General features: G+C 72.5%; 357 protein-coding genes, 1 tRNA gene, 5 pseudogenes and 1 riboswitch (2 of these 364 running past the window's edge). Of the genes and pseudogenes, 211 read left to right on the top strand and 152 right to left on the bottom strand.

The features are described 5' to 3' along the window. Window positions 1-4,861 carry the 3' portion of a pullulanase-type alpha-1,6-glucosidase gene (pulA, locus tag O7602_RS08420; RefSeq protein WP_281587649.1) on the top strand. Its footprint begins 635 nt before the window's first position, so the window shows 4,861 of its 5,496 coding nt (coding positions 636-5,496); the start codon falls outside the window, past its left edge; the stop codon is at window positions 4,859-4,861. Window positions 4,862-4,929: 68 nt separating this feature from the next. On the opposite strand, the gene O7602_RS08425 is transcribed toward pulA, so the two are convergent. The 3 genes from O7602_RS08425 to O7602_RS08435 all read right to left on the bottom strand — a co-directional run bounded on the left by O7602_RS08425 (window position 4,930) and on the right by O7602_RS08435 (window position 10,986). Further along, complete coding sequence (locus tag O7602_RS08425; RefSeq protein WP_281587650.1) at window positions 4,930-6,966, bottom strand: hypothetical protein; 2,037 nt, start codon at window positions 6,964-6,966, stop codon at window positions 4,930-4,932. Window positions 6,967-7,236: 270 nt separating this feature from the next. Then, window positions 7,237-8,988, bottom strand: a complete 1,752-nt coding sequence (locus O7602_RS08430; RefSeq protein ID WP_281587652.1) for a hypothetical protein — start codon at window positions 8,986-8,988, stop codon at window positions 7,237-7,239. A gap of 522 nt (window positions 8,989-9,510) precedes the next feature. Next, a complete protein-coding gene (locus tag O7602_RS08435; RefSeq protein WP_281587654.1) occupies window positions 9,511-10,986 on the bottom strand; it encodes an aminopeptidase P family protein in 1,476 nt (491 codons plus the stop codon). Window positions 10,987-11,100: 114 nt separating this feature from the next. Here O7602_RS08435 and asnB point away from each other — a divergent pair, with 114 nt between their 5' ends. Further along, on the top strand, window positions 11,101-13,062 hold the full coding sequence (asnB, locus tag O7602_RS08440; protein WP_281587656.1) for an asparagine synthase (glutamine-hydrolyzing): 1,962 nt from the start codon (window positions 11,101-11,103) through the stop codon (window positions 13,060-13,062). Between the two features lie 57 nt (window positions 13,063-13,119). Here asnB and O7602_RS08445 read toward each other — a convergent pair whose 3' ends face one another. Then, the gene (locus tag O7602_RS08445) at window positions 13,120-14,259 is read right to left on the bottom strand and encodes a lytic polysaccharide monooxygenase (protein ID WP_281590208.1); all 1,140 of its coding nucleotides are present in this window, start codon (window positions 14,257-14,259) and stop codon (window positions 13,120-13,122) included. Window positions 14,260-14,578: 319 nt separating this feature from the next. Between O7602_RS08445 and O7602_RS08450 the strand changes: the two genes are divergently transcribed. After that, window positions 14,579-15,508, top strand: coding sequence for a PfkB family carbohydrate kinase (locus tag O7602_RS08450; RefSeq protein ID WP_281587657.1), 930 nt, complete (start codon window positions 14,579-14,581; stop codon window positions 15,506-15,508). Between the two features lie 98 nt (window positions 15,509-15,606). Here the strand turns inward: O7602_RS08450 and O7602_RS08455 are convergent, their stop codons facing one another. Beyond that, window positions 15,607-16,830, bottom strand: a complete 1,224-nt coding sequence (locus O7602_RS08455) for a multidrug effflux MFS transporter (protein WP_281587658.1) — start codon at window positions 16,828-16,830, stop codon at window positions 15,607-15,609. 62 nt (window positions 16,831-16,892) lie between these two features. On the opposite strand from O7602_RS08455, the gene O7602_RS08460 reads away from it, so the two are divergent. Then, window positions 16,893-17,399 carry a MarR family winged helix-turn-helix transcriptional regulator gene (locus O7602_RS08460; RefSeq protein WP_281587659.1) on the top strand — a complete coding sequence of 169 codons (507 nt, stop codon included), beginning with the start codon at window positions 16,893-16,895 and terminating at the stop codon, window positions 17,397-17,399. 39 nt (window positions 17,400-17,438) lie between these two features. Here O7602_RS08460 and O7602_RS08465 read toward each other — a convergent pair whose 3' ends face one another. Both O7602_RS08465 and O7602_RS08470 read right to left on the bottom strand, forming a co-directional pair. Further along, window positions 17,439-18,269 carry an MBL fold metallo-hydrolase gene (locus O7602_RS08465; RefSeq protein WP_281587661.1) on the bottom strand — a complete coding sequence of 277 codons (831 nt, stop codon included), beginning with the start codon at window positions 18,267-18,269 and terminating at the stop codon, window positions 17,439-17,441. After that, the gene (locus tag O7602_RS08470; protein WP_281587663.1) at window positions 18,266-18,670 is read right to left on the bottom strand and encodes a hotdog domain-containing protein; all 405 of its coding nucleotides are present in this window, start codon (window positions 18,668-18,670) and stop codon (window positions 18,266-18,268) included. Before O7602_RS08470 ends, O7602_RS08465 begins: the two co-directional genes overlap by 4 nt. Before the next feature lie 114 nt (window positions 18,671-18,784). On the opposite strand from O7602_RS08470, the gene O7602_RS08475 reads away from it, so the two are divergent. Further along, complete coding sequence (locus O7602_RS08475) at window positions 18,785-19,843, top strand: phosphatase PAP2 family protein (protein ID WP_281587664.1); 1,059 nt, start codon at window positions 18,785-18,787, stop codon at window positions 19,841-19,843. A 92-nt stretch (window positions 19,844-19,935) separates the two neighbouring features. Here O7602_RS08475 and O7602_RS08480 read toward each other — a convergent pair whose 3' ends face one another. From O7602_RS08480 to O7602_RS08490, 3 genes are all read right to left on the bottom strand, one after another. Continuing rightward, window positions 19,936-21,432: a PH domain-containing protein gene (locus O7602_RS08480; protein ID WP_281590210.1), complete on the bottom strand. Its 1,497-nt coding sequence runs from the start codon at window positions 21,430-21,432 to the stop codon at window positions 19,936-19,938. 241 nt (window positions 21,433-21,673) lie between these two features. Further along, window positions 21,674-22,201, bottom strand: a complete 528-nt coding sequence (locus O7602_RS08485) for a PH domain-containing protein (protein ID WP_281587665.1) — start codon at window positions 22,199-22,201, stop codon at window positions 21,674-21,676. A gap of 49 nt (window positions 22,202-22,250) precedes the next feature. Beyond that, complete coding sequence (locus O7602_RS08490; RefSeq protein ID WP_281587666.1) at window positions 22,251-22,481, bottom strand: hypothetical protein; 231 nt, start codon at window positions 22,479-22,481, stop codon at window positions 22,251-22,253. 240 nt (window positions 22,482-22,721) lie between these two features. Between O7602_RS08490 and O7602_RS08495 the strand changes: the two genes are divergently transcribed. The 7 genes from O7602_RS08495 (at window position 22,722) to O7602_RS08525 (ending at window position 29,761) form a co-directional block, all read left to right on the top strand. Then, a complete protein-coding gene (locus O7602_RS08495) occupies window positions 22,722-23,828 on the top strand; it encodes a MoxR family ATPase (protein ID WP_281587667.1) in 1,107 nt (368 codons plus the stop codon). After that, window positions 23,807-24,766: a DUF58 domain-containing protein gene (locus tag O7602_RS08500; protein WP_281587668.1), complete on the top strand. Its 960-nt coding sequence runs from the start codon at window positions 23,807-23,809 to the stop codon at window positions 24,764-24,766. The genes O7602_RS08495 and O7602_RS08500 overlap by 22 nt, the downstream gene beginning before the upstream one ends. Beyond that, window positions 24,763-25,713, top strand: coding sequence for a VWA domain-containing protein (locus O7602_RS08505; protein WP_281587669.1), 951 nt, complete (start codon window positions 24,763-24,765; stop codon window positions 25,711-25,713). Before O7602_RS08500 ends, O7602_RS08505 begins: the two co-directional genes overlap by 4 nt. A gap of 568 nt (window positions 25,714-26,281) precedes the next feature. Further along, window positions 26,282-26,986 (top strand): beta-ketoacyl-ACP reductase, encoded by a 705-nt coding sequence (locus tag O7602_RS08510; protein WP_281587670.1) that lies wholly within the window; start codon window positions 26,282-26,284, stop codon window positions 26,984-26,986. A 24-nt stretch (window positions 26,987-27,010) separates the two neighbouring features. Then, a complete protein-coding gene (fabI, locus tag O7602_RS08515) occupies window positions 27,011-27,778 on the top strand; it encodes an enoyl-ACP reductase FabI (protein ID WP_281587671.1) in 768 nt (255 codons plus the stop codon). A gap of 135 nt (window positions 27,779-27,913) precedes the next feature. Further along, entirely contained in the window at window positions 27,914-28,945 is a 1,032-nt protein-coding gene (locus tag O7602_RS08520; protein ID WP_281587672.1) for a ferrochelatase, read from the top strand. Between the two features lie 36 nt (window positions 28,946-28,981). Further along, the gene (locus O7602_RS08525) at window positions 28,982-29,761 is read left to right on the top strand and encodes an HAD-IIA family hydrolase (RefSeq protein WP_281587674.1); all 780 of its coding nucleotides are present in this window, start codon (window positions 28,982-28,984) and stop codon (window positions 29,759-29,761) included. Window positions 29,762-29,799: 38 nt separating this feature from the next. Here the strand turns inward: O7602_RS08525 and O7602_RS08530 are convergent, their stop codons facing one another. Beyond that, window positions 29,800-30,594: a hypothetical protein gene (locus O7602_RS08530; RefSeq protein WP_281587676.1), complete on the bottom strand. Its 795-nt coding sequence runs from the start codon at window positions 30,592-30,594 to the stop codon at window positions 29,800-29,802. 162 nt (window positions 30,595-30,756) lie between these two features. On the opposite strand from O7602_RS08530, the gene O7602_RS08535 reads away from it, so the two are divergent. Beyond that, window positions 30,757-31,566 (top strand): DUF3097 domain-containing protein, encoded by an 810-nt coding sequence (locus O7602_RS08535; protein ID WP_281587677.1) that lies wholly within the window; start codon window positions 30,757-30,759, stop codon window positions 31,564-31,566. Between the two features lie 327 nt (window positions 31,567-31,893). Here O7602_RS08535 and O7602_RS08540 read toward each other — a convergent pair whose 3' ends face one another. Beyond that, a complete protein-coding gene (locus tag O7602_RS08540; protein ID WP_281587678.1) occupies window positions 31,894-33,207 on the bottom strand; it encodes a serine hydrolase domain-containing protein in 1,314 nt (437 codons plus the stop codon). Between the two features lie 89 nt (window positions 33,208-33,296). On the opposite strand from O7602_RS08540, the gene O7602_RS08545 reads away from it, so the two are divergent. From O7602_RS08545 to O7602_RS08555, 3 genes are all read left to right on the top strand, one after another. Then, the gene (locus O7602_RS08545; RefSeq protein WP_281587679.1) at window positions 33,297-33,770 is read left to right on the top strand and encodes an NfeD family protein; all 474 of its coding nucleotides are present in this window, start codon (window positions 33,297-33,299) and stop codon (window positions 33,768-33,770) included. A gap of 5 nt (window positions 33,771-33,775) precedes the next feature. Continuing rightward, window positions 33,776-34,882, top strand: a complete 1,107-nt coding sequence (locus O7602_RS08550) for an SPFH domain-containing protein (RefSeq protein WP_281587680.1) — start codon at window positions 33,776-33,778, stop codon at window positions 34,880-34,882. A 128-nt stretch (window positions 34,883-35,010) separates the two neighbouring features. Further along, entirely contained in the window at window positions 35,011-35,829 is an 819-nt protein-coding gene (locus O7602_RS08555; RefSeq protein WP_281587682.1) for a hypothetical protein, read from the top strand. A gap of 10 nt (window positions 35,830-35,839) precedes the next feature. Here O7602_RS08555 and O7602_RS08560 read toward each other — a convergent pair whose 3' ends face one another. Further along, complete coding sequence (locus O7602_RS08560; protein ID WP_281587683.1) at window positions 35,840-37,528, bottom strand: ricin-type beta-trefoil lectin domain protein; 1,689 nt, start codon at window positions 37,526-37,528, stop codon at window positions 35,840-35,842. Between the two features lie 219 nt (window positions 37,529-37,747). Here O7602_RS08560 and O7602_RS08565 point away from each other — a divergent pair, with 219 nt between their 5' ends. The 5 genes from O7602_RS08565 to O7602_RS08585 all read left to right on the top strand — a co-directional run bounded on the left by O7602_RS08565 (window position 37,748) and on the right by O7602_RS08585 (window position 44,950). Continuing rightward, entirely contained in the window at window positions 37,748-39,949 is a 2,202-nt protein-coding gene (locus O7602_RS08565; protein WP_281587684.1) for a transglycosylase domain-containing protein, read from the top strand. Window positions 39,950-40,107: 158 nt separating this feature from the next. After that, window positions 40,108-40,668 (top strand): dihydrofolate reductase family protein, encoded by a 561-nt coding sequence (locus O7602_RS08570; RefSeq protein WP_281587686.1) that lies wholly within the window; start codon window positions 40,108-40,110, stop codon window positions 40,666-40,668. Window positions 40,669-40,723: 55 nt separating this feature from the next. Then, a complete protein-coding gene (locus O7602_RS08575; protein WP_281587688.1) occupies window positions 40,724-41,536 on the top strand; it encodes an RNA methyltransferase in 813 nt (270 codons plus the stop codon). A 28-nt stretch (window positions 41,537-41,564) separates the two neighbouring features. Next, on the top strand, window positions 41,565-43,016 hold the full coding sequence (gene argG / locus O7602_RS08580; RefSeq protein ID WP_281587690.1) for an argininosuccinate synthase: 1,452 nt from the start codon (window positions 41,565-41,567) through the stop codon (window positions 43,014-43,016). Next, window positions 43,013-44,950, top strand: coding sequence for a PucR family transcriptional regulator (locus tag O7602_RS08585; protein WP_348651328.1), 1,938 nt, complete (start codon window positions 43,013-43,015; stop codon window positions 44,948-44,950). The genes argG and O7602_RS08585 overlap by 4 nt, the downstream gene beginning before the upstream one ends. A 122-nt stretch (window positions 44,951-45,072) precedes the next feature. Here the strand turns inward: O7602_RS08585 and O7602_RS08590 are convergent, their stop codons facing one another. Then, window positions 45,073-46,422: a hypothetical protein gene (locus tag O7602_RS08590; protein ID WP_281587694.1), complete on the bottom strand. Its 1,350-nt coding sequence runs from the start codon at window positions 46,420-46,422 to the stop codon at window positions 45,073-45,075. 20 nt (window positions 46,423-46,442) lie between these two features. Continuing rightward, complete coding sequence (locus O7602_RS08595) at window positions 46,443-47,915, bottom strand: transposase (protein ID WP_348651315.1); 1,473 nt, start codon at window positions 47,913-47,915, stop codon at window positions 46,443-46,445. Window positions 47,916-48,118: 203 nt separating this feature from the next. Here O7602_RS08595 and murD point away from each other — a divergent pair, with 203 nt between their 5' ends. Next, entirely contained in the window at window positions 48,119-49,465 is a 1,347-nt protein-coding gene (murD, locus tag O7602_RS08600) for a UDP-N-acetylmuramoyl-L-alanine--D-glutamate ligase (protein ID WP_281587696.1), read from the top strand. Window position 49,466: 1 nt separating this feature from the next. On the opposite strand, the gene O7602_RS08605 is transcribed toward murD, so the two are convergent. The 3 genes from O7602_RS08605 to O7602_RS08615 form a co-directional block, all read right to left on the bottom strand. Beyond that, a complete protein-coding gene (locus O7602_RS08605) occupies window positions 49,467-49,895 on the bottom strand; it encodes a DUF6114 domain-containing protein (protein ID WP_281587698.1) in 429 nt (142 codons plus the stop codon). A 1-nt stretch (window position 49,896) separates the two neighbouring features. Then, a complete protein-coding gene (locus O7602_RS08610) occupies window positions 49,897-50,526 on the bottom strand; it encodes a DUF6230 family protein (protein WP_281587700.1) in 630 nt (209 codons plus the stop codon). 152 nt (window positions 50,527-50,678) lie between these two features. Beyond that, window positions 50,679-51,425 carry a TetR/AcrR family transcriptional regulator gene (locus O7602_RS08615; protein WP_281587702.1) on the bottom strand — a complete coding sequence of 249 codons (747 nt, stop codon included), beginning with the start codon at window positions 51,423-51,425 and terminating at the stop codon, window positions 50,679-50,681. 187 nt (window positions 51,426-51,612) lie between these two features. On the opposite strand from O7602_RS08615, the gene O7602_RS08620 reads away from it, so the two are divergent. Further along, a complete protein-coding gene (locus tag O7602_RS08620) occupies window positions 51,613-52,299 on the top strand; it encodes a Tat pathway signal sequence domain protein (protein WP_281587704.1) in 687 nt (228 codons plus the stop codon). Between the two features lie 83 nt (window positions 52,300-52,382). Here the strand turns inward: O7602_RS08620 and O7602_RS08625 are convergent. After that, window positions 52,383-53,738, bottom strand: a pseudogene (locus tag O7602_RS08625) (acyltransferase); the annotation flags it as partial. 87 nt (window positions 53,739-53,825) lie between these two features. Between O7602_RS08625 and O7602_RS08630 the strand changes: the two are divergent. From O7602_RS08630 to O7602_RS08640, 3 genes are read left to right on the top strand one after another with little or no spacing between them, the layout of a single operon-like run. After that, window positions 53,826-54,200 (top strand): glyoxalase superfamily protein, encoded by a 375-nt coding sequence (locus O7602_RS08630; protein ID WP_281587706.1) that lies wholly within the window; start codon window positions 53,826-53,828, stop codon window positions 54,198-54,200. After that, window positions 54,193-54,513 carry a metalloregulator ArsR/SmtB family transcription factor gene (locus tag O7602_RS08635; protein WP_281587709.1) on the top strand — a complete coding sequence of 107 codons (321 nt, stop codon included), beginning with the start codon at window positions 54,193-54,195 and terminating at the stop codon, window positions 54,511-54,513. The genes O7602_RS08630 and O7602_RS08635 overlap by 8 nt, the downstream gene beginning before the upstream one ends. Beyond that, the gene (locus O7602_RS08640) at window positions 54,506-54,937 is read left to right on the top strand and encodes an SRPBCC domain-containing protein (RefSeq protein WP_281587710.1); all 432 of its coding nucleotides are present in this window, start codon (window positions 54,506-54,508) and stop codon (window positions 54,935-54,937) included. Before O7602_RS08635 ends, O7602_RS08640 begins: the two co-directional genes overlap by 8 nt. A 663-nt stretch (window positions 54,938-55,600) precedes the next feature. Here O7602_RS08640 and O7602_RS08645 read toward each other — a convergent pair. Continuing rightward, window positions 55,601-56,590, bottom strand: coding sequence for a BadF/BadG/BcrA/BcrD ATPase family protein (locus tag O7602_RS08645; RefSeq protein WP_281587711.1), 990 nt, complete (start codon window positions 56,588-56,590; stop codon window positions 55,601-55,603). Window positions 56,591-56,748: 158 nt separating this feature from the next. On the opposite strand from O7602_RS08645, the gene O7602_RS08650 reads away from it, so the two are divergent. From O7602_RS08650 to O7602_RS08685, 8 genes are all read left to right on the top strand, one after another. After that, window positions 56,749-57,696, top strand: coding sequence for a MurR/RpiR family transcriptional regulator (locus O7602_RS08650; RefSeq protein WP_281587712.1), 948 nt, complete (start codon window positions 56,749-56,751; stop codon window positions 57,694-57,696). After that, window positions 57,693-58,442 (top strand): SIS domain-containing protein, encoded by a 750-nt coding sequence (locus tag O7602_RS08655; RefSeq protein ID WP_281587713.1) that lies wholly within the window; start codon window positions 57,693-57,695, stop codon window positions 58,440-58,442. The genes O7602_RS08650 and O7602_RS08655 overlap by 4 nt, the downstream gene beginning before the upstream one ends. A 24-nt stretch (window positions 58,443-58,466) precedes the next feature. Continuing rightward, on the top strand, window positions 58,467-59,879 hold the full coding sequence (ngcE, locus tag O7602_RS08660; protein WP_281587714.1) for an N-acetylglucosamine/diacetylchitobiose ABC transporter substrate-binding protein: 1,413 nt from the start codon (window positions 58,467-58,469) through the stop codon (window positions 59,877-59,879). Window positions 59,880-59,901: 22 nt separating this feature from the next. Then, window positions 59,902-60,843, top strand: a complete 942-nt coding sequence (locus O7602_RS08665; RefSeq protein ID WP_281587715.1) for a sugar ABC transporter permease — start codon at window positions 59,902-59,904, stop codon at window positions 60,841-60,843. A gap of 166 nt (window positions 60,844-61,009) precedes the next feature. Further along, window positions 61,010-61,813, top strand: coding sequence for a carbohydrate ABC transporter permease (locus O7602_RS08670; RefSeq protein ID WP_348651329.1), 804 nt, complete (start codon window positions 61,010-61,012; stop codon window positions 61,811-61,813). Window positions 61,814-61,954: 141 nt separating this feature from the next. Then, window positions 61,955-63,670, top strand: a complete 1,716-nt coding sequence (locus O7602_RS08675; RefSeq protein ID WP_281590214.1) for a bifunctional 3'-5' exonuclease/DNA polymerase — start codon at window positions 61,955-61,957, stop codon at window positions 63,668-63,670. 143 nt (window positions 63,671-63,813) lie between these two features. Then, window positions 63,814-64,407, top strand: a complete 594-nt coding sequence (locus tag O7602_RS08680) for an NTP transferase domain-containing protein (RefSeq protein ID WP_281587717.1) — start codon at window positions 63,814-63,816, stop codon at window positions 64,405-64,407. Window positions 64,408-64,904: 497 nt separating this feature from the next. Continuing rightward, the gene (locus O7602_RS08685) at window positions 64,905-65,306 is read left to right on the top strand and encodes an HIT family protein (RefSeq protein ID WP_281587719.1); all 402 of its coding nucleotides are present in this window, start codon (window positions 64,905-64,907) and stop codon (window positions 65,304-65,306) included. Between the two features lie 14 nt (window positions 65,307-65,320). Here O7602_RS08685 and O7602_RS08690 read toward each other — a convergent pair whose 3' ends face one another. Next, the gene (locus tag O7602_RS08690; protein WP_281587720.1) at window positions 65,321-66,085 is read right to left on the bottom strand and encodes a hypothetical protein; all 765 of its coding nucleotides are present in this window, start codon (window positions 66,083-66,085) and stop codon (window positions 65,321-65,323) included. A 114-nt stretch (window positions 66,086-66,199) separates the two neighbouring features. On the opposite strand from O7602_RS08690, the gene O7602_RS08695 reads away from it, so the two are divergent. The 5 genes and pseudogenes from O7602_RS08695 to O7602_RS08715 all read left to right on the top strand — a co-directional run. Next, complete coding sequence (locus tag O7602_RS08695; protein WP_281587723.1) at window positions 66,200-66,898, top strand: hypothetical protein; 699 nt, start codon at window positions 66,200-66,202, stop codon at window positions 66,896-66,898. A 65-nt stretch (window positions 66,899-66,963) separates the two neighbouring features. Further along, entirely contained in the window at window positions 66,964-67,611 is a 648-nt protein-coding gene (locus tag O7602_RS08700) for a (d)CMP kinase (RefSeq protein ID WP_281587725.1), read from the top strand. After that, window positions 67,608-68,729, top strand: a complete 1,122-nt coding sequence (gene thiL, locus O7602_RS08705; RefSeq protein WP_281587727.1) for a thiamine-phosphate kinase — start codon at window positions 67,608-67,610, stop codon at window positions 68,727-68,729. The genes O7602_RS08700 and thiL overlap by 4 nt, the downstream gene beginning before the upstream one ends. Further along, on the top strand, window positions 68,726-69,370 hold the full coding sequence (locus O7602_RS08710; RefSeq protein ID WP_281587729.1) for a class I SAM-dependent methyltransferase: 645 nt from the start codon (window positions 68,726-68,728) through the stop codon (window positions 69,368-69,370). The genes thiL and O7602_RS08710 overlap by 4 nt, the downstream gene beginning before the upstream one ends. Window positions 69,371-69,388: 18 nt before the next feature. Further along, window positions 69,389-69,496 (top strand): annotated as a pseudogene (locus O7602_RS08715) (nucleotidyltransferase family protein); the annotation flags it as partial. A gap of 42 nt (window positions 69,497-69,538) precedes the next feature. Here O7602_RS08715 and O7602_RS08720 read toward each other — a convergent pair. Beyond that, window positions 69,539-69,871 carry a hypothetical protein gene (locus O7602_RS08720; protein WP_281587731.1) on the bottom strand — a complete coding sequence of 111 codons (333 nt, stop codon included), beginning with the start codon at window positions 69,869-69,871 and terminating at the stop codon, window positions 69,539-69,541. Window positions 69,872-70,007: 136 nt separating this feature from the next. On the opposite strand from O7602_RS08720, the gene O7602_RS08725 reads away from it, so the two are divergent. From O7602_RS08725 to O7602_RS08750, 6 genes are all read left to right on the top strand, one after another. Continuing rightward, window positions 70,008-70,904 (top strand): helix-turn-helix transcriptional regulator, encoded by an 897-nt coding sequence (locus O7602_RS08725; protein WP_281587733.1) that lies wholly within the window; start codon window positions 70,008-70,010, stop codon window positions 70,902-70,904. Beyond that, a complete protein-coding gene (locus O7602_RS08730) occupies window positions 70,904-71,104 on the top strand; it encodes a DUF397 domain-containing protein (RefSeq protein ID WP_281590215.1) in 201 nt (66 codons plus the stop codon). The genes O7602_RS08725 and O7602_RS08730 overlap by 1 nt, the downstream gene beginning before the upstream one ends. A gap of 325 nt (window positions 71,105-71,429) precedes the next feature. Then, window positions 71,430-71,882, top strand: coding sequence for a hypothetical protein (locus O7602_RS08735; protein ID WP_281587735.1), 453 nt, complete (start codon window positions 71,430-71,432; stop codon window positions 71,880-71,882). Between the two features lie 38 nt (window positions 71,883-71,920). After that, window positions 71,921-75,304 (top strand): tetratricopeptide repeat protein, encoded by a 3,384-nt coding sequence (locus O7602_RS08740; protein WP_281587737.1) that lies wholly within the window; start codon window positions 71,921-71,923, stop codon window positions 75,302-75,304. A 188-nt stretch (window positions 75,305-75,492) separates the two neighbouring features. After that, on the top strand, window positions 75,493-75,825 hold the full coding sequence (locus O7602_RS08745; protein WP_281587739.1) for a TfoX/Sxy family protein: 333 nt from the start codon (window positions 75,493-75,495) through the stop codon (window positions 75,823-75,825). Window positions 75,826-75,920: 95 nt separating this feature from the next. Continuing rightward, window positions 75,921-76,643, top strand: a complete 723-nt coding sequence (locus O7602_RS08750) for a VOC family protein (RefSeq protein ID WP_281590217.1) — start codon at window positions 75,921-75,923, stop codon at window positions 76,641-76,643. A 363-nt stretch (window positions 76,644-77,006) separates the two neighbouring features. Here the strand turns inward: O7602_RS08750 and O7602_RS08755 are convergent, their stop codons facing one another. From O7602_RS08755 to O7602_RS08770, 4 genes and pseudogenes are all read right to left on the bottom strand, one after another. After that, window positions 77,007-77,816, bottom strand: coding sequence for a metal-dependent hydrolase (locus O7602_RS08755; protein WP_281587741.1), 810 nt, complete (start codon window positions 77,814-77,816; stop codon window positions 77,007-77,009). 2,135 nt (window positions 77,817-79,951) lie between these two features. Next, a pseudogene (locus O7602_RS08760) lies at window positions 79,952-80,659 on the bottom strand (serine/threonine-protein kinase); the annotation flags it as partial. A gap of 136 nt (window positions 80,660-80,795) precedes the next feature. Continuing rightward, complete coding sequence (locus tag O7602_RS08765) at window positions 80,796-82,121, bottom strand: glycosyltransferase family 4 protein (protein WP_281587743.1); 1,326 nt, start codon at window positions 82,119-82,121, stop codon at window positions 80,796-80,798. 115 nt (window positions 82,122-82,236) lie between these two features. Beyond that, on the bottom strand, window positions 82,237-84,180 hold the full coding sequence (locus O7602_RS08770; protein ID WP_281587745.1) for an amylo-alpha-1,6-glucosidase: 1,944 nt from the start codon (window positions 84,178-84,180) through the stop codon (window positions 82,237-82,239). Window positions 84,181-84,222: 42 nt separating this feature from the next. On the opposite strand from O7602_RS08770, the gene O7602_RS08775 reads away from it, so the two are divergent. Then, window positions 84,223-86,925, top strand: a complete 2,703-nt coding sequence (locus O7602_RS08775; RefSeq protein WP_281587747.1) for a glucosidase — start codon at window positions 84,223-84,225, stop codon at window positions 86,923-86,925. Between the two features lie 133 nt (window positions 86,926-87,058). Here O7602_RS08775 and O7602_RS08780 read toward each other — a convergent pair whose 3' ends face one another. After that, window positions 87,059-88,390, bottom strand: a complete 1,332-nt coding sequence (locus O7602_RS08780) for a hypothetical protein (RefSeq protein ID WP_281587749.1) — start codon at window positions 88,388-88,390, stop codon at window positions 87,059-87,061. Window positions 88,391-88,630: 240 nt separating this feature from the next. Between O7602_RS08780 and O7602_RS08785 the strand changes: the two genes are divergently transcribed. The 3 genes from O7602_RS08785 (at window position 88,631) to O7602_RS08795 (ending at window position 91,178) form a co-directional block, all read left to right on the top strand. Then, entirely contained in the window at window positions 88,631-89,314 is a 684-nt protein-coding gene (locus tag O7602_RS08785) for an HAD family hydrolase (RefSeq protein ID WP_281587750.1), read from the top strand. 22 nt (window positions 89,315-89,336) lie between these two features. Continuing rightward, window positions 89,337-90,122 (top strand): DUF4184 family protein, encoded by a 786-nt coding sequence (locus tag O7602_RS08790; RefSeq protein ID WP_281587752.1) that lies wholly within the window; start codon window positions 89,337-89,339, stop codon window positions 90,120-90,122. Between the two features lie 369 nt (window positions 90,123-90,491). Continuing rightward, window positions 90,492-91,178, top strand: coding sequence for a hypothetical protein (locus O7602_RS08795; protein ID WP_281587754.1), 687 nt, complete (start codon window positions 90,492-90,494; stop codon window positions 91,176-91,178). A gap of 22 nt (window positions 91,179-91,200) precedes the next feature. Here O7602_RS08795 and O7602_RS08800 read toward each other — a convergent pair whose 3' ends face one another. The 5 genes from O7602_RS08800 to O7602_RS08820 all read right to left on the bottom strand — a co-directional run bounded on the left by O7602_RS08800 (window position 91,201) and on the right by O7602_RS08820 (window position 93,329). Continuing rightward, the gene (locus O7602_RS08800) at window positions 91,201-91,476 is read right to left on the bottom strand and encodes a hypothetical protein (protein WP_281587756.1); all 276 of its coding nucleotides are present in this window, start codon (window positions 91,474-91,476) and stop codon (window positions 91,201-91,203) included. 47 nt (window positions 91,477-91,523) lie between these two features. Beyond that, window positions 91,524-91,955 carry a hypothetical protein gene (locus O7602_RS08805; protein ID WP_281587758.1) on the bottom strand — a complete coding sequence of 144 codons (432 nt, stop codon included), beginning with the start codon at window positions 91,953-91,955 and terminating at the stop codon, window positions 91,524-91,526. 207 nt (window positions 91,956-92,162) lie between these two features. After that, window positions 92,163-92,405, bottom strand: a complete 243-nt coding sequence (locus O7602_RS08810; RefSeq protein WP_281587760.1) for a ribbon-helix-helix protein, CopG family — start codon at window positions 92,403-92,405, stop codon at window positions 92,163-92,165. A 41-nt stretch (window positions 92,406-92,446) separates the two neighbouring features. Beyond that, complete coding sequence (locus O7602_RS08815) at window positions 92,447-92,737, bottom strand: hypothetical protein (RefSeq protein WP_281587762.1); 291 nt, start codon at window positions 92,735-92,737, stop codon at window positions 92,447-92,449. A gap of 13 nt (window positions 92,738-92,750) precedes the next feature. Continuing rightward, on the bottom strand, window positions 92,751-93,329 hold the full coding sequence (locus O7602_RS08820; RefSeq protein ID WP_281587764.1) for a DsbA family protein: 579 nt from the start codon (window positions 93,327-93,329) through the stop codon (window positions 92,751-92,753). A gap of 205 nt (window positions 93,330-93,534) precedes the next feature. On the opposite strand from O7602_RS08820, the gene O7602_RS08825 reads away from it, so the two are divergent. The 4 genes from O7602_RS08825 to ugpC are packed head-to-tail and all read left to right on the top strand — an operon-like array spanning window position 93,535 to window position 97,866. Next, entirely contained in the window at window positions 93,535-94,818 is a 1,284-nt protein-coding gene (locus O7602_RS08825; protein WP_281587765.1) for an ABC transporter substrate-binding protein, read from the top strand. After that, complete coding sequence (locus tag O7602_RS08830) at window positions 94,815-95,810, top strand: sugar ABC transporter permease (protein ID WP_281587767.1); 996 nt, start codon at window positions 94,815-94,817, stop codon at window positions 95,808-95,810. The genes O7602_RS08825 and O7602_RS08830 overlap by 4 nt, the downstream gene beginning before the upstream one ends. A 1-nt stretch (window position 95,811) precedes the next feature. Continuing rightward, on the top strand, window positions 95,812-96,648 hold the full coding sequence (locus tag O7602_RS08835; protein WP_281587769.1) for a carbohydrate ABC transporter permease: 837 nt from the start codon (window positions 95,812-95,814) through the stop codon (window positions 96,646-96,648). Between the two features lie 9 nt (window positions 96,649-96,657). Continuing rightward, window positions 96,658-97,866 carry a sn-glycerol-3-phosphate ABC transporter ATP-binding protein UgpC gene (ugpC, locus tag O7602_RS08840; RefSeq protein ID WP_281587771.1) on the top strand — a complete coding sequence of 403 codons (1,209 nt, stop codon included), beginning with the start codon at window positions 96,658-96,660 and terminating at the stop codon, window positions 97,864-97,866. A gap of 189 nt (window positions 97,867-98,055) precedes the next feature. On the opposite strand, the gene O7602_RS08845 is transcribed toward ugpC, so the two are convergent. Next, complete coding sequence (locus tag O7602_RS08845) at window positions 98,056-99,159, bottom strand: winged helix DNA-binding domain-containing protein (protein WP_281587773.1); 1,104 nt, start codon at window positions 99,157-99,159, stop codon at window positions 98,056-98,058. A gap of 297 nt (window positions 99,160-99,456) precedes the next feature. Between O7602_RS08845 and wrbA the strand changes: the two genes are divergently transcribed. The 4 genes from wrbA to O7602_RS08865 all read left to right on the top strand — a co-directional run bounded on the left by wrbA (window position 99,457) and on the right by O7602_RS08865 (window position 104,642). Further along, a complete protein-coding gene (gene wrbA, locus O7602_RS08850) occupies window positions 99,457-100,074 on the top strand; it encodes an NAD(P)H:quinone oxidoreductase (RefSeq protein WP_281587774.1) in 618 nt (205 codons plus the stop codon). Window positions 100,075-100,135: 61 nt separating this feature from the next. Further along, on the top strand, window positions 100,136-101,518 hold the full coding sequence (locus O7602_RS08855; protein WP_281587776.1) for an FGGY family carbohydrate kinase: 1,383 nt from the start codon (window positions 100,136-100,138) through the stop codon (window positions 101,516-101,518). Window positions 101,519-101,580: 62 nt separating this feature from the next. Beyond that, window positions 101,581-104,223, top strand: coding sequence for a nitrate- and nitrite sensing domain-containing protein (locus O7602_RS08860; protein WP_281587777.1), 2,643 nt, complete (start codon window positions 101,581-101,583; stop codon window positions 104,221-104,223). 5 nt (window positions 104,224-104,228) lie between these two features. Next, the gene (locus O7602_RS08865) at window positions 104,229-104,642 is read left to right on the top strand and encodes a roadblock/LC7 domain-containing protein (protein WP_348651316.1); all 414 of its coding nucleotides are present in this window, start codon (window positions 104,229-104,231) and stop codon (window positions 104,640-104,642) included. Window positions 104,643-104,708: 66 nt separating this feature from the next. On the opposite strand, the gene O7602_RS08870 is transcribed toward O7602_RS08865, so the two are convergent. After that, complete coding sequence (locus tag O7602_RS08870) at window positions 104,709-106,202, bottom strand: GH1 family beta-glucosidase (RefSeq protein ID WP_281587780.1); 1,494 nt, start codon at window positions 106,200-106,202, stop codon at window positions 104,709-104,711. An 846-nt stretch (window positions 106,203-107,048) separates the two neighbouring features. On the opposite strand from O7602_RS08870, the gene O7602_RS08875 reads away from it, so the two are divergent. From O7602_RS08875 to O7602_RS08885, 3 genes are all read left to right on the top strand, one after another. Next, complete coding sequence (locus O7602_RS08875; protein ID WP_281590218.1) at window positions 107,049-109,946, top strand: glycoside hydrolase family 48 protein; 2,898 nt, start codon at window positions 107,049-107,051, stop codon at window positions 109,944-109,946. 364 nt (window positions 109,947-110,310) lie between these two features. Continuing rightward, window positions 110,311-111,192 carry a phosphatase PAP2 family protein gene (locus O7602_RS08880; RefSeq protein WP_281587781.1) on the top strand — a complete coding sequence of 294 codons (882 nt, stop codon included), beginning with the start codon at window positions 110,311-110,313 and terminating at the stop codon, window positions 111,190-111,192. A 10-nt stretch (window positions 111,193-111,202) separates the two neighbouring features. Further along, window positions 111,203-111,874: a maleylpyruvate isomerase N-terminal domain-containing protein gene (locus tag O7602_RS08885; protein WP_281587783.1), complete on the top strand. Its 672-nt coding sequence runs from the start codon at window positions 111,203-111,205 to the stop codon at window positions 111,872-111,874. Between the two features lie 7 nt (window positions 111,875-111,881). Here O7602_RS08885 and O7602_RS08890 read toward each other — a convergent pair whose 3' ends face one another. The 8 genes and pseudogenes from O7602_RS08890 to O7602_RS08925 all read right to left on the bottom strand — a co-directional run. Further along, a complete protein-coding gene (locus O7602_RS08890) occupies window positions 111,882-112,721 on the bottom strand; it encodes a DUF1028 domain-containing protein (RefSeq protein ID WP_281587785.1) in 840 nt (279 codons plus the stop codon). A gap of 39 nt (window positions 112,722-112,760) precedes the next feature. Continuing rightward, entirely contained in the window at window positions 112,761-113,975 is a 1,215-nt protein-coding gene (locus O7602_RS08895) for a low temperature requirement protein A (protein WP_281587787.1), read from the bottom strand. A 121-nt stretch (window positions 113,976-114,096) separates the two neighbouring features. Beyond that, window positions 114,097-116,388 (bottom strand): DUF3488 and transglutaminase-like domain-containing protein, encoded by a 2,292-nt coding sequence (locus O7602_RS08900; protein ID WP_281590219.1) that lies wholly within the window; start codon window positions 116,386-116,388, stop codon window positions 114,097-114,099. Window positions 116,389-116,456: 68 nt separating this feature from the next. Beyond that, window positions 116,457-117,611, bottom strand: a complete 1,155-nt coding sequence (locus O7602_RS08905; RefSeq protein WP_281587789.1) for a DUF58 domain-containing protein — start codon at window positions 117,609-117,611, stop codon at window positions 116,457-116,459. A gap of 2 nt (window positions 117,612-117,613) precedes the next feature. Beyond that, the gene (locus O7602_RS08910; protein WP_181569257.1) at window positions 117,614-118,609 is read right to left on the bottom strand and encodes a MoxR family ATPase; all 996 of its coding nucleotides are present in this window, start codon (window positions 118,607-118,609) and stop codon (window positions 117,614-117,616) included. 26 nt (window positions 118,610-118,635) lie between these two features. Next, window positions 118,636-121,263, bottom strand: a complete 2,628-nt coding sequence (locus tag O7602_RS08915) for a fibronectin type III domain-containing protein (protein WP_281587792.1) — start codon at window positions 121,261-121,263, stop codon at window positions 118,636-118,638. A gap of 145 nt (window positions 121,264-121,408) precedes the next feature. Next, window positions 121,409-122,518 (bottom strand): hypothetical protein, encoded by a 1,110-nt coding sequence (locus O7602_RS08920; protein ID WP_281590654.1) that lies wholly within the window; start codon window positions 122,516-122,518, stop codon window positions 121,409-121,411. 1,935 nt (window positions 122,519-124,453) lie between these two features. Then, a pseudogene (locus O7602_RS08925) lies at window positions 124,454-124,894 on the bottom strand (tetratricopeptide repeat protein); the annotation flags it as partial. Between the two features lie 199 nt (window positions 124,895-125,093). Between O7602_RS08925 and O7602_RS08930 the strand changes: the two are divergent. The 3 genes from O7602_RS08930 (at window position 125,094) to O7602_RS08940 (ending at window position 126,856) form a co-directional block, all read left to right on the top strand. After that, window positions 125,094-125,180 (top strand) — tRNA-Leu (locus tag O7602_RS08930). A 268-nt stretch (window positions 125,181-125,448) separates the two neighbouring features. Further along, window positions 125,449-125,790: an AbrB/MazE/SpoVT family DNA-binding domain-containing protein gene (locus O7602_RS08935; RefSeq protein ID WP_281587794.1), complete on the top strand. Its 342-nt coding sequence runs from the start codon at window positions 125,449-125,451 to the stop codon at window positions 125,788-125,790. Continuing rightward, window positions 125,783-126,856, top strand: a complete 1,074-nt coding sequence (locus tag O7602_RS08940; RefSeq protein ID WP_281587795.1) for a site-specific integrase — start codon at window positions 125,783-125,785, stop codon at window positions 126,854-126,856. Before O7602_RS08935 ends, O7602_RS08940 begins: the two co-directional genes overlap by 8 nt. Here the strand turns inward: O7602_RS08940 and O7602_RS08945 are convergent. Continuing rightward, on the bottom strand, window positions 126,764-127,876 hold the full coding sequence (locus tag O7602_RS08945) for an ISAs1 family transposase (protein WP_281587796.1): 1,113 nt from the start codon (window positions 127,874-127,876) through the stop codon (window positions 126,764-126,766). The two genes, O7602_RS08940 and O7602_RS08945, sit on opposite strands and share 93 nt — an antisense overlap. Before the next feature lie 458 nt (window positions 127,877-128,334). Between O7602_RS08945 and O7602_RS08950 the strand changes: the two genes are divergently transcribed. Both O7602_RS08950 and O7602_RS08955 read left to right on the top strand, forming a co-directional pair. Beyond that, window positions 128,335-128,787, top strand: a complete 453-nt coding sequence (locus tag O7602_RS08950) for a hypothetical protein (protein ID WP_281587798.1) — start codon at window positions 128,335-128,337, stop codon at window positions 128,785-128,787. Window positions 128,788-128,822: 35 nt separating this feature from the next. Further along, a complete protein-coding gene (locus tag O7602_RS08955; protein WP_281587800.1) occupies window positions 128,823-129,923 on the top strand; it encodes a site-specific integrase in 1,101 nt (366 codons plus the stop codon). Between the two features lie 81 nt (window positions 129,924-130,004). On the opposite strand, the gene O7602_RS08960 is transcribed toward O7602_RS08955, so the two are convergent. Beyond that, window positions 130,005-130,484 (bottom strand): hypothetical protein, encoded by a 480-nt coding sequence (locus O7602_RS08960; protein WP_281587802.1) that lies wholly within the window; start codon window positions 130,482-130,484, stop codon window positions 130,005-130,007. A gap of 312 nt (window positions 130,485-130,796) precedes the next feature. Here O7602_RS08960 and O7602_RS08965 point away from each other — a divergent pair, with 312 nt between their 5' ends. Together O7602_RS08965 and O7602_RS08970 are read left to right on the top strand one after the other, a co-directional pair. Further along, a complete protein-coding gene (locus O7602_RS08965) occupies window positions 130,797-134,366 on the top strand; it encodes a LamG domain-containing protein (protein WP_281587804.1) in 3,570 nt (1,189 codons plus the stop codon). A gap of 83 nt (window positions 134,367-134,449) precedes the next feature. Next, window positions 134,450-141,325, top strand: a complete 6,876-nt coding sequence (locus O7602_RS08970) for an RHS repeat-associated core domain-containing protein (RefSeq protein WP_281587806.1) — start codon at window positions 134,450-134,452, stop codon at window positions 141,323-141,325. Between the two features lie 635 nt (window positions 141,326-141,960). Here the strand turns inward: O7602_RS08970 and O7602_RS08975 are convergent. Then, window positions 141,961-142,760 (bottom strand): IS5 family transposase gene (locus O7602_RS08975; protein ID WP_281590221.1). Its coding sequence is split into 2 segments (ribosomal slippage): window positions 141,961-142,424 and window positions 142,424-142,760, totalling 801 coding nucleotides; the frame shifts between segments, so codons are not numbered across the junction. A 1,036-nt stretch (window positions 142,761-143,796) separates the two neighbouring features. Continuing rightward, window positions 143,797-144,010: riboswitch (cobalamin riboswitch) on the top strand. A 125-nt stretch (window positions 144,011-144,135) separates the two neighbouring features. On the opposite strand from O7602_RS08975, the gene O7602_RS08980 reads away from it, so the two are divergent. The 6 genes from O7602_RS08980 to O7602_RS09005 all read left to right on the top strand — a co-directional run bounded on the left by O7602_RS08980 (window position 144,136) and on the right by O7602_RS09005 (window position 148,600). Continuing rightward, window positions 144,136-144,648 carry an acyl-CoA thioesterase gene (locus O7602_RS08980; protein WP_281587807.1) on the top strand — a complete coding sequence of 171 codons (513 nt, stop codon included), beginning with the start codon at window positions 144,136-144,138 and terminating at the stop codon, window positions 144,646-144,648. 3 nt (window positions 144,649-144,651) lie between these two features. Beyond that, window positions 144,652-145,275 carry a LysE family translocator gene (locus tag O7602_RS08985; protein ID WP_281587808.1) on the top strand — a complete coding sequence of 208 codons (624 nt, stop codon included), beginning with the start codon at window positions 144,652-144,654 and terminating at the stop codon, window positions 145,273-145,275. 748 nt (window positions 145,276-146,023) lie between these two features. Next, window positions 146,024-146,638, top strand: a complete 615-nt coding sequence (locus O7602_RS08990) for a superoxide dismutase (protein ID WP_281587810.1) — start codon at window positions 146,024-146,026, stop codon at window positions 146,636-146,638. 4 nt (window positions 146,639-146,642) lie between these two features. Further along, window positions 146,643-146,912: a superoxide dismutase gene (locus tag O7602_RS08995; RefSeq protein ID WP_281587812.1), complete on the top strand. Its 270-nt coding sequence runs from the start codon at window positions 146,643-146,645 to the stop codon at window positions 146,910-146,912. 493 nt (window positions 146,913-147,405) lie between these two features. Beyond that, the gene (locus O7602_RS09000; RefSeq protein WP_281587814.1) at window positions 147,406-148,308 is read left to right on the top strand and encodes a hypothetical protein; all 903 of its coding nucleotides are present in this window, start codon (window positions 147,406-147,408) and stop codon (window positions 148,306-148,308) included. Window positions 148,309-148,408: 100 nt separating this feature from the next. Continuing rightward, window positions 148,409-148,600 (top strand): hypothetical protein, encoded by a 192-nt coding sequence (locus tag O7602_RS09005; RefSeq protein WP_281587816.1) that lies wholly within the window; start codon window positions 148,409-148,411, stop codon window positions 148,598-148,600. A 60-nt stretch (window positions 148,601-148,660) separates the two neighbouring features. On the opposite strand, the gene O7602_RS09010 is transcribed toward O7602_RS09005, so the two are convergent. Genes O7602_RS09010 through O7602_RS09020 form a run of 3 tightly spaced genes read right to left on the bottom strand, consistent with a single transcriptional unit; the run spans window position 148,661 to window position 150,965 of the window. Beyond that, a complete protein-coding gene (locus tag O7602_RS09010) occupies window positions 148,661-149,650 on the bottom strand; it encodes a transporter (protein WP_281587818.1) in 990 nt (329 codons plus the stop codon). Then, the gene (locus O7602_RS09015) at window positions 149,647-150,537 is read right to left on the bottom strand and encodes an ABC transporter ATP-binding protein (protein WP_281587820.1); all 891 of its coding nucleotides are present in this window, start codon (window positions 150,535-150,537) and stop codon (window positions 149,647-149,649) included. Before O7602_RS09015 ends, O7602_RS09010 begins: the two co-directional genes overlap by 4 nt. A gap of 20 nt (window positions 150,538-150,557) precedes the next feature. After that, the gene (locus O7602_RS09020; RefSeq protein ID WP_281587822.1) at window positions 150,558-150,965 is read right to left on the bottom strand and encodes a GntR family transcriptional regulator; all 408 of its coding nucleotides are present in this window, start codon (window positions 150,963-150,965) and stop codon (window positions 150,558-150,560) included. Window positions 150,966-151,193: 228 nt separating this feature from the next. Here O7602_RS09020 and O7602_RS09025 point away from each other — a divergent pair. Beyond that, a pseudogene (locus O7602_RS09025) lies at window positions 151,194-151,714 on the top strand (Nramp family divalent metal transporter); the annotation flags it as partial. Between the two features lie 139 nt (window positions 151,715-151,853). Here the strand turns inward: O7602_RS09025 and O7602_RS09030 are convergent. Both O7602_RS09030 and O7602_RS09035 read right to left on the bottom strand, forming a co-directional pair. Beyond that, a complete protein-coding gene (locus O7602_RS09030; RefSeq protein WP_281587824.1) occupies window positions 151,854-153,329 on the bottom strand; it encodes an arabinofuranosidase catalytic domain-containing protein in 1,476 nt (491 codons plus the stop codon). Between the two features lie 473 nt (window positions 153,330-153,802). Continuing rightward, window positions 153,803-154,564, bottom strand: a complete 762-nt coding sequence (locus O7602_RS09035; protein WP_281587825.1) for an IclR family transcriptional regulator — start codon at window positions 154,562-154,564, stop codon at window positions 153,803-153,805. A 236-nt stretch (window positions 154,565-154,800) separates the two neighbouring features. Between O7602_RS09035 and O7602_RS09040 the strand changes: the two genes are divergently transcribed. The 10 genes from O7602_RS09040 to O7602_RS09085 are packed head-to-tail and all read left to right on the top strand — an operon-like array spanning window position 154,801 to window position 166,063. Beyond that, window positions 154,801-155,529 (top strand): RraA family protein, encoded by a 729-nt coding sequence (locus O7602_RS09040; RefSeq protein WP_281587826.1) that lies wholly within the window; start codon window positions 154,801-154,803, stop codon window positions 155,527-155,529. Further along, window positions 155,526-156,425 (top strand): acetaldehyde dehydrogenase (acetylating), encoded by a 900-nt coding sequence (locus tag O7602_RS09045; protein ID WP_281587828.1) that lies wholly within the window; start codon window positions 155,526-155,528, stop codon window positions 156,423-156,425. The genes O7602_RS09040 and O7602_RS09045 overlap by 4 nt, the downstream gene beginning before the upstream one ends. 53 nt (window positions 156,426-156,478) lie before the next feature. Further along, the gene (dmpG, locus tag O7602_RS09050) at window positions 156,479-157,495 is read left to right on the top strand and encodes a 4-hydroxy-2-oxovalerate aldolase (RefSeq protein ID WP_281590223.1); all 1,017 of its coding nucleotides are present in this window, start codon (window positions 156,479-156,481) and stop codon (window positions 157,493-157,495) included. Continuing rightward, on the top strand, window positions 157,476-158,501 hold the full coding sequence (locus tag O7602_RS09055; RefSeq protein ID WP_281587830.1) for an extracellular solute-binding protein: 1,026 nt from the start codon (window positions 157,476-157,478) through the stop codon (window positions 158,499-158,501). The genes dmpG and O7602_RS09055 overlap by 20 nt, the downstream gene beginning before the upstream one ends. A 13-nt stretch (window positions 158,502-158,514) precedes the next feature. Continuing rightward, window positions 158,515-160,296, top strand: coding sequence for an iron ABC transporter permease (locus tag O7602_RS09060; protein WP_281587832.1), 1,782 nt, complete (start codon window positions 158,515-158,517; stop codon window positions 160,294-160,296). Window positions 160,297-160,325: 29 nt separating this feature from the next. Further along, window positions 160,326-161,501 (top strand): ABC transporter ATP-binding protein, encoded by a 1,176-nt coding sequence (locus O7602_RS09065; protein WP_281587834.1) that lies wholly within the window; start codon window positions 160,326-160,328, stop codon window positions 161,499-161,501. 26 nt (window positions 161,502-161,527) lie between these two features. Next, window positions 161,528-163,018: an FAD-dependent tricarballylate dehydrogenase TcuA gene (tcuA, locus tag O7602_RS09070; RefSeq protein ID WP_281587836.1), complete on the top strand. Its 1,491-nt coding sequence runs from the start codon at window positions 161,528-161,530 to the stop codon at window positions 163,016-163,018. Next, complete coding sequence (locus O7602_RS09075) at window positions 163,015-164,031, top strand: aldo/keto reductase (RefSeq protein ID WP_281587838.1); 1,017 nt, start codon at window positions 163,015-163,017, stop codon at window positions 164,029-164,031. The genes tcuA and O7602_RS09075 overlap by 4 nt, the downstream gene beginning before the upstream one ends. Before the next feature lie 17 nt (window positions 164,032-164,048). After that, window positions 164,049-164,879, top strand: coding sequence for a phosphosulfolactate synthase (locus O7602_RS09080; RefSeq protein WP_281587839.1), 831 nt, complete (start codon window positions 164,049-164,051; stop codon window positions 164,877-164,879). Beyond that, complete coding sequence (locus O7602_RS09085; protein ID WP_281587840.1) at window positions 164,876-166,063, top strand: MFS transporter; 1,188 nt, start codon at window positions 164,876-164,878, stop codon at window positions 166,061-166,063. The genes O7602_RS09080 and O7602_RS09085 overlap by 4 nt, the downstream gene beginning before the upstream one ends. Before the next feature lie 129 nt (window positions 166,064-166,192). On the opposite strand, the gene O7602_RS09090 is transcribed toward O7602_RS09085, so the two are convergent. Both O7602_RS09090 and O7602_RS09095 read right to left on the bottom strand, forming a co-directional pair. Then, window positions 166,193-166,990, bottom strand: coding sequence for a hypothetical protein (locus tag O7602_RS09090; protein WP_281587841.1), 798 nt, complete (start codon window positions 166,988-166,990; stop codon window positions 166,193-166,195). 88 nt (window positions 166,991-167,078) lie between these two features. Further along, window positions 167,079-168,536: an SDR family oxidoreductase gene (locus O7602_RS09095; protein ID WP_281587843.1), complete on the bottom strand. Its 1,458-nt coding sequence runs from the start codon at window positions 168,534-168,536 to the stop codon at window positions 167,079-167,081. A 194-nt stretch (window positions 168,537-168,730) separates the two neighbouring features. Here O7602_RS09095 and O7602_RS09100 point away from each other — a divergent pair, with 194 nt between their 5' ends. From O7602_RS09100 to O7602_RS09130, 7 genes are all read left to right on the top strand, one after another. After that, the gene (locus tag O7602_RS09100) at window positions 168,731-169,075 is read left to right on the top strand and encodes a hypothetical protein (protein ID WP_281587845.1); all 345 of its coding nucleotides are present in this window, start codon (window positions 168,731-168,733) and stop codon (window positions 169,073-169,075) included. A gap of 178 nt (window positions 169,076-169,253) precedes the next feature. Then, window positions 169,254-169,556: a hypothetical protein gene (locus tag O7602_RS09105; RefSeq protein WP_281587846.1), complete on the top strand. Its 303-nt coding sequence runs from the start codon at window positions 169,254-169,256 to the stop codon at window positions 169,554-169,556. A 544-nt stretch (window positions 169,557-170,100) separates the two neighbouring features. Then, window positions 170,101-171,270 carry a hypothetical protein gene (locus tag O7602_RS09110; protein WP_281587847.1) on the top strand — a complete coding sequence of 390 codons (1,170 nt, stop codon included), beginning with the start codon at window positions 170,101-170,103 and terminating at the stop codon, window positions 171,268-171,270. Then, on the top strand, window positions 171,215-172,051 hold the full coding sequence (locus O7602_RS09115; protein ID WP_281587849.1) for an acyltransferase domain-containing protein: 837 nt from the start codon (window positions 171,215-171,217) through the stop codon (window positions 172,049-172,051). The genes O7602_RS09110 and O7602_RS09115 overlap by 56 nt, the downstream gene beginning before the upstream one ends. A gap of 14 nt (window positions 172,052-172,065) precedes the next feature. Further along, window positions 172,066-175,662, top strand: a complete 3,597-nt coding sequence (locus tag O7602_RS09120; protein ID WP_281587850.1) for a type I polyketide synthase — start codon at window positions 172,066-172,068, stop codon at window positions 175,660-175,662. 24 nt (window positions 175,663-175,686) lie between these two features. Continuing rightward, window positions 175,687-177,054, top strand: a complete 1,368-nt coding sequence (locus tag O7602_RS09125) for an MATE family efflux transporter (protein ID WP_281587851.1) — start codon at window positions 175,687-175,689, stop codon at window positions 177,052-177,054. Further along, on the top strand, window positions 177,051-178,463 hold the full coding sequence (locus O7602_RS09130; RefSeq protein WP_281587852.1) for a condensation domain-containing protein: 1,413 nt from the start codon (window positions 177,051-177,053) through the stop codon (window positions 178,461-178,463). Before O7602_RS09125 ends, O7602_RS09130 begins: the two co-directional genes overlap by 4 nt. Before the next feature lie 60 nt (window positions 178,464-178,523). Here the strand turns inward: O7602_RS09130 and O7602_RS09135 are convergent, their stop codons facing one another. Continuing rightward, window positions 178,524-179,582: an alpha/beta fold hydrolase gene (locus tag O7602_RS09135; RefSeq protein ID WP_281587853.1), complete on the bottom strand. Its 1,059-nt coding sequence runs from the start codon at window positions 179,580-179,582 to the stop codon at window positions 178,524-178,526. A gap of 79 nt (window positions 179,583-179,661) precedes the next feature. Further along, window positions 179,662-180,879 carry an MFS transporter gene (locus O7602_RS09140; RefSeq protein ID WP_281587854.1) on the bottom strand — a complete coding sequence of 406 codons (1,218 nt, stop codon included), beginning with the start codon at window positions 180,877-180,879 and terminating at the stop codon, window positions 179,662-179,664. Between the two features lie 246 nt (window positions 180,880-181,125). Here O7602_RS09140 and O7602_RS09145 point away from each other — a divergent pair, with 246 nt between their 5' ends. Genes O7602_RS09145 through O7602_RS09160 form a run of 4 tightly spaced genes read left to right on the top strand, consistent with a single transcriptional unit; the run spans window position 181,126 to window position 189,889 of the window. Beyond that, entirely contained in the window at window positions 181,126-184,641 is a 3,516-nt protein-coding gene (locus O7602_RS09145; protein WP_281587855.1) for an amino acid adenylation domain-containing protein, read from the top strand. Next, window positions 184,638-187,601, top strand: a complete 2,964-nt coding sequence (locus tag O7602_RS09150) for a beta-ketoacyl synthase N-terminal-like domain-containing protein (RefSeq protein ID WP_281587857.1) — start codon at window positions 184,638-184,640, stop codon at window positions 187,599-187,601. The genes O7602_RS09145 and O7602_RS09150 overlap by 4 nt, the downstream gene beginning before the upstream one ends. Window positions 187,602-187,619: 18 nt before the next feature. Then, on the top strand, window positions 187,620-188,381 hold the full coding sequence (locus O7602_RS09155) for a hypothetical protein (RefSeq protein WP_281587858.1): 762 nt from the start codon (window positions 187,620-187,622) through the stop codon (window positions 188,379-188,381). Continuing rightward, window positions 188,378-189,889, top strand: a complete 1,512-nt coding sequence (locus tag O7602_RS09160; RefSeq protein ID WP_281587859.1) for an amino acid adenylation domain-containing protein — start codon at window positions 188,378-188,380, stop codon at window positions 189,887-189,889. The genes O7602_RS09155 and O7602_RS09160 overlap by 4 nt, the downstream gene beginning before the upstream one ends. On the opposite strand, the gene O7602_RS09165 is transcribed toward O7602_RS09160, so the two are convergent. The 7 genes from O7602_RS09165 to O7602_RS09195 are packed head-to-tail and all read right to left on the bottom strand — an operon-like array spanning window position 189,890 to window position 199,017. Next, a complete protein-coding gene (locus tag O7602_RS09165; protein WP_281587860.1) occupies window positions 189,890-191,176 on the bottom strand; it encodes a hypothetical protein in 1,287 nt (428 codons plus the stop codon). Next, on the bottom strand, window positions 191,173-192,972 hold the full coding sequence (locus tag O7602_RS09170) for an anthranilate synthase family protein (RefSeq protein WP_281587861.1): 1,800 nt from the start codon (window positions 192,970-192,972) through the stop codon (window positions 191,173-191,175). Before O7602_RS09170 ends, O7602_RS09165 begins: the two co-directional genes overlap by 4 nt. Continuing rightward, entirely contained in the window at window positions 192,962-194,758 is a 1,797-nt protein-coding gene (locus tag O7602_RS09175) for a carbamoyltransferase C-terminal domain-containing protein (RefSeq protein ID WP_281587862.1), read from the bottom strand. Before O7602_RS09175 ends, O7602_RS09170 begins: the two co-directional genes overlap by 11 nt. Before the next feature lie 13 nt (window positions 194,759-194,771). Continuing rightward, the gene (locus O7602_RS09180; protein WP_281587863.1) at window positions 194,772-196,094 is read right to left on the bottom strand and encodes a chorismate-binding protein; all 1,323 of its coding nucleotides are present in this window, start codon (window positions 196,092-196,094) and stop codon (window positions 194,772-194,774) included. Window positions 196,095-196,101: 7 nt separating this feature from the next. Continuing rightward, window positions 196,102-197,508, bottom strand: coding sequence for a coproporphyrinogen-III oxidase family protein (locus O7602_RS09185; protein WP_281587864.1), 1,407 nt, complete (start codon window positions 197,506-197,508; stop codon window positions 196,102-196,104). After that, window positions 197,501-198,109: an aminodeoxychorismate/anthranilate synthase component II gene (locus O7602_RS09190; RefSeq protein ID WP_281587865.1), complete on the bottom strand. Its 609-nt coding sequence runs from the start codon at window positions 198,107-198,109 to the stop codon at window positions 197,501-197,503. Before O7602_RS09190 ends, O7602_RS09185 begins: the two co-directional genes overlap by 8 nt. After that, window positions 198,106-199,017: a hypothetical protein gene (locus O7602_RS09195; protein ID WP_281587866.1), complete on the bottom strand. Its 912-nt coding sequence runs from the start codon at window positions 199,015-199,017 to the stop codon at window positions 198,106-198,108. The genes O7602_RS09190 and O7602_RS09195 overlap by 4 nt, the downstream gene beginning before the upstream one ends. Window positions 199,018-199,606: 589 nt before the next feature. On the opposite strand from O7602_RS09195, the gene O7602_RS09200 reads away from it, so the two are divergent. Together O7602_RS09200 and O7602_RS09205 are read left to right on the top strand one after the other, a co-directional pair. Further along, window positions 199,607-200,584, top strand: coding sequence for a GNAT family N-acetyltransferase (locus O7602_RS09200; RefSeq protein WP_281587867.1), 978 nt, complete (start codon window positions 199,607-199,609; stop codon window positions 200,582-200,584). After that, window positions 200,581-201,789: an MFS transporter gene (locus O7602_RS09205; RefSeq protein WP_281587868.1), complete on the top strand. Its 1,209-nt coding sequence runs from the start codon at window positions 200,581-200,583 to the stop codon at window positions 201,787-201,789. The genes O7602_RS09200 and O7602_RS09205 overlap by 4 nt, the downstream gene beginning before the upstream one ends. 2 nt (window positions 201,790-201,791) lie before the next feature. On the opposite strand, the gene O7602_RS09210 is transcribed toward O7602_RS09205, so the two are convergent. Further along, entirely contained in the window at window positions 201,792-202,283 is a 492-nt protein-coding gene (locus O7602_RS09210; RefSeq protein WP_281587869.1) for a YbaK/EbsC family protein, read from the bottom strand. A 419-nt stretch (window positions 202,284-202,702) separates the two neighbouring features. On the opposite strand from O7602_RS09210, the gene O7602_RS09215 reads away from it, so the two are divergent. The 10 genes from O7602_RS09215 to O7602_RS09260 are packed head-to-tail and all read left to right on the top strand — an operon-like array spanning window position 202,703 to window position 214,155. Then, a complete protein-coding gene (locus O7602_RS09215; protein WP_281587870.1) occupies window positions 202,703-204,211 on the top strand; it encodes a coproporphyrinogen-III oxidase family protein in 1,509 nt (502 codons plus the stop codon). Window positions 204,212-204,214: 3 nt separating this feature from the next. Beyond that, complete coding sequence (locus O7602_RS09220; RefSeq protein WP_281587871.1) at window positions 204,215-205,618, top strand: amino acid permease; 1,404 nt, start codon at window positions 204,215-204,217, stop codon at window positions 205,616-205,618. 3 nt (window positions 205,619-205,621) lie between these two features. Beyond that, window positions 205,622-206,632: a pyridoxal-phosphate dependent enzyme gene (locus O7602_RS09225; protein WP_281587872.1), complete on the top strand. Its 1,011-nt coding sequence runs from the start codon at window positions 205,622-205,624 to the stop codon at window positions 206,630-206,632. Next, window positions 206,629-207,549 carry a diiron oxygenase gene (locus tag O7602_RS09230; protein WP_281587873.1) on the top strand — a complete coding sequence of 307 codons (921 nt, stop codon included), beginning with the start codon at window positions 206,629-206,631 and terminating at the stop codon, window positions 207,547-207,549. Before O7602_RS09225 ends, O7602_RS09230 begins: the two co-directional genes overlap by 4 nt. Continuing rightward, window positions 207,546-208,604, top strand: a complete 1,059-nt coding sequence (locus O7602_RS09235; protein WP_281587874.1) for a hypothetical protein — start codon at window positions 207,546-207,548, stop codon at window positions 208,602-208,604. The genes O7602_RS09230 and O7602_RS09235 overlap by 4 nt, the downstream gene beginning before the upstream one ends. Next, a complete protein-coding gene (locus O7602_RS09240; RefSeq protein WP_281587875.1) occupies window positions 208,601-209,536 on the top strand; it encodes an ornithine carbamoyltransferase in 936 nt (311 codons plus the stop codon). The genes O7602_RS09235 and O7602_RS09240 overlap by 4 nt, the downstream gene beginning before the upstream one ends. 8 nt (window positions 209,537-209,544) lie before the next feature. Next, on the top strand, window positions 209,545-209,769 hold the full coding sequence (locus tag O7602_RS09245) for a hypothetical protein (protein WP_281587876.1): 225 nt from the start codon (window positions 209,545-209,547) through the stop codon (window positions 209,767-209,769). Window positions 209,770-209,772: 3 nt separating this feature from the next. Continuing rightward, on the top strand, window positions 209,773-211,131 hold the full coding sequence (locus tag O7602_RS09250) for a hypothetical protein (RefSeq protein ID WP_281587878.1): 1,359 nt from the start codon (window positions 209,773-209,775) through the stop codon (window positions 211,129-211,131). A 37-nt stretch (window positions 211,132-211,168) separates the two neighbouring features. Beyond that, a complete protein-coding gene (locus O7602_RS09255; RefSeq protein ID WP_281587879.1) occupies window positions 211,169-212,932 on the top strand; it encodes a carbamoyltransferase C-terminal domain-containing protein in 1,764 nt (587 codons plus the stop codon). Then, on the top strand, window positions 212,929-214,155 hold the full coding sequence (locus O7602_RS09260) for an MFS transporter (RefSeq protein ID WP_281587880.1): 1,227 nt from the start codon (window positions 212,929-212,931) through the stop codon (window positions 214,153-214,155). Before O7602_RS09255 ends, O7602_RS09260 begins: the two co-directional genes overlap by 4 nt. Window positions 214,156-214,292: 137 nt before the next feature. On the opposite strand, the gene O7602_RS09265 is transcribed toward O7602_RS09260, so the two are convergent. Next, window positions 214,293-216,989 (bottom strand): sugar-binding protein, encoded by a 2,697-nt coding sequence (locus O7602_RS09265; protein ID WP_281587881.1) that lies wholly within the window; start codon window positions 216,987-216,989, stop codon window positions 214,293-214,295. A gap of 427 nt (window positions 216,990-217,416) precedes the next feature. On the opposite strand from O7602_RS09265, the gene O7602_RS09270 reads away from it, so the two are divergent. The 7 genes from O7602_RS09270 to O7602_RS09300 all read left to right on the top strand — a co-directional run bounded on the left by O7602_RS09270 (window position 217,417) and on the right by O7602_RS09300 (window position 222,223). Continuing rightward, window positions 217,417-217,554: a hypothetical protein gene (locus O7602_RS09270; RefSeq protein ID WP_281587882.1), complete on the top strand. Its 138-nt coding sequence runs from the start codon at window positions 217,417-217,419 to the stop codon at window positions 217,552-217,554. Between the two features lie 91 nt (window positions 217,555-217,645). Then, a complete protein-coding gene (locus O7602_RS09275) occupies window positions 217,646-217,948 on the top strand; it encodes an urease subunit gamma (protein ID WP_281587883.1) in 303 nt (100 codons plus the stop codon). Further along, window positions 217,945-218,325 (top strand): urease subunit beta, encoded by a 381-nt coding sequence (locus O7602_RS09280; protein ID WP_281587885.1) that lies wholly within the window; start codon window positions 217,945-217,947, stop codon window positions 218,323-218,325. Before O7602_RS09275 ends, O7602_RS09280 begins: the two co-directional genes overlap by 4 nt. Further along, on the top strand, window positions 218,322-220,025 hold the full coding sequence (locus O7602_RS09285; RefSeq protein WP_281587887.1) for an urease subunit alpha: 1,704 nt from the start codon (window positions 218,322-218,324) through the stop codon (window positions 220,023-220,025). Before O7602_RS09280 ends, O7602_RS09285 begins: the two co-directional genes overlap by 4 nt. After that, on the top strand, window positions 220,025-220,717 hold the full coding sequence (locus O7602_RS09290) for an urease accessory UreF family protein (protein WP_281587889.1): 693 nt from the start codon (window positions 220,025-220,027) through the stop codon (window positions 220,715-220,717). Before O7602_RS09285 ends, O7602_RS09290 begins: the two co-directional genes overlap by 1 nt. Beyond that, window positions 220,707-221,477 (top strand): urease accessory protein UreG, encoded by a 771-nt coding sequence (gene ureG / locus O7602_RS09295; protein ID WP_348651317.1) that lies wholly within the window; start codon window positions 220,707-220,709, stop codon window positions 221,475-221,477. The genes O7602_RS09290 and ureG overlap by 11 nt, the downstream gene beginning before the upstream one ends. Continuing rightward, window positions 221,477-222,223, top strand: a complete 747-nt coding sequence (locus O7602_RS09300) for an urease accessory protein UreD (RefSeq protein ID WP_281587890.1) — start codon at window positions 221,477-221,479, stop codon at window positions 222,221-222,223. The genes ureG and O7602_RS09300 overlap by 1 nt, the downstream gene beginning before the upstream one ends. An 8-nt stretch (window positions 222,224-222,231) precedes the next feature. Here the strand turns inward: O7602_RS09300 and O7602_RS09305 are convergent, their stop codons facing one another. Then, complete coding sequence (locus tag O7602_RS09305; protein ID WP_281587891.1) at window positions 222,232-222,696, bottom strand: MarR family transcriptional regulator; 465 nt, start codon at window positions 222,694-222,696, stop codon at window positions 222,232-222,234. A 96-nt stretch (window positions 222,697-222,792) separates the two neighbouring features. On the opposite strand from O7602_RS09305, the gene O7602_RS09310 reads away from it, so the two are divergent. The 9 genes from O7602_RS09310 to O7602_RS09350 all read left to right on the top strand — a co-directional run bounded on the left by O7602_RS09310 (window position 222,793) and on the right by O7602_RS09350 (window position 230,883). Next, a complete protein-coding gene (locus tag O7602_RS09310; RefSeq protein WP_281587892.1) occupies window positions 222,793-223,875 on the top strand; it encodes a substrate-binding domain-containing protein in 1,083 nt (360 codons plus the stop codon). Between the two features lie 54 nt (window positions 223,876-223,929). Then, entirely contained in the window at window positions 223,930-224,058 is a 129-nt protein-coding gene (locus tag O7602_RS09315) for a hypothetical protein (protein ID WP_281587894.1), read from the top strand. Between the two features lie 222 nt (window positions 224,059-224,280). Next, window positions 224,281-225,525 (top strand): urea ABC transporter substrate-binding protein, encoded by a 1,245-nt coding sequence (gene urtA / locus O7602_RS09320; RefSeq protein ID WP_281587896.1) that lies wholly within the window; start codon window positions 224,281-224,283, stop codon window positions 225,523-225,525. A 75-nt stretch (window positions 225,526-225,600) separates the two neighbouring features. Then, on the top strand, window positions 225,601-226,488 hold the full coding sequence (gene urtB / locus O7602_RS09325) for an urea ABC transporter permease subunit UrtB (protein WP_281587897.1): 888 nt from the start codon (window positions 225,601-225,603) through the stop codon (window positions 226,486-226,488). Continuing rightward, entirely contained in the window at window positions 226,485-227,615 is a 1,131-nt protein-coding gene (gene urtC / locus O7602_RS09330; protein ID WP_281587899.1) for an urea ABC transporter permease subunit UrtC, read from the top strand. The genes urtB and urtC overlap by 4 nt, the downstream gene beginning before the upstream one ends. Beyond that, window positions 227,612-228,388 (top strand): urea ABC transporter ATP-binding protein UrtD, encoded by a 777-nt coding sequence (urtD, locus tag O7602_RS09335; protein ID WP_281587900.1) that lies wholly within the window; start codon window positions 227,612-227,614, stop codon window positions 228,386-228,388. Before urtC ends, urtD begins: the two co-directional genes overlap by 4 nt. Further along, window positions 228,385-229,080 carry an urea ABC transporter ATP-binding subunit UrtE gene (gene urtE / locus O7602_RS09340; protein ID WP_281587901.1) on the top strand — a complete coding sequence of 232 codons (696 nt, stop codon included), beginning with the start codon at window positions 228,385-228,387 and terminating at the stop codon, window positions 229,078-229,080. The genes urtD and urtE overlap by 4 nt, the downstream gene beginning before the upstream one ends. 53 nt (window positions 229,081-229,133) lie before the next feature. Then, window positions 229,134-229,664 carry a hypothetical protein gene (locus O7602_RS09345; protein ID WP_281587903.1) on the top strand — a complete coding sequence of 177 codons (531 nt, stop codon included), beginning with the start codon at window positions 229,134-229,136 and terminating at the stop codon, window positions 229,662-229,664. Between the two features lie 190 nt (window positions 229,665-229,854). After that, window positions 229,855-230,883, top strand: a complete 1,029-nt coding sequence (locus O7602_RS09350) for a hypothetical protein (protein WP_281587905.1) — start codon at window positions 229,855-229,857, stop codon at window positions 230,881-230,883. Between the two features lie 110 nt (window positions 230,884-230,993). Here O7602_RS09350 and O7602_RS09355 read toward each other — a convergent pair whose 3' ends face one another. Genes O7602_RS09355 through O7602_RS09365 form a run of 3 tightly spaced genes read right to left on the bottom strand, consistent with a single transcriptional unit; the run spans window position 230,994 to window position 233,432 of the window. Next, on the bottom strand, window positions 230,994-231,455 hold the full coding sequence (locus O7602_RS09355; protein ID WP_281587907.1) for a hypothetical protein: 462 nt from the start codon (window positions 231,453-231,455) through the stop codon (window positions 230,994-230,996). Then, window positions 231,430-232,110, bottom strand: coding sequence for a sigma-70 family RNA polymerase sigma factor (locus O7602_RS09360; protein WP_281587909.1), 681 nt, complete (start codon window positions 232,108-232,110; stop codon window positions 231,430-231,432). The genes O7602_RS09355 and O7602_RS09360 overlap by 26 nt, the downstream gene beginning before the upstream one ends. A gap of 11 nt (window positions 232,111-232,121) precedes the next feature. Next, a complete protein-coding gene (locus O7602_RS09365) occupies window positions 232,122-233,432 on the bottom strand; it encodes a S8/S53 family peptidase (protein ID WP_281587911.1) in 1,311 nt (436 codons plus the stop codon). Between the two features lie 178 nt (window positions 233,433-233,610). On the opposite strand from O7602_RS09365, the gene O7602_RS09370 reads away from it, so the two are divergent. The 4 genes from O7602_RS09370 (at window position 233,611) to O7602_RS09385 (ending at window position 239,124) form a co-directional block, all read left to right on the top strand. Then, window positions 233,611-236,220, top strand: a complete 2,610-nt coding sequence (locus tag O7602_RS09370) for a CHAT domain-containing protein (protein ID WP_281587913.1) — start codon at window positions 233,611-233,613, stop codon at window positions 236,218-236,220. A gap of 103 nt (window positions 236,221-236,323) precedes the next feature. Further along, the gene (locus O7602_RS09375) at window positions 236,324-238,015 is read left to right on the top strand and encodes an Ig-like domain-containing protein (RefSeq protein ID WP_281587914.1); all 1,692 of its coding nucleotides are present in this window, start codon (window positions 236,324-236,326) and stop codon (window positions 238,013-238,015) included. 293 nt (window positions 238,016-238,308) lie between these two features. Further along, entirely contained in the window at window positions 238,309-238,515 is a 207-nt protein-coding gene (locus O7602_RS09380; RefSeq protein WP_281587916.1) for a hypothetical protein, read from the top strand. Between the two features lie 189 nt (window positions 238,516-238,704). Beyond that, the gene (locus O7602_RS09385) at window positions 238,705-239,124 is read left to right on the top strand and encodes a hypothetical protein (RefSeq protein WP_281587918.1); all 420 of its coding nucleotides are present in this window, start codon (window positions 238,705-238,707) and stop codon (window positions 239,122-239,124) included. Here the strand turns inward: O7602_RS09385 and yicI are convergent. The 15 genes from yicI to O7602_RS09460 form a co-directional block, all read right to left on the bottom strand. After that, window positions 239,121-241,376: an alpha-xylosidase gene (gene yicI, locus O7602_RS09390; RefSeq protein WP_281587920.1), complete on the bottom strand. Its 2,256-nt coding sequence runs from the start codon at window positions 241,374-241,376 to the stop codon at window positions 239,121-239,123. The two genes, O7602_RS09385 and yicI, sit on opposite strands and share 4 nt — an antisense overlap. Further along, complete coding sequence (locus tag O7602_RS09395; protein WP_281587923.1) at window positions 241,373-242,248, bottom strand: carbohydrate ABC transporter permease; 876 nt, start codon at window positions 242,246-242,248, stop codon at window positions 241,373-241,375. The genes yicI and O7602_RS09395 overlap by 4 nt, the downstream gene beginning before the upstream one ends. Before the next feature lies 1 nt (window position 242,249). Beyond that, window positions 242,250-243,221 (bottom strand): sugar ABC transporter permease, encoded by a 972-nt coding sequence (locus O7602_RS09400; RefSeq protein WP_281587925.1) that lies wholly within the window; start codon window positions 243,219-243,221, stop codon window positions 242,250-242,252. A gap of 64 nt (window positions 243,222-243,285) precedes the next feature. Beyond that, the gene (locus O7602_RS09405) at window positions 243,286-244,590 is read right to left on the bottom strand and encodes an extracellular solute-binding protein (RefSeq protein WP_281587928.1); all 1,305 of its coding nucleotides are present in this window, start codon (window positions 244,588-244,590) and stop codon (window positions 243,286-243,288) included. Window positions 244,591-244,668: 78 nt separating this feature from the next. Further along, complete coding sequence (locus O7602_RS09410; protein ID WP_281590227.1) at window positions 244,669-245,703, bottom strand: LacI family DNA-binding transcriptional regulator; 1,035 nt, start codon at window positions 245,701-245,703, stop codon at window positions 244,669-244,671. A gap of 212 nt (window positions 245,704-245,915) precedes the next feature. Beyond that, a complete protein-coding gene (locus O7602_RS09415) occupies window positions 245,916-246,236 on the bottom strand; it encodes a phosphopantetheine-binding protein (protein ID WP_281587930.1) in 321 nt (106 codons plus the stop codon). A 49-nt stretch (window positions 246,237-246,285) separates the two neighbouring features. Next, window positions 246,286-247,530, bottom strand: coding sequence for an acyl-CoA dehydrogenase family protein (locus O7602_RS09420; RefSeq protein WP_281587931.1), 1,245 nt, complete (start codon window positions 247,528-247,530; stop codon window positions 246,286-246,288). After that, window positions 247,511-249,268 (bottom strand): AMP-binding protein, encoded by a 1,758-nt coding sequence (locus tag O7602_RS09425; RefSeq protein WP_281587933.1) that lies wholly within the window; start codon window positions 249,266-249,268, stop codon window positions 247,511-247,513. Before O7602_RS09425 ends, O7602_RS09420 begins: the two co-directional genes overlap by 20 nt. A gap of 40 nt (window positions 249,269-249,308) precedes the next feature. Beyond that, complete coding sequence (locus tag O7602_RS09430) at window positions 249,309-250,661, bottom strand: cytochrome P450 (RefSeq protein WP_281587935.1); 1,353 nt, start codon at window positions 250,659-250,661, stop codon at window positions 249,309-249,311. Further along, entirely contained in the window at window positions 250,658-251,158 is a 501-nt protein-coding gene (locus tag O7602_RS09435) for a GNAT family N-acetyltransferase (protein WP_281587937.1), read from the bottom strand. The genes O7602_RS09430 and O7602_RS09435 overlap by 4 nt, the downstream gene beginning before the upstream one ends. A gap of 14 nt (window positions 251,159-251,172) precedes the next feature. Beyond that, window positions 251,173-252,171, bottom strand: coding sequence for a TauD/TfdA family dioxygenase (locus tag O7602_RS09440; RefSeq protein WP_281587939.1), 999 nt, complete (start codon window positions 252,169-252,171; stop codon window positions 251,173-251,175). Next, a complete protein-coding gene (locus tag O7602_RS09445) occupies window positions 252,168-253,817 on the bottom strand; it encodes an AMP-binding protein (RefSeq protein ID WP_281587941.1) in 1,650 nt (549 codons plus the stop codon). Before O7602_RS09445 ends, O7602_RS09440 begins: the two co-directional genes overlap by 4 nt. Next, window positions 253,804-254,364 carry a TetR/AcrR family transcriptional regulator gene (locus O7602_RS09450; protein ID WP_281587943.1) on the bottom strand — a complete coding sequence of 187 codons (561 nt, stop codon included), beginning with the start codon at window positions 254,362-254,364 and terminating at the stop codon, window positions 253,804-253,806. Before O7602_RS09450 ends, O7602_RS09445 begins: the two co-directional genes overlap by 14 nt. Before the next feature lie 121 nt (window positions 254,365-254,485). Continuing rightward, window positions 254,486-254,884: an ImmA/IrrE family metallo-endopeptidase gene (locus O7602_RS09455; protein WP_281587945.1), complete on the bottom strand. Its 399-nt coding sequence runs from the start codon at window positions 254,882-254,884 to the stop codon at window positions 254,486-254,488. Between the two features lie 167 nt (window positions 254,885-255,051). Beyond that, a complete protein-coding gene (locus O7602_RS09460; protein WP_281587946.1) occupies window positions 255,052-255,579 on the bottom strand; it encodes a hypothetical protein in 528 nt (175 codons plus the stop codon). Between the two features lie 400 nt (window positions 255,580-255,979). On the opposite strand from O7602_RS09460, the gene rfbB reads away from it, so the two are divergent. Continuing rightward, entirely contained in the window at window positions 255,980-256,969 is a 990-nt protein-coding gene (rfbB, locus tag O7602_RS09465) for a dTDP-glucose 4,6-dehydratase (protein WP_281590229.1), read from the top strand. Window positions 256,970-257,078: 109 nt separating this feature from the next. Beyond that, the gene (locus O7602_RS09470; RefSeq protein ID WP_281587948.1) at window positions 257,079-258,977 is read left to right on the top strand and encodes a BTAD domain-containing putative transcriptional regulator; all 1,899 of its coding nucleotides are present in this window, start codon (window positions 257,079-257,081) and stop codon (window positions 258,975-258,977) included. A gap of 40 nt (window positions 258,978-259,017) precedes the next feature. On the opposite strand, the gene O7602_RS09475 is transcribed toward O7602_RS09470, so the two are convergent. Genes O7602_RS09475 through O7602_RS09510 form a run of 8 tightly spaced genes read right to left on the bottom strand, consistent with a single transcriptional unit; the run spans window position 259,018 to window position 282,606 of the window. Beyond that, the gene (locus tag O7602_RS09475) at window positions 259,018-259,776 is read right to left on the bottom strand and encodes a 4'-phosphopantetheinyl transferase superfamily protein (protein WP_281587950.1); all 759 of its coding nucleotides are present in this window, start codon (window positions 259,774-259,776) and stop codon (window positions 259,018-259,020) included. Further along, complete coding sequence (locus tag O7602_RS09480) at window positions 259,769-260,686, bottom strand: ornithine carbamoyltransferase (protein ID WP_281590231.1); 918 nt, start codon at window positions 260,684-260,686, stop codon at window positions 259,769-259,771. The genes O7602_RS09475 and O7602_RS09480 overlap by 8 nt, the downstream gene beginning before the upstream one ends. A 5-nt stretch (window positions 260,687-260,691) precedes the next feature. Next, the gene (locus tag O7602_RS09485; RefSeq protein WP_281587952.1) at window positions 260,692-267,918 is read right to left on the bottom strand and encodes a non-ribosomal peptide synthetase; all 7,227 of its coding nucleotides are present in this window, start codon (window positions 267,916-267,918) and stop codon (window positions 260,692-260,694) included. After that, a complete protein-coding gene (locus O7602_RS09490) occupies window positions 267,915-279,908 on the bottom strand; it encodes a non-ribosomal peptide synthetase (RefSeq protein WP_281587953.1) in 11,994 nt (3,997 codons plus the stop codon). The genes O7602_RS09485 and O7602_RS09490 overlap by 4 nt, the downstream gene beginning before the upstream one ends. A 27-nt stretch (window positions 279,909-279,935) precedes the next feature. Then, entirely contained in the window at window positions 279,936-280,154 is a 219-nt protein-coding gene (locus O7602_RS09495; protein WP_281587955.1) for an MbtH family NRPS accessory protein, read from the bottom strand. Between the two features lie 10 nt (window positions 280,155-280,164). Further along, on the bottom strand, window positions 280,165-281,202 hold the full coding sequence (gene sbnB / locus O7602_RS09500) for a 2,3-diaminopropionate biosynthesis protein SbnB (RefSeq protein ID WP_281587958.1): 1,038 nt from the start codon (window positions 281,200-281,202) through the stop codon (window positions 280,165-280,167). Continuing rightward, window positions 281,196-282,185, bottom strand: coding sequence for a 2,3-diaminopropionate biosynthesis protein SbnA (gene sbnA, locus O7602_RS09505; RefSeq protein WP_281587959.1), 990 nt, complete (start codon window positions 282,183-282,185; stop codon window positions 281,196-281,198). Before sbnA ends, sbnB begins: the two co-directional genes overlap by 7 nt. 25 nt (window positions 282,186-282,210) lie before the next feature. Then, window positions 282,211-282,606: a hypothetical protein gene (locus O7602_RS09510; RefSeq protein WP_281587960.1), complete on the bottom strand. Its 396-nt coding sequence runs from the start codon at window positions 282,604-282,606 to the stop codon at window positions 282,211-282,213. Between the two features lie 480 nt (window positions 282,607-283,086). Between O7602_RS09510 and O7602_RS09515 the strand changes: the two genes are divergently transcribed. The 6 genes from O7602_RS09515 (at window position 283,087) to O7602_RS09540 (ending at window position 289,122) form a co-directional block, all read left to right on the top strand. After that, window positions 283,087-283,623, top strand: coding sequence for a hypothetical protein (locus tag O7602_RS09515; RefSeq protein WP_281587961.1), 537 nt, complete (start codon window positions 283,087-283,089; stop codon window positions 283,621-283,623). A 63-nt stretch (window positions 283,624-283,686) separates the two neighbouring features. Further along, the gene (locus tag O7602_RS09520; protein ID WP_281587962.1) at window positions 283,687-284,796 is read left to right on the top strand and encodes a DegT/DnrJ/EryC1/StrS family aminotransferase; all 1,110 of its coding nucleotides are present in this window, start codon (window positions 283,687-283,689) and stop codon (window positions 284,794-284,796) included. Window positions 284,797-284,830: 34 nt separating this feature from the next. Further along, window positions 284,831-286,261: an NDP-hexose 2,3-dehydratase family protein gene (locus O7602_RS09525; protein ID WP_281587964.1), complete on the top strand. Its 1,431-nt coding sequence runs from the start codon at window positions 284,831-284,833 to the stop codon at window positions 286,259-286,261. 26 nt (window positions 286,262-286,287) lie between these two features. Further along, window positions 286,288-287,442, top strand: coding sequence for a nucleotide disphospho-sugar-binding domain-containing protein (locus O7602_RS09530; RefSeq protein ID WP_281587966.1), 1,155 nt, complete (start codon window positions 286,288-286,290; stop codon window positions 287,440-287,442). 14 nt (window positions 287,443-287,456) lie between these two features. Beyond that, window positions 287,457-288,071: a dTDP-4-dehydrorhamnose 3,5-epimerase family protein gene (locus O7602_RS09535; RefSeq protein ID WP_281587968.1), complete on the top strand. Its 615-nt coding sequence runs from the start codon at window positions 287,457-287,459 to the stop codon at window positions 288,069-288,071. 55 nt (window positions 288,072-288,126) lie between these two features. Beyond that, window positions 288,127-289,122 carry a Gfo/Idh/MocA family oxidoreductase gene (locus O7602_RS09540; RefSeq protein ID WP_348651318.1) on the top strand — a complete coding sequence of 332 codons (996 nt, stop codon included), beginning with the start codon at window positions 288,127-288,129 and terminating at the stop codon, window positions 289,120-289,122. A 48-nt stretch (window positions 289,123-289,170) separates the two neighbouring features. Here O7602_RS09540 and O7602_RS09545 read toward each other — a convergent pair whose 3' ends face one another. The 3 genes from O7602_RS09545 to O7602_RS09555 are packed head-to-tail and all read right to left on the bottom strand — an operon-like array spanning window position 289,171 to window position 292,987. Next, window positions 289,171-290,328, bottom strand: a complete 1,158-nt coding sequence (locus O7602_RS09545) for a cytochrome P450 (protein ID WP_281587970.1) — start codon at window positions 290,326-290,328, stop codon at window positions 289,171-289,173. Further along, window positions 290,325-291,290: a hypothetical protein gene (locus O7602_RS09550; RefSeq protein ID WP_281587971.1), complete on the bottom strand. Its 966-nt coding sequence runs from the start codon at window positions 291,288-291,290 to the stop codon at window positions 290,325-290,327. Before O7602_RS09550 ends, O7602_RS09545 begins: the two co-directional genes overlap by 4 nt. Window positions 291,291-291,307: 17 nt before the next feature. Further along, complete coding sequence (locus O7602_RS09555) at window positions 291,308-292,987, bottom strand: carbamoyltransferase N-terminal domain-containing protein (protein ID WP_281587972.1); 1,680 nt, start codon at window positions 292,985-292,987, stop codon at window positions 291,308-291,310. Between the two features lie 418 nt (window positions 292,988-293,405). Here O7602_RS09555 and O7602_RS09560 point away from each other — a divergent pair, with 418 nt between their 5' ends. The 8 genes from O7602_RS09560 (at window position 293,406) to O7602_RS09595 (ending at window position 302,648) form a co-directional block, all read left to right on the top strand. Next, window positions 293,406-294,635, top strand: a complete 1,230-nt coding sequence (locus O7602_RS09560) for a class I SAM-dependent methyltransferase (protein WP_281587974.1) — start codon at window positions 293,406-293,408, stop codon at window positions 294,633-294,635. A 70-nt stretch (window positions 294,636-294,705) separates the two neighbouring features. Continuing rightward, a complete protein-coding gene (locus O7602_RS09565) occupies window positions 294,706-296,244 on the top strand; it encodes a tryptophan halogenase family protein (RefSeq protein WP_281587976.1) in 1,539 nt (512 codons plus the stop codon). A 26-nt stretch (window positions 296,245-296,270) separates the two neighbouring features. Next, window positions 296,271-296,795, top strand: a complete 525-nt coding sequence (locus tag O7602_RS09570) for a flavin reductase family protein (RefSeq protein ID WP_281587978.1) — start codon at window positions 296,271-296,273, stop codon at window positions 296,793-296,795. Further along, a complete protein-coding gene (locus tag O7602_RS09575) occupies window positions 296,792-298,177 on the top strand; it encodes a cation:proton antiporter (RefSeq protein ID WP_281587980.1) in 1,386 nt (461 codons plus the stop codon). The genes O7602_RS09570 and O7602_RS09575 overlap by 4 nt, the downstream gene beginning before the upstream one ends. Further along, window positions 298,174-299,046: a glucose-1-phosphate thymidylyltransferase RfbA gene (gene rfbA, locus O7602_RS09580; RefSeq protein WP_281587982.1), complete on the top strand. Its 873-nt coding sequence runs from the start codon at window positions 298,174-298,176 to the stop codon at window positions 299,044-299,046. Before O7602_RS09575 ends, rfbA begins: the two co-directional genes overlap by 4 nt. 58 nt (window positions 299,047-299,104) lie before the next feature. Continuing rightward, window positions 299,105-300,229: a class I adenylate-forming enzyme family protein gene (locus O7602_RS09585; protein WP_281587983.1), complete on the top strand. Its 1,125-nt coding sequence runs from the start codon at window positions 299,105-299,107 to the stop codon at window positions 300,227-300,229. A gap of 2 nt (window positions 300,230-300,231) precedes the next feature. Then, on the top strand, window positions 300,232-301,791 hold the full coding sequence (locus tag O7602_RS09590) for an aromatic amino acid ammonia-lyase (RefSeq protein ID WP_281590233.1): 1,560 nt from the start codon (window positions 300,232-300,234) through the stop codon (window positions 301,789-301,791). Then, window positions 301,788-302,648, top strand: a complete 861-nt coding sequence (locus O7602_RS09595; protein WP_281587985.1) for a methyltransferase domain-containing protein — start codon at window positions 301,788-301,790, stop codon at window positions 302,646-302,648. The genes O7602_RS09590 and O7602_RS09595 overlap by 4 nt, the downstream gene beginning before the upstream one ends. A gap of 67 nt (window positions 302,649-302,715) precedes the next feature. Here the strand turns inward: O7602_RS09595 and O7602_RS09600 are convergent, their stop codons facing one another. From O7602_RS09600 to O7602_RS09650, 11 genes are all read right to left on the bottom strand, one after another. After that, window positions 302,716-303,981 (bottom strand): activator-dependent family glycosyltransferase, encoded by a 1,266-nt coding sequence (locus O7602_RS09600; protein ID WP_281587987.1) that lies wholly within the window; start codon window positions 303,979-303,981, stop codon window positions 302,716-302,718. An 18-nt stretch (window positions 303,982-303,999) separates the two neighbouring features. Next, window positions 304,000-305,271, bottom strand: coding sequence for an activator-dependent family glycosyltransferase (locus O7602_RS09605; RefSeq protein ID WP_281587989.1), 1,272 nt, complete (start codon window positions 305,269-305,271; stop codon window positions 304,000-304,002). Window positions 305,272-305,289: 18 nt separating this feature from the next. Beyond that, on the bottom strand, window positions 305,290-306,561 hold the full coding sequence (locus tag O7602_RS09610; RefSeq protein ID WP_281587991.1) for an activator-dependent family glycosyltransferase: 1,272 nt from the start codon (window positions 306,559-306,561) through the stop codon (window positions 305,290-305,292). Window positions 306,562-306,573: 12 nt separating this feature from the next. Continuing rightward, window positions 306,574-307,854: an activator-dependent family glycosyltransferase gene (locus O7602_RS09615; protein WP_281587993.1), complete on the bottom strand. Its 1,281-nt coding sequence runs from the start codon at window positions 307,852-307,854 to the stop codon at window positions 306,574-306,576. Between the two features lie 14 nt (window positions 307,855-307,868). Continuing rightward, window positions 307,869-308,876, bottom strand: a complete 1,008-nt coding sequence (locus O7602_RS09620; RefSeq protein WP_281587994.1) for an NAD-dependent epimerase/dehydratase — start codon at window positions 308,874-308,876, stop codon at window positions 307,869-307,871. A 60-nt stretch (window positions 308,877-308,936) separates the two neighbouring features. Beyond that, window positions 308,937-309,494, bottom strand: coding sequence for a GNAT family protein (locus O7602_RS09625; protein ID WP_281587996.1), 558 nt, complete (start codon window positions 309,492-309,494; stop codon window positions 308,937-308,939). Between the two features lie 30 nt (window positions 309,495-309,524). Continuing rightward, window positions 309,525-310,457, bottom strand: a complete 933-nt coding sequence (locus O7602_RS09630) for an aldo/keto reductase (RefSeq protein ID WP_281587997.1) — start codon at window positions 310,455-310,457, stop codon at window positions 309,525-309,527. A gap of 44 nt (window positions 310,458-310,501) precedes the next feature. Then, window positions 310,502-312,229, bottom strand: coding sequence for a PH domain-containing protein (locus O7602_RS09635; protein ID WP_281587999.1), 1,728 nt, complete (start codon window positions 312,227-312,229; stop codon window positions 310,502-310,504). Beyond that, window positions 312,226-312,774, bottom strand: coding sequence for a PH domain-containing protein (locus tag O7602_RS09640; RefSeq protein WP_281590234.1), 549 nt, complete (start codon window positions 312,772-312,774; stop codon window positions 312,226-312,228). The genes O7602_RS09635 and O7602_RS09640 overlap by 4 nt, the downstream gene beginning before the upstream one ends. Before the next feature lie 194 nt (window positions 312,775-312,968). Then, window positions 312,969-315,500: an FtsX-like permease family protein gene (locus O7602_RS09645; RefSeq protein WP_281588001.1), complete on the bottom strand. Its 2,532-nt coding sequence runs from the start codon at window positions 315,498-315,500 to the stop codon at window positions 312,969-312,971. Continuing rightward, window positions 315,497-316,303, bottom strand: coding sequence for an ABC transporter ATP-binding protein (locus O7602_RS09650; RefSeq protein ID WP_281588003.1), 807 nt, complete (start codon window positions 316,301-316,303; stop codon window positions 315,497-315,499). The genes O7602_RS09645 and O7602_RS09650 overlap by 4 nt, the downstream gene beginning before the upstream one ends. A gap of 440 nt (window positions 316,304-316,743) precedes the next feature. On the opposite strand from O7602_RS09650, the gene O7602_RS09655 reads away from it, so the two are divergent. The 4 genes from O7602_RS09655 (at window position 316,744) to O7602_RS09670 (ending at window position 320,049) form a co-directional block, all read left to right on the top strand. Next, entirely contained in the window at window positions 316,744-317,475 is a 732-nt protein-coding gene (locus O7602_RS09655; protein WP_281588005.1) for a hypothetical protein, read from the top strand. Beyond that, window positions 317,472-318,629 carry a histidine kinase gene (locus O7602_RS09660; protein WP_281588006.1) on the top strand — a complete coding sequence of 386 codons (1,158 nt, stop codon included), beginning with the start codon at window positions 317,472-317,474 and terminating at the stop codon, window positions 318,627-318,629. Before O7602_RS09655 ends, O7602_RS09660 begins: the two co-directional genes overlap by 4 nt. Beyond that, window positions 318,617-319,285 (top strand): response regulator transcription factor, encoded by a 669-nt coding sequence (locus O7602_RS09665; protein ID WP_028193158.1) that lies wholly within the window; start codon window positions 318,617-318,619, stop codon window positions 319,283-319,285. The genes O7602_RS09660 and O7602_RS09665 overlap by 13 nt, the downstream gene beginning before the upstream one ends. A gap of 209 nt (window positions 319,286-319,494) precedes the next feature. Further along, a complete protein-coding gene (locus O7602_RS09670) occupies window positions 319,495-320,049 on the top strand; it encodes an LmbU family transcriptional regulator (protein ID WP_281588011.1) in 555 nt (184 codons plus the stop codon). An 81-nt stretch (window positions 320,050-320,130) separates the two neighbouring features. Here O7602_RS09670 and O7602_RS09675 read toward each other — a convergent pair whose 3' ends face one another. Beyond that, a complete protein-coding gene (locus O7602_RS09675) occupies window positions 320,131-320,928 on the bottom strand; it encodes a hypothetical protein (RefSeq protein WP_281588013.1) in 798 nt (265 codons plus the stop codon). A 189-nt stretch (window positions 320,929-321,117) separates the two neighbouring features. On the opposite strand from O7602_RS09675, the gene O7602_RS09680 reads away from it, so the two are divergent. Next, on the top strand, window positions 321,118-323,526 hold the full coding sequence (locus tag O7602_RS09680) for a tetratricopeptide repeat protein (RefSeq protein WP_281588014.1): 2,409 nt from the start codon (window positions 321,118-321,120) through the stop codon (window positions 323,524-323,526). Window positions 323,527-323,553: 27 nt separating this feature from the next. Here the strand turns inward: O7602_RS09680 and O7602_RS09685 are convergent, their stop codons facing one another. From O7602_RS09685 to O7602_RS09750, 14 genes are all read right to left on the bottom strand, one after another. Continuing rightward, window positions 323,554-324,801: an activator-dependent family glycosyltransferase gene (locus O7602_RS09685; protein WP_281588017.1), complete on the bottom strand. Its 1,248-nt coding sequence runs from the start codon at window positions 324,799-324,801 to the stop codon at window positions 323,554-323,556. Then, entirely contained in the window at window positions 324,789-326,099 is a 1,311-nt protein-coding gene (locus O7602_RS09690) for an activator-dependent family glycosyltransferase (protein WP_281588019.1), read from the bottom strand. The genes O7602_RS09685 and O7602_RS09690 overlap by 13 nt, the downstream gene beginning before the upstream one ends. A gap of 203 nt (window positions 326,100-326,302) precedes the next feature. Beyond that, entirely contained in the window at window positions 326,303-327,229 is a 927-nt protein-coding gene (locus O7602_RS09695) for an oxygenase MpaB family protein (RefSeq protein ID WP_281588021.1), read from the bottom strand. Then, on the bottom strand, window positions 327,226-328,449 hold the full coding sequence (locus O7602_RS09700; RefSeq protein WP_281588023.1) for an MAB_1171c family putative transporter: 1,224 nt from the start codon (window positions 328,447-328,449) through the stop codon (window positions 327,226-327,228). The genes O7602_RS09695 and O7602_RS09700 overlap by 4 nt, the downstream gene beginning before the upstream one ends. 5 nt (window positions 328,450-328,454) lie before the next feature. After that, the gene (locus tag O7602_RS09705; protein ID WP_281588025.1) at window positions 328,455-329,024 is read right to left on the bottom strand and encodes an ImmA/IrrE family metallo-endopeptidase; all 570 of its coding nucleotides are present in this window, start codon (window positions 329,022-329,024) and stop codon (window positions 328,455-328,457) included. Next, a complete protein-coding gene (locus O7602_RS09710; RefSeq protein WP_281587946.1) occupies window positions 329,021-329,548 on the bottom strand; it encodes a hypothetical protein in 528 nt (175 codons plus the stop codon). Before O7602_RS09710 ends, O7602_RS09705 begins: the two co-directional genes overlap by 4 nt. Before the next feature lie 181 nt (window positions 329,549-329,729). Further along, window positions 329,730-330,797, bottom strand: a complete 1,068-nt coding sequence (locus O7602_RS09715; protein WP_281588027.1) for a phosphotransferase family protein — start codon at window positions 330,795-330,797, stop codon at window positions 329,730-329,732. A gap of 1 nt (window position 330,798) precedes the next feature. Then, a complete protein-coding gene (locus tag O7602_RS09720) occupies window positions 330,799-331,566 on the bottom strand; it encodes an SDR family oxidoreductase (RefSeq protein ID WP_281588029.1) in 768 nt (255 codons plus the stop codon). A 32-nt stretch (window positions 331,567-331,598) separates the two neighbouring features. Continuing rightward, window positions 331,599-332,051, bottom strand: coding sequence for a MaoC family dehydratase (locus tag O7602_RS09725; RefSeq protein WP_281588031.1), 453 nt, complete (start codon window positions 332,049-332,051; stop codon window positions 331,599-331,601). After that, entirely contained in the window at window positions 332,048-332,803 is a 756-nt protein-coding gene (locus O7602_RS09730; protein WP_281588032.1) for an SDR family oxidoreductase, read from the bottom strand. The genes O7602_RS09725 and O7602_RS09730 overlap by 4 nt, the downstream gene beginning before the upstream one ends. Next, window positions 332,796-333,587 (bottom strand): SDR family oxidoreductase, encoded by a 792-nt coding sequence (locus tag O7602_RS09735; protein WP_281588034.1) that lies wholly within the window; start codon window positions 333,585-333,587, stop codon window positions 332,796-332,798. Before O7602_RS09735 ends, O7602_RS09730 begins: the two co-directional genes overlap by 8 nt. Before the next feature lie 10 nt (window positions 333,588-333,597). After that, entirely contained in the window at window positions 333,598-334,572 is a 975-nt protein-coding gene (locus O7602_RS09740) for an NADPH:quinone oxidoreductase family protein (RefSeq protein ID WP_281588035.1), read from the bottom strand. Between the two features lie 28 nt (window positions 334,573-334,600). Further along, the gene (locus tag O7602_RS09745; RefSeq protein ID WP_281588036.1) at window positions 334,601-337,852 is read right to left on the bottom strand and encodes a carboxyl transferase domain-containing protein; all 3,252 of its coding nucleotides are present in this window, start codon (window positions 337,850-337,852) and stop codon (window positions 334,601-334,603) included. Between the two features lie 43 nt (window positions 337,853-337,895). Then, window positions 337,896-339,107, bottom strand: coding sequence for an acyl-CoA dehydrogenase family protein (locus O7602_RS09750; RefSeq protein ID WP_281590236.1), 1,212 nt, complete (start codon window positions 339,105-339,107; stop codon window positions 337,896-337,898). 175 nt (window positions 339,108-339,282) lie between these two features. Between O7602_RS09750 and O7602_RS09755 the strand changes: the two genes are divergently transcribed. Both O7602_RS09755 and O7602_RS09760 read left to right on the top strand, forming a co-directional pair. Beyond that, a complete protein-coding gene (locus O7602_RS09755) occupies window positions 339,283-340,446 on the top strand; it encodes an acetyl-CoA C-acyltransferase (protein ID WP_281588037.1) in 1,164 nt (387 codons plus the stop codon). Window positions 340,447-340,451: 5 nt separating this feature from the next. Then, window positions 340,452-343,217 (top strand): AMP-binding protein, encoded by a 2,766-nt coding sequence (locus O7602_RS09760; RefSeq protein WP_281588038.1) that lies wholly within the window; start codon window positions 340,452-340,454, stop codon window positions 343,215-343,217. Between the two features lie 3 nt (window positions 343,218-343,220). Here the strand turns inward: O7602_RS09760 and O7602_RS09765 are convergent, their stop codons facing one another. Next, on the bottom strand, window positions 343,221-343,868 hold the full coding sequence (locus O7602_RS09765) for a TetR/AcrR family transcriptional regulator (protein WP_281588039.1): 648 nt from the start codon (window positions 343,866-343,868) through the stop codon (window positions 343,221-343,223). Window positions 343,869-344,066: 198 nt separating this feature from the next. Here O7602_RS09765 and O7602_RS09770 point away from each other — a divergent pair, with 198 nt between their 5' ends. The 9 genes from O7602_RS09770 to O7602_RS09810 are packed head-to-tail and all read left to right on the top strand — an operon-like array spanning window position 344,067 to window position 352,906. Further along, on the top strand, window positions 344,067-345,008 hold the full coding sequence (locus O7602_RS09770) for an ABC transporter permease (protein ID WP_281588041.1): 942 nt from the start codon (window positions 344,067-344,069) through the stop codon (window positions 345,006-345,008). Next, a complete protein-coding gene (locus tag O7602_RS09775) occupies window positions 345,005-346,285 on the top strand; it encodes a CoA transferase (protein ID WP_281588043.1) in 1,281 nt (426 codons plus the stop codon). The genes O7602_RS09770 and O7602_RS09775 overlap by 4 nt, the downstream gene beginning before the upstream one ends. After that, window positions 346,282-347,169 (top strand): ABC transporter permease, encoded by an 888-nt coding sequence (locus O7602_RS09780; protein ID WP_281588045.1) that lies wholly within the window; start codon window positions 346,282-346,284, stop codon window positions 347,167-347,169. Before O7602_RS09775 ends, O7602_RS09780 begins: the two co-directional genes overlap by 4 nt. 56 nt (window positions 347,170-347,225) lie before the next feature. After that, complete coding sequence (locus O7602_RS09785; protein ID WP_281588046.1) at window positions 347,226-348,758, top strand: ABC transporter substrate-binding protein; 1,533 nt, start codon at window positions 347,226-347,228, stop codon at window positions 348,756-348,758. Further along, entirely contained in the window at window positions 348,755-349,759 is a 1,005-nt protein-coding gene (locus O7602_RS09790) for an ABC transporter ATP-binding protein (protein ID WP_281588047.1), read from the top strand. Before O7602_RS09785 ends, O7602_RS09790 begins: the two co-directional genes overlap by 4 nt. Beyond that, entirely contained in the window at window positions 349,756-350,514 is a 759-nt protein-coding gene (locus tag O7602_RS09795; protein ID WP_281588049.1) for an ABC transporter ATP-binding protein, read from the top strand. Before O7602_RS09790 ends, O7602_RS09795 begins: the two co-directional genes overlap by 4 nt. Window positions 350,515-350,517: 3 nt before the next feature. Next, window positions 350,518-351,117 (top strand): nitroreductase family protein, encoded by a 600-nt coding sequence (locus O7602_RS09800; RefSeq protein WP_281588051.1) that lies wholly within the window; start codon window positions 350,518-350,520, stop codon window positions 351,115-351,117. Further along, window positions 351,114-352,190, top strand: a complete 1,077-nt coding sequence (locus tag O7602_RS09805) for an acyl-CoA dehydrogenase family protein (protein WP_281588053.1) — start codon at window positions 351,114-351,116, stop codon at window positions 352,188-352,190. The genes O7602_RS09800 and O7602_RS09805 overlap by 4 nt, the downstream gene beginning before the upstream one ends. Next, window positions 352,187-352,906: a tyrosine-protein phosphatase gene (locus O7602_RS09810; protein ID WP_281588055.1), complete on the top strand. Its 720-nt coding sequence runs from the start codon at window positions 352,187-352,189 to the stop codon at window positions 352,904-352,906. Before O7602_RS09805 ends, O7602_RS09810 begins: the two co-directional genes overlap by 4 nt. 26 nt (window positions 352,907-352,932) lie before the next feature. Here the strand turns inward: O7602_RS09810 and O7602_RS09815 are convergent, their stop codons facing one another. Beyond that, on the bottom strand, window positions 352,933-353,871 hold the full coding sequence (locus tag O7602_RS09815; protein WP_281588058.1) for a YhfZ family protein: 939 nt from the start codon (window positions 353,869-353,871) through the stop codon (window positions 352,933-352,935). Continuing rightward, on the bottom strand, window positions 353,868-355,274 hold the full coding sequence (locus O7602_RS09820) for an FAD-binding oxidoreductase (RefSeq protein ID WP_281588060.1): 1,407 nt from the start codon (window positions 355,272-355,274) through the stop codon (window positions 353,868-353,870). Before O7602_RS09820 ends, O7602_RS09815 begins: the two co-directional genes overlap by 4 nt. Window positions 355,275-355,467: 193 nt before the next feature. On the opposite strand from O7602_RS09820, the gene O7602_RS09825 reads away from it, so the two are divergent. The 6 genes from O7602_RS09825 to O7602_RS09850 are packed head-to-tail and all read left to right on the top strand — an operon-like array spanning window position 355,468 to window position 360,922. Further along, window positions 355,468-356,235 carry an ATP-binding cassette domain-containing protein gene (locus O7602_RS09825; protein WP_281588061.1) on the top strand — a complete coding sequence of 256 codons (768 nt, stop codon included), beginning with the start codon at window positions 355,468-355,470 and terminating at the stop codon, window positions 356,233-356,235. After that, window positions 356,232-357,242: an ABC transporter permease gene (locus O7602_RS09830; RefSeq protein ID WP_281588063.1), complete on the top strand. Its 1,011-nt coding sequence runs from the start codon at window positions 356,232-356,234 to the stop codon at window positions 357,240-357,242. Before O7602_RS09825 ends, O7602_RS09830 begins: the two co-directional genes overlap by 4 nt. 14 nt (window positions 357,243-357,256) lie before the next feature. After that, window positions 357,257-358,249 carry an ABC transporter substrate-binding protein gene (locus O7602_RS09835; RefSeq protein WP_281588065.1) on the top strand — a complete coding sequence of 331 codons (993 nt, stop codon included), beginning with the start codon at window positions 357,257-357,259 and terminating at the stop codon, window positions 358,247-358,249. Between the two features lie 29 nt (window positions 358,250-358,278). Then, complete coding sequence (locus O7602_RS09840) at window positions 358,279-359,130, top strand: hypothetical protein (RefSeq protein WP_281588066.1); 852 nt, start codon at window positions 358,279-358,281, stop codon at window positions 359,128-359,130. An 11-nt stretch (window positions 359,131-359,141) separates the two neighbouring features. After that, window positions 359,142-360,008 (top strand): PfkB family carbohydrate kinase, encoded by an 867-nt coding sequence (locus O7602_RS09845; RefSeq protein ID WP_281588067.1) that lies wholly within the window; start codon window positions 359,142-359,144, stop codon window positions 360,006-360,008. Next, window positions 360,005-360,922, top strand: a complete 918-nt coding sequence (locus O7602_RS09850) for a PfkB family carbohydrate kinase (protein WP_281588068.1) — start codon at window positions 360,005-360,007, stop codon at window positions 360,920-360,922. The genes O7602_RS09845 and O7602_RS09850 overlap by 4 nt, the downstream gene beginning before the upstream one ends. A 50-nt stretch (window positions 360,923-360,972) precedes the next feature. On the opposite strand, the gene O7602_RS09855 is transcribed toward O7602_RS09850, so the two are convergent. Beyond that, complete coding sequence (locus O7602_RS09855) at window positions 360,973-362,085, bottom strand: ATP-binding protein (protein WP_281588070.1); 1,113 nt, start codon at window positions 362,083-362,085, stop codon at window positions 360,973-360,975. After that, window positions 362,082-362,741 (bottom strand): response regulator transcription factor, encoded by a 660-nt coding sequence (locus O7602_RS09860; RefSeq protein ID WP_281588072.1) that lies wholly within the window; start codon window positions 362,739-362,741, stop codon window positions 362,082-362,084. The genes O7602_RS09855 and O7602_RS09860 overlap by 4 nt, the downstream gene beginning before the upstream one ends. 179 nt (window positions 362,742-362,920) lie before the next feature. Between O7602_RS09860 and O7602_RS09865 the strand changes: the two genes are divergently transcribed. Continuing rightward, entirely contained in the window at window positions 362,921-363,808 is an 888-nt protein-coding gene (locus O7602_RS09865; protein WP_281588073.1) for a trypsin-like serine protease, read from the top strand. A 4-nt stretch (window positions 363,809-363,812) separates the two neighbouring features. Here O7602_RS09865 and O7602_RS09870 read toward each other — a convergent pair whose 3' ends face one another. Together O7602_RS09870 and O7602_RS09875 are read right to left on the bottom strand one after the other, a co-directional pair. Further along, complete coding sequence (locus tag O7602_RS09870) at window positions 363,813-365,603, bottom strand: extracellular solute-binding protein (RefSeq protein WP_281588075.1); 1,791 nt, start codon at window positions 365,601-365,603, stop codon at window positions 363,813-363,815. A gap of 85 nt (window positions 365,604-365,688) precedes the next feature. Continuing rightward, on the bottom strand, window positions 365,689-366,981 hold the full coding sequence (locus tag O7602_RS09875; protein WP_281588077.1) for a protein kinase: 1,293 nt from the start codon (window positions 366,979-366,981) through the stop codon (window positions 365,689-365,691). A gap of 159 nt (window positions 366,982-367,140) precedes the next feature. Between O7602_RS09875 and O7602_RS09880 the strand changes: the two genes are divergently transcribed. Both O7602_RS09880 and O7602_RS09885 read left to right on the top strand, forming a co-directional pair. Next, window positions 367,141-368,412, top strand: coding sequence for a glycosyl hydrolase family 18 protein (locus tag O7602_RS09880; RefSeq protein ID WP_281588079.1), 1,272 nt, complete (start codon window positions 367,141-367,143; stop codon window positions 368,410-368,412). Window positions 368,413-368,431: 19 nt separating this feature from the next. Then, on the top strand, window positions 368,432-369,610 hold the full coding sequence (locus O7602_RS09885; RefSeq protein WP_281588080.1) for a glycosyl hydrolase family 18 protein: 1,179 nt from the start codon (window positions 368,432-368,434) through the stop codon (window positions 369,608-369,610). A gap of 76 nt (window positions 369,611-369,686) precedes the next feature. Here the strand turns inward: O7602_RS09885 and O7602_RS09890 are convergent, their stop codons facing one another. Continuing rightward, the gene (locus tag O7602_RS09890) at window positions 369,687-371,462 is read right to left on the bottom strand and encodes an ABC transporter substrate-binding protein (RefSeq protein WP_281588082.1); all 1,776 of its coding nucleotides are present in this window, start codon (window positions 371,460-371,462) and stop codon (window positions 369,687-369,689) included. Window positions 371,463-371,663: 201 nt separating this feature from the next. On the opposite strand from O7602_RS09890, the gene O7602_RS09895 reads away from it, so the two are divergent. Further along, the gene (locus tag O7602_RS09895) at window positions 371,664-373,064 is read left to right on the top strand and encodes an aminotransferase class V-fold PLP-dependent enzyme (RefSeq protein WP_281588084.1); all 1,401 of its coding nucleotides are present in this window, start codon (window positions 371,664-371,666) and stop codon (window positions 373,062-373,064) included. A gap of 46 nt (window positions 373,065-373,110) precedes the next feature. Here O7602_RS09895 and O7602_RS09900 read toward each other — a convergent pair whose 3' ends face one another. From O7602_RS09900 to O7602_RS09910, 3 genes are read right to left on the bottom strand one after another with little or no spacing between them, the layout of a single operon-like run. Continuing rightward, on the bottom strand, window positions 373,111-373,797 hold the full coding sequence (locus tag O7602_RS09900; RefSeq protein WP_281588086.1) for a class I SAM-dependent methyltransferase: 687 nt from the start codon (window positions 373,795-373,797) through the stop codon (window positions 373,111-373,113). A 53-nt stretch (window positions 373,798-373,850) separates the two neighbouring features. Beyond that, a complete protein-coding gene (locus O7602_RS09905) occupies window positions 373,851-374,702 on the bottom strand; it encodes an ABC transporter permease (RefSeq protein ID WP_281588088.1) in 852 nt (283 codons plus the stop codon). Further along, window positions 374,699-375,679: an ATP-binding cassette domain-containing protein gene (locus tag O7602_RS09910; RefSeq protein ID WP_281588090.1), complete on the bottom strand. Its 981-nt coding sequence runs from the start codon at window positions 375,677-375,679 to the stop codon at window positions 374,699-374,701. Before O7602_RS09910 ends, O7602_RS09905 begins: the two co-directional genes overlap by 4 nt. A 229-nt stretch (window positions 375,680-375,908) precedes the next feature. On the opposite strand from O7602_RS09910, the gene O7602_RS09915 reads away from it, so the two are divergent. Continuing rightward, window positions 375,909-377,624 carry an ABC transporter substrate-binding protein gene (locus tag O7602_RS09915; RefSeq protein WP_281588092.1) on the top strand — a complete coding sequence of 572 codons (1,716 nt, stop codon included), beginning with the start codon at window positions 375,909-375,911 and terminating at the stop codon, window positions 377,622-377,624. A 115-nt stretch (window positions 377,625-377,739) separates the two neighbouring features. Here O7602_RS09915 and O7602_RS09920 read toward each other — a convergent pair whose 3' ends face one another. Genes O7602_RS09920 through O7602_RS09945 form a run of 6 tightly spaced genes read right to left on the bottom strand, consistent with a single transcriptional unit; the run spans window position 377,740 to window position 385,172 of the window. Further along, window positions 377,740-379,668 carry a KedN5 family methylcobalamin-dependent radical SAM C-methyltransferase gene (locus O7602_RS09920; RefSeq protein ID WP_281588094.1) on the bottom strand — a complete coding sequence of 643 codons (1,929 nt, stop codon included), beginning with the start codon at window positions 379,666-379,668 and terminating at the stop codon, window positions 377,740-377,742. Next, window positions 379,662-380,789, bottom strand: coding sequence for a Nif3-like dinuclear metal center hexameric protein (locus O7602_RS09925; RefSeq protein WP_281588095.1), 1,128 nt, complete (start codon window positions 380,787-380,789; stop codon window positions 379,662-379,664). The genes O7602_RS09920 and O7602_RS09925 overlap by 7 nt, the downstream gene beginning before the upstream one ends. Further along, entirely contained in the window at window positions 380,786-381,964 is a 1,179-nt protein-coding gene (locus O7602_RS09930; RefSeq protein ID WP_281588097.1) for a hypothetical protein, read from the bottom strand. Before O7602_RS09930 ends, O7602_RS09925 begins: the two co-directional genes overlap by 4 nt. Before the next feature lie 7 nt (window positions 381,965-381,971). Continuing rightward, window positions 381,972-383,084, bottom strand: coding sequence for a nucleotide disphospho-sugar-binding domain-containing protein (locus O7602_RS09935; RefSeq protein WP_281588099.1), 1,113 nt, complete (start codon window positions 383,082-383,084; stop codon window positions 381,972-381,974). Window positions 383,085-383,094: 10 nt separating this feature from the next. Further along, window positions 383,095-384,333: a cytochrome P450 gene (locus O7602_RS09940; RefSeq protein ID WP_281588101.1), complete on the bottom strand. Its 1,239-nt coding sequence runs from the start codon at window positions 384,331-384,333 to the stop codon at window positions 383,095-383,097. A 59-nt stretch (window positions 384,334-384,392) separates the two neighbouring features. Then, window positions 384,393-385,172: a sugar phosphate nucleotidyltransferase gene (locus O7602_RS09945; RefSeq protein ID WP_281588103.1), complete on the bottom strand. Its 780-nt coding sequence runs from the start codon at window positions 385,170-385,172 to the stop codon at window positions 384,393-384,395. A gap of 202 nt (window positions 385,173-385,374) precedes the next feature. On the opposite strand from O7602_RS09945, the gene O7602_RS09950 reads away from it, so the two are divergent. The 4 genes from O7602_RS09950 to O7602_RS09965 all read left to right on the top strand — a co-directional run bounded on the left by O7602_RS09950 (window position 385,375) and on the right by O7602_RS09965 (window position 390,215). Next, entirely contained in the window at window positions 385,375-386,259 is an 885-nt protein-coding gene (locus O7602_RS09950; protein ID WP_281588105.1) for a class I SAM-dependent methyltransferase, read from the top strand. A gap of 83 nt (window positions 386,260-386,342) precedes the next feature. Further along, the gene (locus O7602_RS09955; RefSeq protein WP_281588107.1) at window positions 386,343-387,200 is read left to right on the top strand and encodes a methyltransferase domain-containing protein; all 858 of its coding nucleotides are present in this window, start codon (window positions 386,343-386,345) and stop codon (window positions 387,198-387,200) included. Window positions 387,201-387,370: 170 nt separating this feature from the next. After that, entirely contained in the window at window positions 387,371-389,146 is a 1,776-nt protein-coding gene (locus tag O7602_RS09960) for a selenium-binding protein SBP56-related protein (RefSeq protein ID WP_281588109.1), read from the top strand. Continuing rightward, on the top strand, window positions 389,130-390,215 hold the full coding sequence (locus O7602_RS09965) for a hypothetical protein (protein WP_281588110.1): 1,086 nt from the start codon (window positions 389,130-389,132) through the stop codon (window positions 390,213-390,215). The genes O7602_RS09960 and O7602_RS09965 overlap by 17 nt, the downstream gene beginning before the upstream one ends. A 328-nt stretch (window positions 390,216-390,543) precedes the next feature. Here O7602_RS09965 and O7602_RS09970 read toward each other — a convergent pair whose 3' ends face one another. Continuing rightward, window positions 390,544-392,370, bottom strand: a complete 1,827-nt coding sequence (locus tag O7602_RS09970; protein WP_281588111.1) for a hypothetical protein — start codon at window positions 392,368-392,370, stop codon at window positions 390,544-390,546. 203 nt (window positions 392,371-392,573) lie between these two features. On the opposite strand from O7602_RS09970, the gene O7602_RS09975 reads away from it, so the two are divergent. Further along, window positions 392,574-393,848, top strand: a complete 1,275-nt coding sequence (locus O7602_RS09975; protein WP_281588112.1) for a DUF885 domain-containing protein — start codon at window positions 392,574-392,576, stop codon at window positions 393,846-393,848. Here O7602_RS09975 and O7602_RS09980 read toward each other — a convergent pair. Beyond that, window positions 393,821-394,624: an SAM-dependent methyltransferase gene (locus tag O7602_RS09980; RefSeq protein ID WP_281588113.1), complete on the bottom strand. Its 804-nt coding sequence runs from the start codon at window positions 394,622-394,624 to the stop codon at window positions 393,821-393,823. The two genes, O7602_RS09975 and O7602_RS09980, sit on opposite strands and share 28 nt — an antisense overlap. 82 nt (window positions 394,625-394,706) lie before the next feature. Between O7602_RS09980 and O7602_RS09985 the strand changes: the two genes are divergently transcribed. The 3 genes from O7602_RS09985 (at window position 394,707) to O7602_RS09995 (ending at window position 396,451) form a co-directional block, all read left to right on the top strand. Beyond that, entirely contained in the window at window positions 394,707-395,153 is a 447-nt protein-coding gene (locus O7602_RS09985) for an SRPBCC domain-containing protein (protein WP_281588115.1), read from the top strand. A gap of 114 nt (window positions 395,154-395,267) precedes the next feature. Beyond that, entirely contained in the window at window positions 395,268-395,672 is a 405-nt protein-coding gene (locus tag O7602_RS09990) for a nuclear transport factor 2 family protein (RefSeq protein ID WP_281588117.1), read from the top strand. Between the two features lie 146 nt (window positions 395,673-395,818). Then, complete coding sequence (locus O7602_RS09995; RefSeq protein WP_281588119.1) at window positions 395,819-396,451, top strand: PQQ-binding-like beta-propeller repeat protein; 633 nt, start codon at window positions 395,819-395,821, stop codon at window positions 396,449-396,451. A gap of 16 nt (window positions 396,452-396,467) precedes the next feature. Here O7602_RS09995 and O7602_RS10000 read toward each other — a convergent pair whose 3' ends face one another. Genes O7602_RS10000 through O7602_RS10035 form a run of 8 tightly spaced genes read right to left on the bottom strand, consistent with a single transcriptional unit; the run spans window position 396,468 to window position 408,400 of the window. Then, window positions 396,468-397,082 (bottom strand): copper resistance CopC family protein, encoded by a 615-nt coding sequence (locus tag O7602_RS10000; RefSeq protein ID WP_281588121.1) that lies wholly within the window; start codon window positions 397,080-397,082, stop codon window positions 396,468-396,470. Next, window positions 397,063-397,617 (bottom strand): hypothetical protein, encoded by a 555-nt coding sequence (locus O7602_RS10005; protein ID WP_281588123.1) that lies wholly within the window; start codon window positions 397,615-397,617, stop codon window positions 397,063-397,065. Before O7602_RS10005 ends, O7602_RS10000 begins: the two co-directional genes overlap by 20 nt. A gap of 31 nt (window positions 397,618-397,648) precedes the next feature. Beyond that, window positions 397,649-398,248 carry a flavin reductase family protein gene (locus O7602_RS10010; protein ID WP_281588125.1) on the bottom strand — a complete coding sequence of 200 codons (600 nt, stop codon included), beginning with the start codon at window positions 398,246-398,248 and terminating at the stop codon, window positions 397,649-397,651. Then, window positions 398,241-398,684, bottom strand: a complete 444-nt coding sequence (locus tag O7602_RS10015) for an acyl-CoA thioesterase (protein WP_281588127.1) — start codon at window positions 398,682-398,684, stop codon at window positions 398,241-398,243. Before O7602_RS10015 ends, O7602_RS10010 begins: the two co-directional genes overlap by 8 nt. Beyond that, window positions 398,681-404,440: a type I polyketide synthase gene (locus tag O7602_RS10020; protein ID WP_281588129.1), complete on the bottom strand. Its 5,760-nt coding sequence runs from the start codon at window positions 404,438-404,440 to the stop codon at window positions 398,681-398,683. The genes O7602_RS10015 and O7602_RS10020 overlap by 4 nt, the downstream gene beginning before the upstream one ends. A gap of 40 nt (window positions 404,441-404,480) precedes the next feature. Continuing rightward, on the bottom strand, window positions 404,481-405,464 hold the full coding sequence (locus tag O7602_RS10025) for an enediyne biosynthesis protein (protein WP_281588130.1): 984 nt from the start codon (window positions 405,462-405,464) through the stop codon (window positions 404,481-404,483). Further along, on the bottom strand, window positions 405,461-407,422 hold the full coding sequence (locus tag O7602_RS10030; protein ID WP_281588131.1) for a VCBS repeat-containing protein: 1,962 nt from the start codon (window positions 407,420-407,422) through the stop codon (window positions 405,461-405,463). The genes O7602_RS10025 and O7602_RS10030 overlap by 4 nt, the downstream gene beginning before the upstream one ends. Before the next feature lie 3 nt (window positions 407,423-407,425). After that, the gene (locus tag O7602_RS10035) at window positions 407,426-408,400 is read right to left on the bottom strand and encodes a DUF1702 family protein (RefSeq protein ID WP_281588132.1); all 975 of its coding nucleotides are present in this window, start codon (window positions 408,398-408,400) and stop codon (window positions 407,426-407,428) included. Between the two features lie 419 nt (window positions 408,401-408,819). Here O7602_RS10035 and O7602_RS10040 point away from each other — a divergent pair, with 419 nt between their 5' ends. Both O7602_RS10040 and add read left to right on the top strand, forming a co-directional pair. Further along, window positions 408,820-409,581: a helix-turn-helix transcriptional regulator gene (locus O7602_RS10040; RefSeq protein ID WP_281588133.1), complete on the top strand. Its 762-nt coding sequence runs from the start codon at window positions 408,820-408,822 to the stop codon at window positions 409,579-409,581. A gap of 58 nt (window positions 409,582-409,639) precedes the next feature. Next, on the top strand, window positions 409,640-410,623 hold the full coding sequence (gene add, locus O7602_RS10045) for an adenosine deaminase (RefSeq protein WP_281588135.1): 984 nt from the start codon (window positions 409,640-409,642) through the stop codon (window positions 410,621-410,623). A gap of 22 nt (window positions 410,624-410,645) precedes the next feature. Here the strand turns inward: add and O7602_RS10050 are convergent, their stop codons facing one another. Further along, window positions 410,646-413,183: an ATP-dependent Clp protease ATP-binding subunit gene (locus tag O7602_RS10050; RefSeq protein ID WP_281586306.1), complete on the bottom strand. Its 2,538-nt coding sequence runs from the start codon at window positions 413,181-413,183 to the stop codon at window positions 410,646-410,648. Window positions 413,184-413,360: 177 nt separating this feature from the next. Here O7602_RS10050 and O7602_RS10055 point away from each other — a divergent pair, with 177 nt between their 5' ends. The 14 genes from O7602_RS10055 (at window position 413,361) to O7602_RS10120 (ending at window position 430,326) form a co-directional block, all read left to right on the top strand. Continuing rightward, the gene (locus tag O7602_RS10055; RefSeq protein WP_281588137.1) at window positions 413,361-415,169 is read left to right on the top strand and encodes a BTAD domain-containing putative transcriptional regulator; all 1,809 of its coding nucleotides are present in this window, start codon (window positions 413,361-413,363) and stop codon (window positions 415,167-415,169) included. Between the two features lie 253 nt (window positions 415,170-415,422). Continuing rightward, a complete protein-coding gene (locus O7602_RS10060) occupies window positions 415,423-416,625 on the top strand; it encodes a DUF6004 family protein (protein WP_281588139.1) in 1,203 nt (400 codons plus the stop codon). 128 nt (window positions 416,626-416,753) lie between these two features. Further along, window positions 416,754-417,653, top strand: a complete 900-nt coding sequence (locus O7602_RS10065) for a class I SAM-dependent methyltransferase (protein ID WP_281588141.1) — start codon at window positions 416,754-416,756, stop codon at window positions 417,651-417,653. Continuing rightward, on the top strand, window positions 417,653-418,291 hold the full coding sequence (locus O7602_RS10070; RefSeq protein ID WP_281588143.1) for a hypothetical protein: 639 nt from the start codon (window positions 417,653-417,655) through the stop codon (window positions 418,289-418,291). Before O7602_RS10065 ends, O7602_RS10070 begins: the two co-directional genes overlap by 1 nt. Continuing rightward, on the top strand, window positions 418,288-419,583 hold the full coding sequence (locus O7602_RS10075) for an AarF/UbiB family protein (protein WP_281588145.1): 1,296 nt from the start codon (window positions 418,288-418,290) through the stop codon (window positions 419,581-419,583). The genes O7602_RS10070 and O7602_RS10075 overlap by 4 nt, the downstream gene beginning before the upstream one ends. 68 nt (window positions 419,584-419,651) lie before the next feature. Beyond that, complete coding sequence (locus O7602_RS10080) at window positions 419,652-420,374, top strand: winged helix-turn-helix transcriptional regulator (RefSeq protein ID WP_281588146.1); 723 nt, start codon at window positions 419,652-419,654, stop codon at window positions 420,372-420,374. Window positions 420,375-420,638: 264 nt separating this feature from the next. Further along, on the top strand, window positions 420,639-421,427 hold the full coding sequence (locus O7602_RS10085; RefSeq protein ID WP_281588148.1) for a crotonobetainyl-CoA--carnitine CoA-transferase: 789 nt from the start codon (window positions 420,639-420,641) through the stop codon (window positions 421,425-421,427). Then, the gene (locus O7602_RS10090; protein WP_281588150.1) at window positions 421,424-422,710 is read left to right on the top strand and encodes a cysteine desulfurase; all 1,287 of its coding nucleotides are present in this window, start codon (window positions 421,424-421,426) and stop codon (window positions 422,708-422,710) included. The genes O7602_RS10085 and O7602_RS10090 overlap by 4 nt, the downstream gene beginning before the upstream one ends. Window positions 422,711-422,715: 5 nt before the next feature. Then, entirely contained in the window at window positions 422,716-423,858 is a 1,143-nt protein-coding gene (locus O7602_RS10095; protein ID WP_281588151.1) for an aminotransferase class I/II-fold pyridoxal phosphate-dependent enzyme, read from the top strand. A gap of 25 nt (window positions 423,859-423,883) precedes the next feature. Then, complete coding sequence (locus O7602_RS10100) at window positions 423,884-424,753, top strand: homocysteine S-methyltransferase family protein (protein WP_281588152.1); 870 nt, start codon at window positions 423,884-423,886, stop codon at window positions 424,751-424,753. Next, window positions 424,750-426,267: a TldD/PmbA family protein gene (locus O7602_RS10105; RefSeq protein ID WP_281588153.1), complete on the top strand. Its 1,518-nt coding sequence runs from the start codon at window positions 424,750-424,752 to the stop codon at window positions 426,265-426,267. Before O7602_RS10100 ends, O7602_RS10105 begins: the two co-directional genes overlap by 4 nt. After that, on the top strand, window positions 426,264-427,652 hold the full coding sequence (locus tag O7602_RS10110; protein WP_281588155.1) for a metallopeptidase TldD-related protein: 1,389 nt from the start codon (window positions 426,264-426,266) through the stop codon (window positions 427,650-427,652). Before O7602_RS10105 ends, O7602_RS10110 begins: the two co-directional genes overlap by 4 nt. A 118-nt stretch (window positions 427,653-427,770) precedes the next feature. Next, the gene (locus O7602_RS10115) at window positions 427,771-429,324 is read left to right on the top strand and encodes a cellulose binding domain-containing protein (protein WP_281588156.1); all 1,554 of its coding nucleotides are present in this window, start codon (window positions 427,771-427,773) and stop codon (window positions 429,322-429,324) included. 135 nt (window positions 429,325-429,459) lie between these two features. Next, window positions 429,460-430,326: a chitosanase gene (locus tag O7602_RS10120; RefSeq protein WP_281588158.1), complete on the top strand. Its 867-nt coding sequence runs from the start codon at window positions 429,460-429,462 to the stop codon at window positions 430,324-430,326. Window positions 430,327-430,427: 101 nt separating this feature from the next. On the opposite strand, the gene O7602_RS10125 is transcribed toward O7602_RS10120, so the two are convergent. Continuing rightward, the gene (locus O7602_RS10125; protein WP_281588159.1) at window positions 430,428-431,963 is read right to left on the bottom strand and encodes a ricin-type beta-trefoil lectin domain protein; all 1,536 of its coding nucleotides are present in this window, start codon (window positions 431,961-431,963) and stop codon (window positions 430,428-430,430) included. 182 nt (window positions 431,964-432,145) lie between these two features. Next, entirely contained in the window at window positions 432,146-434,500 is a 2,355-nt protein-coding gene (locus tag O7602_RS10130; RefSeq protein WP_281588161.1) for an AbfB domain-containing protein, read from the bottom strand. A 184-nt stretch (window positions 434,501-434,684) separates the two neighbouring features. On the opposite strand from O7602_RS10130, the gene O7602_RS10135 reads away from it, so the two are divergent. Together O7602_RS10135 and O7602_RS10140 are read left to right on the top strand one after the other, a co-directional pair. Then, window positions 434,685-435,689 carry a LacI family DNA-binding transcriptional regulator gene (locus O7602_RS10135; protein ID WP_281588163.1) on the top strand — a complete coding sequence of 335 codons (1,005 nt, stop codon included), beginning with the start codon at window positions 434,685-434,687 and terminating at the stop codon, window positions 435,687-435,689. Between the two features lie 175 nt (window positions 435,690-435,864). Further along, complete coding sequence (locus O7602_RS10140; RefSeq protein WP_281588165.1) at window positions 435,865-437,859, top strand: VWD domain-containing protein; 1,995 nt, start codon at window positions 435,865-435,867, stop codon at window positions 437,857-437,859. Between the two features lie 71 nt (window positions 437,860-437,930). Here the strand turns inward: O7602_RS10140 and O7602_RS10145 are convergent, their stop codons facing one another. Beyond that, window positions 437,931-440,534, bottom strand: coding sequence for a tetratricopeptide repeat protein (locus O7602_RS10145; protein ID WP_281588167.1), 2,604 nt, complete (start codon window positions 440,532-440,534; stop codon window positions 437,931-437,933). A 262-nt stretch (window positions 440,535-440,796) separates the two neighbouring features. On the opposite strand from O7602_RS10145, the gene O7602_RS10150 reads away from it, so the two are divergent. Together O7602_RS10150 and zwf are read left to right on the top strand one after the other, a co-directional pair. After that, window positions 440,797-441,636: an SAM-dependent methyltransferase gene (locus O7602_RS10150; RefSeq protein WP_281588169.1), complete on the top strand. Its 840-nt coding sequence runs from the start codon at window positions 440,797-440,799 to the stop codon at window positions 441,634-441,636. A gap of 240 nt (window positions 441,637-441,876) precedes the next feature. After that, window positions 441,877-443,370, top strand: a complete 1,494-nt coding sequence (zwf, locus tag O7602_RS10155; RefSeq protein WP_281588170.1) for a glucose-6-phosphate dehydrogenase — start codon at window positions 441,877-441,879, stop codon at window positions 443,368-443,370. 79 nt (window positions 443,371-443,449) lie between these two features. On the opposite strand, the gene O7602_RS10160 is transcribed toward zwf, so the two are convergent. Next, window positions 443,450-444,682, bottom strand: coding sequence for a cellulose binding domain-containing protein (locus O7602_RS10160; RefSeq protein WP_281588171.1), 1,233 nt, complete (start codon window positions 444,680-444,682; stop codon window positions 443,450-443,452). A gap of 386 nt (window positions 444,683-445,068) precedes the next feature. Between O7602_RS10160 and O7602_RS10165 the strand changes: the two genes are divergently transcribed. The 13 genes from O7602_RS10165 to O7602_RS10225 are packed head-to-tail and all read left to right on the top strand — an operon-like array spanning window position 445,069 to window position 461,151. Then, the gene (locus O7602_RS10165) at window positions 445,069-446,724 is read left to right on the top strand and encodes an ABC transporter substrate-binding protein (RefSeq protein ID WP_281588173.1); all 1,656 of its coding nucleotides are present in this window, start codon (window positions 445,069-445,071) and stop codon (window positions 446,722-446,724) included. Window positions 446,725-446,739: 15 nt separating this feature from the next. Further along, entirely contained in the window at window positions 446,740-447,750 is a 1,011-nt protein-coding gene (locus tag O7602_RS10170) for an ABC transporter permease (RefSeq protein WP_281588174.1), read from the top strand. Further along, entirely contained in the window at window positions 447,750-448,634 is an 885-nt protein-coding gene (locus O7602_RS10175) for an ABC transporter permease (RefSeq protein ID WP_281588175.1), read from the top strand. The genes O7602_RS10170 and O7602_RS10175 overlap by 1 nt, the downstream gene beginning before the upstream one ends. 2 nt (window positions 448,635-448,636) lie before the next feature. Further along, window positions 448,637-450,667, top strand: a complete 2,031-nt coding sequence (locus O7602_RS10180; protein ID WP_281590237.1) for an ABC transporter ATP-binding protein — start codon at window positions 448,637-448,639, stop codon at window positions 450,665-450,667. Further along, a complete protein-coding gene (locus O7602_RS10185; RefSeq protein WP_281588176.1) occupies window positions 450,664-452,715 on the top strand; it encodes a hydantoinase/oxoprolinase family protein in 2,052 nt (683 codons plus the stop codon). The genes O7602_RS10180 and O7602_RS10185 overlap by 4 nt, the downstream gene beginning before the upstream one ends. Then, window positions 452,712-454,400, top strand: a complete 1,689-nt coding sequence (locus tag O7602_RS10190; RefSeq protein ID WP_281588177.1) for a hydantoinase B/oxoprolinase family protein — start codon at window positions 452,712-452,714, stop codon at window positions 454,398-454,400. The genes O7602_RS10185 and O7602_RS10190 overlap by 4 nt, the downstream gene beginning before the upstream one ends. After that, window positions 454,393-456,063 (top strand): hydantoinase B/oxoprolinase family protein, encoded by a 1,671-nt coding sequence (locus O7602_RS10195; protein WP_281588178.1) that lies wholly within the window; start codon window positions 454,393-454,395, stop codon window positions 456,061-456,063. The genes O7602_RS10190 and O7602_RS10195 overlap by 8 nt, the downstream gene beginning before the upstream one ends. Continuing rightward, a complete protein-coding gene (locus O7602_RS10200) occupies window positions 456,060-457,325 on the top strand; it encodes an amidohydrolase family protein (RefSeq protein WP_281588179.1) in 1,266 nt (421 codons plus the stop codon). The genes O7602_RS10195 and O7602_RS10200 overlap by 4 nt, the downstream gene beginning before the upstream one ends. After that, window positions 457,322-457,735: a nuclear transport factor 2 family protein gene (locus O7602_RS10205; RefSeq protein ID WP_281588180.1), complete on the top strand. Its 414-nt coding sequence runs from the start codon at window positions 457,322-457,324 to the stop codon at window positions 457,733-457,735. The genes O7602_RS10200 and O7602_RS10205 overlap by 4 nt, the downstream gene beginning before the upstream one ends. Then, the gene (locus O7602_RS10210; RefSeq protein ID WP_281588181.1) at window positions 457,732-458,736 is read left to right on the top strand and encodes a zinc-binding dehydrogenase; all 1,005 of its coding nucleotides are present in this window, start codon (window positions 457,732-457,734) and stop codon (window positions 458,734-458,736) included. Before O7602_RS10205 ends, O7602_RS10210 begins: the two co-directional genes overlap by 4 nt. Beyond that, entirely contained in the window at window positions 458,733-459,062 is a 330-nt protein-coding gene (locus tag O7602_RS10215; protein WP_281588182.1) for a TIGR04076 family protein, read from the top strand. Before O7602_RS10210 ends, O7602_RS10215 begins: the two co-directional genes overlap by 4 nt. Further along, window positions 459,059-460,057, top strand: coding sequence for an LLM class flavin-dependent oxidoreductase (locus O7602_RS10220; RefSeq protein WP_281588183.1), 999 nt, complete (start codon window positions 459,059-459,061; stop codon window positions 460,055-460,057). Before O7602_RS10215 ends, O7602_RS10220 begins: the two co-directional genes overlap by 4 nt. A 5-nt stretch (window positions 460,058-460,062) precedes the next feature. Continuing rightward, window positions 460,063-461,151, top strand: coding sequence for an alpha/beta hydrolase (locus tag O7602_RS10225; RefSeq protein ID WP_281588184.1), 1,089 nt, complete (start codon window positions 460,063-460,065; stop codon window positions 461,149-461,151). Window positions 461,152-461,230: 79 nt separating this feature from the next. Here the strand turns inward: O7602_RS10225 and O7602_RS10230 are convergent, their stop codons facing one another. After that, window positions 461,231-461,373, bottom strand: the end of a protein-coding gene (locus O7602_RS10230) for an XRE family transcriptional regulator (protein WP_281590239.1). Its footprint extends 487 nt past the window's final position; the window shows 143 of its 630 coding nt (coding positions 488-630); the start codon falls outside the window, past its right edge; it ends in the stop codon at window positions 461,231-461,233.

Raw genomic sequence — 461,373 nt, forward strand, 5'->3', positions numbered from 1 at the left:
GTACGGCTACGTCGACAAGAAGACCGCACCCTACAAGGACACGCGGGGGCGGGCCTTCGAGGACCGCAACTACGCCGACGGCACCCGGAAGTTCCCCGCCGTGAACGCGCAGTCGTTCCCGTACACCCCGACGTTCGCCAGCCCGGCCGACGCGAAGGTCAAGGTCCCGGCGTGGCTGAACGACCCGACCATGTACCACAACCGCGGCGACTCCACCTTCGCCGGGGAGAACAGCGAGTACGGCGACTTCTTCGGCCTCGACGACCTGTGGACCGAACGTCCCGAGGTGGTCCGGGGGATGACCGACATCTACGGCCAGTGGATCGGCAAGGCCGGCGTCGACGGTTTCCGCCTCGACACCGTCAAGCACGCCAACCTCGACTTCTGGCCGCAGTTCACCCGGGGCATCGACGCCTACGCGGCGAAGGCCGGCAAGAAGGACTTCTTCATGTTCGGCGAGGTCTACAGCGCCGACCAGGCGATCGAGTCGACGTACGTGCGGCAGGGCGGCCTGCCCGCCACGCTCGACTTCTCGTTCCAGGAGGCGGCGCGCGGCTACACCGCCGCCGACGGCTCGGCCCGGGCGCTCGCCGATGTGTACGCCAAGGACGACCTGTACGCGGCCCGGGACACGAACGCGAACCGACTCACCACGTTCCTCGGCAACCACGACATGGGCCGGATCGGCTCGTTCATCGCCGCGAACGGCGGTGACGACGCCGCCCAGCTACGCCGTGACCAGCTCGCCCACCAGCTGATGTTCCTCACCCGCGGCCAGCCGGTGGTCTACTCCGGCGACGAGCAGGGCTTCACCGGCCCCGGCGGGGACAAGGACGCCCGCCAGGACATGTTCGCCTCGCGGACCGCGGACTACCTCGACGACGACCTGATCGGCACCACCCGCACCCACGCCGTCGACCAGTACGACACCCGGCACCCGCTCTACCGGACCATCGCCGAGCTGGGCCGGCTCCGCGCGGCCCACCCGGCGCTGCGCGACGGCGTCCAGGTCACCCGGTACGCCGCCGAGGGCCCGGGCGTGTTCGCGTTCTCCCGCGTCCTGCCCACCGAACGGGTGGAACACGTCGCCGCCGTGAACAACGCGCCGACCCCGCAGACTGTCACCGTGGACACCTGGTCGGCCGGCACCCGCTTCACCGGCATCTACGGCGACGCCGCGACCGCGACGGCCGGCGCCGACGGCAGGCTGAGCGTCACCGTGCCGGCCATGTCGGCGGTGGTGCTCAAGGCCGAGCGGGCGATCCCGCGGCCCGGCACCGCCCCGACCGTCACGCTCACCGGGCCGGGCGCCGACCCGGTCGCCACCACCGCCGCGATCACCGCCCAGGTCACCGGCGACCCGCTCGCCACCGTCACGTTCGCCGCGCGCGTCCCCGGCGGGAAGTGGACGCTGCTGGGCAGCGCGCACCGGGCCCCGTACACCGTCCACCACGACCTGACCGGCCTGGCCGGCGGCGCCGAGGTCGAATACAAGGCGGTGGTCCGCGACGGCCGGGGCCGCACCGCCACCGCCCGCACCACCGGCACGGTCGGCACCCCGGCGCAGGGCGCGTCGCGGGACTGGGCGATCGTGCACTACCAGCGCCCGGCCGGCGGGTACGCCGACTGGGGGCTCTACGCCTGGGGCGACATCGACCCGGCGTACGCCACCGAATGGCCCAAGGGGCAGCCGTTCGCCGGTGAGGACGCGTACGGCCGGTTCGCCTGGGTGAAGCTCAAGCCCGGCGCGACGTCCGTCGGCTTCCTGGTGGTCGACAAGGACGGCACCAAGGACGTGGCGAACGACCGCACCATCGACGTGACGCAGACCGGCGAGGTCTGGGTCAAGCAGGGCGACCCGGCGCTCTACCCGACGCGCGAGGCGGCCACCGGCGAGCCCGACCCACCCGTCGACGAGGGCACCGCGGTCATCCACTGGCGCAAGGCCGACGGCGACTACGACGGCTGGGGCCTGCACCTGTGGGACGGCGCGGCCACCCCGACCGACTGGGCCGCCCCACTCAAGCCGGAGAAGATCGACGCGTACGGCGCGGTGTTCCGGGTGCCGCTCGCGGCCGGCGCGACCGGGCTGAGCTACATCATTCACTCCGGCGACGAGAAGGACCAGCCGGACGACCAGCGGCTCGACCTCGCCGCCGGGCACGAGGTGTGGCTGCTCGCCGGCGTCCCGGGCCGGCTGCTGCCGGCCACCAGCTCCGGCGCCGCCACGGACGTCGACCTCACCAAGCAGAAGGCGCAGTGGATCGACAGGGCCACCGTCGCCTGGGCCACCGGAGAGACCGACGGCAGGAAGTACGCGCTCCTCGCCGCCCCGGCCGGCGGGATCGGCCTCACCGACGGGGAGCTGACCGGCACGTACACCACGCTGCCGCTGCGGGCGCGGCGCAACGGGCTGACCGAGGCGCAACGGCAGGCGTACCCCCAGCTCTGGTCCTATCACGCCTTCTCGCTGGACCGCGCCGACCTGGCCAAGGTGCCGGCGGCGCTGCGCGGGCAGCTCGTGGTGACCGAACGGGACGCGGGTGGCGCGCTGCTGCGCGCCACCGGGGTGCAGATCCCGGGCGTGCTCGACGACGTCTACCCGGCGGCCACCTCGGCGAAGCTCGGCCCGACGTTCGCCGGCCGGGTGCCCACGCTCGCCGTGTGGGCGCCGACCGCGCGGACGGTGTCGCTGCAACTGTTCGACTCGCCCACCGCCCAGCCCCGCACGGTGGCGATGCGGCGCGACGACCGCACCGGTGTCTGGTCGGTGCGCGGCAGCCGGGCGTGGACCGGCCGCTACTACCGCTACCAGGTGCAGGCGTGGCAGCCGGCGGCGCAGAAGGTGGTCACCGCGTCGGTGACCGACCCCTACTCGGTGGCGCTCGCGCCGAACTCGACGCACAGCCAGATCGTCGACCTGACCGACCCGGCGCTCGCGCCGGCCGGCTGGGCGAAGCTCCGCAAACCGGCCGCGGCGCCGGCGGCGAGGGCACAGATCTCCGAGCTTTCGGTACGCGACTTCTCCATCGCCGACCGCACGGTGCCGGCCGAGCGGCGGGGCACCTACCTCGCGTTCACCGACCCGGACACCGCTGGGATGAGGCACCTGCGGGCGCTCGGCGACGCCGGGGTCAACTATCTGCACCTGCTGCCGGCGTTCGACTTCGCCACCATCCCGGAGCGGCGGGCCGACCAGGCCCAACCGGCCTGCGACCTGGCGAAGCTGCCGCCGGACTCCGACCAGCAGCAGAAGTGCGTCGCGGCGGTCGCCGACACCGACGGCTACAACTGGGGGTACGACCCGCTGCACTACACCGTGCCGGAGGGCGGCTACGCGGTCGACCCGAACGGCGCGAAGCGCACCACCGAGTTCCGGCAGATGGTCGCCGGCATCAACCAGGCCGGCCTGCGGGTGGTCATGGACGTCGTCTACAACCACACCTCGGCCGCCGGCACCGACCCGAAGTCCGTGCTCGACCAGGTGGTGCCCGGCTACTACCACCGGCTGCTCGACGACGGCAGCGTCGCCAACTCGACCTGCTGCGCCAACACCGCCCCGGAACACGCCATGATGGGCAAGCTCGTGGTGGACTCGCTCGTCACCTGGGCCACCGCGTACAAGGTGGACGGCTTCCGGTTCGACCTGATGGGTCACCACCCGAAGGCGAACATCCTGGCCGTACGGGCCGCGCTCGACAAACTCACGCTCGCCCGCGACGGCGTGGACGGCAAAAAGATCATGCTGTACGGCGAGGGCTGGAACTTCGGCGAGGTCGCCGACGACGCCCGGTTCACCCAGGCCACCCAGGCCAACATGGCCGGCACCGGGATCGGCACGTTCAACGACCGGCTCCGCGACGCGGTGCGCGGCGGTGGACCGTTCGACGCCAACCCGCGGGTGCAGGGCTTCGCCTCCGGCCTCTTCACCGACCCGAACGGCGACGAGGTCAACGGCTCGGCGGCCGAGCAGAAGGCCCGGCTGCTGCACGCCCACGACCTGATCAAGGTGGGGCTCACCGGCAACCTGCGCGACTACCTGTTCACCGACACCTCCGGCAGGCGGGTCACCGGCGGCCAGGTCGACTACAACGGCGCACCGGCCGGCTACACCGCCGCGCCGGGCGAGGCGATCACGTACGTCGACGCGCACGACAACGAGATCCTGTACGACGCGCTGGCGTACAAGCTGCCGCCGGGCACCTCGGCGCAGGATCGGGCCCGGATGCAGGTGCTCGCGCTGGCGACCACCGCGCTCGGGCAGGGCGCCGGCTTCGTGACCGCCGGCTCGGAGCGGCTGCGCTCGAAGTCGCTCGATCGCAACTCGTTCAACTCCGGTGACTGGTTCAACCAGATCCGCTGGGACTGCGCCCAGGGCAACGGGTTCGGCGCCGGCCTGCCACCGGAGCCGGACAACAAGGACAAGTGGCCGTACGCGAAGCCGCTGCTCGCCGACCCGAAGCTGGTGCCGGACTGCGCGGCGATCGATCTGGCCGACGCCCGGTACGCGGAACTGCTGCGGATCCGCCGGTCCTCGCCGGTGTTCGGGCTGCCCACCGCGCGGGAGGTGCAGAAGCGGGTCGCGTTCCCGCTGTCCGGGGAGAAGGAGACCCCGGGCGTACTCACCATGAGCCTGGACGCCCGCGGGCTGGACGGGACGTGGAAGTCGGTGACCGTCGTCTTCAACGCCACCCCGGAGACGGCGACGCAGACGGTCACCGGCCTGCGCGGGGCGAACGTGGCGCTGCACCCGGTGCTGCGCGACTCGGCCGACCCGGCGCTGCGGACGGCCTCGTTCGACCGGGCCGGCGGCACGTTCACGGTGCCGGCGCGCAGCGTGGCGGTCTTCGTCCAGAGCTGACCCCGCGACGACACCGGCCCCCTGCCACTTCCGTGGCAGAGGGCCGGTGCGTACCCCGGGTCGTCGGTTCAGTTGAAGCAGTCCTCGACGGTGTTGGCGCAGTTGGTGGGGTCGTTGTTGCTGATGAGGGATTCGTCGTCGAGCTTGACGTGTCCTTCGTGGTTGAGGACGCCGCCGGCGACGCGGTGGAGCTTGGCGGTGTCGGTGGCGGTGTTTTCGGTGACGTGGGTCTTGGTGAGGGTGATCTTTGCTTTGTTGTTGAAGATGCCGCCGCCGTTGAGGGCGGTGTTGCCCTTGATGACGGTGTTGCGCAGGGTGAGGGCGGCGTTGTCGTCCTCGTCCTGCGGTGTGGTGAGGAAGCCGTCTTCGATCTTGATGAGCCACTGGCCGTTGTAGATGCCGCCGCCGAAGCGGTTGGCGGTGTTGTCCACGATGACGCTGTCCGCGATGGTGGCGCTGCCCTCGTCCTTGGTGCTCGGGTAGCCCCAGTGCTTGCCGCCGGTGGTGACCACGCCACCGCCGTCGCCGTCGGCGTGGTTCTTGGCGATGACGGCGTGGTCGACGTCGAGGTCGGTGTTCTCCGCGTAGATGCCGCCGCCGTTCTCGCAGGCGGTGTTGCCGGTGATCGCGGTGAAGGAGACGGTGACGTACCCGCCGCTGCTGAACAGTCCGCCACCGTTCTTGCCGGCGTGGTTGTTCGACAGCGAGGACTTCTCGCCGTCCTTGCCGCCGTCCTTGCCGTGGTCGGAACCGATGATCTCGACCGTGCCGGCCTCGTCGTGCTTGCCCGACGGGACGTAGCTCTTCAGCTCCGAGGCGTCGGCGCCGTGCTTGCCGGAGAGGCCGCTGCCGTTGGCGATGCCGCCGCCGTTGCCGCCCGCGGTGTTGTCGTCGACCTTGGTCTCCTCGACCTTGAGGATGCCGCGGTTGAAGACGCCGCCGCCGTCGCCCTGGGCGTGGTTGTTGACGACCTTGCTGTCCTCCAGCCAGACGCGGCCGAAGTTCGCCACCGCGCCGCCGTTGTGCTCGGCGTTGTTGTCGGCGAGCTTGACGTTCGACAGGTGGGCGCTGCCGCCGCGCTCGACCAGCAGCGCGCCGCCGTCACCGTCGCCCTCCCGGTCCTCGCCGGCCGCCGTCGTGGCGGTCGTCGTGGCCGCGGTCGTCGTGGCCGCCTTCGCCGTGGTGGCCTGGGCCGCCGTGGCCTGGGCGGTGGCCTGGGCCGTGGTGGCCTGGGCCGCCGTGGCCTGGGCGGTGGTGGCGGTCGCCGTTACCGGAGCGGCCTTCACTGCTGCCGGAGCGGCGGGTGCGACAAGCGCGGGCGCGGTGGCGGACTGGGCCGCGGTGGTGGCCGCCGCCCCCGCGACCGCCGGCTGGGCCGGGGCGGCGGCGGGGGCCGGCAGGGCAGCCGTGCCGTTCGCCGCGGCGGGCGCCACCATCTCGGCCTCAACCGGGTACTTGAATTCGGAGGCGTTGCCGCCGGAGATGGTGAGGTCCTTGAGGGTGAGGGCGCCGCCGTCGACGACGCGGAAGATCCGGAAGGAGTCTTCGGCGTCGCGGGTGATGGTGGAGCCGTTGCCCTTGATGGTGACGTCCTGCTTGATCTCGGGCAGGGCGCCGCCGATCTTGCGGTCCTTGACGTCGAGTTCGTAGGTGCACTTCTCGGCCAGCTTCAGCGTGCCGCCGTGGTCGCGGTTGGCCAGTTCGATCGCGTCGACCAGGGCGTCGTCGTCGCAGGGCACCTCGCGGGCCTTGCCGTGGTCGCCCTCGGGGCCCCACTCGCCGTGGCCCTGGCCCCACTCGCCCTGGTCCCGGCCCTCCTTGCCGTCCTTGCCGTGCTCGTCCTCGCCGTACTCGCCCTTGCCGTGCTCGTCCCCGGCCGCCTCGTCGCCGTGCTCGCCGTCGTTGAGCTGCTGCGCGGTCGACCACTTCACGTCGGCGAGCCGGTGCGGACCGGTCGCCCCGGTGGTCGCGTACGCCACGCCGGCGAGGCTGACCGCTCCGGTCAGTCCCACAACGCCCGTGGCGAGCCAGAGCCGGCGGCGCCGGAAGGGGGAGATGGTCTCGCGGGTGGTGGCGTCATCGTTGTTGCGAAGGTAGTTGGACATCGGAGCTCTCTGCCCTCTCCTTGTACCTGACAAGGTCGCTTCGCCACAGCGAGGCGGCCTTCGCTACAAATCGGTTGTAGCTGCTGAGAACGAACTTATGAGAACGTTCTTCGCCTCGTGGTCGTATACGAAAAAAACCCGCATAAGGGTGCGGGTGGGTCGGGCTGGCGCAGCGGGGGCGGGATGCCCCGGCCGGGGACACCGCGCCCCGAAGTGGGAGCCCTCCTCCCGCCCGGGGTCGGCGGGAGGAGGCTCGCCGGGGTCGTCGGTTCAGTTGAAGCAGTCCTCGACGGTGTTGGCGCAGTTGGTGGGGTCGTTGTTGCTGATGAGGGATTCGTCGTCGAGCTTGACGTGTCCTTCGTGGTTGAGGACGCCGCCGGCGACGCGGTGGAGCTTGGCGGTGTCGGTGGCGGTGTTTTCGGTGACGTGGGTCTTGGTGAGGGTGATCTTTGCTTTGTTGTTGAAGATGCCGCCGCCGTTGAGGGCGGTGTTGCCCTTGATGACGGTGTTGCGCAGGGTGAGGGCGGCGTTGTCGTCCTCGTCCTGCGGTGTGGTGAGGAAGCCGTCTTCGATCTTGATGAGCCACTGGCCGTTGTAGATGCCGCCGCCGAAGCGGTTGGCGGTGTTGTCCACGATGACGCTGTCGGCGACGATGGCGAAGCCCTCGCCGGTGTCCACGCCGCCGCCGTCACGGCCGGCATGATTGCCGGCGACGATGACCTTTCCGACGTCGAGGTCGGTGTTCTCCGCGTAGATGCCGCCGCCGTTCTCGCAGGCGGTGTTGCCGGTGATCGCGGTGAAGGAGACGGTGACGTACCCGCCGCCGCTGAACAGTCCGCCACCGTTCCTGCCGGCGTGGTTGCGGCTGAGGGTGCTCGGCGAGGTGTCCTTGCCGTCCCACGCCCCGGTGATCTCCACGGTGCCGGCGACGTGGCCGACCCCGGTGCGGCGTCCACCGCCGCCGTTGGCGATGCCGCCGCCGTTGCCGCCCGCGGTGTTGTCGTCGACCTTGGTCTCCTCGACCTTGAGGACGCCGCGGTTGAAGACGCCGCCGCCGTCGCCCCGGGCGTGGTTGTTGACGACCTTGCTGTCCTCCAGCCAGACGCGGCCGAAGTTCGCCACCGCGCCGCCGTCGCCCCCGGCGTTGTTGCCGGTGAGCGTCACCTGCGCGAGGCGGGCCTTGCCACCGCGCTCGACCAGCAGCGCGCCGCCGTCACCCTCGCCCCGTTTCTCGCCACCGCCAGCCGGGGCCGACCGCACCGCCGCGGGCGGACGTGCGACGGGCCCGGCCTGGCGGCGGAGGCCGACGGATCCCTCCGGGTACGCGAATTCGGAGGCGTTGCCGCCGGAGATGGTGAGGTCCTTGAGGGTGAGGGCGCCGCCGTCGACGACGCGGAAGATCCGGAAGGAGTCTTCGGCGTCGCGTGTGATGGTGGAGCCGTTGCCCTTGATGGTGACGTCCTGCTTGATCTCGGGCAGGGCGCCGCCGATCTTGCGGTCCTTGACGTCGAGTTCGTAGGTGCACTTCTCGGCCAGCTTCAGCGTGCCGCCGTGGTCGCGGTTGGCCAGTTCGATCGCGTCGACCAGGGCGTCGTCGTCGCAGGGCACCTCGCGGGTCCCGTCGTGCTCCTCCGCGCCGCCCCGCGCCCCCCACTCCGGGCCTTCCCGACCGTCGGCGTCCTTACCGTCCGGTCCTCCCTGGCCGTGCACGCCCTCCCAGCCCGGGCCGGCGTCGAAGAGGTCCTCGGCCTTCGGGTCGTGGTCGGCGTGGTCCCCGGCCTTCGGGTCGTGGCCGGTGCCACTCTCGGCCTTCGGGTCGTGGCCGACGCTGTCCTCGGGGGAGGCGTCGTCGGCGTTCTGGGGCGCGGTCGCGCGGTTGTCCGCCACCCGCTCCGGGTCGCCGGCCCTGTCGTTGCGGGCGGCGAGCCCGCCCAGCGCCGCCAGGCCGACGACGCCGGTCAGCCCGGCCACGCCGGTGGCGACCCAGAGCCCTCGCCGCCTGCTCGCCCGCGGCGGTGCCATCGGTGTTCCGTGGTCGGGTGTCGTCTCGTCGTCGGACATGCGCGCGTTCCGCCCTTCGATCCGTCTCAAACGGTCATACGGCCACGGGCCGCACGAGAAGCCGCAAAGCTACGCAGCCTCCGAGGTGCACCGTAAGAGAGCGAGTTTCGCAAGGGAGGTTTATCCGAAGAAACCCCACATAAGGTCCGCCAAGGGCAATGCCAGACGACCGTACCGCAAACCCACCCCGGCCCCCATAACCGCACCGGACGACACGCCGGACGCCAGTTCGGTGATGTGGCGGTATCCGACCACCGGCGATGCCCCCACTTCACCGAACTGGTGTTGATCATGGCCAAACGATCACCGCCCGCGCTTCCTCGCACGAGACCCGGCCGGAGAGCAGGCCACCGTGCGGCCGGTTGCCCGTTTTCACGCCTGCGCGGCGTCCCGACGAGACCAGGTGACTTGGAAGCAAACGGCCCTCATAGGGGCCCTTTGCTTCCAAGATCTCTGTGCGGGCTGTGGGGGGGGCGGGGTGGGTCAGCCGGGGAGGCGGGGGCCGGCCTCGCGCTGCTCGGCCAGCCAGGTCTCCACCTCGTCCGAGCGGCGCGGCAGCCCGGCCGAGAGGTTCACCGGGCCGTCGGCGGTGACCAGGATGTCGTCCTCGATCCGGACACCGATGCCCCGCAACTCCTCGGGGACCAGCTCGTCCTCCGGCTGGAAGTAGAGCCCGGGCTCGACGGTCAGCACGTAACCCTCACCCAGCGAGCCCTCGCGGTACATCTCCTTGCGCGCGTTCGCGCAGTCGTGCACGTCGATGCCGAGCATGTGGCTGGTGCCGTGCAGCGTCCAGCGGCGGTAGACCGTGGAGGCCGGATCCATCGCCTCGTCCACGCTCACCGGCAGCAGCCCGAGGTCCTTGAGCGCCTCGGCGAGCACCCGCATCGAGGCCAGGTGGACGTCGCGGAACCCCACCCCGGGCTTGCACATGTCGATGCCGGCCTGCTGGGCGGCGTGGACCGCGTCGTAGACCTGACGCTGGAGCGGGGTGAACCGGCCGTCTACCGGCAGCACCCGGGTGACGTCGGCGGTGTAGAGGTTGCGGTTCTCCACACCCATGTCCATGAGCAGCAGGTCACCCGGACGGGTGGTGCCGTGGTTGTGCACCCAGTGCAGGACCGTCGCGTGCTCGCCGGCCCCGACGATCGAGCCGTAGCCGACGTCGTTGCCGTCGTGCCGGGCCCGCAGCGCGAACAGCCCCTCCAACAGCCGCTCCGAGATCGCCCGGTCGGCCGGCAGCGCCCGCGCCACGTCCTCGAAGCCGCGCACCGTGGCGTCGCAGGCCTCCTGGAGCTGCGCGATCTCCCACTCGTCCTTGACCAGCTTCAGCTCGGAGATCGCGATGGCCAGCTCCCGGTCACGGGTCGGCTGGTCCTCCGCCCGCGGCCCGTCGTAGCGGCGCACCGCGGCGTCCACCCGGGCGTCGAAGCCGCGCAGCACCCGGGTCCGTGCCGGGGCCAGCCCCGCCAGCGCCGCGTCCAGCTCGCTCAGGTCGGCCGTCGGCAGGCCCAGCTCGGTCGACTTCTCGCGCAGCGTCGGCCGGCGGCCCACCCACAGCTCGCCGTGGCGGCTGCGGAAGAACTCGTCGGTGGCGCGGGACGACCGGGGCCGCATGAAGAGCGTGGCCTCGCCGCCCGGCCGCAGCACGAGGACGCTGTCGGGCTCCAAGTCGCCGGTCAGGTACGCGAAGTCGCTGCCCGGCCGGAACCGGTGCTCGGTGTCGTTGGCGCGTACCTTCTCGTTGCCGGTGGGGATGACGAGCGTCTCGTCCGGGAACGCCTCGGCCAGCGCGGCCCGCCGCTTGGCGTGGTTGGGCACCTCGGGGCGGAGGGCGGTCGACAGCTCGGTGTCCCGCCAGCCCTGCCGCATGAACGCCAGGAACGCCTCCGGGAAGTCGGGGTCGTGCGACTCCGTGCCGTCCGCCGGCTTGCCCTGCCGCGCCTGATCCTCGGCCATGATCCCGCCCCTCCCTGAGCCTCGTCGCTGGTCCCGACGGTACCGCGCGCACGACAGCGGGGAGTGCCTGCGGTGCCGCGACGGTGGCTTCCGGCGCGTGGAAAGATGGCCCCCATGTGCGGACTCCTGGCCTTCTTCAGCGCGCGCGGCGACGCCGCCGCCCACCGCGACCACATCGCCGGCGCACTGGAGTGCCTGCACCACCGTGGCCCGGACGAGACCGGGGTCGAGGTGGTCGGCGACGCCTCCGGCCGGTACGCGGACGGCGTGTTCGCGCACAAGCGGTTGGCGATCATCGACGTGGCGCTCAGCCACGAGCCCCTGCCGTACGCGGGCGGGCGCTACCTGCTCACCTTCAACGGCGAGATCTACAACTACATCGAGCTGCGCGACGAGCTGATCCGCGACTTCGGCGCCCAGTTCGCCACGAACGGCGACGGCGAGGTGATCGTCGCCGGCTACCACTACTGGGGTGAGCAGGTGCTCACCAAGTTGCGCGGCATGTTCGCGTTCGTGATCTGGGACCGGCAGGAGCGACGGGCGTTCGGCGCCCGGGACTACTTCGGCATCAAGCCGCTGCACTACCTCCAGACCCAGGACGGTCTCTACCTCGCCTCGGAGAAGAAGGCGCTGTTGCCGTTCGCGCACTCCGCCTACCAGGGTGACGCGGGGATCGACACCGCGAACCTGAGCCACTACCTGACCCTCCAGTACGTTCCGGAGCCGGGCACGCTGCACAAGGGGATCAGCCGGATCGGGTCGGGGGAGTACCTGACCTGGAGCCCGGACGGCCGGATCGACGTACGCCGCTGGTATCGGCCGGTGTTCCGCCCGGCGCCGGTCTCCGACGAGCAGAAGCTCTACCACGAGATCCGGGAGACGCTGCGGGAGAGCGTCCGGATGCACATGCGTTCGGACGTGCCGGTCGGCTCGTTCCTGTCCAGCGGCATCGACTCCACCGCCGTGGTGGCCCTCGCGCGCGAGTTCAACCCGAACATCCTCACCTTCACCGTCGGCTACGACGTGCCCGGCTACTCCGAGATCGACGTGGCCCAGGAATCGGCCCGGCACCTCGACGTGACCACCATCCCGACGAAGATCGGGCCGCAGGACATGATCGAGGCGCTGCCGAAGATCGTCTGGCACCTGGACGACCCGGTCGCCGACCCGGCCCTGGTGCCGCTCTACTTCGTGGCGAAGAAGGCCGCCGAGCACGTCACCGTGGTCCTCTCCGGTGAGGGCGCGGACGAGTTCTTCGGCGGTTACACGATCTACCGGGAGCCGCTGTCCCTGAGCTCGGTCAACGGCCTGCCGGACGGCGTGCAGAAGGGCCTGCGGGCGGTCTCCAAGGCGATCCCGCAGGGGGTCAAGGGCAAGAGCTTCCTGGAGCGCGGCACCACCCCGATCGAGCACCGCTACTACGGCAACGCCCGGATGTTCACCGAGGAGGAGAAGCAGCACCTGCTGCGCCGCTACGACCCCTCGGTGCGCTACACCGACGTGACCGCGCCGATCTACGCCGAGTGCACCGAGCTGGACGACGTCACCAAGATGCAGTACGTCGACCTCTACACCTGGTTGCGCGGCGACATCCTGGTCAAGGCGGACCGGATCTCGATGGCGCACTCGCTGGAGGTCCGGGTGCCTTTCCTGGACCGGGAGGTGTTCAACGTCGCCGCCGGCATCCCGGTCGACCTGAAGCTGCCGCCCCGCTCCGAGGCCACCAAGTACGCCATGCGCCAGGCGTTGCAGGGTGTGGTGCCGCCGGCCATCGTCAACCGCAAGAAGTTGGGCTTCCCGACACCGACCCGGGTCTGGCTGCGCGGCGAGATGTACGAGTGGGCCCGGCACGTGCTGTCCACCTCGGGCGCCGGTGACCTGGTCGACCTGTCGTACGCGATGCGGCTGCTCGACGAGCACAAGCGCGAGGAGGCCGACCACTCCCGCAAGGTGTGGACCGTGCTGATCTTCTGCATCTGGCACGCGATCTTCGTGGCGAAGACGCTCGACCCGGGCATCCAGCGCAACCAGTCGGCGCTGCTCACCAAGCCGGTCGTCGGCAGCATGGTGCGCTGACCCACGGCGTGACGAAGGGCCCCCGGCGTGCTGCCGGGGGCCCTTCTCAGTGCGGTGTCACCTGCCGGTGCAGGTGACCGTGGGTAGGGTGTTCTGACCGGAGATGTTCGCGGTGAAGCCGAACGTGGTGGTGCCCTCCGGTGCGACGCTGCCGTTGTAGGCGGCGTTGGTGACCGTCACCGACGAGCCGCTGCCGCTCAGCGTGCCGTTCCACACCTGGTTGATGGTCTGGCCGCTCGGCCAGGTCCAGCTCGCGGTCCATCCGGAGTACGTCCGGCTGCTGTGGTTCATGATCATGACCTCGCCCTGGAAACCACTGCCCCAGGAGCTGACCACCTTGTAGACCGCCATGCAGTTGCCGGCCGGCATGGTCGGCGTCGGCGTCGCGCCGGTCGGCGTGGGGGTCGGGTTGGTGGGCGTCGGCGTCGGGTTGGTGGGCGTGGGGGTCGGGCTGGTCGGCGTGGGGGTCGGGCTGCCGTTGCCCGAACCGATCCCGGTCACCTCGCCGTTGCCACCGTCGAACGTCACGTCGGAGCAGCCGAAGAAGTTCTCCTGGCTGTCCGAGCGGACCCACCGCGAGTAGATGATGTGCCGGCCGCTCTTGTTCGACGGCAGGGTGCCGTTGAAGTAGTAGTGGCCCTCGTTGGTGCCGACCGCGCCGCTCTGCGGCGGGTTGGTCACCTGGAGGAACGGCTGCTCCTCCAGGTCGCTCCAGGCCAGCGCCCGGGTCGGGCTCCAACTGTCCTTGGTCACGTAGAAGTAGAACGTGCCCGGGTGGTGGGCCCAGTTGCTGTAGCGGAACTCCATCGTCCGTCCGGCCGTCAGGTGCGTGATCGGCCAGTCGTTGCGGGCCGCGTCGTAGCCGCTGAAGTTCGGGTTGCCGCCGCTGCACAGCTTGCCGTCCGGGATGAACCCGGTGGTCCGGCCACCCGCGTCGGAGCGCAGCACGCTGAACCAGTTGTAGAGCGAGTTGGGCCCGTTCTCCGCCACGGCCGACGCGCAGGCCGGGTTGTTCGGCCGGATCTCACCGCTGCCGGTGAGGCCGTCCTTCCAACACAGGTAGGTGCGGGCGCCCGGCGTCATCGCCGCGCCGTGCGCGGCGGCCGGGTCGGGACTGGAGGCCAGGGCGAACGCGCCCAGGGCCAGGGTGAGGGCCGCGGTGACCAGCGCGGCCGTACGGGATCGGTGCACGGGGATCTCCTGACTCGCGGAGCGTGACCCAACCTTCGGCCCGCCCCGCTGCGATGAGCGGATGCGACGATCGCGGTGCCCGCGCCCGGCGGTCGGCCGGGGCCTTCGGGGACGTGCACCGCCTGCGGTCCGTGTCACGGACCGTGGATGCCCTCGCGTCGGCTCGACCCGGCGACGCGGCAGCCCCCCGCGCCCTTCCCGGTAGGACAATCCCACCACGTCCGGCCGCCGCACGCAATAGCCGCGAGTCGATGTGCCGGGTCGCGTCACACCGGTCCGCCCGGATGCGTCAGGATCGACGGCGGGACAACCGAGGGGAGCAGGCATGGGGTACGCGGTAGTGCTCGGCGAGGCGTTGGTCGACCTACTCGACGCCGAGCACGACGGGGAACCCGTCTACCGGCAGGCGATCGGCGGCGGGCCACTCAACGTGTCGGTGGCGATCGCCCGCCTCGGCGGTGACGTGCAGTTCGTCGGATCGCTCGGCGACGACGCGCTCGCCGCCCGGATCCGCGCCTTCCTCACCGCCGCCGGCGTGGGCGTGGCCGGGGCGGTGACCGTGCCCGCCCCGACCGCGCTGGCCGTGGCCACCTTCGCCGGCCCGGAGCCGGAGTTCCGCTTCTACGGCGAGCCGCGCTCGTACGCCCTGCTCGGCCCGGACGACCTCGACGTGGCGTTGGTCGAGGGCGCGGACGTGCTCTACTGCGGCTCGATCGTGCTGCTCGACCCGCCGGTGCTGGCCACCGCCCGCCGGGCCTGGTCGATCGCCGGCGGACTGCGGGTGTTCGACCCGAACGTGCGCCCGAGCCTGCTCACCGCGCCGGGCGCGCTGGACGGGCTGCGGGCCGTGGTCGCCGAGTTCGCCGCCGCCGCCCACCTGGTCAAACTGAGCGCCGCGGACGCCAAGGTGCTCTACCCGGACGAGCCGGTCGCGGGCGTCGCCGCGTACCTGCGGGAGCTGGGCGCGGCCACCGTGGTGGTCACGCTCGGCGCGGACGGCGCCCTGGTCGCGGCCGGCGACGACGTGGTACGCGTGCCCGCGCCGACTGTCGACGCGGTGGACGCCACCGGCGCCGGCGACTCGGTGATGGGCGCGCTCGTGGCCGAGCTGCTTGCCGCCGGCGAGCCGGCCGACGCCGCCGGCTGGCGGGACCGGGTCGCGTTCGCACTGCGGGTCGCCGCCCTCGTGTGCGAGTCACCCGGCGGCGCCACCGCCATGCCCACCCGCCCCGCCGTAACCACCCGCTTCGCGTGAAAGGCGGGGGCCCCTATTAACGCATTCGGTATAGGCGGGGGCCCCTATTAACGCCGCGCGCCGAAGCGCCGCGCACTGCGCGCTGAAGCGCCGCGCGGTCAGCGGCGGCGGGCGAGGGTGAGGACGGCGGTCAGGGAGAGGGCGGCGGCGCCGGCCAGGACGACGGCCATCGGCACGGCACTGCCCTCGCCGCCCAGGCCGACCAGGGGCGCGGCGAGCGCGCCGACCACCGACTGGATGCCGCCCATCAACGCGGCGGCCGTGCCCGCGTGCCGGGCGTGCGCGTCGAGCGCCAGCGCGGTGCTGTTCGGCATCACCATGCCCAGTGAGCCGACGAAGGCGAACAACGCGACCGCCGTCACGGCGAGGCTGCCGGCGAGCGCGCCGGTCAGCACGCCGACGGCGGTCACCAGGCCGACCACGAGCGTGGGGACCAGCAGCCGGCGCGGGCTGAACCGGTCGAGCAGCCGGGCGTTGAGCTGGCCGGTGGCCACCAGCGCGAGCGCGTTCACCCCGAAGACCACGCTGAACACGGCCGCCGAGACGCCGAAGACGTCCTGGAAGACGAAGGACGACCCCGAGATGTACGCGAACAGCCCGGCGAACGCGAAGCCCTGGGTCAGCGCGTACCCGAGATAGACCCGGTCGGTGGTCAGGGACCGCATGGTCCGGGCGGTGGTGGCCAGGCCGCCGGTGCTGCGGCGCTCGGCCGGCAGCGTCTCCGGCAGGCGCAGCGCAACCGCGACGGCCAGCAGTACGCCGATGACGGCGAGGGTGACGAAGACCGCCCGCCAGGAGCCGAACCGGAGCACCAGGCTGCCGACGCTCGGCGCGGCCACCGGCGCCACGCCGAAGACCAGGGTGAGCCGGGAGAAGTACTTCGCCGCGTCCCGGCCGGCGTAGAGGTCGCGTACCACCGCGCGGGCGACCACCACGCCCATGCCGCCGGCCAGCCCCTGCGCGAAGCGCGCGGCGGCCAGCAGCGGGGCGTTCGGCGCGGCGGCGCACGCGAGCGCGAGCACCGCGTACGCGACGACGCCGACCAGGACCGGACGGCGTCGCCCCCAGCGGTCGCTGAGCGGGCCGGTGACCAGTTGGCCCAGCGCCAGGCCGACCAGGCAGGTGGTGAGCGAGAGCTGGATGCCGGCCTGGTCGGCGTGGAGCTCGTGGGCCATCGCCGGGAACGCCGGCAGGTACATGTCGAGCGAGAGTGGACCGATCGCGGTGAGCGTCCCGAGCAGCACCAGCAGGGTCACGCCGCCGCCGGGCGGGGCGTGGCGGTCGGCGGACGGGCGCGCGGCGGTCCGCACGGTGTGGCTCACGAGGGGGCTCCCGGGATCGGTGTTCCGGGTTACCTTATCTCTGTAGTCAGAACTATTGCGATGTGAAGCAGGTGACCCGGGTGCCGACCGACGAGGAGATCGCCCGGCTCGGGGCGGGGCTGGGGGAGCTGCACCGGCTGCTGCGCCGCCGGACCCACGCCCGCGCCGACCGGGAGCCGCTGCCCGAGGCCCAGGTGGAGGTGCTCCTGCTGGTGCGCGCCGTGCCCGGGATCAGCGGCAAGGAGGTGGCCGCCCGTCTCGGCACCGCGCCCAACACGGTCAGCACGCTGGTGCGCGACCTCACCGACGCCGGGCTGCTGGGCCGCGACCGCGACCCCGCCGACCGCCGGGTGGTCCGGCTACGCCTCACCGACGCCGCCCACCGGCGGATGGCCGACTACGAGGTCCACCGCGCCGCGCTGCTCACCGAGGCGCTGGCCCGTCTCGATCCGCCCGCCCGGGCCGCCGTGCTCGCCGTCGCCCCGCACCTGGACGCGCTGCTCACCGCGCTGCGCGCGCCCCTGACCGGCGCGGAAATCGGTGGCCCCCGGCCGACCCCGACCCGGTGACCACCACGTGACGTTGCACCGACTGAGCCGGCCGGCCGCTCACGCCGTACCGTCGAGCTCCGCGTAGCCGCGGCGGGCCGCGATCAGGCCGGGCCGGGCCCCGAACGGCGACTCGGCGGCCACCCGCTCCGGCGGGGCGCTGCCGGTGTGGCCGGCGCGGATCAGCCACGCCTGCCGCGCGAGCTGCGCGTGCTGCTCGCGGACGAACGCCGCGTCGACCGGCTCGCCGTGCCCCGGCACCACCACCGTGGTCGACGTGGTCAGCCGCAGCAGGTCGGCCACCGCGTCCGGCCATTGCAACGGGTACGACTCCTCGAACGCCGGCGGCCCGCTCTGCTCCACCAGATCACCCGCGATCAGCACATCCGCGTCCGGCACGTGCACCACCAGGTCGGCGTCGGTGTGCCCGTGCCCGGGATGGCGCAGCACCACCCGCCGACCACCCACGTCGAGCACCGTCTCCTCGTACACCTCGTGGGTCGGCACCCCCAGCTCGGTGCGCGCCAACTCGTCGGCCAGCGCCGGCTGCTCGGCGCGCATCTCCTCGTACGCCGCCCGGCGCAGCTCGTCGGGATGATCCCGCAGCACGGCCGCGGCCTGGGCCTGCGCGTAGATCCGGGTGCCCGGCTCGGCGGCCAGCGTGGCGTTGCCGAAGCAGTGGTCGAAGTGGTGGTGGGTGTTGACGATCGTCCACGGGTGCGGCGTCACCGCCCGCGCGGCGGCCGACAGCTCCCGCGCCTGGCCGGCGGTGGAGAGCGTGTCCACGAGCAGCGCGGCGCCGTCGCCGACCACAAGCGCCACGTTGACGTGCAGCAGCGGCTCGCGCAGCAGGTGTACGCCGGCGGCGATCTCGGCGAAGCCGGCGGTCATGACGGGCGCACGGCCCGGTCGACGAAGCGCTGCCGGTCGACGAGCGCCCGCTCGACGCGCCCCTGCGCGGCCACCGCGTGCCCGTCCGTGACCGTCACCTCGAAGACCAGCCGGCGGCCGTCGACCTTGACCAGCTCGGCGTGGGCGGCCACGGTCCGCCCGACCGGGGTGGCCGTCCGGTGTTCCAGCTCGACCCGGACGCCGACGGTGGTGGAGCCGGACGGCAACCGGGTCGCGACGGCCGCCACCGTCGCCGCCTCGGCCAGCGCCACCACCCGGGGAGTGCCGAGCACCGGCACGTCCCCGGAGCCCAGCGCCAAGGCGGTGTCCGCGTCGGTCACGGTCAGCTCGACCCGAGCGGTCAGCCCCGGTGCGAAGGGCGACTCCGGCTGCTCCTGCATGCGCACGAGCCTAGTGCAGCGGGCCGGCGGTCGTTCGACCTCCGGCGCGGCGCGCGCCGACGCTCCGACGGTCGGCGTCGGCCCGCCCGTCGCCCGCCGTTAACCTAGTCCGCGATGGCCGTGTTGACAGATCCTCCGCCCCCCGCCCCCGCCGGACCGACCGCGTCCCCCGACGGCGGGCGTCGCCGCGTGATCGCGATGACCGTCTGGGGCATCGCGTTCGTGGCCGCCTGGTTCGCCATCGGGCTACCCACCGACCCGGCGTACGCGTTCCTGTGGATCTGGGCCGGCACGGTCGCCTGGAACTCGGCCCGGCCGTGGCGCAGCCACCTGCGCTTCGCCCGGGACTGGATTCCGGTCGTGCTGCTGCTCGCCGCGTACAACCTGTCCCGCGGGTTCGCCGACAACGGCGCGACCCCGCACGCCATGGAGCTGATCGTCGCCGACCGGTTCCTGACCGGGTGGGCCACCGGCGGTGAGGTGCCGACCGTCTGGCTCCAGCAGCACCTCTACGACCCCGCCCAGGTGCGCTGGTGGGACGTGCTGGTGAGCTGGATCTACTTCTCGCACTTCGTGGCCACGCTCGCCGCCGCCGCGGTGCTGTGGATGCGCAACCGGGCACGCTGGGTCGGCTACATGGCCCGGTGGGGCTTCCTCTGCGCGGCCGGTCTGGTCACCTACTTCGTCTACCCGGCCGCCCCGCCGTGGTGGGCGGCACAGAACGGGCTGCTCACCGAGGTGGCCCGGATCTCCACCCGGGGCTGGAAGGAGATCGGCATGCACGGCGCGGGCAACCTGCTCAACGCCGGGCAGATCGCCTCCAACCCGGTGGCCGCCATGCCGTCGCTGCACACCGCGTTCGCGCTGTTCGTGGTGCTGTTCTTCCTGCGCTCGGTGCGCCGGCGGTGGTGGCCGCTGCTGCTGGCGTACCCGCTGGCCATGACGTTCACGCTGATCTACAGCGGCGAGCACTACCTGATCGACGTGCTTGTCGGCTGGGCGTATGTGGGGATGACGTTCCTGGTGGTCGGCCTGGCCGAGCGCTGGTGGCAGGCCCGGCGGGCCCGCCACGACGACACGCCGGCCGCCGTGACCGGCGTCACCGCCCCCGCCGCCGGCCCGGACACGGCCCTCACCGCCGATCAGGACGCCATCCCCGCCGACCGCCGCTGACCGCCCCCACCCCGCCCCGCACCCGCGGGGGCGGGGCTGGTGGTTAAGAAGGGGCCCCGCCTATACCGGAGGCGTTAAGCAGGGGCCCCGCCTTACCCCGAGCGGCGCGCGGACTGGGATCGCGCGGTCAGCTCCGCGGCCAGCTCCCAGGCGTCGGCCAGGTCCCGGTCGACCGCCGCCGCCCCGGACCCGCCTGCGGTGTCGGCGTGCACGGTGGCCAGCCGCAGCCGCCGCTGCGCCGGGCCCTGGGTGACCCGCACGCTCTGGATCCGGGCGTACGGCACCAGCGTCAACCGGCGGGTCAGCAGCCCGGAACGGGCCACGAAGACCCGCTCATCCAGGCCCGCGCCGACCGCCGCCCGGCTCAGTGGGCGCAGCCAGCGGGCCCGCGGCGGCGGCGGCGTGCCGGGCAGCGCGTCCAGCCGTACGCCGGGCAGCACCTCCGCCACCACCAGCTTCCCGGTGCCGGCGTCGCCGACCGGCAGCAGCCGGTCCGGGCGGTTCCGGTCGTCCGGCTCACCCGCCGAGTAGCCGGCCACCTCCAGGCGCAGCCGCAGCCAGCCCTTGACCCGCCAGAACAGCGGCCAGGTCACCCCGACGGTCTGCACCCGGTGCAGCGGTACCGTCTGCACCCGCGTCTCCAGCAGCCCGTTGTGCACCCGCAGGGTGTCGCCGTCCCGGTCGAGCCGGAAGCTCCAGTCGTCGAGCACCCGGCGGATCGGTTGCAGCACCACGCCGGCCATCGCGGTGAGCGTGCTGGCCACCGCGATGAACGACCACGAACCCTCGGACAGGAACTGGGCCACCACGAAGGCCACGCCGACCGGCAGCAGGAACGCCTGCGGCGTGAGCAACTGACTGACAAGCAGATCCTGGTTGCGTACGACGTGCAGCTCGCGACCGGCCGGGGCGGGCGCGGCCGGCACGCCGCCGTCGGTGGGCGCGGTCGCGGGCGCCGGGGCCCGCCCGGCCACGGCGAGCAGTCGCTGGCGCAGCGCGGTGGCCTCGGCCACGCCGAGGTACGCCAGGGGCGCCTCGGTCTTGCCGCCGCCGACCACTTCCAGCCGCAGTTCCGCCAGCCCGGTGAGCTGGGCCAGCAGCGGCCGGACCACCTCCACCGCCTGCAAGCGCTCCAACGGGATGGCCCGGGTACGCCGCCACAGCAGCCCCTCGTACACCCGCAACTCCCGCCCGACCACGTGGTAGCCGGTGTTCCACCAGCTGATCACCGACAGCACGGTGGCGCCGAGGACGAAGACCGCGACGAGCGCGGCGAACCAGCCGAACCCGACCCGGGACAGGGTCGACCAGGAGAGCCCGGCGATCACCACGACCAGCGACTTCGCGCCGTGCAGCGCGGGACTCAGCGGGTGCAGCCGTTGCCGAGGCTCCTCCCCGCCCGCCGGCCCCCCAAGCTGGGCCTGCTGGCCCGGCGGCGGCCCCCAGGCGCCGGGCGGCACCGGCCCGGGCCACGGCTGAGCCGGCTGACCGGGCGGCGGCCCGTAGCCGGGCGGGGCGGAACCGGGCGGCGGTACGTGGCCGGGTGGGCCGTACCCCGGCGCCGGCGGCCACGGTTGCCCGTTCGTCACCGGTCCCGGGCCGGCCGGCGGGGGCGGCCGTTCCTCCGGCGGCGGTGGCGCGCCCGGAGCGTTCACCGGAGAACCCTCGTTCGCGACTGCGGGGCTCGCAGGACCGGCTCACTCCTCGCGCTCACCGGGCTGGCGTTCGTTCGCGACTGCGGGGCTCGCAGGACCGGCTCACTCCTCGCGCTCACCGGGCTGGCGTTCGTTCGCGACTGCGGGGCTCGCAGGACCGGCTCACTCCTCGCGCTCACAGGCCCTCCGCCCGGTCTTCGCCCAAGGCGGTGAGCCGGTCGCGCAGTCGCGACGCCTCGGCCGGGCGCAGGCCGGGGACCCGGGCGTCGCTTGCCGCCGCGGCGGTGTGCAGCTGCACGGTGGCCAGGTCGAAGGCGCGTTCCAGCGGACCGGCGCTCACGTCGACGAACTGCATCCGCGAGTACGGCACGATGGAGAGCCGCCGCACCAGCAGGCCGTGGCGCACCAGGAGATCGTCCGCGCGTTCGGCGTACCCCCAGGCGCGGACCGCGCGCACGATGGTGATCGTGCGCCAGGCGGACAGCAGCAGCGCCACGCCGACGGCGGCGCCGAGCAGCCAGTGCCCGGAGAACGCCCAGGCGGCGCCGAGCACCACGAGCGCCACGGCGAGTCCGATGCCGAGCCGGATCAGCTCCACCCAGATCAGGTCGCGGGAGATCGGCTGCCAGGAGACCGTCTCCGGCCAGGGCTCCAGCGGGCCGGGCGGGGTGGTGGGCCGGCCGGCGAGGTCGTCACCGTTCACCGAGGGGGACCGTCGTGTTCGCCGGCGCGGGGCCTGATCGTCTGCTCGCTCACGATTCGAGCGTAGGCGATCCGGGCAGCGGCACCACCTCGCGCAGGAAGCCGCGCGCGTCGAGGAAGTCGCCCAGGGACGTGCGGTGCGTCGGGCAGGCCAGCCAAATCTTGCGCCGGTCGGGGGTGTGCAGCCGGGGGTTCTGCCAGCGCAACTGGAACTCCGCAGGGGCGCGACACCCACGCGCCGAGCAGACAAGCGCGTCGTCGTCAGGGTGGGGAGTGGTCACCGGGGCGAGTCTAGGCCGCACGCCGGGAGTTTTAGCGCCGGGCGGCCACGGGGGGAGCCGCCCGGCGACGGGGTGAATCGTACACGCGCCGGACCCCTTGTTGTCCACCCGTGTTCAGCGTTTTGCGCGCGACTGCCGAGGCGGGGCGGAAAACGTGCCTCTCCCACCCTCCGCTCTCAGCGAGGCATGACAGTCTTGACACGCACCACGACGCGACGACGACCCAGCTGTGGAGGACCGGTGGCCCAGCCGACCACGCCCGACGTGCCGAACCCGACCGAGGCGGCGCCGGACGCCGCACCCCCGGTGGGCACCACCCCGGCGCAGGACGCCACGCTGCTGGAGCGGGCGCTGTTCGAGATCAAACGGGTGATCGTCGGCCAGGACCGGATGGTCGAGCGGATGTTCGTCGCGTTGCTGGCCCGGGGGCACTGCCTGCTGGAGGGGGTGCCCGGGGTGGCCAAGACCCTCGCCGTGGAGACGCTCGCCCAGGTCGTCGGCGGTTCCTTCGCCCGGGTCCAGTTCACCCCGGACCTGGTGCCCGCCGACATCATGGGCACCCGGATCTACCGGCAGTCGAGCGAGAAGTTCGACGTCGAGCTGGGCCCGGTCTTCGTCAACTTCCTGCTCGCCGACGAGATCAACCGGGCCCCGGCCAAGGTGCAGTCGGCGCTGCTGGAGGTGATGAGCGAGCGGCAGGTCTCCATCGGCGGCGAGACCCACCGGGTGCCCGACCCGTTCCTAGTGATGGCCACTCAGAACCCGATCGAGCAGGAGGGCGTCTACCCGCTGCCGGAGGCGCAGCGGGACCGGTTCCTGATGAAGATCGTGGTGGGCTACCCGACCGACGCCGAGGAGCGGGAGATCGTCTACCGGATGGGCGTGGCCCCGCCCGCGCCCGTCCGGGTGTTCGACACCCCCGAGCTGATCGCGCTCCAGCGCAAGGCCGACCAGGTCTTCGTGCACAACGCGCTCGTCGACTACGCGGTCCGGCTGGTGCTCGCCACCCGCGCCCCGGCCGAGCACGGCATGCCCGACGTGGCCCAGCTCATCCAGTACGGCGCGAGCCCGCGCGCCTCGCTCGGCCTGGTCCGGGCCACCCGCGCGCTGGCGCTGCTGCGCGGCCGGGACTACGCGCTGCCGCAGGACGTGCAGGACATCGCGCCGGACATCCTGCGCCACCGGCTGGTGCTCAGCTATGACGCGCTCGCCGACGACGTGCCGGCCGACCACGTCGTGCACCGGGTGATGTCCACCATCCCGCTGCCCGCGGTCGCGCCCCGCCAGCAGGCCACCCCGCCACCACCCGCGGTGCCGCACAACGGATGGCCCGGGCAGCGGCCGTGACCCCGCCCACCCGGCTGCCGGCCACCGGTGACCGCTCGGGCGCCGCGCTGGCCCGGCTCCAGCTCATGGTCACCCGCAAGCTGGACGGGCTGCTCCAGGGCGACTATGCCGGCCTGCTGCCCGGCCCGGGCAGCGAGGCGGGGGAGTCCCGGGAATACCGCCCCGGCGACGACGTGCGCCGGATGGACTGGCCGGTGACCGCCCGCACCACGATGCCGCACGTGCGGCGTACGGTGGCCGACCGGGAGTTGGAGACGTGGCTGGCGGTCGACCTGTCGGCCAGCCTCGACTTCGGCACCGGACGGTGGCTCAAGCGGGACGTGGCGGTCGCCGCCGTGGCCGCGCTTGCCCACCTCACCGTGCGCGGCGGCAACCGGATCGGCGCGGTGGTCGGCACCGGCGCGACCGCCGGCGGGCCGGGGCGGCTGCTGCGGCTGCCCGCCCGCGCCGGCCGCAAGGAGGCACAGGGGCTGCTGCGGGCCGTCGCCGGCGCCGAGATCCGGCCCGGTCGCGGTGACCTCGGCGCGCTCGTGGACATGCTCAACCGGCCACCACGGCGGCGCGGCGTGGCGGTGGTGATCTCCGATTTCCTCTCGCCCCCGGCGCAGTGGGGCCGTCCGCTGCGTAAGCTGCGGGTCCGCCACGACGTGCTGGCCGTCGAGGTGGTCGACCCGCGAGAGTTGGAACTGCCCGACGTGGGGGTGTTGCCGGTGGTCGATCCGGAGAGCGGCGAGCTGCACGAGGTGCAGACCGCCGATCCGGGGCTGCGCCGCCGGTACGCCGAGGCGGCGACCGCCCAGCGTGGGGCGATCTCCGCCGAGCTGCGCGCCGCGGGCGCGGCCCACCTGCGCCTGCGTACCGACCGAGACTGGCTGCTGGACATGGTGCGTTTCGTCGCCGCGCAGCGGCACGCCCGCACCCGAGGGACGACCCGATGATTCGTTTTCTGCAACCGTGGTGGCTGCTGGCCGTGCTGCCGGTGCTCGCCCTCGCCGCCGCGTACGTCTGGCGGCAGCTGCACCGCCGGCAGTACGCCCTGCGCTTCACCAACGTCGACCTGCTGCGCACCGTCGCGCCCAAGGGGCTCGGCTGGCGCCGGCACGCGGCGGCGACCGCGTTCCTGCTCTGTTTGCTGGTGCTGGCCACCGGGCTGGCCCGGCCGGCGATCGACACCCGGGAGCCACTGGAACGGGCCACCGTGATGCTCGCCATCGACGTGTCACTGTCCATGCAGGCCGACGACGTGGCGCCGAACCGGCTGGAGGCGGCGCAGGAGGCGGCGAAGCAGTTCGTCGGCGAGTTGCCGGAGAGCTACAACCTGGGGCTGGTGTCGTTCGCCAAGTCGGCGAACGTGCTGGTGCCGCCGACCAAGGACCGGGGCGCGGTGACCACCGCCATCGACGGGTTGGTGCTGGCCGAGGCCACCGCCACCGGCGAGGCGGTGTTCACCTGCCTGGAAGCGATCCGGTCGGTGCCGACCGACGGCGCCGCGGGCATCCCGCCGGCCCGGATCGTGCTGCTCTCCGACGGCTACCGCACCTCCGGCCGCTCGGTGGAGGAGGCGGCGGCGTCGGCGCAGGCGGCGAACGTGCCGGTCTCCACCATCGCGTTCGGCACCGACTCGGGTCAGGTGGACATCGGCGGCCAGCTCCAGCGGGTGCCGGTGGACCGCACCGCGTTGTCCCAGTTGGCGGAGACCACCCAGGGCTTCTTCTACGAGGCCGCCTCGGTGAACGAGCTGAAGCAGGTCTATCAGGACATGGGCAGCTCGATCGGCTACCGCACGGAACCGCGCGAGATCATCCAGTGGTACGCCGGGATCGCGTTGCTGCTGGCGCTCTGCGCGGGTGGGCTGAGTCTGCTCTGGACGTCGCGCCTGATCTGAGCCGGGCCGGGCCGGTGGCGGTCAGTGACCGCCACCGGCCAGCACGAACAGGACCGCCACCCAGACGGCGGCGAGGGTGAATCCCAGCGGTGCGGCGTAACGGCTCATGGTTGTGCTCCGTGGCGACGGTCGGCCCGGTGAGGCGGGCCGCGAGGGGGGACGCGGGAAAGACGCACACGAAGTCGTGACCGGGTGCTCCGCCGCGCGGCAGGGCCACCCCCGGCGGTGGTCGCCGGGGAGCGGATGCGGTGCGGAGGGCGGGAAGCGGGTCAGCCGCGTCGACCGAGCCGTGGCTCAGCGGGGCTGACGGTGGGCCCGGCCACGACTGGGAGGATCGCTATCTCGCACAGCGATCACCTCCTGCGGTCGGCGGGGCCCGGAACGCGGGCGCAGACCGGCCCGCAGACGCGATCATCGTACACCGGGGACGGACGTGCGGCGCGCGCGGCCGACCGGTCGACGGTGGCCCTGGTCGACGGGGGCGGCGGGCCCGGGCGGGTTAGCGCTTACCTGTCGGTAACCCCTAGGCTCCGACCGACTGGGAGATCGGCTGAGCAGAGGGGGACCCGTGGCCCGTACCGTGCTGGTGACCGGCGGAAACCGGGGGATCGGCCTGTCCATCGCGCTGGCCTTCGCCAAGCAGGGCGACCGGGTGGCGGTGACCCATCGCGGCGGGGACGCGCCGGAGGGGCTGTTCGGGGTGCGGTGCGACGTGACCGACGCGGAGTCGGTGGACGCCGCGTTCGCCACCGTGGAGGCCGAGCTGGGCCCGGTCGAGGTGCTCGTCGCCAACGCCGGCATCACCGACGACACGCTGCTCATGCGGATGTCCGACGAGCAGTTCACCCGGGTGCTCGACACCAACCTGACCGGCTCGTTCCGGGTCGCCAAGCGGGCGTCGACGAAGATGCTGCGGGCGAAGTGGGGCCGGATGATCTTCATCTCGTCGGTGATCGGCCTCTACGGCGGCGCCGGCCAGGTCAACTACGCCGCGAGCAAGGCCGGACTTGTCGGCGTGGCCCGCTCGATCACCCGTGAGCTGGGCGGGCGCAACATCACCGCGAACGTGGTCGCGCCCGGCTTCATCGACACCGACATGACCGCGGCGCTGCCCGAGGAACGCCGCACCGCATACCGCAAGGCCATCCCGGCCGGCCGGTTCGCCGAGCCGGAGGAGGTGGCCGCGGTCGTCACCTGGCTCGCCTCGGACGCCGCCGGCTACATCACCGGCGCCGTCATCCCGGTCGACGGCGGCCTCGGCATGGGCCACTGATCACGAGCACGGAGGAACTGCGCAATGTCCGGACTTCTCGCCGGTAAGCGGCTGCTGGTCACCGGCGTCATCACCGACGCCTCGATCGCGTTCTCCGTGGCGAAGCTCGCCCAGGAGAACGGCGCCCAGGTCGTGCTGACCGGCTACGGCCGCCTCTCCCTGGTGGAGCGGATCGCCAAGCGGCTGCCCGAGCCGGCGCCCGTGATCGAGCTGGACGTCAGCAACGACGAGCACCTGGCCGGCCTGGCCGACCGGGTCCGCGAGCACGTCGACGGGCTGGACGGGGTGGTGCACTCGATCGGGTTCGCCCCGCAGAGCTGCCTCGGCGGCGGCTTCCTCGACGCACCGTGGGCGGACGTGGCGACCGCGTTGCAGGTGTCCACGTACTCCTACAAGTCCCTGGCCATGGCGGCGCTGCCGCTGATGTCGGCGGGCGGCGCCGTGGTCGGCCTCACGTTCGACGCCACCAAGGCGTGGCCGGTCTACGACTGGATGGGCGTGGCGAAGGCCGGGCTGGAGTCCGCCTCCCGCTATCTCGCGTTGCACCTGGGCAAGCAGGGGATCCGCAGCAACCTGGTGGCCGCCGGCCCGCTGCGCACCATCGCGGCCAAGTCCATCCCCGGCTTCGACCAGTTCGAGGACGCCTGGACCGAACGCGCCCCACTGGGCTGGAACCTCACCGACTCCGAGCCGGCGGCCCGGGCCTGCCTGGCGCTGCTGTCCGACTGGTTCCCGGCCACCACCGGCGAGATCGTCCACGTCGACGGCGGCTACCACGCCATCGGCGCCTGAGGTGTAAGGCGGGGCCCCTTCTTAACGTTTCCGGTATAGGAAGGGGCCCCGCTTAACACCCGGCAGCGGAGGCGTTACCGCGCTGAGCAGGGGGCGTCGCACGGGCGTCACGGCGGGCGGGGAAGAATAGAGGCCATGGCGTACGACGCGTTGGTGCTGGTCTCGTTCGGTGGCCCGGAGCGGCCCGAGGACGTGCTCCCCTTCCTCCAGAACGTGACCCGGGGCCGGGGTGTGCCGCCGGAGCGGCTGGCCGAGGTCGCGGAGCACTACCTGCACTTCGGCGGCGTGTCCCCGATCAACCAGCAGTGCCGCGACCTGCTCGCGGCGATCCGCGACGACTTCGCCGCCAACGGCGTCGACCTGCCGGTCTACTGGGGCAACCGCAACTGGGACCCGATGCTCGCCGACACGGTGGCGCGGATGCGCGACGACGGGATCACCCGGGCGCTGGCGTTCGTCACCAGCGCGTACGGCGGCTACTCCTCGTGCCGGCAATACCAGGAGGACATCGCCACCGCCCGGGCCGCGGTCGGTCCGGACGCTCCGTCGATCGAGAAGCTGCGTCAGTTCTGGGACCACCCCGGCTTCGTCGAGCCGCACGTCGACGCGGTCCGTAGCGCGCTGGCCCAGCTCGACGCGGCCCGGCGGGACACCACCCGGCTGGTCTTCACCGCGCACTCGATCCCGGCCTCGGCCGCCGCCACCGCCGGCCCGCACGGCGGCCGGTACACCGCCCAGCTCGAGGAGACCGCCCGGCTGGTCCACGCCGCCGCCGCTCCCGACCTGCCGTACGACCTGGTCTGGCAGAGCCGGTCCGGCCCACCGCAGGTGCCGTGGCTGGAGCCGGACATCAACGACCACCTGACCGACCTGGCCGCGCAGGGCGTGACCGGCGTGGTGGTGAGCCCGATCGGCTTCGTCTCCGACCACCTGGAGGTGGTGTGGGACCTGGACACCGAGGCCCTGGAGACGGCGAAGCAGCTCGGCCTGGACTTCGTCCGCGCCGGCACCCCGGGCACCGACCCGCGGTTCGTGGCGATGGTCCGCGAGCTGGTGCGGGAGCGCACCGCGCCGGACGGGGAGCGACTGCGCCGCCGGCTCGGCGAGCTGCCGGCCTGGGACACCTGCCCGGCGCTGTGCTGCGTACCCCCGGCTCGCCGGCCCTGAGCCCGACCGACCACCGACATCCCAGGGACGGACACGATGCATGACCGCAAGCCGGTGCAGAGCTGGCTCACCGACATGGACGGCGTGCTGGTGCACGAGGGGCAGCCGGTGCCCGGCGCGCCGGAGTTCGTCAAGAGGCTGCGCGCCTCGGGCAAGCCGTTCCTGGTGCTGACGAACAACTCCATCTACACCCCGCGTGACCTTCAGGCCCGGCTGGCCCGGATGGGGCTGGACGTGCCGGAGGAGGCGATCTGGTCGTCCGCGCTGGCCACCGCCCAGTTCCTGGCCGACCAGCGGCCGGGCGGGACCGCGTACGTGATCGGTGAGGCCGGCCTGACCACGGCGTTGCACGCGGTGGGATACGTGCTGAGCGACTTCGCCCCGGACTACGTGGTGCTGGGGGAGACCCGCACCTACAGCTTCGAGGCGATCACCAAGGCGATCCGGCTGATCGACGACGGCGCTCGGTTCATCTGCACCAACCCGGACGCCACCGGCCCCTCGGTGGAGGGCGCCCTGCCGGCGGCCGGCTCGGTGGCGGCGATGATCTCCAAGGCGACAGGCGTGGAACCCTACTTCGTCGGCAAGCCCAACCCGATGATGATGCGTTCCGCGTTGAACACCATCGACGCGCACTCGGAGTCGACCGCGATGATCGGCGACCGGATGGACACCGACATCCTCTGCGGGCTGGAGGCCGGGCTGGAGACTATCCTGGTGCTCACCGGGATCAGCAGCCGGGCCGAGGCCGAACGGTATCCGTACCGGCCGTCCCGGATCGTCGGCTCGGTGGCCGACCTGATCGACGAGGTCTGAGCCGGTCCGCCACGGCCACGGCGGTGAGGCGGTGTCCGCTACGGCCGCAGCGGCGCGTTGCAGGCGGCCACCAGGGCCTGCCGGCAGGCGGTGGTGAGCGGACGCAGCGCGGCGTCCCGCTGCTGCGCCTCGTAGGTGTTCACCGCGCCGCCCGGCGCGCTCTCGCCGGCCAGGGCGAGCACCCGGTCCAGCACGGCGGCGCGGGCGAACAGGCGACGCGCCCGCGGGTCGAAGCCGGGGGGCAGGTCGGTGCCGCCGTCGGGGCGGCGCAGCGCGGCGAGCGCGCCGGCCAGCTCGGGTCGCCACTGAGCGACGTCCAGCCGGGTCAGCGCCGCGGTCGTCTCGGCCAGCGCGACGGCCAGCTCGGCCTCGGCCTCCGCCGCGCCCGGCGTGGTGAGGGACGCCTTCGGCGCGTCGGCCGGCAGCGGGTGGACCCGCCAGAGCACGGTTTCCCAGGTCATGCCCGAGCCCGAGGTGTGCGTGCGGACCTCGGGCACCAGCCCGAGCCCGCTGGCCACCACGGCCTCGCCGGCCACGAGCGCCGCCCCGGCGAACTCGCCGGGCCCGGGCAGCCCGCGCGGGTCGCCCGGTGCTGGCAGCACCAGGCGGATCTCGTCCGGCGAGTGCTTGGCCAGGCTGGGCAACGCCTCCCGCAGGGACACGTCGGTCCAGGTGCCGGGGGCGTCCGCGACGAGGTGCTCCTCGTCGCCGGCGATGGCGTCGGCGACCTCGTCGAACGGCACCAGGCCGGCGCGCCAGGCACGCACCCAGGCGACGAACCGGCTCGACCGGCGGGCAGCCAGCGTGGCCGCGCCCGTTGCGGGGGAGGACATGCGGAAAGGGTACGTGGTGGCCGCCGCCGCTGTCTCGGCTGCCGCTCCAGTGGCGTGGCCTGCCCCCAACTACCCCCTTCGCACCGTTTCGTGGCGACGGATGTGGGCTCGCCTGGCGCGTCGGCGAGCGACACGCCGGGTGCGGTGGCTAGCGTGGCCGCCATGGTTGGGCGATACGACGGGGACGTGCTGGCGGGCGACTGGCGACGGCGGAAGGCGACCCCCGAGGTCGACGCCGAGCCCGACCTGGTGGTCGAGGACGCCGACTCCGGGTTCTGCGGCGCGGTGGTCGGGTTCGACTCCGGCGCCGTGGTGCTTGAGGACCGGCACGGGCGGCGGCGCAACTTCCCGCTGCTGCCCGCCGCGTTCCTGCTCGACGGCCGGCCGGTCACGCTGCGCCGCCCGGTCCGCGCCCCGGCCCCCGCCGCCCGCCGCCGCACCGCGTCGGGCTCGATCGCCGTGCACGACGTATCCGCGCGGGTCGCCAAGGCCAGCCGGATCTGGGTGGAGGGCGTGCACGACGCCGCGCTCGTCGAGCGGATCTGGGGCGACGACCTGCGGATCGAGGGCGTCGTGGTGGAGCCGCTGGACGGCATCGACGCGCTCGCCGCCGAGGTGCGCGCGTTCGCCCCCGCCCCGGGCCGGCGGCTCGGCGTGCTCGTCGACCACCTGGTCCCCGGCTCGAAGGAGAGCCGGATCGTGGCCCAGGTGACCTCGCCGCACGTGCTGGTCACGGGTCATCCCTACGTGGACGTGTGGCAGGCGGTGCGGCCGTCGGCGCTTGGCATCGCGGCGTGGCCGGTGGTGCCGCCCGGACGCCCGTGGAAGGAGGGCGTCTGCGCCGCGCTCGGGGTGGCCGAGCCGGCGGACATGTGGCGGCACATCCTGTCCCGGGTGGACAGTTTCGCCGACGTGGAGACGCCGTTGATCAACGCCATGGAGCGGTTGATCGATTTCGTCACCTCGCCTTAGTGGTTTGGTTGCTGTCGGGGGTGGTTGCGGTCAGGGCCGGGGGCGACCGTGCCCGGCTCCGGGCGGTCAGGCTTGATCCCTGCGCCGGGCACGGTCGCCCCCGGCCCGTCGGGTGCCGGGTTCGTGGCTCGGTTCCGGCCGCGGTGCGGTGGAGCTGTCGGGGCGCTACGGGTTCGGTGGCGTGGATCGGTCAGAGGTGTGAGTCATCGGTGTCATCAAGTTTGTAGGCCCGGAGACGCGGTCCTTCGTCCCGGCGGGTCGGCGCGGCACGTCGGCGCGCCAGCCCGTGGCTCGGCCGGTGGGGCGGGGGGTGGACGGCGCGAGGGGTCAGGGGGCCTGGTCGGGGGTGCGGGTGAGGAGGAAGGTGGCGATGTCCAGTGCGACGGCCGCGCCGGCGGAGTCGCGGACGACGGTGAGGATCTCGCCGTCCTGCGGACCGGACCGGCCCCGCCAGCGGTCCGGCCCGTCCGGGGCGAAGCGGTGCGCCGGCCGGCCCACCTGCCCGCCGACGAGGTGGCCGGCGGGGTCGGCGCGGAACTCGTACTCCCCGCCCATGAACCACCAGCGACCGGTCAGTTCGGCCAGGTCGGCGGCGGGTGGGTCGGCCGGTCGCCACGGCGCGGGGGCGGCCGGCTCGGCGTCCAGCACCCGGGTGAGCACGTCGCGGGCCAGCCCGGAGATGTGGTGGCCGCCGCGCAGCCCGTACGAATTGGCGAAGTCCACCACCGCGGTCCGGGTGGGGCGGTGCACGACCAGGCCGGCGACGTAGCCGGGCATCGAGCCGCCGTGGCCGACGTACACCCGGTCGCCGACCCGGTAGAGCTCGATGCCGAGGCCGTGCCCGCCGGTCCACGAGTCCAGGTCGTTGATCACCACCGGCGCGCACATCGCGGTGAGCGTCGCCGGGTCGAGCAGCGCCGGGTCCGGGTCGGCGAGGAACGCCGCCCAGCGGGCCAGGTCCTCGACGGTCGACCAGAGCTGCCCGGCGGGCGCCATCGCCCCGGTCTCGGTCAGCGGCTCCGACCGCAACGTCTCGTGCCAGGGATGGACGACGAAGCCCCGGGCGAACGGCTCGCCCGGGCCGAAGGTGGTGCGGCGCATGCCGAGCGGCGTCAGCAGCCGGTCGGTCAGCAGCTCGATCCAGGGCGTGCCGGTGATCCGCTCCAGCGCGGCGCCGAGCAGCCCGTACGCCAGGTTGGAGTAGTGGTAGACGTGGTGCGGCGGGTAGGCGATCTTGTCCGGGGTCAGCCCGGCGAGCAGGGCGTCCAGGTCCATGCCCGCCGCGCGTTCCCACCACCCGCCGTCCGGCTCGCGTTGCAGGCCGCTGGCGTGCCCGAGCAGTTGGTGGACGGTGAGCGCGCCGACCGGGGTGCCGGGCAGGTGCCGGTCGAGCGGGTCGTCGAGGGCCAGTCGCCCGGCGTCGCGTTGCTGCATCACCAGCACCGCGGTCATGGTCTTGGTGATCGAGCCGATCCGGTACTGGAGGTCGCCGTCGGGCCGGGGCTGCTCGCCGGCGACCGCCAGGTGCGCCAGGGCGCCGTCGCGGACCACGCCGAGGGCCAGCGAGGGTCCGCGTCCCTCCGCCTGGGCGCGGGCGACCAGCAGGTCCACCTGGCGTGCGGTCTCCGGCAGTAGCGCCATCTCGTCCTCCTCGTCGCCGTACGGTGAAATCGAGCCTAGCGATCATGACAGTTCGATGACACGTGACAGGACGTGTCACGATTGGTCACGTGGACGCCGTGTTCTGGATCGTTCTGGGTGTGGTATTGGCCGTCGCCGAGATCTTCACGACGACGCTGTTCCTGATCATGTTCGGGGTCGGGGCGTTCGCCGCCGCGGGCGCCGCGGCGCTCGGCGCGCCGGTGGCGCTCCAAGCGGTGATCTTCGCGGTGGTGTCGGCGCTCTCCCTGGCGCTGGCCCGGCCGGTGATCCGCCGGAACACCCGGTCGGCGCTGGAGAGCGGGGAGCAGCCGTTCGGCGTCGAGGCGATCGAGGGGGCCACCGCGGTGGTCCTGGAGCCGGTGGACGCCGAGCACGGCATGGTCAAGATCGATGGTGAGCTGTGGACGGCCCGGTCGTTCGACGCGACCCAGCGCTATGCGGCGGGCGAGCGGGTGCAGGTGATAAAGGTCCGGGGCGCGACCGCTCTGGTCTGGCAGGACGACATTTCCGCCCCGGGCGAGCTGCCCGAAGCGAGAGGGTGAACCATATGGAGTTTGCAGCGATCCTCCTGATCGCCGTGGCGGTGATCGTCGTGGTGACACTGGCCAAGGCGGTGCGGATCGTGCCGCAGCAGCGCCAGGACGTGGTGGAGCGGCTGGGTAAGTACAAGCGCACCTTGAACCCCGGGCTCAACCTGCTGGTGCCGTTCGTCGACGCGGTGCGCACCAAGGTCGACCTGCGGGAGCAGGTGGTCAGCTTCCCGCCCCAGCCGGTGATCACCTCGGACAACCTGGTCGTCTCGATCGACACGGTGCTCTACTTCAAGGTGGTCGACTCGGTCCGGGCCACCTACGAGATCTCCAACTTCCTCCAGGCGATCGAGCAGCTCACCGTCACGACGCTGCGTAACGTGATCGGCTCGCTGGATCTGGAACGCGCGTTGACCAGCCGCGAGGAGATCAACAGGCACCTGTCCGGCGTGCTGGACGAGACGACCGGACGGTGGGGCATCAAGGTGACCCGGGTCGAGATCAAGGCGATCGAGCCGCCGCCGAGCATCCGCGACTCGATGGAGAAGCAGATGCGCGCCGAGCGGGACCGCCGTGCCGCGATCCTCAACGCCGAGGGGCACAAGCAGTCGCAGATCCTCACCGCCGAAGGTGAGAAGCAGGCCGCGGTGCTGCGCGCCGACGGTGACCGGCAGGCCCGGATCCTCCAGGCGGAGGGGCAGGCCAAGGCGGTCCGGACGGTCTTCGACGCGATCCACCAGGCCAACCCGAGCCAGAAGGTGCTTGCTTACCAATACCTCCAGGCGCTGCCGCAGATCGCCAACGGCACGGCCAACAAGGTCTGGATCGTGCCGGCCGAGCTGACCAAGGCCCTGGAGGGCATGGGCGGCGCGCTGGGCGGGCTGGCCGGCATGGTCGGCGACGCCCCGACGTCGGAGGCGAGCAAGACCGCCACCGAGGTCGAGCGGGAGGCCGCCGAGGCGGCCCAGGCCGCGGCCGTCGCGGCGCAGGAGATCCACGACGAGGTACGGGTGGCCGAGGCGCAGGCCACCGGCGGCAACACGCCGCAGGGCCTGCCGGCGCCGGAGCCGGTGTCCCCGGAGACGCTGCTCAGCGACCCGGCGGACCAGCGCGAGCGGGGCTGACCAGCAAATCCGAGAATTGCTCATCCGGCGCCCCGGCGCCTGCCACCATCGGTCTGAAGGACGGTGGTGAGCAGGGCCGGGGCGCCGTCGCGTGGCCCGGGCCGCCCCTGAGGCGAGCGAGGTGACGCATGAAGGAACCGGCGAACCGGCTCTTCTCCGGGACCCCGGTCCCCGGCGCGCACGACCCGGGCGGACCGCTCGGCTCCCGGCGTACCGGCGGGGGTTTCGTGGTCCTGCCGTTCGTCTCCGAGCCGGGGCCGGGCGCGCCGGCCACGGACGCGACCTGGGCTTGGTCGGTCCGCCGGTTCGCCCGCGCGGCGGTGTGGCTGCTGCCGGCGTACGCGGTCCTCTACGGCGTGGTGGCGATGGCCAGCGACGGCGGGGTGGGCAACGACCCGTACCCGGCCGACGGCCAGCCGCTCTACCTGGTCGGCTGGGTGGCGTCGATCTGGCTCGGCCTGCTCGCGTTGCTCGCGCTCACCGGCCTGCTCGCGGCCACCCGCTGCCGGCGGGTGGCGCTGGCCGGGCTGCTCGCCAGCATCGGCGGGATGGTGCTGATGCTGCCGTTCGCCGGGCTGGCCGAGCAGACGCCGGTGTTCGGGCTGACCGCGCGCGGCATCGTGCTGTTCGGGGCGACCTGCTACAGCGTGGGCTGGTTCCTCACCGGGTGGTCGGTGGGCCGGTCGGGCATGTTCTCCTACGGCGACGGGATCATGCTGATGATCGCCGCGCCGCTGCTCGGCCTGGGCGGGGCGTTGATCGGGTCGTTGCAGACGTTCGGCGCGATCTTCGTGCTGGTCGCCGGCATCGGCATCGGCTACCGCAGCGGTCGCCTCGTGCCCGAGACCATCGCCCGGGACGCGGCGAGCGCCAGCGTCGCCACGCCCGCCGGGCCGTCCGGCGGTGCGACTCCCGGTGCCGGCGGCGGTCCGCTCGCCGCCGGCTGACCGGAGGTCCCTACCGCCAGTTCCATCTCTGGTTGTCGGCCGTTCCGCACGTCCAGAGCAGGATCTTCGTGCCGTTCGCGGTGGCCGCCCCGGACGCGTCGACGCACAGGCCGGACTGCGCGCCCCGGATCGTCCCGTCGGAGTTGACGTTCCACTGCTGGTTGGCCTGACCGTTGCAGTCCCAGATGACCACTCTGGTGCCGTTCGTGGTGCCGGCGTTGTACGCGTCGAGGCACTTGTTGCCGTAGATCATGAGCTGCCGGCCGGCGGTGTACGTCCAGGTCTGGTTGCTCGCGCCGGTGCAGTCCCACAGTTGGGCCTGGGTGCCGTTGGTGGTGGCGAAGTTGTTGATGTCCAGGCACCGGCCGGACTGCCGGCCGACGAGCGAACCCGTGCGGGCGCCGCCGCCGGGGTTCTCGGTGCCGGTGACGACGAGCAGGACGGCCTCGCGGGCGGGGACGCTCGCGGTGTAGCTGGTCGTGCGGGCGCCCAGGTCGGTGGCGCTCCACACGTTGCGCACGGTCGCGCTGGCGCCCAGCCCGAGGTCGGCGAAGCGGGTCGTGATGTTCGCCGTCGAGCCGGTGCGGTTGAGCAGCATCACCGCCCGCCGGCCGCCGGTGGCGAGCACCTTGCTGTAGACCTGGAGCCCGGCGGCGTCCTCGGCGACCTTGACGCCCTGGCGGCCCAGCGGGTCCTGGTCGATGGCGACGACCTCCGGGTTGCCGAGGATGGCCCGGGTCTCCGCGGACATGGTGGTGAGGTTGTTGCCGGCGAGCAGTGGGGCGCCGGAGATCGCCCACAGGCTCAGATGGGTGCGGTTCTGGGCCGCGCTGAACCCGGGCATGCCGGCGACGAGCATGTCCGGGTCGTTGTAGTGGCCGACGCTCTGCGCGGCGGGGTGCTGCGCGGAGTCGAAGTTCGCCAGCACGCGGTCCATGGACGGCTGTTGGCCGTAGTAGATGATGTCGCCGCTGGTGCGCCACATGGTGGACATGCCGGGTGCCCAGTCCCACGGGCTCTGCACGCCCCAGTTGCAGACCGACAGCACCATCGGCCGGCCGGTCTGCGCGGTGGCGCGGGCGATCGAGTCGCTGATGGCCTGGTAGGCGGTGCGGGGGTTGAGCCCCTCGGCGGAGCCGCCGCACCAGTCGACCTTGACGAAGTCGAAGCCCCACCGGGAGAACGCCAGGAAGTCCTGGTCGTAGTGGCCCTCGCTGCCCGAGCCGGGCGCCGCCGGCCGGCCGGTCGGGTAGTAGTAGCCGCAGCCGTCGCGGCCGGCGTCGGTGTAGATGCCCGCCTTCAGGCCCTTGCTGTGGATGTAGTCCGCGATGGCGCTCATCCCGCCGGGCCACTCGGCGGTGTCCACGGTGATGTTGCCGGCGGCGTCCCGGGTGCCCTGCCACCAGCCCTCGTCGATGTTGACGTACTCGTAGCCGGCGGCGGCCAGGCCGCTGGACACGAGGCTGTCGACCTGCGCCTTGATCACGTTGTAGTTGATCTTCGCGGCGAACGTGTTCCACGACGCCCACCCCATCGGTGGCCGGCTCACCACCGGCTCGGGTGTCACGGCTGCCGCCTCGGTCGCCGCCTCGGTCGCGGTCGCCTCCGCCGTGGCCGCCCCGGCCGGCGTCGGCGCCACCGCCGTCGCGGCCAGGGCGAGGGCCACGGCCGCCACGACCCGCTCGATCGGACCTCTCATCGGACGTTCCTTCCGGTTCGGGGTGGGTTGGGGGAGCGTGGTTATTGTTAGCGTTAACATAGTTGTGTGTCAATCATGTTGCGTCCGTCACGCGCGCGAACGGACAGGCGGGACACGCGGGGTGATCGGGCGCCAGGCAGCCGCGGTTACCGGTGAATTTGCTGACAACCCGACGCCGAGGGTGGTCGGAACGCCGCTTTCGCGGCAATCCTGGAGTCCATGCCGTCTTCCCGGTCGCCGCTCGCGCGGCTCCTCACCGTGCTGCTCGCGGGCCTGCTCGCCGGGCTCGTCCTCGCGCTCGCCGCGCTCCCGACCGGCCTGCTCGGCGGATTCGTCGTCAAGGCGGGCCTCGGCGCGTACGCGGAGCTGCCCGACGCGCTGCGGACCCCGGTGCAGCCGCAGCGCTCCTACCTCTACGCCAACGACGGCAAGACGCTGCTCACCACGTTCTACGACGTCAATCGCACCGACGTGCCGCTGGCCGAGATCGCCCCGGTGATGCGCCACGCGATCGTCTCGGCCGAGGACCGGCGGTTCTACTCCCACGGCGGCGCCGACCTGCGCGGCATCGCCCGCGCCCTGGTGGCCAACGTGAAGGGCGGCGGCACCGAGCAGGGCGGCTCCACGCTGACCATGCAGTACGTCCGCAACGTGCTCAAGACCGACCCGAACCGGACCGCCGAGGAACGGCAGGCCGCCACCGAGCAGACCGTCGGTCGCAAGCTCCAGGAGATCCGGTACGCGAACGCGCTGGAGCAGTCGCTGTCCAAGGACGAGATCCTCAACCGCTACCTCAATATCGCGTACTTCGGGTCCGGCGCGTACGGGGTCGCCGCCGCCAGCCAGCGCTACTTCGGCACGGCCCCTGCCGACCTGACCCTGGGCGAGGCGGCGCTGCTCGCCGGCCTGGTCCAGTCGCCCGACGAGTACAGCCCGATCGACGGCGACAAGAACAAGGCGCTCGCCCGCCGGGCGTACGTGCTCGACTCGATGGCCGAGACCGGCGCGATCACCGCGCGGCAGGCCGCGGCGGCCAAGGCCGAACCGCTCACGTTGCACCCGACCGCCCAGCCCAACGGCTGCACCGCGACCGCGCAGGGCCACGACGACTGGGGCTTCTTCTGCGACTACCTGCGCCAGTGGTGGCTCACCCAGCCGGCCTTCGGCGACACCCCGCAGGAACGCGAGCAGGCGCTGCGCCGCGGCGGCTACCGGGTGGTCACCACGCTCGACCCGAAGATCCAGCAGACCGCGCAGGCGCAGGCCACCAAGGTCTACGGGTACGACGACAAGCGCGCGCTGCCGATCGCGGCGGTCGAGCCCGGCACCGGCCGGGTGCTCGCCATGGCGGTCAACCGGCACTACAGCCTGGCCGACAACCCCGGCGGGCAGGGCAACCACCCGAACACGGTCAACCCGTTGATCTCCGGCGGCGCCAGCGTCGACGGCTACCAGGCCGGCTCCACGTTCAAGCTGTTCACCATGCTGGCCGCGCTGGAGGCGGGCAAGCCCCTCGCCACCGGCTTCGACGCGCCGGCCAAGCTGCCCACCCGCTACGCCTCCGACGACGAGGGCAACTGCGACGGCACGTGGTGCCCGGGCAACGCCAACCCCGAGTGGATGGACGGCTACCGGATGATGTGGGACGGCTTCGGCCGCTCCGTCAACACGTACTTCGTGTGGCTGGCCGAGCAGGTCGGCGAGGACAAGGTGGTGGAGATGGCGCAGCGCCTCGGCATCACGTTCCGGGCCGACTCGGACGCCGCGTTCGCCCGCGACAACGCCGCCAACTGGGGGGCGTTCACCCTCGGCGTGGCCGCCACCACCCCGCTCGACCTGGCGAACGCGTACGCGACGGTGGCCGCCGAGGGCACATACTGCTCGCCGTTGCCGGTGGTCTCGGTCACCGCGTCCGACGGCACGAAGGTCGACGTCGGGCAGCCGGACTGCAAGCGGGTGCTGGAGCCGGACGTGGCCCGGGCGGCCACCGACGCGGCCCGCTGCCCGGTGGGCCAGCAGTCGGCGTACGGGCAGTGCAACGGCGGCACCGCCACCGGCGTCGACGGGATCGTCGGTCGGCCGGTGGCCGGCAAGACGGGTAGCTCGGAGCGGAACGCCACCGAGACGTTCGTCGGGTTCACCCCGCAGGTCGCCGTCGCCGGCATCGCGGCCAACCCGGACGACGCGACCGACCTGGTCGGCTCCGCGGTGCAGACCAAGGTGATCGACGCGGTGGCCCGGGTGATCAAGACGGCGGTGGCCGGCAAGCCGGTGCGGGACTTCACCGCGCCGAGCCGGGAGTTGGCCGGCAACCCGCAGCGCCCGCAGCCGCGCCCGCAACCCCAGCAGCCCACCCCACCCCGCGACGACAACCGCAACCTCCCGTCCGACCTCCTCCGCTGGCTCCAGGGCCGGGGTTGAGGAGGGGCCCCCGCTTAACGCTTTCGGTATAGGCGGGGGCCCCTCCTAACACTTCTCCCGGATACTCGCGGCAGGGTGTCGGATTCGGGGAGGGTGGCTCCGACCCGCAGGGGAGGGCGCCCGAACCGCGGGCGCACCGGTGAGCGGAGGAGCGCAGCATGGGCAAGACCATCTACTGGGTGCACCAGTCGGTCGACGGCTTCATCGAGGGGCCGAACGGTGAGTTCGACTGGCCGGCGATGGGGGACGAGCTGTCCGCGTACTCCATCGGGTTGTCCGAGCGGGCCGACGCCTTCGTCTACGGGCGGCGGGTGTGGGAGATGATGTCGTCCTACTGGCCGCAGGTCGAGTCGATCTCCGACCACCCGCACGACCTGGCGTTCGCGCCGATCTGGCGGCGTACCCCGAAGGTGGTCGTCTCCCGCACGCTCGCCGAGGCCGACCACGGCGCCCGGGTGGTCGGCGGCGGCGACCTCGCGGCGGAGTGGGCCGAGGTGCGTGCGCGGTTCGGCGGGGATCTGCTGGTCACCGGCGGGACCGGCGCGGCGACGGCGCTGGCCGCGCTCGGGCTTGTCGACGAATACCAGGTGATCGTGCACCCGGTGCTGCTCGGCGGCGGGCGGCAGGTGCTGCCCGACCTGGCCCGCCAGGAGCTCAGGCTGGTCGAGACGCGCCCGTTCGACGGCCGCGCGGTGCTGCTGCGCTACCAGCGGGCCTGACCGGCCGGCGGCGGGTGCGGCAGGTCAGCGGCCGGGGGTACGGCAGAATCGTGCGGTGCCCGTCCACGAGATCACCGACCCCGACGACGACCGGATCGCCGACTACCGCGCGTTGACCGACGTGGAGCTGCGGACCCGCTGGGAGCCCCCGCACGGGCTGTTCATCGCCGAGGGGGAGTTGGTGCTGCGGCGGGCGCTGCGGGCCGGCTACCCGGCCCGGTCGTACCTGGTCGACGCGAAGCGCGCGGACCAGCTCGCCGACCTCGACACCGCAGACGCCCCGGTGTACGCGGCCACGCCGGACGTGCTCCAGCGAGCCACCGGCTTCCACGTGCACCGGGGCGTACTCGCGTCGTTCCACCGCAAGCCGGTGCCGTCGGCGGCGGAGGTGCTGGCCGCCGCCGGGCGGGTGGTGATCCTGGAGGACGTGAACAACCACACCAACCTGGGCGCGATCTTCCGGGCCGTGGCGGCGCTCGGGGTGGACGCCGTGCTGCTGTCGCCGACCTGCGCCGACCCGCTCTACCGGCGCAGCGTCCGGGTCAGCATGGGCGAGGTGTTCGCGGTGCCGTACGCGAAGCTGGAGAGCTGGCCGGCGGGCCTGGAGCAGGTGCGGGCGGCGGGGTTCACCGTGCTCGCGATGACGCCGGCGCCGGACGCCGTACCGATCCAGCGGCTCACCGGCGACCAGCGGGCCCGGGCGGCGTTGCTGTTGGGCGCGGAGGGCGCCGGGTTGACCGGGGCGGCGATGGCGGCCAGCGACGTGCGGGTGGTGATCCCGATGCGCCGGGGTGTGGACTCGTTGAACGTGGCGGCGGCCACGGCGGTGGCCTGCTGGGAACTGGGTCGAGACGATCCGCTTGCATGACCATGCGCGTTGACGCATAATCTTCCTTGTGTCCAAGGTTCTCACCTCCCTGCCCATCGGCGAACGCGTCGGCATCGCCTTCTCCGGCGGCCTCGACACCTCTGTCGCGGTCGCCTGGATGCGCGACAAGGGCGCCGTGCCCTGCGCCTACACCGCCGACATCGGCCAGTACGACGAGCCCGACATCGCCTCCGTGCCGGGCCGCGCGCTCAGCTACGGCGCCGAGGTCGCCCGGCTCGTCGACTGCCGCGCCGCCCTGGTCGAGGAGGGCCTCGCCGCGCTGACCTGCGGGGCCTTCCACATCCGCTCCGGCGGGCGGGCCTACTTCAACACCACGCCGCTGGGCCGCGCGGTCACCGGCACCCTGCTGGTTCGCGCGATGATCTCCGACGACGTCCAGATCTGGGGCGACGGCTCGACCTTCAAGGGCAACGACATCGAGCGGTTCTACCGGTACGGCCTGCTGGCCAACCCGCAACTGCGGATCTACAAGCCGTGGCTGGACACCGCCTTCGTCACCGAGCTGGGCGGGCGCAAGGAGATGTCGGAGTGGCTGCTCGACCGGGACCTGCCCTACCGGGACAGCACCGAGAAGGCATACTCCACCGACGCCAACATCTGGGGCGCCACCCACGAGGCGAAGACGCTCGAACACCTCGACACCGGCATCGAGACGGTCAGCCCGATCATGGGGGTCCGGTTCTGGGACCCGGCCGTGGAGATCCCCACCGAGGACGTCACCATCGGCTTCGACCAGGGCCGCCCGGTGACGATCAACGGCAAGGAGTTCGGCAGCCCGGTCGACCTGGTGCTGGAGGCCAACGCCATCGGCGGCCGGCACGGCCTGGGCATGTCCGACCAGATCGAGAACCGGATCATCGAGGCCAAGAGCCGGGGCATCTACGAGGCGCCCGGCATGGCGCTGCTGCACGCCGCCTACGAGCGGCTGGTCAACGCCATCCACAACGAGGACACCCTGGCCAACTACCACACCGAGGGCCGCCGCCTGGGCCGGCTGATGTACGAGGGACGCTGGCTGGATCCGCAGGCGCTGATGCTGCGCGAGTCGTTGCAGCGCTGGGTCGGCACGGCGGTCACCGGCGAGGTGACGCTGCGGCTGCGCCGGGGCGAGGACTACTCGATCCTGGACACCACCGGCCCGGCGTTCAGCTACCACCCGGACAAGCTGTCCATGGAACGCACCGAGGACTCCGCGTTCGGCCCGTCCGACCGAATCGGCCAGCTCACCATGCGCAACCTGGACATCGCCGACTCGCGGGCGAAGCTGGAGCAGTACGCCTCGCTCGGCATGGTCGGCGGCGCCGGCACCCAGCGGATGGTCGGCGCCGCGCAGGCGGCCTCGACCGGGCTGATCGGCGCGATGCCGGAGGGCGGCGCGGAGGCCATCGCCTCCCGGGGCGTCCCCTCCGCGGCGGACGAGTGGCTCGACCGCGCCGCGATGGAGTTCGGCGTCGACTGAACCGGGGCAGCCCGTCCGGCGCCGTTGTGACGCAGGGTAGCGTGTCGCCCGTGTTCCCTACCGTGCGTGAGGTGCTCGCCCTGGAGCCGGTACGGCACGGCGCGCCGCGCCTCGTCGCCGGCGACGCCGGGCTGGACCGCCCGGTGCGCTGGGTGCACGTGGCCGAGGTGCCAGACATCGCCACCCTGCTCGGCGGCGGGGAACTGGTGCTGACCACCGGGATCGGGCTGCCCGCCGACGACGCCGGCCTGCGCGCGTTCATCGGCGACCTGGCCGGCGTCGGCGTCTCCGGGCTGGTCGTCGAGCTGGGCCGCCGCTACGTCAGCGGGGTGCCCCGGGTGATGGCCGCCGCCGCCGAACGGCGCGGACTGCCCCTGATCGAGCTGCGTCACGGCACGCCGTTCGTCCGGATCACCGAGGCGGTGCACGCGCTGATCGTGGACGCCCAGCTCACCGAACTGCGCGCCACCGAGGAGATCCACCAGCGGTTCACCGAGCTGTCCGTGGAGGGTGCCGAACCGGCCGAGGTGCTGCGCCAGGCAGCCGAACTGGCCGGCTGCCCGGTGGTGCTGGAGAACCTGTCCCGGCAGGTGCTCGCGTACGACCCGGCGGGGGAGAACGCGGAACTGCTGCTGGACGGCTGGGAACAGCACTCCCGGCGGATCCGCCCCGCCGGGCGCACCGCGTACGACCCGGACAGCGGCTGGCTGGTCACCACCGTCGGCGCGCGCGGGCAGGACTGGGGGCGGCTGCTGCTGCGCTGGCCGGCGGCCGAGGCCGCCCCGCCCACCCGGCTCACCATCCTGATCGAACGGGCCGCCTCCACGCTCGCCCTGGGCCGGCTGATCCGCCGCGACGCCGAGGGCCTGGAACGGCAGATCCACCGCACGCTGCTGACCGCGCTCATCGACCACTCCCGCCCGGTGGACGAGGTGGCGCTGCGCGCCAAGGCGCTCGGCGTCACCCTGGACCGCCGGCACCTGGTCGGCGTGGTGGTCCGGCACCGCAGCGACGACCCGGCCGGCGACGCCGCCGCGCCGGGCGCCGACACCGGCCCGGAGGCCGGCCCGGCCCGGCTGCGCGACCTCGCCGAGGCCGTCGGCCAGGCCGTGCGGGAGGCCAAGCTCACGGCGCTGACCAGCGCCGTCGACGACCAGGCCGTGGGCGCGCTGCTGGCGCTGCCCGACCCGGCCGCCGAGGAGAAGTCGCTCGCCGCGTTCACCACGGCGTTGCGTCGGGTACGCCTCGACGCCGCCCCGGTCCGCCCGCCCGCTCCCCACCCGGCGCGTCCGGTCGACGGGGTTGTTCGCGGTGCGGCTGGTTCGGGGCGTCCGGTCGACGGGGCTGTTCGTGGTGCGGGGCGTCCGGTCGACGGGGCTGTTCGTGGTGCGGGGCGTCTGGTCGACGCTCCTGTTCGTGGTGCGGGGCGTCCGGTCGACGCTCCTGTTCGTGGTGCGGCGCGTCCGGTCGACGTTCCGGCCCGACCGGCGATCGTCGTCGCGGCCGGCTCCGGGGTGGGCAGCCTGCGGGAGGCGCGCCGGTCACTTGTCGAGGCGCGGCAGATCGCCGAGGCGGCCCGGCGGGACCCGCGGGACCTGCCCTGCTTCCGGCTGCCGCACGTCGGGCTGGCCGGACTGCTGCACCTGCTGCGCGACGAGCCCCGGCTGCAGACGTTCGTCGAGCGGGAACTCGGTCCGCTGCTCGCCTACGACGCCCAGCACCCCCGCGAGCAGCTCCTCGACGCCCTACGGGCATACCTGGAGCAGGGGCGGAACAAGTCGGCGGCGGCATCGGCGGCGCACCTGTCCCGCCCCGCCTTCTACGAGCGGCTGGCGCGCATCGGCCGCATCCTCGACGCCGATCTCGACTCGGTCGACCAGTGCCTCTCCCTGCACGTGGCCCTGCTGGCCCTGGACGCCGTCCGCCCCATCTGACCCCCCGCCTCCACTGCGGCGATCATGAAGTTGACGGCGGTGTTGATCTCCATTCATGCCGTCAACCTCATGATCACCCTTGGGCTGTCCCTCGTCCGGCCGCCGGCGCTGGTCGGGGTAGGTCAGGTGAGGGACTGGAGGGCCTTGGCGTAGGGGGCGGGGACGAAGCTCGGGCCGGCCGGGGTGAAGACGTCGGAGGTGGACGCCGCCTGCCAGGCGGTGTCGGGCAGCTCCGCGACCAGGGCGCGGACCACCGGGGCGTCCCGCCACTGCTCCTGCTCGGCGAGCAGGCTCAGCGCGACCACCGACTCCTCCACCTCGCCGACGCACTCGAACGGCTTGTGCCCGTCGATGCCGAGCAACTCCCGGTAGCCGGGGAGCTGGGACTCGTCGGCCAGCAGGTCACCGCCGAAGATGCCGGTGAGCCGCTCGCGGGGCATGAACGGGGCCATGGCCAGGAAGACGAACCGGCACTTCGGGCAGTCGCGGCACCAGCGTTCGCTCGCGTCGCGCAGCTTGAACGCGGCGTTGCAGCTGGTCACCACCGCGTCGTACCTGTCGATCTCGGCGAACAGTCGGGCGATGTGCAGCTCGGACAGGGAGCGCAGGAGCGAGAAGTACGGCTCGGTGAGCCCGGCGTGCTCGGCCAGCGCGGCACGCAGCAGCCCTTCCGCCTCGACGCCCTTGGACCACTGGTGGTTGATCTCGTGGCCCTGCCAGAGGAGGTTCGGGTCGGACGCGGACCGCTCGTTCGACATCACCACCGGCCCGAGCCCGTGCAGCACGGCGGTGGCGACCGCGATCAGCGAGTTGATCGCGGTGACCGGGATGTGCCCGTTGCGCGCGCCGGCCGCGTTCAGCTCGAACAGCGCCGGGTCGAGCCGGCGCCGGGCGGCGAGCGGCACCAGGTCGGACGCCTCGTTGACGGAGACGATCACGTGGTTCGGGTTGACCGAGAAGGGCACCGGGTCGAACCCGGCCCGGCGCAGCGCCTCCAGCGTGACGATGGAGTCCTTGCCGCCGCCGACGGCGGACAGCGGACGGCGGTCCGAGTTGTCGAGCGGGGCAGCCGCCTCGACCGAGCCGGCCGGCACCTCGGGCCGCAACGTCAGCACGTACGGCAGGTCGTTGCGGTAGGCGTACTCGGCGAGGCCCTTGGTGTAGACGGCGGTGACCAGCTCGACGGCGGCGGTGCCCAGCGGCGCGGGCAGCACCAGCCGGGGCGGCGCGGCGGCCTTGTAGTAGCTGACGCCGGCGACCACGTGCAGCAGCTCCAGCACCCGGCCGAGCGTGGCGGCGGTGGCGTCGGAGACCGGCTCGGCCGGCAGCGGGAGCGTGATCACCTCGGTGAACCGCTGCTCGCCGTCGGGACCGGTCAGGGCGTAGTCGAACAGGACCTCGCCGGTGGCGAAGTCGATCGAGTAGGACGGGAAGGTGAAGGCGTCCATCCGCCGGAGCTGCTCGTTGGGCACACGCCATACTACAGCGTGTCTCAAAAGTCCGTTGGTTCATGAGACACCGCCCTTCTCGGGCGTCCCTGCGTCACGGGTGTCCGTGGCGGTGGGGTTACTCCGTCGTCAGGACTGGTTGCACCGGCGCTTGGGCGCTGGCCAGAGCCGGTCCCTCGGGAGGCGTTGGTGACCGGGCCTCGTGCTTCGGGGTCCCGGGTCTGGGCGTGGCGTTGCTCGGCCCAGACGGCGAGGTTGACCGCTGCGTTGACGTCCCGGTCCGCCGTATGCCCGCATTCGTCGCAGCGGAAGACGCGTACGGACAGGGGTAGGGCGGGGCCGATGATGCGGCAGGCACTGCACATTCTTGTGGACGGGTACCCGCGGGGTGCCCGGATGACCTGCCCGCCCCGCCAACGTTGTTTGTAGCCGATGATGCGGGCCAGTTCAGCCCAACCCGCATCGGAGATGGCGGCGGCCAGACGCCGGTTGCGCAGCAGACCGGCGGTATACAGATCTTCCAGAGCCAGCCGGTCGTGGGTCTTGACCAGCTGGTTGGCGACCTTGTGCAGAAAGTGACGACGTACATGCGCGACACGATGGTGGGCACGAGCGAGCCGGGTGACAGCCTCGGCCCGATTGCGGGAGCCTCGCCGTTTGCTGGTGACCTGGCGGGACAGTCGGCGTAGCCGAGGCAGGGCGGTCCGCAGCGGGCGCGGTGGATCAGTGACGCGCAGCCGCTGTCGGCCGGTGGTGTCGGCGGCCACCACGAGGGCAGTGAGGCCGCGGTCGATGCCTACCCAACCACTACCGTCAGCGTCGGGGCGTGGCGGGTGCTGCCGGGCGGGATGCAGGTCGGCCGCCTCCACTGTCACGGTGACGGTCCATCGGCCGGACCGGCAGGAGACGGTGGCATACCGGGTGTGGGCTCGGCCCATGCGAATCATCCGCCGTAGTCGGCGCGTGTCCTCCCGTACCCTCAGGGCTCCGATCCTCGGCAGACAGATACTCCGAGTGCCCGCCGTCGGATCCCCCACTCGGATGCTCACCCGACCCGCCTTGGTCTTGCAGCGGATCCGGAACGACGGCTGGGTGCGGCTCTTGCGTTTGAATGTCGGGAACCCCACCCGGCGACCTGGCCGCTTTCCCCATCGCGAGTCGGCCCAGGCGGCAAGGGCGCGGCCCAGGTCGACAGCGGCTTCCTCACACACCTGCTGACACACCTGGGCACGCCACGACAATCCCGTCGCCGTGATCTCGGCCGAACCGGCCGAGTCGACTACTAAGCGGCGGCCCGCCTGTGCCGAGACCTTCCACGAGTTGAACGCGTTGATCAGGTCGAAACCCGACCACGGCACCACCACCGACCCGCCCCGGTGTTTGGCATCCAGGGCGTCCTTCACCAGAGCCAGGCACTGGTTGAACGCGAACCGAGCCGCCCCCGTGTGACGGACCAACACCGCCACCTGCGACGGTGACGGGTCAGCTGTGAACCGGAACGCGGTAAACCTCCCCACAGCCCCACAGCATGCCTGCCACCTCCGACACAACAGTCAGCGTTGCGGCAGGATGGGGCGGAAATCCCTGCCTCTGACGAACGGCCGGTGCCGGGAGTGGCAACAGCGGCCGCCGGCCGTTCGAACGCCCGTGAACCTCAGCCTGTATAGGCTGCAATCGCCCTCATCCTTCATGAGGGGGAGGACGTCAACGAGGAGAGCCCGTGCGCCTGTCTGATCTGCGCGGACGTCATGTCGCCGTCTGGGGCGCCGGCCGTGAGGGCCGGGCCGCGGTGGTCGCGATCGCCGCGCACGCCCCGGCGGGTCTGGTCGCCGTCGACGACAGCGCGAACTTCCTCACCCTGCCCTGGGAGGGTCCGCTCGCCGCGGCGGCGCCGCTGGTGACCGGCGAGGAGGGCTTCGAGCGGCTGGCCGCCGCCGACGTGGTGGTCCGCTCGCCGGGGGTGCCGAACACCCACCCGTGGATGGGCGAGCTGCGCCGCCGGTCCGTCCCCGTGACCCAGGGCAGCGCGCTCTGGATGGCCGACCACGCCGACCGGACCGTCGGGGTGACCGGCAGCAAGGGCAAGAGCACCACGTCCAGCCTGATCAGTCACCTGCTCACCGCGATGGACCGGCCGAACGTGTTCGGCGGCAACATCGGGGTGCCGCTGCTCGACCTGCCCGAGGCCGAGCTGTACGTGCTGGAGCTGTCCAGCTACCAGTGCGCCGACCTGACCGACTCGCCCCGGGTGGCGGTGGTGACCGCGCTCTTCCCCGAGCACCTGGACGCGCACGGCGGCGAACGGGAGTACTACCGGGACAAGCTCAACCTGGTCGCGCACGGCCCGCGCACCGTGGTGGTCAACGGCGCCGACCCGCGGCTGGCCGTGGAGCTGGGCGACCGGGCCGCGGTCCGGGCCGGCGCACCGGACACCACCCACGTGGCCACCGGCCCGGACGGCACGCCGTGGTTCCACATGCGCGACGCCCCGCTCTTCCCGCGCGCGGTGCTGCCGCTCGTCGGCCGGCACAACGAGGGCAACCTGTGCGTCGCGCTTGCCGTGCTGGACGCGCTGGGCGTGGACGTGGTCGCGCGGCGGGACAGCCTGGCCGTGGCGGTCGCCGAGTTCCAGGGGCTGGCCCACCGGCTCACCGAGATCCCCGACCCGTCCGGGCTCACCTTCGTCGACGACACGCTCGCGACCAGCCCGTACGCGGCCATGCACGCGATCGACGCGTACGAGGGGCGGCCGTTGACCGTGATCGTCGGCGGCACCGACCGGGGGCTCGACTACGCGCCGTTGCGGGAGCACCTCGCCGAGCGGGAGATCACCGTGATCGGCATCCCGGACAGCGGCCCCCGCATCGTGGCGGCGCTGGCCGGGTTGCCGGCGGTGCGCACCGAGGTGGCCGAGGACCTGGTCGCCGCCGTCGGGCTGGCGCGCAAGCTCACCCCGGCCGGCGGGGTGGTGCTGCTGTCCCCGGCCGCGCCGAGCTACGGCCGGTTCCGCAACTTCGAGCACCGCTCGGAGGTGTTCGCCCAGGCGGTGGCCGACACCGCCCGCTGAGTCACCCGGCGGGCAGCGCGTCGTCGGCGGGTTCCGGTGCCGCGGGCGCGGGCGCCGGTCGTTTGTCCGGGGTCCAGGCGAACGCGAGCGCGCCGCCGACAAGCGCCAGCAGCATGCCGATCAGGAAGCCGCCCAGGTTCGAGGTGAGCCAGGAGGCCAACCCGAGTAGCAGGGACAGCAGCGCGTAGAAGACCCGTTGCTGCGGGGTGGCGACGAGCAGCACCCCGCAGAGTACGAGGACGGCCGGCACCAGGTACGCGGCCAGTCCCTGCGGTCCGGCGTGCAGCAGCACCCCGAGCGGCGCGCGCAGGGTCACGAGCATCTCGACGCCGCCGAGCGCGACGAGCACCCCGGCGGTGAACGGCCGGGCCCGCCGCCAGTGGCGCCACCGTGCCCGGGCGGCCGGCGCCGCGTGTGCTCCGGCGGTCATCTCAGCACCCGTCGGAGCTGAAGCCCATGTGCAGGTTGGGCAGCGTGAACACGGCGGCGGTGGTGGCGTAGTTGTTCTGCCGCAGGTTGGTGATGGTCACCGTGTCGGCCTGTTGGGCGAAGACTCCGGGATTGCCCTTGACGCCGGGGACCTGGTCGACCGTGCTGGCGTCCTGCCCGACGTTGATGTTCTTGAACGAGGCGTTGCCGGCCACCTCGTCGCCGTCGACGACGAGCGTGCGGGCGGTGACCGGCTTGCCGGAGCCGCCGGCGGTGATCCGTAGGTTGATCCCGCCGAGGCTGATGCTCTGGCAGAGATTGGTCAGCTCGGCCTTGTCGATGGCCGACACGATCACCACCACCTGACCGCCGGTGTCGCCCTGGTTGGGGCTGTCCGGGATCATCTGGTCGAGCGTGGCGAACTGCTCGAACCCGGTGCCTTCGAGTTTGTCGGCGGTGACGGTGAACGGCATGCCGGAGATGGCGAACTGCGCGCCGAGCACGCCCTGGGCGGTGAGCACGACCATGCCGGCCGCGCCGGCCGCGACGGTGCCGAGGGTGACGGCGAACCGGCGCCAGCGTACGCCGCTGCTCGGTTGGCCGGACTCGATCGGTGCGGTCTGCTCCGACATGGCGGCTCCCTTTCGAGATCAATTCATCCTCGACGATGTGAATTGCTCGCGCAGGCCGAAGTTACCGCTGAGTAAAGGGAGGGTCAACAGATCGTTGCCCGGCATCTGTCAATTGGGGCCAAAGTGAAAAACCGCTGCGGTTTTTGATCCGATCAGGGTGCGCAGGGAGCCACGGTGGTCGGTCCGTCGTCCGGATGGTCCGGCCGGGTGGCCCGGCGCGCGTCCTCGGGGCCGAGGAAGGGCGCGACGGCCGCGTACGTGAGGACCGGCAGCAGCAGCGGCAACTCCTCGGCCCGCCCCTGCGCCACCCGGGCGCGGACCGTCGCGTAGATGCCGCCGACCACCGTGGATGCCAGCACGTCGCGGTCCACCCCGGGCACCGCCGGCCCCGGGTCGGCGCCGGCGAAGAACCAACCGAAGCTGTGCGCCAGCGCGTCCCGCTCCCGGCGCGCGTCCGGACCGGCCGCGTCCACCTCGACAAGCGCCATCCGGGCGAAGGCGGGCACGCTCGCCAGCACGTCGAGCAGGGTACGCAGCGCCGCGCGGGCGGCCTCCGGCCAGGCCGGTCCGGCCTCGGCGTAGGCGGACTCCATCAACTGCGAGACCACGGCGATGCCGTGCCGGTACGCGGCGAGGAACGCGTCCTGCTTGCCGCTGAACAGGGCGTAGAAGGCCGGCCTGGTAACCCCGGCGGCGTGGCAGATGTCGCTGACCCGGGCGTTGTCGTACCCCCGGGCGGCGACTTCCCGCACCAACCCGTCGAAGAGGCGGTCGCGCTGGGTCGCCGCCACCTCCTCGGCCGGCACGCGTCGCGGCCCGCGCTTGATCGCCCGGTCGGGATCGCGGCCGTGCCGCGCGCCGGGCAGGGGGGCCGGCGGGGGCGGGCTCTGGATGGTCAAAAGATCGGCCCTCCTTGATGCGTTGACTTTACGACCCTCTGAGGTTTATAACTTTCGACACGCTCAGTTCGCCCACCGTCACCATTGGTGATCTCCATCGAGGGCCCGAACGGCTGTCATTATCGCCGCCCGTCCCCGCCCTCCCGGCTCCATCCACCACTCCGTCCCACCGCCGGAAGGAACAACCATGCCCAGGTACGGACGAATCGGCGCGGGCCTCGCCGCGCTGGCGCTGCTGACCGGACTGGTCGGCGCCGCCCCCGCCACCGCCGCCCCCGCCACCGCACTCGCCAGCGCCGTGCTGACCTATCCCGCCCCCGGCGGCACCGCCGTCTCGGTGGGCGACGTCATCCAGGCCAGCCTGAAGAGCGGCACCAACGCCACCTTCTACTCCTCGGCCAGCGGCAGCACGGGCGTCAAGTGCGCCGCGTCCAGCTTCACCGCGAAGGTGCTGACCAACCCGACCGCGTCCGGCACCGCCACCGAGAGCCTCACCGCGCAGACGTTCACCAGTTGCACCACGAACGTCTTCGGCACCACCGGTGTGCAGAGCGTGACCGTCAACAACCTGCCGTACACCACCTCGGTCACCAGCGCCGGCGTGGTCACCATCTCGGGCACGGCGGCTGCGCCGATCCAGAGCACCGTCGTGCTGAACTCGCTGCTCGGTGCGATCACCTGCGTCTACCGGACCAGCGCGAACAAGCTCACCGGTGTGGCGGCCAACGCCACCAACTCGATCGCCTTCACCAACCAGACCCTGACCAAGTTCTCCGGCCCGTCGCTCTGCTTCGGCACCGCCTACTTCACCGCCACCTACTCGCCGGTGAAGGACACCAGCAAGACCGGCAGCCCGGGCGTCTACGTCAACTGACCACCGGGCCCACGGCCGGTGCCCGGCGGTTCGCCGGGCACCGGCCCCGCCCTGCGCCCCGCACGCGTGCCGCGGCCGGGTCGACCACGGCCGCCCCAGCCGGATCTGAGCAGTCGCAGCAGCCCCGCGCCGACCAGGTACGCCACGAGCGCCGGGACGGGCAGGCCGAGCGGGTCCGGCGCGCTGTTCGGCGCGAGGCTGTTCAGCAGCAGTCCGGCGACCAGCCCGGCGTACCCGGCGACGGTCAGCGCGGTCCACGCCGGACCGTGCTCGCCGTCGGGCCGCCCCGCCCGGCCGCCGGCCGGGCGGCGGGTGCGGGCCTCGACCGGGCCGAAGACGGCGACCAGGGCCGAGAGCACCACGGTCAGGGCGAGCAGCCACGGGATCCGCCAGGCCCACCACGCCGGCGACCCGACCGGGGGCGTGGGCAGCACACCGAGCACGTCCAGCAGGCCGATCAGCAGGATCGCGGCCGTCAGGTGCCACAGGAATACGGTGAGCACCACCGCGTTCACCGCGATCACCGCCTGCCACGGGCCGGGCCGGCGCAGCCAACGGCCGGCCGGGCGGCGCAGCAGCAGGATCAGCCCGAGCTGGGTGGCGGCGGCGGCGAGCAGCGCCAGGCTCGGCGGCGCGGCGTTGTCCAGCCGCTCGCCCGGCACGTGCAGCATCGCCACCGGGTACGGCCCGACAACGGTCAGCAGGATCAACGCGGCCACGCCGCCGGTGAGCAGGACTGCGCCGGCCCGGCGGGACAGCGGCAGCCGACGATGGCGGGGAAGCTGGGGTACGCGGGCGTCGTACCAGGCGAAGCCGAGCTGGTGCAGGGCCAGCCAGGCGAACAGGTAGTTGCCGTCGGCCAGTCCGCCCGGACCGAGCAGCCGGCCCAGGTCACCGAGCGCGACGAGACCGACGAGCACCGCCGGCACGGCCAGCCCGAACCGGCGGTGCAGCGCGTACATCGGCGGGGTCAGCGCCACCGCCACGAGATAGGCGACCAGGAACCAGAGTGGGATGGTGGCGAACCAGACCACCGTACGGACCTGGGCCGGCTCGGCGTCGCGTACGGTGGCGACCGCGGCGCCGGCGGTCAGCACCAGCAGCAGCATGGTGGTCGGTCGGACCAGCCGGGCGCTGCGGTCCACCAGCCAGCCGGTCGCGGTCCCGCCCCGGCCCCGGCGGGCGGTGAGAGAGGCGGCGTTGGCGTAGCCGCCGACCAGGAAGAACACCGGCATCACCTGGGCCAGCCAGGTCAGCGGCCAGGCCCAGGGCAGGTCGGCCAGCGCCGAGTGACCGGCCGGACGGCCGTGGTCGTACCCGATCGCGGTCACGCCCCAGTGGCCGAGCACGACCAGGGTGATCGCCAGCGCCCGGAGCAGGTCGACGTAGCGCTCCCGCTCCGGCGGCGTGCGCTCGGCGAGCTGCCGCAGGCGGCGCATGGCCCCAGGCTATGCCAGCTCTCGACGACCGATATGGATAACAGAGTCGCTTGACTGGTAGGAGATCTCCTACCTATGCTGGCGGTCATGTCCGTCACCCGTGTGCAGATCGTTTCCGTGCCCGTCCGCGACCAGGACCGGGCCCGCGACTTCTACGTCGACGTCCTCGGCCTCGACCTGGTCCGGGACAACCCGATGGGGCCCGGTGGCCGCTGGGTCCAGGTGGCCCCGAAGGGTGCCGCGACCACGCTGACGCTCGTCACCTGGTTCGACAGCATGCCGCCCGGTTCCCTGCGCGGCCTGGTGCTGGAGACCGACGACCTCGACGCCGACGTCACCCGGCTGGGCGAGCGGGGCCTGACGTTCGCCGAGGACGGCGTCCAGGTCGCGCCCTGGGGCCGCTACGTCACGTTCGCCGACCCGGAGGGCAACGGCATCGTGCTCCAGGAGACCCGTGTCTGAGTCGGACGTGTTCGCGGCCCTCGCCAACCCCACCCGGCGGGAACTGCTGCGGCTGCTCCGCGAGGAGGGGGAGCAGCCGGTGCAGCGCCTCGCCGACCGCTTCGACATGCGCCGCCCCAGCCTGTCCGAGCACCTGCGGGTGCTCAAGGAGGCCGGGCTGGTCACCGAGCAGCCGGTCGGCCGGCAGCGCTTCTACGCGCTGCGCCCCGAGCCGCTGCGCGAGGTGGCCGACTGGCTCACCCCGTACGAGCGGTTCTGGCGGTCCCGCCTGGCGGGCCTGCGCGAGGTGTTGGACGGGATGCCGGATGGCTGAGCCGACCCGCATCGCGGTGGACCAGTTCCTGCCCCATCCGCCGGCCAAGGTCTGGCGCGCGCTGACCGATTCTGATCTGATCGCCCGCTGGCTCATGCCGAACGACTTCCGGCCGGCCCGGGGGCACCGGTTCACCCTGCGGACCGTCCCGCGCCCCGGGCAGGGTTTCGACGGCACGGTCCACTGCGAGGTGCTGGAACTCGACGAGCCACACCGGATGCGGTGGGCCTGGCGCGGCGGCCCGCTCGACACGGTGGTCACCTGGACCCTGGCACCGGAGGGCCGGGGCACCCGCCTGTTCCTGGAACACGCCGGCTTCGACCCGGACGACCCGCTCCAGCGGCGGACGTTCACGCTGCTGGACGGCGGCTGGCGCACCACGGTCTGGACCCGTCTCGCCGACACGCTGGCCGCCCTGCCCTGAGCCGTCCCGGCCCGGCCGGTGGCCGGTGGCCGCGGTCGTCCGTGGTCGTGGTCCGTGGTCGTGGTCCGTGGCCGTGGTTCTTGGTCGTGGTTCTTGGTCGTGGTTCTTGGTCGTGGTTGGTGGTCGTGGTCCGCCGCCGCCTGGCGCGCCGAACGGGTCGGCGGGCCAGGTTCTGCCGTCCCGGCGCCACGGTGCCGACCGCAGCGACCCCGCGCCTGGTGCCGGCTGAAGGACGGCGGTGCCCGCCCCGGCGTGGCCGTCGGCGGAGGAGGTGGCCGTCGGCGGAGAATGTCGCCGTCGGCGGAGGAGGTGGCCGATCGGCGGCTAGAAACTTGATGACGCGGACGATTCAAGGCAACCGGCCGTCGGTGAGCCATCTATGTCATCAAGTTTCTAGGCACCCGAGGGCGGTCCCGCCCTGGCGCTCGGCGAGGCGGCCGGGAGTCACTCACGGGTGCCTCGCCGCGCTGGGAGCAGGAACGACTCGCTCCACCGGCCATCGCTTTCGATGGTGGTGAGCAGTGGTTGCTTCGGCTCCAGGAGGGCGTGGCAGGCACCATCCGTCCGCGCCACCCGCAGAGGGCGTGCGGGGTGCCCGGGGGGCGTGCGGGGACGGGCAGGGTGCCGGGGGGAGGGGCGTGCGGGGGGCGGGCGGGGTGCGGGTCACGCCGGCGGCGGGACGAGCCGGGCGTGCAGCACGGCCGGGTCGGACACCTCGGGTAGGTCGCGGGCGGCGAGCCAGGCCGCGGCGGCGGCGCCGTCCCCAGCGCCGTGCAGCGGTGCTCCCGGCCAGCGGCGGGACAGTTCGGCGCGGACCGCGGCGGCGAGCGGGGTATCGCCGGTGAGCAGGCCACCGCCGAGCACCACGGGGTCGGACGCACCGGCGGGGCGGATCCGGGAGACGCTCTCCGCCAGCAGCTCGGCGGCCTCCGCGATCAGGGCGCTGCCGGTCGGCTCACCCTCGCGGGCCGCCGAGACGACAAGCGGCGCGAGTCGGGCCAGCTCCACCGGTGGGCGTCGGGTCACCGCCTGCACCACGGCGTCGACTGTGGCCCTGGGTCGGGCGGCCACCTCGCTGCTGCCGGTCAGCTCCGTCAGGACGCGGCGGGCGAGTTCGCCCGGCGGGTCGGCGCGGTCCAGGTCGGTCAGCAGCCGGCGGACCGCCTCCCGACCGAGCCAGAACCCGGAGCCCGCGTCGCCGAGCAGCCAGCCGTGACCGTCCGCGGTGCGGTCCAGGCGCAGCCCGCGCACCTGGGCGGCGATCGCGCCGGTGCCGGCGATGAGCACCGTGCCGTCCGGGGCGGCGGTGCCGGAGGCGTAGGCGACCAGGGCGTCGCCGTGCACCGTGTACGGGCACCGCAGCCCCGCGTCGGTCCACGCCCGGTCGAAGGCGGCGCGGCCGGTCGGGTCGGCGAGGAGGCGGCCGGCGCCGGCGAGGCCGATCACGCCGGCGCGTACCCGGGTCGGGTCGATGTCGGTGAGCGCCGCGCGCAGGGCGGAGAGCAGCTCGGCGGCGGCCGGCTCGGCGCCGTGACTGGTCGGGTTGCCGCCGCCCGCGCGGCCGGTGCCCAGGCGTACGCCGTCGAGGCTCAGGGCGGTGGCGCGGGTGGACGTACCCCCGACGTCGAGGCCGACCACGACGGTGTCCGACATGGTCTCCATGCTGGTGGGGCCGGTCCGCCCGGCGCAAGATCGCGGCCGGGCGGCAGGTAACAGTTTGAAAACTTCGCCCACAGCCTTGACACGGAGGGGCCTTCAGTAAGAACTTTTACCACTAACAGTTAACACTCCTTTCCGAAAGGCTTCCGCCGATGGCCGAGCACGAGGTCGAGACTTCCGCGGGAACCGCGGTGGTCGACGCCGCTCCGGCCGACCGGCGGGGCGTCGACGGGGTGCTGGCCAGGGTCCGGGCCGGCGCGGCGGAGCTGACGGGAGCCCTGCGCCGGGTCGCTGAGCACGTGCTCAGCGACCCGGAGGCAGCGGCGCGCGCGACGATCGTCGAGCTGGCCGAGCGCAGCGGCACCTCGCCGGCGACCATCACCCGGTTCTGCCGGGCGATGGGCTTCGAGGGGTACGCCGACCTGCGCCTCGGCATCGCCGCCGAAACCGGCCGGGCCCGCTCCGCCGGCTGGACCGTCGACATCGGCCGCGAGATCCAACCGGGCGACCCGCTCTCCCGGGTGCTCGACCAGATCATGGCCGCGGACACCCGGGCCATGCACGACACCGCCGCGCTGCTCGACCTGGCCGAGGTGGAACGCGCCGCGGTCGCCATCGCCGGGGCGAACCGGGTGAACATCTTCGGCGCCAGCGGCAGCGCCCTGGTCGGCGAGGAGATGCAGTTCAGCCTGCACCGCATCGGGGTGGCCGCCTGGGCGTGGAGCGACGTGCACGAGGGCCTGGCCAGCGCCGCGCTGCTGAGCGCCGGCGACGTCGCGCTCGGCATCTCACACACCGGTCAGACCCGGGAGACCATCGAGCTGCTCGCCGAGGCGGGCAGCCGCGGGGCCACCACCGTCGCGTTGACCGGCTTCCCCCGTTCGCCGCTCGCCGAGCTGGCCGACATCGTCCTGGTCACCGCCAGCCAGGCCACCACCTTCCGGCCGGATGCGCTCTCCGCCCGGCATCCCCAGCTCGTCGTACTCGACCTGCTCTACATCGCGGTGGCGCAGCGCACCCACGACCGCGCCCACGCGGCCTTCCGGCGTACCGCCCAGGCCGTGGACGGGCACAAGGCCGCGAAGGGGGCCCTCTCATGATCAGTGCCCAGGGGTACGCGGACGCCGTCCGCCCGGTCCTCGACCGGCTGGTGGACAGCCAGGCGACGGCGGTGCACCGGGCGGCGGACCTGATCGCCGGCGGCCTGCGCGCCGGTGGCGTGCTCCAGGCGTTCGGCGCCGGCCACTCGGAGGCGTTCGCCGCCGAGCTGGTCGCCCGGGCCGGCGGCCTGGTCCCCGCCAACCGACTCTCCCTGCACGACCTCGTGCTGCACGGCGACGCGCCCCGCGACGTGCTCGCCGACCCCAAGCTGGAACGCGACCCGGCGGTGGCGCATGATCTCCTCGCCCTGGCGGCGCCGCAACCGGAGGACGTGTTCGTCGTCGCCTCGCAATCCGGCATCAACGGCTCGGTGGTCGAGTTGGCGACGCTCGTCAAGCGGGGCGGCCACCCCCTGATCGCGGTCACGTCGGTCGAGCACACGGCCCGGGTCGCCCCTCGGCACCCCTCCGGGCACCGGCTCGTCGACCTCGCCGACGTCGTGCTGGACAACGGCGCGCCGTACGGTGACGCACTGCTGCCGCTCGAGGGCGGCGGCGCGGTCTGTGCGGTCTCCTCGGTCACCGCGGCGCTGCTGGCGCAGCTGCTGACCGCCGAGGTCGTACGACGGTTCCACCAGGCCGGAGAGGTGCCCCCTATCTACCTCTCCGCCAACGTCCCCGGTGGGGACGAGCACAACCTCGCCCTCGAGTCGCGGTACGCCGGGCGTCTCCGGCGGACCGCCTGACCCGACACCACAAGGAGAGACAAGATGTCGGTTACCCCCGAGAAGTCCGACCTCAGCCGTCGGACGCTGCTCCAGCGCGCCGGCGCGGCCGGCCTGATGGCCATCCCGGCGGCCGGTCTGCTCAGCGCCTGCGCCGGCAGCGAGCCGAGCAAGTCCGACAGCGGCGGCGGCGCGGCCAAGAGCGACGACAACCCGTTCGGTGTCAAGGACGGCAGCGCCGTCAAGGTGGTCGTGTTCAACGGCGGCCTGGGCGACCAGTGGGCGAAGGAGGACAAGGTCGTCTTCAACGCCAAGCACCCGAACGTCACGGTCAACATGTCTTCCACCCAGAAGATCAAGACCGAAGAGCAGCCCAAGATGGCGACCCAGCCGAGCGACCTGGTGATGAACTCGGGCGCCGACATGATGGACCGCAGCACCCTGATCAACGAGGGCGCCATCGAGCCGCTCGACGACCTGCTCACCGCGCCCGCCTGGGACGGCGAGGGCACGGTCGGCGACTCGCTGCTGCCCGGCACCGTCGCCGACGGCACCCAGAACGGCAAGTTCTACGTGGTGAACGTCGCCTACACGGTCTGGGGCAACTGGTACAACGCCGCCCTGTTCAAGAAGGAGGGGTGGACGCCGCCGACCACCTGGGACGAGTTCTTCGCCCTGGCGCCGAAGATCAAGGCCAAGGGCATGGCGCCGTACGTGCACGACGCGGCGCACGGCTACTACCCGCGCTGGGCGCTGTTCGCCAGCATCTGGAAGGCGGTCGGCAAGCAGGCCGTCGTCGACATCGACAACCTCAAGGACGGCGCCTGGAAGGCCGACGGCATCGTCGCCGCGCTGGAGCCGTGGGAGAAGCTGGTCAAGGACAAGCTGCTGCTGCCGGGCAAGCTCGACCACACCCAGTCGCAGCAGGCGTGGCTGGACGGCAAGGCGGCGTTCATCCAGGTCGGCACGTGGCTGAAGAACGAGATGGCGTCGACCATCCCGCCGGGCTTCGAGCTGACCATCTCCGACTACTGGAGCAAGCCCGGCGACAAGGCCGCCAAGGACGTCTTCGCCTCCTCCGGCGAGGGCTTCGTGGTGCCCAGCAAGGCACCGAACAAGGAGGCCGCGAAGGAGTTCCTGCGGGCCATCCTGTCCAAGACCGGGTCGGCGAAGTTCGCCGAGCTGACCAAGTCGCTGGCATCCACGAAGGGCTCCGGCGACAACGTCCAGGACAGCGCGCTGGCCAGCGCGAACGCCCTCGTCAAGGGCGGCAGCGGGGATCTCATCTCGGTGAAGTTCCCGGACTTCTACGCCGACCTGGACAAGGAGAGCCAGAACCTCTCCGAGGAGCTGATGGCGGGCCGGCTCACCGCGCAGCAGTTCGTCGACAAGATGCAGACGGCCGCCGACAAGGTCGCCAAGGACTCGTCGATCAAGAAGCAGACCCGCACCGCCTGACGCTGTCGAGGAAGTGAGTTCAATGCGGCACGGAGTCGCGCGTTTCGTCACGGGCTTCCTGGCCCTGCCCGTCGCGCTGTACCTGTTCTACGTGGTGTGGCCGTTCGCCCAGGCGGCGGGCTACTCGCTCACCGACTGGGGTGGGTACTCGGATTCCCAGCGCTTCGTCGGGCTGGACAACTACGTCCGGCTGTTCTCCGACGAGCTGATCCGGAAGGCGTTCTGGCACAACGTGTTCTTCCTGGTCACCGTGCCGCTGTTCACGATCGCGCTGGCCCTGTTCCTCGCGTTCCTGCTCAACGTGGGCGGACGCGAGGACAGGGCCGGCATCCGCGGGGTGTTCGGCTCCGCGGTCTACAAGGTGGTCTTCTTCTTCCCGCAGGTGCTGTCGCTGGTGGTCATCGCCGTCATGTGGCAGCAGATCTACCGCACCGACGGGCAGGGCCTGATCAACGGCCTGCTGATCAAAGCCGGCCTGGTGGACGCGGACAACCCGATCGCCTTCACCGCCGACCCGGAGCCGTTCCTCGGCGTGCCGGCGGTGCTGTGGTGGCTGCTGCTCATCGCGGTGTGGAGCGGCGCCGGCTTCTACATGGTGCTCTTCTCCGCCGCCATGCAGTCGATCCCGAAGGACATCTACGAGGCCGCGATCCTCGACGGCGCGGGCCGGTTCCACACCTTCTTCCGGGTGACCCTGCCGCTGCTGCGGGACAGCATCTCGGTGGCCTGGGTCTACCTCGGCTTCATCGCGCTGGACATGTACGCCCTGGTCTTCGTCATGACGCCGAGCCAGGGCGGGCCGAACCACGCCAGCGAGATCTTCGCGTCGGTGCTCAACTTCACCGCGTTCCAGAAGGGCCAGTTCGGCTACGCCTGCGCGATGGGTGTCGCGCTCGCCATCTTCACGATCCTGCTCGCCGCGGTGCAGCTGAGGATCACCCGTCGTGACCGTATCGAGTACTGAAGGAGGCGCGGCGATGAGCACGGCAACACACGGTCTCGACCGGGCCGGCCAGGCCACCACCGGATCGGGCGGCGCCCCCGTACGCCGGGAGGAGCGGCACCGCGCCGGGGTCGGCTCCCGGATCTTCAACGGCTTCTCCCACGTGTTCCTGGTGGTCTGGGCCGTGATGGTCATCTACCCGCTGCTGTGGGTGGTGATGTCCGCGCTGAAGGACGACTCGGAGGTCATCCGCGAGCCGCTCTCCCTGATCCCGGACAAGCTGCACTGGGAGAACTTCGGCCGGGCCTGGACCGAGGGGCACCTCGGCTCGTTCTTCCTGAACACCCTCCTGGTGCTGGCCGGCAGCGTCACGCTGACCATGCTGCTCGGCTCGATGGCCGCGTACGCGCTGGCGCGGTTCGAGTTCCGCGGCAACCGGCTGATCTACTACATGTTCCTGTCCGGGCTGACACTGCCGATCTACCTGGCCGCGGTGCCGCTGTTCAAGGGCGTCTACAACACCGGGGTCAGCTTCCCGCTGCTCGGCCCGAACAAGCACCTCATGCTGATCCTGGTCTACGTGGCCTGGTCGCTGTCGTTCACGATCTTCTTCATGCACTCGTTCTTCCGGACGCTGCCCGAGTCGATCGCGGAGGCGGCCTCGGTCGACGGGGCCTCGCACACGCGCACGTTCTTCAGCGTGATGCTGCCGATGGCCAAGCCCGGCCTGATCAGCATCGGCATCTTCAACGTGCTCGGCCAGTGGAACCAGTGGTACCTGCCGACCCTGCTCATGCAGTCCGTCGCCGGCGAGCCGAAGCACCAGGTCATCGCGCAGGGGCTGATCGAGCTGTCGGTCAACCAGGGCTACAAGTCCGACTGGTCCGGATTGTTCGCCGGGGTCACCATGGCGATGCTGCCGGTGCTGATCGTGTACATCGTCTTCCAGCGCCAGGTCCAGTCCGGCCTCACCGCAGGCGTCAGCAAGTAACCGCACGCGCCACGCGGTCGGGCCGGCCCGGGCCGGGCCGCGTCGCGCGTTAGGCGGGGGCCCCGCTTAACACCTGGTGTTAAGCGGGGCCCCCGCCTATGCAGAAAACGTTAAGCGGGGCCCCCGCCTTACACCCTCACCCTGTCGGTGGGGGGAGGCAGAATCGCGTTTGTGCGGGTGGTGGCGGTGGTGGCGGTGGTGGCGGGGGAGCGGGGCGGCGGGACGCTGCAACCGCTCGACGTCGACGGCCGCCCGGCCGGCCCGGCCGAGGAGGTGGCCGACCTGGCCGCCGCCGTCGGTGCCCGCGAGGCGGCCGAGCGGCCCCGCTGGGTGTGGGCCACCGGCGGGAGCGTCTACCCGGCGTTGCTGCGCGCCGGGATCCGGCTCGACCGCTGCCACGACGTCGAGCTGACCGAGGCGTTGCTGCTCGGGCACGCGGGCCGTTGGGGAGAGCCGCGCGCGCTGCCCGCCGCCTGGGCCCGGCTGACCGGGGCGCCGGTCCCACCGGACCCGGCGCCCCGCCCGCCGGAGCCGCCCGGCCACGGCCAGGGCGCGCTCTTCGACCCACCGTCCGGCCCGCCGGGCCCCGGCCTCACGGCATTGACCCGGGTGTACGCGGACCAGCTCGCCCGGGTCGCGGCGACCACCCACCCCGGCCGGTTCCGGCTGCTGGTGGCCGCCGAGTCGGCAGGTGTCCTGGTCGGCACCGAGATGGGCGCGGCCGGCCTGCCGTGGCGCGTCGACGTGCACGACGCGATCCTGGCCGAGCTGCTCGGCGAGGCGTCCCCGGTGGGCGGCCCACCCCGCCGGCTGGCCGACCTCCAGGCGCGGATCGCCGCCGCGTTCGGCGTACGCCATCTGCACGCCGACTCGCCCGCGGAGCTGTTGCGGGCGTTCGCCCGGGCGGGGGTGGAGCTGCCGAACACCCGGGCGTGGGTGCTGCGCGGGGTGGAACATCCGGCGGTGCCGCTGGTCCTGGAATACAAGGAGCTCTACCGGATCTGGACGGCGCACGGCTGGGCCTGGCGCGACGCCTGGGTGTCCGGCGGCCGGTTCCGTCCGGAGTACGTGCCCGGCGGCGTGGTCTCCGGCCGGTGGGCGACCCGGGGCGGCGGGGCGTTGCAGATCCCGAAGGTGATCCGGCGGGCGGTGGTGGCCGATCCGGGCTGGACGTTCGTGGTGGCCGACGCCGGCCAGCTCGAACCGCGGGTGCTGGCGGCGGTCTCCGGCGACCAGCGGCTGGCCGCCGCCGGTGGCGCCGGTGATCTGTACGCGGCGCTGGCCCGGGACGCGTTCGCCGGTGACCGGACCCGGGCCAAGGTGGCATTGCTCGGCGCGATGTACGGGCAGACCGGCGGCGCGGCGGTGCCGGCGCTGGCGGTGCTGCGCAGGAGCTATCCGACCGCGTTCGGCTACGTCGAGGCGGCGGCGCGCACCGGTGAGGCGGGTGGGCTGGTCCGGTCGTGGCTGGGCCGCACCTGCCCGCCGGGCGCGGTCGGGTTCGCCGACGCGGACGAGGTGGTGCAGGACGGCGAGGCGGATCCGCGTGGCCCGTCGGCGCGTGCGGCCCGCTCGCGGGGGCGGTTCACCCGTAACTTCGTCATCCAGGCCACCGCCGCGGAGTGGGCCTCGACGCTGCTGGCCACGCTCCGCACGGCGTTGGCCGGCACCGCGGCCGAGTTGGTCTTCTTCCAGCACGACGAGGTGGTGGTGCACTGCCCGGCCGACCAGGCCGGCGCGGTCGCCGAGGCGGTCACCGCAGCCGGGGAGCGGGCCACCACGCTGTTGTTCGGCGACACCCCGGTCCGCTTCCCGCTCGACCTGTCCACGGTGGACTGCTACGCGGATGCGGCATAGTCACACAATTTTCCGTTTTGCCCCGCTACCCGGCCGCGAGCGCGCTCGTTGGGCCCGGTGTGCGTACGACGGGACGGACCGGGCGCTGCTGTGCCCGGTCCGTCCCCCTGGTCGAGGGGGCACCGCTGAACCGGATCGCTGCAATGATCATCGCCGCTGGTGGGGGCCGCCGCATCGGCGGACCCGAGGCGCTGCTGCACCTGGGCGAGAAGCCGCTGGTGAGCCGGATGATCGACACGATGGCCGACGCGGGCTGCGCGCAGGTCGTGGTCGTGCTGGGCGCGGCGGCCGAGCAGGTGCGGCGGACCACCGACCTGACCGGCGCCACAGTCGTGGTCAACCGGGCCTGGGGGACCGGGGTGGGCTCCTCGATCCGGGCCGGGCTGGCCGCGCTCACCGACGACGGCATCGAGGCGGTCGTCGTGGTGCCGGTGGACATGCCCGGGCTCACCGCGGCGGCGGTACGCCGGGTGGCCGCGCTGCCGTATCCGGATGCGCTCGTCTGCGCCACCTACGAGGGGTTGCGCAACTATCCGATGCTCTTCGGCCGCCGGCACTGGCCCGGCATCGCCACGCTGGCGAGCGCCGACGTCGGCGCCCGGCCCTACCTGCTGGCGCACAAGGAGCAGATCGTCGACATCTCCTGCGACTCGGTGGCCGACGGCAGCCGGATCGACAGTCCGGAGTTGATGGCGCTCTACGGCCTGTCGGTGCCCGAGCAGCGCATCGGCGCGTGAATCGGCAGGGCGAAGCGAACCCACCGATCGCCGTATCCGGTCCAGGACCTCGGCGATCTCCCGGGTTTCCTTGTGGTCCGGCCCGTACGCCAGCGCTAGGTCCTCGTGCATCGGGACGAGTTCGTCCAGGGCTGGTTCGACGCTGCCCTCGGTGAGCAGAAGCCTGGCGATGTTGCGACGCGGCTCCAGTGCGTCGGGCGACACATCCCCCTCAGCCACATTGATCTTGACCGGGCGTGCCCATCGTTACGATTCGACCGTCGACCCGACACCGTCCGCAGTGGTCACTGAACAATCCCAGGTCCGGGGCATGCTGTGCGGATGACCCAGATGCTGAGGCGCGCCTTGTAGTATGTCGCCAGCAGACGTCACGCGCGCCCTGCGCCTGCGGTGGCGCACAGTGGTCGGCGGTGGAGGGCTGTGTGGGACCAGAAGGCACTGAGGGGACCCTTTCCGAAGACTTGTCCCCAGACTGTCTGTTCTGTCGGCAGGATGACGTGCGCCTGAACCGGATCTCGCACCGGAACGCGACCTGCTTTGCCCGACTGGACAATTTTCCGGCCTCGGAGGGGCACACCGAGATCGTCCCGAAACGCCACGTGGAGTCGTTCTTCGATCTGACTGCCGAGGAACTCCGTGATGCCTTCGCGCTGATCTTGGCGGTGCGCGACGAACTGTCCCAACGGTTACGGCCGGAGGGATGGACCATCGGTGTCAATGAGGGCCGCGCGGCGGGGCGCAGCGTCGACCACCTGCACATTCACCTCATACCCCGCCGATTCGGTGACGTCGAGGACCCAGCCGGCGGCATACGGCAGATCCTGCCCAACTGTGATCCGGGCACCTGGCAGGCGGCTACGGACCAGGCGATGAACGAGCGCCATCGGGTGCTGAGCTGACCGCTCTCAATCCGTCAGACGTGCAGGATGCCGTCGTCTCCCAGCAGCATGCACAACGAATTGACCTCGTGCCAGAGTTCGTCGTCGGCGAGGGTGCCGAAGCCGGACGTGGCGTCCACGCTGACGCAGCCGATGAACTCGCCCCGTCCGTTGCGGATGGGGCTGGCGAAGACGGCACCGCGGTGGCGTACTCGCTGGAACTCCGACCAGGAGAGGTTCATGACGGCGTCGGCGCCCTCGGAGTCGACGTAGGCGTCATATTCGGCCGCTGTGGTGAGCTTGGCCGCGAGCAACTCGACGTCGACGGCCACCTCCTCGTTACGCTTCCAGCAGAGTCCGACGACGCCGGCACCGCGACCGGGTTCGAAGGCGCGGGTGGCGGGAGTGCTTCCCAGCCGATAGGTGGCGATGCGAACCAGCCGGCGACGAGGGTGCCGCACCGCCCAGGCGATTCGCCACACGTGCAGGCCGAGGTCGGAAGGCGGTGGCTTCGGGTCGATGCGCGCGGCGATGGCGAGCAGCCGGCCGAAGTGGTTGAGGATCTGATGGCGTACGGCGGTGCGCCGAGCCATTTGGGAGCGCTCGGACCAGACCTGGGCTGGGGTGAGGGCGCCGAAAGTCGCGATGATGGCCACCAGGAAGGCGATGACGTAGCGGCGGCCACCGAGAATGCTGTTCCAGAACGGGGCGGATGGTACGGAATACTGCTGCGCGACCATGACGCACGTCGCGGAAAGCATTATCGCACGGTCGACGATCTTCGCCGTGAGTGGCCCCATGCGACTAACGGTAGAACGCATGAACAAGCCGGTGAACTGATCACAAATATCTAACTGACATCGATCAATGCTACGGTGGATGCGTCCGCTTCACCTTCCGGCACGGAGGTCGGCGTGGCTGTCACGTCAAGGTGCAACGGTGCCGAACTGTGCGACGAACTGCGCTCCGCTGACGTCAGCACCTTTACGATGACCTATGAGGGTGACCCGCCCAGCCGGCAGATCGCATCCGTCCCGGGCTTCCGGCTCATCGCCGACATGTCTCCGCTGACGGTCGGTCACCTGCTGCTGCTGCCCGAGGACCACTATCTCAGCTTCGGGCATCTCGACGCCGAGCAGTCCGAGCGTGCACGCGCCATCGTCAATGTCCTCCGGCCGCTCTACGTCGCGACCTTCGGGCAGATGGCCGTCTTGGAGCACGGCTCCTCTTCGGAGATGCCCTCGGCGTGCATCACCCACGCCCACTGGCATTTCCTTCCGATCGACGCGGCCCGGGCGGCGAACCTGATGGCACGTGACGGGCTGACACGTGTCGAGTTACCCGACTTCACCGGGTTGCAGCGGTTCGCGGCGGCCGACCGACCCTACTACTACTGCGGCGACGGCAGCACGCACATCGTCTTCGACGCGCAGCGTCGCGTCCGCAGCCAGTATCTCCGCTCGGTGGTCGGAGCCATGCTCGGCATGGCCGATCCGGAATGGGACTGGTCGGTGGTGATCCGCAAGGACCTCCTCCGGGCGACGCTGATCGCCACGCAGGGCTGGCAGGAGCGGCTCGTGGGCGGTGTGGCGGCACCGGGCGTACGCGGGTAGCCGCGTGTTGGCACCTATGGCATACGTTGATGCCGCCCCCGCATCCGGCAGAGGGATTCTCTCGAATGCATCACGGCTTGGCAATCTCTGTGGACGGTCCTAGCGCCAGTGGCAAGACGACCCTCGCCTACGCACTCGCATCTCGACTGCGCATGCACATGCTCGACACGGGGCTGACCTACCGCGCCGTCGCCTATGCCGCGCTGCGGGAGCCGATCTCGCCCGGCAGTCCCCTGTTCGAGCTGCTGCGTCATGAGGTGGCGGCACCAGGGGCGCGACCCGCCCTGCCCGCTGTCGTTTACCACGGGGAAGACATCACCGACGCCATTTGGTCACCAGAAGTGGAACATCAGTTGCGCGTCATATCCGCCGACCCGGCATGGCGGCACGACATCACCACGCACCATCGAATGATCATAGATAGGCACGAGCGCATGATCGTCGTCGGGCGTGACTGCGCCACGGCCGTTATGACGAACGCTGATTGCCACGTGTTTCTCACTGCCAATGAGGCAATCCGGCGGCAACGCCGTCGCCTCCAATACCGGGCGATGCCCGGTCGCACAGTGAGTGCCGGGCCGGCGACCAGGCTCGACGACGCCACCCGCGAACACGTCAGCAGCCAGCCGCACGGCCTCGTCCTGGACACCACCTTCCTGTCGACATCCGCCACGGTGAGGGCCGTCCTTCATCATTTGGGAGACCACCGATGAATTCCGAAGCCACCTACTCCGACGAACCGACCCGGGTCGCAATGCTGGTCGGTGCATTCCTCGCCGGTCAGTCCGGCGCCGTCCTCGGCGACGGGCACGGCCCGCACGCCACCCTGACCGGGGGCGCCGACGCAAGGGACGACTGTGCGGTCTACGAGGTCGACGGCCCGGTCACCCTCGTGGTCGGATCGGACTACGTCCGCGGTCCCAAGTTCGCCCTCTACGAACAGGGCCTGTTGACGAACTTCGACATCGGCTACTACGTCGTGGCCGCCAACGTCAGCGACGTCGCCGCGATGGGTGCCGCACCGATCGGCGTCCTGACCGTCGTCCGCTATCCCCACGACCTCGATGACGACGCCTTCCTCGACATCATGGCGGGCATCAACCAGGCGTGCGCCGACTTCGGCACCTTGAACGTCGGCGGCGACATCGGCAACGCCGAGCGCATCGTCCTGTCCGCCTCGGCCATCGGCATCTGCCGCACCGGCACCGCCCTGACCCGTCGTGGTGCCCGACCCGGTGACTATCTGTGTGTCACCGGCCCGTGCGGGGTCTTGGGCGCTGCGGTCGCCTATTTCCCCAAGCGCAGCGCGAACGGTTGGCACCTGGCCGACGCCCTGGAACAGGACCTTCTGGATGGCTGGCGCCGGCCGCGCGCCCGAGTGGCCGAAGGACGGGTGCTGTCGACCGGTGGCTACGCGACCGCCTGCCAGGACACGTCCGACGGGCTCAAGGCCACCATCGAGCAGCTCGCTGCCACCAGTCGGGTCGGCTTCGAGGTCACCGAGGACGACATCGCCGTTCACCCGGCAGTCAGTGCGGTCGCCAAACTCATCGGCTCCGACGACGTCACCCTCGCGATGAGCGCCTCAGCGGACTTTCAGCTGGCCTTCACCGTTCCCGCCGATCGGCTCGACGCCTGCCGGGACGCATTCGCCCGCAACGGCCTGACGTTCGACGTCATCGGCCGCGCCACCGCGCCCGAGTCGGGGGTGGCCTTCGTCGGCCGCGGCGGCGACCGCCACGCCCTGCCGGGCGTCGCCTGGAAGCATCAGACGACCGACGTCAGCGGCCTCGTCGCCGGAGTCACCGCTCCCACCACCGCCGCACCGTGACCGTCACCACCACGGCTTGGCCCGGAACCGCTCGAATCCGCCAGTCCTATGCCTCGCTGGCCGAGCAATACACCGCGATGACCGCCAGCTACAGCCGGTTTCCCGGACTACAGCAGGAACTGGAGGCGTTCCTCGTCACGCTGCCGGACGGGCCTGTACTGGATCTCGGCTGTGGAGCGGGCCGGGACGCACACCTGACGACCGCGACCGGCAGGACGGCCGTCCTCGCGGACGTCACCATCGAACTGCTGACCGCCACGGCAACACGCCTCGCCACGCCGCACGCCGTGTGTGGGGACGCGATCGCCCTGCCGTTCCGGCAGGCATGTTTCGCCGGCATCATCGCCAGCGGTGTCCTGCTGCACCTGCCCAAGCCCTACACCGCCGCTGCGCTCACCGGCATCCACCGCACCCTGCGGCCCGGTGGCCGGGCACTGATCAGCATGAAGCACGGAGGCCGGGAAGGATGGCGCACCACGGAGGAGTTCCCCGCGCCCCGCTGGTTCAGCTACTACGAGCCGGAAGAGTTCGCCGATGCCTGCCGCGCGGTCGGGCTGCGCGTCGTGCACCTGGACAAGAGCACGCGGAAGGACTGGTTCACCGCCACGACGGAACGGCCGCCGTCCGGTGGGGGCGGCTGAGCCCAGCCCCGCCTCAGCATCGTCGACATCTCCTGCGACGCGGTCGCAGACGACAGCCGGATCGACAGCCCGGAGCTGATGGCGCTCTACGGCCTGTCCGTCCCCGAGCAACGCATCGGCGCGTGAATCGGCAGCGGCTCGCGGCGGTGTACATCGGGGCCGAGCCGGTCAGGTCGACTTGTCGGCGGGGATCAGGACGCCGCTGCCGGACCAGTTGATGTCCTCGTGCGAGATGGCCTTGTCGGGCTCGTCCTCCTCGTCCAGTGTGGAGTAGTCGGCGAGGTAGCGGCCGAAGCCGTACCCGCCGGCCTTCAGCGTCGCGAGCGCCCACGGCCGCAACTGGTCGCGCAGCTTGTCCGGCGCGCGTCGGTCGACCGGCACCCGGACGACGCCGAGCAGGTCGTACCACTCGTCGGCCGTGCCGGCGTCGACCACCCGACAGAGCGAGAACGCGTGCCGCACCGGCGGCTCCGGGTCGATCCACGTGACCTGACTGCGCATGTTGCCTCCTCTTGCTCTCGAAACTTCTCGGGCCAGCATCGTCGATGAACAAATTTATATCAAGAGACTATTGCCCGGCATGTTTGTCGAGTATGGTCCAGGAAGTTTGCTGATGTGGACGGATGGAGTTCAGACGATGCCGAAGACCGCGAGCACGTCGCGTAGGTCAACGCCACCGCTTGCGTCGCCGACCGTGCAGGCGTGGGAGCTTGGACTGCGGCTGCGTGAACGCCGGGAGGAAGTGGGAATGACGGCGGTCGGGGCGGGTCGCGCCAGCGGCATCACACAGGCATACATCTCGGGCGTCGAAGCCGGGCGGGTGAAGTTGCCGCGCGACCGGCTGGCCCAGCTCGTCAAGGCATACGAGCTTGATCCATCCGATGCCGCCGAGTTGGAAGAGTTGCGGGTTGCGGCCATGGAGCGGGCTTGGTGGCATCAGTACTCGCAGCTCTTCCCCGCTGATTTCCTCCGCTTCCTCGGTTACGAGGCGGGTGCCGAGCACGTCCGCAGCTACCACAACGAGCTGTTGCACGGCCTGTTGCAGACCGAGGAGTACGCCCGCGCGGTCATCCGTGGCGGCAACACCTACGTCCGGCTGACCGAGATGGACCGGCGGGTCGCCGTGCGGATGGCGCGTCAGCGGCGGCTCGACGGTGACCACCCCCTACGACTGACTGCTGTGATCACCGAAGGTGCACTGCGGCAGCAGGTCGGCGGCGCGCAGGTGATGCGGTCCCAGCTCGACCACCTGGACCGGCTGTTGACCGAGCGCGCCGAGCAGTTCGAGGTCCGGGTAATGCCGTTCGCCGCCGGAGCGCATCCCGCGCTCGGCGGCCCGTTCCAGATCCTGTCGTTCCCGTCGCCTCGACTGCCTGACCTTGTCTGGCAGGAGGTGCTCACGTCCAGCGACATCATCGACCAGTCCAGCCGGGTCGCGGACTACGTCGTCACCTTCGCCGAGGCGCGGGAGCGGGCGCTAAGCTCGGCGGAGTCGCTGGTGCTGATCCGGCGGATCGCCAAGGAGATGACGTGATGGTCGCTCGCCCCGCCCTCGGCGGTGGGTGGTTCAAGTCCTCCCGCAGCTCGGACAACGCGGCCTGCGTCGAGGTGCGGTTCGCCGGTGGCGCGGTGGACGTCCGCGACACCAAGGACCGCACCGGCCCGACGCTAGCCTTCGACAGCCGATCCTGGGCCAGCTTCCTGACCGGCCTCAAGGCCGCGTCGGACCGGTAGGCCGGGCCTTACTCCTGCACCCAGAACTGCCAGCCGGGCGGTGTGGGCGGCCACGACGGGTCGGGTCGCCAGCTCGACGGAGGTACCCAACCTGCCGGGGGTGAGGGCCAGCCGGGCGGCACGGCGAACCGCCACCGGGCAGGTGTCCGCCACCTCCTGACCGGCCGAGGACTCCGTGCGTTCAGCCGGACTGCTGCCCCGGGCGGTGGGCGGCGAGGCCAACGGTCCGGGGGATGTCTGGCATCCGACATGCATTGACGCTGGCCGCCGTGTCGGGGCGGTGCGGTGGCTCCCGCCGCTGGCCATGACAGCCCACAATGACCCCATGGCAGCAGGTGATCAGACGCGCAGGTGGGCGGCGGTGGTCCTCGTCGGGCTGGTGGGCGCCGGCCTGGGGGCGTTTCTGGCCGTCCAGGACCTCGACCGGGCGAACAAGTGGTCCGGCGTGTTCGGGCTGTTCCTCACGCTTGCCGGTGTGGGTCTCTCCGCGTACGGGCTGTTCGGTGCCCGGCGGGCGGCGGGCGGGCAGTCGGTGGACGACAGTGTCGTCGGTGGCGGGGTGACCCAGGTCCGTGGGGTGCGCGGCGACGTGCGTATCGGCGGGTCCGCACCGGCGACCGGGTCGCCGTCCGCGCCGACCGCGCCGCCGCCGTCTGCCGCCGGGATGGGGGCCGGCGGCGTACCGGCCGGGGACGGGCAGTCGGTGACGCGGTCGTGGGCGGCGGGACCGGTACGGCAGGTCGACGGTGTCGGCGGTGACGTGGACATCGACAGGTGAGCCGTCGGTGGTGTCCGCAACCGGCGGCGGGTCAGGTGGTGACCGGCAGTGTGGTCTTCGGGGACGTCATCCAGATCTCCCACGTCGACGGCGGCGTCACCGTCATCAGCCCGGATCGACCGCCCTACCGGGTGAGCACGGCCGACAGTTCCCCGGTGCCGGTGGGTGTGCCGAAGGCCCGATCGCATCCGAGCTGCCTGTTGCTGGCCCGCCATCAGGTGGTGCCGTTCGCCGGTCGCGAGCGGACCCTGGACGCGCTGGCCGAGTGGGTGCGCGGTGGCGAGCCGGTCGCGGCGTTGCTGGTCCACGGCGCGGGTGGGCAGGGCAAGACCCGTCTCGCCGCCGAGGTCACCGCCCGGTGCGCAGCGGCGGGGTGGGCGGCGTGGAAGGTGGTGCACACACCGACCCCGGTGCCCGGGACCGCGCCGGTGTCCCGGGTCGAGTTACCCGGCGGCGCGGTGCTGGCGGTCGTGGACTACGCCGACCGGTGGCCGGCCTCAGCGTTGTTGGCCCTGCTCATTCAGCTACGGGACCTGCACACGCGGACCGGCGCCCGGGTGCGGGTGCTGATGCTGGCCCGCTCGGACGGCTACTGGTGGCCGGCGGTGGCCAACCGGGCCGAGAGCGACCTCGGCATCGACACCGGTCAGGTGGCGTTGCCGCCGCTGGCCGCCGACAGCGACGACGACCGACTGACGCTGTTCACCACCGCGGCGGCGCGCTTCGCCGCGGCCATGAACATCGAGCGGGCCGGCTGGCCGGTACCGGATCTGACCGGGCCCGCCTTCGCGCAGGTCCTGGCCGTGCACATGGCTGCCCTGGCCACCGTCGACGCGATTCGGCACGGCGATGTCCCACCCGTACGAGGGGACGCCGTCTCGGCTTATCTGCTGCTGCGGGAGGAGGCGTACTGGCACGAGCTGCGTACCGGACCCGAGGATCCCTTGACGACCCCGCCCGCGGTGATGCACCGGGCCGTGTACACCGCGACCCTGATCGGGGCCCAGCCCCGATCTGCCGCCCGGCGGGCGCTCAGCCAGGCCGGGTTTGCCGCCGACAGTGCCGCCGCGGACCGGATCATCGACGATCACACGACCTGCTATCCGCCGACCGACACCCGACTCGTGTTCGAGCCGCTGCACCCCGACCGGCTCGGCGAGGACCTCATCGCCCTGTCCACCCCGGGCCACGGCGGGCTCACGACCCTGGAGAAGGACTGGGCGCCCATCGCGGTCGCCGACCTGCTCACCGCCGACGGGCCACAGCTGCCGGCCTGGAGCACGGCCGCGGTCACCACTCTCGTCGAGACCGCACGCCGATGGCCGCACATCGCCACCGACGTGCTGTACCCGTTGATCCGTCGCCGTCCCGAGCTGGTTGTCGCCGCTGGCGGGGCCACCCTCACCCGCCTGGCGGCCGTCCCCGACATCGACCCCGCCATCCTGGAGATCCTCGAACCCCTGCTGCCCCAGGGCCGGCACATCGATCTCGACATCGCCGCCGCCGCGATCACCGGCCATCTCACCCGGCACCGCCTGGCCCACGCCACCGGCGACGCGGACCGTGCCTGGCTGCACGCCATCCACGCCTGGCGGCTGGCCAACGCCGGGCAACACGTCGCCGCGCTGGCCTCGGCGCAGGAGGCCGCCGGCGTCTACCGGCGGCTGGCGGAGGCCGACCCGGCCTCCCTGCCTGGCCTCGCGATGTCGTTGAACAACCTCGGCAACCATCTGTCGGGGGTGGGGCGTCGGGAGGAGGCGCTGGCCCCGACGGAGGAAGCCGCCGGCATCTGGCGCCGGTTGGCGATGGTCAACCCGGCCGCCTACCTGCCGCACCTCTCGGGGGCGTTGAACAACCTCGGCAACCATCTGTCGGGGGTGGGGCGTCGGGAGGAGGCGCTGGCCCCGGCGGAGGAGGCCGTCGCCATTCGCCGCCGGCTGGCGGAGGCCGACCCGGATGCCTACCTGCCCGAACTCGCGGGGTCGTTGGCCAACCTCGGTAGCCGGCTGGCGGAGGTGGGGCGTCGGGAGGAGGCGCTGGCCCGAACGGAGGAAGCCGCCGGCGTCTACCGGCGGCTGGCGGAGGCCGACCCGACCGCCCACCTGCCCGATTTCGCGACATCGCTGCACAATCTCGGCAACGAGCTGTCGGGGGTGGGGCGGCGGGAGGAGGCGCTGGCTCAGGTCGAGGAGGCCGTGACCATTCGTCGCCGGTTGGCGGAGGCCAACCCGGCCGCCCACCGGCCCGACCTCGCGATGTCGTTGACCAGCTTGGGGACTCGCCTGTTGGCGCTGGGACGTCGGGAGGAGGCGCTGGCCCCGGCGGAGGAGGCCGTCACCATCCGCCGCCGGTTGGCGGAGGCCAACCCGGCCGCCCACCTGCCCGACCTCGCGACATCGTTGAACAATCTCGGCGTCTTGCTGGCGGAGGTGGGGCGTCGGGAGGAGGCGCTGGCACTGGCGGAGAAGGCCGCCGGCATCTGGCGCCGGTTGGCGGAGGCCAACCCGGCCGCCCACCTGCCCGACCTCGCGACGTCGTTGATGAACGTCAGCGAGCGGCTGTCCCAGGTGGGGCGTCGGGAGGAGGCACCGGTCCCGGCGGAGGAGGCTACCGGCATCTGGCGCCGGTTGGCCGGGGCCAACCCGGCCGCCCACCTGCCCCAGCTCGCCGGGTCGTTGGACAATCTCGGCGTCTTCCTGTCCCAGGTGGGGCGTTGGGAGGAGGCGCTGGTCCCGGCGGAGGAGGCCATGACCATCCGTCGCCACCTGGCGGAGGTCAACCCCGCCGTCTACCTGTCCCACCTCGCGATCTCGTTGTCCAACCGCGGCGCTCTCCTGTTCACGGTGGGGTGCCGGGAGGAGGCACTGGCACTGGCGGAGGGGGCCGTCGATGTGTACCGGCGACTGGCGGAGGCCAACCCGGCCGCCCACCTGCCCGACCTCGCGACATCGTTGAACAATCTCGGCGTCCTCCGGTCGGAGCCGGACAAGCGGGAGCAGGCCCTGGCCGCGGCGGAGGAGGCCACTGCCATCCACCGCCGGTTGGCCGGGGCCAACCCGGCCGCCTACCTGCCCCACCTCGCGATGTCGTTGACCAACGTCAGCGAGCGGCTGTCCCAGGTGGGGCGCCGGGAGGAGGCGCTGGCCGCGGCGGAGGAGGCCGTGACCATCCGCCGCCGGTTGGCGGAGGCCAACCCCGTCGCCTACCTGCCCTTCCTCGCGAGATCACTGTCGGCGTACGCGCGGGTGTGTGTCAGTGTGGATGCCGACATGACCGGGGCCCTGGCTGCGGTCACGGAGGCGGTAGGTCTCTATGAGCCCCTGGCGCGGCAGTTGCCGCAGGCGTTCGCCGACCATCTGTCCGACGCCCGGCAGATCCGCGCCGACATCATCGGGCGGCTCGGCGGGGAGCCCGAGCACTGATGCCGTCCCGGCGCGACCGTCGAGGTGCGGTTCGCCGGCGGCGCGGTGGACCGTCATCACGGTGCTGACCACTCAGCCTCCGCGCCGAACGGGTCCTGCTCAACGGCGGTCCGTCCCCGAGTGACGCGCGTCGGCGCGGTGACCGGGTTGTCACGGAGGCTGTCGTACCGGGGTGCCAGGATGCCGTCGTGGCGTATGACGAGGACCTGGCGAACCGGGTACGGGAGCTGGTCGGGCGCGAGCCCGGCATCGCCGAGCGGCGCATGTTCGGCGGCCTGGCGATGATGCTGCGCGGCAACATGGCCGTGGTCGTCCGCGGCGCGGGGGGCTTGATGGTCCGCGTCGACCCGGCGGAGTCCGATCGGGCGTTGGCCGAGCCCGGCGCCGAGAGCACGGTGATGCGCGGGCGGGCGATGCGCGGCTGGGTCACGGTGGAGCCCGCGGCCTGCGAGCGGGACGCGGACCTGGCCCGGTGGGTCGACCGTGGCGTCCGCTACGCGGCCGGTCTACCGGCGAAGTGACGCCGCGATAATCGGCTGCGGGCCGGTCTCCTCCGCCCTAGGCTCGGCCACCAGTCGGACCGGGCCGGGCCGGCGGATCGGGGATGAGCAGCGCGATGACGATCAACCTCCATGCGATAAGTGTCGACGCGGCGGAGCCACTGCGGCTCGCACGCTTCTGGGCGGCGGTGCTCGGCCGGGAGATGGTCGACGACCCGCACGAGGGGGTCGCGCTCCGGCCCGACGGTGACCCCGGCTTCCGCATCCGGTTCCTTCCGACCGACGCGCCGAAGGCCGGGCAGAACCGCATCCACTTCGACCTGACCAGCGCGTCCCCGGAGGGCCAGCGGGCGACGGTGTCCCGGGCGATCGAGGTGGGCGGTCGGCACGCCGACGTCGGTCAGAAGGGCGACGAGGGGCACGTGGTGCTCGCCGATCTGGAGGGCAACGAGTTCTGCGTCTGCGAGGCCGACAACAATTTCCTCGCCGGCTGCGGTCTTGTCGGCGCGGTGAACTGCGACGGCACGCGGGCGGCCGGTCATTTCTGGAGCGCGGCGCTGGGCTGGCCGCTGGTCTGGGACCAGGATGAGGAGACCGCGATCCAGTCCCCGCGCGGCGGGGCGAAGGTCACCTGGAGCGGCCCGCCGTTGATGCCGAGGCACGGCCGGGACCGCGTACACCTGGATCTCGCGCCGCCTGTCGGCGCGGACCGGGAGGCGGAGGTCGACCGGCTGCTCTCGCTCGGCGCGACCCGGGTCGGCGCGGGCCGGCACACCGCCGACGACGTGGTGCTGGCCGACCCCGACGGCACCGAGTTCTGCATTCTGACTCCCCGGTAGCGGCCCCGCCCGGTCGGTGTCATGTGAATCTTGGTACGGAACAGCCCCTGGAGGGGCGCTTCCGTACCAAGATCCAGGATGTCCCGGAAGGTGGGAAGCTGATCCAGGGATGCGAGAATGTGTGCTTGATCGACTCCACCTCGCCGAAGTGGTGGGGTCGGATGGGCCAGGATGCCGCCACTTCGGGGAAGTGGAGTCGATCGAGAGCCGGTCGATCGAGCGTCGCTCGTGCGGTGTAGACGGTTCAGGTCGGCCCGCGGTGTGAGTCATTCACACCATCAAGTTTGTAGGCGCCTGCTGAACACCTTCCGGGTCGACTCCGGGAAGCATGCCGACCGCGTCCGGACGCGTCCCGGCCGCGACTCACACCTGGATGTCGAAGCGTTGCAGCACCGCGGGCGCGACCAGGCCCAGCGCGGCGAGCACGGCCACCACGGTCATCGCGGTGCGCAGGACGACCGTCTCCGCCTTGCTGCCGGTTCGCAGCGCGATGCTGTTGGGTAGCCCGATCATCGTCCACATCCGCCGTTTGATCGGGATCGGCCAGAGGATGGGCACGCCGGCCCGGGTGATCATGTCACCGAGGATGTGCACGAAGCAGCCCACAGCGACGGCGAGACCGATCATCGGATAGCCGCGGTCGCCGGGCAGGTTGGCGAACGTGAACCAGGCCGCGGCGGCGGACACCAGCGTGATGACCACCCAGCCGGCCCGTTCGGCCCACTCGTCGAAGAGCCCGCGCAGCGCCAGGCCGATCATGAAGAACAGGATGCTGACCACGGCCCACTTGCCGTAGTGGGCGCAGAGCGCCGTGGTGCCCCACCCGACCAGCGCGGTGAACGGGACGGTGTGGGTGAGCGTGCGGTGTCCGTTGTTGCGGCGCGGGTCCTTGCTGAGCTTGGTGGCGTAGTAGACGCCGAGCGAGATCTTCTCCACCACCTCGGCGACGAAGAGGCTGACCACGCCGAAGGTCCGGGCCACGGTGGCGCCACCCTGGTTGCGGGTGACCTTGCCGGAGAGGTCGAGGTCGGGGAAGAGTGCCCCGCCCGCGCAGACCGCGGTGCCGACGGCCAGCGCCAGCGGCGTCTGGTGGTAGTCGGCGAACTGGTCCAGCGCCCAGGAGCCGGTCAGCCACACGGCCGCGCCGGACAGCGCATGGGACGGTCCCATCATCTCGGCTCGCCCTCCCCAAAGATCTTGATCGACAAACTACGCCACTGTAGTCAGTCGGCGCGACGGTGGGCATCAGGAAGTATGTCGGCCCAGGCGGGCGCGGCGGTGCGTCTGTCGGCGATGAGACGCCGGCGGTGTCAACCCGCCGTGCGGGTGGGCCGGATCGGACGGATGCTGTCCCGGATCAGAGCGAACTGCCCGTCGGCGGCGGCCCAGTCGGCGTCCGAGGTGGTCCAGCCCAACGTCCACCCGGACTCCTCGCCCGGCAGCACCCGCAAGGCGTGCATCCGTTCGCCGTTCGGGGCCGTCCAGCGACACTCCCACTCGGCACCGCCGCCGGCGGCGGCGAGCCGCACCTTGTCGTATGCGGGCAGCCGGCCGGCGTAGCGAAGGTCCCGCTCGGCGGACTTCAGCCGGCCGACCGGATCCCCGCCCGGATACGGCTCGACGCCCAGGATGCGCCGGGTGGCCGGGTCCTGGAAGCAGGTGGTGTCGCCGGAGCGGAGCTGGAGCCAGCCGGCGGGCAGGGCGATGTGGAACCCGCCCGTGTCGGCGGGCCAGATCCAGTCGGCGGGCACGGTCACCGCCGGATCGGCAGGTGGCGGACCCTTCTGCACCGGCGTGCCGGCCACGTCCGGCCGGATGCAGGGGAACGGCGGTGGTGGCACGCCGGGGGGTGGGCCGGGCGGACGATCCCAGGGCTGGCCGATGGCCGTGCCGTGTCCGTCGCCGGTCCTGGGAGGGTCGCTGTCGACGGCGAGGGCGGTGCCGACGCCGGCGGCCAGGGCCAGCAACGCGACGGTCGAGGCGAGGCCCCAGCGCCGCAGCGCCGCCCGCCTCCGCTCGTCGTCGGTGGCGTCGGCAGGTGGGTCGCCGGTGGCGCCGTCGTGGGCGGCCTCCCCGCGGCCGTCGCCGTGCGGAGGGCGCAGGCCGTGCGCCGCGCCGCCGTGGGCGGTTCCGCTCCGATGGGGTACGCCGTGCGCCGCGCCGCCTCGCGCGGGGTCGTCGTGAAGCGCGCCGCTGCCCGTCGCGCCGCGCAACGAACCGGAGTCGACCGGAGAGTTTGCGGTGACCGGCGGCGGGCTCGCGGCGGGGGTGCCGCCGGACCCGGGGAGGTGCACCGGGCTGACGGCGTCGGCCCGGGGCGCCGGACCCTCGGGACCGGTCGGGCTGCCCGGGTCGACGAAGCTGGTCAGGACCGTCGGGCCGAACACGCCGACCGGACGGTCGGGGCCGCCCCGGACCGGGTCGTGCTCCGACTGGTCCGGCTCGTCGGGGTGGTGCTCCTCCGCCGGGTCGGCCGGCGGGGTCGGGTCGTCCTCGGCCGGTCGCGCCCACTCGCTGCGCCGGGCCGCCCGACTCCACGCCCGGGCGGCGGCGGCCGGCGGCATCATGTCCGGGTAACCGACGATCGGCCGGTCCGCCGCGCCCGGGCCGGCCGTGCCGCCCGTGGCGTCGCCGCCATTCCCCCCGCCCGTGTCGTCCCCGCCGTCCCAGCCGTCCGTGCGGTCGGTGCCGTCCCAGCCGCGCGTACCGTCCCAGTCGTCCCAACCGTGCCGGCCGGCCCGGCCGGGTCGGCCGGCACGGCCGGGTCGGTCGGTCAAGCCGCCTCGATCGGCGGGGCCGGGTCGGTCGGCAAAGCCGGGCCGGTCGGCCTGGCCGGGCCGGGCCGGGTCTCCCGGGATCGGGTGCCCGGCCCTCCCACCGGAGCCGCCGCCCGACACCACGGCGCGTCCGGTCGCGGACCTGGGCGGGGCGTCGGGTCCGCCTCCGGGCGGGTCGCCGGGTCCGAGCCTGGTCGCGGGCGGGTCGCCGGGGCCGGGGCGGGGGACCGGTGGGACGGCGATGCTGTGGCCGCTCGGCGGTGCGACGGTGGACGCGGACCGGGGGACCGGCGGGACGGCGATGTGGGAGCCGCTCAGCGGCGGGACGGTCGGTGTGGGCCGCGGGACCGGCGGGTCGTCGCCGCTCATCGACACGACACTGGATCCGGCCGCGTGCCTGGGTGGCGCGTTCCGGCCGGGCCGGCCGGCCCCGGCGGTGTCGGACGCCGGCCGGTCCGGCGCGTCGGCGGCCGGTACGTCGGCGGCCGGTGTGGCGGCGGAGGCGAGCAGACGGGCGATGTCGTCGTGGCCGAGCCGGTTGCGCGGGTCACGGCGCAGCAGCCCGACCAGCACCGGCATCAGCGGGCCGGCGTGCGGCGCCGGGTCCGGTGGCTGGCTGGCCAGCGCGGCGAGCGTGGCCATCGCGGTGCTTCGGGCGTACGGCGAGCGGCCCTCCACGGCGGCGTGCAACGTGGCGCCGAGCGACCACAGGTCCGCCTCGACGCTCGACACCCCCTCGGCGGCGCGTTCCGGCGCGACGTACTGCGGGGAGCCGAGGACCAGGCCGGGACGGGTCATCGCACCGTCACCGCCCTCGAACACGGCCAGCCCGAAGTCGGTGAGCAGCACCCGCCCGTCCCGGGCCAGCAGCACGTTCGCGGGTTTCACGTCCCGGTGCAGCACCCCGGCCAGGTGGGCGGCACGCAGCGCGGCGTGCACCGCCCGTCCGATCTCGGCGGCCCGCCGGGGCGGCAGCGGACCGTCCGCCTCGATGATCTCCTGGAGCGAGCGGGACGGAACGTACTCCATGATCAGCCATGGGTCGCCCTGGACCCGGACCACGTCGTAGACCCGTACCACGTTCGGGTGGTTGAGCCGCGCGGCCGTCCGCGCCTCGCGCAGCGTGCGGGCGCGCAGCTCGTCCCGCTCGTTCTCGGCGAGCCAGTTGGGCGGCAGCACCTGCTTGACCGCGACCTCGCGTTCGAGCTCCTCGTCCCGGGCGAGCCAGACCTGGCCCATCCCGCCGCGGCCGACCAGCTCGATCAGGCGGTACCGTCCGGCGATCACAACCTTACGCACCGCACTCCTCACCGCTGGTCGTGGTCCACAATAGCCAACGGATCGGACGGTACCTATCCTCTCGGGGCGGCAGACCTCAGCTCGCCGCGCCGGCCAGCAGATTTCCCTCCGGGATGGTGACGGCCGGCCGACCCCCGACCAGCATGGCGGCGGCCCGCCGGGCCTGGAACGAGTGGTGCTCCCGGCGGGCGGCGGCGTAGCTGACGGCGGTCCGGGCCGCGATGGCGGACCACGCGTACCGCCGGGTCACCATGGCGCGCGCCTTGCGCGCCACCCGGCGGGCGAAGACCTCGTCGCCGAGCAACCGGTCGACGGCGCCGGCGAGCGCGTCCGGGTCGCCGTGCGGAAAGGTCACCCCGGTCACGCCGGACTCGACGATCTCGGCCAACCCGCCGGTGCGCGCCACCGCGAGCGGCGCCCCGGCGGCGGCCGCCTCCAGGGCGATCATGCCGAACGGCTCGTAGAGGCTGGGGATCACGGTGGCGTCGGTGGCGGCGAGCACCGCGGGGAGCTGGGTGGCGTCCATGAAGCCGGCGAACCGGACGGTGTCGTGCAGCCGCAGCCGGTGTGCCTGGTCCACCAGCTCATCCCGGTACGGGCCGTCCCCGGCGATCACCACCCGCAGGCCGGGGTGCCGGTCGGCCAGGTGCGGCACCGCGTGCACCAGATGCTGCACGCCCTTCTCGTAGACCAGCCGGCCGGCGTACCCGATCAGCGGCCCGTCCCCGGCGAAGCGGGCGCGGGCGGAGGCGACCGCGTGCGGACGGGCCCGCCAGGCCCGGTCGTCGACGCCGTTGGCGACCACGTCGACGCGCCCGGCCGGCACGTCGAACAGCCGGACCACCTGGTCGCGCATGTAGCCGGAGCAGGCGATCACCCGGGCCGAGGCGTTGCTCAGCCAGTGCTCGACGCCGTGGATGGTGCGGTTCATCTCCCCGGGCAGCCAACCCTGGTGCCGGCCCGCCTCGGTGGCGTGGATGGTGGTCACCAGCGGCACGTCCAGGTGCTCGGCCAGGGTCACCGCGGTGTGCGCGACGAGCCAGTCGTGGGCGTGGATCACGTCGTACGCGCCGGCGCCGGCCGCGCGCAGGGCGGTGCGGGTGAGCGTGTGGTTGAACGCCATGGTCCAGGCCAGCAGCGAGTCGGTGGCGAGCGGGAACCGGACCGGATCCTCGGCCGCCCGCACCACGCGGACGCCGTCGGCGTACTCCTCCATGGGGGTGCCCTCGGCGTGCCGGGTGACGACGGTGACCTCGTGCCCGGCGGCGGCCAGGGCGACGGAGAGCGCGTGCACGTGGCGGCCGAGGCCACCGACGAGCACGGGTGGGTACTCCCAGGAGAGCAGCAGCACCCGCAGGCGCCGGGCGGGCAGGATGTCGATCACTTCGGCGTCAGCTGACACGCGGCCCCCTTTGAGTTGTCGTCGTCCCGCCCGACGTCACCACCGGGGGGCGGCACCCATCCTGCCCAGGTGTCGATAACCGGCGGCGACACGCCGGTTGCCGGTCTGTAACGCGTTACCGGCGGACTCGCCGCGCGCGCAGCAGCTCGGCCACCGACCAGGCCTGGAACGGGCAGCCGGTGGCGGCGTGCGGGGCGAGCCCGTCGGCGGTCTCGCTCACCGAGCCGAGACCGTCCTCGACGAGGTGGCCCACCAACCCCACCAGCAGATCGTCGGTGGGCAGGCCGGCCCGGCGGTACGCGTCGAGCAGCGGCCCGGTCAGCCACGGCCACACCGTGCCCTGGTGGTAGGCGGAGTCCCGCTCGGCCGGGCCGCCCCGGTGCCGGCCGGTGAAACCGGGCGACCCGGGGGCGAGACTGCGCGGGCCCAGCGGGGTGAACAACGCCTCGGTGAGCCGGCGCAGCGTGCCCTCGTCCGGCTCCAGCGGGGCGTACGGCAGCGACCAGGCGAGCAGTTGGTTGGGGCGCAGCAGGTCGTCGTCGTGGTGCGGGGCGCCGCCGAGCGGGTACGCGGGCGCCGGGGCGTCCACCACGTCGTGCAGCCCGCCGGCCGGCGCCGGGAACCGCTCGCGGAACGCGGTCGTGGCCCGGCCGTGCAGGTCCCACAGGCCGGTGGCGTCCCGGCCGGCCAGCTCGGTCAGCTCGGCGAGCCCGGCCAGCCCGTTGATCCACAACGCGTTCACCTCGACCGGCTTGCCGGTGCGCGGGGTCACCGGCACCCCGTACACCCGGGCGTCCATCCAGGTCAGCGCCACGTCCGGCGGCCCGCCCTGGGTGAGCAGCCCGTCGGCCGGGTCGACGCCGATGCCGTACCGGGTGCCGGTCACGTGCGCCTCCACCACGCCGTGCAGCGCCGGCAGCAGCTCGTCGCCGAGGTCGGTGTCGCCGGTGACCGTGACGTGCCGGGACACCGCGTGCAGGAACCACAGCGTGGCGTCGACCGTGTTGTGCTCGACCCGGCCGGTGTCGGCGGTGTTCGCCAACATGCCCTCGGACAGCGTGCCCGCGTACGCCCGCAGCAGCTCCCGGCCCTCGTCGGCCCGGTTGGTGCAGAGGAACAGCCCCTCGTAGGAGATCATGGTGTCCCGGGACCAGGCGCCGAACCAGGGGTAGCCGGCCACCACGTCCGGGCCGGTGGCGGTGCGGATCACGAACGCGTCGGCGGCCAGCGCGAGCGTCGCCTCGACCGCGTCGTCCGGCTTGGCGGCGGCCACCACCGCCCGGTTGCGCCGCCGGGCCGCCTCGACCACCGCGGTCGCCGGTGGCGGCTCCTCGCCCAGGTCATCCGCCCAAGCCAGCACCGTCACCGTCGCGCCCGGCTCGTCGAGCGCGCCGGAGAAGCGGCCCGCGTACCAGAGGTCCTCGTCCGGGTTCAGGCCGCGGTCGGCCTCCGCGCGGTGGCGGACCCCGAGCCACCACTGGCCCTCCGGGGCCCAGCCCGGCCCGGCGAGCCGGAACGCGCCGTCGACGACCGCGCCGCCGGCCACCGGCTCCAGCCGCGGCGCGGGACCGTCGGCCCGCCGCTCGCCGTGCGCGTCCCGCCAGGTGCAGGCCGCGGCCAGGTCGAGCCGGACCGGGCCGCCGGAGACCAGCCGGTGGACCACGGCGACGCAGGACCGGCCGTACGCCATGGCGATCTCCCGCTCGATCACCACGTCGCCGATCCGCCACCGCCAGCGCGGCACCCCGTCGGTCAGGTCGAAGCGCTCCAACAGCTCGAAGCCGCGCGGGTCGACCACACCGGAGGACCACTCGTGCGCGCCGAGCCGGACCCGCGTCCCCGACGGCAGGGTCACCGCCGGGTCGAGACTCACGAGTCCCACCTTGCGGGACGCCGGCGTTTCGCCCGACACCACGAGCAACCCGTGGTAGCGGCGGGTGCGCAGCCCGGCCACGGTGCCCGTGGCGTAACCGCCGCGCCCGTCCGTGACCAGCCATTCCCGCTCGGCGGAGGTGGACAGGTCCGCGCAGAACCGCGGACCGAAACGGATGTCGATCAACTTTCCTCCACCGGCAGCGAGGTGTGACATGCCACGACGACAATGGCCGCTGTGGAGAAGTACCCCGGCGGCGTCGAAGATGTTCCGGTGATCACCGACCGCCCGACCTCCGTGGCCTCCGACCCCGAGCGGCACCGGCTCGCCCAGGCCGATGCCGGGGAGCAGGACTGGCGCGCATGGGGCCCCTATCTGTCCGAGCGGGCGTGGGGGACGGTACGGGAGGACTACAGCGAACACGGCACGGCGTGGGACTACTTCCCCCACGATCACGCGCGGTCCCGAGCCTACCGGTGGAACGACGACGGCATGGCGGGCGTCTGCGACGACCGGCAGACGTTCTGCTTCGCGCTGGCGCTGTGGAACGGGCGCGACCCGATCCTCAAGGAACGCATGTTCGGCCTCGGCGGCGACGGCGGCAACCACGGCGAGGACGCCAAGGACTACTGGTGGTATCTCGACAGCACCCCCACGCACTCGTGGATGCGCTGGCGTTACCACTACCCGCAGGCCGCCTTCCCGTACGACGAACTCGTCGCGGTCAACGCGCTGCGCGGCCGGGACGACACCGAGTACGAGCTGGTGGACACCGGCATCTTCGACGACGACCGCTACTGGGCGGTGACCGTCGACTACGCCAAGGCGTCCCCGACCGACATGTGCGTGCTCGTCACCGTCGCGAACCAGGGTGACCGGGACGCCACCCTGCACGTGCTGCCCACCCTGTGGTTCCGCAACACCTGGGCCTGGGGGCTGCCCGGCGCCGACCGGGTCCCGACGATCCACGGCGCGGGCTCCCGGCTGGTCGGTGACCACTGGGTGCTCGGTCAACTGCTGCTGGAGGGCGACGGCGACCCGACGCCGCTGCTGTGCGACAACGAGACCAACGCGGAGCGGCTGTGGGGGCTGCCCGGCCGGTCCGCGTACCCGAAGGACGGGATCAACGACCACGTGGTGGCCGGCGCCGCCACCGTCAACCCGGACCGCGTCGGCACCAAGGGCGCGCTGCACTACGTGCTCGACGTGCCGGCCGGCGGGCGGCGGCAGATCCGGCTGCGGCTGGCCCGCACCGCGCCGCCGCCGGCCGCCGTCGCGCCCCCGCCCGCCGACCTCGGGGACGGGTTCGACACCGTGCTCTGGGCCCGCCGCGCCGAGGCGAACCGGTTCTTCGACAGCGTCATCCCGGCCGCGGCCACCGCCGACGAGGCGATGGTCGCCCGGCAGGCGATCGCCGGGCTGATGTGGGGCAAGCAGTTCTACCACTTCGACGTCAAACGCTGGCTGGAGGGCGATCCCGGCTCGGCGCCGCCGCCGGCCGGGCGCCGGCACGGGCGCAACAGCGCCTGGTGGCACATGACCAGCTTCGACGTGTTCTCCATGCCGGACCCGTGGGAATATCCCTGGTACGCCGCCTGGGACCTGGCCTTCCACTGCGTGACCATCGCCCGGGTCGATCCGGGGTTCGCCAAGGAGCAACTGCTGCTCCTGCTCCGCGAGTGGTACCTGCACCCGAACGGGCAGATCCCGGCGTACGAGTGGGCGTTCGGGGACGTGAACCCGCCGGTGCACGCCTGGGCCGCGTTGAAGGTCTTCGAGATCGACGGCGGCCGGGACCACGAGTTCCTCGCCCGGGTGATGCACAAGCTGATGCTCAACTTCACCTGGTGGGTCAACCGCAAGGACACCGGCGGCAACAACGTCTTCGAGGGCGGTTTCCTCGGGCTGGACAACGTCGGCCCGTTCGACCGTTCCGCCGCCCTGCCGGTGGCCGGGACGCTCGAACAGTCCGACGGCACCGGCTGGATGGCCATGTACGCGCTGAACATGCTCGACATGGCCGTCGTGCTGGCCGAGCACGACCACGCGTACGTGGACACCGCGACGAAGTTCTTCGAGCACTTCGCGTACATCGCCGCGGCGGCGTACTCCCAGGGGTTGTGGGACGCCGACGACGCCTTCTTCTACGACGTGCTGCGGCTGGCCGACGGCACGAAGGTGCCGTTGAAGGTCCGCTCGGTGGTCGGGCTGCTGCCGCTGGCGGCGGTCACCCGCCTCACCGCGCGGACGTTGCGCCGCCTGCCGGAGCTGGGGGCCCGGCTGCGCTGGTTCCTCACCAACCGCCCCGAGTACGCCGACGTGATCGGCGCCCGGCGGCTCGGCCCCGACGGCCGCCAGCAGCGGCTGCTGTCCATGGTCGGCCCGGAGCAGGTGGTGCGGCTGCTGGCCCGGATGCTCGACCCCGACGAGTTCCTCTCCGAGTACGGCCTGCGGACGCTGTCCCGCGCCCACCTGGACAAGCCGTTCACGGTCACGTTCGGCGGGCAGGAGTTCAGCGTCGGCTACGAGCCGGCCGAGTCGACGAGCGGCCTGTTCGGCGGCAACTCCAACTGGCGCGGTCCGATCTGGATGCCGACGAACTTCCTGCTGATCAGCGCGTTGCGCGACCACGCCGCGTTCTTCGGCGACGACCTCCAGGTCGAGTATCCGACCCGCTCCGGGGTCAAGCGCACCCTGGACGAGATCGCCGACGACCTCTCCGCCCGGCTGATCTCGCTGTTCACCCGCGACGGGTGGGGGCGGCGACCCATCTACGGCGCCGCGCAACTGTTCCAGACCCACCCGGACTGGCGGGACCTGATCTGCTTCCCGGAGTATTTCCACGGCGACAACGGGGCCGGGCTGGGCGCCTGGCACCAGACCGGGTGGACGGCCCTGGTCGCCGATCTGATCCTCACCCGCCGCCGCTGAGCCCCGCGTCGCCGAATTCCGTGTCGCCGGGTTCGGTGTCGCCGGGTCTCATGTTGCCGAATCTCGTGTTGCCGGGTTCCGTGTTGCCGGTCGGGTGCGGGGGCACGGCGGTGGCCGCCGTGCCCCGTGCCGGTCAGGACAGCGGCAGGAACGCCAGCCGGGCGTGATATTCGCCGGCCACCGTCACGGTGTCGCTGCCGACCCACAGGCCCTGGTCGGTGGCGTACAGCTCCCCGGTGCCGACCCCGCGGTCCTTGGTCGGATTCCAGGCCAGCGCCTTGCCGGTGGTCGGGTGGATCGCGCCGATGCCGGGTCGGGACACCGCGCCCGGGCCGGCCGAGTCCCGACCCTGCGGGTTGTCCAGCCAGCGCTGGTGGCCGCCCACGTACACCGCCGCCCCGGTGATCGCCACCGAGAGCAGGGTGTCGCCGCCGGTGTAGTTCGCCCAGGTCGGCTGCTTGCCGGCGGTCTCCGTACCGAACTCGAAGCGGGACGCCGTGTCGCACAGCGTCCCCGGGAACGCCGCGCCGGTGCTGACGACCACGAACCAGGCGCCGTCCGCGGAGATGTCCACCCCACGCATGTAGGTGGGCATGGTCCGGGCGCACTGCGGCTGGTAGCGGGTCGTCGACCAGCCGGACAGCGTGGCGCCCGTGGTGCTCAGGTTCGCCACCGCGAGCTGGTGCCGGGCCTGCCCGGCGACCGAGCTGAAATTGCCCACGAAGACCAGCCGCGTGCCGTCGGCCGAGACGTCCAGCGCCTCGATCTTGACCGGGGCGGTGACCCCGGTGGCGGTGACCCGGGGACCCTCCAGACGCAGGTTCACCGACGGGTCGGCGGCGCCGGTGGTCGCGTCCAGGGCGGCCAGGGCGCGGCGGGTCACCCCGTCGACGGTCTGGAACGCCCCGCCCACGAGTAACCGCGTACCGACCAGGCGCATGTCGTTGACCTGGTTGTTGAGCGCGGCGGGGGCGAACCCGGCGACGCGGGCGCCGGTGGCCGCGTCGATCCGGGCCACCCGGGGCGCGGCGACGCCGTTGACCGTGGTGAACGCGCCGCCGAGGTAGATCGAGCGGCCGTCCGCGGCGGCGGCGAGCGCCTTCACCGTGCCGTTGACCGCGGGTTTGAACGTGGTGTCGATCCGGCCGGTGGTGGCGTCGAACGCCACCAGTCGGGGCATCGCGAGCTGCGCGGTGCTGTTCGCGTTGCGCACCTTGGTGAACGAGCCGCCGACGTAGACCCGGTTACCGATCTGGAGGATCCGGTAGACCGTGCCGTCGAGGGCGTGCGGGGTCCAGGCCGCGGGTTTCGTACTGACCACTGTGGTGTGCGTGGCGTTGACGGCGAGGGCCGGGGACGCGGAAAACGCGCCGGCGGTGGTGGCGAGCGCGGCGGCCACGGCGATGGCCGCGTGCCTCCGGTGCCGGGCCCGCTTCGCAGATGGTGGGGCGGGTGCGGGAGTCATGCTCAAAGCATGCCGATCGAGTAGGAATTCCGCAGTCGGGTAGCCGCCCCTTTCCGCCCGCCGACCGGCCGGTCCGTGCGGTCCGTGCGGTCTGGTGCGGTGCGGCCCGGTGCGGTGCGGCGGTTAGGCGGGGCCCCCGCTTAACACCACGTGGTAAGCGGGTGCCGTTCCTCTACCAAAAGCGTTAAGCGGGGCCCCCGCCTTACACGTAGGGTGGGCGGGGTTCCGGGGAGGAGTTCGATGCGATCCGTGCTGGTCTTCGACGCCGACGACACGCTCTGGGAGAACAACGTCCTCTTCGAGCGGGTGATCGAGGACTTTCTCACCTGGCTCGACCATCCGACGCTGGACCGGGCGCAGATCCGGGCCGTCCTCGACGACGTCGAGCGGGCCAACGCCGTGGCGCACGGCTACGGCAGCAAGATTTTCCTGCGCAGCCTGGGCGAGTGCCTGGAGAAGCTGCGCGAGCGTCCCGCCACGGAGGCCGAACGCGCCGACATCGAGCGACTCGCCGCCGCGTTGGTCGGGCACCAGGTCGAGCTGATGCCGGGGGTCGCGGAGACGCTCGACGACCTCGGCACCCGCCACGACCTGCTGTTGCTCACCAAGGGCGAGCGCGAGGAGCAGCAGCGCAAGCTCGATGCCTGCGGGCTGCTGCACCACTTCCACGCGGCGCACATCGTGCCCGAGAAGGACGCGGACACCTACCGCTGGCTGGCCCGCGAGCACGCGTTCGACCCGGCTGACGCGTGGATGATCGGCAACTCGCCGCGTTCGGACATCCTGCCCGCCCGGGCCGCCGGGATGAACGCGGTCTTCATCCCCAACGAGAACACCTGGGTGCTGGAGCACGAGGAGTTGGATCCGTCCGACGGCGGCGTGATTCGGCTCGCCGCGTTTCCGGACCTGCTCCGGCACTTCTGAGTCGGCCGGTAACGTCCGGAATGTGCCGCTCACCTTTCCCTCGCATCTGGCGCCGGTGCTGCCGCTGAAGCGGTGGCGACCGCACTGGTTCGACGGCGTGGCACTGGCCACCGGCGCGGTGGCGCCGGACGTCGGCTACCTGTTCAACGGCACCCGCCTCGAACTCGGGATGCGCACGCACACGATCGGCGGGTTGCTCTGGTGGTGCCTGCCGGTCGCGCTGGCGTACGCCTGGGTCGTCCGCCGGGTGGTCGCCGGGATCGCCGTGCACCTGCCCGCGTCGCGGTTGTTCGGCTGGCCGCAGTACGCCGCGCTGGCCGGGGTGCGGCACCCGTGGCAGGTCACCGTCTGCTCGGCGCTGATCGGCGCGTTCAGCCACGTCGGTTGGGACCGGATCAGCCACAGCGAACGCCTGCCGCGACTGCTCGGCATCGCCGACTTCCACGCCCAGACCGGGCTGTACTGGTGGCAGTTCACGGACGTGTTCGCCAGTCTCGGCAGCGGGCTGCTGGTGCTCGCCCTGGCGTTGGAGGCGGCCCGGCGCGGCGCGGTCTTCGCCGGGCCCCGCCCACCCGCCCCGGCGGCGAACCCGCCCGTGTTCTGGCGGGTGACGCTGGCGGTCACCGGCCTCGGGGCGCTGCTGCTGCCGGGGCTGCCGTCGGCCACCGTCCCCGCGCCGGCCGGCGTACGCGTGCTGCACCTCGGCGCGTTGGCGCTCATCGCCGGCGCCGCCGCGGCGCGGTCCGCGCCTCCCCTTGACGCCGAGAGAGACCACCGTCCCGACCACGAACAGCGCCCGATCTGTTGACCCCGTTACGTCGACATGCCGCATTTCGGCATAGACATCAATCACAGTCGCGCGTTGCCTGCGGGCGCTTGTCCGACCTGCGCGGACCTGCTTAACCTGGGCCGGCGTCCGCGCCTCGTCGGGGTGAGTCGGGGGCGCACCGGAGTCCGGTGGTGACAGCACCGTGGAGCTGAGTGCGGGCAGACCGGCTCGCCGTGCGGCCCGGCGTGGGCGGCGTGCCCCGCCCGCCGCGGCACCCACGGCGCAGGCCGATACCACGTCGGACGGCCGGGGTCAGGGCCGGGGAGTTGCGGACCCGGTCCTGACCCGTCCGGTCAGCGCCGGGCGTGACCCTCTGGTGCGCCGGCCGTCACGGAGCGACACTGAGTCATGGCACTTCCGCGCGTACCGCTGCTCGCCGGCCTGGTCGTGCTGCTCGCGGCGGCCTGCACGACGACCGGCCACGACGGCGCGTCGCCCCCGACCTCGGCGCTCGCCGCGCCGGCCACGACGACTGTCGCGCCGCCCTCCGCCACCGCCCCGCCGGTGCCGACCGGCGCCGCCGGGCCCACCGCGTCCTGGCGGACGACCTGGGGCTGGGCGGTGCCCGACCGCCCGGCCCGGGTGACGCACCCGGTGCGGGCGCCGGTCACCCCGGGGCAGCCGCTGCCCGTCCTGGTGGCGGTGGAGACCGGGGACCACCCGGCGGAGGGGTTCAGCCGGATCACCTTCGCCTTCCGCGGGCCCACCCCGTCCTACCGGGTCGGATACGTGGCTCAGGTGGTGACCGAAGGGCGGGGCGCGTCCGTCGAACTGCCCGGCACGGCGTTCCTGTCGGTGCGGTTCTCCCCGGCGCAGGCGCACGACGCGCGTGGCGGCGGGACCGCCCACGTGCCGCCGGCGGTCATCGACTATCCGACCCTGCTCGGCTGGGCCGCGGCCGGCGACTTCGAGGGGCACCTGAGCTTCGGGCTCGGCCTGCGGGTGCCGGAGAGCGGGCCGGTCCCGGTGCGGTTGGCTGAGTCCACCCGCCCGGACGGCGCCCACGTCATCTCCGTCGACGTCCGACGGGGCTGACCGCCGCCCGGCGCGGGCGAACTCAGTTGACCTCGCCGCGGACGATCGCCACCGCCACCCGGCAGAACTCGTCCATGTCCGGCGTGAACCCGGCGGCGATGTCCGGGTGCAGGCCGGAGCGGGTCTCGTCGAGCAGCCGACGGCAGACGTCCTCCACGGGCTCGCCCGCGTAGCTGGCGCGCACCCGCTCGGTGGCCGCCTGCAGGGCCGAGGTCAGCTGATCCTCCAACGGGCCGCGCAGCTTCTGCTGCACCGGATCGAGCCCGCTCGGATCGAGCGTGACATGTGGCTCCGACATCGGCGCTCCCTTCGTCGGCGTCCGCGGTACCCGACCGCGGGCGTCGGTCAAACCATCGTCGGTACGGCCGCCACCCGGACCAGGTACGAGAACTCCTCCGCCGGCTCCTCCGCGTACGACAGCCGGCGGATCTGCCGGTCGTCGGACCAGAGGGCGACGTCGACGAGCACCCCGAGGTGGGCGAGGCCGATGTTCGCCACCCGCTTCTTGTCCTGGAGCACGGCGCAGACGCCGCCGAGCAGGGTGCTGGCGTCGGAGGTGCGGTGCCCGGGCGGGCACCGCAGGGTCAGGTCCACCTCGATCGGCCCGGCGAGTGGGGTCCACCCGGTGCGCTGGGCCGCCGTGCAGGCGGCCTGGAGCAGGGTGCGGACCCTCGTCGCCTGTCGGTGTCCGGCGGCGAAGATGGACAGGGCCTCGGTCTTGACCGGGGGCAGGCCGCTCACCTCGAACGTCAGGGTGAGAACGCGGGTGTCCTGCACGACGGCACCTCCTCCTGGGGAGAATCCTGCCCAACCGGTACGCGCGCACGCGGAGGTTCCGGGGAGAACCAACCGATCGGGCGGGCTGTGGGGGACAGCCGGCGGCGGGTCGACATCGTCGGCGACGCGCTGGCCACGGAGTGAGGGAAACGCTAGTCCAGTCCGTTGACGCTGGGTAGTCTCACCGTTCACCTGATGGGACGACGCTCATGCCGCCTCTCCGGCGTGCCGGGCCAGGTACTCGTCGATCGCCCTGCGGATCAGGCCGGAACGGCCACCCTTGTCGTTGCCGGCAAGTTCGTCGAGCCGCCGGACGATCGTCGAGGGAAGGCGAACGCCGGTGACGATCATCGGTACGCTCTCCGAGGCTGGGGCCGGGCCGAGATCGGGGCCCACGGTTGCGTCCCGCAGCAGTTCCGAGATGTCGCCACCCCGGTCGAAGTAGGCCACCAACTCCTCACGGCTCATCGTCCGCGGATCTTGTTTTGCGCTCATCGTGTCCCCTCCATCCACTGCTTGACCTCATCAGGCGTGGCGGGGCGCACGGCCAGGATCGCGTAGCTGCTGACCTTCCCGATCCGCTCACAGAGCACCATGATCACGCGGGCGGTGTCCGCCAGGCCGGCCACGGCGAGCAGGAGGGTGCCGATGTAGTTCTCGATCCGCTGCGGAGAGTAGAGCGCATCGATCGCTTCCTGCTCGGACACGTCGTGCCGGGCCGCGCTGGCCTTTCCGGCGTCGGTCCACCCGTACTCCCGCTCCGTCCCGACATCAGCGTACAACGCGTAAAACGCGTCAGCGGCGGGCGCGCTTGAGTTCGTGGAACGTGTCCAGGCGCATCAGCGGCAGCATCGAGTCCCAGATCGTCAGCGCGTCCTCGGTGCCCGGGACGTCGGTGATGATCGGGCCGTGGATGCCCCGGGAGGCGTCCGGCACCATCAGCACCGGCGAGCCGATGTCCGGTCCGGCCGAGCCGTACGCCAGGGCGTGCGACTCGTGCACCGCGGCGTCCCAGCGTTCGTCGTCGAGCGCCGGCGCCGCGTCCGCCAGCCCGGCCGCCTCCACCGCCGCCGCGACGATCTTGTCGCCGAGCGGGTTGCCCGCGTCGTGGCTGCGCGCCCCGACCTCGGTGTAGAGGCGGCCCGCGTCGTCGTGCCGGTCCTGCGCGCGCAACGCCTCCACCAGCCGCAGCACCCGGTGGGAGGCGGCCATCGGCGCGGCGAACTCCGGGGGGACCTGACCGTCGTTGAGGATCGCCAGGCTGAATGCCCGCCACTGCACGCGCAGCCCGCGCGCCTGCGCGACCGCGACCAGCCAGCGGGAGGTGCGCCAGGTCCAGGGGCAGACGGGGTCGAAGAAGAAGGTGGCGTCCATCCCCCCAACCTAGGCGCGGTCGCGGCGGCGCGCAGCGCGGCGTGACCGTCACGTGACCGTGATGTTTCGCGTCGTGGCAGGTCGGGCACGTTCAGCCGCACGAAACGCCCGAGGCGTCGGGCGCACGGGCCGGTGCCTCGTCGTCTCGCCGTGCGCCGGGGCACGGGTGACCTCCCCGGCTCTCGCCGAAGAGAGGGGGAGGGTGATGACGACAGTCCCCGACACGGCCGCGCGCCGGCCGGCGGTACGCGCGGCGGCGGCAGCCGTGGCGCTCGCGCTCGTGGCGCCGCTGGCCGCCTGCGGGTCCGGCGGCGACGGTGGCCCGCCGACGATCAACCTGTACTACCCGCCGGAACAGAACCTGCAGAAGGTGGTCGACGACTGCAACACGCAGGCGCAGGGGCGCTACCGGATCAGCTACCGGGTGCTGCCGCGTCAGGCCGACGAGCAGCGCGTGCAGATGGTCCGGCGGCTGGCGGCCCAGGACAGCGGCATGGACGTGCTCGGCCTGGACGTGACGTGGACCCAGGAGTTCGCCAGCGCCGACTGGATCCGGGAGTGGACCGGCCAGGACAAGGCCGAGGCGGAGCAGGGCACGCTCGCCGGGCCGCTGGACACCGCCCGGTACGAGGACAAGCTCTACGCCGCGCCGAAGAACACGAACGTGCAGCTGCTGTGGTATCGCGCCGACCTGGTGTCCGAGCCGCCGAAGACCTGGGACGAGATGATCTCGGCGGCCCAGCGGCTGAAGGAACAGGACAAGCCCTACCGGGTGCTCACCATGGGCGCCCAGTACGAGGGCCTGGTGGTGCTCTACAACACGCTCGCCGAGAGCGCCGGCGGCAGGATCCTCAGCGACGACGGCAAGAAGGCGGTGATGGACGCCGGCACCGTGCGCGCGCTGGAACAGCTCAAGACGTTCGCCACGTCGGGCGTGACGTCGCCGTCGTTCAGCAACGCGACCGAGGACCCGGTGCGGCTGGAGTTCCAGTCCGGCGGCGGCGCGTTCCAGGTGAACTGGCCGTTCGTCTACCCGGCCATGCAGGAGGCCAGCCCGGAGCTGGCCAAGGACGTGAAGTGGGCGCGGGTGCCGGGCATCGACGCGAACACGCCGAGCAAGGTCACCATCGGCGGGATCAACCTGGCGGTGAGCACCTACTCGAAGCACCCGACCGAGGCGTTCGAGGTGGCCCGGTGCCTGCGTGACGCCGAGCACCAGAAGTTCTCCGCGGTCAACGACGGCGTGCCGCCGACCATCGAGTCGGTCTACGACGACCCGGAGATGGCCGAGGCGTACCCGATGAAGGAAACCATCCTGGAGGAGCTGAAGGAGCCGGCGGTGCGTCCGCTGACCCCGGCCTACCAGAGCATCTCCACCGTGATGTCGGCGATCCTGTCGCCGCCGTCGGGCATCGACCCCGAGAAGACCGCGGACGAGCTGCGCAAGGCGATCGCCGACGCGCTGGAGTCGAAGGGTGTCCTGCCATGAGCGTGAACGCCACTCCGGCCGGCGCGGAGTCCGCCGCCGAGGCGGAGCAGCCGACCGGCCGGCACGCCACGGTCCCCGCCCAGCGGGCCCGCCGCGGCTCCGGCGCGCCGCTGAGCGACAACAAGCGCGCCGAGCGTCGCCTCGGCTGGCTGCTGTGCGCGCCCGCCGCGCTGGTCATGGTGCTCGTCACCGCGTACCCGATCCTGTATTCGATCTGGCTCTCGCTGCAACGGTTCGACCTGCGCTTTCCCGACGAACGGCAGTTCGTCGGGCTGGACAACTACGTCACCGTGCTGAGCAACCAGTTCTGGTGGACCGCGTTCGGGGTGACCGTGCTGATCACGGTGGTCACCGTCGCGGTCGAGCTGGTGCTCGGCATGGGCCTGGCGCTGATCATGCACCGGACGCTCGTCGGCCGGGGCATCGTCCGCACCGCGGCGCTGATCCCCTACGGCATCGTCACCGTGGTCGCGGCGTTCTCCTGGCGGTACGCCTGGACGCCCGGCACCGGCTACCTGGCGAACCTGTTCGACGGCAGCGCGCCGCTCACCGAACGGGCCAGCTCGCTGGCGATCATCATGCTGGCGGAGATCTGGAAGACCACCCCGTTCATGGCGTTGCTGCTGATGGCCGGGCTGGCGCTGGTGCCGGAGGACCTGCTCAAGGCGGCCTCCACCGACGGGGCGACGGCGTGGCAGCGGTTCACCAAGGTGATGCTGCCGGTGATGAAGCCGGCGATCCTGGTCGCGCTGCTGTTCCGCACGCTCGACGCGTTCCGGGTCTTCGACAACATCTTCGTGCTCACCAACGGCGGCAACGAGACCTCGTCGGTGTCGATGCTCGCCTACAACAACCTGATCCGGGGCTTGAACCTCGGCATCGGCTCCACGATGTCGGTGCTCATCTTCATCACCGTGGCGATCATCGCCTTCGTCTTCGTGAAGCTGTTCGGCACCGCTGCCCCCGGCAGCGACGATGGGGAGAGGCGCTGACATGGCCGTGGAAACCACCACACGGGCGAAGCTGCGCTGGGGTGTGTTGGACGTCGTGGTCGTCGTCTTCGCGCTCGTCCCGGTGCTCTGGATCGCCTCGCTGTCGTTCAAGACCCCGGGCACGCTCACCGACGGCAAGTTCTGGCCGCGGGAGTGGACGCTCGACAACTACCGGACGATCTTCGACACCGACCAGTTCGTCCGGGCCCTGATCAACTCGATCGGCATCGCGCTGATCGCCACCGCGATCGCGGTGGTGCTCGGCACGATGGCCGCGTACGCGATCTCCCGGCTGGACTTCCCGGGCAAGAAGCTGCTGGTCGGGGTCTCCCTGCTGATCGCGATGTTCCCCCAGGTGTCGCTGGTGTCGCCGCTGTTCGAGATCGAGCGGCAGCTCGGCCTCTTCGACACCTGGCCGGGCCTGATCCTGCCGTACATCACGTTCGCGCTGCCGCTGGCGATCTACACGCTGTCGGCGTTCTTCAAGCAGATCCCGTGGGACCTGGAGAAGGCGGCGAAGATGGACGGCGCCACCCAGGGCCAGGCGTTCCGGCGGGTGATCGCCCCGCTGGCCGCGCCCGGCGTGTTCACCACGGCCATCCTGGTCTTCATCTTCTGCTGGAACGACTTCCTGTTCGCGATCACGCTCACCTCGACCGAGCGGTCCCGCACGGTCCCGGTGGCGTTGCAGTTCTTCACCGGCGAGTCGCAGTTCGAGGACCCGACCGGGGCGATCTGCGCCGCCGCGGTGGTGATCACCGTGCCGATCATCCTGTTCGTGCTCTTCTTCCAGCGCCGCATCGTCTCCGGCCTGACCTCCGGCGCAGTCAAGGGATAGGTGGTAACAGTGGCTGACATCGTGCTGGACAAGGTGAGCAAGCGGTTCCCGGACGGGACCACCGCCGTGCAGGACGTCGACCTGGAGATCGCCGACGGCGAGTTCGTCATCCTGGTCGGCCCCTCCGGCTGCGGGAAGTCCACCACCCTCAACATGATCGCCGGGCTGGAGGACATCAGCGCCGGTGAGCTGCGGATCGCGGGGGAGCGGGTCAACGACAAGGCGCCCCGGGACCGGGACATCGCCATGGTCTTCCAGTCGTACGCGCTCTACCCGAACATGACGGTGCGGGAGAACATGGCCTTCCCGCTGCGCCTGGCGAAGATGGACAAGGAGACCATCAACCAGAAGGTGGACGAGGCCGCCAAGGTGCTGGAGCTGACCGCGCTGCTGGACCGCAAGCCGGCCAACCTCTCCGGCGGCCAGCGGCAGCGGGTGGCGATGGGGCGGGCGATCGTCCGCCAGCCCAAGGCGTTCCTGATGGACGAGCCGTTGTCCAACCTGGACGCCAAGCTGCGGGTGCAGATGCGCACGGTGGTGTCCCGGTTGCAGAAGCAGCTCGGCACCACCACCGTCTACGTCACCCACGACCAGACCGAGGCGATGACCCTCGGCGACCGGGTGGTCATCATGCGCGGCGGCGCGGTGCAGCAGGTCGGCCCGCCGCAGGAGCTGTACGACCACCCGCGCAACCTCTTCGTCGCCGGGTTCATCGGCTCGCCGTCGATGAACTTCCTGCACGCCAAGGTGGAGGAGGGGAAGCTGCGGACCGCGCTCGGCGACGTGCCCATCGGCGAGCGGATCCGTCGCGAGCTGGAGGCCGGCGACGCCCCGCGTGAGCTGATCCTCGGCGTCCGCCCGGAGCACTTCGAGGACGCCGCGCTCATCGACGACGAGACCCGCCGCCGGGGGGTGGAGTTCGAGGCGCCTGTCGACATCGTCGAGTCGATGGGCTCGGACAAGTACGTCTACTTCACCGTCGAGGGGGAGCGGGCCACCGCCGCCGAGCTGGAGGAGTTGGCCGCCGACGCGGGGGCCGCCGACTTCGCCGGCGCCGGGTCCAGCCTGGTCACCCGGCTGTCGGCGGAGTCGCCGGCGCGGGAGGGCGAGTCGCGCCGGGTGTGGTTCAACCTGGAGAAGATCCACCTGTTCGACCCGGGCAGCGGTCGCAACCTGACCCTGCACGAGGGGCGGTCGGCCGGCGCGCTCGCCGACTGAGCGTAGGTGCGCGCGGGAGGGTCGGCGGCCTCGGTCGCCGACCCTCCGGTCGCCCAATGGACGCGGGCGCAGTCGGCACGCCCGCCGGCACGCCCGTGGCTGGGGCCGGCCGCAGCAGCCGACCCTCGAGGCGCGCCCGGGTGAGGAGAACGCGGAGCGCGACGTGGCGCGCTCCGGGCAGGAGCGCCGTCACCAGGAGTGACGCAGCTCCAGCCCGAGGAAGCGGGCGTAGCCGGCCAGAGCCGCGTCGACCCGGGCGCGCAGCGGCGCGTCGAACGGCACGAGCTGCCGCACGGTCACCGTCACCGTCTTCGCCGTGAGCGTCCGCTTCCAGGTGCCGACCACCCGGCCGCCGCGCACCACCGTGGCCTGGAACATCCCGTTGTTGCCGGGCACCACGGCGGCGGCGTGCGCCGGGTCGAGCATCAGCGAACGGTCCTTGAAGCCCAGCAGGTATTCGTCGAAGCCGGGCAGCACGTGCAGGTCGTCGACGGGGGCGCGGGGCGCGTCGAGCAGCGCGGCGTCGACCGTCGCCGGCTCGCCGTCGACCTCGACCGGGGCGAGGAGGTCACCGGCCAGGGTGAGGGCCCGGGTCGCGTCGGTGACGGTCAGCCCGCTCCACCGGGCCAGCTCGTGCCGGGTCACCGGGCCGTGGCCGCGCACGTAGCGGTGGGCCAGCACCGCCAGCGCCTCGTCGCGCTCCGGGCGGTGCGGGTCGGGCACCCATTCGTCGAGCAGCGCGAATGTCTGCTCGTTGCCCACCTGCGGCGCGATGCAGGTGATGCCGCGCTGGGCCGCGTACCACAACAGGTGGTAGCCGCGCTGGCCGGCGGTGTCCAGCCCGGCGGTCCGCAGCGCGGCCAGGCACTCGGCGCGGGTGAGCCGACCGCCGCCGCTGAGCGCCGCGCCGAGCACGTCGCCGGCGCGGTCGCCGTCGGTGAGGGTGAGCCCGAGCTGACGCCACCTGGCGGCCAGCCCGCCCAGTGCGCGGACCCCGGTCACGGCGAGCATCCAGTGCGCGTCCCGCGGCGGCACCAGGTGCACCGTGCCCCGCATCGGCCAGGTCCGCAGCGCCTCGCGTCGCTCCAGCGCCGCGTGGACGTCGCCCCGGGTGCGGCCGGGCAGGCGGACGCCGAGCGACCACAGCCCGCTTGCCGCGTCCTGCGACTGCATGGCGCCGAACCACTCCACCACATCGGACACGCTCCGCGGCCGGGTGGCCGGATGCGGACGCAGCAGCAGGCTGGTCATGCGGAGCGCGAGCGCCTCGGCGCGATCGAGGCGTACGGTCACGGCGGCCTCCCGTCAGCGGCTGGACGGTGAGCATAGGGCCGGACTCCGACAGCGCCGGGCGGGAGTGGACCCCTGATCGCGCTACGCCGGCAGCGGTGCCGACGGAGCGCGATCCCCCGTTCAGGTTCCCGGCGCAGGGGCGGCGATCGGCCGGCGCCGGTGTGAACAGGATCCTCGGTGCGCGCGGCCGGGCGCGCGGTTGCCGGCCGAACTTGCGCAAATCTTGAGCGGCGTTTGCGCCGGCAACTAACGGGTAGTCGCCGGAGCTCACCGGCAATTCGAGAAGGAGAACGTCTGATGGATGGCCAGGTCAAGGTCGCGGTGATCTACTACAGCGCGACCGGTATCACCTACCAGATGGCGCAGTCGGCGGCCGAGGCGGCGGGGGAAGCCGGTGCCGAGGTCCGCCTGCGCAAGGTGCGTGAGCTGGCGCCCGACGAGGCGATCCGCTCCAACTCGGGCTGGCAGGCGCACCGGCTGGAGACCCAGGACGTGATGGAGGCCGAGCCGGACGACCTGTCCTGGGCCGACGTTGTGATCATGGGATCGCCCACCCGGTACGGCATGATCGCCGCGCAGCTCAAGCAGTTCATCGACACCACCGGCCCGCTCTGGGCCAACGGACTGCTCGCCGACAAGGTCTACACCGGCTTCACCTCGACCGCGACCTCGCACGGTGGCCAGGAGGCCACGCTGCTGTCGCTGTACACGGTCTTCTACCACTGGGGTGGCATCGTGGTGACCCCCGGCTACACCGACCCCAGCCAGTTCGTCGCCGGCAACCCGTACGGCGCGTCGCACACGAGCAACAACGGCGAGATCGCCCCGGACCACGTCGCGCTGGCCGCCACCGCGCTCACCGCCAAGCGGGCGGTGCTGACCGGGGCCGCGCTCAAGCGGGGCATGGCCGGCTGACGCGTCCGGTGCCGCGGAAGCCGATCAGAGTCGCCGCCTGCGCCGGGTAGGTTGACCGGCGATGGACATTCTCGCTCTGGACCTGGGCACCTCCTCGGTACGCGGGCTGGTGCTCGACCCGGACGCGGTGCCGCGTCCGGGCGCGCTGGCCCGCCGGAAGGTGCACCTGGTCACCGGCGACGACGGCACCGGGACGCTTGACGGCCCCGGCTACCTGGCGTGCCTGGTGGAGTGCCTGGACGAGTTGGCCGCCGGCGGGCACCTGCGGCAGGTCGGGCTGGTGGCGACGTCCGGGCAGTGGCACTCGGTGCTGCCGCTGGCCCCCGACGGCACCCCGTCCGGCCCGGTGCTGACCTGGCTGGACACCCGGGCGGCGCCGCCCACCGGCGCGTCCGGCCCGGCCGACCCGGACGACTACCACCGGCGGACCGGCACCTGGTGGCACCGCTGCTACTGGTCGATGCGGCTGCCCTGGTTACGGGAGCGCGGCGGCGACTCGGCCGCCCGCTTCGTCGGCCTGGCCGAGTACGTCCTCGGCGCGCTGCTCGACGAGGCGCCGATGTCGGCGTCGCTGGCCTCCGGCACCGGGCTGCTCGACCTTCGTCGCCTCGACTGGGACGCGGAGGCGTTGGCGCTCGCCGGCCTGTCCCCGCGGCGGCTGCCGCCGCTGGCGCCGGAGGGCTGGCACGGCCGGTTGAACGCGCGACACGCCCGGCGCTGGCCGGCGCTCGCCGACGCGCGCTGGGCGGCGCCGGTCGGCGACGGGGCCGCGTCGAACGTGGGCTCCGGCTGCGTCGACGGGTCCCGGGCCGCGGTCACCGTCGGCACCTCCGCCGCGGTCCGCGTGATCCAGGCGGTTCCGGCCGGCGCGGAGCTGCCGCCGCTGCCGGACCAGCTCTGGCGCTATCGGGTCGACCACGACCACGTGGTCACCGGGGCGGCGTACTCCAGCGGCGGGAACCTGTTCGCCTGGGCCGCCCGCGAGCTGCGGCTGCCGAAGGACGCGGAGCTGGAGGCCGCGCTGCGCCGGGCCGCCGCCGCCCGGCCGGTGCGGGCCGATCCCCGCTTCGGCGGCGACCGGCCCCCGGGCACCGCCCCCGCCGGCTCGGGCGAGCTGCGCGGGTTGAGCTTCGGCACCACCGCGGTGGACATCCTGGCCGGGCTGATGGACGGGCTGTGCCGGCTCGTCACCGACGACCTGGCGCTGCTCGAGGCCGGCGTCGGCGACCCGATGGAGGTGGTGCTCGGCGGCGGGGCGTTGACCGCCTCGCGGTGGTGGCGCACGGCCTTCGCCGACGCGCTCGTCCCGCGTACGGTGCGGTGGCAGCGGAACCCGGAGATCGGGGCGACCGGGGCCGCTCTGGTGGCCCTCGGACGGGTGCCGGAGGCGACCTCCATCGGCGGCGTCGGCGGGACCGACGAGGACGCCGCACCGGACGTCTGAACACTGATCGTCCTGCTCATGCCGTCCGGGCGGCCGTTGACACCGCCCGCTGGCCTGGTTGGATGGAGCCGCTCCCCGACGTGGTGGAGCGGATCGAGGAGGCGAGTGTGGGCGCACGTCCCGACCCGGCCCGCGGCGTGGCCCCGGCGCCGCACCGGCGGCGCTCGGGGTTCCGGCTGCGGGACTGGCGGATGGGGACCAAACTGGCCACCGTGCTGGTGATCCCCACGCTGGCGTTCCTGGTTCTCGCCGGCGTGCAGACCCGGAGTCTGGTGGGTACGACCACCACTCTGAGTGACTTCGCCGATCAGGTCGGCATCGGTCGCCAGATCACCACCGTGATCGATCGGATCCAGCAGGAGCGGGACCGCTCCGCGGGCGAGTTGGCCGCGCTGCGCCGGGCCGGCGCCGGCGCCGACCGGGACGCCGCGGTGGTCGCGCTACGGCCGTTCCAGGAGGCCACCGACCGGGCAATGGACGAGCTACGGACCGTCGCCGCGCCATTGGCCGACGCGGACGCCGCCTGGCGGATCGCCTACTCCGAGGCGCTTGAGGCGTACGACCAGGTGGTGGCCATCCGGGCGGCGGTGCCAGCCGCGCTGCTCGCCAGCGACACCATCCTCAGCAACTACCACCGCTCCGTCGCGGCGCTGATCAGCCTGCTCGCCGAGCCGTCGCCCGGCGGCGACCGGCAGGAGCTGACCGAGGCGGTGTTGCGCTACGTGCAGCTGGCCCGGGTCAAGGAGTTGTCCTCGCGGATCCGCGGCGAGCTCTACGCCGCCGCCCGGTCCGGCCGGTACACCTCGGACAACCAGGTGACCCTGAGCGATCTGCGCGCCCAGCAGCTGACCGCGCTCGGCGCGTTCCGGGTGGCGGCCACCGACGAGCAGATCCGCCGCTACGACCGGACGTCGGTGGACCCGGCGTTCGTCGCGGCCGCCCGGTTGGAGGAGCGGACCCTGCCCGTCGGCGACGCGAAGCCGGCGCTGCCGTCCGCGACGCTCTGGTGGGCGGCCACCGAGCAGCGGCAGGCGCTGTTCGGCCAGCTCGAGGGCGAGATCGTCGACGACGCGGGTCGCCGGGCCGACGACGCGAGCGCCCGGCAGTTGCGCGAGACGTTGCTGGTGGCCGGCGGCATCGTCACGGTGCTCCTGGTGGCGGTGCTCATCTCGCTGCTGGTGGGCCGGTCGGTGGCCCGCGCCATCCGCCAGCTGCGTGGCCAGGCGCTGCGCATCGCTCAGGTGGAGCTGCCGATGACGCTGGAGCGGCTGCGCGCGGTGGACCGTCCGGTGGGCGCGATCGCCGTGCCCCCGGCGGTGATCAAATCGCAGGACGAGATCGGCGAGCTGGCGGAGGCGTTCGTGGCGGTGCACCGCAGCGCCGTCGGGGTCGCGGTCGAGCAGGCGACGATGCGCCAGAACGTCAACGCGATGTTCGTCAACCTGGCCCGGCGCAGTCAGGTGCTCGTCGAGCGGCAGTTGGAGCTTCTCGACGACCTGGAACGCGAGGAGAGCGACCCGGATCAGCTGGAGAACCTGTTCAAGCTGGACCACCTCGCCGCCCGCATGCGCCGCAACGACGAGAGCCTGCTGGTGCTCGCCGGCACCGAGTCCACCCGCCGGTGGAACCGCCCGGTGGGGCTGGGCGCGGTGCTGCTCGCGGCCAGCGCGGAGATCGAGCAATATCAGCGGATACGCCACGAGAGCCACGCCGACCTGCACGTGGTGGGGCACGCCGTGGGCGACCTGGTGCACCTGTTCGCGGAGCTGTTGGAGAACGCCACCGCGTTCTCCCGGCCGGAGACGGCGGTGCGGGTGGTGGTCCGGGCGGACGGGCCGGGCGCGCTTGTGGAGATCATCGACCAGGGGCTCGGCATGGGTCCGGCCGCGCTCGCCGAGGCGAACGCGGTGCTGGCCGAGCCGCCGGCGGCCGACGTGGGCGCCTCCGAGCGGATGGGCCTGTTCGTGGTGAGCCACCTGGGCGCCCGGCACGGGGTGTGGGTGCAGTTGCGCCCCGGCCGGGAGGGCCTGGTCACCCGGGTCCGGATCCCGGCCGGCTTGCTGGCGGAGGCGTCCGCGCCGGACCTGGACCCGCCGATGCCGGCGCGGACGCTTACCGGCGAGGTCGCCGTGGGGTCGCGGACGTTCGGCGTGGCCACCGCCGAGCTGCCGGTGGCCGGCCGGCACCCGGCCGCGCCGCAGATGGCCACGGCGCAGATGGCGCCACCGGGTGCGCCGTCGCTGCCGGTGTCGCCACTGACCGGCCGGCCGCTCGGCGACGCGACGGAGGGCGGGCCGACCGGTCCGCCCGCGCCCGCTGGTCCGCCCGGCGCGGTGCCGCGCCACCGACCGGCGCCCGGCCGGGCCGAGCACGTGCTCGCCCCGGCGGCCGGTCCGGCCGCCGGTGGCGGCTGGTTCTCGCGGCAGGGGCCGACGTCGTCGGTGCTGGGTGTGACGCCCGCGCCGGCGCCGACGCCGGTGACCGGCGGGACGAACGCACGTGGCCTGCCGGTACGCGTACCGATGGCGCAGCTCGCCGCCGTCTCCCCGGCGGACCGACCGGACCGGGCGGCGGTGCGGCACGAGCCGGACCCGGAGGCGGTCGGCGGCATGCTGTCCCGCTTCTACGGCGGCGTGCGGCGGGCGGAGACCGAGGAGACCACCGAGATGTACCTGCCGCAGGACCAAGGAGGACGACGACAGTGACGACGTTGAGCCAGGAAGCACGGGACCTGAGCTGGCTGGTGAACGGGTTCGCCGAGCGTGTTCCGGGTGTGGCGCACGCCGTGGTGGTGTCCTCCGACGGGCTGCTGGTGGCGATCTCCGCGCACCTGCCCCGTGACCACGCCGACAAGCTGGCCGCGGTCACCTCGGGTCTGATGAGCATCACCGCGGGCGCGGCCCAGATGTTCGACGGCGACATCGTCAAGCAGACCGTGGTCGAGATGGGCCGGGGCTACTTCCTGGTCATGCAGATCCGGGACGGCTCGATCCTGGCCACGCTGGCCGGCGCGGACGCCGACATCGGCGTGGTCGGCTACGAGATGGCGCGGCTGGCCAAGCAGACCGGCGAGATGCTCACCCCGGCGCTGCGGGCCGAACTGCAACAGGCGCTGCCGCGCTGAGCCGAACCAGGCGCTGTCGCGCTGCCCGGGTGCCCGGCCGGCGGTGCCGCCGGCCGGGGCAGACCCTCAGAGTCCGTTGCGGCGGATCACGTCGCGGTACCAGTGGGCGCTGCGCTTGAACACCCGTCGCTGGGTCCGGTAGTCCACGTAGACCAGGCCCCAGCGCTGCTCGAAGCCCTGGTCCCACTCGAAGTTGTCGAGCAGCGACCAGACGTGGTAGCTCTCCAGCGGCACCCCGTCGCGGATCGCACGGTGCGCGGCGGCGAAGTGGTCGCGCAGGAAGGTGACCCGGCCGGCGTCGTCGATGGTGCCGTCCGGTCCGGGGACGTCCGGGCAGGGCAGGCCGTTCTCGGTGACGGTGATCGGCACCGGGCCGTAGTCGCGGGTGACCCGGGTCAGGACGTCGTACATGCCCTCGGGGTAGATCTGCTGCCACTCCGCCTCGGTGGTGGGCAACTTGCGGACCGTGCCGCCGCCGCCGGTGACGTAGATCGGGGTGTAGTACTGCACCGCGAGCAGGTCCACCGGGCTGGAGATGATCTTCAGGTCGCCGTCCCGGACGGCCCGGACCATCCGGCTGTCCGGGCCCAGGTCGGCGAGCACGTCCTGCGGGTACGCGCCCTTGAAGATGGAGTCGAGGTAGAGGCGGTTCTCGTAGCCGTCGTAGAGGCGGGTCGCGGTGGCGGCCTCGGCGGTGTCGTCGGCGGGGTAGCAGGGGTGCAGGTTGAGCGCCGGGCCGATGCGTCCGGGCACCCCGGAGGCGCGCAGCGCCTGCACGGCGAGGCCGTGGCCGAGTTGGAGGTGGTGGGCCACCAGATAGGCCGCCGCCTCGTCCTTGTGGCCGGGCGCGTGATGACCCCAGATGTACCCGTTCTGCACCACGGTCTTGGGCTCGTTGACGGTCAGCCACACCGGTACCTGCCCGCCGAGGGCGCGGAACACGATGTCGGCGTAGTCGGCGAAACGCTCGGCGGTGTCGCGGTTCTCCCAGCCGCCGTCGTCCTGGAGGGCCTGGGGGAGATCCCAGTGGAACAGGGTGGCCATCGGTGCGATGCCCCGCTCGTGCAGGCCGTCCACGAGCCGGCGGTAGAAGTCCAGGCCACGCTGATTGGGGCGGCCGGAGCCGTCGGCCTGGATCCGCGGCCAGGCGATGGAGAACCGGTAGCTGCGCAGCCCCAGCTCGCGCATCAGGTCGAGGTCTTCGGCGTAGCGGTGGTAGTGGTCGGCCGCGACGTCGCCGGTGTCGCCGTTGCGGGTGCGCCCGGGGGTACGGCTGAAGGTGTCCCAGACGGACTCACCGCGCCCGTCCTCCTTGGCGGCCCCCTCGATCTGGTACGCCGAGGTCGCCGCGCCCCAGCCGAAGTCGGGCGGGAAGCGCAGCCCTCGGTCCGACTCCTGGTCGGTGCGGCGCTCGGGCGATGAGTCGCAGCCGCCGAGGGCGGTGGCGGAGGCCGCGATCCCGGCCGCGGTGGCGCCGGCGAGCCCGGTCCGGACCGCGCCGGCGGCGGTCGCGGACAGGGCGGCGCGGCGGAGCAGGCGCCGTCGGGTGAGTAACGACATGGGGTCTCTCCTCGGAGTGACGGGCCGCCCGGCGGGCCGGGAGCGCTCCCAGCATAGGCCGGAGGCGGCCGGCCTCGATTCCGGCGGTCGCGGCGCGTATGGCGGCGCGGCCGGCGGGCGGCCGGAGTTGGTGGGCGGGTGTCGCTCGGGGGGTGGGGGGCGAGCGGCGAGATGGGGCAGATAGCGAGAAAGGCCGTCCGGGTGGCGTCACACGCCTGTCCCGTCGGCCTCTTTTGCCGTCGACAACGGGGGTTTAGTGTGGGGACGGGGGAGGGCAACCCCCGTCCCCACCGAGATGCACACACACACGACATGGAATTGGCGTCCGTCGTGCGTGTCGCGCGGGAGCCGGGCCACGCGAGTGGCTCTGGTTCCACCTCCCTCCGTCTGGCGGGTGATGGCCGGCGGCGGCGTCCGGGCTGGTATCGCCGTCGGCCACTGGGCCGATACGCCGAGCACGGGTGTCCCCGGCGATTCAGTACTTACAATCTCCGTCGATGGAAGCGCTCCCATCGGCGATGCTGCGACTGTAACGCCCGTCACGGCTTTGTGAAAGCCCCTAAACGAGATCGAAACATGGAAGTGGGCGTCCGCCCTGGCCATTGTGGTGGGAGCGCTTCCATGGCAGACTTTCGATACGCGACGCGGAGCCAGCTCGCGCGAGCACGGGCCGCCGAGGGCACCCGGTGACAAACCGGTGCGGCGCCCCGATCCCCGGCACGGCCGGGACGACCACCTTTCCGGACGCCTCCGTCCCCCCGCGTACGCCTGTCGGCGCGTGGAGGCGCCCAGCCGGGACCCGAGAGTCCCGGCCCGGTCCGAGGAGACACCGCCCAGATGAGACTCATGGCCAGGCGTCGCCGCATAGCGATGCTCGCCGCCACCGCCCTCGCCATCGGCGGGGTGAGCCTGCCCGCGAGCGCCGCGCAGGCCGCCCCCGCCTGCGACGTGACCTACGCGACCAACGACTGGAGCAACGGCTTCACCGCCAACGTCACCATCAAGAACCTGGGTGACGCGCTGAACAACTGGTCGCTGAAGTTCGCCTTCCCGAACAGCAGCCAGCGGGTGACCCAGGGCTGGTCGGCCAAGTGGAGCCAGTCCGGCAGCGACGTGACCGCGACGAACGAGTCGTGGAACGGCAGCCTGCCCAGCGGCGCGTCCACGAACATCGGCTTCAACGGCACGTTCAGCGGCAGCAACCCGAAGCCCACCTCGTTCACGCTCAACGGCGTCGCCTGCAACGGCGCTTCCACCAACCAGCCGCCGACGGTTTCCCTCGGGGTGCCGGCCGGTCCGTTCACCGCCCCGGCGGACGTGCCGCTCACGGCGACCGCCAGCGACGCCGACGGCACCATCAGCAAGGTCGAGTTCTACCGCAACGGGATGCTCGTCAACACCGACACCACCGCCCCGTACGGCTACGACCTGCTGAGCCTGCCGGCCGGCAGCTACACCGTGCAGGCCAAGGCGTACGACAACGCCGGCGGCACCGCGACCGCGGAGAAGTCGTTCACGGTGACCGCGGCCACCGGGCCGAAGCTGGTCGCCACGCCGTCGGCGGTGAGCGTCGACGAGGGCGGCAGCGCGACGGTCCGGTACACGCTCAGCGCGGCGCCCAGCGGTAACGTCCCGGTGAGCCTCGCCGTCACCGGTGACAGCGACATCACCGTCTCGCCGTCCACGCTGACGCTCACCCCGAGCAACTGGAGCACCGGCGTCACCGCCACCGTCTCCGCCGCGGAGGACTCCGACACCGTCAGCGGCACCGCCACGATCACGGCGTCGGCCACCGGCTACGCGCCGGTCTCGGTCGTCGCCACCGAGGTCGACAACGACAGCCCGGGCGGCGACAACGCCTACATCAAGAAGTTCCTCGACCAGTACGGCAAGATCAAGAACTCGGGTTACTTCAGCCCCGAGGGCGTGCCGTACCACTCGATCGAGACGCTCATCGTCGAGGCGCCCGACCACGGGCACGAGACCACCTCGGAGGCGTTCAGCTTCTGGATCTGGCTGGAGGCCCAGTACGGCCGGGTCACCCAGAACTGGAGCCCGTTCAACAACTCCTGGACGGTGATGGAGAAGTACATCATCCCCAGCCACGCGGATCAGCCCACGGCGGGCGCTCCGGGCACCCCGCAGTACGCGGCCGAGCACAACCTGCCCAGCCAGTACCCGTCCGCCCTGGAGGCGAGCGTCCCGGTCGGCCAGGACCCGCTGCGCTCGGAGTTGCAGTCCACCTACGGCACCGGTGACATCTACGGCATGCACTGGCTGATGGACGTCGACAACACCTACGGCTTCGGCCGCTGCGGCGACGGCACCACCAAGCCCGCCTACATCAACACGTTCCAGCGGGGCACCCAGGAGTCGGTGTGGGAGACCGTGCCGCAGCCGTCCTGCGACACGTTCAAGCACGGCGGCCCGAACGGCTACCTCGACCTGTTCGTCAAGGAGTCGAGCGCCCCGGCGAAGCAGTGGAAGTACACCAACGCGCCGGACGCCGACGCGCGTGCCGTCCAGGCCGCCTACTGGGCGCTGACCTGGGCCAAGGCGCAGGGCAAGGAGGCCGACGTGGCGGCCACCGTGGCGAAGGCCGCCAAGATGGGCGACTACCTGCGCTACGCGCTGTTCGACAAGTACTTCAAGAAGATCGGCAACTGCGTCGGCGCGTCCTCCTGCCCGGCCGGCAGCGGCCGTGACTCGGCGCACTACCTGCTCTCCTGGTACTACGCCTGGGGTGGCGCGTACGACACGTCGCAGAACTGGTCGTGGCGGATCGGCTCCAGCCACAGCCACTTCGGCTACCAGAACCCGTTCGCGGCCTGGGCGATGACGAACATCTCGGAGCTGAAGCCGAAGTCGCCGACCGCGGTCTCGGACTGGCAGAAGAGCATGGACCGGCAGCTGGAGTTCTACACCTGGCTGCAGTCCGCCGAGGGCGGCATCGCCGGTGGCGCCACCAACAGCTGGGACGGCAACTACGGCACCCCGCCGGCCGGCACCGCCACCTTCTACGGCATGTTCTACGACGTCGACCCGGTCTACAACGACCCGCCGTCGAACCAGTGGTTCGGCATGCAGGCGTGGTCGATGGAGCGCATCGCCGAGCTGTACCTGCAGACCGGCAACGCCAAGGCCAAGGCCCTGCTCGACAAGTGGGTGCCGTGGGCGATCGCCAACACCACCACCGGCGCCAACTGGTCCATCCCGTCGGACATGAAGTGGACCGGCCAGCCGGCCAACTGGAACCCGAGCAGCCCGCAGCCGAACACCAACCTGCACGTCGAGGTGACGGTCAAGGGCCAGGACGTCGGCGTCGCCGCCGCCTACGCCCGTACCCTCATCGCCTACGCGGCCAAGTCCGGCAACACCGCGGCGAAGACCACCGCCAAGGGCCTGCTGGACGCGCTCTCGGCCGCCGCCGACAGCAAGGGCGTCTCGATGCCGGAGAAGCGCGGCGACTACAAGCGCTTCGACGACGTCTACAACTCCTCCGACGGCCAGGGTCTCTACATCCCGCCGGGCTGGACCGGGAAGATGCCCAACGGCGACACGATCGCCCCGGGCAAGAGCTTCCTGGACATCCGGTCCTTCTACAAGAACGACCCGGAGTGGCCGAAGGTCCAGGCGTACCTGGACGGCGGCGACGAGCCGGTCTTCAACTACCACCGGTTCTGGGCACAGGCGGACGTCGCCATGGCGTACGCCGACTACGGCACCTACTTCCCGCAGGGATGAGGTGACAACTCCTCCGTGGGCGGGTGAGGACCCGTCCACGGAGGAGGTCGACCCGGCCGATGGGGGAACGGAGCGGCCGGGCCGGCGGACGGCCTGACACCCACGGTCAGGCCGGGTGGGCCGGCCGTCCGGCCGACGCAGCGGACGGACCGGCCCACCACTCCGCCCGGGGCGACCCATGGCGCGAAAAGGCACGGAAAATTCAGCGCTCCACGGGATCACATCCGTGGCGCGGACGGAGTAACGTATTTGACGGAGAGGCCGCTCCCCCCGTGGCGGCCTCTCCACTATTTTTTCCGAGCCGCCCACCAGATCCGAGGCGCTCCGACGCGCGCCGCACCGGCCCGACCGCTAAGTTGTCCGGGTGCGGGAGACGGCAAGAGGGTGGACGGCAGTCTGGTTGGTCGTACTGGCCCTGGCCCAGACGGCCGCGTTCCTGATGGTGTGGCGCTTCGCCGTGCACACCGACCTGGGTCAGTGGCTGGACACGGTCGCGTTGACCGGCAACCAGATCGGGCAGGACCGGGTGGACGGCCCGGTGGACACCCTCCTCAACGCCATGTCGGTGGTGTCGCTGCTGGCCGCGACCGCGGTGATCGGCTTCATCGCGTTGATCCGGGGCCGCAAGGCGCTCGCCGTCACCGCGACGCTGCTGATCGCCGGCGCGAACGTGAGCACGCAGGTGCTCAAACAGTTCCTGGTCCGACCGGACTTCGGCATCGACCCGGAACGGGCCGCCGCCGGCAACAGCCTGCCCAGCGGCCACACCACGGTGGCGGCCTCGGTGGCGATCGCGCTGATCCTGGTGCTGCCCCGGCAGGTGCGGGTGGCGGGCGCGTTCCTCGGCGCCGGCTACGCCGCCGCCGCCGGCGTGGCCACGCTCTCCGCCGGCTGGCACCGGCCCAGCGACGCGGTCGCCGCGTACCTGCTGGTCGGCGCCTGGGCCGCCGCGGCCGGGCTGGTGCTGCTGGTCTTCCAGCGGGAGCGGGCCGTGGTGGAGCCGGGCGACGCGCACCGGCTCGCCGCCGCCGTGCTCGGCGGCGGCGGCGCGCTGGCCCTGCTGGTCTCCGCGCTGGCACTGTCCTGGCTGGTCGACCACTCCACGGTCGCCGTCGACGCGCTCGGCCGCCGTCCGCTCTTCATCGGGTACGCCGGCAGCGCGGCCGGCATCGCCGGCACGATCGCCGTGGTGGCCGCGCTGGTCCTCGCCGTCGTGCACCGGCTGGTGCCCCGCCAGAAGGGCTGAGGACGCCGGAGTGGAGCCGGTACGGGCGGCGTTCCGCGTCGAGTGCGAGCGGCTGGAGCGGGTGCTGCGCGGGCTCGACGAGTCGGCGCTGGATCGTCCGACGCCGTGCCCGCCATGGCGGGTACGGGATCTGCTGGCGCACGTGCGTGTCGGCGCCGGCCGGCTGGTCGCGATGCTCGCCGAACCCGCCCCGCCACGGCCGGAGGTGACCGCGTCCGGCTACTTCGGCGCGGCCAAGTTCGCGCCGGCGGTCGACCGGGACCGGATCGACGGGGCCCGGGCGGCGGCGCGGGAACACCCGGGCGCGGTCGAGCTGGCGCGGGAGTTCGGGCGGGCCTGGCGGGCCACCGACGCGGCGGTGGCCGCCGAACCGCCGGGCCGGGTGGTGCGCACCCGGCACGGCGACGCGATGGCGTTGACCGAGTTCCTGCGTACCCGGGTGGTGGAGGTGGCGGTGCACGGCCTGGACCTGGCCGACGCGCTGGACCGGCCGCCGTGGACGACACCGGCCGCGGCGGCCGTGGTGGTCGACGTGCTCACCACCGGGACACCGGTGCCGGACCGGCTCGGCTGGGACGCGCTCCTGGTGCTGCGCAAGGCCACCGGCCGGGTGCCGCTGACCGGCGCGGAGCGGGCGGCGCTGGCGGCGGCCGGCATCCGCCGGCTCGCCTTCGGCGGCTGAGCCGGAGTCAGCCCGCCGCGGCCCGTCGCAGGTGGTCCAGCACGATCGGGTCGATCCGGCCGGGCACGAAGCGTTCCTCCAGATTCTCCAGGCCGGACCAGGCGGCGAGCGCGTCGTCCAGGCCGGCCGGACCGACCGGGTGCCCGGCGGCGGCGAGCAGCTCCGCCACCTCGACGGCGAGCGGGCCGGTCAGGTCGCGCAGGGTGGCCGGGTCGGGGCGACCGAAGATCATGGTGTGCAGGTCGAGCAGGCGGCGCAGCTCGGCGACCGGGTCGGCGTGATCGTCCACCCGCAGGTCCACCAACTCGTCCCCGGTGCCGGCGTAGCCGCCGTGGCGTCGCACCACGAGCAGCGCGGCGCTCTGCCGGCCGCGCCGGTCACCGCCGGCCCGGTCACCGGCCCCGAGCGCGGCCAGCATCCGCTGCGGGAACGGCAGGTCGGTGCCGGTGAGCCAGGCGTCGCGCAGCGCGTCGATCACCTGCGGGCCGGTCAGGATGTTGCCCTGCGCGGCCCAGCCGTCGCCGGCCTGCCCGCCGGCCCAGGGATGGCAGCGCGGCCCGGTCCAGGTGGCCCCCGCGCCCGCGGCGCCGACCACGGCGAGCTGCCGGTCGTCGCGCCCGGGGTCGGCGGCGACCAGCCCGGCCACCGCGTCGGCGGCGGTGACGCCGGTGCGCAGCAGCGCGAGCGCCTGCGCCCGGTAGGCGAGGTTGGCGTGCGCCTGGGTGGCGACCGCCCCGACCCGCGCCTCGGCCGCCGGCACCAACGCCCCGGCGGCGAGGAACCGGCTGGCCACGGCCACGCCGTGCAGGTGCCCGTCGGCGGAACGGGCGACGAGCGAGAAGGTCACGCGCGGATCGTAGCCCGGGTCCGGGGCCGCCACCGGCGCTTAGAACGGGGTCGCGTGGGCCTCCGGTGGACGACCCCACGCCCGGCGCAGGTCGACCACCGCCACCGCCGCCAGCACCACGACCGCCCAGCTCGCCGCGAGCAGCGGCGCGACCCGCGCCAGCAGCGGCACCGGCAGCAGCAGCGCGGCGATCGCCAGCAGCCGGGACGGGGAGACCCGGCCGAACACCTCGTACTCGAACCGGGCCCGGCCGGCCAGGAACAGCGCCGGCCCGCCCAGGACCATGGCCAGCCACGGCAACTCGTTGTGCCCGGTGGGGTGCTCGATGGACAGCTCGTAACCGATCGCGGTGGCCACCACGCCGATCACCATGACCATGTGGGTGTCGGCGGCGGAACGGCCGATGGTGGCCGGGTGCTCGGCCCCGGTCACCGCCTCGCCCAGGATCTGCCCGGCCCGCTGTACGTAGATCCGCCACATCAGCACGGACGTGGCCAGGGCGGCGGCGAACGCCACGGTGCTGGGCCAGCCAGCGGTCGAGCGGGTGTAGGTCAGGCCGGCGACCAGGATCGTCTCGCCGATCGCCACGAGGAAGATCTGCTGGTACCGCTCGGCCAGATGTTTGCCGTGGATGTCCCAGCGGGAGACGGTCGAGCGACCGAGCCCCGGCACCGGCCAGCCGAACCGGTTACCGAGATACTCGATCACCAGCGCGGTGCTCCAGAGCACCACCCGGGCGTTCGTGGACATCCCCGCGCCGGCCAGCCACAGCACCCCGCACAGGCAGTACGTGAGCAGCATCCGCAGCTTCAGCCGGCGGTACTGCTGCCGGCGCAGCACCAGCACGAGGATCGCCGAACGGCCCACCTGCCCCACCACGTACGCGACGGCGAAGGTCAGGCCGGCCCCGCCGGTGAACGCGCGCGGAACGGCCACCCCCATCACCATCGCCGCCACCAACGCGGTGACCACGATGACCTGGAGCCAGAGGTGGTACGGGTCGTAGCGGCTGGTCGTCCACGCGGTGCCCTGCCAGAGCATCCAGAGCGCGAGCAGCAACAGCAGCGTCTTGCCGGCGCCGGTCACCGCCGCCCAGTTGCTCTGGCCGCCCTGCAACGCCAGGTCCTCGAACGCGCGCGCGGAGATCCGGGTCAGCGCGAACACGTAGACCAGATCGAAGAAGAGCTCCAGGAACGTGGCCCGCTCCCCGTCGTCGTCGGTGGAGCGCAGCGCGCCGGGCTCGGCGATCCTCACCGCCGTCCCCCGCCCTCGCTCGCGTCCACCCGGCAGTCGTAACACTCTTTCCCGGCGTCGCGGTGCGGATCGCGCGGATCGCTCCGCCGATCGTGCTCCGGCGCCCGCGTGTCCCGCCCGGTCAGCGCCGCCAGCGCAGCGGCCCGGGGTGCACCCGCCACCACAACCGCCGCCAGCGGGGCCGGGCGTCGCGCAGCGCGTCGCCGTACGCCGAGGCGAGCGCCGCCGCCCGGTCCGCCTCGCCGGGAGTCATGGTGCCGGGCGCGAAGGCCAACTGGTTGACAAGTCCGGCGAGTTCGTCGACCGCGCCGCCCGCCACCGCCACCGCGTCGCCCGCCACCGTCGTCGCCGCGTCGCCCGTCACCGTCGTCGCCGCGTCGCCCGTCGTCGCCGCGCCGGATGCGGCGTGGGCCTCGGTGAGCGCGTGACGGGCCCGCTCGGCCACCTCCGCCGCCGCCAGTTCGTCGCCCACCGGGCGGCCCGCCAGGCGCAACGCGTCGGTCAGCTCCCGCCAGGCGCCGGCGACCCGCCCGCCGGGGTCACCCCGCTCCAACCGGGACCTGGTCAACCGGCGGCGCATCGTGGCCAGCGCCGCCAGCACCGCGCCCACCAGCAGCAGCAGGCCACCGACGCCGCCGCCGACAAGCACCGGCGTACCCGGACCGCCGCGGGCCCGGTCCGGCGCGGACCCGGCGGCCGGTGGCGTGGCCGTGGGCTCCCCGGTCGGCGCCGGCACCTCCGACGGCGGCGGATCCTCCGGCTGCGGCCGGAAGTCCTCCTCCACCGGCCGGGGCTCGGAGTCCGGGCGCGGCATCGGGTCGAACGGCACCCAGCCGACACCCTCGAACAGCACCTCCGGCCAGGCGTACGCGTCGGCGGCCCGCACCGGCCCGTCCGCCTTCGGCGCGAACCCGACCACCACCCGGGTGGGCAGCCCGGCGAGCCGGCCGAGCACCGCGAACGACGCCGCGAACTGCTCCGAGGTGCCCCGCTGCCCGCCGCCGTTGCGCGGCCCGAACAGGAAGAACGTCAGGTTCGGGTAGGCGTGGCCGCTCGGCGCGTCGGCGGTCACCCGGTAGTGCTCGGCGAGGAACGTGGCGATCGCGTCCGCCCGCGCGTACGGCGCCCCGTTCTCCTCGGCGAGCTGGGTGGCCAGCCGGCGCACCTGCTCCGGCGCCCCGTCCGGCACCCGCAGCACCCGGGCCACCGCGTCCCCGGCCGGCACGTTCGCGGTGGCGACCAGGTTCGGGTCCGGACGCTCCCGCACCGAGGACACGTCATACCGCAGCCCCGGGGCGAGCCCCTCCGGCCGGATCAGCGTCCCGCTCGCCGGGTCGTACGCCACCCGCGCGCCGCCCACCTCACGCGGCGTCGGCACGGCCGGCAGCAGCCGCCCGGTCAGGTCCGCCACCGTGATCTCCTGGCGCACCACGTCGGTCGTGGCGCCCGGCGCCGGCTCGACGGCCGGCAGGATCCGCCCCGCGTTGCGGTACGTGGCACCCACCCGCCACGTCACCCCGTCGTAGTCGCTGAGCACCGCCAGCCGGATCCGCGGCGGCCCGCCCCCGGTCGAACCGGCGACCGTACGCACGTCGAGCAGCCGCTGGTCCGGGTTCAACGCCCAGCCGGAGATGCGGATCAGCGGGTTCTCATCCAGAGTCTCCACCCGCGGCGGCTCCACATAGCGGCGCGGGTCGACCGGATGGTCGTCGACCTGACCGGCGACCACCGGGGCGAGCAGCGCGGCGAGCGCCACCACCACGGCCAGCCCGCCCGCGCTCGCCACCGCCGGCCGCAGCCGCACCGCCGCGCGTACCGCCGGGGTTCCCCCGGCGACCGGGTCGGCGGCATCCGCACCGGCCGGTCGTCCGGTGGCCGCCAGGCCGGCCGCCGCGACCGCCGCGAACAGCACCGTCGGGCCCACCGCCGGCTCCGCGTTCGGCCCGACCACGTAGAGCGCGCCGGCGTAGAGCAGCGCCGGCGGCAGGTAGCCGAGCAACACCCGGCCGGCCCGCAGCGCCACCTCGGCGGCGGTCAACCCGGCCAGCCAGGCCGCCACCACCGGGAGCAGCACGGTGTCCGGCGTCGGCTGCACCGGGATCATCGCGGTCAGCAGCCGGGGGATCGCGTTGCCGGCGGCGTCCGCGGCCACCTCACCGAGCCCACCGGGCAGCGCCGCGTGGCTGGCCGCCAGCCGCAGCGACAGCAGCGTCCAGCCGGCCAGGGCGGCCACCGACAGCGGCGCCACCTGCCACGACGGCAACCGCCGGGCGGCCACGCTCACCAGTACCGAACCGGCCGCCGCGCCGACCATCAGCCGGGTCAGCAGCGGGTCCGCGTACACCCGGCCCAGCACCACGGCGGACAACGCGACCAGCACCACGAGCGCCACCGGCACCGGCGCCGCCCGCAACGCCCGCGCCGCCCACCCCCGCGTCGGGGTCGGCGGCGGCCCGGCGGCCGGACGCGGCGGCGACACGGTCACCACCGGCGGATCCCGTCCCACTCGGCGGCGAACGCCGCGCCGTCCGCCGCCTCCAGCACCACCAGGCCCGTCGCGCCGGCCGCCGTCGGCGCGGACCCGCCGAACATCCCCACCACCACCGACGGGTACGCCCCGCGCAGCGCGCCCACATGCCCCAACTCTTCGGCGGCGCCCGGCCCGGTGAGGAAGACGAGCGTGTCGCCGAGCCGCTCCTGCCGCAGTCGGCCCGTCGCCGCCGACAGCACCTCCACCCCGCCGCCGGCCAACTCGACCGCGGCGAGCCGGTCCAGCGGCCCGGCCGCCCCCGCCGGCTCCACCTCGGCCGGCGCGACGAGCAGCAGGTGCACCGGCAGGTTCTCCCGCACCGCCGCGGCCACCACCGACGCCGCCGCCTCGCACGCCGCCTCGAACGACTCCGCCACCCCGGCCACCCGCCCCGGATGGGCCGCCGACCGGTTGTCCAGCACCACCACGAGGCGCGGCAGGCTGGTGTCCACGTTCTCCCGCACCATCAGCTCACCCACCCGGGCGCTGGTCCGCCAGTGCACCCGGCGCAACTCGTCGCCGACCACGTACTCGCGCAACGAGTCGAACGTGATCGACCCGTGCGGCACGCTGTCGACGCGCCCGTCCAGGCTGCGCCCCGCCCCGGTCGGCACTGCGGACAACGGGTGGATCCGCGGGTACACCCACACCGCGACCGTGCCGCCGTAGCCGCGGGTCAACGCCACCAGCCCGAGCGGGTCCCGGCGGACCACCCGCAGCGGCCCCACCGGCACCACACCCCGGCGGTGCGTCGGCACCGCGTACCGCACCCGCGTGTCCCGCCCCGGACGCAACCGCAGCAACGGCACCGGCACCGGCGCTCCCGCGCAGCGGTCCTCCGCCACCAGGTTCGCCGCCCGCAACCGGCCCGTGTTGCGCACCGCCAACTCCATCGCCGCCGGCTCGCCCCGGGCCACCCGATCCGGGTCGGCCCGACGCTCCACGGCCAACCGGGGCCGCCAGGCGGCCGTCACCCCGGCGTAGGCCACCGCCACGCCGGCCGCCGCGCCGAGCACGGTCAGCTCCGGGTACGCGTACCGGAAACCCGCCCCGAGCAGCACCAGGGCGGCGACGAGCAGCCCGACGCCACGGGCGGTGATCCCCACGCTCAGCCGTGCACCGGGGCGGGCTGGCCCGACGGCAGCGGCACCGGCACCGAGGCGACCGCCTGACGCAGCACCTCGGCCGGCGTGACGCCCCGCACCTGCGCATCAGGCGTCAACAGCAGCCGGTGCGCGAAGACCGGCTCGACCAGCGCCTTCAGGTCCTCCGGCATGATCCAGCCCCGCCCGTCGATCAGCGCGTACGCGCACGCCGCCCGGGTCAACGCGATCACCCCGCGCGGGCTCACCCCCACCCGCACCTGCGGATGGGTCCGCGTCGCCGCGGCCAGCCGCACCGCGTACGCGTAGAGCGGCTCGGCGATGTGCACCCGCCGGGCCATCTTCACCATCTCGCCGACCGTGGCGGTGTCGGTGACCGCGGTCAGCGAGTCGGGGGAGCGGACCGTGGCGCCGCGCAGCACCTCCACCTCGACCGCCTCGTCCGGATAGCCCACCGAGAGCTTCACCAGGAACCGGTCGAGCTGCGCCTCCGGCAGCCGGTAGGTGCCGTCCATCTCCACCGGGTTCTGCGTGGCCACCACCAGGAACGGCTGCGGCACCGGATGGCGTACGCCGTCCACGGTGACGGTCCGCTCCTCCATCACCTCCAGCAGCGCCGACTGGGTCTTCGGCGACGCCCGGTTGATCTCGTCGGCGATCACGATGTTCGCGAACACCGGCCCCGGGTGGAACTCGAAACCGCGGCTGGCCTGGTTGAAGATGGTCACCCCGGATACGTCCGAGGGCAGCAGGTCCGGGGTGAACTGGATCCGCCGCCACTCACCCTTGACGGTGGCCGCCACCGCGCGCGCCAGGGTGGTCTTGCCGACCCCGGGCACGTCCTCCAGCAGCACGTGCCCCTGGGCGAACAACGCGGTCAGCGCCAGCCGGACCACCTGCGGCTTGCCCAGCACGACCGCGTTGACGTTGTCGGCCAGCCGGGCGGCCAGGGCGGCGAAGCCCTGCACCTCCGGCTGGCTCAGCGGTTCGTGCGTGTTCACGGGTGTGCCCTTCCGAAACGGCGCGGTCAGCAGGTGGGCAGCAAGTTGAGGTCGTCGCCGCCCTCCAGGTTCAGCCAGGCCCACGGAATGTAGGTCTTGCCCTTGTAGTCGACCTGGACCCACCAGGTGCTCTGCTTGTTGTTGTTGTAGATCCAGGCATCGACGTTCTCACCCTTGGCCTTGCAGTAGGTGCGCAGCCGCCTGCCGTCCGGCACCCAGCCGGCCTGCCGGTCGTTGTCCTGCCGGGTGACCTCGAAGATCTCGTTGCCGTTGCGGCCCGGCACATCCGAGTCGCAGTACGTCCGCTGGTCCCCGTCCGGACCGTTCTTACAAGTGGCGACGCCGTAGACCGGGTCGGTGGTCTGGGCACGGGTGGCGGTGTTCTTTCCGGCCGCGTTGCTCGCGGTCACCGTCACCGTGTACGCCGTGCCCGGCGACAACCCGGTCACCCGCAGGCTGGCACAGCCGCCGCTGGCCGTCTTGCCGCCGGTGGCCGCCGTGCAGGTGGCCCGCCCGCCGCCGGCGTCCACGGTGAACGTCACCGTCACCGAGGTGGCGTCCGCCGACGAACCGGTCACCGTGACCCGGGGCGCGGCCACCGTACGGGCGGTGGTGGTGGCCTCCGCGCCGGGACCGGCCTCGTTCACCGCCTTCACCTTCACCGTCACGTTCTGGCCGTTGCCGAGCCCGCCCACGGTGGCCTTGACGTCGGTCACCTCGACCGTCTTCCCGGCGGCCTCCACCACGTACTTCATCACCGGGCGGCCGTTCTCCACCGCCGGCGACCACTGCACCGCGACGGTGCCGGGCTGGTCGGCCACGGTGGACGCGCGCAGCTCGGTAGGGGCCTTCGGCGTCGTGAACGGCACCACCGTGTTGCTCACCGGCGACGCCTTCGACCCGGCGCCCTTGTCACTGACCGCGGTCACCGTGAACGCGTACTGCGTGCCGTACTCCAACTGACCCGCCGGCACCACCAGCTCGGTCTTCGGCGACTCGCCGGCCGGGGCGCTCGCGCCGGCCGAGGTCGCGGTCACCGCGTACCGCGCCACCTTGTTGCCCTGCCCGTCGGCCTCCGGCCAGCTCACCCGCACCGTGCCGTCCGGTCGCGCCTCGGCGGTCACCGAGGCCGGCGGGTCCGGCACCTCGGCCGTCGGCACGACCGGGTTGCTGCGCCGCGCCGGCCCGTCGCCCTTCGCGTTCACCGCGTGCACCGAGAACGTGTACGACTCGCCGTTGGTCAGCCCGGTCACCTCAAGCGCCCGCTGGTTCGCGCCCACCTGGTGGGTCTGACCGCCGCCCTCCACCACGTACCTGGTGATCTCGGCGCCGTTGGACGTGGCGGGCTGCCAGCTCACCCGCGCCGAGGCGTTGCCGGCGGCGGCGCGGACCGACTTCGGCGCGCCCGGCTTACTCACCTTCGGCTTCTTCGGCGGGGGCGGCGGCGGGGGAGCCGGCGGCGGGTCGCCACCGAGCACGTCGTTCGCGTACTTGTTGACCTCACGGACCCGGTTCCGGTCGTCGACCACCTGCGCGGTCGACGAGTCCGGCGGGTTGATGAACAGGTGGTTCTCGCGGACCTCCAGCTCCATCGGCCCGGGCCGGCCGGAACCCTTGATGGTCTCCACCAACTGGCCGGCGGCGTCGAACGAGTAGACCGCCCCGGTGTCCTCGTCGGCACAGTAGAACCGCCCCGCCCAGGCCACCGCCGGGCTCAGCCGGACCCCGGCGCCCGGCACCGTGAACGTCCGCACCTCGCGGCCGTCCCGGACCACGTGCACCGACCGGTCACCGGCCACCGTCACCGGCACCTGCGGGCCGCTGCTGCGGGTCGGCAGGATGCCGGGGGCGGTCACCGTCAGGTCGGCCCGCTGGGTCCGGCCGCCGACAATCGTCACCAACGACGCCGACGTGCGATCGAGCACCGCCACGCCCTCGTCGAGCGTGGACACCACGAGCTCGTGCGCCGGCTCGGCCACCTCGTACGTCTCGACCCGCTTCGGGCTGAGCCCGGCGGGCGGCGCGTCACCCGGCGTCGCCGGCAGGTCGGCGGCCGTGACCGCCGAGACGGTGCCCTCGCTCGGCACCGCGATCCACAGCTTCCCGTCGCCGTCGAACGCTCCGCCGGTGATGCCCGGCGGATAACGGACCGGCTCGCCCACCGGCGTCAACGCCCGCGGGTCGAGCTGCCGGACGATGCCCTGCACCGCGTCCACCACGAACGCCGCGTCCTCGTGCAACGCCACGCTGACCCCGAGCCCCGGTGCGGTCGGGGTGGTCGCGGTGATCTGGAGCGTCGCCAGGTCGAGCGAGCTGACCTGGCCGGTGTTGAGGTCACGCAGGATCAGCAGCCGGTCGGTCTGCGCCACCAGCATCTGGTGCCGCCGCCCGCCGGGCACCTCCATCCGGGTGTCTACCCGTGCGGTGATGCCGTTGACCCGGGCCAGCTCGCTGCGCGTGGTGCTCCACAGCCAGGACGAGGAGTCGAAGTTGGCCACCGCGTTGTCGGCGGCGCCCAGCCCGAGCACCGTCAACCCCATCGCGGCCAGCAGCGCCGCCACCGTGCCGATGGTGACCAGCCCGCCGCGCAACCGCTTCCGCGGGCGGGCCGTCTCCGACCCGGCGGTGCTCGTGACGTCCTCAATGGTGGTCACAGCCGGCTGCCTCCCCGCGTCGGTGGGGGAGGGCGCCGCACGTGGTCGACCCTCCCCAGAGCCGGGAGCCATCATAGGTGCCGGCCGGGGCTGGTGAAACCCGCACCGTCCCCCTGTGGACACCGAGCGTGTCGTAGGTGGCCGGTCAGTTCGGCGTGCCACCGCCCTCGCGGTCCGTGCAGACCTGACCCGAGGTGGCGTACGAGTCGGTCGAGTAGACCGCAAGCACCGTGAAACAGTAGTCAAGCTTCGCGCTCAACCCGTTCACCGTGTAGCGGGTCTGCCCGGCGTCCACGGTGGCCATCACCCCGAGCTTCTGCCCGGCCCGCCCACCGGCGACCACGAACGGCACCCCGCCGTCCGTCGGATCGGTCCAGGTCACCGTGATCGTGGTGGTGTCGTCCCGCAACCGCAGGTCAACCGGGGGTGGCCCGGTCACCTTCGGCTTGGCCACGCTCGGCGCCGGCGCGGGCGGCGGCGCGTCCCGGCCCAGCCACACCGCGCCCCCGGCGACCACGGCCACCAACGCGACCGCCGCACCACCCACCACGGCCACCATCGTCCGGTTACGGCCGCGCCGCTCCGGCTCCTCCGCCACCGGGTACGCGGCGCTCTGGTGGAACGCCTGCGGCACCGCCGGCCAGGCCCCCTGCTCCGGGTACGCCGCTGGTTCCGGCCGCGCCGGTCCGGGAAAGTCCAGCAACCCGTCGTAGACCGGTAACGCCCGACCCTCGTCCGGGACGTCCCCGCCGGGGTGGTGGTCCGCCCCGGTGGCGCTGCCGCCCCGGCCTTCGACGTTCCGATGCTGGTCAATGTCGTTGCCGTTCGCCCCCACGGCGGGGTCCCACCCGGTGGGGCTCCGGTCCTGCCCGGTGGTGCCGCCGTCCTCGTCGTCCACAGTCGGCGTGAGGTCCGACCCCGGCTCGGCACCGACCGGCTGCGACGGCGCCACGCTGCTCCACGGCGGCGCGACCATGCCCCACGGCGGCGCGGGCGTGCCGCTGGCGGGCGCGGCGCTGGTCGGCGTGGCGCTGGCGGGCGTGGCGCTGACGGGCGTGGCGCTGGCGGGCGTGCCGCTGACCGGCGCGGCGCCGGTCAGCGCGGCGCTGGTCGGCGTGGCGCTGGTCGGCGTGGCGCTGGTCGGCGTGGCGCTGGCGGGCGTGGCGCTGGTCGGCGCGGTGCTGACGGGCATGGCGGGTGGCCCGCTGACCGACGGCGGGTGGCCGCCGACCGGATACCCGCCGGGTCCGCTCACCGGCGGTCCGGGTGGTCCACTCACCGGGTACCCGGGTGGTCCGCTCGCTGGTGGTCCGCTTACGGGCGGTCCGGGCGGTGTGCTGACGGGATATCCGAGGGTGCCGGTGACCGGCGGCCCGCTCCCGGGATACCCAGGGTGCGGGGCGACGGGCGGTCCGGGCGGTGTGCCGACGGGATATCCGGGGGTGGGTCGTCCGGGCGGCCCGCTCACGGGATGCGGTGGTGCGCTCGCGGAGCCGGCCGGCGGATAGGCGGCGGCATGCGGTCCGGCGGCCGGACGCGTCGGAGCGCCGGGCGGGGCGTCGCTCGCCGGCGGGCGCGGGCCATCGGGCTGGTGATCCCGCTCCGGGCCGGCGGCGGGCGGCGCGCCCGGAGGCGGGCCGACCACCGGCGGTCGGTCTGCGGCAGGTGCGCTGCTCGGCGTTCCGCTCGCCGAGTGGGCGGCGTCAGGTGCGCTGCTCGGTGTTCCGCCCACGGGCGGTCCGCTGACCGGGATCGGGCGTCCACTCACCCGCGGTGCGCTGACAGGTGGTGCATCGGCGGCGTGCGCTTCGCTTGTCGCGGCGCCCCTGGGCGAGGCGGAGGCGGCGGCCTGCCGTTCCGCTTCCTCCCGCAGCAACGGGCCGATCTGCTGCACCTGAATGGTCGGCTTGTCCCAGCCCGGGGCGGGCGTCGCCGATCCGGGTCCGGGGCCACCCACCCCCGGGCCGGCGGGCCCGTCGGCTGGGCGCGACGGCGACGTGGCGGCCGGAACCGCGGGCCGGTGCCCCGTGGCGGTCTCCGACGCGGGTGGCGCGCCGGTCCGATCAACTGGCGGGACCGATGCCGGCGCCGGGACGGGCGGATGGGAAACCGGTGGGGCGGGTGGCGGCAGCGCCCCAGTCGCCGACGGGCTCGGGATCGGTGGCCCTGAGATCGGGGGGCCTGAGATCGGGGGGCCTGAGCCGGGCGGGCTCGAGATCGGTGGGCTTGAGATCGGCGCGCCTGGGATCGGCGCGGCTGGGGTCGGGCCTGTGATCGGTGGGCTCGGGAACGGCCGGGCGGCCGGAACGGGCGGGGGAGGCGGCAGGACTCCACTCCCCGGTGGACCGGAGATCGGCGTCGGTACACGCGGCGCCGGCGGCCCGGAGGACAGAGCCGGCGACGCCGGTGGGGCGACCGGCGTCGACCCGGGAGAAGACGGCGGGGCCGCCGCCCAGGGAGGTGCGCCGGAACCGTCGGGCGACGACTGCCGACGGGGCGATGGGATGACCGGCGGGGGCGGTAGTGGACCCGCCCCGACGGTCGGCGGCGGTGGACCGTGATGTGCCGGCGGGCCGGGATGTGCGGGCGGGCCGGGATGTGCCGGCGGGCTTGGAGGCGTTGGCGGGCCGGGAGGCGTCGTCGGGACGATCGACGGCCGGGGCGGCACCGGCATCACGCCGGGAGTGGGCACCGGCTGGTTGTGGGCGGTGGCCGGCGATGCCGGGAAACGTGCGGTGGCCTGTCCGGGCGGCGCCGGCAAACCGCCGGCGGTGTCGGCGGCCGGCGGTGGAGGAGGAGGCGCCCAGGGACTGGCCGGCCGATCCGAGCCGCTGGGCCGGACCGGAGGCGCCGAGGTGGGGATCACCGGAGGAGGCGGCAGCGACGCCGGGTTGCTTTGGGGCAGCGGCGTCGGGGCGCTCTGGGGCATCGGGGGCGGAGCGGGACGGGCTCCGGGGTCGGACGCGGTTCCGGGCCACGGTGCTCGGGACGCCGGCCCCGGCTGCGGCGCCCATTCGGCGCCGGGCACCGGTGCGGCGGCGGGTGCCGTGGAGGCAGCGGGTGGCGGCACGGTGGACTGGGGAGGGTACGTCGGTGGGACCGCCGGCAGCGACACGGTGGGCCCGGACAGCGCCGGATCGGAGCGCTCACCGGCAGCGGGGGCGAAGCCGCCGGGAGGGGGTCCATAACCGGCGGGAGCGGCGGCGGAGCCGCCGAGGTACTGGCGGGCTGCGCGTACCGCCGGGTGGTCCGGACCGAGCACGGCGGGCCCGGCGGTGGCCACGCGACCGTAGTTGCGGCGGGCCTCGTGCCGGTTGCCCAACTCCTCCGCCACCCCGGCGAGGTCGAAGCTGAGGGCGAGCATCAGCGGATCGGCGTCCCCGCGACGGCGCTCGCCCGCCGCGTACGCCTCTTCCAGGACGCGGCGGGCGGCGGCTGGCTCGTCGGCCTCACGATGCAGGCGGGCCAGCAGGTGGCCGGTGGTCAGGACGTCCTGGTGGTCCTCGCCGTAGGCCGGACGGGCCGCGGTGATCGCGTCGGCGAGCAGGCGGCGGGCGCTGGTCAGGTCGCCCGCGGCGCGGAGGGCCAGGGCCTGGTGTTGCACGGCGGTCAGCGGGGCGGGGTGGGACACGGGAGCAATGCTGCCCGGAATCGTCGGTTGCGCGCTACCCGTCCGGTGGCTGAGGGTCCTGAGCTGCGGAAACGTGGGGCTCTGATGGTGATGTGCATGATCGTTTCGAGCCGTGTACAGTAATGCCCCGTGCGGCCCGCCGGGCCGGCCGATCCGGTGCGAAAGTCACTGGGGCCGACCAGGTAGGCTGGACGGGCAAGTCCGGGTGGCGGAATGGCAGACGCGCTAGCTTGAGGTGCTAGTGCCCGTATAGGGCGTGGGGGTTCAAGTCCCCCCTCGGACACCAGTACGTTTCATTTGTGCACAAGATGACGTAGCGGTGGTCAAGTATGCTTGACCACCGCCGAAACTCCTACGACACCGGCGCCGGCGCTGCCTCTCGGGGCAAGTCCACCGGGGCCAGAGCTGTGACAACCCGTGCCAGCTCGTCTGTCATTCCCGCTGTTGCCCTCCCCGGTCACCAGACCAGTGCACGTGGCGCTTCTGGTTCATCCGCCGCGGCGATGAGGCGACCCCCGCTTCCGCTTCCCACCCTCGCCGCCACCCGCAGCCGTGTGGCTGTCTACGGGCTGGTCACGCTGAACACGCACGGCCGGATCGCTGATCGGTCGGCGATGAAGGTGCTCCAGTGGGTGCCTGGACTGCGGTTGAGTATCAGGGAGCGCCATGGGCTGATTGTTGTTTCCGCGGATCCACAAGGCGTCTTCAAAGTTGCCAAGGAGGGCCATATTCGGCTGCCGGCAGTGGTTCGTCAGTGGTGTGGCTTGGTCGCCGGTGACCGAGTGTTCATCGTGGCGGAACCAGCCAGCGGACGGCTGGTGGTTCACCCGCCGGCGAAGCTCGACGAGCTGGTTACGCAGGCTCACGATGCGGTGTTCGGGGGCGGCGATGAGTGACACAGCAGCGAATCGTGCTGAGTTGGACGCGGCTCGGCTGCTGCTTGCTCGGATGGGTATCTCGCCCGCTGACCTGTTGGACGCTGCGGTGGCCCGGCCCCTGTCACCGACCTTCGCCGAGTATGTTCCGGTGGTGGCGGCCGCGGTCACGGTGGGAACGCGGCGTGCCTACGGCTCCTACTGGAAACGGGTGGTGGAGCACTGGGGGCAGCGAAGACTTGACGAGCCCACTCCGTCGGAGATCGAGCAGTTGGCGGAGTACGTCAAGACGCACGTGGTAGCGCGGCGGAACGCTCGTGGAGGTCGTAGCGCGGCGGAGCATCTGATTGCCGCCTTGCGTTGTCTCTACAAGAGGGCGGTCGCTGATGGGTTTATCGTGGCGTCGGAAAATCCCGCATTGAAGGTATCGAAACCTCGGCGTTTGCCGAGTACCCGTCGGGCCGTGGCGGATACCAGGCTCGCCGAGATCAACGAGGTCGCAGCCAGCACAGGCGACGACCCGGCGCTCGACACGTTGCTTCTACGGCTGCATACCGAGACGGCGTGCCGGCGCGGTGGCGCGCTGGCGCTCCGTCCGGCCGATCTGGATTCGGACCAATGTCTGATCCTGCTACGAGAGAAAGGGGATTCCAGACGGTGGCAACCGGTCTCTCCGACGCTGATGCGGTATCTACAGCGCCACGTTGAGGAGCGGAAAGCGGCGGAGTCTGGGCAGCTGCTGCGCTATCGGAGCGGGCAGCCCATCACCTACCGACGGTATGACCATCTGTGGGTGCGCATCGGCGAGCACCTCCCGTGGGTGTACACACAACAGATCAGCACGCACTGGTTGCGCCACACTACGCTGACCTGGGTGGAAAGGAACTTCGGCTATGGCGTCGCGCGAGCCTACGCCGGTCATTCGGAGAGCGGCGGTGATGCTGGCACTACAGCAACCTACGTGCGGGCGACGATCAGGGCCCCGGCAAAGTCGTTAGGTGATGCCGAGCAGCGCCAGTGGGCGGGTGCTGTCGCGGGCGTGATGGCGGTTGGCGGCGGCGATGTTGGTGACCCCGCTCAGGCGTAGGGCGCCGATCGCGGCGTTGCGTAGCGCGGCCATGACTTCGGCTCCGGTGCCGGTGCGGATCTGGCTGCGATCCTCGTCGTAGGTGACGTCGCGGACCCAGTGGACCTTGTTCTCGATCGTCCAGTGCCCACGAACCCAGGCAGCCAGTTGTGCCGGTTTCGCCTGATGGATTGAGAGATCGGTGATGGCATAGACGGTCTCGGTGGTGAAGCGTTTCGGCTGGTCCAGGCGGCGTCTGCGGCGGCGGATCTGGATGGCTTGGACGGCGTGCGGGAAGTCGATGCCGGTGGAGATTGTCAGGATTTTCAGGCTGCGGATCTCGCGGCGGCCGTGTCCGCGATCGCCGTCGCGGGTGGCGTCGGGGACTGCCCGCCAGGGCAGGGCGGTGAGCTGAGCGTGCAGGTGGGGCTGGTTGCCCTTGACGGTCAGGATCCAGTGGGCGCCGCGCTCGGTGAGGTAGGTGACGTGCTCACGCTGGCAGTGCAGGGCGTCGGCGGTGATCACGGTGTCGCGTAGGTCGCTAATCTGGTCGAGCAGCGGTGCGAACCGGGTGATCTCGTTGGTCTTGCCGTCGACGTCAATACACGCGAGGACCACGCCGGTGGCCTGGTCGCAGGCGGTCATCACGTGCCGGGCCGGGGTGTCGGTGGTGCGGGAGCCGCGCAGGGACTTGCCGTCGACGGCGATGGCCCTGCCGGCCGCCGAGGTGGTGGCGGTGGCCCGGCCGGCGAGCCAGACGCCGATCGTCGCGGTCAGTAGTTGCGGGTCCATGGCCTGCAACAGCCGACGGATCATCGCCTCCGACGGGCGCCGATCCGGGGTCATGCCCAGAGCGAGAGCCGTCGTGGCCGGCACGTCGGCGACCCATTCGGCGATCGCGGCATACGAGCGGTACCCGGCGACCACGGCACACACCGCTGCGGTGACCACGACCGTCAGCTGGTGCCGGACACCTCGCCTGGCCCGTGGATCAGGCAGACCGGCGAGCGCTTCGGGCAGCCTGCCGGCGGTTTCGGGCACGGTCAGAGCCGGTGCGCAAGACAGAGACGAGATCAGCGATGATGGCAGCGCGGGCATGACTCACTTCGGCGATCAGCATGGCGTAGGAACCTTGATGATCTTCCGAACAGGTCATGCCCGTCTTGCTGCCACCACCAACGGCGCTTCTACTCCAAGCACCACAAGTCCGACACCATCACGACTTTGCCGGGGCCCTGACCTCGGCCCCACCTACTGGTGGGGCACACGAGGACCAATCGGACACAACATCTCTAGCTCCGAATCCCACAGTCTTGCCGCCGCGCGGCAGCTCTGGGATCTGTCGGTGGAACTGTCCGGCATCGAATTCCTAAAGCCTGGCGCTCGCAGGAGTTGGAAGAAGTAAGACTACTGCCCATGCATCGCGGCCCGCTTTTATCCTAGGATGGTTAGAGGAGGTCGGTAATGCCACTCACATTGGAGTCGAGATCATCTAAATCTTGGGCGCGGACGAAGTGGCTTTCCTGCGGACGGAGGTGGCGGAGATGAATTCCTTTCCGTTTCAAAATGCAGGTATCCCTCTCGCGACCCTCGTCGCATGTCCTCAAAGTCCGACGGCCTACTATTCGATAACCGTAATCGATAGCAGTGGGCGCCTGGCCAGCCGCTCGGCGATCCGCTTCATGGATTGGGCTGCATCGCAGATGGTCGACTTCGCGGTCGGCTCCGGAATAGTCGAAGTTGCCCTCGGGGAGCTGAGTGGCCAACGAATCACGGCCCAGGGTCACTTGCGCCTCTCGCCCAGCACTCGGCACATGCTCGGAATCGCCGATAAGGACCGGCTGATCCTCGCGGCAAATAAGGGCGCCGGAATCCTCATCGTGGGCACCATGGCCTGGCTAGCCGACGCAATTAGAGCGATGATGGACGGTCGTGAGGATGTGCAGCAATGACGGGCAACCCTTCTCAGCGACTAGGGAACGGCGAGGTGCAGGCGGTACGCCTGTTATTGAGCCGGCTCGGGCTGACGGCTGAGGAAGTTCTCAAGGGCGCCGGTGCGGCGAAAGAAGCTCCATCATTCAATGAATACATTCCCCATGTCTCTCTCGCCGTCGCCGCAGGTACACGACGCGTTTACGGAACCTATTGGAGGAGAGTTCAAGAAGTTTGGGGAGAGCGTCGCATCGATGAGCCGACTCCGATGGAGATTAAGCAGTTTGCCGAAAGCATGAAGGAAAGTGTAGTAAAAAGGCGAAATTCCCGTGGCGGGCGGACTGCTGCCGAGCACTTCATATCGGCGATGCGGTGCCTCTACGCCTACGCCGTCACCGACGGGTTCATTTCCGTAGCCGCAAACCCCGCTGCTCGTGTGCCTAAGCCTCGTAGGCTCGCGAGCACTCGCCGAGCTTTATCCGAGGCTCAACTGAAGTCGATCAACGAGGTCGCAAGTAGCACTGGCAACGATCCGGAACTCGATGTGCTTATTCTAAGGCTTCACGAGGAGACCGCGTGCCGACGGGGTGGAGCGCTCGCCCTTAAAAGGTCTGATGTCGACGTCGAGCAGTGCCTAATTCAACTTCATGAAAAGGGTGGGACTGTGCGATGGCAGCCTATTTCACCCACACTCGTGCGCTCGCTACTGGAGCATTACGACGGTCGAGGAGCAGGTTCCGTCGAGAAGCACCTGCTGAGATATCGGAACGGAGCCCCGCTTACTCGCCGTCGTTACGACTATCTCTGGAGCCGCCTGGGAAGGCATCTTCCATGGGTAACTACACAGCAGATAAGCGCTCACTGGCTCCGCCATACCACGCTGACCTGGGTGGAGCGCAACTTCGGGTACGGCATCGCGCGCGCCTATGCCGGTCATGACAGCCGCGCTGCTGCTGGAACAACCAGCACTTACGTCAAGGCCGACTTATACGAGGTGGCATATGCGCTCAGCGCCCTAACTGGGGAGAGTCATCCTCTGGCGGCTGGGATCAATGAATCGCCGCGAAATGGCGGCCGTGTCCGCGCGCTACCGGCTTCACTGTTCCTGACCAGCGGCGTTAGGGTTCCTGTTCGGAGTTCCGACTGGGCTTCTTAACTGGAGTGCATCGGCAGTATGCCCGATTGATTATCTCTAGTGTGCTTGCTGTGCCTCCGAGTGCTGCGGGCTTTTCCATGCTCAAACCTGTTGGTGTGCCGTGCGTAGGCGCAGGCTGGTGCCGTCGGAGGAGAGTTTCGCCGCGGCGATGGTGGCCCATCCGCTGGTACTGGCGAAGGCTACGCCGGCGAGGAGCCCGGCGAAGCTGAGGGTGACGACGACGGCGGTCAGGTTGCTCGATGGTGGCATGGTCGCGGAGAAGCTGATGACGGCGATGAAGCCGAGCAGAGCCACGCCGATCCCGTCGAGTAGCCGACGAAGGCGCAGTCGTTTGCAGGCGTGGCAGAACGGCCAATTCGGCATAGTGATGCGCTTTTGTGTGATCGTGGCGACGATCGCGAAGGGCAGCACGCCGAGCAGGATGAGCAGGAATGACCAGGTCGGGGGAGTGGAGCGGAACAGCACCGACTTTCGCCGGGTGGCGGGGGCGGCGTGTCTGACGCAGGCGGACGGCGCGCCGCCGGGCTGGCGGAGAGCGGCGACGGGCACGGTGGTCGGCAAGGCGGACTCCAGCGGACGTTCGGTACGGCTGTCGGCGCGCAGTATGCACGACCCGCTGCGGGGGCGGTGATCCCTGTCCACCAATGCTGCATCTGCTCACGATGAGTGAGACGACTGCCGGTCCCGAAGCCCGTTGCCCGATTCGTCCTCACAACTTGTGAGGGATCTTTACATCTGTTGATCCGGGTCCCTACAGTTCGGCGACTTCATCAGGTGATCAACGGGGGACCTGTGGTGACTGCTGCCCGACGTCGTGTCGGTTTGTTCTCGGCTGTTCGTCGACCGGGCGGGCGGTGGGCTGCGCTGCTGTCGGTGACGTTGGTCGCCGGCGTGGTGGTGCCTCCTGGTGCCGTGTCGGCGGCTGCGTCGACGCCGAAGGGGCCGTTGGCGGCAGGGGATGCGGGGTCGGCGTCGCGGTTGGCGGAGGAGACCGGGCAGCGGGTGGAGGTCGCCGCGGGGCGTTCGGAGTTGACGCAGGTTTTCGCGTTGCCGGATGGCGGGTTCCAGCAGGAGTCGGCGGTGGTGCCGCAGCGTGCGCGTCGCGCGGACGGGTCGTGGGCGCCGGTGGATCTGTCGTTGGCTCGGGGCGGTGATGGGTTGTGGCGGCCGGCGGTGTCGGTGGCGGACGTGCGTTTTTCGGCTGGTGGTAGCGGGCCGATGGTGACGTTGGTGCGTCAGGGCAAGAGTTTCAGCCTGTCGTGGCAGGGCGGTACGTTGCCGGCGCCGACGATCGTCGGGGACTCGGCGACGTATCCGGGTGTGCTGCCGGATGTGGACCTGGTGGTGCGGGCCACCTGGACGGGCTTCTCGCATGTGCTGGTGGTGAAGACCCCTCAGGCGGCGGCGAATCCGGCGTTGCGTGAGCTGCGCTTCGACGTCGGTGGGGACGCGAGTGCGGTGCGGGTCGGTGACGGGGAGCTGCGGGCGGTCGCCGGCGGCGAGGTGTTGGCGGAGTCGACGACGGCGACGATGTGGGACTCGACGCCCAGTTCCGCGCCGCGCCCGCAGGCCGCCGGTCGCGCCGCCGCTGCGACGGACGCGGGGCAGGAGGAGTCGTCGCCGGTCGGTCCGGGAGACGCGGCGGTGACCGCGCCGGTCCGCACGGAGGTGACCAGCGACGGTGAGGTGGTGTTGCACCCGGATCAAAACCTGCTGACCGGCTCGGAGGCGGTGTTCCCGGTGTTCATCGACCCGCCGTGGTCGACGGGTAAGAGCCGGTGGGCGTACGCGACGAACAACAATTCGACGAACTCGGATGTCAGCGTCGCCCGGGTCGGGAAGAACCCGGACAGCGGGGTGCTGTATCGGTCGTTCTTCGACTTCCCGCTGCCGGGGGTGGCGAAGAAGTTCATCAAGAAGGCGTATGTGCAGGCGACGGTGGACCACACCTGGTCGTGTGACGACACGATCAACTATCTGTGGCATGCCGGGCCGATCTCGTCGACGCCGCGCACGAAGTGGTCGCCGACGATGAAGACGCCGGTGGAGAACGCCTACTCGCACGCGAACGAGGCCGGCGGCTGCAGCAGCATCCAGCCCGACATGACGGTGAACTTCGAAAGCTCCGCGATCACCAATTTGATCCAGGACCACGCCGATCACTCCGCGCCTTACATCACCATGGCGCTGTGCGCGTGCGCGGCGGGTGGTAGTGGTGAGTCGACGCAGGATCGGTGGAAGAAGTACCTGCCGAACTCGGTGAAGCTGATCGTGGACTACAGCTCTTACCCGGGGCAGCCGTACGGTTTGCAGACCACGGGCGCGGCGTGCACGTCGGGGGTGCGGTCGGTGATCGGCACGTTGACGCCGACGTTGTCGGGGGTGTTCCCGGACGCGGACGGCACGCAGGCGTTGACGACAAAGTGGGAGTGGTTGGAGATCCCCGCGTCGGGCACCTACAACGACAGCACACCGCGTAAACCGGCTCCGGCAGGAGCGTCGGTGCCGGCCGGCGGTCGGTCGACGACGGCGGCGTTGTCGGGCCTGGTCAACGGCAAGTCGTACGCGTTTAGGGCGATGGCCACCGACCCGGCCCCGTACAGCCTGACCAGCGCGTGGTCGGCGTGGTGCGAGTTCAAGACCGACGTGAGCTACCCCGATGTGACCGCGACGGTGACCGTGATGCCGGCCGGTCCGGGGGAGAAGGGCGTGTTCACCCTGTCGTCGAATACCTCGACGGTGGTGAAGTTCCGCTACGGCTGGACGTTCCCTCCCACCACGGAGATCACCGCGACGGGCACCGGTACCCGGACGGCGTCGGTGACCCTGACCACCCCGAAGTACGGCGAGAACATCCTCTACGTGTCGGCGATCAACTCCGCGCAGACCGAGGGACAGGGTTCGGTGGCCTTCATCGTGGACCGACCCGCCCCGCCGACGAACTGGTGGAAACTCGAACCACGGCCGAGCGTCACCCAAGCCCAGGCGCTGACTGACGAGCGCGCCGAGGCCACGATCACCGCACCGCTGGCGCCGACGGGGGTGACCTGGTCTCCCGGCCTGCGGATGCCCGGCGCGTCGAGCGCGACGTTCAACGGCTCGTCCTCGGCGGTGAATCACAGCCAGTCGGTGGTGGACACGACCGAGTCGTTCAGCGTGGCGGCGTGGGTGCGCCTGTCGGCGCTGCCCACCGCCGAGGACAACGTCGCGGTCAGCCAGGACGGCACGAGCGCCGCCGGGTTCCAGCTCGGTGTGCGGATGGCCGGATCGCCGGTGACACCGCGGTGGGCGTTCGTCATGAAGGACACCCCGGATCAGGCCAGCACGACCCGCTCCGCGGCTGCGGTCGCCGCGCTGACGTCGGCGGACGTGGGGCGGTGGACGCATCTGGCTGGGGTGTTCGACCGGCCGTCGGGCAAGATGCTGCTCTACGTCAACGGCACCCTCGTCGGTGACGCCGACCGGGCCGCCGCCCCGTGGGCGGCGACCGGGGTCTTCTCGATCGGCCGTGGCTTCAACGCCGCGCCGGCGAAGTGGTTCACCGGTTCGATCGCCGACGTGCAGGTCTACGACCGGGTGCTGGTGGATCAGGACTTCACCGGCGGCCTCGCCACGGACGCTTATCCGTTCAACGAGCCGGGCATGGTCAGCGCGCCGAAGACCTCCGCGTGGGACTTCAAGAACGCCTACCCCTGCTACGAGGCCAGCACAGACCCCTCCTCCTCGGCCTGCGGGGTGAACGAGGTGGGCGATTTCAGTCGGCGTCTGGCGCTGACCGACGGCAGTTGGATCGGCTACGGGCAGCGCGACAAGTCGCTGCTGCTGGACGGGACGCACTTCGTCGAGGATCCGGCCGATCCGCACTACAACCAGGCGACCCAGGAGTACGGGCGCGCGCAGAACAACCTCGGCGACGAGATCACCGCGAACTGGAGTGACGGGGCGGTGGTGCGCACCGACGCGTCGTTCACCGTATCGGCGTGGGCGCGGGTGGACGCGGCGACGGGTCGGCAGACGATCCTGTCGCAGGACCACGGCTCCGGCTACAGCGGCTTCGACCTGCAGTTCCGCGACACCTCCGGCGGGCAGTGGGCCTTCACCGTCCGCGCGGGTGCGACGAACACCGCCGCGATCACCACCGCCGCGACCGCCGCGGTCGATCCGACGGAGTGGCATCAGCTGACCGGAGTCCTCGACGCCGAACGCCGCCAGATCCGCCTCTACGTCGACGGGGAACTGAAGGCCACCACAGCGATGGTCACCGCGTGGCAGCGGTGGAACGCCACCGGCCCGTTCGTGGTCGGCCGTTCCGACCAGCCCGCCGGGTTCACCGACTGGCTCACCGGCGGCGTGGACGACGTGCTCGCCTACCAGGGTGCGTTGACCGACGGCGGGGTGCGTGACCTCTTCGACACGCAGGTCAACCAGGCAGGCGAGGAGTGATCATGCCCGCCCACACCTCCGCTCACCCCCACGACCAGAAGCCGGCGCCGCGCCGGAGGACCACCCGAGATGGGATACTCACGGTGCCGACTCTGACCCGCCGCCCCCAGCGGGGCCGCCTGCTGTCCACGACGCGTCGGCTGATCGCGGTAACAGTGACCGCGGTCCTCGGTGCCGGGCTGCTCGCCGTCCCTCCGGCGCAGGCCAGGCCCCGTCCGTCGTTGCCGAGTGTGCGGCCCGAGAAGCTCGACTCCATCGGCGGTCCCGCGAAGCAGAAGGCTCTGCCGACCAAGGCGGCCAAAACCGCCGATTGGGGTGACCCGGTGTGGCCGGCTCCCGGGCGTGCCCGGGCCGCCCTTCCGACGGCCACCGCCCGCGCCGCCACCCCCGCCCGCGCCGCCACCCCCGCCCGCGCCGCCACCCCCGCCCGCGCCGCCACCCCCGCCCGCGCCGCCACCCCCGCCCGCGCCGGGAGCCTGCCGGTGCGGGTCACCCGCGCCGCGACGCCCTCCGGCCGCACGATCACCGGCGTGGACGTGGAGGTTCACGATCGGGGCAAAAGCCCCAGTGCCTGGCGCGACGGTCTGCTGCTGACCTTGCGTTCCGAGGGCGCCGCCGGGCCGGCGGACGTCGATGTCACCGTCGACTACAAGCCGTTCCGTCACGCCTACGGCGGCAACTGGTCCTCACGGTTGAAGCTGTGGACTCTGCCCGCGTGCGCCCTGACGACCCCGGCCGTGCCAGAGTGCCGGGCCACACCGGTCAAGTCGGTCAACTCGGTCGCGGACGGCACCGTGAGCGCGCGGGTGTCCGCGGCGCCGGCCGGGACCGTGATGGCCCTCGCGGCCGGGGCCGCTGGCGTGCAGGGCGACTACTCCGCCACACCGCTCACCGCCTCATCCACCTGGTCGGCCGGCGGATCGACCGGCAACTTCACCTGGTCGTACGACATGCGGGTGCCGCCGGCGGCCGGGCTGGCGCCAAGGGTGTCGCTGGCCTACTCCTCGGGCACTGTCGACGGGCGATCGAGTGCGGAGAACAGCCAACCGTCGTGGGTGGGCGAGGGCTTCGACTACTCACCCGGGTTCATCGAACGCAGCTACGTCCCGTGCAGCGAGGACATGGCCGGGTCGGCCAACAACTCGGTGAAGACCGGCGATCTGTGCTGGCGGTCCTACAACGCGACCATGTCCCTTAACGGCGGTGGCAGCGAGCTGGTCTTCGAAACCGGTAAGGGCTGGCACTCCCGCGACGAGGACGGCGCAAAGATCGAGAAGCTGCCCGGAGCGAGCAACGGCGCCGACGGCGGCGAGCACTGGAAGGTCACCACCACCGACGGCACCCAGTACTACTTCGGCCTGAACAACCCGCCCGGCCAGAGCACCGCCACGAACTCCACCTGGACCGTCCCGGTCGCCGGCAACCACACCAACGAGCCCTGCAACGCCGGCACCTTCGCCGCATCGTTCTGCACTCAGGCGTGGCGGTGGAACCTCGACTACGTCGTCGACCCCCGCGGCAACACCATGTCCTACTGGTACGCCCCGGAGACGAACCGGTACGGCAAGAACCTCAAGGCCACCGACAAGGCCCTCTACACCCGCGGCGGCACGCTGAGCCGCATCGACTACGGCACCTGGGACCGACCGGACGGCCGCTCCACCACGCCGACCGGGCAGGTCACGTTCACCGCCCTGGACCGCTGCGAGTCGAACTGCACCAACCACAGCCCCGGCGTCAGCTGGAAAGACGTCCCCTGGGACCAGGAGTGCACCTCCGGCGCCACCGACTGCGGCACCAACTACGCCCCCACCTTCTGGTCGACCAAGCGGCTGGCGAAGGTGAGCACCCGGGTGTGGGACACCACCAAGAACACACCCGCCTGGCAGGACGTCGACTCCTGGACGCTCACCCATACCTATCCGTCGGTTGGTGACGGCAGCGACTACGCCGGCATGTGGCTGGCCTCGATCGTGCACACCGGTCTGGTCAAGAACACCACCGCCACCGGCTCCACCACCACCGTTCCCGACAACCTCGCCCCCGTGGCGCTGCCGCCGGTGACGTTCGAACCCACGTCCCTGCCGAACCGGGTCCTCGCCTCGCACAACACCACCAACAACCGCAACCGCATCGGCAACATCATCACCGAGACCGGATCCAAGATCCAGGTCACCTACAGGTTGCCCGAGTGCACCTCCAGCAACCTGCCGAGCGCGCCGGAGACCAACACCAAACTCTGCTATCCCGTCATCGGGCCGGACCCCTACAACCCGGGTGGATCCGACATCACCGAGTGGTGGCACAAGTACGTCGTCCGGCAGGTGTCGCAGTCCGACATCCCCGCCAAAGTCGACAACGTCGACTACCAGTCCCCGGTGCAGAACACCTTCTACGACTACCCCGGTGATCCGGCCTGGCACTACGCCGACGACGACGGACTCGTCAAACCCAAGCGCAAGACGTGGAGCCAGTTCCGCGGCTACCGCACCGTCGAGACGCGCACCGGTGATGCACCCCGGCAGACCCTGACCCGTACCACCTACCTGCAGGGCATGCACGGCGACCGCCTTAACGCCTCCGGCGGCAGCCGTAACGTCACCATCGGCGCCTCACTCGGCACAGAGACCGTCTACGACGAGGACCAGTTCGCCGGCATGATCCGCGAAAAGGTCGTTTACAACGGCGCCACCAGCAAGCCGGTCAGCAAGACCGTCAACGTGCCGTGGCGCTCCTCGGAGACCGCGTCGCGCACCATTAACGGCGACACCGTCACCGCCCGGTTCGTCAACACCAAAACCACCTACCAGGGCACCGCACTCGGCGTCGACGGCCAAGGAGGCTGGCGCACCACCCGCACCCAGTCCACGTTCGACGACACCTACGGCACCCTCGACCGGATCCAGGACGACGGCCAGTGGCCCGCCACCGGCGACGAGCAGTGCACCGAGCTGACCTACAACCGCAACCTCGGCGCAAACATCACCGGCACGGTCAAGCAGACCACCACCACCGCCCTGGCCTGCGGCAACGCCCCCACCAGCACCGCCGACGTCATCTCCGACACCCGCAACACCTACGACGGCGCCGCCAACCCGAACATCGCACCTACCTACGGCGCGGTCACCAAGGTCGAGAAGCTCAAGAACTGGTCCGCCTCAGCCGGTACCACCTGGCAGACCACCGCGCAGAGCACCCAGGATGCGTTCGGCCGTATCGTTACCGCCACTGACGCGCGCGGCAACACCACCACGACCACCTACACGCCCGCCACCGGTCCGATCGCCTCGATCAACACCTTGAGCCCGGACCCCAATGGCGGCGCCGCGTGGAGCACCACCGTCACCAACGCCCCCTACTGGGGCGTCCCGGTCAAGACCACTGACCCCAACAACCGGGTGAAGGACAGCACCTACGATCCGCTGGGCCGAGTCGCGAAGGTCTGGGCCGTCGGTTGGGACCGCAAGAACCGCGAATCGACCCCCTCCGTCGGCTACACGTACTACTACGCGCCGAACCGCGACGCCTACCCCTGGGTGCAAACCAGGACCGTCAACGCCGGCGGCGGCTACCTGACCGCGTACCAGATCTTCGACGCGTTGCTGCGTCCCCGGCAGACCCAGTCCACCGGCGCCAACGGCGACCGCGTCATCACCGACACCATCTACGACACGTCCGGACGCGTCGACGCCACCTACGGCGCCCACGGCAAGATCGGCGCACCGTCAGGAACCCTGTGGGGGCAGCCCGAATGGTCGGTGCCGACGGTTAACCGCACCGTGTACGACGACGCGTCGCGTCCCACCGCCGCCATCCTGCTCGGCACCGACGGGGTCATCAACCAGGTCGAGAAGTGGCGCACCACCACCGCTCACCTCGGTGACCGCACCAGCGTCACCCCACCCGCTGGCGGCACCCCCACCACCACCGTCACCGACGCCCGGGGCCGCACCGTCGAGCTGCGGCAGCACACCACCACCCAGGGCATCGCCGGCGCCTACCAGAGCACCAACTACACCTACAACCGCAAGGGCCAACTCACCACCGTCACCGACCCCGACGGCAACGAATGGACCTACACCTTCGACGTCAAGGGCCGGCAGATCTCGGCCAAGGACCCCGACAAGGGCACCACCACCAGCACCTACACCGACACCGACGACCTCGCCACCACCACCGACGCCCGCGGCGAGGTCCTCGCATACCAGTACGACAACCTCGGCCGAAAGATCGGCCTCTACGACGACACCATCTCCACCGCCACCAAACGCGCGACCTGGAAATTCGACAAGACCGACATCATGTTCGGCGGCGAAGCCGTCCGCGGGCAGCTCACCGAAGCCACCCGCTTCGACCCCCCAGGCTCCACCAACGCCTACAAAATCCGGTACCTCGCCTGGACCAAGCGCTACCAGCCCGGCGCCGTGCAGTACGTCATCCCCGCTACCGAAACCGGTCTGAACACCACCTGGGAAATCGGCTACGGCTACCGGGAACAAGACGGCTCCCCCAGCAGCGTCACCATGCCCGCCGCCGGTGACCTCACCGGCAGCGAAACCATCACCACCGGCTACGACGCCACCTCCGGCCTGCCCGTCACCCTCACCACCGGCTCCGCCTACGGCAACAGCTACGTCATCGGACAGCAGTACACCGCCTACGGCGAACCCACCATGCTCACCCGCAAAAGCGCCGGCAACTACGTCGAAGAGACCAACACCTACGACCTGACCACCCGCCGGCTCACCAACACCTACGTCAAACCCGAAACCGCCGCTGGCAAGGTCTCCAACCGCACCTACGACTACGACGACGCCGGCAACATCACCTCCATCGCCGACCAGCCGGAGGTCGGCCAGACCGACACCCAGTGCTTCCAACAGGACCCGCTCGGCCGACTCACCAGCGCCTGGACCCCGAAGACCGGCGTCGACTGCAAGACCACACCCACGACCGCCAACCTCGGCGGCCCCGCCCCCTACTGGCACGACTGGACCTTCGACAAGGTCGGCAACCGCCTCACCGAAACCGCCCACACCAGCGCCGGCGACACCAAACGCACCTACACCGTCCCCACCGGCGGGCAGAACGTCGTGCGCCCCCACGCCGCCACCTCCGTCCTCACCGAAGCCCCCGGGCAGCCCGCTGTCACCAACGCCTACGCCTACGACAACACCGGCAACACCATCTGCCGCCCTACCGGCGCCGCAGCCAACACCTGCCCTCCAGGCAACGCCTCGCAGAACCTGTCCTGGGACTCTGAGGGACGGTTGAACAGCATCTCCGGTGATGCGCCCAGCGCCGGCAGCAACATCTACGACGCCGACGGCAACAGACTCCTACGCCGCGACGCCACCGGCACCACCCTCTACCTACCCGGCATGGACATCCGCTGGAACGGCACCAGCCGCAACACCACCCGCTACTACACCTTCGCCGGCCAGCTCATCGCCTCCCGCACCGCAACCGCCCTCACCTGGCTCATCACCGACCACCAAGGCACCCAACACACCACCATCAGCAACACCGGCGCACAAACCGTCACCCGCCGCTACCAAACCCCCTACGGCAACCCCCGCGGATCCCAAATCCCCTGGGCCAACCCCAAGGGCTACGTCGGCGGCGACAACGACCCCAGCGGACTCACCCACCTCGGCGCCCGCGAATACGATCCAGGACTCGGCAGGTTCATCAGTGTCGATCCTGTCATGGACCTCGCCGATCCACAGCAATGGAACGCCTACGCCTACAGCAACAGCAACCCCATCAACCTGTCCGACCCCAGCGGCCTCAAAGCCTGCGCTGACGACCGCTGCGGCCCTGGCGCCGACTACGACGACCTCTACGGCAAGCCGGTCTCTGTCAAGGGCGACAACGACGGCTGCAACGGCCACTGCGGCGACGACGATTGGACCAGCGCCCGCAAAAACCACAAAAAGACCAACGGCGGTGGGGGTCGGCGTAGCCCCAAGAGCTTCCTGGACGACGTCAAGGCAAAACTTGACCGACTGGATGCCGCGACGGTCGACAACCCCGACTGGGCGCTGCAGCCTGTCTACCAAGGCTGGCAAAACGCAGAAGTCGCGGCCGAAGGGCTTCTCGGGGTAGACGACCTCTACACCTGCGCAGCCACAGGCGACGGCGAAGCCTGCGCCTGGACCGCCTTCAACGGCATCGCTCTACTAACCGGCATGTGGGCCGCCAGAGCAGGCGGTGGCCTCATCGCCGCCGAAGGTGCCACCAACGGCACCAAAATCGCTGCAGGACTGTGCAGCTTCTCCGCTGAGACACAAGTGCTCATGGCAGACGGCACCACCAAGGAGATGCAAGACCTCCGAGTCGGAGACGTGGTCGCTGCTGCTGACCCCGAGACCGGGGAAAGCGGTGCCGAGAGCATCACGAACCTCTGGATCCACGACGACGAACTTCGCCTCCTGTCCGTCGCCGGGGGATCGGTGGCGACGACCAACGACCACCCTTTCTGGAATGCAAGCGAACACGTATGGCAGCCCGCCAAGGAACTCGCCGCGGGCGACGCTCTGCTCAGCAGTGACGGTAGGCTGCTGGTTGTTCAGGGGTTTGGCGCAGAGATTGGGACCCGCGCGGCGTACAACCTGACGGTCGCTAACCTTCACACGTACTATGTAATCGTTGGCGGCACATCGGTACTGGTGCACAACACGAATGGTTGTCGGGTGGTCTCGAAGTATGAGGACGTAACCCGGCCTGGTGCCCGCATGTCGAATAGGCTTACTGATGTTGGCCCCAATGAGTTCGCGCGAAATCTCGAGGCGAATGGTTGGAATCGTATGGACAAGGATTGGGGGACGGTGTACGAGAAGGGAGGAGCAAGGTATCAGCTTCGTGATCATGCGAAGTCCCACGATGGATGGACGGCCGAGTTTTTCAAGCCCGGTTCCAAGAAACCCGATCTCAAGATCAGATTGGGGGAGGACTAATGACGGCAAGCGGTCTGATATCCGATCGCAACGACTATGTGGCGATCCGTTCGCGCGCGGCTGCGGTGTTTCATGTTGATGCCAGGCTTCCCGGTCAAGTCTTTAGGGCGGGCGCAAGTGATTCTCTATTCTGTGAGTTCGAGGCAATCCTAGCCCCAGACTTCTGGCCAACATTCTGCGCCATGGCGCATTGGTATGGCGACCCTCGAGTTGAGCTGCTCGTTTTGGAACCCGACTGCGGTGAATACTACTTCCCGAAACATCATACTTATTCTGCAGTCTCTCTTCCTGTCGAAGCCGGCGAGGACGATTACTGGGCTGCGATCGGGTGCGAGCTGTCCGGAGACGCATATACGTCGTTGGCGGTAACGGCAAACGTAGTTGCTGTTGGTGGAGCTTCTGGAAGATGGGGGTGCTGGGGCGAGAGGGACTCCGAAGTTGCAGTTTTTAGCGGCTTCCCGAGTCCGGCTCATCGAAGTGAGTGGCGTGCTCGATTTGGCCCGTTCCTTGAGGTGTCTGACGCTTTGAATTCGTACTTTCCCTGGACCTATAGAGGTCATGCTGCGCCAGATGGATACGCTGCTGCGCTGACGGCCAATTATGGTCCCCCAGTTGATTCGTCCTTGTAAGAACTCCTAACTCTGGATGCGTTGGAGTTGGCGCCAGCAGATGAGGGCGCAGGCGAGGCTGAGGAAGGCTTCGTGGATGTCGTCGCGGATTTCCCAGCGGATGCGTAGACGGCGGAACCAGTGCAGCCAGGCGATGGTGCGTTCGACGACCCAGCGTGTGGTGCCGAGGCCGGAGCCGTGGGGTGTGCGGCGTCGGGCGATGACGGGGGTGACGCCGCGGGCGCGGACTTGTTCGCGGTGGCTGTCGTAGTCGTAGCCCCGATCGGCATACAGCCGGTCGGGGCGCCGCCGGGGTGGGCCCGGTCGGCCGCCGATGGCGGGGATGGCGTCGAGCAGGATGGTGGTCTGGGTGGAGTCGTGTCTGTTCCCGCCGGTCAGCGTGACCGCGAGGGGGATGCCGCCGGCGTCGGTGATGACGTGGTGTTTCGAGCCCGGTTTGCGGCGGTCGACCGGGCTCGGACCGGTTTTGGGCCGCCCTTGAGCGCCCGGATGTGGGAGCCGTCGATCACCGCCCTCGACAGGTCCAACTGCCCCGCGCCATGCAGGCGGGCCAGCAGCAGCTCGTGCAGCCGCTGCCACACCCCGGCCTGGTTCCAGTCCCGCAGCCTGCGCCAGCAGGTCATCCCGCAGCCGAACCCCAACTCCTGAGGTAGGTACTCCCACGGAATCGCGGTGTAGAGCACGAACAAGATCCCGCACAACACTTTCCGGTCATCGAGGGGCTTACGCCCCGGATACCGGCTGCGGCGTGGTGGGCGGGGTGGCAGCAGCGGCGCGATCTCGGCCCACAACTCATCCGAGACGATCCACGGCGGCTGCTCACCCCTCCTCACGTTCAGACGAAACGACCCTCACGTCCGATCGGTTACGCCCAACATCATTAAGTTAGGACCTCTTAGTACACCTATGAAGAGTTGCGGTGTAGGTCGGCGCGACCGCCTCAATTCGTCGTGTGATCTAGCCGACACGCGAAGCGAAGTTGAACTTAGGTTGGTTGCACCGTATGCTATGAGCATGTGCACCCGGATTGGTGCACAAATGAAACTCGTGGGGGTTCAAGTCCCCCCTCGGACACATCATTACCACATATCGATCAAAATCCGCGCAGGTTGACCTGCGCGGATTTTTCTGTGGGTTGGTGTGCAGTGTTCCTGGTCGCAGATGATGGTGATCTTCTTTCTGCGCAGGAGCGTGACCAGGTCGTGTGGAGCTTGGATGCCGCTGGCGAGGCGAGGATGGTCGGCGAGTCTCGCGATGATGTGGTCTTCTCTGAGGTAGAGGATCTTGCGCCGGTGACGGGCGGCGGCCCAGCCCCGCGACACCGAGATCAGCGGCGGCGTCCCGCACGGCCCCGGGCCCGCCACCGCTGTCGAGCAACTCGTCGACCAGCAGCGGGAACCGGCCCGCGGTGAGGCGCTGCGGCACCCAGGCCACCTCCCGCCTGCGTCGAGCCCACTCCGCGCCGCGCCGCAAACCGGTGTACACCGACACCGCCGCCGGCCAGGGGATGCAGGCCGCGCGCCGCGTGCAGCAGGGTCGTCTCGCCGGAGCCGTTGGGCCTGTCAACGCCACGTGCTCACCCGGACCGACGACCAGATCGACCGCGTCCACCGTGGTCCTGCGGCCGTACCGGCAGGTGACGGCCCGGAATGTCACCGCGGCGGCGCTCACTCGACCGGCCTCGGCGCGCGGTGTCCAGTGGGTGGCCCGCAGATCCTTCGCGCACCCATCCGGCCGTCGCGTGTCCGAGTCGCGGGACACCTCGACGGCACCGATCAGGACGCGACGAGACCGGCGTCACCCGCCCCGACCTGCCACACCGGCCGCGTTCGGACGACTGGCTACGATGGCGGCAGCGCTGGTTCATCCGGTCGGCGACGGCCGGGTGTCGTAAGAGGGAACCCGGTGGAAGTCCGGGACTGCCCCGCAGCGGTGAGTGGGAACGACCGCCGTCAACGAAGCACTGGGCCACCGGCCTGGGAAGCGACGGCCAGTAGGTGACCGAGACCGGTCATGCCCGCGAGTCCGAAGACCTGCCCGCGCCGCGCGCACCACCGGTGCGCGCTGCCGTCGACCTCGCGGGTGGGCCGGGCGGGTGACCCGTCGTACGCGACCCGTCGGCGTGTCCTCGACGCGCGCCCTCCGGTCGGCGGTCCGCTGCATCGAGGACGGACCCGCACAGTGCCCGACACCATCACGCTCGCCGGCCGACCACCGTCGGCGTCGCACCTGACCCTGTCGCAGATCATGGACCAGCACCACACCAACCTGATGGGTACGGTGCACGGCGGCCGGATCCTCAACCTGATCGACTCGGTCGCCGGGGTGGTCGCCGCGCGCCACTCCGACGGCCCGGCGGTCACCGCTGCCATCGACGAGACCGCCTTCCTGCGCGCGGTCCGGGTGGGCGACGTGGTCCACGTCGACGCCCGGATCACCTGGGCCGGCCGCAGCTCGATGGAGGTGGCGGTGAAGGTCAGCGCGGACCGGTGGGACCGGGCGGTGCCGCCGGTCGACGTGGCGACGGCGCATCTGGTGATGGTGGCCGTGGACGATCACGGCGATCCCCGTCCGGTACCGCCGCTGCTGCCGGAGACCGACGGGGACCGGCGGCGTTACCGGGAGGCGCAGATCCGGCGGGAGCACCGGCTGGCGCTGCGGCGGGCGTTGCTCGACGGCGCCGGGGAGGGCTGAGCGATGCTCGGACTGTCCGTGGCGACCCTCGCCGGCTACCTCGCCGCGATCGTCGTCCTCATGGTCACGCCCGGTCCGGACATGATGTTCGTGCTGGCCAACGCCACCCGCTACGGCGCCCGGTCGGGCGTCGTCGCCGCGCTGGGCGTCGCCGCGGGGGAGGCCGTGCACGTGGCGGCGGTGGTCGGGGGACTGGCCACCGTGATCAGCGCGTCGCCGACGTTGTTCACGGCGATCCGATGGGCCGGCGCCGCGTACCTGATCGTGTTGGGTGTCCGGGCCTCGCGCCACCGCGATCCGGTGGCCGTCACCGGTCCGGACCGTGGCGCGTCGCCCGGTCGGGCGTTTCTGCGCGGCCTGGTGACGAACCTGCTCAACCCCAAGATGATCCTGTTCAGCGTGGCGTTCCTGCCCCAGTTCGTCGACCCCGGCACCGGCGACGTCACGGCGCAGCTCGTCCTGCTCGGCGCCGTGTTCGTCGCCGTGCAGCTCGCCGTGGACGTCACCCTCGGCGCGGGCGCCGGCCGGCTCGCCCGCCGGTTGGCCGACCGGCGGTGGTCGCGGCGGATCAACCGGCTCTGTGCGGTCGCGTTCATCGCACTCGGCGTCCGGCTGGCCGTTGGCTGACATGCCGTCACCTGGTGGGGCGGCGCTCACGCCGACTACCTGAGCGTCGTTCGCACCGGTGCCGGCCGGCGCAAGCAATCGTGGCGCGGGTCAGGGCGGCGTTCGGGTCGGCGCCGAGGATCAGCGGTGACGGCGCGACGTCGCCGCGGACGAGGAGGTCGCCGATGGCGGCGATCATGGCGCCGTTGTCGGTACAGAGTCGGGGTGCGGGCACGCGCCGGCGGCGTGACAGCGGTGTCCGGCGAGGGCACGCACGCGGCTGTTGGCGGCGACGCCGCCGACGAGTAGCAGGGTGTCGATGTCGCGGTCGCGGCAGGCGGCGACGGCTTTGAAGACCGCACGAAGCTGCCGGCCCACCGACCCCGACACCGCGAGGCCGGACGACGTGAGCCCGTCGCCCAGGCCCGGCCCCCGGGTCACCGCTACGCGCACCTGGGTGGTGTCGTCCCACCGTGTGTGGGACAGGCACACCGCCAGCCCACCGCGGTCGGTGGGGTTCGTCCGGTGCCCGCGGGGGCGGCCGGTTGACCGGCCGTTGCGGTCAGGTGGTCCTGCCGCGGCACGGCGCGCTACGACGCCGCGACGCGCGAGTGTCGTACGAAGAGCGGCGCGGCGGAGCCGATCCATCACGGCGCTCACCCGCTCGACAGGCGATGTGATCAATCCCCGCTCCTCACGACAACCGCCACCTTGTTGCAAGATACTGGCAACAACCAAACTATGGCAGCATCACCGGAAGGATTCCCTGATGGCGCTCTACACCCTGCCCGACATGCCCTACGACTACGGCGCGCTGGAACCGGCCATGTCCGGCGAGATCCTCCAGCTGCACCACAGCAAGCACCACGCCGCGTACGTCAAAGGCGCCAACGACGGCCTGGAGCGGCTCGCCGAGGCCCGCGAGAAGTGCGACTTCGCCACGCTCGTCGGGCTGGAGAAGACGTTCGCGTTCAACCTCTCCGGCCACGTGCTCCACTCGATCTTCTGGGGCAACCTGTCCCCGGACGGCGGCGACCGCCCCGACGGCGACCTCGCCGCCGCGATCGACGAGCACTTCGGCTCCTTCGACGCGTTCGCCGGCCAACTCTCCGTCGCCACCAAGGGCGTGCAGGGCTCCGGATGGGGTGTCCTCGCGTGGGAGCCGCTCGGGCGGCGGCTGATCGTCGAGCAGGTCTACGACCACCACGGCAACGTCGGCCAGGGCACCACCCCGCTGCTGGTCTTCGACGCCTGGGAACACGCCTACTACCTGCAGTACCGCAACGTGCGGCCCGACTACGTCGACCGACTGTGGAACCTGGTCAACTGGTCCGACGTGATCGCCCGATTCGACGCCGCCCGCGCGACGAGCCCGAAGATCTGACCTGGTGGACGACACCACCCCCGCCGCGGCGGAACTACTCCAACGCGCTGCCGGGGTCATCGCCGCGAAGCACCGCGGTGACCTCGCCGGCGCCGAGGAACTGCTCGCCGCGTTCCCCGGCGAGCAGGCCCGCACCCTCGGCTTCTACCTGCTCGCCGACCTGGCCCTCGGCCTGGTCCGGGCCAGCAGCGGCCAGTCCATGGACGACCTGGTCCGGGAACTGTCCCTACTCGTCGCTGCCACCTCAGCCCAGCCACCGGTAGAGGGAAGCTGAGAGCAGGGTCCTCGACGCCCGCACCAACGGCGACGAGGACCCTGCCAGCGGCAGGCGCCGCCGGACGGCGGCTCTCACGGGCGATGCGGCAGGGCCGCAGCAGGATCTAGACCTACGGCTTGAACAAGATTGAGGTCGCACAGGGAGATCATCAACTGACCCTCCTGTCCTAGGACGCTGTACACGTTGTGCCGAGCAGAACCATCACCCTGCAATGTGGTCACCGCCTCGCACAACGCCGCTTACCCTGATAAACGGCGACAGTGAGCGCGTGGGACTGCTCACCGTCCCGTGGCCCGCGCCGGGTGTAACCGGCGGGCCAGCGGCACTTGCGAGATAGCGATCGGCGCACCAGTCTGCGGTCATCATGAGCATTCCGAACAAGTGCACCCGCTCGTGGTGGCTCACCTCCACCGGCTCCTACCTGTACGACGGGGGCGGCTCGGTCACTTCTTGCTCGTCCTGATCTCGTGTGAAGGGAGTCCACCGGCCAATGGTTAACCGTCGCCGGCAGGCTGCTGTTGCCACCGCCACCATCGTCGCGCTGGCCGGCTGCGAGCCCGGCATGCCGACCGCCGCGCCCGTCGGCGTCGATGCCCCGGCCATGTTGTCCGCTGTGATCGACCAGGTGTATGGAACGCCGCAACAGCGTCTGGCCGGCGAGGAGCGGATGTGGCTCACCAGCCAGTCCGCGATCGCCGCCTGCGCGCGTACCAAGGGCGTCGTGTACGGCGTCACCCCCTATCAGCCGATGAGCCCGTCTACCGACCCTGCCCCCGGGGACCTGCTCGGATTTGCGCCCCACCGCGCCGACTTCGGGGTCGCCGCCCGTATCGAGATGCTGGCCAAGCGAGGTGAAACCCCCAACCCGGGTTTGCCTGCCGCCGCGGATGACCAAGCTCGCTGGTTCACTGCTGTGGAGTCCTGCCAGAACGCCGCCACCGCGGGTGAGAAGCTCAGGGTTCCCGACGGGCAGCAGGAACTGGAAGTCGAGCTGGTAGAGCTGCTCGGTAGCGTCCAGCAGCAGGCCGCACCGGACCTGACTCGCCAATACGCCGGCTGCATGAAGTCGGCCGGAATCGACGCCGGTGACCTGTCCGAGGCGTACCTGAAGGTCGAGCAGAGGTTTCCGCCTGTGTCATTCGAGCGTCCGTCGGACCCGACCGCCCTCCCTGAATGGGCCGGCGCTGTCGCATTCGAGAAGAAGGTAGCCGCTGCCGACTGGGCCTGCCGTGAATCACGGCTCGATGGAGTCGTCAACGCCGCCGCTGGCGACCTGCAGAAGTTCACTACCACCAACACCGCCCGGATCGCCCGAGTCGCCGATGGCTGGAAGGCGATGCCTGGCCTCGCACGGACGCTGCGCGCCACCGTCAAGGCCACACCCGCGAAGTGATGCCGTCCGCCGGGATTGGTGGGAAACGGGTCTGCCAAGCCCGGCCGGAGTCGCCTTTTCGATCGCAATTTGACTGATAGTCACGCTCCCATGTACCCCTTTGAGTTCGCACGGCGACCGGCTGGTCGGAAAGGTGGACGCCACGGCCGAGCGTCGGCGCGGCACATTCACCGTGCACGCCGTCCAAGAAGATGTGCCCCTCACCCTGCAGGTGAGCCGCGCCGTGCACGACGAGCTGCGCGACCTGGCGTCCTGGCTCTCGCTGACCCCGGAGGGTGTGGCTGACGGGTGATCGCCGAGGCCCCCGCGCCCCGACGAGCACCCGTCGCTGTCCACGATCCGAGGTCCCCGACTACGCGATCCGGCGGACCCGGCGCACGGCCAGGTAGAGCAGCAGCAGGGCGAGGGCGACGAAAATACCCGTCTCGATGCCCTGGAACAGCCAGAACCGGTCCGCCGGCTGGTACAGCTGCCAGTTGTACGCGCCCGGTTGGAGGCCCAGTTCGGCGCCGCAGACCCGACCGTCCGGGCCCTTGCCGCCCGGCGGGCACTGGATGCGGGTATCCTCCGCGATCATCGTCCCGTCCGGGTTACGGACGCCCTGGGCGAGGATCCAGTCCCCCCGGCTGATCTCCGGGGGTCCCTCCCTCTCGATCGGGAAGGTCTGGGTACGGGCGGTCTGGTAGTGCGGCCGGGCCAGGAGCGCCACCGCCGCTCGTACGCCGATGAACCCGGCGAGGGTGATGCCCATGGCGGGCAGCATCCGCTTCCAGACGGTGCCGGCGAAGACACCCAACGCCACGGCGAAAAGCGTGTAGCCGATCGGGACGATGCCCTGCAGATCGAAGACGACCATGCCGAGGCGACCTTCGTAAGCGGCCTGGGTCAGCGGCGCGACCCACCACGATATGCCCAGCCCGTAGCCGATCGCCAGGAGCAGCACAGCGGCTCCGACCAGCCCGAACTTCGTCAGCGCCCAGCGGGTGCGGCCGACGCCCTGGGTCCAGACGAACCGGTGCGTGCCCTGCTCCACCTCACGGGCGACCAGTGGCGCGCCCCAGAACAGGCCGACCAGCACCGGCAGGGTGATCAGCAGGACGGCCAGCAGATTGAGGCTGCCGTACTGGTTGCTGAAGCGGTGGAAGCCCGCGTCACATGCCTCGCGGGTCGACGCGGCCACGTCGGCACGGGCAAGCTGGCCAACGCAGTCCGCCAGCCCGAGGTCGGCGAAGGTGTTCCGCATCGACAGGCCGATCGGCACCAGCACGGCCGCGAGCACGGCGAACGCCAGCACTGTGAAAAGGGCCTGCTTGCGGTGTTGCCGCCAGGTCAACCAGATCATGCTGCCACCCCCCACTCGCTGTGACTGGTCTGCGCGGTGCCCTCGGCCAGGTAGGCCAGGACGACGTCCTCCAGGCTCACCTCGCGGATCGTCCAGGCCGGATCGTTGACCGGCCCGTCGGTGCGGACCAGCAGTGTCGACTGCCGGTCGGTGTGGCTGGCCCGGACGACGGCGGCGACGCCCCCGATCGGGCCGCCGTCGTGCCGTGGGCCGACCAGTTGGCGGTGCCCGGTGACCAGGTCGTCGACCGCGCCGGTGAGCTGTACCTTGGCGGCGTTCAACACGATCAGGTAGTCGCAGACGCGCTCCAGGTCGGCCAGCAGGTGCGAGGAGAGCAGGACGGTGGTCCCGGAATCCGCGACGCTGCCCATCAGGGACTGGAGGAACTCACGCCGGGCCAGCGGGTCGAGGCTGGCGACCGGCTCGTCGAGCAGCAGCAGCCGGGGCTGCTTGGCCAGCGCCAGGGCCAGCGCCACCTGGGCCCGTTGCCCACCGGAGAGCTTGCCCACGGGTCGGTCCGGTGGAATGCCGAGCTGCGCCAACCGGGTGCGGGCCAGGTGCGCGTCCCACCGCTTGTTCAGCTTGCCGCCGGCGACGACCAGCTCGGACGCCGTGAAGTCCCGGTAGAGCGGGGTGTCCTGGGCGACGAAGCCGATGTCGGCGAGGCCGTCCGTGTCGCCGTACGGCGATCGACCGAACACCCGTACCGTGCCCGCGTCGGGCTTGAGTAGCCCGACGGCCAGGTGTAACAGTGTGCTCTTGCCCGCGCCGTTGGGCCCGACCAACGCGGCGATCCGGCCGGCCGGCAGGCGCAGCGAGCAGTCCCGCAACGCCCAGGCCCGGCCGTACCGCTTGCCCAGCCGGTCCGCCTCCAAGACATGGTCCATTCTCTGTCCTCTCGTTCCGCTCACGCGGGTTCCTTCTGCGGGGTGTCTTCGGGGAGGGCGGCGCGCAGCGTGGTCTCCACCAGGGCGATGACGTCTTCGGCGGTGAGGCCGGCAGCCTGCGCCCGGTGCAGCCAGGCAACCAGGTCGTCGCGTAGCTCGGCCTGGTTGGGCAGCGACGCGCCGGCCAGGGTGCGCTGGACGAACGTGCCCACTCCGGGGCGGCCGCCGACCAGACCCTCGATCTCCAGTTCCCGGTACGCCTTCAGCACCGTGTTCGGGTTGATCGCCAGGGATTGCGCGACGTCCCGGACTTTCGGCAACTGGTCGCCCGGCGTCAGCAGCCCGACCCGCAGAGCCTGTTTCACCTGCTGCACGAGCTGCATGTAGGTATTCACCTTCGACCGGCTGTCCAGTACGAATTCGATCACTCGCGATAATCCCTCCTGTTGTCCTACGACAATAGGACTGACAGACAGCCTCGCCGGCACTGTCGCTCCTGTCAAGCACGACGCGACACGCGCCCGGCCCGACACGGCACGCCACGGGCGGCTGCCCGGCGTGTCGACCGGTCGGCACCAGCAGGCCAGAGGTTGGCACCGACGGGTCAGCGGCTCGGGAAGGAACCGGCAGCAACCAGGTGGAAGGGGAGGTGTGCGATGGTCGCCAACGAACTGACGACGCTGAGGGCTGCTCCGCTACAGGTGACCCGCGCGCGCCCGCGCACGCGGGCGGTTGATCCTGCTCGGCCCGGCGTTCGTCGCGGCCGTCGCCTACGTCGACCCCGGCAACTTCGCCACCGACTCCGCCGCGTCTGGGGCGTGGTGGTGGCGAACCTGATGGCGATGCTGGTGCAGACGCTCACCGCGAAGCTCGGTCTGGCCACCGGGCGCAGCCTGCCCGAACTGTGCCGGGAACGCCTACCGAAGCCCCTCGACAGGACCATGTGGGTACAGGCCGAGTTGGTCGCCATGGCCACCGACCTGGCCGAGGTGATCGGTGGCGCGGTCGCCCGGTACTTGCTCTTCGGCATCCCCCTGCTGCCCGGCGGGATCATCATCGGGCCACCGCGTTCGCCGTGCTCGCGCAGCGCTCGCGGGGCTTCCGCACCTTTGAGATCGCCATCGCCGCGGGGCTCGGCGTCATCGTCCTGGCCCTCCCGGCGAACCTGCTCGCCGCCGGCTCCGATCCGGGCTTCGCCGTGGCCGGCCTGGTGCGAGGGTGCCTGGCCAGGTCACTACCGTGCAGGAATCGCCGGCAATGCCGCCCTCAGCGGCCTCGCGGGGGCGGCATTGCCGGTGTGTGGTGTGCGGGTGTGGTCAGGTGCGGGTGGACCACTGTTGGTTGGTGCCGCCGTGGCAGGCCCAGAGGTGGATCTTGGTGCCGTTGGCGGTGCCGTAGGCGCTGGCGTCGAGGCAGAGTCCGGATTGGACGCCGGTGATGGTGCCGTTGGCGTTGAGGTTCCATTGTTGGTTGGTTTGGCCGTTGCAGTCCCAGATGATGGCTTGGGTGCCGTTGGTCGTGCCTGCGCCGCTGGCGTCGAGGCATTTGTTGCCGAGTACCTGGAGTTGTTTGTTGGCGGTGTAGGTCCAGCGTTGGGCGGTGTTGCCGAGGCAGTCCCAGAGTTGGACCTGGGTGCCGTTGGTGGTGGTGGCGTTGGGTACGTCGATGCAGCGGCCGGACTGCCCGCCGACGAGCTGGACGTTCTGTTGCGGGTTGCCTCCTGCGGCGGTGGCGTAGCCGGCGGCGTTGATGTTGGCCTGGACGGCGTTCTCGGTGGCCGCGGTCGGGTAGCCGGAGGTCAGCACACCTTCGTAGAAGGTCCCCCGGCCGGAGGTGCTGTTGTCGCCGCCGATGCCGAGCAGGATCGCACCCTCCTTCTTCATCGGGTGGTACCCGTTCGGACGTCGCCCGTCGAAGTAGGTCGTCAGAGCCCCTGACTGGCCGTTCCCGCCTCGGATGGCCCAGTGGTTCGACTCGCCCTTGACCATGGCGGTGACGAAGCGGTGGTTGATCGGCGCGATGTCGTTGTAGCCGGCGTTGACTCCGGAGAACAGCCCCCACTCCAGGTCGGCCATGATCCACGGGCCAGCCCCGGTGCCATAGCCCCACTGCTTGTTGGCACCGAAGTAGACGGTCTCCATGATGGCGGGCGCGTCAGCTTGGCCGTCGGTCTGTGCGTTGCCGTAGTCGAAGCAGCACCACTGGTTGTAGTGCGTGCCGTCGACGACCGCGTAGATGCCTTCGGGCTGGTCGCCGGTGGCGACGCCGTTGGTGTTGTTGTTGCGGTAGCCGGTGCCGGGGGTGATGTAGACGCCGTACGCCTTCTGTCCGCCAACGGTGATCGGGGCTGCCTTCGCGTCGGCGAGATTGTCCCATCCGCCGGGTCCGGGACCGGGCCAGTAGCCGGGCGGGGCCTGGGTGAGGCGGTTGTTGCGGCCGGACTGGTCGTAGATGATCGTGATGGCACAGGTGGTGTTGGCGCAGAACGTGTCCTGGGTGGCGGCGTTCGCGTAGCCGCCGGCGCTGAGCACGCCGATGTCGCGGGTGGTGTTGTCCGAGGAGCGTCGGACCTGGTAGAGCGGTCCGTTGTACGCGCCGTAGAGGGCGCGGGTGGTGCTGTGCGCGGCGACGCATGGTGTGCCGCCGGTGGCGTAGATGTCACACGGGCCGGTGCCGGCGGCGTGGGCGACGCCCGGTGCGTCCGAGACCACATAGGCCCCAGCACCGACAGCGAGGACCAACGTGACGCCCGCCGCTGCCATGACGCGACTCAGCCTTCTCTTCACACTCATCGAATCCTCTCCTGGTGCGGCGGCGGTGGGATGGGGCGGTGGCGGATCGAGGCTGGTGGTGCCGCCTCTGCCGGGATCGGGACGGATGCCAGGCTGATCTACACCGCATGCGGCGCGGGGGACGCTCACGGAGCGTTGTGCCGGCGAATCGATTCGAACGGATCGTAGAACCAGGGAGTGAAGGTTGTCAATGAATCCACGGGGTGGCGAACCGGGGTTTCGCCTGCCAGTGAGAGTGTGCCGGTGACTCGTTCGATCAGCGCGCCCGAAGGGGGCCTGCCGTCCGAACCGATCCGTCGAACCGGTTCGAGGAAGCCGGATTTGCCGCACTGCTGTTCCAGTTGCCCTCGTAGCGCGGGGCCGATGGTCCGGGTCCACAGACTCCTGCAACGCGTGGTCCGGGAAGCCACCCTCACCGACCACACCGCGCAGCCAGCCGGAGACCCGCCTGTGGGCCGGGCGGGGCCGCCCGGTCAGGGGAGGTTGGCGGCGCGGCGGTCGAGTCGGGCCTCGATGGTCTGCGCCGCCTTGCGCAGCGGCGCCTGTAACCGCCCCTGGTCGAGGTCGCGGTGTTCCGAGTTGGACGGGATGGAGATCGCCGCGATCACCCGTCCGGTGTGGTCGTGCAGGCCGGTGGCGATGCAGGAGACCCCGATCTGCCGTTCCTCCCGGTCGTACGCGAAGCCGGTGCGGCGCACGTCGGCAAGCTCGGCGCGCAGCAGCGCCGGTGAGGTGCGGGTGTACCTGGTCAGCGGCTTCAGCCCCTGCGCGATGACCTCTTCGATCAACGACTCGGGCGCACCGGCCAGGAGGATCTTGCCGAGGCTGGTGGCGTAGAGCGGGTTGCGGGTGCCGGGGCGGGTCCGGACCCGCCCGTCAACGTGGCTGATCTTCAACAGGTAGATCAGCTCGGTGCCGTCACGTACTGCGAGATGGGCTTGGAAGCCGGTCTCCGCTACGAGCCGTTCCATCGGCACCTGTGCCTGCTCGGTGAGCGCGCGCAGTAGTGGAACCTGGGCGCCCACCTCGAACATCCAGATCGAGAGCCGGTACTGCCCGCTGTCGGTCCGTTCGACCGCCCCGGCGGCGGTGAGGCTGACCAGGAGTCGGTGCGCGTTCGCCCTGGTCAGGCCGAGCAGCTCCGCGCACTGGCTGACTCCGACCTGACGGTGGGTCCGGAACAGGTCGAGGACACGGAACGCCTTCAGCACGGTCAGTGACGGATCGGTGCTCATCTCGTACCTCTTCCTTCAGGGGGGAGCCGACTACGGAGGGTGGTTGGCTTGGGGAAGGAGGTGACGCGGGTAACGCGGAATTTACTACAGGCATCTCGTAATCCGATACATCGTCGTGTACGTCGCACCCAGTTCAGGGCCATAGTCCCGGTCAGGCGCCGCGGCCGGAAGCAGGCCCTGAGGGGGAGTGAATGTTCAAGAGCATCAACCGCGTACCGGAACGAGTGTCACCCAGCGTGCGCGACCGACTCGGGCGGATCGACACGGCCACGCTCTCCGACGCGATGGGTCGTCACGGAGCGATGTCACACCGGATGCGACCGCTCGACCTCGACAGCAAGCTCGTCGGCACCGCCGTCACGGCGCACTGCCCGGAGGGCGACAACCTGATGGTGCACAAGGCGCTGCAGCTCGGCGAGCCCGGTGACGTGCTGGTGGTGGACACCGGCGGGACCTACGACGCCACCGTGCTGGGCCGGAACATGTCGCTCTTCGCGCACCGGGTCGGGTTCGTCGGCGCGGTGATCGACGGCAGCGTCCGGGACCGGTCCGGGATCATGGCGATCCCGTTCCCGGTGTTCTGCGTCGGCATCGTGCCCCGGTCGGCGGTGAAGCACTCGGTCGGCTCGGTCAACGTGCCGGTGACCTGCGGCGGTGTCGTGGTCAGCCCGGGCGACGTGATCGTCGGCGACGAGGACGGCGTGGTGGTGGTCCCGCGCGGCGTCGCCGAGCAGGTGGCGGAGGCGGCCGAGGCCCGCCTGCGGATGGAGGAGCAGCAGAAGCAGGACGTCCAGGACGAGGATCTGCCACTGGAGATCCTTTATGGCCGGACCTGGGTCGACGAGCGGATGCGCCCGGCCATGGCGGAGCCCTTCCAGATCCCCGGCAACCTCGACGACGGGAACCGGGCCGCGACCGACGACGGGAACGAGGCCGTGACCGGTAACGGGGGCCTGGCCTCATGAGCCTCGCCGTCGCCATCGTCGGGTCGGGGAACATCGGCACCGACCTCATGGTCAAGATCCAGCGGTCCGCCGGGCTGGAGCTGGTCGCCATGGTCGGCGTGGACCCGGCCTCCGAGGGGCTCGCCCGGGCCCGCCGGGCGGGCGTGCCGGCCTCCGCCGAGGGGGTGGACTGGCTGCTGCGCCATCATCCGCTGCCGGACCTGGTCTTCGAGGCGACGTCGGCGGCGGCGCACCTGGTCCACCACGCCCGGTACGCCGAGGCGGGCATCCCGGCGGTGGACCTCACCCCGGCGGCGGTGGGCCCGTTCGTCGTCCCCTCGGTCAACCTCGACCAGCATCTGAATGCCCCGAACGTCAACATGATCACCTGCGGCGGGCAGGCCACCATTCCGATCGTCGCCGCCGTCTCGGCAGTCACCCCGGTCAGTTACGCGGAGATCGTCGCGTCCATCGCGTCCCGCTCGGCCGGACCCGGCACCCGGGCCAACATCGACGAGTTCACGGCCACCACCGCCCGGGGCGTCGAGACCATCGGTGGTGCCGCCGCCGGTAAGGCGATCATCGTCCTCAACCCGGTGATCCCACCGATGATCATGCGGGACACGGTGTTCTGCGCGATCGACCCGGACGCCGACCGGGACCGGGTGACCGGGTCGATCCGGTCGATGGTGGACCGGGTCGCCGGCTACGTGCCGGGCTACCGCCTGGTCGCCGAGCCGCAGTTCGACGACCCGCGCCCCGACTGGCAGGGGCAGGCACGGGTGACCGTCCTGCTGGAGGTCGAGGGACGCGGCGACCACCTGCCGCCGTACGCGGGAAACCTCGACATCATGACCGCCGCCGCCACCCGGGTCGGTGAGCGGATCGCCGCCGCGCGGGCGGAGGTGGCGTCGTGAGCGGCACCCGGATCCGGATCACCGACACCACGCTGCGCGACGGCAGCCACGCCATGCGCCACCAGTTCCGGCCCGCACACGTCCGGGCCACGGTCCGGGCGCTGCGCGCGGCGCACGTGCCGGTCATCGAGGTCACCCACGGCGACGGTCTGGCCGGTTCCTCGTTCAACTACGGCTTCTCCGCCACCCCGGAACTCGACCTGATCGACGTCGCCGTCGCCGAGGCCGGCCCGGCCACGATCGCCGCGCTGCTGCTGCCCGGGGTGGGCACCGCCGACGAACTGCGCGCCGCCGTTGACCACGGGGTCGACCTGGTCCGGGTGGCCACCCACTGCACCGAGGCGGACATCGCCGCCCAGCATCTCGGGCTGGCCCGCTCGCTGGGGGCCGAGACGGTCGGCTTCCTGATGATGTCGCACATGATCGGGCCGGAGCAGCTCGCCCGGCAGGCCCGGATCATGGCGGACGCCGGCGCGCAGTGCGTCTACGTCGTCGACTCCGCCGGCGCGCTGCTCCCCGACGACGCCGCTGCCCGGGTCGCCGCCCTGCACGCCGAGCTGGGCGACCACGCCCAGGTCGGCTTCCACGGGCACAACAACCTGGCCATGGGGGTGGCCAACTCGGTGGCCGCCGTCCGGGCCGGCGCCCGGCAGATCGACGGCGCGACCCGGGCTCTCGGCGCGGGCGCCGGCAACTCACCGACCGAGGTGCTCACCGCCGTCTTCGACCGGCTGGACATCGTCACCGGGGTCGACCTGGGCGCGATCCTGGACGCCGCCGAGGACGTGGTCCTGCGGTACGTCGACCGGGAGCCGGTGATGGATCGGGCCTCGATCGTCATGGGCTACGCCGGCGTCTACTCCAGTTTCCTGCTGCACGCCGAACGGGCCGCCCGGCGGTACGGCGTGCCCAGCCACGAGATCCTCCGCGAGGCCGGTCGACGCCGGTACGTGGGTGGTCAGGAGGACCTCCTGATCGACGTCGCCGTGGCGCTCGCCGCCGCCCGCTCCCCGTCACCCACCGCCACCACCGATAGAGAGGTCCACGCTGATGCCACACCCTCGTCGTAGATATCTGGCGGCTGCCGCCGTCGTCCTGCTCGCGATCACCGGCTGCGGCGACCGCGGTGGTGAGGCCGCCGAGGTCGCCGCCCCCGACGGACTGGAGAGCGCCGCCAAGGAAGAGGGCACCGTCACCCTCTACAGCTCCGTGGAGGAGGACGCCACCGCCACGTTCGCCAAGTCCTTCACCGACAGGTACGACGTCGAGGTGCAGGTCGTCCGGCTGACCAGCGCCCAACTCGCCCAGCGGTTCGCCGCCGAGGCGCAGGCCGGGGCGCCGGCCGCCGACGCGCTGCTGATCTCGCGTACCGGCTTCACCGCCGACGCGATCGAGAGCGGCTGGCTGGTGCCACTGGCTGACGCGGGGCTGCCCGACTTCCCCGGCAACCTGGACGAGCGGTTCGTGCTGCCCGACGAGGGCACCGCCATCTCGATCATCCAACCGGCCGGGATCGCCTACAACACCGACCTGGTGCCGGCCGGCGAGGCCCCGAAGACCTGGGCGGACCTGCTCGACCCGAAGTGGAAGGGCCGGATCGCCATTCCCGACCCGGCGTCGTCCGCGTCGTACATCGGGGAGTGGCTGGTGGTGGCGGAGGCCAGCGGACCCGACTTCCTCCAGCGCTTCGCCGCCCAGGACCTCAAGAAGTACGCCAGCGGGGTGCCGGCCGCGGCGGCGGTGGCCGCCGGCGAGGCGGCGTTCTGCGTGATGGGTCTCGCCTCGCACATCGTGGACCCGAAGGCCAAGGGCGCGCCGATCGAGTTCGTCGCCCCGCCGCTGACCAGCGGCGCGGAGGTCGTCCCCGGGGTGGCGGCCAACAGCAGACACCCGAACGCGGCTCGGCTGCTCATCCAGTACGCGCTCTCCGCCGAGGGCAGCAAGGTCCTCGCCGACGCGGCCGGCGCGGTCTCCCCCTACGACACCACCAACCTGCCGACCGAGTACGTCTCGCCCGACCTGGCCGGCGCCAAGACCAAGCAGGCGCAGGTCATCGGAAACCTCGGGCTGAGCTGATGGGGGCGCGCCGATGGTGATGCTCGCTCCGCCCGGGCCGGACGCCGAGCCGGAGATCTCCGCGCCGGCCCGGGCGGCCCGCCGCCGGATCACCCCGTTCACCACGATCGCGGTCACGGTGGCGACGGTGCTCGCGGTCCTCGCCACCTACCCGATCCTGCGGGTCGCGGTCGGGCTGGTCTACGTCGACGGTCGGCTCACCGTGGAGCCGATCCGGGACGTCCTGGCCGTCCCCGATCTGGTGACGCTGATCGTCAACACCCTGGTCGCGGTCGTGGTGAGCGGCGTGGTCGCGCTGGTCGTCGGGTCGATCCTGGCCTGGCTCAACGAGCGGACCGACGCCCGGGTGGCCGGGCTGACCGACTCGATGCCGATGATCCCGTTTCTGCTGCCGCCGATCGCCGGCGCGGTCGGCTGGGTGCTGCTGCTCTCCACCAACGCGGGTCTGCTCAACGCGTTCATCCGCTGGGTGCTCGGCGGGGTCGGCATCGAGCTGACCGAGGGCCCGTTCGACATCTTCTCCTGGCCCGGCCTGATCTTCGTCTACACGCTCTACCAGGTCCCGTACGTGTTCATGCTGGTCACCACCGGGCTGCGCAACGCCGACGCGAGTCTGGACGAGCAGTCCCGGATCAGCGGGGCCGGTCGACTGAAGACGCTGTGGAGGGTCACCCTTCCCGCGATCCGGCCCAGCATCGGCGGGGCGATCCTGCTGATGTGCTGGCAGGGCTTCTCGCTCTACTCGGTGCCGGTGATCATCGGCTCGGGCGCGGGCATCGACGTGATCTCGGTACGGATCGTGGACCTGCTGTCGTTCACGTACCCGCCGGAGACCGCGACCGCCGTCGGGCTGAGCTTCATCGTGCTGCTGTTCGTCGGCGTGATGTGGTACCTCCAGTCGCGGATGCTGCGCAGCGGCCGGCACGCCACCGTCGGCGGCAAGGGGCAGCGTTTCACCCGGCAGGAGCTGGGCGGCTGGAAGTGGCCGGCCCGACTGCTCATCCTCGGCTACGGTGCGCTCGCCGTGGTGCTGCCGGCGATCGGACTGCTGCTGGTCTCGCTGAACGGCTTCTGGACCCCGAAGATCAACTGGACCGGGCTGAGTCTCGACTCGGTCCGCGAGTCGGTCTTCGAGGACGGCCAGACGCTGACCGCCGTGCAGAACAGCCTCTGGCTCGGCATCGCCGGAGCGACCATCGGCATGGTCGCCGCCGCGCTGGTCGCCCTGCTCGTGGTCCGGTCGAAGCGGCGGGCGGTACGGGCGCTGGACGGCGCGATCAAACTGCCTTCGGTCTTCTCGCACCTGGTGATCGCGGTCGGGATGATCCTCGCGTTCGGCGGCCCGCCGTTCTACCTCGGCGGCACCACGATGATCCTGCTGCTCGCGTACATCAGCATCTATCTGCCGCAGGGCTCGGTCGCCGCCGACTCGGCGGCCAGCCAGGTCGGCGGTGACCTGGCGGAAGCCTCCCAGATCAGCGGTGCCGGCGGCGGAAAGACCTTCCGCCGGGTGTACCTGCCGCTGATGGTGCCGGGCCTGGTCGCCGGCTGGGCCTTCCTGTTCGCCCGGATGGTCGGCGACCTCACCGCCACGGCGGTGCTCGCCGGCACCACGAACATGGTGGTCGGTTTCCGCATCCTGCAGATCTTCGAGAACGGCTCCTACGCGGAACTCGCCTCGCTGTCCGTCGTCCTGACCGCCGTCACCGCGCTGGTCGTCGGTCTCTGCCTCGCCTACTCCCGCTGGCAGGGCCGTTGGCAGGGCACCGGCGGGCGGACCAAGGGCAACCGATGACAATCCACGACTCCGGAGGTGACAGGGGCATGGTCGCACCCGCCCAGGTCGAGAGCACCACCGCCAGCACGGTTACGCCACCGGCGGGCCCCATCGTGCGGGTCCGGGACCTGTCCAAGCGGTTCCGCCGCGCCGACGGCGCCGAGACGAAAGCCGTCGACAGCGTCTCGTTCGATGTGGCGCGGGGCGAGTTCCTGGTCCTGCTCGGCCCGAGCGGCTGCGGCAAGACCACCCTGCTGCGCATGATCGCCGGACTGGAGACGCCGGACGCCGGCACCGTCGAGATCGACGGCCAACCGGTGTACGACCACAGCCGACGTCTGGTCGTCCCGCCCGAGAAACGGCGGATCAGCATGATCTTCCAGTCGTACGCGCTGTGGCCGCACATGACGGTGGCGCAGAACGTCGCGTATCCGCTGGAGAACCGGGCGCGGAAACTGCCCCGCCCGGAGATCGCCGCCCGGGTCCAGGCCAGCCTCGACCAGGTCCACATCGGCGAGCTGGGCCGGCAGTACCCCGGCCAGATGAGCGGTGGCCAGCAGCAGCGGGTGGCGCTGGCCCGGGCTCTGGTGGCCGGCAACGACCTCATTCTCTTCGACGAGCCGCTGTCCAACGTCGATGCCAAGGTCCGGGAGCAGCTGCGCGCCGAACTCGTCTCGATGCAACGGGAGCTGGGCTTCGCGGCCGTTTACGTCACCCACGACCAGCACGAGGCGATGGGGCTGGCGCACCGCATCGCGGTGATGGGGGAGGGACGGTTCGCCCAGCTCGGCGGCCCCCGCGACATCTACCACGACGCGACGTCCCGGTACGTGGCCAACTTTGTCGGCACCAGCAACGAGCTGCCGGGCCCCGTCACCGGGCCGGACGGCGCCGGGCTGGCCGCCGTCCGCACCGCCCTCGGCCCGGTACGCGGCCGGCTGGCCTCCGACCAGCTCCGCGACGGCGACCAGGCGATCGCGCTGTTCCGTCCCGAACGGGCCCACATCGCCCCCGCCACCGGCGCTTCCGCCGAGAACGACGGCGCGGCCACCTTCACCGGGACGCTCAAGGCGGCGCTGTTCCTCGGCCCGCACACCGAGTACACCGTGACCTGCGGTGAGCACGTGCTGCGGGTCTGGAGCAACATCCGCACCGAGCTGCCGGAGGGCGCCACCGTCGAGGTCACCGTCGACGCGGCCGACGTCCGCATCCTTCAGCCGTGAACCCCGCCCACGAACCAGGGAGAACCATGAGCGACTACGACTACGACGTCCTCGTCGTCGGGGCCGGCAACGCCGCCTTCTCGGCCGCGCACGCCGCCCGGGAGCAGGTTTCCCGGGTCGGCATGCTGGAGAAGGCGACCACGGCGGAACTCGGCGGAAACTCCTACTTCACGCTCGGATCCTTCCGGGCCACCTACCACGGCCTCGACGACCTGCGCCCGATCCTCAGCGAGCTCGACGAGCGCGAGGCCGACCGGTACGACCTGGACCCGTACCCGGTGGAGAGCTTCGCCGCCGACATGCTCCGGCTCACCCGGGGCCGGACCGATCCGACCCTGATGCGGATCCTCGTCGAGGACTCCTTCCCCACCCTCCGGTGGCTGCACGGGCACGGGGTCAAGTTCAAGCTCCAGTCCGACAATCAGGTCTTCGAGGTCAACGGCCGGAAGAAGTTCTGGGGCGGCGGCACCATCGCCACCGTCGGCGGCGGCATCGGGCTCATCGAGCAGCACCTCGCCGCCGCCAAGGCCACCGGCATCGACGTGCGCGCCGAACACCAGATGACCGGCTTCCTGGTCGGCCCGACCGGGGCCGTGGAGGGCGTGGTGTGCCGCACCCCACAGGGCGAACGGCAGATCCGCGCCCGCGCGGTGGTGCTCGCCTCCGGCGGCTTCGAGGCCGACGCCCGGCTGCGGGCGGTGCACCTCGGCCCCGGCTGGGACACCGCCAAGGTGCGCGGCAGCCGGCACAACACCGGCGAGGGCCTGATGAGCGCGCTCGGCATCGGTGCGCAGGCGTACGGCAACTGGTCCGGCGCGCACGCGGTGGCCTGGGACATCAACGCCGGTCCGTACGGCAACCGGGTGCTCACCAACAAGCTGCAACGGCACTCGTACCCGTTCGGGATCACCGTCAACGTGGAGGGCGACCGGTTCGTCGACGAGGGGGCGGACTTCCGCAACTACACGTACGCCAAGATCGGGTCGGCGATCCTGCGGCAGACCGGCGGCCTCGCGTACCAGATCTTCGACCAGCGCGGCGTCGGCCTGCTTCGCACGGACTACGGCCACGACGGGGCCAGCCAGGTCGTCGCCGACTCGATCCGCGAGCTGGCCGAGAAGCTCGACCTGAACCCGGACCGGCTGGAGCGGACGATCAGCGGGTACAACGCGTCGGTCGGCGACCGACCGTTCGACCCGACCGTGCTGGACGGGCTGGCCACCAGCGGCCTCCAACCACCCAAGAGCAACTGGGCCCAACCGATCGACCGGCCCCCGTACGTCGCGTTCCCGGTCGGCTGCGCGATCACCTTCACCTACGGTGGAGTCCGCGTCGACGAGGACGCCCGGGTGCTCAACCAGGCCGACCAGCCGATCCCCGGCCTGCACGCGGCCGGCGAGGTGGTCGGCGGCCTCTTCTACGACAACTACCCCGGCGGCAGCGGGCTGATGTCCGGCGCGGTCTTCGGCCGCCGGGCCGGCCGGACCGCCGCCCGGCACAGCCGGGACCGGGGATGACCGGACCGGCCACCGTCCTGCTCGGCGACACCGGGGTACGGGCGCCCCGGGTCGTCCTGGGCACCGCCACCTTCGGCGCGCAGTGCGACGAGGCGACCTCCCGGGACATCCTGGACCGGGCGCTGGAGCGGGGCATGTCCTGGCTGGACACCGCGACCAGCTACCCGCTGGGCAGCGGCGCGGACGCCGTCGGCGGCACCGAGGAGCTGCTCGGCCGGTGGCTGCCCGGCCGGCGCGACCAGGTCTTCCTGGCCACCAAGGTCTACAACCGGACCGGGCCCGCCCCCTGGCAGCTCGGCCTGTCCCGCAAACACCTGCTGGCCGCCGTCGACGGGTCGCTGGCCCGACTCGGCACCGACCACATCGACCTGCTGCAACTGCACCGGTACGACCGATCGACGCCGATCGAGGAGACCCTGGCCGCGCTGGACACGCTGGTCCGCGCCGGCAAGGTCCGGTACGTGGGCTGCTGCAACTTCCTGGCGTACCAGCTCGCCCGGGCGCTCACCCTCGGCGAGCTGGCCGGGCTGCCCCGGCTGCGCACCGCGCAACTGCGGTACAGCCTGGTGCGACGCGGCGCGGAGATCGAGGCGTTCCGGCTGTGCCGGGAGCAGCGGGTCGCCGTGCTCGCGTTCAACCTGCTCGCCGGCGGCGTTCTGACCGGCCGGTACGACCGCAACCGGCCACCACCGGCGGGCAGCCGGTTCGCGGTGGGCGCGGCCGGCCGCCGCTACACCGAGCGGTACTGGACCGACGCCACGTTCGCCACCGTCGACGCCCTGTCGACGGTGGCCGCGCGGGCCGGGAGCACGCTCGCCGTGCTGGCCACCGCCTGGGGGCTGCGCCACCCGGACGTGACCGCGCCGATCGTCGGGGTGAGCCGGGTCGACCAGCTCGACGCGGTCACCGACGCGCTGGAGTTGGAGCTGCCCGACGACGTGTGGACCGAGGTGGACCGGCTCACCGCCGGACACCGCCACCAGGTCGAAGACATCGAGTTCGAGTCGAGCTGACGAGGAGATCCATCCTGATGAGCACCACCCCCGAGCGGTCCTTCCCGTTCCTGCGCCTCAACGAGCGGCCGGACAAGCCGCGCACCGTCGGGCTTACCGAGATCCGCGGTCCCTACTACACCTCGTTCGGTCCGGACCACCTGCGTGACCTGCTGGAGTCCGTCGGCCCGCACGTGGACTCGTTCAAGTTCCCCGGCGCGTCGATGCCGCTGATGTCTGAGGCGACCCTGAAGAAGTTCATCGACGTCTGCCACGACCACAACGTCGAGGTCTCCACCGGCGGGCTCATCGAGTTCGTGCTGACCCGGGGCCCCGACGCGGTGGAACAGTACTTCCAGGCCATCGCCCGGTACGAGTTCGACATCGTGGAGATCTCCGTCGGCATGCTGGCCATCGCCGCCTCCGACTACCTGCGGCTGATCGAACGCGGACGCAAAGCCGGACTCAAGGTGAAGGCCGAGGTCGGCATCCAGTTCGGGGCCGGCGGCACCTCGTCGGTGGAGGAGCTCGCCGCCGAGGGCACCGGCGACCCGAGCTACGCGGTGCAACGCGCCCGCCGCGCGTTCGACGCCGGCGCGAACCTGGTCATGCTGGAGTCCGAGGGGATCACCGAGCAGGTCCGCGCCTGGCGCACCGACGTGCCGGCGCTGTTCATCGCCGAGTTCGGCCTGGAGTCGGTGATGTTCGAGGCCGCCGACCCGCCGGTCTTCGAGTGGTACGTGAAGAACTACGGCCCCGAGGTCAACGTCTTCATCGACCACAGCCAGGTCTACCAGCTCGAATGCCTCCGCTCCGGGATCTGGGGCACCAAGGGCCTCTGGGGCCGGGTCGTCAGCTACAAGGGGTGACCCGCCGGGCCGTCGGGTGGCCGCTGCTCGTCCAGGCCGGCCTGGTGCTGGGCGGGTACGCGGCCGTCCGCCCGATGACCGGGTACCGGGCCATCGAGTTGCAGGCCGGCAACACCGGCATCGGGCTGCTCGCGGCCAGCTTCTCGGTACTGCCGTTGCTGCTCGCGTACCCGGTGGGCCGGCAGGCCGACCGGTTCGGCCCGGCCCGGCTGATGGTGGTCGGCGTCGTGCTGTTCACCGGGGCGGGAGTGCTCGCCATGCTGGCCGGCAGCCTGCCGGTGCTGCTGGTGGCCAGCGCGCTGCTCGGTCTCGGCCAACTCGTCAGCGTCGTCGGCCAGCAGGCCACCGTCGCGGTGAGCGGCACCGCGAACCTCGACCGTGGTTTCGGCCTGCTCACCGCGGCCGGGGCGGTCGGGCAGGCGGTCGGCCCGCTGCTGGCTGCCGGGGCGGCGAGCGTCCCGGGCGTCGGCCCGTCACCGGCGGCCGTCGGGCTGGCCGTCGGCACGGCGATCTGCGCCGCCTCGGCGCTTTGCCTGAGACCATTGCTGCGGGCCGCGCCCCGGTCCCGCGCCCCGGCCCCCCGGTCGTCCTGGCGGGTGGCGGCCGGCATGGTCGGCGTACCCGGGATGGCCGCGACTCTGGTCGCCGGCGGCGTGGTGCTGGCGGCGCTCGACCTGCTCTCTGTCTTCCTGCCGGCCTGGGCCGACGAACGCGGCGTCCCGGTCGCGGCGGTGGGCGGGCTGCTCGCGCTGCGGGCAGTGGTCACCCTGCTCGCCCGGCTGGTCGTCGACCGGGTGGTGGCCCGCGCCGGCCGTCGGCTGACCATGGTGGCCTCGATCGCCGTCGCCGGGCTCGGCCTGCTGGTGCTGCCGCTGGTCCGGCTCCCCGGCGCCGCCGTGATCATGCTGCTCCTCGGGATCGGGCTGGGCGTGGCGCAACCGCTGGCAATGTCCTGGGTGGCCGACGCCGCCCGCCCCGGCACCCGGGGCGCCGCGATGGGCCTGCGGCTGACCGCGAACCGTCTCGCCCAGACCGCGCTGCCGGTCGCGGTGGGCGCCTTCTCCGCCGGCGCGGCCGGCGTGTTCTGGGCGGTCGGCGCGCTGCTCGCCCTCTCGGCGGGCGCCCTGCTCCGGATGCCTCCGGACCGAACCCGGCCGCCCGCTCCACCGGCGAAGGGACTGTAGAAAGGCCAGTTCCGCTCAGCGCTCATGACAGCTCGCCCGGTTACCGCGGGCGGACGATCGGGTCGTAGACCCGGGCCGCGCCGTCGACCAGGTCGAGCGGGCCACGAGCCGATCGGCGCGACGGCTGGCCTACAGGTGCAGCGGCACGATGAGGATCGTTGCGCAGTCGGGTGGGCCCGGGGGCACCCATACCCGCAGTCGGACCGATGTGTCCTTCTCGCGTGTGTGAAGGTACACAATCCACGAGCCCTTGGTGGCGCGCTCCGTGGAGAGCGTCCGCGATGGGTGGTAGCCAGCCGCGATGACGGCAGCTCTCGCCGCCTCGACAGCCTCCTCGACAGTGAGCGGTGCGTCAGCCGACGGAGCGCGGCGGCGCCATCGCTCTGTTACCAGCCGAAACATCCGCCTCGCGGTGGCCACGACACCCGCGTCGATCCGGTTGCCGACCACCCCGCCGGCCGCGGCGGCACCGAGGAACTTCGCGACCTCCACGACGATGTCGTGGCTGGGCGCGGAAAGCGGTGGGTTCGCAGCGAGGTCGGAGAGACGGTGACGGTCAAATGCGATGCACGCCTCGGCGGGTCCGCAGTCCACTGGTTCGCGCAGCAGCGCGCCATAGGCGAGGAGCATCCGCCGCAGGAAACCTCGAGAGACGACCTCGTCGCATCCGGCGAGATGCGCCGCGAGGGCAACTGCCCCCTCGTCGAACTGATCCGCATCCTCGGATTGGAGCTTGCGAGGCTCATCCTGGAGCTGCTCGCTGTGCGGACAGCTGAAGCCAAGGCAATAGTCACTCGCGATCCGGGCCCCTGGCCCCCACTGCCAGGACATGTCGTAGCCCGACACCTCGTGGCGAATCTTTCCGGCCAATGCTGCCTTCAGCCGAGGCTGACCGGTGACATGTCGATCCTCGTCGTAGGCAACCATTCCCCACCGAAATCTCCAATGCCGTGAGGTGATGGTAACCGCAGTCCGCCACGGGACAGATGAACACGGCGAGTATCCGAGGGGCTGATCACCAGGCGCAGGGCGCGTAGTCCTTCAGGAAGCAGCCGTACAGGTCTTCGCCCTGCTCGCCGCGGACGATCGGGTCGTAGACCCGGGCCGCGCCGTCGACCAGGTCCAGCGGGGCGTGGAAGCCGGCGTCCGCCAGTCGCATCTTCGTCGGGTGGGGCCGCTCGTCGGTGATCCAGCCGGTGTCGACGCTGGTCATGAGGATGCCGTCGGCCAGCATCTCCTGGGCGCTGGTTCGGGTGAGCATGTTCAGGGCGGCCTTGGCCATGTTGGTGTGCGGGTGTCCCGGCCCCTTGTAGCCGCGGGCGAACTGGCCCTCCATCGCCGACACGTTCACCACGTACTTCCGGCGGGCGGTCGCTGCGGCCATCGCCGGTCGCAGTCGACTGACCAGTACGAACGGCGCGGTCACGTTGCACAGTTGCACTTCGAGCAGCTCGACCGGGTCCACCTCGTGCACCCGCTGCACCCAGCTGTTTGTCGGGTCGAGGTCCGGCACCAGACCGCCGGCGTCGATGGCGGTGGCTGCCGCGATCCGTTCCGGCGAGGCGGAGCCGCCGGTCAGCGCCAACGCGGTGAGCGCCTGCGGGGTGACCGTGGCCGGCTGCGGCGGGGCGATCATTCCCGCTGGGTCGCCCTGGCCGGTGGGTTTGGCGAACGTGATCAGCTCCGGCAAGGGGCCGTCCGGCAGGGCCGCCGTCTCCGCGGCGACGAGTTGGGCGTACGCCCCGGGCGTGCGGCGGACGGTCTGCGCCGCATTGTTGATCAGGATGTCGAGTGGTCCCTGGGCGCTGACCGAGTCGGCGAGGGCGATGACCTGGGCGGGGTCGCGCAGGTCGATCCCGACGATCCGCAGGCGGTGCAGCCAGTCCCCGCTGTCCGGCATCGCGGCGAATCGGCGGACCGCGTCGTGCGGGAACCGCGTGGTCACCGTGGTGTGCGCGCCGTCGCGCAGCAGCCGCAGCGCGATGTACATGCCGATCTTGGCTCGGCCGCCGGTGAGCAACGCGCGCCGGCCGGTCAGGTCGGTGCGGGCGTCGCGGCGCTCCCGGTTGAGCGCGGCGCAGGGTGGGCAGAGCTGGTGGTAGAAGGCGTCCACCTGGTGGTAGCGCTGCTTGCAGACGTAGCAGCCGCGCGGATGGTGCAGGAAGCCGGCCGTGGCGCCGGCGGTGGGGGAGGCGAGCGGGATGCCCTGGGTCTCGTCGTCGATCCGGCCCGGGGCGCCGGTGGCGGTGGCCGCCGTCACCGCGCGGTCGGCAGCCGCGATGGCATCGCGCCGTGCCTCGCGTCGCCGCTGCTTGATCACCTTGTAGAGCTTCGCGGTGGCCCGTTGCACCCGCACCACGTCGGGATGATCGGGAGGCAGGTTCTCCAACGCCTCGAAGACGCTGAGGCAGGTCTCCAGCCGTCCGCGGTCAATGCCGTCTCGACCTGTTTCGTTAAGGTTGTCCGCCGTCATACGTCGCTGTCTCGTCCCGTTCCCTGCGCCGGATCCACCCGGCCCACCCCACGTCCGACCCGGAACTGTACGCACCGCACCGCCTCGGACGCACCGGGGTGATTGATCGACCGAACGGCTAATCCAGGTACGTCTATGTGGTGGCTAGGCTGGCGTTGCATTGAGTCATCACTTGGCTACGTTGGGAGAGTTCCATGCGTACCACCGTCAAGGTCCTTGCCGCGTCCGCCCTTGCCGCTCTGGGCCTCGCCACCGCCGGTGCCACCCCGGCCCTCGCCGCCGCCCCGGCGCCCTTCTGCGAGTCCGGCGCCTCCCAGTTCTACTGCGACGGCAGCAGCACCGGCACGACGACCTGGAACGTCGCCTGGTACTCCGGCAGCGTCGGCACCTTCACGACCGCCGGGTCGACCCTCTTCGCCGCCTGCCCGGCCAGCAACCTCGGTCACCCCGTGCGGGCCAGCTACAGCTACTTCGACGGCAGCACGACCCAGTACAGCGGCACCACCCAGTTCATCTGCCGCAGCGGCCCCTGGCAGTAGGGCCGTCCCGCCGGCGTACGGGTCACCCGCGCGCGCTCTTTCCATCGACCTGGGGTGGTGCCGGAGCAGCAATGGGATGGCCGGCCGGCGCCGCCTGCGATCGCTCGACCCCCACCATGTTCCGGGACCGCCGGGGACCCTTCGGCAACCGACCACCACCTATCCGAGGAGCTAGCTCATGTCCATGGTCCGACGACTCACCGCCGCTGCGGCGCTCGCCACGGCGATGCTGGCATCGAGCCTCAGCGCCGCCTCTCCGGCTTCGGCTGCCCCGCCGCCCGGGGTGCAGGTCTTCACCGGCTACGGCATCAGCTCGATCCCGCAGATCGCGTTGATCAACGCCCAGAACCAGGCCCGTAACCTGGCCTATGCCGCGGGTTATCCGGAGCCGTTCATCCAGTGCGCCAACGGGGCGTCCTGGGTGACGCAGCCGATGCCCAACTTCTACTCGGCGCAGGCCCAGATCATCTGCGCCGCGTGAAAGCTCCCCCGGGTGAGCGGGGCGAAGTGTCGATCGTGCCAGGGCTGCTGCCAAGCGCAGCCTGCCGTGGTGAGCACACCCGGCGACGACTGCACGGCGACGCTCCCACGTAAGCGTATGGGGATACGGCGGCCGGCGGGCCCATCGGAAGCTCGCCGGCCGACTGCCGGTGCGCTCGGCCCGCAATGGGTCACCGGGCAGCCAGGCCCGGAAACAGCCGACAGCGAGCCTCCGGCCCGACGCGCTATTGGACCGGAAAGTCCTCTGACCTCGCATTGGCCATGTCATTTCTGTTAACCGCAATTGACATTTGTGTGAAGTCCACGGCGGTTCCGTCACCGCCCGTGACGAAGCGCAGGATCCGTCCCACCCGGCGGATCGACGATCTGCCACGGCCCGCCAACGAGCTTGTTTACATTGAGCCATATCATTTGCTAGTGTCCCCGATACGAAAAGCTACAAGCCATGCGGGCAGGCTTTATTCAGCCGCACGTCACCCCGACCCCATGTCGATCACTCAGTGGCCCGAAAGTGGAGGTCGGCTGTGCGTACGCTGCTGCTCTTCGATGGCCTTGGCGGCACCAACGACAATCTCCTGCCGGCGGTCCGCAGCCTTTTCGCCATTCCCGAGAATGCGGCTTACTGCCAGGCGGTGCGGGAGACCCTCGACCAGGTGGCGGCCTATCTCGACCCGCCGACACCGACACCGAGCGGGCCGGCGGACCTTCCGCTGCGGCAATGGCTGGCCCCGGCGACCGGCGCCCCCGACGAGGTCCTGCGCAACTCGGTCTCCGCCGGGCTCTGCGTGCACATCCTCCAGGTCTGCCACCTCCAACCGGCTCGGCACCGCGCGGAGGGCGTCGTCGGGTCGCTGGGCCACAGCATCGGTCTGCTGGCCGCCATGATCGCCGGAATGCGGCTGCGACGGATGGACGAGTTCCTGGACGTGGCCTCCGTGTGCCTGCGGTTGTTAGCGCTAACCCTGGTCCGGGGACATCAGCTCACCACCGCCGCCACACCCGACGCCGACGCCGTCGACCGCTACCTGGCCAGGGCCCGTCGGGGTGCCCCACCTGGGCCGATGGCCGCCCTTGCCGGCCTGCCCCGGGACGATCTGCGCGGCATCGTCGAGACGTTCAACACCGGCGGGGCGTCGCTTTCGGTGAGCCTGGCCAACTCACCGGACACCTACGTGCTCAGCGGCCCGGCGGGGGAGTTGCTCGACCTCTACTTCGACCACGAGGCGCTGTTCGAGCGGACCGGCGTGAGCTGGGCGTTCCTGACCACCACCATCCCGTTCCACAGCGCGCACCTCGCGCCGGCGGCGGAGCGGGTCGGCGGCGACCTGCACTTCATCGGCGACCTGCCGGGCGGCGACAGACTGCGGCTGCCGGTGTACGCCACCGACGGCCCACGCAATCTCCAGGGGTCGTCGGATCTGGTGGAGGAGTTCCTCACCCAGGTGCTGCTCCGCCCCATCGAATGGGAACTCGTGACGCGACACGCAATCGACGACGCGGCCGTCGACCGCATCGTGGACTGCGGGCCGGGGCCGGCCGCACGACGGTTTACCAGGGAGTGCCTGCGAGGCAGCGCGCAACGTCTGGTGTTCGAGCCGATCCAACAATTTTCCGCTGCCCAGGCGACAGGAGGCCAGCATGCAGTGTCTGCTCTTTCCCGGCCAGGGCGTGCAGCGCAAAGGAATGGGCGCTGATCTCTTCGCCCATTTTCCGGAGACGACCGCGCTGGCGGACGGGATTCTGGGTTACTCCATCGAGGAGCTGTGCACCCGGGATCCGCACAGAAGGCTGCGCGACACCCAATTCGCCCAGCCCGCCGTCTTTGTGGTCAACGCATTGCTGGGAATGCAGCGGGCCAACGAGCAGCCGGACGCCTACCGGTTCTTCGCCGGACACAGTCTGGGCGAGTACAACGCACTGGTCGCGGCGGGCGTGCTCGATTTCGGCACCGCGCTGCGGCTGGTACGACGCCGAGGAGAGCTGATGGCCGGCGTCACCGGCGGAGCCATGTCGGCGGTGCAGGGGGTGCCGGCCGCCTTCGTCGAGCGCGTCCTGCGGGAAACCGGTCTGTCCAGCGTCCACGTGGCGAACCTGAACGCCGACACGCAGACCGCGATAGCCGGCGACCGGGTCGAGGTCGCCGTCGCGGCCAAGGCGATCGGCGCCCTGCCCGGTGCCCGAGTCGTCCCGCTCAACGTCAGCGGGCCGTTCCACAGCCCCCTGATGGCGCCGGTCGAGCCCGCACTGCGCGAACTGCTGCGAGCCTGCGTGTTCGCCGACGGCCACGGCACCGTGGTGTCCAGCGTGACCGGTGCGGTCTTCCGCCCCGACGAGGGCGCCGAGCTGCTGGCCCGCCAGGTGTCCACCCCGGTGCAGTGGGTGCGCGCGGTCACCACGCTGCGGGCGGCGGGCGTGACCCGGTTCGACGAGGCACACGGAAGCACCCTGACCGCGCTGGTGAGCAGGATCCACTGAAGGGACAACGGAGCATGAGCATCGCGATCGTCGGCACCTCGGTGGAGCTGCCCGGGGTGGACGGCCTGGACGACCTGTGGCGGGTGATCAGTACGGGCGCCAGCCTCACCCGGCCGTTCCCGCCGCACCGCCGGGACACCCTGGCCGAGTACATCCACTACGTACGGGCCACCACCGTCGAGCCGGTGGAGGACGATGACCTGGACTTCCACAACGGCTGCTTCCTCGACACCGTCGACACGTTCGACTACGCCGTGTTCGGGATGACCCCCCGGCAGGCCACGCTTACCGATCCGCACCACCGCATGGTGCTGCGCGCCATGTTCCTCGCCCTGGAGGACGCCGGATACTCCGCCGACCGGCTCCGTGGCAGCCGGACCGGGGTGTTCGTCGGCTTCGCGACCAACCCGGGCGCGACCTACATGGACTACCTGTCCCGGATCGAGCCCTCAGCCAGCCAGCAGGCGATCACCGGCAACATCCCGGCCATGCTGGCCAACCGCCTCTCCCACCTGCTCGACCTGCGGGGGCCGAGCATCGTCGTCGACACCGCCTGCTCGGCCACCCTGGTCGCGGTGCACCAGGCCAAGAACGCCCTGCTGGCGGGGGACTGCGAGCTGGCGGTGGTGGGCGGCGCCCGGATCGTCTTCGCGCCGGTCAAGCATCCCCACTCGGCGATCGGCATCGAATCGTCCGACGGTGTCACCCGGACGTTCGACGAGGCCGCCGACGGCACCGGCTTCGGTGAGGGCTCCGGCGCCGTCGTGCTCAAACGGACCGAGCAGGCCATCGCCGACGGTGACCAGATCTACGCGATCCTGAAGGGCAGCGCGGTCAACCACGACGGCCACACCGACGGCATCACCAGCCCCAACTCCCAAGCGCAGGCCGACCTGCTGCTCGCGGCGTGGCAGAACGCCGGCATCGACCCGCGCACGCTCGGCTACTTCGAGGCCCACGGCACGGCCACCCGGGTGGGCGACCCGATCGAGCACGAGGGCATGAAGCTGGCCTTCGCCCAGCACACGGCGGAGCGGAACTTCTGCGCGGTGGGCACGGTCAAGGCGAACGTGGGCCATCTGTTCGAGGGCTCCGGGGTGATCGGCCTACTCAAGGCGGTGGCGGTGCTGCGGCATCGGATGCTCCCGCCGCAGGCCAACTTCGTCACGCCCAACCCCAAACTCGACTTCGCCTCCGGACCGCTCTTCGTCCCCACCGAACTGCGTCCGTGGGAGTCGCCGACGGGCCCGCGTCGCTGCGGGGTGAGCGCGTTCGGCCTGGGCGGCACGAACGCCCACGTCGTGGTCGAGGAGTACGTCGCGGCGCCCCGCCCGCTCGCCCCCGCCGGTGACCACCTGTTCACGCTGAGCGCGGCCACGCCCCGCTCACTGACCGGGCTGGTCCGCAGCTATCTGGCGTTCATCGACGGCGGCGGGCTGGACGACCTCGACATCGCCGACGTCTGCTACACCACCCAGGTCTCGCGTTCGGCACACCGCTACCGCATCGCCCTGCTGGTCACCGGCCCCGACGATCTCCGCCGAGCGCTGGAAGGGGTCCTCGCCGACATCCCGCAACCCGTCGTCGGCCGGCTCGCCGAGGCGGCGGAGGAATACCTGCGGGGCGCTCCGGTCGACTGGCGGGCACTCGCCGCCGGCCAGGCGCGTCGGGTCGTCCGGCTGCCCCGCTACGTCTTCGACGAGAGCACCGCCTGGCTGAGCTTCCCGGACGACTGGCGGCAGACGATGTCGCTGGAGCGCGCCACCGAGCACCATCCGGTGACGCACGACGTCGAACTCCGGCCCACGCCGGCACCGACACCGGAGACGACCCCGGCGGGCACCGTACTGGCGCTCGTCGACCCGGCGACCGAGGCCGGCGGGTTGCTGGCCGCCGCCCTGCCCGCGGCGAGTCGGATCGTCCGCCTCGGTGAGCCGATCGGCCCCGGCGAAGAGGTGTTCGCCGCCGACAGCGTGGCGTCGATCGAACGCATCGTGCGGCTCGTCGACGAACACGACGTCACCCACCTCGTCTACGCCCTGGCGTTCGAGGAGCGCCCGGCGACCGACATCGAGGAGATCGAACGTCGATCCACCAAGAACCTGTACGGCCTCTTCCACCTGACCAAGGCGTTGATGGCTGCCGGCGCGAAGCTCGACCTGGTGGTGCTGACCCGGACCGCGGTCAGCGCCCACCAGGGCGAGACGACGGCGGTCACCGAGAACGCCGCGCTGGTCGGCTTCGGCAAGGTGATCGTGCGGGAGTACCCGTACGTCAAGGTCAGGCACATCGACGTCGACCTGGCCGTGTCCCCGGCCGCGCTACGCGCGGAGATTCTCGCCGACGAGCACGGCCTGTCGGTCCTCCGGGGCGAGCAGCGGCTGCGCGAGGTCTTCGTCGAGGTCCCCGAGATCGACCTCGGCGTCGAGGCCGAGGGGCCGCGGCCGTATCTCAAGCCGGGTGGCACCTACCTGATCACCGGCGGCACCGGCGCGCTCGGCCTCGCCGTCGCCCGCGACTTCGCCGCCGCCCAGCACGACATCACGGTGATCCTGCTCAGCCGATCCGGGCTGCCGCCCCGCGACCGGTGGGACGAGCTGACCGGGCCCGCTTCGGACGGGCCGCAGGCGAACCGGATCCGGGCGGTGCGGGAAATGGAGGCACTGGGCGCCACGGTGGACGCGGTGGCGGCCGACGCGGGCGACAGCAAGGCACTGGCCGAGGCGGTCGCCCAGATCCGCCTTCGACACGGCCGGATCGACGGCATCGTGCACGCCGCCGGCCTGCCCGGCGGAAGCACGGTCATGTTCCGCCACCTCGACGACTTCGACGCCGTCGTACGGGCGAAACTGCACGCCGCCTTCGTCCTCGACGAGGCGACCCGGGACGACCCGCCGGACTTCGTCGCGCACTTCTCCTCGGTCGCCTCGGTCTTTCCGGCCCCGGGTCAGGCCGACTACGCCGCCGCCAACTACTACCTGGACAACCTGGCCAGGTCCCGGGCCGGCGGGCGGTGCCACGTGATCGCGCTGGACTGGGTGGCCTGGAAGGAGATCGGCATGGCGGTCGACTTCGGCACCAACGGCGACACCATGTTCAAGGCCATCCCGACCGCGGTGGGCCTGGCCGTCCTCGACGCCGGCCTGCGCTCCCGCCGTTCGCGGCTGTTCGCCGGCGAACTCCACTACGGTGGCGAACTGATCCACCTGCTGCGTTCCTACGACGTCGGGCTCTCCGCCGACATCGAGGCGACGGTGGAACGGCACATGCACGCGCTGGAGGCCCGGCTGGCGAAGGCCACCGACCGGATCCAGACGACGGTCGCGGCGGTGCCGGTCGAACTCGACGGCCGCGCCGGTGGCGACTACTCCGACACCGAACGGTCGGTCGCGCGGTGTCTGGCGCTCGCCTTCGGCTACGACCGGCTCGACGTGGAGGCCGACTTCTTCGACCTGGGCGGCGACTCCATCATGGCGGCCACGGTGGCCAACAACATCGCGGTCTACCACGGTGTGTCGTACGACGTCGCGGACCTGCTCGCCGACCGCACCGTCGCCGAGATCGCGTACCACGTCGACGAACTGCGGGAGTTCGGCGCGAGCGGCAACTGAGCGACGACCGGGATCGGGGACGTCATGACCGACATGACAAAGGGGCCGCCGCTCCGGCAGATCGTCGGCTTCGCCCTGCCGCTGACCGCGGCCAGCCTGTTCCAGCAGGTGTACCTCCTCGTCGACGGCATCGTCGTCGGGCGCTACGTCGGCGTCGAGGGGCTGGCCGCGGTCGGCGCGAGCGGGCCGCTGTTCTATCTGCTGAACGCGATGTTCATCGGGCTCGGCACCGCGTTCACCATCCGCCTGGCGCACCTGCGTGGCGCCGGGCAGGACCGGCAGCGGCGCGACGTCGTGGTGTCCCTGGCCCTGGTCACGGTCGGCTGGACGGTGGGCTGCGTACTGCTGGTCACCGTGCTGGCCCAGCCGGTGCTGGCGCTGATGGGCATCACGGGCGAGTTGGCCGAGCAGTGCGCCCGCTTCATCCAGGTGCTTTCCCTCGGTTTCCCCGGCATCTTCGGATCCGCCGCGGTCAGCGCCTACCTGCGCGGCCTCGGCAACTCGCGGGCGGCGATGTGGGTGCAGGCCGCCGGAAACCTGCTGAACATCGGGCTGGCCCTGCTCTTCGTCGGTGGACTGGGCTTCGGAATCGCCGGTGCCGCGTTGGCCACGGCGGCGGCCAGCAGCGCCGCCGCGGTCATCGGAGTCGTCGCGTCGGCCCGGATCTATCCCCTGCCACCCGGCCGGCCCGCCCGCGAGGCCGTACGCGGCGAACTCGTCGACGCCACCCGGCTCGGTCTGCCGCTGGCCACGCAGCACATCATCCTCGCCGTCGGGATCATGGTGCTGGTCTGGATCATCGAGCCGTACGGCGAGGTGGTGATGGCGGCCTTCACCGTCGTCGCGCGGGTCGAGGCGTTCAGCGCCATCCTGTTCCTGTCCTTCTCCGGGGCGGTCACCACGTTCGCGGCGCAGAACCTCGGCGCCGGCCACCACGAACGGGCCAGGCACGCCCTGTTGCGGACCCTGGGGTTGACCTTCGCGCTGACGCTGGTGTTCTCCGCCGTGGTCCTGCTGGCCCGCGCCCCGATCGCCGCGCTGTTCACCGACGACCCGACCACCCGCCGGGTCACCGGCGAGTACCTGACGATCATTTTTCCCTTCCTGCCGCTCTACACCCTGATGGTGGTCCTGCACGGCTACCTCAACGGCGCCCGCCGCACCACAGCACCGCTGATCTGCACCATCGTCGCCTTCGTCATGGTGCAGATCCCGTTCGCGTACCTGCTCAGCCGCCCGTTCGGCATCCACGCCATCATGTGGGCCGTGGTCGCGAGTTGGACCGTCGGCCTGTCTTACTCGACCTTCTGCCTGCGACAGGTACTCCGATCGCCGGCGAACCCGGCACCCGGCACCCTGTCCACCGTCGTGGAGGTGCCAAGCTCCCCATGATCACTATCCGCTCGACCGACCTGGAGTTCCACGGCGGACGTTCGCGAACGGCCCCGCTGGCCTGGGGCCAGGAGGTCATCTGGGACCTGATCCGCGACTGGGAGGACACCCGGTCGTACGCCGTGCTCATCAAGTGGCTGCACATCCCGCTGCTGTTGAGCGTCGGCGACGTGCTGGAGAGCCTGGCTGAGCTGATCCGGCGCCACGAGGCGCTCCGCACCATGTACCACCCCACCGCCAGGGGCGACGCGATCCAGGAGATCCTCGGCTCGGGGTCGCTCCCGGTCGAGCTGGTCGACCGCTCGGTCGACGATCCGAAGGACTACGCCAGCATCGTCACCGACTGTCTGGAGCGCGCCGCGGAACTCGGCTTCGACCACGACAAGGAACTTCCGATCCGCTTCTCGGTGATCCTTCAGGACGGCATCCCGATCCTGCTCACGCTGGCCGTGTCGCATCTGTCCGCCGACTTCACCAGCGCTGAACTGCTGGTCACCGACCTCACCGCCCTGCTGGGAGCCCGCGCGGCCGGCGCGCCACCGCCACCCGCCCGGCCCGTATCACAACCGGCGGACCTCGCCCGGATGGAGAACGGGCCGCAGGGACAGCTACTGAACATCCAGGCCGCGCAGTTCATCCGGCGCCAGCTCGACCGAACCCGCCCGGAGATGCTGCCGGCACGGGCCACTCCGGTCACGCCACGGTTCTTCCGTGGGCAACTGGAGTCCGACGCGGTGGCCGTCGCGATCGGCCCGGCGGCCCGCCGCCACCGGACGACCTCCTCCGCGATCCTGCTCTCCATCACCTCGGCGCTGATCCGGTGCGTCTGCCCGGGGCCCAACTACCCCATCGACGTCATGCAGGGCAACCGCACGACACCGGAGCTGGCCGGCACGGTCAGCAACCTCAGCCAGGGGATCCTGACCGTGATCGAGCTGACCGCGGATTCCTTCGCCGCTCTGGTCCGTCACTGCTCGGCGGTGCTGGCGGAGGCGAGACGGTACGGCCGGCACCGCCAGCGCAGCACCCTGGACATGATCAGCGCGGCGGGGGCGCGGCGGGGCTGCCAGTTCAACGACACCTGGTCGGGGCTGCCCGGCCGGCCCACCAGACCCCCCGCCACCCTCGACGAACTGGCCGCGACGACCCGGTCCTCCACCTTCTCCTGGCCCGAGCGGGTGCCCATGAAGAACAAGGATCTCTTCATGGGGATCCGGGGCACCGCCGAGCGGATCCACCTCTCGCTGTTCGCTGACACGGCCCTGCTGCCGCCCGGCGACATCAGGGCGTTCCTCGACACGTTCGAGCGGGTGGCCGTGACCCTCGCGTACGAGGATCCCGCGCTGGAGCTGATCGCCGACTGGTTCGCCGAGAGCCGCGCCAGGTACGCCGAGATCGACCGGGACTGATCTGCAACCGTCACCCGGTCCGCCGGGAGGGTCGGCCCCGAGCCGGCAACCGGCCCCGGCCTACGCCGACGGCAGCCCGGCGATCACCTCGGCGACCGCCGGCGCGTGGGACGGGGCGAGCAGGTCCAGGTGGGAGCCGGGGACGCGGTGTACGCGCACGCCGGCCGGGCAGTGTTCCGACCAGATCTCCAGGCTCTCCTCGTCCACGCGCGGCTCCCGCGGTCGGACCAGGTCCAGTGGCCACGGATAGGTCGGCAGGCGGTAGACACGTTCCGCCTCGGCGTTGATCGGGTAGATCTCGACGAGGCGACGCAGCCGGTCGGGGCCGAAGCCGGGTGGCAGGACACCACGGGCGACCGCTTCGTCGAGGATGCGCGCGCACATCGCGTCGGGGGAGAGGGTGGCCAGGTCGTCCGCCGACAGGTCGAGGCCGAAGTTGTGGTTGACCAGGGACCAGAGCAGGCGGGCACGGGAGGCCGGTGGTTGTTCGCGGCGGGTGACGGCGGTGTCGAGGAGCACCACGGCGGCGGGTCGCTCGCCGTCGGCCGCCATCCGGCTCGCCATCTCGTAGGCGACCAGCCCGCCGAACGAGTAGCCGACCAGGACGAGTTGTTCGGGCCGGTAGGCGCGCGCCAGTTCCGCCCGGTAGGCGGCGGCCATCTCGCCGATGGTGTGGTCCGGCGACAGCCGCGGGTCGAGGGCCCGCGCCTGCAGTCCGACGCAGGTGTGACCGCGCGGCAGCGCGTCGGCGAGGTGCCGGTACCACAGGACGCTGCCGCCGAGCGGGTGCACACAGGCGACCACCGGGCCGCCCGGTTTGCCGGGACGGATCGGCACGAGGGGGGTGGGTGTGTCCGCGTACCCGTCGCGCAGCAGCCGGGCCATCGCGGTGACGCTGCCGGCCCGCGCCATCGCCGGCAGCGGCAGGGACACCCCGGTGCGCCGGCGGATCTCCGACAGGGTGCGCACGGCCTGTAGCGAGGTGCCGCCCTGGGTGAAGTAGTCGTCGTCGACGCCGAGGGCGGGGTTGCGGAGGTGGTCGCGCCAGATGTGCAGCAGCACCAGCTCGATGGCGTCGCGTGGTCGCCCGTCCCGGACGGCCTCGGTCGTGTCTGTCATTCCGGTTTCCCTCGTGACGGTCGGCGGGCCCGGGCCGACGGCCCGCGGCGCTGGTGGGGTCGGGGCGGGACCCGGTGGGTCAGGCGGGGGCCGGCTCCGGGCGGGTGCGGCGGGCCCAGGCGACGGCGGGGCCGTTGACGGCCGCGCCGACCAGCGGGATCACGGCGAGGACGAGCCAGCCGGTGGTGCCCAGGCCGCCGGTCAGGCCGGTCACCAGGGCGGGGCCCGCCACCGCCGGGACCGCCTGGCCGAGTCGGAAGACCCCGGCGTAACGGGCCTGCGCGTGCTCCGGGGCGAGACCGAACTGCATGGTCCACCGCGCCGTCTCACCGCCGAGTTCGGCGAAGGTCAGCAGGACCGCGACCAGCACCAGTACCGTGATCGCGGGCGCCACCGGCAGCCGGCCGGTCAGCGCGGCCACCGGGCAGGCGACGGCGAGCAGCAGGAAGGCCAGCCGCTGGAGGCGCGCGGCGGCCGGAATGGTGTCGCCGGCCCGCGACACCCGGACCTGGAGCAGCACGACCAGCAGGGTGTTGATGCCGGTCAGCCACGCCGCGAGCGGGCGGGGCACATCGGTGGCGGAGACGATCCAGAGGGGCAGCCCGACCAGCAGGATCGTCTCGCCGATCCGGGTGAGGCAGCTCACCTGCGCCACGAGCAGGTAGGGCAGGTCGGCGAGGGGTCGCACGCGCTGCCGCGCGCCCTCCGGCGGGGTCGGCCTCGGCCAGGCCGGCAGCAGCAGGTAGAGGCCGGCGACCGCGACCCAGCACGCGGCCACGGCCGCGAGCATTCCGACGTACGCCGCCCGCGAGTCGACGGCGAGCACCAGGCCGGCCGCCAGGGTCCCGACCGCGAAGCCGGCGTTGAACACGCTCCGCAGGTACGCCGAGACGCGCACCCGGTCGCTCCCGGCGACCGCTGCCGCGATCATGCCGTCGCGGCTGACGTCCCAGGACTGCTCGGCGACGGCGACGAGCGCGACGAGCGGCACGAAGGCCCAGAACGGGCCGGCCGCCAGCAGCAGGAGCACGAAGAGCGCCTGTAGCAGCACGAACACGATGGACATCCGGCGGGCGCCGTAGCGATCGGCCAGCCGGCCGGCCGGGACGCTCGCCAGGATGCCGGCGAAGGCGGCGGCGGAGAGCCCGGCGCCCACCTGGGCGACGGTCAGGTCGCCGGTCCGGAGGAAGTAGACCGGCGCGCCGGCGAGGTAGAGACCGGCGCCGACGCTGCCGGCGAGCTGCGCGGCGGCGAGCCGTCGGGCGGGGCCGGTCACCGGTACGAGCGTGTCGCGCACGGACGTCAGCCGACCGTGCGCCCCCTTGCCGCCTGCGGTTCCGGTTCCGCGTCCGGACATGGTGGACTGCGGTGACGCCATGCCGTTCCCCCGTTGAACTGCGCGTGCTGCGTGTGAGCCGGCGTTTCCCGAGTTTTTGATCTTTCCGCCGCTGGCCCGAGATGCCTGCCGGCCGCATTGACGCGAGCGATTCTAACAGCGCTGGTACGGGGTGTCACGGAGACTGATCTTTGTGGATTGCCAGGAATGTCGCCCCATGCTAGGGTGCGGTGCCGTCTCTCACTGAGAGCCGCGCGCTCGCGCGGGCGTCGTCTTAACGGGGGTTTTGACGTCTTGGAAAATGCAATTTTTCCTGCTCTTGTTCGGCTTTCCCGCGATGTTCTCGACATTTCCGAGAAGCAGTTCTCTGGAGATTCGCGGGAATCCTTTGCCGCGCTGGGTGGCACCTCGCTGCGGGCGATGCGGCTGGTCGCCCGGGCCGAGCGCGAACTCGACCTCCGGATCGACCTCGCTGACCTGCTGCGTCCCGGGCCGCTCACCGCGGCGCTGCGCCGCAGTGCCCCGCTGGACCGGGCCGAGCACCGGGACCGGCCGCCGTCGGACCGACGTCCCCTGCTGCCCGCGCAGCACGCCATGCTGGTGCACGAGCAGCAGTGGCCGGGCACCGGTTACCGCCTGCTGTTCAGCCTCCACTGTCCGGGGCCCGCCCGCGCCAAGCACCTCCGCGACTGCCTGGACGCGCTGACCGCCCGGCACGAGACCCTGCGTACCGTGTTCGACGCCGACGCCGACGCCGACGCCGACGCCGACGCCGACGCCGACGCCGACGCCGACGCCGACGCCGACGCCGGCCAGCCGGGACGCCGCGTGCTGCGCCGGTGGCGCCCGGTGCTGCGGGAGCAGGGGCGGGTCACCCCCGGTGGCGACCCGGTCGACGTCGCCCACGCGCACCTCGCCGACCTGGCGTCCGGCCTGGACCCGTTCCGCCGGCCGGCCGCCGAGTGGCTGCTGACCGAGCTGCCCGGGGACGAGAGCCACGTCGTCTCGCTGCTGGCCCACCACGCCCTGCTCGACGGCTGGGCGGTCGGGCTGGTGCTGCGGGAGCTGGCCGCGGCGTACCTCGGCGGCGCCGTGCCGCCGGCCGAGCCGGGCGTACCCCCCGACGTCCTGCTCCGGTCCGCCCGGCCCGACGACCGACTGCGGCGACGTCGCGCCGCCCAGTTGGCTGGCGCGCCGCAGGTGGTGGAGCTGCCCGGCCGGCCCGGCGGCACCGACCGGCCGGGGCGTCCGGGCTCGCGGCTGACCTTCACGCTCGGGGCCGAGGCCACCGCGGCGTGTGGCGACCTGGCGCGCGCCGCCGCCGTGAGCCGTACGGCGGTGCTGCTGGCCGCGTGGGCGCTCGTCGTGGCCCGCCGGTGCGGGGTCGACGACCTGCTCGTCGGGGTGCCGGCCGCCGGGCGCCCGACCGCCGAGCTGAGCGAGATGGTCGGGCTCGCGACCCGCGTCGTGCCGGTGCGCTGCCGCTGGGACGACGACGCGCCCGCGGGCACGCTGGGCCCCAGCGTGGCCGACGCCCTCGCCGACGCGGTGGCCGCCGCCGACCTGCCGTTCGAGGCGCTCGTGACGGAGCTGGGCGCCGCCGGGGCGATCGACCGCAACCCGCTGGTCCAGATCGGGTTCGCCGCCCACGACGAGCTGATCCCCGCCGAGCTGCCGGGCCCGGCCGGGACGGCGACCGTCCACGAAGGCCACGACGGCGGCTCCGTCTTCGACGCGATGCTCTATCTCCAGGCATGGGGGGAGCGGCCCCGGTTCGCGCTGGAGCACCGGCTGGCCGCGCTGTCCCCGGCCGGCGCGGCGGAGCTGGCCGAGGCGTTCGAGGCGACCCTCGTGGCGCTCGCACACGCCCGCGACCTGCCGCTGAGCACTGTTCGGGGCATGTCCGAGCGGCAGCGCGCCCGGCTCGGCGAATGGGGGCATGGGCCGGACGCCGGCCCGGGCGGCGGGCTGTGGCAGGCGTTCTCGGCGCAGGCGTCCCGCCGGCCCGCGGCGGTCGCCGTGCGCGGCCCCGAGGGCAGCACCACCTACGCCGAGCTGCACGACCTCGCCGAGCGGCTCTCCGCCGAGCTGGCCGACGCCGGGGTCACGACCGGCTCGACGGTGGTCGTGGCCGCTGCGGGCACCACCACCGAGGTGGTGGCCGTGCTGGCGACACTGCGGCTGGGAGCGGCGTACGTCGGCATCGACGCCGACGCCCCGGACGAGCGGGTGGCGACGCAGCTCGCCCGGTGCCGCCCGGCCGCCGTGGTGGGTGACCCGCGGATCGCCCGGCTCGCCCCGGGCGCCTGCGCGGTCCGCACCGGGCGGCCCCGGCCCGCGCGCACCGGCGACACCCCACCCGCCGCGCCGGCCGATCCGCAGCGGGTCGCCTGCCTGGCGTTCACCTCCGGGTCGACGGGTGAGCCCAAGGCCGCCCGGATCACCCACGCCGCGGTGCGGCGCCTCGTGCACGACCCCGACGTGTTCCAACACGGGCCGGACGCCGGTTTCCTGCGGCTCGCGCCGCTTGCCTTCGACGCCTCCACGATGGAGCTGTTCGTCCCACTGCTCACCGGCGGCCGGGTCGAGATCTTCCCCGGCCCGGTGCCGCACCCCGGCGAGCTGGCCCGGTTCCTGGCCGAGCGCGAGGTCATCCTCGCCTGGCTCACCGCCGGTCTGTTCCGGGTGCTCGCCGACTACGACCCGGCGGCGTTCCGAGGGCTCCGGCAGTTGCTCACCGGCGGCGACGTGGTCCCGGCCCGACAGGTCGCCGCCGTGCTGCGGCACTGCCCGCGTCTTCGGGTCACCAACGGGTACGGCCCCACCGAGAACACCGTCTTCACCACCGTGCACCACGTCGACGACCCGTGCGAGCTGGACTCGGACGTCCCGATCGGTCGGCCCGTCTGCGGCACCCACCTGCTGGTCCTCGACGAGCGCGGCGAGCTGCTGCCGCCCGGCGCGGTCGGGGAGCTGTGCGCCGCCGGCACCGGGCTGGCACGCGACTACCTGGACGATCCGGAGCGGACCGCCGAGGCGTTCCGGCGGCTCGGCGACGGCACCCGCCACTACCGGACCGGCGATCTGGTGCGCTGGGACGACCACGGCCGACTGCGCTTCCTGGGCCGCCGCGACCAGCAGGTCAAGCTGGACGGGCACCGGGTCGAGCGGGACGAGGTCACCCACCGGCTGCTGGCGCACCCACGGGTCAGCGACGCGGCGGTGGTGGTCGCCGGCGACGCCGACAGCGGCCGGTTCCTGGTGGCGGCGCTCGTCGCCCCGCCGGAGGCCGGTCTGGTCGATGAGGTGCGCGCGCTTGTCGCGCGGAGCCTACCGGCGTACGCGGTACCGAAACGCTGGGTGGTGCTCGACGCCCTGCCCCTCACCGCCAACGGCAAGGTCGATGCCCGGGCGATCCTGCGTCTGAGCGAGGAGGGGCCCGCCCCGGCACCGGCGCCGCCCGGCCCGTCGACAGCGGATCTGGAGTCGCTGATCGCCGAGGTGTGGACCGCCGTGCTCGGCGACGACGACTTCGGCTTCGACGAGCCGTTCTTCGAGGTGGGCGGCGACTCGTTGCAGTTGGCCAAGGTGCACCGGCTGCTGCGGGACAGGCTGCCCGGCCGGACCCTCGTCCTGCTGGACCTCTACCGGCACCCGACCGTGGATTCGCTCGCCGGGTGGCTGCGCGGCGCCGATCAGACGGCCGCCGGGGTGACCCGATGACCGTCGGACGCGAACCGATCGCCGTGGTGGGCGTCGCCGGCCGCTTCCCCGGCGTCGCGGGGCTCGACGAGCTGTGGGACGCGCTGGTCGAGGGCCGGGAGCTGCTCACCCGGTTCACGCCGGAGCAACTCGCCGCCGCCGGCGTCACCGAGCGGGAACGCGACGACGTGGACTACGTGCCCGTGCGGGGCACGCTCGACGGCATCGAGGACTTCGACGCCGCCTTCTTCGGCCTCACCCCCCGGGAGGTCATGATCACCGATCCGCAGCACCGGCTGCTGCTGGAGTGCGCGTGGGAGGCGCTCGAGTACGCGGGCCACCCGCCGAGTCGGGAACCGGGCCGGATCGGCGTGTTCGTGGGCACCGGCGTCAACACCTACCTGGCGAACCACCTGCTCGGGCGGCCGGACCTGCTCGCCGAGCTCGGCCCGCTGCCGATCCTCATCGGCAACGAGAAGGACCACGCGGCGACCCGGATCGCCTACCGGCTGGGCCTGCGCGGCGCCGCGATCGGCGTGCAGACGGCCTGCTCGACCTCGCTCGTCGCGGTGCACCTCGCCTGCGAGAGCCTGCGCAGCGGGGACGCCGACATCGCCCTCGCGGGCGGCGCGACGGTCAGCACGCCCCAGCAGCGCGGCTACCGCCACGAGCCGAACGGCATCGGCGCGCCGGACGGGCACTGCCGGGCCTTCGCCGCCGACGCCGCCGGGACGGTGGCCGGCAACGGCGCCGGGATCGTCGTGCTGCGGCGCCTCCGGGACGCGGTGGCCGACGGCGATCCCGTCCTCGGGCTGGTGCTCGGCTCCGCGGTCAACAACGACGGGGCCGCGAAGGTGGGTTACACCGCGCCCGGGGTCGCCGGTCAGGCCGAGGTGATCGGCATGGCCCTGGCCCGGGCCGGCGTCGACCCGGCGAGCGTCGACGTGGTGGAGGCACACGGCACGGGCACCGAGATCGGCGACGCCATCGAGGTCGCCGGCCTCGGCGAGGCGCTGGGGCGGGGCGGCCCGGCGGGCGTACGCCTGCTGGGGTCGGTGAAGCCGAACCTCGGCCACCTCGACGCCGCCGCAGGCATCACCGGGATGATCAAGATGCTGCTCGCCCTGCGCCACGGGATCGTGCCGCCCACCGTGAACCACGACCGGCCCCACCCCGACATCCCGTTCGCCGAGGCCGGCCTGCGCGTCAACACGACGGCCGAGCCTTGGCCGGCGCGCGGCGGGCCGCGCCGGGGCTGCGTCAGCTCGTTCGGCATCGGCGGCACCAACGCCCACGTCGTCCTGCAGGAGGCGCCCCCGCCGCCGGTCACACCGAGGACGGCGGACGCCGATCTCGTCGTGCTGAGCGGGCGCACCCCACAGGCGGTACGGGTGGCGGCGCGGCGGCTCGGCGACCACCTCGCGAACACGCCCCGGTGGGAACTCGCCGACGTCGCGCACACCAGCCGCGCCGGCCGTACCGCCTGGCCGACCCGGCGGGCGATCGTCGCCACCGACCGCGCCGACCTGCTGCGGCAGCTCGGCACCGAGGCGGAGCCGGTCACCGCGCCCCGCCGGGCGACGCTCGCGTTCGCCTTCCCCGGGCAGGGCAGCCAGTTCCCCGGCATGGCCGCCGGCCTGCACACGCGGCTGCCCGGCGTCCGCGAGCGGATCGAGACGGGCCTGGACGCGCTGCCGGCGGGCCGCGCCGACCCGGTGCGCGCCGTGCTCCTCGACCCGTCCGCCGCGGCGCAGGCGGCCCGCCCCTCGATCGCCCAGCCCGCCCTGTTCCTGCTGGAGTACGCTCTCGGCGGCCAACTCCTCGACTGGGGCCTGCGACCGCAGCGGCTGATCGGACACAGCGTCGGCGAGTACGCCGCGTTCTGCCTGGCCGGCGGCCTGCGCCCGGCCGACGCCCTGGCCCTGCTCACCGAACGCGGGCGGCTGGTGGAGCGCACCCCGCCCGGCCGGATGGCCGCCGTGCTGGCCGGCCGGGACCGGGTGGCCGCGCTGCTGACACCCGGCGTGCAGGTGGCCGCCGACAACGCTCCCGGCGTCACAGTGGTCTCCGGCCCGCCGGCCGGGGTGCGGGAGCTGTCCGACCGGTGCGCCGCCGCCGGCATCCGGGTACGCCCCGTGCCCGCCGCGCACGGCTTCCACTCCCGCCTGCTCGACAGCATCCGCGACGACTTCCGGACGGCCGCCGCCTCGGTGCCGCACCACCCGGTCACCACCACCGTCCTCTGCGGACTGACCGGGCAACCGGTGGTCGAGGGCACGACCCGCCCCGCCGAGCACTGGGTGCGGCAGATGTGCGAGCCGGTCCGGTTCCGGGAGGCCGCCGCCGAGTTGCTGGCCGTGCGTCACCCGGTCGTCCTGGAGGTCGGACCGGGCCGGGCACTGACCGCGCTGGTCCGCGCGGCGGGCGGCGGGCCTGTCCCGGTGGCGCCCACGATGCCGGCCACGGCGGGCCCCGACGCGCTGCCGGTGCTGCTGCGGGCGGTCGCGACGGCGTGGATTGCGGGCGTCGAGCCGGACTGGGCCGCGTTCCGGCTCGACCCGGCCGCCCGGCGGGTACCGCTGCCGGCGTACCCCTTCGAGCGCGTCCGGCACTGGGTCGACCTCACCCCGCCCGGGGCGGCGGCGGTGGCGGACAGCGCGGCGGTCCCGGCGGTCCCGGCCGCGCCGACCGCGCCGGGCGCGCCGACCGCGCCGGGCGCGCCGACCGAGCCCGAGACGTCCGCCGCCGCCGTGGAACGGGAGATCATCGCGGCGTGGCGGGACCTGCTCGGGGCGACCGACGTGGTGCCCGAATCCGACTTCTTCGCGCTGGGCGGGGAGTCGTTGGTCGCCGTGCGGATGCTCAGCCGGCTGCGACAGCGCTGCGGCGTCCGCGTACCCCTGCGGATCCTGGCGCAGGACCCCACCGTGCGCGGGCTGACACGGGCGGCCCTCGACCGCCTGCCGGCCCGCGTCAACTAGCGACACCTGGGAGAGACCGTGTCCGCATCGACGCCGGCCCTGGAAGTCCTCGCGGACGGCCCGGGCGCACCGCTCGTGATCATCGACTTCATCCGCATCTCCGCCGGCGCCGGGCTCGGCGAGCTGCTGGCCTCCGCGCCCGCCGACCGGCCCGTGTACCGCGCCGACCCGGTCGAGACGCTCCTGCGCGCCGACCGGTTCCGCAGCGCCACCGACCTCGCCGAGGAGTACGCCGCGGCCGTACACCGCCTGCCCGTGCGCCCGGCCCGGATCGTGGGTTACTGCAGCGCGACGCCGGTGGCCGTCCGCACCGCCGAGCTGACCGGGGTGCCGCTCGTCCTGGTCGAGCCGACCTGGCCCGACCGGGCCGCCGCGGCACACGACTTCCGCGGCTTCCGCGCCACCCTGCGCGAGGGCGAGCCGGCGGCGGTGCCACTCGACGCCGACCCGGCACGGGCCCTGTCCGTGATGGCGCGCACCCTGGACGGCGACCTCGACGTGTTCGCCCGCGCGAACGATCTGCCCGACGACGAACGGCAGGACACCCGCGAGCAGCTCGTCGACAGGTACGTCGCCTGGCTGCACGTGCTGCTCTCGGCGTCCGCCGACCCGGTGCCGCCTCGGCCCGCCGACGTGGTGCTGGCCAGCCGCGACTACACGGCCGAGCACCCGGGCGTCGAGACGCTCCGGCTCGACCTTTCCGCCGGTGAGATGCCGACCGCGCCGGTGACCCGGGCCGCCCTGATGGCGCTTGTCGACCCGACGGCGGCGCTCCGGTGACCGCGTACCTGTCCGAGCTGGTGCTGGCGCAGGCGGCCCGGACACCCGGCGCGTGCGCCGTCGTGGACGAGCGGGAGTCGCTGACGTACGCGGAACTGGTCCGGCAGGCCGGCGTGGTGGCCGGACTGCTGGTCGCGGCGGGGGTGGAGCGGGACGCCGTGGTGGCGGTCTGCGCCGAACGGTCGGTCCGCTTCCCGGTGCTGCTGCTCGGGGTGCTGCTGAGCGGGGCCGCATACCTGCCCCTGGAACCGGGCGACCCCGTGCCCCGCCTCGCCGGCATGCTCGACGACGCCGGCGCGGTTCTCGTCCTGACCGAGCCGGAGCTGAAGGCCGCCGCCGAGGCCGTCGCCGGGAGCCGTCGCGTGCTCGCCGTCTCCGCCGGTGAGCTGCGCGCGGGCGTCCCGGCGGCGCCGGTGCTGCCCGCCTCGGACCTGGGGTTGGCCTACGTCCTGTTCACCTCGGGCTCCACCGGGCGCCCCAAGGCCGTCGGCGTGGGGCACCGCGGCATCGTCAACCGGCTGCGCTGGATGCAGGACGAGTACGCCCTGACCAGCGCCGACGCCGTCCTGCAGAAGACACCCGCGACGTTCGACGTGTCGGTGTGGGAGCTGTTCTGGCCGCTCGCGCAGGGCGCCCGCCTGGTGCTGGCCCGGCCGGGCGGGCAGCGTGACCCGGAATACCTGATGGCCGTCCTGCGGCGGAAGCGGATCACCGTGGTTCATTTCGTGCCGTCCATGCTGGAGTCCGTCCTCGACGAGCCCGGTTGGGACGGGTACGACGCGCTGCGGCTCGTGGTCTGTAGCGGCGAGGCGCTCACACCGGCCGCCGTGCGCCGGTTCCGGGCGCGGAGCCGGGCGCGGATCGACAACCTGTACGGGCCTACCGAAGCCTCGATCGACGTCACCTGGTGGCCCTGCCGCCCGGTGGAGGACGGCGACTCGGTGCCGATCGGCCGGCCGATCGCGAACGTGGTGGTGCGGGTACTCGACGCGGACGGGAACCCGGTGCGCGAGGGCGTGCCGGGGGAGCTCCACCTCGGTGGCGACCACGCGCTGGCGCGGGGATATCTCGGCCGGCCGGGGCTCACCGCGGAGCGGTTCGTGCCGGACCCCTTCGCCGCCGGCGCCCGGTTGTACCGGACCGGCGACCTCGTCCGGTGGCTGCCCGGCGGGGTGCTGGAGTTCCTCGGCCGCCTCGATCACCAGATCAAGCTGCGCGGGCAGCGGATCGAGCCGGGCGAGATCGAGGAGACGCTGCGCCGGCATCCGGGCGTGACCGGCGCCGTCGTCCTGTTGCGCCGCGACGAGGGACGCGCCGACCGCCTGGTCGGCTATGTGGTGGGGCCGCCCGACGGCCCCGGTGAGCGGGAGCTGCGGGCCCATCTGGCCGAACGGCTGCCCGCGCCGATGGTGCCGGCCCGGCTGGTACGCCTGGCGGCCTTCCCCCTCACCGCGAACGGCAAGCTGGACCGCGCGGCGCTGCCGGAGCCACCGCGACGCAGGCGGTAGTCAGCGCACGAACCCGATGTGGGCGGTGGCCATCAGCGAGCCGGGCTCGCAGAACGGCACCCGCTCGACGACGCGGCCCTCGTCGAGGTCCACGACGAACAGGGTGGAGGCGCCGGTCATGAAGACGTACCGGCCGGAGGGCTCGACCGCCAGGTAGAGCGGCGACTGGCTGTTCTTCGCGCACATGAAGGGCGGCCGGACCGGCTCGTGCGCGAACAGCTCCAGGTCGAGAATCGTGGACATGTCGGCCGGGTCGAGGACGAACAGCCGGTTCGGGAAGCCGGTGACCGCGATGAGCTGCCGACCGTCGCGGTGGAACAGTTGCTGCGAGGTGATGCGCAGGAAGGTCGGCCCGGTGTGGGTGGCCTCCCGGACCGCGTGACCGCCCTGGTAGCGCCACCGTTCGAGCACACCCGGCCCGTGCACGACGACGTTGTTCTGCCACTTCGAGATGTTGTTGCAGGAGACGTAGAAGACGTCCGGATCGTCCAGGTCGACGTCGACGTGCGCGGAGCAGCTCGCGCCGGTGGTGTGCACCGAGGCGCGGGTCAGCTTCTCGTCCGCCACGACGAACCGGCCGGTGGGGAACTCGTTGGCCGCGTACCGGGCGACGTCGAGGCTGTCCCCGTCGGTGCCCAGCACCCGGCCGTCGGCGCCGGGGCGCACCGACAGGTCCATGTCGACGCCGACCATGAACCCGTTCGGCGACGCCTCCAGCTCGTGGATGGTGTCGAAGGCGAACTCGGGCAGGTCGCCCAGCCGGGTCGCCGCGCCGGTGCGCAGGTCGTAGCGCCAGGCGCTGCTGCGCAACGGCTGGTCCGGGTCGTGGTAGCGGCGCAGGCGGTCCTCGGCGTCGGTCATCGCGAAGGCGATCACGCCGGGCTCGACCTCGCACTTGGTGGAACTCTGCATCGCCGCGAAGTCGAGCTCGGCCGCCGGCGGCCACAGGTGCGAGCCGCCGTCGCGGCCGAGGCGACGCAGGTAGGGCGCCTGTTTGAAGGAGACGACGACCTCGCCGTCGTCGGTCTGCACGAAGCTGTGCGGGTGCAGGAAGTACGGGAGCAGGTCCTCCAGCCGGCCCAGCCCGTACGGCACCGGGTTGTCGCCGAGCCGCTCCCGCAGCACCGCCAACTGGCGGGACCGCAGGTCACCGATGTCGATCGTGGTCTCCCGCACGGTCCGGGAGCCCACGTCGAGGAAAAGGTACCGCTCGTGGGTGCCGCCCGCGGACAACCCGCAGACCAGGATCGTCAGGTCGCCGTACCCCGCCGACATCGGCAGGCTCATTTCAACAGCCACAACAGCGCCTCCCGGAGGATGGTGATGCAGTTGGTGGTGAGGACGGACTCGACATGGAACTGGAAGCTGGTGAACCGTTCGGAACGCAGCGCCACCACCCGGCCGTCGGGCTCCACGGCCACGGTCACCCCGGCGGGGGCCTCGGCCGGGGCGTCGGCGAAGAAGGTGTTGTAGAAGCCGACCGGCTCGGCCCGGCCGAACAGGTCGACGGTCTCCTGCACGCCCTGCAACGGCGGGTCCACCGGGCGCACGGTCATGCCGAGCAGACGGCAGAGGATCTGGTGGCCGAGGCAGACGGCGAGGAACGGCGTGCCGGTCTTCATCAGCTCGCCCACGATGCGGTGCAGTTGGGCGATCTTCGGGTCGTTCATCTCGTTCGGGTCGCCGGGACCGGGCCCGACGAGCACCAGGTCGTAACCGGTGAGGCCGATGCCGGACTCCCGGTAGTCGCGCATGGTGACCTTGAACCCGAGGTGTTCGAGGATGTGCTTGAGCATCTCGGTGAACTGGTCCTCGTTGTCGACGATCAGCACCGAGCGGCCGATGAGTTCGGGCGCGGCGTACCTGTCGTCGACCTGCCTGTTGATCCAGAACCGGGACAGGTAGCGGTTCCGCCCGTTCAGCACCTCGAGGACCTTGTCGTCCACGAACCGGTCGAGGAAGGGACCGGGCGGTTCGGCGGTGGTGATCGCCTTCAGCAGCCCCTCGGCCTTGGTGCGCACCTCACGGCACTCCTTGGCGGGCACCGAGTCGCGGACGACGCTGGCGCCGCTGCGGATCACGGCGTGCCCGTCGGCGTCCACCGCCATCGTCCGGATCGTGATGGCGCTGTCCAGCCACTCCTGCCCGTCGTCCTCCAGGCCGCGGATCATCAGGGCGGACGAGTAGTAGCCGCGGGACTCGGACTCGTGGCGGTGGATGACCCGGGCGGCGTTCTCCAGTGGGCTGCCGACCATCGTCGCGGCGAACATCGACTCCCGGAACGCGTCGAGCGGGCTCATGGTGGCGCTGCCCTCGAGCACGTACTCGGTGTGGACGAGCGCGCTCATCTCCTTGAGGTACGGTCCGCGCACGACGCCGCCCTCGCCGCAGATCCGCGACATCATCTTGAGCTCCTCGTCGACCACCTGGAAGAGCTCGTTCACCTCCTTGCGGTCGGAGAGGAACTCGATGAGGTCGGCCCGCTTCTGCAACGCGGCGCGCGGCAGCGTGCCGCAGATCGGGTTCATCGTGACCGTGCCGCGGCGGTAGGTCAGGTGCCGTTCTGGCGAGGACCCGATGAAGTAGCGCTCCCCGTCGAAGAAGCAGAAGGTGAGGTACGCCCCGATCTCGTTACGGGCGAGCCGGGCGAAGATCGTGTGCGCGACCTCGGGCCCGAAGTCACCGATGGTGACGTCGCACCGCCGCGAGATGAGGAAGTTGGAGCCCTCACCGCGCTGGATCTCCTCCTTGATGACCCGGTCGATACGGGCGGCGAACTCCTCGTCGTCCGGAGTGTGCACGGGCTCGGAGACCACTCGGACGTCGGCGCGCACGTCGGCGAACGACTCCAGCTCGACCTCACGGAACTCGCTGGGCACCAACGAGATGAGCGGCTCGTTGTCGTCGTGGCAGACGTAACCGCGCTCACGCAACTGCGCGTAGGGCACCATGGTCAGCACCGGGTGGGCGGCCGGGCGAGGCACCTCGGCGAGCGACCAGGACCGCACGGTCTCCCCGCGAGCGTAGTTGACCCGACCCTCGGAATGGACGAGGCAATAGGGGCTAGCGAAGTCAAGACTCACCGGAGGCCACCTTGCTGATCAGAAAGTGGTGTAACACCAGGTAATCGATTTCCGTATCGAGGAAGCAGCTTAGCCCATCGGCGGGTGACCCGACGATTGGCTGTCCCGCGACGTTGAAGGAAGTGTTGATCAGGCAGGGCACGCCGGTGACCTGCTCGAAGGCTCGAAGCAGGCCCGCCAGCAGGGGATTGTCCGCCTCGTCGACCGTCTGGGCCCGGGCGGTGCCGTCGACGTGGACGGCGCCCGGAACGAGCTTCTGGTATTCGGATCGTACCGGGAAGACGAATGTCATGTAGGGCGAGGACGTCTTCTTCCCCATTTCGAGGACCACCTGCGCCGATGCCGCGGGCAGCACCGGCGCGAAAGGCCGGAACGGCTCCCGCCGCTTGACGCGGATGTTGATGACGTCCTGAATATCGGGAAACGCGGGGTTGGCCAGGATGCTGCGATTGCCGAGAGCGCGCGGGCCGTACTCGACGGCGCCCTGGAACCAGCCGATCACCACCGGGTCGACGAGCAGCTTGGCCACCTCGGTGAGCAGCTCGTCCTCGGCCAGCTCGCGCCACTCGACCCGGTCACCCACCGCGGCGAGGGCCGCGCGGACGTCGTCGTCGGTGTAACTCGGTCCCAGGTACGGGCCGGGCGACGGGCGCACCGGGCGGCCCAGCTCGCGTGACGCGTACACCGCCGCGCCGATCGTCACGCCCGGGTCGCTCGCGCCGAAGCTGACCGACGCGTCCTCGAACCGGGAGCCCTCCAGCAGCTTGGTGTTGTTCACGCAGTTCAGCGCCAGGCCACCCTCGATGATCAGATTCCGCGCGGATGTGCGCCGTTCCAGCACCGACACCTGGTGCCGGGTGACCACCTCGACCGCGTCCTGGACCGCCCGGGCCACCCGGCACCGGAAGTCCCAGTCCGTGCGGTCGCCGGTGCGCCCGAAGATCTCGTCGAAGTAGGAGTAGTACGCCTGGGTGTCCAGCAGCGGGTTGCCGACCCGCAGCCGATAGCCGCCGGCCTCCTCCAGCGTGATCACCTCGCGCAGGAGCGGGTTGTCCGCGCCGAGCGGCGGATGGAAACCGCTGAGCCCCATCACCTTGTACTCGTCGTTGTTCGGCACGAAGCCGAGGTAGCGGGTGACCTTGCTGTAGAGCAGCGCGAGACTGTTGGTGATGTCGACGGTGGCGTCTTCCAGGATCGTCACCTCGCCGTCGCGGACCTCGCCCATGATCGACGAGTAGCGCTCCGCGCGGCCGTCGCTGACCAGGAACGCCGCGTCCCGCCAGCCGGCCGTGTGGTAGCCGCACGACAGGTGGGCGAGGTGGTGCGGGACGAGCCGGAGCCGGTCGGCCGGGATGGTGAAACCGGTGCGCGCGGCGAAGTCCGCCCGGATCGCCTCCGGCGTGAGCAGCGTCGTGCGTAGCTCCTCCAGCCGGGCCAGGCGGTCGGCCCGCTCCGGCTCCGGCACCGCCGATCGGGCGATCCCGGCCCGCTCCGCCGCCCAGACCTCCGCGGTGAAACTCCAGGGGAAGGCGAAGCAGTCGACGTCGGCCAGCCCGACGCCCGCCTCCCCGAGCGCCCAGCGCAGCGCGTTGACCGGCAGGTCGGACGTCTTCTTGACCCGGCTGAGCCGTTCCTCCTCCACGGCGGCGACCAGCTCGCCGTCGACCACCACGGCGACGGCCGCGTCGTGCCCCAGCACCCGGTGCCGGTCGAGGCCCGAACGCCGGTACAGGCGCCCGAACAGCTCCGCGGACCGCGTGAAACCGTTGAAACCGACGACGATCATGCCCATCACCCCGCTATCGCAGATACCGCAGTTTGAGGTCCAACTCCGCCAGCTCCTGCGTGACGTCCGAACCCGCGACCACGCCGCCGCCGCAGCGCAGCAGCACGTCCGGCCCGTCCCGCTCGGCGCAGGTGACGATCGTGTTGGAGGTCAGCGCGTCGCGGGCCGCGTCGTAGAACCCCACCGCGCCCGCGAAGAACCCGCGCGGCTCGCCCTCGAGGTCGGCCAGCACCTCCTGGGCGCGCAGCTTCGGCGCGCCGACCACCACCCCGCGCGGGAAACTCGCCAGCACGACACCGCCGAGCCCGCGCGCCGTGTCGTACGCGCCCGAGACGTCGCTGGCGAGATACGTCGTGGGACCGATCACCAGCGGCTCGCACAACCGGTCGACCACCACCGTGCCGGGCTCGCAGTACGAGCCGAGGTCGTTGCGTTCCAGGTCGACGAGCATGATGTGCTCGGCGAAGTATTTCGGGTCGGCGCGCAGCAACGCGCCCCGTTCCTGCCGTTCCCGCTCGTCCCGCGCGGCCGGCTGGGTGCCGGCGAAGACGCGGCTGCGCACCCGCCCGTCGCGCGCCAGCACGTGCGGCAGGGAACAGTTGCCGAACACCGTGGCCCCGTCGAGGCTGAACCAGTAGGAGTAGTCGGCCGTGGCGTACCGGTGGGCGACGTCGGCGTAGTAGCGCGGCAGCGACGTGCGTGGGCGTACCCGCACCGGCACCGAGAGGACGACCTGGTAGATGTCGCCGGCCAGCAGGTGCTCGCGCGCTCGGGCGAGCTGGTCGGCGTACCGGTGCGGGTCGATGTCGGTCACGACCTCGGTCAGCGGGGCGGTCGGCGGCGGCGCGGCCCGGGCGGCGGTGCGGGCGCAGGCCGACATGACGTTGGCCCGGTCCTCCCCGGCGCAGCTCAGGGTGCCGGTGGCGGGGTCGTGGACCACCGCGCGGCGCAGCGGCCCGGCGAAGCCGAGCAGCCGTCCGGGGGCCGCGGTCGGCCACGGCCCGCCCGGGATGCCGGCCTCCGCCCGCAGCCGCAGGGACAGGTCGTAGGAGAGGGCGAACGCGACGTCGGCGCCCGGACCGCGCCGGGCCTCGGCCAGTAGGTGGTCGAGCAGGGCGGCGACGTCGCCGTCGAAGCGTTCGCCGCCCCGCTCGATCCCGTCGGTCGTGATCCGCCACACGTCGGCGAGCGACGCGAGGAGGGTGCGCCGTTCCCGCCCCGGCAGGCGGTAGCAGAACAGCGGTCCGAACAGCTCCGCGAAGGGCTCGACGAGGTCGTGCGGGTCGCCGGCGAAGGGTACGCGGGCGGTGGTGGCGGTGGGTGCGGGCGCCGACATCGACGTCCTAGAGGGTGAAGTTGAAGGCGTTGCTGCCGGCCCCGGTGAGCTGCCCGACGCCGCGCCTGACCGCGTCGCTGACCCCGTCGGAGTAGAACAGCCGGGTGTAGCGGTCGCTGACGTCGGCATGGTCCTCCGTGTACGCGATCCGCCCGTCCTCGACGGTGACGATGCCCATCGCGGCGAGCGCGTCGAAGACCGACTGGAACTGCCGCAGCGGCTCGGAGCCCGCCGGATAGAAGGAGTTGAAACGCGCGACGTCCAGCTCGCGGTGCTTCATGGCGAGCACGAGGTGCCGGCGCAGCGACTCGTCCGCCGAGAGCGGGAATGCCTTCTCCACCGCCGACCCGCCCGCCTGGATCCGGCGCATGTACTCCCGGAAGGTGAACGCGTTGCTGTACGTGTAGCCGTGCGAGTGGCTGTAGGAGCTGGCGCCGAGCCCGAGGACGTAACCGTTGTTGCCCCAGTGGTTGTCCTGGTAGTGGAAGATCCAGTTCTCGCGCGGGAAGAGGTTGCGGGAGTACTGCCAGTAGCCGTTCTCCCGCATCCGGCGCTTGGCGTACCGGAACAGCGCGAGGCTGCGCCGGAAGAGCTTGGCGTGGTCCTCCTCGCGCAACGTGGTGTTGTTGATCGCGCCCTTGCGCACCGAGAGCGTGAAGAGGGTGATCTGGGTGGGCATCGGCTCCAGCGCGGTGACCGCGTCCATGGTCCGCTGCATGTTGTCGAACGCCTCACGCTCGATGCCCGCGATGAGGTCGATGTTGACGTTCGGCACGCCGCTGTCGGCCATGTTGTAGTAGGTGCGCACCACGCTGGACGGCGTGTCGGAGCGGCGCGACTTGCGCAGGATCTCCGGGTCGAGCGACTGCACACCCATGGACAGGCGGTTCGTCCCGTTGGCCGCCATCACCGCGATGCGGTCCTCGGTCGCCGAGTCCGGCGAACACTCGTAGGTGATCTCGCGGCACTCGGAGAGGTCGAAGCGTCGGATGACCCGCTCGAAGAGGAACTCGATCTGTGCCGGGTTGAGCCGGCTGGGTGTGCCCCCACCGATGAACACGGTCTCGATCTTCTTGCTCCGCATCATCGGCAGGTACTGCAGCGCCTCCTTCTCGAGGCAGTGCAGGTAGTCCCAGATCACCTGGGTGTCGTCCTGGACGACGGCCACGCTGTAGTAGCAGAAGCTGCACTTCTGGCGGCAGAACGGGATGTGGATGTAGAGGTTGTGCGAGAAGGTGTCGCTGCCGGCCCAGAGGGTGTCGGGGTCGGAGGCGGTGGCGTCCCGCGGCTCCCAGAGGGAGATCGGCGGATAGGTGAACACCAGCCCCGGTATGTGGTCGTCGGCCTCGATGAGCTGGTCGACGACGTCCGACCGGCCGGCGTCTGCCAGATCGAAGATGAATTCCTCAGCCACTGTCGCTCCTCGAACCTGTCACGGACAGGAAGTTGTCGATGATCAGCTGCCCGGCCGGCGTGCCGATCGACTCCGGATGGAACTGGACTCCGTACACCGGCTGCCTGGCGTGCTCGACGGCCATCACGCACTCGTCGTCGTCGGCACTCGCCACGAGCCGCAGGTCGTCCGGGAGGGTGGCCGCGGTGACCGCCAGGCTGTGGTAGCGCATGGCGGGGAAGCCGCTGGGCACCCCGGCGAAGATCCGGCTGCTGCGGCGCAGCCGGATCGTCGACACGTGGCCGTGCCGCACGCTCGCGAGTCGTGCCGTGCGCGCCCCGTAGAACCGGCCGATGGCCTGGTGCCCGAGACAGACGCCCAGCACCGGGATCCGGCCGGCGTAGTGGGCGAGGGCGGCGAGGCAGACGCCGTAGGAACCGGGATTCTCGACGGAGCCCGGACCGGGCGACAGCACCAGGTGGGTGGGGTGCTGTGCGGCGATCTCGTCGAGCTCCGCGGTGTTGCGCAGGACCGTCGGTCGCGCGCCGGCGACCGCCAGGTACTGCACCAGGTTGTAGGTGAACGAGTCGAAGTTGTCCAGCACGACGACGCGACGGCTCATGCCGGCTTCCTCCGCACGGCCCGGCCCTCGATCTCGAAGCGCAGTTCCGGACGGCAGACGTCCACGGTGTTCAACAGGTACGGCACGGTGAAGCCGCCGTCGGAACAGTGCGCCTCGAAGGCGCTTCTCGCCTCCGCGTCCTTGCAGTAGACGTAGCAGCTCACCACGTCCTCGGGGGTGAGGTCCGCGCCGGCGAGCAGGTCGGTGAAGCTGGCCATCGCGTAGGCCACGGCGGCCCGCACGTCATCCTGCGGCAGGGATTCGCCGCGCTTGTCGATGCTGGAGATGCCGGAGACGTGCACCGCCTCGCAGCCGTTGCGGTGCGACCGGTTGGCGCGCACGAAGCGGGGGCCGTAGTCGTAGGGCGCGCACTGCAGGTCGGTGCCGAACGGGGTCGCCGCCGGCGCACCGTCCCGCGCGACCGCCTCGGCCATCACGGCCACCGCCTGGCCGGGCGGCAGTCCGGCGCCGATGCCGGTGCTGGCCGGGTAGGTGGTGAGCTTCCACCTGTCGAAGGTGGCGTCCCGCGCCTTGTTCAGCTCGGCGTAGGTCTCCTCGATGTCGGCGAGGAAATACCAGGTGCGGTCGAGGTGGCGGGGCTCCATGCCGGCCTGGGTGAGCGCCGCCTCCAGCCCGTGCAGGGCCGCCATCGACTGCTCGAACGTGGACCCCTCGCGGCTGGGCGCGGCGACGTGCGCCAGCCGCCGGACCTCGGCGCCGTCCTCGTGGGTGCGGACCAGGCGGGTGCCGGGGCCGAGCGCCACGACCTCCACCTCCGCACCGGGCAGCGGGACGATCGCGGTGACCTCGACGCCGGGCCGTCCGGTGGCCGCGTACTGGCGCCCGGCGGTCAGCGGGCGCAGCGGGCGGTCCCCGTCGGGCGCCAGATCGACGTCGCCGAAGACCACGACGCGCAGGCACTCGGCGCCCGGTTCCCTCGTGACCTGTTCGACGACGGCGTCGACATCGGCCTGCGTGATGACATCTCCGGTCGCCGGCCAGCAGGCCTGGACCTCGTCGTACCGGATTCCGCGGACACGTCGAATGACGATGACGCCCTCCCCGTGGTGACTGTCGCGTTCGGCGACAGGGCTGGCCGCCGGAACGAGGAATCTGGCTCTGCGGAACCGGGGGGAACGTCCTTGTGTCCCACGCCGGTCCGACGCCGCGAAGACTCGCTCATCCTGACACGCACGGGCATCGCCGTCCACCCTGATAGGCGTGGGCCAGTTAGTCGTTGATCTATGCAAAAGTGATATGCGCAGCTCAGGGCGGCCAGGTCGGTGCCGGTTGGCTCTCGCTTGAGTGATCGGATCACCCCGCCTGGTGAGCGCGAAAGAACCATAAAAGCCGATATAGCCGTTGTTCTCGGGTGCGCGGGTCGGCGTGCGGTTTGACATCATGGGGCGCGGGACAGGTGGCGGGGGCGTCACGGAAAAGCGTGCGGGAAAGGGAAGTTCGACCATGTGGAAAACGGCCGAGGCGACGTTCCAGGAAATGTTCTGCAGGATGTACGAGGTCGCCGAGCCGGCGGTGCCGCTCAGCAGGATAATTCACTGGCGAGCCGTCACCGCCGACGTCGGAATGCAGGATGACGACTGCAATCTCGGCACGGCTTTCGTGCCGGCCGGACACTTCTACGAGATGCACATCCCGGTGCCCGCCGACGAACGGCGCCGGGCCGACCGCGAGCGCGCCCGGCGGGCCGGCGCGGACTGGTTGCTCTACCCGCAGATCCGCACCACCGGCGACACCGCCGCGCTCGCCGTGGACGGCTTCCTCGACCTGCCCTGGTTCATCGAGGCGCAGTACCGGGTGCGCGCCGGCGTCGACGACGACCTGCGGGCCCACCTGGGCAACTCCCGCTACCGCGACCTGCGCCGGTTGGTGCGCCGCGCGGCCGGCGAGTACGACTACCGCGTCCTCGACGGCGCCGAGGCGGCGGCCGACCCCGCGGCGCTCAAGGACTTCGACCGGTTGCACGCGCTCAACCTGGCCAAGTACGGACACCGCTACAACCACCTGTCGGCCACCGCCCTCGACCTGGTCCTGGACTCGCCGCTGCGCGACCGGATGCGGCTCTTCCTGCGGCAGTCGCGTGCCGACGGCGCGACCGTGCAGGTCGTGCTCTGCTTCCTCGACCCGACCGGGACCGAGCTGACCATCCTCGCCCAGGGCATCGACCCCGCCCTGGTGTCGCCCGGTCAGAACGTCTACCGCGCCGCGTTCTACGAGCTGTACCGCTGGGGCGAGGACCACGGCGTGGGCGCCTTCAGCCTCGGGCGCGGCAACGAGGTCAAGAAGCTCGACGTCGGGGCGAACACCTACCACCTGCTGGCCAACCACATCGGTGGCGTGTCCGGAGCCGACCCCGCCGTGTTCGCGCCGATGCGCGCCGCGCTGCGCGGCTTCTTCGACCGGGTGATCGGCGAGCTCGAGTCCACCGGCGGCCACCGGGTGACCGTGCGGCGATGACGGATCTGATCCAGGAGAGTTCCGCCACCGGGCGGCAGCGGATGCCGCGCGCCTTCTGGGCGCTGTGGACCGGCAGCCTGCTGAACCGGCTCGGCTACCTGATCCAACCGTTCCTCGCGCTGTTCCTGTCGGGTCGATGGCACCTGTCACCCGGCACCGTCGGTCTGGTCCTGGCGAGCTTCGGCGCCGGGGCCGTGGTGTCGCAGCCGCTCGGCGGCTGGCTGGCGGACCGGTGGGGCGGGCGGCGCACGCTCGTCGCCGGCCTGCTGGCCACCGCGGCGACGGCGATGACCATTCCCTGGGCCGGCACCCTGCCCACCCTGGTCGGGGCGGTGGTGCTCTACGGCCTCGCCGTCGACCTCTACCGGCCCGCCCTGGCCGCTCTCGTCGTCGCCACGGTCCCCGGCGAGCAGCGGGCGCGGGCCTTCGGCCTGATCTTCTGGGCGGTCAACCTGGGCAGCGCGGTCGCGGGGCTGGCCGGCGGCGTCATGGCGGAGCGTGGCTTCGTGCTGCTGTTCGCGGCCGACGCGGCAACGTGCGTGATCTTCGCGCTGGTCGCGGTGCGGCTTCTGCCGCCCGACCGGCGGGCGGGTGTCCGCGACGGCGGCCGGGGTGGCGCGGGCCCGGTTTCCGACGCCCTGTTGTGGGCGGTGACCGGCACGTTCCTCGTCTTCGCGGTGCTGCTCGTGCAGGCGTACGTGACCATGCCCCTGATCATGCTCGACCAGGGGCTGCCGGCAACGGCGTACGGGCTGGTCATCGCGGTGAACCCGATCGTGATCCTGGTGGTGCAGCCGGTGCTCGTCGGGCGGCTGGCCGGCTGGCCGCGGATGCCCGTCTACGCCGGCAGCCTGGCGGTCACGGGGGTGGGCTTCGGGCTGCTCGCCGCCGCGCGGGACGTGCCCGTCTACGTGCTCGCGGTCCTGATCTGGACGGTGGGGGAGATCGGCGTGGCGACGGTCGGGCCGACCCTGGTGACCGAGATCGCGAAGCCGGGGTCCGAGGGGCGCTACAGCGGCCTGTTCGGCATGGCGTACGGGGCTTCCAGCCTGGTCGGGCCGCTCGTCGGCGCCGCGGTGCTGGACGCGGCGGGGCCGACGACGCTCTGGGTGGTCTGCGCCGCGGCCGGCGTCGCGGCGGCTGCCGCGGCCTTCGCTCTGCGGGGCGCGGTGGCCCGGCGGACGGCTTCCGCCCGGCCCGGGTGAGGTCAGCCCGCCGGGCGGGCGATGCGTGCCTCGCGGGGGTTGCGGGCGAGCCGGAGCAGGTCCCGACCGTCGACTTGGAGGGTGCGGTCGTTACGGCCGCTGCCACAGTAGACGGGGCCCATGCCGGCTACCGTGACGTCGAAGACGGTGACGACGCCCTCGGCGTCGCTGAGCGGGCTGGCGCCGCCCGGCTCCATGTCGAGCACGTCGAGCGCGGCCGGGTCCGCGGGGCGCAGCCGCGAGCGGGAGGTGCCGACCGCCTCGGCGAGGCCCCGGTAGTCGAGCCGGGCGGGCCCGGGCAGCACCGCCAGCACCAGCCCGTCCCGCGCGCCCTCGAAGGCCAGGGTCTTCACCGATCGCTCCACCGGCAGGTCGAGCCACGTCGTCACGTCGTCAGCGGTGCGGATGGCCCGGTGCACGGTCACCGCATAGGCCGCTCCGGCCCGGTCGAGAATGCGCATCGGGGTGGGCAACGCATCGCGCGACTCTGTCATTCCGCCGACACTACCGGCCCAGGACCGGCGCTCATGACAATGTCCGACGTGGATGGCGTGGTGGGGTGCGCCGCGCCGCGTGGCGCCGTGCCACCGTCCACAGGGATGATCTTGAGAGTTCCATTGACATCACCCCTCGGGCATGAGTTAACTGTTTCACGGCCACAAAGAGTGATCCGCTGAACCCTCGCGGTAACTCGACGCAGCGCTGACACGGGGAGTTAATCGCGCATGAGCCACGCCACTCGGCGGACCAGATCCACCTGTTGACCTGCTGACATCACCCTGCGCCACGCCGTGGCGGCAGGCTGTTTCCGCTGCTCCGTGCGCACGGCCGCCACATCGCGGTGGTGGCATCCGCACGCCCGCAGCCGCCACACATGCCGTTCGCCCGCCCCGGGACCACTGGAGGCTGACTCATGGCTCAATCCTTTCCGCCCTTCGGGGAAATTCTCGCCGAGGCCCAGAAAAGCCTGGACGCGATGCCGATCACCGCGCTCGCCGAGATCGGCATTCTGCAACCGGTGGAGAACTACTATCTGGTCGGCACGTACCCGCCCCTCAAGGCGATGGCGGAGATCACGCCGGCCGAGACCTTCGCCGGCCTGACCCGGAACGCGAATGTCTACCTGCACCTGCCGTTCTGCGAACAGCGCTGCACGTTCTGCCACTTCGCCAAGGAGATCCGGCCGGACTCCCCGCGGGTGGCCCGCTACCTCGCCGCGCTGCACCGCGAGATCGCGCTCGTGACCGGGATGCTCCCGCACCCGGTCAGCGCGGAAACCGTGTACTTCGGCGGCGGCACCCCGTCCTACCTGTCCGCCCCGCAGATCACGGCGCTCTTCGCCCAGCTCCGGCGGCACATCGACCTCCCGGAGACCGCCGAGGTCACCTTCGAGCTGCACCCGTCGGTCATCGACGCCCCCGACTACACCGACCGGCTCGACGCGCTGCGCGACTCCGGCGTGAACCGGTGGGTCTTCGGCGTGCAGTCCATGGACGACCGGGTGCTGCGCAAGCTCAACCGCGGGCACGAGTCGTCCCACGTCTACCGGCTGCTCGACCTGCTGCACGAGCGGGGCCTGGACAACCACTCGGTCGACCTGATCTTCGGTCTGCCGTACCAGACCGAGGAGAACTGGTACACGACGCTGACCAGCCTGATCGAGTACGGCGTCGAGAAGTTCAACATCTTCCCGCTGATGTTCAAGCAGGCCGACCCGATCTCGGCGCACTACCGCAACGAGCCCGGGATCTTCCCCGACCTGCGGCGTCGGCTGCTCATGCACTTCATGACCGAGGCGCTGACCCGCAGACTCGGCTTCCGGCGGGGCCCTCTCTTCTACTACTCGAAGGCGTCCACCCACTCGCGCCAGCAGGAGAACAAGTACGACTCCATCGAGGACACCAACCTGCTGCCGTTCGGGGTCTCCGGCTTCGGCTACGTCGGGAACACGCAGTACTACAACGACTGCACCATGGACGGCTACATGCAGCGCGTGGAGGCGGGCCAACCCTCGGTCTGGCACGGCGTGCACCTGTCGACCGACGAACGAATGCGCCGCGCGGTCATGTTCAACCTGCGCTCGCGCGGCGTCGGGCGGGAGGACTTCCGCCGCCGCTACGGCGTCGACCCCGCCGAGCACTTCGCCGCGGAGCTGGCGCCCTACCGGGAGCACGGTCTGATCCGGATCGACGACGACGCCATCCGACTGACCGACAACGGTGTGCCGGTGGCCGACAGCATCGCCCTGCGGATGGTGAGCCCGCAGGTCCTGGCCCGGGTCCAGGACGCCAACTCCCGGATCGTCGACCTCAAGCGGGACCCGCTCGACAGGTACGACTTCTCACCACTGGAACGCGATCCCGTCGGCGCCGGAGTGTCCGCCGCCGGCCGCCGCCCACTGCCGCTGACGGTCGAGCACTAGGCCATGGCCACCCCATCCCCGACCGGCGGCGCATCGCTGCGCCGGGACCTCTCCGGACGCCAGCTGAGAATGATCGGCCTCGGCGGCGCGATCGGCACCGGGCTCTTTCTCGGATCCGGACAGGCGATCTCGACCGCCGGCCCGGCGGTCACCATCGCCTACGCGATCGGTGGCGCCGTCGCCGTGACCCTCGCCTACGCGCTCGCCCGCATGATCGCCGCGCATCCCGAGGTGGGCGGATTCGGTGGGATGGCCGAGCGGTACCTGGGCCGGGGCCCCGCCTTCGCCCAGCGCTGGTGGTACTGGATCGCCCAGGTCGTGAACATCGGCGGTGAGGCGCTCGCGGTCGGCATCTACCTGAAGCTGTGGTGGCCGGAGTTGCCCCTGTGGGTGCCCGCGGTGCTGTTCGCGACGCTCGTGCTGGTGGTCAACTCGTTCACGGTCGGCGTGTTCGGCGAGTTCGAGTACTGGTTCGCGATGATCAAGGTGATCGCGATCGTGGTCTTCGTCGGCCTGGGCGCCGTCGCCGTCTTCGTCGGCCTCGGCGGTCGGCCGGCGACCGGGTTGTCGGCCTGGACCGACCATGGCGGCTTCGCGCCGCACGGCATGAGCGGCATCTGGCTCGGCATGGTGCTGGTGACCTTCAGCTACATGGGCACCGAGGCGCTCGCCGTGGCCGCGGGCGAGGCGCGCACCGCCGGCCGGGACGTCGTCTCCGCCACCCGCGGCGTGGTGCTGCGGCTGCTGCTGTTCTACGTCCTCGGCACCGCCGTCGTCGTCTCGATCGTGCCGTGGACCGAGGCGGCGGCGGGCGGCTCGGTCGACGCCAGCCCGTTCGTCCGGCTGTTCGACATCGCCGGGGTGCCGGCCGCGGTGCACGTCATGAACCTCGTGGTGCTGACCGCCGCGCTGTCCGCGATGAACACGAACGTCTACGTCGCCAGCCGCACGCTGTACGGACTGGCCGGCAGCGGCCAGGCCCCGCGGGTGTTCGGCCGGGTCAACAGGCGCGGCGTTCCGCTCCCCGCGCTGCTGGTCTCCGGCGCCGGGCTGCTGTTGGCCGCTCTGCTCGCGGCGGTCGTCCCGGAGCGGGCCTTCCTCGCGCTGGTCGGGCTCTCCCTGTCGGGGGCGGTGCTGACCTGGATCCTCATCCTCGCCACCTACCTCGCCTACCGCCGTGCGGAACGCCCGGCGGACCCCGTGCTGGCCGGGGCCGTGGTGCTGGCCATCGTCGTCCTGGCCGCGGTGCTGGTGACCATGGCGGTCAGCGACACCTTCAGCGTGCCGGTGCTCAGCGGGGCGCCGCTGCTGCTGGCGGTCCTGGTGGCGTACGCGGTCCACGCCCGGCATCGCCGGTCGGTCGGGGTGCCGGAGCCGGACGCCGCCGAGCCCGTCGGGGCACGGTGACCGATGACCGGTCCCGGCCTCGCCACCCCGCCACCACGTGCCGCGTTGGTCTCGCTGCTGGTGGGCGACACCCCCGTGGCCTCCGTGCCGGTGACGGCCGGCGGCCGTGAGGGGATGCTGCGGCTCAAACTCGAGTCGTTCAACCCGTGCGGATCGATCAAGGACCGCACCGCCGTCGCCCTGTTCGACTCCGTCACCGACCAGCTCGACCCGGTCAGCGGCATCGTCGAGTCCACGTCGGGCAATCTCGGCGTGGCCCTGGCCGCGCTGTCGTCGGCCGCGAACGTGCCGTTCACCGCGGTCGTCGACCCGCGCACCCCGGCCTACGCGGTCCGCCAGCTGCACCGCCTCGGCGCCTCGGTGGTGGTGGCCACCGACGAGGACGGCCGGGGCGGCTACCTGCTCAGCCGACTTGAGACGGTCGAACGGATGCTCGCCGAGCGGCCCACCCTGCGCTGGACCAACCAGTACGAGAATCCCGCCAACCCGGGCGCGCACGAGGGCGGCACCGCGCCGGAACTGGCCCGGCAGGTTCCCGCCGACACCGTCGTCCTGGTCGCCGTCTCCACCGGCGGCACCCTGGCCGGGATGCGCAGCTACGCCGCCCGCGCGACGAAGTGGACGGTCGTCGGTGTCGACGTGCCGGGCTCGTACGCGGTCGGGCACACCGAGGGGCCGCGGCTGCTGTCCGGCATCGGCTCCAGCAAACACTCCGGTTTCGTCGCCGCGGGCGACGGTCCGATCGAACGGGTCCGTCCCGCCGACGCGGTCGCCGCCTGTGTCTGGCTGCTGGAGCAGACCGGCATCGGGGTGGGCGCCAGCTCGGGCGCCCTGGTGGCGGCGGCCCTGCGGCTGATCGAGCGGGACCGGCTGAGCGACGTCGTCTGCGTCTGCGCCGACGGCGCCGGCAACTACCTGGACACGGTCTACTCACCGGCCTGGCGGGCGGTGCACGGGCTCGGCGCGGAACCGCCGGCCGCCGCCTGCGGTCCGGTGGAATGGAGTAGCGCGTGACCGCGGAACCGATGCGGGACTGGTTCGACCGCGCGGGCGTGCGGGTGGATCCGCGCCGGGTGCTCACCGACGAGCTGGACGGCGGGAAGGTGCTCTTCCCGGCCCGGCTGATCCCCTACCTCGGCCACCGACTGGTGGACCGCCTGGACGACGAGGCCCGGGCGGCGTTGGTCGCCCGGCACACCTACCACTACTTCGCGTTCACGGCCCACTTCGAGACGAGGGTCGTCAACCGGGCCACGGAGATGCTCGCGAACGGCCGGGCGGACGTGCCGTTGCGCCGGGACGTCCGGTTCGACGCCTACAAGATCTACTGCGACGAGGCGTACCACGCGCTCTACTCGTTCGACGTGGTGCGACAGTTGGAGTCGGCGAACCGGGTCGCGGCACTGCCGTACGACTTCACCCCGTTCCTGAACCGTCTCGACGGCATCTCGTCCGACGTCATGCCGCGCCGCGGGACGCTGCCGCAACTGTTGCAGGTCGTCGTCTTCGAGACGCTGGTGACCACCCTGCTGGCCGAGTTGCCGAACGACCCCGACCTGGTCGGGCTGGTTCGCGAGACGGTCCGCGACCACGCCCGGGACGAGGGTAGGCACCACGCCTTCTTCGCCCACCTGTTCCGCGAGTTGTGGGCGGGGCTCGACCCGGCCGCACGCCGGGAGACCGCCAGATGTCTGCCCCGGTTGATCGGGCACAGCCTGCGGCCGGACCTGCGGCCCGCACGGGCCAACCTGGCCGCCGCGGGACTCACCCCCGCGCAGGTCGAAGAGGTGGTACGTGACGTCTACCACCCGGATTCCGTGCGGCGGGGCGCACGCGAGCAGGCCGTCCAATCCGTCAAACTGTTCCGCTCCTGCGGTGTGCTCGACCTGCCCGAGGGGCTCGACGCCTTCCACGAGGAGGGACTCCTGTGACCACCTCAGTCGGCCGATGGTTCACGGCCGGACTGCCCGGGCTGCGCGGGCCGGGCGGCGTCGCGGTGCTGTCCCGCGCGGACGTCCTGCGCTGCCTCGACGCGCTCGACGTGGTGGCGCTGGTCCGGCGCACCCTCGCCGACCACGACGCGGGGCGCTGCGTGCTGCCCGGCGAGGCATACCTGCGCTGGAACAACGGCCGGGGCGCGTACACCCGGTCGATCGGGATGCCCGCGGCGGTGCCGGGCGCCTACGGGATGAAGATCATCAACGCCAGCGTCTCGAACCCGGCGGTCGGGCTGGAGCGCGCGAGCGGGGTGGGGCTCTGCTTCGACCCGGAGACCGCCCGGATCACGGCCGTCGTGGAGGTCGGGATCATCAGCGCCGTACGCACCGCCGCCGTCTCCGCCGTCGCCGTCGACCTCACCGGGCACACGGACGCGGAGAGCCTGACCGTGCTCGGCTGCGGAGCGCAGGGCGGCACCCACGCGGCCCTGTTCCTCGAGACCCTTCCGTGCCTGTCCCGGGTCACGCTCCACGACCGCGTCGGCGCCTCCGCCCGCGGCCTCGCGGAACGCCTGCGCCGGCTCCGCCCCGGGCTGGACGTACGCATCACCGCCGAGGCGGCCCCGGCCGTCGCGGCCGGGCAGGTGATCATCGCCACGACCACGGCGGACGAGGGCTATCTGCCGCCGGAGTGGATTCCCGCCGGCGCCCTGGTCGTCAACGTGTCGCTGGCGGACCTGACCGCCGAGGCGCTGCTCGCCGCCGGCGCCCTCTACGTCGACGACGTCGATCTGGTCGCGGAGAACCCCAGACGCCCGCTCGGCGGACTCATGGCGCACGGTCGGGTGACCCGCCCCGGCTCGACGACCGGCCGGGCGATCGACGGCACGATCGGCGGCCTGATCACCGGCCGGCACCAGCGCGTACCGACACGTTCCTACGCCGTGGTGAATCCGTTCGGCATGGGCGTGCTCGACGTCGCCCTGATCGAGGAGGTACGCCGCCACGCCGCCGCCGCGGGCCTCGGGTCGACGGTGGACCTCGGATGACCGGGACCCGGCGCAGCCTCATCTCCCTGCGCGATCTCACCGCCGCCCAGCTCACCTGCCTGGTCGAGGCCGCCGTCCGGGTCGCCGACGACCCGGGCGCGGTGCCGCCGACCCTGACCGGCACGGTGGTGGCGACACTCTTCGAACGCACGTCGACCCGGACCCGCACCGCGTTCGGCGTGGCGGCGCTCCGACTCGGCGCGCAGGTGCTCGACTACGGGCCGGCGAGCCTGCAGACGAACACCGGCGAGTCCGCCGAGGACACCGCGCGGATCCTCGGCCTGATGCTCGACGGGGTGGTGATCCGCAGCACCCGCACCGTCGCCGAGCTGGCCCGGATGCGGGACGCCGGAAACCTGCCGCTGATCAACGCGATGGCCCGGGAGGAACACCCCACGCAGGCGGTGTGCGACCTGGCGACGCTGCGACGGCATCGCGGCACCCTGGACGGCATCCGGGTGCTGTACGTCGGCGAGGGCAACAACACCGCCTCCGCGCTGGCGTACGCGCTGGCCCGGATCCCGGGCGCCGAGCTGACCCTCTACACCCCGCCGGGCTACGGCCTCGACGCCGCGAGCCTGGCCGCGGCGGAGAAGGACGCCGTGCCGGGCGCCCGCGTGCGCCAGACCCACGAACGGGACGAACTCCCGGACACCGCCGACTGTGTTTACACCACACGGTGGCAGACCACCGGAACCGTCAAGGAGGACCCGCTGTGGCGCCAGACCTTCCGGCCCTTCCACATCGACGAGGACTTTCTGAGTCGCTGGCCGCAAGCGGTGTTCCTGCACGATCTGCCGGCGCACCGAGGGGAGGAGGTGTCCGCGGCCGTCCTCGACTCGCCGCGGAGCCTGGTGTGGCAGCAGGCGCGGATGAAACTGGACAGCGCGACGGCGGTCCTGCAGACCTTCTGGGGCACCTCAACCACCTGACCGTCGCGGTGAACGCCGGGCCGGCCACCGCCGAGCGGGACGCGGTGCTGTGCCTGCTGGAAGCGGTGGAGGTACTGCTGCCCCTGCTCGGGCCGGCGCCGCGGCGTCCCACCCGCGACGACCTCGACGCCATCGACGGGCAACTGCGCGCCATGCGCATGTCCCTGCGTACCTACCTATGGCAGACCCCGGCCGGCAGACACCGACCGGCCTTCCGCGAACAGGAGCGATGACGCATGCAACCGGTGACCCTGCTGGTGTACGGCAAGGGCGGGCCCGCGCTGGAATACCTGCTGCCGAGACTCACCAGCCGTGCCGTCGTCGACGTCCTGCTGGTCGGCGAGCCCTTGCCCTGGCAGCGCGAACTCCTGTTCCGCCTGTGCCGACAACTGCGCCACGCCCGGCCCGACGCCCCACTGGCCGACGAGATCGTCGAGCACGCCACCGCCGTACGCGCCGACGCCGTGCTCACCTTCTCCGAGTTCTGCGTCGTGCCCACCGCGGCGGCCTGCCTGCGACTCGGCCTGCCCGGGCCCGGCCCGGGCGCGGCGACCTCCCGCAACAAGCTGCTCATGCGGCGCGCCTGGGAGGCGGCGGGCGTACCGAATCCGGCGTTCCGTCCGGTCGACTCGCTCGACGACCTGGCCGCGGCCTGCGCCGAGCTGGACGGTCCCGTGATCGTCAAGTCGGTCCTCGGCGCGGGTTCGATCGGGCAGGCCACGATCCAGCCCGGCGACGACCCCGAGCCGGTGTGGCGGGAACTCGCGGCGGCCGTCGACGCCGCGCGGGAGTCGGGCATGTCCGAGCACGGCAGCGCCGGCGGACCCCGCTTCCTGGCCGAGGAGGTCATCGACGCGAGCACGGAGGGCTGGTACACCGAGCCCGGCTTCGGCGACTACCTCAGCGTGGAGGGGCTGGTGGCGGGCGGCACCTACCACCCGCTGGCGATCACCGCACGGCTGCCCACGATCCCGGTGTACGTGGAGCTGAGCAACCAGGCGCCGTGTGTGCTGGCGCCGGCGCTGCAACAGCGCATCGCCGACGTCGCCCGCCGTGCCGTCGACGCGCTCGATCTGGACACCTGCGCCACGCACACCGAGTTCAAGCTGATGGCCGACGGCTCGGTGCGGCTCCTGGAGTCGGCGGCCCGCGCCGGTGGTGCGGCCGTCACCCGCGAACTGCTGGAGGTCTACGGCGTCGACCTCATCGCCCTCCAGCACGCCGCCGCGCTCGACGAGGCGCCCGACGTGCCGGGTCGGCTGCTGCTGCCCGCGGACGCCACCTGCGCCGCCGCGTCCCTCTCGGTCATCGCGTCCGACTCGTCGGGCAAGCCCTGGCCGGTGCTGCCCCCGTTCGATCCCGACCATGTCGACTGGTCGTCCCTGGTGTCGCCCGCCACCACGGTCGAACTGGTGCGCGGTCAGTCTCAGGAGCCGGGCACGCCGATGCCCCGTTACCACCCGAACACCGGCGTGCTCGGCTACGCCGGCCTGCTCTTCCTGCGGACCACCGACCCGCTGACGCTGCGCGACGACGCGCTCCGGATCCTCGACGGCCTCGCCGAGGCGATGGACCGGGCCCGGAGGACGCCCTGACCCGCCCGTACCGCTCCGACGAAGGAAATGGAGTCCGATGTCTCTCGTGCTCGGCCTGAACCTCAGCCACGACCGCTCTGCCTGCCTGGTGCGCGACGGCGAGATCGCCGTTGCCGTCGAAGAGGAGCGCCTGGACCGCATCAAGCACTCCGAGGGTTTCCTCGTGCAGGGACACTTCGAGCGCATCACCAAGACCCTGCCGATGAAGGCGGTCACCTACTGCCTCGACGCGGTCGGCGCCGGCATCGACGACGTGGACCTGGTGGTCGGCAACCGCCCCCTGGGCGACGGGGCGGTCCGCCGCATCCTGCGCGAGCTGCCCATCAAGGACAAGACCAAGGTCCGCGCGCTGCCGCTGCCCGGCCACCACCGCGCACACGCCGCCGTCGCCTACTACCCCTCCGGGTACGACGAGGCGGCCGTCCTCGTCGTGGACCAGGCCGGCGCCCGGTTCCCGGACAGCACCATCGAGAAGCACACCCTGTTCCGGGGGACCGGCGACCGGTTGGAACCGGTGGCCGCCTGCCGCTACCCGGCCGACTACTCCGACCTGAGCCTCGGCCTGTTCTACGACTTCTTCACCACCAGGTTGGGCTTCGTCACCAGGTACGGCACCCCGGACTTCGGCGTGTTCGGCTGCGGGGGCTATCCGGAGGCGGGCAAGACCATGGGGCTGGCACCCTACGGCCGGCCGCGTCCCGACTGGGGTGACTGGCTCACGTTCGACGGCTTCGACATCCGCTCGGCCCAGAAGGACCTCGAGGACATCTGGCAACGGCTGCTCGCCGAGGAGGGCGCCGGCTACGACCCGGCGGACCCGCTGCGCTGGCAGTCGCCGTTCGCGGAGGACGTCGCCTATCACGTGCAGGCCGAGCTGGAGCGGGCGATGCTGCACCTCGCCGGGGTGGCGCACGAGCTGACCGGCTCGGACCACCTCTGCATGGCCGGCGGCGTCATGCTCAACTCGGTCGCCAACGAGCGGGTGCGCGCCGAGTCACCGTTCCGGGAGGTCTTCATCCCGCCGGCGGCCGGCGACTCGGGTGTCGCGATCGGCGCGGCCCTCCACGGCAGCGTCGAGCTGCTCGGCGCCCGGCGTCCCGCGGTGATGCGGACGGCGTCCTTCGGCCGGGCGTACACGCGGGACGAGGTGCTGGACGCGCTGCGCACGGTCGTCGACCACACGGGAGTGGAGCTGACCTGGCGGGAGGCCGGCCCCCGCGACGTCGCCGAGCTGCTCGCCGCGCACCGGGTCGTCGGATGGTTCAGCGGCGGTTCCGAGATCGGCCCGCGGGCGCTCGGCAACCGCAGCATGCTGGCGGACCCGCGGCACCCCGCGATGCGCGACTACCTGAACACCGTGGTCAAGCATCGGGAGCCGTTCCGCCCGTACGCTCCGTCCGCGCTCGTCGAGCACGCGGACAGCTGGTTCGACTTCACCGGCGAGAGCCCGTTCATGCTGCTCGTCCCGCAGGTGAGCGCGGCCCATCGGGAGAGCGTCCCGAGCATCACCCATGTCGACGGCACCGCCCGCCTGCAGACGGTCTCGGCGGCCGACAATCCGGCCTACCACGCGGTGATCTCCGCGTTCCACGAGTTGACCGGGGTGCCGATCGTGCTGAACACGTCGTACAACGACGCCGGCGAGCCGATCGTCGAGACACCGCTGCACGCCCTCTGCACGTTCGTCCGCACCGAACTCGACCACCTCTACCTTGACGGGATCCTGGTGACCAAGTCCGGGCGGGAACTCGGCGCGTCCCATCCCGCGCGCACGCCGCTCACCGGAGACAACGCCCGGTGACTCTGCTTCCGGACCTCGGTTCCGCGACCCGCCGTGAGCACCACCTGCGGCGGGTCCGCACCGGCTTCGTGCTCAGCCAGGTCTTCTTCGGCCTGGCGACCAGCCTGTTCGACATGTACTACGCGTTGTTCCTCGGGCAGGTGGGCATCTCGCCGGCCGGCGCCGGCCAGGTCTTCTCGGTCGGCTTCACCGTCATGGCGGTGATCGTGCTGCCGCTGAGCGCGTTCACCGACCGGCTCGGCCTCGAACCGATGATGTTGCTCAGCAGCTTCGGCTTCGCCGGCACGATGCTGGCGATCCCGTTCGTCGACAGCCTCTCCGCCCACCTGGTGCTGTTCGGCCTCAACAGCGTCTGCTCCGCGCTGATGCTGGTGAGCGTCAACGCCGTGCTCGCCTCGGCCATCGACGACGAGCAGGCGCGCTTCGCGGTGTTCCGCACCGGCTTCGTCGCCTTCCTCACCGCTTCCGCGGTCGGCAACGTGGCCGGCGTGTTGCTCGCCCGGGTCGGCGACGAGAGCGCCGGCTGGTACCGCTTCGATCTGCTGTGCTCAGCCGTGCTGGCCCTGCTGATCGGGATCTCCCGGACAGCCATGTGGCGTCGCGGCGCCCGGCCGGCCCGCGCGCCCGGCGAGTCCCGCCCGCCGGTCCTGCCGGCGCTGCGCGCCGACGCCGCTCACCTCACCGGCCTGTTCGCCCTGGCCGTCCTCGTCGGTGGCGCCGGCGTCCTCGCCATCCGCTTCATCAACCTGGTGGCCGTCAACTACCTGCACCTGGCCACCGAGTCGCTGGGCTGGCTCCTGGTCGCGGACCGCCTGGCCAGCGTCCTGGGCATCTTCGTCCTGTTCCCCCTGATGAAGCGCGGCGGGGCTCTCCGCGTGGCCGGCCTCGCCATGATCGCGGCGCTGTTCCTCCAGTTCCTGAGCGCCACCGCCGGCACGGCCAGCCTCTTCGTCCTCTGGTATCTGCTGCGCCAGGGGGCCCATTACGCCCAGATGCCGGTCCTTGACAGTTTCGCCAACAGTCGGGCCGCGCACGGCACCCGCGCCTTCGTGAACGGTGTCCAGCGGATGGGCATCTTCACCGGAAGCGCCGTGGCCTCCCTCGCCTACGGCACCCTGATGGCGGCCGGTCGCTACCCGGCCGCCATCGTCCTCTCCGGTGTCCTGTCCCTCCTGGCCGGCGTGTTGTATCTGGTCCAGTCCCGCCACGGGCTTCGCCGTTGACAGCGGATCCGGTCCGCGCCGTGCGTCCGGTGCAGGCCGGTGCCGGCCACCGTGTGCGGTGCGGTGACCCGCCCGGGCCGGCGCCTGCCGACGCCGGAACCCCCGGCCGATCCGCCAGGGGTTCCGGCGCGCCCGGGTCAGGTCAACGGGACCCGGCGGGCGAGGGCGGCGCCGCCGCTCTCGAAGGCGGCCAGGACGGAGGTGGGTGTGCCTCCGGTCACCGGCACCACGACGGTCGTCGCGCGTCCGCGGCGTAGCTGCACCGAGCGCTCACCGAGCGATCGGTCGCCGTCGTAGCTGTGCAGGTACACCGTCCCGGCGCGGTCGGCGCGGACGGTCACCCGCACCCCGCCGGTCACCCGTCGTGGTCCGGTCAGTCGCAGCGCCCGCTCGGGCAGCCGGGCCACGGCGGCCGGAGCGACGCCGTCCACCGCCGACTGCGCGATGGTCTGCGCGCTGTGCACGCTGCGCGCGGCGGTGTCCGGGAAGACGGGGGTGCTGGGCTGCCGAGACGCCGGGGTGAGCCCGGGCAGGGTGACGAGACCGTAGCGGTACGGGTCGGCCCGGACGCCGGTGAACGTGGACCAGCCCAGCCGGGACTGGGAGCTGAGGTCCTGGGTGTCCGAGTCGTAGACCAGCACGTTGAAGCCCATCCGGGCCGGGTCGATCGCGTCGGGCAGCACCGCGTACGGAATGCGTGCCTCGATGGTGTAGCCGGTGTACGGCGCGGTGACCTTGCTGACCACGGTCATCCCCGGGGCGGTCGTGGCGCCCGGTCCCTGCCGGTTGTCGGCGTCCCGCTGCCAGCACGGCGGGTCGCCGTTGGCGGGGTCGTCGGTGACCGGGAAGATACCCGCCTTGAACACGGTGGAGGTGTCGCTCGAGTTCCCCTTCGGGTCGACGATGATCTCCACACTGTCGGTACGCCGCTGCCGCTTGCAGTCCTGCGGCACCACCTTCTTACCGAGCACGTCGTCGGTGACCTGGACGAAGACGAGCAGGGAGTCCTCGGTCCAGGCGATCCGCCCCTTGGCCGAGGCATCCTGCTCGGTGGTGGCCGCTCCCTCCCAGATGCGGGACAGGTCCAGTTCCTCGCCGGGGTACTCGCCGGGGCTGGCCACCCCGTCGACGGCGTGGTCCTGCCCGGCGCGCGGCACCACGCTCGTCGGCACGATCTCCAGGGCGCCGGTCTCCACGGTGCTGCCGGTGCCGCTGGTGGTGGTGATGGTGACGCCGTAGTCGCCTCCGTCGCCGCCCTCGTTGGCGGTCGGCAGGCCGGTGTCGCTGTTGGTGACGGTGAAGGTGACCGCTCCGGTGGCGCCCGGTGCGAGGCCGGTGTAGCTCTTGGTCGCCGCGTCCGCGGTGAAGCCGGCCGGCAGGCCGAGGGTGACGGTGCCGCTCTGCGGCTTCCTGCCGTGGTTGCGCAGGTCGATCCGGACGGACCGGCTCTTGCCGGAGCCGATGGTCAGCACCGGCTTGATCAGGGTGTCCAGCTGCGGGTAGCCGCTGTCGCCGGCCCAGGTGCGGAACAGCCCGACCTCGGGCAGCGGCTCCAGGGTGCCGCGCACGTCGGCGACCACCCGGACGGCGCGGTCCGTGCGTCCGGTGCCCTGGCGGGTGGTCAGGGTGCCGCCGAGGAGTTGCTGGGCATTGGTGCCGGCGTCGGCGGGGACGGTCACGGTGAAGGTCGCCGTGCGTTCCTTGCCGGCCGGTACGGCGCCGCGCAGCGCGCCGGAGCCGGTGGCGGTCCAGCCCGCGGGCAGTCGCAGCGCGACCCGGGGCGCGGTCAGCGCCCGGTTCCGGGGCGCCCGCACGTGGGCGGTGACCTTGACGCTCTGCCCGGGGGTGACGTCGAACCGGTCGGTGGTCAGGTGGAACTCGGTGCCGCCGGGCAGGCCGCCGGCCGCCGGGGGCAGCACCGAGCCGCGCAGGATCGCCTCAGGGGAGGTGTCCGACGGGTCGTACGGGACGCGGCTGTCGACCAGGGTGTAGAAGTCGCAGCGGATCTTGGACGGGTCGGTGGGGGCGGCGGCGGTGTTCGCCCAGCCCTGGGTGACGTACTGCCGGCGGGCCTCGACCTCGATCTCGGCCCAGGTCCGGCCGTCGGCGGCGCGAGCGCCCTCCCAGACGCCGAACACCTGGTCGGTCGGGACGGCCGGCACGAAGCTGGAGGCGCACTGCGGCCCGGTGGACGAGGTGCCGGTGCCGCCGGTACGCAGGAGCTTCGCCGCCCGGAACGGCTTGAGTCCTTCCCGGCGGATCTGCTCGGGGAAGGCCTTCGGGTCGGCGGCGGCCTGGAACGCCTCGGCGGCGAACCGGGCGGCCTGCTGGTGGTTGCCGTGGTTGCCGGGGGTGGGGGACGGGTTCATCGTCATCAGGATCTCGGGCCGGGTCTGCCGGATCACCCGGACGATCTGGCCCAGCGTCTCGTCGTGTCCCCAGATCTGTTCCGACAGGGGTGCCGAGGCCGTGTACCAGAAGTCGACGTGGTCGAGGTTGTAGAGGTTCTCCACCCCGGCCTTGCCGATCGCGGTGCGCTCCTCGCGCTCCCGGATGATGCCCAGCGGTGGTCCCTCCTCCAGGCCCACCGCGTTGCCTCCCCCCTCTCCACGGGTGATCGTGACGACGCCGGCCTTGGCGCCGTAATTCTGTTTCCACTGGCCGAGGGTGGCGAGGCTGCCGGCCTCGTCGTCGGGGTGCGCGCTGACGAAGAGAACATCCAGGTCGACGGCGTGGGCCGGTTGGTTGTGGGTGGGGGTGGCGTGAGCCATGGCCGGTGTCCCGGACAGGGCCAGGGCGAGCGCCGTGGGTAGCAGGAACGCCTTGATGCGCATGTGGATCCTTTCGCGTGACGCGAGGTCCGCGCAGCGGCCGGCGACGTCGGGCGCGGCTGCGCCGACGTCGGGGTCGCGGAGTGGACGGTGGTGAGTGGGGTCGCGGGTGGACGGCGGGTGAGGCGCCGGCGTCGCCGGGTCCGTACACACTGGAAGGCCTTCGTTCGGTGACGCTAAGGACCGACGCGACGGCCCGTCAATGCTTTGGAAGGAGTTTCTTCATTTGCAGAAGAAAACAAGTCGGCGTTCTGCGGGTCTCGGGGTGCGGCGGTGGCACCCGAGCGGTGGACCGTGAGTGCGTGGCGGCTGAAACGTTTCCGCTGCCAGTCGAGCTAGCGTCCGGATGATGGGCCGTTCGGCCGCTTGACGATTTAATTCGCTCGCCGTAATAATCGCCCTCATCCCGAGCACACTGTTGCCCCCGCCGGTGGCGATCCTCTACGGTCTGCTCAAGCGGTGGGCGGTGCGGTCCGCATCCGACCGACACCGCCGGGTGCCCGTCGCGCGGGCCGGGACGGTGGAGTCCCGGGCCACTCCGTCGACGGTCGTCGCGGCGGTCGTGTGACTCCAGCTCGTCCTCCGGGTGGTGCTGCCCGGCGCGGCTCCGCGCGGAGCCGACAGCGAGCGGGCCACGCCGATCCCCACCGGAGAATCCCGTGTTCCTCAGCCCGCACGAGCAGGACCGCCTGCTCGTCCACGTCGCGGCCGACGTCGCTCGCCGCCGCCGCGAGCGCGGCCTGCGACTCAACTATCCCGAAGCCGTCGCGATCATCACCGCCTTCCTGCTCGAAGGGGCCCGCGACGGACGGTCGGTGGTCGACCTCACGTCGGCCGGCCGGACGGTGCTCGGCCGCGAGGACGTGCAGGACGGCATCCCCGAGTTGCTGAGGGAGGTGCAGGTGGAGGCGACGTTCCCGGACGGTACCAAGCTCGTGACGGTGCACCACCCGATCCCGTGATCCCCGGGGAGATCCTGCCGGCGGCCGGCCCGGTCGAGATCAACGTGGGTCGGCCGGTGACCACCCTGGTCGTGGTCAACACCGCCGACCGTCCGGTGCAGGTCGGCTCGCACTACCACTTCGCCGAGGCCAACCCGGCCCTGATGTTCGACCGGGCGGTCGCCTGGGGCCAGCGTCTCGCCGTTCCGGCGGGTACCTCGGTCCGGTTCGAGCCGGGCGTGAGCCGCACCGTCGAGCTGGTCCCGTTCGGCGGCGCACGCGTCGTGCCCGGGCTGCGCGGCGAGTGCGCCGGGCCGCTCGACGTAGCCGCACCGACCGCGCCCGGAACGGACGCGCCGGCAAGCGGGGCGCCGGCGGGCGACGGGCCGGCGCGGTGAGCGCCGTGCGGCGGGACCGCTACATCGACCTGTACGGGCCGACCACCGGCGACCGTGTCCGGCTGGCCGACACGAGCCTGCTGATCGAGGTGGAGACCGACCACTGCGTGGGCGGCGACGAGGCGGTCTTCGGCGGCGGGAAGGTGATCCGCGAGTCGATGGGCCAGTCCCGGGCGACCCGCGCCGAGGGCGCCCTCGACACCGTCATCACCGGCGCGGTGGTGCTCGACCACTGGGGCGTGGTCAAGGCCGACGTGGGTCTGCGCGACGGGCGGATCGTCGCCCTGGGCCGGGCCGGCAACCCGGACACCATGCCCGGCGTCCACCCCGAGCTGGTCATCGGCCCGGCCACCGAGGTCATCGCCGGGAACGGCCGGATCCTCACCGCCGGCGCCGTCGACACCCACGTGCACTTCATCTGCCCGCAGATCGTCACCGAGGCCCTGGCCAGCGGCATCACCACACTCGTCGGCGGCGGCACCGGCCCCGCCGAGGGCACCCGGGCCACGACGGTCACCCCGAACGCCTGGCACCTGGCCCGCATGCACGAGGCGCTGGACACGCTGCCGGTCAACGTGCTGCTGCTCGGCAAGGGCAACACCGTCTCGCCGGAGGCGCTGTGGGAGCAGTTGCGCGCCGGCGCGGGCGGTTTCAAGCTGCACGAGGACTGGGGCACCACCCCGGCGGCGATCGACGCCTGCCTGCGGGTGGCGGACGCCTCCGGGGTGCAGGTGTCCATCCACACCGACACCCTCAACGAGGCCGGTTTCGTGGCCGACACGCTGCGGGCGATCGCCGGTCGGGCGATCCACTCGTACCACACCGAGGGCGCCGGGGGCGGGCACGCGCCGGACATCATCACGGTGGCCGGCGAGCCCAACGTGCTGCCGTCGTCGACCAACCCGACCCGGCCGTACACCGCCAACACCCTCGCCGAGCACCTGGACATGCTGATGGTCTGCCACCATCTCAACCCGTCCGTGCCGGAGGACCTGGCCTTCGCCGAGAGCCGCATCCGACCGTCCACCATGGCCGCCGAGGACCTGCTGCACGACCTCGGCGCGATCTCCATCATCGGCTCCGACGCCCAGGCGATGGGCCGGGTCGGTGAGGTGATCCTGCGCACCTGGCAGAGCGCGCACGTGATGAAGGAGCGGGTCGGCGCGCTACCCGGCGACGGCGCGGCCGACAACCACCGGGCCCGCCGGTACGTGGCGAAGTACACCATCTGCGCGGCGATGGCGAACGGGCTGGACGCCGAGATCGGCTCGGTCGAGCCGGGCAAGCTGGCCGACCTGGTGCTGTGGGATCCGGCGTTCTTCGGCGTACGACCGCACCTGGTGCTCAAGGGCGGCATGATCGCGTACGCCCAGATGGGTGACGCGAACGCGTCCATCCCGACGCCGCAGCCGATGCTGCCGCGCCCGATGTTCGGGGCGTACGGCGCCGCGGCGGCGGCCACCAGCCTGGCGTTCGTCGCGCCGGCCGCGCTCGACGCCGGGCTGCGCCTGGACGTGCGGCGACGGGTGGTGCCCGTCGCGGACGTGCGCTCGCGGGGCAAGGCCGACCTGCCGGAGAACGACGCGATGCCCCGGATCGAGGTGGACCCGGACACGTTCACCGTGCGGATCGACGGTCAGGTGGTGGAGCCGGATCCGGTGCCACGCCTGCCGATGGCCCAGCGGTACTTCCTGTTCTGATGGCGACGTCGAGCCTGCTCCTGCTGCTGGCCGACGGTCGTTTCCCGGCCGGCGCGCACGCCCACTCCAACGGCCTGGAGGCGGCCGTCGCCGCCGGCCGGGTCACCGATCTGGCCTCGTTGGAGGCGTTCCTGGCCGGCCGGCTGGCCACCGCCGGGCTGGTCGGCGCGGCGTTCGCGGCGGCGGCGCACCGGGCGGTGACCTCGGCCGGCTCCGCCGACCGCGGGGCCACGCTGGCGTTGCTCGACGCGGAGCTGGACGCCCGGACGGCGGCGCCGGCGCTGCGCGCGGTGTCCCGTCGCCAGGGCCGGGCCCTGCTGCGCGCGGGCCGGGCCATCTGGCCGGCGGCGTCCTTCGACGGCCTGCCCGCCACACCCGGCGGAGCACACCAGCCGTTGGTGCTCGGGCTGCTCTGCGCCGCCGCCGGCCTGAGCCGCGCCGAGACCGCCACGGTCGCCGTCCACGGGACGGTGACCGGTGCGGCAAGTGCGGGCGTACGCCTGCTCGGCCTCGACCCGTACCGGGTCCAGGCCCTGCTCGTCGGTCTCGCCGACCGATGCGACGGCACCGCCGCCGAGGCGGCCCGGGCCGCCGACGACCCACCCGAGCGGCTGCCCGCGGCAGCCGCGCCCCTCGCCGACATCCACGCCGAAGCTCATGCCACCTGGGAGGTGCGTCTCTTTGCGTCCTGACACCGTTGGGCCGACCGCTGCGCCCACTGCCGAGAAGAATCCCGCCCCGCACGACGAGACCGTTCCGCACACCCACCCCGAACCGGGGGTGGACCCGCATCCGCCGCTGGCACTCCCCGGCCGGGCGCTGCGCGTCGGCATCGGCGGGCCTGTCGGGTCCGGCAAGACCGCCCTGGTGGCGGCCCTGTGCCGGGCCTTCGCCGGCGAGCTGCGACTCGGCGTGGTCACCAACGACATCTACACGACCGAGGACGCCGACTTCCTCAAGCGGGCCGGCGTGCTGGACCCGACCCGGATCCGCGCCGTGGAGACCGGTTGCTGCCCGCACACCGCCATCCGGGACGACATCGGGGCCAACCTCGACGCCGTGGACGAGTTGGCGGAGGCGGTCGGCCCGCTGGACCTGGTGCTGATCGAGAGCGGCGGGGACAACCTGACCGCCACGTTCAGTCGGGGCCTGGTGGACCGGCAGATCTTCGTGGTCGACGTGGCCGGCGGGGACAAGGTGCCGCGCAAGGGCGGACCCGGGGTGACGTCCGCCGACCTGCTCGTGATCAACAAGACCGACCTGGCCCCGATGGTGGGCGCGGACCTGGCCGTCATGGACCGGGACGCGCGGGCCCGGCGCGGCGACCTGCCGACCGTGTTCCTGTCGATCGTCGGCGACCAGACCGCGGGGCGGGTCGCCGACTGGATCCGCCACGAACTGGCCCACCACGCGGCCCGGCACCCGATCGCCGCGCGGGTCGGCCCGACCTGATGCGCGCGTACGCCCGGCTGGTGGCGCGGGCCGACGGCCGGGGCGGCACGGTCCTCGCCGAGCTGCGCGGCGAGACGCCGCTGCTGCTGCGACAGACCCCCGGCAGCGGTCGGGTCGTGACCGTGTACGTCGTCGGCGGGGCGGCCGGCCCGCTCGCCGGCGACGACCTGCGGCTGGAGATCGAGGTGGGACCGGGGGCGGCGGTGCGGGTACACAGCGTCGCCGCCTCGGTCGCCCTGCCCGGCCGCCCCGACGCGGTGTCGCGGATGGCGGTCCGCGCCGTGGTGCACGACGGCGGCGCGCTGCACTGGCTGCCGGAGCAACTGGTCGCGGCGGCCGGCTGCGCCCACCTCGCCGAGTCCCGGGTCGAGCTGGCCGCCGGGGCGAGGTTGACCTGGCGCGACGAGGTGATCTGCGGCCGGTACGGCGAGGCGCCCGGCGGCGCGGTCGTGCACACCCGGGTCGACTACGACGGCCGCCCGCTGCTGCGCCAGTCGCTGGCCGTGGGACCGGGCGCGCCCGGCTGGGCCGGCCCCGCGGTGCTCGGCGGCGCTTCGGCCACGGGGTCGTTGCTGGTGGTGGACCCGTCGCTGCCCCACGAGCGCGCGACGGTCGAGGGCACCCTCGCCCGGCTGCCCCTGGCCGGTGGTCCGGCGACACTGTGGACCGCGACCGCGCCCGACGCGCACACGTTGCGCGCCCAGCTCGACGTGGCGGTCGCGCCGCTGGGCGCCGAGGTGGGGTGAGGCGGGGGTCAGCGGCGCGGGCCGGCCGCCTCGGCGTGGTCGCGGCGACCCGCCGGGTCGAGTCGGGCGATCAGGTCGCTGAGGTGGTCGAGCAGGGCGGTGTCGGCGGGTACGCCCGCCTCGGCGAGGCTGGTCCGGACCCGCTCGTCGAGGCGGGCGTGCTCGCGGCGGCCCCGGGTGGTCAGGTAGGCCCGGATCCGTCGGCGGTCCAGCGGGTCGATCCGCCGGAACACCAAATTGCGGTCGACGAGCTGGTCGACCAGCTTGGTGAGGGTCCCCGGCGGCAGCGACGCCTCGGCGGACACCTCGCTCATCGGATGGCCCTGACCGTCGGCGAGCAGGCAGAGCACCCGCCACGCCTCGGTGGTCAGGTCGTCGTCGGCAAGCACGGCGGCCAACCGGCGGGAGAGCAGCCGTTCGGCGCGGGCGAGCGAGCGCAGCAGATCGGCTGGCGCCCCGGGCACGTCTGACATAAAGCTCCCTGGGCCGGTGGCCCTGTCATCGTAGCGACTCGTCCCGCTCCGTGGTGAGCTGTGGTTTTCCCCCGTCGACCGGGCAATCATGGGCTCATGTCCGCGCCGGCACCGCCGTGGCTCACCGTCGATCGGGCCGTGGTCAGCATCGCGCTTGTCTACCCGATGCGCGGGCCGGCGGGAATGTTCGGCCCGACCTGCGAACTCTGCGCCCAGCTCGCGGTCGAGGAGATCAACGCCGGTGGTGGGGTGCTGGGCCGCGAGGTGCGGCTGGTGCCGGTCGACGGTGGCGCCCCGCCGGCCGAGGTGGCCGCCCAGGTGGAGGCGCTGGTGTCGGTGGGCGCCGTGCAGGGCGTGACCGGTTGGCACATCTCCTCGGTGCGGCAGGCGCTGGCGCCGCGGGTCGCGCACCGGGTGCCGTACGTCTACACCGCCCTGTACGAGGGCGGCGAGCGTACCGAGGGGGTCTATCTGACGAGCGAGACGCCGGATGCCCAGCTGTGGCCCGCGATGCGGCTGCTCGCGGGGGAGCAGGGCGTGCGCCGCTGGTTCGTGGTCGGCAACGACTACGTGTGGCCCCGGCGCACCGCGCGGGCGGCCCAGCGGTACGCGCTGCGCGGCGGCGGTCGGGTGGTGGGGCAGGCGTTCCTGCCGCTGGAGACGTACGACTTCGACGACGTGTTACGCCGGATCGAGCGCAGCGGGGCCGACGCGGTGGTGATGCTGCTCGTCGGCGCGGACGCGGTGCGGTTCAACCGGGCGTTCGCGCGTGCCGGGATGGACCAGCGTTGCCTGCGGCTGAGCACCCTGATGGACGAGAACATGCTGCTGGCGAGCGGGGCGGGCGCGACGCGGCGGCTCTACAGCACGGCGGGTTTCTTCGCCGGCCTCGGGACGCAGGAGAACCTCGACTTCCACGGGGAGTTCGCCCGCCGGTTCGGGGTGGAGGCGCCGCCGCTGGGCAGCCTGGGGGAGTCCTGCTACGAGGGCGTCATGCTGCTCGCCGCCCTGATCGGGCAGGCCCGCACCCTCGACGTACGGGCGATCGAGACGGCTGCCGACACGGTGGCCTACCACGGGCCGCGCGGTCGGCTGCGGCTGCGTCGTCGGCACGTGCGTCAGCGGATCTACCTCGCCGAGGCCGACGGTCTCGACTTCACCGTGCTCGCCCAGCTCTGACGCCCGGCACACCCTTGACACGTCCACCCGACCCGGCCCTAAAATACTTCCTGCGTGAAGTATCTGGCCGCGGCCGGATACCGCGATTGTGCGTCCACCGTCGGCGGAAATCTGTCCGCCGACCATTGTGGTGACCTTTTTCTCGCCGAAACAATCACTGCCGGCATCATCTTGAGAAGGTGATGCCGGCATTGTGACGTGCGCTCTCTCCAGGGCGCGCGGGAAACAGTCAATTAAGGACTGGGAAACGTCCGCGCAATCATGCCGGTCGACGCTTTGCGTGCCCGTAGCCGATGCGATGACCACAGGCGACGTCCACCCGTCGACCTCGGCATCGCCAACCTCAGCTCCACCGGACCGCACCGACCGTCCTTTCGTCACCTGACTGCACCGCAGGGAGAATAGATGTCACTTGTTTGGAGCCGCCGCATCCTGGCGGGCGCCATGACCCTCGTCGCCGCGGCGGCCATGACCGCGTGCGGCAGCAAGACCAGTGACGAGGGCGGCGGGGCCGGCGTCACCGCCGACGTCTCCGGCGACACCGTCAAGGTGGGCCTGCTCAACTCGCTCTCCGGCACCATGGCCATCAGCGAGGTCACCGTCCGCGACTCCATCATGCTCGCCGTCGAGGAGATCAACGCGGCCGGCGGCGTCCTCGGCAAGAAGATCCAACCGATCGGGGAGGACGGCGCCTCGGACTGGCCCACCTTCGCGGAGAAGGCCGAGAAGCTCATCTCCGAGGACCGGGTCGCCGCCGTTTTCGGCTGCTGGACGTCGGCCAGCCGCAAGGCGGTCAAGCCGGTGTTCGAGAAGAACAAGGCGCTGCTGTTCTACCCGGTGCAGTACGAGGGTCTGGAACAGTCGCCCTACATCTTCTACACCGGCGCGACGACCAACCAGCAGATCGTCCCCGGACTCGACTACCTCAAGGCTCAGGGAACGAAATCGGTCTACCTGGTCGGCAGCGACTACGTCTTCCCCCGGACGGCCAACAAAATCATCAAGGCGTACGCGGCGGCGAACGGGATGACAGTGGTCGGTGAGGATTACGCGCCGCTCGGGTCCACCGAATTCGGCACGATCGTCAACAAGGTCAAGTCGTCCGGCGCGAAGGCGGTCTTCAACACCCTGAACGGCGACAGCAACGTGGCGTTCTTCAAGGAGTACAAGTCGGCCGGGCTGACCGCCGCCGCGATGCCCGTGGTGTCGGTGTCCATCGCCGAGGAGGAGGTCAAGGGCATCGGCACCCAGTACCTGGAGGGTCAGCTGACCGCCTGGAACTACTACCAGACCACGCCCGGCGCGGCGAACGGCAAGTTCGTGGCCGCGTACAAGGCGAAGTACGGCGCGGACAAGCCGACGAGCGACCCGATGGAGGCCGCCTACGTCAGCGTCTACCTGTGGAAGGCGATGGTCGAGAAGGCCGGCGCGTTCGACGTCGAGAAGGTCCGCGGCGCCTCCGACGGCATCACCTTCGACGCGCCGGAGGGCCTGGTCACGGTCGACGGCAAGACCCAGCACATCGCCAAGACCGCCCGCATCGGCAAGATCGGCGCGGACGGCCTGATCACCGAGGTGTGGAACTCCGGCAAGCCGGTCGCGCCGGACCCGTACCTCAAGACCTATCCGTGGGCGAGCGGCCTGAGCTGACGACGCCGGCCCGGGCGGGCGCCGCGACGACGCGCCCCGCCCGGGCCCCCGACCAGCAGTACGGGAGTACCCACCGTGACAGTCCTCTTCGGTCAACTCTTCACCGGCATCAGCATCGGCGCCGTGCTGCTGCTCATCGCGCTCGGGCTGGCGCTGACCTTCGGGCAGATGAACGTCATCAACATGGCGCACGGCGAGTTCATCATGGCCGGCGCCTACACCACGTACGTGCTGCAACAGAGCATCACCGGCGCCGGCCTGTCGCTGCTCGTCGCGCTGCCGGTGGCGTTCGGGGTCGCCGGCACGATGGGGGTGCTGCTGGAGTTCCTGCTGATCCGCCGGCTCTACGCCCGTCCCCTGGACACCCTGCTGGTGACCTGGGGTGTGTCCCTGATGCTGCAACAGCTCGCCCGGGACATCTTCGGCAGTCCGAACGTGCAGACCCGCGCGCCGGACCTGCTCACCGGCAACGTGGCGGTGCCCGGCGGGCTGACGGTCGCCAACAACCGGCTGTTCATCCTGGCGCTGGCCCTGGCCGCCGTCGCCGCCCTCACCCTGGCGCTGCGGCTCACCCCGTTGGGGCGGCGGATCCGCGCGGTGGTGCAGAACCGCGACCTCGCCGCGGTCTCCGGCATCCCCACCGCCCGGGTCGACCGGACGACCTTCTTCCTCGGCTCGGGCCTGGCCGGGCTCGCCGGGGTGGCGCTCACCCTCCTCGGACCGATCGGCCCGACCATGGGCACCAACCTGATCATCGATGCCTTCCTGGTCGTCGTGGTCGGCGGGATCGGCCAACTCAAGGGCAGCGTGATCGTCGCCTTCGCCCTCGGGGTCCTCCAGGCCACCGGGGAGTACCTCACCACCCTCAGCGTCGCCAAGGTGATCGTCTTCGTGGCGATCGTCGCGTTCCTCCAGTGGCGGCCACAGGGCCTGTTCACCCTGCGGACCAGGAGCCTCGCATGACCGCCGTGACACCCGCGCCACCGAGCACCGCCGGCGCGCCGGCCCCGGCCGGGACCGCGCCTCCGGACCGGTCCGGTGGCCGGTCCCGGCTGCGCGCGGCGGCCGGGTTCGCGTTCGGCGCGGCGCTGCTGTTCGCCGTCGCGCCGTTGGCGCTGTCGGACTTCCGGCTGGCCCTGCTCGCCAAGTACCTCTGCGTCGCCATGGTGGCCGTCGGCATCGGCATCGCCTGGGGGCGCGGCGGCATGCTCACCCTCGGCCAGGGCGTCTTCTTCGGCCTGGGCGGCTACGCGATGGCCATGCACCTCAAGCTCGCCGACGCGGGTCCCGGTGGGATGCCCGACTTCATGCAGTTGTACGGGCAGCTCGACGAACTGCCCGTCTGGTGGCGGCCGTTCGCCAGCCCGTGGTTCGCGCTGCCGGCCACGGTGCTGCTGCCGATGGCCGTCGCCTTCGGGCTCGGCTCGCTCGTGTTCCGCCGCCGGGTGCGGGGCGCGTACTTCGCCATCCTCAGCCAGGCTCTCGCCGCCGCCATGGTGATCCTGCTGATCGGCCAGCAGGGGACCACCGGCGGCACCAACGGGCTCACCGACATCGAGGGCTTCTTCGGTTACGACCTGGACGACCCGGTCAACCAGCGGATGGTCTACTTCATCATCGCCGGCGTCCTGCTCGCGCTGCTCGCGCTGACCCGCCAGCTCATCCACAGCCGCTACGGGGAACTGCTGGTGGCGGTGCGGGACAGCGAGGAGCGGGTCCGTTTCCTCGGCTACGACCCGGCGTCGGTCAAGCTCGTCGCCTACGTGGTGGCGGCGGGTACGGCGGGTCTCGCCGGCGCGCTGTTCGTGCCGGCGGTGGGCATCATCTCGCCCGCCCTCATCGGCATCGTCCCGTCGATCGAGTTCGTCATCGGGGTGGCGGTGGGCGGCCGGGCCACGCTGCTCGGGCCGGTGCTCGGCGCGGTGGCGGTCGCCTGGGCGCGTACCGCCCTCTCCGAACGTTTCCCGGGCACCTGGACGTACCTCCAGGGTCTGCTCTTCGTGGTGGTGGTGGCGTTCCTTCCCGGCGGCCTGGCGTCGTTGTGGGCGCTGGCCCGTCGCCGCGCCCAGCGGACGGAGGTGCATCCATGAGCGACGACCGACTCGACGGGCTGTCCGTCCGTGACGTGCGGGTCAGCTTCGACGGCTTCACCGCCGTCGACGGCGTCTCGCTCGAGGTGCCCGCCGGTGACATCCGGTTCCTGATCGGACCGAACGGCGCCGGCAAGACCACCCTGGTCGACGCGATCACCGGTCTGGTGCGGGCCACCGGCTCGGTGTGCTTCGGCGACCAGGAGCTGCTGGGTCGCCCGGTGCACCGGATCAGCCGGCTGGGCATCGGCCGGACGTTCCAGACGTCGACGATCTTCGAGGAGCTGTCGGTCGTGCAGAACCTCGACATCGCGGCGGGCGCCCGCCGGAGCTGGGCCACCCTGGCCCGGCGCCGGCGGGGGATCCCCGACGAGGTGGCCGCCGCGCTGGCGACCATCGGGCTGACCGGCCGGGCCGACCAACTCGCCGGCACCCTCGCGCACGGCCAGAAACAGTGGTTGGAGATCGGCATGCTGCTGGTGCAGGACGCGCGGCTGCTGCTGCTCGACGAGCCGGTCGCCGGGATGAGCCACGAGGAGCGCGACGCCACGGGCGCCCTGCTGGAGACGGTGAGCCGGGACCGCACGGTGGTGGTGATCGAGCACGACATGGACTTCCTGCGTCGCTTCGCGCGCAGCGTCACCGTGCTGCACGCGGGGAAGGTGCTCAGCGAGGGCACGGTGGCGCAGGTCCAGGCGGACCCGCGCGTACAGGAGGTCTACCTTGGCCACCCGGTCGACGCCGGGTCGGTCCCCAGCGGTCTGGAGGCATGATGCTGACCCTGCGTGGGGTGCACGCCGGATACGGGCGGTCCCGGGTGCTGCACGGCGTGGACCTCGCCGTCCCGCCCGACGGGGTGGCCGCGGTGCTCGGGCACAACGGCGCCGGTAAGAGCACCCTGCTGCGGGTCGCGGCGGGCCTGCTGCGCCCGACCGCCGGCACCGTCGAGCTGGACGGCGAGGACGTCACCCGGCTCGCGCCGCACGAGCGGGTGGCGCGCGGCATGGCGTACGTTCCGCAGGGCCAGCAGTGCTTCCCGCACCTGACGGCGGCGGAGAACCTGCGCCTCGTCGCCGACGGCCGGCGCGACGGCGCGGTGGCGACGGCGGAGGTGCTGGACCTGTTCCCGGCGCTGCGTCCGTTGCTGCGGCGGCGGGCCGGGCTGCTCTCCGGTGGTCAGCGCCAGCAACTCGCCGTCGCCCGCGCGTTGATCACCCGGCCGCGGCTGCTCATGCTCGACGAGCCGACCGAGGGCATCCAGCCGTCGGTGGTCGCCGAGATCCAGGAGCGGATCGTCGAGCTGACCCGGCAGTCCGGCTTCAGCGTGCTGCTCGTCGAGCAGCACCTCGGGTTCGCGCTGCGGGTGGCGAACCGCTACCACGTCCTCGAATCCGGCCGGGTCACCTCGCACGGCGACGGGGGAGTCACGGCGGAGCGGGAGGTGCGCGCGGCCCTCGCGGTCTGACGATGAGCGCGGGCACCGTTCGGAGCGGCTGCCGTCCACCCTAGACTGCGCCGATGGATGCTGAATTCGCCGCCAACGCCGCCGCCACCGCCGCGATCTTCGGAGTCTTCGGGATCGTCTGGTTCGGCTGGGCGCAGGAGGCGCCGCCCAGGGCGTGGCGCCCCTGGCTCGGCATCGGCTCGGTGCTGTCCCTGGTCGCCGCGATCATCGGCGGCATCGTCACGGCACGCACCTGGGACGAGGGCAACTCCGTGGACGAGCGGACGGGGCCGGTCTTCGGGGTGATCGTCCTGATCGAGGTGGTCCTCTGTGCCGCCGGCGCGATCTGGCTCCGGCGGATCGGCCGCACGTCCCTGGTTCCGGTCTGGATCGCCCTGATCGTCGGCCTGCACTTCTTCCCCCTGGCGCCACTTCTGGACTATCCGGTCCTCGCGGTCTGGGCCGCGCTCGTCACCCTGGTCGCGCTCGTCAGCGTCCCCGTCGCCCGACGGTTCCACCTCACCCCCAGCGCCGTCGTCGGTGCCGGCACGGGCGTGGCTCTCCTGGCCGGAGCGGCGACCGCACTGGTGCACGCGCTCACGTAGGTGCTCGCCGCGGATCGCGAGCAATGACATCGACGTCCGTCTAATTCGTCGTTCCTCGCTCCATCTGACCGTCACCGCTCCCACCGGGCGTATCAGCCCCGCCGCGCCGCGCTCCTGAACAACGTCATCGCGTCGGCCGGGTAGGCGACAACGCCGGTCGGCGGTTTCTCGACGATGGGAGAAGCCTGTCATGGGCAACGTAGGAAGACGCGTCCGCCGCTCGGCGCTGGCCGTGCTCACCGGCACGGCGCTGGCCGCCCTGCTGGCGGTCACCACGGCCGCCGCCGCGCCGGTCGTGGCGCGGCCGGACAATGCCGCGGCGGCCCGCACCGACGTCTACATCCGGGACGTCACCGCCGATGTCGGCGTCCAGCCCCACTCGCTCAACCCGCTGTGGGCCAGCCCCGACATCAAGGTCTGCCCGACCGCCGTCGAGTGTGCCGTCAGCCAGAACCCGATCGTCGGCGTCACCAACTACATCTTCGTCAAGCTGCGTAACCCCGGCCCGTACGGCACCGGCACCAGCGGCGGCGTGCTGCGGGTCTACCGGACGACGCCGGGTGGCGGTGCCGTCTGGCCGATGCACTGGACCCAGATCGGCGCGATGAACGTGACCGCCTTCGCCGGCACCACGACCGTGACGATCCCGTGGACCGGGGTGCCCGGGCCGGGCCACTTCTGCCTGCTGGCCAGGTGGGTGTCGGCCACCGATCCGATGACCTTCGAGGGCCCGGACATCGGCACCAACACCCGCAACAACAACAACATCGCCTGGCGCAACGTCGACTCGGTGCGGCTCGTCGCGGGCGGGCCGGCGATCGTACGGCCGTTCGCCATCGGCAACTCGCTCAAGGTGGAGACCAAGAACGACCTGGTCTTCACGCAGCCGGGCGAGCCGATCCAGCGTGTCGGCGGCCGGGTCGTCGTCGACCTCGGGCCGACCCTGTTCGAGCGGTGGCAGGCCGGTGGCAAGGTCGGCACCGGCGTACGCGAGGTCGGCAAGAACCAGGTGGAGGTCGTCGAGCCGGCGAAGGCCAGCCTCGGCAACCTGGTGCTGAAACCGGGTGAGCGGGTCGAGTTCTCCCTCACCTTCGCGGCCGAGGCCGCCTCGGACAAGGAGTTCGCGCTCGACGTGACCCAGTTCGGCCCGGACACGAGCGGTGCGGAGCGGACCGACCTCGGTGGGGTGGAGTACCTGATCAGCGTCGGGCGGCAGTAGCCCGGCCAACAGCGGGGGTCGCGGGCCCGGGCAGCCCGCGGCCCCGTCGCCGGGCGCTCGCGGGACGGTCCGGGCGTCCCGCGAGCGCCGTCGTCCCGGCCGGCGGTGGGTCAGCGTAGCGAGACCCAGGTGGTGGCCACCGCGTAGCCGTCGGTGTGGGCGCGCAGCCGGACCGGGCCGGGCGGGGGCGCGCCGAGCGAGAAGAAGCCCACCGCGTCGACCGGCGCCTCCGCGTACGTGCCCGAGGCGGTCTGCGCGGACACCCGCCCACCTCGGGGCGGGGAGAGTTGACCGACGATGCCGGCGTCGGTCACCTCGATCTCCAGCACCACCGCCGCACTGCGGAACGACAGCGTCCGCGTCGACCCGGCCGACCGGGTCAGCGCCGGCGCCGCGTCGCACGCCGAGTCGAACGTCAGCTCGGCGAGGGTCACCTCCGTGTCGACGCCCCGCCAGGCGAACGCCGCCAGTGCGGCGGTCAGGAACTCCTCCGGGACCGCCCCGACCTCCCGCAGCGCCGCACCCAGCTCGGCGGCCAGGGTTACGTCATCGGCCGGCGGCAACGGCTCCATCGCGTTCACCTCCGTTCGTCCGGGTCGCGGCCGTCCCGAGGAACGGGGCGAGCGCCGGGCAGTCCCGTAGCCGGCGCAGGCATCTGGCCTGGGTCGGCCCGATGCTGCCGATCGGCATGCGCAACCGTTCGGCGATCTCCCGGTAGCTGGCCGGCGGGTCGGTGGTCAACAGGGCCAGCAGCTGCTGGCAGCGCGGCGGCAACTGCGCGAAGCCCTCCCGCAGCGCCTGCCGCCGCTCCGCGCGTAGCAGTTCCTCGTCGGGGGCCGCGACCTCCGCCGAGCGGGAGAAGCCATGGTAGGCGTCCAGCGCGTCGTCGTACGGGTCGAAGAGCTGGGTGCGGCGGCCGAGGCGGGACAGCCGGTAGCACTCGCGCCGGGCCGTGGTCGCCAGCCAGGAGGCGAGGGCCTGCGGGTCGCGTACCCGGCCCAGATGCTCGACGAGACGCAGCCACACGGTCTGGTTGACGTCGGCGGCGTCGGCGCGGCTCAGGTCGTACGACCGGATCACCGAGTAGACGAGCGGGGTGTACCGGCGGACCAGCTCCACCCACGCCGACTCGTCCCCGCCCGCCGCGGCGGTGACCAGGTCGGTCGCGCTCGGGTCGGTCACGGCGACGCCGTCCGCCGGCTGGTGGGGCGCTGCTCCGTTGCTCACGGCCCGCCCGCTCATCCGACGAGCACGCCGTAGTCGGGGTGCCAGCGCGGCGCCGCGAGCAGCGCCAGCCGGGCCGCGTCGGCGGTCAGGCCGCCGGCGGTCATCAGGGCGGCGAGCCGACCGGAGACGTGCGCCGTGGCGAACGAGGTGCCCGCCCAGGCGGCGAAGCCGTGGAACACCCGGGTCGGCCGGCCCGGCAGCGGCAACTGCCCCTCGACGTACGTGCTGTGGCGCTCGCCGACGGCGCAGACGTCGACCCATGGCCCGTAGCCGCTGTAGGTGGCCGGCACCACGCCACCGGAGCCCTGGCTGACCGCCGCCACCGCGACGACCCGGTCCAGCGCGGCGGGCCAGGTCGGCCGGCTGGTGCCGGCGTTGCCCGCCGCCGCGACCACGGCGCTCGTCCCGGGTAGCGCGGCCACGGCGTTGGCCAGAGGCAGCGACGGCTGGTCGTCCTGGGTGAACCCGCCCAGGGACAGGTTGACCACGGACACGGCCGGCGCGAGTCGGGCCATCGCGGCCACCACCGACGCCTCGTCGCCGAGGCCGGTGGCGGTCAGCGCCTGCTCCGGGTCGACCCGGACCCCCGGCGCGGCCTGCCGCACCACCCCGGCGACGAAGGTGCCGTGCCCGCCCTGCGGGGCGAGCACGTCGGTGTGCACGTAGAGCGGGTCCTCGTCGTCGACCTCCGGCAGGTACGCCCCGCCGAGCCACTGCGGGTGGTAGCTGCCGGCCTGCCGCCACATGCCGGTGTCGCAGACCCCGACGGTCACCCCGGCGCCCTCGCCCAGCCGGGCCGGGTCCGGCGGCGACAGCGCGGCGACCGTCGCGGGCGGGCCGCCCGGGTTGCCCATGATGTTGCCGAAGCCCAGCAGCACGTGGTGCGGCTGCACCTTCGGCACCGGCTGCCCCGGCCACTGCTGGGGGTCGCGCAGCTTGGTGACGATCGCGGGAACGTCGGTCTCCCGGTCGAAGAGCAGCCGGGTGACCCCGGCGAAGCCGCCGCCCCCGGCCACCGCCTGGCCGCGGGCGCGCAGCCAGGCGGTGACCCGCTGGGCGTCGGCGTCGGCGGCGAGCAACTGCCGTGGCCGGTAGAGGAACTCCCGGCCCGGCGTGGTGTGCCGGCGGACGTTCTTGTCGGCAGCCAGCGCCTCGTCGAAGGCGCGCTGGTAGGCGACGTCGTCCGCGCCCTCCGCGCGGGCCGGGGCCGCACGGGATGCGGTGGCGAACGACGCTGCGGCGGCCAGCGCGGCCGTGGCCAGCAGTCGCCGTCGGGACAGTTGGCCGGCCGGGGGCGGCTCGGCGGGACGGTCAGGCGACACGGGTCCTCCATGCGGTCGGCAGAAGCGCCCGCCACTGGCCGGCGTGGCCATGTTTCCCGGGTGTCGCCGATTCTTCCAAAGCATGGTCGTATGTCAATGACGTTAAGGGTTGGTGCGGATTCCCGACATGCCCCGAAGACATTGACGGCCGGGTACCGGTTCGGGGACTCTGTGGGGCATGCCCGACAGCACCGGTTCCGGTGCCGGTACGGCCCAGGCGGCGCTCGACGCCGTGCAGCGCTACCCGCACGAGGCGATCGCCATCGCCCAGCGGGTGCTGGCCGCCGGGTCCGCGGCCGGGGCCGACGAGCGCTCCACCGCCGAGCGGGCCGTCGGCCTGGCCCTGCGGGAGCTCAACGACCTGCCCGGCGCGCTGCGCCACCTGCGCCGCGCGGTCCGGGCCGCCGGCACGCCCCGGACCCGGGCGTTGGCCCGGATGAGCCAGGGCTACGTGCTGGCCAACGCCGGCCACACCGCCGCCGCGCTGCGCGCGGTGACCGCCGCGCTGCCGCAGCTCGTCGGCGCCGACGCGGGGCGGGCCCGGATGCAGCGGGGCGTGGTGCTGCACTACCGGGGTCGCTACGACGAGGCGGTCCGCGACTACGGCCTGGCCGTCGACATCGCCCTGCGCGAGGATGATCTGTTGCTGGAGGCGCGGGCGCGCAACAACCGGGGGCTGCTCAACGCCCACCGGGGCGCCGCCGGTGGCACCCACGACGACCTGTCCCGCGCGGCAGCCGCGTTCCAACGGCTGGGCCTCGACCTCGCGGCGGCCGACGCCCGGTGGAACTGCGGCATCGCGGCCGGCCGGCGCGGCGACATCGCCGGCGCGCTGCGCTGCTTCGCCACCGTCGACGAGGAGTACCGGCGGCTCGCCGTGCCCCGGCCGGCGCTGCTGCTGGACCGCGTCGAGCTGCTGCTGTCGGTGCCGCTCGTCGACGAGGCGGTGGTGGTGGCGACGGCGGCGGTCCGGGAACTGGGGCGCCGGGGCATGGCCTCCGACTTCGCCGAGGCGCTGCTGGCCCGGGCCCGCGCTGCGCTGCTCGCCGCGGACCTGGACACCGCGACCGAGGCCGCCGCCGCGGCCCGGGCCCGGTTCCGTCGCCAGGGCCGGCGCACCTGGGCCGTCTTCGCCCGGCACGTCGAGCTGCGCGCCGAGTACCGCCGGGGCACCCGCTCGGCGCCTTTGCTCACCGCCATGGCCCGTACCGCCGACCAGCTCGACGCCACCGGGTGGCCGGGTCCGGCGCTGACCACCCGGATCGAGGCCGGCCTGGTGGCCGCCGCGCTGGGGCGGCCAGGCCGGGCCCGGAACTTGCTGGCGGTGGCCGCCCGGGCCCGCCGTCGCGGCACCGCCGACCGGCGGGCACAGGGCTGGTACGCCCTGGCCCTCTCGCGCCGCCTCGGCGGGGACGAACCCGGGGCCGCCCGGGCGCTGCGCCGCGGGCTGGCCGTGCTCGACCGGCACCGCATGTCGCTCGGCGCCACCGAGCTGCGTGCCCACAGTGGAGCGTACGGTCAGGAACTGGCGGCCGAGGGCCTCGACATCGCGGTCCGGGCGGGCGCGCCGGCACGGGTCCTGGCATGGGCGGAGCGGTGGCGGGCCAACGCGCTGCGGGCCCGGCCGGCCCGCCCCCCGGCCGACCCCGAACTGGTGGCGGCGCTCGCTGAGCTCCGACTGGTCAGCAGCCTGCTCGAAGACGAGGTGCTGGCCGGCCGCCCGGCAACCGCCCTGCGCGGCCGGCAGGCCCGGCTGGAACAGCGTATCCGGGACCTCGCCCGGCGGGTGCCCGGTGAGGGCGCCGTGCTGGCCCCGCCCGGGGTGGGCGCGCTGGCCGCGCGGCTCGGTTCCCGGGTGCTGGTCGAGCTGGTGGCCCACGGCGACCGGATCCGGGCGGTAATGGTCCGCGACGGCCGGGCCAGCCTGCACGACCTGGGCCCGCTCGCCGCCGCGGCGGACCTGGCCCGCCGGCACCGGTTCGCCCTGCGCCGGCTGGTCACCACCGGCGACACGGCCGCCGCGCGGACGGGGGCCGCCCACGCCGCAGCCGCCCTGGATCGGCTGCTGTTCGCCCCGCTGCGGCTGGCCGACCGGGCCCTGGTGATCGTCCCGGTCGGGGCGCTGCACGCGGTGCCCTGGTCGGCGCTGCCCACCTGCGCGGGGCGTCCGGTGACCGTCGCCCCCTCGGCCACCGCCTGGCTCGGGGCGGACCGGCGGGAACTGCCGGCCGGGCCGCCGGTCCTGGCCGCCGGCCCGCGCCTGCCGGCCGGGCACGCCGAGGTGTGCCGGCTCGCCCAGGTCCTGCCCGGGGCGCGTCGACTCACCGGGCCGGACGCCACCGCCGCGGCGTTGACCGCCGCGCTGGACGGGGCGGGGCTGGTGCACATCGCCGCCCACGGCACATTCCGCGCGGACAACCCCCAGTTCTCCAGCCTGGAACTGGCCGACGGGCCGCTGTTCGCCCACGAGTGGGAGGCGGTCGCCCGGCCGCCCGGCTGCGTGGTGCTCTCCGCCTGTGACTCCGGCCTGACCGGGCTCCGCCCCGGCGACGAGGTCATGGGGTTCACCGCGGTGCTCCTGGCGCTCGGCACGCGGTGTCTGATCGCGACCGTGTTGCCCGTGCCGGCCGAGCCCACCACGGCACTGATGCTGGACCTGCACGCGCGGATGCGGGCGGGTGCCGGCCCGGCGGGTGCCCTCGCCGAGGCGCAGCGGGCGTTCGGCGCGACGGGCGACGGTGCCGCCCGGGCCACCGCGGCGGCCTTCGTCTGCTTCGGGGCCGGCTGACGGTGGCGTCCCGCAGGCCCGGCGGATGCCGCGGTATTGACAGGCCGTGTCCCGACCGTTGACGCTGTGTTAAGCGACAACTGTCGATACTAACGGGGGCACGATGCGACGCAGGATCTTCGCGCTGGCCACGACCGCCGCGGTCGTCGTCGGCGGGGCCATGACGATGGTGCTACCGCCGGCCTACGCCGCGGCGGCGTGCACGGTGGACTACACGATCACCCGGGAGTGGTCCGGCGGCTTCTGGGCCGAACTCACCGTCACCAACCTGGGCTCTTCCGTCACCGACTGGTGGCTGCGGTTCCGGCAGGTCTACGGTCAAGTGATCACCATGGGTTACGACCGGCTGCCGGACGGATACACGCTCGGCAGCGGCGAGTTGTACCCGGTGACCACGCTCCGCGCACCGGCGGGGTCCACGCTGGCGACCGGCGCCTCGGTGACGGTGCGGTTCGGCGGCAACTACTGGGGCCCGGACCCCGAGCCGACCGACTGGGTGTTGAGCGGCCAGCCGTGCGACGGGGACGTCGCCAGCCCGCCCCCCTCGTCGCCGCCGGCCTCCTCGCCGCCGCCATCCTCGCCCCCGCCCCCCTCGTCGCCGCCGGTCTCGGGGAGCCCGCGGCCGAGCCCCACCCCCAGCCCGCTGCCGGGCGGGCCGTCGGTGGCGCTCACCTCGCCCCTGCCCGACGACTTCTTCGCCGCGCCGGGCGTCATCCCGATCCGTGCCGAGGCCACGGCGGCGACGGCCGGCCGGCGGATCGAGCGGGTCGAGTTCCGGGAGCGCGGCACGTTGCTCGCCGTGGACACCACCGCGCCGTACGCGTTCGACTGGCGCGGCGTGCCGCCGAACACCGGCACCCGCATCACCGCCACCGCCTACGACAGCAGCGGCGCCCAGGCCACCGCCGAGGTCCGCGGCATCCGGGTGCTCCCGCCGCAGGTGCCCGGCGCCGCGCCCGCGCTGAAGGCGTTCGGCAACCGCATCCGCACGGTCACAACCGACCCGAGGCCGTACCGGCCACGCGGAATCATCCGGTCGGCCGTGCCCGGCGAGTGCGCGTGGGGACCGATCCGCTGGGACGGCCCGGTCGACGACGCGTCCGTAGCCGCGCTGCGGGCCCGCGGCGTCGACGCGGTGCGGGTCGTGCTGAGCGACACCTGCTACACGTACACCGGCAGCCCCACCGACAGGGCGAACCGCGTCGGCTACCTCGACGAGGCGGCCCGGTACGTCGACCGGCTCGCCCGGGCCGGCATCACACCCATCGTGTCGCTGCGCCAGAGCGACGAATCCGCCGCCCGCAATTTCTGGGGCGCGGTGGCGGAGGTGTTCGGCGACGACAACGCGGTGGTCCTCGACATCTCGCCCGACAGCTTCCCGGCGCTCGGCGGCGCCGATCCCGGGGTGGTCTGGACCTGCTGGCGCGACGGCGGTCCCGCGTGCCTGGGCACCGGCCTACCGACCTTCGGCGTGCAGGAGCAGATCCGCCTGCTCCGCGTCCGGGGCGCGTTCAACCTGGTCCTCGCCGCCGGGATCGACGGCGGCAACGACCTGAGCCGGTGGCTGGAATACCGCCCGGCCGACCCGGGCGGCCGCAGCGTGGCCGCCGCCTGGCGCGTCGACGACCGCTCGGCCTGCGCCACGCCGGCCTGCTGGCAGTCCACCCTGCTCCCGGTCGCCGCCCAGGTGCCGCTGGTCGCCACCGACGTCAGCGCCGGCCCGGCGGCGCCGACGTTCGTGCGGCGGACCGTCACCTGGCTCGACCGGCACGGCATCGGCCACCTGCGCCGGTGACCGGGGAGGGGCAGACCACCTGACCTACCTGTTCCGGTCCACGCCACCCGGCCGCCCGACATCAGGTCAGCCGGGCGTGGTGGGGCGGCGAGATCGCGCCTCGGACGCATTCGGCTAGCAGGGTACGCCGTCGGTTGTGGTCCTCGGCGGGCTCAGCGGCGGTGGCGGTATAGAAGACGCTGGCGGCTGACCAGGCGAATGCCATGCTCAGGACCAGAGCGAACAGGTCGGAGGGGTCGCCTGCACGTACTCGCCCGGCGGCTTGCGCGCGCGATCTCGGCGAGTTTCGGCTCGTGGTTGGCGGCCTGGCCAAGGTCGCCTTCGGGCTGCCGTTCCAGGCGCAGCCAGGTCAGCAGCCGGACCAGCTGAGGATTGCGCAGGTTCTCGTCGTACATCGCCTCGAGCGCGGCGATGTCCGCTACCGTTTCGTGCTCGACCTCGCCGACCTCGACCTGCCCGGAAACGCGCCGCTGTCACCCGCCATGCCTCGAAAGTCCTGACCAGGCTCCGACCCGTCGCCGGACCACCCGTCCTGCCAGGGCGCGGTACGCCGGACGCTGTCACCTGATCGTCACTGTCCAGGCACGGACAGTGTTCGCGTTCCGGCGTCCGGGCCGGTCGATGATGGACCCGTCGACGTGCCGCCGCGACCGGCCGGCGGGCGCGGCACTCCGGTCAGGGGGTTGGACATGTCGTTCGAGGTGGACTTCAACTGGGCGTCGCAGGCCGTCATCGAGACGGTCGCGGTGCCGTTCCCGTCCCTGGAGACGCCACCCGGCGTGGTCGTCGCCGATCCTCCGGTCCCGCAGTTGGCCTTTCAGCACTCGGGGCCGGTCACGGTCACGATGCTCGGCTGCGGCCGGTGGAACCGGGACTCCAGCTACCGGTTCAACGCCGGCTGCAACCCGGAGCCGCACCACGCGGCTGAGGTGGGGGAGGTCGGGGTGCTCGCCGACGCCGAGGCGCACCGGTTGGAAGCGTGGTTCCTCCAGCGCTACCCGACGTCCAACCCGGTCGTGCTCAAGAACGGCGGGAAATGGAACCTCGTCCTCACCCGCAACGGCGCGGTCTTCAACTTCCACGTCGCCGTCCAGCCGGCCCGCGGCTAGCCCGCGAGACGGGCGGGGCGCGGGGCGGCCGTAACGGCCACCACGCAGCGGTACGCCGACGACTCGCCCGCCACCAGTTCGGCGGTCCCCACCCCGTCGCGGAAGCTCACCTCGAACTCGGCGCCCGGCCCCGCGTCGGGGGCCGGGATCCGCACCCGCTGCCGCTGCCCCTCCGTCGGGGCGTAGAGGCGCAGTTCCACCCCGTCGGGCCAGTGGTAGTCGGGCCGGTCGGAGCGCGCCCCGAACCCGATGACCGCGCCGGGCCGGGCGAGCACCGGCAGGCTGTCGTAGCCGTGCTTCTCGGTCACCCACGCCGGGCCGGTGAGCTGCGCGCCGGTCACCAGGTGGGTCCACGTGCCGGTGGGCACGTAGAAGGTGACCTGCCCGTCGGCGCTGAGCACCGGCGCGACGAGCACGTCCGGGCCGAGCATGTACTGCCGGTCGAGGTGCGCCACGGCCGGATCGTCCGGGAACTCCACGATCATCGGGCGCATCATCGGGATGCCGTCGCGGTGCGCCTCCTCGGCCGTCGCCGCCAGATAGGGCATGAGGCGCAGCTTCAGCCGGGTGAAGTGGCGCAGCACGTCCACGGCCTCCTCGTCGTACGCCCACGGCACCCGGTACGAGCCGGAGCCGTGCAGCCGCGAGTGCGAGGAGAGCAGGCCGAACGCGATCCACCGCTTGAACACCGCCGGGTCGGGGGTGCCCTCGAAGCCGCCGATGTCGTGACTCCAGTAGCCGAAGCCGGAGGACGCCAGGGACAGCCCGCCGCGCAGCGACTCGGCCATCGCGACGAACGTCGACTCGCAGTCGCCGCCCCAGTGCACCGGGAACTGCTGGCCGCCGGCGGTGGCCGAGCGGGCGAACAGCACCGCCTCACCCTCGCCACGCTCGGCCTCCAGCAGCTCGAAGACCACCTTGTTGTAGAGGTAGGAGTAGTAGTTGTGCATGCGCTGCGGGTCCGACCCGTCGTGCCACACCACGTCGGTCGGGATGCGCTCACCGAAGTCGGTCTTGAAGCAGTCGACGCCCATGTCCAGCAGCGCCTTGAGCTTGCCGGTGAACCAGGCCACCGCGTCCGGGTCGGTGAAGTCGACGAGCGCCATGCCGGCCTGCCACTTGTCCCACTGCCACACCGATCCGTCCGGGTTGCGCACCAGGTAGCCGGCCTGGCGGCCCTCCTCGAAGAGATAGGAGCGCTGCGCGATGTACGGGTTGATCCATACGCACACCTTCAGGCCCCGCTCGTGCAGCCGGCGGAGCATCCCCTCCGGGTCGGGGAACGTCGTCGGGTCCCAGACGAAGTCGACCCAGTGGAACTGGCGCATCCAGAAGCAGTCGAAGTGGAACACCGACAGCGGCAGGTTCCGCTCGGCCATCCCGTCGACGAACTCGGCCACCGTCTTCTCGTCGTACGACGTGGTGAACGACGTGGACAGCCACAGCCCGTACGACCAGGCGGGCACCCGGGCCGGCCGGCCGGTCAACGCCGTGTAGCGGCGCAGGACGTCCTTCGGGGTGGGCCCGTCGACGACGTGGTAGGTGAGTGACTGGCCCTCGACGCTGAACTGGGTCTGCGTGACGACCTCCGAGCCGACCTCGAACGACACGTGCTCCGGGTGGTCCACGAACACGCCGTAGCCGGCGCTGCTGAGGTAGAACGGCACGTTCTTGTACGCCTGCTCGCTGGCGGTGCCGCCGTCGGCGTTCCAGACGTCGACCGTCTGACCGTTCTTGACGAACGGGCCGAACCGTTCGCCCAACCCGTACAGCGTCTCGCCGACGCCGAGGGCGAGCCGTTCGTGCACGTACCGGCGCCCCGCGCGGTCGGTGACGATCCCGACGCTGCGTCCGGTGGACGCGGTGACGAGCCGGTCGCCGTGCCGGAACTCGACCCGCCAGCCGTCGACGAGCGCGACCCGGACGGTCAGTTCGCCGGTGGTCAGGGACGCGCTGAGGCCGGTGATGTCGACGGTGACCGGATGCGTGTCGTCGGTGTGCAGCCCGAAGTGGGGTTCGCGGGGCAGCCCGCCGCTGTGGTGGCCGATGGTGACCCCGACCACGCCGGGTGCGGGGGAGAAGAAGCGGACGGTGACGACGGGCCGGTTGAGCGTGTCGCCCCGACCGTTGATCTGACCGGCCGGTGCGAAGACGGTGAAGCCGCGGTCGTCCGGCTCGACCGATTCCACCGTGCCGGGGCGCAGGACGCTGACCCCCGGGCGCAGTTGCCAGTATCCGTCGGTGAATTTCACTTCTCGGCTCCTGCGGTGATGCCGCGCGCCAGGGTGCGCTGGAAGATGAGGAAGAACAGGATGGCCGGCACCAGGCTGAGCAACGCGCCGGCGTTCGTCGTCGGGGCGTCCATCAGGCGGTCACCCTGCAACGACGCGAGTGCGACCGGGATGGTCTGCGTCTGGTTGTCGATCAGCATGACGAGCGGGATGAGGAACTCGTTCCAGGTCCAGATGAAGAAGAAGATGAGCAGGACGGCGAGGGTCGGCCGCAGGTTGGGGAAGACCACCCGCCACAGCACCGTCCACTTGCCGGCGCCGTCGAGCGCCGCGGCCTCCAGCAGCGAGCGCGGGAACGTGCCGAGCACCGAGGCGAGCAGGTACGTGCCGAACGCGCTCTGGACGACGGTGAAGATGATGATCACCGACAGGCGGGTGTTGTAGAGGCCGATCTCCTTGGCGACGTAGTAGAGCGGGTAGATCAACGCCTCCTGCGGCAACATGTTCGCCAGCAGGAACACACCGACGATCCACAACCGGCCGCGGACCCGGCCGACACCCAGGGCGTACGCGTTGAGCAACGACACGACGACGCCGAGGACCGCCACCGAGCCGGCGATGAGCGCCGAGTTCCACAGCTTGAGCGGGAAGTTCACCTCGGACCAGTACGTCGTCAGACCTCGGGTGTAGAAGTCCGTCGGCCAGCTCAGCGGCCCGGCCGACGAGTAGTCACCCGGCGATTTGAACGCGTTGAGCAGCATGAACGCGAACGGCACGAGCATGGCGAGCGCGCCGGCGGTGACTCCGACGAGCACCAGCCATCGGCTGACGCCACGGTGGTGCCGGTCGCGCACCGGCCGGCGGACCGGAGCGTCGGTGATCGTGACGGCCATCTCAGATCCCCCGGTCCCGGCGCTCGCTTCGGGCCTGCGCCCAGATGAAGACCACGGCCACCACGACGATGATCACCGTGAGCACGGTGGAGATCGCGGAGCCGTACCCGACCTGGAGCTTCTTGAAGAACGTGTAGTACGCGAAGTACGACGGCACGTTCGTGGCGTTCGCCGGGCCGCCCCGGGTCAGCGCGAAGATCGGCCCGAACACCTTCAACGCGGCGATGGTGCAGGTCAGGGCCACCACGAAGGTCTCCGGCCGGATCTGCGGCAGCGTGATCGCCCGGAACCGGTGCAGCCAGTTCGCCCCGTCGACCTCGGCCGCCTCGTACAGCTCCGGGTCGACCCGCTGCAACGCCGCCATGAACACGACCACCGGATAGCCGATCTGCACCCAGATCATCACCGCCATCACCGCCGGCAGCGCGGTGTCCGGGTCGCCCAGCCAGTCGTGGCGCAGCGCGCCGAGACCGACCGCGTCGAGCAGGCTGTTGAACGCGCCGTCGGGGCGCAGGATCCAGCCCCAGACGATGCCGGCCACCACCACGGGCAGCACCTGCGGCAGATAGAACGCGGCCCGCAGCGCCGCCGCCGTCCGTGGTTTGAACCGACGCCCGATGACGTCGAAGAGCACCGAGGCGAGCAGCAGCCCGAGCAGGGTCGGCACCACCACCATCGCGACGATCATGGCCACGGTGTTGCGGAACGACGCCCAGAACACCTCGTCGTGCAGCAACCGCTGGTAGTTGTCCAGCCCGACGAAGGTGGGGTCGCCGACGCCCGACCACCGGGTCAGCGACAGGTAGCCGGTGCCGACCAGTGGCGCGCCGATGACCAGGATGAACAGCGCCGCTCCGGGGAGCAGGTAGAGCCAGTACGCCGCGTCGCGGCCACGCGGCCGGCGGCGGGACGGGGACGCGGGGGAGGAGGGTTCGGCCGACGGTGTGGCGGCGACGGTGTCGGAGACTGCCATGGAAGATCCTTCCCGGCGGGGGCGGGCGCGCCTGTCGTACCGGCCGCGCCCGCCGCTCGCCGCATCACTTGCCGGTGATCTCCTTGACGCCGTCGGCGTACGGCTTGGCGATCGTGTCGAGCACCTGGTCGGGGGACTTGGAGCCGTTGATCAGGCTCTGGAATCCGCCGACCAGCACGTCGTAGTAGCCGGGCACCGGCCAGTCCGGATAGAAGGCAAGGCCGTCCTGCTTGCTCACCGTGTTGAAGTCCTCGATCAGCTTGCGATCCTTCGCGTCCTTGATCTTGGCGGGGTCGCCGGCCACCGGGACCCCACCGTTGTTACCGATGAGATCCTGGATCTCCGGGCGCAGGGTGATGTCGATGAAGTCGGACGCCAGGCTCTTGGCCTTGCTGTTCGTCGGGACGACCCAGATGTTGCCGGACGATCCGGCGTTCAGGGTGTTGCCCGGGAACAGGAAGGTGTCCCAGTTGGCCTTCATCTCGGCCTTGAAACGGCCGTACCACCAACTGCCCGAGACGATCATCGGCGTCTTGCCCGCGATGAACGCCGTACCCATGTCCTCGGCCTTGAGACTCGCCGAGTTCTTGGCCACGTAACCCTTCTTCACCCAGTCGGCGAAGGTGTCCGCGCCGTACTTCAGCGGGTCGGCGTGGAAGTCGACCGGGTTCTTGTAGAGCTGGTAGTTGTCGACGAACTGGCGGTCGGCCTTCGACAGGGCCAACTGGTAGAAGAGCTGCCCGGCGGGGTACTCGGCGCCGGCCATGCCCAGCGGGGTGATGTCCTTGCCGACGAAGGTGTCCATCGCGGCGGTCATCTCCGCCATGGTGGTGGGCACCTTGACGCCGTTGCGGTCGAACAGGTCCTTGTTGTAGTAGACCGTGACGTACTCGCCGTAGTTCGGCACGCCGAACCAGTTGCCCGACCCCATCACGCCCTTCTCGCTGTAGCGGGCGGTGGTCTGGAGGCTGGGGCTGAGCTTGTCGGCCCAACCGCGCTTCTCGGCCTCCTCGCTGAGGTCGGTGAGCAGGCCCTGGGACGACAGCAGGCCGGCCGTCGCGTTGCCCTTGTTGTACTCCATGATGTCCGGGCCCTCGGACGAGTTGATGATCATACCGGCGTTCTGCTGGATCTGCTCGAACGCCTTGCGCTCGAAGCGCACCTCGACGCCCGGGTGCTCGTCCTTGAAAATCTCGATGGCCCGGTCCCAACCGATCCCCATCGCGCTGTTCTCGCTCTCGTAGTGCCAGAGCTTGAGGGTCTTGGCCCCGCTGCCGTCACCGCTGTCGTCGCCGCCGCAGGCGGCTACGGTGGTCGTCGCGGTCGCCGCCAGGGCGATCGCGGCGACGATCCGGCGGAATCGCTGCATTGCTATCCTCCTCGTCGAGTATCGTGCCCGGTACTTCATTGGCCCGTCGTCGCGTTGCCGCGCGACGGCGGGCCGTTCCTACTGGTCAGCCGCCATCGGTTGGCGGCCTCGTGGTGCTGCGGTCGATCCCCGGATCTCCAGCGCGCACGGCAGCAGTTGCTGGTGGCGCTCGTCCCCGGCCCCGTCCAGGTGGCGTACCAGCGCCTCGACGGCGATCCGGCCCATCGCCGAGCCGGGCGACGTCATCGCGGTCAGCGCCGGGGTGGCCAGCTCGGCGACCTGCGGCGAGGTGACCATCGACACCACCGAGACGTCGTCGGGCACGGACCGCCCGCGCGCGGTCAGCTCGCCGAGGATGCCGAAGGTCGCCGCCTCGTTCATGGCCAGTACGGCGGTCAGGCCCGGCGCCCGCGTGACGGCGGTGGCAAGCGCCGCCCGGCCGCCGGCGGCGCTGTCCTCGGCCGGGATCATGACCGGTTCCAGGCCGTGGCCGGTCATGGCCGTGACGAAGGCGTCCCGGGTACGCAGAGCCGGCCCGTAACCGCTGGCCAGGGTCTCGGCCGAGTGGTTGACGTAGACGATCTGCCGGTGCCCCAGGCCCACCAGGTGCGCCACCGCCTCCCGCACGGTCTGCTCGAAGTCGATGTCGACGTAGGAGAGCCCGCCGGTGTCCCCGGTGCGTCCGATCAGCACCAGCGGCACGCCGGCCTGCTGGAGCGCGGCGACCCGCTCGTCGGCGAGTTGAACCTCCATCAGCACGACGCCGTCGAACATGCGCTGGCTGGCCAGCCGGCGCAGGGCGTCGAGGTCGCCGCCCCCGCCGACGGGGGACAGGACCAGGTGGTAGCCGACGGCGCTGGCCGCCGCGGCGGCCCCGGTGACGAACGCCGTCTCGGTCGCGCCGAGGCCGCGCTCGTCCATCGGCAGCAGCAGGCCCAGGATCCGGCTGCGCCGACTGGCCAGGCCACGGGCCATGGCATTGGGCTGGTAGTCGAGCTCGGTCATGGCGGCGAGCACCTTGGCCCGCGTGGCCCGGGAGATCGGCCTGGTGCCGGTGAGCACGTAGGAGACGGTGCTGACCGAGACCTGGGCCAGGCGGGCGACGTCATGCATGGTGGCCACCGCGCACCTCCCTGGGGCCGGGCGGGAACGGATTCGACCGTTCGTCGAACCGCTTCGACGAAGCGGTTCGACAGACGCTAGGCCCCCTGTTACGGCGGCGTCAATAGTTGATGTCGAAAAGACGTCCCGTCTCGTCGTGGTGGCCGTCGCGGAGGTGATCGACGGCGAGCCGCGCGGGCGCAGAGCGGCTCGCCGGCCCTGACCTAGGGATGAATGGCGATCTCGGGTCCTGCGGACGCCCGTGGTGCCACGGGCTCTCGTGACGCGGCCTGGCGACAGATGACGTCGACCAGCTCGCCGACCGTGGCCACGGTGGACGCGCGGGGGTCGTTCAGCAGGTTGACGCGGAAGCGGGCCTCCAGCGCGATCAACAGCTCCAGCGCGGCAAGCGAATCGATGTCCAGGTCCTGGACCAGGTGGTCCTCCGGTCGTAGCTCCCGGCGGACCCGCTTGATCTCCAGGAAGATCGCATCGAGCGCCGACATGACGTCGGCCTCGGTCACCGGGACGGCAGATGTGGTCATGGTCTTCACCTTTCGGAGGTTGATGGTCGGGCGCGCAAGACGGACGTCCTCATCCGAGGTCGACCAGTTCGTCGTAGCCGACGAAGTCGGGAGTCATGCCGCTGGCCACCAACTCCCACATCATCTCGTCGGTGCCGGCGCCGATACGGCCCAGCCTGGTGTCCCGCCACATCCGGCTGAGCGGGGTCTCGTCCTCGAGGTAACCGGCGCCGCCGAACAGGTGCATGCACTCGCTCATCGCCTCTTCCGCGAAACGGGTGGCGGTGACCTTGAGCGCGGCGGTCTCCCGGGGGCCACAGGCGCCGGTGACGGATACGCCCTGCGCCGCCGAGTAGACGGCGAACCGCAACGACAGCAGCCGAGCGGACAGGTCGGCCAGCCGCAGCCGGAGCGCCTGGTGCTGGAGCAACGGCCGGCCGAACTGTTCCCGCCGGTGCAGGTGTGCGGCGGCGAGGCCGGTGGCCGCGGCGACCGCGCCGACGGTCTGCCCGGCGATGGACAGCCGTTCGTGGCTCAGCCCCCAGGTCGCCACGAGGAGACCCGCGCCGGGCCGACCGACGAGTGCCTCGTCCGGCACCACGGCGTCGATCGTCATCCAGGTGGTGTCGAGTGCCGCCGTGCCGACCTTGCGCAGCCGTTTGCGGACCGACAACGCCGAGGCGGGTACGGCGAACACACCGAGGCCGCCGTCGGCCTCGCCACTGTCGTTCTCGATCCGGCACAGCAGCAGCGCGAAGTCGCACACCAGGCCCAGCGACAGGTACCTCTTCTCGCCTGTCACCCGCCAGCCGCCGCCGGGCACCCGCCGGGCGGCGGTGCGCATGCCGGTGAGGTCGGAACCGCCGGTCGGCTCGGAGGCCCCGAAGCACCCGATCAGCCTCCCGTCGAGGAGCCCGTCGAGATATTCCTGCAACAGCGGTGAGTCGCCGTAGCGCACGAGGATCGAACCGACCGTCTCCAGGCAGAGACTCACACCGACCGACAGGCCCGCATGACCGTACCGGCCGCTCTCCTCCGCGATGAGCACGCCGAGACCGGTGTCGCCGAACGGGCCCGGGTGCCAGCGTTGCCGCAACAACCGACTGCGCCCGAGGTCGGCGAGCACCTCGCGGGGAAACACGCCGCGCTCGTCGGCCGCCGCGTGCGGGGCGAAAGCGGCGCCGATCGACTCCGCGACCCGGGCCCGGGCGGCGTCCACGCGCGGGCCGAAGGGACCATCCGCGAACAGCGGCCGGTTCGGCGCCTCGCCGGTCGGGGCGATGGCGGCGGGGGCGCTAGCGTACGACTGGCTCACGGCCTGCCTCCCGGTTCTGCTCGTCGGTGTCGGTGTCGGTGTCGGTGTGGCTGGGCGTCGGCGGGTCGCCGAGCCACTCTCCGGTCAACTGCCCGGCCAGGTGGCGGCGCCACAGCAGGCGCCGGCGGGGCTTGCCGCTGGAGGTCAGGGGGATGGTGCCGCGCCTGGCCCGCAGGATCAGCACCCGGACGGCGGACCCGGTGAACGCGCGGACCGCCTCGACGACCACGTCGAGGTGGTCACCCAGATCCCGCTCCACCACCACCAGCAACGTCGGCCGGCCGTCGACGATGCCGCCGGCCACGACGAGGTGGCGGGGCGCGATTCCGGTACGGGCGCGCAGGTCCAGCTCCACGTCCTCGACGAAGATGCTGCGCCCGCGGAGTTTGACGCTGTCCCCGAGGCGGCCGACCACGTACAGGTCGCCGTCGTGGAAGAAGCCGGCGTCGCCCGTGCGTAGCCACCCGCCGACCAGCCGGGCGCCGTCCCGTGACGTGGCGTCGGCGTAGCCGGCGGTTATCGACGGTCCCCGTACGGAGATCTCCCCGAACACACCGTCCGGTTGGGGCCGCCCGTCCTCGTCGACCACGTCCACCCGCAGCCCGTCGAGCGGGCGACCGCAGCTCACCTGCCAGGCCCACGGCTCGGACACCAGGTCGGTGGTGAGGACCGCCTTCCCGGTCACCTCGACCTTGTCGTCCAGGTTCCGGCCCGGAGCGTTGGTGCGGACCATCCGCACCGGCTCGTGTCGGGACACGCCGGTGACCGCGAGGGTACCTTCGGCGAGCCCGTAGGCGGGGGTCAGCGCGCGGCTGTCGAAGCCGTGCGGTTGCAGCAGCGCGGCGAATCGCGCCAGCGCCGCCGGGTTGATCCGTTCGGCCCCGCTGACCACCGACGTGACGCCGGAGAAGTCGAGCCCGACCAGATCGTCCGGGGTGACCCGGTCGACGACCCGCTCGAAGCCGAAGTTCGGCATGAAGATCTGGGCGTACCGGCCGCTGCCGTACTCGGCGAGCCAGCCCCGGGTGTCGCGGACGAACTGCTGGGGCCGCATCATCGCGTGTTCCGTCTGCAGGGTCACAAGCGTCAGCAGCCCGCCGACGAGACCCATGTCGTGATAGAGCGGCAGCCAGGAGACCCCGCCGCGGTCCGTGATGCCCAGCCAGCGTTGGATCATCCGGAGGTTCGCGGCCAGGTTGTCGACGGTGATCCGTACGCCCTGCGGGCGTCCCAGCGAGCCCGAGGTGAACTGCAGGACGGCCAGTTCGCCGTGCGCACGCGGCACCGCCCCGGCGTCGCCGTAGGCCGGCGCCAGCACGGTGGTCTGCTGGCCGGCCTGGCGCACGCCGGCCAGCAACACGTCGCGGTGGTCGTCCGACGCGATCGCGAACCGGGGTCGTACCGCGGCGGCGATCGCCCGCAGTTGCGTCTCGTAGCCCGTCGTGTCCTGGAGCGCGGCGGGTAGCGGCAGCACCGACGGGGTGGCGCCGATGGCGAGGAGTCCGAAGAAGCAGGCGACGAAGTCCGGGCCGGACGGCAGCACCAGCGGCACCACCTCGTCGCGGCGTACCCCGGCGTCGGCCAGGGCGGCGCCGGCGCGCAACGCGCGTTCGGCCAGATCCTCGTAGGTGTGGCGCGACCAGTCCGGTCCCTCCACGTGGAACCGCACGCCGCGCTCGGTCGACGGAGCGTCTAGCCAGCCGAGAAGCAGGTCCCGGCTGACGGCAAGGCTGCTCATCTGGGTTCGTCCTTTCCAACGGTCGGGCCGGTGTCAGGGGTCATGGCCGACGCGTCAGACGCATCGACAGCCGTCGACCTGGGCGAAGGGTGGCGCTGGCCAGTGGGCGGGGCAGCCCGGCGGTCAGCTCCAGCCGGTAGCGTTGGGTCATCATCGCGAGCACCAGCACCGCCTCCAGTTGCGCGAAGCCGGCGCCGATGCAGGCGCGCCGGCCGCCGCCGAACGGGATGTGGGCGTAGCGGTCGCGGTCGGCCTCGGAGTGGAAGCGGGTGGGGTCGTAGCGCTCGGGGTCGGGCCAGACGGCCGGGTTGCGGTGCACCAGGTACGCGGGCACCGCGACGGTGCTGCCCACCGGGATCGGTATCCCCTCGATGACGTCGGACCGCACGGCTTCCCGCTCGATGGTCCACACCGGTGGGTACAACCGCCACGCCTCGTTCACGACGGCGGTGGTCCAACTGAGCTTCTCGACGTCGGCGGCCTGTGGCTCGCGGCCGGCAAGGACCGCGTCCACCTCCTGTTCCAGGCGGTCCCGGACGGCCGGGTGGGCCGACAGCAGCGCCAGGCACCAGCTGAGCGTCGTCGCCGTCGTCTCGTGCCCGGCCAGCATGAACGTGGTCACCTCGTCGCGGATCTCCGCATCGGTCAGCCGCGCCCGACCCTCGTCCCGCGCGGTGAGCAGGTGGTCCAGCAGGTCGGCCGGTCCGTCGACGGTGGGCGTCGCCCGCCGCTCGGCGATGAGCTGGCGCACCGGCCGGTCGATCGCGGCGAGCGGTCCGCCGAAGCGTCCGCTGGCCGCCTGGATCGCCCGGGTGCTGCGCGGCCCCCAGAGGAACGGCAGGTAGGTGCCGATCGCGACAGCGGGCAGCAGGAACGTGAGGGCGTGGGCGATCTGGCCGGTGCGGCCGGTCATGTCGGTGCTGAACAGGACGCGCCCGACGATGTCCAGGGCCAGCGCGCTCATCTCTCCGGACACTTCGACCCGGGTGCCGTCGCGATGTCGATCCCAGGAGTCCAGCTTCCGCCGGGTCGCGTCGACGATCTGTGGTGCGAAGCCCGCGACGTTACGGCTGGTGAACACCGGTTGCAGCAGGCGGCGATGGCGGCGCCAGGTCTCGCCTTCACCGGACAGCAGCCCGGTGCCGAGCACCGCCCGCATCGACCGGTAGGTGAAGGCCTTGACGTAGTTGTCCTGACGGCGCGCCAGGACGTGCTCGGCATGTCGGGGACCGCTCAGGACGAAGAGCCGGTGCCCCGGATAGAGGGGCAGTTCCACGGCATCGCCGTACCTGGCCAACGACCGCAACGTCGCCAGCGGCCGGAAGACGAGCCCGGTCACCGTTGCCGGCACGGCGGCGGCACTCGGGCCGCGGGCGCCCACCGGGGCGCTCATCGCAGAGCCCTGGCGTAGCAGACGGTCTGCGGATCATCGCGGTAGACCCCGTAGTTCGGGATCCGGGTGTATCCGGCCCGCTCGAAGAACCTCATCGCGGTGACCTGTTTGACGCCGGCGTCGAGGATCGCCCGCCGTCGTCCCGCGCGAATCGCCGCGCTCTCCACCGCGGTGAGGATGCGGTGGGCGGCGCCGAGCATCTGCAGGCCGGCCAGCTCCTCGACGACGTATGCGCGCTTGAGTTCGGCGTCGCCGTCCTGGAAGCCCCATCCGCCGGCGTCCTTCGCGCGCCACCCACCACAGGCCACCGGACGGCCGTCGAGGTAGCCGACCAGGAAGAGACCGCGCGGTGGCCGGTATTCACCGGGATCCCCGTGCCGGGGGTCCTCCTCGCCGTAGACCGCCAGGTAGTGGCGTTGCAGCAAGGACACCAGCGCGACGGCGTCGGGATGGTCGTAGGCTACGGCACGAAGCTCCATGGCGGTCACGTCGCTCATCGATCGATTGGCGGTCATCGGATGATCCGGGAACGGGTGTCGGCGGTGGCGTAGATCCGGCGGAGGTCCCGGATCAGATTCAGCCGCTTGAGCCAGCGGTCGGTGCCGTCATAGCGGGCCCGGAACGGCGCCCGGCCGTGCACGACCTGGTAGTTGTCGATGAACAGCAGGTCGCCGGGGGCCAGCGCGACGGACTCGGTCGCGGCGCGCAGCTGCTCGTCCAGGTCCGCCATCGCCGCGGCTGCCTCGTCGTCGCCGTCGGAGACCGCGGTGAAGTCCACGTCGAACCGCAGATACGGGTGCTCCGGAGGGCCGAAGATGATCGGGTCGAGCCCGGTGCCGTCTGGGGCGGCGCGAAGACGTTCGGCGCAGGCGCCGGCCACGTGTGCGTCGTCCGGCAGGAACCGGAACCGGGAATCCTGAAGGATCTTCTGGAGTTTGTCGGGAAGACCGAGGGACCCGATCCGGACGAACGTCGTCCGTACGGCGTCCGGGTTGCGCAGGCACAGCAGGGAGACGTAGTCACCGCGGCACGGATGGAACCCGTCCTCGGTGTGCAGCGACAGCGGTGCCGCACTGCACGCGCTCGTCAGCGACTGTTCCATCGCCGGGGACGGACAGACATCGTGGACGAGCCGCCCGCCCTGCTGCGCCGCCCAGCCGAACGGCTCGCCGAGCGGCAGGCCGCACAGCACCAGCAACAGCTCTTCCCGTCGACCGACGCCGGCTGCGGCCGCCGTCCAGTCGAGCGGCGTCGGCGGAAGGGCCTGGAGCGGAAGCCCGGATATCACGGACACGGGCACCTCGTCCGCGCGAACCTGCCCCAGGAATTCCCGCACCCGCTCCGGCAGCCGCACGGCGTACGCGGGCGCCTGCTCGGCGAAGCTGAGCGGATCCGCCGACCGGTCGGTGGCGGTGAACGCGTCGACGAGCCGGCCGAGCGCGTCGCGCTCCACCTCCGTCAGCTGGAGCCGTCGTACCGTCGGGGCCTCGACTGCCGATGAGGTGTTCACCGCGCACCCACCGGCGTCGCTTCCAGGCTGGCCCGCAGGGCCTTCTTGTCCGGCTTGCCCGCGGCGGTGAGCGGTATGTCGTCGACGAACGTGACCGCCGCCGGCGCACGGAGCGCGCCGAGTTGGTCCGCGACGAGGGCGCGCAGGTGCTCCGCGTCGACAAGCTCCGCCCGGTTTCCCGGTCCCGCCGGACGGTCCGGCGCGCGTACGACGAACGCGTGGATCGCCTCACCCGTCTCCTCGCTGGGGACGCCGACCACGGCCGCCTGCCGCACCTGCGGGTGACCGGTCAGGGCGGCCTCGACAGGCGCCGCGTGACAGTTCCGGCCATTGACAATGATCATGTCTCGCAGCCGGCCGACCAGGTAGAGGTAACCGTCGTCGTCGAGGTAGCCGAGGTCCCCGGTGTGCAGTCGGCCGTCCCGGACGACCTGGGCGGTCAGCTCCGGCTGCCGCCAGTACCCGGTCATCACCGACGCCGAGCGTACGCAGACCTCGCCCACCTCACCCGGCGCCCGTTCACGCCCCTGCTCGTCCAGAATGGAGATCGTGCAGCCGGGCACCGGGCGGCCGACCGAAGCCAGCAGCTGTGGCCGGTCGATGACCGCCGCCAGGTGATCCTCGGGCGTCAGGATGGTGACCGAGGTGACCTCGGTCTGCGCGTAGCCCTGCAGGAAGATCGGACCGAGCCGCTCGATCGCCTGGCGCAGCCGGCGGGGCGCGACGGGTGAGCTGCCGTACACGACCAGGGCGAGGTGACCGCCGGGTTCGGTGGGCGCGGCGGGATGGTCGAGCAGCTGGTAGAGCTGCGGCGGGTACAGGAAGGTGGCGACCGGACCCGACCGCCGCACGGCGGCCCAGAACGTGCCCGCGTCGAACACCTCGTGCAACTCCACCGCGATGCCGAGGACGAGCATCTGCACGGCGAGATCACCGACCGCGTAGGCGATGGAGGTGGCGGCGATGAACCGGAGTCCGTCCGGCAGCGGGAGGCCGGCCGCCGTGCGGGCGCTGGCCTCGGACGCCGCCGCGAGGGCCGCGAAGGTGCACGCCACCCCCTTGGGGGTGCCGGTCGTCCCGCCGGTGTAGCAGATGCCGGCGATGTCGTCCTCCTCGGCCGCGACGGCGATCGGCGTCGCCGGCTGCGCCGCCGCCAGCGCCAGGAGGTCGGTCGTCGCCGCGGCCGGACCGAGCGCGAGCACGCGGCGTACCCCGGCGCGTGCCGCGACCAGCGGAACGGGCTGGTCCGGCGGGGTGCCCCGGGGATCGAACACGACGACGGTCGGGTCGGCGTCGACGAGAATGTGCGCGAGATCCTCGGTCAGGGCGTTGAGCTGGACGGCGACGTACCGGGCGCCGAGCACATGGCACGCGAACCGAAGGTACAGCGCCTCCGGGGTGTTGGTGACGAGGCAGACGACGCCGCTGCCGCGCTCCACGCCCTGTGTCCGCAGCGCCCGGGCCAGCCGGTAGGTGGCGGTCAGCAGCTCGCGATATCCGATGTCGCGGTCCGCCGATACCAACGCGGTCCGGTCGCCGTACCGGTCGAACGCGTCGACCGTGCCCGTCACGTAGCGCGCCGCGTGGCCCTCGCGGGCGAACTCCGGCGTCGGCGCTGGCGCCGATGTGGGCTCAACTGTGGACATCGATCATCCTCCCTACTAGTCGGTGGCAGAGCGCGCGGAAGCCGGCCGGGGACATGCCGATCCGGCCGCCGTGGTAGAGCCGCACGAGGCCGTGTATCAGGGCCCCGAAGGCCAGTGCCAGCTCCAGGAGATCGTCGCCGTCACCGCTGAAACCCTGGTTCCGCAGCGCGTCGGCGACCAGGGACAGGGACGGCGAGCCGCCGTCGCGGAAGTCGTCGGGGAACCGACGTGCGCCCTCGCGCGGATCGGTGAAGACGAAGTCGTACAGCCTCGGTTGGCCGAGGGCGAAGTCGAGGTGGTCGTCAAGATGGTCGGCGATGACGTTGCCCGGACCCGGTTGGCGGTCGGCCCACCGCTTCGAGATGTCGGCGAACGTCTCGTCGGCGACGCGCCGCAGCAACGCCTCCCGGTTGGCGTAGTGACGGTAGATCGCCATCGGGGTGATTCCGGCTGCGGCGGCCACCCGGCGCATGGTCACCGCGGTGGGCCCCTCGGCGATGACGATGTCGCGGGCAATGCCTACCAGTCGGTCGGCGGTCGTTCCCATGTCTACACCGTAGACATGGGGCTGAGCACGGAGCAGAGGCCAACCGGCCGCCCGAATGGCTACCCCCGTGCGGGTCGGGCCGGTCGGCACGGGGGGCCGTAGCGCGTGGTGTCCGTCGCGCCTACCGGTCGGGGTGTTCGAGCGAGCGCCGGAGGCGGCCGTACAACTCGGTGTGTCGGTCGTCCAGCGGTGAGTCCGGCTCGGCCTCGTGGCCGGCGCGGGCCCGGCGTAGTAGTAGTGAGCCGATCATTTCGGCTTCGCGTTCTTCGGCGGCGGCGTAGTTGCTGCGGCCGAGGCTGCGTTGGACCAGTTGTGGGTCGAGGTCGGGTAGGAGGAGGCGGGAGGCGTCGGGGTCGAGGATGGCGGTGGCGTGGTGGCCGGCGAGGAGGTGGCCGAGTTCGTGTCCGATGATGAGGAGTTGGTGCAGGGGTGAGGTGTCCTGTTCGTAGAAGATGGCGTCGAAGTCCCCGGTCGGTACGTACATGCCGCAGACGGTGAGGGCGGGGAGCCGGATGGGCATCAGGTGGATGGGCCGGCCGCGTCGTTGGCCGAGCAGGTCGCACAGTCGCTGGATGTCGAATGGTCGTGGTATTTCCACTTCGGCGGCGATCTGTTCGCAGCGTTTGCGTAGTCGGTGTAACTTCACGTCAACGTTCCCCCACTCGTCGGCGTACTGCCACACAAGGATCATCGTGGTTGATCGCAACCGTTCGGCTCGGCGGCGGCACTCGTTCCGGGGGCCCGGGCGACGGCTCGTAGTCGGGCGACCATCTGTTCGACGAGGTGGGTGTCTCCTGCGGAGAGGCCGTTGTCGGCGAGGACCTGGCGCAGCGCGACCTGTTTGACGTCCATTCGGCGTAGTTCGCGGAGCAGGGTGATCTGTTCCTGGATTCGTCGGGCCGCCGCGTCGTCGACGAAGTAGCCGGAGCTGACGCCGAAGGCGGAGGCGAGGGCGCGTACGTGGGAGGTGCGGGGGTCGCGTGCCACGCCGCGGCGTAGTTCTCCGATGTAGGCGGCGCTGATGGAGACGCCGGTCTCGGCGGCAGTGGCGTTGATCTTGTCGGCGATCTCCTTGTTGGTGTAGCGGCGGCCGGGTTCGTCGGACTCGCCGAGTTCCTCAGGTGTCGGGCGGATCCGGTCGAACAGGTACTCCAGCCGGGCGGCCAGGGTGTCGAGGGATGGCAGCTCCTGCTCCGCGCGCCGATCGTCGACCATGAATTCCAACCCTCCAGCGACTAAACAACAGTGTCGCAGATACCAGCGCTGACGAAACAGATGTTGACACATGCGTCGAGCGGGAGCGTATGCTCCCTCCTGTTTGGGTGACGGAGATCGGGCGCGGGTGCGGTGCGAAAAAGGCGTCCACATCCGCGCTGTGGGCGCGGTCTCGGCCGCCCGGACAGGGGGATGTCAGTTCGGCGACGTGCGTTTTCGTGCGGGGGCACGACAACGCACGACCGCCACAACCGCGGGCGGCCGGCCCTGGGTCGAGGTGTGGGGCGACACACTCGGCGGCCGGCGCCGGCGGGCGCTGACGGCTTGACCTCGGTCGTGGTGCCGTCCGAGGGGAGATTGAATCCTGGGGGATGTGAAGAGGATGCTCGACACAGCGCGGATGCTGGTCACCGGAGGCGCCGGATTCATCGGCGCCAACTTCGTCCAGCACACGCTCCGCAACCATCCGACGTACGACATCACTGTGCTCGACGCGCTCACCTACGCCGGCGACCGACGGGCCCTGGAGCCGGTCGCCGACCGGGTGCGGTTCGTCCACGGCGACATCTGCGACACCGAACTGGTCGACCGGCTGGTCGCCGAGTGCGACGTGGTGGTGCACTTCGCCGCCGAGTCCCACGTCGACAACTCGCTGCACGATCCCGCCCCGTTCGTACGGACCAACGTGACGGGCACGTTCACGTTGCTCGAGGCGGTGCGGCGGCACGACCGCCGGTTCCACCACGTCTCCACCGACGAGGTGTTCGGCGACCTCGCCCTGGACGCGGAGCAGAAGTTCACCGAGGAGACCCGCTACGACCCGTCGAGCCCCTACTCGGCCACGAAGGCGGCCTCGGACATGCTGGTCCGCGCGTGGGTCCGCTCGTACGGCGTCCGGGCCACGCTGTCGAACTGCGCCAACAACTACGGCCCCTACCAGCACGTGGAGAAGTTCATTCCGCGGCAGGTGACGAATCTCCTGGTCGGTGCCCGTCCGAAGCTCTACGGCGCCGGGCTCAACGTGCGGGAGTGGACCCACGTCGAGGACCACAACGACGCGGTGCACGCCATTCTCGAGCGCGGTCGCATCGGCGAGACCTATCTCATCGGGTCCGGTGACGAGCGCAGCAACAGGGAGATCCTCGAACTCGTCCTCGAGGTGATGGGCCAGCCGCGCGACGCGTACGAGCACGTCTCCGACCGGCCGGGCCACGATCTGCGGTACGCCAACGACAGCACCAAGTTGCGCACCGAGCTGGGGTGGCGGCCGAGCTACGTCGAGCTGCGGGCCGGCCTGGCCGACACCGTCGACTGGTACCGGGCCAACGAGTGGTGGTGGAAGCCGCACAAGGAGCGCACCGAGGCGCGTTACCGAAGCCTGGGACGCTGACCGCCGCCACCGCTCGCCGACACCGACACCGACAGCCACCGTTCACGAGCCTGTCTGCATTCCGCGTGGTATGCGTCTCCCGCCGACAGAGATACGGGGTTTCGACCAAGTGGGAAAGGCATTGCAGGTCACCCTGCTCGGACCCGTCTCGGCCGTCGTCGACGGCGCCGGCTCCGACCTCGGATCGCCGCGCCAGCGCGCGTTGTTCGCGACGCTCGCCGCCCGCCCCAACCAGCGGGTCCGACGCGACGACCTGATCGACGGGGTGTGGGGCCTCGACGCGCCGCTCACGGTCACCAACAGCATCTACACCTACGTCAACCGGCTGCGCCGACTCCTCGAACCGCACCGCCCGCACCGCGCGCCGTCGCAGGTGCTGCTCTCCGAGGGGTCCAGTTACGTGCTGCGCCTGGACCCGACCCAGGTCGACTCCTGCTCGTTCATCCAGCACGTCGAGCGGGCCCGGCAGTTACGCGCGGCCGGCGACGCGGACCGGGCCGTCACGGAGCTGTCCCAGGGCCTGGCCCTGTGGCGCGGGGTCGCCCTCGACGGCACCCACGGCCCGTTCGTCGAGGCCGAACGCGCCCGGCTCGACGAGCTGCGGCTGGCCGTGCTCGAGGACCGGGCCGAGATGCTGCTGGAGCTGGGGCGGCAGATGGAGGCGGTCGGTGAACTGGTCCCGCTGGTCCGCCTGCACCCGCTGCGGGAGCGCCTGCGGCACCTGCTCGTGCTCAGCTACGCCCGGCTCGGCAGCCGGGCCGAGGCCCTCGCCGAGATCCGGGACCTGCGCGAGACGTTGAGCACCGAGCTGGGCCTCGACCCGCCGGCGGCGATGCGGCGTCTCCAGGAGCAGATCCTGCGCGGTGAGGTCCACGCCACCGATGCCGGTGGCTCCGGGCCGGCCTCCGACGCGGACACCGGTCGGCCCGGCCACGTCGGGTCGGGCTCGCCGGCGCCGCCCGCGCGGCCGTCGGCGGGCACTCCCGCGGCGCTGCCGATGAACCCCGCCCAACTGCCGCGCGACGTCCCGGGCTTCCTCGGCCGGCACTGCGAGATCGCCGGCCTCTACAAGTCGGTGTGCGAGGCGGAGGCGGAGGGCGCGCCACCGGTGATCCTCATCGGCGGCCCACCCGGCGTCGGCAAGTCGACCCTGGCGGTCCACTTCGCCCACCAGATCGCCGACCGGTACCCCGACGGGCAGCTCCACCTCGACCTGCGCGGCTTCGCTCGCGAGCCCGAGCCGATGTCGTCGGCGGAGGCGCTCGGTCACCTGCTGGCCGGGCTCGGCGTCGAGCCCGACCTGCCCTCGGACGTGGACCGGCGGGCCGGCCTCTACCGCAGCCTGATGGCCGGTCGGCGGATGATCCTGCTGATCGACAACGCACGCTGGATCGAGCAGGTCCGGCCGCTGCTACCGCCCAGCCGGTCCTGCCTGGTGCTGGTGACCAGCCGCAACCGGCTGTCCGGGCTGACCGCCCGGGACGGCGCCCGCCGGGTGAACCTCGACCCCATGTGCGACGACGACCTGCTCGGCCTCATCCGCTGCGTCATCGGCGGCGGGACGGTCGAGGACCGGTCGGTGCTGCGCACGGTGGTGGCCGCCTGCGGTCGACTGCCGCTGGCGGTGCGGATCGCCGCCGAGCGGATCAGCACCGCCCGGCTGCCGGCCGAGGCGTTCGCCGAGGCCAGCACGCCCGGTGAGCTGCTGGACGTGCTGGAGACGCCGGGCGACCCCCAGTCGTGCATGCGGGAGGTGCTGCACTGGTCGTACCGGGCGCTGTCCGCCGAGGCCGCCGCGATGTTCGACGCGCTGGGACGCCACGGGGGGTCGGCCTTCGACCTCGAGACGGCCGCCGCGCTGTCCCGCACCTCCGTCCGACAGGCGTGGTGGGCCGTCGGCGCCCTCGTCGACAGCAACCTGGTCGAGCAGCGGGACTGGGACCGCTACGAGATCAACCCGCTGATCCACGCGTACGCGGTGGAGCGCGCCGGCGCCGACCAGGGCTGACCGGGCCCGGCGCCGCCGTCCGGGGCGCCGGCCGGCGGCCTCACCCGTGTGGCCGCGGTGACCCGACGGCGGGGACGACGATGCCGGTCGCGAGGACGGAGTCCGTCGCCCGCCAGCGGCCGGCGAGTCCCACCATCGGCCGGGAACCGACCCGGGCCCCGTCGACGAGCAGCCGGGCGGTGAACCCGCCGTCGGCGCGTAGCGCCACCTCGGCCTGGGCGAAGTCGAGCCCGCGGCCGGTCAGCGGGAACCAGACCTTGTAGATCGCCTCCTTGGCGCTGAACAGCAACCGGTCCCAGTGCACGGCCGGGGTGGTGACCGGCAGCCGGCGGATCGCCGCCCGTTCCGACGGCAGCGAGATCGCCTCCAGCATGTCGTAGGGCAGGACCTGGTTCGGCTCGGCGTCGATGCCCACCGCGGCGACCTCGCTGTCCAGCGCCACCGCGCAGGCACGGTGGCCCCGGCAGTGGGTGATGCTGCCCACGACGCCCGGCGGCCATGTCGGCGCGCCGTCCGGGCCCGGCAGCACCGGCACCGGGGAGATGCCGAGCCGGGCCAGGGCCCGCCGCGCGCACACCCGTACCGTGGTGAACTCCTCCCGGCGCCGCCGCACGACGTTGCGGATCACCGCCTGCTCCTGCGGGAACAGCGGGACGTCGACGATGTCCTGCGACGTCTCCTCGACCACGCAGATCCCGGCCGGCAGCAGGCTCGCGACCAGCCCCGGCCCGGCGGCGGACCGACCGGCGCCGGGAACTTCCCCGTTCGCGTGCATCCCCGGGCCGGGCCGCTCACTCACCGAGCGTCCAGTGCAGCGCCGCCATGGCGCTGTGCAGCTTGTGTCGGGCCTGCTCGAACGCCAGGCTGGCCGGACCGTCGAGGACCTCGGCGGCGACCTCCTCGCCCCGGTGCGCCGGCAGGTCGTGCAGGAACACCGCGTCGGGGAAGCGCGCCATCAGCGCCGCGTCCACGGCGAACGGCGCGAACACGCGACGCCACTGCGGGTCCGGCTTCGTGGTGCCGGTCGTCTGCCACCGGGTGGTGTAGACCACGTCGGCCCCCGCCGGCAGCGCCGCCATGTCGTGCCGCTGCCGGATCCGTCCCCCGGACCGGGCGCCGAGCGCCCGCGCCTCGTCGACGAGCGCGGGCGGCAGGCCGTACCCCGGCGGGGTACGCAGCTCCAGGTCGAGCCCGAGCCGGGGCAGGGCGAGCGCCAGCGCGGACGCCGTGTTGTTGCCCTCACCGACGTAGAGCACCCGCAGCCCGGTCAGGTCGCCGAAGCGCGCCCGCATCGTGCTGAGGTCGGCCAACGCCTGGGTGGGGTGCTCCTGCGCGCTCATCGCGTTGATCACCGTGCCGAGGTGCCGGGACAGGGTACGCAGCTCGGCCTCCGGGCCGGCGGTGCGCGCCACCACCGCGTCGAGCATCCCGCCCAGCACCCGCGCGGTGTCGGCCATCGTCTCGCCGGTGTTGAGCTGGAGGTCACCCGGCCCGTACGTGACCACCTGCGCGCCCAGCCGCAGGGCGCCCGCCGTGAACGCCGTGCGGGTGCGGGTGGACGTCTTGGTGAACAGCACACCGACGACCCGCCCGCGCAACGCCCCGGTCGGATCCCGACGACCGGTGGCGAAGTCGACGCTGCGCCGTACCAGCTCGGCGAGCTGCTCGTCGGTCAGGTCCCGCAGCGAGATCAGGTGGCGCCCGCGCACGTCAGTCACTTCCGTCCCCCGTCGGTCGTCGTCTCCCCGGTCACGGCGGCAAGCACCGCCGCCAACGCGGCGACCCGCGGCGGTCGCAGCACCCCCAGGTGGTCGCCGGCGACCCGGTGCACCCGGACGTCCCCGGCGGCGGCCCCGCGCCACCGCCGCACGTACTCCGCCGGCCGCAGGTCCAGCGCCGACTCGTGGTCCCCGGCCGCCACCTCGTCGCTGAGCAGCACGTCGACGCTGCCGGCGTAGGTCGGGAAGCGGTAGTCGAGCCGGGCCTGGAGCAGGTGCCGCCAGGCCCGCAGGCGGTGGGCCCACACGTCGCCCAGGTCGGCGTCGTCGACCCAGGCGTCGGCGTCGTCGACGAGCTCCCGGATGGTGGCCAGGAGGTCCGCCCGGCGGGCCGGGTCGGCGCCCTCGCCGGCCACGGCAGCGCAGACCCGCTCGGCGTCGCGCAGCCGGGCGAGCCGCGCGCCGACCCGGGCCCGGTGCGCCTCCCGGTCCGCCGCCGCGTCGTCGTTCACCGGATCCAGCAGGATCAGCCGGACCCGCTCGCCGTCGGCGCGCAGCCGGCGGGCCATCTCCCAGGCGATCCCGCTGGAGGCGCACCAGCCGAGCAGGTGGTAGGGCCCGCTCGGGCGGGCCGCCCGCAGCTCGTCGAGGTAACGCCCGGCGATGGCCGGGACGTCCGTGGCCGCCACCGTGCCGTCGTGCAGCCCGGGCCACTCGAACGCGGCGACCGGCTGCTCGGCGACCGCGGCCAGCTCCCGGTACCAGTGCGCGCTGCCACCGCCGGGGTGCAGGCAGAACAGCGGCGTCCCCGCGCCGTCGCGGCGGAGCCACAGCAGCGCCGAGGCGGGCGACCGGTCCGGGGCGCCGGCGGCGGTCGCGATGCCGCGTACGGTGCGGTGGGTCAGGAAGTCCCGGAAGCTCAGGTCGATCCCGTCGGCCCGGCGCAGCCGCGCGATGACCCGCAGCATCAGCAGCGAGTGACCGCCGATGGCGAAGAAGTCGTCGTCGCGGCCGACCCGGTCCCGGTCGAGCAGGTCGGCCCAGGTCGCGGCGATGGCCTGCTCCACCGGTCCGCGGGGCGCGCGGTAGGGGAGGGCCGGCGCGGTCTCGTCCGGCGCCGGCGCCGGCAGGGAACCCCGGTCGATCTTGCCGTTGGGAAGGCGCGGGAACGCCGGCAGCACGGTGAACGTGGCCGGCACCATGTGGTCCGGCAGCACGGCGCCCGCGCGCCGCCGCACCTCCGCGGCCGTGCCCCCGGCGTCCAGGACCAGGTACGCGGCGAGCCGCCGGTTGCCGTCGCCGCCGGTCACCGGGTGCACCACCGCGCCGCGCACCCCCGGCTGGGTCAGCAGGACGTGCTCGACCTCGCCCAGCTCGATCCGGAAGCCGCGGATCTTCACCTGGTGGTCGCGCCGGCCGAGCACCACGACCCGGCCGTCCCGGTCCCACCGGCCGATGTCGCCGGTGGCGTAGAGCCGCGCGCCGGGCGTCGCGGCGTACGGGTCGGGCAGGAACGCGCCGGCGGTGGCCCGGGGCCGGCCGAGGTAGCCCTGCGCCAACCCGTCGCCGCCGACGAAGATCTGCCCCGGCACCCCGGGCAGCACCGGCGTGAGGTCGTCGTCGAGCAGGTGGACTGTGGTGTTCGCGGCCGGCGTCCACACCGGCGCGTCGGGGCCGGAGAGGCGGGAGCCGAAGCAGAAGACGGTCGCCTCGCTCGGGCCGTAGTTGTCCCAGACCTCGGCGCCGTCGGCGGCCAGCCGGCCGACCAGCCCGGCGTCGACGGCCTCCCCGCCGGAGAGCACCCGGAACCCGGCCGGCGGGGTCCAGCCCGACTCCAGCAGCATCCGCCACGTCGTCGGGGACGCCTGCATGACGGTGGCCCCGGTGCGGCGCAGCAGGTCGGCCAGGGACACCGGGTCGCGGGCGTCGTCCTCGCTGGCGAGCACGAGCTGACCGCCGCAGCCGAGTGTGACGGCGAGCGCGAGCTGCGCCACGTCAGTGGAGACGGGCACCACCCCGAGTACCACGTCGGCGGCGCTCAGCCGCAGGTTGCGGCGCATCGCGGCGGCCCGGTCGGCGAGCGCGCCATGGGTCGCCACCACGCCCATCGGCCGGCCGGTGGAGCCGGAGGTGTGCACCACGTACGCCACGTCGTCCGGGTGCGGCTGCCGGAGCGGCGCGCCGTCGTCGCCGCGCTCGTCCGGGTCGGGCGTCAGGACCGGCCGCCCGCCGTGCCGGCCGACGTGCTCCGGCCCGGCGACGACCGCCCGGACGTCGGCGTCGGCCAGGACGGCGGTGACCCGGGGCAGGGGATCGCGACGGTCGACCGGCACCCAGGCGGCGCCGGCCGCGGCGATGCCGGCGATCGCCGCCAGCAGTTCCGGTTCCCGGGGCAGGCAGACGCCGACCCGGTCACCGGGGCGTACCCCGGCGGCCCGCAGCCGCGCCGCCCACGTCCGGGCCCGGCGGTGCAGGTCGCGGTAGGTCAGCCGGTCGTCGGCGGTGCGCACCGCGACGGCGTACGGCCGCTCGCCGGCCTGCTCGGCGACGAGCTGGTGGAGGCCGCGGACGGTGACCGGCGTCCTCGGCCCGGCGCCGGCCGACAGCAGCCGCGCCCGCGTCTCCGCCGGCAGCAGGACCCGGGTGGCCGGGCCGTCCGGGTCGGTCGCCATGGCGGTCAGCGCCGCCCGGTACATGCCGGCCAGCAGGTCGCAGTGCCGCCTGTCGATCCGCGCGGCCTGGGCCATCATGACCAGCGCCCCGCCCAGCGTGGACACGGCGAAGGGGAACTCGTTGGGGCTGACGTCGGTGCTCGCCTCGGTGTCCACCGTGACCCGGTCCAGCACGTGGAAGTCGAGGTAGTTGAACGCGACCTCGTGCAACCGGCCGCCGGCGCCGAAGAGCCGCTGCATCTCGGCGAGCGGATAGCGGCGGTGCGGCCAGAGCGCCACCTCCTCGGCGAAGACCGCCCGGACCAGGTCCCGCCAGCTGCCGGTGGCCGGCGGCGCCACCACGGGCACCGGGTTGAGGAACATCCCCCGGACCAGGTCGCCGCCCTGCGCCTCGGTGCGGCCGTTGCTCACCAACGCGCCGTGGAACGCGGTCGTGCCGGTGGCCTGCCGCCACACCGTGAGGTGCGCGGCGAGCAGCACGCTCTTGAGCGAGGCGCCGGCCCGCTTCGCCAGCTCGCGCAGGCCCGCCTCGACGTCCCGGTAGGGCACGTGCACCGCGCACGTCCCGGTCGCGGCCGGGTCGCCCCAGGCCGCCGGGATGGTGAGCCGTTCCACGCCGGCCAGCCGTCCGGCCCAGAAACCCCGGTCGGCCGGGTCGGTGACGCTGTGCCGTTCCTGGGCGACGAAGTCGGCGAACCGGACGGTGGTCGCCTCGGGCGCGGGCGGCGGATGCCCCGCCCGGTGCGCCCGGTAGCCCGCCAGCAGCTCCGAGACCAGGGAGTTGTGGCTCCACCCGTCGAGGATGGCGTGGCACTCGGTGAGCGACAGGTACCACCGCTGGTCGGTGACCCGGTGCGCGTGCACCCGGATCAGCGGCGCCCGGCCGAGGTCGAAGACCCGGACCCGTTCCCGGCGGCGGAACCGGTCCAGGTGGGCCCGCTGCTCGTCGGCCGGCATCCCGCGCAGGTCGTGGTGGGCGCACTCGGGCGTCGCGGCCCGGTGCACAAGTTGCACCGGCTCGGCGAAACCGGCCAGGTCGAACGAGGTGCGCAGGATCTCGTGCGCGGCCACCGCGCCGTCGACGGCCGCCCGCAGCGCCGCCGGGTCGAAGTCGCCGGTGTCGCGCACCAGGTAGCTGGTGACGTTCTGGTAGGGCCGGTTCTCCGGGTCGGCCAGCAGCTCGTAGACCATGCCGGCCTGGGCCCGCGCCATCGGGTACGCGTCGACGACGCCCGCCGGCACCCGGGCCCGGTCGTCCGGGTCGAGCAGCGCGAACGGCGGGGTGCCCACCCGCTCGGCGGCGTGCTGGCCGGGCCCGCCGGCGAGCAGCTCGGCGATGCTCTGGTGGCGGAACAGGTCCTGCACCGAGTAGCCGAAGCCCCGGTCCCGCAGCAGGCCGACGAGGCGTACCGCCCGGATGGAGTCGCCGCCGAGGGCGAAGAAGTTGTCCCGGACCCCGACCAGGTCGACGCCCAGGACCTGGGCCCACAGCCCGGCCAGCGCCATCTCCGCGGCGGTGGCCGGCGGCCGGTACTCCTGCCGCTGCTCCGGGCGGGCCTCGTCCGGCGCCGGCAGGGCCCGCCGGTCGACCTTGCCGTTGACGGTCAGCGGCAGCTCCGGCAGCACCGTCAACACCGCCGGCACCATGTAGGCGGGCAGCCGCTGGGACAGGTGGGCCCGCACCTGCGGCACGGTCACGGTGTCGGTGCGCGGCACCAGGTAGCCGACCAGCCGGTGCTCGCCCGGGCCGGTCTCCTGGACGGTGACCACCGCCGCCTTCAGGTCGGGGTGCGCGCCCAGGCACGCCTCGACCTCACCGAGCTCGACCCGGAAGCCGCGGATCTTCACCTGGTCGTCGAACCGGCCGAGGAACTCCAGCTCACCGCCGGGCATCATGCGCGCCTTGTCGCCGGAGCGGTACAGGCGGGCGCCGGGCGCGCCGAACGGGTCCGGCACGTACCGCCGGGCGGTCAACGCCGGCCGGTTGAGGTAGCCACGGGTGACCCCCGGCCCGCCGACGCAGATCTCCCCGGGCACGCCGAGCGGCACCGGCTGCAACCGGTCGTCCAGGAGGTGGACGGTCAGGTCGGTGAGGGGACGCCCGATCGGGCTGCGCCGCCGGTCGAGGTCGGCGACGGTCAGGGCGCGGTAGGTGCTGTGCACCGTGGTCTCGGTGATGCCGTACATGTTGACCAGTCGGGGCGTCTCGTCGCCGAACCGCTGCCACCAGGGGCGCAGGGACTCCACGTCGACGGCCTCGCCGGCGAGGATCACCAGACGCAGGCAGAGCCGGTCCAGGTCGCCCTCGCCCCGCTCGGCGAGCTGGATCAGGGAGCGGAACGCCGACTGGGTCTGGTTGAGCACGGTGACCCGCTCGGCGGCGAGCAGGTCGGCAAGTTCCCACGGCGACCGGGAGACCTGGTACGGCACCACCACGAGCCGGCCGCCGTGCAGCAGGGCGCCCCAGATCTCCCAGACCGAGACGTCGAACGCGTACGAGTGGAACAGCGCCCACACGTCGTCCGGCCCGAACCGGTACTCGGGCTCGGTGCCGGTCAGCAGCCGCACCACGTTGCCGTGCGTGACCTGCACCCCCTTGGGCTGCCCGGTCGACCCGGAGGTGTAGATGACGTAGGCCAGGTCGTCGGGGTGGGCCGGCACCGGCGGCGGGTCGCCCGGCAGCGCGGCGATCCGGGCCGCCTCGGCGGGGTCGTCGAGGACGATCACCTCGTCGTCCGGTTCGGTCGGCGCCCGGGTGGCCAGGGCGCGGTCGGTGACGAGGACGTGCGCGTCCGCGTCGCGCAGCAGGAAGCCCAGCCGCTCCTGCGGGTGGTCCGGGTCCAGCGGCAGGTAGGCGGCGCCGGCCTTGAGCACGCCGAGCACGGCCACCACCAGGTCGAGGCCGCGGGGCAGGCAGACGCCCACCAGGTGCTCCCGCCCGACGCCGGCCCCGCGCAGCCGGTGGGCCAGCCGGTTGGCGCGTTCGTCCAGCTCGCGGTAGGTCAGCCGGTCTTCGCCCGCGGTCAGCGCGACCGCGTCGCCGCAGCGGCGGGCCTGCTCGCCGAAGCGTTCGTGCAGGCACGGTCCGGCCGGCGCGGCGCCCGCCGGCGGCCGGACCACCTCGGCCAGCGCCGGGCCGTCGAGCATCGGCAGGGCGCCGACTGGGCGGCCCGGGTCGGCGACCGCCGCCTCCAGCAGCCGCCGGTAGATCCGGGTCATCCGGTGGATGGTCGGCTCGTCGAACAACGCGTACGGGTAGGTCACCTCGCCGCCGAACGAGCCGTCCGGGCGCTCCTCAAGCGTCCAGCCCAGGTCGAACTTGGCGCGCCGGGACCGGACCGGGACCAGTTCGCCGGTGACGCCGGCGGCCTCGAACCGGGCCGGCTCGTTGTTCTGCAACGTCAGGTTGACCCCGGTCAGCGGATGGGTGGCCAGGTCGCGGTCGACGGCGAGGGCGTCGACGATCTGCTCGAACGGCACGTCCTGGTGGCTGTAGGCGTCGATCGCGGTGCTCCGGGCCCGGTCGAGCAGCTCGGCGAAGGTCGGGTCGCCGGCCAGGTCGGCGCGCAGCACGAGCATGTTGACGAAGTGACCGATCAGGTCGTGCGTCTGCCGGCGGGTGCGGCCGGCGATCGGGGTGCTCACCGCGAAGTCGTTCTGCCCGGTGCAGCGGGCCAGCAGCGTCCAGAGCACCGCCAGGTGGAGCATGAAGGGGGTGGCCCGGTGCTCGCGGGCGACGACCCCCGCCCGGCGGGCCAGGTCGGCCGGGACGTCGAAGCGCACCGTGCCGCCGGTGTCGTCCCACACCGCCGGGCGGGGACGGTCGGTGGGCAGCTCCGGCGCCGGCAGGTCGCGGAGCTGCCGGGTCCAGTAGGCGACGCCGTCCGGGTCGGCGGGGTGCGCGCGCTGCCAGGCGGCGAAGTCGGCGTACTGCAACGCGGGCGGCTGCGGGTCCGCGCCGGCGCACAGCGCGGCGAGGTCGCGGACCAGCAGGTCGCAGGACCAGCCGTCGATCGCGATGTGGTGCAGCAGGACGGCGAGCACGTGCGTACGCGGCCCGGAGCGGATCAGCCGGGCCCGCAGGACCGGACCGTTCGCCAGGTCGAACGGCCGCAGCGCCTCGGCCTCGAGCAACGAGTCCAGCGCGGACTCCGGCGCGCCGCCGAGGTCGACGAACTCCAACGGCACCGGGCCGGGCGGGTCGATGCGCTGCACCGGCTCGCCGTCCGCGCCCTCGACGTAGCGGGTCCGCAGGATCTCGTGCCGGGCGACGAGGCGGCGCAGCGCGTCCCCGAGGTCGATCCGGGAGAGGTCCCCGTCCAGGCGCAGCGCGATCGGCACCACGTAGTCGGCGCCGCCGGGACGGATCCGGTCGAGCACCCAGAGCCGGCGCTGGGCGAAGGACAGCGGCAGCACACCGTCGCGGGGGACCGCGACCACGTCGGGCAGCCGGTCACCGTCGGGCTTCGGGTCGGACGCGCGGGCCCGCAGCCGGTCCCGCAGCAGCCGGGCGCCGGCTCCCTGCGGCGGGCGGATCGCCTCAGCACTCATGCTCCACTCACTCCCATCCCGGCGTCGGTCGACCCGTTGTCGCCGTCCAGACTCTCGGCCAGCCGTTCCAACATGGCCGCCTGCGCGCTGACCGTGGTCGCCTCGAACAGCGCCCGCAGCGGGATCTCCAGGCCGAACAGGTCCCGCAGCCGGGCCAGCAGGCGGGTGGCCAGCAGCGAGTGCCCGCCGACCGCGAAGAAGTCGTGCTCGACGCCGACCGACGGCAGCCCCAGCACCTGCGCCCACGCGCCGGCGATGGCCTGTTCGACCTCGGTGCGCGGGGCCACCTCGGCGGCGGAGTCGTCCACGTCGGCGGCCGACGGCGGCGGCAGCGCCGCCCGGTCGACCTTCTTGCTCGCGTTGAGCGGCAGCCGGTCCAGCGTCACCCAGGCGCCCGGGAGCATGTAGTCCGGCACCCGGTCGGCGAGGTGGCGGCGCAGCAGCGCCGGGCTGGGCGTGGCGCCCGCGTGCGGCACCACGTAGGCGACCAGCCGCCGGTCGCCGTCGTCGCCGTGCACCGCCGCGGCGGCGGCCCGCACCTCGGGGTGGGTGGCCAGCGCCGCCTCGATCTCGCCCAGCTCGATCCGCAGGCCGCGCAGCTTGACCTGGCCGTCGACGCGGCCGACGAACTTTACCGTGCCGTCGGCGGCCTGCCGCACGTGGTCGCCGGTGCGGTACAGCCGCTGCCCGGGCAGCTCACCGAAGGGGTCGGGCACGAACCGGTCGGCGGTCAGTCGCGGCCGGTCGTGGTAGCCGCGGCTGACCCGCTCGCCGCCCAGGCACAGCTCACCGACGAAGCCGGTGGGCACCGGCCGCAGGTCGTCGTCGAGCACGTACGCGCGGGTGCCGGGGACCGGCCGGCCGATCGGCAGCGGCGTCCGGGCCGGGGTCACCTCCGCCGCCGACACCGGATGGGTCAGCGAGACGATGGTGGCCTCGGTGGGCCCGTACGCGCAGACGAACCGGCCGGGTAGCTGCGCCGCGTGCCACAGTCGGGCGTCCTCGTGGGTGACCACCTCGCCGCCGACGTGCACCAGCCGCAGCCGGCTCAACCGCGGATCCCGGTGCCGCACCCCGGCCATCACCTCGCGGTAGTAGGCCGGGGTGAGCAGGACGTGGGTGATCCCGGCGGCGGCGAACCGGTCGGGCAGCTCCGACGGCGCCCAGAACTGGGCGTCGCTGATCACCACCGTGCCGCCGACCAGCAGGATCGCCCCGAGCTGCTCCATCGCCAGGTCGAAGGTGAGCGCCGAGAGCAGGACCGCGCGGTCGGTGTCGCGAAGCTCGCTGACCTCGGCGATCATCCGGCAGTGGTGGGTGTACGAGGCGTGCGGCACCATCACCGCCTTCGGCCGGCCGGTGGAGCCCGACGTGTAGATCATGTAGGCGAGCCGGTCCGGGTCGCCGGCCGGCAGGTCGCCGGGCAGGTCACCCGACGCGGCGTCCTCCGCCGATCCGGTCTCGCCGACGACCACGACCGGCGTGCCGTCGACGTCGATCCGGTCGGCGACCCGCTTCCCGGCGACCACGGCCGCCGGGCGCAGGTCACGCAGCAGGACGGCCAACCGCTCCGGCGGCTGACCGGTGCCCAGCGGCACGTACACCCCGCCGGCGCGCAGCACGGCGAACAGCACCACCGGCACCGCGAGCGACCGGTCGAGCAGGACGGCGACCGGTCGCTCCGGCGCCACGCCGGCACCGCGCAGCCGGTGCGCCAGGGCGGTGGCCTGCCGGTCCAGCTCGGCGTAGGTCAACCGGCCGGCGGGGCTCTCCACGGCCACCGCGTCCGGGGTGCGCCGCACCTGCGCCGCGAACGCCTCGTGCAGGCACTCCCGGTCGACCGGCTCGGCCGGCGGGTTCCAGCGCCGGGCCAGCTCCCGCCCCTCCCGCTCGCCGAGCAACGGCAGCCGGCCGACGGGCGTTCCCGGCGCCGCCGCCGCGCCCGCCGCCAGGACACCGAACTGGGCGGCCATCCGGCGGGCGGTCTCCGCGCCGAACAGCGCGGTCGCGTACTCCAGTTCCAGCCGGTACCCGCCGTCCGGCTCGGCGGTCAGGGTCAGGGTGAGGTCGAACTTCGCGGTCCGGCGCCCGGTGTCCAGACGGTCCGCGCGCAGGCCGGCGAGCCGGAGCCCGTCGCCCGCCGCGTCGTCGACCACCATCATCACGTCGCACAGCGGCGAGCGGGACAGGTCCCGCGGCGGCGCCAGCTCCTCCACCAGCCGGTCGAACGGCAGCTCGTCGTGGGCGAACGCGTCCCCGGCGTGCCGCCGGACCCGGCCCAGGAGCGTGGTGAGGTCCGGGTCGTCGTCCAGGTCGACGCGGAGCACCACGGTGTTGACCAGCAGGCCGACCAGGTCCTCCAGCTCGGGGCGGTGCCGACCGGCGACGACGGTGCCGATCGGCACGTCGACGGTCCCGGCGTGCCGACCCAGCAGCGTGGCGAAGACGGCGAGGAAGGTCATGAACGGGGTCGCGCCGCAGCGCCGGCCGACGGCCAGCAGCGGGCGCGCCACCTCGGCGGGCAGCCGGGCGTCCACAGTGGCGCCACGGCCGTCGCGGACCGGCGGGCGCGGCAGGTCGGTCGGCAGCGCGAGCGGGGACAGCCCGGCCAGCCGCTCGCGCCAGAACGCCACCTCGGCGGTGACCGTCTCGTCGGTCAGCCGCGCCCGCTGCCACACCGCGACGTCGGCGTAGCGCACCGCGGGCGGCGGCAGCGCCGCCGGGCGGCCGGCGAGCCGGGACCGGTACGCGGCGGACAGGTCGCGGGCCAGCACGCGGTCCGACCAGCCGTCGCCGGCGATGTGGTGCATGACGAGGACGAACACGTGGTCGTCCGGGCCGAGCCGGATCAGGTGCGGCGACACCGGTGGCGCCGCCTCCAGGTCGAACGGCCGGTCGGCCAGGGTACGCACCAGCGCGGCGAGCCGGTCGTCACGCCCGACGCGGTCGGCGACCGGCGGCGCCTCGGTCACCGGCAGGCGGACCGGCCGGGCCGGCTCGACGACCTGCGCCGGCGTGCCGTCCGGGCCGGCCGGGTAGCGGGTGCGCAGCACGTCGTGGCGGGCGACGACATCGGTGAGCGCCGCCGCCAACGCGTCCGGGTCGAGCCGGCCGGCGAGCCGCACCGCCCAGGTCACGTGGTACTGCGTGCCGTCCGGGTCCAGCCGGTGCAGGAACCACAGCCGCTGCTGGGCGTGGGACAACGCGGCCGGCCCGTCCGCCGCCGCGCCGGCGATGCCACCGTCGACGGCGGGCGCGGCCCGGTCGGCGTAGCGGGCCGCCACGGCCGCGACGGTGCGGTCCTCGAGCACCGCGCGCACCGAGACGGCGGCGCCGAGGGCCGCCCGCAGCCGGCCGGCGAACCGGATCGCCAGCAGCGAGTGGCCGCCCAGCTCGAAGAAGTCGTCGGTGACGCCCACCGTGTCCAGCCCGAGCACCTCGGCGAGGATCGCCGCGACCGTCCGCTCGGTGGGGGTGCGCGGCGCGACCAGCTCGCCGCGCCGGTCGAAGCCGGGCTCCGGGAGCGCGGCCCGATCCACCTTGCCGCTCGTGGTCAGCGGCATCCGGTCCACCGGCACGAACACCGACGGCACGTACGGCTCCGGCAGCCGGGCCAGCAGGAACGCGCGGATCTCGGTGTGCGCCGGCGGCGCGCCCCGCGTCACCAGGTAGGCGGCGAGCCGGGCCTGCCCGTCCGGCCCCGGCCGGGCGACCACCACCGCGGTCGACACCGCCGGGTGCCGGGCGAGCACGGTCTCCACCTCGCCCGGCTCCACCCGGACGCCACGGATCTTGACCTGTTGGTCGGTGCGCCCGAGGAACTCCAGGGCGCCGTCGGCGCGCCGCCGGGCCAGGTCACCGGTGCGGTAGGCCCGGGACCCGGGCGGTCCGTACGGGTCCGGCACGAACCGCTGCGCGGTCAGCCGAGGCCGGCCGAGGTAGCCGCGGGCCAGTCCCTCGCCGGCCACGTGCAGCTCACCGGGTACGCCGAACGGCGCGACCGACCCGTCGCCGGCGAGGACGAACGCGCGGGTGTTGTCGAGCGGCGCGCCGATCGGCACCGGCCCGCCGGCCGGCGCGGCGTCGTCGTACTGCCACGCGGTGACGTCGATCGACGCCTCGGTCGGCCCGTACGTGTTGACCAGGGTGACCGGCAGCCGGCCGGTGAGCCGGCGGGCCAGGTCGTCGGCGAGCGGCTCCCCGGCCGAGAAGAGCAGCCGCAGGCTGACGCACCGGTCCAGGGTCGGCTCGTCGGCCAGTGGCCGCAGGAACGACGGCACCCCCTGCAACACGGTGACCCGGTGCCGCGCCACCAGGTCGACGACGGTCACCGGGTCGCGCTCGGCGCCGGCCGGGGCCAGGACGACCGCGCCGCCGCTGACCAGCGGCGCGAGGAACTCCCACACGCTGGCGTCGAAGCTGACCGACGTCTTCTGCAGCATCCGGTCGTCCGGCCCGAAACCGTATCGCCGCACCGCCCAGAGCACCCGGTTGCGGATGCCGCGGTGCGGGACCGCCACGCCCTTCGGCGCGCCGGTCGAGCCGGAGGTGTAGATGACGTACGCGATCGAGTCGGGGTCGGTACGGTCCGGTGCGGTCGCCGCCCGGGCCCGGATCTGCGCGCGTTCGGCGGTCAGGTCCAGGGTGGGCACCTCGGCGCCGAGCGTCGCGGCCAGGCCGGGCGGTGACCCGTCCGCGGTGAGCAGCAGCCGGGCGCCGGCGTCGCGCAGCATCAGGGCCTGCCGCTGGGGCGGGTGCGCCGGGTCCAGCGGCAGGAACGCCGCGCCGGCCCGCAGCACGCCGAGCAGCGCCACGACCAGGTCGGGCCGGCGGGGCAGGCACAGCCCGACGACGTCGTCGCGGCCGATGCCGGCCGCCCGCAGGTGCCGGGCGAGCCGGTTGGCAGCGGCGTCGAGGTCGCCGTAGCGCATCCGCTCGTCGCCGTACTCGACCGCGACCGCCCCGGGCGTACGGGCCGCCTGCTCGGCGACGAGTTCGGGCAGGCCGGCGTCGGGGCGGGGCCGGTCCGGCCCGTGACCGTGCGCGACGACGGCCCGGTGTTCGGCGGCGTCGAGCATCGGCAGCCGGCTGATCGGCAGGTGGGGCGCCTCGGCCGCGCCGGCCAGGAGGTGGCCGAAGCGCCCGGCGATCCGCTCCACGGTGCTCCGGTCGAACAGCGCGGTCGCGTACTCGATCTCGCCGGTCAGGCCGCCGTCGGGCTGGCGGGTCACCTCCAGGGTGAGGTCGAACTTGGCGGTGTGGGTGGGCGTCGGCTCGACGGTGACGTCCAGGCCGGGCAGCGCGAACCGCTCGTCGCCGGCCTCCCGGTAGGCGAACAGGAGGTCGAACAGCGGATTGCCGGAGCGGTCCCGCTGCGGGGCCAGCTCCTCCACCAGCCGATCGAACGGCAGTTCCTCGTGCGCGAACGCCTCGGCGGCGACGTCCGCGACCCGGCCGAGCAGCCCGGCGAACGAGGGGTCACCGGCCAGGTCGGCGCGCAGCACCACCGTGTTGACGAAGAAGCCGACGAGCTGCTCCACCTGGGCCGTGGTGCGCCCGGAGGTGGGCACGCCGACGGTCACGTCGGTGCGTCCGGTGTGGCGGGCGAGCAGGGTCAGGAAGACGGTCAGGCAGGTCATGAAGCCGGTGGCGCCGGCGCGGCGACCGACCTCGTCGAGCCGCCGGACGACCGTCGCCGGCACGGTGAACCGCACCAGGTCGCCGTGCGCGTCGCGCAGCGCCGGCCGGGGCCGGTCGGCCGGCAGGTGCGTCGGCTCCGACCCGGCGAGCCGCTGCCGCCAGTAGTCGAGCAGCCGGTCCAGCTCCGGCCCGGTGAGCCGGTCACGCTGCCAGACGGCGAAGTCGGCGTACTGGGCCGGCAGCGGCGCCCGCGTCACCCCCCGGCCGGCGTCCGCCAGCTCTTCGGCGATCAGCCCCATCGACAGTCCGTCGACCGCGATGTGGTGGATGACGAGCAGCAGCACGTGCTCCCGCGGGGTGACCCGCAGCAACCGCGCCCGCAGCACCGGCCCGGCGGCCAGGTCGACCGGGATCTCCACCTCGGCGCGCAGCACGGCGGCCGGGTCGGCGTCCTCGGGCGTCAGCGCGATCCGCGCGGGCGGCGGGTCCACCACCTGGGCCGGCTCGCCGTCGGGCCCGGCGACGTAGCGGGTGCGCAGCACCTCGTGCCGGGCGACGACCCGGGTCAGCGCGGCGGACAGCGCGTCGGGGTCCAGCTCGCCGCGCAGGCGCAGCGCGGTCGGCACCAGGTAGTCGACGCCGTCGCCGACCTGGTCGAGGAACCACAGCCGTCGCTGCGCGAAGGACAGCGGCAGCGGCCCCGACCGGTCGGCGCGGGGCAGCGCCCGGTCGACCTCGACCGGCGGCGCCTGCGGCTCGGCCTCTTCGCCGTCGTCGTCGAACATCCGCTCGACCAGGGCCCGGGCCCGCTCGGCCACGACGGTGGCGAGCGCGGCGACGGTCTGCGCGGCGAACACGTCGCGCACCGTCACCGGGGCGGGCAGGCGGTCGCGCAGCCGGGCCGCCAGCCGGGTGGCCAGCAGGGACTGCCCGCCGAGGTCGAGGAACCGGTCGTGCCGGCCCACCCGGGCGACCCCGAGCACGTCGGCCCAGACCGCGGCGATCACCCGCTCGGCGGGGGAGGCCGGCGGCTCGTACCGTGTGCCGGCCTCCTGCGGTGTGGCCAGGTGCGGCAGGGCCTGCCGGTCCACCTTGCCGCTACCCAGCAGCGGTAGTTCGGGCACGATGCCCCAGAGCGTCGGCACCAGGTGGGCGGGGAGGCGGTCGGCCAGGTGGGCGCGCAGCCGCGCGGGGGTGGCGTCGGCGGTGGCGGGGACCACGTAGGCGGCGAGCCTCGGCGCGCGCGGATCCCGGTGGTCGGCCACCACGGCGGCGGCGCGGACCGCCGGATGCGCGGCGAGGACGGAATGGGCCTCACCCGGCTCCACCCGGTACCCGTTGATCTTTACCTGGTCGTCGCGCCGGCCGACGTACTCGATCGTCCCGTCGCCACGCCGCCGGGCCAGGTCACCGGTGCGGTAGAGCCGCGCGCCGGGTCGGGCGGCCCACGGGTCGGGCCCGAACCGGTCGGCGGTCGCGCGGGCGCGGCCCAGGTAGCCGCGGCCCACCCCGCAGCCGCCGACGTGGATCTCGCCGACCGCGCCGGCCGGCACCGGCCGCAGCGCCTCGTCGAGCAGGTGGACGGTGACGCCGGGCAGCGGCTCGCCGATCGGCACCGGCCCGTCGCCGACCGCGCCGGCGGTGGTGACGTGCGCCGCGCAGGCGACCGCCGTCTCGCTCGGCCCGTAGCTGTTCACGATCCGGGTCGCCGGGGCCTGCGCCGCCCAGGACGCGAGCCGGTCGCCGTGCAGTGGCTCGCCGCCGATCACCAGGCAACGGGCCCCGCCGGTCGCCCCGGGCGCGGCCGTGGCCAGCAGGTCCAGGTGGGTGGGCGTCAGCTTGACCATCGCGTACGGGGTGCCGGTGGCCGCCTCGGCCAGCGCCGGCGCGAGGGCGTCCACGCCGGGTTCCTCGGCGAGCAGGCGCACCGGCTCGCCGGCCGCCAGCACCGGGAACAGCGAGGTCACCGCCAGGTCGTACGCGATCGAGGTGTGCAGCGGCGAGCCGCCGCCGCCCGGCGGCAGCAGCGTGGCGCTCGCCCAGCGGGTGTAGGCGGTCAGGCCGCGGTGGGTGACCAGCACGCCCTTCGGCTGCCCGGTCGAGCCGGAGGTGTAGACCACGTAGGCCAGGTCGTCCGGGTCGACGGTGACCGGCACGGCGGTGTCCGGCAGACGCCGCAGGGCGGCCCGCTCGGCCGGCGCGGTCGGGTCGAGCTGCCGGACGCCGGCGGGCAGCGGCAGCCGCTCGTCGGCGGGGCCGAGGAAGACCACCGGCCGGGCGTCGGCGAGCGCGCGGGCCTGCCTCGGTCCCGGGTCGCGCGGGTCCAGCGGCAGGTACGCGCCGCCGGCCTTGACGACGGCCAACAGCGCCACCACCAGGTCCGGGGTCCGGGGCAGCCGCACCGCGACGATCCGGTCCGGCCCGACGCCCAGCCCGAGCAGCCGATGCGCCAACCGGTTGGCCCGGCGGTCCAGCTCGGCGAAGGTGAGGCTCGGGCCGTTGCCGGTGACCGCCACGGCGTCCGGTTCGGCGCGGCCCGTGACGAGCTGGGCCACCGTCACGGCGGTGTCGTCCGGCGCGGGCCACGGGGTGACCGCGGGCGTCGGTTGTCCGGGCGCCAGCCGGTCGACCGGGGTGGCCGGGGCGTCGGCGACGGTCGCCAGCGCCCGGACGTACCCGGCGGCGAGGGCGGCGACGAGGTCCGGGTCGAACCGGGCCGCCGCCACGTCGACCCGGCCGGCGAGTCCGCCGTCGGGACGCGGGGTGAGGTGCCAGCTCTGCTCCGCCTTCACCTCGCGGTGCGGCGGCGGCTCGGAGCCCGCCGGCAGCGCCTCGTCGTGTGTGGTGAACAGCACCGTGAACAGCGGGTTGCGCAGCGGGTCGACGCCGGCGGCCCGGTCCGCCACCACCTGCTCGAACGGCACGTCGGCGTGCGCCCAGGCGGCGAGCGTCCCGTCGCGTACGGCCGAAACCAGGTCGGTGAAGGCCGGCGCGCGGTCCAGGTCGGCGCGGAGCACGACGGTGTTGACGAACAACCCGAGCACGTCGTCCAGCTCGGGGCGGTCGCGGAGCGAGACGGGCACGCCCACGGTCACGTCGGTACGGCCGCTGTGCCGGGCCAGGACGGCGAAGAAGCCGGCCAGCAGGACATGGAACCGGGTGGCGCGTTGCCCGGCGGCGATCTCGTCGAGGCGGGCCACCACCGACGCCGGGACCTCGAAGCGCACGCCGGCGCCGCTGCGGTCGGTCGGCCGGCGCCGGTCGGCGGGCAGCTCCGTCGCCCGGGCCCCGGCCAACCGCCGGCGCCAGAAGTCCAGGTGCCGCGCGGCGCGCTCGCCCCGGGCCGCGGCGTGCTCGCGGCGGGCGTGCTCGGCGTAGCGCAGCGCCGGAGCGGGCCGGCTGCGGCCCGCGCAGCCGTCGACGATCTCGTCGGCGAGCAGCCGGGCGCTCCGGTCGTCCACGGCGATGTGGTGCAGCATCACGAGCAGCGTGTGCCGGCCCGCCGGGTCGGCGAGCAGGCGCCACCGCACCGGCGCGGCGGCGGCCAGGTCGAACGGGCGGGCCGTCTCCTCGGCGAGGACGTCGGCCAGGTCGGCGCGCTCGGCGCGCAGGCGCACCGGCGTCGGCGGGTCGACCACCTGGACCGGTTCGGCGTCGGCCTCGACGTAGCGGGTCCGGAGGATCTCGTGCCGCTCGACCACGGACGTGACGACGCGCTCCACCCGGTCGGCGGGCACGCCGGCGGGCAGCGGGATCGCCAGCGGCTCGTGGTAGGCGCTGCCGTCCGGGTCCCGCTGGTGCAGCAGCCACATGCCGCGCTGCGCGAACGACAGCGGCGCGGGCCCGGTCGCCGGCCCGGCAGTAGGCCCGGCAGTAGGCCCGGCAGTAGGCCCGGCAGTCGGCCCGGCCGTCGGCGCGTCGGTGGCCGGGACCGGGCCGGCCGCCGCCAGCCGACGCGCCACCTCGGCGACCGTGCGGCCGTCGAACAGCGCCGCGACCGGCACGTCGGCGCCGGTCTCGGCCCGCAGCCGGCCGGCGGCCCGGGTGGCGAGCAGGGAGTGCCCGCCCAGGGCGAAGAAATCTGCGTCGGCGTCGGTGACCGGGCGGCCGAGCGTCTCGGCGAAGACCCGGGCGACAAGTCGTTCGGTGGCGTCGGCCGGGGACCGGTGCGGGGCGTCGTCGGCGCGGTCGTCGTGGTCGTCCGCCTCCGGGTCCGCCGGCACGGTCAGCGCCGAGCGGTCGATCTTGCCGTTGGCGGTGGTGGGGAAGCGGTCGAGCAGCACGAACCGGGTGGGGACCAGGTAGGGCGGCAGCAGCCGGGCGCAGTGCCGGCGCAGCGCCCGCGGCCCGGGCGGGTCGGTCGGGTCGGTCGGGCGCAGCCAGGCGACCAGCCGGGGGTCGCCGGCGTCGTCGTCGACCGCGCCGACCACGGCCGCCGCCACTCCCGGCTGGTCGACCAGGACGTTCTCCACCTCGGCCGGTTCGATCCGGAACCCGCGGATCTTCAGTTGGTCGTCGGTGCGGCCGAGGATCTCGACGCTCCCGTCGGCGCGCCGACGGGCCACGTCCCCGGTGCGGTAGAGGCGGGCGCCCGGCTCGGCGGCGTACCGGTCGGGCAGGAACCGGTCGGCGGTCAGCGCGGGCCGGCCGACGTAGCCGGCGGCCACGCCCCGGCCGCCGACGTACAGCTCGCCGGGCGCGCCCGTGGGCACCGGCTCGAGGTCGTCGTCGAGCACGTACAGGCTGGTGTTGGCGACCGGGGCGAACTCCCGCGCGGCCGGGCCGGTGAGGCGGGCCGCCGACGACCACACGGTCGTCTCGGTCGGCCCGTAGAGGTCCCACAGGTCGACACCGGCGTCGAGCAGCCGGCGGGCCAGCTCGACCGGGAGCCGTTCGCCGCCGCAGAGCGCGGTGAAGCCGGCGGGCGGCGTCCAGCCGGCGTCCAGCAGGAGCCGCCAGGTGATCGGGGTGGCCTGCATGACGCGGGCGCCGGCGCGCGCCAGCAGCGCGGCCAGGCGCTGCGGGTCGCGGGCGTCGGCGCCGGTGGCGACCAGCACCCGGCCGCCGACGAGCAGGGGCAGGAACAGTTCCAGCACGGCGATGTCGAACGACACCGTGGTGACGGCCGGCAGGACCGCCCCGGACGGCAGCCCGGGGCGCTCGCGCATGGACCACAGGAAGTTGGTCAAACAGCGGTGGGTCACCAGCACGCCCTTGGGCCGGCCGGTCGACCCGGAGGTGTAGACGACGTAGGCCGCGTCGTCCGGCCCGGGTCCCGGGCCCGCGTCGGCGTCGCCGGCCGCCGGCAGCCGGTCCAGGCGGACCTCGACCGTTCCCGGCGCGGCACGCACGCCGTCCGGGCCGGCGGTGACCAGGACGCCGACGCCCGCGTCGGCGAGGATGTGGGCCAGCCGTCCGGCCGGGTGCTCGGGGTCCAGGGGGACGTAGGCGGCGCCCGCCCACAGCACGCCCAGCAACGCCGGGACCAGGTCCGCGTCGCGGGGCACGGCGACGCCGACCCGGTCCCCCCGGCGCACGCCGAGTCCGCGCAGGTGCGCGGCGAGCGCTCGGCTGCGGGCCACCAGCTCGCGGTACGTCAGCCGCCGGGTGCCGTCGTCGACCGCCACCGCGTCCGGCGTGTCGGCGGCCTGCCGGGCGACCAGCTCGGGCAGGGTCCGCTCCGGCACCGGCGTGCCGGCCGTCGGCGTGACCAGGGCGCATCGCTCCGCCTCGGGCAGCAGAGCGAGCCCGCCCAGCGGCGCGTCGGGGCGCGCGTCGGCGTCGTGCAGCAGCGTGGACAGGCGGGCCGCGAGGCGCGCGGCGTCCTCGGCGGTGAACAACGCCCGGGGGTACGCCAGCTCGCCGGTGGGCCGGCCGTCGACGCGCCGCAGGCGCACCACGAGGTCGTACCGGTCCACCGGCGCGGCGCCGGGCCCGTCGGTCACGTCGACGAGCACCCCGACCCCGGCGGTGTCGTCGGTGGCCCGGCGCGCCGCCTCCCCGGCCCGCCGCGCGGCCTCCGCGAACGGCAGCCGGCGGGGCAGGTCGAGGGCGAGCGACAGGCGACGGTCCCCGGTACGCAGCGCGAGCGTGCCGGCCCACCGGCCGGCGTGCCGGGCGAGCAGGGTGTGCACCGCGGCGGCGGCCACCGCGCCGGTCGCGACGCGGTCCCGCCCGCCCAGCGACCCGGGCACCGCGAACGGCACGGTGCCCGTGCCCGCCGGCCGGTCGACCGGCCGGCGGCGGGTCGTCGGCGCGGGCATCGGCAGGGCGACGTCGAGCCGGTCCGGTTCGTCGGCCCGGCCCGGCCCCGCCGGGGGGACCTGGGCCGATGCGGGGGTTGCGCTCATCGTCACCTCGACTCGCTCGCTAGCGGCTCAGCTGTCCTGTTCGGCCATCCGCCGCCGCAGGCTCAGCGGGCGCATGTCGGTCCAGATCCGTTCGACGTGGTCCAGGCACTGCTCGCGGGTGCCGGCGAAACCCTCGGCGCGCCACCCGTCGGGCACCTGCCGGTCGGCGGCCCACACCGAGTACTGCTCCTCGTGGTTCACCACCACGAGGAACGACCGGTCGGTGGGGGATTCGTGCTCTGTCATCGGTTTCCCTTCAGCGGTTGTCGGCGGCGGGGACGCGGTCGGCCGGGGCGTCGGCGGCGAAGTCCGGGACGCGCACGCCGAGGCCGCGTTCGACGGCGGCGTCGCGCACGTGCGCGGCGAGGGCGGCGTCGAGCGCGCCCAGGCCGAACGGGGAGAAGACGGTGAGGGCGCTCTCGTCGTAGGGCACCCGGACCCGACCGGCGAGCAGGTCACCCAGTTCGGCGGCGATGAACCGGCGGTCACCGGCGACCGTCTCGGCCAGCTCCAGCGAGGTCGCCGCCCGGCACACGTGGTCGGCGTCGTCGACCACGTTGCGGGCGCCCAGGACGGCTCGTGCGGTCAGGTCGCGCAGCGACAGGTGCAGCATGACCGTGCCCGGCCGGCACGCCCCGGCGTCGGTGTGCGGTCGGGCGGCGGTGGTGGCGAAGCAGACCAGCCGGTGCGCGGCGAGCGCGTCGGTCATCGATTCCGCCACCCGCACCGCGAGCCGCGGCCAGGCCGCGGTGGCGCGCTCGGCGAACCGGCGGGCCCGGCCCGGGTCGAGGTCGAACACGGTGACCGCGCCCAGCCGCGGCAGGTGCGCGTGCAGGAACCGCAGCACCTCGACGTTGATCAGCCCGGCGCCGATCAGGGCGACACCGGCGGTGACATCGGCGGGCGCCCCGGCGGTCAGGGCGCCGGCGGCCACGGCGGCGGAGGCGGCGGTGCGGCGCGCCGAGATGACCGAGCCCTCCAGCAGCGCCTCGGTCCGGCCGTCCGTGACCGAGCTGAGCAGGATGGCGGCCGAGGCCCGCTCTCGGCCCCGGTCGACGTTGCCCGGGAAGGAGGCGATCCACTTCAGCGAGGCCACCGGACGCGCGCCGCCGACGTAGGCGGGCAGGGCGATGACGCGGTTGCGCTCGTCGTCGGGGAAGCGCAGGAAGACCGAGTGGGGCACGGCGGTGGCGCCGTCCGCGTGGTGGACGTACGCGTCGCGGACCAGCCGGCAGACGGCCGGTTCGTCGCCGTCGAGGACCGCCAGGACGTCGGCGCGTCGCAGGATCAACACCGTGCCTTCTCCTTCCACAGGTGGCCGATCTCGCCGAACTTCGCTCGCACCCAGGCGTCGTCGTAGATCGTGTCGAGGTAGCGCTCGCCCCGGTCGGGCAGGATCAGCACGCAGGTGCTGCCGGCCGCCAGCGTGTCCAGCCGGCCGGCGACGGCGCTGACGACGGCGCCGGACGAGCCGCCGCTGAGGATCGCCTCGGCGCCCACCAGCCGACGGCATCCCACGACGCAGTCCTGGTCGGTGACCCGCACCACCGAGTCGGCGATGCCGTCGTGGTAGAGGCCGGGCCGGATGGCCGCGCCGTGCCCGGGGATGAGCCGGCGGCAGGTCGAGCCGCCGAAGATCGCGCTGCCCTCGGCGTCGACCGCGGTGATCCGGGTCCGCAGGCCGTGCGCGGCCTTGTAGCGGGCGCAGCCGTGGATCGTGCCGCACGAGCCGGTCGCCACGAACAGGTGGTCCACCGGTTCGTCGAGCGCGGTCACGACCTCCCGCATGATCGCTTCCTGCGCACGCCCGTTGAGCGGGTTCGCGTACTGGTTGGGCCAGTACGCGTCCGGTTCGCTGTCGAGCAGTTCCCGGACCCGGCGCAGGCGGGCGCCGAGGAAGTCGCCCAGGTCGTTGTCCGGCTCGGTGACCCGGTCCAGCTCCGCGCCGTACGCCGACATGATCGCGCAGTTCTGCGCGGTCGTCTTCGGGTCGATCACGCAGACGAAGCGCAGGTCGAGCCAGCGGCACACCTGGGCGAGCCCGATGCCGAGGTTGCCGGAGCTGGACTCGACCACCGTCGAGCGTCCCGGGACCAGCTCACCGCTGTCGACGGCGCCGAGCACCATCGCGACGGCGGACCGGTCCTTCATGCTGCCGCCCGGGTTCAACGCCTCGAGCTTGGCGTAGAACCGGGCCGGCGAGCCGGGGAAGAGGCGGTCGAGTCGGACCAGCGGCGTGCCCCCGACGGCGGAGAGGATCCCGTCCCGGGGTGGCATCTCGATCACCGGCGCCGGGGGTGCGTCACGCCGGGGCCGGGCCGTCGGCGGAGCCGGCCTGTGCCGCGCCGGCCCGGTCCGTGGCCTGTGCCGCGCCGGCGCTGTCCGCGGCCTGCTCCTCGCCGGCGCCGTCCGCGGCCTGCTCCTCGCCGCGCACCCGGACGATGAACCGGGCCAGGTCCCGGAAACTCTCGCCCCGGAACCCCTCCATCTTCTCCAGCAGCTTCATGTCCAGCCCGTTCTCCAACTCCAGCAGCATCTGGACCATGGAGAACGAGTCCATGTCCTGCAGGCTGCCCGGCTCGGGCACGTCCGGCTGCTCGGCGCAGATCATCCGGGCGGTCCGGGTGACCACGTCGGTCAGCTCGTCGACGGCCTTCGTCAGCTCCTCGGCGGTCTCCCGATCCAGGTCCACAGTCATTTCCTCTGCCGCCATGTCTTCGCCCTTTCCATTCCTGCGGAATTGATTCGAGACGCGGCCGGAACAGTAATCGCATCGCCGTGCCGCGGTGATGGGAGATGGCCGTCACCCAGGTCCTGGGTCGGCTGCGGCTCACCTCGAGGCGCCGCAGATCAAGCGGGGGCGATGTTAAGCACGGCGTCGCGGGGAGGTCAATTGTGGAATGGCTCCCGCCGCCGGTCGCGGCACCCGCGAAGCACCCGGTCCGGCTGTCTCGCTGGCGGGACGGGCGGACCGCCCCGACGCCTGGCACAGCGGCGGATCCCACATGGCGTTGCTTGACTGCGCCGGTCGCGATGTGGCTAGCTTCCCGGCACCCGGACACCTCCTCGACGGCGTTTGCGAGCCGTCGCCCGACGGGAGGGGCCCAGTGGTCCGCGCCGTTGTGCGGAATGGAATCCGCGCCGGGTCGAAGTCACCGCGTGAAACGAGGACGGAACCGTGCTGTTTCCCTACACCGAATCGCGACGAATAGCGCTGCGGCCGGCCGGCGCCGCCGACGGGCCCCAGGCGTACCGGGTCCTTTTCCGGGCCGGCCGCGCGAACCTGCCGCTTCTCGACCAGTTCTGTGAGAGCTTCGGACGCCGGCTCGCCGCCTGTTTCCTCATCCACCGCGTCGACGGCGACGACGCGCCGATCGGGCTGGGCACGCTGTCGGACCTCAGCCCGGCGGGCCACCTGCGCGCCGAGGTGGTGCTGACCCCGGGTCAGCCGGAGGAGCTGCTCGGCGAGGCGAGCGCGTTGATCGTCAACTTCGCCTTCGCGATGTGGCGTACCCGCAAGGTGTACCTGCACGCGACCGACGCCGACCCGGCGAGCGTCGGCTTCGGCGGGGAGCACGCCGCGTTGGCCCACGCCGAGGCGGTGCTGGAGAAGCACACGTTCGGCCAGGGCCGGCTGTGGGACGTCCACGTCTTCGCGGTCCACCGCGAGCAGTGGGACACCACGGGCGTGGACCTGCTCAAGCAGCTCGTCTGATCCGTTCGATCCGCCCATCGGAGTGCCGACGCGGGACTCCCGGCCTGGAGGTGAAGCGCCGAGATGACCCTTAATGTGTGGGGTTACTTGTCGGAGTACGAGAAGGAGCGCGACGACATCCTGAACGCCGTCGACACGGTGTTCAGCTCCGGCACGCTTGTGCTCGGGCCGAGCGTCGCCGCCTTCGAGCAGGAGTTCGCCGCCTACCACGGGGTGCCGCACTGCGTGGGTGTGGACAACGGCACCAACGCGATCGTCCTGGGCCTGCGGGCCCTGGGCGTCGGGCCCGGCGACGAGGTGGTGACGGTGTCGAACACCGCGGCGCCGACCGTGGTGGCGATCGACGCGGTCGGGGCCACGCCGGTCTTCGTCGACGTGGACCCGGACACCTACCTGATGGACGTGGCGCAGGTCGAGGCCGCGCTTACCGCACGGACCCGCTGCCTGCTCCCGGTGCACCTCTACGGCCAGTGCGTCGACCTGGCCCCGCTGGAGGCCATCGCGGCTCGCCACGGCCTGCCGATCCTGGAGGACTGCGCGCAGGCGCACGGCGCCCGCCAGCACGGCCGGATCGCCGGATCGACGGGTCTGGCCGCCGCGTTCTCCTTCTATCCCACGAAGGTCCTCGGCGCCTACGGTGACGGCGGCGCGGTCCTCACCACCGACGCGGAGACCGACGCCGCGCTGCGGCGGCTGCGGTACTACGGGATGGAGCGCCAGTACCACGTCACCTCCACGCCCGGCTACAACAGCCGGCTGGACGCGGTGCAGGCGGAGATCCTGCGCCGCAAGCTGACCCGGCTCGACGACTACGTCGCCGGCCGGCGGGCGATCGCCGACCGGTACGCCGAGGCGCTCGCCGACACCGACGTCGTGGTGCCGGTGACCGCGCCGGGGAACGAGCACGTGTACTACGTCTACGTCGTCCGGCACCCCCGGCGCGACAAGATCATCGAGGCGATGCAGGCCCACGACGTCGCGTTGAACGTCAGCTACCGCTGGCCGGTGCACACCCAGACCGGCTTCGCCCACCTCGGGGTGCGCCCCGGGGCGCTGCCGGTGACCGAGGCGCTCGCCGACGAGATCTTCTCGCTGCCCATGTTCCCGTCGCTCGCCGTCGACGAGCAGGAACGGTTCATCGACACGTTCAAGACGGTGCTGGCGCGGATTTGAGCCGGCCCGGGCGACGAGGACAGGAGGAGCGGAGATGACGCGGCTCGCGGTTGCGGGTGACCGTACCGCCGGCGCCGGCCGGACCTGGCCGGACGCGGGCGCCGCCGACGACGGGGCGCTGGTGTCCCTGCGGCAGTTCGCCGCCTGGTGGGACGAGCGCCACCGCGCCGGGCGGTTCCGGGTCGACCGGATCCCGTTCGACGCGCTCGACTCCTGGTCGTTCGAGCCCCGCACCGGCAATCTCGGGCACGCCAGCGGCCGGTTCTTCACCATCGAGGGCCTGCGGGTCCGCGACGGCGGCGTCGACGGCTGGTCCCAACCGGTCATCAACCAGCCGGAGATCGGCATCCTCGGCATCGTGGTCAAGGAGTTCAACGGCGTCCTGCACTGCCTCATGCAGGCGAAGATGGAGCCCGGGAACGTCAACACCCTGCAGCTGTCGCCGACGGTGCAGGCCACCCGGAGCAACTACACCCAGGTGCACCGCGGCACCGGCACCCGCTACCTGGAGCACTTCGTCGGGGCGCAGCGCGGCCAGGTCCTCGTCGACGTGCTGCAGTCCGAGCAGGGGGCCTGGTTCTGGCGCAAGCGCAACCGCAACATGGTGGTGCTGGTGACCGGCGACGTGCCGGTGCACGAGGACTACTGCTGGTTGACGCCGGCCCAGATCCGCGAGCTGATGGGCGTCGACAACCTGGTCAACATGGACGCCCGTACGGTGCTGTCGTGCATGCCGTTCGCGCAGCCCCGGGAGGACGAGGCAGTCACCGGCGACGAGTTCCGCGACGCGCTGGTCCGCTCGTACCAGTACCAGCCGCAGGCCGCGCCGGTCGGGCCGCTGCACAACCCCGGCGCGATCCTCAGCTGGTTCACCGAGGCGAAGACCCGGTGCGACTGGACGGCCCGGCTGGTGCCGTTGGGCGAGGTGGCGCGGTGGTCCCGCACCGCCGACGAGATCCGGCACGACGAGGGCCGGCACTTCGGCATCATCGCGGTGCGGGTGGAGGCCGGCACCCGCGAGGTGCGCCAGTGGACCCAGCCGCTGCTGAGCCCGCGAGGCCAGGGCCGCGCGGTGTTCCTGGTCCGCCCGATCCAGGGGGTGCTGCACCTGCTGGTGCAGGCCCGGCCCGAGTACGGGCTGATGGACATGGTGGAGATGGCCCCGACGGTGCAGCTGCTGTCGGACTCCCCGGTGGGGGAGATCGCCGACCCGTTCCCGCGTGACCTGATGGCCGCCGGCACCGCCCGGGTGCGCTACGACAACCTTCTGTCGGAGGAGGGTGGGCGGTTCCACCACGCCCTGACCCGCTACCAGATCATCGAGGTGGGTGAGGACGTGCCGTTGGACGTGCCGCCGCAGTACTGCTGGATGACCGTCCGTCAGCTCACCGACCTGCTCCGGCACGGCCACTACCTCAACATCGAAGCGCGTAGCCTGCTGGCCTGCCTGCCCAGCATGTGCTGAGCGCCGGCCGGGACGAAGGAGCGACTGTGCGCCTGCTTTTCACCACCGCGCCCCTGCACGGGCACTTCTATCCGCTGGCGCAGGTGGCCTGGGCGGCCCGGGCCGGCGGGCACGAGGTGCTCGTGGCCGTGCCGGACGACTTCGTCGCGACGGCGCTCGCGGCCGGGTTGCCGGTGGCGTCCTGCGGCCCGGCGGCGGATCTGGCCGGCCGGCTCGCGGCGCCCGACGCGCCGCCGCACGGCAGCGCCGAGCGGCGGTACGCCACCGGCCGGGCGCTGGGCCGGGCGGCGGCGGCGTCGCTGCCCGGCATGACGGACGTGGTGACGCACTGGGCGCCGGACCTGGTGGTCAGCGAGCGGACCGAGTTCGCCGGACCGCTGGCGGCGGCGGCTGCCGGCATCGCGCACGTGGAGTACCGGTGGGGCGTCGCGCCGCTCGTGGAGTACCGGGCCGGGGCGGTGGCCGAGCTGGCCCGCGCCGGCGCCGGTGAGCCGCCGAACCCGGTCGAGGTGTTCAGCCCGTGGCCGGCGTCGCTGCGGCCGGCCCACCCGGCGGCGCGCAGCATCCGCGACGTGGCGTACAACGGCGCGGCGTTCCTGCCGCAGTGGTTGCTGCGGCCGCGCACCCGGCCGCGGGTCTGCGTGACCCTGGGCACCCTGGTGCCCCGGCTGGGCGGCGCGACCGGCCCGGACGTGGCGGGGTGGGTGCGTGGGCTGGCCGTGCTCGACGTCGAGGTGCTTGTCGCGGCCGACGAGGGGACGGCCGCGGCGTGGGGGCCGCTGCCCGACGGCGTCCGCGTCGGGCGGTTGCCGCTGGGGCAGGTGCTGCCGGAGTGCGACGTGCTGGTGAACCACGGCGGTCAGGGCACGGTGCTGGCCGCGCTCGGCGCCGGCTGTCCCCAGTTGTGCCTGCCGCAGTTCGACGATCAGTTCGACAACGCCCGGGCCGTCACCCGGGCGGGCGCCGGGCTGACGCTGCAACCGGGGGAGGCGACGCCGGAGGCGGTCACCGAGCTCGGCCGTCGGCTCCTGCACGACTCCCGTCACGGCCGCGACGCGCGGCGGATCGCCGCCGAGATCGCGACGCATCCGTCGCCGGTCGAGGTCTCCGACGAGCTGGTGAAGTTGGCGGCGCCCGGCGGGGGCGCCATGAGGTCCGGTCCGTTGCCGAAGCGAGGTTGATGACTGTGTCGAAGATGACGATCACCGAGATGGAGATCCCGAACGCCTACCGGATCCAGCCGGAGCGGCACCTCGACCGGCGCGGTTACTTCTTCGAGGCGTTGCGGGAGGAGCAGCTGTCCGCCACGATCGGCTATCCGTTCCGGCTGGGGCAGGTCAACTACTCGTCGAGTCGCCGTAACACGGTGCGGGGCATCCACGGCACGTCGCTGCCGCCGGGGCAGGCCAAGCTGGTCACCTGTGTGCGCGGCGCGGTGCTGGACGTGGTGGTGGACCTGCGGATCGGGTCGCCGACGTACGGCCGGTTCGAGGTCACCCACCAGGCGGCGGACTCCGGCACGGCGGTGTACCTGGCCGACGGTCTGGGCCACGCGTTCCTGGCGCTGACCGATGACGCGGTGATGAGCTACCTGTGCTCCGAGGAGTTCGTGCCCGGCACGATGATCGAGATCAACCCGTTGGATCCGGAGATCGGCATCACCTGGTCGCTGACCGAGGAGCCGATCATGTCCGACAAGGACGCCGCCGCGCCGTCGTTGGCCGAGGCGGCGGCGGCCGGCAGGCTGCCGAGCTACGACGAGTGCCTCATGCACTACGCGGCGCTGAAGGCGAGCCTGGCGGCGCGCTGAGCGCCAGACGTCACCGTCCCCCTGTCCAGCCCACTGCCGAGCGGAGTCCTTGCCGATGATGAGCCGCAGCACGACCGACCGGGTCCGCATGGGGGTGATGGGCTGCGCGGACATCGCCTGGCGCAAGACCCTGCCGGCGATGCTGGCGGAGCCGGCGATCCAGGTCACCGCGATCGCCAGCCGGGACCGGGGCAAGGCCGCCGTCTTCGCCGACCGGTTCTCCGGCGCGGCGGTGGAGGGTTACCAGGCCCTGCTCGACCGGGACGACGTGGACGCCGTCTACCTGCCGTTGCCGGCGCGGCTGCACGCCGAGTGGATCGAGCGTTCGCTCGCCGCCGGCAAGCACGTCCTGGTCGAGAAGCCGATGACGGACAGCCGCCCGGCCACCGAGCGACTCGTCGAGCTGGCCCGCGCCCGGCAACTGGTGCTGCTGGAGAACTTCATGTTCCTCTACCACTCGCAGCACTCGGCGGTGCGCAAGCTCGTCGCCGACGGCGCCATCGGCGAGCTGCGCGCCTTCAGCAGCGCCTTCACCATCCCGCCCAAGCCGGTCGGTGACATCCGCTACCAGCAGAAGGTCGGCGGCGGGGCGTTCCTCGACTTCGGCGGTTACCCGATCCGGGCGGCGTTGCAGTTCCTCGGCGGCGACCTGCGGATCGTCGGCGCGATGTTCCGCCGCGACCCGCGACACGACGTGGTGATGTCCGGTCACGTGCTGCTGTGCACCTCCGACGGCATCGCCGCGCAGTTGAGCTTCGGCATGGAACACTCGTACCGCAACAGCTACAGCCTCGCCGGCAGCACCGGCCGGATCATGCTGGACCGGGTGTTCACGCCGCCGGAGACCTACCAGCCGGTGCTGCGGATCGAGCGTCAGGACCATCGCGAGGAGTTCGTCCTGCCGGTGGACCACCAGTTCGCCAACGTGGTGCGCGAGTTCGCCCGGGCGGTGCTCGACGGCGACGACCTGCGCGCGCAGCAGGAGTGGACGCTGCAGCAGGCCGACCTGATGGACCGGGTGCGCGAGGCCGCCCTCGTGGTCGACATCTAGCGCCTGTCACGCAGGGGCGGTCGAGCCGCCGGCCGGACGCCCGGCGGCTCAGACCCGCCAGGCCACCGGCAGCCGCTCGAAGCCGTTGAGCAGTTCGGCGTGGACCCGGTCGGGTTCGCCGTCCGGGCGCAGGCCGGGCAGGCGGTCGAGGACCGCACGCACCGCGGTGGTGGCCTCCAGGCGGGCCAGCGACGCGCCCAGGCAGTAGTGGACGCCGTGGCCGAAGGCGAGGTGCCGGCGCAGTTGCGCGGGCGGGCGGGTGACGTCGAACCGGTCCGGGTCGGGCCAGTGGTCCGGGTCGCGGTTGGCCGCGGCGAGCAGCGGCAGCACCTTGGCCCGTTCGGGGATGGCGACGTCGCCCAGTTCGGTGGCGCGGCCGGCGGTGCGGAACAGGCCGCGCAGCGGCGCGTCGACCCGCAGGCTCTCCTCGACGGCGGCGGCCACCAGGCCCGGGTCGCGGCGCACCAGGTCGAGCTGGTCGGGGCTGGTGAGCAGCCGGTGCACCACGTTGCCGATGAGCAGCGCCGTGGTGGAGCTGCCGGCGACCAGCAGGAACTGGCAGAAACCGAGCAGTTCGGCGTGGCGGAGCGGGCGGCCGTCGGGCTCTGCGGTCATCAGGGTGGTCAGCAGGTCCGGCGGGGGCGTGCCGCCGGCGTCCAGGTGCGCGCGGCGCCGCCGCAGGTGCGCGTCGAAGTGCAGGTGGAACGACCGGTAGGCGGGCGCGACCCGGTGGTCGAGCGACCCGCGCGGGCGGCTCAGCCCCTCGGCCAGCGCCAGCACCCACGACCAGTACCGCGGGGCGTGCTCGACTTCGGCGCCGAGCATCCGGCAGGTCACCGTCATCGACAGCGGCACCGCCAGGTCGGCCATCAGGTCGGCGTGGCCGCGCGGGGCGAGGCCGTCCACCAGGGAGTCGACCAGCTCCTGGACGGAGCCGCCGAGGCCGGCGACGGTGGCCGGCCGGAACGCCGGGGCGAGCAGCGCCCGCTGGCGGGTGTGCAACGGCGGGTCGCTGGCGACCAGGACGCCACCGGGCTGGGCGTGGACCAGGCCGGGGCCGAGGCGCGACGGCCAGGTCGTGTCGTCGGTGAGCACCGCCCGCACGTCGCGTTCGCGGCTGATCCGGTAGTGGGGGGCGGGGTGGGCCACCGGGCAGACCGCCGGCGTCCGGCGGTCGTCGGCGGTCTGCCCGGGTTCGGCGTTCACTCGTAGCCGTACTGCTGGAGGATGTCGCCGAACTGCTCGGTGAAGCGGGCCAGGTTCCGGGCGGTGAACCGGTCCCGCCAGCCGCCGCTGCGACCCTGGTGGAAGCTCCACGCGTCGGGGTTGTAGACCCGGTCGGCGATCGCCTCGGCGTCGCTGTCGGAACCGATGTGCCGCAGGACGTCGCTGACCGCCGCGACCTGCCGCTCCCGGGTGCCGCCGCCGCGGGGGCCGATCAGGTCCTCGTAGCGGACCTTGCACACGCCGGGGTGGTGGAGCATCCAGAGCGCCTTCTCGAACTGGTCGCGGGCCAGGAAGGACGGGTCGCGCAAGGCGTAGTCGATCTTCTCATCCCAGGTGTTCTTGCTGGCCAGGATCCGGCTGAAGATGTCGGCCTCGTAGAAGTTGCCGTACCCCTCGCGGGTGCGCCCCTCCAAGAAATTGATCATGGAGACGACCGTGTCGCGCGGATCCCGGTAGTTGAGGATCAGCGGCGGCGACGCGGTCTCCACCCACTCGCTGAGGAAGCTGCCGTCCACCCGGTGGATGTCGAGCTCGTGCAGGATCCAGCACAGACCGTCGGGGGTGTCGGCGAACCTGGTGTACGGCAGGTAGGGGTTGGTGACGAAGTCCGCGGCCACGTCGAGGCGGGTCTGGCCGTACCGGTTGACCAGCTGCTGCCCGAGTCGCTGCTGCCAGTGCCACGTCAGCGCCGACCACGCCTGGTCGGTGACGTCGGCGAACCGGGCCGTGCCGCGCAGCTCCAGCAGGTCGTCGTGGTCACCCTTCGCCAGCACCAGGGCGGCGATCGCGGCACGCTGCTCGTCGTCGAACTCCGGCACCGTACGCGGGCCGGGACGGGGCACGCCGACGATGCGGTAACCCATCTCCAGCATCAGTTCCTGCATCAGGTGGGTGCCTGACTTCTGGAACGAGATGACCATGGTGCGCGGTGCGTGGCTCATCGATCCGGCTCCTGTCGTCACTTCGTGCTCCGCCGCTGCCCGCCGGGGTGGACCCGACGGTGCAGCACGCCGTCGGCCCAGACCAGCTCGACGCCGCCCCACCGCAGCGCGGCCTCCACCGTGTCCAGCACGCCGGGCGCCACGTCGACCTCGCCGAGGACGGCCAGCACCGGTACGTCGCTCCACGTGCGGTACTCGCGCAGGATCGTCCGCAGGACGGCGTCGTCGTCGGCCGCGCTCACCCGGGCCGTGCCGTCGGCGCGGGTGACGACCGGCAACCGGGAGCGCCAGCCGGGCACGACCTGCTTGTCGTACCCGGCGTGCGGGTCGGCGGCGTCGGGCCGGAACACGGTCGCGGCCCGGTCCCGCAGGCACAACGCGGCGGCGCGCCGGTACGCCGGACGGTCGGCGAGCCGGTTGAGCAGATCGCGCGTGGCCGGCGCGGTGGCCGGCGCGAGGATCGCCCGGGAACCGACCGGGCCGGGACCGGCGTAGAGCCGGCCGCGCAGCACCACGGCGGGCTGGCCGGTGCGGTGGATCAGCCGGGCCAGCTCCTCCGGGCGGCACGGCGCGGTGGACCAACCCGGCGGCACGTGCGGCGTGCGTCCGGGCAGGGGCCCGAGCCGCAGGTCCCACGGCAACCAGCGCAGCCCGTCACCGAGGCCCAGCGCGGCCGCGCCGACCGCGCCGGCGGCGCCGTCCGGGTACGGCGGCACCCACATCCGCCGGACCAGCGGGTGCTCCCGCAGGGCGGCGGTCAGCGCCGGCGAGCCGGCGGCGCTGCCGGTGAAGCAGAGGTCGACCGGGCCGTCGCCGGCCAGCAGGTCGGCCAGTCGTTCGGCGAGCAGGCCGCCGAGGAAGCGCTGGAGGCCGGCGGCCAGGTCGGCCGCGTCGACGCCGTGGGCGTCGGCGGCCCGGCGCAGGTCGGTCAGGAACTCGGTGGTGTGCCACACCGACGGCTCGACGGACCGCCCGCGGCCGAGAACGCTCGCGCGGTACTCCTTGGCCGCCGCGGTGTCCGCCTCGAAGTGCTCGTCCACGAGCCTGCCGACGAGCGAGGTCACCTCGGTGCGTACCGTCCCCGACCCGGCCAGGTCGGCAAGCGCCGCGCCGGCCGCGCCGGGTGCCGGCTCGCGGCCCTGGCCGGCGGGTCCGAGCATCCGCGCGGCCAGGTCCAGGACCATGCCGGTGATGGGGAACAGCTCACCCCGCGACTCGCTGCGCCCCCGCCCGTCGACCCGGGCGAGGCGCGGGAAGCTGTCCGTGTCCCACACCAGCACCGTCGCGCCGGCGCCGTCGCGGGCGAACGGGCTGGTGCAGTACGCGGCGGCGACGTGCCCGGCGAGGTGGGCGTAGCTGACGTAGGGGACGGCCGTGCCGCCCACCGTCAGCGTGCCCTCGGCCACCACCGGCGGATGGGTGTCCAGGTGCCCGGCGACGGCCAGCTCCACGGGCGCGTCCGCCGGCCCCAGCCGGAGCCGGCCGTCGGTGGTGCCGGGCCCGCCGTCGACCACCCAGACGTCGACGGCGTCGACCGTGCGCCGGATTGCGTCGAGCGTTTCCGTGACCCGGTCGACGGTGGCCTCGACGGACGCTTCCGCATCGACTTCCGACAATGTCGAGGCGAATTCGATCCGGCCGTTGCGAATCAGCGCGAGACCACCTCTGCCGGTCAACTTGAGCCCTGCGACGATCACGACTGTTCCTCCCGTCGGCGTTCGGCCGAGATGTGTCCTCCAGTTGGCGAGCCGACGGGGCGAGACGTCGACGCCGACGTCGCGTGGGCGTCCGGCGAGCGGCCCGGGGAGGTGCCCGAAGCTAACGAGCGGGCCGTCCGCCGGTCAACGACGGCCGGGCGGGAAAGGCGCCGCCCGGCGGGCGAACGTCTCGCTGGCGGGACATCCCCGGTGGCCGTCCCGACGTGGCCCGAGCAGCGACGCGCGTCGGTCCGCTCTTCTGCCGGACGTCGATGTCGGGGCACACTCCCATTCGTGCGGTAGCGTCGCGCCGGATCGCTTCCAGGTGTCGTGATGTGCCGGCACGTATCTGGTTCTCTCATCACGCCGCGGCCTCTCGCGCCGCATTCGACGTCGATCGGTCTAGTCAGGAGTTGTCATGTCGAGCACGTCCCAATGCCGCGTGTGCGGCGGCACGGTCAACGAGTTCTTCGACTTCGGGCGCCAGCCGCTGTCGGACGCCTTCCTGGAGCCCGACGCCGACCTCGACGGCGAGTTCTTCTTCCGGCTCGCCACCGGGCTCTGCGCGGACTGCACGATGGTGCAGCTGATGGAGGAGGTGCCCCGCGACCGGATGTTCCACGAGGCGTACCCGTACCACTCGTCCGGATCCGCCTACATGCGGTCGCATTTCGAGAGCCTGGCCAAGCGGCTGCTCACCACGGAGTTGACCGGCGACGACCCGTTCGTCGTGGAGGTCGGCTGCAACGACGGGGTGATGCTGCGGACGCTCGCCGAGTCCGGCGTACGCCACCTCGGCGTGGAGCCCTCCGGTGGCGTGGCCGACGTGGCCGCGGCGAAGGGGATCCGGGTCCGCAAGTCGTTCTTCGAGGAGTCGACGGCGCGTGAGATCCGGGCCGCCGACGGGCCGGCCGACGTCATCTACGCCGCCAACACGCTGTGCCACATCCCGTACATCGCGTCGATCCTGACCGGGGTGCGGGCACTGCTCGCCCCCACCGGCGTGTTCGTGTTCGAGGACCCCTACCTGGGCGACATCGTCGAGCGTGCCTCGTTCGACCAGATCTACGACGAGCACTTCTTCTTCTTCACCGCCCGCTCGGTGCAACAGATGGCGCAGCGGCACGACCTGGAGCTGGTCGACGTGGAGCGGCTGCCGGTGCACGGCGGCGAGGTGCGCTACACGCTCGCGATCGCCGGCGCCCGCACGCCCACGCCGGCCGTCGCCGACCTGCTCGCCGAGGAGCGGGCGCGCGGGCTCGCCGACCGGGCCACCCTGGACGGCTTCGGCGAGCGGGTGCTGCGGATCCGGGACGACCTGACCGCGCTGCTGCGCCGGCTGCGGGCCGAGGGCAAGCGGGTCGTCGGCTACGGCGCCACCGCCAAGAGCGCGACCGTGACCAACTTCTGCGGCATCGGCCCGGACCTGGTGTCGACGGTCGTCGACACCACCCCGGCGAAGCAGAACCGGCTCACCCCCGGGGCGCACATCCCGGTGGTCGACGCGGCGGCCTTCGCCGATCCGTACCCGGACTACGCGCTGCTGTTCGCGTGGAACCACGCCGACGAGATCCAGGCCAAGGAGCAGGGGTTCCGGGCGGCCGGCGGCCGGTGGATCCGGTACGTCCCCGAGGTACGGATCGACTGACCGGCCCCCGACACACCACCACACGGGCACGGCTGGGCCGTCCCGACCAGACGTCAGGGAGACAGAGCACATGATCCGAAACGTGGTCATCGTCGGCGGCGGGACGGCCGGATGGATGACGGCCAGCTACCTCAAGGCGGCGTTCGCCGACCGCATCGACGTGACGCTCATCGAATCCGCCCAGGTCTCGCGCATCGGCGTGGGCGAGGCGACCTTCAGCACCCTGCGGCACTTCTTCGACTACCTGGGCCTGGACGAGGCGGACTGGCTGCCCCGCTGCGCCGGCGGCTACAAGCTGGGCATCCGGTTCGAGAACTGGAACCGCCCGGGCGAGCACTTCTACCACCCGTTCGAGCGCCTGCGGATGGTCGACGGGTTCTCGCTCGCCGACTGGTGGCTCGCCCTGGGCGACCGCAGCCGGCCCTTCGACGAGGCGTGTTTCCTCACCCGGGCCCTCTGCGAAGCGAAACGCTCCCCGCGGATGCGGGACGGCTCGCTGTTCACCGCGGGCCTGGACGGCCGACTCGGCCGGTCCACCCTGGACGAGCAGCGCGCGCAGTTCCCGTACGCCTACCACTTCGACGCCGACGAGGTGGCCCGCTACCTGGCCGAGTACGCCACGGCGCGCGGGGTGCGGCACGTGGTCGACAACGTGGCGCACGTGGCCCGCGACGAGCGTGGCTGGATCGGCCACGTGGTGACCGACGGGCACGGGACGATCGACGGCGACCTCTTCGTCGACTGCACCGGATTCCGCGGCCTGCTGATCAACCAGACGCTCGGCACCCCGTTCGAGTCGTTCCAGGACGTGCTGCCCAACAACCGCGCGGTCGCGGTGCGGGTGCCCCGCGAGGACGCGACCGAGATGAGCCCCTACACCACGGCGACCGCGATGAGCGCCGGCTGGATGTGGACCATTCCGCTGTTCCGCCGCAACGGCAACGGCTACGTCTACTCCGACGAGTTCATCAGCCCGGAGGAGGCGGAGAAGGAGCTGCGCGCCGCCGTCGCCCCCGGCCGCGACGACGTGCCGGCCAACCACATCCGGATGCGGATCGGCCGCAACCGGGAGTCCTGGGTGCACAACTGCGTCGCCATCGGCCTGTCCAGCGCGTTCGTGGAACCGCTGGAGTCCACCGGGATCTTCTTCATCCAGCACGGCATCGAGCAGCTGGTGCGCTACTTCCCGGACGAGCGCTGGGACCCGGTGCAGATCGCCGCCTACAACGACCGGGTCGGGCGGGCCGTCGACGGGGTCAAGGAGTTCCTGGTCCTGCACTACCGGGCCGCGCAGCGCGAGGACACGCCGTACTGGAAGGAGGCCAAGCGACGCCGGCTGCCCGACGGCCTGGCGGAGCGGATGGAGCTCGCCGGCTCGCGTCTGCTCGACGAGGAGACGATCTACCCGTACTACCACGGGTTCGAGAGCTACTCCTGGAACGCGATGAACCTCGGGCTGGGGCACGTGCCGACGGCGCCGGCGCCGGCCCTGCGGCACCTCGACCCGGCCCGCGCCCACGCCGAGTTCGCGCGGCTCCGAGCCGAGGGCGAGGCGCTCGTGGCCGCGCTGCCCAGCTGTTACGAGTACCTCGCCGGGCTCAACGACTAATCTCCGATCGCAGCGGAGGGCCACCGATGACCACCCTTTCGTCCGACGACGTGTCGGCGGCGCAGCCCGGCCACCCGGGCCCGCCGCACGGGTTCCGCACCTTCATGCGCGGCTACGTCACCGGCGTCGCGGTCGTCACCTCGACCGGCGCCGACGACCAGCCGCACGGGCTGACCTGCAACTCGTTGGCCAGCGTGACGATGGACCCGCCCACGCTGCTGGTCTGCCTCGACACGTGCAGCGGCACCCTGGCGGCCATCCGTGAGCGCGACAGCTTCATGGTCAACCTGCTGCACGCCGCGGCCCGGCAGACGGCGGAGCTGTTCGCCGCGCCGCGGCCGGACCGCTTCGGCGCGGTGGCGTGGCGGTTGTCGCCGCGGCGCGCGCTGCCCTGGCTGGCCGAGGACGCGTTCGCCGCCGCCGAGTGCGACGTGGTCGACCTGCGGACCGTCGGCGACCACGTCGTCGTCTTCGGTCGGGTGGTCGAGGCCACCGGCGGCGAGGGCCGCCCGCTGCTCTACGGCCGCCGCTCCTACCTGGAGGCCCGGTGAGCGACGGCGCGCAGACCGTCGGGGGCGGCCGGCGGGGCCGGCTGGTCGTCGCCGCCGGGGCCGCGGTGCTCGCCGGCATCGGGGCGCTGTGGGGCACCGACCTGGTCGACGTCGGGCCGGTCGACCCGCTCACCCGGTTCCTGCTCGCCGTCGCCGTGATCCTCGCCGGCTGCCACCTGCTCGGCGAGCTGATGCGCCGGCTGGGGCAGCCCGCGGTGCTCGGCGAGATCCTCGGCGGCCTGCTGCTCGGCCCGTCGGCGCTGGGTCTGCTCAGCCCCGGCCTGCACCGGTGGCTCTTCCCACCGGACGTGCTTGTCAACCTGGACCGGATGGCCCAGCTCGGTCTGGTCGTGTTCATGTTCCTGCTCGGCTGCGAGCTGCGCACCGGCGGGGCGCGGCGACCACGCGCCATCGGCCTGGTGGTGCTCGGCGGCATGGGCCTGCCGGTCGTCGCGGGCTTCGGCCTGGCCCTCGCGGCCGAGCCGGTGCTGCGCGGTGCCGGCGCGCCGGTGCCGGCGTACGCGCTCTTCCTCGGCCTCGCGCTCGCCGTCACCGCGCTGCCCGTACTGGCCCGCATCCTGGTCGACCTGCGACTGGACCGCAGCCGCACCGGAGCGCTGGCCCTGTCGGCGGCGGCGGCCGGCGACGGCGTCGCCTGGCTGGCGCTGACGGTGATCCTCGCGGCGGCGACCTCCGGGGCCGACGTGCGCTCGGTGACCGGGGCGGCGGTCCACCTCGCCCTGGTGCTCGTGCTCTTCCTCTGCCTGCGGCCGGTGCTGGCGGCGATCGTGCGGCGCGCCGGCTCCGAGCGGATGCTCGTCGTCGTCCTGGTCGTCGGCGCCATCGCGTTCGCGGCGCTGACCCAGCTGGTCGGCCTGCACCCGTTCGTCGGCGCCTTCCTCTTCGGCGTCGCGGTGCCGCGTCGGTCGCCGGTGGTGGAGCGGATCAACCACCAGCTCCAGGGCTTCACCCTGACGATCCTGCTGCCCCTGTTCTTCGCCGGGGTCGGCCTGGCCGCCTCGGTGGGCCTGCTCGGCGGCGACCCCGGCCACTGGCTGCTCTTCCTCGGCGTGCTCGCGGTCGCGACGGTGACGAAGGTGGCCGGCGCCGGCGGCGGCGCCCGGCTCGCCGGCCTGCCGGCACGCGACGCGGTACGGGTCGGCGTGCTGATGAACTGCCGGGGCGTCACCGAGCTGGTCGTCGCCAGCATCGGCCTGCGCTCCGGCCTGGTCAACGAGCTCGGCTTCACCATCCTGGTGCTCACCGCCGTGGTGACCACCGCGATGACGGCGCCGCTGGTCCGCGCGCTGGCCCGCGACGACGCCGCGTCGGCCGATCCGGCCGCCCTCTCTGACCGACTCCACGAACGGACAAGTCGATGAATGGAATAGTGCTCGCCGGCGGGAGCGGAACCCGGCTCTACCCGCTCACCCTGGCGACGTCCAAGCAACTGCTCGCGGTCTACGACAAGCCGATGGTCTACTACCCGATGTCGGTGCTGATGCTGGCCGGCATCCGCGACATCCTGATCATCTCCAACCCGCCCAGCATCCCGGCGCTGCGGGCGTTGTTCGGCGACGGCTCGCACCTGGGCCTGCACATCACCTACGCCGAGCAGCAGGAGCCGCGGGGCATCGCCGAGGCGTTCCTGATCGGCGCCGACCACATCGCCGGCGAGCCGTGCGCGCTCGTCCTCGGCGACAACATCTTCCACGGCGCGGGGTTCCCGCAGCTGCTGCGCTCCTCACGGGAGGAACTGGACGGCTGCATGCTGTTCGGCTACCCGGTGTCCGACCCCTACCGCTACGGCATCGGCGAGGTCGACGCGTCCGGCGCCCTGGTCTCGATCGAGGAGAAGCCGGCCCACCCGCGGTCGGACAACGCGATCACCGGGCTGTATTTCTACGACTCCGACGTCGTCGAGATCGCCCGCGAGCTGGTGCCCTCGCCCCGGGGCGAGCTGGAGATCACCGACGTCAACCTGGCCTACCTCAAGCAGGGCCGGGCCCGGCTGCAACGCCTCGGGCGCGGCTTCACCTGGCTGGACGCCGGCACGCACGACTCGATGCTCGCCGCCAGCCAGTACGTGCAGGTGATCGAGAAGCGCCAGGGCGTGCGGGTGGCGTGCCTGGAGGAGATCGCCCTGCGGATGGGCTACATCGACGCGGAGGCGTGCCACCGGCTCGGGGTGGAGGCCCGCAACTCCGACTACGGGCGGTACCTGCTGGAGCTCGCGGAGACGGTCGGATGAGCGGCGTGCCACGCGCGGCGGTGTTCCGGTACGCCCCCGGCCGGACGCGGGCCGGCCGATGAGCTACGTCGACGTCGCGCCGGCGAGCCTGCTGGCCCGGGGCCCGGCGGACCGCGAGGTGACCGAGGGGGCCTGGCGGGTCCGGTGGGACCGCGTGGCCGGCGACCCGGCGGAGCTGGTGCGCGGCCACATGACGCCGGACCTCGACTTCCACACCTCCGGCAGCACCGGGGAGAGCCTCTGCTGGCGGCGTGGCCGCGAGGCGGCCTGGCGGGAGGCGGGCCTGCTCGCCGACCTGGTCGCCGAGGACCGGCCCGGCGCGGTGGTGTCGTTCGTGCCACCGGTGCACATCTACGGCGCGCTGGCCACGTTGTTGCTGCCGGCCCGCCTCGGCGCGCCGGTCTGGTACCGCAAGTCGTTCTTCGGGCCGATGCCCGAGGTGGAGTCGTCGCGGGTGCTCGTGGTCGCCACGCCGTGGATCTTCACCCTGCTGTTGCAGCACCTCGACTGGGTGCGCCGCTTCGAGCGGGTGACCGTGCTGCACAGCAGCGCCATGCTGCCGGACACCGCCGGTCAGCTCCGGGCCGAGGTGGGCGGGGACCGGCTGGGCGTGGTGGAGATCCTCGGCTCGACCGAGACCGGCGGGATCGCCACCCGCCGGTGGGCCACCGGCGCGCCCGGCCCGTGGACGCTCTTCCCGGACGTCACGTTCGCGGACCGACCCGAGGGCGCCGGGTCGGGGGAGGACAGCCCGCTCGTCGTACGCAGCCCGCGCCTGGCGTACCGGCCGGGTGCGGCGCCGCCCCGGCAGGCCAGCACCGGCGACCTGGTCCGGCGCCGCGACGAGCGGACCTTCGACCTGGTCGGCCGCAGCAGCCGGCTGGTGAAGGTGAACGGCCGCCGGGTCAACCTCGACGACCGGGAACGGGTGCTGCGCGCCGCGATCGACTGCGCCGACCTGGCGCTCGTGCCGGTGGCCGACCCGGTGATCGGCGAGCACGTCGACCTGCTGGTCGTCGCGCCCGGGCGGACGCTCGCCGACCTCGACCTCGCCGCCGGGTTCGCCGCCATGGGGATGCGTCCCCGCAAGGTTCATCTGGTGCCCGGGATCGACCGGTCCGAGACCGGCAAGCTGCGGTACCGCCAGCCGACAATCACCGCCGACGCGGAGGTAGCGACGTGACCATGATCGCCCACAGTTCGACAAGCGCCGCCTTGGAAGGCGACCACGGCGCGCCGATGCCCGCCGGGGACGGCACGGCGTACCTGGCGGCGATCACCGGCGCCGCCGACTGGGACGCCACCCTGCCGCCGTGCGACGACGCCGACGTGGCCCGGATGGAGTCCAGCGCCGCCACGATCGACAAGCACCTGGCCGCCGGAGAGCCGATCTACGGACTCACCCAGGGGTTCGGCCCGCTCGTGCTCTACGCGGCGGAGTCCGAGATGGAGCAGGGCACCTCGCTGATCTCGCACCTGGGCACCGGCCAGGGCCAGCCGCTGGCCCCGGAGGTGAGCCGGCTGGTGCTGTGGCTGCGGCTGGCCAGCATGCGCAAGGGATTCTCGGCGGTGTCGCCGGAGTTCTGGCAGCGTATCGCCGACCTGTGGAACGCCGGCTTCACGCCGTGCATCCCGCGCGACGGCACGGTGAGCGCGAGCGGCGACCTCCAGCCGCTGGCCCACGCGGCGCTCGCCTGCACCGGTCACGGCGAGGCGTGGGTGCGGGAGCGCGGCGACTGGGTGGTCCGGCCGGCCGCCGAGGCGCTTGCCGCGATCGGCGCCGAGCCGGTGCGGTGGCCGGTGCGCGAGGCGCTCGCGTTCGTCAACGGCACCGGCGTCGGCCTGGCCCTGTCCATCCTCAACCACCGCTCGGCGCTGCAACTGGTGCGGGCGGTGGCGGCGCTGTCGGCCCGGCTCGCGACCCTGCTGGGCGCGAATCCGGAGCACTACGACGACGGGGTGGGGTTCGCCCGCGGGCAGGCCGGGCAGATCACCGTGGCCCGCTGGATCACCGGGGCCATGCCGGCGGACGCCCGCCGCGACCCGAGCCGGCCACTTCAGGAGCCGTACAGCCTGCGCTGCGCGCCGCAGGTGCTCGGCGCGGTCCTGGACCAGGTGTCCGGCGCCGCGGACCTGCTCGCCCGGGAGGCGCGTGGCTGCACCGACAACCCGATCACGGTGCAGGGGCGGGTGCTGCACGCGGGCAACTTCCACGCCATGCCGGTGGGCTTCGCCTCCGACCAGCTCGGGCTCGCCGTGCACATGGCGGCGTACCTGGCGGAGCGGCAACTCGGGCTGATCGTCAACCCGGTCACCAACGGCGACCTGCCGCCGATGCTCACCCCCCGCGCCGGCCGTGGCTGCGGCCTGGCGGGCGTGCAGATCAGCGCCACCTCGTTCATCTCCCGGATCCGGCAGCTGGTCTATCCGGCGTCGCTGACCACGCTGCCCACCAACGGGTGGAACCAGGACCACGTGCCGATGGCGCTCAACGGCGCGAACGGCGTGTCCGAGGCGCTCGACCTGGCCTGGCTGACGGTCGGCTCGCTGGCCCTGGGCGTGGCCCAGCTGACCGCGATGACGCAGCCGGGCCCCGACGTCGACGGCGTCTGGGCCGAGTTGGCCCGCGTGTCGCCGCCGCTGGCGGAGGACCGGCCGATGGGCCCGGAGGTGCGCGCGGCCCGCGACCTGATGCGGCGGCACGCGGCGCAACTGCTCGTCGACCGGCCGGAAGGGGCGCGATGAGCACCGACTTCGTGCTGCCGACGCCGGAGGAGGTCGGCGCGTTCTACGACCGGGCCAACCTGCTCATCACCCGGTTCCAGGGCGGCAACATGCACTACGGCTACTGGACCGGGCCGGACGACGACAGCAGCTTCGAGGTGGCCGGCCAGCGCCTGACCGACCTGCTCATCGACAAGCTGGCGCCGGGCGCCGGCGACCGGGTGCTCGACGTCGGCTGCGGGCCGGGCAAGCCCGGGGTGCACCTGGTCCGCCGCACCGGCGCCGACCTGGTCGGCATCTCGGTCAGCACCCGCGACGTCGAGCTGGCCAACGAGCGTGCCCACGCCGAGGGGGTCGCCGACCGCGCCGTGTTCCAGGTGGCGGACGCCACCGCGCTGCCGTTTCCGCCGGACTCCTTCGACGCGGTGCTGATGCTGGAGTCGATCGTGCACATCCCGGACCGGACGCGGGCGTTGACGCAGGCGGCCCGGGTGCTGCGCCCGGGCGGCCGGCTGGCGCTCACCGACTTCGTCCTGCGCGGGGAGATCATCGAGCAGGACGAGGAGACCCGCCAGGCGGTGGCGGAGGCGCTGGCCGCGTGGCGGGCCGCGCCCCTGGTGCGGGTCGAGGACTATCCGCGTTTCGTCGCGGAGGCCGGTCTGGTGCTCGACGAGATCGTCGACATCACCGCGCAGACCATGCGCACCTACCAGCAGACGCACATGGCCATGCACGAGTACGCCAAGACCCACGACGACCTGCCCGAGGACCTGGCCCGCCTGGTGGCCGACCCGGTCGACGACGGCTGGGACGTCGAGCCCGACCACGTCAGCGAGGGCGTGGTCGTGGTGGTGGCGCACCGGCCGGACGCTCTCTGACCGGTCCCACCCACGCGACGGGGCGCCCGTGCCGGCCGGCACGGGCGCCCCGTCGCGTGCGGTGCGGTCAGTCGGCCCGGTACTTGGCGGTCAGCTCGACCAGTTGCCCGGCGACCTCGTTGGGCGTGGGCAACGCCTCGATCTCCGCCCGCAGGGCCTCGGCCCGCTCCCGGAAGGCCGGCTCGTCCAGCAGGCGCCCGAGCTGCTCCCGGACGGTCGCGCCGGTGGCGGCGCCGGGGTGGACCACCAGGCCGGCGCCGTGCGCGGCCAGCTTGCCGGCCAGCAGCGGGCCCTCGAAGTGGAACGGCAGGACCAGCTGCGGTACGCCGTAGCGCGCGACCGTGCTCAACGTCCCGAACCCGCCGTGGTTGACGACCGCGGCGCAGGTCGGCGCCAGCGCGTGCAGCGGCACGTAGTCGACCACCCGGACGTTGTCCGGCACCCGGGGCAGCTTCGGCTGCTCGGCCGCGGCGATGGTGGCGACCACCTCGACGTCCAGGTCGGCGAGGGAGTCGAGCACGTCGGCGACGTTGAGCGTGTAGCCGTCGAAGTGGTCGGTGGCGCTCAGGCCCAGGGTCAGCGCCACCCGCGGCCGTGACCGCGGCGCCCACACCCACGACGGTACGACGGCGCGACCGCCGTAGGGGATGTGGCGCATCGGCACGTAGTGCAGCGGCGCCCCGATCCGCAGCGACGGGCTCAACTGGTCGACGGTGAACTGGCCGGACACCAGGTCCTCGGTGAACGCGAAGCCGTACCGCCGGGCGTAGGACTCGAGCCACTCGGCGAGCGCGTCGTCCCGCTCCGGCGGGACGAGCCGGCTGTTGACCTGGCGGATGTGGGCGTGCGTCACGCCGTACACGTCCATGGTGAACAGCAGGCGGCCGTGCGCCGCGCCGCACGCCTTCGCGGCGATCGCGCCGGCGAACGTGTTCGGCTCCCACAGGACCAGGTCGGGGCGCCACTGCTGCGCGAGGCGCACCAGGTCGGCCACCATCGGCTGGTTGTGCAGGCGGTGGCCCCACTGGGTGAAGGCCCGGTGCGACTCGGTCAACTCGGCCCAGTCGACGTTCTCCGCGCCGACCTCGGCGAGGTCGTACGGCTTGGGCAGCCCGCGCCGCCACTGTGCCCGGTCCTCCGGGCGGTCCATCCGCTCGACGTCGACGTCCCGCCCGACCGGCACCGCGGTCAGGCCGGCGTCGGTGATCAGGTCGGTGAGCCGGGGCAGGCTGGCCACCCGGACCTCGTGGCCGGCGGTCCGCAACGCCCACGCCAGCGGCACCATCTTCAGGAAGTGCGTGCGTTGCGGGAGCGTGCACAGCAGGACGCGCATGGGTGTTCTCCTGGTGGGTCAGGGGGTGTGGTGGTGGGCGGTGAGGGTTTCGAGGTGGGGGACGATCTGGTTGGGGGAGGGGAGGGTGGTGATTTCGTGGGCGAGGTCGGTGGCGCGGGTGTGGAAGTGGGGTTCGGTGAGGAGGCGGTGGACGGCGTCGCGGACGGTGGGTCCGGTGGCGTTGCTGGTGTGGATTTGCAGGCCGGCGCCGTGGGTGGCGAGTTTGTGGGCGAGTTGGGGTTGGTCGAAGTGGTAGTGCAGGGCGAGTTGGGGGACGGGGTGGCGGCTGGTGGTGGCGAGGGTGGCGGCGCCGGCGTGGTGGATGACGGCGGCGCAGGTGGGGGCGAGGGCGTGCCAGGGGACGTAGGGGACGACGCGGACGTTGGGTGGCAGGGTGCCGAGGGCGGGTTGTTCGTGTTCGGCGATGGTGGCGACGAGTTCGATGTCGAGTTCGGCGAGGGTGTGGATGAGGTCGCCGATGTCGAGGGTGTAGCCGTCGTAGATTTCGGTGGCGCTGAGGCCCATGGTGAGGGCGACGCGGGGTCGGGTGGGTGGTTTGGTGAGCCATTCGGGGATGGTGGCGGGGCCGCCGTAGGGGATGTATTGCATGCGGAGGTAGTGCAGGCCGGGTGCTTCGGTCTGGAGGGTGGCGGGGAACTGGTCGATGGTGAAGTGGCCGGTGGCGAGGTCTTCGGTGAGGTCGAAGCCGTAGCGGCGGGCGTAGCCGTCGAACCAGGTCATGAGGGGGTCGGTGGCGTGGTCGGGGGGTTGTTGGCGGTGTAGGTCGAGGAAGGTTTGGCGGACGCCGCCGAAGACGTCGAGGCCGAACAGGAGGCGGGCGTGGGCGGCGCCGCAGGCTTTGGCGGCGATGGATCCGGCGAAGGTCATGGGTTCCCAGATGACCAGGTCGGGTTTCCAGTAGCGGGCGTAGTCGACCAACGCCGCGATCATGGGGAAGTTGCTGCCGCGGTGCCAGCCGGACACCGCCTGCGCCAGCCCGGGCGCCAGGTAGTCCCACGTCTGTTTCGCCGGGTCGTCGAACGCGTCGTAGGGCGCGGGGATGCCGGCCCGCACCTTGGCGTGGGCGTCCGGGGCCATCTTCGCCACCCGCCAGTTGTCCCGGTCGTGACCGATCGGCACGGCGGTCAGCCCGGCCTGCATGACGATCTTCGCGAAGGCGGGTCGGCCGGCGACGTGCACCTCGTGGCCGGCGGTCCGCAGCGCCCACGCCATCGGCACCAGGTACTGGAAGATGCTCTTCTCCGGGTTGACCGCGAACAGGACGCGCATGGGTGTTCTCCTGGTGGGTCAGGGGGTGTGGTGGTGGGCGGTGAGGGTTTCGAGGTGGGGGACGATCTGGTTGGGGGAGGGGAGGGTGGTGATTTCGTGGGCGAGGTCGGTGGCGCGGGTGTGGAAGTGGGGTTCGGTGAGGAGGCGGTGGACGGCGTCGCGGACGGTGGGTCCGGTGGCGTTGCTGGTGTGGATTTGCAGGCCGGCGCCGTGGGTGGCGAGTTTGTGGGCGAGTTGGGGTTGGTCGAAGTGGTAGTGCAGGGCGAGTTGGGGGACGGGGTGGCGGCTGGTGGTGGCGAGGGTGGCGGCGCCGGCGTGGTGGATGACGGCGGCGCAGGTGGGGGCGAGGGCGTGCCAGGGGACGTAGGGGACGACGCGGACGTTGGGTGGCAGGGTGCCGAGGGCGGGTTGTTCGTGTTCGGCGATGGTGGCGACGAGTTCGATGTCGAGTTCGGCGAGGGTGTGGATGAGGTCGCCGATGTCGAGGGTGTAGCCGTCGTAGATTTCGGTGGCGCTGAGGCCCATGGTGAGGGCGACGCGGGGTCGGGTGGGTGGTTTGGTGAGCCATTCGGGGATGGTGGCGGGGCCGCCGTAGGGGATGTATTGCATGCGGAGGTAGTGCAGGCCGGGTGCTTCGGTCTGGAGGGTGGCGGGGAACTGGTCGATGGTGAAGTGGCCGGTGGCGAGGTCTTCGGTGAGGTCGAAGCCGTAGCGGCGGGCGTAGCCGTCGAACCAGGTCATGAGGGGGTCGGTGGCGTGGTCGGGGGGTTGTTGGCGGTGTAGGTCGAGGAAGGTTTGGCGGACGCCGCCGAAGACGTCGAGGCCGAACAGGAGGCGGGCGTGGGCGGCGCCGCAGGCTTTGGCGGCGATGGATCCGGCGAAGGTCATGGGTTCCCAGATGACCAGGTCCGGTTTCCAGTAGCGGGCGTACTCCACCAACGCCGCGATCATCGGGAAGTTCTGCGGCTTGTGCCACATCCGGATCGCCTCGGCGTACCCGCTCGACAGGTGGTCCCAGGTCGCCTTGGCCGGGTCGTCGAACGCGTCGTAGGGGATCATGAAGCCCGCGCGCATCGACTCCCGCGTGTGCCGGCGATGGGTGGTCACCCGCCACGGGTTGCGGTCGCTGCCCATCGGCACGGCGGTCAGCCCGGCCTGGGTGATGACCTGCGCGAAGGCCGGCTGGCTGGCGACGCGCACCTCGTGGCCGGCGGTCCGCAGCGCCCACGCCATCGGCACCAGGTACTGGAAGATGGTCTTCTCCGGGTTGACCGCGAACAGCACGCGCACGTCGGTCTCCTCTCAGCCGGTGGTGACCGGTCGGCGGTCGGCGGTCATCGCCGCCAGCCGGCGGGCCATCTCGTTGGGGGTGGGCAGCGCCCGCATCTGCTCGCGCATCCGGTGCGCGCCGTCGGCGAAGGCGGGCTCGCCCAGCAGACGCAGCAGGGCCTCCCGGACCGCCGGTCCGGTGGCCCGCTCGGCCGGCAGGTGGATGGCGCAGCCCTGCCGGGCCAGCCCCTCGGCCAGGGCCGGCTCGTCGAAGTGCAGCGGGAGGACCAACTGCGGCACCGCGTGCAGCGCGGTGGTGGAGAGCGTGCCGAACCCGCCGTGGTGGATCACCGCGGCGCAGGTGGGAACCAGCGCGTGCAGCGGCACGAACGGCACCAGCCGGGCGTTGTCCGGGATCCGGGCCAGCCGCCGCTGCTCCGCCTCGGCGACGGTCGCGACGACTTCGATCTCCAGGTCGGCCAGCGAGTCGAGGATGTCCTGGAGGTTCACCGCGTAGCCGTCGAAGCGTTCGGTGGCGACCAGACCCATGGTGATCGCCACCCGGGGTCGCCGGGGGGCGGCCCGGAGCCACTGCGGCACGACGGCCGGCCCGCCGTAGGGCACGTAGCGCATCGGCAGGTAGGTCAGGTCCGCCTCCATCCGCAACGAGCGCGGGAACTGGTCGATGGTGAACTCGCCGGTGATCATGTCCTCGGTGAACTCCCCGCCGTGGTGGCGGGCGTAGGCGTCCAGCCACTCGGCCAGCGCGTCGCCCCGGTCGTGTGGCGGCTGCTGGGCCCGCAGGCGGCGGTAGTGGTCGCGGGTGACGCCGTAGATGTCGAGGCTGAACATGACCCGGCCGTGCCGGGCGCCGCACGCCTTCGCCGCGATCGGCCCGGCGTAGGTGGTCGGCTCCCAGATCACCAGGTCCGGCCGCCAGGCCCGGGCGAACGCCACCAGGTCCGGGATCATCGGCACGTTCTCGTACTTGTGCCAGTCCTTGACCTGCCGGGCGAACTCGTCGCGCAGGTACGGCCAGCTGACGTCGTCCGGGTGCCGCTGCGCCACGTCGTACGGGCGGGGCAGTCCCGCCCGCCCGGCGGTCTGCCACCCGGGGGTGAGTTCGAGCGCCCGCCCGGGATCGCGGTAGCGGCCCACCGGCACGGCGGTCAACCCGGCCTGGGTGATCTCGTCGACGAACGCGGGCTGGCTGGCGAACCGCACCTCGTGGCCGGCGGTGCGCAGCGCCCAGGCGAGCGGCGCCATCGCCAGGAAGTGCGTCCGTTCGGCGTAGGTGACGAAGAGGACGCGCATCGCGGACGCCCCCGTCACGCCGCGTCGGCGGCGGCGAGTTCCCGCCCGACGGCGGCGGCCATGCCGCGCAGCCCGTCGGGCAACGCGACGGCCGGTCGCCAGCCGGTGGCCCGCTGGAAGGCGGACGGGTCGAGCACGAAGTCGAGCAGGTCGGTCGGCATGGAGTGCTCGGCCGGCGGCACCGACACCACCGGCACCCGGTCCCGGCCGCTCTGCCGGGCCACCGCCGCGGCGATCGCCCGGAACAGCTCGGCGACGCTCGTGGCCTCGCCGGTGCCGACGAGCCAGTGCCGCCCGACGACCGGCTCCGGGCGGTCCATCGCGGCGAGGAACGCGGCGGCGGCGTCGTCGACGCAGAGCAGGTCGCGCGTCACGCTGCCGTCGTGCCACATGGTCAACGGTTGGCCGGCGAACGCGCGGCGGGTCATCGAGGCCACCACGCCCCGGTCGAGGGCGCTCGCGTCGCTGCCCTGGCTGTAGAGCGTGGCCAGGCGCAGGGTCGCGCCGCGCAGCAGCCCCTCCCGGTGGGCTTCCTCGATCGCCTGCTCGGCGGCCAGCTTGTGCTGGTCGTAGGCGGTCAGCGGGCGGTCCGGCTCGGTGCCGTCGAGCCGACCGGCGCTCTGACCGGCCTGCGACATCGACCCGGCGAACAGCACCACCGGCGGGGTGTGGGGCCGCTGCGCCCGGACCGCGCCGATCAGGTCGTGCACCAGGCCCAGGTTGACGCGTTCGGCGGTCGGGTCGGTGGCGGCCACCCGCCAGGTGCCGGCGCCGCCCATGTGGGCGACCAGGTGGACGACCACGTCCGCGCCGGCCACCGCGTCCGCGACGGCGCCCGGTTCGGTCAGGTCGACCGCCCGCGTCTCGACCTCGCCCCGGTGCCCGGCCGGCGCCACCGGGCAGCGCCGGCCGACGAGCCGCAGCCGGACCGGACGCCGGGCCAACTGCCGGGTGATGGCCGTGCCGAGCAGGCCGGAGGCGCCGAGCACGGTGACCAGTTGTTTCGATGCCTCACCTGACACGGCAAGCTCCTTCGGGTCGCGTGGTGGTGCGAACGATCGGGCGGCGCGGGCCGGCGGCGGTCACCGCGGGGCGGTACGCCAGTTGAGCGGGGCCGGCAGGATGCCGTCGAGCCGGAGGTCGATGTGCTCCTCCCACTCGTCGCGCCGGATCTGGAAGGTGTGCAGATCCCACAGCTGGCCGCGGAACCACAGGTGTTCGGCCAGCACCTGCCGCTCGCGTCCGTCGCCGTGGCCGAGGCCGAACGCGTCGAAGCTGGCCTCGGTGGTCTGTGCGACGACCCGGTCGATGTTGAAGCAGGCGAACGCGTAGTTGAGCAGCAGGTTGGTGGCCTCGGCGCCGATGCCGAAGCGGGTCTTCGGCGGGTCCAGGTAGATGCCGCACCGCAGGTGCCCGGCCGGGTCCAGGCCGTGCAGGGTGGCGAAGCCGAGCACGTCGTCGCTGCTGCGCTTGAGCACCAGGAACGCGGCGTTGAGGATCTTGAACATGCCGACCGTCGACGCGGCCGGCCGGAAGCTCTCCAACCCGGTACGCAGCAGGGTCTGCATGAACAGCGACGAGTCGCCGGTGCTGGCCGGCTGGAGCGCGATCCGGCGGGACTCGGTGTGCGGGAAGATCACGGAGTCGATCCCTCTCTGTTCGTCGGCCGGTCAGCCGGTGGTGACCGCCGGCCGGGTCCGGTCGGCGTACCTGTCGTCGTCCCAGCGCATGCGGCCGGTGGCGGCTGGCAACGCGGCGATGTCCCGCAGGTCGTCGCCGGTCAGGCGCAGATGCGCGGCGGCGACGTTGTCCTCCAGCCAGCGGCGGTGGCGGGTGCCCGGGATCGGCACGATGCCCTCGCCCAACGCCAGCGTCCAGGCGATCGCCACCTGGGCCGCGGTGACGCCGTGGCGGGCGCCGACGGCCGTCAGCCCGTCGACGATGGCCTGGTTCGCCCGCATCGCGGTGGGCTGGAAACGCGGGTCGCGGACCCGGGAGTCACCGTCGCTGAGCGAACTGGGCCGCACCGTGCCGGACAGGTAGCCGCGGCCGAGCGGCGCGAAGGCGAGGAAGCCCACCCCGTTGCGCCGGCACCACGGGATCACGTCCTGCAACGACTGGGCGCACCAGACCGACAGCTCGTACTGCACCACGCTCAGCGGGCACACCGCGTGCACCAGGTCCAGTTCCTCCACTGTGGCGTGGGAGATGCCCAGGTGGCGTACCTTGCCCTCGGCGACGAGCGCGCCCAGCGCGCCCCACGTCTCGGCCAGCGGCACGGCCGGGTCGACCCGGTGCAGCTGGTAGACGTCGATCGTCTCCACCTGCAGGCGGCGCAGCGACCCCTCGCACGCCGAGCGCAGGTAGTCGGGCCGGCCGTTGCGCCGGAACCGCCCGTCCGGCCCGGCGGTCAGGCCGCACTTCGTGGTGATGCGGACCCGGTCCCGGTACGGCCGCAGGGTCGCGCCGAGCAGCTCCTCGTTGCGGAACGGCCCGTAGACGTCGGCGGTGTCGAACAACGTGACGCCCAGGTCGACGGCGCGCGCGATGACCCGCGCGGACTCCCGGTCGTCCCGCTCGCCCGGGCTGTAGCCGTGCGACATGGAGCTGCACCCCAGGCCGATGGCGCTGGACGTGAGCCCCGGCGCTAGCTCGGTCTGTCGCATTCCTGCTCCCACCCTTCACTGCCCGGCGCGACGGCCGGGGGTTGCGGGTCCTCGGCTGCCGCGACGGGCGTCGGCTCGGTCCGGACCACGAAGGCGGCCAGCAGGTCCGGAGTGGTCTCGTGGGCGAACGCGACCGCCTGGGCCGCGCCGAGGTCCGGCACCTCGTAGTGACGGGCGCCGGCGGCCGTGGCGATGCCCAGGGTGGTCAGGCCGAAAATCCGCTGCAGCAGCGACTGCCGGAACTTCCACCCGATGACGGCGCGCCGCTGCAACGCCGTGGTGTAGCGCCGGGCCAGCCCGTAGCGGGTGACCACGTACGGCTCGACGAGCGTGTGGCCCAGCGACCGGTAGGCGATCACCGCCAGCACGAGGGTGACCGGCGTCGCCGCCAGGGCGTACAGCCAGAGCCGGTCGGGCACCGTACTGGTCGGGGCGAGCCAGGCCAGCGCGGCGGCGAGGCCGCCCGGGAGCCCGACCGCCCAGAGCAGCCGCCGGTACAGCGCCGCCCGCGCGTGCGCCCGGGTGGGGGCGTCCAGCGGGCGGACCCCGTCGGCGAGGACGTCGGCGGCCACCCGCCGGGCGTACCCGATCCGGGTACGCGGCAGGATGACGCTCGCCGACTCCTGCCCGGCGGTCCAACCGGCCAGCCCGGTGGAGACCACCTCGGTCTCGGCGAGGCCGAGCCACCGCCAGAACAGCGGCTCGCTCGTGTGTACGCCGCGCAGTCGCCGGTCGTCGCGGTAGATCTCCCGGGTCTGGGTCAACCCGCGCCGGGTCAGCAGCGCGGTGCCGTTCTCGGTGGTGACCCGCACCAGCCGGAAGTTCCAGTTCTCGGTGACGAAGCCGATACCGAGTCCGATCACGCCCAGCAGGAACGACCCGGCCATGATGATGACGGCGGACCAGCCGTTGCCCAGTTCCTGCCAGTCGACGAGCCCGCCGACGACGTCGCGCAGGTCGACGTTGACCAGTTGCAGGAGCCAGAACAGCGACCAGAGCAGGAAACCCGCGGCCAGGAAGGCCCAGATGTTGACCAGGTTGTAGAGCAGCCACGACCAGCGCAGTTCGGCGATCGGGGTCTCCGGGGTGGCAGCGACCGGCGCGTCGGCGCCGTCCGCTGCGTCGGCGGTGTCGGCGGTGTCGGCTGCGGTGGGGCGGGTGCCGGTCGCCACCAGCAGCTCCCGGCGGAAACCGGCCACGGCCGCCACCGACACGGCGTTGAGCCGCAGCGCCGGCTGGGCCTCGCCGGTGCCGATGTGCACGATGCGCAGCCCGGCGAGGCGGTGCCGGAGCCGGGCGGTGGCGTCGACGCTGCGGACCCGGTCGCGGGGCACGTAGCGGTATCTGCGGTGCAACCAGCCGACGCGCAGCTCCACCCGCTCGTCGGTGATCCGGTAGCGGGTCTTCATCCACCGCAACAGGTCGCGGACGGCGCCGGTCACGCCGAGGAAGGTCGCCACCGCCAGCGGCCAGATGCCGAACGCGCCGTCGGAGAAGTCCACGTCCAGCACGACGAGCGCCACGAACGACGGAGTGAGCGAGAGCAGGAACATGACCAGGTCCAGCCAGATCACCCGCCGGTCGAGCCGGCGCCACGGCGCCTCGGCGGGCGACTCCGCCGCCGTTTCCACCCCCGCGCCCGCCGGATCCGTCGGGCCCGCCGGCACGGCCGGCTCCGGCGCGGTCACCGCGGTCGGGGAACCGCTCATGTCGCGTCCCCGGGCGTCAACTCGGTGATCTCGGTGAGCCGGTGCGCGGCGGTCTCGGCGACCTCGGCGTCCAGGCCCCGGATGGAGATGCTGCCCTCGCGCGACGCCGTGGTGACCCGGATGGTGGCCACGCGGAGCAGTTGCTGCAGCGGCCCCTTGACGGTGTTGATGCTCTGGATCCGCGAGATCGGGACGATGCGCCACTCGCGCTCGAACCAGCCGCTCAGGGCGTACACGGCCTCGTCGGTGACCTCCCACCGGTGCACCAGATAACGCCAGGTCGGCATGAGCGGGATGTAGACGACGTAGAAGGCCGCGAGCACCGCGATGACCGGACCCAGATAGGGCCGCGACGATTCCGCCGTCGCATAGGCGATGCCGCATCCACCGAGCACCACAATGGCGGTGAGCGCGGCGTGCAGCATCCAGAGAACGATTGCTCTCTTCTCGATGCGATTGCGGGGCGGGCGGAGTTTCAGCCGCGCGGGGCGGGCTGTCGTTTCGGTCGGCGGACGCAATGTCTCGGTATTCGGGTAAGGCTGCATCACTGATCTCCGGTGCGCCACGATGGCCTCGGTGAATCAACGGTGAAAAAGAGAGCCGGCGCCGACGCGAAATGGCGCGGCCAGGCTCGGTGCAGATTTACGCATACGGCGCGGGCCGTCAAGTGTGCCCGGCCGTCGCGGCCGGCGCCGTTGTCTCGCTGGCGGGACGACGGCGCCGGCCGCAGCCGGGTCGATCAGCGCTGGGAGATGGCGTCCAGCACGTTCATCCGCGCCGCCCGCCAGGCCGGCCAGAGCGCGGCCAGCACGCCGATGCCGATCGCGGCGAGCAGGTAGAGCGCCAACCGGCCGACGGAGAGGTCGAGCACCTCGATGCCGTTCGACGACAACGCGCGCTGCGCGGCGACGCCGAGGCCGACCCCGAGGGCCAGGCCCAGCGCGGTGCCGAACAGCGCGATGACGACCGACTCGTAGCGGATCATCGCCCGGACCTGGCCGCGGCCCATGCCGACGGCGCGCAGCAGGCCGATCTCCCGGGTCCGTTCCACCACCGACAGCCCGAGCGTGTTCACGATGCCGATCGCGGCGACCAGGATGGACAGCACCAGCAGCGCCAGGATGGCGTTGAGCACCTGCTCGATCTCGGCGCGGGCGTCGTCCTTGGCGTCCTGCCGGTCCCGCAGCTGCACCGCCGGGTAGGCGCGCAGCACCGACCTGATCCGCTCGGTGGCGGCGGCCTGCTGCGCGTCGTCCACGTCGACGTACGCGCGTTGCAGCTGGTCGGTGTCGGAGTGCGCCAGGTAGCCGGCGGTGCCGACCAGGTACGGCCGGTCGAGGACCTGGTTGTCGGCGAAGATGCCGACCACCCGCAGCGTGACGCGGGCGCCGTCCGGATACTGCGCCGGCGTCGTGCTGCCCACCTCCAGCCCCAGCTCGTCGGCGGCGCTGCGTTCGACCAGGATCTCGTCGGCGCCGAGCGTCGCCCGGCCGGTCTCGATCCGCAGGTTGACCGGCGCGACGAGCGCGGCGGGGTCGGCCACGGTGACCGGTGCCTCCTGCTCGTCGATGCGCATGGTGCCCAGCCGCACCGGCGTGACCGCACGCACCCCGGGCACGGCGGCGACCTGGTCGGCGGCCTGCGGGCCGAACCCGGTCAGGCCGCGGGAGTCGAGCGAGAAGTCGGCGCCGAACTCGCGGTCGAGCCGGCGGTCGGCGGAGGCGCTCAGCGAGCTGGACACGACCGTGGCGACCGACACCATGGCCAGCCCGATCATCAGGGCCGAGGCGGTCGCCGCCGTCCGGCGCGGATCACGGTACGCGTTGCGCCGGCTGAGTTGCCCGGCGGTGCCGCCCAGCCGGGCGATCGGCCAGCCGACCAGCCGGACCACCGGGCGGCTGAGCACCGGGCCGAGCAGGACGAGGGCGAACAGCAGCAGGATGCCACCGAGGGCCAGCAGGATCGGCGCCTCGTCGCGCTTCGACCCGAACGACAGGGCCACGATCAGCCCGCCGATGCTGGCCACCAGCACCCCGAACACCAGCCGGATCCGGTGCGAGCGGGTGGGCAGCGCCACCTCGTCGCGCAGCGCGGCGATCGGGGGGATCCGCGCCGCCCGGCGGGCCGGCAGGTAGGCGGCGGCCACGGTGACGAGCGTGCCGATGGCGTACGCCCACAGCACGGTCGCCGGCGTGACGACGGGCGAGCCGCTCGGCAGCTCCGTGCCGAACCGCGAGAACAGGGCCTGCAGCGCGAGCGCGATGCCGACGCCGACGCCGATGCCGCCGGTGGACCCGACGACGCCGACGACGAGGGCCTCGACGATCACCGCCCGGGTCACCTGCCGCCGGCTGGCGCCGACCGCCCGCAGCAGCGCCATCTCCCGGGTGCGCTGCGCGACGAGCATGGTGAACGTGTTGAAGATGATGAAGGAGCCGACCAGGACGGAGACGCCCGCGAAGGCGAGCAGGAACGCGCTCAGCAGGCCGAAGAAGGACTTGATCCGCTCCCGCGCGTCCGCCACCAGTTGCTGCGCGGTGCTCACCTCGTAGTCGGCCGGCAGGGCGGCGGTGAGCTGGGTGGCCAGTTGCTCCTGGGAGACGCCCGCCTTGGGCCGCACCCAGACGGCCGAGTAGTGCCCGGGGCGGGTGAGCAGTTGTTCGGCCACGGCGGGGGAGAAGCCGACGTAGGTGACGACGTCGCCGATGCGCTCCTCGCCCAGGGTGAACACGCCCACCACGGTCATCGTGCGCTGGCCGCTGCGGGTCACCACCGGCACGGAGTCGCCGACGGTGATGCCGCCCTCGGCCGCGGTCTGTTCCTCCACCACGAGGTCGTTCTCCGCGGTCGGGGCCCGACCGGTGAGGATGCGCATCTTCGACTCCGGCCCGCCCTCGACGTACGCGCGGCCCCGATGTGCCACGCCGTCGCCGCCGACCACCTCGCCGTTCCGGTCGATCACCACCGCGTAGCCCTCGACGACGCTGCGGAACTGGTCGGCGCCGGGCACCTTGCCCTTGAGCGACTCCACCGTCGCGGCGTCGATCAGCCGTGGCTGGGCGCCCTCGCCGGTGAACGGCTGCTTGGGCGCGACGGACACCTCCCGGGCCTGCGAGCGGTCGCCGAAGGCGTCCTCGAACGCGCGGGACGCGGTGTCCCGGAAGATCATGGTGCCGGCGGCGAACGAGACGCCGAGCACCACCGCGACCGCGGTGAACAGCAGCCGCAGCCGGTGCGCGGACAGGTTGCGCAGCGCGAGTCTCGCCATCATCGGGCCAGCTCCTCGCGGCCGGCGGGCGCGTGCTCCAGGCGCTTCATCCGGTCCAGGACCCGGTCGGCGGTCGGGTCGACCATCCGGTCCACGACCCGGCCGTCGGCGAGGAACACCACGTTGTCGGTGTAGCCGGCGGCCACCGGGTCGTGCGTGACCATGACGATGGTCTGGCCGGTGGTGCGCGCGGAGTCGCGGAGGAAGGCGAGCACCTCCGCGCCGGACCGCGAGTCCAGGTTGCCGGTCGGCTCGTCGGCGAAGATCACGTCCGGCTTGCTGACCAGGGCCCGGGCGCACGCGACGCGCTGCTGCTGGCCGCCGGAGAGCTGTGTCGGCCGGTGGTGCAGCCGGTCGCGCAGGCCGACGGTGTCCACCACCTTGTCCAGCCACTGCTGGTCCGGCTGACGGCCGGCGATGCGCAGCGGCAGGACGATGTTCTCCAGCGCGGTGAGCGTGGGGATCAGGTTGAACGACTGGAAGATGAACCCGACCCGGTCCCGGCGCAGCGCCGTGAGCTGCTTGTCGTTGAGCCGGGTGACGTCCTGGTCGCCGATCAGGATGCGACCGGAGTCGACCACGTCGAGCCCGGCGAGGCAGTGCATCAGCGTCGACTTGCCGGAGCCGGAGGGCCCCATGATGCCGGTGAACCGGCCCTGGGGAATGGTCAGGGACACCGCGTCCAAGGCGACGACCCGGGCGTCGCCCGTGCCGTACACCTTGGTGATCTCCTCGGTGCGGGCGGCGGCCTCGCCGGTCTCGGGATCGGCAGTGCCGGTGTCGGGCACGGCGGTGTTGCTGGTCATGACGGCTCCCTGTCACTGGCGGGCGCGTGGTCGCGCCCTGGCAACGGAACGGATCGGCGGTCACGGGTTTTCCGCGAGCTGTGGCGGTGTCGCCGTCGTCGAGGCGAAAAGCGAATCGGCGCGCCACTCGTCCGGCCCGAGTATTTCACCGCCGGGGCGGGTCCACGAGGACGCGGAACGCGCACGCGGGCTTTAGCGCCCGAAGTTGACAAGGGATTAGCCGAAAGTATTCCGCCGGTGCCGGCGGTGTCGACCGCACGCGCCCGGCCGGGTGCGGAAAAGCGCAGCACAGGGGTGCTTTCGACGGGGTGCCGCGGCGATTCGGGTGACCGCTGCGGCAACGACCTTCGGTGACTGGCGCCGTCCATTGTCGGGCAATTAGCGTAGGGATCCAGCCGGGCCGCGTGCGGGGCGCCCGAACGAGTCGGAAGGTGTACCTCATGGCCACCAAGGAGTTCCGCGAAGGCCCTCGGTCGGGTTCGGACGCCGCCGCCGGGAAAACCGTGCTGGCGGTGCCGTTCGCCGACCGCCTGGTGATGTTCGTCGGCATCCCGGTGCTGGTCCTGCTGCTGGGCCTGGGGCTGCCGGCGCTGGCCCGCTGGGCGCTGAGCTGGGACACGGCGCTGCCGTTCAAGCCGGTGTTCCGGTTCGTCGGCGCGATCGACAAGCCGTGGGAGATCGCGGTGAACCTGACCATCTGGCTCCTGCTGGCGCTGGTGGTGGTGTTCACCGCGGCGCGCGAGTCGATGCGGGTCACCGTCACCGACGCCGACATGCGGGTGGAGAAGGACGACCAGGTCCGCACGTTCGCCCGCGACGACGTGTCCGCGGTCTTCCTCGACGGCAAGAAGCTGGTGGTCCTCGACCAGCGCTCCCGCCAGGTGCTGCGCGACACCCACGAGGCGTCGCGGTCGACCCTCGCCGAGGGCTTCCGCCGGCACGGCTACCCGTGGCACGACAGCGACCCGTACGCCGACCTGTTCAAGCCGTGGAGCGCCGGCTCCGCGGAGCTGCCCGAGACGGCCGACGACGTGCTCGCGGCCCGGCAGTCGGCGCTGCGGACCAAGGCCCAGCCGGAGGTCCGCAGCCTGGCCGCGACGTTGGAGAAGATGGGGTACGTGGTGCGTGACGAGGGCACGCGGCAGTTCTGGCGTCCGCTCGTCAAGTCGTGATCCGTCCCCGCCTGAGCGGACCGGTGCGCAGCCGCCTCGTCGACCTCGGTCTCGTGGCGGCTGCCGCGCTCGCCGCCCTGGTCATCGCCGGTGAGGCCGAGGAGAGCGGGCGGTTGGCCGGGGACGCGCTGGTCGCGGCGCTGGGTCTGGCCGTGCTCGGCGCGGTGGCGCTGTGGTGGCGCCGCCGCTTCCCGGTGGCCGTCGCCGTGCTGCTCACGCTGGTGCTGGCCGGCACCGACCTGGCCGTCGTCGCGGTCCTGGTCGCGGTCTGGACGGTGAGCGCGCACCGTAGCTGGTCCGTCGCCGCGACAACCGTCGGCGTCGGTCTGCTGGTCTACGTCCCCTACTCGGTGATGCGGCCCGCCCCGGACCTGAGCGCCTTCGGCGCCAACGTGCTCTACCTGGCGTTGATCCTGGTCGCGCTGGTGGCGGGCAGCACCGCCCGGATCCGGCGGGAGGCGATCGGGGTGCTGCGCGAGCGGGCCGAGCGCGCCGAGGCCGAGGCGAACGAGCGGGCCGAGCGCCTGCGCGTGCAGGAGCGGCACCGCATCGCCGGCGAGATGCACGACGTGCTGGCCCACCGGATCTCGCTGGTCAGCCTGCAGGCCAGCGCCCTGGAGGTCCGGACCGACCTGCCGGCCGAGGTGACCGGGGCGGCGGCGGCGATCTGGCAGCAGTCGCACGACGCGCTGGAGGACCTGCGGGGGATCCTGGACGTGCTGCGGGCCGGCGGTGACGGGGTCGGCCTGCGCCCGCAGCCCGGCCTGGCCGACCTGGACCGGCTCTTCGCCGAGGGCCGCAGCGTCGGCGCCGTCGTGCACGTCGACCGGCGGGTCACCGGGGAGCCGTCCGACGTGGTCGGACGGACGGTCTACCGGCTCGTGCAGGAGGGCCTGACCAACGCGCGCAAGCACGCCCCGGGTGCGCCGGTGGACGTGCTGGTGGACCGCTCCGGGACCGGCGAGCTGTGGGTGCGGCTGCGCAACCCGTTGGTCAGCGGGCCCGGGACCGGGGTTCCGGGCAGCCACTCCGGCCTGCTCGGCCTCGCCGAGCGGGTCGAGCTGGCCGGCGGTCGCCTCTCGTACGGCGTGCAGCGTGTCCCGGAGGGCGGCGTGGTCTTCCAACTGGAAGCCTGGCTACCGTGGCCGACGTGATCAGAGTTCTGGTGGTCGACGACAACGCGTTGGTGCGGGCGGGGCTCTGCGCGGTGCTGGGCGCCGCGGCCGACATCGAGGTGGTCGGCGAAGCAGCGGACGGCGCCGACGCGGTGACCGCGGTGCGGGCCCTGCGTCCGGACGTGGTGCTGATGGACATCCGGATGCCCGGTCTGGACGGGCTCTCCGCCACGGCCGAGGTGCGGGCGCTGGCGCAGCCACCCGCGGTGATCGTGTTGACCACCTTCGACACCGACGACCACATCCTGCGCGCGCTGCGGGCCGGCGCGAACGGCTTCCTGCTCAAGGACATGCCGCCCGGACAGATCCAGGATTCGGTCCGGGCGGTGGCGGCGGGGGAGTCGATGCTCTCGCCGGCGGTGGTGGGACGGCTCATCGACTACGTGGTGCGGGTGGAGGACCAGGACGAGCAGCAGGTCCGGGTGAACGCCGCGCGCCGGGCGATCGAGGGGCTGACCGACCGGGAGCGGGAGGTGGCCCGGGCGGTGGCCGCCGGCAAGTCCAACGCGGAGATCAGCGGCGAGTTGTTCATGAGCGTGGCGACGGTGAAGACGTACGTCTCACGGCTGATGACGAAGCTGGGCTGCGCCAACCGGGTGCAGGTGGCGATCCTGGTGCACGAAGCGCGCGGCTGAGTCGGCTACACGAGTTCACCACTTTGTATCAATCTGGCGTTTAGACGTCGTGTAGACGAGTCAAGTTCGCCTCCGGCATACTTCCGGCCTGGTTCACGTCGGAGCATTTTTATGACGGGGGAACGGGAATGGTTAATTCGATGAACACATCACATAGGCCGTCCGGTGCGGTCGCTGGCCGGGGTCGGCTCGCGGTCGACGGAAAAGCGATGACCAGGCGCACCGCGCTCACCATTCCGCACGATATGCCCATCGATGTGTGGCGTAACCTGGGCCGCCAGATATTCGTCATCACGGACTCCTCCGGCTGGTGGCTGGGGGACTGGTTGATCTTCGGCCAGGCGAACTTCCCGGACCGCTACAAGCGGGCCATCGCCGAGACCTCGCTGGACTACCAGACGCTGCGCAACTACGCCTGGGTCGCCCGGCAGTTCGCCCCGGAGCGCCGTCGCGAGCGGCTCAGCTTCCAGCACCACGCCGAGGTGGCCAGCCTCGACACCGACCAGCAGGACCTCTGGCTGACCCGCGCCGAGCAGTTCACCTGGTCGCGCAACGAGCTGCGCCGGCAGATCCGGGCCAGCAGGAACGGCGGTGAGCCGGCCGACCCGGTCGTGCAGATCCAGCTCAACCTCATCGCCGACCGCCGCCAGTTGTGGCAGCAGGCCGCGGAGGTGACCCAGCAGGACCTGATGGGGTGGATCGTCAACAGCCTGGACCGCGCCGCGGCCACCCAGATCGAGTCCCCGCCCGCCGTCTCCTCCTGACCGACGGGGCACCTGTCACACCGACGAGCCAGGTGTGACAGGTGCCCGGCACGAGAACGCCCCGGCCCGGGGTCGCCCCGGTCAGCCCAGCATGGGCAACACCGCGACGGCGATTGCCCGGCTGGTGTTTCTGGTGGCGTCCGCGATCGCCGGATCGAAGGCGTTGTCCGGGAGCCGGTTGGGCCAGACGACCTCCGTGTACGCGTACCCACTGTCGTTGTTGTACGCCGTGCAGTAGAGGTAGTAGCTGACGATGTCGCCCTTGCGGGGCAACGGCAGCGCCGGGTCGAAGTCAGGTGACCAGGAGGCGCAGGACGGCGGTGCGAGCTTCGGCACCAGCTGGGTGTTGGCCGAGCGCAGGGTGTTCGTCAGCCCGTCGGTGGTCAGGCCGGTCCGGGCCCGTGCCACCAGGGCGATCGGCGTCACGATGTTCATCGCGAAACCGAGCTGGTCCACGCTCGCCGGGTCGGTCAGGGCGGGGATCATGCTCTCGATCGCCACCGCGCAGCCGGTGGCGTCCTGGGCGAACCGCTGCATGTTGTCAGGCGTCATCCGCTCGATGTCGGCGAGCTCGATCACGGCATGGTTGGCGCAGGCCCGGGTCTGCGCCACCGCGATCGTCTGGATCTGCGCCAGGATCTCGGTGCGGGCCGAGTTGACCGCGGTCAGGATCTGCCGGGTCGCCTCCTCGATCGCGGCCTGGGTGTTACCGGCGTTCACCCACGAACTGACCGCACTGATCGCTGCGGTGATCACCTGGGTCCAGGCGATCGCGTACGCCGGTCGGGCGCCGGTGGGCGCCACCACCACGATGGACAGCAGAGCGGCCAGCAGGACACGTACCGGCCGACTGCGGGCTCTCCTCTTGCCTTGGGTCATTCCTACTCCCTCTCGTCGGGGAGCCATCAGAGTCGGCCATCCGGTTGTCGGTGAGTGGCCGGTGCGGACGCGCCGCGTCCCGGTACCGTGATGCCGCCGGTCGGATGCACGCTGCCGACCGCCCCGGCCGGACAGCACCGGACAGCCGGCGGCCGGCCCCACAAGCGAGCGAGCGGAAGGTCCACGCCCGTGCCCGCCGACGACCCGGACGAGCTGCTCCGGCACTTCTGCGCTGATCTGCGGCTGCTCCGGACACAGGCGCGGGGACCGAGCCTGCGGGTGGTGAGCGCCCGGGTCGGTCTCGGCAAGAGCCAGGTGGGCGCGATCCTCAACGGCACGGTCCGCCGGCCACCCGACTGGGACGTGGTGCGTCGCCTGGTGGAGTGCTTCCACGACCACGCCCGTGCCCACCACCGGCTGTCCCACCTGTCCCTGCGTACCGGCGTCGAGGAGACCTGGCGACCCCGGTACGCGATGCTGGAGTACGCCTTCCAGCGCCGACGTACCCCGCCGGGTGGCACCGGTTCCCGCCCGCCGACGGCGTCCCGCCGGTGGCCGGTGCCCCGGCAACTCCCTCCGGTCGCCCGGCACCTGGTGGGCCGGGCGGCCGAACTGGCCACGCTCGACCGGGCCGCCACGAGCTGCGGAAAGCCGGACGGGTCGGCCACCGTGGTCGTGATCGACGGTACCGCCGGTGTCGGCAAGACAACTGTCGCGCTGTGGTGGGCGCACCGGGCCGGCGGCCGGTTCCCCGACGGGCAGCTCCACGTCGACCTGGGCGGCTTCGACCCGAACGGCACCCGGGTCTCCCCCGAGAACGCCCTGCGGGGATTCCTCATCGCGCTGGGCGCCGACCCCCATCGGCTGCCGGACGACCTGTCCACGCGCGTCGCGCTCTATCGCAGCCTGCTGGCCGATCGTCGGGTGCTGGTGGTGCTGGACAACGCCTGCGACCCGGGCCAGGTCCGCCCGCTGCTGCCCGGGGGCCCCTCCTGCATGGCGCTGGTGACCAGCCGTAACCAGTTGACCGGCCTGGTCGTGGGCGAGGGCGCGCTGCCGCTGAGGCTGGAGTTGCCGACCGCCACCGACGCGGCGGAGCTGTTCGCGTCCCGGCTCGGCGCCGGCCGGGCAGCCGGGGAACCGGCGGCCGTGGCGGAGATCGTCGACCGCTGCGCCCGGCTGCCCCTGGCCGTGGCCATCGCCGCCGCCAGCGCGGCTGCCCGCCCCGACGAACCCCTCGCCGCGCTCGCCGGGCAGTTACGGACCGGTGCCGCGGTGCTCGACACGTTGTCCACAGGCGCCGACGGCGCCGATGTCCGCACCGCCTTCTCCTGGTCCTATCGACGGCTGAGCCCGATCGCCGCGACCCTGTTCCGGACGCTCGGGCTGCACCCCGGTCCCGACGTCACGGTGGCCGCCGCCGCCAGCCTCGCGGGCGTACCCGTGCGGCAGGTCCGGCCGGCCCTGGCGGAACTGGCCCGCGCGCACCTCGTCTCGGCGCCCCACCGGGACCGGTACCGAACGCACGATCTGCTGCGCGCCTACGCGATGGAGCTGGCCCGGGCCACCGATCCCGCAGCGCGTCGACGGACGGCGCAGGGGCGGCTTCTCGACCATCTGCTCCACACCGCCCACGCCGCCGGCCGGATGTTGGACCCGCAGCGTCACACCATCACGATTCCGCCGCCCGACGATGGGGTGACCGTGGCCGCCCTCAGCGACGAGGCCGCCGCGCTGGACTGGTACGCGGCCGAGGAGACCACCTTGGTCGCGGCGATCCACGGCGCCGCGCGCACCGGCTTTCACGCCCACGCCTGGCAACTGACGTGGGCGTGCGAACCGATGCTGTACCGCCAGGTGCCCCGCCAGCAGTGGGCCGCCCTGCAACGGGTGGCGCTGGCCGCGGCGCGGCGGCTCGGTGACCCGCTGGCACAGGGCCACGCCCATCGCGGACTCGGTCGCGCCTACAGCAGCATCGACAACCGCAGACTCCGGGCCGGCATCCACTTCAACCGGGCCCTGCGGAACTTCGCCACCGCCGACCGGCCCGTCGACGAGGGCTACGTACGGTTCCACCTCAGCCTGCTCTGCGAGCGAGACGGCGAGTACCGGGCCGCGTTGGAGCACACCCGACGGGCGCTGGAACTCTTCGAGCGTGCCGGTCACCGTCCCGGGCAGGCCCGCGCGTACAACGGTCTGGGCTGGCAGCACGCGTTGCTCGGCGACTACGAGGTCGCGCTCGCCTCCTGCGCCCGCGCCCTCGACCTGATGCGCGCGGTCGGAGACCTGCTCGGCCAGGCCCAGGCCTGGGACAGCATCGGCTTCGCCCACCACGGGCTCCGGCGGTACGGGGAAGCGGTCACCGCCTACCGGCGCGCGCTGGCGCTCGTCCGCCGGATCGGTGAGCGCAACAACGAGGCGGAGATGTTGGTCCATCTGGGCGACACCCATGAGGCGGCCGGTTCCCCGGAGGCGGCCGGGCGCGCGTGGCGGCAGGCGCTCACCATTCTCGACGAGCTCGGCGCCTCGGAAGCGGCCGACGTCCGGGCACGGCTCGACGGAACCCCGCCCGTGTGGCCGGCAGCGCCCCCCGGCTGACGCGGACGGCGCCGAGCCGTGGCCACCCTAGCCGCGCACCCGCTCCTCCAGCCGGGGCACGACGCCGGCGGGCGTGGGCTGCGCCAGGATCTCGTCGCGCAACGCCGCCGCGCCGGCCCGGAAACCCTCCTCGTCGAGCAGTCGCGCCACCTGCCGCCGGACGGCGGCGCCGCCGACGTCGTCGGGACCCAGCACCACGGCAGCGCCGCGCGCGGCCAGCCGGCCGGCGAGCAGCGGCCCCTCGAAGTGGTACGGCAGGACCAGTTGCGGCACGCCGTAGCGCGCGACGGTGCTCACCGTGCCGAATCCGCCGTGGTTGACCACGACGGCGCACGTGGGCGCAAGGGCGTGCAGCGGGGCGAACCCGGTCAGCCGGACGTTCGCCGGCACGGGTCCGGCCGCCGTCGCCCCGGCGACCGTGGCGACGATCTCGACGTCCAGGTCGGCCAGGGCGTCCAGCACCTCGCCGACGGCGAAGGTGTAGCCGCCGAAGTGCTCGGTGGCGCTCAGGCCCAGCGTCAGGGCCACCCGGGGGCGGCTCGGCCGCTGCCACAGCCAGGCCGGGACGGCCGCGCGTCCGCCGTACGGCACGTACTGCATCGGCAGGTAGTCCACGCCGGGCGCGCGCAGGCGCAGTGACGGCGGTGACTGGTCCACGGTGAACTCGCCGTGCACCAGGTCCTCGGCGAAGTCCAGGCCGTAGCGCCGGCAGTAGCCGCCCAGCCAGTCCGCCAACGGGTCGGACGCGCCGCCGGGGCGGGTCCGGAGCCGCTGCCGGAAGTGCTGGTGGGTGACGCCGTACACGTCGGTGGTGAACAGGACCCGGCCGTGCCGGGCCCCGCAGGCGCGGGCGGCGATCGGGCCGGCGTAGGTGTTCGGCTCCCACAGCACCAGGTCCGGACGCCACTGCCGGCAGAAGTCGACCAGGCCGCCGACGAGCGGCTGGTTCTGGAGTTGGAACTCCCAGCGGACGAAGAGCCGGTACGCCTCGAGGTCCTCGGCCCACCGGCTGTCGTCCGGGCCGTGCTCGGCGATGTGGTACGGCGGTGGCAGCCCGCGCCGGTGCTCCTCCCGCTCGTCCGCGCTGATCGCCCGGTTGACCTCGACGTCGCGTCCGACCGGGACGGCGGTCAGGCCGGCCTCCTCGACCAGCGTGGTGAGCCGCGGCAGGCTGGCGATCCGCACCTCGTGGCCGGCGGCCCGGAGCGCCCACGCCAGCGGCACGAGTTTGAGCACGTGGGTCGGCTCGGGGATGGACGTGATCAGGACGCGCATCGCTGCTCCCGCGTGGCGCGGTGGTGCTCGACCCGCCGTTCCAGCTCCGTCACGAGGTCGTTGGGCGAGGGCAACGCCCGGATCTCGTCCCGCAGCGCGGCGGCCCGGGACGCGAACCGGGGCTCGTCGAGCAGTCGCCGCACCGCCGCCCGGATCGCCTCGGGGGTCGCCTCCTGCGGCCGGACGACCAGGGCGGCACCCTGCTCGGCGGCGCGGCGGGCGAGTTCCGGCTCGTCGAAGTCGAACGGCAGGGTCAACTGCGGGACACCGGCGACCGCGCAGGTCAGCAGCGTCCCCGGGCCGGCGTGGTTGATCACCACCGCGCAGGTCGACACCAGGGCGTGCAGCGGCGCCCAGTCGACCAGCCGGACGTTCGCCGGCACCGCGGTCAGCTCCGCCTGGTTCTTGGTCGGCACGGTGGCGACGACCTCGACGTCGAGGTCCGCCAGCGCGTTCAGCACGTCCTGCAGGTCGACGGCGTAGCCGTTGAACCGGTCGGTCGCGGTGATGCCGAGGGTGACGGCGATGCGCGGCCGTTCGGGCTTGTCCCACAGCCACTTCGGCACCACCGTGGCGCTCGCGTAGGGGATGTACTGCACCGGCAGGTAGTCGTGGCCGGCGGCGCCCAGGCTCAACGATCCGGGGAGCTGGTCGATGGAGAACTGGCCGGTGATGAGTTCCTCGGAGAACTCGAAGCCGTGCTTGCGCGCGAATCCGCCGAGCCACCGGGCCATCGGGTCCTCCCGGTCGGTCGCCGGTCGCCGCGCGGCGAGGTCGAGGTAGATCTCCCGGGCCGCGCCGAACACGTCGATGCTCCACAGCAGACGGCCGTGTGCCGCGCCGCACGCCTGGGCGGCGAGACCGCCGGCGTAGGTGGTCGGCTCCCACAGCACCAGGTCGGGCTGCCACTGCCGGGCGTACGCCACCAGGTCGGCGATCATCGGGAAGTTGTCGGTGACGTGCCAGCCGCCGCCGTGGTAGCGGGTGGTGAACGCCTCGTAGCCGTCGCGCATCGCCGCCCAGTCCCGGCTCTCGGGCGGCAGGACCGGCGCGTCGTAAGGCGCCGGCAGGTCGGGGCGGCCGGCCTCCCGTTCGTCGACGTGCAGCGCGGCGATGCGCCAGGCGCCCCGGTTGCGGCCGATCGGCACCGCGGCCAGGCCGGTGCGGGTGATCTGCTCGGTCAGCTCGGGTTGGCTGGCGAAGCAGACCTCGTGCCCGGCGGTGCGCAGGGCCCAGGCGACGGGCGCCATCATCTGGAGGAATGTGCGCTCGGAGCAGGAAGTCACCAGCACGCGCATGATTTCTCCTTCGGAGGTCGGTCGAGATCGCGCCGGCGCGGGCCCGATCCGTCATTGCCCTCGCCATTGCGCACATGGTGCGTCGGGGCCGTCCGCCGAGCAATGTCGCGCATTTGTCGACGTGCGTTTCCCATGCGGCCGGGCCGGGTCGAGAATAGGAGAGGGCGACGGCGTCGGCCAGGATCTGTCTCGCTGGCGGGACGTCACCACGACGGCGCGTCGACGCGACCGTGTCCGCCGTTCCCGCATTTTTCCTGCTGGTCACCGGGTCGATCGGCCGTCGCGCTCGGCTGCGGCCCGAGCTCGCTGATCTCGTACGCGTCCGGATAGGTCTTCGTCCTGATCCCGGCGGCGAACAGCGGTGTCTTCGGCGGGGCGCCGAGCCACCGTTGCAGCCGGGCCCGCAGGGTGAGCGCCACGTGCAGGCCGGCCCGGACCGGCCACGCCGGCGCGCCGACCCGCGTCGCGCGCCGCAGCCGCCCGTCGTACATGGCGCTGACCAGCCCGTCGCCGAGCGGCGCGAGAGGTCGGGGGATCCGGCCGAGCAGCAGCGACCGGGTCGCGCGCTCGATGGCCGCGGCGTCGTCGTTGGGTGTGAGGTGAGCGGCGTCGTACGCGTCGAACCAGGTCTCGAACTCCTCGTAGGTGCCCGGGATGTCGGTGATGCCCATTCGTCGGCCCAGCTCCCGGTAGAACAGGTGGGTCGCCCGCCGCTCGTGGCAGCAGGGGCGGCGCCAGCCGTACCGCTGGAGCCACCGGGTGGGGATGACCACCAGGCAGCCGAGGACGTAGAGGTAGTCCTCGTTGGGGATGTCGTAGGGGCGGTGGATCTGGTTGACCCGGCGCAGCGCCTCCCGGCCGCGGGGCTGGTCGAAGCCGTTGAGCACCATCTCGTACATCAGCAGGCCGGTGTCGTCGACGCGCTTCTGGGTGCGTTCGGTCAGCTCACCGGTGGCGGTGTGCACCGCGGCGATGGCGGGGATGGAGAAGGACCGGTTGAACGCGAGGTTCAGCCCGAGCTTCATGTCCCAGGGGAACTCCAGCCGCAGCATGGTCTGGTAGATGTCCAGCCAGTCGCGCTCGGGGTCCAACGTGCGGATCCGGGTCAGGTTCGCGTGGCGCCGTCTCATCGGGAGGCATCTCCAACCCGGAGGTTCGGGGCGTCCCGGGCGGCGGCGAGGGTGCGGGCCACCACGGGGGAGCGGGTGTACGCGGTGGTGACCTGGGCCAGCCATCCGATCTCGCCGGCGTAGCCGCCTTCGGGGCGGTGCAGCTCGTCCGCGGGCTGGGGGACCGCGGCCATGAGCCCGGCCCGGTGGCGTCGCAGGGCGCAGGCGAGGTGCGCGGCTTCGACGTTGGCCCGCAGCTCGTCGACGGTCAGGCCGGCCTGTCCGGCGAACCGCTCGGCCAGTTCGGTCACCTTGACGTCCGTGTACGGGCGCAGGGCGAGGCGACCGTCGCGGATCTCGGCCACGCGGCGGGTCAGGGCGTAGTCGATGTCGCGGGCGGCGCTGAGGGGTCGGCGCAGGCTGGGGTCGAGTTCCAGCTCCGGCAGGGCGGCGACGAGGTCCCGCCACAGCGGTTCGAGCTGCCGGTACGAGCGGTAGTCGTCCCAGCGTCGGGTGATGGTGAAGATCGGCCCCCACGCCGGCATGGTGAGGCCGACCATCATGAGCAGCGCGGCGATGGTGACCAGGACGGCGGCGACCTGCCGTTCGCCGGCCGGTTGGTAGCCGGACCAGTAGGCGATGAGGTAGATGATCTTGTTGGTGCTGTAGAGCAGCGCGAAGGCGGCGCCGACGGCGGTGAGGCGGAGGCCGCGGCGCAGCCACGGCCGCCCGCAGATGCGGGCGAATCGCCAGCACAACCGCGTGATGTCGGTGCAGTAGGCGAAGAAGCCGACCAGCATGAAGATCAGCAGGTACGCGGTGACGACGGGATCCCGCGCGTACTCGACGGTCAGGAGCACCGGCTGGTCGTAGGCGAGCGTGCAGGCGAACAGGGCGACCATGGCGAGGAAGGCGCTGCTGGTGACCCAGACCCAGATGCGGCTGCGGGCTGCCGCCCTCGCCGGGGGGAGGGAGAGGTGCAGCAGCATGTGCTCGGCGCTCGCGGCGATCGTCATGGCACAGCCGTGGGACATGACCTTGGCCAGGTTCGGTAGCCCGGACGCCGAGTCGATGCCGGCCGCGACGGGCGGGATGGCGAGGGTGATCCCGGCGGCGAAGGCGCCGAGCGCCACGCAGATCGCGCCGCGGGCCGGGCTCGGCTGCCGCCGCTGGAGCCGCAGCATGTAGCCGAAGGCGAACCAGCCACCGACGGCGCAGACGGTGTAGAGGACGGTGTCCATCTCGGCTACCAGTCGGGGTGTTCGAGCGAGCGCCGGAGGCGGCCGTACAACTCGGTGTGTCGGTCGTCCAGCGGTGAGTCCGGCTCGGCCTCGTGGCCGGCGCGGGCCCGGCGTAGTAGTAGTGAGCCGATCATTTCGGCTTCGCGTTCTTCGGCGGCGGCGTAGTTGCTGCGGCCGAGGCTGCGTTGGACCAGTTGTGGGTCGAGGTCGGGTAGGAGGAGGCGGGAGGCGTCGGGGTCGAGGATGGCGGTGGCGTGGTGGCCGGCGAGGAGGTGGCCGAGTTCGTGTCCGATGATGAGGAGTTGGTGCAGGGGTGAGGTGTCCTGTTCGTAGAAGATGGCGTCGAAGTCGCCGGTGGGTACGTACATGCCGCAGACGGTGAGGGCGGGGAGTCGGATGGGCATCAGGTGGATGGGTCGGCCGCGTCGTTGGCCGAGCAGGTCGCACAGCCGCTGGATGTCGAACGGCTTCGGTATCTCCACCTCGGCGGCGATCTGCTCGCAGCGTTTGCGCAGTCGGTGCACCTTCACGTCAACGTTCCCCCACTCGTCGGCGTACTGCCACACAAGGATCATCGTGGTTGATCGCAACCGTTCGGCTCGGCGGCGGCACTCGTTCCGGGGGCCCGGGCGACGGCTCGTAGTCGGGCGACCATCTGTTCGACGAGGTGGGTGTCTCCTGCGGAGAGGCCGTTGTCGGCGAGGACCTGGCGCAGCGCGACCTGTTTGACGTCCATTCGGCGTAGTTCGCGGAGCAGGGTGATCTGTTCCTGGATTCGTCGGGCCGCCGCGTCGTCGACGAAGTAGCCGGAGCTGACGCCGAAGGCGGAGGCGAGGGCGCGTACGTGGGAGGTGCGGGGGTCGCGTGCCACGCCGCGGCGTAGTTCTCCGATGTAGGCGGCGCTGATGGAGACGCCGGTCTCGGCGGCAGTGGCGTTGATCTTGTCGGCGATCTCCTTGTTGGTGTAGCGGCGGCCGGGTTCGTCGGACTCGCCGAGTTCCTCAGGTGTCGGGCGGATCCGGTCGAACAGGTACTCCAGCCGGGCGGCCAGGGTGTCGAGGGATGGCAGCTCCTGCTCCGCGCGCCGATCGTCGACCATGAATTCCAACCCTCCAGCGACCAAACAACAGTGTCGCAGATACCAGCGCCGGCAAAACAGGCGCTGATACATGCACGTGGCGCACGCCACCAGCGACACGTCGCCGCGCGGCGCCTGTGCGCGGGCGCGGCACACCACCGCCGTCCGCCGGTCTGCCGTGGGCGCGGCCCCGATCGTTGCGTTACCGGCGGATTCCCGGACCGGGGGAGGTTCCCGTGCCCGCCGCACGGTCGAGGCCGGTTTCGTGCGCGACGGACCAGGCCTGGGCGACGAGACGGTCGACGACGTCGCGGTCCGGCAGGGTGCCGGGTCGCGCGGCGTTCGCGGGTGTGTCGAGCGCGCGGCGGTACACGCCCTCCAGGATGATGGCGACCTTCCACAGGCCGAGCACGTGCCAGAAGGGAAGTGCCGTCAGGTCCCGGCCGGAGCGTTCGGCGTAGACCGCGGTGATCTCGGCGCGGGACGGGAAGCCGGGCAGGCGGGAGGCGTTGAACAGGCCCAGCGGCGGGTCGTCCGGCTCCTGCCAGTACGCCAACAGGCTGCCGAGGTCGGCCAGCGGGTCGCCGAGCGTGGAGAGTTCCCAGTCCAGCACCGCGCGGACGGTGCCGGAGGAGGGATCCACGATCAGGTTGACCAGGTGGAAGTCGCCGTGCACGAGCACCAGGTCACCGGGCTCGGGGACCCGGTCCCGGAGCAGGTCGGTCAGCTTCTCCAACTCGGGCAGCTCACGGGTGCGGCTCTCGGCCCACTGCCGGGACCACCGCCGCAACTGCCGCTGCGCGTACGGGGCGTGGCTGGCCAGGTCGTCCAGCCCGACCTCGGCCGGGTCGACGGCGTGCAGGTCGGCGAGGACCCGGCCCAGTTCCAGGCCGACGGCGCGGCGCAGGTCGGGGGCCATCGCCTCGGCGGTCTCCACCCGGTCCACCACGAGGCCGTCGACGTGCTTGACGACCAGCACCGGAACGTCCGCGACCCGGTCGTCGCGGCACAGGCCCAACACGCCGGGGACCGGTACGCCGGTCCGGTCCAGGGCGGTCAGGATGCGATGCTCGCGGGCGACGTCGTGTGCCGAGGCGAGCAGGTGTCCGAGTGGCGGGCGGCGGGCCACCCCGCGCCAGCCTGCCGCATCGGTCAGCAGATAGGTCAGGTTGGACTGGCCGAGGCCGATCCGGTTCGCGGTCAGCGGCTCGACGACTTCCTGTCCCGCCTGCCGCAGCCAGTGCCCGAGCGCGGTGACATCAAGCGCCATCTCAGGCACCGACCGGCTCGACGGCGGTGCCGGTGAGCAGTTGTCCACCGTCGACGAGGACCGTCTCCCCGGTGATCCAGGACGCCGCGCCGGAGGCCAGGAACGCCACCAGCTCCGCCACGTCGTGGGGTTCACCGATCCGCCCGAGCGGGGTCGCCGCGTTCACGCCGGTCTCGTTCTCCTTCCACAGCGCCTCGGCCAGGCGGGTCCGGACCACGCCGGGCGCGACGGCGTTGACCCGCACGCCGGGTGCCAGCTCCAGGGCCATCTGCCGGGTCAGGTGGATCAGCGCCGCCTTGGAGACGTGGTAGAGGCCGAGATCGGGGCTCACCGACAGCCCACCCAACGACGCCACGTTGACGATCGCGCCCCCGTTGTCGCGCATCCACAGCCGCCAGGCCAGCGAGGTCCACAGCAGTGGACCCCACAGGTTGACGTCCACCAGTTTGGTGAAACGACCGTGGTCCTGCTCGACCAGCGGCCCGAAGGCCGGGTTGGTCCCGGCGTTGTTCACCAGCACGTCGATCCGTCCGAAGCGCGCCAGGGTGGCCTCCAGGCAGGCTCGGGCCCGCTCCTCGGAGGTGACGTGCGCGCCGAAGCCGAACGCCCGATCGCCGAGCGTGGCGGCGGCGGCCTCGGCGGCCTCGGCGGTACGGGCGGTGAGCACCACGTTCCCGCCCCGGTCGTGCCAGTGGCGGGCGACCGCGAGACCGATGCCGCGCGACGCGCCGGTGACCACTGCGGTCCGGCCCTCGAAAGAATCCTGCACGCGATCGCTCCTTGTTCTTCGGGCCCGCCGGATCAGGGGACGAGCAGGGAGACGGCGGCGACCACGCACGCCGGCGGTCCGCCCGTCTCCAGATCGATCTGGATGTCCGAGGTGACCTGGAAGCCCCGGCGGGCCTCGCGTACCCCGGTGAGGGTGACCCCGGCGCGGATCCGCGAGCCGACGGGGACGGGGGCGGGGAACCGCAGCCGGTCCGAGCCGTAGTTCACGCCCATGCTCATCCCGTCCACCCGATAGACCTGCGCGACCAGGGTGGGGATCAGCGACAGGGTGAGGAAGCCGTGCGCGATGGTGGTGCCGAAGGGCCCGGCGGCGGCCCGTTCCGCGTCCACGTGGATCCACTGGTGGTCGCCGGTGGCCTCGGCGAACGTGTCGACCTGCCGCTGGGTGACGAGGTGCCAGTCGCTGTGACCCAGGTGCTCGCCGACGGCCGCGCGCAGCTCGTCGATGCCGGTGAAGACCCTCATCCCTGCGGCCCACCCGCCACGTCGAGCACCTGACCGCTGATGTAGCCGGCCCGCTCGCCCAGGAAGAACGAGACCGCTTCGGCGACGTCCTGCGGCTGTCCCACCCGGCGCACCGGGATCCCGGCGGCGGCGTCGGCGATCAGCTCGTCGAACGGGCGGCCGATCCGGCGGGCGGTGGCGGCGGTCATCTCGGTCTGCACGAAGCCCGGCGCGACCGCGTTCGCGGTGATCCCGAACGGGCCGAGTTCGATGGCGAGTGTCTTGGTCAACCCCTGCAACGCCGCCTTCGCCGCCGAATAGTTCACCTGGCCACGGTTGCCGTACGCCGAGGTGCTGGAGAGCGAGACGATCCGCCCCCACCGCTGCCGGACCATGTGCGCCTGGACCGCCCGGCTCATCAGGAAGGCGCCCCGGGCGTGCACCCCGAGGACGGTGTCCCAGTCCGCGGTCGACATCTTGAACAGCAGGTTGTCGCGCAGGACGCCGGCGTTGTTCACGAGCGCCGCCGGCGGGCCCAGCCGCTGCGCGACCTGCTCGACACCGGCCTCGACGGCGGTCTCGTCGGACACGTCCGCGACCACCGGGCACGCCGGGACGCCCCGCTCGCCCAGGTCGGCCACCGTCCGCTCGCAGCCCTCGGCGTCGAGGTCCCAGACGGCCACCGCGTAGCCGTCCGCGCCGAGCCGGGCGGCCACGGCCGCCCCGATGCCACGTGCCGCTCCGGTGACCACGGCCACCTTGCGCTCAGTCATTCCGGACCACCGTTTCCGCGTCGTCGAACCGCTTCTGGAGTTTGCGCATGCCGGCCAGCCAGGCGTCGGTGCGGCCCGCCCGGGTCTCGTAGTACCGCTGCACCTCGGGGTGCGGGAGGATGAGGAACCGGTCGTCGTGCAACGCCTCCCAGACCACCTCGGCGACCTGCTCGGGCTCCAGCGCCGCGTCGTGGCTGAGCAGGTCCCGGAACTCGCCCGAGTCGTCGAGCATCTTCGTCCGTACCCCCTGCGGGCAGATCGCCTGCACGGTGACGCCGCGATGCCCGTAGGTGACCGCCAGCCACTCCGCGAACGCGACGGCCGCGTGTTTCGACACCGAGTACGGCGCGCTGCCGAGCATGGTGAGCAGTCCCGCCGCGGAGGCGGTCACCACGAATCGACCACCGCCGGACTCCAGCCAGCCGGGGATCAGCGCGCGGGCCGCGCGGACGTGGGCCATGACGTTGACCTCGAGCGCGGTGTGCCAGTCGGCGTCTGGTGTCTCGATGCCCTTCCCCACGCCGGATCCGGCGTTGGCGAAGAAGATGTCGACGTGGCCGGCGGCGCTCAGCAACCGCGCGACGCCCTCGTCGGTCGAGGCGTCCCCGCCCACCGCCACGCCGCCGACCTCGGCCGCGACCCGTGCGGCCGCGTCCGTGTCCAGGTCGCCGACGACGACGCGGGCGCCCTGGGCGGCCACTTTCCGGGCGATCGCCCGACCGATACCGTTGCCGCCGCCGGTGACCACCACGCACCGGTCGCGGACCAGATCCTGTTCACTCATGCGTACGTCCTCAGGAGGGGTTGTTGACCAGCACGACCTTGCCGACGGTGCGGCGGTCGCCGAGGCTGGCCAGGGCGGACGGGGCGGCGCTCATCGGGAGCACCTCGCTGACCAGCGGGTCGACCAGGCCCTTGCGCCACAGCTCGATCAGCCGTTCGTGGGTCCGGGCGATCACGTCTGGCTTCTTGACGTGGTACAGCCCCCAGTAGAGGCCGACCACGCTGTAGTTCTTGATCAAAGCGTGGTTCGTCGGGGCCTGGGCGATCCGGCCGCCGGCGAAGCCGACCACCACGATCCGGCCCTCGAAGGCGACGCACCTGCGGCTCTTGTCGAAGACGTCGCCGCCGACCGAGTCGTAGACGACGTCGGCGCCGGCCCCGCCGGTGACCTCCTTGACCACCGGCACGAAGTCCTCGGCCAGGTAGTCGACGACCACGTCCGCGCCGAGGTCCCGGCAGACCCGTACCTTGTCCGGCCCGCCCGCCGTGGCGATCACCCGGGCGCCCGCCGCCTTGCCGATCTGGATCGCCGCGGACCCCACGCCGCCGGCGCCGGCGTGCACCAGGAGCCACTCGCCGGCCTCCAGACGGGCGCGGGTGTGCAGGCCGACGTACCCGGTCTGGTAGGTGATCAGCATCGACGCCGCCTTCTCGGCGGGCAGGTCGTCCGGGATCGCGAACACCCGGTGCGGCGCGACGACCACCTCTTCGGCGAGCCCGCCGTGGGGCAGTTCGGGCGCGGCAAGCACCCGTTCGCCGGCCCGCGGCCCGTCCACGACACGCCCGCACACCTCCGCGCCGGGGGTGAACGGCAGTTCCGGCTTGTCCTGGTATTCGCCTCGGCAGAGCAGGACGTCGGGGAAGTTCAGGGCCACCGCCTCGACCGCGACCCGAAGGGCCCCGTCGGGTGCCGGGGGCACCGGCACGTCGGTCCACTCCAGGACGTCCACGGGCTCGCCCAGCCGGGTCACCTGCCACGCCTTCATCCGACTCCTCCTTCTCTTCCCGGCCCGGTCACCAGGCCGGTACCAGGGGTCGCTTCTTCCCGGCCCGGGGTGCGGGCGGCGGAGCCGCGTCCAGCACCCCGGTGATCCGGGCCCGAGTCTGCGCCGGGTCGATCACGTCGTCCACCTCGAAGACGCTCGCGATGTTCAGGGCACTGCCGCGCTCGTACATCTGCGCCACCAGCCGCTGGTAGAGCGCCTCGCGTTCGCCGGGGTCGGTGACCGCGTCCAGTTCCTTACGGAAGCCGAGCCGGACCGCGCCCTCCAGGCCCATGCCGCCGAACTCGCCGGTGGGCCAGGACAGCGTCAGCTCCGGCTCGTAGAAGCCGCCTCGGGCCATGGCCTGCGCGCCCAACCCGTACCCCTTGCGCAGCACCACGGTGACCATCGGCACGGTCAGGCTGGCCCCGGCCAGGAACATCCGACCGAAGTGCCGCACCTGGGCGCTCTCCTCGGCGGCCGGGCCGACCATGAAGCCAGGTGTGTCGCAGAGCGAGACGATCGGCAGGTCGAACGCGTCGCACAACTCCATGAACCGGGCCGCCTTGCTGCCGCCCTCGGCGTCGATCGCACCGCCGAGGTGGCGCGGGTTGTTGGCGATGAGCCCCACCGGGCGGCCCGCGATCCGGACCAGCGCGGTGATCATTCCGACGCCGTGCTCGCGCCGCAGCTCCAGCACCGAGTCCCGGTCGGCAAGCGTGTCGAGCACGGCGCGGACGTCGTAGGTACGCCGTCGGTTCTCCGGCACCGCGTGTCGCAGCGGACGCTGGTCCGGCGCCTCCCAGTCCGCGGTCCGGCCCTGGAAGTAGGAGAGGTACCGGCGGGTGGCCCGCACCGCCGCCGCGTCGTCGGGGACCACCAGGTCGACCACGCCGTTGGCGGCGTGCACGGAGGTCGGGCCGATCTCCTCCGGCCGGTACACGCCGAGGCCGCCGCCCTCGATCATCGCCGGCCCGGCCATCCCGATGTTGGCGTCCGGGGTGGCGACGATGAAGTCGCTGCACGCGACCAGGGCCGCGTTGCCGGCGAAGCACCTGCCGGTCACCACCGACACCGTCGGCACCAGCCCGCTGAGCCGGGCGAGCAGCGCGAACGCCCGGGTGTCCAGGTTCGCCACCCCCGGGTTCTCGGTGTCGCCCGGCCGGCCCCCGCCGCCCTCGGCGAACATGACGACCGGCCACCGGTGGCGTTCGGCCAGTTCGAAGAGGCGGTCCTTCTTGCGGTGCCCGTTGTAGCCCTGGGTGCCCGCCAGCACGGTGTAGTCGTAGGCCATCACCACGCAGCCGGTGCGGTTGATCTGTCCGACGCCGGCCACCAGGCCGTCGGCGGGCGTCCGGTCGATCAGGTCGTCGAGGCTGCGCCGGGCCCGCTGGCCGGCCAGGACCAGCGAGCCGTACTCGGTGAAGCTGCCGGGGTCGCAGAGGTCGGCCAGGTTCTCCCGGGCGGTGCGGTGCCCGCGGTCGTGCCGCTTCGCCACCGCGTCCGGCCGCGCCTCGTCGCGGGTCTTGCGCTGCCGGTCCAGGACGCGCCGCAGGTCGGGGCGGATCAGGTCGGGGTCGGACTCGGCGGCGGTCTCCTCCGTCGTGGCGGTGGCGTCGGCGACCACCAGCGAGGCGAGCAGCGTGCCGGCCCGCACGGTCTGGCCGACGGTGACCGGCAGCCGGTCCACCACGCCGCTGACGCCGGCCTCGACCTGGTGTTCCATCTTCATCGCCTCGAGCACGACGAGGACCGACGTCGCGGTCACCCGGTCGCCCTCGCCGGCGGGAACCGCGATGACCGTGGCCTCCATCGGGGTCCGGACGGCGAGCGTGCCGTCGTCCGGTTCCGGCTCGGCGGCGGCGAGCGGGTCGACGTCGACGCCGGGGAACCACAGCGGCTCGACGTCCGGCGCGGCGGCCAGTTCGGCGGCGTGCTCGTCGAGGAAGGCGGTGGTGGCGCTGCCGTCGGTCGCCTCCGGGTGCGCCAGCAGCCGCGCCAGGACGCCGAGGTTCGTGTCCACCCCCTCGACGCGGAACTCCGCGAGCGCCCGGGACGCCCTGCGCCGCAGGACGGCCGGGTCGCCACCGGGTTCGTGCACGACCACCTTGGCCAGCATCGAGTCGTACCCGGCGCCGACGCGGTAGCCGGCGTAGCCGTGGGTGTCGGTGCGTACGCCCCGGCCGGCGGGCGGGTCGAAGGCGGTGAGGACGCCGGTGGCGGGCAGGCTGCCGCCGTCGGCGCGGACCGTCTCCGTGGTCACGCGTAGCTGGATCGCCGTTCCGGCCGGTTCGGGCGCGGGACCGGCCAGTCCGACCGCGGCGAGGTCCGCGCCGGCCGCCAGGCGCAGCTGGATCTCCACGAGATCGACGCCGAACACCTGCTCGGTCACGGTGTGCTCCACCTGCAACCGCGGGTTGGCCTCCAGGAAGACGAAGTCGTCGGCGCCGACGAGGAACTCGACCGTGCCGACCCCGCGGTAGCGGAGACCGGCGGCCAGGCGTACCGCCGCGTGGTGCAGGGCTGCGCGTAGCTGCGGGGCCAGCGCGGGCGCCGGGGCCAGCTCCACCACCTTCTGCCGGCGGCGCTGGAGGCTGCAGTCCCGGTCGCCGAGGGCGGTGGCCGCTCCGGTGCCGTCGCCGACGATCTGGACCTCGATGTGCCGGCGGCCGGTGAGCAGCCGCTCGGCGTACAGGGTGCCGTCGCCGAACGCGCCGAGCGCCTCGGACCGGCAGCGCTCGAACGCGGCGGCCAACTCCGCCGGGTCGGTGACCGGCCGCATCCCGCGCCCGCCGCCCCCGGCCACCGCCTTGAGCATGATGCCCTCCGGTGCGGCGGCCAGGAACTCCATCGCCTCCGGCGGGGTGGCCGGCCCGGTAGCCGGCACGACGGGGAGGCCGGCGGACTCCGCCGCCGCGCGGGCCGCGGTCTTGTCGCCGAGCACCCGCAGCACCTGTGGGGCCGGACCGACGAACGTCAGCCCGGCGTCGGCGCAGCGGCTCGCGAAGTCGGCGTTCTCGCTGAGAAACCCCCAGCCGGGGTGCAGGGCGGTGGCCCCGACCGACTGGGCGGCCTCGATCAGCGCGCTCTGGTCGAGGTACGCGGCGACCCCGGCGCCGGGCAGCGGCACGGCCCGGTCCGCCCGGCGTACGTGCAGGCAGCGCTCGTCGTCGGCGGCGTACACGGCCACCGACGGCACGGCGAGGTCGGCGAGCGTCCGTAGTACGCGAACGGCCACCTCGCCCCGGTTGGCCACCAGCACGCGGTCCGGGTAGGTCCCCACGGTCAGCTCCTCCGCCTCGTCACGTCCGTCGCCATCGTGCCGCTCAGGCCGACGTCTGCGCCCGCAGTTCCGCGCGGGCGATCGAGCGCCGGTGCACCTCGTCCGGGCCGTCGGCGAACCGCAGGGTGCGCTGGTGGGCGTACATGCTGGCCAGCGGGGTGTCCGGTCCGAGCCCGGCGGCGCCGTACGACTGGATGGCGTAGTCGAGCACGCGGAGCGCGACGTTCGGCGCGATGACCTTGATGCCGGAGATCTGGGTCCGGGCGGCCTTGTTGCCCTGGGTGTCCATCAGCCAGGCGGTGTAGAGCGTGTACAGCCGCGCCTGGTCGATCTCGATCCGCGCGTCGGCGATCCACCGCTGGATCTGACCCTGCTCGGACAGCGGGCCGCCGAAGGCCACCCGGGACGTCACCCGCTGGCAGAGCAGCTCCAGGGCACGCTCGGCCGCCCCGATCGACCGCATGCAGTGGTGGATCCGACCCGGGCCGAGTCGCGCCTGCGCGATCGCGAAGCCGCCGCCCTCCTCGCCCAGCAGGTTGGTCGCCGGCACCCGGACGTTGTCGAACGTGATCTCGCAGTGCCCCTCCTGGTCCTGGTAGCCCAGCACGGTGAGGCTGCGGACGATGGTGACGCCGGGGGTGTCGAGCGGCACGAGGACCATGCTCTGCTGCCGGTAGGTGGGGCCGTCCGGGTCGGTCTTGCCCATCACGATGGCGAGCCGGCAGCGGGCGTCACCGGCGCCGGAGATCCACCACTTGTGCCCGTTGATGACGTACTCGTCGCCGTCGCGGACGATCGAGCACTGGATGTTGCGGGCGTCGGAGCTGGCCACGGCCGGCTCGGTCATCGCGAAGCAGGACCGGATCTCGCCCTCCAGCAGCGGGTGGAGCCATCGCTCCTTCTGCTCGTCGGTGCCGAACATGGTGAGCAGTTCCATGTTCCCGGTGTCCGGGGCGGAGCAGTTCAACGCCTGCGACGCGATGTGCGAGCGGCCCAGGATCTCGGCCAGTGGCGCGTAGTCGAGGTTGGACAGCCCCTCGGTCCACTGGGTCTTGTGCGGCAGGAACAGGTTCCAGAGTCCGCGGGCGCGTGCCTCGCGCTTCAGCTCCTCCATCACCGGAGGGAAGAAGTGCGGGTCACCGCTGTCCGCGAGCTGTCGCTGGTACACCGGCTCGGCCGGATAGACGCACTCGTCCATGAACGTCTGCAGGGTCTGGCGCAGCGCGGCGGAGGTCGGCGAGTAGGCGAAGTCCATGGGGAGCTCCAAGGGTCGATCGGACCGGCCGGAAGTGGAGGTGGGTCCGGGTCGCTGGCGATCCGGGTGGTTGCGTCGGCCCGGTGACGGTGCTCAAATTAGATCCGACGTCGACGTCGGCGTCAAGAAATTGGACGGGTCCGTCCGCGGATCTCGCCAGGACGAAGGAGACGACGTGGCGCCAGCCCGGGAAGCAGTCATCGTGGCCACCGCACGGACGCCCATCGGTCGTGCGTACAAGGGGTCGCTTCGCCAGGCGCGGCCGGACGACCTGGCCGGTTTCGCGATCGCGCGGGCCCTGGAGCAGGTCCCGGCGGTCACCCCCGACCAGATCGGCGACGTCATCGTCGGCACCGCGAACCCGGCGGGGGAGCAGGGCCTGAACATCGGCCGGTTGGCGGCGCTGCTCGCCGGGCTGCCCGACACCGTCACCGGAACCACCGTCAGCCGGGGCTGCGCCTCGTCGCTTGACGCCATCCGGATCGCGGCCAACGCGATCATGGTCGGCGAGGGCGACGTCTACGTGGCCGGCGGCGTCGAGAGCGTCTCCCGTACCCCCAGCGCCCACATCGACGACGCGGCGATGAACCCCCGGTTCGGCGTCGACCCGTTGCCGGACGCCTACATCACCATGGGGCGCACGGCCGAGAACGTGGCCGAGCGCTTCGACATCTCCCGCGCCCGGATGGACGAGTATGCCAAGCTCTCCCAGGACCGCGCGGTCGCCGCCCGCGACCAGGGCTTCTTCGCCCGGGAGATCAGCCCGTACCCACTGGCTGACGGCACCGTCGTGGCGCAGGACGACTGCCCGCGCGCCAACGTCGACCTCGACGTGCTGGCCGGCCTGCCCACCCCGTTCCGGGCCGACGGGCGGGTCACCGCGGGCAACTCCTGCCCGCTCAACGACGGGGCGGCGGCGGTCGTGGTGATGTCCGCCGAGCGCGCCCGCAACCTGGGGATCGAACCCCTGGCGCGGATCATGGGCTTCGCGGTCACCGGCCTGGCACCGGAGATCATGGGGGTCGGCCCGATCGAGGCGGTGCGCCGGGTGCTCGACCGCACCGGCCTGGCCATCGGAGACGTCGACGTGCTGGAGCTCAACGAGGCGTTCGCGGCGCAGGTGCTGGCGGTCGCGGACACCCTGAAGATCTCCGTCGCGGACCAGCTCAACCCGCACGGCGGCGCGATCGCGCTCGGTCACCCCTTCGGTATGACCGGCGCCCGGATCATGACCACGCTGCTGAACGGCCTGGCGGCCACCGGCGGTACGGTCGGGGTCGAGACGATGTGCGTCGGCGGCGGACAGGGGATGGCCATGGCTGTCGAGCGGCTGGCGTGACCGCGATGACCTACCCCACGGCTCACGCGCTCAGGTGTCCGGACCGGCCGGCCGTCGTCATCGCCGAGACCGGCGAGACCCTGACCTACGGCCAGCTCGACGACGCCTCCCGCCGCCTGGCCCGCGCCATGTGGGACGCCGGCCTGCGCCCCGGCGACCACGTCGCCCTGATGATGGCGAACCACCTCAGCTTCCTGGAGGTGTACTGGGCCGCGATGCGCTCCGGGCTCCTCCTCACCCCGGTCGGCACGTCGCTGACCGCCGAGGAGGCGTCCTGGATCGTCGGCAGCTGCCAGGCCAAAGCCCTGGTGGTGGACGCGGCGGCGCCGGCCGCGGGCTCGCTCGCCGCCGTGCCGGGTCCAGTGCTCAGGCTGGCGGTCGGTGGCCCGCTAACGGGCTTCGACGACTACGCCGGGACACTCGCCGGGTCGTCGGCCGAGCCGCTGGAGCACGAGCCGCTGGGCGTGGCGATGGTCTACAGCTCCGGCAGCACCGGACGGCCCAAGGGCGTCCGGCGCGAGCTGTCCGGGCGCACCGTTCAGGAGGGGCACCCGCACTTCCTGCGCTGGCTGCGTGAGTTGTGGCGGTTCACCGACGGCTCGGTCTTCCTCACCCCCGCCCCGCTCTACCACGCCGCGCCACTGTCGTTCGCCAGCACCGTCACGGCGGCCGGCGGCACCGTCGTGCTGATGCGCAAGTTCGACGCCGCCGGGGCGCTGGACGCGATCGAGCGGTACGCCATCACGCACGTGCTGATGGTGCCCACGATGTTCGTCCGGCTGCTGCGGCTGCCCGCCGAGCGGCGTCGGACCGCCGTGCTCGACTCGCTCTCCGTGGTGATCCACGGCGCCGGACCGTGCGCCGTCGACGTCAAGCGCCGGATGATCGACTGGTTGGGGCCGATCCTGCTGGAGTACTACGCCGGCAGCGAGGACAACGGCACCACCTTCATCGACTCGCCGGAGTGGCTGACGCACCCCGGCTCGGTGGGTCGGGCGATCGCCGGCTGTCGCGTGCACATCTGCGATCCCGAGGGCGACGAGCTTCCGCCGGGTCAGGACGGGTTGGTGTACTTCGAGTCCGAGGGCGGCCGGTCCGAGTTCGAGTACGTCGGCGGGGCAGACAGCTCGGCGGCCCGGCACCCGGCGCGTCCGGGCTGGTCCACGCTCGGCGACATCGGCCATCTCGACGACGAGGGCTACCTCTACCTCACCGACCGGCGGGACTACCTGATCGTCTCCGGCGGCGTCAACATCTCGCCGCAGGAGATCGAGAACGCGGTGCTCGGCTACGAGCCGGTGGTCGACGTCGCCGTGTTCGGCGTCCCGGACGAGGAGTTGGGCGAGCAGGTCGTGGCGGTGGTCCAGCCGGTCGACCCGGCGGCCGACCGGGACGAGCTGGTGGCCGGGTTGCGCGATCACCTGGCCGGGCGACTGGCCCGGCACAAGATTCCGCGGTCGATGTTCGTGGTGGAGGCCCTGCCGAGGCTGCCCACCGGCAAGCTCGCCAAGAACCGCCTGCGGGAGCGGTACCTGCCCGGCCGCGGTCTGGAGACCGCCCGCGAGCCGCAGGAGTTCCGGGCCGCCGTGCGCGCGCTGCTGGACCGGGAGCTGCCGCCCGGCTGGCGCGGCCTCGGGGCGCTCGGCGACGACGACCTGCACCCCTGGATCGCGCGGTGGCGCACGGTGCTGGCCCGGCACCGACTGCTCGCCCCCGGCTGGCCGGTCGAGCACGGTGGGCTCGGCCTGGATCCGGCTCGGCAGGTGGTGCTCCAGGAGGAGTTCGCCCGTGCCGGCGTGCCGAGCGGCAGCGGCAACGACCCGTTCGGCATCGACATGCTGGGCAACACGCTGCTCGCCGTCGGCACGCCCGAGCAGCGGGCCCATTACCTGCCGCGGATCCTCGACGGCACGGACGTGTGGTGCCAGGGCTTCTCCGAGCCGGAAGCCGGATCCGACCTGGCCGCGGTGCAGACGCGTGCGGTGCGCGGCGCGGACGGACGCTGGCGGCTCACCGGGCAGAAGATCTGGACCTCGAACGCGCACCTGGCGTCCTGGATCTTCGTGCTGGCCCGCACCGGGATCCGCGCCGAGCGGCACCGGGGCCTGACGTTCCTGCTCGTGCCGCTGGACCAGCCGGGCGTCGAGGTCCGCCCGATCCGGCAGCTCTCCGGCGCCTCCCACTTCAACGAGGTGTTCTTCACCGACGCGGTGGCCGCGGACGTGGTGGGCGCCGTCGGCGCGGGCTGGTCGGTGGCCATGGCGTTGCTCGGCCACGAGCGCGGGCAGTCCGCCACCACCCAGGCCATCCGGTACCGCGCGGAGTGGGAGCGGCTGGTCCGTACCGCCCGCGAGAACGGCATGCTGGAGCGGGCCTGGGTACGCGACGGCCTGGCGGCCGCGTACGTCCGGATCGAGGTGATGGACGCGCTGGGGCGGCGACTGGCCGGCGGCGGGCTCACCGGGACCGACGCGGCGGGCGACGCCGCCCTGTTCAAGCTGCACTGGAGCGCGCACCACCAGGCGGTGACCGAACTCGCCCTGGAGATCCTCGGACCGGAGGCCACCACGCCGACCGGGCGCGTGCTGGAGTTGGGCTACGGGGGACCGGACGCGGCCGGGGCGCCGATCACCTCGGCGTCGTGGGTCGACATCTTCTACAACGCCCGGCCCGGGACCATCTACGCCGGCACCACCCAGGTGCTGCGCAACGTCGTGGCCGAGCGCCTGCTCGGGATGCCGAAGGAGGTGCGACCGGCCGGTCCCACCTGAACGTCAGTCCCGCTTGAGCCCGATCGCGTTGGCCCACAACCGGGTCAGGCCGTCGACCGCGGCGTCGAGGTCGAACTCGTAGTCCGGGCCGGCGTCGGCGCCCATCCACAGGTAGGCGAACCGGCTCAGCATCGAGGTGAGGGCGACCGCGCTCAGGTGCGGGTCGAGATCCGCGTCGGCGAGGCCCTCGGCCTGCAGCCGGCGGATCGACCGCTCGGTCCGGCTCATGGTCTGCTGGGCGCGGGACTCGCGGATCGCGTGGATGTCGTGGTTGAACGTCGAGACCTGCTCGATGATCGCCATGATCCGGCTGTGCCGGCGGTAGGACTCCAGGTAACGGCGGTTCGCGGCCTCGATCCGCTGGTACGGCGTGAGGTCGCCCGATCCGCTGCGGTGGCCGTCGAACATCTCGGCCTGGATCTGTTCCGCGACGACCCGGAAGATCTCCTCCTTGGAGGAGAAGTACGTGTAGAACGAGCCGTGCGCGAGGCCGACCTCCTTGGCGATGTCGGTGATCCGGGCATCGATGAATCCGTCCCGTTCGAAGACCCGGTGGGCACCCTCCACCAGCTTGGCGCGGCGCTCGCGGTAGCGCTTCGACTGCGTTGCCACACCGTCCGGCCTCGCCGGCGTGGTGGTCCTGTCGCTCACTCGTCGCCCCATTCGATCTCGTACCGCCCGGTCGGCCGGGGTTGGCCGACCCTGTGAACCGAATCATAAAAAAACCTGGACACCGGGTCCCTCCTGGTCTTAACGTCCTCCCCATGATTCTGACACCGACGTCAGTGTCAACAATAGACCCGCAGACGAGGTCTGTTCCACCGGCCTCCCCGCACGAGAGGTGACGGCATGCGCGCTTTCCTGGTCCGCAGACTGGCCACCTTCGTGCCCACCCTGCTGCTGATCACCCTGATGGTCTTCGGGCTGCAGCAGATCGTCCCGGGCGGCCCCGCCGAGGCGATCGCGGGCGCGGGATCGACCCAGGAGTCGATCGACGAGATCAACCGACAGCTCGGGCTGGACCGGCCGCTGATCGAGCAGTACGCCTCCTGGATCGGCAACCTGCTGCGCGGCGATCTCGGCACCTCCTACTTCAGCCGCGAACCGGTCGACACCCTGCTCGTCCGCCGGCTCGAACCGACCGTGCTGGTGGTGGTCTCGGCGCTGGTGCTGGCGCTGCTGATCGGCGGCGGGGCGGGGCTGTGGTCGGCGGCCCGACGTCGTCACCTGGACGGCCGCTCGGTGCTCGCGGTCTCCGGCATCGGCCTCGCCGTGCCCGACTTCTGGCTGGCGACGGTCGCCGCCGGCTTCATCGGCCTCGACCTGGCCCTGCTGCCGGCCGTCGGCTACACGCCGCTCGGCGACGACTGGGTACAGACGATCCGCTCGATCGTGCTCCCGGTGCTGGTGCTCTCCTTCGCCACCGGCGCGCTGGTCTGCCGGCACGTGCGCAGCGCGGTCGGCCAGGCGCTGGACAGCCCGCACATCCGGACGGCCTGGGCGATGGGCCTCGCACCCCGGCAGGTGTACCTCGGCGACGCGTTGCGCTCGGCGGCGCCCGCCGTGGTGACCCTGCTGCCGCTGCTGGTGGCCACGCTGGTGGGGGCCTCCGTGGTGGTCGAGAACGTCTTCGCGATCCCCGGGCTGGGCAGCCTGATCGTGTCGTCGGTCGACAACCGGGACTACGCGACCCTGCAGGGCGCCGTGCTGCTGATGGCCCTGCTCGTACTCGTGCTCAACTTCGTCGCCGACCTGGTCCTGGCCCGGCTCGACCGGCGGGTGACGGCATGACCGAGCGCACCGAGCGGAGCGAGGGCCGTGAGGGCATGCCCGGTCGGCTCGGCATGACCGAGCGCACCGAGCGGAGCGAGGGCCGTGAGGGCACGCCCGGCGCGTTGGCGGGCATCCGGGTGGTGGAACTCGGTCACGCGATCGCCGGTCCGCACTGCGCGCAGATGCTCGCCGACCACGGCGCCGACGTGGTCAAGGTCGAGCCGCCGGCGGGGGAGATGTCCCGCAACGCCCTGCCGGTGGTGGACGGCGGCAGCATCTACTTCGCGTCGCACAACCGCGGCAAGCGCAGCGTCTGTCTGGACCTCAAGACCGAGGCGGGCCGGGAGGCGCTGCTCCGGCTCTGCGACACCGCCGACGTGGTGCTCACCAACTACGGCGCCGGCGTGCCGCAGCGGCTGGGCTGGTCCTACGACGTGCTCCGGGCCCGTAACCCGCGTCTGGTGATGGTGCACGTCACCGGGTTCGGCGCCGGGGCGGCCGACGCGCCGCGGGGCGCGTACGACGGCGTGATCCAGGCCATGGGCGGCATCGCCGACCTCACCGGTCAGCCCGGCGGGGAGCCGACGTTCGTCGGGGCGTTCGTGGCCGATCACGTGGCCGCGTACCACGCGACCATCGCCGTGCTGATGGCCCTGCGCGAGCGCGACGTGACGGGCGTCGGCGCCTACGCCGACGTGAGCATGCTCGACTCGTACACCGCCATGCTGGCCCACGAGGTCGGACTGGCCGCCGCCGGAGTCCCCCGCGGGCGCTGGGGCAACCAGGTCCAGACCGCGTTCGCGAACGTCTTTCCCGCGCGGGACGGGCAGGTGTTCCTGGCTCCGCTCGGCGACGCCGCCTGGCGGCGGTTCTGGGCCGTGCTGGGTGGCACCGAGGTCAGCTACGACGAGTCCACCGGCCCGGTGCGGCACCGCCTGGAACGGGTGGTCAGCGAGTGGACGTCCGCGCTCACCGTCGCCGAGGTGCTGGCGGCGATGCACGCGGCGGGCGTCGCGGCGGGACCGCTGCGTTCGGTCGGGGAGGCGGTCGCGGCCATGGCCGACACGGACATGGTGCTGACCGTGGACGACCCCGACGGCCGCCCGGTGCGGGTTCCGGGCCGGCCGGTGCGGGTCGGCCTCACCGACCGTCCCGACGCGCTCGCCGTGCCGCGCGTCGGAGCGCACACCGGGGAGATCCTGGCCGAACTCGGGATCTCCCCGCACCAGCGGCCGAGCCTGGGCGATGCCGGGCCGGCCGGACCGGCAGCGCGATCGCGGGAGGCACACCGATGACCACCTCGCTGGACCCGCGCACCGCGGCCACGCCGTTGCGGCCCCGCGCCGGGCTGTCGGGCCGACGGACCCGGCGGGCCGGCGGCTCGCACGCCGTCGCCTTCTGGCTCGGCGGCGCCGTCGTGCTGCTGGTCCTGCTGGCCGGTCTGCTCGCGCACTGGCTGGCGCCGTACGACCCGCTGGCCATCGACTCCGCGAACCCGTACGCCGGGCCCTCCGGGGCGCACTGGCTCGGCACCGACGCGAACGGCCGCGACGTGCTGTCCCGACTGATGCACGGCTCGGCCTCCAGCTTCCGGGGGATCGCCATCACCGTCGGGGTGGCCGGCTTCTTCGGCAGCCTCTGGGGCCTCGTCGCCGGCTATCTCGGCGGGCCGGTCGACGAGGTCCTGATGCGCCTCGCCGACGCCGTGATCTCCTTCCCGGGCATCGTGTTGGCCATCGCCATCACCGGCGCCCTCGGGCCCAGCCTGCTCACCGCGATGCTCTCGGTCGGCGTCGTCTTCGCGCCCATCGTCGCCCGGTTGCTGCGCGCCCAGGTGCTGGCGCTGCGGCAGGCGGAGTTCGTGCTGGTGGCCCGCTCGCTCGGGGTGAGCGGCTGGCGGATCGCGCTGCGCCACGTGCTGCCCAACGCGATGGGACCGGTCGTCGTGCAACTCTGCGGCCTGGCCAGCACCGCACTGATCATCGAGGCCGCCCTCGGCTTCCTCGGCCTGGGCGTGCAGCCGCCGGCGCCCAGTTGGGGGCCGGACCTGGCCCGCGCCTACGCCGACTTCTACGTCAACCCTCTGCTCACCGTCGCACCCGGCCTGCTGATCACCGCGACCGCGTTCGCGATCAGCCAGTTCGGCGACGGCCTGCGCGACCGCCTACGGATCGGATGAGCCGTCCCGTCGTCCGGTCCACCCCTGTCACACCCGTCCCGTGATGAGGAGCAGCAATGACCATATTCGACCGCCGCACACCGACCACCGTCCTCGCCGTCGGCATCCTCGTCCTCGGCGCCGTGTCCGCCTGCGGGTCCGACGACTCCGGTAACGACTCGTCCTCCGCCGGACCGGTGAAGATCGGCACGGTGAACTTCCCGACCTCGCTGGACCCGACCGTCAGCTCGTCGGGGTACGACTATCCGCATCTGAACCTGATCTACGACCGGCTGCTGGTCGGCGACCCCAAGACCGGCGAACTCGGCCCCGGCCTGGCCACGTCCTGGAAGGTCGCGGACGACGGCTCCTCGATCACGCTCACGCTGCGCGAGGGCGTCACGTTCTCCGACGGCACGAAGCTGGACGCCGCCGCCGTGAAGGCGAGCATGGAACGGTTCAAGGCGTCCGCCAACGGCCAGGACATCGCCAGCGTCTCCACCATCACCGCCGAGGGTGCGAACACGGTGGTGCTCGCGATGAGCAAGCCGGACTCCTCGATCCCGACCGCGTTGAGCGACCGGGCCGGGATGATCGTCTCGCCGACCGCCGTGCAGAAGGAGGGCAAGGACTTCGCCGCCCGCCCGGTCGGGGCGGGGAAGTACACGCTGGAGAACCTGCAGACCGGCGCCGCGGTCAACTACAAGCGCAACGACGCGTACTGGGGGGACAAGGGCGCGGCGCCCACGCTCAACTGGCAGGTGTTCAAGGACCCGCAGGCCATGGTGACGGCGTTCCAGAGCAACGTCGTCGACGTGGCGGTCTCGGTGCCGCCGCTGAGCGTGGACAAGCTGAAGACGGTGCCGGGCAAGCAGGTGGTCGTCGGCCCCGCGTACTCCGAGACGATGATCAACTTCAACGCGAAGTTGGCGCCGACCGACAAGGTGGAGATCCGGCAGGCGATCAACTACGCGCTCGACCGGGAGGTCATCCGCAAGGCCGCCAGCGGTGACGCCGCCGAGGTGACCTGGACGGCGCTGCCGCCGACCCACCCCTACCACGACGCGTCGATCACGCCCACCTACGCCTACGACGAGGCGAAGGCCAAGGCGCTCGTCGCGCAGGCCACCGGAGGCAAGCGGGTGGCCATGAAGTGCCTGACCTTCCCGGGCCTCAACTACGAGACCAGCGGCCCGATCATCATCGACTCGCTGAAGAAGATCGGCATCGACGTCACCATCCAGTCCGAGACCGCCGCCGCGGCGACCGAGGCGTTCTGGGCCAAGGGCCAGGCGCCCTGCTTCCTGTCCGGCTGGACCGGCCACGCCGATCCGGCGATCACCTACGGCCGCCTGCTCAACCCGGACTCCTACTACAACGCCGGCAAGACCGACTTCGGCACCGCGCCGCTGCAGGAGAAGCTGCTCACCACGTTCGACTTCGAGCCGCGCAAGGCCGCGGCCACCGAACTGGCCAAGAAGGTCGCCGAGGTCGCGCCGTTCGCGCCGCTGTTCACCGTACCGATGATCGTCGGGGTGTCCGACCAGGTGGCCGGCTACGAGCCGAACGCCAGCGGCCGACCGGACATGTCGACGGTGGCCCGCAAGTGACAGGCGCGGAGCAGGCGGCCCTGACGGTCCGCGACCTGAGCGTCAGGTTCGCGGGGAGCCCCGAGCCCGCGGTGCGTGACGTCTCCTTCGCGGTCGGACGCGGTGAGGTCCTCGGCGTGGCGGGGGAGTCCGGCAGCGGCAAGTCCTCCATCGCCCTCGCCGCGCTGGGCCTGCTGCCGCCGGACGCCGAGGTGACCGGAAGCATCCGTCTCGACGACCAGGAACTGGTCGGGCTCCGGGGCCGCCGGCTCCGCGCGATCCGCGGCCGGCGGGTTGCGATGATCTTCCAGGAGAGCGTCTCCGCGCTGCACCCGATGCGCCGGGTGGGCGACCAGATCGTCCGGGTCGTCCGGGCGCACCTGCCCGCCGGCCGGAGCGAGGCCCGGCAGCGGGCGGCGGCGGCGCTGCGCGACGTCCGGCTCGACCCGGACCGGGTCCTGGACAGCTACCCGCACCAGCTCTCCGGGGGCATGTGCCAGCGGGTGATGATCGCGATGGCGCTCAGCTGCGAGGCCGACGTGGTCCTCGCCGACGAGCCCACCACGGCGCTGGACGTCTCGTTGCAGAAGGACATCCTCGTCCTGATCCGGGAACTGGTCGCCGCACGCGGGCTGAGCGCCGTCTTCATCAGCCACGACCTGGGCGTCCTCGGCGACGTGAGCGACCGGGTGATGGTGCTCTACCGCGGTGAGGTGAAGGAGATCGGCGCGGTGGACGCGATGCTGAGCCGGCCACGACACCCCTATTCGCAGGCGCTGCTCGACTGCGTGCCGAGGCTCGGGGGTGACCGGCTGCGGACCTTCCCGGAGATCACCGCCGACCGGCCGGGCGGCTGGACCGGCGGCGGGTGCAACTACGCGGCCCGATGTCCCCGGGCCGCCGACGACTGCCGGGAACACCCCGCACTGCGCACCGTCGGGGAGAGCCTGGTGCGGTGCCGGCACCCGCTCGACGGGACGGTCCCGGCCAGCAGCGCCGACCGGGCGGAGGTGTGTCGATGAGCCAGGTCCTGCGGGTGGAGAACGTGTCCAAGGACTACGGTACGGGCCACCGGGCCCACCGGGTGCTCTCCGACGTCAGCCTGGAGTTGGCGCGTGGCGAGGTGCTCGGCGTCGTCGGCGAATCCGGATCCGGCAAGTCCACGTTGGGCCGGATCATCGCCGGCTTCCTGCCGCCCACCGAGGGCACCGTCGAGCACCTCGCCGGCGGACGGCGGTCGGTGCAGATGATCGTCCAGGAGTCGGCCGGGGCGTTGAACCCGCGGCTGCCCGTCTGGCGTTCGATGGCCGAGGTGACCGCGGTCAACCGCCGGTTGTCACGCCGGCTCCGCGAACCGTCGATGGAATACATCCGCTACGTGGGGCTCAGCGAGGCCGACGCCGACCGCCGCCCGACACAGCTCTCCGGCGGCCAGCGCCAACGCGTCTCGATCGCCCGCGCGCTGGCGGCCGAACCGACGGTGCTGGTCTGCGACGAGGCGGTGTCCTCGCTGGACGTGTCGGTGCGCGCCACCGTGCTCAACCTGCTCAACCAGGTCCGGGCCGACCTCGGCATCGCGATCGTCTTCATCTCGCACGACATCGCCGTGGTGAGCCACCTGGCCGACCGGGTCCTGGTGCTGAGCAACGGCACCGTGATGGAGCAGGGGCCGACCGACCGGGTGCTCACCCGCCCGGAGTCGGACTACACCCGCGCCCTGATCTCGGCGACCCCAAGCCTGGAACGCCGCCTGATGCACTCCGCCGAAGGAGCCTGACCCATGGACATCTTCGAGGCGATTCGGACCACGCGCGCGATGCGCCGGCTGGATCCCACCGTGCCGGTCACCGACGAACAACTGTGGACCATCCTGGGCGCGGCCCACTGCGCGCCGTCCGGCGGCAACGCCCAGTGGCTGCGCTGGGTGGTGGTCACCGACGCCGCGCGGCGGGCCCGGCTCGGTGAGATCTACCGGGCCTGCTGGGCGCCGGTCCGCCGGCGGTACGACGACCGCGTACCGACCGACCCCGAGGCGGCCGAGCGGCAGGCCCGCATGCTGCGCTCGGCGGACCACCTGGCCGAGCACATGGGTGAGGCGCCGGCCCTGATCGTTCCGGTGACGACGGTGGACGAGCCGTCGTCGGTCTACCCGGCGGTGCAGAACCTGATGTTGGCGGCGCGGGCCCTGGGCCTGGGCACGACACTCACCACCACGCACCGGCACGCCGCCGACGAGGTGCGCGAGGTGCTCGGCCTGCCGCCGGACGCGATCGCCTGGGCGCTGATCCCGGTCGGCGTGCCGACCGGCCGGTGGGGGGAGGCCCGGCGGCGTCCGCTGGAGTCCGTCGTCTACTGGGACACCTGGGAGGCGACCCGGTGAGCGACGAACTGGACGACTTCCGCCGGTCGTTGCGCGGCTTCCTGGCGAGGGTGTCACCGGAGTCCGAGGTCCGGCGGCTGATGGCCGATCCGGTGGGCTTCGAACCCTCGACCTGGCAACGGATGGCGGTCGAGCTGGGGCTGCCCGGCGTGGCCATTCCCGAGACGTACGGCGGGCAGGGGTTCGGCGGCGCGGAGTCGCGGCTCGTGTTCGAGGAACTCGGCCGGGTCCTGTACGGCGGCCCGTACTTCGCCACCGTGGCCCTCGGGGCCGAGTTGTTGCTGCGTCTCGGCGACGAGCGGGCCTGCGCCGAGTGGCTGCCGCGGATCGCCGACGGGTACCTGCGGACGGCCGTCGCGCTCCGCGGCGACCTGCGCGCCCGGACCGGCGCCGACGGCGCGTGGGTGCTCGACGGGACCGCGCCGCACGTCGTCGACGCCGGGGCGGCGTCGCTCCTGCTCGTGGTCGCCCGGACCGCCGACGGCGTCGACGTGCTGGCGGTGGACCCGGCCGAGGAGGGGGTGACCGTGACACCGTCGCCCGTGCTGGATCCGACCCGCCGGCAGGCGGTGGTGCGGTTCGACGGCGTCCGGGCACGGCGGCTCGGCCGGCCCGGACAGGCGTCCGCGGTGGCGGCCCGGGTACGCGACCAGGCGATGGTCGCGCTCGCCGCGGAGCAGACCGGCGGCGCGGCCCGGGCGCTGGAGTTGACCGTCGAGCACGCGTCGAGCCGGGAACAGTTCGGCCGACCGGTGGGGGGTTTCCAGGCGGTCAAGCACCTGTGCGCCGAGCGCCTGCTCGACGTCGAGTCGATGCGGTCGCTCGTGTTCGCGGTGGACGACACCCGGGACGACGACGCCTTCGCCGTCCAGGCCCGGACCGTGCGGGCGTTCTGCTCCGAGGCGTACTTCCGGGTCACCGCCACCGCCGTGCAGGTGCACGGTGGCATCGGCTTCACCTGGGAGCACCCGATCGGCCTCTACTTCAAGCGGGCCAAGAGCAGCGAGCTGCTGTTCGACGGGCCGGCGACCCAGCGGGAGGAACTCGCCGACCGCCTGCTCACCGCCCGATGAGCCGCCCCGCCCCGCTGAACTTCCGGGACCTCGGCGGCCTGCCGACCGTCGAGGGCGGGCGGGTACGCTCCGGCGCGCTCTACCGCAGCGCCACCCCGGTCTTCCTCGGTCCGGACGAGGCGGAGGTCTTCCGCGCGGCGACGGGCATCCGGATCCGGATCGACCTGCGTGGCCGCCGGGAGATCGCGGAGACCAGCGAACGGGACCGGCTCACCAGCGGGCTGCGGGTCATGCACCTGCCGTTCGGCCGGTCGAGCCTGCGGCCGGTGCATCCGGACCCCAGCGTGCGCCTGGCCGAGCACTACGCCGACATGCTCGTCGTGTCCGCCCGGACGATCATCGCGGCGGTGCGGCACGCGGTGGACGCCCGCGACCACCCGCTGCTGGTGCACTGCACCGCGGGCAAGGACCGCACCGGCGTGGTCGTCGCCGTGCTGCTCGCCGCGCTCGGAGTGCGTCCCGGCGACGTGATCGAGGACTACGCACGCTCCCGGGAGCATCTGGTGGCCATCCGGAACCAGACGCGGGTGCTGCCGGCCTGGGAGAAGCGGATCGCGTCCCTGCCCGAGGAGGCGCACACCGCGGAGCCCGCCACGATGCGACACTTCCTGGCGCGGGTAGAGCAGCGGCACGGCGGCGTCGCCAACTGGTTGACGACGGAGGGCTTCGGCGCCGACGAGATCACGGCGTTGCGGGCCGGCCTGGTGGAGCACTGACCGGTCACCGCCCCGGGCGCGGACAGTCAGTGCAGGCGAAGGCGGCCGACGTAGCCCTCGGTGGCGGCGGACTTGAGCAGGCGACCCTGGGTGCGGGTGACGTCGGCCGGAAGGACGTGCCGGAGCAGGGCGTTGACGCCGGGGTCGAGGCTACGGGTGACGATCACGGCGGGGGAGATCTGGCCACACACGAGCGCGGCCGGGCCGCCGAGCGGGTTGAGGCGTAGCCCGGCCAACTCCGGTGGGATGACCGTGGGCATGCTGTGCCAGACCGCCGTGTCGACGTCACCGGCCAGCACGGCGGCCGGGGCCAGCACGAACGGAACCTGGACGTACTCAGGTGCCCGGTCACCGAACTCGGCCTCGCTGAGCCGCTGGTGGTCGTACGAGTTGCGGTCGATGCCGACCCGCAGGGGCGCGCGGGGCGGTCGGGTGGCGTGCTCGACCACAACGAGAGAGCCGTGGGAATAGAAGGTGGCCGGTCCCAGGTCGAGCCCGGTCAGTCCGGGCAAAGTGGCCCGGTGCCGTTCGAGGGCGCCGGCCGAGGTGACGGTCGCGTGGACCCGTTCGTGGTAGACGTCTTCGAGCCGGGTGCGGGCACCGGGCCGGAAGTCGGCCACCACCGCGACGCCCAGGCCGGTGAGCGCGTTCTGCACCACCTCGAGGATGCCCTGCTGCTCGATCGGCCCCTGCGGCGGCAGGATCATCCGGAAGTTGCCCAGGGCGGCCGCGTTCCACAACTGGCCGACGTCGCGGTTCACCACCACGGTGCCTTGATGGCCGCGCGCGGTCAGGGTCACCGCGCCGGATTCCTGGAGGTTGCGCAGCGCCTTGACGACCGTGCCCGTCCCCGCGTTGGTGCTGGCCTGCAGCTCCTGCACGGTCGGGATGCGCTGGCCGACCTCACGGGCCAACAGCATCCGGGCGAGGTGGGCGCGGACGTCGGGCTTGGCGGGAACGGTCACGGGCGGGCGCCGAACCCGAGCTTGCCGGGGTTGAGCAGGTGGTCGGGGTCGAGCGCGTCCTTGACCCTGCTCAGCACCGGATAGCCGGTGCCCAGCGACTCGCGGACCCAGGGCTGGCGGGCCAGGCCCCCGCCGTGGTGGTGGGAGATCTCGCCGTCGTGGGTGACGACCACCTTCATGGCCCGGGCCCAGATCTCCTCCAGCCGGGCCAGCGCCGTCTCGTCGTCATCGGCGTGTCCACGCAGGATCATGTAGAGCGACGATCCCTGGTCGTAGACGTGTGAGAAGTGGCCCAGCACCTCCTCGGCCAGGGGCGCCAGCTGTTCCTTGAGCTCGGTGTACATCGGGCCGATGCGACTCCACACGTTGGCCACCTCGACGGTCTCGGCGTAGCCGCCGGGCTCGGCGAGCAGGTTTTCCACCGAGGAGAAGTCGTAGCGTCGCGCCATCCAGGCGTCGACCGGTGCCGCACCCATGCTCGCCCCTCCATGCGCCGTCACGATCGCGGTGGCCGCGGCGTGCTCGGCGGTCGCCACGCCGGCCAGGCCCTCGTGTCCCAGGAACAATACCGGTGCGGTGACCGGGCTGTCCGGCACCGCGTGCGCAGCCTCGTCGATGTCGTAGAAGCGGACCAGGAAGGGGCGCAGCCCGGCCTGGGTGACCTCGCGCATCACGTCGAGGCCGGCGTGGAGCGACGGCAGCGTGAAGGCCTCGACGATCCGGCGCTCGGGGCGGGCGAAGACCTTCAGCGTCACGTGGGTGACCACGCCGAGGGTGCCCTCGGAACCGAGGAAGAACTCCTTGAGGTCCGGTCCCATCGCGGCGCGTGGGCGCTGGCCGAGGTCGGCGACCGTGCCGTCGGCCAGCACCACCTGATAGCCGACGACCAGATCTTCGATCCCCCCGTAGCGGGAGGAGAACTGGCCGGTGGCGCGGGTGGCGATCCAGCCGCCCACTGTGGAGCGACCGAGCGACTGGGGGGAGTGGTTGAGGGTCAGGCCGCGCTCGTCCAGCCACGCCTCGAGGTCGCTGCCCCGCACGCCGGCCGCGACGGAGACCGTACGGTCGAGTTCATCGAGTTCCGGCTCGGAGACCAGCCCGGCCAGGTCGAGCACGATGCCGCCGGCGACCGGCAGCGGCTGTCCGGTGACCGAGGAGCCGAGCCCCCAGGCGGTGACCGGGGTGCTGGTCTCGGCGCCGATTCGGAGCGCCTCGACCACGTCGGCGACGCTCGCCGCGCGCACGATCGCGTCGGGCCGGTGGGGGTGCCGGCCGAGCTTGGCCCAGACCGTGGTGACCGGCCAGGTGTCGTGGCTGCGGGCGTCGCGGTCGGCTTCGCCGGTGAGAAGCGCGTCCGGACCGAACGAGCGGCGCAGCTGGTCGATCACCGCGGCAGCGGACATGACGTACTCCCTAGGTAGCGGAACGATACAACCACTCAATCCTCAGAAACCTGAATTGTCAAGGCGCGGAAACCTGCCTGACCTCAGCTATTGACACAAGATGACTGGTGCTCGTAGCTTCGGTCAACAAGCAGATTTCTGAATGTTCGATGATGGTCTTCAGCCAGGGCCCGTTACGGGAAGGTGAGAAGCGGTGACGACGAACGCACTGCTCGAAGCGCGCGAGGTGCGGAAACGGTTCAGCGCCGTCGAGGCGCTGCGTGGGGCGAGCTTCTCGATCGACGCGGGCGAGGTGGTGGCGCTGATGGGCGACAACGGCGCCGGCAAGAGCACGCTGATCAAGACGATCTGCGGGGTGCACAGCCCGGACGGGGGCGAGATCCTCTTCCGCGGGCAGTCCATCGCCGGTCGCTCGCCCCGGGAGATCCACGGCATGGGCATCGAGACCGTCTATCAGGACCTGGCCCTGGCGCCCGATCTGGACACCGCGGCCAACCTCTACCTGGGTCGTGAGGTGCTGGCCAAAGGCGTCCTCGGGTGGTTCGGCGTGCTCAACAAGAAGCGGATGGCCGGGCACGCGCAGCGGGTGCTCACCGACCTCAACGTCAAGATCAAGGACGCCTCCGCGCCGGTGGCCATGCTCTCCGGCGGGCAGCAGCAGAGCGTCGCGGTCGCGCGCGCCGTCACCTGGGCCAACGAGCTGGTGATCATGGATGAGCCGACGGCCGCGCTCGGCGTGCCGCAGACCCGGGCGGTGCTCGACCTGATCCGTCGCGTCCGCGACTCCGGTCGCTCCGTCGTGCTGGTCAGCCACAGCCTGCCCGACGTCATGGCCGTCTCCGACCGCATCGAGGTGCTGCGCCTGGGCCGCCGGGTGGCCCGGCTGACCACGGCCGACACCACCGAGGAACAGATTGTCGGCGCCATGACCGGCGCCTTCAGCAGCGAGGGAGCGGCATGACCACCACGACCGAGACGCCGGCCGAGACACCGCCGACCGACCGGAAGCGGCGTCTGCTGCTCGGCTCGGCCACCGACATCACCGTGATCCTCATCGTGATCGTCGCGCTGTTCGCCATCCTCGACTTCGACGCCTTCCTCACCAGCGCCAACCTCATCAACGTCCTGATCAACGCCTCGCTGCTGATCGTGATGGCGGTCGGCGCCACGTTTGTCCTGATCACCGGGGGTGTCGACCTGTCGGTCGGCTCGGTTCTGGTCTTCTCCGGCGTGATCGCGGGCAAGGTGATGATCGCGATCGGCCCGCAGGGCTGGGGCGCCAGCATCGTCGGCATCGTCGTGTCGATGCTCGCCGGCGCGGTCTGGGGCGTCGTCAACGGCCTGGTCATCACGAAGATGCGGGTGCCACCCCTGATCACCACGCTCGGCTCGTTCGGCGCGGCCCTGGGCCTGGCCCAGATCATCACCGACGGAAACGATCTCAAGGACGTGCCCAACGAGCTGATCGACACCTTGGGCGTCGGGCGGTTCCTGGGCCTGCCCTGGCTGGTCTGGGTGGCGTTGCTGGTCGCCCTGATCGGCGGCGTGTTCCTGGCGTTCACCCGCTACGGCCGCCGCACCTACGCGATCGGCTCCAACGCCGAGGCGGCCCGTCGCGCCGGCATCAACGTCGACCGGCACCTGATCAGTGTCTACGCGATCGCCGGCCTGCTCGCCGGGCTGGCGGGAATCATGAGTTACGCGCAGTTCGGCTCGACCACGCTCAGCGGCCACGGCACCGACAACCTGGCGGTGATCGCCGCGGTCGTCATCGGCGGCACCAGCCTCTTCGGTGGCGTCGGCACGATGTTCGGCACCCTCGTCGGCACCACGATCCCGGCTGTGCTCGCCAACGGGCTGGTCATCGTGGGGCTCAACTCCTTCTGGCGCGACTTCGCGGTCGGCGTCGTCCTCGTCGCCGCCGTCTACCTCGACCAGCTCCGTCGCCGCTCCCGCACCACCCGATGAGATTGGACTCCCCCATGCGCACGTACAAGTGGATGGTGGCCGCGACCGCGGTCCTGAGCCTGACCGCGCTGACCGCCTGCGGTGGCGGTGACGACGAGGCCGGCGGCGGTGACAAGACCGGCGGCTTCAAGATCGCGTTGATCCCCGGCGTGGCCAACGACGCCTACTACGGCTCGGTGGCCTGCGGCGTGCAGGCGGCGGCCAAGGAGAGCGGCTCCACGGTCGAGGTGCAGGCCCCCAAGTCGTTCAGCCCGACCGACCAGATCCCGATCCTGCAGGCCGTCGTGGCCAAGAAGCCCGATGTCATCATCATCGCCCCGACCGACAGCAAGGCCCTCTACGCCCCGCTCAAGCAGGCCACCGCCCAGGGCATCAAGGTCGTGCTCGTCGACACCACGCTTGAGGACCCGTCGCTGGCCGAGGCCGAGGTAACCTCGGACAACATCGAGGCCGGAAAGACCGCCGCGGCCAAGCTGATCGAGTTGCTCGGGGACAAGGCGGGCTCGGTGCTCACGGTCAACCTGTCGGCCGGCGTCACCACCACCGACGACCGGTTCAAGGGCTTCGCCGAGGGCCTCAAGGCCAACCCGAAGCTCAAGGACCTGGGCCAGCAGTACTCGAACAACAGCGTGCAGACCGCGTCGTCGATCGTCTCGGCCACCGTCGCCGCCAACCCCGACCTGATCGGCATCTTCTCGACCGCCGCGTTCAACACCGAGGGTGCCGTCGCGGCGCTGCGGGCGGCCAACGACGACCGGGTCACCATCGTCGGCTTCGACGCCAACCCGCCCGGCGTCAAGCAGATCCAGGACGGCGAGGTCGCCGCCCAGGTGGTGCTCAAGCCCTACGACGAGGGCCTCGCGGCCGGCGAGCAGGCCGTCAACGCGCTCACCGGCAAGGAGGTCACCAAGAAGATCACCACCGGTGCGGTGGTGGCCACCAAGGACAACCTCGACAGCCCCGAGGTGAAGAAATACCTCTACAGCTTCACGTGCCCCGCCGCCTGAGCTCCTTCTCCCCGTCCGAAAGGCAAGACATGGATACCCGTACGGGTAAGAAGATCCGCCTCGGCCGCCTGCTCAACCCGAGCACCGGACGATCGGTCGTCATCGCCGCCTCGCACGGCGTGATGAGCGGTCCGCCCTCCGGGCTGCGCACCCGCGCCGAGATCGACACCGCCTTCGCCCACCTGGGCGCGGCCGACGGCGTGATGGTCTCCCCGGGCATGCTGCCGCTGATGGAGGACTTCTACGTCGGTCGCGGCCGGCCCGCCGCCGTGCTGCACCTGGACTGGAAGAACCACGGCCGCAGGATCTACACCCCGGGCCAGGACGGGCGTAGTGAAGGGGTGCTGGCCCAACTCGCCTCGCTCGAGGAGGTCGCGGCGGCCGGCATCGACGCCGTCATGACCTATCTCTACGTCGGCCAGCGCGACAGCACCCTCGAGCGTGCCGAGATCGAGCGCAACGCCCGGATCGTCGCCGACGCCGCCAAGGTCGGTGTCGCGGTGATCATCGAGCCGCGCTCGGCCCTGGAGGCGGAGGGCGCACACGCGCTCAGCACCGAGGTGCTCAGCCTGTACTGCCGCATCTCCGCCGACCTCGGCGCCGACCTGGTAAAAGTCATCTGGAACGGCTCGGTGGAGGCCTTCGCCCCGGTCGCCCAGACCTGTTACGCGCCGATCCTGGTCGCCGGCGGGCCGGGCGGCGCGGACGAGAAGGGCACGCTGCAGTTGGCCGCCGACGCGATCGAGGCCGGCGCGGCCGGCGTCATGTTCGGTCGCCGGGTGTTCCGGGCCGAGCGCCCCGCTGCCGTGCTCGACGGCCTGCGTGGAGTCGTGCACGACGGGCTGCCGGTCGACCAGGCCCTGGCCCGGCTGTCGGCGTAGAGGACGGGACCATGCTGCTGATCGTGGGCGAGGCGATCGTCGCCTACCAACGGGTGTACGGGCAGCCGTACACCGGGCCCTGGCCGAGCGGCTCGCCCGCGATCGCCGCCTACGTCGCCGCCCGGCTCGGCGTGTCGACCGTCTTCGTCGGCGGCGTCGGCCAGGACGGGCACGGCACCGTGATGGCCGGCGGACTAGCCGCGGGCGGGGTGGACATCGGCCACCTCGCGGTCAGCCCCGGCGCGCCCACCGCCACCGCGTACATCACCTATCGTGGCGAGGAGCGCGAGTTCGACTTCCGGGTCGGTGGCACGGCGGCGACCCTGGTAGCCGAGCATCACCTCGGCGACCTGCCGGAACGAGCCGACTGGCTGCACATGTCGGGCTCGGCGCTGATCTTCGGCGAGCCGCTGGCCGGGACCACCCTGGCCGCGTTGCGCCGGGCCCGGGCAGCCGGGGCCCGCATCTCGATCGATCCCAACGTACGCCCGGAAGCTCTGGACACCACAGCCCGGGCGGCGCTGGTCGAAGCGCTCGGACTGGCCCACGTCGTGCTGCCCAGCCAGGGCGAGCTCGAAGCGCTCGGGGTGGACGCCACCGCCCTGGTCGACGGCGGAGCGACGGTCTGCACGACACTCGGTCCCGGCGGCGCCACCCTGACCGTCGCCTCCGGTTCCGTCCACGTCGACGCCCCGGACGTGGACGCCGTGGACACCGACGGCGCCGGGGACTCGTTCGCGGCCGGGTTCATCGCCGCCTCGCTGGCCGGCGCCGGTCCGGTCGAGGCGACCCGGGCCGGCGTACGGGTGGCGGGCGCCGCGGTCGGCATCGAAGGCCCGATGACCGTCGTGCCCGACCGTGGGCTGCTGACCGGATGAGCGGGCGGCTGCTCGTGGTCGGGCTGGCCACCTCACTCGACCGTTACGCCTGGTTGCCGTCCTTCGCCGCTGGGACGATCAACCGCCCGACCGAGGTGGTCGCCCGCGCGGGCGGCAAGGGACTCAACGCGGCCCGGTCCGCCGCCGGACTCGGCGTCGACGTGCGCGCCATCGCGCTGACCGGCGGCGCGACCGGCCGTACCGTCCGCGCCCTGGGCCATCCGGCGGCGGTCCGCTTCGTCGACAGCGGCGTCGAGACCCGGCAGTGTCTCTGCCTGCTGGACGCCGCCGGGGTGCTGACCGAGGTGTACGAGCCGGTGCTGCCGGTGTCGTCTGAGATCTGGCCGTCGGTGGTGTCCGCGGTGGCCGACGAACTCGCCACCGCCGACCTGCTCGCTCTCTCCGGGCGCGTACCGCCGGGGCTCGGCGTCGACGCCCTGGCCGAGCTGGTGGACCTCGCCCACGCCGCAGGCGTCCCCGTCATCGTCGACTCGGACGGACCGGCGCTGGTCGCGGCCCTGCGGCGCGGCCCCACGATGGTGAAGGTGAACGAGACCGAGGCCGCCGCCGTGACCGACGACGGCCCGGCCGGGCTGGCCGCGCTGGGCGCCCGGTCGGTGGTCGTGACCGGCGGCGCCACCGGCGCCCGGTATCTGGGGGAGGACGGCCGGCAGATCTTCGTCACCCACGACGCGATTCCCGGCGCCGTCCCGGTCGGCAGCGGCGACGCCTTCCTGGCCGGCCTGGCCGCGCAATGGCTGATCGATGCCGCGCCCGCGCCGAATGATCCCGGCACCGTGCTGCGCGTCGCCGCCGCCGCTGCCCGCGCCAACGCCCGCCGACTGCCGGCCGGGGACATCACCCGGGAGTCGGTCGACGCTGAGCTCGCCTCGGTGCGTGTGCGGCCCGTCTGACGAATCCGGGAGGCTGACGGATGGAGTCGACAGTCCGGATGTCGGACGACTCAGTCGTCGGCCGCGTCCGCCGTGCCGTTGTCCACCGCGGGGAATGTCACCTGGACACGCAGCCCGTCGCGGCCGGTGGAGGACGCGGTGATGATGCCCCCGTGAGCCCGGGTGACCGAGCGGGCGATCGCCAGGCCCAACCCCGCGCCGCCGCCGTGGTCGATGCGCCTGCCGGACCGGCGTCGGAACGGCTCGAACAGGGCGGCGACCTCGTCCGGGGGGACGTCGTCGCCGGTGTTCTCGACGACAAGCGCCGGGTCCGTGCCCACCCGCACCTCGATCGTGCCCTCGGGCCGGTTGTACTTCAGGCCGTTCTGCACGAGGTTGACGACCAGTCGTTCCAGCAGCACCCGTTCACCGGCGACCAGCCGGGGGCTCAGCCGGCTGATGATCGTGACGCCGGACTCCTCGGCCCGGGCCCGGTGGGCGTCCAGCACCGCCGAGACGATCCGGTCGAGCCGCAGTGGGACGCGCGTCTGCAGACCACGATCGCTCTCGCTGAGCACCAGCAACCCCTCGATCAGGCGTTCGTTGCGCTCGTTGGTCTCCAGCAGCTGCGCGCTCAGCAGCGCGAGCTGATCATCGGTGAGAGTGCGGGCCAGACCGACCTCGATCAGGGTGCGCTGAACGGCGAGCGGGGTCCGCAGTTCGTGGGACGCGTCCGCGGCGAACCGGCGCTGGGCCTCGTATCCCACCGCGATCCGGTCCATCATCTCGTCGATGGCGCGGCCCAGGACGGTCAGTTCGTCGCGGCCCGGGCCGGGCCGGAGCCGGTGCCCCAGGTTCTGTGGTCCGACATTGGCGATCACCGGCACGAGGTCCCGCAGCGGGCGCAGGCACCAGCGCGCGGCCGGGTAGCCGGCGGCCAGGAGCCCCAGCAGCACGACCGTCACCGCGATCGTCATGGGGATGCGCGGACGCCGGAACACCTGGACGCAGACGAACGGGGCGTCGTTGCCAGGTGCCCGCAACCCGGGCGTGGCGCACCAGGACGGGCCGAACTCCCGCCACAGCCCGAGCAGCAGCTCGGCGGCCGTCGTCACGAACGGGGCGATGAGCAGGAGCAGCCCGAAGACCAGGACTATCCGCCGGGCCGGCGAGGGGAGGCTCATGCCCCGAGCCGATAGCCGACGCGCGGCACCGTGTGGATGACCGGCGGCTCACCGAGCTTGCGGCGCAGGGTCATCACGGTGGTCCGTACCGTGTTGGTGAACGGGTCGGTGTGTTCGTCCCAGGCCTGCTCCAGCAGGTCCTCGGCGCTGACCACCCGGCCGTCGGCGCGCATCAGCACGTGCAGGACGGCGTACTCCTTCGGGGACAACGAGAGCGTCAGCCCGTCGCGGGAGGCGGTGTGCCGGGTGACGTCCAGCACGATGCCGTCCCGCTCCAGCACCGGGGGCAGCGCCGGGGTCGAGCGTCGGGACAGCGCCTGCAACCGGGCGACGAGTTCGGCGAAGGCGAACGGCTTGGTCAGGTAGTCGTCCGCGCCGAGGCCGAGACCTTCCACGCGTTGCCGTATGCCGGCTGCGGCGGTCAGCAGCAGCACCCGGGTGCCGGCGCCGGACCCGGCGATCCACCGGCACACCTCGTCGCCGGTCTTGCCTGGCATGTCCCGGTCGAGGACGGCCACGTCGTAGCGGTTGACCGCAAGCCGTTCCATCGCGCTGTCACCGTCGTAGACCACGTCGACGGCGACGGACAACCGGCGCAGGCCCTCGGCCACCGTGTCGGCGAGCATCCGCTCGTCGTCCGCCATGAGCACCCGCACGGTTCCCCTCTCCGTCGCCGCCCGTGCCCGGAACCGCCATGTTCGGGCCCGGTACCGCCGCCCGCAAGGCTGCCACCTGCCGGATAAAGAACCGATAAGGGCGCCGCTGACGCTCCGCCGACCACCGGAGTCCCAGCATGGGTGCGTTCCTGCCCCCGTTCGTACAGGCTGGTGACCCCGTGCTCCGACTCGTCACGAAGTGTGCCACGGCCGTCCTGGCGGCCACCGTGGTTACCGTCGTTCCCGTTTCGGCCCGGCCGGCGTCCGCGATCGCGCACGGTGCGGACGCGGCTGACGGCGCGTACCGGTTCTCGGCCCGGCTGACCATGACCGGTCTGCCCGTGGCCGGCGGTGGCACCCGGGACAGTTGGTGCTCCGGCGCGCTGATCGCCCCGCGCTGGGTGATCACTGCCGGCCACTGCTTCCGCACCCGCGACGGTAAGCGGGTCAGCCGGGTCGTCGCCGACCGGACCAGTGTCACGGTCGGGCGCACGGACCTCGCCGGTCGGGCCGGGTACGAGGCGGAGGTGGTCGCGGTCCGCCAGGCGGACACCGTCGACGTGGCCCTGGTCGAACTCGACACCGCGATCACCGGCGTGGTGCCGCTGCGGCTCGCCGACGCGCCGCCGGTGGCCGGTGAAGTGCTCCGGCTGACCGGGTACGGCTCGACCACCGCCGACGGACTCGCCCCGGCGGGCCGGCTCCAGACCGGCCGGTTCACCGTCGGCCGGGTCGGTGCCGACGTCATCGAGACCTCCGGCCGGGCGCCTCGCGTGGACACCAGCCCGTGCCCGCACGACTCGGGCGGGCCCTACTTCCGCGAGCAGGCGGACGGCACGGCCGTGCTGGTCGCGGTCGTCAGCACCGGCCCGGGATGTCCACATCCGGGCCCCGACCTCAGCGCCCGCACCGACATCCTCGGCGACTGGATCGCGGACACGATCGAGACGCCGACCGGTCCGGCGCGCTGGATGCCGGTCGGGGCGGGCGTGGGCGTGGTGCTCGTGCTGCTGTCGGTGGCCCTGACGACGCTTCGGCGCCGGCGAGCAGCGCAGCGGACGAGGTGAAGCGTCAGAAGCTGCTGACCAGCTTCACGAACGCTTCGTCGATCTTGCTGGGATCGGTCGCGTCGAAGGCCTTGCCCGACGACGCCTTGGCGATCCGGTCCAGGGTGGCGAAGTCCGACTCCCGGTCGAAGGCGATGCAGAACACCTTCACCGGACGCTGCGGGTCCAGGGCGACCTCGGCGAGCACGCGGGCCAGGTCGTTGTCCTTGCCGTACTCGTTCTTGCCGTCGGTCAGCACGACGATCGCGTTGATCCGCTCTGGGTCGTACCGGTCGAGCAGCGCTCGGTGTGCGGCCCGGACCGTCGCGTAGAGCGCGGTGCTGCCGGCGACCTGCAGGCCGGCGACCTTGCTGGTGATCCGCTTTCGGTCGAACTCGCCGAGCGGCACCTCCTCGCGGTAGGGGCCCTTCGGCCGCTTCGGTGTCTCCGAGGAGAACGACCAGAGCCCCACCCGGTCCTCGGTGTTGAGCAGCGCGAGGCCCTTGCCCGCCGCCGCCGAGGCGACCTGGAAGCGGGTACGGGTGCCGACCATCGCCTCCATGGATCCGGACGTGTCCAGGGCGATCAGGATGTTGGCCTTCTTGCGGAGCGTTCGCCAGCCGTCAAGCATCGCGCCGACCACCTGTGGGTCCGGGGGCTCGAAGTAGGTGAGCCCGCCGGTGGGCTCGGCGCCGACGGAGGCGAGCAGCTCCGCCGAGGCGCGGCGCTCGTGGTCCCGGAAACCGAGACGGGCGAAGCTCTCCTGCTGGGCGTCCTCGGTCAGGAACGCCCGGAAGTCGGCAGCCGCCGCGCGCTGTCGCTCATCGGCGGAGGGCAGCACCACGAACGGGTGGTCCAGGTTGAACGTGCCCTCCTTGGGGTGGACGGCGACAAGCGGGACGTTCGGCCGGCGGCCCCGCTCCTGCCCGTCCGGCCGGGGGCTCAGCGCGCCCGTGTTGTAGAGGTCCACCAGTTCCTCCTGCAGGACGATGGCGCTCATGTCGTCCGTGCTGCCCGCGCCGCCGGCCAGGTCCGCCTCGGCGAGACTGCGCAGCAGGTCCACCGAGTCGTCGCTGTAGTGCGACACGTTGGCCTCGATCCGGCGGACGAACTGGGTGACCGCGGGGTCGGCCAGGTCGGACCGGGTCAGGTCGCTGGACCGTTGCACCGCCGCGTAGTAGGTGGCGATGGTCGCCGCCAGCCCGGAGGTGGACAGGTTGGGGTTGTCCTTGCCGAAGGTGAACCGGCCCCACTCCGGCTTGCCGAAGCCCGCCCACCCGTCCCGGCCGGAGAGGCCCAGGATCTCCCCCCAGCCCAGCGGCCCGCGCTGGCGTACCAGTTCGGCCTTGGGCTGCGGCATCGCGATCACCAGCGGGCTGTTGGCGATCGACGGGTATCGGTCCGGTGTCTGCGGCGCCCGCCCGGCGGCCTGGTCGAGCAGCCGGAGCTGGCCGGTCCACAGGCTCGACGTCGGCAGCCACACCTGTGGCTGCGGCAGGCCGGTGCGGGTCCAGCCGGTGGCCAGCGCCTCGGCTGCCTGGCCCGAGTTGAGCGCGCTGACGTGCACCTGGGCGCAGCCGCCGCCGTCGATCGACCGGCTGCTCCGGTTGTACCGCTCGGCCAGGTCGACGAGCAGATCCGCCTTCTCCGTCGAGGAGTTGACCTGGAGCGTGGTGGCGCAGTCGGTGCGGGCCCCCGCGCTGCCCGCTTCGCGCTGCCGGACGAACACGTACGCCCCGGCGATGACCACCAGCCCGGCGGTGACGGCGGCGGTGTAGGGCAACCACTGCCGCCTACGCGTAGCGGATGAGGTCATCGGGGCGTCCTCCTGGCCGGGCGGTCGGTGCCAGTCAACCTATCGATCCGGCGCCAGCCGGCGACCCGGGCCCCTGCCGCCCGAGTCACCCGCGGTCGGACCGTCCACCGACCGCCGTCGCGACCAGTAGCCGAACCAGGTAGACCACGACGAAGGCAACCGCCCCGGCTGCGGCGGCCGGGCCGATCGCGTTCGACGCGACGTAGCCGGCGGCGGCGCCGGCCGAGCCGAGGAAGAGCGCGGTCGAAATGCCCCAGGCGTCGAGGGCCTCGTCACGCAGTCGCCGCAACGCACCGTCCGGCCCGGCACCGACGCCGGGCTCCGTCACCGGCGGGTGTGCCGGCTGGGTCGGCCGGGCCTGGGACGGCACCGTTGGTTGAGTCGGCGTCTGCGGCACCGTCGGCCGAGTCGGCGTCTGCGTCTGCGGCGGGCGCGGCTGCGGTGCCGTCGGCGTGAGCTGGGGGAGCGGGTGGTTCGGCGTCGGCGCGCCCGCGGTCTCGTTGCCGGCCTCGAGCAGGCTCTTCCGACGTAGCGGCTCGGTGCCCGTGGCGGTCTGCCGGAGCAGCCGCACCAGCACGCTCTCGGCATCGGGTCGATTCGCCGGATCCTTGGCCAGGCACTCCCGGATCAGCTCGTCCAGCACGGGAGGCAACGCGGGCAGCTCGGGCGGATCGTGCACCACCCGGTGCATCACGGCGAAGAGCGAGTCATTGCCGAAGGGCGGCCGACCGCCGGCCGCGAAGGCGATCGTGGCCGCCCAGGCGAAGACGTCGCAGGGCGGCCCGACCGAGTCGTTGCGGAACCGCTCGGGCGCCATGTACGCGGTGGTTCCCATGACCCGGCTGGATGCCGTCTCGGTGACGCCCAACGCGCGGGCGATACCGAAGTCGATCACCCGAGGACCGTCCTTGCCGAGCACCACGTTGTCCGGTTTCAAATCGCAGTGCACCACCCCGGAGCCGTGGATCGCGGCGAGCGCGGTCACCGTGCCGACCGCGAGCCGATGCAGGGCGTTGCCGGTCACCGGGCCGCGCTCGCGCACGTGCCGGTGCAGGGTCGGGCCCTCGATGAACTCACTGACCACGTAGGGTCGCTCACCGTCCACGTCGGCGAAGAGCACCTGCGCGGTGCAGAACGGGGCGACCCGGCGTGCGGCGGCGATCTCCTTCACGAACTGCGACCGTGCCCGTGGATCACTCAGGTCGACGTTGATCAGCTTGACCGCGACCCGGTCGCCGGCGTCGTCCTCCCCGAGATAGACGACCCCCTGGCCGCCCGCGCCGAGCCGGCCGAGCAACCGGTACCGGCCGGCGGTGATCGGATCGTGCGTCCACAGTTTCGCCAACTCCGGCAGCGGCGTGCCGGCCAGTTCTGACATCCCGACTCCATCAGCGTCGTGCCCGGCCACCGGCGGCGCAGGACAGGGTCATCGTGTCATGTCCGATAAAAATCCAAGGTGGTCTAACTCTGGACCTTTACTGTTAGGAGTCTTAATAATAGGGCGCCGGTCCCGATCCGATCCGGAAGGCTCACCCCCATGCGTCGCCCCGCCCTCCTTGCCCTGGCCGCCGTGCTGGCCGCCGGTGGCGCCACCGTCTATCTGGCGTCGTCCGCCTCCGCGGCCGCCGCCTGCCACCCCACCTGGTCGTCGTCCGCCGTGTACGTCGGCGGCGGTCAGGCTTCCTACCAGGGCGTCAACTACCAGGCCAAGTGGTGGACCCAGAACGAGAACCCGGCCACGCACAGCGGCCAGTGGGACGTCTGGGCCAACCAGGGCGCCTGCGGCGGCACCAACCCGCCGACCACTGCACCGCCGACCACGACGACGCCGCCGACCACCCGACCCCCGACCACTCCACCGCCCACGACCACCCCGCCGGCCACCACGCCTCCGCCGACCGGCAACGGCCAACTGCCGAAGCACTTCCTCACCGGTTACTGGCAGAACTTCGACAATCCGGCCCGGGAGATCCGGCTCCGTGACGTACCGGCCGACTACGACCTGGTCGCGGTCGCGTTCGCCGATGCGACGAGCACGCCCGGCGCGGTGTCCTTCACCATCGACGCGGGCCTGAGCGCCTCACTCGGCGGCTACACCAACGCCGACTTCAAGGCCGACGTCGCCACCCTGCACGCGCGTGGCAAGAAGGTCATCATCTCGGTCGGCGGCGAGCGCGGCACCATCTCGGTCGCCAGTTCCAGCGCCGCCGCGAACTTCGCCAACTCGATCGTCAACCTCATCGGCGCCTACGGGTTCGACGGCGTCGACATCGACCTGGAGAACGGCGTCAACGCGACGTACATGGCCCAGGCGCTGCGGGACATCCGCAACCGGACGAACCCGAACCTGATCATCACGATGGCGCCGCAGACCATCGACATGCAGAGCACCGGCGGCCAGTACTTCCAACTGGCACTGAGCATCAAGGACATCCTGACCGTCGTCCACACCCAGTTCTACAACTCCGGAGCGATGCTCGGCTGCGACAACAACGCCGCGTACAGCCAGGGATCGGTCAACTTCCTCGTCGCGCTCGCCTGCATCCAGCTCGAGCACGGGCTCCGGCCGGACCAGGTCTCCCTCGGCCTGCCGGCCGCGCCGAGCGCCGCCGGTGGCGGCTACGTCAACCCGTCGGTGGTCAACCAGGCCCTCGACTGTCTCGCCAAGGGCACCAACTGCGGCTCCGTCAGGCCGCCGCGCACCTACCCCGGCATCCGTGGCGCCATGACGTGGTCGGTCAACTGGGACGTCACCAACGGCAACGGATTCGCCACCACCATCCGGCCCCACCTCAACACCCTTCCCTGAACCCCCGCAGGAGAGTGTCATGAAACTCAGGCAGAAGATCCTGTCCCTGGCCGCCGTCACGGTCACCGCCACCGCGCTCGCGATCGCCCCGATGACCACGTCCAGCGCGGCTGCGGCCTGCTACCCGGCCTGGTCGTCGTCCGCCGTGTACGTCGGCGGCGGTCAGGCTTCCTACCAGGGCGTCAACTACCAGGCCAAGTGGTGGACCCAGAACGAGAACCCGGCCACGCACAGCGGCCAGTGGGACGTCTGGGCCAACCAGGGCGCCTGCGGCGGCACCACCCCGACCACCCCGCCGCCCACCGGGCCGACCAACCCGCCGCCGGCCGGCAAGATGGCGGCGGCGCCGTACGTCTACCCCGGCTGGGGCAACCCGCCGGCCCCGTCGACGATCACCGGCCAGGGCGTCCGCGCGTTCACCGTCGCGTTCGTGTTGGCGAACGGCTGCAACCCGGTCTGGGACGGCGAGGGCGGCCTGACCGGCGGCGTCCACGAGTCCTGGATCAACCAGGCCAAGGCGGCCGGCGCGAGCATCGTCCCGTCGATCGGCGGCTGGCAGGGCAACAAGCTCGGCCCGAACTGCGCCACCCCGGAGGCCCTCGCCGGCGCGTACCAGAAGGTCATCAACACCTTCGGTCTGAAGGCCATCGACATCGACATCGAGAACTACGACGAGTTCGAGAACTACACCGTCGCCGACCGCATCGTGAGCGCCCTGGGCATCATCAAGCGCAACAACCCGGGCGTCACCACGATCCTGACCTTCGGCACGACCACGAACGGCCCGAACGCGCACGGCGTCCGGCTCATCAACCAGGCCCGGGCGTTGAACGCCAACGTGGACATCTTCACCATCATGCCGTTCGACTTCGGCGGCGGCAGTGACATGTACACAAGCACCCGCAACGCCGCGGAGGGCCTGAAGAACCAACTCAAGTCCACGTTCGGCTGGAACGACAAGACGGCGTACGCGCACATGGGCATCTCCGGCATGAACGGTCTCTCCGACCAGCAGGAGGTCACCACCCCGGAGACCTGGACGCGGATCCGGGACTACGCCCGGAACAGCGGTCTCGCCCGGTTCACCTTCTGGGCGGTGAACCGGGACCGCGGCTGCGCCGGCGGCGGTGTGGTGTCGAACTGCAGCGGCATCGCCCAGAGCGACTGGGAGTTCAGCCGGATCTCCGCCGGCTTCTGAGGCGTCGGACGGCCACGCACGCCCCCGGCGCGGACCGCCGGGGGCGTGCGTGGTCAGCGGACAGGTGGTGGACGCCTCACTGCACCGGCGCCAGCCACAGGTTGGTGATGTCGAAGAACTCGATCTGCGGCACGTGCACCGCGTTGCGCACCCGGCTGCCGTGGTAGCGGGAGGTCATCGCGGCGAACGACAGGATCGGCACGACCGGGAGATCCTGCATGATCCGTACGTCGATCTCGTGCCACAGTTCCTCGGCCCGCCGCTCGTCCAACTCTTCCAGGGCCCGCTCGATGAGGGCGTCGACCTCGGGGTTGTGGTAACCGCCGTAGTTCGTGGTGCCCGGCACGTCGTTGCTCTGGAACAGCGGCTGCACGATGACCCGCCCGTTGTTGCCGAACCAGTCCGGGGTGAAGCCGGGCTCGGCGATGTCCCAGTCGCCGCGCCGACCGGCCTCCGGGTCGGAGAGCGCGAAACCGTAGTATTCCGCCTGGCTGAAGAACCGCCACTCCAGGTTGATGCCGATCTCGGCGAGGTTGGCCGCCACCGAGTCCATCACCTTGCGGTGGATGCCGATCTGCCGGACCGCGGCGATCAGCGTGAGCCCGTCGCCGTAGCCCGCCTCGACCAGCAGCTCGCGGGCACGGGCCCGGTCGCCGCGGTGGCCCGGCGTCGCGTACGGGTCGAAGTCCTCCCGGTGGCCGACGCTGCCCCGGGGGATCACCGACCCCAGCGGTTCGTTCGGCGCGTCCAGCGCGTCGAGGATCTCGCCGACCGCCACCTTGTCGATGGCGTACGCGATGGCCTGGCGGACCTTCGGGTTGGCGGTGGCCCGGCCCTGGTTGGGGCTGCGCAGGTTGAACACCAGGTACGGGTTGAGCGCGAAGCCGGGATAGGTACGGGGCGCGGCGTCCTGGCCGGGCTTGGGGCGGTCCCAGGACACGGCGGTGTAGGACCAGGCGAGGTCCACCTCGCCGGCGTCCATCCGTCGTTCCATCTCGGGCACCGGCACGTCGGAGGCGACCGTGATGTGGATGGCGTCCACGAACTGGTTGCGGATCGGGTCGGTGTCCTTGCGCCAGACCGGGTTGCGCTCCATCCGGATCTCCATGCCCCGGTCGGCGTAGCGGGTCAACCGGTACGGCGCGCAGGAGCGGGTGTTGCGGCGGAACTCCGGGCTGTCCGGCAGATAGGCGTCGTATTCCACCGGCGCGGGCGCGGTGAAGCCGGTGGCCAGGATGTTCAGGAAGTCGTTTGCCGGCCGGACGAGCTGGAACACCAGGGTGTGGTCGTCGGCGGCGCGCAGGCCCGCGATGTCGTGGCTGTTCTGGAAGGCGGCCAGCGCCGCCGGCGTGACCTCGGCGTCGGTGAACGCCGCCCGGTACGCCTCGCAGTAGTCCCGGAAGCCGACGATGGTGCTGGTGAAGTAGGGCAGCGCGCCGGCGCCCGCGACCGGGTTGGGCAGCCGCTTGAAGGCGCGCACCACGTCGTGGGCGGTGACCTCGCGCGGTGGGGCCGAGTCCCAGAGCACGCCCTCGCGCAGGCGGATGGTCACGGTGCGGCGGTCGGCGCTGAGCCCGCCGTTGTCCAGGGTCGGCGTCTCGGCCGCGAGGTCCGGCATCGGGGTGAACGACAGCTCGGGGGAGGACAGGTCGTCGGTGGCCGGGTACGCGAACAGATGGCGGGACAGCGCGCGCAGGATCTGCGCCGAGGTGGCGTAGTAGGCGCTTGCCGTGTCGAGGTGGTCGACGCCGCCGGGGCCGACCAGCCGTAGGACGCCGCCGTACCGCGGGTCGTCACGTTCGGGGGCGAGCCCGGTTGCCGGGTCGGCGAGAGGCTGTGCCGTGTCGGTCATGACTGTCGACCTCCATCTTCGAGGGTGACGGCGTCGGCGGACGGGCCGCCACCGGGTCTAGGCGTCCATCGATGCATAGACTATACGATAGTAAATCTCTGGGGCGTGTGATCGCGGCAAATGCGAGTCATGCCCCTCGGTGACTGCCTAAAGCGATAGTGAATGGCGGTCGCCGTCGGCTCCCACGACGGAGGGAATCCCGTGACCCAGGAGACCAGCGCGAAGAACGAGTCCATCGCCGCGGTGCTGGCCCGCCAGCGCACCGAGGCAGAGGCGAGCCGGGCGGCAGCGGCGGTCGGCGCGGCCGGACCCCGCTTCCCGGAGGTGCCCAGGGGGCCGCTTGAGGACGAGACGACCTGGCGGCAGGTCCGCGACCTCTTTCCGATCGACCCCGCCCTGAGCCACCTCAACGTCGGCACCATCGGGTCCGCCCCGAAGCGGGTGCTGGAGATGCTCAAGCTGGCCGACTACGACTTCGCCCGGCATCCCCGCGACCCGTATCCGCCGACCACCATGAACGAGCCGCGGGCGGTGCTGGCCGCCGCCTACGGCTGCGACCCCGACGAGATCGCCATCGTCCAGGGCGCCACCGACGGCAACTCGCGCATCCTCAACGGCCTCGACCTCGGCGCGGGCGACGAGGTCGTCACCACCACCCACGAGTGCTACACGATGCAGGCGCCGCTCAACCTGTTGCACAACCGGCGCGGCGTGGTGGTCCGCAAGCTCACCCCGAAACTCGGGCCGGACCAGTCCGCCGAGGAGATCGTCGAGATGTTCGAGGCGGCGATCACCCCGCGGACCCGGGTGCTCCAGTGGGCCGCGGTGACGTTCACGGTCGGCACCACCATGCCCAACCGGGCACTCGCCGAACTGGCACACCGGCACGGTCTGATCAGCGTGGTGGACGGCGCGCACCTGCCGGGCCAGTTCGCGCTGAACCTGCACGAGATGGGCGTCGACTTCCTCAGCGGCTCGGGGTCGAAGTATCAGTGCGGGCCGATGGGCACCGGCATCCTCTACGCCCGCAACAAGGTGCTCCCCGAATACAACCCACTGCCCCTGCCGACGTTCTGGCCGGTCATCTCGCTCTGGTACCCGATCGACGGTGAGCTGCCGCCGCGGACCACCACGCGGGAACCGACGTACGACATCGGCACGTTCGTTCAGAAGACCGGGTCCGCCGACCTGTCCCGGGGGCCCGCGCTCCAGGCCGCCTGCGAGATCTTCCAGTCCATCGGCCAGGAGAACATCCAGCGGTACGTGCACGGCCTGAGCCGCCACCTCAAGCACCGCGTCGCCGAGCACTGGGGCGAGTCGGCGCTGTTCAGCCCGTTGCACGACGAGCGGCTGCACTGCGGCATGGTGGCCTTCCAGCCGTTCCGCGACCCGGAACACGCCCTGGACATGAACCGGTTCGTCGAGTTCGAGCAACGGATGGAGGACGAGTACGGGGTGAACCTCCGGTTCACGTTCTTCCCCGTACGCGGCTCCGACACCGAGCGGTTCGCCATCCGGCTGGCCCCGCACCTCTACAACAACCGGGAGGAGATCGACCACGCGGTCGACTCGATGATCAAGCTGACCGAGGCGATGGACTGAGCGGCACCGGGCCGCCCGACCGACCCCGGCCGGGCGGCCCGACCGGTCAGACCCGGACGCAGCGGAACGCCGCCCAGCGTGGGCCGTCACCCGGGCCGCAGGGACCGGCGGTGTGGTCCATCCCGGCCAGTCCCTCGCTGAACTCGTCCAGCCGAAGCCCGTTCAGCCGCAGCTCGCGCAGGTAGGTCTCCAACGTCCGGTGCCAGGGCGCCGGCCCCGGCAGCGCCTCGGTCGTCGGCCGCTCGCCCTCCCGGAAGTAGTCGGCGGTGCGCAGCCAGCCGCGTCCGTGTGCGCTGCCGACGACCGCGGTGGCCATCGGGTGCGGCACGGAGAAGACCAGCCGGCCGCCGGGCACCAGGTCGTGTTGCACGGCGGCCAGCAACCGGGGGAGGTTGCGGACCTGGTGGAGCGCGTGCCGGGAGACCACCACGTCCACCCGGGGCGAGCCGTCCCGCCCGGACCACCGGTTGAGGTCACGGACCCGGACGTGGCCCACGTTCGGGTCGAGCAGTCGTCGGACCCGCTCGGCGCGTTCCTCGTCCGGGGCGACACCGACGTAGCTGTGTGCGCCCCCGCGCAGGGCGTACGCCGTGACGGCCGGATCACCGCAGCCGACGTCCAGCACCGCTCGGCCCCGCAGATCGCCGAGGAACGCGACGAGCAGGCGACGCTCACCTGTGGGATCGTCGTCGGTGCTTGGTGGCCGGGCGGACTCGGTGGTGGATGAGGACACGGCAACCTCCTCGGGACCGCCGGCCGGTGCCCGGCCGGACCGGGTGGGCGACGTCAGGTCTGGCGTCGCCGGTTGTAGAGCACCCCCGTGATCGAGCCGAAGACCAGGATGAGCGCCGCGCAGGCGACGGCGTAGCCGGTGAGGTCACCGGCGGTGAGCGTGCCCGCCATGGCGTGTCGCACCGCGGTCACCGCCCTGGTGATCGGATTGACGCCGACGGCGGCCTGGAGCCAACCGGGCATGGTGTCCGGGCCGACGAAGATGTTGCTGAGGAACAGCAACGGGAACACGGCCAGCCCGCTGACGTTCATCACGATCTCGGGCTTGGTGGCGGCCAGGCCGAGCGCCGTCCAGACCCAGGCCAGGCTGAACGCGAAGATCACCACCAGCAGGATGCCGACGACGACGCCCCGCAGGCCGTCCGCCGGCCGGAAGCCCAGCGCCAGTCCCACCAGGACGGTCACGGTGGCCGCCACCGCGTATCGCACGAGGTCGCCGAGGAGGGAGCCGACCAGGACGGAAGGCTGCCAGAGCGACATCGACCGGAAACGGTCGAACACGCCCTTGCTGATGTCGACGTTGAGCGCCACACCGGTGTTCATGCTGATCATCACCACCGAGAGCACCACGATGCCGGGGAGCAGGTGCTGCAGGTATTCCCGGGTGGAGCCGGCCAGCGCGCCGCCGAACAGGTAGGTGAAGACAAGCGTCGTCATCACCGGGAACCCGACCGCGTCGAAGAGCTGCTGGGGGTTGCGACGGACCCGCACCAGCGCCCGCCAGGCGAAGGCGACGGAGGCGGCCAGCGGACCGGGGCGGGCCGGCCGGTCACGGGACAGCAGTGTCGCGGTGACGGGCGTGCCGGCGGTCGACGGCGCGGACTCCACCGTCCGGGTCGGGTTCATGCGACCTCCTCGTTGGTGGTGCGGTCGGCCTCGGCGCGGTGGCCGGTGAGAGCCAGGAAGACCTCGTCCATGCTGGGCCGGCCGAGGGAGAAGTCGTCGACCGCGATGCCGGCGGCGGCGAGCTCGGCCAGTGCCTGCGAGGCGCGGTCGGGCTCGGCCACCGAGACGGTGAGCGTCGCCGGATCGCCGCCCGGATGGGCCGCCGCGGCGAGCACCGAACCGATCAGCCGCTCGGCCTCGGCGCGCTGCTCGGCGTCGTGCAGTCGCACCTGGAACGTCGCGGAGCCGACGGAGGACTTCAGCTCGGCCGGCGTGCCCTGGGCGATCACCCGACCCTGGTCGATGACCGCCATCCGGTTGGCCAGCACGTCCGCCTCGTGCAGGTATTGCGTGGTGAGCAGCACGGTCGTGCCCGCCTCGACCAGGTCGCGGACCACGTCCCACACCTGGTTGCGGCTGGCCGGGTCCAGCCCGGTGGTCGGCTCGTCGAGGAAGAGCAGATCCGGGGTCACGATCACGCTGGCGGCGATGTCGAGGCGGCGGCGCATGCCTCCCGAGTAGGTCTTCACCGAGCGGCCGGCGGCCTCGGTGAGGTCGAACGCGGCGAGCAGCTCGTCGGCCCGGGACCTGGCGCGCGGCCACGGATGGCCGAGCAACCGGCCGAGCAGGATCAGATTTTCCCGGCCGGTGAGGTCCTCGTCGATCGAGGCGTACTGCCCGGTGAGGCCGATCCGGGCGCGCACCGCCTCCGCCTGCCGCACCACGTCGAGCCCGAAGACCTGGGCCGTCCCCGAGTCGGGACGGGTCAGGGTGGACAGGATCCGGATGGTCGTCGTCTTGCCGGCGCCGTTGGGCCCGAGGAACCCGAAGACGGTGCCGGTCTCGACGCTCAGGTCGACGCCGTCGACGGCCCGGGTGGTGCCGAACGTCTTGGTGAGGTCACTCGTCTCGATGGCCAGGTCGGCGCTCGGGCCCACGGTGGTCCTTCCGGTCGGGTCGCAGAACGGCCGCGCCGGGCACGGATGCGGTCTCGACGCGGCTGTTGACTAAAGGATAGTAACAGAGATCATCGCATCGCCACGGCAACGCCACGCTCCGCGAGCGTCGAGTGAGCGCCGATGATCGCGGCGGACCACCAATTGCTATATGTTGTCTATAGTGAACTGCGGTGCGGTGCGCCGGAAAGCGGCGGGAGGAGTGGGCCCGATGTCCCTGGTGGACCGGATCCGTGGCCCCGTCCCGGCACGTCACCCCGACCCGACCGAGCCGGCCTACGGCGGGACCCTGCGCCTGCACACCACCGAACGGATCGAGCCGCTCGACCCGGCCACCGCGCACGGCCCGGCCACCCGGCAACTGCTCTGGGCGACCACCCGCCAGCTCTTCGCCTGGCCGGCGGCGGCGGTCCTCCCGCCCGCCGACCGGCACGTCCCGCCCGTGCCCGACCTCGCCGCCGAGCTGCCCAGCCGGGCCGGCGACGCGGTGAGCGCCGACGGTCTCCGGTGGATCGTCCGGCTCCGGCCCGACGTCCGCTGGGACACCACCCCGCCCCGCCCGGTCACCGCGTCCGACGTGCTGCGCGGATTGAAGCGGATCGCCGGCCCGGCCGCCCGCGCCGCCGCGATCGCACCGCTGGCCGACGCCGTCGTCGGCCTCGCCGAATACCACGCGGCGGCCCGCCACGCCGGCGGGCCCGTCCGCCCCACCGCCGCCGGGTGCGCCGAGTTCGCCGACCGGCACGACATCCCCGGCGTACGCGTCATCGACGCGTACACCCTGGTGTTCCGGCTGCGTCGGCCGGTGGACCTCGTCCGGCTGCTGGCCGACGTGGGCCTCGCACCGGTCCCCGCCGAATACGACGCCCACCTGCCCGGCGCCGCCGCGCCCCGCTCCACCGGCCCGTTCCGGCCGGTCGGGCGCACCGACACCGGCGCGGTACGACTGGCGCACAACCCGGCCTGGGACCCGGCCGGCGACCCGCTGCGGGCCCGGTTCGTCGACCGGATCGAGGCCCGGGGCGACGCCACCCCCGACGAACTCGACGCCGCCGCCCTGGCGTCGGGCGCGGTCGACCTGAGCTGGGCGCGGCACACGACCGGCGTCGGCTCGGGCTCCGCCGCGACCTGGGGGCTGGACGCCTACCTGGTGTTCAACCTGCGCGGACCGGACCGCCCCGCCGGCCCGCGCCGGCACGCGGTACGCCGGGCGGTGGCGCTCGCCGTCGACCGGCTGGCCGTCGCCGAGGCGCTCGCGGCGCCCGGCGTGCCGTACCGCCTCCAGCACGGCCTCATCCCGCCCGGCCTGCCGGGCCACCGCCGGTACGATCCCTGGCCGACCCCGTACCACCGGGGTGACCCCGAGGCGTCCCGGGCGGCGCTGGGCACGCTCGGCCCCGGCGCCCGCCCCCGGCTGACGGTGGCGGTGCCCGACGACCCCCGCCGGCGCGAGGCCGCCGAGATCCTCACCGCCAACCTGGCCGCCGCCGGCATCACGGCGCGGACCACCGTCCATCGCGACGGCGACCTGCACGACCTGCTCCTCGACCCGGCGTCCGGCCGGGCCGGACGGTGGGACGTCGCGCTCTGCGACTGGACGCCCGACGGATGTGCCGATCCCGGGCAGGAACTACGGTCGATGGTCGCCGACGACGTCGCCGGCGGACGCAACTACGGTGGCTACCGCTCGGCCCGGATCGCCTGGCTGCTGGCGCAGGCCCGCGCCGAGGCGGACCCCGGTCGGGCGGACGAACGCTGGCACCGGTTCGACCTCGCCGTCCTTCGGGACCTGCCGGTGATCCCGCTTGTCGCGGCGGCCGTCGCGCCGCGCTCCGGCCGTTCGCCCCGGGTACGCAACGTGCGCTTCCTGCCGCACCTGCACCGGGTGGACCTGACGAACGTCTGGCTGGCCGACGACACCGGCTGACCCGGTGCCCGGCCGTTCGTACGCCCGTCCGGCCAGGGCCGCAGGGCCGCGCACGGGCCGACGACGGCACGGGCCGACGGCCGCTCGGCCGGGGCCCGCCGACCCTGGCGCGACGTCACGGCCGGTCGACTCCGGTCGTGGCGGCGCCGGCCGGTGCCCGGCCCGACGGCGCCAGTGGACGCGCGACGAAGTGCGTCGCCGTCTCATGGTTGTCGCACTGGGCGTGGAAGCCGACGGCCGCCTCGAACCGGAGCACGGTACGGCGCCGGGCCGGCGGCGCGACCTCGCCCCGGTGCAGGGCGGCCAGGACGGCCGGCACGTCATGGGCGAAGGACACCGGGGCGCTGACGTACACCGGTCCGGCCCGGTCGGTCCGCACGGTCCAGGCGTCCGGCGGCGGATCACCCGGCACCACGTAGCGCGGGCGGCTGAGCCGTTCGAACTCGTACAGTTCCGCGGCGAACGCCCGCCAGGCGGGCGGGAAGCGCGGCACCACAGCGGTTTCCCACCAATCCGCCGCGGCGCGGTCCACCGCCGGGGTGGCGTACATCCGGCGCAGCCCGGCGGAGACCGCGGCCGACTCGGCGATCGTCGGCACGTCCCGCAGGAAGGCGCACACGTCGGGGTCGTCGGCCGCCTCCCACCAGGCCGCCAGCGAGCGGATCAGCTCCGACTGGCGGAGTCCGGCGACCAGTCGCGCCGGAGCCCACACGTGCCGCAGGAACTGGTGCTCGCCGAGCAGCCGGGCGAAGTAGATGAACCGGTGCATGGCCAGGTGCTCGCCGAGATCGGCCTCGTCGTTGGACAGCACGTACTCGAAGTCGTCCCGCTCGCCCCGTACGGTGACCAGGCCGTGCCGCGCGCGCTGCTCCGCGTAGGTGGTGTTGGGCAGCAGCAGCATGGGATAGACGGCGATGCGGCTCACCCGGGCGGCCAGCCGGTCGTACCCGGCGAGGAAGCTCTCCACCGTCTCGCCCGGAGCGCCCCAGATCAGCTCGGCGTAGCAGTCGAGCCCCTCCCGGACCAGCCAGTCGGCGAGGTTCTCCCACTCGTTGACCCGCATGTTGCGCCGCCGCATGCCGGTCAGCGCCACATCCGACAGACTCTGCAGGGCCAACGTGAACGAGCTCTGGAAGCCGTGCCGGCGCAGATCCCGCACGATCCGGTGGAACCGGTCGGACTTGTTCTTCGCCCAGGAGGTCTCCACCGCCCGCGGGTAGCCGCGTCGCTCGCGGGTGCGGATCAGATCCTCGACGAACTCCTCGTCGCCGGCGAGCAGGCCGAAGTTCGCGTCGCAGAGCACCACGGTGGGCACCTGGTGGAAGCCGAAGCAGTCCAGCTCCGCGGCGAGGCGCTCGCGGGAGAAGGCCCGCACCCGCTGCCCGACCGCTCCGCCCCAGTAGCAGAAGGCGCACTTGTACGGGCAGCCCCGGTTGGTCTCCATCAGCGCCACGTCGTACCGGAAACGCCCGGCGGCGTCGGTCATCGGCAGTGCGCCGGTGAGGAACGGGGAGGGGACGACGTCCAGGTCGGACAGCCGGACCCGGTCCGGCGTACGGGCCACGGCGCCGTCCGGCAGCCGGTAGGTCAGGCCGGCCACCTGCGACAGGCCCTCCGGGTACGTCCGTTCCAGCAGGACGCGGACCAGCTCCCGGAACGTCATCTCGCCCTCGCCGTCGACCACCACGTCCACCGCCGGGTGCTCACGCAGCACCCGGGCGCCCTGGTGGGCGACGTGGTTGCCGCCGAAGACCACACACCCGTCCGGGCGCAACTGCTTGTACGTCTCGGCCAGCGCCCCGAAGGCGCGGTAGTTCCAGCCGAGCACGGAACAGGCGAGCACGTCCGGCGGCGGGGCGGCGAAGAGGCTGGCGGCCATCCGGATCAGCGGCACGCCGCCGCGGAAGTTGTGGATCCGGACGTCCGTCTCCGCGCTCAGGTCGCGGTCGGCCGCCAGGACGGCGCGCAGGTAGCCGGCCGCGAGCGGCATCGACTCCAGCGGCGTGTCCCAGGCGCCCTGCTGGAGCAGGCCGATGCTCAGCACGACCGCTCCCCGCTCGGGCGTACCCCGTCCGGCCACGCCGGTCCGTCGGCGTGGACCGGGTCGCCGGTCTCCGGCCGCGGCCCGAGCAGTGACCACCGGTCGGTGTCCCGCGCGGAGACGCGGACCGGCAACCGGCCGCGGAACTCCGCCGCGATCGTCCGCGCCAGCGCCCCCAGCCAGGGCCGGACGGTGGCCCATCCACCCGCGTCGAGCAGCACCGGCGGGCCGGCGGCGGCGGCGAGGTCGCCGGCGAGGTAGGCGTCCACCCCGCAGGCGGTGGCCGCCTCGACGAACCGCCCGCCCGCCCCCGCGCAGACCGCCACCGTCCGCAGCGGACGGCGGGCGTCGCCGGCCACCCGGACGGCGCCGCCCCAGCGGCCCGCCAGCTCCCCGGCCGACATCGCCCGGGGCAGCTCACCCACCCGCCCGTGTCCGTGCCCGTCGGGCAGCTCGGCCAGTTCGAACAGGTAACACGCGGGCTCCTCGTACGGGTGGGCGTCCCGCGCCGCGGCCAGGACCTCGGCCCGGCGGCTCCGCGGCAGCGTCATCTCCACCCGGGCCTCCGGGGCGAGGCTCACCTGGCCCACCGTCCCGGCCGCCGGTCGCGCCCCCACGGCCGGCACGAACGTGCCGGTGCCCGCGGTCCACCAGGCGCACCGGCGGTAGTCACCGATCACCCCGGCCCCGGCCGCGGCAGCCGCGTCGATCAGCCGCTCCACCCCGCTCAGCGGCACGAACACGACGAGCACGTCCCGCCGGCGGGGGACCGGCACCAGCGGCTCGGTGGGGCCGAGCCCGAGTACGGCGGCGAGCGCGTCGGACACCCCGGGCCGGGCCACCGCCGCGTTGCTGTGCGCGGTGTAGAGCGCGAGGCCGGCCGCCTCGGCGTGAGCCACCGTGTCCGGCGTGGGCGGGCGGTGCGTCACCAGCAGGTCGGCGCCCTCGGCCCGGGCCTCGTGGACCGTCGCGGCGACCGCGTCCACCGCCAGCAGCACCCGCCGGAGCGGGCTGTCCGGCCGTCCGGCGAGCAGGCCGACCCGGTCGGCCGGATCGGCGAGGTCGGTGGGATGACGTCGGTCCAGCAGGTCGACCGCGTCGTGCACGGTGGCCGGGCCGCTCACCGCAGCGCTTTCGCCAGGTCCCCGGCCGGGTCGTCGAAGACCAGCACCGTGCTCAGCACGCCCCGGCCCGAGGCGATGACGGCCCGGACGTCCTCCGGCGAGCGGGCGTGTGCCACCCGGATCCGGGCCGACGGCGACGCGTAGTCGGCAAGCACCACCACGGTCTTCGTCACCGGCGCCCGGCGGATCGCCTCGACGGCCGAGGCGAGGTCACTGAAGGTCATCTCCACCAGCACGCAGGCCAGCCCGCCGGCCAGGTAGCAGGACAGCTCGGCGAGGAACTGCCGCTTGCTCTGCCCGTGCCGTCCCGGCAACCCGGACAGGTACGCCAGCCCCGACTCGAACGGGTACGGGCGCAGATGGGCGGTGACCGCGCCGGCGGCGGCGACCGCGACCGGCACGCCCGGCACCAGCTCCAGCGTCCGATGGGTCAGGCCCACCCCGTCGAGCACGTCCAGGGTGTCCGGGTTGCCCTCGACGAGCAGCGCCACCTCGTCCACGCCGGCGCGTTGCAACGCGGTGAGCGCCGCGTCGGCGCCCCGGATGGTCCGGTCGTAGTCGGTGATGTCGTAGGGCACCACGTGCCGGGTCGCGCCGGCGGGCAGTCGCAACCCGGCCGCCGGCAGCGTGGTGTCGAAGGTCCAGTCGGTGGCCACCACCGCCCGCGCCCGGCTCAGCGCCGCCCGCAGCTCCTCGCCGGTGCCGTACAGCCTCGGGCCGACGCCGAGCGCGGCGACCCGCTGCGGCGGCAGGCCCGCCTCGGGTCGCCCGGTCTGCCGGCGGCGGATCGCCGCCGCCCGGTCCGCGACGAACCGGCGCGGGGTGAGGAAGTGCACCTCCTGCGGCGCGTCCGTGCTCGACAGGTGGCTGTCGGTGGCCCGGGCCAGCGCGGCGGCCGGCCCGGCGGCCGGCCCGACCAGCGCCACCGGCCGCGCCAGGCGCAGCGCGTCGGCGGCGGTGCGATGGCCGGGCGTGAGCCGGTCCGCCCGCAGCGCCACGAAGCCGGCCGAGACCGGGGACACCGGGTACGGCTGCCCGTGCGCCGTCACGGTGATCCGGTCGCGGACCTCCACCGCGGCCCGGAACACGGTGATCCCGGTGAGGTCCGGCGGCCGTCGCGTCGTCGCCGGCCGGGACTCGGTGGCCACGGTCCGGCGTGTCGGGGTGTCGGTCATGGCCGGCTCAGGACGCCAGCTCGACCAACCGGGACACCACGGCGGCCGGCGGCGGCATGCCCGCCATCTCGTCCCGCACCTCGGCCGCGGCGTCGTGCAGCTTCTCGTCGCCGAGGACCCCGTCGAGCAGGTCGGCGTCGACCTCGTCGGCCGTCGCCGTGACCCCGACGCCACGCTCGCGGACCGCGTCGGCCTGGATGTAGCTGGGCGCGCCGGAGGGCACGACGAGCTGCGCCACGCCGGCGTCCAGCGCGGCCAGGATGGAACCGGCGCCGCCGTGGTGCACGATGAGCCGGCAGGTGCCGAGCAGGGCTCGCAGCGGCAGCCAGTCACGCACCACCCGGACGTTGTCCGGCACGTCGTCGGCGGGTTCGTCGATCCCGCTGAGCAGGACGACGAACTCGGCGTCGACGCCCGCCGCGGCGGCGTACAGCCCGGACAGCAGTTGCGCCATCTTCGGCGCCATGATGTTCGTGCCGATGGTGACCGCGACCCGCGGCCGGTCCGTGGGCACGGTCAGGTCGACCGGCAGCACGCCACCGCCGTTGTACGGCACGTACCGCATCGGCCAGGCGCCCGGGTGGGCGACCACCATGCTCGGCGGGGCGACGTCGAGCAGGGCCCGCCGCTCCGGCAGGCCGGTCAGGCCGTACGCCGTGAAGGTCTCCGGGACGAGCTGGTCGAGCCGCTCGTAGAAGTCGCCGGTGCGCAGCAGGCTCGACCCGTGCTCGACGGCGGGCACGCCGAGCGTCGCCGCGGCCAGCGGGCCGCCGCCCTGGAGCTGGGAGTGCACCACGAGATCGGGGCGCCAGCGACCGGCCACCTCGATCATGCGGTCGACGTACTGCCGGGTCGCCTCGATCAGCAGCACCATGCCGTCGTCGATGCGGGTGGCCCGCTGGGCCACGATGTCCGGGCGGGTGGCGTTGATCTGGGCCAGCGAGGGGCAGCGCCCGTCCGGGTCGAAGTCGACCACGTCCAGCCCGGACGACGCGACCGACAGCGCCGGGCCGGTGGTGGCGACCGCCACGTCGTGGCCGGCGGCCCGCAGCGCCCAGGCCAGCGGCACCATCGGGTAGAGGTGGCTGGCCAGGGGGGTGGACAGGAACAGCACGCGCACGGCGGTCTCCTCACCGGGTCAGAGTGACGGGCAGGTACTGGAATCCGCGCAGGTTGTGCCCGGGGCGTCGGCGGGCGGTGCCGGCCGCGGCGACGGTCGTGCCGGTGGCGCCCAGGACGCGCAGCACCTCGCCGAGCACGAGACGGCCGAGGTGGGCGCCGAGGCAGTAGTGCACCCCGCCGCCGAAGGAGAGCGAGGGTCCTTCGTCGCGGGCGAGGTCGAGCCGGTCGGGGTCGGTGTAGTGGGACGGGTCCCGGTTGGCCGCGCCCTGCACACCGATGACGATCTGGCCGGGCGTGAGGTCGACGCCGGCGATCGTGCACGGCTCCAGGGCGGTCCGCGGGTTGAGGTTGAGGGGCGGGTCCCAGCGGGCCAGTTCCTCCACCGCGCGGGGCAGCAGCGCGGGCGGCAGGTCGCGCAGCGCGTCGAGCTGCCCAGGGTTGGTCAGCAGCGCGTACATGGCGTTGCTGAGCAGGTTGACCAGGGTGTCGCTGCCGGCGTTGAGCAGGTTGGCCGAGGCGGCCACCACCTCGATCCGCTCCAGCGAGCCGTCGTCGAGCGCGCCCGCGAGGCGGCTCACCACGTCCGGGCCCGGTTCGCGGCGCCGGTCGTCGACCAGGTCGCCGAAGTAGTCGGCCATGTCGATCACCGCCTCGGCGGCGGCCGGCAGGTCGGTGCTGGCGGTCATCGGGTCGAAGACCTTCATCGACTCGGGCGACAGCCGGGCCAGCTCGGGCCGGTCGGGCTCGGGCACGCCGAGCATGTCCCCGACCACGCCGGTGCCCAACGGCGAGGCGAACGCCCGGACCCAGTCCACCTCGGACCCGCCGGTCAGCTCGTCGAGGAGCCGTTCGATCCGGGTGACGATCCGGGCCCGCAGCTCCTCCACGTGGCGGGGGGTGAACGCGGCGGCGACCGGGCGGCGCATCCGGGTGTGCAGCGGCGGGTTGGCGAAGACCATGGTGCGCTTCCAGAGCGCCATCACCGGCTCGACCAGCTGCGGTGGCAGGTCGGTGAGGTGCTGCACCGACTCGTCGCCGCGGCCCAGGGCGCGGTGCCGCAGGGCGAGGTCCACGTCGTCGTAACGGGTGAGCACGACCATCCCGGTGGTGGTCGTGAAGACCGGCGCGTGTTCGTGCAGCCAGTGGTACTGCGCGATGGGCTCGTCGTCCGCGGGACTGTCGAGGAAGCCGAGGAAGACCTGCTCGGCGGCGACGTTCCCAGTGATGGCGTCGGGGCGGATGCTCACGGCGCAACTCCTGCCTGTCGAGAGCCGTTCGAGGAGCCTAACTATCGAAACATATAGTGTCAACGAGGTCCGGTCGGGACCGTCGGCTGTCGGGGCGCGTACCGCCGGTCGGCCTCCCGGTAGTCCGCCAGGCTCCCGCCGACGTCGCACCACCAGCCGGTCACCTCGGTGCAGCGCAGCCGGCCGCGGCGGGCGTACCGGCGGTTGAGCTCCCAGATCTCGGTCTCGCCGCGCGCCGACGGGCGCAGCGCGCGGATCTCGTCGAAGACGTCCCGTCGGTAGAGGTAGACCCCGAGTTCCATCAGCCCGGGCCGGTGCCGGTGCGGGTCCTTGTCGCCCAGGTCGAGCACCCGGCCCTCGGCCACGCGCAGCGGTGTGTGGCCGGCGGTGTCCGGCACCCGGGTGGCGAGCAGCCGGGCGCCGTCGGGCTGGTCGAGGAAGTCGGCGACGGCCCCGGTCAGGTCCGCCTCCAGCAGCAGGTCACCGCAGATCACCACGATCGGCCGGTCGCCGACGTGCGGCTCGACCTGGGCGATCGCCGAGGGCATGCCCAGGCCGGTCGGCGGCTGCCAGACGTACGCGAGGCTGCGCAGACCCAGGTCGCGACCGTCGCGCAGCGTGCCCAGGAACGCGTCGGCGTGCCGGTCGTCGATCACCGCCAGCACGTCGCGTACGCCGGCGGCGGTCAACTGGTCGATCACCCGCGCGGCCAACGGCCGCCCGCCGACGGGCAGCAACTGCTTGCTCGTCCGGTCGGTGAGCGGGGCGAGTCGGGTGCCGCGACCGCCGGCGAGGAGCACGCCGACCGGGGTCGGATCGGGGCGTGGAGGAGTGGGCACGGGGCTTCCCCTTTCCGCGGCCGGACCCGAAGCGGTCCTGAGTAGACGCTTGAAGAACAACTAGCACAGGGTGGCTCCACGTGACTAGAGTGAAGCTGTCCGTCGCGGCCAGGCCGCGGTCGCGCCGCCGGTCCACGTCCGGCGCCCGACGACCCTTTCTGCGGCCCGGTGGCCGCGTCCACGCCGACGAGCAGGGGAGACCATGACCATGCCGGTGCCCGACCGGGCGAGCGTCATCGAGCAGCAACGGCAGACCTGGGATTCGGTGAGCGAGGGCTGGCAGGCCTGGCGGGAGAGCTTCGAGCGCGGCGGCGCGCCGGTGACCCGCGGGCTGTTGGACGCGGCCGACCTGCGACCCGGCGACCGGGTCCTCGACGTGGGCAGTGGCTGCGGCGAGCCGGCCCTGTCCGCCGCGCGGATCGTCGGCCGGGACGGACAGGTGCTCGGCCTCGACATCTCCCCGGCGATGATCGAGATTGCCCGTCGCCGTGCCGTCGAGCTGCCGCAGGCCCGCTTCGAGGTCGGTGACCTCGCCGACCTCGACCTGCCGGAGCACTCGTTCGACGCGGTGCTCAGCCGCTGGGCGCTGATGTTCCTGCCGGACCGGGCCGCCGCGCTGCGCGCGCTGCGCCGTCTCCTGACGCCCGGCGGGCGGCTGGCCGCCGCCGTCTGGGGTCCCGCCGACGAGGCACCGGCCGTGGGCCTGGCGTTCCGCGCCATCGTGCCCGTCGTCCAGGGCTCCACGCCACCGCCACCGCCACCGCCGGACGCGCCGGGCCCGTACGCGATGTCCGATCCGGAGCGTTGCCACGCGGAGCTGACCGAGGCCGGCTTCGTCGACGTGCGCGTCGAGCGGTTCCGGGCCCCGTTCTGGCTCGAGTCGCCGGAGACGTTCGTCGCCTACACCAAGGCGATGCTGCCCGCTCCGGTCCTGGCGATGCTGCGCGACCGGCTCGGCTCGGCCGACGACCCGCGACTCTGGGCCGAGGTGGCCCGGCTGGCCGGGGAGCACGTGGCGGCCGACGGCACCGTCCAGCTTCCCTCCACCGTGTTGCTGCTCAGCGCGGTGGCCGACAAGTCGTCCTGACCGTCCGGCCGGCGCCGCCGTGCCCGGCCCGGTCCCGCCGCCCCGGTGGCCGCCCGGCCGCCCCACCCCTTCCGGAGGTCGAGATGAACTCGCAGGCTGTCCGAGCGCAACAGATCACCGAGTGGACGCTGTGCGCCGGGGCGTGGCGGGACCACCGTGCCAACTTCGTCGAACCGGGTCGCCCGATCACCGAGGCCATGGTGCGCCTGGCCGACCTGCGGCCGGGCGAGCGCGTGCTCGACCTGGCGTGCGGGGTCGGCAACCCGGCGCTCGACGTCGCCGCGCGGGTCGGGGCGGGTGGGCACGTGCTCGGCCTCGACCTGGTCGAGGCCATGGTGGACGGCGCCCGGTCGGTGGCGGCCGGGCTGGACGTCGGCAACGTGGAGTTCCGCGTGATCCCGGACGAGACAACCCTCGGGGTGCCGGACGGGAGCTTCGACGCCGCCACCTGCCGGGCCGGCCTGCAGTACATGCCGGACCGGGCGGGCGCGATGGAGGCGGTGCGGCGGGCGTTGCGTCCCGGTGGGCGGTTCGTGGCCATGACCCTCGGCGCCGCCGAACGCTGCATGCCTTTCCAGCTCACCAACGGCATCGTCAGCCGGCACGTGCCGCTGCCCGAGAAGGCGCCGGACGACGACTCCGGCCCGGTCGGCCTCTCCTCGCTGAAGGAGCTGGTCCACCTGTTCACCGAGGCGGGTTTCGTGGACCTGCGGACCGAGGTCTTCGAGTCGCCGATCTTCGAGGCGGCGGACCCGGCCTCGGCCTGGGAGTTCTTCGCCCGGACGGCGGGCCCGTTCATCCCGCTGCTCGAATCGCTGCCGCCCGAGACCCGGCGGGCGATCCACGAGGACGCGGTACGCACCTTCGGCGCCGCCTTCCCGGACGGGCCGGTCCGCCCGACCGGTGAGGTCCTGGTGGTCTGCGGACGGCGGCCGGATTGAGCGCCCACCTTCCGCTGAGCGACGCATCAGTTTAATATCGGGTAGCGATTTGGGTTCGTCCATGCCTCCGCGGCAGCGGCGACCGCCACCGGCGCGGCGCCGACGCTGCCCTCCGACGAGCGGGAGAAGCCGTGCTCACAGCAGTCCACAATCGTCGATTCCTTGTCCGGTTGGCGGCGGTCCTGACCATCGCGGCCGTGGTGCTCGCGCTGTCGGACCAACCCCGCGTCCAAGCCGCCCCGGTCGACCTGCTCACCTCCAGTGTGGTCGGCACCGACGGGCGCACCTACACGGCGACCAACCATCTGGTCCGCGAGGCCCGGCCGTCTCGGCACCACACCCCGAAGGAGTGGCTGCTCGCCTGGGCCGGCGACGAGACACCGTCCGGCTCGGCCGCGTCCGCCACGTCGACAGGCGCGCACCACGCGGCCGTCGGCACCACCGGCGACCCCGACTTCCTGGCCGTCATCGACGTCACCAAGGGCTCGCCCGACTACGGCAAGGTGGTCAACACCGTCACCATGTCGCCGGTGACCGGCAACGAGCCGCACCACCTCCAGTACATCTGGCACAAGGGTCAGCGGCTCTTCGCGCACGGCATCTTCAGTGACATCACCTACGTGCTCGACGCCAGCAGGCTTCCGCAGATCAAGCTCGTCGGCATCAACCTGTCCGCCGACACCCCCTGCGGCTCCCTGCCCGACGCCTCCTGGGTGCTCGACGACGGCACCGCGTACGTCAGCTACATGGGCGGTCCGGACGTCGCCGGGCCCTGCCGATATCCCAACGGGGAGGTCCGCAACGGCAACGGTTTCGGCGGGACGCCGGGCGAGGTGGTCCGGATCGGGCCGGACGGGCGCACCCTGGCCGAGATCCCGGCGGACCGGCCGGAGGGGGACAGCACCGGCACCTGCGGAAGCAAACCGCAGGTGACCCCGGCGACCTGCGCCAACCCGCACGGCATCCAGGTCCGGGAGGACCTCGACCTGATGGTGGTGAGCGACTTCGCCGAGGCGCGCAACTACCTCGACCCGACGAGCGAGGTGGTCGATCCCTACCTGCTCCGGGACACGATCCGGACCTTCGACATCAAGAACCGCAACGCGCCCCGACTGCGCTCCGTCTCACACCTGCCGGAGGGGCCTCGCGTCGACCAGCTCCCGGCCTTCTCCGAGCCCCGGATGGTGATGGAGAACGCCGTCACCCACAAGCGCCGGCACAAGGGTGTCTTCGCCTCCACCATGGCCGGTGGCGCGATCTTCTACACGCCGGACATCACCGTCAAGAACCCGCAGTGGCGGGAGATCTTCGACGACACCACCGCGTACCGTGCCTTCGACACCACCGGGCTGCTCACCGGCTCGAACTCCGGCGGGAGCTGGCTGCAGGTGAGTCTCGACGACCGGTTCCTGTTCCACGCCGTGATGGGCTCCGACCCGCGCCAGCCACGGGACGTCAACAGCGGGATGCTCTACGTCCTGGACATTCAGAAGCTGCTGGCGGCCGGTCGCGACGTCCGCTGCAAGATCGACACGGTGGCCGAGGTGAGCACCGGCGGCGTCGAGCCGGACTGCCCGGCGTTGATGGGCGTCGTGCCGCTGCGCGACGCGGTGTCGCCACTTGTCGGCGTCGGCCCGCACTGGGGCGCCGTCGACAACTTCGGTCCGACGCCGGGCCGCGGCGGCAAGCTGCGCGAACAGGAGCGGATCGACCGGGTTGCCACCTCCAACTACTTCGTGGGCCAGTCGGGGATCGACGGCGACCACCGGGTCTGCCTCATCGACATCGCGCGGAACGGCCGGCCGACGCTTGACAGCACGTTCCGCGACGAATACTCCGACCTGCCCTGCGTCAGCTTCAACCGGGCCCAGTGGCCGCACGGCGCGACCGGAAACGCCCGACCCCACGGGGTCCTGTTCGTCGTCGCCGATGCCGACCTCCACTGAGCCGGCGGGCCGGCGCGCCCGCCGGCTCGCGTCCGGGCTGCTCGTCGTCGCCGCCGTCCTGACCACTGTCACCGCGGCGTCCGCGCCGGCGACCGCCGAGCCGGTCGGGCTGCCGGTGCTGCGGCAGGTGGACCTCGGTGAGCCCGGGGCCGTGCTGGTCGTGCCCGGCCGGCCGGGGCGCAACCTGGTGCGCGTCCCGGCCGAGGGGTGGAGCGTCGGCGCCACCCCCGACCGCCTCGTGCCGGCCACCACCCGTCCCGGCACCGAGGGCGCCTGGGCGGCCGTGGAACTGGCCGCGGGACACCGCCAACTCTGGGTCGGCCGGGCCGGGCGGACCATGGCGCTCACCGTGCCCGTCGGCACCGGGCCCCGCGCCCCCGACGAGCTGACCGGCCCCGACGGGCCGGAGTGCGCCACGGCCGAGTTGGGCCGGCTCGCCGCCGGACGGCCCGCGCCGGTCACCACCTGCCCGGCGCAGCGTCTCGGCGTACCCGACCGGTCCGCCCTGGTCGCCGCCGTCCGGTTCATCGCCGGCCGGGCCGTCGACACGATCACCGTCATCGGCGACGAGTCGCCCCGCTCCCGCGAGGCGACCGCGGCGGTGACGGCCGAGGCCGGGCGGCAGGGCATCACCGTCTCACCCACCGGTCGGGGCCCGCTGGTGATCGTCGCCGGCTGGGACCTGGCCCGGCGTACGCTCGCCGACGTGTCAGCGGGACGGCGGACCGCCCCGTTCGGGGCCTACCTCGCGCCGTGGCTGCTGCACGGGCCGGTGCTCGACCAGCCCGTCGGGCAGGTGCTGGCGCTGGCGTTCGGCCCGATCGAACCGGGCCCGCAGCGATACCTCGGCGCACTCGGGGCGCTCGCCCCCGGCGTCCCGCCCAGCGCGGGCGGCTACCAGGCATACCTGGAGGCGACCGGCGGGCACCTCACCGGTCCGGTACGCCTCTACGCGGCGGCCCGGCTGACCGTGCCGGGCAGCATGCCCGGCCACGCGGGGCACCACGGCACCGCCTGGCTGCCCGGCGGCACGGTCACCCCGGTCACCAGGGGCCTGGACGCCGGCTGATCCCGTCCGGTTCCGGCCCCGGCCGTTCTCGCTCGCGGTCGGGCCCGGTTCCGCTCCCGGTGCGCCCGAGTGCGGTCGCCCGTGACCCGGGCCGGTCCGTTTCGCTCGCCGGTGGTTCCGCATCCCGGGAGCGGCCGACCCCCTGCCGACCCCGCACCGGTCCCGGGCTCAGCCCCGCATCGGCCCCGGGGCAGCCCTCGGCCCACTGCCGTCCCGGCGACGAGCCGCACTCGGGACGGACGGCACGGCGCCGCCGACGAGCCGGGACGGCGGCCGGCACGGCGCCGCCGCCGTGCCCGGACCGGGCACGGCGGCGGCGCGGTCGGTGTCAGGGACGGCCGCCCCGGATGTCCTCGTCGGCCACCGCGAAGAGCACCCCGTGCGGCCGGGCGTCGCCGTACGCCCCGTGCGGCCACACCTGACGGTTGAAGTTGACGCACTCGGCGCCGGTGTTCTCGTCCCGGAACGACGGGTCGAGGGAGAGGTGGCCCGAGCGGGCCACGTCGACCATGCAGACCCGGTGGTCACCGTCGCCACCCAGCCGGGCCAGGAAGTAGTTGGCGGTGGCGATCCGCTCGACCTTGCCGGTCTCCCGGTAGACGCCGCGCCGTCCGCTCTGCGCGAACGTGTCCATCGCGGCCCAGTGCGGGCCACCGTTGGTGACGTCGCGGATGGGCAGCACGTCGACCAGGGCCGGGCAGTCCGCCTCGGCGCCGCCCCCGGTGATCTCCGGCGTGGTGTCGATCCGGCAGCGCGGGTCCTTCCCCGCGGCCATCAGTCTGCCGACGTCCAGGACGTAGACCATGCCGCTGGTGATGTCCCGGTCTCCGCCGAGCTGCACGCCCATCACGGTGTGGAAGAGGAACCGGTCGTCCGGGCTGAGCTGCAACCAGCTGCCGCCGTCACCGGCGCCGCTGAGCAGGCCGCTGGTGTCGAAGCGACGGTAGGCGGTGGTGTCGTCGAAGACCTCCCGCCAGGCGGGCGTCCGGGCGGTGATGTCCGGGGTGTAGAACACCGCGCCACCCCACATCGTGGAGGCGAAGGCGCCCCGGTTCCGGCGCTGGTTGGCGACCGCCGTCTCCATGAAGAGCTTCTCCTCCTCGAAGACGGGAAGCTGTTCCTCGCGGGGGCCGGTCGGCATGTGGGTCACCGACACCAGGCGCGGGTCGTTGCGCTTGGAGATGTCGAAGATCCGCACGGTGTTGCGGATGAGGTACGGGTCGAACTCCCCGTCGGGCTTGTCGAGGTAGTTGCGAATCTCCGCGAAGTCGCTGACCACCATCCGGTTCAGGTCCTCCCGGACCGCGATGCCGTGCGGGTTGGCGCAGGTCGCCTTCGGCAGGGCGGGGCGGTTGGGGCACCACGCGGTGCTCTCCCCGGCCGCCGCCATCGCCGGCGCCTCGCTCAGGGTCCGGCCGTCGGGGCCGATCCGGACGATCTCGCCGGGCGAGCCGGCGTACCCGTTGCCGACGCGCACCTGGCCGTTGGTGTAGCGGCACGGCCCGGTGATGTCCGGTCCGCCCATGTACGTGCCGTACGCGGTGCCGTCCTTGAGCACCGCGTAGGCGTCGGGAACCGACCCGCACGGGGTGTCCCCGGCGGTGTTGACCCCGGACAGCCGCACCTCCGGCAGCCGGGCCACGTCGAAGACGTACGTGGTGTCGGAGAGGATGCCGCCCGCGTAGACCTTGTCGCCCTTGTGCCAGGCGTACTGGAGGTGGTGCGGCTCGTTGGCGCGCAGCGGGTCGAGGGTGGCGGTGTTGACCACCCGCCCGTAGCTCGGTGAGCCCTTGGTGGCGTCGACGACGGCCAGGAAGTCGGGCCCCTGCCCCTCCGGGCCGGTGGCGGCGGCGTGGTGGCCGGACCCGGTGGCGGCGGCGCTCCCGGTGGCGTCCGGTCCGGTGTCACCGGCCCAGACCAGCAGCCACTTCCGCCGGACCGGGCTGCGGCGGGCGTCGCGGGTCAGGTGGTTGGTGACCGTGTACGTGCGACCGTCGTTCGCCCGCACGCTCGACGTGGTGACGGTGACCGGCCCGACCGCGGGGGCGCCGAGCCCTCCGGCCGCCCCGGTGAGCGCGTCGGTGGTGAGCACGAGCAGCACACTGAGGACGCCGGCGGCGAGGCGGCGGCGGGACGGATGAGGGGTTGGAGACACGGGTCCTCCCACGGTCGGGGGCGGGGTGGGCGGACGCGGCCGGGACCGGTGGTCGGTCTGGATCCCTGCCCCTGCGCGACCAAGCTATAGGATCTTATATCGCTGTGTCGTGAGTCAAGTATCGATCCTTGACCGGTGCTGCGCTTTCCGGGCACGCTGCCCTTGTCGAGCTTCTCATTCGGATAGCTTTTCGAGGAGGGTGCATGCCTACCGACCCGGTGCCGCCCGTCGTGCGTGACTACCTGCTGCTCGGGCTGCGGTTCGGCCGACTCGTGGACGGCTTCGTGGACTGCTGGATCGGTGACCCCGCGTTGGAGCGCCAGGTCCGGGACGAGCCCCCGCCCACCGCGACGGAGCTGGTCCGCCAGGCCCGGGAGGTCGCCGCGGCGGTGCCGGACAGCGGGCTCGCGCCGGTCCGGCGTCGCTTCCTGGCCGCGCAGCTGACCGCGCTGGAGTGCGCGGGCCGGCGGCTGGCCGGGGAGGAGATGCCCTTCCGGCGCGAGATCGAGTCGTACTTCCAGGTCCGGATCGCCCCGCGCGACCCGGACTGGTACGCCGCCGCGCACGCCGAACTCGACGCCGAACTGCCCGGCTCCGGGCCGCTGCGGGACCGGCTCGTGGAAGCGCACCGCCGGGACCGGGTGCCCGTCGACCGGCTCGGCGGCGCCGTCCACGCCGTCGCCGCGGCGCTGCGCGCGGAGCTGGCGCCGAGGTTCCCCCTGCCGGCCGGGGAGCGGGTCGACTTCGAGGTGGTGACCGGCCGGCCCTGGAACGCCTTCAACACCTATCTCGGCGGCCTGCGCTCCCGGGTCGCGCTCAACGCCGACGTCGGGCACCGGATCACCTCGCTGCCGTTCGTCGCCACCCACGAGGCGTATCCCGGGCACCACGCCGAGCACTGCCTCAAGGAGGCCGGGCTGGTCCGCGACCGGGGGTGGGCGGAGCAGTCGATCTCGCTTGTCAACACGCCGCAGTGCCTGATCGCCGAGGGGATGGCGGAACAGGCGATCCACGTCGCGCTCGGCGAACGCTGGGGCGGGTGGACGGCGGAGGTGCTGTCCGAGGTCGGTCTCGCCCTCGACGGGGCACGCGCCCAGCGGGTCGAGACCGCGTTCGGGAGGTTGCTCGCCGCCCGGCAGGACGCCGCGATCATGCTGCACGACCAGGGCCGGCCGGCGGACGAGGTGGCCGCGTTCCTGGCCCGGTGGATGCTGGTGAGCGACGAGCGGGCCGGGCAGATGCTGAGGTTCCTGACCGACCCGCTCTGGCGGGCGTACACCACCACGTACATCGAAGGGTCGCGGCTGGTGCGGCACTGGTTGGACGCCGGCGGGCCGGGCGATCCGGCGACCGACCGCTACCATCGGCTGCTGGTCGAGCCGATGCTGCCGGCGGACCTGGCGGTCGACCTCCCGGCCCCGGCGGTCGCTCAGCCCACCCCGGCGGTCGCTCAGTCGAGCCGGCCCACCCCGGCGTAGGCCATCACGGCCGCGCGTGGCGACGCCGGCGTGTCCGTCGGCTCCGGCCGCCACCGCGGCAGGAAGACCACACCCGGGTCCAGCAGCGTGAAGCCGGCGAAGAACGCGGTCACCTCGGCCCGGGTACGCATGTAGGCGTCGGTCTGCCCCGCCGTGGTGAGGTCCACCATGGAGCGCACCTGCCGGGGCGCCCCGTCGTCGGTGCCGTGCGAGACCACCAGGTGGCTGCCGGGGCCCACCGCCTCCCGGTAGGCCGCCACCAGCGCGCCCGGCCCGTCGGCGTCGGCGACGTAGTGCAGGACCCCCAGCATGAGCAGCGCGACCGGTTCGGTCAGGTCGAGCAGGGCGCGAACCTCCGGGTGCCCGAGCACCTCGTCCGGCCGCCGCAGGTCGCCGTGCGTCATCGTGACGCCCGGGACGCCGGCGAGCAGGGCCCGGCCGTGCGCCACCGCCTCCTCCTCGATGTCGACGTACGCCACCCGGGCGTCCGGCGTCACCTGCCGGGCGATCTCGTGCACCGGACCGGTGCGGGGGATGGCGGACCCGATGTCGAGGAACTGGCGCACCCCGGCGCGGGCGCAGTGCCGCACCGCCCGGGCCAGGAAGGCCCGGTTGAGCCGCGCCACCTCCGGCGCCTCCGGCACGCTCGACATCATCCGGCGCGCGAACTCCCGGTCCACCTCGTCGTTGAGGTCGCCGCCGAGGTAGTAGTCGTACACGCCGGACACCCGGGCGCGGCGCGGGCCGGCGGGGTCCGCCTCGGTCGTATGTTCCATGGTGGTCCTCCTGCTCATGGGGACGACGCCTCGCCAGCACACTATATATTGCACAAGTTAAATCGATCCGAGGAGGACGACGATGACCGAGCCCGCCTTCGTGCACGAGATGGACCTGCGCACCACTCCCGAGCGGCTGTGGCGCGCGCTCACCGACGGCCGGGTCACCCGGCGTTACTGGTTCGACAGGCGGATCGAGTCGAACTGGACGCCGGGCTCCCCGGTCCGTTTCTACGACGGCGACGGCGACACGGTGACCGACACCGGCGTCGTGACGGTCCACGAACCGCCCCGGCTGTTGTCCTACACGTTCCGGCACGAGCTGGGGGAGGGCGCGGCGGACGGCCCGTACACCCGGGTGTCCTTCACCCTGATGCCGCTGGCCGGCGACCGGGTGCGGTTGCGCCTGGTGCACGACCGGCTCTCCGGCCCGGACGAGGTCGAGGGGTGGCGTGCGGGTTGGACGCCGATCCTGGACAACCTCCGTGAGTTCGTCGAGAGCGGCGACAAGGCGGGTGCGACCGGTTGACACGCGCTGTCCCCGTCACCCGACCCGATCGCCGCGGTTGTGATAGGTATAGTGCGCCGGCCCCGTTCCCGGCCCGCGTGCCCGTTCTGATCCGTGCCAACTGGAGGCAGGTCCGTGACGCATCCCAACCTGGACATCATCCAACGCTTCTTCGAGGCGTACTCGAAGCGTGACATGGCCGCCCTGGCCAAGGTGACCACGGACGACGTGTCCTGGCACTTTCCGGGCCGCAACCCGATGTCCGGTGTGAAGCGGGGCCGCGAGGAGGTGGTGGCGTTCTTCGACCGGATGGGCGGCATGGGCTTCCGCCCGGAGAAGCTGATCACCGGCGCCAACGACGACCACGTGGTGGAGACCCAGTGGGTGCACGGCGACCGGGACGGTGCGGAGGTCGTGATGGGGTGGACCGTGCTGTGGTCCTTCGAGGACGGCAAGCTCGCCTCCGGCCGGCACTTCTCCGCCGACCAGTATCTCGCCGACGAGTTCTTCGAGGGCAAGCTGGCCAGCCAGCGGTCCTGAGCGCGCCCGGCGCGGGCGGGTCGGCATCGGCCCGCCCCGCCCGCCGCCGGGACGGCCCGGCCGGTCGGCTCGCCGTGCCGGCCTTGACGGCTGTCGCTCCCGCCCGGTTAACTGAAGAATCGCATAGCGTCGGGGAGGGTGGGTCGATGTCTGTCTCGGTGGAGTCGACGCGTGACATCGCCGTGCCGGCCCGGCATCTGTGTGGCCTCGTCTGGTCCGGCGAACTCCTCTGGTTCTCCGAGGCCGAGCAGGGCCGCATCCTGGCGGTCGACTCGGCCACCGGCGCGGTGGCGCGGCAGTTCGCCTGCCCCGAGGTCCGCACCGACCTGACCGTGCACGACGGCCGGCTCGTCCAGGTGGTGGGCGCGGACCGCGCCCTGCGCGCGGTCGACCCGGAGACCGGCGCGGTGGTCGCGGAGACGCCCGGCCCGCGTCCCGGACACACCCTGTGCGGGCTTGAGGCGAGCCGCCACGGGACCTGGTTCGGCTACGAGGACCTCCGGGTGATCGACAGGCGCGCCGACGACGGCCGGCTGCTGGACAGCATCCCGGTCACCGGCGCCGTCGCCGGCATCACCACGACCGACCGTCATCTCGTCTACGCCGACCACGCCGCCGGCACCCTCACCGTCGTCGACCCGGAGCGCCGCCGGGAGATCGCCACCTACCGGGCCCCCGGGCACCCGACCGGCGTGGCCTGGGACGGCTCGCGGATCTGGTTCTGCGACTACACCACCTCGCACCTGCGTGCGGTCACCCTGCCGGCGCTCGACGCCTGAGCGCCGGCCGGGCCGGTCAGGCGCGATCCCGGTCCCGCGTCGGTCGCCGGAGCAGGGCCGCCACGGCGAACCCGGTGAGCACGGTGCCGAACAGCAGGAGACCGACGATGAGCGGCCCGGAGCCGAGGTGGTCGTGCCCGCCCGCGTCCGCCGCCTGGTCCGGCACCGACGGGACGCTCTCCGCGCCGGTGTCCGCGCCGATCCGGAACCCGGCCTCGCCGGACACCTCCCGCCCGTCGCCGAGCACCACGTGATAGCCGAGGCGGTAGCTGCCCGGCCCGACCGGCGGCAGCGGCACGGTGACCGTGCGGCCGTCGGCCCGCACCGGCCCGGCGGGCAGCAGTCCACCCGCGCCCACCACCGACACGTGCACCTCCCGCGGGTCCACCCGGCCGGAGAAGGAGAGCGTGACCGCCGCGGGCGCGGTGGCCAGCCGCGCGCCGTCGGCCGGGTTCAGCGACTCCAGCCGGGCCGGCGTCCGGGCCACGGTGGCGCCCAGGGCGACGACCGCGACGGCGAGCAGCGCCACGGAGACGGCTGCCGCCCGCCGCCACCGCGCCGCCGGAGCGGCCGGCCCCCGGTCGAGACCGTCGTCCGGCGGCCGGTCCGGCTCAGGCAGCCCGGGCGACATGGCGACAACTGCAACTCATCCGGGACAGCTCCAGCCCGCTCGGCCGCAGGTGCAGATAGACCGCGACGACCATCGGCAGGAACACCGCCGCGTTGTAGAACAGGTGCAGCTCCACCCGCGGAAAGGCCAACTGGACGAGGCTCGTGGGCACCGCCCGGCCGAGCAGGTAGGCCCCGCTGAGCGCCTGCACCAGGAGCAGCAGATGTTCGAGGTGATGCCAGATCTGGATGCCGAGGGCGACGTTCCACCAGGTTCGCGAACGACCCACGAATCCGTGCCGCAACATCCAGAAGCCGACCAGCATCACGAGCGCGTAGCCGTAGTGCAGCCACTCCTGCTCGACCAGCCAGGGGAACGGCATCCCGAGCAGGCCGCGGGCCTGCGGGCGCGGCCAACCCAGCACCCAGATCTGCACGGCCTGCACGATGTGCTCGGCCCAGTGCCCCACCACCACGAGCATGAAGACGTTCAGCGCGGCGCGGTGCCGGGTGCCGTTGAGCCGGCCGCTTGTCGCGGTCCGGGTCGAAACAGCCATCTTTCCTCCCTGGAATCGTGGACGGATGTGCTCAACCGGACGCGGTCGTCCGGCCCGCCGGCACGCCGACGGCCGGCCGCGGGCCGTCGGCCACGGGTAACCGGCCGAAGTGGCCGCCGAAGAAGACCAGGGCCGCCGGCGCGCCGGCCCGGTGGGCGGAGAGGATCCGCCCGACGACGATGACGTGGTCGCCACCGTCGTACGCCCGCCAGAGCCGGCACTCGAGCCAGGCCAACGCCCCGGCCAGCAGGGGCGCGCCGGTGACCGGCCCCGCCCGCCAGTTCACGCCGGCGAACTGGGCCGCCCCGGTCGGCCGGCGCGGATCGGCGAAGTATCGGGCCAGGTGCTCCTGGTCGGCGTCGAGCACGCTCACCGCGAAGCACCGCCGGCTGGACAGCCGGGCGTACATCGTGGTGTCCCGGCCGACGCAGACCAGAGCCAGCGGCGGGTCCAACGAGACGGACGCGAACGAGTTGGCGGTCATCCCGTGCGGCGCCGGGCCGGCCACCGTGACGACGGTGACCCCGGTGGCGAACGCCCCGAACAGTGCCCGCAGCGCGCCGGGCTCGGTCACCGAGACGGTGTCCGACGCGTCCCCGGCCGGGGACGGAAGCGGTGGGCGGTCAGCCATGGCGGCCCGCCGCCGTCGGGTCGAGGTACGGGGTCAGCGCCCGGACCAGGGCGGCCGGCACCCGGGTCGGCACGGCCCGCCCGTCCACCGACCGCATGCACGCGACGCGCTGCCGTCCCCGGGCGACCAGGGACCCGTCGGCGTCGCGCAGGTAGTCGAAGCTCATCTCCACCTGGGTCTGGGTCATCTCGGCCAGTCCCATCCGGACCGTCAGCTCGTCGAAGGCCGTCAGCTCGGCGAAGAACTCGCAGTCGACGCGGAGGGTGAACAACCGCAGGTCCTCCCGCAACTCGGCGAGCACCTCCGGGGCCCGTTCGCGCAGGAACATCTCCCGGCAGCGGCCCTGCCACCGCAGATAGTTGACGTAGTAGACGTTGCCGACCAGGTTGGTCTCCTCGAACCCGATCACGTGCCGGTAGCTCCACACCTCGCTCATCCGCAGGCCCTCCTCCCGGTCGCAACCGCCAGCACCACCGGCTCGACCCGGTCGCGCACCGCCGCGACGAGCGTGGCCACCCGCAGCTCCCCGCAGGTGAGCACCGTCCAGCCGGGCGCGGGGGCCGGCGGCCCCAGAGCCAGCGGCGCGGTGGGCGGTTGGCCCGCCTTCTGCAGGCACTCCACGGCGCACCACACCCGGGTGTACGCGGCGGCGCGGTCCCCGGTCTCCGCGGCGATCAGCTCGGCCAGCGGCAGGTGTGGGCCGAGCAGGTCGCGCCAGGCCGCCGCCGGCCGCTCCGTCACCGCCTCCAGATCACAGGCGACCGGGTACGCGTCGGCGACGACCAGGCTCATCCCCGGCTGGTGCGAGGCCGACACCACCGGACCACCGGCGATCTCCGGCCGACCGTCCGGGCGGTGGTCGAGGCGTACCGGCCGGCCCAGCGCCCGGCTCAACGCGGTCGCGGTGACCGCGCGACGTCCGGCCAGGTCCAGCCGCGTGCCGTGCGGCTCCACCACCACCGGCAGGTCGACGCCGAGCACCTCCGGCAACCGCCGGGTCAGGTACGGCCCGAGCAGCGCCGGCGTCCACGGTGCCGCCGGGTTCCGCCGGCCCACCGCCCGGAGCCGCAGTCCCCGCCAGCGCTCCACCACGGTGCCGGAGACGGTCCGCACCGTCACGTCGTAGACGTACGTGTCGCCGGTGTGCTCGCGTTCGGCGGCGGTGAACCGGACCTCCTCGCTGGCGGCGAGCTTCGGCCCGGCCGGCTCGATCCGGTCCACGCCAACCGGCAGCAGGGTGGCGTCCGGAACGCACACCTGGAGGCCGTGCATGAACGCGTCGCGCGCCCCGGGGTCGCCCAGCACCAGCGCGGTGGGCAGGGCGGGATGGAACCAGCCCACGTCGTCGGTGGTCGACACGTCCGCCTCGGCGTGCCGAGCCACCACCCGCCGGTAGCGCAGCAGGCGCCGGAAGCGGCCCTGTTGGAAGAGCACGTCGTGGTAGAGCTCGCGGGCCGGGTCCAGGGACACCGGCGGTGGGTCGCCGGCGAGCGGTTCCGGATCGTCGGCGCTGGCGTCGACCGGACCGAAGGAGAGCGTGGCCCGGAAGTGGTCGGCGGCGAATCCGGTCTCCGCGCTGCGCAGCGCCACCTCGACCCGTCCCTCGGCGGAGGCCAGGGCGGCGATCCGGACGGTGGTGGAGCCGCCCGGCGGCACCACGACCGGGCGGGTGAACTCGGCGTCGTGGACCACCGGCACGCCGGAGGCGCCGATGAGCGCGGTGGCGACCTGCGCCATCGCCTCCAACCCGAACACCGCCGGGAAGAGCAGGGAGCCGTCGAGGCGGTGGTCTTCGAGGTAGCGGTCGGCGGCGGCGGACAGGTCGACCTCGGTGACCAGTTCGACGCCGTCGTAGTGCACGATCGGCCGTTCCAGGAACCGCAGCAGCGGCAGCTCCCGGTGGTCGTACCCGAGGGTGTCGAGGTTGCCGGTCCGGCCGGCGACCACCACCGCGGCCGGTGGGTCCGGCTCGGCCAGCACCTCGCGCAACAGCCGTACCCCCTGGTCCGGCGTGATCGGGGTGACGCCGGCCCGGGCGAGGGACTCGACCACGGCCAGCCGTTCGCCCATGCCGACGCCCGACCACACGGACCACTCCAGACAGATCGCCCGGCAGCCGGGGTGCCGCCGTCCCACCTCGGCGGTCAGCTCCGCGAGCCAGTCGTTGGCGAGCGCGTAGTGCCCCTCACCGGGCAGACCGGCCCGGCCGATGATGCTGCCGAACGTGACGAGCAGCCGCAGCCGTGCCGGGTCGACGGCGTCCAGCACGGCCCGCAGGCCGTCCACCTTCGGGGCCAGGGTGCGGTGCAGCGTGGGCAGGTCGAGCGCGGCCAGGGCGGCCGGCTCGTTGCGTCCCGCCCCGTGCAGCACCGCCGTCACCGGGCCGAGGACCCGGGTCACCTCGGACACCGCGGCCCGCACCGCCGCGCGGTCGGTGACGTCCGCCCGGACGTAGTGCACGGCGGTGCCGGCCGCGCGCAGCCGGTCCAGGTTCGCCGCCAGCTCCACGTCCCGGTCGGGGTCGGCCCGCCCCAGCACGGCCACCCGTACGCCGGTGTCGGCCGCCAGCGCCGCCGCGCACTCGGCGGTGATGCCCCGGCCGCCGCCGCTGACCAGCAACACGTCCTCGGCGTGCAACGGTGGCCCGGCCGGCGGGGCGCCGCCGGTCGGTCGCCGCAGCAGCGGCACCCGTCGGGTCCCGTCGGCGTCGTAACGCGCCTCGGTGAAGCCCTCGGTGCCGGCCACCTCGGCGACCACCCGGGTCACCGGGTCACCGTCGGCGGGCAGGTCGACCACCGTGGTGAGCAGCCCGGGGCGCTCCAACCGGGCGGTCCGGGCGAGCGCGGCCACGCCCCGGCCGCGCTGGACGACGACCAGGCGCGCGCCGTCCGGCCCGGTGACCGCGGCCTGCACCGCCGCCAGGGCCAGCGGCAGCTCCGCGACGGTGGCCTCCCCGGGCAGGCAGAGCAGCACCCCCGGGCCCAGCTCGGCGCGCTCCAGCGCGTCCCGCAGGGCCGCCGCGAACGGGTGGTCGGGGGCGGCGTGCAGCCGCCACGCACCCGACCGGCGGGGGGCCACCCGGGGCGGCAGCGGCCGGGCGACGAGCGCGACACGGAACGGCCGGACCCAGGGCGCGACGCCCATCACCTCGGTCGGCTGCCGCCGGTCGGGTTCGGTGCCGGCCAGGGCGCGCAGGGTGTCGGCCAGTTGCCCGACGGTGGCGGTGGCGAAGGTGGTCGGCGCCGTCACGGCCGCCAGTCCCAGCTCCCGCGCGGCCTCGTTGACCAGTTGTCCGATGGCGATGGAGCTGAGGTGCAGCCCGTCCAGCAGCCGGGTGCCGGCGGTGACGCTCTCCAGTGGCAGTTCCGCCCGCCGCGCGGCGAGCCGGCGCAGCACGTCGACCGCTTCCCCGCCACCGCCCGCCGGGGTCGTGGCCGGTTCGGCGGCCGGGGCGGCGGGCGCGGCCGGGACCGCAAGCTCCGGCGCGGTCTCGCACGGGTTGGTGAAGAACGTGGGTTCGGCGGCTGGGTCGAACGGGCGTACCAGCCGGCCGGCGAAGAGCCGGTCGAGGCGCACCGGGGCGCCCACCGCCCAGGCCGCGCCGACCGCGGCCACCAGCCCGGCGAGCGAAGAGCCGTCGGTGTCCACCGCGATCGCCGGCACCTCGGCCAGGTCGCCCGCCATCCGGCTGAGCACCCGTCCCGGTCCCACCTCGACGAAGAGGTCGACGCCGGTGCCGGCGGCGGCCCGGACCGCGTCGGCGAAGCGGACCGGCCCGGTCACCTGGCGGCGCAGCAGGTCGTGGACGTCCACACCGGCCGGCAGCGGGCCGCCGGTCACCGTGGAGGCGACCGCCCGGTGCGGCGCGGCGAACGGCACGTCGGCCAGCCAGGCGGCGAACTCCCGTTCCGCCGGGCGCATGAGCGGCGAGTGGAAGGCGTGCGACACGGCCAGCTCGGCCCACTCCAGACCGCGGACGCCGGCCACCGCGCAGACGCGGCGGACCGCGTCGAGCGGGCCGGAGACGACCGTCTGCCGGGGACCGTTGTGACCGGCGATCACGACCGGCTCGGCGCCGATCAGCCCACCGACGACCGTGGCGTCGGCGGCGATGCCGGCCATCGTGCCCGGCTCCGCGCAGCGGGCCATGGCCGCCCCTCGGGCCGCGGCGATCCGCAGCAGGGTGGCCGCGTCGGTGCAGCCCGCCCAGTGCAGCGCGGTCAACTCGCCGAGGCTGTGCCCGACCGCGACGGTGGCGGTCACGCCGAGCTCGTCCAGCACCCGCAGGGCCGCCAGCGACCCGGTGACGACGCGCGGCTGGGCCACCTCGGTGCGTACCCCGTCGGCGTCCGCCCGCAGGCCCGCGGTCCGATACACCTCGTCCGCGGTGGCGAACCGGCGCCGCAACGCCCCACCGCGGGTACTCCGCCCGGAGCCCTGCCCGGGAAACAGGAAGCCGATCCGGCCCGGCCCGGTGACCCGGCGCAGGAACACCCCGTCGGAGGTCAGCTCGTCGCGTCCGGCGTCGAGCGCGTCCGCGACCGGGCCGAGTCGCCGCTCGACCTCCTCCGGGCCGGCGCCCACCACCGCGAGCCGGTACGCCCGCCCGGTCACCCGTTCCCGCAGCGAGGCGGCGAGGTCGGTCAGCTCGCCGTACGACAGCCGGGCGACGAGCGGGCGCAGCTCCCGTACCCGGTCGCGCAGTTCGTCGGGCCGGTCGGCGTCCAGCAGCAGCAGCTCCGCGTCCTGCGCGGCCCGGCCCAACCGGGTGATCCGCTCGACCTGGGCCCGGGGCGCCGGAGTCGACCCGCCTTCCAGCACCACGTGGGTGTTGATCCCGCCGAAGCCCATCGCGGTGACGCCCGCGCGCGGCGGCGCGCCGTCGGGCCAGGGCTCGGCGGCCGGGACCATCCGCAGGGCGGGCCGTCCGGTGGTGAACTCCGGGTGCGGCTCGACGCAGCCGGCGGTGGGCGGCACCACCCGGTGGTGCACCGCGAGCGCGGCCTTGATCAGGCCGGCCACCCCGGCGGCGGCCTTGGTGTGCCCGATGAGCGCCTTGATCGAGCTGATCGCGGCCGCCGGGCCGGCCGGATCGGCGTCCCGGCGGGCGGCGCCCAACGCGCGCAGTTCGGTGGCGTCACCGACCGCGGTGCCGGTGCCGTGCCCCTCGAAGACGGGCACGGTGTCGACGCCGAACCCGGCCCGCCGGTACGCCCGGTCCAGGGCCAGCCGGTAACCGGCGACCTCGGGCCGGGTCATGCCGCCCCGGCCGTCGGACGAGACACCCCAGCCGGCGACCGTGGCGTAGATCCGCCGGCCGGCCGCCACCGCGTCCCGCTGGCGCATCAGCACCACCATGCCGCAGCCCTCGCCCGGCCAGAAGCCCTGGGACTGCCGGTCGTACACCCGCATCTCGTGCCGGGCCAGCGCACCGGTCTTGGCGAAGCCGACGATCTCGAACGGGTCGATCGACAGGTCGACGCCGCCGGCCACCGCGACGTCGACGTCACCCTCGGCGAGGCTGCGACACGCCGTCACCACCGACAGCAGCGACGACGAGCAGGCGCCGTCCACCGTGTACCCGCCGCCGCCGAGGTCGAAGTGGTTGCAGATCCGGCCCGCGATCGTGTTCGACAGCGACCCGGCCAGGGTGTCCTCGTCGACCGGCGGGAACGGCGCCTTGTACGCCGCTTCCAGCCCGTCCAGGAAGGTGCCGAGCCGTTCGGTCGACCATCCCTGCTCGCGCAGCGCCGACCCGACCACGCGACGCACGTACGGCCAGCGCAGCCGCAGCACGTTGGCGCGGGTGAACTCGCCGGTCAGGGTGTTGCCGACCACCACCGCGGTGCGTTCGCGCGGCAGCCCCGCCCCGTCCGGGAAACCGGCGTCCGCCAGGGCCTGCGCGGCCACGTCCAGGGCCAGCCAGTGGGTCAGGTCGGTGGCGCGGAACGTGCTGCCGGCGACCCGGAACGCCAGCCGGTCGAACGCGTACCCGTCGATGACCGCGGCGGTGCGTGCGTAGGTGCGGTCCGGGACGGTCGGGTCGGGGTCCCAGTAGTCGTCCGGGCGCAACCGCCCGGCGGGTATCCGGCGGAACGCCCGCCGTCCCGTGACGGCGTTCTCCCACAGTTCGGTGGTGGACCGGGCGTCGGGGAAGCGGCAGCTCATCCCGACGATGGCAAGGTTGTCCATGCGCTCTCCTCGACGTGTGGCGCCCGGCGGCGCGCCGTGGTCAGGCGCGGGCCGCCGCCCCCTGCGGGACCCGGTCGGCCAGGGCCGGCGGGGGCACCTCCGCCACCAGCGGGGCGGTCCGGCCGGTGGCCTCCACCGCCTGGTCCCGGCGGTCGCGCCGGGACAGGTGCAACGACCAGAGGAACGCGCCCCGGACCAGGCAGACGATCGCGGTGGCGAAGAAGAGCCCGTAGACCACCGACGCGCCGGTCAGGATGCCGTAGACGACCGCGACGCCGGCGCCGAAGGCGACCTGCGAGGCCGGCCGGGACGGCGTGGTCCCCGGGTCGGTGACCATGTAGTTGGTGAACAGGACGAACGCCACCCCGGTCATGGTGGCCAGCGCGCCCGGGACGGCGGTGTCGAGGACCAGGCCGCGGAACACCGCCTGGGCGGCGAAGACGAGCAGCCAGCTGCCGATCAGCCACATGCGGCCGGTGAGCTTGGCGTTGAGCAGCGTGCCCAGGCTCACGATCACGACCACCAGCGCCCAGTCGGCCCAGCCGCTGAGATATTCGGTGAACTGGTACGGCGGGGCGATGGAAACCCACGGGAACAGCAGCAGCACCACGCTGATGCCGAAGTTCGACGGGTTCATGAAGTGCCGCAGCCGGCCGTTGACCGGGGCACGCAGCAGCCACTTGCCGCTGATCGCCACCATCACCGCGAACAGCGTCACCGGCATCCGGTCGTTGACGTAGAGCAGCATGTTCACCGCCAGCGCGGTGATGTGCGCCGGGTAGAGGAACTCCACCACACCGCGGACGCCCCGCCCGGTGAACCGGGGCGGCCGGCTCTCCGCCCGGGCGCCGACGACCTCCAGGCCGATCTCGGTGAGGTACGCGGTGAGCACGGCGGCCACCGGCCAGAGCGGGGCCTGCTCGAAGCCGAGCACGGTGTAGCCGAGGACGTTGAGCGCGGTGATGGAGATCGCGAAGTTGCGCAGTGCGATGACCCGTGGGTCGCGGGCGGTCTTGCCGGTCATGACGTCGCCTCCCTGGCCTGGGCGCCGAGGGTCAGCGTGTGCCGACCCGGGGTGAGCTGGAGCTCCTGCTGGTGTGCGGCCCCGCCGCGGTCGCGCCAGTCGATCCGGACCCGCACCGGCCCGCTGACCTGCCCGAGCCCGGCGACCGCCTCGAAGCTGCGCCGGCCCGAGTGGCCGCCGCCGCCGTCGACCCGGGCCAGCAGCGTGCGGCCGTCCGGGGTGGTGACCGTGACCGACGCGCCGACGACGGGGGAGCCCGGCTGTCCGGCCGGGCCCGCGGTGCCCTCGTGGATCAGGCGCAGGCTCAGCGGTGACCCGGTGTCGGGGCTGTCGTTGTGGTAGAAGACCGGGGCGTCCCACTGCCGGGCGACCGCCATGTCCAGCCGTCCGTCGCCGTCCGCGTCACCGACCGCGATGCCGCGGGTCGGCACCGGTACGGCGAGCCCCAGTTCGGGACTCAGGTCGACGTATCTGCCGTCGTCGCCGCGGACGTGGAAGCGCAGGTGCTGGCCGCCGGCGATGTCGTCGCCCGCCTCCACGTGCGGCCACCACGCCGGGTGTTCCAGCAGCGTGTCGTTGGCGGTGGCGAGCTCCTGGAGCTGCGCCCAGCGGTTCACCGTGCCCTTGACGAAGCCGCTGGTCTGCACGATGTCCGGCACGCCCCGGTTGGTGAAGTCGGCGATCTTGACGTCCCAGCTCCAGCCGCTCCAGGCCAGGTTCAGCGCGGAGCTGCGGTCGTGCCAGGGCGCGCTGCCGGCGCGAAGCTGCCGGCGCAGGTCCGCGACGTCCCGGGCGGTGTTGACGAAGGCGAAGTTGCTCTCCTGGATGCCGAAGGAGGTGGTGATGTTGCCGACGTAGAGGTCGTAGAGGCCGTCCTGGTCGAGATCGCCGAAGTCCACCCCCATCCCCTTGAAGGAGTCGTGGCCGAGCCGCTTCGACTTCGGCACGAACGCCCGGCTCTCCTCGCCCTCCACGAGCGACAGCCGCACCTTGCCCGGGGTGGAGGTGTTGTACAGCAGCCGGTCCGGCCCGAAGTCGTTCGCCACGTACAGCTCGGGCAGTTGGTCGCCGTCGACGTCCTGGGCGCTGGCGGCGAGCGTCCAGCCGGCCGAGACGGCCCGGTCGAGGACACCCGGCACGTCGGTGAAGCGGGGCGTGCCGTCCGGTGCGCGGCCGGTGAAGCGCATCAGGTGGTCCAGGCCGCCGTTCGTCGCCCAGGACATCGAGCGGTTCATGGTCACGCCGCCGCTGACCGTGTCGTCGAGCACCGGGCCGTCCGGGAAGTAGTTGCCGACGAAGATGTCCAGGTGCCCGTCGCCGTCGAAGTCGGCGGTGGTCACCGTGTTGGTGTTCCACTGCACGCCGGCGTACCCGCCGGTCTCGTCCACCCGGGCCGGCACCAGCTCCACCGGCCGGTACGCCGCCGGGCCGGGCCGGGGTTGGTCGGCGCGGGCCAGGAAGAGCACGGGGGAGCGGCCCCACCAGTAGACCAGCAGGTCGATCCGGCCGTCCTCGTCGAAGTCGCCGGGCACGCAGCCCATCGGGGCGATGTGCCCGTTCATCGGCAGCGGCGCGGGATCCAGGGCGAACGGTTCGTACCGCTCGGTCCGGGCGCCGGGTGTCGGCGTCACCACCACCCGGTCGATCCGGGGGTCGGTGAGGCAGAGGTCGTTGGCCAGCCCGTCGCCGTCGAGGTCGTTCATGGCCACCCCGGCGCCGACCGAGGAGATCCAGGCCGCGATCCGCCGGTAGTCCTGGTTGACCTTGCGAATGGTCTGCTGCGGGAAGCCGCCGGGCAGCCCGACGGAGAGCGGGGTCATCCGGTACGCCTCGGCCAGCGCTCGTCGCTGCGCGCCGGACGCCTGTGGCGTGTGCGCGACCACGAACATGCCCGCGAGGAGCACGATGGCGACAAGTCCCGCCGCCTGTCGTCGGGCCCAGTGTCTGATGCCGGTCATCGGTCAGTGCCTCCCCAGGAGCGTGAACTGGTCGGCGATGCGCTGTCGCCAGACCGCGTACGCGGGCCGACCGTCGGCGTCGGGCGGCAGGTCCCGCAGGGCGTCGTCGGTCATGGTGGCGGCCTGCTCGGGCGTGGCGCGGCAGAGCGCCGCGGTCGCCCGGGCGGTGTCGTCGGTCGGCAGACCGGCCCGCAGCCGCGCCTTGGCGGCGAACGCGGATCCCTGCGCCAGCGCGGCCCGGTGCCGGTGCCGGTCCGCCAACCGGGCCAGCTCCACCAGTTCCTTGTCGTCCACCCCACCTGCGTAGGTGGCCGCCAGGCCCACCCCGCTGAACAGGTCGGCGTGCCGGCCCGGCGCGAAGCCGCGCACGGTGTCCACCACGTGCCGGACGTCGGTGCCGCAGACGAACCACAGGGCCCGACCGATGCCCTGGTCGACGGCGTGTCCGGCGTAACCGCGCAGCTCCGGCCCCCAGTTCCGGCCGGGGTCGCGGTGCTGCTGGCGAACGTAGCGGTCGGTGTGGAAGTACGCCTGGTGGAACCCGTACCCGTCGAGGGCGAGCCAGCGCAGCAGCGGGTCGGTGGGAAGCACCCGTCGTCGGCGGGGGCGCGGCAGGCGGGCGAGCGCCCAGCCGGCACCGACGTGCGCCATGTAGAGGTGGCGTCGTCCGCCCCCGGCGAGGAACTCGGCGGTACGGTCGCGCAGGCCGAGGCCGGCCATGAGCGCGTACGCCATCGCCGCGCCCTCGTAGGCGAAGCCGCGCAGCGGCGCGTCCACGGACTCCAGGCGGGCTTCGGCGGCCTGGGGCGAGGATGTGCCGGCCGCGTGCCCGAAGCCGGCGACGAAACTGCGACCGGCTGATTCCAGGGCGTGCCGGGCCCTCTCGTCCTTCACCCGGAAACCGCGTCTGCGCAGTTCCGTCGCTCGTGGAGAAGGGGTGAGCAGGCGACGCCGCAGCGCCAGCCACAGAGCGGACATGAATCCTCCCCGGCAGATCGGAGTAGACCGCTACAAATCGACACGTGCAAATTGACCTGGCCCGCTGCGGTCCCGTTGTCCGGCGTCCCGGGCGACTACCGGACCATGATTGCGGACGGTGCGCGCGCTGTCTTCTCGCACCTTGCTCTGTTGGCCGTGCACTCCGCCGGCCCATCCGGTTGGCGCGACGGGGCTCGGAGACGCGCCTCGGCTTACCGGCGCTGAGCAGCGACTTCGTCGCAGCAGATGAGAGATCAGCGCTTCGCTATATGAAAATCAAGATTTATTCAAGGGCGCGGTCGGAGACTACGGGACGGTTTCGTCGCGGATGCAGAACCTGGGGGATCCTAATGTCTTCTGCCGTGGAACGACCGTGTGGATATCGCCACCGAATGGCGGTGATCCGGTCGATCGAACGAATGCGTGGCGATCTCGGCGGTGATCTGCCGCTGAACGTGCTGGCCCGCACCGCCCTGTTCAGCCCTTTCCATTTCCACCGAATTTTCCGGGCGGTTACCGGAGAGACGCCGGCGCGTTTCCTGGCGGCGCTCCGGATGGCCCAGGCCCGGCGACTGCTCCTGCACTCCCGGCTCACCGTCGGCGCGATCTGCGCCCGGGTCGGCTACACGAGCGTGGGTAGCTTCACCACCCAGTTCACCCGTCTGGTGGGCGTGCCGCCCGAGCAGTTCCGGCGGCAGGTCCGTGCGCTGCTGGGCCGACTGATCCCGCCGGTGGTCCGGGACCGGCCGCTCGGCCCGTACGCCGGTGCCGTGCTGCAACCGGTGGTCCGTGGCGGACTGGCGGCGTCCGCCGGAACGGTCCTGGTGAGCGTCGCTTCGGCGGACGCCGAGCCGGAAGCGTCGCGTTGGACGGTGTCGGAGGGCGCCGGTCCGGTTCGGCTGCCGGTCGGGCTTCCACCCGGCCGCTACCGCGCGCAGATGCTGTTGCTCAAGAGCCGGTGGGCCGCCACGGCCACGCTTGTCGACCAGATCCCGGAGAGCTACCTGGTCGGCTGGACCGAGTTCACCGTGCCGCCTCCGCCGCTGCGCCTGGACCGGGTGGCGATCCGGCTGCGCCCGCCGCAACCGACCGATCTGCCGGTGCTCTCCGTCGAGCCGGTGCGGTTGGTGGCGGGCCCGCGGCGGACCGCGCCGTCCGACTTGTTGCCGGTCTCCGCGTGAGCGCGAGGAGTGAGCCGGGTTTGCGAGCCCCGCAGTCGCGAGCGAAAGAGAGCTCCGCGTGAGCCCGAAGATCGAACTGCACGTGCACCTGGAGGGGACGATCCGACCGCGGACGCTCCTGGAGATCGCCCGGCGCAACGGATCGCCGCTGCCGGCACGGACCGAGGTGGAGCTGGCGCGGCACTACCGGTTCGTCGACTTCGCGCACTTCATCGAGGTCTGGATCGCCACCACCAACTGCCTGCGTACCCGTGCGGACTTCCACCGGGTGGTGGTGGACTACGCGGCCGAAGCCGCCCGGCACGGCGCGGTCTACGTGGAGGGGATCTTCTCGCCGGCGGAGCGGGTGCGGCGCGGCGTACGGTGGGCGGACATCTTCGGTGGCTATGCCGACGGGGCGGTGGAGGCGTACGAGCGGCACGGCGTCCTGGTCCGGTTCACGCCCGACATCGACCGGGAACTGGAGCCGGCGCTTGCCGAGGAGTGCGCCCGACAGGCGGTCCGGTACCGCGACCGGGGCGTGGTGGGTTTCGGGATCGGCGGCCGGGAGTCGGCGGGTGGTCTCGCCGTGTACGCACGCGCTGTCGCGATCGCGCGCGACGGCGGGCTCGGGTTCGTGCCGCACGCCGGGGAGGCGACGGGGGTGGAGTCGATCCGGGAGGCGCTCGGGTACGACCCGGTGCGGTTGCGGCACGGCATCCGGGCCGCCGACGACCCACGGGTGTCGGCGGAGATCGTGGAGCGCGGCGTGGTGCTGGATGTCTGTCCGACCTCCAATCTGCGTACCCAGGTGGTGGGCGCTCTCGACGACCATCCGTTGCCCCGGCTGCGGGCCGCCGGTGTGGCGTGCAGCATCGGCACCGACGACCCGGCCATGTTCGACACCGACCTGTCGCGGGAGTATCGGCTCGCGGCCCGGTTGGGGGTGAGCGCGGCCGACGCGTACGCCGCCGGTGTGGCGGGTGCGCTCTGTGACGGGGCGACCCGCGTCCACCTTGAGCGCCTCGGCCGGTCGGCCTTCGCCCCGGCGTCCGCGCCCTGACCCTGCCGTGGACCGCCGCCTGTCACGCGGCGTTGTCGTCCGCGCCGGTGGATGCGGCGCCGAGATCAGCTGGCACCGCGTCCGGGACGGCGTCGGGTCGGTCCGCGCCGCGGAAGACGAGTTTGGCCTTGTCGATGTTGTCGGGGTCGCCTTCGCAGTCGACGACGACGATCTGGCCGGGGGTCAGTTCGTTGAACAGGATCCGTTCGGACAGGTTGTCCTCGATGTCGCGTTGGATGGTGCGGCGTAGCGGACGGGCGCCCAGGACCGGGTCGAAGCCCTTCTTCGCCAAGTATTTCTTGGCGTTGTCGGTCAACTCCAGGCCCATGTCCTTGTTCCGCAGTTGCCCCTCGATCCGCTGGATCATGATGTCCACGATCGACAGGATCTCGATCTCCCGCAGCTGGTGGAACACGATCGTGTCGTCGATCCGGTTGAGGAACTCGGGCCGGAAGTGCTGCTTGAGCTCGTCGTTGACCTTCTGCTTCATCCGGTCGTAGTTCGACTCGGAGTCGTCGGAGGCCTGGAAGCCCAGCGACACCGCCTTCGCGACGTCCCGGGTACCGAGGTTGGTGGTCAGGATGATGACCGTGTTCTTGAAGTCCACGATCCGACCCTGACCATCGGTCAACCGGCCGTCCTCCAGGATCTGCAACAGCGTGTTGAACACATCCGGGTGGGCCTTCTCGATCTCGTCGAACAACACCACCGAGAACGGCCGCCGCCGCACCTTCTCCGTCAGCTGCCCACCCTCGTCGTACCCGACATACCCGGGAGGGGCACCGACGAGCCGGGACACCGTGTACCGGTCGTGGAACTCCGACATGTCCAACTGGATCAACGCGTCCTCGGACCCGAACAGGAACTCCGCCAGGGCCTTGGACAGCTCGGTCTTACCCACACCGGACGGGCCGGCGAAGATGAACGACCCCGACGGCCGCTTCGGATCCTTCAAACCCGCCCGCGTGCGCCGGATCGCCTTCGACACCGCCTTGACCGCGTCTTCCTGCCCGATGACGCGCTTGTGCAGCTCGTCCTCCATCCGCAGCAGACGCGACGTCTCCTCCTCGGTCAACTTGTACACCGGGATACCGGTCCAGTTCCCGAGCACCTCAGCGATCTGCTCGTCGTCGACCTCACTGACGACATCCAGATCCCCGGCCTTCCACTCCTTCTCCCGCTGCGCCTTCTGACCCAGCAACTGCTTCTCCGTGTCCCGCAACTGCGCGGCCCGCTCGAAGTCCTGCGCGTCGATCGCGGACTCCTTGTCCCGACGCACCTGCGCGATCCGCTCATCGAAGTCCCGCAGGTCCGGCGGCGCCGTCATCCGACGGATCCGCATCCGCGCACCCGCCTCATCAATCAAATCGATCGCCTTGTCCGGCAGGAACCGATCCGAGATATACCGATCCGCCAGGGTCGCCGCCGCGACCAGAGCCGCGTCGGTGATGCTCACGCGGTGGTGCGCCTCGTACCGGTCCCGCAGACCCTTCAAAATCTCGATGGTGTGCGCCAGCGACGGCTCACCCACCTGGATCGGCTGGAACCGACGCTCCAACGCCGCGTCCTTCTCCAAATGCTTACGGTACTCATCCAGCGTGGTCGCGCCGATGGTCTGCAACTCACCACGCGCCAGCATCGGCTTCAAAATGCTCGCCGCGTCGATCGCGCCCTCCGCCGCGCCCGCACCCACCAACGTGTGGATCTCGTCGATGAACAAGATGATGTCACCCCGGGTGCGGATCTCCTTGAGCACCTTCTTCAGACGCTCCTCGAAATCACCCCGGTAGCGCGAACCCGCCACCAACGCACCCAGGTCAAGCGTGTACAACTGCTTGTCCTTCAGCGTCTCCGGCACCTCACCCTTGATGATCTTCTGGGACAAGCCCTCCACCACAGCGGTCTTACCCACGCCGGGCTCACCGATCAACACCGGGTTGTTCTTCGTCCGGCGGGACAACACCTGCATGACCCGCTCGATCTCCTTCTCCCGCCCGATCACCGGGTCGAGCTTGCCCTCCCGAGCAGCCTGGGTCAGGTTCCGACCGAACTGATCCAACACCAAACTCGTCGACGGCGCGGCCTCACCCGGCGCAGCACCCGCAGCAGCCGGCTCCTTGCCCTGATAACCCGACAGCAACTGGATCACCTGCTGACGCACCCGATTCAGGTCGGCGCCCAACTTCACCAACACCTGGGCGGCCACACCCTCACCCTCACGGATCAGGCCCAACAGGATGTGCTCCGTGCCGATGTAGTTGTGGCCGAGCTGCAACGCCTCCCGCAGGGACAGCTCCAACACCTTCTTCGCCCGCGGCGTGAACGGGATATGCCCACTCGGCGCCTGCTGGCCCTGACCGATGATCTCCTCAACCTGCTGACGGACGCCCTCCAACGAGATACCCAGGCTCTCCAAAGCCTTCGCCGCCACACCCTCACCCTCATGGATCAGGCCCAACAGGATGTGCTCCGTACCGATGTAGTTGTGGTTGAGCATCCGGGCCTCTTCCTGGGCCAGGACGACAACCCGTCGCGCTCGGTCGGTGAACCGCTCGAACATGGGACCCACCCAACTGTCTACGAGTCGACGAGATAACTATATCTTTCGATAGTAACTGATCGTCCGGTGATGGCTCCACGTTCCGCGATCACGATGTCTCCCGGCTCTCGAACCTCTGAGTAGTGGCATTATTACGATCGGTACTGGCTCGGGTGTCGGCGCGAATGGCGGGTACTGGTGACGGCTGCGGTGGTGCGTCTGAAGATCCTCGGTCCGCTCCAGGTGAGCCGCGGCGTCACGCCCGTCGACCTGGGGCCCACCAAGCAGAAGGCGGTCTTCGCGGCGCTCGCGCTCCAACCCGGGCGCGGTGTCGCCGCGAGCGAGCTGCAGGAGGCGGTCTGGGGCGAGCGGGTGCCGGCCCGGTCCCGCGAGCTGCTGCACACGTACATCGCGCGGCTCCGCCAGCTCCTCGAACCGGAGACACCGCCCCGGGCGCGGACCAACGTCATCGTCTCCACCCCGACCGGGTACGCGCTGCGGATCGAGCCTCGGGCGGTCGATCTGTGCGTCTTCCGCGAGCTGGTCGAGCGGGCCCGGCAGCGGTTGGCCGAGGGGCACACCCATCGCGCGCTGCGACTGCTGCGGCATGCGCTGCACCTGTGGCGGGATCCGGCACTCAGCGAGCTGACCGTCCTGCTGCGACAGTCGGTCGAGGTGGAGGCGCTGCGCCTGAGCTGGTCCGACGCCGCCCGTGACTACGTGGCGCTCGGGCTGCGCGTCGGACGCCCGGGCGAGGTCCGCGACCTGGCCGCCCAGCTCGCCACGCGGGAGCCCCTCGACGAGCAGGTGCAGGCCCACTACCTGACCGTTCTGGAGCGCACCGGGCAGCGTTCGCTGGCGCTGGGCCGGTTCGCCGCGGTCCGCGACGCGCTGCACCGGGAGTTGGGCGTCGAGCCGGGCCCGGCCCTGCAGGCGGTGCACCGGCGGCTTGTCGAACCGCACTGGGCGCCACCCGCCCAGGTCGGTTCGTGCGCCGGCGTCTCGGTCGCGCCGGCCGAGGTGGCGCAGTGGCCCGGCGAGCTGCTCCACCGCGACGAGGACGTCCGCGCGCTGACGTCGCTGATGCGGGCGCACCGGCTGGTCACCGTGGTCGGGCCGCCTGGTTGCGGCAAGTCGGCGTTGGCCCGGGCGGTGGTGGACGAGCTGCGGGACCGGTTCGCCGACGGGGTGGTCACGGTGGACGTCACCGGTGTCGCGGATCGGGCCCACCTGCGGGCCCGGATGATCGATCTGCTCGCCGGGCCGCCGTCGGACCCGTCGCGGTGCGGTCTCCGGCAGATGCTTGTGGTGCTCGACAACGCCGAGCACCTGGTGGACGCCTGCGCTCTGCTGGCCGACACGCTGCTGCGGGACCAGAACCGGTTGACCGTGCTGGTGACCTCCCGGGAACCGCTCAACCTGCCGCACGAGGCGATCCGGCGGCTGTGGCCACTCGCGCTGCCCGACGGCGACACGGACGCCGGCGCCCCGGCGGTGGACCTCTTCGCCCGGTACGCGGCCCGCGTCCACACCGGGTTCCGGGTCGGCGCCGACAATGTCGGGCTCGTCGCACAGATCTGCCGTCGCGCCGACGGGCTGCCTCTCGTGCTCGGCTACGCCGCGGCGCACCTGGCCGACGACTCCCTGGCCGGGGTGTCCCGCCGGTTCGACGGACCCCTTACCTGGTTCCGCCCGCCGGGGGAGGAGAGCCGGCCCTCGCTCCGTGCCCTGCTGGACCGGAGCGTCCGCACCCTCACCCCGGCCGAGCGCTGGCTCTTCGCCCGTCTCGGCGCGCTGCCCCCGGTGTTCGACCTGACCGAGGCGGTGCGGCTCGCCGAGCCGTACCTGCGTCCGGCCGAGGTCGCCCGGGTGCTGGCCCGGCTGCGGGAGAAGTCGCTCCTGCAGCCGGAGCGGGGAGCGCCGAGCCGGCACCGGTGTCTCGCACTCGTGCGCCGGCTCTCCACCGAGCTGTTGGCCGAGGAGACGACCGGCGCCCAGCTCGCCTGAGCCGGCCCTCCGTGGGCGCCCGGTCCGGCCCGGGCCGGACCGTTGGCGTCCGCCGTCGAGTAGTCGTCCGTCCGCCCGCGCCGGGTTGCGGCGCGGGCGGCTGCCGCGATGTGACAGCCGGTGAGATATCGGTGACCGACGATTGACACCTAACTGTAAAAACATATAGCTTCCTGGGTGCGGGTCCGGTTCTCGGACCCCCGGCCGGGGCTGCTGCTCCCGGTGACCGGTCACGCCCTACGGAGGTATCAGGGTGAGTGGAGTACGGGAGACCTACGAGTCGTTGAACCTGGAGGCCAAGCCGATCAGGCCGCACATCCTCGCGGCCGCGACGGTGGTCTTCGGCGAGGACTACTACTCGGGTCGACGCGAGACGATCAACCTGTCGGGCTTCGTGCAGCTGAACAAGTGGCCGATGCCCGGCTTCGAGCACCGGGTCGACGACAAGGGCTACGCGCAGTTCGACACCGAGCTGATCAGCGCGCCCGAGGTCGGCATCAAGGGCTTCAGCTACGAGCTGGACGACCGCATCCAGGTCCTGTCCAACCCGTTCCTGCCCAACAGCGGTCACGTGCGGCAGATCGTGCCGGGCAAGAACTTCCCGGCGGAGTTCTACATCCGCCGGTTCGGCATCCTCGAGTCGAGCACGCTGCGCCTGGCCCACCGCAACGTCATCGACATCTACGGCGTGGTCGACAACGTCCCGCCGTTCAAGAAGCCCCTCACCGGCCCCTACCTGGGCAAGCCGCGGGGCGACGGTCCGTTCGAGGTCGCCCAGGCCCCGAACGTGGTGAAGGGCACCACGCTGCCGGAGGCGTGGTACCCGGCGAACGACGAGAACCAGCCGGTGGGCATCACGCCCAACCTGTTCTTCGCGCCGAGCGCCGGTCCCTGCATGTCGATGCTTGTCGACCCGTCCATGATCATGCAGACCTCGATGGAGGGGCAGATCGAGGTCGAGGTCGGCGGGCGCACGGTCCGGGTCGACCTGGCCGGTGACTACCGGAAGGCCGGCGGGGCCGAGGTGCTGCTGTTCGGCCCGGACAAGCACGACGAGGGCCCCGGTGTCCTCGCCCAGCTGGCCCGGGTGGCCGTGGTCGGGCACTGCGCCGAGCTCGGTGGCCGGGTCATGCTGCGGGCGAGCTGGCCGCGGGTCTCCGGCGGCACGCTCGGCGAGGGCCACGAGGACAGCCTCAGCCGGGTCGCGTTCCCCAGCGAGCTGCACATCGACGCCGAGTTCGAGCTGGTCACGCCGCACCAGACGCTGTACGCCACGAACGCCGTGCACATCAACGGCAAGCTGCGCGACATGGAGGCCACCGGCACCGAGCTGAAGCTCGACGGCGGCGACACCGCGCTGGTCACCACCGACGACGAGCCCAAGGCCCGCCTCACCGGGGTCAACCTGGTGATGCGCGACGCCTACGTCGGTGAGCACGCGGCCGTCAACATCTGACCCCTTGACGGCACTCGGACGCCCGGGTTGACTAGAAAATCCGATAGCGCCGGCGTCCGGACGGCATCCCTCCCGGGGGCAGGTCCCCTCAGCCCCGGGAGGGATGCCCTGTTACCGGGGAGGACTCCGTGGACCAGCGCCTGCTCCTCATGCACCAGACGATGCTCGCCGACGCTCCCCGGTTGCACGCCTACGACCAGGCCCTGGAGCAGACGGTCGACCCGGGTGACGTGGTGGTCGACGTCGGCGCCGGGACGCTGGCGCTGTCGCTGCTGGCCCTGCGGCACGGCGCCGGCCACGTCTACGCCGTCGAGGCCGACCCGCGGATGGCCGAGGTGGCCGCCCGGATCATCGAGGCCAACGACCTGAAGGACCGGCTCACCCTGATCGTCGGCGACGCGCGCACCCTGCGCCTGCCCGACCGGGCCGACGTCCTGGTCTCGGAGATGATGGGCAACCTCGGGCCGGAGGAGGAGATGGCCGAGGTGCTCGGCGTGGTCGCCCGACGGGTGTTGCGGCCGGACGGGCGGGTGGTGCCCCGGCGGCTGGTCACCCGGCTGGCGGCGATCGAGTTCGACGCCGAGGGCTGGGGGCTGTGGAGCTCCGACTTCCTGGGCCACCGTCTCGACGTGGTGCAGGAACTTGTCGAGCCCCAGGCCCATCTGCACTTCTTCCAGCGACCGCCGCGGCTGCTCAGCGAGCCGGTCCCGGTCGCCGACTCGGCCCTGGGCCGGGCCGGCTCCACCCGGCCCCGACCCAGCCAGCGGCTGCGGGTCGTCCGCCCCGGCACCCTGCACGCCGTCATGGGCTACTTCACCGCGGACATGGCAGACGGCGTGGAACTGTCCAACTTCCCCTCGTACCCGGGGTGCAACTGGGCGGTGTGGATCTGGCCGCTGCGACACACCCGGGTGGCCGAGGGCGACGAGTTGCGGCTGGACCTGCGCCGTCCCCGCGCCGGCACCGGGGTGCGGCTGGCCACCGACTGGCGGCTCGACTGCGGCATCGTCCGCGCGGGGAGGTCGTGATGCCGTTCGCGGCGGGCACGGTCCGCGACATCCCGGTACGCGCCTTCAAGCTCTGCGGACTCACCTGGTTCGGTGAGTTCCTCTGGTTCTCCGAGGCGGTGTCCAACCAGATCATGGCGCTGGATCCGCACACGGGGCAGGTCGAACACCGGATTCCCTGCCCGGAGGTCGCCACCGACCTGACCACCCTCGACGGATACCTGCTCCAGGTCTGCGGTGCGCAGCGGTGTCTGCGCGGCCTCAGCCCGACCACCGGCGAGGAGGTCACCGAGCTGCCGAACCCGCGCCCCGGCAACGTGCTGCGCGGGATCGAGGCCACCCGGCACGGGCTCTGGCTCGGCTACGAGGACCTGCGGCTGGTGGAGCTGCGCGATCCGCGCGGGATGGGACTGATCGACACCTTCCCGGTCCGGCACGCCCCAGCCGGCCTGACCGTCTCGGACAACTTCCTGGTGTACGCCGACTACACCAACGCCGCCATCAACGTCTACGACCTGGACGAGCGCCGGGACGTCGCGGCCTACTCGGTGGCGGGCAACCCGACCGGCGTGACCTGGGACGGCAGCCGGATCTGGTACTGCGACCACGGCACCCTGCAACTGCGGGCGATCGAGGTGCCCGGCATCGTGAGGAGGTGAGCGCCGTGCGCGGCAGGGCGATGCTGGCGGCCCGTGCGGTGTGGGTGGTGGCGCTCAGCCTGGCCCTCCTGCTGCCCGCGCTGTTGACCGGCGGCGCGTTGGCCCTCGTCCGGCGAGGGGAGGCGGGCCGGCGGCACCTCTACCGCCGGACCACGGTGCTGCTGACCCGGCTGGGCGCGACCTTCGTCAAGGCCGGGCAGGTGCTCGGCACCCGCCGTGACCTGCTACCGCCGGCGTTCTGCGACGAGTTGGCGGTGCTGCAGGACGCGGTGGCCCCGCTGGACGCGACCGGCACCCGGCGCGCGTTGCGCGAGGCGTACGGCGTGGCGGAGCCGGAGATCTTCGCGGAGCTGGACCGCCGTCCGGTGGCCAGCGGCAGTGTGGCCTGTGTCTACCGCGCCCGGCTGCGCACCGGCGAGCAGGTGGCGGTGAAGCTGCGCCGGCCGGGCGTGGAGCGGTTGATGACGCTCGACCTGGCCCTGATGCGGGCCGGCGCCGCGCTTGCCGCCCGGCTGCCGGTCTTCCGCGACGTGCCGGTCGCCGAGGTGATGGCGCACATGTCCGGGGCGGTGCTCGGCCAGCTCGACTTCACCCGGGAGGCGGCCAACCTGCGCCGGTTGCGCGTCAACCTGGCCACCGTGCCCCGGGTCTGGGTGCCGAAGGTGCACGAGGCCGCCTGCCGGCCGCGCTGCATCGTGATGGAGTTCATCCCCGACCTGGACGTGGACACCGCCCGCCGCTGTCCGCCGGCGTTGCAGCGGCGGTTCGCGTCGTCCGGGCTGACCGCGATCTACCACATGCTCTTCGTCGACGGTTTCGTGCACTGCGACATGCACCCGGGCAACCTCTACTTCACCCGGCGCGGGCAGGTGGTGGTCCTGGACGCCGGGTTCAGCGTCCAGCTCACCGAGGAGCTGCGCCGGCTCTTCGCCGAGTTCTTCATGAACATGTCCATCGGGAGGGGCCGATACTGCGCGGAGATCGTGGTGCGCAGCGGCACGGGGCTCCGGCCGGACGCCGACGTGGCGGGGTTCCTGACCCGGATGGCCGATCTGGTGGAGCGCAGCCACGGGTTGCCGGCCCGGGAGTTCAGCCTGATCGCGTTCGCCGGCGAGATGTTCGATCTCCAGCGCCGCTACGGTGTGCATGCGGCGCCAGAGCTGATCTTTCCGCTGTTGTCACTGCTCGTGATCGAGGGCACGGTGCGGGAACTCGACCCGGGGATGGACTTTCAAGAGGTCGCCAAGCCGGTGCTGATGAAAGGGCTGTTCGGTCAGCGCAAAGCGGGGTGACGATACTGTTACGAACAGTGGTGTCGGGCGCGATTCCGGACAGTCACGCTATCCGATACAGTAGTGAGGTGGAAACCTCGTCGGCCGGCGGCAAGCGCGCCTATCACCAATACTGCGGGCTCGCCAGTGCGCTCGACGTGCTGGGCGAGCGATGGACCCTGCTGATCGTCCGGGAGCTCCTGATGGGTCCCCGGCGCTACGGCGAACTCCTCGGCGACCTGCCGGGCGTCGGCACCAACCTGCTGGCCGAGCGGCTCCGCTTCCTCACCGAGAGGGGCGTGGTCCGGCAGACCGACCTGCGCGGCACCGGGTCCCGGCTGGCCTACGAGCTGACCGAGGTCGGGCAGCGGTTGCGCCCGATGGTGCTCGGGCTGGCGCACTGGGGGATGGAGTTCGTCGGTGAGCTGTCCGACGGGGACACGGTCCGGCCGCACTGGGGCTTCCTCGCGGTCGAGGCGATGATCCGGCCCGACCACGCCCCCGACGTCGACGAGGACTACCAGTTCCGGGTGGACGGCGAGTCGTTCCACCTTGCGGTTCGGGGCGGCCAGGCGCGCCCGGTGCGGGGCGAGGCGGAACGGCCGGCGATGCTCGCCACCACCGATGCGGCCACCTTCGTGCAGATCGGCTCCGGCCGGCTCACTCCGCTGCTCGCGATGATCCAGGGCCGGCTCAAGCTCGAGGGTGACACCGAGGCGGTGCTGCGCTGTTGCGACCTGCTCGGCCTGGAGGCCGGCCCGGTGGCCGCGCCGCGCGCCGCGGCCACCCGCGCCGCCGCCCCGCGCCGCTGACCCTTCGCTCACGCGGTAGTCGATTCTTAAGCGCTCTTCTCCGTGGCTGCGATGCCGTGCGCCCCGGCCTGCCGTCGTTCAGCAGCCACGACGATCGTGGCAGGGTGCCGGACATCGATCACGGTCTCGTCTTCAGCTTGAACAACAGGTAGTATCCCCCTCGATGGAGCCGGCCAGCCGGCGCGACTGCCGCCCGGGCTGCCCGAGCGGCATCGCACGTCACACGGACGTGGCGTCGGCTGCGAACATCCACCGGAGGCGGCGATGGCGGAGCGCGAGTCGGATGCGCTGCTCATCCTGGCCACCGCCGCCGACCGCCACCTGGCCGGGCGATGGTGGCGGCCGGCCCACGGTCCGGTCGACCCCCGACCGGTCGACCCCCCGGCCCACGCCTGCGAGGATCTCGGCCTGCGCATCGCCGCCGCCTACGAGCGGGCCGCCGGCCCGCCGGACCGGGTCACGCTCGCCGGCTACCGGTTGTTGAAGGCGGAGAATCTCGCGCTCTACCACGCGGCGGTCCGCGCCGGGGTCCGCGTGGTGCCGTGGCGGGGCCACGGGCAGCCGTACGCCGACTCCGCCGACCTGCGCGAGCGGGTCCGGCGCACCGGCACCCTGGCCGTCTACCTGACCCGCGACGGCCACGGTCCCGGGCCGGCCACCGACCCGCACCCGATGCGCGAGCCCAGCCCGGTGACCGTCGACGGTGTCGACTTCACCCACAACGACGTGTTCCGGGCCGTGCATGACCTCTTCGGCCACGTGCTGCTCGGGGCCAGCTTCGGGCCGGGCGGAGAGTTCCGCGCCACCTGGTGCCACCTGGGGATGTATCCGCCCGAGGCGCACCAGGTGCTCTTCGCCGAGCAGATCGGACAGATCTGCTGGTTCTTCTACGGCCCACACCTGCTCGGCCCGGACGGCCGGCCCCGCCGGCCGGGCGACCCCGGTTACCTCCCACCGAGCCGTCGGCCCTACCCGGAGCAGAAGGTGGTCCGGCTCGACGACCACCTGTTCGAGGAGTTCCGCACCCTGTTCCATCGAGGGGAGACAGCATGACCGGCACCACCTGGCAGGGCGACGTCGACAACCGCCCGCTCCCGACGACCGTGCGCGACGACTTCCCGTTCTTCCGCGGCGCCGAGGGGACCGGCCTGGCCTACCTCGACAACGCCGCCACCACCCAGAAGCCGGCGGCCGTGCTCGCCGCCGTCACCGACTACTACACGACCGCCAACAGCAACGTCGGGCGCGGCTACTACCGGCTGAGCCGCACCTCCACCGACCGGTTCGACGAGGCCCGGGAGGGGGTCCGCCGGGCGATCAACGCCCGGCACGCCGACGAGGTCCTGTTCACCTCCGGCACCACCCACGCGGTGAACCTGCTCGCCGCCACCCTGGGCCGGCGGCTGGTCGGTCCGGGCGACCAGGTGCTGCTCACCGGCATGGAGCACAACTCCAACCTGCTGCCGTGGCGGCGCCTGTGCGAGGAGGTCGGCGCGGAGCTGGTCACGGTGCCGGCCGGCGCGGACGGGCGCGTCCCGGCCGACGGCTTCGCCGCGGCGCTCGGCCCCCGGGTGCGCCTGGCGGCGGTGGCGCACGTGTCGAACGTCCTCGGCACGGTCAACCCGGTGCGCGAGATGGTCGCGGCGGCCCACGCCCGGGGCGTGCCGGTGGTCGTCGACGGCGCGCAGGCGGTGCCGCACCGGCCGGTCGACGTCCGGGCGCTGGACGCCGACTTCTACTGCTTCTCCGCGCACAAGGTCTACGGACCGATGGGGGTCGGTGTGCTGTACGGGCGCCGCGACCTGCTCGCCGAGCTGCCGCCCTACCAGGTCGGCGGCGGGACGGTGAAGGGCGTGTCCCTCGCCGAGCCGGTCCGCTACCTCGCCGGGCCGCCCCGTTTCGAGGCCGGCACCCCGGACGTCGCCGGCGCGGTCGGGCTCGCCGCGGCCCTGGCCTACCTGGACCGGCTCGGGTGGAGCGAGATCCGCGCCCACGACCGCGCCCTGGTCCGGCACGCGGTGGCGGCGCTCGGCGCGCTCGACCGGGTCCGGGTGGTCGGCGACCCGGCGCACGACCCCAGCGGGATCGTCTCCTTCGTGGTCGAGGGCATCCATCCGTACGACGTCGGTGGACAACTCGACCGGCACCGGATCGCCGCCCGCTGCGGCGTGCACTGCGCCAGCGTCTTCCTCGACGGACTGGGACTGCTCGGCACCGTCCGGCTCTCCTTCGGCGTCTACAACACGCTCGACGACATCGACCGGGTACGCGACGCGGTGGCCGGGGTCCGCCCCGGGTCGTGGACCATCGACCACCCGACCACCCGGTTCCTGTGACGGGCATGCGGTTCGACACCCGCCTCGTCCACGAGGGACAGCAACCCACCCCCGGCACCGGCGACCTGGTGCCGCCGGTGCACCTCGCGGTCACCTACGAGCGGTCCGTCCAGGAGCCGCTGCGCTACTTCTACGGCCGCGGCGAGAACCCGACCCGGGAGCAGTTGGAGCGCTGCCTGGCCGCGCTCGAGGAGGTGCGCTTCGCCGCCGCGTACACCTCCGGGCAGGCCGCCGCGGAGGCCGCCCTGGCGCTGCTCGCCCCCGGGCAGCGGGTGCTCGCCGGCGACGACGTCTACGGCGGCACGCACACCCTGTTCGATCTCGTCCGGGCCCGGGGGGTGACCGTCGACCAGGTCGACCTGGCCGACCCGCGGCAGCGCGACCGGGCGCTCGTCGACGACGGCCGCCCGGTGGACCTGGTCTGGGTGGAGTCCCCGAGCAACCCGCTGTTGAAGATCACCGACATCGCCGAGGTGGCCCGGCTCGCGCACCGCCGCGGCGCCCGGTTGCTCGTGGACAACACCCTGGCCAGCCCGGCCCTGCAACAGCCGCTACGGCTCGGCGCGGACCTCACGCTCTACAGCACCACCAAGTTCCTCGCCGGGCACCTCGACGTGCTCGGCGGCGCGCTGGTCCACGACGACCCGGAGCTGCACGAGCGGCTGCTGGCGCACCGGACCACCGTCGGCACCGCGCCCGGCGGGCCCGACTGCTTCCTGGTGCAGCGGGGCCTGAAGACGCTCTCCCTGCGGGTGGGCCGCCAGGTGGACAACGCCCGGCGGGTGGTCGCCGCGCTGGCGGCCGAGCCGGCCGTCGGCGTCGTGCACTATCCGGGCCGGGCCGACCACCCCGGGCACGCGGTGGCGGCGCGGCAGATGAGCGCGCCGGGCGCGCTCGTCGCCTTCACCTACCGCGGCGACCCGGTGAAGCTGATGGAACGGGTACGGCTGTTCGCCGCGGCGGTCAGCCTCGGCGGGGTCCGGTCGCTGATCGAGTGCCCGGCGTTGATGACGCACCGGCCGGTGCCCCGGGAGACGCGGCTGCGGCTCGGCATCGGGGACGACCTCGTACGACTGTCGATGGGCATCGAGGACCCGGCGGATCTCGTCGACGACCTCGTGCGTGCGCTACGGGCGGGACCGGCGTGACCGGCCCGGGGGAGGAACGGTACCGATGGGACGCCTGACCGACGGGTCCACGATCCGGCTCGACGGGGGAGTGGCCACCGAGCTGCACCGCGCCGGCATGCCGCTGTCGCCGCCCTGGTGGATGACCCGGGCACTGCTGTCCGACGAACGGCGCCGGGTCCTGCGGGGAGTACACGAACGCTTCCTCGCCGCCGGCGCCGACGTGATCACCGCCAACACGTTCCGGTGCAACCTGCGGGCCCTGCAGGCGGCCGGGCTGACGGACGCGGGGCTCGGCTGGATGGTGCACGCCGCCGTCGGCGTGGCGCTGGCCGCCCGGAACGCCGCCGGCGGTCCGCGTACCCGGGTGGTGGCGTCGATCGCGCCGGTGGCCGACGCGTACCGCCCGGACCTGGTGCCGGACGACGACACGCTGCGCGTGGAACACCGTTGGCTGGCCACCGAGCTCTCCCGGGCCGGCGTCGACACGATGCTGATCGAGACCATGAACACCGCCCGGGAGGCCCGCGCCGCGTTGGCCGAGGTGCTCGCCACCGGCGCGACCGCCTGGGTCGGCTTCGTCTGCGGCGACGACGCCCGGTTGCTCTCCGGGGAGCCGCTCGTCGGGGCCGCCCGCGCCGTGCTGGCCGACGGCGCGGAGGCGGTGCTCGTCAACTGCACCGATCCGGCGCGGACCGAGGAGTGCCTGCGCGCGTTGCGGGCGGAGGTCTCCGGCCCGGTCGGGGCGTACCCGAACCTGGAGGGCCGGGACGGCGACGGGCCGGCCCTCGACCCGAAGTCGTTCGGCGAGCTGATGGCCCGCTGGCGCGACGAGTACGACCTGGCGCTCGCCGGCGGCTGCTGCGGCACCACCCCGGAGCACCTGGCCGCGATGACCGACCGGTTCGGCGCGTGACCGCGGCGGACACCGCCGCCGGGATCGAGCCGTCCTTCCTGGCGTTGCCGTTGGCCGAGGTGACCGACGCGGTCCTGGGTGAGGCGCGCCGACTCGGCGCGCGGCACGCCGCGGTGCGGGTGGTCCGCAACCGGGCCCGCCGGCTGTTGCTGCACGACGGGCGTCTGCGCGGCAGCCGGGACGACACCGAGCTGGGCCTGAGCGTCGGCGTGCTGCACGAGGGCGCGCGGGGCTTCGCGGCGGTGCCCGAGGTCGACCCGGCCGCCGCGGTCGACGCGGTCGGCCGCGCGGTGCAGGTGGCCCGGGTGTGCCGGGAGGTGGGCGCGGAGCCGGTCGAGCTGGCTCCGGAGCCGGTGTACGCCGACCGGCGGTGGACGTCGCACTGCCGGGTGGACCCGTTCGCGGTCCCGGAGGCCGACGCGGTGGCGCTGCTCGCCGACTGGAGCCGGGGGCTGCTCGCCGCGCCGGTCGTGCGACACGTGCTGGCCAAGGTCAGCGCCGTCCGGGAGACGACCTGGTATGCCGACACGGCCGGCACCAGCGTGCTCCAGCAGCGGGTCCGGGTCCACCCGCAGGTCCTCGCCGTGGGCGCGGCGGGCGGCACGACCGCCACCCTGCGCACGCTCGGGCCGCCCACCGGGCGGGGCTGGGAATACCTGCACGGATCGGGCTGGGACTGGGCGGCGGAGCTGGCGGAGATACCGGACCAGCTGGCCGGCAAGCTGCGCGCCCGGCCGGTGCGGCCGGGCCGGTACGACCTGGTGACCGCCCCGTCGCACCTGTGGCTCACCATCCACGAGTCGGTCGGGCACGCCACCGAGGCGGACCGGGCGCTCGGCCACGAGATCGGCTACGCCGGTGGCACGTTCGCCACCCCGGCCGACGTCGACACGCTCCGGTACGGCTCGGAGCTGATGACCGTGACCGCCGACCGGACCGATCCGCACGGGCTGGCCACGGTCGGCTGGGACGACGAGGGGGTGGCCACCGGGGCGTGGACGCTGGTCCGGGACGGGGTCCTGACCGGGTTCCAGACCGACCGGCACACGGCGGTCCGGCTCGGCGCGGCCCGCTCCACCGGCTGCGCCTACGCCGAGTCGGCGGAGCACGTGCCGATCTCCCGACTGCCGAACGTCTCGCTGCGGCCGGCGCCCGACGGGCCCGACACGGCGGCCCTGATCGGTGGCGTGACGGACGGCATCTTCCTGGTCGGCTCGGACAGTTGGTCCATCGACACCCAGCGGCGCCGCTTCCAGTTCACCGCGCAACTGGCGTACCGGATCCGGCACGGGCGTCTCGGCGAGCAGCTCTCCGGGGTCGCCTACCAGGCCGACACCACCGACTTCTGGGGGTCGCTTGTCGGCCTCGGCGGCCCGGGGACCTACCGGTGCTTCGGCGCGGACCTGTGCGGCAAGGGCCAGCCGGTGCAGGCCGCGGCGGCCAGCCACGGCGCGCCGACCGCGGTCTTCCGGGGCGTGCGCGTGGTGGACACGAGCGGGGAGGGGCCACGGTGAGCGGAGCCGAACTCGCGGAACGGGTCCTGGCCCGGGCCGGGCGGGGCGGGGAGCTGCTGGTGATCGTCGACGAGACCGCGACGGCTCACCTGCGGTGGGCCGGCAACACGCTCACCACGTCGGGCGCGGCGCGCCGACGCCGGCTGACGGTCGTCGCCCTCGCCGACGCCGGGTCCGGCACGGCGGCGGGCGTGGTCGGTTCCGGCGGCGCGCCGACCGACCGGGACCTGGCCGAGCTGGTGGCCCGGGCCCGGCACACCGCCCGGGCCGGCGAGCCGGCTCAGGACGCGGCTCCGCTGGCCGTCGCGACCGGCCTGCCGGCGGCGTCCTGGGACGACCCCGCGGCGGAGGTGCCGGTGCACCGGCTGCACGGCTTCTCGGCCGGGCTGGGCGACGCGTTCGCCGCCGCCCGCGCCGCCGGGCACGACCTGTACGGGTACGCCGAGCAGCGGGTCGACACCACCTGGCTGGCCTCCACCGGCGGCCTGCGGCTGCGGCACGTCCAACCGACGTCGGTGCTGGACCTCACCGCCCGCGGCGGGGGGACGGCGTCGGCCTGGGCGGGGGTCGGCGGCACCGACCTGACCTACACCGACCTGCCGGCGACGGCGGTGCGGCTGCGGGACCGGTTGGCCGGCGTGCCGCGCCGGGACACCCTGGCCCCGGGCCGGTACGAGGTGCTGCTGCCGCCGGCCTGCGTCGCCGATCTGATGCTGCACCTCTACCTGAACGCCGGTGCCGCCGACGCCCTCGACGGACGGACGGTGTTCGGCGGCGCGGACGGAGGCACCCGGATCGGGGAGCGGCTCACCGCGTCCCCGCTGACGCTGCGGAGCGACCCGGCGGCGCCCGGCCTGGCGTGCGCGCCGTTCCTGGTGGCCCGGGCGTCCGGCTCGGCCGGCAGTGTCTTCGACAACGGCCTGCCGCTGGCCGCCACCCGGTGGATGGTCGACGGACAGTTGCGGGCGCTGGTGCAGACCCGGCACTCGGCCCGTCGCGCCGGTCAGCCCTTCACCCCGTTCGTCGACAACCTGGTCCTGGCCGGTCCGGCCGGCGGCCGGACGCTTGCCGACATGGTCGCCGGCACCCGGCGCGGGTTGTTGCTGACCTGCCTGTGGTACCTGCGCGACGTGGATCCCCGGACGCTGCTGCTGACCGGCCTGACCCGGGACGGCGTCTATCTGGTGGAGGACGGCGAGGTGGTGGCCGCGTTGCCCAACTTCCGGTTCAACGAGAGCCCGGTGGCGCTGCTCGGCCGGGTGACCGAGGTGGGCGCGACCGAGCGCACGCTGCCCCGGGAGTGGGGTGACTACTTCACCCGGATGGCGATGCCGACGCTGCGGGTGGCTGATTTCGCCGTCTCGGAGGTGAGCCCGGCGGTATGAGGCGGCGTGAGGTCCGCGCGTCCGCCGTCGCGCCGGATGCTGGACAATTTCAGTTAACAAACCTAATAATTAGCCTCCCGTCGATACCCCTCGGTCGGGCACCCCTCGGGAGGACCGGATGGCGCGCCAACTCCGAACACCGTTCCTGGCCGCCGTGGCGGCCCTGGTCACCGCCGCCGCGGCGACCCTGATCCTCGCCGGTCCGGCCCTGGCCGCCGGCCCGACGGCCGCGTTCACCAAGACCTCCGACTGGGGTGCCGGCTGGGAGGGCCGCTACACAATCACCAACGGCGGGTCGAGCACGATCACCGGCTGGCAGGTCGCCTTCACCCTGCCGGCCGGCACCACCCTCGGCTCGTACTGGGACGCCACGGTCAGCAGCGTCGGGCAGCGGCACACCTTCACCAACCGCGCCTGGAACGGCACTCTGGCCCCCGGCGCGTCGGCGTCGTTCGGCTTCCTCGCCACCGGCTCCGGCTCGCCCGCCGACTGCACGCTGAACGGCGCGCCGTGCGGCGGTGGCGCACCCCCCACCAGCGCGCCGCCGACCAGCGCGCCGCCGACCAGCGCGCCGCCGACCAGCGCGCCGCCGACCAGCGCGCCGCCGACCAGCGCGCCGCCGACCAGCGCGCCGCCGACCACCGGGCTGCCGAAGCACGCCTTGATCGGCTACCTGCACACCAGCTTCGCCAACGGCGCCGGATACCTACGGATGGCCGACGTGCCCGACGACTGGGACATCGTCAACCTCGCCTTCGGCGAACCCACCTCCGTCACCTCCGGCGACATCCGCTTCCAGCTCTGCCCGGTCGCCGAGTGCCCCAACGTGGAGACCGAGGCCCAGTTCACCGCGGCGATCCGCGCCAAGCAGCAGCAGGGCAAGAAGGTGCTGCTCTCGATCGGCGGCCAGAACGGTCAGGTGCAACTCACCACGACCGCCGCCCGGGACACCTTCGTCCGCTCGGTGTCGGCGATCATCGACAGGTATGGCCTCGACGGCCTGGACATCGACTTCGAGGGCCACTCCCTCTACCTCGACACCGGCGACACCGACTTCCGCAACCCGACCACCCCGGTCGTGGTGAACCTGATCGCGGCGATCCGCACCCTCAAGCAGCGCTACGGCGCCGGCTTCGTGCTCACGATGGCCCCGGAGACGTTCTTCGTGCAGCTCGGCTACCAGTTCTACGGCTCCGGCCCGTGGGGCGGCCAGGACCCCAGGGCCGGGTCGTACCTGCCGTTGATCCACGCGCTGCGCGACATCCTCACCGTCCTGCACGTCCAGGACTACAACTCCGGCCCCATCGTCGGGCTCGACGGTCAGTACCACACCATGGGCAGCGCCGACTTCCACATCGCGATGACGGACATGCTGCTGGCCGGCTTCCCCGTCGCCGGGAACGCCAACGCGGTCTTCCCCGCGCTGCGCGCCGACCAGGTCGCGTTCGGCGCGCCCTCCTCGACAAGCGCCGGCAACGGCTACCTCGCCCCGGCCGGCGTGCAACAGGCGGTGACCTGCCTCGTCCGGGGCCAGAACTGCGGCGCGTACGCCCCCCGCAGCGGAACCAACCCCACCCTCCGGGGCCTCATGACCTGGTCCATCAACTGGGACCGCTACTACGCCTGGGAATTCCGGCTCAACCACGGCCCGTTCCTCAAGACACTGCCCTGACCTGCGGCCCGGTGCCTTTGGCGTACGTCTGCGGGCGTCGCATACTGGTCGTGGCCCCGCTGGTGCTCGCACGGTCGCTCCGTGCGAGCACCAGCGGGGCCTGACCGAAGCACCTGCCCCCGGCCCGAGGACGCCATGCTGCGCGGAGGAACCGGCGCCCACGTCGCGGGTGCCCTGCTGATCGGCATCGCGGCGGCCGGATACGTCCTGCCGCCGGCCGACCCCGCGACCCCCACCCCCACCGTCCCGGCGGCGACCGCCACCGCCCCGACCACCACCGCCCCGACCCCCAGCGTTCCGGCCGCCGCCGATCTCGACGACCCGGCGAAGAAGGACGTCGCCATGCAGCTCGTCTCGGCGGCGGAGAACTCCTCGCTCGACTGGCGCGCCCAGTTCTCCTACCTTGAGGACATCGGCGACGGTCGCGGCTACACCGCCGGCATCATCGGCTTCTGCTCCGGCACCGGCGACATGCTCGCGCTGGTCCAGGCGTACGCGAAGGCCCGGCCCGGCAACGTGCTGGCCGGCTACCTGCCGGCGCTGCGCGCCGTCAACGGCACCGCGTCGCACGAGGGCCTCGACCCGGACTTTCCCCGCGACTGGCGCGCCGCCGCCGCCGACCCGGTGTTCCGGGCCGTGCAGGAGGCCGAACGCGACCGGATCTACTTCAACCGGTCGGTCCGGGACGGCAGGAACGACGGGGTCCGGGCCCTGGGCCAGTTCGTCTACTACGACGCGGCGGTCATGCACGGGTACGCGGGACTGCGTCAGATCCGCAGCCGCGCCCTCGCCCGGGCAACGCCCCCGGCGCAGGGTGGCGACGAGCGGATCTGGCTCGACGCGTTCCTCGACGAGCGGGTCGCCGAGATGCGGAAGGAGGACGCCCACTCGGACACCTCCCGCGTCGACACGGCACAGCGGGTGTTCCTCGACAACGGCAACGTCGACCTGCACACGCCGTTGGTGTTCGCCGTCTACGGCATGCGGTTCCGCATCGGCTGACCGTCGGGGTGCGGCGGTGGCGCATCATCCGACCGGCGCGGCACGGCGTCCCGCCCGGCCCTCGGATCGGCCGGACGGGACGCCGTCGGAGGGCTGACGGTTCAGCCGGTGCGCCACTTCTGGTTGGCGGTGCCACCGCACTCCCAGAGGTGCAACCGCGCGCCGTCGTTGCCGTTCCAGTCCTTGATGTCGACGCACTTGTTGGCCTGCGGGTTGACCAGGTCCCCGGCGGCGGACAACACGAACTGCTGCGCGGGGTTGCCGCTGCAGTTGGCGATCTGGATGACCGCGCCGTTGTCCCGGGAGCCCCAGGCGACATCCATGCACTTGTTGTTCTGCGTGCGCAGGCTACCGCCGGTGAAGGTCCAGCTCTGCGCCGCCGTGCCGTTGCAGTTCCAGGTCTGCAGGGGGACGCCGTCGGAGAAGTTCGAGTTCGGCACGTCGATGCACTTGTTGTTCCAGTTGCTGATGATCCGGGTCCCGGTGCCGCCACCGCCGGTGGTGACCAGGTTCAGCCCGTAGGCGCCGAGGATCTCGTTGACCGGCTGGAACCACATGGTGCCGCCGGAGGTGCAGTTGCCCGATCCGCCCGAGGTCACCCCCTGGGCCTGGTCGCCGGAGAGCCAGGCGCCGCCGGAGTCGCCGCCCTCGGCGCAGGCGTTGCTGCGGCTGAGTCCGTAGACCGCGCCCTGGGCGTAGTTGACCGTCTCGTCCCGACCCAGTAGCGTGCCGCAGCGCCAGCCGGTCGTCCGTCCCGACCGGCAGACCGAGCTGCCGATCACCGCGTCCCGGGAGCCGGCGACGGGAGCGTTCCCCCCGGCGTAGTTGTTCACCCAGGGGCGCGGCGTCCAGTCTCCGTTGGTGCGGACCCAGGCGTAGTCGTTGCCCGGGAACGACGAGCCGGCGAAGGTGCCCTGCGCCACGTTGTTGAACCCACGGGTGGGACTGCCGGTGGCCCCGCAGTGTCCGGCCGTGACGAAACCGCCCGTGACGGCGAAGCCCACCGAGCAGAGCACGTTGCCGTTGATGAGGAACTGGTCGCCGCCCCGGATGTCGTACAGGGGGCGGGGCGCGTCGGGAGCCGCCGTGTAGCGGACGGGTGCGCCGGCGAGGCCGCTGTCGTCGACGAACGCCCGGGCGGTGCGCTCCTGGCCCGGCGCGACCCGCACCACGACCTCGTTGGTGGTGGCGTCCACGTACCAACCGCGCACGGCGGCGCCGGGCGGATGGCTGCGCGCGTGCCGGTCCAGCGTGCTGCGGGCCGAGGTGAGCGTCGTGAGTGTCCGGGGAACGAGCCGGGGCCGGGCGCCCTCGGCCCGTACCGTGGCGGCGGCGGACGCGTCGGTGACGGCGACGGTGAGCGGGCCGCTCGGGTCCAGCCACGAGCCGGCGTACCGGGTGCCGAGGCGGGAGCGCAGGCGTCGGTCGACCACCGCCGCGGCGGCCTCGGTGGTGAGGCGGGCGGTGAGTTGGTCGTCGGTCAGGTGCAGGTCGCGGCGCATCGCCGCGGCCATCTCCGCCGGCAGGCCGGACGGCTGCGCTTGCACCCGAGGGGCGGGGGGAGCCGTCGCTGGTGCGGCGGCCGGAATCGGCAGGGCGAGCGTCGCGGCGGTGAGCAGCGCCATGGTCCTGATCATCGAACTCCTTCCGGTCGGTGCGGCGTCGCGCCGTGCCAGAGGGCGCGAGAGAGCGCTCTCAGCCTGAAACCGTAAAGAGTCTTTGTCAATAGACGTGCCTCAATCATGTGTCGGCCGTGTGGACGTCGGCGAGGCGGCGGTCCGGGGCGCCGGTGCGGCACCGGCGCCCCGGACCGTGCCGCTCAGGGCGCCCAGGGCGTGGTGATGTTCCAGGTGCTGTCCGCGGCCCACAGCGCGGGGGAGTTCCACGCCTCGCCGCCGGTGCCGTTGCTCAACCAGACCTCGGAGTTGTAGTGCCGCAGATACCTGCCGCGGAAGTTGTAGGACTCCAACGAGACCCCGCTCCCGGTGAGACCGACCCGGGCGCACCAGGTGGCGTCCGCGCGGAGTAACGCCGAGCCGTCGTTCGGCGAGTTGCGTACGCGCGAGTCCTGGTGCCGGAGGAACTGCCCGGGGAAGTTGACCGACTCGAACGAGTAACACGCCGCGTCGGCCAGACCTGCCCGAACCGTGTAGGTGGCGTCGTTCTTGAGCAGCGCCGGGCTGTTCGCGTCCACGATCTCGGTGTAGGCGAGGCTGTCCCGGTGCCGCAGGAACCGGTTGGTGAACCCGGGGGTCGTCACCTGGACGGATCGCCTGGTGTTCAACGGCAGCGCCACCGGCGCCGAACTGCCGACCGACCTCGACGCGTCGATCAGGGCCAGGTTGGCGGCCCGTACCCGGGCCTGGTCCATCTTGACCACCTGCCGGTCGTAGGTGAGGAATCCGTTCAGCTCACCCTCCTGGTCGGCGATCTCGGTGTAGACCGAGGCGCTCAGCCCCTTGCCGAGCATCAGGTTCTGCGTGCCCTGCACCAGGCCGACGTAGCGGTCGGTCAGCGCGGTGGAGTTCGGCTGCCACTCGTAGGCGAAGAAGCTGCCGTTCGGGCTCCACTCGTGTCCGGGCGCGCGCAGGCCCAGGCCGCCGAACTCGCCGAGCACGGCGATCCGGCTGCTCGACGGCGCCGGCGAGTCCGGCCCCAGGTAGACGTGCCAGTCGTCGATGTCGCCGTTGCCGGGGTTGCCCAACGACTGGCAGCAGTTGTAGCCGCTGTGCGCGTTGACCAGCCGGGTCGGGTCCTGGTTCTGCACATTCTGGGCGACCCGGCGGGTGTCGGCCAGCGCACGCTCACCCCAACCCTCGTTGTAGACGGTGTAGGTGACGACGGCCGGCGAGCTGCGATGCTCGTCCACGATCTCACGGGCTTCGGTCTCCAGCTGCGCCTGCTGCGCGTCGGTCGCGTTGATGTCCTGCGCGGTGAGTGACGGAACGTCCTGCCACACGAGCAGCCCGAGCCGGTCGGCGTGGTAGAACCAGCGCTGCGGTTCGACCTTGATGTGCTTGCGCACCATGTTGAAGCCGAGGTCCTTGTGCTTCTGCAGGTCGAAGGCGAGCGCGGCGTCGGTGGGCGCGGTGTAGAGCCCGTCCGGCCAGAATCCCTGGTCCAGCGTGCCGGTCTGGAAGACGAACTGGCCGTTGAGCTTGGGTCGTAGGACGCCGTTGACCACGCCGGTGCTGATCTCGCGCATGCCGAAGTAGTGCGTGGTCCGGTCGACCTGATCACCTACGGCGTTACGCAGCGTGACTCGCAGGTGATAGAGGAACGGGTCGTCGGGCGACCAGCGGCGGGCGTTCGGCACCGGCACCTTGAACTCGGTGAAGCCGCCGGTGGCGGAGCCGACCACGGTGGCGCCGTCGAGCGCTTCGGCCAGGACGCGGTGACCGCTGACGTCCCCGCGGGTGCGGACCCGGACGCGCAGCGTGTTGTCGGCCAGGCTCGGCGAGAGGTCGACCCGGCTGATCGAGGCCGCCGGCACCGGTTCCAGCCACACCGTCTGCCAGATGCCCGAGCTGGGCGTGTAGAAGATGCCGCCGGGTTGCTTGGTCTGCTTGCCGATCGGCGGCAGGCTCCCGTTCTGCCGGCTGTCCGTCGGGTCCCACACCTTCACCACGATCTCGTTCGCGCCGCTTCGCAACTGCGGAGTGACGTCGAAGGTGAAGGCGTCGTAGCCGCCCGTGTGGCCACCGACCACGGTGCCGTTGACCCAGACGGTGGTCTGCCAGTCGACGGCGCCGAAGTGGAGCAGCACCCGGCGCCCGTTCCAGCTGGTGGGCACCGTCACGGTCCGCCGGTAGAACAGGTGGTTGCGGTTGTCGCCGGCGGCGCGCCGCACCCCGGACAGCGCGCTCTCCACCGGAAACGGCACGTTGATCCGCTCGGGCAGATCGGTGCCGAACTGAGGGGCGTCGTCGGTGGCGGACTGTCGTAGCTGCCACTCGCCGTTCAGGTTGAGCCAGTCCGACCGGGTCATCTGCGGTCGCGGGTAGTCCGGCAGCGGCGTGCCGGCGAGCGCCTGGGCGGTCCAGGGGGTGGTCAGCGGCGGATTCTTGGCCGGCACCGCGCGCGCCGGCGTGGCCGGGGCGGCGAGCAGACCGGCGACCAGGGTGAGAACGACCAGTAGGGGGGCGGCGAGGCGGACGGGGGCGGGACGTGTCATGCCGTCTCCATCGAACGGGCCGTCAGGGCCGAGCTGCGCCGCTGGCGGCGGGCGGTGGGTGTCGGGGTGGCCGATCGTGCCGTTCGTATAACGTTATAGAGCGCCGACGGACAGGCCGTCAATCCCCATCCATCGATATATTGCGTCGCGTCATCCACCTCATCCCGCACGGGAGGGACGGCCCATGGGGGTCAGTCTGAAGGACATCGCCGAGCGGGCGGGCGTCTCACTCGCCACCGTCTCCAACGTGGTCAACGGCTATCGGCCGGTGGGGGAGCGCACCCGGCGGCGGGTGCAGCAGGCCGTCGACGAACTGGGCTACACCCCCAACCTGAGCGCGCGGCACCTGCGCCGCGGGCGCACCGGGTTGATCGCGCTCGCCGTTCCCGAGCTGACCAATCCGTACTTCGCCGAGCTGGCCGAGGTGGCCATCCGCGAGGCTGCCGGCCTCGGCTACACGCTGCTGATGGAGAACACCGCCGCCCGGCGCGGCGAGGAGTTGACGCTCCTGGACGGAGCGCAGCGGCACGTCATCGACGGGCTCATCCTCAGCCCGGTGGCGATCGGTCGGGCGGAGGTGCTGGCCCGGCGGGCCCGGACGCCGCTGGTGTTGATCGGGGAGGGGGTCTACGACGTGCCGTACGACCACGTCGCGATCGACAACGTCGCGGCGAGTCGGACGGCGACCGCGCACCTGGTCGCGCTGGGCCGTCGGCGGATCGCGTTCGTCGGCGCCTCACCGGTGGACGACCGGCAGTCCGCGCACCTGCGCATCCGTGGCTACCGGGAGGCGCTCGACGCGGCCGGGATCCCGTACGACCTCCGCCTCGTCGTACCCACGGAGCACTTCGGCCGGGCGGACGGTGAGCACGCCGTGCGCCACCTGCTGACCCTGGACAGTCCGCCCGACGCCGTGCTCGCGTACAACGACCTGATCGCCGTCGGCGCCCTGCGGGCGCTCGCCCGGACCGGCCGGAGCGTGCCCGACGACGTGGCGGTGGCCGGCATCGACGACATCGAGGAGGGGCGCTTCAGCAACCCCACGCTGACCACCGTCGCCCCGGACAAGCAGGCGATCGGCCGGTTGGCGGTCCGGCGGTTGGTGGCCCGGATCGAGGGCGAGGCGGGCCCGCCGACGCACGTGCAGCCCGCATTCCACCTCGTCGAGCGGGAGAGCACCGGCCGCTGACGGGGTGGGAGAACCCGGGTATGGGTTTGTATGGGGTTTCCCCGCCCGGCCCGAGGTCGCGCGACGCTCATCAGCCAGGCCCGTCCCGAGGGCGGGCGTCAGGCGACTCCACAGACGGTGGGAGGAAACGATGATGAGGTTGCTACCACGAGAACGCCGGTCACGATCCAGGCTCGTGGGCATCACGATCGCGGCGGCCCTGGTGGGGATGGGGGTGTATGTCAGCGGCGACGAGACGACAGCGGCCAGCCAGGGGGATCTGCGGACCTGGCACGCCAGAATGGTGAAGATACCGCGGCCGTCGGCGCAGGGCTGCTTCACCGGGGCCTATCCCGAACTGGCGTGGCGGGAGACCGGGTGTGTGGCTCCGCCGTCGGCCCCGATGGCCCCGAACCTCGAACAGTCTCCGCAGCGGGACATGGGCGGCGGGATCGGGATCGTGACGGAACGGCCCGCGGGCGCCGGTCCGATCACCAGCGCGTACGGCAGCTTCGAGAAGGTGAAACAGCCGAACCTGTTGAGCGTGACGAGCGTCCCGCAGGCTGCCCCACCCGGGGAGCCCAGCGGGCCGACGATGGCGGGCAGCTACTCGTTCCAGCTCAACACCAACCACCTGAGCGTCCAGGAGTGCAACGGGTCGCCGACCGCCGGCCTGTGCCGTGGCTGGAAGCAGTTCGTGCTCGCCAACGACGGCACCAGGGGCGGCAATCCGAATCCCGATCCCAGCCCCAGCCACCTCTACGTCGAGTACTGGCTGCTGCACTACAACCCCGACCCGGACCACGGCCAGCCGTGCCCGCCCGAATGGACCGAGGTCGCGGACGACGGGGAAGTCCACTGCACCTGGAAGTCCAGGGCGGCCGAGCTGCCCTACCTGTCGATCCAGGGCATCGCGAGGTCGGAACTGCGGCTGGAGGGCGCGACCACGACTGCCGACGGGCAGGAGACCGACACCGCCACGTTCAACGACGGGGCGGGCCAGATCTACTCGTCCAGCGGGGTGGGCGTCCTCCACATGCGGCCGCCGACGCCCCAGGAGCCCGCGTCGGAGTGGACCCAGGTCGAGTTCAACGTGTTCGGCTACGGTCACGGCGCGACGGCCAGGTTCAATCCGGAGGCGAGCTTCAACGTCCGCACGACTGTCGAGGACGGCAGCCCGGCCAAGCCCGGCTGCCAGAACTTCGGCTTCAGCAGTGAGCGGAACAACCTCAACTTCGGACCTCCGGGTCCGAGCTCGCCGAGTCCGTCGCCGGCAGCCGTCATCAACGAGTCGGTCCAGGGGCCGGCCGCGCCGTCGGCCTGCCGCGTCGCCGCGGTCATCGGCGACACCCACCAGTACACGTTCAGCGGTCTGTTCTACGACTTCCAGGCGACCGGCGACTTCGTCGAGGCGCAGGCCGGTTCCACGTTCGAGGTGCAGACCCGCAAGGCGTCAGGCCCCCCGAAGTGGCCCAACGCCTCGGTCAACCGGTCGGTCGCCATGCGGATGGGCACCTCGAGGCTGGCGCTGTGCGAAGGGACCCGCCTGGTGGTGAACGGCACCACCACCAGCCTGCCGGCCGGCGACTCACTGCTGCTGCCCAACGGCGTGGCGATCGACCGCGTCAACAACGTGTACACCTTCACGGACCCGTCGGGCAACAGCGTCCGCGCCACCGCCAACAGCGGATACCTCGACCTGGGCGTCGGCGTCGGGCCCGGGGCGTCGACGGTACGCGGCCTCCTGGGCAACCCCAACGACGATCCCCACTACCTCGATGTCAGGGGCGGCAACCCCCTGCGCGTTCCGGTCACCCATACCGCCCTCTACGAGACGTTCGGCAACAGTTGGCGGGTCAGCCCGTCGGCCACCCTGCTGCAACCCTGCACCGCCGTCACCCCGGGCAACCCGACGGCGCCGTTCTACGCCGGCAACCTGAGCACGACCACCCGCGAATGGGCGCAGGAGGTCTGCCGCAACAGGCAGGTCAACACGCTGTGGCTGGACACGTGCACCCTGGACGTCGGCGTGTTCGGCAACGCGTCCGCCGCCATCGTCTATGTCGGACTCCAGCGGCCGGATGTCGACGCCAACCCCCCGCAGCCGCCGATCTGCGTACCCGGAGACACCCGTCCGCTCTGCCCGACACCGACGTGTTCCCCGGCGGGATGTGGCCGGGCCGGCGGGTAACCCCGGTCGGCAGGGAACGTGCGGTCTCCGGGGATGGGTCCACCGACCGGGCATCCCCGGAGACCTCGCGGTCAGGTGCGGGCGTCCGCGTCGTCGAGGGCGGCGAGACACGTGCGGATCTGGTCGGCCTCGGGGGTGCCGAGGTCGGTGTAGATGGTCAGGGCGTGCCGGTAGTGGGCACGGGCCCGGTCGTGGTCGGCGAGGGCGCGGTGGGCGCCGGCAAGCCCGGCCTCGGCGCGGGCCTGCTGGTCCCGGGCGCCGATCTCGGCGGCGATGGCGTGGGCGGCGGTGTGATGGGTGAGCGCGTCGGTGGCGTGGCCGGCGGCGAGCATGGCCTCGCCGAGCCCGTTGAGCGCCCACGCGGCGCCGTGCCGGTCGCCTGTCGTCTGCAGGATCGTCAGGGCCTGCCGGTGGTGCCGGGCGGCCTCGACGGGCTGCCCGAGGTGGCGGTGGAGGGTGCCCAGCCCGTCCAGGGTCCAGGCTTCGCCGTTGCGGTGACCGGCCTGACGGAACAGGACGAGCGCCTGGGCGAGGTTCGCCGCGGCCGTCTCGTACCGGCCCGATCGGGTGTCGACCTCCGCGAGGTTCGCGAGCGACACCGCCTCGCCGGCCTGGTCCCCGCTCTGTCGGTACAGGGCGAGCGCCTCTCGGAGGTGCCTGGCGGCCCCGCGGTAGTGGCCGAGCCGCTGTTCCACGTCGCCGAGGTTGCTCAACGCGAGGGCCTGACCGATCTGATTGCCGGCGAGCAGGTGCGCGGTCCGGCCCCGCCTGAAGTGGGCGGCGGCCTTGCGGTAGTGGCCCAGCCGCTGTTCGGCGACGCCGAGGTTGGTCTGGGTCCGGGCCTGCCCGAACTCGTGCCCGGCCTCGCGGAACAGGTGCAGGGCCGCGGTGAAGTGTTCGACGGCGGCCTCGTACCGGGCGACCCAGAGGTGGGCCACGCCGAGGTCGGTCAGGGCGTGGGCCTGCTCGGTGACATCGCCGGTCTGCCGGGCCGCGTGGTGGGCGTGACTGTGGACGATCACGGCATCGCTGCCACGGCCACCGGCCAGGTAGCGGTACAGGATGCGGGAGAGGCGTGTCGTGTGGGTGGGCCAGCCGTTGCTGGCGGTGTGGACCGCGACGGTGACCAGGGTGGGCCGCTCGACGTCGAGCCAGGCGAGAGCGCAGTCCGGGTCGGCCAGTTCGGGGGCGGGCGTGCCGGTCGGCGGAATGTGCGGACGAAGATGCGCCTGGGCGGGGTGGAGCGCGTTCATCGCGGCGGCGGCGGTGGCGAGATAGTGGTCGAACAGGCGGGTCAGAGCCTCCCGGCGGTCGGCGGGGCGGACCTCGTCGTGCGCGCGGGTGATGGCGAACGCCCGGACGAGGTCGTGCAACGTGTACCGGCCCGAGGCGGACTGCTGGAGGAGGTGGTCGCGACACAGGTGGTCCAGGTGGGCGCGGGTGGTGTCCAGGTCGGTGCCGGTCAGGGCGGCGGCGGCGTAGGCGTCGCTGTCCTGACCGGGATGCAGCGCCAGCAGCCGCAGCAGCCGGCGCTGGCCGGCGGGCAGATGATGGTAGGAGAGGTCGAGGGCGAGTTCGACGCCGGTTTCCAGGCGTCGCTGGCGGTGGCGTTCGTCGAGCCGGTCGGCGTGGTCGGTGAGGGTCCAGCCGGGTGTGGCCCGCATGTGCCCGGTGGTCAGGTCGAGGGCAAGCGGGAGATAGCCACAGCGCTGTGCGATGCGCGCCGCAGCCACCGGATCGTCGCCCATGGGGACGTGGCTGACGACCTGGACGAGATAGTCGACGGCCTCGTGCGCGGCGAACACGTCGACCACCAGGCGCGCGGTGGGGCGCAGGTCGGACAGGATCCGCCGGCTGGTGATCAGGGTGAGGCAGCCGGGAACCTCGGGGAGGAGCGGCCGGACCTGATCGACATCGGCGGCGTTGTCCAGCACGATCAGGGTACGGGTGCCGGTGAGCCGGTCGCGGTAGGCCGCCCTGCGGGCGTGCAGATCGTGGGGGATCTGGTGGGCCGGTACGCCGAGCAGGCGCAGGAAGCCGTCCAGGACGGCGGCCGGATCGGCGGGCGGCCGGGCGGGGTCGGGGAAGAATCCGCGCAGGTTGACGAAGAGCGTCCGATCGAAGCGGGATTCCCGGATCAGGAGGTGCCCGGCGTGGACGGCGAGTCGGGTTTTGCCGACCCCGGCCATCCCCTCGATCGCCGCGACCGCTGCCGCCCCGCCGGCGTGGCGGTCGTGGGTGAGGGCGTGCCGGAGTTGGTCGAGTTCGCTGGCCCGGCCGGTGAACCCGGCCAGGTCGGGCGGTAGCCGGTCCTGGACCCGCACCACCGCGGCGGCCCGGGCCTCCCCGCCGACCACGCGTAGCGCCTGGCGCCACTGGTGCACGTATCCCTCGTCCGGGTGCAGGGCCTGCACGACGGCGGTGACGAGGTCGGCGTTCAGCCGCCGCCGACCGGGTTTGAAACAGTCCACCACCGTGGGCCGCTTGGTCAACTCACCGGCCGGGCGACCGGCGGCCCGCCAGGCGGTGTTGACCTGGCTGGTGATCCGTTCGTAGGACGGGTTCCCGGCCCACACCTTCAGGGACCTCAACGCCGCGGTGAGCTCGTCGAGCGTGCGCGCCCGACCCGGGTCCGGCATCACGGCGGACGGATCGTCCGCTCGGGTAGCGGTCATCGAGATCTCAGGCATTCATCGACACAAGCGGATGTCGCTCATCGTATCCGAAAGGGCGCGTCGCGTGTTCCCGGAAGGGGGTGCCCGGTTGTGCGAACCGCGCCCGACACGCCGGTCCGCGCCAAAACGACGTACTTCCAGGTCATCAGGCGGATGCGCTGGGAGCGGTACCAACGGGGCGACGGTCCACACCGGCCGGTCGCTACACTCTCGGGCAAGGTCCGGAAGCGCCCACGGAGCCCGGCGCGCTGATGAGAATCGGATGGAGACGCAGTTGACCCGCGACAAGGCCGCACCCCCCGGAATCGACCTCAGCGTTCCCAGCGTGGCCCGGGTCTACGACTACTTCCTGGGCGGCAAGGACAACTTCGAGGTCGACCGGAAGGTCGCCGAGCACGCCCTGCGGATCACGCCGGACGGCCCGGCCGCCGGCCGGGCGAACCGTGCCTTCCTGCGCCGGGTGATCCGGTTCCTCGTCGCCGAGGCCGGTGTCGACCAGTTCCTCGACATCGGCTCGGGGCTGCCCACCCAGGGCAACGTGCACGAGGTTGCCATCGCGCACAACCCGGGCGCCCGGGTGGTGTACGTGGACAACGACCCGATCGTCCTGTCGCACGGGCGGGCCCTGCTCGCCGCGGAGGGCACGGCGACGGTGATCCAGGCCGACATCCGGCGACCGCAGGAGATCCTCGACGATCCGGACGTCCGCCGGTTCCTCGACTTCGACCGGCCGGTCGGGCTGCTGCTCTTCGCGATCCTGCACCACCTCGGCGACGACGAGGATCCGCGCGCGGTGTCGGCGGAGTTGATCGACGCGCTGCCGTCGGGCAGTTACGTGGCGATCTCGCACTTCCGTGATCCGGGTGAGCGGGACCCGGAAGGCTCCCGTAAGGCCCGCGAGGTCGAGCGGGTCTTCAACGAGTCGTTGGGCACCGGCCGTTGGCGCACCGACGAGGAGATCCTCTCCTTCGCCGACGGGCTCACGGTGCTGGAGCCGGGGCTGGTGCCGCTGGCCGAGTGGCGTCCGGAGCCGGGCACCGCCGCGCCGAAGCAGACCGACACCTACCACACCTTCGTCGGCCTGCTCGCCCGCAAACCATAGGCCGTCGCGGCACAGCCGCCGATCGTCGTCGTCAGCGGCTACGCCGGGTGCTCTGTCGTCCCGAGCATGTCCGCCGGCCGGTGCAGCGCGACGCCGGGCCTCTTGCGTACGGTTGCACCATGGTCACCATGGCTGACGTACGAGCGCTGGCACGGACACTGCCGCGCAGCTGGTCCGTGACCGCGTCAAGTTCCGGGTCCACCCGACCCGACACCCCCGATGCCCGGAGGAACGCAGACCATGGACCACGCACCGCAGCTCATCCAGGAGCGGAGTGCCCCGCCGGCCACGCTGGTGATCTTCGGCGCCTCCGGTGACCTGACCCGGCGTAAGCTCCTGCCCGCGGTCGAGAGCCTGGCTCGGCACGAGCGGCTTCCGGACCAGTTCGCGCTTGTCGGCGTCGCGCGTACGCCGATGACCGACGAGCAGTTCGCCGAGAGCGCCCTCGGCGGGCGCACCCTCGCCAGCAAGCGCCAGCTCCGAGGCGGCGTGCGGTACGTGGCCGGCGGCTACGACGACCCGGAGACCTACAAGCGGCTGGTGGCGACCCTCGACGAGCTGGACGCGCAGCGGGGCACCTCCGGCAACCGGCTGTTCTACCTGTCGACGCCGGCCGGGGCCTTCGAGCCGGTGATCAACGGGCTGGCCGGGGTCGGGCTCAACCAGCCGCGCGAGGGCTCGTTCGCCCGCCTGGTCATCGAGAAGCCGTACGGGCGCGACCTGGTCACGGCCCGCGAGCTCGACGGCGTCGTGCACGGCGCGTTCGGCGAGCACCAGGTGTTCCGGATCGATCACTATCTGGGCAAGGACACCGTCCAGAACGTGTTGGCGCTGCGCTTCGCGAACTCGATCTTCCAGCCGATCTGGGACCGCTCCTGGGTCGACCACGTGCAGATCACCGTCGCCGAGACCCTCGGCGTGGGCGCTCGCGGCGGCTTCTACGAGGACGCCGGCGCGATGCGGGACATCGTGCAGAACCACGTGCTCCAGGTCCTCGCGCTGGCGCTGATGGAGCCGCCGGCCTCGTTCGAGGCCGAGGGCCTGCGCAACGAGAAGGTGAAGCTGCTGCAGGCCATCCGGCTCCCCACCGACCGGGACATCGCCGAGGCCGCGGTCCGCGGGCAGTACACCCGGGGTGGCACCCGGGAGGAGTTGATGGCCGGCTACCGGGAGGAGCCCGGCGTCGACCCGCTGTCGCGGACGGAGACGTATGCGGCGATGCGGCTCAACGTGGACAACTGGCGGTGGGCCGGGGTGCCGTTCTACGTGCGCACCGGCAAGCGCCTGCCGGCCCGGCTCACCGAGGTGGCGTTGCAGTTCCAGCGTCCGCCGCACCTGCCGATCCCGACCGACCAGCTCACCGGCCTGGACGCGGACGCGCTGATCCTGCGGATCCAGCCGAACGAGGGCATTTCGCTGCGTTTCGGTGCCAAGGTGCCGGGTCACTCCTTCCGGGTCCGCACGGCCACCATGGAGTTCTCGTACGACCAGACGTTCGCCGAGGAGTCCCCGGAGGCGTACGAGCGTCTGCTCCTGGACTCGCTCGTCGGTGACGCGTCGCTCTTCATCCGCAGCGACGAGGTGCAGCAGTGCTGGCGGATCGTCGACCCGATCATCGAGAACTGGGCGAAGGACCACTCGCCGATCCCCACCTACGAGGCCGCCTCCTGGGGCCCGACCGACGCCGACCGGCTCATCGGCCGGCACGGCCGCAGGTGGCGCAACTCGGCGTAGCCCGGCCGGGCGAGGTGCCGTACCGGTCCGGGCGTTCGGCCGGACCGGTACGGCGTCGGGTGGTCGGTGTCGCCGGGCGTCAGCTTCCGACGCAGGTGGCGGTGGTTCCGCTGCCGTTTCCGGTGCCCTGGAACCCGAAGCTGGTGGACTGGCCGGCGGCCAGTCGTCCGTTGTAGCTCTGGTTCGTGACGGTGACCGTCCCGCTGGCGCCGTTGGCGACGCCGTTCCACATCGAGGTGATCGACGCTCCGCCGGGCAGGTTGAGCGTCACCCGCCAGCCGGTTAGCGCGGCGGCGCCGGCGGTGACGGTGACGTTCGCGACGAATCCGCCGTTCCACTGGTCCTGGACGGCGTAGACCGCGGCGCAGCTCCCACCGCCGGGCGGGGGAGTGGTGGGCGGGGGAGTGGTCGGCGGGGCGGTGGTGGGCGGGGCGGTGGTCGGCGGCGGGCTGGTGGGCGGCGGGTCGTCGTCGAGCGTCAGGTTCTTCTGTTGCACGGTCCACTGGGTGTGGCACAGACCGCAGTCGGAGCCGACGAAGGTGCGCCCGGCGGTGGTGTCGCCCTTGAGGCGCCACTTGAGGTAGAGCACGGCCACCCGGCCGAACTCGCCGCCGTTGGGCTGGTCGTAGGTGCCGCCGTGCCCGACGTTGAGGTTGCCCATGAACGCGGGCAGTCCGGCCGGCAGCTTGCCCCAGTCGTCCATCCCGTTCGGGTAGGCGATGTCGCTGGGCCCGCCCATGAAGTAGGCGATCGGCTTGGTCAGTCTCCGGAGCTGGTAGTCGTCGGCGTCGTTCAGCAGCCCGCTGCTGAAGATGCCGGTCGTGGTGACCCGCGGATCGGCGGAGACGGCGTACGCCTCCAGCCCGCCGCAGGAGAAGCCCGCAACCGCGATCTTGGACGTGTCGAGCCGGTTGTAGTACTTGCTGCCCGCCCGGGAGTTCTCCGCGACCGCCCAGTCGATGGACTGGGTGAGCATCTGGGAGGTGGTGGAGCCGGATCCGTTCGGCGCGCCGTTGGCGATGGCGAGGAAGCCGTGGGAGGCGATCTCGCGGAGGAAGTTGCCCTGGGAGAGTCCGTTCGCCGAACAACCGCCGTTGCCCCACACGAGGATGGGAAGGCGTTCGGACGGGAGCGTCTGGGGCCGGAAGATGGTGTGGTTGGCCAGGGTGGTCGAGGTCTCGTAGTCGGCGGGATAGGGGCCGGATCCGCCGACCGCGGCGTCGGCCGGCGTCCCGCCGAGCGCCATGACCGCGGCGGTGACCGGAAGGACGGCGGCCGCCAGCCCCGCCCAGATCTTCGATGTCCGTCTCATGCGCCCTCCCGCAGGTGTGTCGCCACGGCGCTGCCCGCGGGGCCGGTGGCGGTCGGCCGTTCGCGCCTCGACCGACGTGGGTCGCCCACATGCGCGCCGGCGGGAACGGGATGCGGCCACTATCACCGCGATAGTGAAGAGTGTCAATATTTTGTCCGGCTGGCGGGACTCGCGCGCCGTGGGGCGGTGGCTGGTAACGATTGTGTGAACTTTGGTGAACACCGGCCGCATGAGTTATCCCGCAGTTCGAGCGCGTTGAGGTGTCGATTCGGTGGACGTCTCGGTGAACGCCGTTCACCCTCTTGTTCACTGCTGCTAAATCCGGTAGAACACCAGGAAGGTCCGCAGCTCGGGCCGTCTGCCTCGTGCTTCCGGGAGGACTACTCATGGCTCGTTCACCTCGTCCGGGCGCCTCCTCGCCCGCGCTCTCCCGCCGCGGCGTCCTGCAGTTGGGTGGCGGCGTCGCGCTCCTGCTCGCCACCGGCGCCTGCGCCGCGGACAGCGGCGACAAGTCCGACGACGGCAAGCCCGGCGGCGCCGCCGCCAAGACGCTGCGCATCGCCGTCTCCAGCTACCTGTCGAGCTGGGACCAGGACTTCGTCGGCTTCGACCTGACCGCGCTGATGCTCTACAAGAACGTCTTCCCCTACCTGATCGACTACGGGGTCACCGACGCCGGCGGCAGCAAGATCCTCGACACCCAGAACATCATCCCGACGTTCGCCGAGTCGTTCGAGCCCGACGCCGAGCAGAAGGTCTGGACGCTCAAGCTGCGTCGCGGCGTGAAGTTCGCCAGCGGCAACGAGATGAAGGCCGCCGACGTGAAGTGGTCGAAGGACCGCGCGTTCGCCGCCCAGGCCAACGTCGCCGGCATCTACCGCACGATCGGGCTGACCGAGGCCGACCAGGTCAAGGTCGTCGACGACTACACGGTCGAGTTCCACCAGGCGTTCCCCAGCGCCCTCACCCGGCAGATCCAGGCGATCTCGCTGTACGTCTTCGACTCCGTCGAGGCCAAGAAGCGCGCCGGCGCCAGCGACCCCTGGGCCAAGGAGTGGTTCGCGAAGAACCCGCCCACCGGCGGCTACTTCAACGTCGCGAAGGCCACCCAGGGCCAGGAGATCGAACTCAGCGCGAACACCGGCTACCCGGGCCCGGACCCGGCCAAGACGTCGACCATCCGGATCTCGGTCGTGCCGGCCGCGTCCAACCAGCGGCTCCAGTTGCAGGCCGGCGACATCGACATCGCGCTCGGCATCAGCCAGCGCGACATCCAGGACCTCAAGAAGGCGGCCGGCATCAAGGTCATCTCGGCGGCCAGCAACCGCCAGGTCGCCATCCAGATGTCGGTCACCGCCGCGCCGTTCAACAACGTGAACGTGCGCAAGGCGCTCGCCTACGCGGTGCCGTACGAGCAGATCATCACCAACGTGTACGGCGGCGACGCCCGCGCGGCCAAGAGCCCGGTGCCGCTGGACATGCCCGGGTACGACGAGGTCGGCTACCCGTTCACCCACGACCTGGACAAGGCGAAGGCCGCCATGGCCGCCGCCGGTCAGGCGTCGCTCGACTCCGAGCTGGTCTTCGAGGCAGACAACGAGGAGCAGCAGAAGATCGCCGTCCAGGTGCAGGGCGAGGCGGCGAAGGCGGGCATCCGGCTCAAGCTGACCCCGCTCGACCCGGCCACGCTCGGCGAGCGGCGGACGAAGAAGAACATCCCGCTGCAACTCACCTCCGGGCAGCTCTGGGTGGACGACGTCGAATACATGCTCGCCACGAGCTTCGTCAAGGGCGCCAACCTCAACTACTCCAACTACAGCAACCCGGAGATCGAGCAGATCTACGAGAAGTCGCACACCACCGTCGAGACGGGCGCCCGCAACGCGCTGTGGAAGCGGGTCCAGGAGATCCTCGCCGCCGACGTGCCGTGGGTGGTGATCTGCCAGCCCAACTTCAACCTGCCCGTCCGGGAGTCCGTCGCCGGCTGGGTGCAGCCGATGGATGGTCTCGCCCGCCTGCGCTACCTGAGCGCATCGGCCTAGGAACGTCACCCACCCATGCGAATCTTCCGGTTTGTCGTCAGGCGGCTACTCCAGCTGATCCCCGTTCTGCTCGGCGTGGTCGTCCTGGCGTTCCTCCTGGTCCGGGTGCTGCCCGGCGACCCGGTCCGCAGCATCCTCGGGCAGAACGCCACCGAGGAGGACGCCGCCGCGGCCCGCGCCCGCTTCGGGCTGGACCAGTCCCTGTGGCAGCAGTTCCTGGACTACCTCCGGGGACTGCTCACCGGTGACTTCGGCACCTCGATCCAGAGCGGCGGCTCGGTGGGTTCGGAGATGGCGCTGCGGGTGGGGCCGACCCTGGAACTCGTCGTCATCTCGGTGACCATCGCGCTCGTGGTGGCCACCGTGCTGGGGATCTGGTCGGCGAAGCGGGCCAACCGGGTCGGCGACCACAGCGTCCGGATGTTCGCCCTGGCCGGCAACTCCGTCCCGGAGTTCTGGCTCGGCCTGGTGCTGGTGCTCGTCGGTTACAGCGTCCTCGGCTGGTTCCCGGCACCGAGCGGGCGGGTCGACCCGGACACCGGCCTCACCCCGCTCACCGGGGCGGATCTGGTCGACGCCGTACTCACCGCCAACGGGCCGGCGATCGCCTCCGCCGCGGCGTACCTGGTGCTGCCGGTGCTCACCCTCGTCGTCGGTGTGGTCGCGCCGTTGCTGCGCAGCGTCCGCGCCTCCGCGCTGGAGGTGCTGCACTCCGAGTCGTACACCGCGGCGAAGGCGCACGGGCTGCGCGACCGGACGCTGCACCGCGGCTACCTGCTGCGGGCGACGCTGGTCCGGCTGCCGTCGCTCGCGGCGTTGGTCTTCGGCACGGCGATCGGCTCCACCGTGCTCGTCGAGTACGTGTTCTCGTGGCAGGGCTTCGGCCAGTGGGCCCTGCGCGGCCTGCTCTACCGGGACTACCCGGTGGTGCAGGCGTCGGTGCTGGTCATCGCGTTGTGCTACGTGCTGGTGTTCCTCGTCGCCGACGTGGTCCACGCGATCCTCGATCCGAGAGTGAGGCTCTGATGGCCGAGTCGCGCACCGTCGCGGACGGCGCCGCAGCCGCGCCGACGGTCGTCGCCGGCGGTGAGCGGGACAGCCGGTTCGCCCGCCGCATGATCATCGTCGGGGCGACCATCCTCGCGGTGGTCGCGGTGGTGGCGGTGTTCGCGCCGCTGCTCAGCACCTGGGGCGAGACCGAGATCGACCCGGCGAACACCCTGGTCGCCCCGGGCGGCGGCCACCTGCTCGGCACCGACGGCAACGGCATGGACGTCTGGAGCCGGATGCTCTACGCCGCCCGGCTCGACCTGGGCATCGCGCTGGCCGCGGTCGCGCTCGCGGTGGTGGTGGGCACCCTGCTCGGCCTGGTCGCCGGCTACGTCGGCGGCTGGCTCGACGACGTGCTGATGCGGGTGGTCGACATCTTCCAGTCGTTCCCGACGTTCATCCTGGCGCTGGCGGTGGCCGCCCTGCTCGGCAACGGCACGATCAACCTGATCATCACGATCGCGGCGGTGAACGCGCCGGCGTACGCCCGGCTGGTCCGCGCCGAGGTGCGGTCGCTGCGGGAACTGCCGTTCGTGGACGCCGCGATCACCTCCGGGGCGTCACCGGTGGGTGTGCTCTGGCGGCACCTGCTGCCCAACAGCCTCACCCCGGTGCGGGTGATCGCGCCACTGAACTGCGGCTGGGCGATGCTCACCCTGGCCGGGCTCTCCTTCCTCGGCCTGGGCGTGAACATCCCCGAGGCGGAGTGGGGCGCGATGATCAGCCTGGGCGCCGCGGACGTGGTCGGCGGCCGGTGGTGGACCTCGGTCCCACCCGGCCTGGCCCTGTTCGTCTGCGTCCTCGGGTTCAGCCTGCTCGGCGAAGGCCTGCAGGACCGCGCCAACGCGAAGCGGCGGTGACCATGCTGTCGATCGAGAACCTCTCCGTGACCATCCGGCGACCCGGCCGGCAGGTCGCCGCGCTCAGCGGCGTGACCTTCGCCGTACGCCCCGGCGAGGTCGTCGGCCTGGTCGGCGAGAGCGGCGGCGGCAAGAGCATGGTGGCCCGTGCCGTCGTGGGGCTGCTGCCCGGCGGCTCGCACGCCACCGGCCGGGTGCTCGTCGGCGACGCGGACGTGCTGCGCATGGACGACGCCGCGCTCGCCGCCCACCGCGGGCGGGGGGCGGCGATCTGCTTCCAGAACCCGCGCGGCGCGCTCAGCCCCACCCGCACCGTAGGCAAGCAGCTCGTCGACCGGCTCGCCACCCACCAGGAGATGTCCGGCGACCGGGCCCGGGAGGCGGCGCGCGAGCTGTTCGAGTCGGTCGGCATTCGCAGCGCGCGGCGGCGGCTCGACGCGTACGCCCACGAGCTGTCCGGCGGCATGGCCCAGCGGGTGATGATCTCGCTGGCCACCGGCTGCGCCCCGGACCTGCTGATCGCCGACGAGCCGACCACCGGCCTGGACGTGACGTTGACCCGGGAGATCCTGCGCCAGTTCCGGCAGGCGGCGGACGCCGACGGCCGGGGCGTGCTGCTGATCTCCCACGACCTCGCCTCGATCGCCGAGGTCTGCGACCGGGTAGTGGTCCTCTACGCCGGCACGGTGGTGGAGAGCGGACCGGCCGCGCAGGTGCTGCGGGAGCCCGCGCACCCGTACACCCGGGCCCTGCTGCGCTCGGTGCCGGACGTCGGCGGGCGACCGGTCGTCGCCACGCCCGGCGCCATGCCCCTGCTGACCCGGCCGCCGGAGAACTGCCCGTTCGTCGCCCGCTGCGCGCACGCCGACGGCACCTGCTCGGCCGAGCGTCCGGCCACCCGGCCGCTCGCCGGCGCCGCCGGCGACTGGTCGCTCGCGTGCTTCCACCCGCAGACCCGACCGCTCGACGCGGACCAGCCGTCGGGGTCGGTCCCGCCGCCGGCCGGCGGGGCGCCGGCCGGGCCGGACCCCAAGCCCGCCGTGCTGGAGATCGAGGACGCGCACGTGGTCTACCGCAGCCGGTTCGGCTCCGGCGGGCACCACGCGCTGCGCGGCGTCACGCTGCGGCTCGGCCCGGGCGAGACGCTCGGCGTGGTGGGCGAGAGCGGCTGCGGCAAGAGCACGCTCGCGAAGCTCGTCATGGGCCTGGTCGCGCCCACATCCGGCACGGTCACCGTCGCCGGGCAGGCCCTGGTCAAGCAACCCGGCCGGTCCCGGCCACGCGGCCGGGCGTTGCGCCGGGCGCGGACCCGGGCCCAACTCGTGTTCCAGGACCCGATCGGCTCGCTGAGCCCGCGCCGTACCGTCGGCGACTCCATCGCCGAGCCGCTGCGCGCCGCGGGCCTGTCCCCGGCGGAGCGCACCGCGCGCGTCGCCGCCGTGCTGGACCGGATGGAACTGGACCGCGCAATTCTCCAGCGGTATCCGCACGAGCTGTCCGGCGGCCAGGCCCAGCGGATCGGCATCGCCCGGGCCCTGGTCGGCGAGCCGGACCTGATCGTCTTCGACGAGCCGACCTCGGCCCTGGACGTCACCGTCCAGGCGCAGATCCTCGACGTGATCGCCGACGTGGCCGCCGACGCGGACCGCGCCTCGGTGTTCATCTCCCACGACCTGGCGACCGTGCGGGGATTCGCCGACCGCGTCGTGGTGCTCTACCTCGGCCGGGTCGTCGAGGAGGGGCCGGTGGACGTCGTCTTCGACACGCCCCGGCACCCGTACACCCGGGCGCTGCTGACCAGCGCCCCCCGGCTCGCCGGGACGGCCGGCGACGGCGGGGCCGTGGAACTGGTCAAGGACCTGGAGGAAGCCGACGCCGCCACCGGGTGCCCGCTCGCGGCCCGGTGCCCGTTCGTCACCGACAGGTGCCGATCGGAGCGGCAGGAGCTTCAGTCGTACGGCGAGAGCCGGGCCGCCTGCTGGCGCGTACCCGAGCTTCCCGCCCTCATCGGAAGGCAGGCCCTCACGCCATGACCCGTCGCCCCATCCGGCTCGCCGTCGACATCGGCGGGACGTTCGTGGACGCCATGGAACTCGACACGCGCACCAACCGGGTCCGCTTCCGCAAGGCGGCGACGACCCCGGCCCGGCCCGCGGACGGCGTGCTCGCCGCGATCACCGCGCTCGGCACCGACCTGTCCGAGGTGGAGCTGTTCATCCACGGCACCACGCTCGGGCTCAACGCGGTGCTGGAACGCCGGGGCGGTCGCACCGGCATCATCACCAACGAGGGTTTCCGGGACATCTTCCTGATCGGTCGCGGCAACGTGCCGTCCGAGCACATGTACGACTTCCAGTACCAGCGGCCGGAGAGCCTGGTGCGGCGTCGCTTCACCGCCGGCGTGCGGGGCCGGCTCGACCACCGGGGCCAGGAGGTGGAGCCGCTGGACCCGGAGAGCGTCCGGGCCGCCGCCCGCACGCTCGTGGTGGACCAGCAGGTCACCTCGATCGCCATCTGCTTCCTGCACTCGTTCCTCGACCCGAGCCACGAGCGGGCGGCGGCGCGTCTCATCCACGAGGAGTTCCCCGAGGTCAGCCTGTCGCTGTCGACGGACATCGTGCGCGAGTACCGGGAGTACGAGCGGACCAGCACCACCGTGCTGGAGGCGTACATCCGGCCGATCTTCGAGCGGTACGTGGACGAGCTGGAGGCCGGGCTGGCCGGGCGCGGCTTCGCCGGACGCTTCCTGATCATGCGCTCCGGCGGTGGCTCGATGACGAGCGCGGTGGCCAAGACCGCACCCACCCACACCGTGCTCTCCGGCCCGGCCGGCGGCATCGTCGGCGCCGCCTACGTCGCCTCCGAGCTGGGCCGGGACAACGTGCTCACGTTCGACATCGGCGGCACCTCGCTCGACGCCTGCGTGATCGAGCGCGGCAGCCCGGTGGCCGCGTACGAGGCGCAGTTGGAGCACTTCCCGCTGCTCATCCCCACCTACGACATCCGGACCATCGGCGCGGGCGGCGGCTCGATCGCCTGGCTCGACCACGGGCTGCTCAAGGTCGGCCCGCAGAGCGCTGGCGCGGACCCCGGTCCGGTCTGCTACGGCCGTGGCGGCACGAAGCCGACAGTCACCGACGCGGCGGTGGTGCTCGGCTACGTCGACCCGGAGCGGTTCCTCGCCGGCACCATGGGGCTGCGGGACGCCGAGGCGCGCGCCGCCATCGCCGAGCAGCTCGCCGAGCCGCTCGGCCTGAGCGTGGAGAACGCGGCGGCAGGCGTGTTCGACGTGCTGCTGGCCCGCACCGTCGGCGCGGTCCGGCAGATCACCGTCGAGCGGGGCCACGACCCCCGGCGGTTCGCGTTGCTCGCGTTCGGCGGCGCCGGGCCGCTGCTGGCCCCGCTGCTGGCCCGGGAGATGGGCATCGGCGAGGTGATCGTGCCGTTCGCGCCGTCCGGCTTCTCCGCGTGGGGCATGCTCTCCGCCGACATCGTCAACGACTTCAGCCGTACCGTGATGGCCACCCTCGACGACGCGGACCTGGCGGAGCTGGAGCAGCTGTTCAAGGCGGTCGAGGCCGAGGCGGTGGCGTCGCTCGGGGCGCAGGGCGTGCCGGCCGGCGAGGCGGTGCTGGAGCGGCAGTTCGAGCTGCGCTACCTCGGCCAGGAACACAGCCTGATGGTCACCGTCGGGCGCGAGCTGGACCGCGACGCGGTCCGCGCCGCGTTCGACGAGACGCACCGCACCCGGTACGGCCACACCATGGGCAACCCGTTGCAGATCCTCAACCTGCGGGTACGCGGCATCGGCCGCACCGACCGGCCCGAGTTGCCGACCCGCCCGCGCGGGGACGGCGACCCGTCGCAGGCGCTGCTGACCCACCGGGACGCCTACGACTTCGGGCGGCACGCGGTGGTGCCGTTCGCGGTCTACGACCGGGCCGGCCTGGAGCCGGGCGACACCTTCGGCGGGCCGGCGCTGATCGACGAGGGCACCTCCACCACGGTGGTGCCCAGCGGCCAGCGGGTCACCGTCGACGACCACGGTTACCTGCTCGTCACCCTGGAGGAGGCCGCATGACCACCCTGGACGGAGCCCAGGTCGAGGTCGTCCGCAGCTATCTGCTGTCGGCGGCCGAGGAGATGCGGGCCACCCTCATCCGGACCTCGTTCAACCCGGTCATCTACGAGGTGCACGACTTCGGCCTGTCGATGTACGACGCCGACCTGCGGCTGGTCGCCGAGGCCACCGGGCTGACGTTCTTCCTCGGCGCGAACGACTTCTCGCTGCGCAAGGGCGTGGAGTACGTGGGCCGGGAGAACCTGCACCGGGGCGACGTGGTGCTGCTCAACTACCCGTACTGGAACGCGGCGCACGCGTACGACGCGACGCTGTTCGCCCCGGTGTTCCGGCCCGACCCGGCGCACCCGGACGCGGACGGCGACCTGGTCGGCTTCCTCTGCGTGCGCGCGCACTGGATGGACCTGGGCGCCAAGGATCCCGGCTACGTGCTCGACTCGACCGACATGCACCAGGAGGGGCTGATCTTCCCGGGCACCAAGGTCGTCTCCCGGGGTCGGCCGGTGCGGGAGATCCAGGAGCTGATCCGGTTCAACTCGCGGATGCCCGACGCGGTGCTCGGTGACCTGCACGCGCAGATCGCCGCGCTGCGTACCGGCGAGCGCCGGATGTTGGAGATCGTCGAGAAGTTCGGCCGGGACAGCGTCGACCAGGCGATCGACCGCATCATCGCCGACGGGGAGAGCCGGGCCCGCGCGGCGCTGGCGACCCTGCCGCAGGGCACCTGGACCGCCGAGGACTGGGTGGACGACGACGGCATCACCGACGACCCGGTGAAGATGCGCGTCACCGTGACCATCGCCGACGGGCGCTTCGTGGTCGACTTCGCCGGCTCGGCCGCCGCCACCCGCGGGCCGATCAACATGCCGTTCGGCGCGACCGAGGCGATCTGCAAGGTGGTGCTGAAGTCGCTCACCTCGCGCGACGAGCCGTCGAACGCCGGCACGGTCGCGCCGCTGGAGGTGCGGGCCGAGCCGGGCAGCCTGTTCCACGCCGTCTACCCGCAGCCCACGTTCACGCTGTGGACCGGCATCGTCGCGGTGGAGCTGATCCTCAAGGCGTTGGCGCAGGGCATGCCGGACCTGCTGCCCGCCTCCTCCGGCGGCGACGTGCCCGGGTTCATGATGGTCGGCCTGCACCCGGACACCGGGCAGATGTTCGCGGTCAGCAACAACGACCTGGTGGGCTGGGGTGGCACCGCGCGGCACGACGGGATGGACGCCGCCACCCACGTCTCCGGCAGCACCGGCCGGGGCACCCCGATCGAGGTGATGGAGGCCAAGACGGGGATGTTCTTCGAGCGCTGGGAGATCCGCACCGACTCCGGCGGCGCGGGCCGGTTCCGGGGCGGGTGCGGGCTGCGGCGGGACATCCGGTTCGTGACGCCTGGCGAGTTCCTCACGGTGATCAAAAAGACGAAGAGCGCGCCGTGGGCGCTGGCCGGCGGCGCGCAGCCGGAGCCGAACCAGGTGGTGGTGTTCCCGGGCACCGACCGCGAACACCGGGTGAGCACCAAGCGCACCACGGTCGCGGTGGGGGACCGGGTGACGTTGCTGACCGCCGGTGGCGGTGGGCACGGCGACGTGCGCAGCCGCGACCCGGAGGCGGTACGGCGGGACGTGGCCGAGGGCTACGTCTCGCCGGAGGCGGCCCGGGACGTGTACGGGGTGGACGTCGATGGGTGAGCCGACGGTCGACGGGGCGACCGTCGAGGTCGTCCGCAGCCACCTGGTCTCGGCGGCCGAGGAGATGCGCGCCGCGCTGGTGCGCACCGCGTTCAACCCGGTCATCTACGAGGTGTACGACTTCGGCATCTCCGTCTACGACCGGCACCTGCGGCTGGTCGCGGAGTCGACCGGGTTGTCCCGTTTCCTCGGCGCCAACGACTACTCGCTGCGCCGGGGCGTGGAGTACGTGGGCCGGGAGAACCTGCACCGGGGCGACGTGGTGCTGCTCAACTACCCGTACTGGAACGCGGCGCACACCTACGACGCGACCATGTTCGCGCCGGTCGTGCTGCCCGGCAGCGAGGAGCTGATCGGCTTCCTCTGCATCCGCGCGCACTGGATGGACCTGGGCGCCAAGGATCCCGGTTACGTGCTCGACTCCACCGACATGCACCAGGAGGGGATCGTCTTCCCCGGCACGAAGGTGTACGCCCGGGGCGAGCCGGTGCCCGAGATCCACGAGCTGATCCGGTTCAACTCGCGGATGCCGGCCCTCGTCATCGGCGACCTCAACGCGCAGATCGCCGCGCTGCGCACCGGTGAGCGGCGGATCACCGAGCTGTACCGCGACTACGGCCCGGCCGTGGTGGACGCGGTGGTCGACCGGGTGATCGACGTCGCCGCCGAACGCGCCACCGAGGCGGTGGCCGCGCTGCCGCAGGGCACCTGGACCGCCGAGGACTGGCTCGACGACGACGGCGTCTCCGACGACCCGATCCGGATGCGGGTCACCGTCACCGTCGCCGACGGCGAGTTCACCGTGGACTTCGCCGGCTCGTCGCCGGCGGTGCCCGGGCCGGTGAACCTGCCGCTGGGCGCCACCATCGCCACCTGCCGGGTCGCGTTCAAGGGCGTCACCACGCCGCACGAGCAGACGAACGCCGGGCACTTCGCGCCGCTGCGGGTACGCGCCGAACCCGGCTCGCTGTTCCACGCGGAATATCCGGCCGCCACGTTCACCCAGTGGACCGGCACGGTCGCGGTGGAGCTGATCCTCAAGGCGCTGGCGCAGGGCATGCCGGACCTGCTGCCCGCCTCCTCCGGCGGCGACGTGCCCGGGTTCATGATGGTCGGCCGGCACCCGGACACCGGGCAGATGTTCGCGGTCAGCAACAACGACCCGGTCGGGTGGGGCGGCACGCCCGGGCACGACGGGATCGGACCGGCGAACCACCTGTGTCAGACCCAGGCGCGCAACACGCCCGTCGAGGTGCTGGAGGCGAAGACGGGGATGTTCTTCGAGCGGGTGGAGATCCGCACCGACTCCGGTGGCGCCGGCCGGTTCCGGGGTGGTTGCGGCCTGCGGCGGGACATCCGGTTCGTGACGCCGGGCGAGTTCCTGATGGTGATCAAGAAGACGAAGAGCGCGCCGTGGGCGCTGGCCGGCGGCGCGCAGCCGGAGCCGAACCAGGTGATCGTCTTCCCCGGTACGGACCGGGAGCACCGGGTGAGCACCAAACGGACGCCGGTGGCGGTGGGGGACCGGGTGACGGTGCTGACCGCCGGTGGCGGCGGGCACGGCGACCCGGGGTCGAGGGATCCGGAGGCGGTACGGCGGGACGTGGCCGAGGGCTACGTCTCCCCGCGGGCCGCCCGAGACGTCTATGGAGTGATCGCGTGAGTGCCGCCTATTCTCCCGAACCGTCGAGCCTGCTGCTCGGCAACTGCACCGTGCTCGACGCCCGCGTGGTGACCGGCATGGGGCCCGTGACCGGGGCCGGGGTGTGGGTCCGCGGCGACCGGATCGCCGCCGTCGGGCCGTACGCCGAGGTGGCCGCCGAGGCGCGGACCGCCGGCCGGCTGACCGAGGTGGACCTCGACGGCGCGTACCTGACGCCCGGCCTGGTCAACATGCACACCCACTTCTCGTTGTCGCTGCCCGGCGCGGGCGGCGACAACGTCAAGGGGATGGGTCCGTACGACCTGGCCCACTACATGGCCGACGGGGCGCGGCGCACGCTGCACTCCGGCGTGACCACGGTGCGTTGCGTGGCGGAGAAGGACCACGCCGACTTCGCGTTGCGACGGGCGATCACCGCCGGCCGCACCCCGGGCCCGCGTATCCACACCGCCGGCCGGGCGCTCGTCTGCACCGGCGGGCACGGCCACGAGAGCAACGACACGCTTGAGTGCGACGGCCCGGTGGGGTTCCGCCAGGGTGTCCGCAGTCAGATCAAGGCCGGCGCCGACCTGATCAAGGTGATGATCTCGGGTGGCATCGCCGGCGAGCACGAGAGCATCCATACGCCGCAGCTCTTCGCCGACGAGATGACCGCGGTGATCGAGACCGCGCACGCGTGGGGCCGCAAGGTGACCGCGCACGCCGGGCCGGCCGAGGTGATCGGCGCAGCGGTGGAGCTGGGGCTGGACTGCGTGGAGCACGGCTACCAGCTCACCCCGCAGGTCGCGGCGCGGATGGCCGAGCGGGGCACCGCGCTCGTACCGACGCTGCTGGTGACCCGCTGCAAGGAGTTCTTCGACGAGCTGGGCGTGCCGGAGTGGATGCAGTGCCGTTCGCTCGGCGCCGGCCCCCGCCACCTGGAGAGCTTCGACCTGGCCGTCGCCGCCGGGGTGGAGGTGCTGCTCGGCAGCGACATGCCCCCGTTCTGGCAGTTCGAGGGCACCACCGCCTCGATCCGGGAGCTGGAGTTCATGGCCGAGCGGATCGGCGCCGCCCGGGCGCTGCACGCCGGCACGCTCGGCCCGATCCGGTGGCTCGGCGCGGAGTCCGACCTCGGCACGGTCGAGGCCGGCAAGCTGGCCGACCTGATCGCGACGGACGCCGACCCGCTTGCCGACACCTCGGCGTTCCGCGACGTGCGGTGGGTGATGAAGGGCGGGCAGATCGCCCGCGACGACCGCAACCAGGAGGAGACGCGATGACGTTCGCGGAGGCGGGCGCGGCGGAGATCGCCGCCGGCATCGATGACATGTACGCCGCGTTCCTCGCCGGGGACCGGGAGCGGTTCGACGCGCACCTGCATCCCGAGGTGACCACCTGGGAGACGCACCTGCCGGGGCCGCTGCGGACCCGAGCCGAACTGGACGACTACCGCGCGCGGCGGGACGCCGCGGGTCAGCGGCCCCGGCTGGCGGTGCTCGCCGCGCGGGACAAGCGCATCGACGTCTGGGGCGAATCCGGCGTCGCCAGGTACGTGCTGGTCTCGCAGCTCGGGCCGGACGACGAGCCGGAGCTGACCCGGGTCACCGACGTGGTGCGCCGGATCGACGGCCGCTGGGTGATCGTGCACCACCACGCCGAGCTGGTGCGGGACCCGGTGGGTGCGGCATGATCCGCCGACTGGTCGCGCGGCGCACCGGCGAGCCGGCGGACGTGCTGTCGGTCGCCGACCTGCCCGACGACCCGCCGCCCGGCCCCGGCGAGGTGCGGCTCGCCGTGCGGACGGTGGGCCTGAACTTCCTCGACGTGATGCTGTGCCGGGGTGAGTATCCGGTGCGGCCGGACCCGCCGATGACGCCAGGCGTGGAGGTGGCCGGGCGGGTCGTCGCCGCCGGCGCCGGGGCCGAGCACCTGCTGGGCCAGGAGGTGCTGGCGTGCCCGGCGCTGCCGCGCGGCGCGCTCGGCACCACGGTCACGGTGGACGCCGCCGTGGTGGTGCCGCGACCGTCCACCGTCGACCCGGTGACCGCGGCGGCGCTGCCGGTCACCTACCAGACGGCGTGGTTCGCGCTGGAACGAGCCGGCGTCACCGCCGGGCAGAGCGTCCTGGTGCACGCCGGCGCGGGCGGTGTCGGCATCGCCGCCACCCAGCTCGCGGTCGCGCGCGGCGCCCGGGTCCTCGCCACCGCCGGCGGTCCGGCCAAGACGGCGATCTGCCGCGACCACGGCGCCGAGGTGGCGATCGACTACACGGCCGGGGAGTTCGTGGCCGCCGTGCGGGAGGCCACCGCCGGCCGGGGCGTGGACGTCGTGGTGGACCCGGTGGGCGGCGACGTGTTCGCCCGTTCCTGGGACTGCCTCGCCTTCGAGGGTCGCCTCGTCGCGGTCGGCGCGGCCGGCGGCGCGCCGCCGGCCGTCGATCCGCTGCGGCTGATGGCGGCGAACGCGACGCTCGTCGGCCTCTCCTGGGGGTCGCAGTATCCGTGGCAGCGGCCGTCCGCGGTCGAGTCCGCCTACCAGGAGTTGTTCGACATGTGCGCCTCCGGCGCGGTCCGGCCGCCGGTCAGCCGCGTGGTGTCGCTGGACGAGGCGCCCGCGGCGCTCACCGAACTGGCCGAACGCCGGACCACCGGCAAGATCATCGTGCGGATCGACGAAGGGGAGGGGCCGTGAGCGACAACGCGGACGGCGACATGGAGATCTACGACCTGCGGGTGACAGTCGACCGGATCGAGGGCCGGTCGGTGTGCGGCATGGCCGTCGGCGACCACTTCGACCTGACCAACAGCGCCCACCTGCGGATCCCCGAGGGAAAGCACTTCTGCGTGTACGCGCTCGCGTCGGTGCTGCCCTTCCTCGCCGCGAAGCAGCGGGACCTGGCGCCGGGGGACTGGCTGGACCAGGATTCCCACTTCATCTGCCCCGACCCGGAGGAGCGGCTGGTCATGAAGGTGGAACGGACGTGCCGGCGACGAATGGACTCGGCGGAGCTGACGTGACCGTCGAGATCGGACTCGGCCTGCAGAGCGACAAGCCCGCCGGCGCCTACGCCCGGCTGGCCCGCGCCGCCGAGTCGCACGGCTTCGACGTGCTCACCGTTTTCGGCGACCTGATGTACCAGCCGCCGATCTTCCCGCTGCTGGAGATGGCCCAGGCCACCGACCGGGTACGCCTCGGCACGGCCTGCCTGAACCCGTACTCGATGGCCCCGTACGAGATCGCCGGTCAGCTCGCCGCCCTGGACCTGGCCTCGCACGGGCGGGCCTACCTGGGGCTGGCCCGGGGGACCTGGCTCGGTGCGGTCGGCCTGCCGCAGCCGCGACCGCTTACCACGATCGAGGAGGCCGTCGAGGTCGTCCGCCGCCTGCTGCGCGGCGACCGGAGCGGCTTCGACGGCCGGGTCTTCTCGCTGGCGGCCGGCACCGCCCTGCGCTACGCCGTGCACCGGCCCGACCCGCCGCTGCTGCTCGGCGCGTGGGGCCCGCAGGGCGCGGCCCTGGCCGGCCGGATCGCCGACGAGATCAAGGTGGGCGGCAGCGCCAACCCCGACATGGTGCCGGTGATCCGCGAGCGGCTCCGGGCCGGCGCGGAGAAGGTCGGGCGGGACGTCGCCGACGTCGGCATCGTGCTCGGCGCGGTGACCGTGGTCGACACCGACGGCGAGGCGGCCCGGGCGAAGGCTCGCACCGAGGTGGCGATGTACCTGGCGGTCGTGGCGGAGCTGGACCCGACCGTGGCGCTCCCCGACGACCTGGTGAAGCGGGTCGGCGACCTGGTCGACGCGGGCGAGCACGCGGCGGCCGGCCGGTCGATCCCGGACGACGTGCTGGACCGGTTCGCCTTCTCCGGCACCCCGGAACAGGTGGCCGCGCAGGCACAGGCGCTCATCGACGCCGGCGTCCGCCGGGTCGAGTTCGGCACGCCGCACGGACTGACCGACGAGCGCGGGGTGGACCTGCTCGGCTCCGCCGTCCTGCCCCTGCTGCGCAGGTGAGCCCGATGCCGCTCACCGTCGTCGTCGGCCCCGGCCTGGTGGCCGACACCGCGCTGCTGGCGTCGCTCGTCGCCGGCGCCTGCGCCGAACTGGACGTCACCGGCGAGGTCGTGACCGCCGCCTCGGCCGATGAGCTGCGGTCGCTGCTGGCCGCGTCGGACCGGCCGGTGGTGGTGCTGCCCGGTCCCACCCCGCCGGTCCGCGCGTTGATCGGCGCGCAGCCGCCGCAGGCGGTCTGGTACGACCTCACCGTCGAGCCGCCGGTGCCCGGCGCGGCCCACCTGGCCGGTCGGGGACTGTGGGGCGTGGTGTGGGCGGTCCGGCACGCCGTGCACCGCTTCCGCGCGCCCGCCACCCGGGTCGCCTACGGGTCCCATCCGGAGCAGTGGGGTGACCTGCGGCTGCCGGTCCCGCACGACGTGCCCGCGCCGGTCGCGGTGCTGCTGCACGGCGGCTTCTGGCGGTCGGTCTGGGGCGCGGACCTGATGGACGCCCTCGCCGTCGACCTGGCCGACCGCGGTTACGCCTCCTGGAACGTGGAGTACCGCCGCCCGGACCGGCACGGCTGGGACGCCACCACGCAGGACGTCGAGGCCGGCCTCACCGCGCTGCGCGGCCTCGCCGCCGACCGGCCGCTGGACCTGGATCGGATCGTGGTCCTGGGCCACTCGGCCGGCGGGCAGCTCGCCCTGCGGGCCGCGGCGGACCTCGCCGGCCGCGCGGGCGGGCCACGTGTGGCCCTGGCGGTGTCGCTGGCCGGGGTGCTCGACCTCACCGAGGGCGAGCGGCGTTACCTCGGCGACGGCGCGATCGCCGCGGCCCTGGGCGGCTCCCCGGCGACGGCCCCCCGGCGGTACGCCGAGAGCGACCCGATGCTGCGGCTGCCGGCCGGCGTGCCCACCCTCCTCGTGCAGGGGACCGCGGACAGCCCCGACCTGGTCGACGCGAACCGTCGCTACGCGGTGGCGGCGGCCGACGCGGGCGACGACGTCCGGCATCTCGAACAGCCGGGGGACCACTTCGCCGTCATCGACAGCGGCGCGGACATCTGGCAGGACACGATGGCCGCCGTGGACGCCCACCTGGGTCGTTGACGCCGCGCCCCGTACCGAATCGCCCTTCGTGTTCACCTACGTGAAATCGGAGGGCGATTCGTGGTGCCCGGTGGTGACCTCAGAACAGGCGGGGCGTGACCACCGAGACCACCGTGGTCACCGAGTCGGTGTCGTTGTACATCTGGTGCGGCACCGACGAGCGCAGGTGCACGCTGTCGCCCGGGCGCAGCCGGTGCTCCACGCCCTCCACCTCGTAGAGCA

Origin of the sequence: Micromonospora sp. WMMD1128 (genome assembly GCF_027497235.1) — a bacterium.
Lineage (GTDB): Bacteria > Actinomycetota > Actinomycetes > Mycobacteriales > Micromonosporaceae > Micromonospora.

Coding starts and splice junctions, on each gene's coding strand:
- O7602_RS08940 (WP_281587795.1), top strand. CDS start 125,783: ATGAGTGACACAGCAGCGAATCGTGCTGAGTTGGACGCGGCTCGGCTG.
- O7602_RS09520 (WP_281587962.1), top strand. CDS start 283,687: ATGACCCTTAATGTGTGGGGTTACTTGTCGGAGTACGAGAAGGAGCGC.
- O7602_RS10070 (WP_281588143.1), top strand. CDS start 417,653: ATGCCGTTCGCGGCGGGCACGGTCCGCGACATCCCGGTACGCGCCTTC.
- O7602_RS08860 (WP_281587777.1), top strand. CDS start 101,581: ATGGAGCCGCTCCCCGACGTGGTGGAGCGGATCGAGGAGGCGAGTGTG.
- urtE (WP_281587901.1), top strand. CDS start 228,385: ATGATGCTGACCCTGCGTGGGGTGCACGCCGGATACGGGCGGTCCCGG.
- O7602_RS09730 (WP_281588032.1), bottom strand. CDS start 332,803: ATGACTGAGCGCAAGGTGGCCGTGGTCACCGGAGCGGCACGTGGCATC.
- O7602_RS09150 (WP_281587857.1), top strand. CDS start 184,638: ATGACCGTCGGACGCGAACCGATCGCCGTGGTGGGCGTCGCCGGCCGC.
- O7602_RS09190 (WP_281587865.1), bottom strand. CDS start 198,109: ATGAGCCGTCGCGTCGTCGTGCTGGACAACTTCGACTCGTTCACCTAC.
- tcuA (WP_281587836.1), top strand. CDS start 161,528: ATGAGCGACTACGACTACGACGTCCTCGTCGTCGGGGCCGGCAACGCC.
- O7602_RS08465 (WP_281587661.1), bottom strand. CDS start 18,269: ATGACCGCCGGCTTCGCCGAGATCGCCGCCGGCGTACACCTGCTGCGC.
- O7602_RS09345 (WP_281587903.1), top strand. CDS start 229,134: ATGGATGCTGAATTCGCCGCCAACGCCGCCGCCACCGCCGCGATCTTC.
- O7602_RS09810 (WP_281588055.1), top strand. CDS start 352,187: ATGAGCCGCCCCGCCCCGCTGAACTTCCGGGACCTCGGCGGCCTGCCG.
- O7602_RS09715 (WP_281588027.1), bottom strand. CDS start 330,797: ATGGCGCTTGATGTCACCGCGCTCGGGCACTGGCTGCGGCAGGCGGGA.
- O7602_RS08785 (WP_281587750.1), top strand. CDS start 88,631: ATGCGATCCGTGCTGGTCTTCGACGCCGACGACACGCTCTGGGAGAAC.
- O7602_RS09630 (WP_281587997.1), bottom strand. CDS start 310,457: ATGTCGCACGGCTACAGCCCGGGCGAGCGGGACGACCGGGAGTCCGCG.
- O7602_RS08450 (WP_281587657.1), top strand. CDS start 14,579: ATGGGGTACGCGGTAGTGCTCGGCGAGGCGTTGGTCGACCTACTCGAC.
- O7602_RS09700 (WP_281588023.1), bottom strand. CDS start 328,449: ATGGACACCGTCCTCTACACCGTCTGCGCCGTCGGTGGCTGGTTCGCC.
- O7602_RS09410 (WP_281590227.1), bottom strand. CDS start 245,703: ATGCATGACGTCGCCCGCCTGGCCCAGGTCTCGGTCAGCACCGTCTCC.
- O7602_RS09460 (WP_281587946.1), bottom strand. CDS start 255,579: ATGGTCGACGATCGGCGCGCGGAGCAGGAGCTGCCATCCCTCGACACC.
- O7602_RS10205 (WP_281588180.1), top strand. CDS start 457,322: ATGACGTTCGCGGAGGCGGGCGCGGCGGAGATCGCCGCCGGCATCGAT.
- O7602_RS09640 (WP_281590234.1), bottom strand. CDS start 312,774: ATGCAGCCTTACCCGAATACCGAGACATTGCGTCCGCCGACCGAAACG.
- O7602_RS09030 (WP_281587824.1), bottom strand. CDS start 153,329: ATGAGTGTGAAGAGAAGGCTGAGTCGCGTCATGGCAGCGGCGGGCGTC.
- O7602_RS09310 (WP_281587892.1), top strand. CDS start 222,793: ATGTCCGCGCCGGCACCGCCGTGGCTCACCGTCGATCGGGCCGTGGTC.
- O7602_RS09875 (WP_281588077.1), bottom strand. CDS start 366,981: ATGTCAGAACTGGCCGGCACGCCGCTGCCGGAGTTGGCGAAACTGTGG.
- O7602_RS08735 (WP_281587735.1), top strand. CDS start 71,430: ATGGCAGCAGGTGATCAGACGCGCAGGTGGGCGGCGGTGGTCCTCGTC.
- O7602_RS09435 (WP_281587937.1), bottom strand. CDS start 251,158: ATGAGCGACGTGACCGCCATGGAGCTTCGTGCCGTAGCCTACGACCAT.
- O7602_RS10030 (WP_281588131.1), bottom strand. CDS start 407,422: ATGACCGGCATCAGACACTGGGCCCGACGACAGGCGGCGGGACTTGTC.
- O7602_RS08500 (WP_281587668.1), top strand. CDS start 23,807: ATGGCCCGGGCAGCGGCCGTGACCCCGCCCACCCGGCTGCCGGCCACC.
- O7602_RS08720 (WP_281587731.1), bottom strand. CDS start 69,871: ATGCGCAGTCAGGTCACGTGGATCGACCCGGAGCCGCCGGTGCGGCAC.
- O7602_RS09510 (WP_281587960.1), bottom strand. CDS start 282,606: ATGACTGTGGACCTGGATCGGGAGACCGCCGAGGAGCTGACGAAGGCC.
- O7602_RS09915 (WP_281588092.1), top strand. CDS start 375,909: ATGTCCCTGGTGGACCGGATCCGTGGCCCCGTCCCGGCACGTCACCCC.
- O7602_RS09255 (WP_281587879.1), top strand. CDS start 211,169: ATGTCTCTCGTGCTCGGCCTGAACCTCAGCCACGACCGCTCTGCCTGC.
- O7602_RS09045 (WP_281587828.1), top strand. CDS start 155,526: ATGAGCCTCGCCGTCGCCATCGTCGGGTCGGGGAACATCGGCACCGAC.
- O7602_RS10175 (WP_281588175.1), top strand. CDS start 447,750: ATGGCCGAGTCGCGCACCGTCGCGGACGGCGCCGCAGCCGCGCCGACG.
- O7602_RS09890 (WP_281588082.1), bottom strand. CDS start 371,462: ATGACCGACACGGCACAGCCTCTCGCCGACCCGGCAACCGGGCTCGCC.
- O7602_RS09240 (WP_281587875.1), top strand. CDS start 208,601: ATGACCGGGACCCGGCGCAGCCTCATCTCCCTGCGCGATCTCACCGCC.
- O7602_RS09485 (WP_281587952.1), bottom strand. CDS start 267,918: ATGAGTGCTGAGGCGATCCGCCCGCCGCAGGGAGCCGGCGCCCGGCTG.
- O7602_RS09950 (WP_281588105.1), top strand. CDS start 385,375: ATGACCATGCCGGTGCCCGACCGGGCGAGCGTCATCGAGCAGCAACGG.
- O7602_RS08475 (WP_281587664.1), top strand. CDS start 18,785: ATGGCCGTGTTGACAGATCCTCCGCCCCCCGCCCCCGCCGGACCGACC.
- O7602_RS09290 (WP_281587889.1), top strand. CDS start 220,025: ATGGCGACGTCGAGCCTGCTCCTGCTGCTGGCCGACGGTCGTTTCCCG.
- O7602_RS09165 (WP_281587860.1), bottom strand. CDS start 191,176: ATGAGCCTGCCGATGTCGGCGGGGTACGGCGACCTGACGATCCTGGTC.
- O7602_RS10190 (WP_281588177.1), top strand. CDS start 452,712: ATGACCACCCTGGACGGAGCCCAGGTCGAGGTCGTCCGCAGCTATCTG.
- O7602_RS08530 (WP_281587676.1), bottom strand. CDS start 30,594: ATGTCCTCCCCCGCAACGGGCGCGGCCACGCTGGCTGCCCGCCGGTCG.
- rfbB (WP_281590229.1), top strand. CDS start 255,980: ATGCTGGTCACCGGAGGCGCCGGATTCATCGGCGCCAACTTCGTCCAG.
- O7602_RS09980 (WP_281588113.1), bottom strand. CDS start 394,624: ATGGAACATACGACCGAGGCGGACCCCGCCGGCCCGCGCCGCGCCCGG.
- O7602_RS09250 (WP_281587878.1), top strand. CDS start 209,773: ATGCAACCGGTGACCCTGCTGGTGTACGGCAAGGGCGGGCCCGCGCTG.
- dmpG (WP_281590223.1), top strand. CDS start 156,479: ATGCGCCACCAGTTCCGGCCCGCACACGTCCGGGCCACGGTCCGGGCG.
- urtA (WP_281587896.1), top strand. CDS start 224,281: ATGTCACTTGTTTGGAGCCGCCGCATCCTGGCGGGCGCCATGACCCTC.
- O7602_RS09830 (WP_281588063.1), top strand. CDS start 356,232: ATGACCACCACGACCGAGACGCCGGCCGAGACACCGCCGACCGACCGG.
- O7602_RS09955 (WP_281588107.1), top strand. CDS start 386,343: ATGAACTCGCAGGCTGTCCGAGCGCAACAGATCACCGAGTGGACGCTG.
- O7602_RS09845 (WP_281588067.1), top strand. CDS start 359,142: ATGCTGCTGATCGTGGGCGAGGCGATCGTCGCCTACCAACGGGTGTAC.
- O7602_RS08645 (WP_281587711.1), bottom strand. CDS start 56,590: ATGTCGGACACCGTCGTGGTCGGCCTCGACGTCGGGGGTACGTCCACC.
- O7602_RS08750 (WP_281590217.1), top strand. CDS start 75,921: ATGACGATCAACCTCCATGCGATAAGTGTCGACGCGGCGGAGCCACTG.
- O7602_RS09855 (WP_281588070.1), bottom strand. CDS start 362,085: ATGAGCCTCCCCTCGCCGGCCCGGCGGATAGTCCTGGTCTTCGGGCTG.
- zwf (WP_281588170.1), top strand. CDS start 441,877: ATGGACCACGCACCGCAGCTCATCCAGGAGCGGAGTGCCCCGCCGGCC.
- O7602_RS10040 (WP_281588133.1), top strand. CDS start 408,820: ATGCGTGGCGATCTCGGCGGTGATCTGCCGCTGAACGTGCTGGCCCGC.
- O7602_RS10180 (WP_281590237.1), top strand. CDS start 448,637: ATGCTGTCGATCGAGAACCTCTCCGTGACCATCCGGCGACCCGGCCGG.
- O7602_RS10225 (WP_281588184.1), top strand. CDS start 460,063: ATGCCGCTCACCGTCGTCGTCGGCCCCGGCCTGGTGGCCGACACCGCG.
- O7602_RS09800 (WP_281588051.1), top strand. CDS start 350,518: ATGGACATCTTCGAGGCGATTCGGACCACGCGCGCGATGCGCCGGCTG.
- O7602_RS10150 (WP_281588169.1), top strand. CDS start 440,797: ATGGAGACGCAGTTGACCCGCGACAAGGCCGCACCCCCCGGAATCGAC.
- O7602_RS09400 (WP_281587925.1), bottom strand. CDS start 243,221: ATGGCAGTCTCCGACACCGTCGCCGCCACACCGTCGGCCGAACCCTCC.
- O7602_RS09015 (WP_281587820.1), bottom strand. CDS start 150,537: ATGGACCATGTCTTGGAGGCGGACCGGCTGGGCAAGCGGTACGGCCGG.
- O7602_RS09540 (WP_348651318.1), top strand. CDS start 288,127: ATGATGAGCCGCAGCACGACCGACCGGGTCCGCATGGGGGTGATGGGC.
- O7602_RS09770 (WP_281588041.1), top strand. CDS start 344,067: ATGCGCGCTTTCCTGGTCCGCAGACTGGCCACCTTCGTGCCCACCCTG.
- O7602_RS09535 (WP_281587968.1), top strand. CDS start 287,457: ATGACGATCACCGAGATGGAGATCCCGAACGCCTACCGGATCCAGCCG.
- O7602_RS09795 (WP_281588049.1), top strand. CDS start 349,756: ATGAGCCAGGTCCTGCGGGTGGAGAACGTGTCCAAGGACTACGGTACG.
- O7602_RS08560 (WP_281587683.1), bottom strand. CDS start 37,528: ATGAGAGGTCCGATCGAGCGGGTCGTGGCGGCCGTGGCCCTCGCCCTG.
- O7602_RS08605 (WP_281587698.1), bottom strand. CDS start 49,895: ATGACCGCCGGAGCACACGCGGCGCCGGCCGCCCGGGCACGGTGGCGC.
- O7602_RS08655 (WP_281587713.1), top strand. CDS start 57,693: ATGATCAGTGCCCAGGGGTACGCGGACGCCGTCCGCCCGGTCCTCGAC.
- O7602_RS10135 (WP_281588163.1), top strand. CDS start 434,685: ATGGGGGTCAGTCTGAAGGACATCGCCGAGCGGGCGGGCGTCTCACTC.
- O7602_RS08725 (WP_281587733.1), top strand. CDS start 70,008: ATGCCGAAGACCGCGAGCACGTCGCGTAGGTCAACGCCACCGCTTGCG.
- O7602_RS09655 (WP_281588005.1), top strand. CDS start 316,744: ATGGCCACCAAGGAGTTCCGCGAAGGCCCTCGGTCGGGTTCGGACGCC.
- O7602_RS09225 (WP_281587872.1), top strand. CDS start 205,622: ATGACCGGTCCCGGCCTCGCCACCCCGCCACCACGTGCCGCGTTGGTC.
- O7602_RS10170 (WP_281588174.1), top strand. CDS start 446,740: ATGCGAATCTTCCGGTTTGTCGTCAGGCGGCTACTCCAGCTGATCCCC.
- O7602_RS09930 (WP_281588097.1), bottom strand. CDS start 381,964: ATGACCGACACCCCGACACGCCGGACCGTGGCCACCGAGTCCCGGCCG.
- O7602_RS09785 (WP_281588046.1), top strand. CDS start 347,226: ATGACCATATTCGACCGCCGCACACCGACCACCGTCCTCGCCGTCGGC.
- O7602_RS08435 (WP_281587654.1), bottom strand. CDS start 10,986: ATGGCCGAGGATCAGGCGCGGCAGGGCAAGCCGGCGGACGGCACGGAG.
- O7602_RS09600 (WP_281587987.1), bottom strand. CDS start 303,981: ATGCGCGTCCTGCTGTGCACGCTCCCGCAACGCACGCACTTCCTGAAG.
- O7602_RS09090 (WP_281587841.1), bottom strand. CDS start 166,990: ATGGTTGCCTACGACGAGGATCGACATGTCACCGGTCAGCCTCGGCTG.
- wrbA (WP_281587774.1), top strand. CDS start 99,457: ATGGATGGCCAGGTCAAGGTCGCGGTGATCTACTACAGCGCGACCGGT.
- O7602_RS10020 (WP_281588129.1), bottom strand. CDS start 404,440: ATGGACAACCTTGCCATCGTCGGGATGAGCTGCCGCTTCCCCGACGCC.
- O7602_RS10115 (WP_281588156.1), top strand. CDS start 427,771: ATGGCGCGCCAACTCCGAACACCGTTCCTGGCCGCCGTGGCGGCCCTG.
- O7602_RS09100 (WP_281587845.1), top strand. CDS start 168,731: ATGCGTACCACCGTCAAGGTCCTTGCCGCGTCCGCCCTTGCCGCTCTG.
- O7602_RS09180 (WP_281587863.1), bottom strand. CDS start 196,094: ATGTCGGCGCCCGCACCCACCGCCACCACCGCCCGCGTACCCTTCGCC.
- O7602_RS09590 (WP_281590233.1), top strand. CDS start 300,232: ATGATCGCCCACAGTTCGACAAGCGCCGCCTTGGAAGGCGACCACGGC.
- O7602_RS08540 (WP_281587678.1), bottom strand. CDS start 33,207: ATGGCGCTACTGCCGGAGACCGCACGCCAGGTGGACCTGCTGGTCGCC.
- O7602_RS10125 (WP_281588159.1), bottom strand. CDS start 431,963: ATGATCAGGACCATGGCGCTGCTCACCGCCGCGACGCTCGCCCTGCCG.
- O7602_RS08775 (WP_281587747.1), top strand. CDS start 84,223: ATGGCCGCTGTGGAGAAGTACCCCGGCGGCGTCGAAGATGTTCCGGTG.
- O7602_RS09740 (WP_281588035.1), bottom strand. CDS start 334,572: ATGAAGGCGTGGCAGGTGACCCGGCTGGGCGAGCCCGTGGACGTCCTG.
- O7602_RS08755 (WP_281587741.1), bottom strand. CDS start 77,816: ATGATGGGACCGTCCCATGCGCTGTCCGGCGCGGCCGTGTGGCTGACC.
- sbnA (WP_281587959.1), bottom strand. CDS start 282,185: ATGCCACCCCGGGACGGGATCCTCTCCGCCGTCGGGGGCACGCCGCTG.
- O7602_RS09840 (WP_281588066.1), top strand. CDS start 358,279: ATGGATACCCGTACGGGTAAGAAGATCCGCCTCGGCCGCCTGCTCAAC.
- O7602_RS08555 (WP_281587682.1), top strand. CDS start 35,011: ATGAAGGAACCGGCGAACCGGCTCTTCTCCGGGACCCCGGTCCCCGGC.
- O7602_RS08610 (WP_281587700.1), bottom strand. CDS start 50,526: ATGTCGGAGCAGACCGCACCGATCGAGTCCGGCCAACCGAGCAGCGGC.
- O7602_RS09000 (WP_281587814.1), top strand. CDS start 147,406: ATGGTTAACCGTCGCCGGCAGGCTGCTGTTGCCACCGCCACCATCGTC.
- O7602_RS09355 (WP_281587907.1), bottom strand. CDS start 231,455: ATGGAGCCGTTGCCGCCGGCCGATGACGTAACCCTGGCCGCCGAGCTG.
- O7602_RS08730 (WP_281590215.1), top strand. CDS start 70,904: ATGGTCGCTCGCCCCGCCCTCGGCGGTGGGTGGTTCAAGTCCTCCCGC.
- thiL (WP_281587727.1), top strand. CDS start 67,608: ATGAATTCCGAAGCCACCTACTCCGACGAACCGACCCGGGTCGCAATG.
- O7602_RS10095 (WP_281588151.1), top strand. CDS start 422,716: ATGCGGTTCGACACCCGCCTCGTCCACGAGGGACAGCAACCCACCCCC.
- O7602_RS09175 (WP_281587862.1), bottom strand. CDS start 194,758: ATGATCGTCGTCGGTTTCAACGGTTTCACGCGGTCCGCGGAGCTGTTC.
- O7602_RS09675 (WP_281588013.1), bottom strand. CDS start 320,928: ATGACCCAAGGCAAGAGGAGAGCCCGCAGTCGGCCGGTACGTGTCCTG.
- O7602_RS09560 (WP_281587974.1), top strand. CDS start 293,406: ATGTCGAGCACGTCCCAATGCCGCGTGTGCGGCGGCACGGTCAACGAG.
- O7602_RS08680 (WP_281587717.1), top strand. CDS start 63,814: ATGATCATCGCCGCTGGTGGGGGCCGCCGCATCGGCGGACCCGAGGCG.
- O7602_RS08985 (WP_281587808.1), top strand. CDS start 144,652: ATGCTCGGACTGTCCGTGGCGACCCTCGCCGGCTACCTCGCCGCGATC.
- O7602_RS09405 (WP_281587928.1), bottom strand. CDS start 244,590: ATGCAGCGATTCCGCCGGATCGTCGCCGCGATCGCCCTGGCGGCGACC.
- O7602_RS08425 (WP_281587650.1), bottom strand. CDS start 6,966: ATGTCCAACTACCTTCGCAACAACGATGACGCCACCACCCGCGAGACC.
- O7602_RS09705 (WP_281588025.1), bottom strand. CDS start 329,024: ATGATCCTTGTGTGGCAGTACGCCGACGAGTGGGGGAACGTTGACGTG.
- O7602_RS09710 (WP_281587946.1), bottom strand. CDS start 329,548: ATGGTCGACGATCGGCGCGCGGAGCAGGAGCTGCCATCCCTCGACACC.
- O7602_RS09120 (WP_281587850.1), top strand. CDS start 172,066: ATGAGCATCGCGATCGTCGGCACCTCGGTGGAGCTGCCCGGGGTGGAC.
- O7602_RS09350 (WP_281587905.1), top strand. CDS start 229,855: ATGGGCAACGTAGGAAGACGCGTCCGCCGCTCGGCGCTGGCCGTGCTC.
- asnB (WP_281587656.1), top strand. CDS start 11,101: ATGTGCGGACTCCTGGCCTTCTTCAGCGCGCGCGGCGACGCCGCCGCC.
- O7602_RS09570 (WP_281587978.1), top strand. CDS start 296,271: ATGACCACCCTTTCGTCCGACGACGTGTCGGCGGCGCAGCCCGGCCAC.
- O7602_RS09975 (WP_281588112.1), top strand. CDS start 392,574: ATGCCTACCGACCCGGTGCCGCCCGTCGTGCGTGACTACCTGCTGCTC.
- O7602_RS08870 (WP_281587780.1), bottom strand. CDS start 106,202: ATGTCGTTACTCACCCGACGGCGCCTGCTCCGCCGCGCCGCCCTGTCC.
- O7602_RS10090 (WP_281588150.1), top strand. CDS start 421,424: ATGACCGGCACCACCTGGCAGGGCGACGTCGACAACCGCCCGCTCCCG.
- O7602_RS09780 (WP_281588045.1), top strand. CDS start 346,282: ATGACCACCTCGCTGGACCCGCGCACCGCGGCCACGCCGTTGCGGCCC.
- O7602_RS08835 (WP_281587769.1), top strand. CDS start 95,812: ATGGCCGTGGAAACCACCACACGGGCGAAGCTGCGCTGGGGTGTGTTG.
- O7602_RS08640 (WP_281587710.1), top strand. CDS start 54,506: ATGGCTGAGCCGACCCGCATCGCGGTGGACCAGTTCCTGCCCCATCCG.
- O7602_RS10195 (WP_281588178.1), top strand. CDS start 454,393: ATGGGTGAGCCGACGGTCGACGGGGCGACCGTCGAGGTCGTCCGCAGC.
- O7602_RS10130 (WP_281588161.1), bottom strand. CDS start 434,500: ATGACACGTCCCGCCCCCGTCCGCCTCGCCGCCCCCCTACTGGTCGTT.
- O7602_RS09210 (WP_281587869.1), bottom strand. CDS start 202,283: ATGACAGAGTCGCGCGATGCGTTGCCCACCCCGATGCGCATTCTCGAC.
- O7602_RS09375 (WP_281587914.1), top strand. CDS start 236,324: ATGCGACGCAGGATCTTCGCGCTGGCCACGACCGCCGCGGTCGTCGTC.
- O7602_RS08525 (WP_281587674.1), top strand. CDS start 28,982: ATGCATGACCGCAAGCCGGTGCAGAGCTGGCTCACCGACATGGACGGC.
- O7602_RS09820 (WP_281588060.1), bottom strand. CDS start 355,274: ATGTCCGCTGCCGCGGTGATCGACCAGCTGCGCCGCTCGTTCGGTCCG.
- O7602_RS09650 (WP_281588003.1), bottom strand. CDS start 316,303: ATGACCAGCAACACCGCCGTGCCCGACACCGGCACTGCCGATCCCGAG.
- O7602_RS09905 (WP_281588088.1), bottom strand. CDS start 374,702: ATGAACCCGACCCGGACGGTGGAGTCCGCGCCGTCGACCGCCGGCACG.
- O7602_RS09635 (WP_281587999.1), bottom strand. CDS start 312,229: ATGAGCGGTTCCCCGACCGCGGTGACCGCGCCGGAGCCGGCCGTGCCG.
- O7602_RS10160 (WP_281588171.1), bottom strand. CDS start 444,682: ATGAGACGGACATCGAAGATCTGGGCGGGGCTGGCGGCCGCCGTCCTT.
- ngcE (WP_281587714.1), top strand. CDS start 58,467: ATGTCGGTTACCCCCGAGAAGTCCGACCTCAGCCGTCGGACGCTGCTC.
- O7602_RS10035 (WP_281588132.1), bottom strand. CDS start 408,400: ATGTCCGCTCTGTGGCTGGCGCTGCGGCGTCGCCTGCTCACCCCTTCT.
- O7602_RS08505 (WP_281587669.1), top strand. CDS start 24,763: ATGATTCGTTTTCTGCAACCGTGGTGGCTGCTGGCCGTGCTGCCGGTG.
- O7602_RS08825 (WP_281587765.1), top strand. CDS start 93,535: ATGACGACAGTCCCCGACACGGCCGCGCGCCGGCCGGCGGTACGCGCG.
- O7602_RS09010 (WP_281587818.1), bottom strand. CDS start 149,650: ATGATCTGGTTGACCTGGCGGCAACACCGCAAGCAGGCCCTTTTCACA.
- O7602_RS09725 (WP_281588031.1), bottom strand. CDS start 332,051: ATGAGGGTCTTCACCGGCATCGACGAGCTGCGCGCGGCCGTCGGCGAG.
- O7602_RS09265 (WP_281587881.1), bottom strand. CDS start 216,989: ATGCGCATCAAGGCGTTCCTGCTACCCACGGCGCTCGCCCTGGCCCTG.
- O7602_RS10005 (WP_281588123.1), bottom strand. CDS start 397,617: ATGGCTGTTTCGACCCGGACCGCGACAAGCGGCCGGCTCAACGGCACC.
- O7602_RS09695 (WP_281588021.1), bottom strand. CDS start 327,229: ATGAGACGGCGCCACGCGAACCTGACCCGGATCCGCACGTTGGACCCC.
- O7602_RS08670 (WP_348651329.1), top strand. CDS start 61,010: ATGGTCATCTACCCGCTGCTGTGGGTGGTGATGTCCGCGCTGAAGGAC.
- O7602_RS09690 (WP_281588019.1), bottom strand. CDS start 326,099: ATGCGCGTGCTGGTGACTTCCTGCTCCGAGCGCACATTCCTCCAGATG.
- O7602_RS09065 (WP_281587834.1), top strand. CDS start 160,326: ATGGTCGCACCCGCCCAGGTCGAGAGCACCACCGCCAGCACGGTTACG.
- O7602_RS09370 (WP_281587913.1), top strand. CDS start 233,611: ATGCCCGACAGCACCGGTTCCGGTGCCGGTACGGCCCAGGCGGCGCTC.
- O7602_RS08430 (WP_281587652.1), bottom strand. CDS start 8,988: ATGGCACCGCCGCGGGCGAGCAGGCGGCGAGGGCTCTGGGTCGCCACC.
- O7602_RS10120 (WP_281588158.1), top strand. CDS start 429,460: ATGCTGCGCGGAGGAACCGGCGCCCACGTCGCGGGTGCCCTGCTGATC.
- O7602_RS10015 (WP_281588127.1), bottom strand. CDS start 398,684: ATGAGCGAGGTGTGGAGCTACCGGCACGTGATCGGGTTCGAGGAGACC.
- O7602_RS09685 (WP_281588017.1), bottom strand. CDS start 324,801: ATGCGCGTCCTGATCACGTCCATCCCCGAGCCGACCCACGTGCTCAAA.
- O7602_RS08800 (WP_281587756.1), bottom strand. CDS start 91,476: ATGTCGGAGCCACATGTCACGCTCGATCCGAGCGGGCTCGATCCGGTG.
- O7602_RS10165 (WP_281588173.1), top strand. CDS start 445,069: ATGGCTCGTTCACCTCGTCCGGGCGCCTCCTCGCCCGCGCTCTCCCGC.
- O7602_RS09215 (WP_281587870.1), top strand. CDS start 202,703: ATGGCTCAATCCTTTCCGCCCTTCGGGGAAATTCTCGCCGAGGCCCAG.
- O7602_RS08990 (WP_281587810.1), top strand. CDS start 146,024: ATGGCGCTCTACACCCTGCCCGACATGCCCTACGACTACGGCGCGCTG.
- O7602_RS08795 (WP_281587754.1), top strand. CDS start 90,492: ATGGCACTTCCGCGCGTACCGCTGCTCGCCGGCCTGGTCGTGCTGCTC.
- O7602_RS10210 (WP_281588181.1), top strand. CDS start 457,732: ATGATCCGCCGACTGGTCGCGCGGCGCACCGGCGAGCCGGCGGACGTG.
- O7602_RS09200 (WP_281587867.1), top strand. CDS start 199,607: ATGTTCTGCAGGATGTACGAGGTCGCCGAGCCGGCGGTGCCGCTCAGC.
- O7602_RS09115 (WP_281587849.1), top strand. CDS start 171,215: ATGCAGTGTCTGCTCTTTCCCGGCCAGGGCGTGCAGCGCAAAGGAATG.
- O7602_RS09060 (WP_281587832.1), top strand. CDS start 158,515: ATGGTGATGCTCGCTCCGCCCGGGCCGGACGCCGAGCCGGAGATCTCC.
- O7602_RS09965 (WP_281588110.1), top strand. CDS start 389,130: ATGCCGACCTCCACTGAGCCGGCGGGCCGGCGCGCCCGCCGGCTCGCG.
- O7602_RS09430 (WP_281587935.1), bottom strand. CDS start 250,661: ATGAGCGCCCCGGTGGGCGCCCGCGGCCCGAGTGCCGCCGCCGTGCCG.
- O7602_RS09385 (WP_281587918.1), top strand. CDS start 238,705: ATGTCGTTCGAGGTGGACTTCAACTGGGCGTCGCAGGCCGTCATCGAG.
- O7602_RS10085 (WP_281588148.1), top strand. CDS start 420,639: ATGGCGGAGCGCGAGTCGGATGCGCTGCTCATCCTGGCCACCGCCGCC.
- O7602_RS09670 (WP_281588011.1), top strand. CDS start 319,495: ATGACCAGGCGCACCGCGCTCACCATTCCGCACGATATGCCCATCGAT.
- O7602_RS08550 (WP_281587680.1), top strand. CDS start 33,776: ATGGAGTTTGCAGCGATCCTCCTGATCGCCGTGGCGGTGATCGTCGTG.
- O7602_RS09130 (WP_281587852.1), top strand. CDS start 177,051: ATGATCACTATCCGCTCGACCGACCTGGAGTTCCACGGCGGACGTTCG.
- O7602_RS09605 (WP_281587989.1), bottom strand. CDS start 305,271: ATGCGCGTCCTGTTCGCGGTCAACCCGGAGAAGAGCATCTTCCAGTAC.
- O7602_RS10050 (WP_281586306.1), bottom strand. CDS start 413,183: ATGTTCGAGCGGTTCACCGACCGAGCGCGACGGGTTGTCGTCCTGGCC.
- O7602_RS09595 (WP_281587985.1), top strand. CDS start 301,788: ATGAGCACCGACTTCGTGCTGCCGACGCCGGAGGAGGTCGGCGCGTTC.
- O7602_RS08830 (WP_281587767.1), top strand. CDS start 94,815: ATGAGCGTGAACGCCACTCCGGCCGGCGCGGAGTCCGCCGCCGAGGCG.
- O7602_RS08650 (WP_281587712.1), top strand. CDS start 56,749: ATGGCCGAGCACGAGGTCGAGACTTCCGCGGGAACCGCGGTGGTCGAC.
- O7602_RS08520 (WP_281587672.1), top strand. CDS start 27,914: ATGGCGTACGACGCGTTGGTGCTGGTCTCGTTCGGTGGCCCGGAGCGG.
- O7602_RS09415 (WP_281587930.1), bottom strand. CDS start 246,236: ATGACCACATCTGCCGTCCCGGTGACCGAGGCCGACGTCATGTCGGCG.
- O7602_RS09455 (WP_281587945.1), bottom strand. CDS start 254,884: ATGCCCATCCGGCTCCCCGCCCTCACCGTCTGCGGCATGTACGTACCG.
- O7602_RS09850 (WP_281588068.1), top strand. CDS start 360,005: ATGAGCGGGCGGCTGCTCGTGGTCGGGCTGGCCACCTCACTCGACCGT.
- O7602_RS09985 (WP_281588115.1), top strand. CDS start 394,707: ATGACCGAGCCCGCCTTCGTGCACGAGATGGACCTGCGCACCACTCCC.
- rfbA (WP_281587982.1), top strand. CDS start 298,174: ATGAATGGAATAGTGCTCGCCGGCGGGAGCGGAACCCGGCTCTACCCG.
- O7602_RS10025 (WP_281588130.1), bottom strand. CDS start 405,464: ATGACCGGCAAGACCGCCCGCGACCCACGGGTCATCGCACTGCGCAAC.
- O7602_RS08535 (WP_281587677.1), top strand. CDS start 30,757: ATGGTTGGGCGATACGACGGGGACGTGCTGGCGGGCGACTGGCGACGG.
- O7602_RS08875 (WP_281590218.1), top strand. CDS start 107,049: ATGGCCAGGCGTCGCCGCATAGCGATGCTCGCCGCCACCGCCCTCGCC.
- O7602_RS09305 (WP_281587891.1), bottom strand. CDS start 222,696: ATGTCAGACGTGCCCGGGGCGCCAGCCGATCTGCTGCGCTCGCTCGCC.
- O7602_RS09220 (WP_281587871.1), top strand. CDS start 204,215: ATGGCCACCCCATCCCCGACCGGCGGCGCATCGCTGCGCCGGGACCTC.
- O7602_RS08700 (WP_281587725.1), top strand. CDS start 66,964: ATGCATCACGGCTTGGCAATCTCTGTGGACGGTCCTAGCGCCAGTGGC.
- O7602_RS09880 (WP_281588079.1), top strand. CDS start 367,141: ATGCGTCGCCCCGCCCTCCTTGCCCTGGCCGCCGTGCTGGCCGCCGGT.
- O7602_RS09395 (WP_281587923.1), bottom strand. CDS start 242,248: ATGGCCGTCACGATCACCGACGCTCCGGTCCGCCGGCCGGTGCGCGAC.
- O7602_RS09550 (WP_281587971.1), bottom strand. CDS start 291,290: ATGAGCCACGCACCGCGCACCATGGTCATCTCGTTCCAGAAGTCAGGC.
- O7602_RS08565 (WP_281587684.1), top strand. CDS start 37,748: ATGCCGTCTTCCCGGTCGCCGCTCGCGCGGCTCCTCACCGTGCTGCTC.
- O7602_RS09145 (WP_281587855.1), top strand. CDS start 181,126: ATGTCGCCCCATGCTAGGGTGCGGTGCCGTCTCTCACTGAGAGCCGCG.
- O7602_RS10010 (WP_281588125.1), bottom strand. CDS start 398,248: ATGGCTGACCGCCCACCGCTTCCGTCCCCGGCCGGGGACGCGTCGGAC.
- O7602_RS09645 (WP_281588001.1), bottom strand. CDS start 315,500: ATGATGGCGAGACTCGCGCTGCGCAACCTGTCCGCGCACCGGCTGCGG.
- O7602_RS09205 (WP_281587868.1), top strand. CDS start 200,581: ATGACGGATCTGATCCAGGAGAGTTCCGCCACCGGGCGGCAGCGGATG.
- O7602_RS09450 (WP_281587943.1), bottom strand. CDS start 254,364: ATGGGAACGACCGCCGACCGACTGGTAGGCATTGCCCGCGACATCGTC.
- O7602_RS10100 (WP_281588152.1), top strand. CDS start 423,884: ATGGGACGCCTGACCGACGGGTCCACGATCCGGCTCGACGGGGGAGTG.
- O7602_RS09055 (WP_281587830.1), top strand. CDS start 157,476: ATGCCACACCCTCGTCGTAGATATCTGGCGGCTGCCGCCGTCGTCCTG.
- O7602_RS09585 (WP_281587983.1), top strand. CDS start 299,105: ATGAGCTACGTCGACGTCGCGCCGGCGAGCCTGCTGGCCCGGGGCCCG.
- O7602_RS09735 (WP_281588034.1), bottom strand. CDS start 333,587: ATGAGTGAACAGGATCTGGTCCGCGACCGGTGCGTGGTGGTCACCGGC.
- O7602_RS09615 (WP_281587993.1), bottom strand. CDS start 307,854: ATGCGCGTCCTCTTCGTCACCTACGCCGAACGGACGCACTTCCTGGCG.
- O7602_RS09495 (WP_281587955.1), bottom strand. CDS start 280,154: ATGACAGAGCACGAATCCCCCACCGACCGGTCGTTCCTCGTGGTGGTG.
- O7602_RS09300 (WP_281587890.1), top strand. CDS start 221,477: ATGCGCGCGTACGCCCGGCTGGTGGCGCGGGCCGACGGCCGGGGCGGC.
- O7602_RS09080 (WP_281587839.1), top strand. CDS start 164,049: ATGAGCACCACCCCCGAGCGGTCCTTCCCGTTCCTGCGCCTCAACGAG.
- O7602_RS08620 (WP_281587704.1), top strand. CDS start 51,613: ATGCCCAGGTACGGACGAATCGGCGCGGGCCTCGCCGCGCTGGCGCTG.
- O7602_RS08665 (WP_281587715.1), top strand. CDS start 59,902: ATGCGGCACGGAGTCGCGCGTTTCGTCACGGGCTTCCTGGCCCTGCCC.
- O7602_RS08630 (WP_281587706.1), top strand. CDS start 53,826: ATGTCCGTCACCCGTGTGCAGATCGTTTCCGTGCCCGTCCGCGACCAG.
- O7602_RS08470 (WP_281587663.1), bottom strand. CDS start 18,670: ATGCAGGAGCAGCCGGAGTCGCCCTTCGCACCGGGGCTGACCGCTCGG.
- O7602_RS08780 (WP_281587749.1), bottom strand. CDS start 88,390: ATGACTCCCGCACCCGCCCCACCATCTGCGAAGCGGGCCCGGCACCGG.
- O7602_RS08690 (WP_281587720.1), bottom strand. CDS start 66,085: ATGGGGCCACTCACGGCGAAGATCGTCGACCGTGCGATAATGCTTTCC.
- O7602_RS09835 (WP_281588065.1), top strand. CDS start 357,257: ATGCGCACGTACAAGTGGATGGTGGCCGCGACCGCGGTCCTGAGCCTG.
- O7602_RS10185 (WP_281588176.1), top strand. CDS start 450,664: ATGACCCGTCGCCCCATCCGGCTCGCCGTCGACATCGGCGGGACGTTC.
- O7602_RS09105 (WP_281587846.1), top strand. CDS start 169,254: ATGTCCATGGTCCGACGACTCACCGCCGCTGCGGCGCTCGCCACGGCG.
- O7602_RS10000 (WP_281588121.1), bottom strand. CDS start 397,082: ATGTCGCCCGGGCTGCCTGAGCCGGACCGGCCGCCGGACGACGGTCTC.
- O7602_RS09565 (WP_281587976.1), top strand. CDS start 294,706: ATGATCCGAAACGTGGTCATCGTCGGCGGCGGGACGGCCGGATGGATG.
- O7602_RS09525 (WP_281587964.1), top strand. CDS start 284,831: ATGACGCGGCTCGCGGTTGCGGGTGACCGTACCGCCGGCGCCGGCCGG.
- O7602_RS08570 (WP_281587686.1), top strand. CDS start 40,108: ATGGGCAAGACCATCTACTGGGTGCACCAGTCGGTCGACGGCTTCATC.
- O7602_RS09750 (WP_281590236.1), bottom strand. CDS start 339,107: ATGGACTTCGCCTACTCGCCGACCTCCGCCGCGCTGCGCCAGACCCTG.
- O7602_RS09075 (WP_281587838.1), top strand. CDS start 163,015: ATGACCGGACCGGCCACCGTCCTGCTCGGCGACACCGGGGTACGGGCG.
- O7602_RS09425 (WP_281587933.1), bottom strand. CDS start 249,268: ATGAGCAGCCTTGCCGTCAGCCGGGACCTGCTTCTCGGCTGGCTAGAC.
- O7602_RS09095 (WP_281587843.1), bottom strand. CDS start 168,536: ATGACGGCGGACAACCTTAACGAAACAGGTCGAGACGGCATTGACCGC.
- O7602_RS09490 (WP_281587953.1), bottom strand. CDS start 279,908: ATGAGCGCAACCCCCGCATCGGCCCAGGTCCCCCCGGCGGGGCCGGGC.
- O7602_RS09125 (WP_281587851.1), top strand. CDS start 175,687: ATGACCGACATGACAAAGGGGCCGCCGCTCCGGCAGATCGTCGGCTTC.
- urtC (WP_281587899.1), top strand. CDS start 226,485: ATGACCGCCGTGACACCCGCGCCACCGAGCACCGCCGGCGCGCCGGCC.
- O7602_RS08820 (WP_281587764.1), bottom strand. CDS start 93,329: ATGGACGCCACCTTCTTCTTCGACCCCGTCTGCCCCTGGACCTGGCGC.
- fabI (WP_281587671.1), top strand. CDS start 27,011: ATGTCCGGACTTCTCGCCGGTAAGCGGCTGCTGGTCACCGGCGTCATC.
- O7602_RS09445 (WP_281587941.1), bottom strand. CDS start 253,817: ATGTCCACAGTTGAGCCCACATCGGCGCCAGCGCCGACGCCGGAGTTC.
- O7602_RS09885 (WP_281588080.1), top strand. CDS start 368,432: ATGAAACTCAGGCAGAAGATCCTGTCCCTGGCCGCCGTCACGGTCACC.
- O7602_RS09995 (WP_281588119.1), top strand. CDS start 395,819: ATGTCTGTCTCGGTGGAGTCGACGCGTGACATCGCCGTGCCGGCCCGG.
- urtD (WP_281587900.1), top strand. CDS start 227,612: ATGAGCGACGACCGACTCGACGGGCTGTCCGTCCGTGACGTGCGGGTC.
- O7602_RS08855 (WP_281587776.1), top strand. CDS start 100,136: ATGGACATTCTCGCTCTGGACCTGGGCACCTCCTCGGTACGCGGGCTG.
- O7602_RS10145 (WP_281588167.1), bottom strand. CDS start 440,534: ATGACCGCTACCCGAGCGGACGATCCGTCCGCCGTGATGCCGGACCCG.
- O7602_RS09135 (WP_281587853.1), bottom strand. CDS start 179,582: ATGACAGACACGACCGAGGCCGTCCGGGACGGGCGACCACGCGACGCC.
- O7602_RS09035 (WP_281587825.1), bottom strand. CDS start 154,564: ATGAGCACCGATCCGTCACTGACCGTGCTGAAGGCGTTCCGTGTCCTC.
- O7602_RS09775 (WP_281588043.1), top strand. CDS start 345,005: ATGACCGAGCGCACCGAGCGGAGCGAGGGCCGTGAGGGCATGCCCGGT.
- O7602_RS09760 (WP_281588038.1), top strand. CDS start 340,452: ATGACCTACCCCACGGCTCACGCGCTCAGGTGTCCGGACCGGCCGGCC.
- O7602_RS09870 (WP_281588075.1), bottom strand. CDS start 365,603: ATGACCTCATCCGCTACGCGTAGGCGGCAGTGGTTGCCCTACACCGCC.